Genomic DNA, 461,373 nt, shown 5'->3' with positions numbered 1-461,373 from the left:
TTTCCAGATGAATAGCTGGTATGGCCCGTCATATGTCGGCCAGCGGTACCCTTTTGCGTGGGCTTGGCTTATCCCGTAGGTGAACCGTCCGAAGAAGTTGCTTGACGAGCAGCCCACGTACTGAATGATCTTATTGCTGACGATCACATAGACGCACGCGGTCGCGTTCCAGTTCTTGATCCGAGCCAGGCCACTCTTGTCCAGCGTCACGATCTTGCGACGCGCTTTCGCATCGCGGGTTATCTTCACCTTCAAGGTGACTCGATTGCTCGGAGCGGCGCATTCCATGTCTCTTCGTCCTGGTCGATTGGTTTGTCTTATATTGCGACCTTGCTCGCGTTTGAGGGAGTGACCCCAACGCGCGAGCGATTGCCGGCTTCATCAAAACCCGGGTCAGAGTGCACTTTCGAGTGACCGCTTCTGGCCGAAGCCCTACATGACCACGTGCCACGACCGACGGTCTGCGAGGGGTTAAGTTCAACGCGAACTCACGGGTTGCACGAACTGGAGATTGCTTCGTTTCATAGTCATGGTTTCGGCGGTAGAATTTCATTGATGCGCTGGGCGAGTGTTTTATTTCAGGCTCGGGAGATTGATTGCCAAACTCTGCGTCTTACGAGATGTGTTTCGCGCACAAGGAGATCCGCGCATGTCGGCATGGGAACTGTTTTCACTTGTAGCCGCCTCGGCCGTCGTATTCGCTGCCGGTTCCGGTTGGCTAACGCGACTAAATCTGGTCCGCCTAGCTAAGAAGGCCTCTCAGGCTGCAGCTGATGAGATCAAAGAACTTCAGGATCAGGCACGCGACCTCCGGGCGACTGTAGCGCGGCTGGAAGAGCGCGAGCGCAACCTGGGTGCTCAGCTGCAGGCATCGGGCCTCGAACGTAAGTCACTGAACGACACCATCGAAGATCTGCGCAAGGAGTGTGAGACGGCGCGCATCGAGGCCAGCGGCGCTAGGCAACGGAGTACGTCGAGCGATGACCAGCTCGGCCAGGCCAAGAGAGTCCTGGAAGAGATGAAAAATGAACTGGACCAGGCGCAGCGGGATCTGCGCGTCCAGTCCAATGGTTTGGTCGGGATGAGGGCCGAGCGTGATGCGGCGCTCGATCTGGTAAAACAGACTAGAGCTTTTGTAGATTCCGCCAAGGAATCCATGAGGACGGCCTTCATCGAAGAGGCGAGCTCGGTGTTCGACCAGAAGTCTGCCGTGCTCGATCAACGAATCAAAGCCACCGGCGAGCATTCCAAGACCCTCCTCGCCGATACGCTCAAGCCGTTTGTTGACAACATCGACAAATTCAAGGAGCGCATGGAGGAGCTGGGCAAGACCCAGACACAGGAAAGTTCGACACTGCGCGGCTCAATAGAGCAACTGCAAACGCTTAATCAGCATATGGCTGAAGCGACTGGGGATCTGACCCGCGCTCTGAAGGGTAATGCGAAGGTCCGGGGTGACTGGGGCGAGATGATATTGGAGGGTGTGCTGACGACCTGCGGGTTCATCGAGGGCGTCAACTATCAGCGGCAGGAATCGAACAAGGACGAGGAGACGGGCAAGCAGCTGCGTCCGGATGTGATCTTCGACCTGCCGGATGGGCGCAGGGTGGTGATCGACTCAAAGGTGAATCTGGTCGCCTGGGCGGATGCCGCGGCCGCCGAATCCGTCGCAGAACGACAGACGGCCCTCACCAGGCATGCTGCGGCGCTGCGCACGCATGTGAAGGATCTGCACGGCAAAAATTATCCGAAGGTGGTGGGGGATGATGCCTTGGAGCTAACTGTGCTGTTCGTGCCAATCGAAGGCGCCTTGGCCGAAGCAATGGCGACGGACCCATCCCTGCAGACCGACGCGATGAAGAACAATATCGCCTTTGCATCCCCAAATACGCTCATGGCTCTGCTCAAGGTGGTCGAGCGCATGTGGGTGCGGGACAAGTTTCAGACTCAGGTTGAGGCCATCGGAAAGGTAGCTGGCCACTTGATGGATTCTCTGACCGCTTTCCTGACTGAGTTCAATGCCGTCGAGGAAAAACTCAACGGCGTGACGAAAGCCTACGGTCAGGCTAAAAACCGCCTTTACGAATCCAATCAGTCTGTTGTGGCACGAGGGAAGAAACTGGTGGATGCCGGCGCACGCGGGAATAAGGCGCTGCACAAGGACTTGATTCCCGACCAGGAGTCGATCGAGAACCCCACAATTCCGGCATTGATAGCGCTCGACGCGCAGAATTAACCAGACCTGTCCGTACCCCGCCTCGCCCATCGGGTCGCTGGGTCCAGCCCGGCTTGATTGATATGGGTACGGGTCGGTCGAGCGTTAATGAGTACCATCGTGAACGGATGAAATTGCCAGCCTGTGGATGTACGCCGAGGGCGTTGAGTGCGGCGATGCTGCTGATCTACATCGACAGTGTGCCCCGCTCAGTATCGGCAACACGCCATTATCGATGAGTCGGCAACGACGGCCGGTTAGGTCCCACTATTGCTTGAGCGCGCAAGACCTCCGGCCAAGTTATGCCCGTAAATCCATCATAAGTTGGCCAAGTGGGCCAACTTATGCTCGAAGCCACAATCGTCACCGCGGAGCCAGATGCTGGTGGGCCCACCAGGACTCGAACCTGGAACCAAAGGATTATGAGTCCTCTGCTCTAACCATTGAGCTATAGGCCCGCGCAAGCGATGAAGTTTACCGTAGCGGGCAGCAGCTGCACGAGATCGGCTTGCTCGGGGGATACAAAAAAGCCCCGCGTGGGCGGGGCTTCGTTGTTGCCGCCATGTTGACGACGCTTACTCGACGTCGAGGAACGAACGCAGCTGCTCGGAGCGGCTGGGGTGGCGCAGCTTGCGCAGGGCCTTGGCCTCGATCTGACGGATCCGCTCGCGGGTGACGTCGAACTGCTTGCCGACTTCTTCCAGGGTGTGGTCGGTGTTCATGTCGATGCCGAAGCGCATGCGCAGTACTTTCGCTTCGCGCGGGGTCAGGCCGCCGAGCACGTCGCGCACGGTTTCCATCAGGCCGGTCTCGGTGGCCGAATCGACCGGTGAGCTGGCGTTGCCATCCTCGATGAAGTCGCCCAGGTGGGAGTCCTCGTCGTCGCCGATCGGGGTTTCCATCGAGATCGGCTCTTTCGCGATCTTCAGCACCTTGCGGATCTTGTCCTCGGGCATCTCCATTTCCTTGGCCAGTTCTTCCGGCGTGGCCTCGCGGCCGAACTGCTGCAGCATCTGGCGGGAAATGCGGTTCAACTTGTTGATCGTCTCGATCATGTGCACCGGGATGCGGATGGTGCGGGCCTGGTCGGCGATCGAGCGGGTGATCGCCTGGCGGATCCACCAGGTGGCATAGGTCGAGAACTTGTAGCCGCGGCGGTATTCGAACTTGTCCACCGCCTTCATCAGGCCGATGTTGCCTTCCTGGATGAGATCCAGGAACTGCAGGCCACGGTTGGTGTACTTCTTGGCGATCGAGATCACCAAGCGCAGGTTGGCCTCGACCATTTCCTTCTTGGCGCGGCGGGCTTTCGCCTCACCACTGGCCATGGCGCGGTTGATGTCCTTGATGTCGATCAGCGGCAGGAACAGCTTGCGCTCGATCGCGGCGAGCTTTTCCTGCTCGGCGTCGATCGCCTCGCGATGGATCTTGATGTTCGGCGACCACTTCTGGCGCTTGCGGCTCAGCTCGGCGACCCACTCGAGGTTGCCCTCGTTGCTGGGGAAGGTCTTGATGAACTCGCCCTTGGGCATCTTCACCTGCTTGACGAAGATTTCCATCAGCACGCGCTCGTGATGGCGGATGTCGCCCACCACTTCGCGCAGCTTGCGCACGAAGCCGTCGATCAGCGCGCTGGGCAGCTTGAGCTTGAGGAACTCCTCGGCCATCTGGTCGCGCAGCTTGACGATTTTCTTGTCGGTGATGCTGCCGGCCTTGGGGGCCGCCTTCTGGAACTTGGTGTAGTAGTCGCGCAGAAGCTCGAAGCGGCGCTTGACCTCTTCCGGATCGGGACCGGTCGGGCCTACCTCTTCCTCTTCCTCGTCGTCGTCATCGTCGCTGTCGACGTCGTCGTCGGACTCCTCGTCGTCGCCGCGCTCGGCGGCCTCGGCAGCAGCGGCCTCCTTCTCCTTGCGCGCGAGGTCGGCGGCTTCTTCCAGGTCGAGGAAGCCGGCGAGGATTTCGCTGAGGCGGCGCTTGCCGTCCAGGTGCTGGTCGTATTCCTCCAGCAGCAGTTCGATCGTCAGCGGGAAGCTGGCGAGGGCGGTCTGCACCTGGCCCAGGCCTTCCTCGATGCGCTTGGCGATGGCGATCTCGCCTTCGCGGGTGAGTAGCTCGACCGTGCCCATCTCGCGCATGTACATGCGCACCGGGTCGGTGGTGCGGCCGACTTCGGCGTCGACGGCGGACAGCAGCGCGACGGCTTCCTCGGCGGCGGTTTCGTCGTCGGAGCCGGAATCGGCCTTGTCGGCCACGGTGTCGCCGTCGGGGGCAGCGTCGTGCACCTCGATGCCGACGCCCTTGAGCACGGCCATGATGTCTTCGATCTGCTCCGGATCGACGACGTCGTCGGGGAGGTGGTCGTTGATTTCGGCGTACGTCAGGTAGCCCTGCTCAAGACCCTTCGAGATGAGGGCCTTGATTTCCGACTGTTGCTCGTGGGGAGCTTTGCTGTTCATGTATTGACCGACCGCCTGACGAGGTGCAAGAACCGGACATTATAGCGATGTGCTGCTTTTCTGACCAGTTTTTCAGTAAAAAATTCGACGACCCGGGGACGCAAAAATCGCGCCAAACGGCGGTGTTGCGATGCATTGGCGTGCACCCGGACAGTTGCGGGTCATGCCGTGTCCAGCCAGAAGGTGACCGGGCCGTCATTGACCAGCTGGATCATCATATGGGCACCGAAGCGGCCGGTTTCCACCCCCGGGTGCGCCGCTCGCGCCAATTCCAGCAGGCGTTCGAACCAGTGGCGCGCATGCTCGGGTGCCGCCGCGCGGCTGAAACTGGGGCGCATGCCCGAGCGGGTGTCGGCGGCCAGGGTGAACTGGCTGACTAGCAGCAGCCCACCGCGGGTGTCGCTGAGCGAGCGATTCATCCTCCCGGCGTCGTCGGCAAACACCCGGTAGCCGAGCAGGCGCTGCAGCATGCGCCGGGCTTGTGCCTCGCCATCGTCGGGCTGCACGGCCACCAGGGCCAGCAGGCCGTTGCCGATCGCGCCGATGGTTTCGTTTTCGACCTGGACGCTGGCGGAGCTGACTCGTTGGATCAGGGAGATCATGGATTCGGAATTCGGGATTCGGGATTCGAGATTGGCCAGAGGATAAGTGAAGGGGGTTGTGGGGGGGCGAGTCCTCTACACTTTCGCGAATGCGACCCGACATTTACCTGATCTACCTGATTCTGCGCCTGCTTGCCTTGCTGCCGCTGCGTGTGCTCCACGGTGTCGGCGCCGGGCTGGGTCGGCTGGTGTTGTGGCGGGGTGGACGCACGGCACACCACACCGCGGTGAATCTGCGGATCGCGCGCCCGTTGCCGGGCGAAGCCGAGCGCCGGGAGCTGTTGCGCGAGGTGATGGCCGAGGGCGGCAAGTCGATCAGTGAGATCGTGAAGATCTGGGGCGGCGGCGCCGAGCGTGCGCTGGCGCTGGTGCGCGAGGTAGGCGGCGAGGAGCTGCTCGATGCAGCGCTGGCGGAGGGCAGGGGCGTGATCATTGCCGCGCCACACCTGGGTTGCTGGGAGCTGCTGAATTACTGGCTGTGCCGCAAGACGCCGATGGCGATCCTGTATCGGCCGCCGCGCATGGCTGCGGTCGAAGGCCTGTTGCGCAAGGTGCGCGGTGCGCTGGCGCCTGAGCAGATCCGTGCCGATGGTGCCGGCGTGCGTGCGTTGTACAAACGCCTGGCGGCCGGCAAGGCGGTGGGTATCCTGCCGGACCAGAAACCGCGGGCAGGCGAGGGTCGCATAGCACCCTTCTTTGGCCGGGATGCGCTGACCATGGTGTTGCTGCCGCGCCTGGCCGCGCGCACGGGCGCCACGGTGTTGTTCGCCTTTGCCGAACGCCTGCCGGCCGGCGCCGGTTATCGCATCCGCCTGCTGCCGGCGCCGGACGGTATCGCCGACAGCGACACGCAGGTGGCCTGCACGGCGCTCAATCGTGGCGTGCAGGATTGCGTTGAGTTGGCGTTTGCCCAGTACCAGTGGCAATACAAGCGCTGGTCGGCCGATGGCCTGGTCAGTCCTTACGACAACGAGAGCGTGTAGGGGGGGGCATCGAAGTGCGCGGACGGGGCTTGCCGGTGGCCTGAGGCGGGTTGGACCCGCCGTTCGCGCACATCGTGCACTCAGCGAGCCTGCATTGCCTGATGCCGCACATCCAGGCGTGAGCTGCCGTAGGGCGGGCTCTGCCCGCCGCTCCTGGTCGTATGCGTCGCCGGGATGGCGGGCAGAGCCCGCCCTACCGCAAGGGCGTTATCCACACCAATGTCCCCTTCGATCCTGACTACGCAAGAAACCACCATCCCGTAGCGCCGAACGCATTCGCAATTGCGTAGTTGCGTAACGAAGGGCAAGACGGTGTCTACACGCCGTCGTGGCGGTCCAGGCGGCGCAGGAACACCGTCATTTCCTTTTCGGCCTGCTTGTCGCCGCGCTGGTTGGCCGCCGCGATGCCACTGCGCCAGGCAGTGGCCGCCGCGTCGGATTGACCTGTTTCGAGGCAGGCCTTGCCCAGCAGTTTCCACGCGGCCGAATAGGTCGGATCGAAGGTCAGTGCCTGCTGCAGTTGCTCGATCGCCGCCGCGGCATCACCCGCGCCGAGCAGGGCGCTGCCAAGCGAGAAGCGCAGCATCGCGCCATCGCGTGGCCCACCACATTGCTTGCGCAGGTTGTCGATCAGGGGGCTGCTCACTGCTGCATCCGATAGCGGCCGTCAGCGGGGTAGACCTGGGTGGGCTGGGCTGGCTCCGGCGGGGTGTGTCCGGCCTTGAGATCCGCCAAGGACGTCGCCGACCACACCACCACCCAGGAGGAGCGGAACGGCTGCACCAGCAGCGCGTAGCGCAGGGCCTCCGGGGTGAGTTTCCCCGGGTGTGCCACTACCAGGGCATCGGGGTGGACGCGGGCAAAATCCTGCAGTGCCTGGTCACCGTACAGCTCGGTGATCGGATGGGTCAGCCGACCGGCGAAATGGAATTCGCCTTCGTAGTTGCCCAGATAAGCCAGCGGCTGCCCCGCTTGCTCGGCCTGGCTCAGCAGTAGGGCGGTGGGGCGCAGGTCCCAGCGTGGCCAGAGCGTCAGCGTGAACAGGGTATTCAGCACGAAGACGCCAATCAGCCCGGCCACCGCCAGTCGACGCAGTTCGCCACGTCCGCGCAGCAGCAGCAAAATCCCCAGCAGCAGGAAAATCACGCTGAAGTAGCGGCTGTACGGCGCGGCCGTGTCGGCCCAGTCGGCGTGCACGACGTTGTGCGCCACCATCAACGGCAGGGCGAACAGCAGCAGCGCGAACGCGATGCCAGCCACGCCCAGCGGCCAGGTACCGAGCCATGCGTGGTTGGCGAGGATGGGACGACGCTCGCGCAGCACGGCGATGGCGCCGGACATCAGCAGGGCGATGCCGGCCAGTTCCGGCAGCGGGTAGTAGAGCTGCTTGCCGCTGATCAGCGAGAACACGATGAACGTCGGTACCAGCCAGCACAGCGCAAAACGCAGCCCGGATTCGAGCGGTCGGCGCAGGCTGGCCACCGCCACCCACATTCGTGGCCAGCCGCTGAACGGAAACAGCAGCACCGGCAGCCACAGCAGATAGAACCAGAAAGGTTCGGCATGATTCTGCAGATCCTTGCCGTGCGACAGCTTGTCGACCACGCGGCCGGCGGTCTGGGTGAAGAACAGTCGCTCGCGATAGGCGTCGCCGCCGGCGAATCCGGCGGGCACGGCCCAGGCCAGCAACATCGCGCCGCCGAGCAGCAGCGACAGCACGCCCGCGCCGTACCAGCGCGTGCGATGTTCGCGTGCCCAGTCGCTCCACAGCGGTCCGAGCAGCCATGGGAAGACGATGTGCAGCAGCATCACCGGGCCCTTGGTCAGCAAACCCAGGCCAATGCACAGGCCGAACAGCAGCCAGCGAGGTTCGGCCCGCTGTGCCTTGGGCGTCAGGCACAACAGCGCGGCCAGGGTCCAGGCCGACAGCAGCACGTCGTACATGATCTGCAGGCCGAACAGGAACGCGTAGCCGAATGCCAGCAGCATCCACGGCGCGGCCTTGGCCATCCACGGGCGCTGCGGAAACAGCCGCCGGGCCAGCACGGAGACCATCACCAGCTGGGCGCCGCCGACCAGCACCTCCAGCACGCGTGGCCAGACGTCGCTGACACCGAACACGAACCAGCCTCCCTGGATCAGCCAGAACAACAAGGGCGCCTTCTCGCTGTACGGTTCGCCGTTGATGTGTGGCACCAACCACAAGCCGTGGTTCCACATGTCCCACGCCACCGCCAGGGTGCGCGTGGAGTACAGCGGCATCGGCCCGTGCGCGAAGATCGCCAGCAGGGCCACCACGGTCCACAGCGGCAACCACGGCCAGACGCCGCGCAGGTGTTCCATTCGGTTATAGGGGTTTGATGGCACGGGCAGGCTCTAGGTGAACTGCGGTGATTCTAGCTCGCGCGATGCAGGGGGCCGCGGCCGGCGTGGTCAGGCTGGTCCCCAGTACCCGATGCGGCGGCGCAGCTTCAGCTTGCGCCACAGGTTCAGCGGCTTGCGCTTGCGGTTGCGACCGCCCCTGGCGAGGAACGCATCGATCGCATCCAGCACGCGCTCGCTGGAGCGGCCATCGCGCCAGGGATGGATCGCGTCGGCATAGTCGCGGATGGCCTGCAGCAATTCCGGTGGTCGCGCCAGCGCCCGCTCGATCGCGCCTTCGAACTGGGCCGGATCGTCGATGTCGATCAACTGCGGGCCGGGCCGGCGGTTCTTGAAGGTCACCACCGGCTTGCCGGTGAGCAGGAACTCGTTGAGCGCCGAGGAGGTATCGGAGCACATCATGTCGACCTGCGGGAACAGGTCCAGGATGTTGTCGTCCTCGGCGAAGCGCAGGTGTTCGTTCTGCAACGCCTGGTAACGCGCCCGGGTTTCCGCATTCATCTTCGGATGGAACGTGACGATCCAGCGCCAGCGTCCATCGCGCGACAGCCGCTTCACCTCCTCGTACAGCGTCTCGGCGGCGCTCCATGAAGGGGAGAACGTGGAGTGATAGAGAATCACCGGCGGCTGGCGTACGGGCGGCAACGGGCCGGCGATTTCACGCATGAAGGGGTCGAGTTTGGGCCAGCCGGTTTCGGTCACGGCGAAATGGCCGAGCTTGTCTGCCAGTGCCTGGAACTGCGCGGTGTCGCGCGGGCCGGTGGTGCAATACAGGTCGAAGAAACCGCGGATATAGATGTGTCGCGGCTTGCCTGCATCGAAGCCGTGGAACACCTCGACCTTCAGGCCGGGGATGAAATGCGGCAGGTGGTTGCCGGGTGTCAGCACGGCGTCGGGCTTCCAGCTGCGCGCTTCGGACACCGTCAGCAGGCGTTCGCCCTCGACCAGATCCTCGGCGCCCGGCCCGTCGAAGAACCAGGCCGTCTCGTCACCACGGGCGCGAATCGCCTCCTGCAGCGGGCGCAGGATCGCCAGCGCGTAACGCTCGGAACCGTACAGGAGGTAGTGCTTTTTCGGGGAGGGCATGGCTTGTGCTGGAGAGGATTGGAGTGAATAGGGTAACGCGGGCATGCGCGCTCGGCTGGATTCCCGCTGGGGCAGACTCGATCCTCTCACCCGCAGTAGGCCTGCCGTGGGTTACCGGAGGGAGAGGAGCCAATGCTGAAAAACGCCTCGTTTGATGGAGGCCGACTACCGATCCAGCTGATGGCTTTTCAGCTGATGCGCGGCGCTTGCGATCGATGCGGGATTGTTGACCATCTCGTAGTAGCGCATGCGCTTGTACAGCGCGTAGCTGGCCGCGGTCTGCGCGATCATGAAGCCGCGCCAGCCATCGAGGAAGGCGAGGCGCAACACGTAGTCCTTGATGAAGGCGAGCACATACACGAACGGCGCCTGCCACATTCGCGCCGGCTTGCGTCGTTCCAGCCAGTCGCGGCATTTCAGTTCGGCGTAGCGCAGTACCTTGAGCTGCTTGTGCACCAGGGTGGGGTTGTTGACGTGGTTGAACGGGGCGCGCAGCGTGGGTGCGGCGCCGGCGAATTGCAGCGACTCGTGCACGCGCGCATCGCTCCAGCGCGCGCGCTGGCGGTGATACAGCCGTGCCAGCTTCTCGCCCACGGACGGCCGGTACCAGCGCATCGGCCGGCCCATGTAGATCGTGCTGCGGCGGAGCCACGCGGCGGGTGCGTCGCCGGCCATCAGCGCCGGGAGGCGTTGCTGCAGTTCGGTGGCCAGGTCGGGCGAAAGGTATTCGTCGGCATCCAGCACCAGGATCCAGTCATGGCTGCACTGGCTGCTGGCAAAGTTGCGCTGTGCACCGAAGCCGAGCCAGTCCTGGTGGATCACGCGCGCGCCATGCGCCTGCGCGATCGCCACGGTGTCATCGTCGCTGCCCGAATCCACCACCAGCTTTTCGGCGGCAAACGGGACGCTGTCCAGGCAGCGCGCGATCGTCTCGGCCTCGTTGTGCGTGATGACGGCGAGGGTCAGCGGGATAGGGGCCATGGCCGGATTCTAGCCCAAGGCTTGCTCCGATCCATTCCGCGCCGGTATCCGATATGATGGGGCCGTCGTGGGTGGGGGCACTGCCATTGAAACTCGACGATTCCGGCTCGCTTCGTCCATCGCCAGGACATGATCGCGCGAACGGAAGTCATTGCAGGGGGCATGTATTCCAGCACGGTAAGTTTGGTCGCCACTGACACGTGGCGACATGCGTCCAACGGGCGTGGAGCGGTGCAGGCCTGGATGCCGGGTGAATCACCTTGGGACGGCCCGGGAGGGTGCTCCGTCCGATGAGTGAAGTTGCATGGCATGGATGGCAAGACGGATGGGAGTGGGCACCGGAGGTGCTTGCCCGCGGCGGGAGGTCGCGTCAACGACAGACCCGATGAACCGCTCGTCTGAGGGGGCAGCCCATGCGCATCAGTGTCGCCGTGATCACGTTCAACTGGCCCGAAGCACTGGAACTGGTGCTGCGGTCGCTCGCCAGCCAGACCGAATTGCCGCACGAGGTCATCGTCACGGACGACGGCTCGCGATCGGACACGCGGGAGTTGCTGCTGCGCCTGGCGCAGGACTATCCGGTGCGACTGGTGCATCTGTGGCAACCGGACGACGGCGCGCGGATGAGCCGCGCCCGCAATCGCGCGATCGCCGCTGCCCAGGGCGACTACGTGATCCTGCTCGACGGTGACATGGTCGTGGAACGGCATTTCATTGCCGACCACCGCGCCTTCGCGCGACGCGGCTGCTTCGTGCAGGGTTCGCGCGTGCTGACCGACGCGAACTCCATGCGAGGCATGCTTGGACGCCTCCCCTCGTTCCCGGATTTCTTCCATCGCGGCATCGAGCGCAGGCGGCATACCCTGCGGCTGCCGCTGCTGGCGCGCCTGTTTGCTCGACCCGGCAAACGGCAAGGTGGCATCAAGAGCTGCAACATGGCGTTCTGGCGCGAGGACCTGGTGCGCCTGAACGGGTTCAACGAGGCCATGACGGGCTGGGGTCGGGAAGATACCGAACTGGCGGTGCGTGCCTTCCATGCCGGATTGCTCCGGCGCGATCTGCGTCTGGGCGGGCTGGCCGTGCATCTGTACCACCGCAGCCGCAAGCAGGTCACCGACAACCCCAATGACCGCATCCTGGATCATGCCAGGCATACCGGACTGGTCCGCTGCGAACGGGGTGTCGAGCAATACCTGACAGACTTCACCGATGCGCCGGTGGATCTTCGCATGGTGCCGAGGCCGTCGCCTGCGCCGGTTACGGAGCCGATGCCTTGCAGCGAGGTTGCCGTCCGCCAGCGCGTCCTGGCCTGAGATCGTGCGCGCGCTGGCCAGAGGCCTTGTCCGCGTTCCGACGGGAGCAGGCGGTTGCGCTCGGGCTCAACCGATTTGCAGGCGCTTCAGCCGCCCGATGCGCACCGCCATCCCGAGTACCAGGAAGAAATAGAACGACTGCGTCATGACGCGGTAGAACACGGCATCCGTCAATCCGCACAGCATGTACAGGCCTGTCACCGCCAGTCCGACCGAGGCGGCCAGCGCGACGTCATTGTTCGGATCGAGCGCGTGTCGGAAGAAGTAGCGCAGTGGCACGAGGAAAACCGCCAGCAGTATCAGCAAGCCCGGCACGCCGCCGGTGGCGGCTGCCTCGATGTACTGGTTGTGCGGCTGGTTGTAGCGGCCAATGATCGGGTTGCTGCGACCGGCGTCGATCTCCCGGCGGGTGTAGTCGGCAAACTCGCCGACACCGATGCCGATCACCGGATGGGCGACGAACGCACGCGCGGCGGTGCGCCACATCTCCAGCCGCTCGCGTACCGCGCCCCTGGCATCGTGCCGATGATCGAAGGTGGCGACTTCCGGCGCGATGGCCTCGAAACGCGAGGTTATCTCGCCGCGCATGCTGAAGGTGGCGACCACCGCCATCACGCACACGGCGCCGAGCAGCAACAGGCTTGACCGCCAATGCCCGGTACGCCGCGCATGCAGCACCACCAGCAGCACCAAAACCGGTGCGAATGCCAGCAACGGACCTCGGCTCTGGGTGAGCAGGGCGCCGTACATGCCGAAGGCCATCGCGACCAGGTGGAGCAGCCGTTCCCAGCGGCGGGCTGCCGGCGAGAGGAATTGCACCAGAGCCACGGCAGACAAGCCGAGCAGGATGGTGGCCAGCTCGATCGAAGCCGAGGCGCCGCCGTTGAGACCGTAGGCGCGCTCGATCCCGAACAGGTGGCTCTGCAGGATGCCCACTGCGCCGAGCGTGATGGCGGTCAGGCTGAAGCCCGCCCAGATCAACCGTATCCGCAACGGGAAACTGAAGCAGGCCGCGATGACGAGAAGCAACAGGATGTGGGCGGGATGATCCAGTGGCCGCCAGCCGAGCTGGTGAATCAGGACGTTGAGTATCAGGAACCCGAACATCAGCAGCGCGGCGGCGATCGGCGACCATGCCGCGCGAAAACAAGCGCGGCACGCAGGTGATCCGACCAGCAGGGCCAGGCCAGCGAAAAACAGCAAGGCGGGCGGCAGCACCTTGATCCGCGGGTCGATCGAGAACGACAGTGGCATGAGAGCTATCAGGATCGAAAGCGCCCATGTGTGCCACGGTTTTGAAGTTGCTTGCACGCTCGGGTCTTCCGTGAGGCCGGTCCGGCGGGTCGGTGACTCCCCGGAATACGGCTGCTGCCGCGCCGGATGCTGAGGCTCCGACCTCCGTGCATCCGTGGCAACAAGTGGTTGTGGCACGCTGGTCATTCGTCGTTGTCGTCGGCATCGGCGCGGGGAACACAGCCCGGTAATACCGCGTCGAGCCTGAACATCCACCATTCGCGCCGATTGGCGTGACCCACGTAGGTGGCGCGATCACGATCCACGCACGTGCCCATCGCCTCGTCCAGGCTGAATATCCAGCGCTGCGACGGGTCCCGGCGCAACCAGGCGACGGCGTCCGCGTATTGCCGCGGCCACGGTTTGAGGAAGCCGAACTCGGTGACCGGTCCTTGCGCCATCAGAAGGTTCTGTTCCTTCCACGCCAGCAACCCAATGGTGGCCCGCGGGCCGGCGATGGCGCGCGCCTGGACCATCACGTCGTGCGCCGAGCGGTCGCCGTTGAGCATGGGATAACCCCAAAGGCCGTACAGGCTCCAGAGCACGCCCGCGAACAGCAGCCAGCCCAGCGGCGCCCGGCGCACCCGGGTCAGGATCGCGATGAGCAACCCGGCGCTGCCGATGGCGAGCCCCAGCCACCAGATCCGTGGATCGAGGCTCTGCTCGATCTTAAGCGCCCACGGCGGGTGGCGCAGCATCGCCAGCGTGGCGCCCAGCGCAAACAGCGCGCTCAGCGTGACGGTCAGGGCGAGGATCGCCCGGCGCACGCCGCGCCGGCGCAGCAGGCCGGGCAGCAGGGGCGCCAGGGCCAGCGCGGCCATCGGCAGCGCCGGCAGGATGTAGACATCGCGTTTGCCCGGACTTATCGAGAAGAACAGCACGATCAGCACGATCCAGCCCAGCGGCAGCAGAAAACGCGCATCGCGACGTTTCAGTCGCCGCCACCACGCTGGCAGCGCCCATGGCAGCAACAGCGACAGCGGCAGCCAGTCGACCACGATGATGCCGAGGAAATAGAACGGCGAATGGATGTGTCCGGTCGGCGTGGCGTAACGGTGCACGGTCTGGCCGAACAGGATGTTCTGCACGTATTCGGCGTGCTGCGGGTCGCCGTCCGCATGCGCCACCAGCAGCATCGGCAGCAGCCAGCCAAGGATCGGCACGAAGAACAGCGCGATGCCGCCCGCCCAGCGCCAGCCGCCGCGGGGCAAGGCCAGATGCCGCCAATGGCCGCGTCGGGCGACCGCGTAGGGCACCAGCATCAGCAGGGCAAGCACGCCCACGCCCTTGGTTACCACGCCCACGCCGGCAAAGAAGCAACCCAGCGCGAACCAGCGCCATGATGGTCCCAGCAGCAGGTGGCGCAGCAGGCCGTAGTTGGCCAGGGTCATCCAGCCCAGCAGCAGCGGATCGATCTGCGCGTTGCGCATCTGGTAGGTGAAGTGGATGGTGACCAGCAAGGTGGCGACGGCCAGCAGCGCGCTGCGGTGGTTCCACAGGCGCCGCGCCAGGTCGTAGACCAGCGCCAGCGCGCCCAGCCCGGCCAGCAGCGACGGCAGCAGGAACGCCACGCGCCAGCTGCGCGTCAGCAGGTAGGACAAGGCTTCGAGCCACATGAACACCGGCGGCTTGTCGGGGTACAGCTCGTGCCCGCGATGCGGGAACAACCACTGCCCGTGCTCGACCATCCAGCGCGCGACCAGGGCAAAACGCGGCTCGTCCGACGGCCACGGATCGCGCAGGCCGATACCCAGCCCCAGCAGCAGCAGGGCAAACACGCCGAACAGCAGAAGCTCCCAGCGGGCATCGCGCAGCCACAGCGGGCGGGTGCGGGACAGGGGTATGAGCGGTTTCACGTGGCGCCGGGGTTCCGTCGAAGTGGTGTCGATGCTGCGAAGCATAGCCGCTGCTTCCGTCGCCGACGCGAACTGGCCGATCAAGCCTGCTTGCGCAGCACCGCGTAATACATGCCGTCGAGATCGCCGTCACCCGGCAGGATCTGCCAGCCGACGGACGCCGCCTGGCCCACCGGCAGGGTAAACGCCACCGCCTGCGCATCCGCCTGCGCCGCGAGCAGCTCGCCGACGATCATCTCGTTCTCTGCGCGCAGCACCGAACAGGTGATGTAGACCAGCCGTCCGCCCGGGGCGAGCAACGGCCACAGGGCACTCAGGATGCGGCGCTGTTGGGCCTGCATCGCGGCGATGTCGCTCTCGCGCCGGTGCAGGCGTACGTCGGGGCGGCGGCGCAGCACGCCGGTAGCCGAGCACGGTGCATCGATCAGGATGCGGTCGAAGGGCTGGCCTTTCCACCAAGCCTTGGGCGCACCGGCGTCGCCGACCACGATCTTCGCATTCAGGCGCAGCCGCATCAGGTTCTGGCGGATGCGTTCGGCCCGCGCCGGGTCGAACTCGAGAGCGGTCAGGTCGATCTCCGCGCGCTCGAGCAGATGACAGGCCTTGCCGCCGGGGGCGGCGCAGGCATCCAGTACGCGCAGGCCGTCGTGGACGTCAGCCAGGTCCGCGGCGACCTGGGCGGCGCCGTCCTGCACCGCGAAGTGACCGTCATCGAAGCCGGGCATGCGGGTGACGTCGGTGCTGTGCGGCAACACCAGCGCGTCGGTCAGCCACGGATGGGCTGTCGCGGCGTAGCCGGCGGCCTGCAGTTGTTCGATCAGGCGGGCGCGTTCGCTGCGTTGGCGATTGACCCGCAGCATCAGCGGCGGCTCGCCATTGTTGGCGCCCATCACGGCGTCGGCGCGTTCGGGCCAGTCCCGCTGCAATGCGGCGGCCAGCCAGGCCGGGTGGGCGTGGCGCGATTGCGGCTGGCGGTCGAGCCTGGCCAGCAGGCCTTCGCGCTCGCGCTGCCACCGGCGCAACACCGCGTTGACCAGGCCGGCCAGCTGCGGGCGCTTGAGCGCGCGCACTGCCTCGACGGTGGCGGCCACCGCGGCGTAGTCCTGCAGTTGCAGAATCTCCAGCTGCACCAGGCCCAGCACCAGCAGCGCGTGCACGGCCGGGTCCTTGTGGCGCAGCGGCTTTTGCAGCAGTTCGTTGATGGCCGCATCGAAGCGCAACCACCAGCGCGCGCCTTCGCTGAGCAGGGCCATCAGCAGGGCGCGGTCACGCGGATCGGCCAGCCTGGGTGCGGCGCGTTCCATCACCTCGCGCAGCGAGGCGCCGCGCAAGGCGATGTCGGCCAGGCCTCTGGCGGCCAGCGCGCGGGTGTCCGTTTTTTTCGGGATCATCGCCGGTGCCCGTCCCTCACCTCAACCCTGTCCCCGCCGGGGAGAGGAGGCGAAGGTGCCGTGCAGGATCGCCAGAAATCGCTTCCGGTCATCTCAGGCGCTGCCGCTTCGCTTGTGGTGCTTGAGCAGATGAGGCTGCGCGTTCACATAGTCGGCGGCACTGATCTGTTTGCCACCGGCGCGTTGCACGGCCGTGATCCGCAGCACGCCCTCGCCACAGGCGATCTCGATACCATCGCGGCCGGCACCGAGCACCTGGCCGGGCTCGGCGTGGTGGTCACGGATGATCGCATGGGCGGCACGGATCCGCAGCGGCTCACCGGCAATCACCGCCTCGGCCACCGGCCATGGATCGAACGCACGCACTTGCCGGTCCAGCTCGGTCGCGCTGCGACTGAAATCCAGCCGGGCTTCGGCCTTGTCCAGCTTGTGTGCGTAGGTCACGCCAACTTCCGGCTGCGGCACCGCGGGCAGGGCCTCGCCTGCAAGCGTGCGGCGCAGACCTTCGGCCAGCACCTCGGCGCCCAGCGCGGCGAGCCGGTCGTGCAGCGAACCACCGGTATCGTCGTGGCGAATCGGGGTACGCCGCTGCAGCATCACCGGCCCGGTATCCAGGCCGACCTCCATCTGCATCAGGTCGACCCCGCTTTCCTCGTCGCCGGCGTGGATCGCGCGCTGGATCGGCGCCGCGCCGCGCCAGCGCGGCAGCAGGCTGGCATGCACGTTCCAGCAACCCAGTCGCGGGATTGCCAGCACCTTGCGCGGCAGGATCAGGCCGTAGGCCACCACCACCAGCAGGTCAGGCCGGTAGGCGGCCAGGGTTTGCTGCACCTCGGCGGACTTCAGTGATGGGGGTTGTTCGACCGCGATCCCGGCGGCCAGCGCGGCCTGCTTGACCGGGCTGGGCGTGAGCTTGCGGCCGCGGCCGGCCGGGCGGTCGGGCTGGGTGTAGACGGCCACCACCTCGGCGCCGCTGGCACGGCAGGCTTCGAAACAGGGGACGGAAAACTCCGGCGTGCCGGCAAACACCAGTCGCAACGGCTGCCGGCTCAAGCGCTGGCTGCCTGCTTGCGCTGCTTGTCCAGCCGCTTCAACAGCATGGTGCGCTTGAGCGACGACAAGTAGTCGACGAACACCTTGCCTTCCAGGTGATCCATCTCGTGCTGGATGCATACCGCCAGCGGGCCTTCGGCCTCGACCACGATTTCCTTGCCGTCGACATCCTGCGCCTTCACCTTGACGCTGAGCGCGCGCGTGACATCGGCATACACGCCCGGAAACGACAGGCAGCCCTCCTGATAGACCTGCGAGCCGGTCTTTTCGAGGATCTGCGCATTGATCAGTGCCAGGGGCTCGTTGCGGCCCTCGCTCATGTCGGCCACCAGCACCCGCTGGTGCACGTTGACCTGGGTGGCGGCCAGGCCCACACCGTTGGCGGCATACATGGTTTCGAAGAGGTCGGCCACGAATTGCTTCAACTTCGCGTCGAACAGGGCGACCGGCTCGGCACGGGTGCGCAGGCGCGGATCGGGGAATTCAAGGATGGAAAGCACGGACATAAATCACCTCGGCGCCGAAACTGCGGGCGATTTGGTAAAAAACCACCCCGGCGCGATCTAGAATGTGCATCATTGTACGTCGGCAAGCACGCGAGTGCAGACGATTTTTGCCAACTTGCGCCTGTTGCGCGCGTTAACCATTCGGTTACACTCGACCGAGCACCTGGGGAAGGGGGATTCCCGCCAATGATCAGAAAGATAATCGTGTTGCTGGCCGGCATGCTGGTCACCCTGACGGTATACGCCGCGGGCGCACAGCTCAGGGCAAGCCATCCCGACAGCTACACGGTCCGCCGTGGCGATACGCTGTGGGATATCTCCGCCAAGTTCCTGGCCAAGCCGTGGCTGTGGCCGGAGATCTGGCAGGCCAACCCGCAGGTACGCAATCCCCACCTGATCTACCCGGGCGACGTGCTCAACCTGTCCTTCATCAACGGGCCGACGCTGCGGCTGGAACCGAGCGTGCATCGCGAAGGCGATGCGGTGCCGGCGATCCCGCTGAGCCAGCTGAAAATGTTCCTCAAGGACATGCGGGTGATGGATTCCAATGCCGTCAGCTCCGCACCCTATGTGGTCGGCCTGGAAGAGAATCGCCTGCGTGGTGCGGTCGGCCAGAACATCTACGTGCGCGGTCTGCACGGTTCGCCGGGCCAGCGTTGGGCGATCGTGCGCCCGACCCACGTGTTCCGCGGCTTCGACCAGGGCGAGGCCGACGCCGATCTGGTCGCGCATGGCCTGGACAGCAACGCGGCGATGGTCAACGCACCGTGGCGCGAGAATTCGCGCCGCGACGGCCACTACGGCAAGGGCGATGACATGGGCGTCGAGGTCACCGTGATCGGTACCGCCGAAACCCTGCGAACGGGCGACCCGTCCACCCTGCTGCTGCTCGACTCCACCCGGGAGATCCGCAGTGGCGACCGCATCATGCCGGTCGACGACAAGCCCTACGACGCCTTCTACTATCCGCATGCGCCGAAGTCGGTGCCGGCCGATGCCAAGGTGATCGGCCTTGCCGATGCGCTCGACGCGGCCGGGTCGCGCCAGGTGATTCTGCTGTCGGTTGGTTCGAGCGATGGGGTCGACAACGGCACCACGTTCTCGATCTCAGCGCCCGGCGAAACCATCCACGACGACGTGGCCAGCAACAGCGCCAACCGCAGCTTTGGCGAGACGGTGAAGCTGCCGGACGAGTACGTGGGTCACGTGATGGTGTTCCGTACCTTCGATCGGGTCAGCTACGGCCTGGTGATGGACAGCCTGCGTCCGGTGCAGGTCGGCGGCCGGCTGATCCTGCCGGAGTAAGCGCCACCGGCGACGACAACGGCATCTGCCTACAGGACGGCGCGGCTTGCACCGCGCCGTTTCCTTTGCTACCCACTGCGTAAACTGCAGGCCATGCACATGGACGACAAGGATGAGTTGCGCGCGTGGATGATTGCCTTGCGCACGCCGGGCCTCGGGCCGGGCGGCCTGCGCGAGCGGCTGGATGCAGTTGGCGGCGACATTCATGCCGCGCTCGCTCGGTTGCGGACGCATCCCGCGCCGCTGGATGCGTCTGCCCGGGACTGGCTGGGTGATCCGGATGAGGCCCGGCTGGCCGCCGACCTGGCCTGGCTGGCGGAGCCCGGTCATCGTCTGCTGCGTTGTACCGAGGCGGATTTTCCACCGCAGCTGGAAAATATTCCGCAACCACCGGCGGCACTGTTCGTGGTTGGCGACGCCAGTTTGCTGCTGTACCCGCAGGTGGCGATCGTGGGCGCGCGTGCGGCCAGCGTGGGCGGCAAGGCCCATGCACAGGCGTTTGCGCGTGAGCTGGCCGCTGCCGGCTTCGCGATCACCAGCGGCATGGCCGATGGCATCGATGGTGCGGCTCACGCGGCGACGTTGGAGGTGGGTGCAAAAACGCTGGCCGTGGTGGGTACCGGGCCGGATCGGGTGTATCCGCGCAAACACCACGAACTGGCGCGGCGCATCGCCGCGCACGGCACCCTGGTCAGCGAGTTCCCACCCGGCACGGCTGCACGAGCCGACCACTTTCCTCGTCGCAACCGGATCATTTCGGGGTTGGCCCTGGGCACCCTGGTGATCGAGGCCGGCCTGCGCTCCGGTTCGCTGATCACCGCGCGTCTGGCCGCCGAACAAGGCCGCGAGGTGTTCGCCTTGCCCGGTTCCATCCATAATCCGTTGGCCCGCGGATGCCACCGCCTGATCCGCGATGGCGCGCGACTGGTGGAGCATGCGGCGGAAATCATCGAGGCGCTGGCGCCGCTGGCGCGTTCGCTCGGTGGCGAGCTGGAGGCAAGGCTGGATCGTCAAGACAAATCGCCGGTTGATGCGACCCACCTGGCAGATCCGGAATATCGACGGCTTTTGGACGAACTTGGCCATGAACCGGCGACGATGGACGATCTTGTGCAACGCACCGGCCTGTCGGCCGCCTCGTTGTCCTCGATGCTGTTGATGCTCGAACTTGATGCGCGGATCGAGCGTTTGCCGGGCAACGGCTATCAATTGTTGCCGGCTGCGCGCACCGTGGGCTGAGTCGGCGCACGGGGTCCTGCACCACCTGCCGTCGACCGTGCAGCGCTTGACAGCGGCTGGCGCGGCGTGGTTTCAACTATATATATGCCCGGCACGGAAGCGCCGGTGGTTCACTTTCGGATATCCGCACTTCATGGCAAAAAACCTGCTCATCGTCGAATCACCGGCCAAGGCCAAGACGATCAACAAATACCTCGGCAAGGATTTCCAGGTCCTGGCTTCCTACGGTCACGTGCGTGATCTGCGGCCGAAGGAGGGGGCGGTCGATACCGAGAACGATTTCGCGATGACCTATGAGGTGATCGAGCGCAATCAGAAACACGTCGATGCGATTGCCAAGGCCGCCAAGCTCGCCGACGACATCTATCTGGCGACCGACTTGGATCGCGAAGGCGAGGCGATCAGCTGGCACATCAGCGAGATCCTCAACGAGCGCGGGCTGACCAAGGGCAAGCACATGCACCGGGTGGTGTTCTCCGAGATCACGCCCAAGGCGATCAAGGCCGCGGTGGCCGCGCCACGACAGCTTTCGCATGACCTGGTCGATGCGCAGCAGGCGCGCCGTGCGCTGGACTATCTGGTGGGCTTCAACCTGTCGCCGGTGCTGTGGCGCAAGGTGCAGCGCGGTTTGTCCGCCGGTCGCGTGCAGTCGCCCGCCTTGCGCATGATCGTCGAGCGCGAGGAGGAGATCGAGGCCTTCAAGGCGCGCGAATACTGGGCCGTCGAGGCCCGCCTCAAGCATGCCGACGGTGATTTCAGCGCCCGGCTGTCGCGACTCAACGGCAAGAAGTTCGAACAGTTCGACCTGACCAACGAGGCCGAAGCGCATGCGGCGCGCGACGCATTGACCGCGGCCGCACAAGGTCGCCTCAGCGTCAGCGACGTCACCTCCAAGGAACGCAAGCGCCGCCCGGCTGCGCCGTTCACCACCTCCACCTTGCAGCAGGAGGCCGCGCGCAAGCTCGGCTTCACCACCAGTCGCACCATGAAGGTGGCGCAAGGCCTGTATGAGGGTGTCGCCCTGGGTAGCGAAGGCAACGTGGGCCTGATCACCTACATGCGTACCGACTCGACCATGCTTGGCAACGATGCGCTGGCCGAGCTGCGCGAACTGATCGCCCGCGACTTCGGCGGCCACGCGCTGCCCGACGCGCCGCAGGTGTACAAGACCAAGTCGAAGAACGCGCAGGAAGCGCATGAGGCGATCCGCCCGACCTCGGCGATGCACACGCCCAAGTCGGTGGCGGCTTTCCTCAACGACGACCAGCGCAAGCTGTACGAGCTGATCTGGAAGCGCACCGTGGCCTGCCAGATGATCCACGCCACCTTGAACACCGTATCGGTGGAGTTTGCCCTGCCTGACGTCCCGGGCGGCGATGCCTCCTTCCGCGCCACCGGCACCACCGTGGTCGATCCCGGCTTTCTTGCGGTCTACGAGGAAGGCAGCGACCAGAAAAAGGCCGACGACGATGACGAAGGTCGGCGCCTGCCGCGTATGGAGAAAGGCGAGGCGGTGCCGCTGGAGCAGATCGCGACCGACCAGCATTTCACCGAGCCGCCGCCGCGCTATTCCGAGGCCAGCCTGGTCAAGGCGCTGGAAGAACACGGCATCGGCCGGCCGTCGACCTACGCCAGCATCATCCAGGTGTTGCAGAACCGCGAGTACGTGTTCCTCGACAGTCGCCGCTTCAAGCCCAGCGACGTCGGTCGGGCGGTCAGCAACTTCCTCACCCAGCACTTCACCCAGTACGTCGACTACGACTTCACCGCCAAGCTCGAGGATGAGCTCGACGCCGTCAGCCGTGGCGAGGAGGCGTGGGTACCGCTGATGGAACGCTTCTGGGTGCCGTTCAAGCAGCAGGTGGACGAGAAAGCCCAATCAGTCGACCGCAGCGAGGCGACCGGGGCACGCGAGCTGGGCACGGATCCGAAAACCGGCAAACCGGTGTTCGTGCGATTGGGTCGGTTCGGGCCCTACGCCGCGATCGGCGACAAGGACAGTGACGAGAAACTGCAATTCGCCTCGCTGCGTCCGGGTCAGAGCATGCACACCATCTCGCTGCCCGAGGCGCTGGAGCTGTTCAAGTTGCCGCGCAAGCTGGGCCAGGCCGAGAACGGCGACGAAGTCAGCGTCGGCATCGGCCGCTTCGGCCCGTTCGTGAAGCAGGGCAGCATGTATGCCTCGCTCAAGCCCGAGGATGATCCGTACACGATCGAATTGCCGCGGGCACTCCAGCTGGTCGCCGACAAGCTGGAGATGCTGGCCAACCGGGTGATCCGGGATTTCGGCAACGGCGTGCAGGTGCTCAACGGCCGCTACGGTGCCTACATCACCGATGGCGAAAAGAATGCGCGCATTCCGAAGGAGCAGGACCCGAAGGAGCTGACCGAAGCGCAATGCCAGGAACTGCTGGCCGCCGCGCCGGTGCGCAAGGGTCGCTTCGGCAAGAAGACCGCTACCAAGAAAGCGGCCGCAAAGAAGGCTGCCCCGGCAAAGAAGACCGCCGCCAAGAAGGCCGCCACCAGAAAGACGGCGACCAAGAAGACCACGACCAAGAAGACCACCGCAAAAAAGACAGCCACGAAGAAAGCCGCCACGAAGAAGGCCAGCACCGGCGACGCCGAGGTCTGAGTGCTCAAGCGTTACTCACTCAACGAACTCGATGCCGCCGCCGCGCTGCTGCGTGGCGGTGGCGTGCTGGCTTACCCCACCGAAGCCGTGTTCGGGCTTGGTTGCGATCCGCATGATCGCGTCGCGTTCGAGCGCCTGTTTGCGCTGAAGCAGCGCCCGTCGACCCAGGGCGTGCTGTTGATCGCCGCCGATTTTGGCCAGATCGAGCGCTACATCGACCTCGCCGCGGTGCCCGAGGAGGTGCTGCAACAGGTGCATGCGAGCTGGCCCGGACCGCATACCTGGATCTTCCCGCGCTCGGCCGACGTACCGGCCTGGGTTGCCGGCAGCCATGCCGGCATCGCCCTGCGTGTCAGCGCGCACGAGCCGGCTGCCGCGCTGTGCCGCGCCTATGGCGGCGCGCTGGTCTCGACCAGCGCCAATCCGCACGGACACCCGCCGGCGCGGGCGGCGCAGACGGTCGCCGAGTACTTCGGCGACGCGCTGGATGGCCTGCTGGATGCGCCTCTCGGTGGTCAGCAGAACCCGACCGTCATTCGTGATGCGCTGTCGGGCGCTATCATTCGCGCCTGAACGCCGTGTCGGGGCGGTGAAGTTGCTGATCGGGCCGGTTGGGACGAGACCAGATTTGAACGTTGCCCGCGCAGCATTTCATCGCGCGTCCATGCCGCATAGCACATGATCCGTCGAAACCAGGGAGATTGAAGCTTGTCGAGTGTCCGGGACATCCGCCAGCGCGAGGTGCTGCTGCCCTTGCTAGGCATTGCCGATCCGGCGCGCGTCGTGGCCTGGCGTCATGCCGAGCCGGTCACGGCAGCCCAATTCCTGGCTCAGGTGCAAGTGGTAGCGGCCAGCTTGCCCGACGCGCAGGCGGCGGTGAACCTGTGCGAGGACCGTTATGCGTTCCTGGTCGCCTTCTGCGCCATCGTGCTGCGCGGCCAGACCAACCTGCTGCCTTCGTCGCGTGCGCCGCGGGCGGTGGACGAGGTGATGGCGTCGTCGCCAGGTTGCTACGCGCTGGGCGAGCAGGCGCTGGATCCGGCGCCGCGTGGTTATCGACGGCTGCCGCCATTGGAGTCCGTGGACGCGCCGACGACCGACCTGAACTGGCCGATGATCCCGGCCAACCAGGTGGTGGCCATCGGCTACACCTCAGGCTCCACCGGCAAACCCGGCGCCAATCCGAAAACCTGGGCGAAATTCCGTGCCAGCAATGGCGGCAACCTGTCGCGGCTCAATGCAACCGTGGGCGAGCGCTTCGAGGTGGTCGCCACGGTCCCGCCGCAGCACATGTACGGCATCGAGATGTCGGTGCTGCTGCCCTTGCTCGGCAATGTCGGCGTGCACGCGGGGCGACCGTTTTTTCCAGCCGACGTCGCCTCCGCACTGGCGGAAATACCGGCGCCGCGCCTGCTCGTGACCACGCCGGTGCATCTGCGTGCGCTGGTGGAATCGGGCGTGTCGCTGCCCCCGCTGGCGGCCATGCTCTCGGCCACCGCGCCGCTGCCGCTTGAACTGGCGCAAGCCGCCGAGCAGCGATTCAACGCGCCCTTGCTCGAGGTATTCGGTTCCACCGAAACTTGCGTGTTCGCCAGCCGCCGCCCCACCTGCAGTGTGGACTGGACGCTGTACGACGACGTCGCCCTGCATCCCCAGCCTGACGGCACCGCGGTCACGGCACCGCAGTTGGACCAGCCCGTCATCCTGGCCGACATCGTGCGCCTGTCCGCCGATGGTCGTCATTTCGAGCTGCGCGGCAGGCACGCCGATCTGCTCGAAATCGCCGGAAAGCGTGCGTCACTGGGCGACTTGAACCGGCGGCTGCTGGCCATTCCAGGCGTGCGCGACGGCGTGGTGTTCCAACTCGATGACGCCGATCCGTTGGGCGTGTATCGCATCGCCGCCCTCGTGGTGGCGCCGGGGCTGGAGGAGCACGCCATTGTCGAGGTGCTGCGGCAATCCATCGACCCCTTGTTCCTGCCGCGCCCGCTGAAACGGGTGACCGCGTTGCCGCGCAACGAGACCGGCAAGCTGCCACGCGCTGCCTTGCTGGATTTGCTGCACGAGCACGATTGAGTGCATCCGGCGTAATCCCGGAATCTCCGGCGCAACCGCTACAATGCGCAGCTGCGTCGTGTGGCGCGCGGGAGTGCAGGCATGAAGGTTCTGGTGATCGGCGGCGGCGGGCGCGAACATGCGCTGGCCTGGAAGCTCAAGCAATCGGCGCAGGTCGACGAGGTGATCGTGGCACCCGGCAACGCCGGTACCGCCCGCGAGCCTGGCGTGCGCAATGCCGATATTGCGGCCAATGACATCGAGGGTTTGTTGAATCTGGCCAAGAGCGAGCGGGTAGGACTGACCGTGGTCGGCCCCGAGGTGCCTCTGGTTGCCGGTGTGGTGGACAAGTTTCGTGCGTCCGGCCAGCGCATCTTCGGGCCGCGCGCCATTGCCGCGCAGCTGGAAGGCTCCAAGGCCTTCGCCAAGGATTTCCTGCAACGCCACAACATTCCCACCGCGCACTACGCGGTCTTCACCGAACTGAATCCCGCGCTGGCCTACGTGCGCAAGCAGGGCGCGCCGATCGTGATCAAGGCCGATGGTCTCGCCGCGGGCAAGGGCGTCGTGGTGGCACTGACGCTGGCCGACGCCGAACTTGCCTTGCACGACATGCTGGGCGCGCACAGTTTCGGCGATGCCTCGGCGCGCGTGGTGATCGAGGAGTTCCTCGATGGCGAGGAGGCCAGCTACATCGTGATGAGCGACGGCAGCCATGCGCTGCCGATGGCCTCGAGCCAGGACCACAAGCGTCGGGACGAAGGTGACCTGGGGCCCAACACCGGCGGCATGGGCGCGTACTCCCCGGCGCCGGTGGTCACGCCCGAGGTTGAGCAGCGCATCCTGAAGGAAGTGATCGAGCCCACCTTGCGCGGCATGGCAGCCGAAGGTGCGCCGTTCATCGGCTTTCTGTATGCGGGCCTGATGATCGACAAGCAAGGCGCGCCGAAGGTGATCGAGTTCAACGTGCGCTTCGGTGATCCCGAGACCCAGCCGATTCTGCTGCGCCTGAAGTCGGACCTGGTCGAGTTGATCGACGCGGCGCTGGACGGTCGGCTGGCCAGCACCCGCGCACGCTGGGACGCGCGCGCCGCGATCGGCGTGGTGATGGCGGCGGCGGGCTATCCGGCGCGCGTGCGCCGCGGGGACGTGATCGACGGACTGGATGCCGTCGACACCGACGACGTGAAGGTGTTCCACGCCGGGACGACGCTGGATGCGAGCGGGCGTGTGGTGACCTCCGGTGGCCGCGTGTTGACCGTCTGTGCGCTGGGCGACGAGCTCGCCGCAGCGCGCGAAGCTGCATACGCAGCCATCGCCGGGCTCCGCTATGACGGCGCGTTTCATCGGCGGGACATCGCGCACCGGGCACTGCATCGGCACTGAGCTGCGTACGCCAGCGCATGGCAAATCACGGAACCCGTTGACTTTTCCGTGTCGCCATTTTTGCGATATGCTTGCAGGCTCCCCCGCGTAGATGTCGTGGCGCAGCAACGCCTGAGCGACTACGTGCAGTCTTCACGTTGATGAGGTTTTCGCATGCGCAAGACGGTATTGTCGCTGGTATCACTCGCGGCGCTGGCTCTGGCTGGCTGCAACGGTTCCCCTTCATCGGACCAGGCCGGCAACGGCAATCCGGCGTCCCCGGGCAGTGCGGCGGCCGTCGCCCAGATCCCCAGCGAGGTCAGTGGAACCATCTCGCTGCGTCCAGGCTCGCCGCAGCCGTCGGACAAGGCGACCCTGGTACTGAACCTGGCCGATGTCTCGTCCAGCGCCGCCGGCTCCGCGCCGTTGGCCACCCAGACGTCTCCCGCCGGCACGTTTCCGCAGTCGTTCAAGCTGACCTTCAACCCGGCTGACGTGAAGCCGAACGACCTCTACGTGGTGCAGGCAATCCTCACCGACGGCGACCGCCATTACGTGATGCCGATCCAGGCGCCGGTACTGGCCAAGGGCAGCAAGAACGACAGTGTGTCGATCCAGTTGGTGGCCGAGCAGACGCCTTCTGAAAAGCTGCTGGCCGACTTCAAGGATGAGCAGGAGCAGCTGGGTGCGATGCGGGTCAGCCACGGTACCAAGCTGGAGAAGGACGCATCGCGCGGCTGGCAGCTGTTCCGTCAGGACGGGCAGGTCCGTTTCATCCGCGAGCTGGTCGAGTACACCAAGGATGGCTTCACCAGCACCGACTACGCCTACCGGGACGGCAAGCCCTGGGCGATCGTGCAGCAGCACATGCCGAGCCGCAACGGCAAGCCGACCTCCATCGATCGTGCCGGCTGGGGCGACGACGGCGCGCTGGTGTTGAAGCAGCATCAGGTGGGCGACGACATCACGCCGCTGGACGCTGGCGAGGCGGACAAGCTGAAGCAGGAAGCCAAGGAAATCCTCGATATCGCCACCAAGGGCAAGAACAAGTAAGCGCTGGCGTCATCGCCACAACAAAAAAGGCCGCCGGTGATCCCGGCGGCCTTTTTTGTTGTGTGCCAGCGCGCCACCCCGGATGGCTCCGGGGTGACTGGTGGCTGATCAGAGCAGGATCTTGAAGCCCATGTTGATGTTGTTGAAACGCTGGCTGCTGTCGCTGAAGCGACCGGTATAGCCAACCCAGCTCGACACGCTCGGCGTCAGCTGGGTGGTCACGCCCAGGTTGGCTGCGCCCCAGGTCTTGTCCGGCGTATAACCGGCAAGGGTGAACGAACCGCCCATACTGGTCAGCCCCGCGGTGACTTCGCCCGGGTCGGCCTTGCTGTCATGGTTCCACGACAACTCGACATAAGGCTTCAGGACGGCGTTGGAGATCTGGAATTCGCCCTGCATGCGCCAGCCAAGGGTGCTGATCAGCGCCTTGCGGTGCTGCGTGGCGAACCACATCGCGGTGCTGTCATTGCCGCCTTCCTGATAGCCGCTGACGCCGAAGCTGTGCCACTCGACATTGGCAAACGGACCGTATTGCAGGTTTTGCTGCCCGAACCACCAGCCTCCGGTGAATCCCAGACCTCCATGGGCGCCGCCGGTGTTGCCGCTTTCGGTGCGGGTCATCGGGCCGAGCTGGAGGATGCGCTCGACGTCGGTGAAGTGGGCGTGGCCTGCTTCACCGTAGGCGCCCACGTAGGCGTTTCCGGCGTGATAGTTGACATAGGCCAGCGCAGAGATGTCCTGCATCTGGTAGCCGCCGGTGCCGCCGACCCTGCCCGCGTTTGCGTGACCCACGCCCAGCGAAGCGCCGATCGAGAGGTTGTCGCTGTAATGCAGCGTGCTGCCCACGGTGAGGTTGAAATTGTTGCTGTTGGTGCGCGGCGAGCTGTCCGAGGCGTCGAAACGCTGCTGGCTGAAGTTGACATGGGCGAACAGCCGGGTGCCGCTGCCCGCCACGTCGTTGAGCATCTCGTGCCGCAGCGTCTGCGTCTGCGTGGTGATCGCGGTCAGCGGTGCCTGGGTGAGCAGGGAGGTTTGCCCCGGTGCGGCGATCTCGGCCAGCACGGCCTGCGAAAGCAGTCGATGCGCGGCCGCGGTGGGATGCACGCCGTCGGCGAACAGGTAGGTCTGGTCCGTGCCGGCGGCGTAGCTGTAGGGCAGGCCGGAACCGGCCGGGCCGCACAACAGCGAGGTGGCTCCGGCACCGCAGGCCGGCGTGGTGACATTGCTGAAACCATAGGCGGCAGGGTTTGCAATCACCTCGTTGACCAGCCCGAAGGTATTGACCGGGATGATGTTCAGGCCCTTGGCGCTGAGCTGATTGAGGCCGGAATTCAACTGCCCGTTGTAGAGCGCCGACAGCTGGGTGGCACCGGCGGAAGCGGCTGCACCACCGGCCATGCCGGAGGGCGTCTTGCCGATATCGGGCAGGTTGTAGACCACCGCATACCTGGCCCCGGCCGCCTGCAGCGAGCCGAGCAGGCCCAGCTCGGTCTGTGCCGCGGCTTGGGTGCCGGCAGCCAACACGTTCGGATCGGTCGAGGTCGCCGTCAGATAGAAGATGTCATTCGCGCCGCCCCACACCTGATAGAGCGCATTGGGGTCGGCGTTGCCGCCAGTGGCCGCCAGGTACATCTGCAGCTGCTGCGGCAGGGTCGGAATCGGGCCGGCGGCCGAGTTGTTGATCAGGCCGGCGCCGCCGAAGGCGTAATCGGTGCCGCCCATCAGCGAAGGCGTGACCGGCAGGCCGAGGCCGGCAGCAACCAGTTCCGCGGTGGTGAGCCCCGGATTGGTGGTGAATCGCAGCGGCGGCTGGATCTGCGGCGAGGTCGCCAGCGAGAGGTTGCCGCCATCGCTGAGACTGTCACCGATGATGACGACCTTGCTGAACTGGGCGGCGCTGGCGGCGGTGCTGAACAGCAGCGTGGCCGCGATGGCGCCCGCGAGATAACGTTTGCGGTGCATGGTTGATTGAACTCCAAGGGTGGACAAGTCTGGGCGTGACCGGGCTACGGTAAACCACTCCATACGTTTACGCATGTTGCGCTGCACCGCAACTATTTGCGTTGCCGCACAACGGCTTGGTCAACGCTTTTTGGCGCGCAGCAGCGCGTCGGCGAAGGCACTGTTGGCCGGCGCGGGAGCGGGCTTGGGTGCTGCCGCCGGGCGCGAGCCTGGCCTGCCGCGGCGAGGGTCGTCGACGCCGCTGGCCGGTCGCGAACGGCTCTGGCCCGGTTCGTCATCGAGTCGCATCGACAGGCCGATACGTTGCCGCGGCAGGTCGATCTCCATCACCTTGACCTTGACGATGTCGCCGGCCTTCACCGCGTCGCGCGGATCCTTGACGAAACTGTGCGACAGGGCCGACACGTGCACCAGTCCGTCCTGATGCACGCCGATGTCGACGAAGGCGCCAAACGCGGCAACATTGGTGACACGACCTTCCAGCACCATGCCGGGCTTGAGGTCCTTCACGTCCTCGATGCCTTCGGCAAAGCTGGGCGCGACAAACTCCGGACGCGGATCGCGGCCGGGCTTTTCCAGCTCTTTCAGGATATCGCGCACGGTCGGCACGCCGAACTGCTGGTCGGTGAACTGTTCGGCTTTCAGTCCGCGCAGGAAGCTGGTGTCGCCGATGATGTTGCGCACCTCGCGACCGCACTGGGCAATGATCCGCTCGACCACGGGATACGCTTCCGGGTGCACTGCGCTGGCATCCAGCGGATTGTCGCCACGCGGCACGCGCAGAAAGCCGGCGCACTGCTCGAACGCCTTGTCGCCCAGGCGCGGTACTTTCAACAGCGCCTTGCGGTTGGCGAACGGGCCATGTTCATCGCGATGTTTCACCACGTTCTCGGCCACGCTGGCACTCAGCCCCGCCACCCGCGACAGCAACGCGGCGGACGCGGTGTTCACGTCCACGCCGACCGCGTTGACGCAGTCCTCCACCCGCGCATCCAGTGCGCGCGCCAGCTTGATCTGGTTGACGTCGTGCTGGTACTGGCCCACGCCGATCGCCTTGGGCTCGATCTTCACCAGCTCGGCGAGCGGGTCCTGCAGGCGGCGCGCGATCGACACCGCACCGCGCAGGCTCACGTCCAGCTCCGGAAACTCCTTCGCCGCCGTTTCGGACGCCGAATACACCGAGGCGCCGGCCTCGCTCACCACCACCTTGGACAGCTTCGCCTCGGCCAGCTTCCGGATCAGTTCGCCGGCGAGCTTGTCGGTCTCGCGCGAGCCGGTGCCGTTGCCGATCGCGATCAGGTCCACGCCGTGCTGCTTGCAGAGCTTCGCCAGCGACACCAGCGATTCGTTCCACTGCCGGCGCGGCTCCAGCGGATAGATCGTGTCGGTGGCCAGCAGCTTGCCGGTGGCGTCGACCACGGCCACCTTGCAGCCGGTGCGGATGCCCGGGTCCAGCCCCATCACCGTCTTCGCGCCGGCCGGCGCGGCCAGCATCAGGTCCTTGAGGTTGTCGCCGAATACGCGGATCGCCTCGTCCTCGGCGCCTTCGCGCACGCGACCGAACAGATCCAGGGTCAGATGCAGGTGCAACTTGACGCGCCAGGTCAGGCGCACGGTTTCGCGCAGCCACGCATCCGCGGCGCGGCCGCGATCATGGATGCCGGCGCGGACCGCGACGCGGCCTTCGGCTTCGGCGTGACCCTGCTCGCTGTCGCTGGCGGGCGCCAGCTCCAGCTCGATCACCCCTTCGTTGCGGGCGCGCATCAGCGCCAGCAGGCGGTGCGAGGGAATTTTCGCGATCGCCTCGACATGATCGAAGTAGTCACGGAACTTGGCGCCTTCGCTCTCCTTGCCTTCCACCACCCTGGCCCGAATCTGGCCCTGCGCCCACAACCAGTCGCGCAGCTCGCCGACCAGTTGTGCATCTTCGGCGATCGACTCCATCAGGATGGCGCGTGCGCCATCGAGTGCGGCGCGCACGTCGGCCACGCCCTTGTCCGCGTCGACGAACGCTTCGGCGAATGACTCCGGCGTCCGTGTCGGATCGTCGCGCAGGCCCAGCGCCAGCGGCTCCAGTCCGGCTTCGCGGGCGATCTGCGCCTTGGTGCGGCGCTTGGGCTTGTAGGGCAGGTACAGGTCTTCCAGCCGCGCCTTGGTATCCGCCGCAAGCAGGTCGGCCTTCAGTGCCTCGCTGAGCTTGCCCTGTTCCTCGACGCTGGCCAGGATCGTGGCGCGCCGCTCTTCCAGTTCACGCAGATAACGCAGACGCTCTTCCAGCAGGCGCAGCTGGGTGTCGTCGAGGCCGCCGGTGACCTCCTTGCGGTAGCGCGCGATGAACGGCACGGTGGCGCCGCCGTCGAGCAGGTCAACTGCCGCTCGTACCTGTTCGGTTTTTGCGGCGATGTCATGGGCAATGCGTTGTTCGATACTTTGCATGGAGGCCTTTCGATTTCCTGCGGCGACACTCGCGTGCGCCGGGTGTGGGTCAGTCATCGATGATACCAAGTGCATGAGTGCGTTCGCGTCGGTGACGGACACGAAAACGGCGCCGCGACATGCGTCGCGGCGCCGTTCGGGAATCACGTCGATCAGGCGCTGAACGAGTTGCTGTTGCCGCCGGTTGCCGGGGTCGACTTGAACTCGCTGGCACGACCATTCAACACCAAAGTGTTGGCAATCATGTCGTGCAGACCCTGCTTGCGCTTGGTCCAGGCCACCATCAGGAAGCCGATGCCCAGGATGATGAGACTGAGGTACTTCGCAAGATAGCGCCCCAGCGCACGCGGAAAGCTGATCCGCCGCCCCTGCAGGTCGGTGACCCGGATGCCGAGCGCCAGCTTGCCCAGCGTCGCCTGCCAGGGCGAACTCTCGAGCACGGCAAAATACAGCCACGCCAATACGGTGGTGATGACGATGGCCATGGCCATGGTGGCGTAGAACTGCTGGTAAGCCGCCATCATCACGTGCATGTCGCCGGGTGCCGCCATCACCGCCTGTTTCATGGTTTCCTGGGCGGCATCGCCACCCATGGCTTTCATGATGAGCATGTTCGGGATGTACAGGACGATCGCATCGATGATGTAGGCGGCCACCCGCTTCCAGAAACCGGCGTGATCCTCCAGCGCGGCGGCGGTGGTCTGCGGCAACGCCTGCAGCGGGGCGGCCGGTGCGGCGTAGGGGTTGGTTGCGCCGGCTGCGGGCGTGGCGGCAGGCACTTCGTCGCGGAACAGCACGGAAAGGGGCTGCCAGTCGGCCAGGCCTTCATACCAGGCCAGGTCCTCCGGACTGACCTTGCCGCTGCGCAGCCACTCGCGCACGTCTTCTTCTTTGTATGGCCCGTGTCGCTCGCCGTCGCGGCCGATCCAGATTTCCATTGCCTGCTCCCCGTGCGGATCAAAGTCCGCATGATGCCACGAGAGCGCCCGGACCAACTACCAGACCAATGGCTCAGGCGGCGTCGCGGCGCTTGAGATGTACCAGCAGCAGCGAGATGGCCGCCGGGGTGACCCCGCTGATGCGGGCGGCCTGGCCCAGCGTGGCCGGTTGCGTGCGCTTGAGCTTGAGCAGTACTTCGGACGACAGGCCGCGCACGCGGTCGTAATCGAAACCGTCGGGAATGGCGGTGTGCTCGTGCCGGCGCTGGCGCTCGATCTCCTCGCGCTGGCGCTCGAGGTAACCGGCGTACTTCACCTGCACCTCGACCTGGGCCGCCACGTCGTCGCGCTCCACCGGCGGGCCAAACGCGGCAATGCCGGTGAGGCTGGCGTAGCTCAGCTCGGGGCGGCGCAGCAGCTCGATGGCGCTGGTCTCACGGCTCACCATCACGCCAAGCTCGTGTTGCACCGCGTTGCCCAGGGCGTTGTTCGGCGCTGCCCACAGCGCGCCGAGGCGGCGGGTTTCGCCGTCGACCGCGTCGCGCTTGGCACGCAGCGCGTCGTAGAGGGCCTGCGGCACCACGCCGAGTTCGAAACCCTTCTCGGTCAGGCGCAGGTCGGCATTGTCCTCGCGCAGATGCAGCCGGTATTCGGCGCGCGAGGTGAACATGCGGTAGGGCTCGATGGTGCCGTTGCTGGTGAGGTCGTCGATCAGCACGCCGATGTAGGCCTCGTCGCGACGCGGGAACCACGGCGCCTCGCCGCGCACGGTGCGGGCGGCATTGAGACCGGCGATCAGTCCTTGCGCGGCGGCTTCCTCGTAGCCGGTGGTGCCGTTGATCTGGCCCGCGAAAAAGAGCCCGCCGATCGCCTTGGTTTCCAGCCACGGGTTGAGTCCGCGCGGATCGAAATAGTCGTATTCGATGGCGTAGCCGGGGCGCGTGATGTGGGCATGCTCGAAGCCGCGAATCGACTGCACCAGAGCCAGCTGCACGTCGTACGGCAGTGAGGTGGAGATGCCGTTGGGGTAGATCTCGAAGGTATCCAGCCCTTCCGGCTCGATGAAGATCTGGTGCGAGTCCTTCTCGGCAAAGCGCACCACCTTGTCCTCGATCGACGGGCAGTAACGCGGGCCGACGCCTTCGATCTGGCCGCTGTACAGCGGCGAACGGTCCAGCGCGCCGCGGATGATCTCGTGGGTGCGCTCGCTGGTGTGGGTGATCCAGCAGCTGACCTGGCGCGGGTGCTCGTCACGCGAACCGAGGTAGGAGAACACCGGCACCGGGGTATCGCCGGGCTGTTCCTGCAGGCCGCTGAAGTCGATGCTGCGGCTGTCGATGCGCGGCGGCGTGCCGGTCTTCAGGCGATCGGCCGCCACCGGCAGTTCGCGCAGCCGCTGCGCCAGCGTGGTCGCTGGCGGATCGCCGGCGCGGCCACCGGCGTATTGGGCCTGGCCGATGTGGATCTTGCCGGCGAGGAAGGTGCCGACGGTGAGGATCACGGCGCGGGCGTTGAACGACAGCCCCATCTGGGTCTTCACCCCGGTGACCCGACCGCCTTCGATGATCAGGTCATCCACCGCCTGCTGGAACAGCTCCAGGTTCGGCTGGGACTCCACCATCTGGCGGATGGCCGCCTTGTACAGGCCGCGATCGGCCTGGCAACGGGTGGCGCGCACCGCCGGACCCTTGGAGGCGTTGAGCGTGCGCCACTGGATGCCGCCACGGTCGGCGGCATGCGCCATCGCACCACCCAGCGCATCGATCTCCTTGACCAGGTGCCCCTTGCCGATGCCGCCGATGGCCGGGTTGCAGCTCATCTGGCCGATCGTCTCGATGTTGTGGCTCAGCAGCAAGGTGCGCGCACCCGCCCGCGCCGCGGCGAGCGCGGCTTCGGTGCCGGCGTGGCCGCCGCCGATCACGATCACGTCGTAGTGGGTTGGGTGACGCATTCGGATTGCCCTGAGCAAGCAAAAAGTGACAAAACGGGGCGCTATGGTAACGCCATCCGGTCGTTTCCAAGGCTTTCGATTTTCTGGCACGGATCCTGCTTTATCCGCCCTGCACTTTCATGGGCAGAGGCTTCGCGCGGAGCGCGAGCTGAGGCCGGGCTGACAGGGGCTCGGTTGCGTGCTGTGAAAGGTAGCAAGGCGGCACCCTTCGGGGTGCCGTCGTCTTTTGTGGGTCGGGCGTTCGCGGCGGGGCGGGCCGCGCCCCTGAAAAGACAAGGCCCCGCGGCGTGCTGCGCGCGGGGCCTTGTGCTGTTAGATCTGGCGCCAGGCGGTCTCAGGAACAGGGGGAATCCAGGATGACCGTATTGCCGGGCGCCAGAAACTGAAAATACTGGCGTTCGCCGCAGCGAACTGCGGTGAAACTTGAACTCGATATTCGCCGCTGGCGCGTGAACAAGGGGTGACTGAAAAGCGACTTTGTGCCGGGTCGCGGCAACAGCTGACGTGGTGCGTCAGTGTCGCCGGCGACGCCGGCCGCCGGTTGTGATCAGGATCACACATTGGCACGGGTGATGCATCGTCTCCATCACCAACCCACTCACCGAGGAATTGCCATGGACATGAGCTTCGATTTCCAGCCCGTCTACCCGCACCACGACCTGCTGGTCGAGATTGGCGAAGTGGAGATGGCGATGGATCACCTGAACGACTACGAAGCCAGCGAGCGCGACTCGCTGCAGCCCGACCTGGAGTCGCGCATGGAAAGCCTGCTCGAAGCGCTGGACCATCTGGCGGTCTGATTGAAAGCATCCCGTGCCGGTGCGTGGCGTTGCCACGCGCACCCGGACCGGGCAACAGCCGTGCTGAATCCGGCTGCCCCTGCGCAACCAGGCCGTCTCGCGCAGCAGATCAGTGGTTTAGCACGTTGCCGATGATTTCGGCCAGGTTGCGCGACAAGCCGGCATGGCCGGCCAGTTCCGAGATCGCCGCCTGGGCTTGGGCACGACGCGTCGGCTCCAGCCTTTGCCAACCGTTGAACGCCGTGGCCAGTCGTGCCGCCACTTGCGGGTTGAGCGCGTCCAGCGCCGCCAGCCGCTCGGTCAGGAAACGATAGCCCGCGCCGTCCACGCGATGGAATCCGCTGGGATTCCCGCGCACGAATGCTCCCAGCAGTGATTGCACCCGGTTCGGGTTGTGCAGGGTGAAGGCGGGATCCTTCTCAAGCCGCATCACGCGAGGCAAGGCCACCTTGCCGGGGTTTTGCGCCTGCACGGCAAACCACTTGTCCAGTGCAAGCGCATTGTCGGCGTAGCGGTTGCGGTAGTCCTGCAGCGCGTTGTCGCCTTCGGCGGATGGCCCGCGCACGAGTACGGCCAGCGCCGCCAGCCGATCGGTCATGCCCGGTGCTTGCCGGTACTGGGCCGCAGCCAGTTGGCTGGCCAGCACGGTGTCGCGCAGCTCCAGCAGTTCAAGCACCCGGCGTTGCAACCGGCGCCGCGCCTGACTGGCTGCGTCCAGCTCGATCGTGGCTTGCGCAGCGAGGGCTCGATAGCGCTGCTCCAGGGCCTCGGTACCGAGGCGCTCGGCCAGTTGCCGCTGCAGTGCGCGGCGCAGTTCGTGGATGCGTTCGGGATCGACGACACTCTCGCGATCGGCCAGCTCGATCTCGCCCGGAGGCGTGAGCAGGTCGGCCAGCAGCGCGCATTCCATCTCGGGATCATGGAACAGGCCTGCCAGCGCGTCACACCAGGCGTGCAGCGCCTCGACCTCGGCACCGTCGCGCAGGTTCTCGTAGGCACGGATGGCCAGCAACTGGCCCGCTTCCCAGCGGTTGAAGCCATCCGGATCATGCGCCAGCAGCAGGGCCAGTTCGGCCGGGCTGTAGTCGCATTCCAGAATCACCGGCGCGGAAAAACCGCGCAGCAGGGATGGCACCGGGGCCTCGTCGATGCCGCTGAACACCAGGTTCTGCTCGGCCTGGTCCAGCACCACCACGCGTTCGCGCACGTCATCATCGGAGAATCCGTCCAGCCGCAGCGGCAGCATGGCGCCATTGCGGTCGAACAGGGCGAGCTTGACCGGAATCGGCAGCGGCGGGCGCGTGCTCTTGCCTGCGTTGGCAGGAGACTGCTGGGTCAGGGTCAGTGTGTATGTGCTTCGCGCTGCATCGTGGTGGCCGTGCGCGCGCAGACGCGGGGTGCCCGGATGCCCATACCAGGCGAGGTAGGGCATCAGATCGGTGTCGTTGGCCTCGCCCAGCGCGCCGAGGAAGTCCTCCAGCGTCGCGGCGCGACCGTCGTTGCGTTCGAAGTAGCGATCCATGCCACGGCGGAAGCCTTCCGGGCCGAGTCGTCCGGCCACCATGCGCACCAGCTCGGCGCCTTTCTCGTACACGGTGGCGGTGTAGAAATTGTTGATCTCGCTGTATTGCGCCGGGCGCACCGGATGCGCCAGCGGGCCGGCGTCCTCGGGGAACTGGGCGCGGCGCAGCAGCGACACGTCCTCGATGCGCTTGAGCGGCGCGGAGTTCATGTCGGCCGAAAAGCTCTGCTCGCGGAACACGGTGAGGCCTTCCTTCAGCGACAACTGGAACCAGTCGCGGCAGGTCACCCGGTTGCCGCTCCAGTTGTGGAAGTACTCGTGCGCGACCACCGCTTCGACGTGACGGTATTCGTCGTCGGTGCTGGAGTCCGGATCGGCCAGCAGATATTTTGCGTTGAAGATGTTGAGGCCCTTGTTCTCCATCGCGCCCATGTTGAAATCGTGGGTGGCGACGACGTGGAACACGTCCAGGTCGTAATTGCGACCGTAAACCTGCTCGTCCCAGCGCATCGCGCGCTTCAGCGCGTCGAGCGCGTAGTGGCAACGCTCGATCACGTCCGCCTCGGCCCAGATCTTCAGCGCCACCGCGCGACCGTCGGCGGTGACATAGTCGCACTCGATCCGCTCAAGACGACCGGCCACCAGCGCGAACAGGTAGCTGGGCTTGGGATGCGGGTCGGCGAAGCGCGCCCAATGGCGGCCGCCTTCCAGCTCGCCGGCGCCGTCCGGGTTGCCGCCGGCGAGCAGCACCGGGAAGCGTTCGCGATCGGCGCGCAGGGTCACCGTGTAGCGCGACAGCACGTCGGGGCGATCGGGGAAGAAGGTGATGTGACGAAAACCCTCGGCCTCGCATTGCGTGAGCAGGAAACCGGCCTCGCGCGAGCCGGAAAGGTACAGGCCTTCCAGCGCGGTGTTGGCCGCCGGGCGGACCCGCACCCGCGTTTCCAGCACGCTGCCGTCACGCACGCCATCGACTTCCAGCACGCGGCCATCGTAGCGGTAGGCGGTGGCCGGCAGCTGCGCGCCATCCAGCGCGATCGACAGCAACTGCAGGTTCTCGCCATCGAGCCGGAGTGGCGCCGATTGCGCCGGATCGCGATGCAGCTGCAGGCGCGCGCATACCTCGCTGGCGTCGATGCCGAGATCGACCTCCATTTCGATCGTTTCGACGCGCCAGGCCGGCGCGCGGTAGTCGCGCAGCCGGATCAACGAGGGGCTTTGTTCAGGAACTGCTTGCATGGGAGGCATGACTTGGATTGGGGACAGATCAGGCTAACATGAGGTCCTTTAACCGCGGGAGAATCCGGTGGCCGCATCAGCCGCGACACGGTACGGTGTCGAGCGTTCGAGTCTGGGCGACGAGGCAACCGTCGTGCTGCAAGACCGGCATGATCGCCGGCGGCTGTGCATTGCCCTGCGCGGAGCGGCCGTACTCGGGTTGGAGGTGCCGTTTGCCGGCGCTCTGCATGACCTGGCCGACGGTCACCGCAGCGCCGACGAGATACGCGAGCGGCCCGGTTCACGCTTTGCCATCATGGTGCCGTTCGCCGGCCGCATTGCCGATGCACGCTACCGTTTCGACGGCGCCGCGCAGGATCTTGACCCCGGTGTCGTCGGCAGCGAGCGTGCCAGCCGACATGGCTTCGTGCGCGACACGGAGTTCGCCGTCGCCGCACTGGATGCGGACGACGGCCGGGCGCGGGCCCTGCTGCGCACCACCGCGATCCGTCCGCGACCGGGTTATCCGCATGCGATCGATCTCGACGTGGGTTTCACGCTGGATCGCCACGGCATCAGCCTCGAAGCACGCATGCGCAACGTGGGCGACAGCCCGGCGCCGTGCTTCTTCGGCTGGCATCCCTACTTCCGGATGCCCGGTGATGGTCTGGTCGACGAGTGGCAACTGGAAATTCCCGCGCAGACCCTGATCCGCACCGGCGCCGACCTCATCGCGCTGCCGGGCGATGCCGCCTATGTGTCGCTGGACGACGCGCCCGCGCTGGATTTCCGCGAGCCCCGTCGCATCGGCGACTCCATCCTCGACCAGGGTTACACCGATCTGGCCACCGACACCGACGGCCGCCTGCGCACGCACCTGCGCGACCCGGCCAGCGGCATGACGCTGGCGGTGTGGCAGGAGCGCGGCGTAATGCATGCGTTCACCGCCGACACGCTGGCCCGCGACGCGCGCCGTGCGATCGCCCTGGAGCCGATGGAATGCATGGCTGATGCGTTCAATCGGCCCGAGTGCGCCGAAGCGATCCGGCTGGAACCCGGCGCCGAACGAACATTCCGTTGTGGCATCGAGGTGGGTAGCGCATGAACAAGGCGATCGACAGGCTGCCCGATATCGAACAGATTCGCGCCGCCGCCACGCGTATCGCGCCGCATGCACGGATCACCCCGGTCATGCGCAGCGCCGCACTGGATGCGCTATGCGGTGCCGAACTCCATTTCAAGTGCGAGCACCTGCAGCGCAGCGGTGCGTTCAAGTTTCGCGGCGCCTGCAACGCGGTGTGGGCATTGAGCGACGCGCAAGCCGCACATGGCGTGGTTACCCATTCCTCCGGCAATCACGGCAATGCGCTGGCGCTGGCGGCGGCCACCCGTGGCATCGCCGCGCATGTGGTGGTGCCCGAAGGCGCGGTGCGGGCCAAGGTCGAGGCGATCGAGCGCGCCGGCGCGCTCCTGCATCGTTGCGCGCCGACGCAGGCCGCGCGCGAGGCGATGTGCGCGGAAGTGCAAGCGGCGACCGGCGCCGAGCTGGTGCATCCTTATGCCGATACCCGCGTGATGGCCGGCCAGGGCACGGTGGCGCTGGAGCTGCTGCAACAGGCACCGGAGCTGGACGCGCTGCTCACCCCGGTCGGTGGCGGCGGCCTGGCCAGCGGCGCGGCCATTGCCGCCCATTCGGTCAATCCCGGCATCGCGCTGTTCGGCGCCGAGCCGCAAGGTGCCGACGACGCGGCGCAATCGCTGACCCGTGGCGAGCGTGTCACCGACATCGTGCCGCACACCTTGTGCGATGGGCTGCGCGCGCTGATCGGCGTCACCAATCTCGATGCCCTGCGGCAGCATCAGGTACAAGTGATCACGGTCAGCGACAGCGAAGTGATCGCCGCGATGCAGCTGATCTGGACCGAATTGAAACAGGTGGTGGAGGTATCCAGCGCCACCGTGCTCGCCGCGATCCTGCAACAGCCAGCCCGCTTCGCCGGTCGTCGCGTCGGCATCGTGCTGACCGGCGGCAACGTGGATCTCGCCGCGCTGCCGTGGTGAACGCCACGCTTTTGCTGTAGGAGCGCACCCTGTGCGCGAAAGCTCTACCGATTTCCGATTCACGCGAAAAGGCATCGCGCACAGGGTGCGCTCCTACAACGTAGTCAGCTCCGCCGCGCGCCGATGCCGCTGACCGCGAACAAACCCAGCAACACCAGCACGATGCCCACCGTTTCCAGCGCGGACGGTCGCTCGTGCAGGATCCACCAGGCCAGCAGCACGCTGAACACCGGGACGCCCAGGCTGGACACGCTGGCCACGGTGGTCGGCAATCGCTGCAGCACGATCGACCACAACCACCACGCCGCCGCCGAGGCCAGTACCGCGCTGTAGGCGAGGCCGCCGACAAAGGCCAGGTTCCAGACGATCGGCGGCTGCGGCACGACCAGGGCAATCAGGCCCAGCGCCACGCCGCCCACCAGCATCTGCCACGCGGTGAGGTTGAGCACGCTGGGGTTGTGGCGGCGGAACATGCGTTTGCTCAATACCGTGCCCGCGGCCCACGCCAGTCCGCCGATCAGCGCCAGGGTGGTGCTCGTTGCACTGCCCATTGCGCGCCAGGGTTCGATGATGCACAGCAGGCCGGCGGCGGCCAGCGCCAACCCCAGCCAGTGGCGCCCGGTTGGCGTATCGCCCAGCACCAGCCACGCCAGCAGCACCGCCCAGAACGGCATGGTGTAGGCAAGCAGGGCGACATGGCCGGCGCCGCCATCGAGCAGCGCCCACTGCTCCAGGCCCTGGAACGCGGCGGTCTGGCACAGACCGATCACGATGGTCGCCAGCAACGGTGGCGGCTTCAGCGATTGCCGCAGCGCCAGCAATACCCCGAACAGCACCGCCGCGCCGATCAGGTAGCGCAGGGCGGCGAAATCGAACGGCCCGGCGTAGGCCAGCACCTGCTTCATCACGATCCAGCTGTAGCCCCACAGCGCAATGGTGGCAATCAGGGCGAGCACGGCGCCGCGCTGCGGTGACGAAGATGGTGACATCAGGGATAGGCCAAACGGGAGGCGACAAGTGTAGCGGCGTCGGCTACGGTCTGCGGCAACTCACCTGCATGATTCCGCCATGAGCAAGAGTGCCGCGCCCACCCGCTGCCACTGGGCTTCCGACAACGATGCCCTGATGTGTGCCTACCACGACACCGAGTGGGGCGTACCCCTGCACGACGATCGTGCGCTGTTCGAATTCCTCTGCCTCGAGGGCGCCCAGGCCGGGCTGTCGTGGCGCACCGTGCTGGCCAAGCGCGAGCACTATCGCAAGGTGTTCCATGACTTCGACATCGCCCGCGTCGCCCGCCTGAGTGATCGCAAACTGGAGAAACTGCTGCTCGATCCGGGCATCATCCGCAACCGGCTGAAGGTGTTCTCCACCCGCGACAATGCGATCGCCGCGCTCAGGGTGATCGAGGAGTTCGGCACGCTGGACGCCTATCTGTGGTCGTTCGTCGACGGCAAGACCCTGGTCAATCGCTGGCACGAGCATGCCGAAGTGCCCGCCAGCACCGCGCTGTCCGACCGCATGAGCAAGGCGTTGAAGAAGCGTGGATTCCGTTTCGTGGGCAGCACGATCTGCTATTCGCTGATGCAGGCGACCGGGATGATCAACGACCACGTGCTCGGCTGCTTTCGCCACAAGGAATGCGCTGCCAGAGGTTGAACGGCTGGCCATGCCTCGCTCTGGCAGGGTTCTCAGGCCCCACCAAACTCGGGTGCGCCACGCACGGTGTCGATCAACAGCTGCCGGAACCATTGGTGGGCACGATCATGGTCGCGCGAAGGGTGCCAGTAGGCGAGCACCGGGAACGGCTTCAACTTGATCGGCAGCGCCTGCGCCGCCAGCGGCAGCAGGCGCGAGAAGCCGGCTGCGTATGAGCGGGGCATGGTCAGCAGCAAGTCGGTGCCGGCGACGACCTGGCAGGCGGAAAAATAGTGCTGGCAGACCAGCTGGATCTGGCGCGGCCGCCCATCCTGGGTGAGCAGCACGTCCAGTGGCGTAGCGTCGCCCAGTTGCGATACCGCGATGTGCCGGGCGGCCAGGTAGTCGGACTTGCGCAGGTTGCCGGCGGCGAGTGGATTTTTGCGCCGCATCACCACCACCAGCGACTCGTCCAGCAGGTGCTCGCTGGACAGTCGCGAGCCGCTGGCGAGGCGGCGGTCGATCACCACATCGATGTTGCCGGCGCCAAGTTCACGCTCGACCTCGGCGCTGGCGATACGCCGGCTGACCACACGCACGCCGCGGGCGATCCCGGCGAGCTGCTTCAGCAGCGGAGGAAACACGATCGACTCCAGCACATCACGAAAGCCCACGCTGAACTGCTGCTCGAGTTCGGCGGCACGAAACGCCGGTTGCATGCGGGTGGTTGCCTGCAGCCCATGCAGGTGGCGCTGCACGTCGCCGATCACGGTGCGGGTGGTGTCGGTGGGGATCACCCGGTTGCCCTGGCGCACGAACAGCGGGTCGCCGAACAGCTCGCGCAGCCGGTTCAGCGAATGGGTGATCGCCGGTTGGGTCAGGTGCAGCGAACGCGCTGCCGCGCTGATCCCGCCCTGCGTGTAGATCGCTTCCAGCACGCGGAACAGATTCAAATCCATGCGCAGGTCAGGACGGCTCATCGGCAACAGGCTCGCAGCAGGGTCGCACCTGCATATTAGCTCTACTGATGGATAGACATAAAACCTATGCATTACACCGATGACTGATGTTCGGCGTAGGCTGATGATCTCGCCGGCCCGCGCGTCATGGAACCCGATCGATGGATTTCGCCCACTCCGCCCGCACCGAAGCCTTGATCGCCCAGCTCCAGCGCTTCATGCACGACGAGGTCGTGCCTGCCGAGACGATCTACGCCAGCCAGCTCAGCGGCAGCGCCGACTGGCGACAATGGCGCCAGCCGCCGGTGATGGAAGCCTTGAAGGCCAAAGCGCGCGCCGCGGGTCTCTGGAACCTGTTCCTGCCCGGGCAGGGCGCCGGCTTGAGCCATGTCGACTACGCGCCGCTGGCCGAGATCATGGGCCACTCCTTCATCGCGCCGGAGGTGTTCAACTGCAACGCACCCGACAGCGGCAACATGGAGGTGCTGCTGCGTTACGGCTCGGTCGAACAGCAGGCGCGTTGGCTGGCGCCGCTGCTGGCCGGTGAAATCCGTTCGGCCTTCTGCATGACCGAGCCGGCGGTGGCCTCGTCCGACGCCACCAACATGCTGGCCACCGCCACTCTCGACGGTGCCGAGGTGGTGCTCAACGGGCGCAAGTGGTGGTCCACCGGCATCGGCCATCCGCATTGCCGCTTCGTGATCTTCATGGGCGTCAGCAACCCCGACGCGCCGCCGCATCAGCGTCACGCAATGGTGCTGTGCCCGCTGGATGCGCCCGGCGTGACGGTCGAGCGCATGCTGCCGGTATTCCATGACCTGGATGAGCCCTCCGGCCATGGCGAGGTGAGCTTCAACCAGGTGCGTTTGCCGGCGGAGAACATCCTCCTCGGCCCAGGTCGCGGCTTCGAGATCGCGCAGGGGCGACTCGGGCCTGGTCGCATCCATCACTGCATGCGCGCGATTGGCGCCGCCGAACGCGCGCTATCGCTGCTATGCGCCCGCGCCAGCGCCCGCACGGCCTTCGGCCAGCCATTGATCAAGCTCGGCGGCAACGCCGATATCGTCGCCGAGCTGCGCATGGCGATCGAGCAGGCGCGTCTGCTCACCTTGAAGGCCGCGTGGCTGATCGACACGCAAGGCGTGAAGGCGGCGATGAGCGAGATTTCGCAGATCAAGGTGATCGCGCCGACGGTGGCGCAGCGCGCCGCCGACGCGGCGATGCAGATGCACGGCGGCGCCGGCCTGTCGGACGATTTTCCGCTGGCCTCGCTGTACGCCTACGCTCGCGTGTTGCGGCTGGCCGACGGCCCGGATGAGGTGCACCGCGCCCTGATCGCCAAACTCGAATTGCGCGCGCAACGCGCCGCCCTGGAGGTCAGCGCATGAGCACCGCGATCGACGAAACCCGCGAAGTGCGCGCCGAGGACCAGCTCGACCTCGCTGCCGTCGATGCTTTCCTCAAGCAGCGCATTGCCGATCTGCAGGGCAGCCCGGAGATTCGCCAGTTCCCCGGCGGCGCGTCGAACCTCACCTACCTGATCCGCTACGGCGAACGCGAGCTGGTGCTGCGCCGCCCGCCCGCCGGGGTCAAGGCGAAATCCGCGCACGACATGTTGCGCGAGGCGCAGGTGATGGCCGCGCTGAAGCATGCCTATCCGCATATGCCGCAGATCCTCGCCCGCTGTGATGATCCGTCCGTGCTGGGCAGCGATTTCTACGTGATGGAACGGCTGCGCGGCATCATCCTGCGGCGCGATCTGCCCGCCACGCTGGGTCTGGACGAAACCGGCGTACGCAAGCTCTGCCACGGCTTCATCGACCGACTGGTCGAGCTGCACCAGGTCGATGCCACGCAGCCGCAACTGGCCGCGCTGGGCAAGGGCGAGGGCTATGTCGCGCGACAGGTTGCCGGTTGGAGCGAGCGCTGGCGCAAGGCGCTCACCGATGACTCGGATCCGTGCGAAGACGTGCTCGCCTGGCTGGCACAGCAGCAGCCCGCAGGTGAGACGGCGATCTGCGTGATCCACAACGACTATCGCTTCGACAACGTGGTGCTCGACCCCGCCAATCCGCTCGACATCATCGGCGTGCTCGATTGGGAGATGGCCACCCTGGGCGATCCCTTGATGGATCTGGGCGGTTCGCTGGCGTACTGGGTTCAGGCCGATGACGACGCGACGTTCCAGTCATTCCGCCGCCAGCCGACCCATGTGCCCGGCATGCTGAGCCGCGCCGAGGTGATCGACTATTACGGCGAGCGCAGCGGCTGGCGCGTCGAGCACTTCGACTTTTACGAAATCTTCGGCCTGTTCCGCCTGATGGTGATCATCCAGCAGATCTACCGCCGCTTCGTGCTGGGTCAGACCAGCAATCCGCAGTTCGCCGGCTTCGGTCAGGCTGCCAGCTACATGGGGCAGCGCTGCCGGCGGTTGATCGCGGGCTCGGCACGGTGAGCGTGCGCCGAGCCGTGTTGATACGCCATGGTCAGGCCAGTTTCGGGGCCGAGGATTACGACAAGTTGTCGGTGATCGGCGAGCAGCAGTCGCGCGAACTGGGCTTGTGGTTCAAACGGACCGGACAGCGGCCGGATCTGGTCGTGGTGGGCAGCATGCAGCGGCACCAACGCACTGCCGCGCTGTGCATCGAGGCGGCCTGCGTGACGGCGCCGCGACTCGTGCTGGAGCAGCTCGACGAGCTCGACCACGTGGAGATCGTGGCGCGACATCGGCCGGACTTCGCCTCGTTCGATGCCATGCGCGCCGAGCTGGCCGCGAGTGCCGATCCGCATCGCGCGTTCCAGCAGCTGTTCGCGGCCGCCATCGCGCGCTGGACCAGTGGCGCGCACGACGACGAATACGCACGCAGCTGGCCGGCATTCCGCGAGCGCGTGTTGCACGGCTTGCAGGCACTGGCCGCGCACGAGGCGGGCACGATCTGGGTGTTCACCTCCGGTGGCCCGATTGCCGTGATCGCCGGCGCGCTGATCGGTACGCCGACGGACAACCCGTTTGCACTGAGCTGGCCGCTGGTCAATACCTCGCTGACCTGCGTGGCATTGTCCGGCAAGCGCCCCGGCCTGATCAGCTACAACAGCTGGCCGCATCTCGAACTCGCCGGTGATCCGCAACTGGTCACCCATCGCTGACTTTCATGCAAGGACTTTCATCATGAGCGCACCCGATCTGTTCGACCTCACCGGCAAGATCGCCCTCGTCACCGGCGCCAGTCGCGGCATCGGCGCCGAGATCGCCAAACTGCTGGCCGCGCACGGCGCGCACACCATCGTCTCCAGCCGCAAGCAGGCCGATTGCCAGGTCGTGGTCGATGAAATCATCGCCGCCGGTGGCAAAGCCGAAGCACTTGCCTGCCACATCGGCGAGATGGACCAGATCGAGGCACTGTTCGCACATCTGGAACAGACGCATGGCCGCCTGGACGTCCTCGTCAACAATGCCGCCACCAACCCGTACTTCGGCCCGATCACCGAGACTGATCCGGCCATCTTCCAGAAGACCGTCGACGTGAACATCCGCGGCTACTTCTACATGTCCAGCCATGGCGCGAAGCTGATGGCGAAGCATGGCGGCGGCGCGATCGTCAACGTGGCCTCGGTCAACGGCGTGGTGCCGGGCTTCCAGCAAGGCATCTACTCGATCACCAAGGCGGCGGTGATCTCGATGACCAAGGCCTTCGCGGTGGAGTGCGCCGAGGCCGGCGTGCGTTGCAACGCGCTGTTGCCCGGCCTGACCGACACCAGGTTCGCCTCGGTGCTGGTCAACACCCCCGCGATCCTCAAACAGGCGCTGGCGCACGTGCCCATGCGCCGCGTGGCGCAACCGTCCGAGATGGCCGGGGCTGCGCTGTACCTCGCTTCATCGGCCTCGTCGTACACCACCGGCGCCGTGCTCAATGTCGACGGTGGCTACCTGTCGGTCTGACGCTGTGCGCCTCTGCTCAGAACAGCGCCACCATCCCGCTTGATCGATCCCTGCCGCCAGCATCATGTGACATCAGGAGATACCCGATGACTGAAGTTTCCGCCCAACGCGTCGCCGGCAAGAAGGCCTTCATCACCGGTGCTGCGGGCGGCCTCGGCGCCGCCATCGCGCATATGCTGGCGCGGCACGGCGCACTGGTATTTCTCACCGACATCGAGGAAGAGGCGGTGTACGCCACGGCCGCAGCGATCAACGAGGAGCACGGTCGCGTGGTGGCCTGGTCCGGCGCGCAGAACGTGCGCGATGAAGCGCGCTGGAAGAGTGCGCTGACCGACGCCGTCGCCGTGATGGACGGGCTGTCGGTGCTCGTCAACAACGCCGGTATCGGTGCCCTGGGTGGCGTCGAAAGTCTTTCGCCGAAAGACTGGTCACGGGTGATGGGCGTCAACGTGGACGCCATCTATCTCGGCTGCAAGTACGGATTGCCCCTGCTCAAGCAGCACCAGCCCGCTTCGATCATCAACATCTCCTCGTTGGCTGCATTCAAGGTCGATCCCGACTACACCGTCTACAACGCCTCGAAGGCGGCGGTGGCCTCGCTGAGCAAATCGATCGCGGTCGACTGCGCGCGTCAGCAGGTGGATGTACGCTGCAATTCGATCCATCCCGCCTTCATCCGCACCGGCATCGTCGAGCCGTTCTTCGCCCAGCTCGGCGAGCAGGAGGCCGTGCGCAAACTCACCCGCGGCGTTCCGTTGAAGCGGTTGGGCGAACCGGATGACGTGGCGTGGGCCGCGCTCTATCTCGCCTCTGACGAAAGCCGCTACGTCACCGCCAGCGAGATCCGCGTCGACGGCGGTGCCTCGGCCGTCTAGCCGTCCATACCGCGAAGCCGCGACGCTTGCGTTCCCTGTTCCCGGAGAAACCCCATGTCACCGATCAACCGTCAACTCCGTCTCAAGACCCGTCCCGAAGGCCTGGTCCAACGTGACAATTTCGATCTGGTCGAGCAGCCGGTGCCCGAGCTGAAGGACGGCGAGGTGCTGGTGAAGGTGTTGTACCTGTCGGTCGATCCGACCCAGCGCGTGTGGATGCGCGACGTCCCGCAATACCTGCCGCCGGTGGCGATCGGCGAGGTGATGCGCGCGCTTGGCTTGGGCCGCGTGGTGGCCTCGCGCTCGTCGAACTACAGTGAGGGTGACCTGGTGCAAGGTGTCACCGGCTGGCAGGACTACTTCGTGCTGCACGAAGACGCCAAGGGTTACGTGCGCCTGCCCGCCGACCCCGGCATCCCGCTGCCGACCCTGCTCGGCGCCGCCGGCATGAGTGGCGTCACCGCCTACTACGGCATGACCGACATCACCCCGGTGCAAGCCGGCGAAACCCTGGTGGTCTCCGCCGCTGCCGGTTCGGTCGGCTCCATCGCCGGCCAGATCGGCAAGATCATGGGCGCCCGCGTGGTCGGCATCGCCGGCGGCGCGGACAAGTGCCGCTACCTCGTCGACGAACTGGGCTTCGATGCCGGCGTCGACTACAAGGCCGACGACTTCAAGCAGCAACTCAAGGCCGCCACGCCGGACGGCGTGCACGTGAATTTCGAGAACGTCGGCGGCGACGTGATGCGCGCGGTGCTGTCACGCATGGTGATTGGCGGGCGCGTGGCGCTGTGCGGCTTGATCTCCGGCTACAACACCGACGAACGTCCCGGCGACGATTTCAGTCCGTTCATCATGAAGCGCTTGAGCATGCGCGGATTTCTGGTGCTGGATTACACGAAGACGCGCGAGGCGGTGGGCGCGATTGGCGAATGGATTCGCGAAGGGAAGATCAAGGCCGAGGAAACGGTGGCGGAGGGGTTGGAGAATGCGCCTGTCGTGCTCAATCGGTTGTTTGATGGGAGTCACCGGGGGAAATTGGTGTTGCGGGTCTGACCTGCCAGAGCGCAAGCGTGCCCGTCCTTCAGGGACACTTGCGGGCAGAGGCGCTCTTGCTATTATCGCGGCATGGGGAATTGGAAGCCTTTGCACAGGGTCGTGATCGGGCGCAGTCGTGGGGTGCGCGGACCCGACGCCATGGAAATGGGCGTCGTGGCCGTCATCATCGCGGTCGTGATGGTCATGGCTGCGTGCTTCGGCAGGCAGCTCTTCCCCATGGTCCGCACGCTCGATGCGCTGTCGCTCGCGTCCGGGCCCGCCTACAACGAAGTCGTCTACCACGCCGTGCATGGCCGTTGGCCATCCGCGGACAATCCGACTATCGTCACCCACACCAGCCGAGGCAGCCATGTCAGTCGCCTCACGCTGGGCGAGGATGGCGTGATTACCGCGCAATTGATGGTCGACGCGGCTCAATCAAACGCGGCGACACCTTTGGCGGCCGGCGTTCACACTGTCCCTGCGGCGCTGTCTTTCCGACCGCAATTGCTGGGCTCGCCGGACGCGCCCACGATCACCTTCCTGTGCGGCTATGCGCAACCCGTGGTCGGTCAGGCTGCAAGCGTCGGCACCAACATGACCACGCTGCGCAAGCAGGATCTCCCTCCCTTCTGCCGGTAGACACGAATGACTGCAGTGAACATGGACGATCAACGGGACTTCGTGACGCGCCAGTACGCGAACCTTGTCGCCAGCGGCCTGAACGCGGACGCTGCGCGGGCACGGCTGGAGGAGGTGCTGGGCAAGCCCGCAGTGCAGTTCCTCGACGCTCGCGGCGACACCACGGAATCCGGTGAGAGCGTCACCGCTGCGCCATTGATGGAGGCGGCCAGGGCGCTGGGCGGAAGCCCGGCAGGCACCCAAGCCGCTTTCCTTCACTCGCTCGCCGAAGCCTATCTGCTCGCGCTGGACTGGTGGCGGCCGGTGCGAACTTTTCTGCTCTACATCCTGTTTCTGCTTTGCCTTGCGTTGTTCATCGCCATCATTTACGCGACGTTCGTCTTGCCGGCTTTCAGCCACCTCGACCTGGCGCTGGCGATGCGTGGTGGCGCCGCCGGCTGGATCATGGGGCAGGGCGCGATACGCCTGTTCGCTCCGCTGATCGTGATGGCGATCCTGTTCGCGCTGCTGGCGATGTCGTGGTTTCGCATGCGCTTGCGCATCGCGCGACTCGTTCCCTTCAACGGCATGTCGCGCATCGCGTCCATGCAGGGCCACAGCGGCACGGCATATCAGGCACTCCTGTGTCTCGAATACGCATCCGCGCTGAAGGCCGGAGGCGTGGCGGAAGCCGCGGTCATGGACCCTGCCCGACGCCTCGCCCGGTGGCCGCCGCAAAAGCCGCTCCAATGGCATGGCAGCCCTGTGGGTGAAGGACTGCAACAGGCACAACGCCTCGGCACGTTTGTCGCGGAGTTGGAATGGCAACGGCGGTTGTACTGGTCGCAGGCACAGTCGCAGCTGGAGCTGTCGCGTGACCGGCTGATCCTGTTCTCGCGCGTTCTCTTCTACCTTCTCATCGGCATCATGGTCACGGTGTTGTACCTCCCGATCTTTTCGGTCGCCAGCATGTTTGGAGTGCATTGACGATGTCACGCAACCGCGGGTTCACCCTTATCGAGCTGATGATCGTTGTCGCCATCATCGGCATCCTGGCGGCGATCGCCATTCCGGCCTACCAGGACTACGTCATTCGCGCGCAGACCGCGGAGGCGTTTTCGCTCTCGTCCTACGCCAAGCCCAAGGTGATCGACTACTACCAGCGCTTCGGCCGCTTCCCGGCGGACAACCGCGCTGCCGGCCTGCCGTCGGCGGGATCAATCATTGGTCACTACGTCGGCTCGGTGAGCGTCGATCACGGCGCCATCAACGTCACCTTCCGCGACCAGGGCATCAACACCGCCTTGCAGGGCCAGAAGCTGTCGATGCGTCCGCTGGTGGTGCAGGGCAGCCCGCGCAGCCCGATCGCCTGGGCATGCGGAACCTCCCCCGCGCCCTCCGGCATGTCGGTGGTCGGGCAGGATCGCACGACGCTGAAGGCCACCTTTCTGCCAACGGCTTGCCGCGGGCCGTAACCGGTGCGGGTGCGCGGGCGCCACAGCCAAGTGGGTTCGTCTTGTCCTTTGAAACGTGATTGAGATCGCCGGATCGTTTCGGCGAACAGGCAGGCGCGGCGACAGCGTCGGGCTGCGTCGGCATCAATGCGCCAGGTCGATGGCGTAGACCGCCGTCCCGTCGCCGTTGTCTTTCAGCATGCGGATGTTGGTCAGGCCGGCCGCTTTGGCCACGTCGAGCTTGCCTGCCCGACCGCTGAATACCACGGGTCCGCGTGTCTTGATCGGGGCAAAGGTCCACGAGGCGGGCTCAAGATCGCTGGCGGTGATGCTTTTTTTGCCTTCGATCCACTTCGCCAGGATCTCGCGCGTGCCATCGGGCGCGGCCAGCACGATGTTGCTGCCGTCGAGGCCGGGGAAGTGGCCGCCGCCGCTGGCGCGATAGTTGTTGGTGACGATGACGAACGGCTCGGTCGGGGTGACCGGCTTGCCGTTGTACGTGAGTGAGGTGATGCGCTGGCCGACCGGTTTGGAGACGTCGATGACGTAATGGATGCCGCCCTGGATCTGGTCGAAGTTGTAACCGGTGAAGTGGCTGTTGATCAGTTGCTGCGGGGCGCTCCTGGCCGGGTCGATGCGGTTGAAGCGCTGGGCGGACTTTTCCAGCCAGGCCTTGAGCCCGGCGCCGTCGGTCTTCACCGCGGCCAGGGTGTTGGGATAGAAGTAGAGGTCGGCGGCGCTGCGCAGGGTGAGCGGGCCGGGGGGTACGTCGGTGTAGTCGTCGGGGCCGCCGAAGCCGCTGCGGAAGGTCGCGGCGGCGGACAGCACGGGAACGTCGGCCAACTCCGGGTGGGTGCGCGGCAATTCGGTGCGGACGTAGTCGATCTGCGCGGCGTTGACGGCGGCCAGCGCGCTCATGTTGCCTTCGTCGGCGAAGTAGCTGCTCAGGTGCACGCTGCTGCTGCCGATCGGGGTGTTGACGTAGGCAATGGCGGCCTGGTGCACGGGGTCCACCAGTGGCGCGATCGCGGGATCGGGTGGTACGCACTCAAGCTGCTGCGAACCGGGCTTGGTCGGGTCGCCACTCTTGCTGCAGATCGGTCGCACTTCGCTGTGGGTGTTGTCGAGATCGACGACCCAGCGCCCATCGCGACGGTTCAGCACCAGCGCGATGACCCCCAGATCCTTGCCGAAGAAGCCGCCCATCACGGCGGGTACGTTGCGCACGAAGCCCAGATGCGCATCGACGTCCTTCATGCCGGCATAGCGCGGGCCGGGGAACTCGGTGTGCGAGTGGCCGAGCAGCAGCACGTCGATGCCGGGCACGCCGGCGAGGTACCAGCCGGCGTTTTCCATGTCGTCGTTGTAGGGGTGGGTATCCAGACCGCCGTGCAGGATGGCCACGATCAGGTCGGGGTGCTCCGCTTGCAGCTCGGGCAGGTATTTCTTCGCGGCCTCGACCACGCCCATCACGCTGACCTTGCCGGCCAGGTTGTGCTGGTCCCATTGCATGATCGGCGGCGGCGTGAAGCCGATGATGCCCACCCGCAGCGGCACGCTGATCTCGCTGCCGTCGGGTGTCCACGCCTTGATGTTCCTGGTGACGATCGTCCACGGCTTGAAGATCGGCTTGTCGTCACGCGCGCTGAACACGTTCGCCAGCACCAGCGGGTAGTGCGGCCCGGCGCAGTGGTTGCTGTGCCCGCCCTCCACGTTCATCGGCGTGCCGGTGACCTGCGACAGGAAGCCCAGGCCGTAGTTGAACTCATGGTTGCCGAGCGTGCCGCCGTCGTAGCCGACCGCGTCCATCGCCTGGTAGATCGCCAGCTCCCGATCGCAGGCGACCGGCTTGACCAGTGCCTGGTAGTCGGCCAGCACGCTGCCCTGGATGGTGTCGCCGGCGTCGAACAGGAAGTTGTTGGGAAACTCCGCGCGGGCGCGACGGATCAGCGTGGCGGTGCGCTCGAAGCCCACGGTGGGGTCGGGCTTGAGCTTGTAGTAGTCGTAGCTGAGCACATTGGAGTGCAGGTCGGTGGTTTCCAGGATCGCCACTTTCGCGCGCGCGCCTTCGGGTGCCTTGCCCGACTTCCAGGGCAGGCTGGAGCAGCCGGCGAGCAGCAGGGTGCCCAGCGCCAGCAGAGCGATGGTGGGGGAGGTCGGGCGTGCAGACATGGATGGTTCCGTGGGCGTGCGCAATCAGGTCGTCAAAATTAGCAGATCGTGGTGACGGAGAGCGTACCCGGCGCCGGCAGCGGCGAGGTCGGATGCACGGGAAGGCTGCCCGCGACCGCGGCAAGATCGTAAGATGCCCTGCGGTGGCACGCCGTCCAGCAGGGGACACTCCAAACTCATGCTTCAAATTTCCTGGCATCGCGCGCGCGGTCCTGCGCTTGGCGTGGCGGCGCTCGTCGCATTTGCGGGCTGCCTGGGGCTGACTGCGTGGCAGGAGCCGTTGCCGCTGCAGCGCGCCTTCATCGCGGCGCTGATGCTGTGCACGGTCGGCGTGTTGCTGTGCCTGTTCGCGCGCTTCGCCACCGCGCTGCTGGTGGGCGGCGGTGTGTTCCTTGCGCTGAAGTTCATTGCGGTGATGAAGCTGCGTTACCTCGACGAGCAGTTGATGCCGTCCGACTTCATCTATTACGTGCGCAGCAGTCTGCTCGATACCTTGCGCCACTATCCGCATCTGTATCTGCTCGGCATCGGTCTGGTCGTGCTGTTGCCGCCGCTGCTGTTTTTCACCTGGCGTTGGGATTGGCGCGTGCTGGAGAAGCTGCCGGCTGCTCGCGCGCAGGTTTTGCGTGGCGCCGGGCTGGCGCTCTGCGTGCTGGCATTCTGGTGGTGCATGTTGCCCAGCGGTCCGTTCGCGGCGGTGCATGCACGCAACACCTGGGAGAAGCTGTCCGATGACGCGCACCTGACGAACTTTTTCGTCAGCTTCCGCGATGCCCAAGTCGCGTTGCCGGTGATGAGCAGCGAAGCACGGGCCGAGCAGGCGTGGGGCGCGACCGCGCAAGGCATCCCGGCCACTCGGCCGCCGCCGTACCCGGACATCGTGCAGGTGCTGGAGGAGAGCACCTTCGATCCGGCGCCTTACACCGATTGCAACGTGCCCGCCTGCCGCACGGCGATGTTCGAGGCCGACGCGCGCACGCGCGGCACCGGCATCCTGCGGACGCACACCTTCGGCGGGGGTACCTGGGTCAGCGAGTTTGCGGTGCTGACCGGCATGCCGCAGGACATCTTCGGCCCCGGCGGCATGTATGCGCCGTATGTGCTGGCGCCGCGCGTGCGCGATGCGCTGCCGCAGGCGTTGCGCCGGCTCGGCTATCTCACCATCGCGATCTATCCCACCGTCGGCAGCTTCATCAATGGCCGCAATGCCTACCGCGCCTACGGTTTCGACCACCTGTACGACGTCAACGAGCTCGGCCTGGACGAGTGGGAGGAAACCGACAAGCAGATGTTCGACGCGGCCAAGCGCGTCTACGACAAGGTGAAGAAGCCGGGCCAGCCGGTGTTCGTGATGATCCTGACGCTGAACCAGCACGGGCCGCACGATGACGATCCGATGTCGAGCCTCCCTGTCTCGTTCCGCAACCTGCTGCATGGTCTGAAGCCGGCGGTGGCGCTGAACTTCGATACCTATCTGTCGCGCCTGCACGATTCGGATGTGGCCATGCGCGGATTGGAGCGCGACTTTCTCGAGCGCGCGCAACCGACCGTGCTGGTGCACTTCGGCGACCACCAGCCATCGTTCGACGGCATGATCCGCGACTTGCCGCGCAGCCTGCCGCCCGCGCTGCAGCCGTATCGCGACTACCTCACGTATTACATGATCAAGAGCAACTTCGCCGGCCCGTCGCTGCCGCATTACCCGATGCTCGACATCGCTTTCCTGCCCAGCATGGTGCTGCAGGCGGCGGGGCTGCCGCAGGATCCGTATTTCGCGGCGCTGACCCAGCTGCGCAACCGCTGTGACGGACGATACGACGACTGCGCCATACCAGGCCTGCTCAATACCTACTACGGCTGGATATTCGGGCCGCTGCACGAATATCGCTGAGGGCTGCATTTCGCGCCGCGCCACTGACCCCTGGGGTCAGCAAGAGACCCTGAGGCGTCGTGCCTCGACGCCAGCGCCGTGCCGGCGGCAGGGCGCGGCCCGATCCGCATGCCTTGGGGCTGGCGGCCTGCCGAAGGTTTGCGGCGGGTCTGGCCGCTGCTGGCAGGTGTCTTGCTTGCCTTGGCGGCATGAATCGCCGTGACCGGATACCGCCATGCCAGCCATGACCCGATCGAACGATCCGCGCGCCAGCGCGCCGGACGATGCCGGAGCGCTGGAACAGCAGATGGCCGACCTCGACCTGTCGGCGGCCGACAAGCGCTTCCTGCGCACGCTGCACCAGACCGAGAAGCGGCTCAACGACGCCTTTGACGAAGCGCATCAGTCGGGTGACCTGCAGCAGCAGGTGAGCCGGGTCTACAAGCAGTTGTACCGGCCGGACTGACGCCTGCGGCACCGCGTGGGCATAGCGCTTATGCTGCAGCTTCCTTCCCGTCGCTGGAACGTCGTCCGTGCCGGTCGCCTTGGTTCAGCCTGAAAAACCACTTGCCGCCAGGGTCCAGGTCATCGCGCATCGGGGTGCGCCGGCGTGGCGGCCGGAACACACGCTGGCCTCGTATGCCAGGGCGATCGTCGACGGTGCGGACTTCATCGAACCGGACCTGGTGATGACCAGGGATGGCGTGCTGGTGGCGCGCCACGAAAACGAGATCGGCGGCACCACCGACGTGGCCAGCCATCCCCGCTTTGCCGGGCGCAAGACGACCAGGACGATCGACGGCCGCGCCGTGAACGGCTGGTTCACCGAAGACTTCACCCTCGTCGAGCTGAAAACGCTGCGCGCACGCGAACGCCTGCCGCAGCTGCGCAGCACGGAATACGACGGCGAATTCCAGATCATGACGCTGGAGGAGATCATCGAGTTTGCGGCGGCGGAGTCGATGCTGGCGGGTCGCCCGATCGGCGTCATTCCGGAAATCAAGCACGGCAGCTACTTCCAGGGCATCGGTCTGCCGATGGAGGATCGGTTGCTGGCGACGCTGGCCGCGCATGCGTACACGCGCACGGCGCCGGTGGAGATCCAGTCGTTCGAGATCGCGAACCTGAAGTACTTGCGCCAGAAGCTGGGAGATCGTCATCCGAACATGCGCCTGCTGCAATTGCTGGATGTGCCGAGCGCGCAACCGTACGACGTGACTGCTGCCGGTGGCGATCTGGACTATGCGCGAATGATGACGCCGGACGGGCTGCGCGAAGTCGCTCGCTATGCCGATGCGATCGGCCCCGACATCAGCGCGATCAGGCCGTACGCGCGTGAGGGCGAGCTCGGCCAGCCCACGCGGTTGGTGCCGGACGCGCACGCGATCGGTCTGGAAGTGCATCCCTATACGTTCCGCCCGGAGAACCGGTTTCTTGCGAAGGAATTCTGGCAGGGCAACGATCCGCGCACATTCAATCGGGCCGGTCTGGTCAATCAGATCAACGCCTACCTCGATGCCGGCGTCGATGCCTTGTTCACCGACGATCCGGCCAGCGGGCGCGAGGCGGTCGACGCGCGCTGAGCCGCGCGGCTGCCGCTTGTGCGTGCCTACCGGCTGCGAGAAAGGCCGCTATGATCGAGTCATCTCCGCCATTTCGGCAGCCATGGTCGCCGCGCCTTCTTTCCTTGCATCCCCGGCACGCACGCGCGGTATCGCGCTGGCCGTGAGTTGCGTCGCCACGGCCGCCATCCTCGGCGGCACGCTGGCAGACGGCGCAACGGCGTGGCAATGGCTGCACTGGATCGCCAAGCCGCTTACCACGCTGTGCATCCTCGCGGCCGCGGCCTGTGCCTGGCCGCCGGTGTCGCTGCGTTATCGGGCGTGGATCGTCGCGGACATGGCGTGCTCGCTGGCGGGTGACATCTTCCTGATGCTGCCGGCGGATCTTTTCCTGGCCGGGCTGGTGAGTTTTCTGCTGGGACATCTGTGCTTCATCAGCGCCTTGCTGGGCGACAGTCGCCTGGCGACACGCCCGTTGGCGTGGGTCATCTGCCTGCTGCTGGGCGGGGCCAATATCGCGTTGCTGTGGCCGTCCATTCCGGCCGCGCTGCACCCGGCGGTGGCGCTGTACGGTTTGGTGTTGTCGGCGATGGGCGCGCAGGCGCTGGGGCGTGCCTGGTTCCACGCCGGCGATGCGCTGGCGCGACCGGCGCGACGTGCGGCGATCGGCGGGTTGCTGTTCATGCTCAGCGACAGCCTGCTGGCATGGAACCGCTTCCACAGCGCCCTGCCGCTGACGACGCTGTGGGTGCTCGGGAGCTACTATGCAGCCTTGTGGTTCATTGCCCGCTCGGTAGCGCAGGACGAGGCTGCCGTGGTGAAGGGCCTGGTGCAGACGGGTGGCAAGACGTGAATACCTCCGAACTCATCATCACCTGGGCGACGCCGTTCTTTTTCGTGCTGATCGCGATCGAGTTCAGCGTGGCGCGACTGCGCGGTCGCCGCGCGTATCGCAGCAACGACACCATCAACAGCATCGGGCTGGGCGTGATGTCGCAGATTGCCGGCGTGTTCATGAAGCTGCTCACGCTGGGCATCTATGCCTGGTGCGTGCAGCATCTTGCGCTGTTTGCGTTGCCGGCCAGCAGTCTGTGGGTGTGGGTCAGTGGTCTGCTGCTGTACGACTTCCTGTACTACTGGCTGCACCGGATGGGTCACGAGGTGAACATCCTGTGGGCGGCGCATGTGGTGCATCACCAGAGCGAGGAATACAACCTCTCCACCGCGCTGCGCCAGACCAGCACCGGGGGTCTGCTGGGCTGGATCTTCTACCTGCCGATGGCGCTGCTCGGCTATCCGCTGGAAGTGTTCGTGGTGATCGCGCTGATCGATCTGCTGTACCAGTTCTGGGTGCATACCGAGCAGATCGGCAAGCTGGGCTGGTTCGACCGGGTGTTCTGCTCGCCCTCCAACCATCGCGCGCATCACGCCACCAACGACCGTTACCTCGACCACAACTACGGTGGCATCCTGATCCTGTGGGATCGCCTGTTCGGCACCTTCGTCGAGGAGGATGACGTGGATCGCCCGGTCTACGGCACGCGCTCGCCGCTGCGCAGCTGGAATCCGCTGTGGGCAAACGCCGAGGTGTACTGGGCCGCGGCGGTGGATGCCTGGCGCGCGAAGCGCTGGCGCGACAAGGCACAGATCTGGTTCCGTCGGCCCGGCTGGCGTCCGGCCGACGTGGCCGCACGCTTTCCCAAGCCGGAGTACGACCTCAGGCGGGAGCGCTACGATCCACCGATACCGCCCGCGCTGGCCGTTTACTGCCTGCTGCAGTTCGCCATGCTGCTCGGCATGGCCACGCACTTCCTCGGCCTGACCGCGCACGCCGGCCTTGGCACACTGGTTGGCTACGCGTTCTATATGGTGGCCAGTCTTTGCATCATCGGCGCGTTGATGGAGAGCCGGCGTACGGCGTTCTGGCTGGAAGGCGCGCGCACCTTGTTGACGGCCGTGGTGCCCCCGCTCCTGGGACGCTGGTTCGGTGTCGCCCATTTGGACACCTATGCGACGGCGGCCTTCGGTGTCGTGTTCGGGGCAAGTGCGCTGGTGTTGCCGTGGATGGCCGGTTTGCGTCCGCGCGAAGCGCTGCCACGTGATGCTGTCATCGGCTGAGGTGCCGCATGCTCAAGGCAGCACTGAACAGGTCGAGATCAAGTCTTGCGAAGTTCCGTGATCTGCATGGTTAAAGAGTGGATCAACGCTTTGACGGCAGCGCGTGGTGTCGATGTGGGGCATGCGAAGCAACAGCAAGAGCGCCCCCATCCGCCCTGTCGGGCAACTTCCCCCGCGTTGCGGGGGAAGGAATGGTTCACGCAACCCGTGCTGCATGGTTGTTCGCAGGTTTTCCTTCCTCCGTTTACGGTTGAAGGTGCCCGACAGGGCGGATGGGGGCAGCTCTCACAAGCCGCGCTGAATCAGTCGATTTTCCGCTCCGTCCACCGCAGACTTGTGTGGTCCGTTCTTGTTCGAGACGCGATCAGCGCTACCTTGAACAAATGCCACGCGGGTCGCAAGCTGCACCACGCTCTGGTCGTCGGGGCATGTCCGTGGGGCAGGTCGTTTGGACGTCCATACGTTTGCAAGTGGCTGATTCCAAGGGCTGGCGGTAGCCAAATTTGATCGACTTGTTATGCTGTGCGCTGTTTTCAAGGGGAGTTCCATATGGGTTTCTTCCGCAATTTGGTACGTAGCAAGTCGGTTGCGCAGCTCCAGTCGGAAGCTGGCGCAAGCAAGGATTTTCGCCGCACGATGGGTGTGTGGCAGCTCACCGCCATCGGCGTGGGCGCGATCGTTGGCGTGGGTGTATTCGTGCTGGCGCCCAACGAGGCGGCGCTCAACGCGGGTCCGGCGATCATTCTCAGTTTCCTGGTCGCCGGCATCGGCAGCGCCTGTGCGGCGCTTTCCTACGCCGAGTTTGCCGGCATGATCCCGGTCACCGGCAGCGCTTATACCTACGGCTATGCCGTGCTGGGCGAATTGCCCGCCTGGATCATCGGCTGGGATCTGCTGGTCGAGTACGCATTGATCGTGGGCGTGGTGGCCGCGGGCACGTCGAACTACCTGCAATCGCTGATCACCCAGGTCACCGGCCTGCACATGCCGGTGTTCCTGCAAGGCGCGTACGATCCGGCGCACCCGGACAGCGGGCGCGGCATCAACCTGATTGCGATGGTCGTGGCGCTGGGCGTGGCCGCGCTGCAGGTGGCGCGCACCGAGGTCGGCGCCCGCTTCAACACCGTGGTGGTGACGCTGAAGGTGCTCGGCGTGATCCTGGTGGTCGTGGTGGGCGCGTTTTTCGTGAACACGGCCAACTGGACCCCGTTCATCCCGCCGCTGGTGCATGACGCCGCGGCCACCGGTGGCACGCGCTACGGCATGGGCGGCATGCTCGCCGCGGCCAGCATCGTGTTCTTTGCCGTGTTCGGCTATGACACCCTGACCACCGCGGCCGAGGAGTCGAAGAATCCGCAGCGCGACCTGCCGCTGGCGGTGGTGGCTTCGCTGGGCGTGGCGATGGCAATGTACCTGGCCATCTCGCTGGTGCTCACCGGCATGGTGCCGTACAACGGCTGCATCGATCCGTCGCAGGTGCCGGGCCAGTGCACCGAGATGATCCTGGCCAGCCAGGCGCCCGTCAGTGCCGTGTTCGCCGCGCGCGACCTGAACTGGGTCAGCGGCATCATCAACATCGCCGCGGTGTGCGGCATCGCCAGCGTGGTGTTTGCCTTCATGCTGGGTGCGGCGCGCATCTGGTTCGCGCTGTCGCGCGATGGCCTGTTGCCTGCCTGGTTCGCCAAATCGCATCCGAAGTACGGCACGCCGCACCGGCCGACCATCGCACTGGGCGTGTTCACCGCGCTCGCGGCGGGCCTGCTGCCGATCCGCGAGCTGGCCGAACTGGTCAACATCGGCACCCTGTCGGCATTCATCGTGATCTGTGCGTCCGTGCTGATCCTGCGCATCCGCCAACCCGAACTGGAGCGGCGCTTCCGCACCCCCGCACTGTGGCTGCTGGCACCGCTGGGCATCGTGTTCTCGCTGTTCCTGATCATCGGCTGGCCGTGGGTCACCAACGGACACTTCCACCTGATCGGCGGGCTGGACATCGTCACCGTGTGGCGCTTCGTGATCTGGATGGCGATCGGCCTGGTGATCTATTTCGCCTACGGCATGCGCAACTCGAGACTGGGCCTGACCGGCAAGTCCTGAGTCCGCTCAGGCTGAGGCGATGGCCGTGACCACGCGGTCGCGGCCATCGCGCTTGGCCTGGCGCATGGCCTGGTCGGCGCGGGCCAGCAGGTTCTCGATGCTGTCGCAGCAGCCTGGCGCGCAGACGGCCACGCCGATGCTGGCGCTCAGGTTTCCGCCGGGGTGGTGGCTGGCACGCACGGCCAGGCGCAGTTGCTCGGCACGCGCCAGTGCCTGGGCATGGCCAACGCCCGGCAACAGCATCGCAAACTCCTCGCCGCCGATGCGACCGATCAGGTCGCCTTCGCGCCCCTGCGTGCGCAGGCGGGCCGCCAGGGCAATCAGCGCCGCATCACCGGCGGCATGACCGTGGTCGTCGTTGATGCGTTTGAAATTGTCTGCATCCAGGAACAGCATCGCCACCGGCTGTTGCTGGTCGTGCGCCTCCTGCAGCGCGCGCCGGCCCAGGTCCAGGAAGCGGTTGCGCAGCAGCACGCCGGTCAGCCCGTCGGTTTCGGCACGCTGGCGCAGCAGGCGCTCGAGCTTGAACTGTTCAAGCATGGTGCGCGCCATGAAAGCGCGCAGCACCGTGGCCAGCGACACCGAAATCGCCATGTACACCGCGAACTGCAGCGTCTTCACGCCATCGCCGGTGTGCAGCAGCAAGGGCAGCGGCCCGAGCGCGCACAATGCCATCGCGATCAGAAAGTCCCAGCGTCCGAACCAGATCATCGACGAGGCCACCGGCAGCAGCAGGCCCGGCAGCGGCTCTCGTGCGCCCGGAACGCTGCCGAGACCGTTGAGATTGATGCCTATCTCCAGCAACACTACGCACAGCAGCGCCAGCATCCGCAGCGGCAGCGGCTCGCGGCATTGGCGGGCCGCGATGATCACCAGTAACAGCGGCGGCGCCGGAACCAGTTGCCATATCAGCTGGGCTGGCGGCGCGCCGACCAGGCCGCGCATCGCCACGCCCAGCAGGTAGGCGCACAGCGCCACGGCCATCAGCGCATGGATCATCGGACCCAACCGCTGCGCAAGATAACCCGCATAGTCGCGGTGGAATGCCGCGTCGTCGGGTGGTTGCCAGTGGGTAGGCTGGATGGGCACGGGTAGGGCGGTATCGATGCTGGTCAGCGTTGACGCTGGATCAAGCACAATGAATGCCAAAGCACCCGTCCCTGGGCGTGGCTGCAAGTCGCGCCACGATGTCCGTGACCTTCGGCAGGGGGTGCGGGCCGGCCCGGCGCACTAGCATCGGGAATCCGGCTGGGCATTGCGTGCCGCTGCAAGGCCCACTTTTCCCGGTTTTTCCGTTTCTGCGCCCACTTGCGATGTGTCCGGTCATGCCGGTGCCATCATCACCGCTTTGCCTTGGAGGCCTTCTTGAAATTCACGCGTTTCGCCGCCGTTCTCGCCGCCAGCGCCTTTGCCCTGGTCAGTCTCAACGTGATGGCCGATGTCCCGCCACCGCAGAATGTGCCGTACCAGGGCAGTCTGAAGATCACCGTGGACGCGACCGACGTGGCCCATCGCATTTTCCGGGTACATGAGGTGATCCCCGCCCGGCCCGGCCCGTTGACCCTGCTGTATCCGCAGTGGATCCCGGGAAATCATTCGCCCACCGGCCCAATCGACAAGTTTGCTGGCCTGGTGATCACGGCCAATGGCAAGACTTTGGTGTGGAAGCGCGATCCACTCAACGTCTACGCCTTCCACGTCGAGGTACCCGTGGGGGCGACGCAGGTGGAGACCCGGTTCCAGTACCTCTCGCCGCAGGACCGGCGCCAGGGCCGGGTGGTGATGACGCCGGAGATGCTCAACCTGCAATGGAACACGGTGACGCTGTACCCGGCCGGTTACTACGCCCGCCAGATCCCCACCCAGGCCAGCGTGAAACTGCCCGCCGGCTGGCAGGCAGGCACCGCGCTGGAAGTGGCCTCGCGCGACGGTGACACCCTCCACTTCAAGCCGATCGATTACGAGAACCTGATTGATTCACCGATCTACGCCGGCAAGTACTTCAAGCGACTGGACCTGGACCCGGGCGCGAAGGCATCGGTGCACATGGACATTGTCGCCGACGCACCGAAGTACCTGGAGGTGAAGCCGGAGCAGCTGCAGCTGTTCCGCAACCTGGTGCAGCAGATGTACAAGATGTACGGCGCGCATCACTACGACCACTACGACTTCCTGGTCTCGCTCAGCGACAAGATGAGCGGCAACGGCCTGGAACACCATCGGTCCAGCGAAGACGGCGTGTCGGCGGACTTCTTTACCGACTGGAAAGGCAATGCCTTTGCGCGCGACTTGTTCTCGCATGAGTTCAACCATTCCTGGAACGGCAAGTACCGCCGCGGCGCCGACTTGTACACACCCAACTACAACGTGCCGATGAGCGACACCTTGCTGTGGGTGTATGAGGGGCAAACGCAATTCTGGGGCCATGTCATGGCCGCGCGTTCGGGCTTGTGGAATGCCGAGCAGACCCGCGACAAGCTGGCCGAAGTGGCCGCCACCTACGACAGAGGTCGGCCCGGCCTGGCCAGCTGGCGCAACGTGCAGGACACCACCAATGACCCGACCATCGCCCAGCGCGCACCACTGCCGTACCGCAACTACCAGGCCAGCGAGGACTATTACTCCGCCGGCCAGCTGATCTGGCTCGACGTCGACGGCAAGCTGCGCGAGCTCAGCCACGGCAAGAAGAGCATCGACGATTTCGGCAACGCGTTCTTCGGCATGGACAACGGCCAGTGGAACGTCAACACCTACACCTTCGACGACGTGGTCAAGACCCTCGACGGCATCGCCCCCTTCGATTGGGGCAGCTACCTGCGTGTCCGGCTAGACGGCCATGGCCCGCTGATCGGCGGCATCGCCTCGCACGGCTGGAAGCTGGTCTATAGCGACAAGCCATCGGACGCCGTGAAGGCCAGCGAAAAACGCCGCGGCTACGGCAACTTCATCTACTCACTGGGCCTGTCGATCAACAAGAGTGGCAGCATCGGTGACGTGCTGTGGGACAGCCCCGCGTTCAAGGCCGGCATCTCGCCCGGCATGAGCGTGATCGCCGTCAACGGCCACGACTACGATGCCGACGATCTCAAGGACGCCATCACCGCCGCCGCCAAAGACAACAGCCAGACCATCGAGCTGCTGGTGAAGAACTTCAACGAGTACAAGACCGTGCGCATCCCCTACCACGGCGGTCTGAAGTATCCCCACCTGGTCCGCGACAGCAGCAGGCCCGACACGCTTACCACGCTGCTCAAGGCCCGCTGAGCCCCGCGAGACTTGTAGGAGCGCACCCTGTGTGCGATTGCTCTTGATTTTCACCAGGCGAGGGACCAGGAGCATCGCGCACAGGGTGCGCCCCTACAGATGGCCCGGATGCCTTGGGGCGGAACCGCCCCTGCACACGCATCTCGGCTATAATGCGCTCCCCGCGGTGCCGACCATCGGTTCGCGCGCGGTCACACAATGCGCCTGTAGCTCAGCTGGATAGAGTACCGCCCTCCGAAGGCGGTGGTCGTGGGTTCGAATCCCGCCGGGCGCACCATAAAATTCCGAGAATCAGGCCATCTTTGCGGGTGGCCTTTTTCGTTGTCCGGAGACTGGCAGCAAGACGATCAGCGCGAGACGAGTCCGTCCGCGCCCGGATGACGAACGTCCTGATACCAGGCAACAAAAGGCCGGCCGAGGCGATTCAAGATCAAGTCTTCCACCTTGCCGGCGAAGGCTGGCGCTCGGGCCGAAATCAGCTCTTGCCCGAGCCACCCGCGGTTGTGAGCAAGCTGCGCACCGCCGCGTCCAGCTCGCTGTCCTTGTTCCGGTACGACTCGCCCAGCGGGCGGCTGACCGGGATGTCGACGGGACGCGGGTGGCCTTCCATCGGCTGGCCGTGGTTGTCGGTGATGGTGATGAAGGGCAGGCGTACGGTGCCGCCGTCGATCAGCTTGCCGGCGGAGGTGTAGATGATCCAGCCGGCGGTGGGCTCGCCCACGATCTTGCCCAGGCCCAGCGCGCGGTAGCCTTCGGAGAAGTCCTCGCCATCGGAGAGGGTGACGCGGTTGGTGATCAGCACGGTGGGCCGCTCCAGCGCGCGCTGGCCCAGGATGCTGCGCGCCGGTTCGGCCTGGTCGAAGCCGCGGAAGGTCATGTTGAGATACGGCCGGCGCGAGAGCACGTCCAGCGCGTAGGCATTCACGAAGCCGCCGAAGTTGTTGCGGATGTCGATGACCACGCCATCGCGGGTGGCGTTCTGCGCGTCGAGGTCCTTGTAGAAATCCTGCAGCGAGCCGAACGACATGTCGCGCAGGTGCACGTAGCCGAGGCGTCCGCCGCTGGCTTTCAGCACGTAGGCGCGGTTGACCGCGGTCCAGTGCCGATACGCCAGCTCCGACAGATCCCTGGAGTCGATCGGCTTGACCGCGATGTCGCGGGCGTGGGCGCCGTTGACGTTGTCGGCGATGCGCAGGCTGACCTTGTCGCCAATGCGATGGGCCAGGCGCTGCGCCAGGTTGCTGTGCGCGTCCAGCGGCTCGCCGTCGATGGCCAGCAGGTAATCGCCGCGCTTGATGTCGCCGGTCACGTCGGCCGGCGACAGTGGCAATACCGCGTCGATGCGGAAACGGCCATGCTGCTCGTACTCGGCACGGTCGAATGTCAGGCCGAGCCGGCCGGTGATCGGCGTGCGGTGCTGCGGCGGGCGTACGCCGGAATGCGAGGCATCGAGCTCGCCGACCATCAGGTTGAGCAGGCGATACAGTGCCGCAGGCGTGGCGGCCGTGGCCACCAGTGGCGCGTAGGTGGCATGCACCTGGTTCCAGTCGACGCCGTGCATGGCCGGATCGTGGAAGGTGCTGCGCAGCCAGTGCCAGGCCTGCTCGAACACCACCCGCTTTTCGCTGTCGAAGTCCACCTCCAGCGCGGCGTCGACGGCCAGCGGCTTGGCATCGTGATTGCCGTCGAGTGCCAGCGACTTGATGCTGCCGGCGTCGAGGTAGAACACGCGCTTGCCGTCGTGGCTGAACTGCGCATCCTGTTTGTCGCCGGGCGTGCTGGTGAGCTGCCTGGCCACCGGCGGCTCGTTTGCCAAGGGGTCGAGCGACCAGCTGTAGAGGTTCGGCTTGCCGGCCACCTCGGCGGTCAGCAGCAGGGTCTTGCCGTCGGGGCTGACCTGCGCCGCGCCCACGTCGAGCCCGACCGGCAGCAGGCTCAAGCGCTCGCGGATGCCGTGGGTGTCGATGCGCACCGGCGTGTTGGCCAGCTTGTCGTCCGGCTTGGCCTGGTCATCCTTCGGCTTCTTGTCAGCGTCGGTCTTGGCCTTGAACAGATCCTGGAAGCGATCCTCGCGGAACTCTGGCGTGCGCGGCAGCAGGTCGACCCGCGCCACGCGCCCCTCTTCGGTGCGCTGGCCGGTGGTGAACAGCAGGCTGCGACGGTCGGGGCTCCACAGCACGTTGTCGGCATCGGTGTTGGCGAGCGAACTCAGGCTGACCTGCTTGCCGTCCGCCAGCGACACCGCCTGCACGTTGCGGAACATGCGCGGCCCCCAACTGAGGAAGGCGATCCAGCGGCCATCCGGCGACCAGGCAAACGGCGCGCTGGAATCGAGCGGTCGCGGCAGGTCGATCGGCGCCTTCACCAAGGTGCGCAGCTTGCCGCTGGCCAGATCCAGCACGCACAACTCGCGGTCGTTGCGCAGGAAGGCCAGTTGCTTGCCGTCCGGGGAGAACCGCGGCGCGGTGTCTTCGCCGGCATCGCTGGCCAATGCCGTTTCCTTGCCCTCGGCGAAGTCGTACATGAACAACTGACCGTGACCGCCGCGCTCGGAGCCGTAGACCAGCCGGCGGCTGTCCGGTGCCCACGCCAGGTCGTATTCCTCGGCGGTGGTGCGGGTGAGGCGGCGCGCATGGCCGCCTTTGGCCGCGTCAGTGGCGAACACTTCGCCGTGGGCGATCAGCGCCAGCTTCTTGCCGTCCGGTGACAGCGCGATCTGGCTGAAGCCTCCGGTCAGCTTCTCGTGTTTCGCCAGCGGACCACGAATGGCGCCCGCCAGCCGGATCGCCAGCGGCGTGGCCTGGCCGTTGGCCGGGTTCACGGTCCAGATGCCGAAGTCGCGCTCGAACGCGAGCAGGTTGCCGCTGGCCGACATGCTGGGCCACAGCACGCGGCCGTCGGTGAAAGAGGTCAGCGCCGTTTGGTTGCCGCCGCCCAGCGGCACGCGCCAGATGTTCTCGCTGCCGCTGCGGTCGCTCATGTAATAAAGCGTGCGGCCATCCGGCGCCCACATCGGCCATTCGGCGCGCGCGTTGTCCGGGGTCAGCCGGGTGTACTGGTGGCTGCCGTCGTCGCGCAACAGCCACACCGCACCTTCATCGATGTGGCTGCGGCCGTGGCGCCACCATTGCCAGTCGCCCATGCCGCCACCCACCAGCGCCAGCGAGGCACCATCGGGCGCGGGCGCCGCCATCGATTCATTGCGATAGCTTTCCAGCGACACCGGCATCGGCGTGCCGCCGCTGGCACGCAGGCGATAGACGCCAGCCATGCCGCCGACGTTGTCGCGCGAGGAGCTCAGATAGATCCACTGGCTGTCGCGCGACCACGCGTCGAGCTGGTTGCTGCCGTCGGCCCAGGTCAGCCGGCGCAGCGCGCCGCTGGCGAGGTCGAGTACGTAGATGCCGCTGCCTTCGCCGCCGGTATCGGACTGGAAGGCGAGCTGCTTGCCGTCAGGCGAATACAGCGGTCGTGAATCGTTGCCACCATCGTCGGCCACCAGCAGGTGCGCGTCACCGCCGTTGCTGGCCACGGTCCAGATGCCGCCGTCGGCCACGAAGGCGATCTGGCTCCCGTCGGGGGATACGGATGGTTGCGACATCGCAACCCTGGCTGCTGCCGGCGTGGCGGCATGCAACGGCAACGCGAACAGAGCAAACAGCATCCACGGCATGGAATGCAGGCGCATACGGGTTCCCCAGGCAAAAGGCCGGCGCCCAGTTTAGGTGTCCATGGCTGGGCGTGCCTGCACCATAAGTCATGGCCGCGGTGCGGTGACATGCGGGGAAAAACGGCCAGCCGGGCCGCGACGTGCGGGGAAGGTGGCGGGCCGAGCCCGCCCGACGCGTCAGGCGGTCACTTCTTGTCGATCTGGAAGTCCTGGCTGGCGACGGGCTTGCCATCGATGGAGATCTCCACCTTGTACTTGCCTTCCGGCCACAGGTCCGGGTTTTCCACCTTGAACGTGGTGATCGCCGGCCCGTCGGTGGCGACCGATTGGCTGATGCTGCTGACCAGCTGGCCGCGACCTTCGAGGTAGCGCCACTTGGCATTCAGCGTGGCCCCCGTGCTGCTGCCGACGGTGGCAACGCTGGCGTAGAGGGTCTTGTCATCCGACGCGAAGTGATCGGCGGCATGCGTGATCTCGTGGTTCGCGCTGACAGCGTCGCCCAGAGTCAGCTTGTCGAACGCGAACGGCGGCGGCGCGGAGCTGGCCGGCGTCGGCGCAATCATCGCGCTGCTGCCGGTGGTCGCTGGGCTCACCTGCGGTTTGCTGCTGCTGGCCGGCGCCGGTGCCGAGCTGGCGACTGCAGTTGTCGCGGCAGGGGCGGCACTGCTGGCGGCCGGTGGCGTACCGGGCGCGGGCGCTTCCGATTTGCCGCAGGCGGCAAGCAGCACCACGCTGGCCAGGCCGGCAGCTTGCAGGAGACGGGTCATCAGGCTGGATCGTTTCATCGGAACTCCACTGGCAATGGTGTCTTTCGTGCACCTGGGGTCAGGCTACCGAAGGCTAGCGCCGGGCGAATGAAGCGCCGGTAAGCAACGCATGGATTGATGCGTGAACTTTCACCCGCTGGTCATCTTCGGTCGCGCACGCACCACATCCGATCGCTGATGGCAGACTCGATGCGCTACTGACGCACCGTGCGCAGGTTGTCCGGCGTGCCGGGCGTGCTGCTGCGGAACGGGTTGATGTCGAGGCCGCCACGGCGCGTGTAGCGCGCGTACACGCTGAGCGTCTGCGGCGCGCAACGCTGGGTCAGGTCGACGAAGATCCGCTCGACGCATTGCTCGTGAAATTCGTTGTGGGTGCGGAACGAGACCAGGTAGCGCAGCAGGCCGGCGTGGTCGATCGGTGCGCCGCGGTAGGCGATCTGCACGCTGCCCCAGTCGGGCTGGCCGGTGACCGGACAGTTGGAGCGCAGCAGGTGCGATACCAGGGTTTCCTGCACGGGCTGCACGGTGACGTTGGCGCGCAGGAAGTCCGACTGCGGCGGCCCGTAGTGATCGATGGCGATGTCCTGCGTGTCCAGCAGCTGACCGTCCAGATCGACCGTTGGCAACGCCGCGGCGCGGGCGTCATGCAACTGCACGCTGACCACCGCGCCGGCGGCGGCCGAAAGATCGTGCAGCAGGGTATCGGTGAGCACCTCGGCGCTTTCGATGCGCTCCTGCGCGAAGCCGTTCAGGTACAGCTTGAACGATTTGGATTCGATGATGTGCGATGAAGCCGCCGGGATCCGGAACTCGGCCAGCGCCACCTGCGGCTTGCCTCGCGCATCCAGCCACGAGAGTTCGTAGGCGTTCCAGATGTCCACGCCGTGGAACGGCAGGGTCTCGGCCACGTCGATCTCGCGACGCTTGTCGGCGCGCGGAATCGGGAACAGCAGGTTCGGATCGTAGCGATCAGCGTAGACCGTGTCCTTGCCTAGCGGGGAGGTTTCGGGGGTGCTCATGCGGGGAGTTTAACGCCCCCGCAGCGCGTGCCGGCATCCGGCCGATGAATGCCGACACGCAGGCTCTTCCCATATCGCGCTTCAGACCCTCATGCGTTCACCAACCGCATGCCGGTGTCCACGTAGCGCTCGCCGCTCACCGCGTCGGGCGGAAATGCGGCATCGATGGCGGCCAGTTCTTCCACGCTGAGCTGCACATCCAGTGCGCCCAGGTTCTCGTCCAGTCGGCTGCGCTTGCGCGTGCCGGGAATCGCCAGCACCTCGTTGCCCTGAGCCAACACCCACGCCAGCGCCAGCTGCGCCGGCGAGCAGCCCTTGTCGGCGGCCAGTGCTTTCACCTGGTCGACCAGCTGCAGGTTGCGGGCGAAGTTGTCGCCCATGAAGCGCGGGCTGTGGCGCCGGTAGTCGTCGGCCTCGAAGTCATCCGGCGAACGGATCGCGCCGGTGAGAAAGCCGCGCCCCAGCGGCGAATAGGCGACCAGGCTGACGCCGAGCCGGCGGCAGGCATCGAGCATGCCGTTGCCTTGCGGGTCGCGTGTCCACAGCGAGAACTCGCTTTGCAGCGCGGCGATCGGATGCACCTTGCAGGCACGCTCCAGCGTGGCGCCGGAGGCCTCGCTGAGTCCCAGATAGCGCACCTTGCCGGCAGCGACCAGCTCGGCCATCGCACCGACGGTGTCCTCGATCGGCACGTTCGGATCGACGCGGTGCTGGTAGTACAGATCGATGGTGTCGATGCCCAGCCGCTTGAGGCTGGCATCGCAGGCGGCGTGCACGTAGTCGGGGCGGCCGTTCACGCCGCGCGCCTGCGGGTCGTCGGGGTCGAGCACGATACCGAACTTGGTGGCCACGAACGCCTGCGCGCGACGATCCTTGATGGCCTTGCCGACGAGCACCTCGTTGGTATGCGGGCCGTACATGTCGGCGGTGTCGAGCAGGTTCAGCCCGCGCTCCAGCGCATGGTGGATGGTGGCGATCGATTCGGTGTCGTCGTGGGCGCCATAGAAGGCGCTCATGCCCATGCAGCCCAGGCCGAGCGCGGAGACTTGCGGGGCGGGCTTTCCGGGGGCGTTCTTGCCAAGTGTGCGCGTATGCATGCGATTGCTCCGTGGGTGAAGAGGACGCCATGGTGCGCCTTGGCGCTTGTGCAATAAATATCCAATAATCTGCATCACCATTCCAAATGCGACAACAATCGATGGATCGCCTGGATACCATGCGGCTGTACACGCGGATCGTTGAGCTGGGCAGCTTCACGGCGGCGGCGGCCGATCGTGACCTGCCGCGCGCCACCGTCACCCACGCCATCAAGAAGCTGGAGGCACGCCTGGGTACGCAACTGCTGCAGCGAACCACGCGCTGCCAGCGCGTCACCCCTGACGGCCAGGCCTACTACGCACATTGCGTGCGGCTGCTGGCTGATCTGGATGAGGTGGAAACCGTCTTCCGCGACGGCGCGATCAAACCGCAAGGCCGCCTGCGCATCGACATGCCGGCCACGCTGGGGCGCTGGCTGGTGATTCCCGCGCTGCCCGAGTTCTTCGCCCGTTATCCGCAGATCGCGCTGGAGATCGGCAGCAGCGACCGCATGGTGGACCTGCTGCGCGAGGGAGTCGATTGCGTGTTGCGCGTGGGCGAGTTGCCGGAGTCCAGCGCCAACCTGGTGGGGCGGCGGGTGGCCCAGCTGGCCCAGGTCACCGTCGCCAGCGCCAGCTACCTGCGCCACCACGGCAAGCCGGCCACGCTGGCGGACCTGCAGCGCGGCCATCTGGCGGTGAACTGGACCTCGCCCACCACCCGGCGGGCCGAACCGTCGCTGGAATTCGTGGTCAACCACCGCCGTCGGGTGGTGAGTCTGCCGGGGCGCGTCAGCGTCAGCGGAGTGGAGGCCTACCTGGCCTGTTGCCAGGCGGGGTTGGGCATCGCGCAGTTCCCGCGTTACCGCATCGCCGATCTGCTCGCGGACGGAACCCTGCGCGAACTGTTGCCCGCGTTGCGGCCACCGTCGATGCCGGTGCACGTGCTGTATGCACAGCAGCGGCAGATGCCGGCGCGCTTGCGCGTGTTCATCGACTGGCTGGTGGAGCTGACCGGCAGCTTGCACTGAGAGCCCGTCGGACTTGCGGGCCGCGCCTCCGGATTCGCAGCCGATTCTTCACACATTCGGCTCGCTCCCGGGGCATCGGTAAAGCCACGGGCCATGCCCGCAAGTGTGACGTCACTGCCGCGTCGGGTCCCGGACTGCCCGTGTCGTCGGTTAGGATCAACGGTTTCGTACTGTCGGGCGGCAACGCCCGTGGTCCGTGACCAAGGAAATCCGGGAGCAATCGATGCAAACGATATGGGGCAAGGCGCACTTCGGCGCGGCGCTGGTACTGGGGTTGCTTGCGGCTACGACTACGGTGGCCGCACAGGCGCGCACGCTCACGGCCGCGGATTACGCGCGGGCCGAGCGTTTCATGACCTACAACGCCACGCCGCTGGTCGATCACGCGGTGAACAAGGTCCATTGGCTCGACGATGGCCATTTCTGGTACGTGGACCACGACGCCGACGGCGGCCACTTCGTGCGCATGGGCGCCACTGATGGCAAGCCCGCGCCATTGTTCGACCAGCCGAAACTGGCGGCCGCGCTGACCGAGGCCACCGGCAAGCCAGTGGATGCCGAGAAGCTGCCGGTCAGAAAATACGCCATGCGGTCGGATGGCCGCATCGATGTCGTCGTGCACGACAAGCACTATGTCTGCGACCTTGCCGCAGCGACGGCCAGCTGCGTCGCTCGGGCCACGCTGTTGAAGACCGGCAAGGAGCCCGGCGTGCTGTCGCCGGACGGCAAGAGCGAGGCCTTCATCCGCGACTGGAACCTGTGGTTGCGTGATGTTGCCACCGGCAAGGAGACCCGACTCACCACCGATGGCGTGGAGAACTTTGGGTACGCCACCGACAACGCCGGCTGGAAGCACACCGACAAGGCCATTCTCGAGTGGTCGCCCGATTCGAGGCAGATCGCCACTTTCCAGCAGGACCAGCGCCAGACCGGCGAGATGTATCTGATCAGGACCAGGGTCGGCCATCCCGAGTTGCTGAAGTGGAAATACCCGCTGGTCGGCGACAAGCACGTGACCATGATCGAGCGGGTGATCATCGACGTGCCCACGCACAAGGTGGTGCGCCTGCAGATGCCGCCCGACCAGCACCGCTCCAGCCTGTGCGACGACGTCAGCTGCGGCCCCGATGGCGGCTGGGATGACGTGAAATGGGCCCCCGACGGCAAGACCCTGGCCTTCGTCTCCACCTCGCGCGACCACAAGCACGAATGGTTCCGCATCGCCGATGCGAAAACGGGCAAGGTGCGCACGGTGTTCGAGGAGCAGGTGCCGACGTATTACGAGAGTGGCAACGGCGCGGTGAACTGGCGCTACCTGCCGAAGACGCACGAGGCGATCTGGTTCTCCGAGCGCAACAACTGGGGCAACCTGTATCTGTACGACCTCACCACCGGTAAGCTCAAGCACGCGATCACCACCGGTGAGGGCAATGTCACCGAGGTGCTCCGGGTCGATCCGAAAACGCGCACGCTGTGGTTCCGCGGGGTGGGGCGCACGCCGGGCGTCAATCCGTACTACCAGCAGTTCTGGAAGGTGAGTCTCGACGGCGGCCAACCGACCCTGCTGACACCGGAGGCCGCCGATCACACGATCAGCCTGTCACCGGACGGCCGGCATTTCGTCGATGCGTATTCCACCCCGACCGTGCCGCCGGTCACCGTGCTGCGTCGTTCGGATGACGGGCGCACGCTGGCTACCGTGGCGCGCGGCGACATCAGCCGCCTGCGTGCGGCGGGCTGGGTGCCGCCGATCCCGTTCACGGTGAAGGCGCGCGACGGCAAGACCGATCTGTACGGGCTGATGTTCAAGCCGACCCACTTCGATGCGTCGAAGAAATACCCGATCATCGACTACGTCTATCCCGGCCCGCAGACCGGCTCGGTGCGCGGACGCAGCTTCCTGGCCGCTCGCAGCGACCATCAGGCGATGGCCGAGCTGGGCTTCATCGTGGTGGCGCTCGACGGCATGGGCACGCCGTGGCGTTCCAAGGCCTTCCACGATGCCTATTTCGAGCACATCGAGGACAACACCTTGCCCGACCAGGTGGCCGGGCTGAAGCAGTTGGCCAAGCGCCATCCGTGGATCGACCTCGACCGCGTCGGCATCTGGGGGCACTCCGGCGGCGGCAATGCCACGGCGGGCGCGATGTTCCATTACCCGGATTTCTTCAAGGTCGGCTGGGCCGAGAGCGGCAACCACGACAACCGCAACTACGAGGACGACTGGGCCGAGAAGTGGCAGAGTTTGCTGGTTACCCACAAGGACGGAACCACCAACTACGACGCCCAGGCCAACCAGAGCTTCGCGAAGAACCTCAAGGGCCACCTGATGCTTACCTACGGCACGCTGGACGACAACGTGCCGCCATCCAACACGCTGCTGGTGGTCGAGGCGTTGATCAAGGCCAACCGTGACTTCGACATGATCGCCATTCCCAACGTGCGTCACGGTTACGCGGATGCCACGCCTTACATCACGCGTCGGCGCTGGGATTATTTCGTGCGCTACCTGGCCGGCGACACGCCGCCACCGGAGTATCAGCTGAAGGCGTGGCCGTGGAATTGAGCTGAAGCCCGGCGCCGTGGCGACACGGCGTCGGGCGGGCAGGCTCGATACCCGCCAGGGTCAGCGCGCGCTCGTCTGCTGGGCCAGGCCCTTGGCCAAGGCTTCATCGAGCAACTTGTTCATTGCCTGCTCGGCAGCTTGTTGTGCCTGCTGCTGCTTGCGCTCCATCGCCTGCTGTTGTTTCTCGAAACTGGCCTGCTGCTTTTCCAGCGCCTGTTGCCGAGTAGCCTGACGGGCTTCCAGTTCGGCGCGGCGTTGCTCCAATTCTACCCGGGCAGCGTCCATGGCGGCTTGCTGCGCATCCAGTTCTTCCTGGTGCGCGTGCTGGTCGGACCCGTTGGCTTCGGCGGCCGCGATGCGGGCCGCCATTTGTGCCTGGCGCTGTGCCAGCGCAGCCTGTTCCTGCGCCATGGCGGCATCACGGGCTGCAAGACCGGCCTGTCGGCCGGCCAACGCGCCCTGCTGGCCGGCGAGCTCACCCTGCTGCCGTGCCAGCGCCGTCACTGGCGCGTAGATGCGGCTGGCGCGTTCCAGCATGCCCTTGTCGCGGATCACGTAGGCATGGTCGCCGCGGCGGAACCACAGCATTGCCTTGTTGCTCGCATGGAGTTTCCTCACGGTGTCGAGATCGGCGTTGGAGCCGTTGATGGTGATCGTCGAATCGCCATCGAACAGCGCGAAACCGTTCTGCGCGTGATTCGTGGTGTTGATGTCCACATGTCGGGCGGAGAATCCGCTGTCACGAGGCGGTGGCGGCGGTGGCGGCGGCGGTGCCATCGGTGGTGGCGGAGCCATGCCGGGTGAAGCGGGCAAGGGTGGTGCCGGGGGCGCCGGCGGCATGGGCGGCATGGGTGCCATCGTCGACGCGCTGGCTGCCGGTGTGCTGGCGGCATCGTGCTTGCTGCTGGCGGCGGTGACGCGGTAGGGCAATACGCCGGCCACGGCGACCAGCGCCACCAGCAGCCAACCGCGCAAGTGTCGGCGGGATTCGGGATCAACGTGCTGAAGCATGGTCAGTCGCCTCTTCAGGTTCTGGAACGTGGGGGATGCACCGGCGAGGCCGGCATGGATCGGGTGGGATACGCCCAGGCGCAGCAGCAGTTGGGCGTAGGCGTGCGGCATGGTGCCGGTCTGTCGCAGCACTTCGGCATCGCAGGCGGCCTCGCGTTCGAAGGCGTATTCACGCATGGCCCATCGCACCAGCGGATGGAAGAAGAACAGCCGCCGCGCGATCGCCGGCAGCCAGCCCAGCCACAGGTCACCGCGGCGCAGGTGGGCCAGTTCGTGCGCGATGGCCATCGCCGACTCGAGCGGTGTCATCGCATGGGCCGCGGGCAGCAGCACCACCGGCTGCAGCAGGCCACTGACCTGCGGTGAATCGATCTCCGCGCTGACGTACAGTGGCGGACAGCGGCGCAGGCCCAGGGTACGCGCGCGCTGGGCACAGATTGCCTGCATGCCTGCATCGACCAGTGGTTCCGCCGAGTCGAGCAATCGCCGGGCGCGCCACCACTCACGGGCCAGCAGCGGCAGTTGGGCAAGCGTGGCCACCAGCCAGAGCATGGGCAGCAGCATGTACCAGCGAACCGGGTCGGCAGCTGCAGCGCCGGTCAGCGCCTCGGCATGCTGTGCTGCCGGCACGATGCCGGGCGCGGTGGGCGCCGTGCCTTCCAGCGTGAAAGTGACCGGTGCCTGACCAATCGACGGGCTGCTTGTCGCCGTCGCCGCAGGGGTCAGCAACGGCAGTGCCAGCGGTGCGTGCCAGCACAGGCCGAGCAACAACTGCAGGCTGACCAGCCACCACAGGGTGCACCGTATCGCCGCGGGCAAGCGCGGCAGCAGGCGCAGGATCAACAGCACGACGGCAATCAGCACGCTGGCCTGGATGGACGTCCAGACGAGCCGGACGAGCAAGGTATCGACGAAAAGGCTGAGACTGCTCATGTCACGGATCCTTGCGTCGGGACTGCAACTGCGCCACCAGGGCCTCGAGCTCGGCCAGTTCGTCGTCCGACACTTCCGCCTGCTCGGACATCCACGCCACGAATGGCGACACCGAGCCGCTCAGCGTCTTCTCGACGAAGCTGCCCACCGCACTGTGTACCGCTTCGGCCGCGCCGGTCGCGGTGCTGTAGCGGTACATGCCTTTCAGCTGGCGGCGCTTGAGGTAACCCTTGGCGCGCAGCCGCTCCATCATCGTCAGCACGGTGGAGCGCGCCAGCCCGCGCGGTTCGCCGAAATCGGTGGCCACTTCGCCGACCGATGTCGTGGCCCGCCCGTCGATGTGCTGAAGCAGTGCCAGTTCCTGGTCGCCGATGGAACGCTTGCGCATGACGTGGGTCCGCTTGACTACAGATGTAGGTAAGCTACGCCATGACTACAACTGTAGTCAAGCGATTTTTTTCCTGCCGGTCAGAACGCCATGTCGAACGCCACTTCGCCCTCCACGCCAACCTGGTAGGCAGAGACGCGCCGCTCGAAGAAGTTGGCCAGTTCCTGCACGTCCTGCAGATCCATGAAGTCGAACGGATTCCTTGCACCGTACTTTGCCGGCATGTCGAGCTGGGCAAAGCGCTGGTCGGCGCAGTATTCGAGGTATTGCCGCATGTCCTTCACCGACATGCCGGCCACGCCGCCGGACAACACATCCTCGGCGAACCGGGTTTCACAGGCGATGGCCTCTTCCATCATCTGCTCCACCTGGGCGCGCATGTCGTCGTCGAACAGATCCGGCTCCTGCTCGCGCACCGTACGTACCACCTCGAACGCGAACGCCATGTGGCAGCTTTCGTCGCGAAACACCCAGTTGGTCCCCGCCGCCAGCCCGTGCAGCAGGCCGCGCGAGCGCAGGTAGTAGACATAGGCGAACGCGGCGTAGAAGAACAGTCCTTCGATACAGGCGGCGAAGCAGATCAGGTTGAGCAGGAACTGGCGGCGGTGCGCCCGCGTTTCCAGCCGCGACAGATCCTGGATCGAGTCGATCCACTTGAAGCAGAACGCAGCCTTCTGCTGGATCGAGGGAATCGTCTCGATCGCCGCGAACGCGGCGTTGCGCTCGGCCGAGTCGGGGATATAGGTATCCAGCAAGGTGAGATAGAACTGCACGTGCAGCGCTTCCTCGTACAGTTGGCGCGACAGATACATGCGCGCTTCCGGCGCATTGATGTGCTGGTACAGGTTCAGCACCAGGTTGTTCGACACGATCGTGTCGCCGGTGGCGAAGAACGCGACCAGCCGCCGGATCAGATGGCGGTCGGCGGCGGACATTTTCGTGTCGAGGTCGTGCGTATCCATCGAGAAGTCCACCTCCTCGACAGTCCAGGTGTTCCGGATTGCGTTGCGATACATCTCGTAGAAGGCGGGGTAGCGCATGGGGCGCAGGGTGAGTTCGAAGCCAGGATCGAGGAGCGATGGAGTGAGTGAAGAGGAGTGAGAAGTGAGAGATGATGTTTCGAACATGGAGGTGCTCCTATGCATTATCGAGAGACAGTGGTCTGGAAACGAGCGATGCAAGCAGCCCGGGAGGTTTACGGGCTTGTGCGGTTTCTGCCGCGTGAAGAGACGTATGGCATGCGGGCGCAAATGACGCGCGCGGCGGTATCGGTGCCGAGCAACATTGCGGAAGGCTGGACTAGGGAATCGAAAGCGGAGAAGCGTCAGTTTCTCGCCATAGCGCAAGGCTCGCTCGCGGAACTGGAAACCCAGCTGACGTTGTGTGAGGAGATTGGTTGGCTATCTGCCGGGCAAACACATGTCCTTCGGCAATGCATCGATGAAACCAGCCGCATGCTCACGGCGTTTCGCCAGCGCCTCCGCGCACATGCCCCGTAGGCGGAGCATGCGACGGAGCTTCACCGCTCTCTCTCACTCCTCACTTCTCTTCCCTCACTCCTGGTCCTACTGGCAGGCTTCGCAGTACTCGGGGTTTTCCAGAGAGCAGACAACAGCCGCATTCGCCTGCCTCTGATCCGACACCGTGGTCTTGGCAATCTTCGTCGCCGGTCGCGAGCGCAGGTAATAGGTGGTCTTGATGCCGGTCTTCCACGCGTGCATGTACATGGAGCTGAGCTGACCGATGTTCGGGTTCTCCATGAACAGGTTCAGTGATTGGCTCTGGTCGATGTACGCGCCACGCGCGGCGGCCAGCTCGATCAACGCCTTCTGCGGCAATTCCCACACGGTGCGGTAGATCCGGCGCAGGCGTTCGGGAATGGCGGCGATGTTCTGGATCGACCCCTCGGCGAGCTTGATCGCATCGCGGATTTCGGAGGTCCACAGGCCGAGCGATTTCAGTTCGTCGGCGAGGTGCCGGTTTACCTGCAGGAAGTCGCCGGACAAGGTTTCACGCTTGAACAGGTTGCTGACCTGCGGCTCGATGCATTCGTAGCAGCCGGCGATGGAGGCGATCGTGGCGGTCGGTGCTATTGCGATCAGCAGCGAATTGCGCAGGCCGTGCTGCTTGATCTGGCCGCGCAGGTCATCCCAGCGGGCGGCGTCGTGCGGTGCGGCATCGGGCCAGTGGTCGAATTGCAGTTCGCCGTTTGCCGCGCGGCTGTCGGCGAAGCCGGGGTGCGCACCTTCGGACGCGGCCAGCTCGCACGACTGCGACAGCGCGTGGAAATAGATTTCCTCGGCGATGCGGGTGGACAGCGCCAGCGCCTCGGCGGAGTCGAACGGCAGGCGCAGCTTGAAGAACACGTCCTGCAGGCCCATCACGCCCAGGCCCACCGGGCGCCACTTCATGTTGGCGGTGCGTGCGGTGTGGATGGGGTAGAAGTTCAGGTCGATCACGCGGTTGAGCTGGCGCACGGCGGTGCGCACGGTGGAGGCAAGCTGCTCGAAATCGAACGCCCCGTCGACTACATGCCGCGCCAGGTTGACCGAGCCGAGATTGCACACGGCCGTTTCGTCGATCGAGCTGACTTCGAGGATCTCGGTGCACAGGTTGGACAGGTGGATCACGTTCTCGGGTCTGGCCGTCTGGTTGCTGGTCGCGTTGCAGCGATCCTTGAACGTCATCCAGCCGTTGCCGGTCTGCGCCAGCGTGCGCATCATGCGGGCGTAGAGTTCGCGCGCCTTCACCGTTTTCACGGCAAGCCCGTCACTCTCGGCCTTGCGATACGCCACATCGAACGTCTCGCCCCAGCTGTCGACGAAGTGCGGCACGAGCTTCGGATCGAACAAAGACCAGTCGCCATCGCTTTCGACCCGGCGCATGAACTCGTCCGGAATCCAGTTGGCGATGTTGAGGTTGTGCGCGCGGCGTGCATCGTCGCCGGTGTTGTCGCGCAGTTCGAGGAAGTCCTCGATGTCGGCGTGCCAGGTTTCCAGATACACGCAGGCCGCGCCCTTGCGCTTGCCGCCCTGGTTCACTGCCGCGACCGACGCGTCCAGTGTCTTCAGCCACGGCAGCAGGCCGTTGGAGTGGCCGTTGGTGCCCTTGATCAGCGAGCCGCGCGAACGCACGCGCGAGTAGGCCAGGCCGATGCCGCCGGCAAACTTGGACAGCTTGGCGACATCGGCGTATTTGTCATAGATCGCCTCCAGCGAATCGACCGGCGAGTCCAGCAGATAGCACGAACTCAATTGCTCGTGCGCGGTGCCCGCATTGAACAGGGTAGGCGAGCTGGCGATGTATTCCAGCGAGGACAGCAGCCGATAGAGTTCCAGCGTTTCGCCGATGTCGTTGCCGCCCAGCGCGCAGGCGATACGCATGAAGAAGTATTGCGGCGTTTCCAGCACCAGCCGGCGCTGCGGGTGACGCAGCAGGTAGCGGTCGTATACCGTGCGCAGGCCGAAGTATTCGAAGCGATGGGTGGCCAGCGGGTCGATCGCGTCGTTGAACTTGCGCGCGTTGGCGGCCACGAAGTCACGCAGTCGATCGTTGAGGATGCCCAGCTCGGCGCCACGGGCGATCGATTGCGAAAAGCTCTGGATCTCCTGGCCGCTGACCTCCTTGTCGATGAAGGCACCGAGCAGGCGCGCGGCGAGCTGGCCGTATTCCGGTTCCTCGGCGGTCAGCCCGGCGGCGGTGCGGATCGACAGTTGGTCCAGTTCCTGGGTGGTGGCGCCGTCGTACAGGCCGCCGATGGTCTTCAGCGCCACGCGCAGCGGATCGACCCCGTGCAGGCCGTCGGCGCTGCGGGTCACTGCACGCACGATCTTGTTGACGTCGACGGTTTCCCGGATCCCGTTGCGTTTGGTCACGTGCATCTGGGCGGGCGTGTGCGGCGACGTCAGCGTGAACGCAGGGTCGGATGCGTGGAGTGTTTCGTTGAGGGTGGATGATTCGACGCGCGCGACGGTGCGCTCGCGTTCTGCGGTATCGAGGGATTGCATGGCTGGTGGCTCCCGGCATGGACATCAAACGCCTGCTTCCCGCGAGCAGGGCCTGATAGCGACGGATCCGGGGGCGAACGCGCAAGGCGCGCGCCGCAACGACGCCCGCCTTCACGACGCACTTCCCCGCGGAAGCCGTCACTACGCACCGGGACACGTTCGTCCCGGTGTGTCGGCAGGTCTTCGGACTTGCGGACGTGGATCAAGGCGATCCGCCTACTTGTGCCCGCTTCCCAGCCATGGAAGGCCAGTGCATGTGGGCATGTTCGTTTCCGCTTTACCGCTGCGGGGCAGTTCCGGAGTTACACCGGATTCCCTTTTGAGCCCGATCGACGTCGCGTCTGGTCGGGCACCGACGGCCACAACATATCGGGTGCCGATGGCAGCGTCAACCCAACAGGTTGTGAACAATCCCGTCGGCCTTGAGTCGGCGCTGATCCGGTCAGGGCCGGCGACGGCGTTACAGCGCGTCGTTGTCCAGCTCGCCGGTACGGATCCGGATCACCTGCTCCAGCGTACTGACGAAGATCTTGCCGTCGCCGATCTTGCCGGTACGCGCGGAGGCCTGGATCGCCTCGATCACGCGGTCGAGCTGATCATCGGCCACCGCCACCTCCAGCTTGATCTTGGGCAGGAAGTCGACCACGTACTCGGCACCGCGATACAGCTCGGTATGGCCCTTCTGGCGACCGAACCCCTTGACCTCGGTGACCGTAACGCCCTGCACGCCGACCTCAGCGAGCGACTCGCGCACATCGTCCAGCTTGAACGGCTTGATGATCGCCACGACCAGTTTCATGAAGCATTCCCTCGATTCTGCGCGCGACGGCGCGACGGCTGCGCCAGTGTACTGCCCCTTCCGGCACGACGTTCTCGCCGGATTGACGTTGGTGTAGGACAATCCCTACACACTTTGACGGAGCGCACCGATGGTGGCGACAAATTCCATTCACCTACTCTTTACCTCGACGAGTTTGAGGCGCTGTCCATGATGGACAAGCAGGATATCGACCAGATTGCCCTGCGGCTTGTGTCGTTGGTACCGCCAGGACTGGCACAGGTGCAGCAGGATTTGCGCGCCAACTTCCAGGATGTTCTGGCGCAGGGATTGCGCCGCCTCGACCTGGTCACCCGCGAGGAGTTCGATGTCCAGGCCGGTGTGCTGTCCCGCACCCGCACCAAGGTCGATGAACTGGAGCAACGTGTGGCCGAACTCGAGGCCATCGTCGCTGCCCGCGGGGGCCAGCCGTAACCACCTCCCGGGAGCCGCCTCCGATCCGTCACCCTCACCCCGAGAACGATCGGAGGCGGTTATTTATTGAGCACTGACAGGCGGAGTCGCTTGATGTTGTCTGGAATCAGCGCCCCCTGTCCGCCTCGGCGACCGTCCGTCCGATGAGTCTTGCGGTCACGCTCAGCCGCGCCCAGGAAGGCATCGCCGCGCCGCAGGTCATGGTCGAGGTGCATCTTTCCGGTGGCTTGCCCTGCACCAATATCGTCGGCCTGCCCGAGGCGGCGGTGCGCGAGGCGCGCGATCGCGTGCGCGTGGCGATCCAGAACACCGCGTTCGAATACCCCAATCGCCGGGTCACGGTGAACCTGGCGCCAGCCGAGTTGCCCAAGGATGGTGGGCGCTTCGATCTGTCGATCGCGCTGGGCATTCTCGCCGCCAGCGGCCAGGTGCCGCGCGAAAAGCTGGATGATTGCGAATTTCTCGGCGAACTGGCGCTGACCGGATCGCTGCGCAGCGTTTCCGGCGTGCTGCCGGCCCTGCTGCGTGCGCGGGCACGCGATCGCCGCGTGGTCGTGCCGCGCGAGAACGCCGCCGAAGCGGCCCTGGTGCCGGATGTGGATGTGCGGGTGGCCGATACCCTGGCCGAGGTCTGCGGGTGGTTGCGCGGCGCGCACGAGTTGTCGATGCCGGTGGGCATTCCCAGCAATGGCGGCGCGCATGACGGGCCCGACCTGGCCGACGTGCGCGGACAGACGCAGGCACGGCGCGCGCTGGAGATTGCCGCGGTCGGCGGCCACCATTTGTTGCTGATCGGGCCACCGGGCACCGGCAAGACCATGCTGGCCGAGCGCCTGTCGGGCATTCTTCCGCCGCTGACCGAATCCGAAGCGCTGGAGACCTGCGCGGTGTTGTCGGTCTCCGGCCAGGCCACCGACCTCGCGCACTGGCGACGCCGGCCGTTCCGGGCGCCGCACCACACCGCGTCGGCGGTGGCGCTGGTGGGCGGCGGCTCGTATCCGCGCCCGGGCGAGATTTCGCTGGCGCACAATGGCGTGCTGTTCCTGGATGAGCTGCCCGAGTTCAGTCGGCATGTGCTCGAAGTGCTGCGCGAGCCGATGGAATCGGGTCACATCATGATCTCGCGGGCGGCCCGGCAGTCGACCTTTCCCGCCCAGTTCCAGCTGGTGGCGGCGATGAATCCCTGTCCGTGCGGCTATGCCGGCGAGCCGCGCTGCCAGTGCACGCCCGATCAGGTGCAGCGCTACCGCTCACGCATCTCCGGTCCGCTGCTGGATCGCATCGACATCTGCGTGCAGGTGCCGCCGGTGCCGCTGGCGGACCTCAGCACGCCAAGCAACGAGCGCGATGAGGACTCCGCCACGGTGCGCACGCGGGTGCTCGCCGCGCGTCGCCAATCCCTGATGCGCGCTGGCCGACCCAACGCCGAGATCAGCACGCGCGAACTGGAGCGCGACTGCGCCCTGGGCGCCGCGGAACGACGCTGGTTCGAGGCTGCGCTGGAGCGTCTGGGCCTGTCCGCGCGGGCCTACCACCGGGTGTTGCGGGTGGCCCGCACGATCGCCGATCTGGATGGAGGCGCCGCGCTGCTTGAGCGCGAGCATCTGGCCGAAGCGCTGCAGTACCGGCGTTTCTGAGATCCTGCCGCAAGTCGAGGCTGGACGCTCGCACCCGGGCATGTTTCGATAGCGGCCGGACAGGTTGAAGGGCACATCATGAGTATCGAGCTCGGCCTGATGCTCGCCGGGATGCTGATGATCGGTTTCCTGTCGCAATGGCTGGCGTGGCGGGTGAGGTTGCCGGCCATTCTGTTCCTGCTGCTCGCCGGCATCGTGCTTGGGCCGGCCACCGGCGTGCTGGATCCCGACCTGTTGTTGGGCGACTTGCTGTTCCCGATGGTGTCGCTGGCGGTTGCGCTGATCCTGTTCGAAGGCAGCCTGACCCTGCGCTTCCACGAATTGCCGGGCATCGGTCGCGCGGTGCGCGGGTTGGTCAGCTACGGCGCCGTTGTCACCCTGTTGCTGCTGGCTTGGGCCGCGCACGCGATTGCCGACGTGAGCTGGCCGATTGCCTTGCTGTATGGCGCGCTGGGTTGTGTCACCGGACCGACGGTGATCGCGCCGATGTTGCGCACGCTGCGACCGAATGCCCGCATTGCCAACACGCTGCGTTGGGAAGGCATCGTGATCGATCCGCTGGGCGCCTTGTTCGCGGTGCTGATCTTCGAGGCGATCGTGTCGCGCGAGGAAGGCCACACCATCGGTGTGTTCCTCGCCACGATCGGCAGCGGCGTGGTGATCGGTGCCGTGGCGGCATGGCTGATCGCGTTCTTCCTGCGTCGGCAGATGATTCCCGAGTACCTGCAGAACTATGCCGTGCTGGCCGCCGTGCTGCTGGCCTTCAGCCTGTCCAATGTGCTGACCCATGAATCGGGTCTGCTGGTGGTGACGATCATGGGCATCGCGCTGGGCAACATGCGCGGTGTGCACATGGACGACATCCTGGATTTCAAGGAAAGCCTGACCACGGTGCTGGTGTCGGTGCTGTTCATCGTGCTGGCGGCACGGCTGGCCTGGCCGCTGCCGCCCGGCATGCTGCTGGCCGGCATCGCGCTGTTCGCGGTGGCGCAATTTCTGGTGCGTCCGTTCACCGTGGCCCTGGCCAGCGTGGGCAGCAGGCTCAGCTGGCGCGAGCGCGCACTGATCGGCTGGGTCGCGCCACGCGGCATCGTGGCTGCGTCGGTGTCGGCCCTGTTCGCCCTGCGTCTGGAGGAGTTGGGGGTGCCGGGCGCCGATGCGCTGCTGCCGCTGATCTTCACCCTGATCATCGGCACGGTGGTGCTGCAGAGCGCCACCGCGCGACCGCTGGCGATCTGGCTGAAAGTGGCCGAGCCGGAACCGCGCGGCGTGTTGATTTTCGGTTCCGACGCGGTGGCGCGGGCCGTCGGCAAGGTGCTGGGCGAGGCCGGCTTTCGCGTAGTGCTGGCCGACGACGACTGGGACGGCATCCGGCAGGCACGCATGGATGGCCTGACCACGTTCTTCGGCAACCCCGCCTCGCCGCACGCGGAGCGCCACCTGGATCTCACCGGCATCGGCCGCTTGCTGGCCATGTCCACCCACCGCGAGCGCAACTCGCTGGCGTGCGTGCACTACCGGCAGGAGTTTGGCCGCGAAAAGGTCTACCGGTTGCGCAACCTGACGCCGCAGGAGAATACCGATCGCGCCGCGCTGGCCGGAAGCCTGCTGGCGCCACCCCTGTTCGACGAGACCATGACCCACGGCCGCTTCGCCGAGATGCTGGAGCAGGGCTGGCGGATCAAGCTGACCAAGCTCACCGACACCTTCGACTGGCCGCAGTTTGTCGAGCAGTACGGTTCCAACAGCGTGTTGATGTTCGGCGTGGAGGAGAAGGGTCTGCTGCGCGTGGCTTCGACCAAACGCGAGCTCGAACCCAAGTCGGGCTGGACCGTGATCGTGCTGGTGCCGCCGAGCAGTGCGTAGCTGCGCGACCCGGATAGGCATCGCGCATTTGGCGCACCCGATGGATGAGAGTCGTACGGCAGCCCAAATTTCTGCGACCCATGCTCTCGGGAGTTCGTCGAACCTGGCCGGGCCCGTTTGCGGACCCATCTGTGCGGAACGTATCCCCGTCGATTCCTGGTCGATCCGAACGCCATCGCCCAAACCCGACAGGTTCCTTGGGGCTGACCGTCCGGGAGCGTGACGTCATCGCTGCATTTACCATCGGCACCAACGTCAACAGGCTTCCCGCATGAACCAGATCAGTGCGCCCGCCCCGGCCAATGCCCAAGCCCGCGGCAGCATCGCCTGCGTCGGCCTGGGCATGACGCTGGGCTCACATCTCGGCCCGCTTGCGCGCAGCCATATCGAGCAGGCCGATGTGGTGTTCGCCGCGGTGTCGGACGGGATCGTGGAAATGTGGCTGGAAAGCATGCACCCGGATGTACGCAGCCTGCAGCCGTATTATGGCAAGGGCGACAAGTCGCGCCTGCGCACCTACCACGAGTGGGTCGAGGTGATGATGGTCGAGGTACGCGCGGGCAGGAAAGTCTGTGCCGTGTTCTACGGCCACCCCGGAATATTTGCGTGGTCCCCGCACGAGGTCATCAAGCTGGCGCGCGCGGAGGGCTTCCACGCCCACATGGAGCCGGGCATCTCCGCCGAGGATTGTCTGTACGCCGACCTCGGCATCGATCCGGGGCGCCTCGGTTGTCAGCATTACGAAGCGAGCCAGCTGCTGTTCTGCGAAACCGCCATCAATCCCTGTGCCTACCTGGTGTTGTGGCAGGTGGGTCTGGTCGGTGACCGCTCCCTGAAGCGATTTTCCACCGGTCCCGAGTATCGACAGGTCTTGGTCGATGTGCTGAATGAGGATTACCCGCTGGATCACGAGGTGATCATCTATCGCTGCGCGACCCTGCCGATTCAGCAGCCGCGCATCCGCCGCGTGAAACTGCGGGATCTGCCGGCGATAGACGTGACCGCGGAGGAAACCGTGATACTGCCGCCCGCTTCGGCGCTGCGCCCCAACCAGAGGGTGCGGGAGCGATTGGCCGCGCTGGATCGCGCTCAGCTGGCGGAGGACCAGCAGCGCGAAACGTAAAGCTTCGGCGAGCGAGATGCCGGCGTTCGAGATGGGGAGCGCCTGCCAGAGAGCATTATCTGCAGCCCACGCATCTTCGCGTGTCGCGCCCCGGCCACTTTCGGCGCCACTGGCAATCCGGAGCCGTGATAGGCTCAAGAGTGGCGCCCGAGGCGCGCGACGTTAACGGGCACTGGAGCTTCGCCCGCCGACGGAGGGATGAGTCATATACAACGAAACAGGGGGGCACATGAGCCATACGATCGAGCTGCTGGAAGCCATCGGCCGGGATGCGTCGCTGCGCCACGCTTCGGCGGAGGATCTGGCGCAGGTCTTGACCGGACTGCACGCCAGCGAGGCGCTCAGGCAGGCGGCAATCTCCGGCGACGACAGCCACCTGGCAAGGGAGCTTGGCCACCGGGACATTAGGTCGCCAAATCATCCGAACAATAATGTCGGCGCTGGGCACGACGGCGACGACGATCAGGACGGTAGTCATCCATCCGGCGGCGATACTGACGACGGCGACACCGAAGGTGTGGGCCAGTCCGGATAAACGGTATTTACGCCCGCGGCAAACCCCGGTCTTTCGGCAAATACATGCAACATTCCGCGTCAGGATGTTTCGCGAGACGCGTCCTTCTCGCAGGGGCGCTTTTCGGCGTGCTCATGGGCAGCGCCGCGGGGACCATCTCCGAGCCGAGCGCGCCTGCCGTCTTGCTTGCCCAGGCTGAAGAACTCCAGCTGAGGGATCACACACGCTTTGCCGACATTCTCAAGCAGCTCCATCAGCAGGAGAACCGGCTTTCCCCGGCACAACGGTGGCATCTGCGCTACCTGGATGCCTATCAGGCAAGTCTCGCAGGGAACCTCGCCAAAGAGGCTCCCATCATGCGGGACATCATCGCCCACTCGGGTGACGCGGCACTGGCGACGCGCGCCAAAGCGAACCTGATGACAGGCCTGGCGATCAACCGTCAATACGAAGAGGCCTTCAGGGTGGCCAATTCTTTGATGGTCGATCTGCCGCAGGTAACAGACGACAACGCCCGTGCACAGGCGCTGCGCGCGATCGTCCAGATGCTTGATCTCGCAGGAGAGACTGATCAAGCCTTGATATACGCCCGGCAGCTGGACCCGGAAAAGGCATCACCCAAGAATCGATGTGCCAATTATTCATACCAAGTCAATGCGATAAGTTACTCCGTCACGCTTGGCTCGAATGATCCCGCTCTCCGGCGCGCGATCGCCGTGTGTCTTGCCGACAAACAGGACGTGTACGCCAACACGCAGCGCCTTTCCCGCGCGGATTTGCTGACTGAAGAGGGGCACCCGGATCAGGCCATTGCGTTGCTGAAACGCATCCGGCCGAGCGTGCTGCGATCGGGGTTCCAGCCGCACATTTCTGGCCTGGACGTCAGCCTTGCGCAAGCCTACGCAAGCCAGGGCAATGATGTCGCTGCGAGGCAGTCGGCGCTGGCCGCCTTGGCAGCGAGTGACCCGAAGAGTTTCACCTGGCCGCAGCAAGCCGCCTACAAACTGCTTTACCAAATCGCGAAGCGGGCCGGTGATGACGGGGCAGCACTGGCGTACTACCAGAAGTACGTGGCCCAGGACAAAGCCGCCATGGACGACACCAAGACGCGCGCGTTGGCCTACCAGATGGTCAGGCAACAAGTGCTGGACAAGAAGCTGAAACTGGAGGCCGCGGACAAGCAGAACGGCATTCTCAAACTGCGTCAGGCGCTGGCAAGCAAGGCGCAGGAGACAAGTCGGCTGTACATCGTGCTGTTGCTGCTGGTGATCGCTTTCATCGGCCTGTGGGCGTACCGCCTCAAGCGATCGCAAGTGCGCTTCCGGCGCATGGCTCGTCATGATGGCCTGACCGGAGTATTCAATCGGCAGCATTTCCTGCATGAAGCGGAGCGAATCCTGCAGCGGCTGCACCAGACCGACGCGGGCGCCTGCCTGGTGGTGCTGGATCTGGATCACTTCAAGCGGGTCAACGACACCTACGGCCATGTCGCCGGCGACAAAGTCCTGCGGCGCGTCGTGGCAGTGTGCATCCGGGAGCTGCGTGACTCCGACCTGTTTGGCCGTCTGGGTGGCGAGGAGTTCGGCATCCTGTTGCAGACATGTACACGCGAGCAGGGCATCGAGATTGCCAGCCGTATCCGCCGCAGTCTCGCCGCCACTTTGCTGGAGCTCGATCCGGAGACCACGGTGGTGGTTTCAGCCAGCCTGGGCCTGGCGCACAGCGCCCTCTCCGGCTACGCGTTCCATCAACTCTTCACCGACGCCGATGCCGCGCTCTACCGCGCCAAGCATGACGGTCGCAACCGACTGGTGGTCGACACCGGCGGAGATGCGAAGGTCGTGGACGATGCCGACATGGTGGACATCGCCAATGCCTGACGCTGCGCTGGCCGCAGTTTGTCGTGCAGATCCGTTCGAACGGCGTGGTGATGTTCGGCGTGGAGGAAAAGCTTGCTTCGGGCAGCCTCGACCAAGCGTGATTTCGAATCCAAATTGAGCTGGGCGGTGATCATGCTGGCCCCGCCAACCGAGGTGTAGGAGCGCACCCTGTGCGCGAATGGCGGGCGTAGCTCGCCTCGCCTCAACAACAAGAGCATCGCGCACAGGGTGCGCTCCTACACGCCTCGCGTTCCTATGCCACGGCAGCCTGCTTGAACTGCGCCTCCTCGGTCGAGCCGGTCAGTGCCGTGGTCGACGACTGTCCCTGCTGGATCGCCTGGGTCACCGCGTCGAAGTAGCCGGTGCCGACCTCGCGCTGATGCTTCACGGCGGTGAAGCCGCGGTCGGCCGAGGCGAACTCCTTTTCCTGCAGCTCGACGAAGGCGCTCATCTGGCGGCGGGCGTAGCCGTGGGCCAGGTCGAACATGCCGTAGTTGAGGCTGTGGAAGCCGGCCAGGGTGATGAACTGGAACTTGTAGCCCATCGCGCCGAGTTCCTTCTGGAAGCGGGCGATGGTGGCGTCGTCGAGGTTCTTCTTCCAGTTGAAACTGGGTGAGCAGTTGTAGGCCAGCATCTTGCACGGGAACTTGGCGTGGATCGCCTCGGCGAAGCGACGCGCATCCTCCAGGTTCGGCTTGCTGGTCTCGCACCAGATCAGGTCGGCGTAGGGTGCGTAGGCGAGGCCGCGGCTGATCGCCTGGTCCAGGCCGGGCTTGACCCGGAAGAAGCCCTCGACAGTGCGCTCGCCGGTGATGAAGGGCTTGTCGTTGTCGTCGATGTCCGAGGTCAGCAGGTCGGCGGCATCGGCGTCGGTGCGCGCCACGATCAGGGTCGGCACGCCGGCGACGTCGGCGGCCAGGCGCGCGGCGTTCAACTTGTCGACGGCTTCGCGGGTGGGCACCAGCACCTTGCCGCCCATGTGGCCGCACTTTTTCACCGAGGCCAGCTGATCCTCGAAATGCACGCCGGCAGCACCGGCCTCGATCATCGCCTTCATCAGCTCGAACGCATTCAGCACGCCGCCGAAGCCCGCCTCGGCATCGGCCACGATCGGCACCAGCCAGTCGATCTCGTTGTTGCCTTCGGCGTGATGGAGCTGATCGGCGCGCAGCAAGGTGTTGTTGATGCGCTTGACCACCAGCGGCACCGAGTTGGCCGGGTACAGTGACTGGTCCGGATACATTTCACCGGCCACATTGGCGTCGGCCGCGACCTGCCAGCCGGACAGGTACACCGCCTGCAGTCCGGCCTTGACCTGCTGCATGGCCTGGTTGCCGGTAAGCGCGCCGAGCGCGTTGACGAAATCCTCCTGATGCAGCGATTTCCACAGCCGTTCGGCGCCGCGGCGGGCCAGCGAGTGCTCGATCTGCACCGTGCCGCGCAAGCGCACCACGTCATCGGCGGAATAGTTGCGCTGCACGCCGGTCCAGCGTGCGTTGTTCTTCCAGTCCAGGGTGATCTGTTCGGCGGTGGGCAGGTGGCTCTTCATGGCATGGCTCCGTGGTGGGACTGTTGCGTTGTCGTGTTGGAACGCGGCGTGGACGTGAATGCTTCTGTCTTGCGGCAGGGCGGGCTGCGCCCGCCGTTCGCGCTGTATCAAACGGTTCAGGACAGCTGTTCGTAAGCGGGCAGGGTGAGGAAATCGCCCAATTCGTCCGCATGGGTCATGCTGGAAATCAATGCGGCAGCAGCATCGGCACGGCTGGCGCCGGGGTGCTGGCTGTCGCGCAGGCGATGGGTGTGGGCGGCCAGTGCCTGGTCGAACAGCGCAAAGTCGATCGGCGCCTCGTCGGGGAACTCCACGCCGCCGTGGTGCAGCCACTGCCACAGCTGGGCACGCGCGATCTCGGCGGTGGCGGCGTCTTCCATCAGGTGGTGGATGGGAACGCAACCCAGACCGTCCAGCCACGCGGCGGTGTAGCGCAGGCAGACTTCGACGTTGTTGTCGAAACCGGCGCGGCTGATGGTGCCATCGGGCGCGGCAAGCAGTTGCTCGCGGGTTACCTCCACGTCCTCGCGCAGCTTGTCGAGCTGGTTCGGTGCGGGCATGTACGCGTCGAAGATCTGCTGGGCCACCGCCACCAGCGCCGGGTGCGCGACCCAGGTGCCGTCGTGGCCGGCCTGCACTTCGCGCAGCTTGTCGGCACGCACCTTGTCCAGCGCGGCTTCGTTCGCGGCCACGTCGCCCTTGATCGGGATCTGCGCGGCCATGCCGCCCATGGCGAACGCCCCGCGGCGATGACAGGTCTTGATCAGCAGCTCCGAATAGCCCTTCAGGAAAGGCACGGTCATGCCGACCTGGCCACGCTCCGGCAGCAGCCGGTCGCGGTGGCCTCGCAGGGTTTTCAGGTACGAAAAGATGTAGTCCCAACGACCGCAGTTGAGGCCGACGATGCGCCGGCGCAGTGCGTGCAGGATCTCGTCCATCTGGAACGCCGCCGGCAGTGTCTCGATCAGCACGGTGGCCTTCATCGTGCCGAGCGGCAGCCCCAGCTCGTCCTCGGCGGCGCTCATCACGTCGTCCCACAACGCAGCTTCTTCCATCGCCTCCAGTTTGGGCAGGTAGAAATACGGGCCGCGATCACGCTGCTGCAGCGCCGCGGCGTTGTGATACGCGAACAGACCGAAGTCGACCAGCGCGCCGGCGATCGCGGTGCTGTCCACGCTGAAGAAGCGGTCGTGCAGATGCCAGCCCCGCGGACGCACCACCAGCACGGCGGGGTCGTCGCCGACGCGATAGCTCTTGCCTTCGGGCGAGCGGAATTCGATCGTGCCGTCGACGGCGTCGCGCAGGTTGACCTGGCCGTCGAGCTGGTTGGCGAAGGTGGGCGAGGAGGAGTCCTCGAAGTCGGCCATGAACACCTTGGCGCCCGAATTGAGCGCGTTGATGATCATCTTGCGTTCGACCGGGCCGGTGATCTCCACGCGGCGATCACGCAGCGCGGCGGGAATCGGTGCCACCGTCCAGGCCGAAGCGCGGATCGCGGCGGTGTCGACGCGAAAGTCCGGCAGGTCGCCGGCATCGTAGCGCGCCTGGCGCTCGCGCCGGGCCTGCAGCAGGCGCTGGCGCGAGGCCTCGAAGCGGCGATGCAACTGGGCCAGGAAGTCCAGCGCGCCCGGCGTCAGGATGCCTTCGTAACCGGCGTCGTCCGCAAGCACCTCGGCCGTGCCGATATCGAGTTGTTCCTGGGGGACTGCCATCGTTTCGCTCCGTGTCGTGGATGACTCGAAGCTAGGGCAGAAGCAGGCTATTTGACAAAGTGAATGTTTCAATCAGTAATATGAGCATATTCAATGAATGATGCAAATAACTGAATTGCCAGCATGAAACGTTCCGGTGAAACATCGAATTCCCCGAAAAAAGCGCGCCGCAGCGCAACAAAAAAGCGTGCCGGCCTCGACCCCTCCGCGGAAAGTGGCGGCCGTTTCTACTACAAGGGCAATCGTCACAAGCAGTTGCGGGCGTTTGTCAGCGTGGTGAAGCTGGGTACGCTGACGCGGGCGGCCGAGGCGCTGTACCTGTCGCAGCCCACCATCAGCCTGCAGTTGCAGGCGCTGGAGCGGGAACTGGGCGTGATCCTGATGGACCGGCGCCGCCGCCGCATCAACCTCACCGACGCGGGCGAGGCCTTGTACGAGCTGGCGCGCCCGCTGGTCGAAGGCTGGGAAACGCTGGACCGGGACTTCCAGGCCAGGGTGAAAGGCCTGCAGGCCGGTCGACTGGTGATCGCTGCCGGTACCTCGACCATCCAGTACCTGCTGCCGGAGCTGGTGCGTCGCTACCGTGAGCGCTTTCCCGCCGTGCAACTGCAGTTGGCGAACGTCACCGGCAAGGATGGTCTGGCCCTGCTGCGCGCCGACGACGCCGACTTTGCAGTCGGTTCCATGTTGGACGTACCCAACGATATCGCGTGGGCGCCGGTGCACCACTACGATCCGATGCTGATCATGCCGCTGGACCATCCGCTCGCGACCAACCAGACAATCACCCTGGAAGATCTTTCACCCTATGGCCTGATCCTGCCGCCGCAGCGCCTTTCCACCTACCGCCTGGTGGACCTGGTGTTCCAGCAACGCCAGGTGCCGTATCACGTGGCCATCGAAGTGGGCGGCTGGGACGTGATCAAGGAATACGTGGCGATGGGCATGGGCATTTCCATCGTCACCGGCATCTGCATCACCGAAGCCGACAGCGCCCGCCTGGCCGTGCGCAACATGAAGCAGTTCTTCCCTCAGCGCAGCTACGGCGTGGTGATGCGCAAGGGCAAGTTCCTCAGCGCCGAGGCGCGCGCGTTCATCGATCTGATCAGGCCGGGGTTGTTGACGCATCGCGAGCACGATGATTCGGGGCATTCACAGCGCTGACGAGGGGTATAAGAAAAATTCCGGGTTGACGCTCCCCCCCCCCCTGAAATGTATTCCTGTATTCAAGGAAGGGGACACCGCCGTGTGGTCAGGGGAATCCATGGAAGGATTGTTTCGCGAAGAGGTATTGCGGGCGCGTCGCCCTCAATGGCTGGGGACCGTCCGTCTGTCGACGCCAATCTCTCACCAGCTTTGGGGCTTGGTTGCCGCTTTCACCACTGCCGCCATCCTGCTTTGGCCTCTGCCTTGGTCAGTACACGCGACGCGAACATGTTGCGGGGCAACTATCGCCGGTCTCGGGGATGCTGACAGTCTCATCTTCTGGCGGCGGCACCGTTACCCGCGTGTTGGTGCGCGAAGGCGCGCCCGTGGTCGCGGGGCAACCATTGGCTGAACTTTCCGGCCATTCGGTCAGCGTGCGGATGGGTGACACCCACGCTGCCGTGGATTATGGCTGCAAGGTGTCTACGAAACACGCGGCGATTCAGGTACGTGGGATCCGAATGCTAACAATGGGGGTGGAGGCTGTGTGTTGAAGTAGATCGCGGTCCTCCGCATCTTGCATAAATGATATAGCCGAATTCTCGTGCGTATCTTTGCACGAGAATTCCCATGGAGCTAACACATGTCGAGGAAAAATTGGGTTTTGGTTGGCATCAGCATCCTGTCGCTGGCGATGCACATTCGCGATGCCGCGGCGACCGCGACACTCTCGCTGGCTGCGAAGGACTTTGAAAAAACATGTCTCAGTGCTCGTGAAAGCTGCACTTATAAGAATGTCCGCTTCGAATCAACCAGCAAAGTATTCATGGAAGTTCATTCGTACATGATGCTGAGAAACAGACGGGACATTGATACTTACAACAAACTTATCAAGGCCTATCTAACGCCAGGTCTTGTGCGGGGGATGAAATCATCCGTGGTGCAGCTCTACAACTATGATACCAATACGTGGCTAGCGGTCACCGGTACGAACGCGTGTAAGCATTGTGCGGATCCCGACTCTCTGGCGCCAAGCCTGCCGAAATTGATTCGGATTGACTTAGTACAAAAATTCACTGCCCGACAGGATGAGTACATAACCTTCGGACTGGAGGTGTACAAGGGCGAGCCGATTAAGGCTCGTATCTATATTTCCGCGCCCAGTCTTTTCCACCCCAATGACCGGTCGCCTATCTATGTCGACTCCCGTATCAAGGGGCGGCACGCGACAACGTCGCTCACAAAGGGTGGTATCTGGTTGGATTTTGATGGCAACGATGTCCCCGGGAGCCTCCCTGACTATGTGGCTATTTCCCCGGTGAAATCCTGGATTGCGCTTGGTACAACGTACCGGGAGCGTGAATTTGAGTTGCTAAAGAATACGAATTATCTTCCGAGCTTTACTGATGGTACGCCTCAACAGCGCCTGGATCGCGTGATGCGTCAGCTCCAAGCGTACGGTATAGACTACGATGGCTCGATGGGAGGAGGCTACCCATCAATCACTCCGGCCCGCGTAATCGCTGCCAAGCGTGGCGAGTGCAAGGCGCTGGCAACATTGGCTGATGCGTTGCTGCAGCGCAGTGGTCTCGCGGCGCATGTAGTAATGCTGAGTGTGCTCGGAAATCCTCCCGCGAGCTTCAACGTGCCGGACCCGTTCTGGACACCTCTGCACGTTATCTTGTATATCCCCAGTCTCGATTTGTATATTGATCCCACGATGATTGCTGCGCACTCCGCCCACTGGAAAACCTCTGCAGCTGCCTATCGTGGAGCCGTTGCATTGGACATGACTGCGGGGCGATTTGTGGTCATTCACTAGTGCGAAGTGATTGCATATGGCGAGCATGCCGCAGAGGGCTGGGCGCGGGAAAGATGACCGGCCCACACTCACTTTCAGAATACGGAGTTCAGCGGAATTTCGGTTGCTTGAGCATCGGCGATCGACCTGTACGATGCGCGCGAGCATTCTGAGTTGCCGTTGCCTTGGCCTCGGATGTAGTCGGAATGAGTGAGAGTAATTGAGATGTCGAACCCGAGAAAGATGGTTCCATTGTGGCTTATGCATGTGTTGGGAATATTGTTCATATTCGTCTGTCAACTAGGCGTTTTGTACTCGGGTGTTCCTGACTGGATCCGGTGGCCGGTACTGGCCGTAAGCTTGTATATCGAGTTGAAGGCAGTAGCGTTCGTCCGCACCAGGCGCTCGGGTATATGAGTTAGGTGGCGCTTTTGGATGATTCTCGCTGGTGTAGCCAACAGCCGATCGTGGTTTGACAAATATTAAGGGCGCATTCTTGCTAAAAGCTTCGCTTCGTCCACGAAAGTTGAGTCCTATCGTGGATGCAGCCAGGGCTGTCATTTGATCTTGTAGCTACGAATTCAACTCGGCTTCAATATCTTCTGGTGTTGGACACACTGTAGCCACCGGCAGCAGTTGTACGAGAGATTGAGAAGCCCCCCGGGACGCGCAAGCGCCTGTGCATCGTCGAGCACGCCAGGACCATATTGAGTGGCGCGGAGCGATTTCCTCGCGTCACACATCGCGGTACTTGCCCTTGAACGGCGCGTACCACGCGCGCAGGCGCGCGACGTCGGCATCCAAATCGCGCGTGGTGTGGAACAGCGGGCCGAGGTGGATGGTTTTGTCGGGGTAATGGAAGGCAACCGGGAAGATCGGCACGCCGGCGTCGTGGGCGATGTGCCAGAAGCCGCTCTTCCACCGCTTCACCGGTTTGCGCGTGCCTTCGGGGGCGATCCCCAGCCAGAGCTGGTCACGTTGCCGGAACTGGTCGATCATCTGCTCGACCACGCCCCTGGCGGCACCACGATCAATCGCTACCCCGCCGAGTCGGCGCAGCACTCCGCCCAGCGGCCCGCGAAACAGTTCCTGCTTGGCCATGAAATTCACGTCGGCGCCGATCGCCACCTTGATCAAGAGACCCCAGACGCCGTCCCACCACGACGAGTGGGGCGCCGCGATCATCACCAGCTTCGCGGCGTCGGGGAATTCGCCGGTCACGGTCCAGCCGGCCAGGCGCAACACGGCGCGGCAACTACGCCGCTGCCAGCCGTCGCGCAGCTTCGGCAGGTGCGGAGGCAGTTGCGACGGGGTCGGCAGGTGGCCGCTCATTCAAGCTCCGGTTTGCGCGAGCGGCTCTGCTTGATCCGCCCGCGTTGCTGCTTGCCGGCCAGGCGACGCTCCTTCGAGGCGCGGGTCGGCCGGGTCGCGACACGCTTCTTTGGCGGCGCCAGCACCGAGTGGATCAGCTCGACCAGCCGTTCGCGCACATCCTCGCGATTGCGCGCCTGGTCACGAAAGCGTCGCCCCTGGATGACCAGCACGCCGTCGGCGGTCAGTCGGCGATCGCGTCGCTGCAGCAGTCGCGAGCGCACGTCATCCGGCAGCGATGGCGAATTGGCGACGTCGAAGCGCAACTCCACCGCGCTCTCGGTGCGGTTGACGTGCTGACCGCCAGGCCCATCCGCGCGCAGGAATCGCTCGATGAGTTCGGACTCGGGCAGGTGGATGGTGCGGCTGACGATCAACATGACGCGAGTGTAGAGGGCGGGAAGTGAGTAGGTGAAGCGGAGAGCGAGGAGTGAGTGGTGAGGAGTGAGGAGTGAGGAGTGAGAGAAAGGCGTTCGGGTGCCGTTAGCTTTGCTCTCTCTCACTTCTCACTCCTCTTGACTCACTTCTCGCAATCCCCAGCCAAAGCGTTGAAGCAGCCCGGCATAGGCCTCATCCAGCGGCGCCTCGATCGTCATCGCTGCGCCGCTCACCGGGTGCGCGAAGCGCACGCGCCAGGCGTGCAGCAGCATGCGGTGGCAGCCGAAGTGCTGTTTGTACAGTCGGTTGTGATCGCCGCGGCCGTGCTGGCAGTCGCCGATGACCGGATGGTGGATATGCGCCAGGTGCTTGCGGATCTGGCGGAAGCGACCGGTTTCAGGCTCGGCCAGCAACAGGGCGTAGCGCTGTTGCGGGTAGCGGCCGAGTTCGATCGGCACCTCGATCGTATCGAGCCGACGGTAGCTCGTGCGGGCCTCGCGGCGGGGTCCGGTCTCGCGCGAGCCCGGCAGCGCGTAGTCGATGAGTCCCTCGGCCGGCTCCGGCCAGCCGCGCACCACGACCAGGTACTGCTTGTGCACGCTGCGGGCCATGAACTGCTCGCCCAGCGAGGCGGCCACTTCCTTGCTGCGCGCCACCAGCAGCACGCCGCTGGTGGCGCGATCGAGCCGGTGCGCCAGATACACGTTGTTGCCCACCTGCCCGCGCAACAGGTCGATCAGGAATTCGTCAGCCGGCCCCACGAACGTCGAGCGATGCACGGCGAGGTTCGCGGGCTTGTTCACCGCGATCAGTGCATCGTCCTGGTACAGAATTTCGAGCATGGTGACAGGAACTTGGGTGATGGCGTAGGGCGGGCTCTGCCCGCCGGCTTTTGGGCCTGGTCGGCGAGCGGTGCCCGGTGCTTGCGAAAAAGGCGGCGGGCGGAGCCCGCCCTACGGTCAGTGCGGGCGGGACCAGCTGAGTGCGAAGGCGAGCAGTCCGGCCGTGCCGAGCAGGATGGGCGGCCAGATGCCGTGCTGTGGCGCCAGCGACCAGAGCAGGGCCGCGCTGATGATCAGCGCCGCGCCCAGCAGGCCGCCGCCGAGCATGCGCAGCACGCGTCCGGCGAGCCGCGCCTGGTGGCTCAGCGCATCCACGTCGCTGAGCAGGCGCTGTTCGCCGCGGCCAGCCTGGCGCAGTGCGTCGCGCACCAGGTCGGGAAACTCAGGCGCATGGTGCAGCCATTCGGGCAGGCGCTTGCCCATGTCGCGCAGGGTGCGCAACGGGCTGTAGCGCTTGCGCAGGATCCGCTTGAGCACCGGATGCGCGACCGCCCAGATGTCGATATCGGGGTCGAGCAGGCGCCCGACACCTTCGATGTTGAGCAACGTCTTCTGCAGCAGGATCAATTGCGGTTGCAGGGTCAGCTCGAAGCGACGCGCGGTCTGGAACAGCTTGACCACCAGCTCCGCCAGCGAGATCTGCGACAGCGGACGCGTGAAATACGGCTCGCACACGGTGCGTACCGCCGCTTCCAGTTCATCCAGGCGTACGTCGGCGGGCATCCAGCCCGCGGCCACGTGGAGCTGCGCGATGCGCGCGTAATCGCGCTCGAACAGCGCGATGAAATTCTGCGCCAACCAGTACTGGTCGGCCTCGGGCAGCGAACCCATGATGCCGAAGTCCAGCGCGATGAAGCGCGGTTCGTCGATGCGCGAGGGATCGACCCAGATGTTGCCGGGATGCGCATCGGCATGAAAGAAGTTGTCGCGGAACACCTGTTCGTAGAACACCCGCACGCCCTTGGCGGCAAGTGCCTTGCGGTCCAGCCCGGCGGCGTCGATCGCGGCGATGTCGTCGCTGCTGATGCCGTGCACGCGCTCCAGCGTCAGCACGCGCGAGGCGGTCAGTTCCCAGTGCACCTCGGGTACGTACAGGTCCACGCCGCTGGCGAAGTTGCGCTTGAGCAGGCTTGCGCTGGCGCCTTCGCGCTGCAGGTCGAGCTCGTTTTCCAGCATCTTCTCGACTTCGGCCACCACGTCGAGCGGGCGGATCTTGTCGGCGTTGGGGTGCCAGCGTTGGGCCAGTTCGCCCAGCGAGCGCATCAGCTTCACGTCGCGGGCGATCTGCGCGTCGATGCCCGGGCGCAGCACTTTCACCACCACCTCGCGGCCATCGCGCAGCGTGGCGGCATGCACCTGCGCGATTGAAGCCGACGCCAGCGGGGTCTCGTCAAATGCCGCGTAGAGCTGGTCGGTCGATGCGTTCAATTGCCGCTCGACGATGGCGCGCGCCTCGCTGCCGGGGAACGGTGTCACCTCGTCCTGCAGCAGCGACAGCTCGTCGGCGATGTCGGCGGGCACCAGGTCGCGCCGGGTCGACAGCACCTGGCCGGCCTTGACGAAGATCGGGCCGAGTTCGGTGAGCGCCATGCGCAGCCGTTCGCCGCGCGGCAGCTCGGCCACGTTGGCGCGAGGCCGGCCGAACAGCGGGCGCAGGAGTTTGAGCGGGCGGTACAGGTGGGCGGCATCGACCAGTTCGTCCAGTCGCCAGGCCAGCAAGACCGAGGCTACCCGCAGCAGGCGCGGTACCACGCTCAGCGGCGTCACGCGGCGTCGCCCTGCAGCCGTCGGGCCAGCCGCTGCACGCGCGCTTCCAGCCGCTCGCTGCGTTCGCGCAAGCTGTCCACGTCATCGAGGAAGTTGTCGACTTCGCCCGGTGCCAGCACGATGCGCGCCTCGTCGCGTACCCAGTCGGCCGCGTCTTCGGTGAAATGGGCGCCGGATTCGCGCGCATGGGCCAGACCCTTGCGCACGGCCCTGGCCAGCGGCACGCCAAGCACATCACCGAAGGTACGCGCGAAGGCTTCCTCGAAATCCGGGGCGAACTTGCTGGCAAGTTTCTCCAGTCGCCGCGCGAGTTCCGCATCGCCGGCAATCTCCACCTTGCCCGGTGCGATGCCGTCAGCGTCGCGGCGGAACATCATCGACAGCAGGCTGCCCGGTGTGGCGGCCACTTTCAGCTGGCTGTCCTGGCCGGGCGGACCCACCCGCAGCTTGCCGTTCTCGACGGTGACTGCCAGTGCGAGTTCCGGGCCGCGCAGGTGCAACTGCACGCGGCGATCGTTCAACGCCAGCAGTTTCTGCTGCGTGTCCGGATCCAGCGACAGCGTATGGTTGAGCGCGGTTTCCAGCGCGCGACCGGCGAGCTTGCGCAGCGGTTGCGGCATCCAGGCGTTGGGGGTGGCATTCATCCGTTGATTGTAGCTGTGCGGACAGCTATCGGGCGGAATCGGGAATCGGGAATCGGGATTCGCACGAGCAAGAACATTGAGGAGCGGGCTCCTACGGGTTGCTGGCGGCGCCGGGAAAGCCGAGTTGGCGCCAGGCTTCGTAAACCGCCACCGCCACCGTGTTCGACAGGTTCAGGCTGCGGCTGTCCGGGCGCATCGGCAGGCGCAGGCGTTGTTCGGCGGGAATCGCTTCCAGCACGTCGTCGGGCAGGCCTGCGGTTTCGCAACCGAACAGCAGGGCATCGCCATCGGCGAAGCGGGCGTCGACATGGCTGACGCGCCCCCGCGTGCTAAAGGCGAACACGCGCGGCGCACCGATCGTGTCGAGGCAGCGGGCCAGATCGTCATGCACCGCGACGCGGGCGTACTCGTGGTAATCCAGCCCGGCCCGGCGCAGACGCGCATCGTCGAGCTCGAAGCCGAGCGGGCGGATCAGGTGCAACGCGGCGCCGGAATTCGCGCACAGGCGAATCACGTTGCCGGTATTGGGCGGGATCTCGGGGCGGAACAGGATGACATGGAGCATCCTCGCATTATCGCCCGTTCGATCCCGCTTCGTCGCAAGGCTTCAACCGGCAACCCGCGGGCACACCACGCCGTCGGGCGGCAACGCGCAGCTGCTGGGCGTGGTCAGCAGCATCGTGCTGACGCCGCTGCTCGCGGCGAGCTGCACGCCGGGTGCCGGAACCGAGGTCAACATGGCGCCAAAGACCAGTCCGCAGACGGCCAGGCAGGCGAGGAACAGGCAACGCAGCACGAGGGTCTCGAATTTCATGGCGGTATCTCCAGCTTGTGAGTGAAAAGTCCTGTGCTACCACCATTGCAATCGCTGTGCCATGTCGCGGACCGCGTGCAAGTGTCTGATTGGAAAGCATTGTTTGATGTGCGCGAGATGCGGCAAGTGCGTCCGCGGACACTGCGCGCCCATGGCCGGACAGCCGGACACTCGCGCGAAGGGAGCTTGTGACCCATGCCACAAGTCATTTGCGGGGTCTGGTGGACGCCGGTAGCCTGCGGGGACTTCATCCGTGCAACAGGAGGTTCACCGTGACAAAGAAGCCGCTTGCCCTGCTCATCACCGGTTTGCTCGCCTTTGGTGCCGCCGCACCGCTGGCGCTGGCCGCCACCGACGCGCCCGCCGCCAGCACCAGTGCCGCCGCGACCAGCCAGATCCCCGACCTGGCCTACAGCCGCTTCACCCTGCCCAACGGCCTGACCGTGGTGGTGCACGAGGACCACAAGGCACCGGTGGTGGCGGTAAGCGTGTGGTACCACGTGGGTTCGTCGTACGAGCCCAAGGGCAAGACCGGCTTCGCGCACCTGTTCGAGCACTTGATGTTCCAGGGTTCGGAGAACCACAAGGACGAGTACTTCAAGCCGTTCGAGCTGGCCGGCTCCACCGACCAGAACGGCACCACCTGGCTCGACCGCACCAACTATTTCGAGACCGTGCCGACCACCGCGCTGGACATGGCGTTGTGGATGGAGTCCGACCGCATGGGCCATCTGCTCGGCGCGATCGGCCAGCCGCAGCTCGACGAACAGCGCGGCGTGGTGCAGAACGAGAAGCGCCAGGGTGAAAACCAGCCCTATGGCCGCGCCGGCGAGATGATCCAGGCCGAGGCGTTCCCCGCCAACCATCCGTATCACCACGACACCATCGGCTCGATGGCGGACTTGAACGCCGCCTCGCTGACGGACGTGAAGCAGTGGTTCCGCGACTACTACGGCGCGGCCAATACCGTGGTCGTGCTGGCCGGTGACATCACCCCGGCGGTGGCGAGGGAGAAGATGCTGAAGTACTTCGGCGACATCCCCGCCGGCCCGCAGGTACCGCGACCGCAGCCGTGGGTTGCCGCGCGCACCACCTCGACCAGCGGCACCATGACGGACAACGTGGCGCAGACCCGCATCTATCGCGAGTGGAACGTGCCCGGCCGTGGCAACAGTGACGAGACGCAGCTCGAGCTCGCCGCCGCGGTGCTCGGCGGCAGCAAGACCTCGCGGCTTTATCAGCGTCTGGTCTATCAGGACAAGCTGGCCGACAGTGTTTCCGTCGACGTGGACCAGCACGTGCTGGCCAGCATGTTCGAGTTGCAGGTGGACGTGAAGAAGGGCGTGGACCCGGCGAAGGTTGAAGCCGCCATCGCCGACGAATGGCAGAAATTCCTCGAGAACGGACCCACCGCCGACGAGCTGGCGCGGGTGAAGACGCAGACGCGTGCCGCGTTCGTGCGTGGCCTGGAACGGGTCAACACGCAGGCGTCGATCCTGGCCCAGGGCCAGCTGTATCACGACAACCCCGGGCAGTACCTGAAAGACTTCAAGGAACTGATGGCGGCGACGCCTGCCAGCGTCAAGGCAGCGGCGAACAAGTGGATTGCCAAGGGTGATTACACGCTGACCGTGGTGCCGGGCAAGGTCGAGGCGACCGACACGGCTACTGTGAAGGGTCGCGCCGCGGCGCCGGGTGCGCCTGCGCCAGTGCTCTCGCCCAAGGGCGACTACAAGACGGTGGCCAGCGATGTCGATCGCAGCAAGGGCGTGCCGCAGGTCACCAGTTTCCCCGACCTCAGCTTCCCGACCCTGCAGCGCGGCAAGCTGGACAACGGTGTGGAAGTGATCCTGGCCGAGCGCCACACCGTGCCGGCGGTGCAACTGCAATTGCTGTTCGATGCCGGTTACGCGGCCGACCAGGGGCGCAAGCTGGGCACCTCCAGCTTCAGCATGAGCATGCTCGACGAGGGCAGCAAGGATCTGGACTCGGTCGAGATCGCCAAGCGCAAGCAGCGCCTTGGCGCCCTGATCTCCGCCGGTTGCGGGCTGGACTACTGCAACGCCTCGCTCAACTCGCTCGATGACCAGCTCAAGCCCTCGCTCGACCTGTTCGCCGACATCGTGCGCAACCCGGCCTTCCGCGCAGCCGACATCAGTCGCTTGCGCGGCCAGTGGCTGGCCGGTATCGCCCAGGAAAAGAGCCAGCCCACCGGCATCGCCCTGCGCACCCTGCCGCCGCTGCTCTACGGCAAGGGCCACGCCTACGCGATCCCGTTCACCGGCTCGGGCACGGAAGACTCGATCAAGGCGCTGTCAGCCGATGACATGCGCCAGTTCATGACCGACTACATCCGCCCGGACAACATGAAGATCCTGGTCGCCGGCGACACCACGATGGACAAGATCATCCCGCAGTTGAACGCGGCGTTCGGCAACTGGAAGGCCCCGGCCAGCAAGGTTCCGCACAAGAACATCGGCAAGGTGGCACCGCCCAAGGACGTGCGTGTGTTCCTCGTCGATCGCCCCGGTGCGCAACAGACCCTGATCCTCGCCGGCAGCCTGGCGCCGTCGACCGAGGCGCCCAACAACCTGCAGATCCAGACCATGAACGGCGCCTTCGGCGGTACCTTCACCTCGCGCCTCAACATGAACCTGCGCGAGGACAAGCACTGGGCCTACGGCGCCTTCAGCTTCCTGCGCAATGCGGTGGGGCAGCGCCCGTTCATGCTCTATGCGCCGGTGCAGACCGACAAGACCGCGCCCTCCATCGAGGAGATGCTGAAGGAAGCCAAGGGCGTGATCGGCGACAAGCCGCTCACCGACAAGGAGATCACCAAGGTCAAGGTCGGTGACGTGCGCAGCATGCCGGGCCAGTACCAGACCACGTCGGCGGTGATGGACGCGATGCAGGGCATCGCCCTGTACAACCGGCCGGACGACTACGTGCAGACCCTGAAGTCGCGTATCCAGGCGCAAACCGATGCCTCGGTGCAAGCCGCCGCGAACGAGATCATCCACCCGAACCAGTTGACCTGGGTGATCGTCGGCGACCTCGCCAAGATCGAGGCACCGATCCGCGCACTGAAGCTCGGCACCATGCAGGTGCTCGATGCCGACGGCAAGCCGGTGGACGCCAAGCCGGTCGAGGCCAAGTCGGCGAAGTGAGCATGGCGTGCGGCGCCGGTCTGAACCGGTGCCGCACGCTGCAAAGCGGTAGCGGGACGCGCTCGCGTCCCCGCGTTACGATGGAGGCCGGGCCGGCAACGGGTCGGCCTTTCTTCATTGCGAATCACAGCTGCGGAGCCACTCATGCGCAAGATCCTCACCCTGCTTGTCCCCATCGTGCTTTTGAGTGCCTGCAGCTGGGGCATCACCATGGATCCGGCGGCCAAGCACGTGCGCACCGCCTGGAACGACAATGTCTCCGCGTGCCGCGACCTGGGCAAGGTCACCGTGTCGGTGATGGACCACGTCGGCCCGGTGGATCGCAACACCATCACCGTGCGCGATGAACTGGAAGTACTGGCGCGCAACGAGGCGGCCAAGATGCAGGCCGACACCATCAAACCACTGGCCGAACCCGTCGACGGTTCGCAGGCCTGGGGCGTGTACCAGTGCGGTGCAGGCGGGTTGAAGTCCGGGCCGTCGGCCAAGCCGGCGAGCGCATCGTCATCCCCCGAAGTGCAGACTTTTCCGGTGAAGGGCGGCTGAGCGTCGTCCGCTGGCGCAAATCATGTCACTGCATGCGCTGCGGCCACGTCCTCGCCTGAGTAATGGAGGCGCGCTGTGAGCCGCATCTCGCGCTTGACCGCGCCGGGACCTTCACGACGCACCGTGTAGGCTTGGCGGTGTCTGATCAACGCCCGCGGCGGCGCGGGAATGGCACGCACCACGCCACGATGGCAAGCCCGCTACCGCGCCGACCGGCCCCACGCACAGGAGGACACCCGATGATCGACGCGCCTACCGCCGACACTCCCGATGCGAGCACCCGCGAGGTCGACGTTGCCATCATCGGCGGTGGCACCGCCGGCATGGTCGCCTACCGCGAAGTGCGCAAGCATACCGACCGCATCGCGCTCATCGAGGGCGGTCCGTTCGGCACCACCTGCGCGCGCGTGGGCTGCATGCCATCCAAGTTGCTGATCGCGCCGGCCGAAGCCCGCCACCGGCTGGCGGCGTTGCCGGCGTTCGGGATCGAAAGCGACGCGGGCAAGGTGGACGGGCGCGCGGTGATGCGCCGGGTGCGCGCGGAGCGCGACCGCTTCGTCGGTTTCGTACGCGAGGCGGTGGACAGGTTCGAACCGCGACACATCGTGCGCGCGTACGCGGCGTTCGAAGATCCGCACACCCTGAAACTGTCGCCGGCGGCGCACGGCGAACCGCCCGCGTTCGAACGCATTCACGCCGGGCGCATCGTGATCGCGACGGGTGCCAGGCCAAGCATTCCCGCGTCCTTCGAGGCCGCTGGTGACCGGCTGATCGTCAGCGACGACGTGTTCGACTGGCAGGAGCTGCCGGCTTCGGTGGCGGTGTTCGGTGCCGGCGTCATCGGCCTGGAACTGGGCCAGGCGCTGCATCGCCTCGGCGTGCAAGTGCACCTGTTCGGTCGCGGCGGAAACATCGCAGGGATCAGCGACCCGGCGGTGCGCGACTACGCCGCGCGGACCATCGCCGACGAGTTGCCGATCAGCCTGGATGCGCGCGACGTACGCATCGAGCGCGACGGCGATACTGTCGTGGTGCGCTTCACCGACGACGACGGCAAGGCGACCAGCGAACGCTTCGACTACCTGCTGGCCGCCACGGGGCGCATCGCCAACCTCGACACCCTGGCGCTGGAACACAGCGGGCTAGCGCTCGATGCCCGCGGCATGCCGGCCTATGATCCGCAGACCACGCGCGCCGGCGACAGCCATATCTTCATCGCCGGCGATGCCAACGCCTGGCTGCCGCTGCTGCACGAAGCCGCCGACGACGGCCGCCTGGCCGGCGAAAACGCGGCACGTTTCCCGGAAGTGTACAAACACGTACGGCGTACGCCGCTGGGTATCGTATTCTGCGATCCGCAGGTGGCGTTCGCCGGCCGCCGCCATGCGCAACTTCGCGCCGATGGCAGCGATTTCGCGATCGGTGAAGTGTCGTTCGAGGACCAGGGTCGCTCGCGGGTGATGCTGGTCAACCGGGGTTTGCTGCGGGTCTACGGCGAACGCGGCAGCGGTCTGCTGCTGGGTGCCGAGATGATCGGCCCGCAGAACGAACACCTCGCCCATCTGCTGGCCTGGGCGATCCAGATGCGCATGACCGTGGCCGAGGCGCTGGAGATGCCGTACTACCATCCGGTGATCGAGGAAGGCCTGCGCACCGCGCTGCGCAACCTGCTCGAAGCGCTGGGCATGGGCCCGCACCCGCCAAAGCGCTGCATCGATTGCGGGCCAGGCGCGTGAACCAGCGCCCCGGGGCACGACAAGCCTTCCTCGGCGCCAGAACACTCACTCCAGGATCGCGACCAGCAACACGATCAGCGATACACCGAACAGCGCCAGCAGAAACGCGAACCATGCGCCGACCATCACGCCGTGCCGCACCGGCGTGCTGCCGTCGCGGTGGAAGGTGATGGCAAACCGCAAGTAGCGTACCCCGGCAGCCAGCGACATCAGCGCACCCATGCCGATCAGGATGGCGCCGGCCCAGGTGGACAACACGCGCGGATACAGCGCCTCGTGCCCGGGTGCCAGCGGCAGGCTGTGCAGCAGCAGACCAAAGCGGTCGATCACGAAGCCCAGCGCCATCAGCGACAGCGCCGTGCGGATCCACGATGACAGCGTGCGTTCGGCGGACAGGTAGACCAGGCGTCGCGACAGTTCCAGCGATTGCGCATCAGCGTTTTGGGGCATGGTTTCTTGTACGAATTGCGGGGCCACCTGCTCTTTTGCCACAGTGCCAGTGAATAAACCGCGACATGCGCAGCCACGGTCACGTCGCGCGGCGATGATCGCGGCGTCGGGGCTGCCGCCCCGGCGTTCCGGCATTTTTCCTGGAGGCCTGATCACGGCCATCGGAGCGCCGGATTCCTGTGTTTTTCTTCACGCCAGATACCGTCTACTCACGTCGAGGCCGTGTCACGCAAGCCGAACCCGGTGATCGCGACGAACATGAAAAAGCTGGTGCGGGCGTTGCAGGTATTGCTCTACAGTTTCTACGGGCTGTATGCCGTGGTCGCATGTTCTGCATGCCTGCTGATTGGCGGCGTGGTGGCAATTGTCCTGCCCGGGCTGGGGTTGCGGCGGCTGATGGCACGCTGGACTCTGCGTGCGATGTTTGTGCTGGCAGCAATGCCGTACCGCATCGACGGGCTGGGACATTTGCGCCACAAGCCGTGCGTGGTGATTGCCAACCATCGCAGCTATCTGGATGGCCTGGCGCTGATTGCCGCATTGCCGGCGCGCTTCTCGGCCGTCATCAAGCACGAGATGTCCGAGGTGCCGGTGATCGGTTGGTTCCTGCGCCATATCGGTTGTCGTTTCGTGACCCGCGAGCCGGCCGTCGTGGCCGGTCGCGATACGCGCGACCTGCTGCAGGCGTTGGAGGCCGGCGAGTCACTGGCGATCTTCCCCGAAGGTACGTTCTCGCCGGACATCGGTTTGCTGCCGTTTCGCGACGGTGCGTTCTTCCTGGCCACGAAAGCACAGGTGCCGATCGTGCCGGTGGCCATCCACGGTGCCCGCAAGATTCTCCCGGAGGGTCGCTTCCTGCCGTGGCCGGGCCAACTCGTTGTGCGCGTGTTGGGCGAGATCGCACCCGAGGGCGAGGATCGCGCCGCTGCCGAACGACAGCGTGACCAGGCCGAAGCGATGCTCTCGCGCGAACTCAGGTCCGAGCCGAGCGCGATCAGTCGAAAGAAACACCATTACGGCTACTACCGCGATGTCTTTGCGGGGCGTTCGCTGCCGCTGTCCTACCTCGACCTCGACCTGCTGGAGGCCAATATCCGCTCCGTGCTGGAACGCAGCGGCAGCAAGAAGCTGCGCATCGACGCGCGCATGCTGCAGTGCCCGCAGGTCATGCAACGCGTGTTGCGCTCCAACGCGCGCTTCCACGGCGTCAAATGCTCGACGGTGGCCGAGGCCGTGCATCTTGTGTCGCTGGAAGGCTTCGCCGACGTGCTGGTTGCGTATCCCACTCTTCAGCACGGCGCACTGGACCATGCCTGTGCCGCGATCGCCGACGGCCACCGGATCACCTTGACGGTCGACGCACCCGCCCAACTGGATTACCTCGCGCAGGCTGCCGCCAATGCTGGCGTCGGGGTGCCCCTCTGCGTGGAGATCGACATGTCGATCGCGCGCGCGGAGCTGAAGGGGCCGGGTCGGCGTTCGGCAATCCGTGCCACCGACACTTTGCTCAAACTGGTCGAGACCATCGACCAGCGAGCCGGCCTGCAGTTTCGCGGCGTGGTCACCTATGACACCCGGCGCAACCGTCTCGCCGAGTGGATGTCGGCTGATGGCAGCCGTACCGAGACGCCGCTCAGCAAGCGCAACATCGATCATCTGCACACCTGGCGGCATGCGCTGGCCGAGGCCTTGCGCGCACACGGGCACGACGACTTCCTGTTCAACTGCAGCGGCATCGGCGGCATGGCGTTCAACGCCGGGCATACCGTCGTCACCGAGATTACCGTTGGCGCCGCCTTGTTCGGGCTGGATCCCGAAGATCCGCGCGAGGTTCCGGCGGCCGGCTATGCGGCCGAAATCATCCGGCGCACGGACGACGATCGTTACGCCTGTCTGGTCGGTGGTTGCGCCACGTCGGGAACCACGCAGAGCGCTGCGCTACCGCAACCCTACCTGCCTGATGGCGCGCAGCTCGATACCCTGCACGGCGCCGGCCCCGCGCAACTGCCGATTCGGTATGCCGGTGCGCTCGACCTCGGCGACATGATCTTCCTGCACCCGCCCAATACGGGCGAGCTGTGCGAGCGCTTCAGTCATCTGCTGCTTGTGCAGGATGGCGCGATCGTGGACGAGGCGGAAACCTATCGCGCCTGATGGCGCTGCACCGCGCGCTCGGACGCCTGCGATGTGGCGGTGTCGCGCGGGTAGGTGCGTACGGCGCGCAACAGCAGCACGAGTCCGGCCGCTACCAGCGCGATCAGCATGATCAGCATCGCCGCACGCAGGCCCGTGGCGTGATGGGTGGCGTGCAACCCGGATGGCTGATCGCCGAACAGCGATGCCGCGTAACCGAACATCGGTGCGGCCGCGGCGCTCAGTGCCAAACGCAAGGTGGCGCGCACACCTTCCGCACGACCCCACAGACCGGACGGAATCACATCCAGTCGCGCCGCATCCAGGCTGGGATTGGCGCCGCCCAGGCCCAACGCCGCGATGAAGAACAGCGGTCCGGTGAAATACAGTGAATTGGAGAGCAGTCCCGGTACCAGGGCGGCCGCGGCAATCAGGCACGACCAGCCACCGAGCTGAATACGCGCGGTAAGTGTGCCGTGCCGGATCAACCGGTCGCCAAGGCGTCCTGCCAGTACCACGCCGACGATCGCCCCGCACCCAAGGCCGACAGACAGCGTGCTGGCCGCGGCCTGGCCCAGCCCGAAAGTTTCGCGCATGTACAGCAGCGCAAACGTGCGCAAACCGGTGAAATAAAAATAGCCAAGCGCGGAGGCGATCACCAGGTTGCGGAACGTGCGCAGGGTCAATACGTAACGCAGCGCTTGCCACGCGCCCAGTTGTGCAGGGTCCTCGCGCAGGATCTGGCCCGCATGCGGCTGGATGTCCCGCGCCGCGATCTGCCGGGCGATCGGATCACGCTCTTCCCGCGCATCCTGTACTCGCGGGTCTGTCGCGGCGTCATCGTCAGAGGGCACCTCCCGGGCGCCCTCGGCCACATAACTCTGACCGCCGCGCGCCGGCTCGGGCAGGTGGCGCCAGATCACCCAGGCCAGCGCCAGGCCGGCCAGCGCAAGTGTCCAGAACGCGGCGCGCCACGACAGCAGGGCCGCCACGTTGCCCGACAACAGAAAGCCTGCGGCGACCCCCAGCAACTCGCCGGCGAGGATGTAGCCGAAAATCCGGCCGCGCTCCTCGGGTCGGAAGAAGTCGCCGGTCAGCGACACCACGAGTGGACTGGCCGCCGCCACGATGCAGCCCAGCAGCAGGCGACTCAGCAGCAGCATCAGGTAGGAGGTGGACAGGCCATTCATCAGCATGGCCAACGACCACACCACCATCGCCGCCACCAGCACCCGGCAGCGATTGATGCGGTCGGCCAGGATCCCGAATGGCAGGGTCACCAGCGCGCCGACCGCGGTGGACACGGTCACCAGCAGGCCGACCTGCACGTTGTCGATGTGCAGCGCGTGCTTGAGTTGCATGGCAACCGCGCCCACGGTGGCCTTGTCCGCCGAGTCCAGCGCCAGCACGCAGGCCAGCAGCACGATGATCTTCAGGCGCGCATGACCACCGGCCACCGCTTCCAGCGGAGCCTCGATGCGCCGCACCAACCATCGGCCGGTCACCGTTGCAAGCCTGTGTTTGTTCACGCGGGGCATTCGCCGGTTGCGCCAGGATGCGCCGCACGCCGCGTGCGGTCGGCAGGTGCGCCGCGCAGGCTTTCCCACAACCCCGAGGCCAAGCGGCTAACCATGGACATCGCCTCCTCAATCCGGAACAGATCGATGTGTGCCATCCGCGCGGTCGCGGCGCCGTGAACTCCGAACGTTCCCGTCGCGAAGTTCCGCAGCCCGCACTTGCGTTGCTGTCGCTGATGATGGCGGTCGGCCCGTTCGGCGATACCGAGTACGCACCAGCGCTGCCGGCCATCGCGCACGGCCTGCAGGCGGACTATGGCCTGGTGCAGTTGACCATGACCTCGTACCTGTTCGGCTCGGCCGTGAGTCGGTTGTTCTATGGCCCGTTGTCGGATCGCTACGGGCGCCGACCGGTGATGCTCGCAGGCACCACCATTCTGATTCTCGGCGCGCTGATCTGCCTGCTCAGCTTCAACATCTGGCCGTTGATCGCGGGGCGGCTGGTGCAAGGTGTCGGGGCGTGCGCCGGTGGCGTGATCGCCGATGCCGCCGTGCGTGATGCCTTTGCCGCCGATCGCCGGCAAGCCATCTATGCGCGCATCACCGCGGTGTTCGCACTGGCGCCGGCGGCGGGGCCGATCGCGGGCATCTACCTCACCGAATGGCTGGGTTGGCACGCCAACTTCGGACTGTTGGTGGTGCTGTCGGGCGTGCTGTGGCTGCTGGTCTGGCGCTTTCTGCCCGAAACCAACGTGAAGCCGGATCGGGACGTACTGACAGGTGCGCGTCTGCGCCACCACGTGTGGCAGGCGCTGACCACGCGCGGATTCCTGCTCTATGCGTCGCTGGGTGGTTTCTGCGTCGGCGTGGTGTATACCGCCTTGATCGGGGCGCCGGACCTGGTGCTGAACGTGCTCGGACAGGGCAACCTGGCGATCATGATTGTCTCGCTGGCGATCCTGACCGCCTTCGTCATCGGCGCCGGCATGGGTGCGCTGTTCAGCAAGAAGCTGCCCCCGGACCTGTTCATCGGTGCCGGCCTCGTCTTGTTGCTGGCAGCGTCGGTCTGGTTGCTGCTGGTCGCACTGATGATCGGCAAGCAAGGGTCGTTGGCGACCTATCTGCTGCCCATCGCCGTCTGTTTCGTGGGTGTCGGCATGGTGGTCCCGGTGGCCACCGCCCGCGCGATGGCACCGTTTGGGGAAAACACCGGGATCGCGTCATCCCTGCTGGGTAGTGTCCAGATGGCAGTGGCCGCCTTGGGAACGTTGGGCATGGGCCTGCTGCACGCGGGCGCAGTGATTGATATCCCGATCGTGTTTCTCGCGCTGGCCGTGCTGGCCTGTCTCGCGCTGCTCGGTCATGTGTCGAGACAGGTGCTGCAGCCCGGATCGGCGAGCTGATGCCCCGAATGGGTCGATCATGATCCCGCCGGCCAGGATGGGGGCACCTTGCGGATCTTGTCCATCGGGTATCCCAGCGCTTTGACCTTTGCCATCAACGCGTCGTAATCCGCCTTCGGCACGGTCGGTGTGCGGGCCATGATCCAGGTGTAGTCGCGGTCGTCGCGGGCGACGATAACCTGGCTGTAGTCGCTCTTGAGCCACGCCACGATGTACTGCGCCTTGATCGGCCAGAACACCTGCACGCCCCACACCGCGTTGCCCGTGCCCTTCTTCACGAAGCCGGTGGAATGGATGCTTTTCACCGGCTTGTCGAACGAGCCATCGCGAAAATGGAACGAGGTGGCGATCTCGCCATTGGGCTTCAGCTTGTAGGTTTCCACCGCGTTGTAGGCATGCTTCTCGAAGCGCGTGGGAATGGTGGCAATCACATACCAGTCGCCCATGAAGCGCGGCAGGTCGACGTGGTCCACCGGTTTGATCGGCGGCAGGTCGCGGGCCATCACCGTGCCCGGAACCAGCGCGACGGCACACAGCAACAACAGGGATTGGGCAAGGCTCATGGTGCTTTCCGTATGAGTGGGGGAGAGGCCGGGGCGGCGTGGCTCAGGGCCGCACGAAGCGGTAGTGCGCGACCAGCCATTCCTGGCCGTCGGCGTAGCCGAACAGCTCGGCGCAGGACATCCAGAACATGCGCCAGCGCTGGAACCACAGCGGCGCGGCCTTGGCACCATAGGCGGTAGTCAACACCTCCATCACCTGATCGCGGCGCGCGTCCTGGTTGGCCAGCCAGTGATTGGCGGTGCGCTGGTAGTGGGTGCCGTCGACATGCCAGCGCTGCTCGATGGCCAGCGCGGACTGGAACCACAGCAAGGTGTCCGACGCCGGCATCAAGCCACCGGTGAAGAAGTGGCGGCCCATCCAGTTGTCGTCGCCTTCGGTCTCGAACGGGTACATCAGCGTCTTGTGCGCAAAGATGTGCACGAACAGCTTGCCGCCGGGTTTCAGCCAGCCGCCGATGCGCTTGAGCAAGATCTCGTAGTTGCGCATGTGCTCGAACATCTCGATCGAGACGCAGCGGTCGAACTGCGCCGCGCCCAGTTCCAGCGAGTTCACGTCGCAGGTGATCACCCGTACGTTGAACAGAGCCTGCTCACGACACCGCGCTTCGATGTGCGCGCGTTGCTGGTTCGAGTTGGAGACGGCCGTGATCCGCGCATTGGGGTAGCGGTGGGCCATCCACAAGGTCAGCGAACCCCAGCCGCAACCCAGCTCCAGGATGTGCTGGCCATCGGCCAGTTCGGCGCGCTCGCCGTACAGCCGGAGCATCGCCTCCTCGGCCTGCTCCAGCGATTCGTCGCCTTGCGGGTAGTAGCAGCTGGAATATTTCAGCCGCTTGCCCAGGCACAACTCGAAGAATGCCGGTGGTAGTTCGTAGTGCTGCGCGTTGGCCGCCTCGGTGTGGATCGCCACCGGGCTGTGCCGCAGCGTGTCGATGCATTGCGCAAACCGCGCGGCCTGCGCGTCGAGGCCGCCGGCCTGCTCCTCGCGCAGGCGCTGCGCGCACAGCTTGCGAATACCCTGGCGCAACAGCACATCGGGGATATGTCCGCGCTCGGCCATGCCCAGCAGGCCGGGCGCGGGTTGGTCGGTCGGCAATGCGTTTTGCGCAAGTGCGGCAGTATTCATTTCTCGCTCCGTTTCGGAAACCAGGGGATCAGCATCGAGGTGGTGCGCTGGTACTCGCGGTAGTCGTCACCGCGGCTGCGCAGGGCATGCTCCTCGGTGAACGGGATGCCGCTGATCCAGCGCAGGAACGCGTACATCACGATCGGGCCCGACCAGGCCAGCCAACCTATCGGCGAGCCAATCGCCAGGCATACGTAGGCGAACCAGTGCAGCCATTCGAAGAAGTAGTTGGGGTGACGCGAATAGCGCCACAGACCATCACGGCAGGTGTGGCCCTTGTTGGCCGGATCGCTGCGGAATCGTGCCAGTTGCGCATCGGCGATCGATTCGCCGATCACGCTGAGCAGCCAGATGGCGCATGCCAGCGGCAACCAGACTCCGGAAGCTTCCGGGTTGCGCGATACCGCGAGGAACGGCAAGGCGAACAGCACGATCAGCACTGCCTGGAACTGGAAGAACGCGAAGAACTTCAACTGATCGCCGTGCCAGTGCGCGCGCAGATGCTGGTAGCGTCCATCCTCGGGTTCGCCATGGACGCGCGTCCACAGATGGACGGCCAGACGCAGGCCCCATGCGCCGCCGAGCAGGGCCAGCGCAACCCGGGTGGGCGCGGCGCCGTCGCCGATCGCCGCCAACAGCACGGCACTTCCGCCCACGCCCGCGGCCCACAGTACGTCGACGATGCCGGCGTTGCCGCGCTTGCGTTGCCACTGCCAGCCCAGCGACATCAGCGCCGCCGCCAACAGCCAGATCACCAGGAGATGCCACCAGGGATTCATGCGACCGGTCCTTGCGTGATGGACGGCGAGGGTCTTGTCGCCGACGACGCCATGCCGCGTCGAGCCAGCCACGCCAAGGCGGGCGTCGCCAGCGCCCAGCCCACGGCCAGCACCAGCGGGCCGCGCCATGCCGGCTCGGCAAAAGTCACCACATGCCAGCCGCGCGCCGCACCGAGGTAGGCCAACGGGCCACCGACCAGCCCAAGCAGGGCCGCCAGACCCAGTCGCGTTTGCAGATAGCGCAACGACTGGCTGAAGGTCAGCGCGAAGGTCATCCACAAGGCCAGGATCCAGGCCGGTGCGATGGCGGCGTTCGGCCAGGCCGCGGCGTAACCGGCGATGCCGGTGCGTACCAGCGTGCCATCCAGCAGGAAGCCCAGCACCAGCGCGACCGCCATCAAGCTCAGGTCGACGCGCCAGTTCCGGGCGCCCAGCAACTGCGCGGCGGCATACACCAGCATGCCGACCACGCCGGGCCACGCGCGCCCGTGACTGGCGCCGATGACGGCGGCGAACCACACCGCCTGATAGCCGAGCAGGCTGAGCCAGAAGTTCACGCCGACAGCTCCGTGTTCGCGGGCAGCTCGGGCAGCAGCGCCGCGCGGCGATTACCGGGCTTGGCCAGCAACAGGTGCGCCACCCCGATCGAGCGCTCGCGGAAGCCACCTTCGCAATATGCGAGGTAGAACTCCCACATGCGGATGAAGCGCTCATCGAAGCCCTGCGCACGCACCTGCGGCAGCGTGGCCATGAAGCGTTCGCGCCAGGCCTTCAAGGTCAGCGCGTAGGACTGGCCGAAATCTTCCAGCTGGGTGAGTGCAAGGTCGCTGGCGCGGGTCTTCGATGCCAGCAGCGCGTTGATCGAGGGAATGAAGCTGCCCGGAAACACGTGGCGCTTGATGAAGTCGACCGACTTCAGTGCCTGTGCATAGCGGTGATCCTCGATCGTGATCGCCTGCAGCAAGGCCAGTCCATCGGGCTTCAGCAGGCTGCCGAGCTTGCCGAAATACGTATCCAGATACGGCGCGCCGATCGCCTCGACCATTTCGATCGAGACCAGCTTGTCGAACTGTCCGTCTAGGTCGCGGTAGTCCTGCAGCAACAGATCGACATGGCTGCCCATGCCGGCCGCAGCGACGCGCGCACTGGCCAGCGCATGCTGCTCGCGCGAAATGGTGGTGGTCGTCACATGGCAGCCGTAGTGCTGCGCGGCGTATAGCGCGAAGCCGCCCCAGCCGGTGCCGATCTCGACCACACGGTCGGTTGGTTTCAGATCCAGCTTGCGGCAGATGCGTTCCAGCTTGCGCTTGGACGCGGTTTCCAGCGTGTCGGCCGGATCGGTCCAGATCGCGGAGGAATACATCAGGTCCGGCGACAGGAACAGGCTGAAGAAGTCGTTGCCCAGGTCGTAGTGCGCAGCGATGTTGCGGCGACTGCCGTCGCGCGTATTGCGACGCAGCGCATGCCAGCCGCGCATCGCCATGCCGCCGAGACGAGCCATGCCGCTCTCCATGGCGTCGAGCAGATCGCGGTTGCGCACCAGCAGCTGGATCAGGCCGACCAGATTGTCGCAGCGCCATTGCCCGTCCATGTACGCCTCGCCGGCGCCGACACTGCCGTTGCGTGCGACGGCGCGGTAGAAGGCCGGGTCGAACACTTCCAGGTGAACCTGCAGATCGGTGTGCGCCGTAGCAGGCAGGCCCAGCTCGACGCTGCCGCAGGCGTCTTCGAGTGTCAGCCGACCGTGGCCAAGCCTGCTCATCTGGCCAAGCAATTGCTGGCGCAGGAAGCGGTCGAACGCGCCAAAGGCGGCAGACTCGCATCGGGCGGTGTCGGCAATGTCATTCATGGCAAACCTCGGATGAACGGTTTCAGTCGGAGTCGCGTGATTGCGGCGAGGGGTTGTCGTGGAACGGGTTGCGCTTCAGCCACAGGCGCAGTGCGTGCCAGTAGATCGCGCCGACCACTTGCGCCGTCATCAACGGGTAGCGCCACAGCACACGAGCCAGTGAGCCACTGGTCAGCGACCTGTGCTGCAGATCCAAGGTGGCGTCGAACGCACGCTCGCCGCCGCGCATCACATTCATGTGCACCACGAGATCCTCGCCCGGCACGGTGAAGCGCCAGTCGTACTCGCAATCCATAGGCATGAACGGCGACACGTGGAAGCTCTTGGCAAATGTCCAGTGCAGCGCGCGGCCGTGGGTCTGCGCGTGTTCGATCGGCAGCACGTAGGCGTGGCGCTGCTTCCACGGCGTGTTGGTGATCTCGGCCAGCACCGCCAGCAGGGTCTCGCCGTCCGCGGCAAAGCAGTAATAGAAGCTGACCGGGTTGAACACCATGCCCGCGTAGCGCAGGTGGGTGAGCAGCCGGATCGGCCCGCACGGTCGCCAACCCGTGGCCTGTTCGACGCGCTGGCGCACCGCTTCGGCCAGCGGCAACTCGGCAGGTCCCAGATAGTCGCTGCGCCGGAACTGCGCCAGGTTGCGGTGGGTGCTGGACCACAGCAAGCGTTTGGCAAACACCTGATCCAGCTCGTCCAGATCCAGGTACAGCTGGGCCATGCGGTACTCGAAGGCGTGCGGATGCGGCGCATGCCTGCGATGGCGCACCACGCCCTCGTACACGGCGCTGGCCAGCTGCAGTTTCGTGCTGGCGGGTTTCGCGGTCATGCGACCAGCGCCTCCTCGCCTACTGCGTTCGTCGGTACCGGCTCGATGCCCAGCGGCCAATGCACGCCGAGTGCCGCGGCGACTTCCACCGCGCTGCGCAAGCCGTCCTCGTGGAAGCCCCAACCCCAGTAAGCCCCGGCATACCAGGTGCGGCGCCAACCCTGGATCTCCGGCTTGCGCGCCTGCGCCTGCACCGAGGCCCGGGTGTAGACCGGGTGGTGATAGCGCATCCGCGCCAGTACCCTGGCCGGATCGATCGCCTCGCTGCGGTTCAGCGTCACCACGAAGGGTTCGGGCGAAGCAATGCCTTGCAGCAGGTTCATGCAGTAGCTGACCGTGCACGCGGCATCCGGGTCGCGCGGCAGCCACGCGTTCCATGCGGCCCATGCCTTGCGCTGAAGCGGCAACACGCTGGCATCGGTGTGCAGCACGGTGTCGTTGGCCTGGTAGGTCATCGCGCCGAGGATCGACTGCTCGCGCTCGCTGGCATCGCGCAGCAGATGCAGCGCCTGGTCGCTGTGGCAGGCCAGCACGATCTGGTCGAAGTGCTCGGTGCCCGCGCCGCTTTCCACGTCCACCCCGCTGGCGTGGCGCGTGATCGCGCGCACGGGACAGTTCAGGCGCGCCGTGACCGACCAGTGCGCGCGCAGTGCCGCCACATAAGTCGAGGAGCCGCCACGCACCACGCGCCATGGCGGTCGACCACTGATCTGCAGCATCTGGTGGTTGGCCATGAACTGCACCAGGTAGCGGGCCGGGAACTGCAGGATTTGCGTGGCCGGCGAGGACCACAGCGCCGAGGCCATCGGAATCAGGTGCTCGTCGCGGAATGCCGCGCCGTAGCCGTGCTGCTGCAGGTAGTCGCCCAGCGTGGTCATGTCGTCGCGCCGCAACAGCAGCGTCGGCGCCTCGCGATAGAATCGGACAAGGTCGCGCACCATGCCCAGGAAACGCGGCGACAGCAGGTTGCGGCGCTGGCAGAACAGCGTGTCGAGCGTGGCCGCGTTGTATTCCAGCCCGCTTGCCTCGCTGTGCACCGAAAAGCTCATCGTGGTCGGCTGCGAGGCCACGCCCAGCTGCGCGAGCATCTGCGTCAGCAGCGGGTAGTGCGTCGGGTTGTGCACGATGAAGCCGCTGTCGATGCGATAGCGCTGGCCAGCCTGCTCCACCTCGTGCGTGTGGGTATGCCCGCCGAAGTAGCTGTTTGCCTCGAACAGGGTCACCTCATGCTTGCGCGACAGCAGCCAGGCCGACGCCAGCCCTGCGATGCCTGATCCGACCACGGCGATGCGCATGGCTCAATACCTCGCCTTGGCCAGCACCCAGGCCGGTACCGGTTTCAGCCCGCGCACCAGGCCCAGCATCGACATCAGCCTCAGTCCGTACCAGGTCACATCCACCTCCCACCAGCGGAAGCCCTGCCGGCTGGAGCCGGGGAAGAAGTGGTGGTTGTTGTGCCAGCCTTCGCCGAACGTGAGCAGGGCCAGCCACACGTTGTTGCGGCTGTCGTCCCTGGTCTCGAAGCGGCGCGTGCCGAAGCGGTGCGCCAGCGAGTTGATCGTCACCGTGGCGTGGAACAGCACGATGGTGGAAACGAAGAAGCCCCAGATCAACATCTGGCCGCCGGTGGTGCCCAGCTGTGGCGCCACATGTTGCAGCAGCGCGCCCAGCCCGTACAACGACGCCGCCAGCAGTACCGGGATCGCGATGTCGAAACGGTCCAGCCAGCGCAGCTCCGGGAACTTGGCCAGATCCGGCACCCGCGCCAGGTCGGTGCGGAAGTTGCGCGGCGTCAGGAACCAGCCGACGTGACTCCACAGGAACCCGTGCACGGCGGGTGAATGCGGGTCGCTCGCCGTGTCGGCGTGACGATGGTGATGGCGATGATGCGCGGCCCACCACAGCGGCCCGCGCTGCACGCAGGAGGCACCGATGGCGGCGAAGACGAACTGCACCGCGCGCGACGTCTGGAACGTACGATGCGAGAAATAGCGATGGTAGAAGCCGGTGATCGCGAACATGCGCACCGCGTAGAGCGCCGCCGCCACGATCAGTGCGATCGGCGACACGCCAACCCAGAGCACGCCCAGGCAGGCCAGGTGCATCGCCACGAACGGGGCGGCGCGCAGCCAGTCGATCCGATCCTCGCGGCTTTCGTCAATCTCCACCACCGCGCTGGTATCGAACCAGCGGCGCAGCGTGCGTCCCAGCCAGGAGCGCTGCTGGCTGACCGCATCGGCGGCGCCTCCGGTCGAGGTTTCGACCCCACGACGCGGAGCCGTCAGGATGGGTGGGGGTGTGGCCATGGAAACATACCTGTCTGGCGATTCAATGACAGATACGATGGAAGGCGTGTAGCGGATGCACGGCGCGGCGAAATGACGGATTGCACGCCGTCGGGGCATCACCCGGGTAAGGGATCCGACGGCCGACCGAATCCGTAGAAGACAACGGATACCAGGAGACTTGCATGTCAGGCACAAAACAGATCGTCGGGCTGGTCGGCTGGTTGCTGCTCAGCTTCGCCACTGCCGCGATGGGCGCAGTCGCTTCCGTACAGGCGGCCGCCTTCTACCAGCAACTGGCCCAGCCATCGTGGGCACCGCCCTCGTCGGTGTTTGGACCGGTGTGGTCGGTGCTGTATGCGCTGATGGGTGTTGCCGCGTGGCTGGTGTGGCGAGAAGGCGGCTGGCGTCGGCGACGCGGCGCACTCGCCTTGTTCGTGGCCCAGCTGGCGCTGAACGCGTTGTGGAGCTGGCTCTTCTTTGGCTGGCACCGCGGCGCGCTGGCGTTTGCCGACATTGTGCTGCTGTGGCTGCTGATCGTGGCGACGCTGGTCGGTTTCTGGCGGGTACGGCCACTGGCTGGCGCGCTGCTGGTTCCGTACTTGTGCTGGGTCAGTTTCGCCTCGGTGCTGAACTTCGCGGTTTGGCATCTGAACCCGTTGATCCTGGGCTGAACCTGCCTGTCGGTTGGTGGCCGTCCGACTTTCGTTGCAAGTGGTAGAAGCACCCTGGGCCGGCCCATACGACGATCGCTTGTGGCCGGTGCCTGGTTCCCGGGCACATCGGTCACGTAGTCTTGCCGCGGCCCGCTACTTCGTCGATGTACTTCAATTCGTGCAGCGATTTCGGCTCGTCCGGTATCAACTTCAGGCAGCTGCGGTAAGCGGCGCGGGCTTCCTCGTAGCGATGCAGTTCCACCAGATCGTAGCCTTGCCCGCGCAAGGCCGTGCAGGTGACCTGCTTCACGTCACTATCCGCCACGGTGACCGGTGCATAGTCCTCGGCCACCTTGAAGTGTTCCAGTGATGTGTCCCATCGGCGCAGCTTCTGCAGGGTGAAGCCGGTTTCGATGTTGTATTGGGCATCGAAGGGAGCCAGTGCCAGCGCCTTCTTCAGTTCGACCAGGGCGTCGTCATAGCGGGCCATCTCGTTGTAGGCGAAGCCACGGCCCCAATAGGCCATCGCCCATGCCGGACCCAGCACCACCACCGGTCGGGACGATGTCCCAGTCGCCGGCAGTACGGCATAGAGCAGCGCATCGGTCGTGCCGCGTGCGCTGAAGTAGATCTCCTTGCGCTGGCCGTACTCTGCCTCGTAGCGGTTGATCACCGAGTCGAACGGGCCGTCGATGGCGGCCTGGATCTTGCCGTGGAGAATCATTTGCTCGCCGCGCAAGACCTCCTGCACATCGGCATTGGCGCGATTCTGCTCGACGGTTCCCTTCACGACCAGGTTGACCTGCCTGGCCGGAGGCACAGACGCGCACCCGGCCAAGAGCAGTCCCGCGGTCAGCACCACACCCCATCCGTTCGCAACCATGCTTCCCCCCCCTGAACAAGTGATCGAACGCACGCTACTCGTGCAGACTTCGATGCGCGTGATGTCGCGCCACTGCTTTTTACCGCAAAAGGAGCGCTTCGCGGGAAAGTCATCCACCCGCCTGTCATCCGCCAGTCAATACAGTCGGGTTACGCTTTCGCTTCTCTTGGTCTGGAGAGTCAGTTGAACAGAGACGAGCATCGCCTCAACCATCAGCTCGATCGGATGGAGCAGAGCCTTCCACGGTGGCTGCACCGCACGCTCAAATGGCTGCGCGAACCCGAGGCCGTCTGGGTACGCATTCCCGTGGGTGCGCTCCTCATCCTGGGCGGCATCTTCGCCATTCTTCCCGTGCTTGGTTTGTGGATGCTGCCGCTGGGACTGATTCTGCTGGCGCAGGACATCCCCTTCCTGCGCCGTCCGCTTCGACGCGCCCTGATCTGGGCTGAAAAGCGCTGGATCCGCTGGAAGCAAAGACGTCGTCGGGGCTGACGACCCAAGCTGCATCAGCTTTGCTCTCCTGTTCCGCAAAACTACCGACTCCGGAGTGGATGATGGCCTCACCCGTCCGTTGAGCGATGCGACACAAGTTGTCGCGGGGATGCGCACACTGTGGCGCATGAACAGGGTCAATCCAACTACGTTGCCAGTCACGGAAAAAGCTGAGCCTATGTCTCTCGGCAAAGCCACCCCGATTGCGTCACTTGTTCGTTCAAAGAACATAGTTAAGCTTTGGGCGGTGCGAATGATGGTCAAGCTCGGCGCGGCTCAACAATTCATCGGGAAGCTCCATCCAGTCGGCAGTGGACCATCCATGGAATGCCTGCAACTCATTGGATTGGGTTCGAACGAACAGACTTGGGACAAGGCCGCGCGAGTCCACTGGGTACAGCGTCTGGAAATGACTCTCAAAGTCATGGAGGCGCGCGTAGAACGCTACAAATGGAGCCACACCGTCGACGCCAATTTACGCTTGCTCGATGCCACATTTCGGTTTTCGCGTGCAGAAAAGGCAATTTTCGTACTTGCTGCGTCGCTGCGAGCGAATGATGCGTTGGTGGAGATTGCAGGTAACTGCAGGTCACAAGTGGATGTGACGGACCAGCTACACCGTATTCTGAGCTTGCCACTCGAACAGGTACGTCGCGCAGTTTCTCCAACAAGCACGCTGCGTCGCTCGGGGCTGGTCAACGTATCGAGTGGCGGTGATCCGGTCGGCAACCTGGATCTTCAACGTGGCCGTCTGCGCTGCTTGGTTACGACTCGCTTGAAGTCGGTTGATCAATTGTTTGGCGGGCAGGTGGGTGTCGCCAACGCGCCGACGCTTTCGGTCCGTGACTATGGTTATCTCGAGCCTGACGTGGGCTTCTTGGAGAGTCTGATGCGCGAGGCGCTGACTTCTGCGCGTCGGGGAGTCAATGTTCTGCTCTATGGGCCGCCGGGTACGGGCAAGACCGAGTTGACACGCGTCGTGGCGCAACAGGTCGCCGTGCCGCTGTTCGAGGTCTCATGCACGAATGACGATGGTCAGCCCATCTGCCCAAGTAGCCGCCTGACCCGAGCCTCCACCGCGCAGTACCTGCTCAAGGGACGCAAGGCACTGCTGGTCTTCGACGAAGTGGACGCCATTTTTACCGATGGCGGTGTGCTCTTTGGCAAGCCAACCACGGCGGAACAGTCCAAGTCCTGGGTCAATGAGCTGCTTGAGCGCAGCCCGGTCCCCATGTTCTGGATTGCCAACGCCATCTGGAACATGGATCCAGCCTTCATTCGACGGTTCGATGTAGTCATGGAGATGAAGGCGCCTCCGCTTCCGCAGCGCCTGACCCTGCTGACACGACAATGTGGCATGAAGCTTGATGCTGAACAAATTCGTAGAATCGCTCAGGTAGAGGCGGTCACGCCTGCCGTCGTGACGCGTGCCGTGAGCGTTCTGAACCGAATCGAAGGATACGAAGAGTTCCGGTCTGGCCGGCTCGAAACCCTCATCGATGGAACCTTGAAAGCACAGGGACACAAGACCATCTGCCAGCAAGTTCGTGCCGTGCCAGCGGAGGGCTATGATCCGGATCTATGCAATGCCAGTGTGAATCTGCGCGAGCTTGCCGCAGGGGTAGCTATGGCCTCGGCTGGCCGAATCTGTCTCTACGGCCCGCCGGGAACAGGCAAGACCGCGTTTGGCTATTGGCTGGCCGATCAACTTGGTAAGCCATTGATCATCAGGCGCGTGTCAGATATCCAGAGCCCGATGTTGGGAGCGATGGAGCGCAACCTCGCCCATGCCTTCGAGCAAGCTTCGAAGGACGGAGCCGTGCTGCAGATCGACGAGGTGGACAGCTTCCTGCGGGACCGTCGCGAAGCGAGGCAGGGTTGGGAAGTCAGCCAGGTCAACGAGTTCCTTACCCAGGTGGAAAGCTACAATGGGGTGCTCATTGCGTCTACAAACATGATGCAGGGTCTGGATCGCGCCGCGATACGCCGTTTCGACTACAAGGTGATGCTCGACTACCTTTTGCCAGATCAGCGAGTTGCCATGCTGATGGGTTTGCTTGAAGAGCTTGGCCTTGCAGGAATTGTGACCGCATCCGCGAGAAGCCAGCTCGATCAACTCCCGACACTGACGCCCGGCGACTTCGCCGTGCTTCGTCGGCAGCATCGAATCACTCCGTTTGCTGGTCTTGACGACATCCTTAGGTCCCTGACAGATCAAGCAACCGAAAAGGAGCCTCTGCACCCACGGCGCATTGGCTTCGTTTGAGGCGAATGTGCAATCGGGTAAGAATGTACCCGGCTACCGGGGGATTGCATGGCAAGGGGAACGGTCGACACACTCGCCAGGCAGTGGTTGATGCTCAACGCGTTGCCGCGCGCGCCAATGAGGATGACTGCTGCAGAGGTAGCCCAGCGACTGGAGCATGAAGGGTATCCGGTCTCGAAACGTACCGTGGAGCGAGACCTGCATGCTTTGTCGGCGCAGTTTCCCATTGAAGCAGACGAGCGAAGCCGGCCCTTTGGCTGGAGTTGGCAGCGTGATGCGCCGTCTTTCAACCTCCCCGGCATGTCCCCGTTGCAGGCAGGCGTCCTGCTGACCGCACAGGCCCAGCTGCAAGGTTTGTTGCCGATAAATCAGTTGGAGGAACTCAAGCCGCTATTTCAGCAGGCCCAGCGAACTCTCACCACGACACCGGCACTAGCGGGGCAAACCGCATGGCACGAAAAGGTAGCGATTGCCCCCGCCTCACAAGCCCTGCTTGCGCCGAGCGTGGGAAGCGACATTCTGGTGACGGTGCATCAAGCGCTCTATCTGGGCTACCAGCTCGAAATCGACTACCTCGGGCGAGGACGTGTCGAGCCATTGCACTACAAGGTTCACCCTCTGGGCATGATCCAGCGCGGGCCGGTGAGCTACCTCGCGGTGCGGATCAATGACAATACCGATGTGCGATTGCTGGCGCTGCATCGTATCCGCCAGGCGACGCGACTCGACGCAAGGGCAGTCGTGCCTAAAGGCTTCAAGATCACCTCGATGATTCCGGAGGTTGCTGCAGGCTTCGGTCGTGGCGAAACCATTCGCTTGGTCATGCGTATGGTGGATCATGCCGCGATCCACCTGTGGGAAACGCCGTTGTCGGAAGACCAAACTATTTCAGCTGCCGACAGCGAAGGGTGGGTGACGGTGTCGGCGACCGTTGAAGACACAGCTCAGCTGTGCTGGTGGCTACTGGGATTTGGAGCCTATGTGAAGGTAGTCAAGCCGGTGAAGCTGGCACGGGATATCCGGGCCACGCATCGACGGGCGGCTGAGCTTTGATATACAACGTCTAATCACAAAGGAGTTCATCCATGACGCGACGCATACACGAGTTGGATATCAGCGATTGGCCAGCAGAAATCGGTTTCGTTCCGTTTGTGGGACCACGCTACGAGGAAGGTATTGATGGAATTCGGGTTTTGCTGCTTGGAGAGTCGCACTATCGCGAAAAGGGTGTCGACAATTCGCCGGCGGTCAGGCGCCCGTATACTCGAAAGGTATTCGGTGACCGCATCGAGCCTACGCGCACCTCAGGCGATGGGCGTTACTTTCCCCCGCTCGATCGCCTCTTGACCAACAGTGCTGCTCCTACAGACTCGCAAGCCGCAGCGGCTTGGGAGAAGGTGGCTTTCAGCAATCTCATACAGGAGTTCGTCGGGACAAGTGCTGGCGGTTCACGATGTACAAAACAGTTTGCAACCGGTAGTCGCATTCTCGTCGAGCATGTATTAGCTTTTCTGAGACCGGACGTTGTCCTTGTACTTGGGCGAGCGGTATGGCGTGGTTTGGATGCGGGCTCGATCCGCAACGACTTGCAACCGTATAACGCAAAGCACGTCAGGCCGAGGCACTTGGCGTCTCGTGAAATTTGGAGCGTGCCCTACAAGAACGGCGAAGCCCTGATGACGTGGGTTTATCATCCTTCGCGCGGTGTAGATACATGGGCAGACATGGCTGGGGCGCTGAAGCACCTTCTGGCGCTGCGTGCGCGATAGGCGTGATAGAGGTCCGTTCGCCCACCGGCAAGGTGAACGGAGCGGCCTCAATCCGCTTGTCCACCTCGCAGCAGGTCGTCCATCGGTTTTGCCTGGCTGAACAGCCAGCCTTGCGCGAAGACGACGCCGTGCGCGCGCAGGAAATCCGCCTGCTCGCGCGTTTCCACGCCTTCGCTGATCAGGACCAGGTTGAGCGACCTGGCCATGTCGATGATGTGCAGCACGACTTCGCTGGTGACCGAGTCGGTGCCGATGGCATCGACGAACACCTTGTCGATCTTCAGGTAATCGGCGCTCAGCTTGGTCAGCTGCGAAAGGCTGGAGAAGCCGGTGCCGAAGTCGTCGATCGCCACCCGCACGCCCAGGGCCTGGATCTGACTGATGGTCCGGCTGGCGCTGGTCGGGTCGACGAACGAGTGTTCGGTCATTTCGACGACGATGTTGTACGGCGCCACGCCCGGTGTGGTGACCAGTCGTCGCAGCCATTGCACCACCTCGTTCGAGCGCATGTCGGGCGAGGACAGGTTGATGCTGATGTAGGCGCCCGGATAGCGGCTGAAGAAGGGCGGCCCCTCGATGGCTACCTGGGCCAGCACGTATTCGGTAAAGCGCTTGATCAGGCCGCAATCCTCGGCGGCCTGGACGAACAGGGCCGGCCGCATGCCGATCTGCTTGTTGACTGGCCAGCGCAGCAAGGCCTCGACACCCACCATGTGACCGCTGGCGAGCTCGACGATGGGTTGATAGTGGAGCACGAACTCCCTGCGCTTGAGCGCTGCGCGAAGCAGCGCCGGCAACGAGGTGCGCCGACGGGCGAGAAACACGATCACCGCCGTCATCGCCAGACCAAGGGTCAGGCCGATCGGAAGCAGAACGATCATGAACGCGTGCACGCGTGCCTTCAGATTGACCAGCGGAATGGCGACGTACGCGGCCAGATCGAACCTTTTCGAGGCGCGGACCACCACCAGATGCTTTCCGTCGAAAAAGGTTGTTTGGGGCGTCGAATCGCTGATCGTCGTCATCCACGCAGGATCGTAATCACCGCGCCGCGTCCACAGCTGCCGCGAGCTGCGACCGAAGACGCCGAGCGAGAGACCGGGCGTGCCTGTCGACAGGTCAAGCAGTGCTTCGGGGTGTATCGCCACGGCGGAGTTTCCCATCGCCGTCACCACGTATCGACGACTGCCGCCTATTGCCGCCGACAGATATACTTTTGTGCCACCGGGGCTGGTGTAGTTTGGCGCGCCCAGGTCAATGCCGTCCGAGCTGGGTCCTATGGCCGAGCATACGATCCGGTTGCCGGATACGCGGCCTACCGCCTGGACATATCGGTAATCCATGGCAATCCTGCGCATCTGCTCGCGCATGGCACTGGGGCAGGCGTCGCTGGTGTTGATCTGACGCAATCGCTCGTATGCCGCGCTGGCCTGCTCACCCACGCTGTCCGTGCGATGCGTTATCTCGCCCGCCAGGCTGGTGGCCTGGGCGGTGGCCTCGTCCATGCTCTGGTGATGGGCCAGGTACATGGCGGCCATGACCGATGCCGCGATGGCCAATGCACACAGGACCAGTGCGATCAAGGCGGCGACACGGTTTCGCATTGGATCCCTTGGTGTGGTGCTCAGGCGCCAGCGTGCTGCCGGCATGACTGAGTTTGCATCAATGGCGTCGCTTGCGCACGAGCCATGCCGTCGGAAGGACTGTTGACAGCCTACGCCGAATGTCTGGTTTGGGGTTGATTGTCTGCGAACCCGGCGCGCCGCCGGCCAGCGCAATCAGTGCATGGCGGCGATCATCCGGTTTGGGCCTTGCTCCTGGCAGCCCGGGACGCGGCCCGTTTTGGTGCAGCCGGTTTGCAAGTCTGGCCGCTGGCGCTGCAGCAGTTTTCAGTGAGGTAGCCCACCAACGCGGTCATCGCCTCCATCACCGGCGAGTAATAGATGAAGCGGCCATCCTGGCGACTGCTGATCAGGCCGGCGTGGACCAGTTCCTTGAGATGGAACGAGAGCGTGGCGTTGGCCAGACCCAGCTTCCCGGCAATCGCGCTGGCCGCCAGGCCTTCGGGGGCGTGCTCCACCAGCAGGCGATAGATCGCCAGTCGCGACTCCTGGGCAAGCGCGGACAGGACGGCGATGGCTTGTTTGGTCGGCATGCTCTGGGTGGTCATGTCACGCGCGTCTCTGAAAAATCTTCACTTGCAGTGTAGTGGGTGGTCTCGGTGCGGAACGACCCGGCCTCAAACCTGCGGCGCTTCATACCAGCGCTTGCTGCGGTTGACGATACGTACCACCGAGAGCATCACCGGCACTTCGACCAGCACGCCGACGACGGTGGCCAGCGCGGCGCCGGAGTGCACGCCGAACAGGCCCACGGCGGTGGCCACGGCGAGTTCGAAGAAGTTGCTGGCGCCGATCAGTGCCGACGGGCCGGCCACGCAATGTGCCACGCCGAAGCGTCGATTGAGCCAGTAGGCCAGGCCGGAATTGAAGTACACCTGGATCACGATGGGTACGGCCAGCATCGCGATGACGGCGGGTTGCGCGAGGATCCGCCCGCCCTGGAAACCGAACAGCAGCACCAGGGTGGAAAGCAATGCGCACAGCGACAGCGGACCCAGCCGCTGCAGCAGCGCCTGCAGCCGCGCCGCGCCGCCGTGGGCGAGGATCCGGCGTCGCAGCAACACGCTGAAGGCTACCGGGATCACGATGTAGAGCAGCACCGACAGCAGCAGCGTGTTCCACGGCACGGTGATCGAGGAGATGCCGAGCAGCAGGGCGACGATGGGCGCGAACGCCACCACCATGATGGCGTCGTTCAGCGCCACCTGACTCAGCGTGAAGTTCGGCTCGCCGCGGCACAGGTTGCTCCACACGAATACCATCGCGGTGCACGGGGCCGCGGCGAGCAGGATCAGGCCGGCGATGTAGGAGTCGAGCTGGTCCGCCGGCAGATACCCGGCGAACACGTGGCGGATGAAGATCCATGCCAGCAAGGCCATCGAGAACGGCTTGACCGCCCAGTTGATGAACAGCGTGACGCCGATGCCCTTCCATTGCCGCCGCACGTCGGCCAGCGCGCCGAAGTCGATCTTCAGCAGCATCGGGATGATCATCAGCCAGATCAGCACGGCCACGGGCAGGTTCACCTGCGCCAGCTGCATCCCGCCCAGAGCTTCGAAGGCAGCGGGCAGCGCGTGGCCAAGCAGGGTGCCCACCGCGATGCACAGCAGCACCCAGACGGTGAGGTAGCGTTCGAAGACGCTGATGCCGTCAGACGTGGACGTCGTCGCTCCTTTGCCGAGCTGGCTCATGCGCCGTTCCCGTCGTCGCCGGTGGCGGCGGCGATGTGATCCAGTGCGCGCTGCAGCGCATCCCGGTTCATCGTCTCGACTGGCAACTGCAACAAGGCGGTGATGCGGCGGAGGATCAGGTGGTGAGCCTGCGCAAACGCGGCGGCCAGCGCCTGCTCGCCCTGGGCCGCTGCCGGATCGGGCAGGCCCCAATGGCTTCTGACGAAGTCGCCGAACAGCACCGGGCAGGTCTCGTTCGCGGCGTTGTCGCAGACGGTGATCACGATATCCAGTGGCGGCGCACCTGCTTCCGCGAAGCGATCCCACGACTTGCTGCCGAGTCCCTCGGTCGACATGCCGGCAGCCTTGAGCCGTTCGATTGCATGGGGGTTGATCCGACCGGTCGGCTGACTGCCTGCACTGAAGGCCTCGAGGCGGCCCTTGCCCAGGTGGTTGAGCGTCGCTTCGGACAGGATGCTGCGGGCGGAGTTTCCGGTGCAGATGAAGAGGACCCGGCAGGGATGCATGTCTTGCCTCGCGTTGAATTTCATATTTCCAGTATTATAGAATCATCAGATCGACACAATAGTGGATCCCGCCCCGATGTTGCAGAACTTGCCCCATATCGATCCCCGGGTGCTGGAGACGCCCAGCCTGGAACGGCTGGGTTTGCCGGCCGACTCCAGCCATCCTCCACGCATCCTGATCCTGTACGGCTCGCTGCGGCCGCAGTCGTTCAGTCGCAAGCTGGCGCTGGAGGCCGAGCGCATCCTGCGGCGGTTCGGTGCCGAGACCCGCGTGTTCGACCCGCACGACTTGCCGCTGCTGGACAGCGTGCCAGCCAGCCACGCCAAGGTGCAGGAACTGCGCGCGCTGTCGCGGTGGTCAGAAGGGCAGGTGTGGGTCAGTCCCGAGCGGCACGGCGCCGTGACCGGCGTGTTCAAGAACCAGATCGACTGGCTGCCGCTGGAAGACGGCAGCGTGCGTCCGACGCAGGGGCGCACGCTGGCAGTGATGCAGGTCTGCGGTGGCTCGCAGTCGTTCAACGTGGTGAACACCTTGCGCCTGCTCGGTCGCTGGATGCGCATGGTCACCATTCCCAACCAGTCGTCGGTAGCCAAGGCCTGGCAGGAATTCGACGACAACGGCCGGATGAAGCCCTCGCCGTTCTACGACCGGGTGGTCGACGTGATGGAAGAGCTGGTCAAGTTCACCTTGATGGTGCGTGACCGCAGCGATTACCTGGTAAATCGCTACAGCGAGCGCAAGGGTGCCGAGGCGGCGCGTTCGCTGGCCGTGGCGGCGGGCGCGGTGGAAGCGATCGAGCCGGATCCTGCCAGTGACGCCGCGTCGACGACCGAGGTGCGCAGGTGCTGCGCGGCAGGCGCGTGTTGAGCCAGCCATCCAGGCTCCGGCAGCGAACTCAGCGCGGAAGTGCACCGTAGGCATCCAGCGCCCGTTGCCGCGACTGGCCCAGATCGACCATCGGCGACGGATAACCACTGCGTTGGAGCAGGGCCGCGTCCTTCCACGGTTCATGCAGCAGCGCCAGCGGCGCCTCGGCCAGCTCCGGCAACCAACGCCGCAGGTAAGTGCCCTCGGGGTCGAATTTTTTCGCCTGGGTCACCGGATTGAATATCCGAAAATACGGGGCGGCGTCCGCGCCGCAACCAGCCACCCATTGCCAGCCCAGCGTGTTGTTGGCCAGGTCGGCATCGACCAGGGTGTCCCAGAACCAGCGCGCGCCGTGATGCCAGTGCTGGCACAGGTTCTTGGTGAGGAAGCTGGCCACGATCATGCGCACGCGGTTGTGCATCCAGCCGGTGTGCCACAGCTCGCGCATGCCGGCGTCGACCAGCGGGATGCCGGTGCGGCCACGTTGCCAGCGCCCGAGCAAGGCGTGATCCGCAGGCGCCCACGAGAAATCCTTGAAACGCGGATTGAAGTTGTCCGTCGGCGTATGCGGAAAGTGATAAAGCAGATGGTGGGCGAACTCGCGCCAGCCCAGTTCACGCAAATAGGGTTCGATATCGGGCCGTCGCTTCGCGTCGGTGGTGCGGGCGCGACGATCGAGCTCGAAGTGGATCTGCCGTGGCGAGATCTCGCCGAAATGAAGATGCGGCGACAAGCGCGAGGTGCCATGGCGCGCGGGCAGGTCGCGCGCATGCGCGTAGTCGCCGACGGCGTCGTCCGTGAAGATCTCGAGCAGCTCGTGTGCGCCGGCTTCGCCCGGTTGCCAACTGTCGGCCAGGCCGCCGGCCCAGTCGATACGTGGCAGCAGCTCCAGGTCCGCCAGTGCAAGACCGCCCGGCGGCGCCCGCCAGCCCGGTACGCGTGGCGCGGGTAGCGGTTCGGTCGGCTGCAGCTGTGCACGCAGATTGCGCCAGTACGGCGTGAATACCTTGTACGGCAGGCCTTGCTGAGTGGCGATTCGCCACGGCTCGCACCACAGCGCGGCGTTGTGGCTGTGCACGGCGAGGCCATCATCCTGCAGCGCGCGCCTGATGTGCGCGTCGCGCTCGATCGTGGCCGGTTCGAGCAAGCGGTTCCAGTACACCGCGCTGGCGCCGGTTTGCGCGACCAGCTTGCTCAGGACCTCGAGTGGTTCGCCGCGGCACAGCTGCAGGCCGCCGTCGGCGTGGCGCAGATCCTTGTCCAGCGCGGCCAGCGAATGGTGCAACCACCAGCGGCTGGCAGCGCCCGCTGACCACGGGTCATTGCCTTCGGCTTGAATGAATACCGGCAGTACCTGCGCGTGCCCGGCACAAGCTGCGCTCCATGCCGGGTTGTCGGCCAGACGCAGGTCGCGTCGGAACCACACCAGGGCCGTGCTCATCGGCAAGCGCCCGTTCGATACGGCACGGCGCTCAAAAACCGAACAGTGGCTGCAAGGTGCGCGCGAACCAGCCGGAGAATATCAACGGCGCGTCGGTGGCGGCCACGCAGATGCATGGCACCCCCGGCGAGGTCACCGGCTGATGCAGGGTCTCGCCATCGAGGTCGGCCACGTCGTCCGGGCCGAAATGTCCGAGCATGTCGTCGTAGGCGCCGTCCAGGATCATGGTCAGCTCGTTGCCGCCATGGCTGTGCAACGGCAGCTTGCTGCCCGGCGCGATGCGCAGCAGCATCAGATCGCCACCGCTGATGCCGCTGGCCAGGATGCGCTGCACGCCCGGCGCCACCCGGCGCCAGCGCAAGGCGCGCAGCGAGTTGCCGAACCATGGGTGCAGTGCGCTGGGCAGGCGATCAGGGTCGCGTGGTTCCAGAACGTCGAGCGGTGGCGCTGCCTGCGCGATGGCGGGCTCGTCGTCCAGCCGCGCCAGGATCGCCGCACGCGCATCTTCCGGCGGCGCCTCGACGCGTTGCTGCTGCATCAGCACGCCGCCGATCTGGTCGGCATCGTGCAGGCGTTCGCGGCATTCGGCGCAGCGTTCCAGGTGCGCGGAAGCCACGACGGCGAGTGCTGACGGCAGCGCGCCGGCGGAATAGCTGAGCAACGTGGCATCGTCGAGATGATGATTGGGCTTCATCGCGCGGCCCTCATGCTGACCTGCAGCTTCGCAAACGAGCGACGCAGCGAGGATTTGACCGAGCCCAGGGGCATCTCCAGTTCACGCGAAATCTCGCTGTGACTCTTGCTTTCGAGGTAACACATGCGTACCAGTTTGGCTTGGACGGGAGGGAGGCGATCGATCGCCTGCTTCAACTGATCCTGGTCGAAATGCGATTCCGGCTGCGAATCGTGCCGGTCCGATTCGGCCAGATCGAGCCGGTCCAGACCTTCCTGGATCGGCAGCCAGTGCGGCTCCTTGCGCACGTGGTCGATGTAGCGGTTGCGCGCCACGCGATACAGCCAGGTACCGAGGCTGGCGCGAGCCGGATCGAAAGTTGCGGCCTTGCGCCACAGCGTCAGCAATACATCCTGCACCAGTTCGTCGGCCACGGATTCAGGCACGCCCAGATTGCGCAGGTAGCGCTGCAGGCGCGGCGCGAAGTAGTCGTAGATGCGCATGAAGCTGGCCCGGTCGCGCTGCGTCGACACCGCGGCCATCTGTGTCGACCAGTACTGGGCATCAGGTGCGGCGCTATTTGCGACAACAGGCACGGGTCGTTTCGCCCGGAAGGGCGCTACCTCGGCAACAGTTTGATCTGGAACCATCATACGCACGTTTCCGCCGAAGCCGACCGGGTGAACAGCCCGTCGGGTGGACGGGCTTCATACCGGCTGAATACGGCGGCGAACGCGTTTCGGATGCATCCGGCCGATGCCGACATCCGATCATCGGACCGCGCTCAGGCCGAACCACGCTGCGTTGCGCCGTTGCCACGCAGGGCAACCTTGTGCGGCGTGCCCGGGGTCGCGGCGTTGATCGCGCCCTTGGCGATCACGGCGCCAGTCGGCTGGCCGGTGGGCGAGCCGCCGGTCGGTTCGACCGAGACGGCCAGCAACGCCGTGGTGCCCAGCCTCGCCACCAGCGCCGGATCGAGCGCAATCGTGGTCGGTTTGTCCAGCGCGATCATGCCGACCGAGATTGGCTTGCCGCCCGCGGGTATCAACCACAGTTCAGGGGCCTTGCCCGGTTCGAACGCCACCGGCGTGGCGGGCACCACCACCATGCGGCGGCGCTGCGGATCCATGGTGGCGGTCCAGCCGGTGCTGCCGTTGTCCTGCTGGATCGTCGCGGCCATGTAGCCCGCCTGCGTCTCGACCGGCGCGGGCGCGCGCGGCGGCAGGTTCACCACTACCAGCAGCGCCACGGCGGCTGCGGTGGCGCCCATGCCCAGCCAGTGCCAGAACGGCAGGTTGTTCCACAGACCCTTGCGCGCTGGCGTTGCCGCACGCGCGGGCGCATCCAGCTGCAGCGCATCGTGGATGCGCGCCCACACGTACGGCGGTGGTGTCACGTCCGCGATGGTGTCGGCCAATGGCAGCAGTCGGCGCTGCCACAGCGCCACGGCGGTGGCGGCCTCGTCCGAGACCATCACCTCACGGGCCACTTCGGCGCGTGTATCGGCGTCGAGCACGCCGAGCACATACTCCGCGTAGCGCAGGTTGTGGTTTCCTTCGTCGGCAGGTGTGTTCATGGGCTCAGGCGGATTGCTCCAGACAGGTGCGCAGTTGCATCAGGCTACGGCGGATCCAGCTTTTCATGGTTCCGAGCGGCACCTTGTAGCGTGACGCCAATTCGTTATACGTGGCTCCCGTGAAAAAGGCTTCACGCACCGAACTCTGCTGTTTCGGCTCCAGTTCGTCGAGACAGCGTTCGAGGCGCTGGTATTCCTGGCCCGTCTCGGCACCGGCCGCCGGAGTGGGCTGATCGTCGACCAGGGCATCCAGCTTGAAGGGGTCGTCCAGTTGTTCCTCGCGGTGCTGGCGCAGGCGGTCGATGGATTTGTTGCGCGACAACGTGACCAGCCAGGTGATCGCGCTGGCCTTGGCCGCGTCGAAGCTGGAAGCCCGACGCCATACCGTGGTGTAGGTCTCCTGCAGCACTTCCTCCGCTTCGCTGCGATCGCGCAGCATGCGCAGGCACACGCCGAACAGCTTGGACGAGGTGCGCTTGTACAGCTCGGCGAACGCTTTCTGGTCTTCGCGGCCGGTCTGGCGCAACAACTGATTCAGTTCTTCGCGCTCGGCCGGGGTACTGACGCTCATGGGCAAACCATCCTGTGATCGTGGCAAGGCTGCGCACATATCGCCGGAGCATGACGGGCAGCGTGTCTGCGCGACGTCGTGGTCGTCGACCCGGCGCAGCATGGCAGTTCGCCGGGCACGCTGACAAGCATGGGTTGGTAGGCGAGGACAGCTTCGTTTGCGATGATGGGGAACATGACCGAACGCAAATCGTTGATCGCCGCCCCGGCTCGCCTGGCCCGGCGCCTGCTGCCGTCCCCGCGTACCGCAGGTCGCGTACCGGACGCGCTGCCGGCCTTCGCCGTGCCAGCGGACGCAATCACCTGCCTGCCCGACCCCGCTGCCTTCCGGCAGACCCTGCTGCAGTTGATCGCCCGGGCCACCCGGCGCATCGTGCTCGTCACCTTGTACCTGCAGGACGACGATGCCGGCCGTGAAGTGCTGGATGCCCTCTATGCCGCCAAGTCAGCCCGGCCGGACCTGCAGATCTCGGTGTTCGTCGACTGGCATCGGGCCCAGCGGGGCCTGATCGGCAGGGACAAGAGCGAAGGCAATGCCGGCATGTATCGTGCCTATGCCGAGCGACTCGGCGACGGCGTGGCGATCTACGGCGTGCCGGTGCAGAACCGCGAGTTGTTCGGCGTGCTGCACCTGAAAGGCTTCGTGATCGACGATGCCCTGCTGTACAGCGGCGCCAGCCTCAATGATGTCTACCTGGCACGGCACGAACGTTATCGGCTCGACCGTTATCACCTGTTGCGGCATGCCGCACTGGCGGAGTCGATGGTCGGCTTCATGCAGCAACATCTCGCCGGCAGCGCCGCGGTGCAGCGGCTTAACGTGACGAACGTCCCCACCACGCGGAGCCTGCAGCCGGAGATCCGCCGCCTGCGCCAGCAATTGCAGCAGGCGAGCTACAACGTGCCACCCGAAATCCCGGCACCCGGCACGGTGGCAGTAACCCCATTGCTCGGCTTTGGCCGCAACGGCAACGTGCTCGACGCGGTGCTGCTGGCGTTGCTGCGCGGCACGCGCGAACGGGTCATCCTGCTGACTCCCTACTTCAACCTGCCCAGGCCGGTGCGGGCGCTGCTGGGGCAACTGCTGCGACGCGGTTGCCGCATCGACATCATGGTTGGCGACAAGACCGCCAGCGACTTCTTCATTCCACCCGGTCAGCCGTTCACCACGATCGGTTTGTTGCCCTATTTGTACGAGAACAACCTGCGCCGCTTCGCCCGCGCGCATCGACGGCAGATCGATGCCGGGCAGCTGAATCTCCACCTCTGGCGCGACGGCGACAACAGCTATCACCTGAAAGGGCTGTTCATCGACGATGACGTGGCCGTGCTTACCGGCCACAACCTCAATCCGCGCGCATGGTCTCTGGACTTGGAGAATGCCTTGTTGCTGCGCGATCCGGCGCGGCTGCTGCAAGCCAAGCATCAGGCCGAGTGGGCTGCACTGCGGCAGCATGCCACGCGACTCTCCGACTACCGCGCGCTGGAGAGTCCACGCCAATATCCGGCACCGGTGCGCAAGCAACTGAAGCGCCTCAATCGCACGCGGATCGACCGGTTGGTCAATCGATTGCTGTGACGATGCCGGACGCACCTGGCGTGGCTGGTCCTTGTCCTGTGCACGTAAGGCGGGCTGCGCCCGCCGTTCGCGCACATGGTGCGCTCCTGCACGCTGCAGCTACGGTCGGCAGGTGTCTGCGAGCCGGGCGAGGCGCAAGGCCAGCCAGCGCTGCACATCCGGCCATTCGCTGGCCAGGATCGAATAGCAGACGGTGTCGCGGATGCTGTTGTCGGGGCGGCGCTTGTGCGCGCGCAACACGCCATCGCGATGGGCGCCGAGGCGTTCGATCGCGCGTTGCGAATCGAGATTGCGATGGTCGGTGTGGAACTCCACCGCGACGCAGCCCAGTGATTCGAAAGCGTGCTGCAGCAAAAGGCGTTTGCAGGCGACGTTGAGATGGCTTTTCTGCCAGCGTCTGGCATACCAGGTGTAGCCGATGGCGATGCGCGGCAGATCAGGCACGAAGTCGTAGAAGCGGGTGGTGCCGACGATCTCGCCACTGCGCGCCTCGCGTACGGCAAATGGCAACATCAATCCGTCGGCGTGGCCCTGCAGCGCCTTTTCGATGTAGGTGCGGGATTGTCCGGGTGCCGGCACGCCGGTGAACCACAGATCCCACAACTTGCCGTCTGCCGCAGCCGAATCAAGTGCCGCCGCATGATCAAGTTGCAACGGTTCGAGCAGCACATGCTCGTCTTGCAGGCGAACCGGCGCGAGCGGACTTCTTGGGGCAGTCTGCTCAGGCATCGAGATCGGGTATCAGTTTGCTCTCCAGCCTGGCAATGTGATCCTTCAGCAGCAGCTTGCGTTTCTTCAGGCGGGTCAGTTGCAGTTCGTCGCGGCCGATGGAATGGGCCAGTTGTTCGATCGCCGTATCGAGGTCGCGGTGCTCCATGCGCAGTTCCGCGAGCATGTGAACAATTTCGGCGTGATCTTGAACCTGCATGGCAGCAACAGCCTCCGTGAGCATCCCCCGATTTTAGCGCGATGATTCCCGTCGCAGGGGAGGGTGGCCGATCTCCGTCTCCGAGGCGGGTCCGGTCCGGTTCATGGCGATCCGGGTCTTGGTATAGTCAGGGTTGGACATGTCTGGTCTGCCCCTTCCAGCCACCTCGCTTTGGGAGCACCCGTGCCATCGGGATGTGCCCGCGCCAGATGGCGTGCCGACCAGTCGCAGCCGCGCATGTCCGTTCCTTCACACCCACCCATCGAGTAGCAGACGTGTCTTACTTCGCCCCTGTTGAAATGGCCCCCGATGATCCGATCCTGGGCTTGACCGAGACCTATCTGGCGGACGCGCGCCCTCACAAGATCAATCTCGGTGTGGGCATTTATGTCGACGAGCAGGGCCAGATCCCGCTGATGCGCGCGGTGCACGAGGTGGAGCAGGCCATGACGGCCGCGGCAAGACCGCGTGGTTATCTGCCGATCGACGGCCTGCCGGCGTATATCCAGCTCACCCAGCAGCTGTTGTTCGGCACCGATTCGCCGCTGCTGCAGGCTGGCCGCGTGGCCACCGCGCAGACCATCGGCGGGAGTGCCGCGCTGCGCGTGGCGGCGGACCTGCTCAAGCAGATTGCCGGCGCCGGCGCGAAGATCGCGATCAGCAATCCCAGCTGGGGCAACCATCACGTGGTGTTCCGCACCGCCGGCTTCGAATTGCTGGACTATCGCTACTACGACCCGGCAACCCACGGCCTCGACTTCGCCGGCATGCTGGAAGACCTGGCCCGGCTGGAACCGGGCACCGTGGTGTTGCTGCATGCGTGCTGCCACAACCCCACCGGGGTCGATCTCACCGCGGAGCAGTGGCAGCAGACGATCGATCTGCTGAAAGAGCGCGGGTTGCTGCCATTCATCGACATGGCCTACCAGGGTTTCGACCAGGGCATTGCTGCCGATGCCACCGCCGTCCGCCTGCTGGCGGCCTCCGACACCAAGGCGTTCGTGGTGGCCAATTCCTATTCCAAGTCGTTCTCGCTGTATGGCGAGCGGGTCGGGGCGATTTCGATGGTGGGTGCCGATCGCGACGAAGCGGCGCGATTGCGCTCGAAGATCAAGCAGACCATCCGCGCCAACTATTCCAGCCCGGCCGCGCATGGCGCGGGCCTGGTCGCGGGCGTACTCGGCAGCAGCGAGTTGCGCGGGCGCTGGGAGCAGGAACTGGGCGAGATGCGCACGCGCATCCATGCCATGCGCGCGGGCCTGGTCGAACGGCTGGCCGCACATGGCGCGGCCGGGTTCGCCTTCGTGCAGAGCCAGGCCGGCATGTTCTCGTACTCGGGACTGAGCAAGGCGCAGGTGCTGCGTTTGCGCGAAGAACATGCCATTTACGCGCTCGACAGCGGGCGCATCTGCGTGGCCGCGCTCAACCGCGCGAACCTCGACACGGTGGCCGCGGCCGTGGCGGCGGTCACGCGCTGAATTTTCCCTGGCGTCATTCCAGCACCCTGGTCTTCCGGTTTTCCGGGCCACGGCTGGTGCCGGAATGACGGCAGCAACACATCGTGCCTCACGGCCATCATGATCCGGATACCGAATGTTCTTTCGCAATCTCACGCTGTTCCGTTTTTCTCCCGCCGTCGCCACCGATCTCGACCGACTCGATGAAGCACTGGGCGAGCATCGCCTGCGTCCCTGCGGCTCGCTGGAAATGTTCACCCGGGGTTTCGTGCCGCCGGTCGGCCGCGGCGAGGGCGAGCCGCTGACCCACACGGTCAAGCAATGCACCCTGTTCACCATGGGCGGCGAGGACAAGCTGCTGCCTGCCGCGGTCATCAATGACGAACTGCAGCGCAAGGTGCAGAAGATCGCCGAGGAAGAAGGGCGCAAGGTGGGCGGGCGCGAGCGCAAGCGGATCAAGGAGGATCTGTTGACCGAACTGTTGCCGCGCGCCTTCGTGCGGCAGTCGCGGATGTCCGCCTACGTCGACCGCAAGAACGGCTGGCTGGTGCTGGATACCTCCAGCCGCAAGTCCGCCGAGAACGCGTTGACCGAGGTGCGCGAGGCCCTGGGCAGCTTTCCCGCCGTGCCGCTGGCGCCGGAAGAAGGCCCGCGCGTGCTGATGACCGACTGGCTGGCCAACGGCAACCTGCCGGCCGGCCTGGCGCTGGGCGACGAGTGCGAATTGCGCGACCCGGCCACCGCCAGCGGCGCGATTGCGCGCTGCCGTCGCCAGGACCTGGATGCGGAGGAGGTGAAGGAGCACCTGCGCAATGGCAAGCAGGTGTTCATGCTGGGGCTCACCTTCGACGATCGCATCAACTTCGTGCTGGGCGAGGACCTGGTGATCCGCAAGCTGAAATTCCTCGACGTGGTGATGGACGAACTGGGTGACAGCCAGCAGGACGCCCATGCCGAGATGGATGCCAGCTTCGCCCTGCTCACGCTGGAGCTGGAGCGGTTGCTGGGCAAGCTGGAAGAGTGGTTCGGCCTGCCGCGTCCCACGGACGGCTGAGACGCCCGCCGGGCAAGGCCTCGCGCCAGGCGTGACACAAGTCCCTTGTGTCGGAGTGCTCGCTTCCCGGCATACTGTCCGTCCGGGCACGCGTCGCATGGCGCACGTGCTTGCCCGGCTGGATGGCACGGATCATGACGCAGCATCTCGAAGGCGATTGGCTGGAACTGGCGACCACGGGCGGCAACACCATCCGCGTGTTGAAGGCCGCCCACCCGCGTGCGCGGCGTTTGCGCCTGACGGTAACTCCGAAGGGCGCTCGCGTGTCGTATCCGCGCGGCACGCATCCGTCCCAGGTCAGCGCTTTCCTGCGCAGCCACGCCGAGTGGCTGGAGAAGAAGCTCGACGAACTGAACCTCAGCGTGAAGCCGCTGCCAGCGCTGCGCGTGGGTCATCCCTGCGTATTTCCCTTGCGCGGGGAAGAGGCGACGCTGGACTGGGCTGAAGGGGCCTATCCGAAAATCGAAACCTGCGCGCAGGGCCTGACCCTGGTGATCCCGCGCCCGCACAGCCGGGCCTTGCCGATCGCCCGCGGGCTGCTCGCTTCGCATCTGGAGGCGCTGATCCGGCGCGATGTCTCACGCTGGCTGGCCAGTTATGTGCCTCAACTGGGGCTGGCACCGACTTCGCTGCGGATTCGCCCGATGAAGAGCCTGTGGGGCAGCCTGGACACGCGCGACCGCATCAACCTCGACCTCGCGCTGGCGCTGGCACCCCCGGCGGCGCTGCGCTACGTGCTGGCCCACGAGCTGTGCCATCTCAAGGTGCGCAATCATTCGCCACGCTTCTGGCTTCAGGTGGAAAGCCTGTTTCCGCACTGGCGCGAACAGCGCGATTGGCTGCGCCAGCATGGGGCGATCCTCAAGGCCGAACTCGACCGGCTGATCGCCGACGTGGCGGATTGAAAGCCCTGTTGTTCGCGACCTGTCGCGCTCCGCACCGAACGTGCATGAGCGCACGCTGTTCGTGATGCACTGAACACCGAACACCGAACACCGCCGGGACCATCACGCCTGACCCGGCTCCAGCAAAGATGTAGCGATCAACTCAAACCTTGCGCGGCTGTCGCACGTAGCGCGTGCGCAGCAGGATATCCCAAAGTGGCGTGGTGACGCCGAAGTTGGTATCCGGATGGTAGTGGTGCACATGGTGCGCACCGGCCCAGCGGCGCAGCATGGGCTGTTTGAAGCGCACGTGGTGGATGATGAAGTGAACCAGGCCGTAGATGATGTAGCCGAACGTGATCGAGCCAGCCAGCAGCAGGGCGAACCCGGTCGGCATCAGCACCACCAGCAATCCGGTCAGGGCGAGCAGCACCACGGCCGGAAGAAAGAATGGCAGCGAGTCGTAGCCGAGCGGGCGCTCATGGTGCATGCGGTGGCCCTGCTCGAACAGCGGAATGCGGGTATGGAACATCCAGCGATGGAAGAAATACTCGATGAAGCTGAAGGCGAACAGCCCGAGCAGACAGGCCAGCAACGCGATCCAGGGCCCGCCCACGCCCCGGCGCCAGCCTTCGGCCAGCAACACCGCACCCAGCACCGTATCCAGGACCAGTTCGGCCCAGTAGTTGGCGGGAGTGGTGGACATGCGGGCGATCGCGTCCACGCCCGAGCGCAAGAGGCTTCGCTTCATCGATGCATTTTCGTGCAAGGCCGGTTGCCAGTTAGCAGGGTCATGCGTCCATTCTCCCATGTTGTTGGCAGCAATTCACAATACCTCAACACACTTCGGCCAGACCATAAACGTGCGGTTCAACTACCGCCATGACCCGGATCAGTGTGACAGCGCGAAACCGGTGAGGATCTGCGCCGTTTCCGAAGGCTTTTCCAGCATCGGCATGTGATTGCAGCCGCTGAGTGTACTCGTACTGATCGCCCTGGCGGCGGTGAGGCCGTTGCGCAGGCTGTCCAGTGCCGACAGGTCGACAATCCTGTCGTCGTGGCACCACATCCCCAGCACCGGCATGGTGAGTTGATCCAGCCGGTGCTGAATGGCCAGATATTGCGACGGTTGCCGCAGCGCGTCGAAGGTGCGCTGAATGAATGCGTGGTCATGCTGGTTGCGCTTGACCAGCACGTCGACAAAGCGGCCCGGGATCTCCGGCGGCTTCTCGAATGCCAGCGCCATGGCCCGGGCAAACCCTGCGTGATCGTCGAACAGGAACGGGTCCTTGCCGGCCATCGCTTCCCGGTCGAACGTATTCGGTGTGGATTTCAGGCCGAATGCGTCGACCAGGGCCAGCCCGGCCACATGATCCGGGTGATCCGCCGCGTACACTCCCGCGATCGCGCCGCCCATCGAGTGACCGACCAACAGGAAGCGATTCAGGTGCAACTCCTGCACGAACGTATCGAGGCGCGCGGCCTGCGTGTCGATGTCGTAGTTGGCCTCCGCGCTGCGCGACGATTCACCCCAGCCTGGCAGGTCGGGAATGATCAGGTGGAAATGTGGCGTCAGCAGCCTGGCCACCGGCAACCAGACCTCCTTGTCGCTGGCGAAACCGTGCAGCAGCACGATGGTCGGGCCGGTGCCGCCTTCGTAGTAGACCCAGCGGGTATCGCCGGCCTGGATCGACCGTTTCTCCAGCTTCGCCGCCATCGCCTCGCGCATGAAGTTGGCACGCATCAGCCATTGCGGCGCGAACAGGTAGCTGCCGCCCAGCACGATGACCAGCACCGCCACCAGCCAGGCCAGAAACTTCAGGCGGCGACGCAGCATGTGTTTCCAGAGTGGGGTGGTGGCGATGGTTGGTGCGGGCATCAGGCTTCCTGGTCTGCTGGCGGCGGGTTACGTGCTTTTCCGGACGAGGGCCGGCGGGCGATCAGTGCGGTTTGTCCGCCTTCTTCTCCGGCTGCTTCGCCTTGGCGATGATGCCTTCGACCACCTTCTGCGTCAGTGGGTGGTAACCGGGCTTGGCCTTGGCATAGACCTGCTCGGCGTAGGCGAGTCCCTCGGGGGTCTTCACCAGTGCCTTGTACAACGGCGTGGTGAGGTAGATCCGGCCGATCCGGATCATGTGCTCGCCCGCGGCCGGCCACACGGCCTTGTCGCCCGCGGCAATGGCGTGGCTGTACCAGCGCATCCCGATCTCGGCGTTCGGCGTGCCGGTGAGGTGCCAGGCGCTATCCAGTTGCTGCATCTTGTCCAGCGGCGGCGCGTCGGGCAGGCGATCGAGGAAGTACATCCACTCCTGCGTGTTCCAGCTTTTCGCGTCCAGCTTGTCGGCGGCCAGGGTGCCGGCCAGGAACCCGCTGCGCTCCTTGTCGATGGCGTCGAAACGGGGCGAGTCGGGCAGCGGCGCATCCTTGGGGATGCCAGTGCCATAGACCCACTCGCGCACCTCGGCCCAGCTCATCTTGCCGGGGTACTTCTCGATCAGGTTGGGCTTCATGTAATCGAGCATTTGCTCGGTGGTGATGCTGTGCCAGGCAAAGTGCTTGAAATAGCCCTTGAGGTAGGTGTCGAAATCCTTGCGGCCGAAGCGCTGCTCCAGCGTGCGCAGGAACCACGAGCCCTTGTCGTAGGCCACGTCCGACAGCGAGTCATCGGCGCCCACGCCGCGCGGATCGGGTGCCAGCTTCTGCGAGTTGGCGGGCATGTCGCCGATGCTCTTCTGCAGTGCGCGTGCCGACAGCAGCGCCTCCTCGTTGGCCTGGCGCTCGCCATACACCGCCTCGGTGATGCGGCCCTGCACGTAGGTGGTGAACCCTTCGTTGAGCCAGATGTCGCGCCATGCCGCGGCGGTGACCAGGTTGCCCGACCAGGAGTGCGCCAGCTCATGCGAGACCAGTGAGACCAGGCTCTTGTCGCCGACAAGCACGGTCGGCGTGGCGAAGGTCATGTTCGGGTTTTCCATGCCGCCGAACGGGAACGACGGCGGCAGCACCAGGATGTCGTAGCGGCCCCAGGCATACGGGCCGTACAGCTTCTCGGTCGCCTCGATCAGTTTCTCGGTGTCCTCGAATTCGTGGGCGGCCTTGCCCACCACCGACGGCTCGGCGTAGACGGCCGAGCGAGGCCCGGTCTCCTCCACCGCGAGGTCACCGGCGGCAATCGCCAAGAGGTAGGACGGAATCGGGTGTGGCTGGTCGAAGCGGAAATCGCCATCCAGCGGATGCTTTGCGTCGTTGAGCGCGCTCATCACCACGCGAATGTTCTTCGGCGCGGTGACATGCGCGTCATAGGTGAAGCGGATCGCCGGGGAATCCTGCAGCGGCACCCACGAGCGTGCGTGGATCGACTCGGACTGCGAGAACATGAAGGGCGCCTTCTTGTCCGCCGTCTGTGCCGGGGTCAGCCATTGCAGGCCGGAGGCCTTGGGCGAGGTGGTGTAGACGATGCGCACTTGCGCCGGGTGCTTCGGGGCAGTGATTGTGAGCTTGCTGCCGAGTTCCTTGTCACGCGGCGCGAGTGCGTACTTCAGCGCCCTGGACTTGCCGCCGGCGTCGATGGCACTGATCGAGGCGATCTTCAGGTCACGGGTATCCAGCACCAGTGACGGCGCCGCCGGGTCCTTCCAGTCCAGCTTCAGCGTCGCCACGCCATCGAGCTGCTTGTGCGCGAAGTCCACCTTCAGGTCGAGATCCAGATGGGTCACGACCACCTGGTCGGGCTGTGCATAGGAATGGGGATCATTGGCATGGGCGGCCAGCGGCAGCATCAGCGTACCGAGGGCGAGAACAGGCAGCAGGCGCATGGGGAACTCTCGTGCCGGGAAACCCCGAGTATGCCATTGCGCCGAGCGATGCCGCCTGTGACTAAAGGCCCGGGCGGGCTGCCGTGGCTGCGCGGTTCCTCTGTCGTTCGATACTTCGCCAGCGCTTTCCTAAGGCAGTTCGCGGGCAGAGCTGGGGTCGATGGAATACGGATGCATGGTGGCCAGAAAGCCGGGTTGTGCCTCCACCCGTGCGATCCACGCGCGAAAATGCGTGCAGGTTTCAAGCGACAGTCCAGCTTCCTCCGCGCGACTGCCATAGGCGAACATTGCCATGTCGGCAATGCCGTAGGTTTCGCCGGCGATGAATGGCCGCGTCACCAGCTCTGCTTCGAGGATCGCCAGCGAACGTTCGCCGGCCCTTCGCTTCGCCTCGATCAGGCCGGGCTCACGTCGTGCCAGCTTGCCGGTCAGCGTCCAGTGACGCAGCGCGCCTATCACCGACTCCACCCGCTCCTGCTCGAAATGCAGCCATTGCTGCACTTTCGCTTGCCCGAACGCGTCTGTTGGCAGATAGACGCTGCCCTCGGCGAGGTAGCGCAGGATTGCGTTCGACTCCGCCAACACACGACCGTCATCGAGTCGAATCGCCGGTACGGTGCCGGTGGGATTGATCTGCCGGTACTCCGTCGTCTGCCCCTCTCCGTCGAAGATGCTCACCGGTATCGTGCGGTACGGCTTATTCAGGTGATTGAGCAGCAGACGCACCTTCCACGCATTCTGCGACGGCAGATAGTCGAACAATGTCAGCATGGCGCTTTCCGGGCGAAAGTTGGAAAGCGCGAAGCTTCACACCGCATGCCGACGCAAGCCATCCGTTTCTTGCGCCGACGTCAGCAATAGCGATCGGCGAGGAGATCGGTCGCCTGCACCAGCTGATCCACGATCGCCGGATCGGCCGCGCTGTGGCCGGCCAGCACCATGTGCAGGCTGGCTTCGGGCCAGGCCCGGCTCAGGTCCCAGGCGCTGACGGCCGGGCAGATGATGTCGTAGCGGCCTTGCACGATGGTGGCCGGGATATGCCGGATGCGTTCGACATCGCGCAGCAACTGGTCGGGTTCGAGAAAGAGCGCATGGCGAAAGTAGTGCGCTTCGACGAGGGCCACGCTGACGGCATGATGGGGATCCTCGAAGATGCCTTCAGCGTCCGGGTCGTGGACCAGCGTGGTGCTGCCGCCTTCCCATGCACTCCAGGCTTGCGCCGCGGCGAGCCGGGTAGCCTCGTCGGAGCTGTTCAGCCGCTGCCAGTAGGCATCGGTCAGCGCGCCACGTTCCTCGGGCGGGATGAAGTCGCGAAAGCGCGCCCAGCGTTCGGGAAAGATCTGTGCGGCGCCACCATCCATCTCGTTGAACCAGCGCAATTCCTGCGGTCGTCCGAGAAAGATGCCGCGAAGCACGATGCCCAGGCTTCGTTCCGGATGCGCCTGCGCGTAGGCCAGGGCCAGGGTCGAACCCCACGAGCCGCCGAACACCACCCAGCGGTCGATGCCCAGATGCTCGCGGATGGCCTCGATGTCCGCGACCAGGTGCGCGGTGGTGTTGTCGGTGAGCTCGGCGAAGGGCGTCGACTTCCCGCATCCGCGCTGGTCGAACAGCACGATGTGGTAGCGCGCCGGATCAAAGAAGCGGCGGTGATAGGTGGAGAGCCCCGCCCCGGGGCCGCCGTGCAGGAACACCACCGGCAGGCCGGCCGCATTGCCGCACTCTTCCACGTGCAAGGTGTGCAGCGCATCGACCGCCAGACGATGGGTCTGGTACGGCTCGATCTCGGGGTACAGCTCGCGCATGGTTTGGACTCCCTGGATCAACTTGGTTCGAATTGCAGCGCAGCGGTGAGGTCCCCGGGCGGAGGCCCGCCAGCGGCAATCATCGAGGCGTCACGCAATTTCAGGCCGGGCAGTTTATTCAGGCTGAAACGGCGGGTGATGAAGCGCAGGATCGAGCCGGTGTCGTAGATGGTGTGGTCGACAAAGCCCTTCTTCGCATGCGGCGACACGATGATCGCCGGGATGCGTGTACCCGGCCCCCAGCGGTCGCCCTTGGGCGGCGCCACGTGGTCCCACCAGCCGCCGTTCTCGTCCACCGTGAGCACCACCAGCATGTGTGGCCATTGCGGGCTCTTTCGCAGCGCCTCGATCACCTGCGCCAGGTGCTCGTCTCCGTCCTCGACGCTGGCATAGCCGGCATGCATGTTGAGGTTGCCTTGCGGTTTGTAGAACGCGACCGCTGGCAGCGTGCCGGCTTCGGCGGCGGCGACGAAGTGGTTGCTGTCGGCCGTGCTGCCAGTGCCGGCGTCGCGCAAGTGCTGCCGGCGTGCCGCGGTGCCGGGCGCGAATTGGCGGAAGTAGTTGAACGGTTGATGATGGGGTTGGAAATCCGGGGCTTGCGGAAATTCCTTGTGGTCGCCCTGGCCGCGGCCCTCCAGCGCAAGTTGCCACGCACCGGCGTACCAGGCCCAGTCGACGCCGCTTCGCGAAAGCATATCGCCGATGGTCAGGTGCATTTGCGGTGGCAGGGTATTCGGGCTGCCGGCATCGGCCAGCTGCGGATCTTGCGGGTCCTGATTGAAGCCCGGTGCATAGGCCGGGCCGATGGTGTTGACCGCCCAGAAATCGGGCGTGAGCGCATCGTGAGATGCCCACTGCGGTCGCCCCTGCATGGCGCTGGCTGGCGAATCCTCGGCCAGCTTTGGCCGGATACTGCTGGGGTCATCGCCCTGCATGACGGCGATCTGGAACTTCGCAGGACTCTGGTCGGCATCAGGATAAAACGGCGGTTGTGCAGCGGCCAGGTATTGGTGATTGAGGAACGAGCCGCCAAATGCACCCATGAAGAAGTTGTCGCAGAGGGTGAATTGCCGGGCAATTTGCCACAGCCGCAACTGCTTCGCGCTGTCGGCGTAGTGGCCCATCACCATCGCACCGGTGTTGCCCCACGCGACGAAGCCGTCGTTGCGACCGCCGTTGATCTGCAACTGGTTTTCATAGAATCGGTGGATCAGATCGCGCGTGATCACATCGTGCGGCAGCGGTGCGCCTTGCGGCGTGCGCAGCGCAAAGGGCTGGTTGGGCAGGCCGACGATGGCCTTTTCGTCGATATGGTAGTGGCGACCATCGACGGTCTGCGGCTTGGGCACCAGGCCGCTCCAGATGGGCGGCAGCATTGTCAGCAAGGTGCCGTCGCGATCGCGCTGGCGGTACTCGGGCGAGTCAAGCGCTTTCAGCGGGCGTTCCAGCCCCGGGAAGCCGGCAAACAAGTTGTTGAAGCTCCGGTTTTCGGCGTACAGCACGACCACGGTGTGGATGTGCTCGCGCAGCTTGGCGTCCAGCGCGGCGTCATCCGGTGTCGTCGCGGTCGCGCCGCCGTGGCAACCACCGAGCGTGACAGCCGCACCCGCCAGCGCGATGCCGCCGAGCAGGCGGCGACGTTCCGGGTTGCTGGGCTTGTCCCGCTCGGGGTTATCCGGTTTGTCAGTCATGGGTCGAGAATACCGTCACGGCATTGGCGTGATGCGAGTCGACGGGCAGAGCCCGCCCTACAACACCGCGGTGTAGGGCGGGCTCTGCCCGCCGGCACTTCCAAAAAGTGGTGGCTGGATTCATATCCACTGACCGCATCAAACGAGGTTCACGAGCGTGGTGCCGCCTCGTCATAGAAGCGCGCCAGGTCGGCCTTGACCTGCTTCAGCGCATCCACGTCGAAATAGATCATGTGCCCCGAGGCATAGAAACCATATTCGATATTCTTGCGGATCGCCGGATCCAGGCTGAGGTGACCGAGGTCGAACTCGGTGGCGTAGAACGGTGTGGCCAGATCGTAGTAGCCGTTGGCGGAGAACACCTTCAGGTGCGGATTGCGTCGCATGGTGTCGGCCAGATCGCTGCCCACGTAGGGCGCCTGCGGAAAGCGCTCGTTCTTGCGCTTCCAGTCCCAATTGCGGTTGATCACGCCGTAGTTGTTGGGCAGGTAGGCGTGGTCGCCGGTGTATTTGAGATCGCTTTCCACGTACTGGTTCAAGGCGGCCAGATAGGCGCCGGTGGCAGCATCGCTGGCGGCGTCGCCATCAGGCGTTTCGCCAGCGGCGTCCGGATCGATGCCTTCGAAACGGCCGTCCAGACGTCCCACCGTGCGGCGCTGGTCGCGCAGCAGTTCCTTGCGGAAACGACTGGGATCGATGCGCAGGTTCGCTTCCTTGATATAGGTGGTCGACAGCCCGGTGTACTGGCTGAGCTGGGTGGCGATGCGGTCGGCTTCGGCCGGCGTGATCGCGTCGCCCTTGGCCAACGCCAGGGTGTAGTCGGTACTGGCGAAGTGGCGCACGGTGTTCATGAAGCCGGCCAGGTCGGCGGGTTTGTTCGGCACCTTGTCGTGGTACCAGGCGATCGCTGCCTCGGTCGGCAGGTTGACGATGTAGCCATGGTCCACGCCGGTGTTGGCCCATACGCTGAAATCCAGGATCGAGGACATCAGCACGATGCCGTTGAGCTCCATGCCCTGATCCTGCAACACCTTGGCCAGGATCGCCGAGCGCGTGGTGCCGTAGCTCTCGCCGAACAGGAACTTCGGCGAGTTCCAGCGGTGGTTGTCGCCGATGTAACGGGTGATGAACTTGGCGAACGCGTCGGCGTCCTGGTCCAGGCCGTAGAAGTCCTTGCCCTTGGCGTCGCCGACCAGTTGCGAATAGCCGGTGCCCGGCGCGTCGATGAAGACCAGATCGGATTTGTCGAGCAGGCTGTACTGGTTCGGCACGGTCGTGTAGGGCGGCGGCGGGATCGGCTTGTCGCCCTGGTTGGCGACCCGCACCGGTCCGAACGAGCCCATGTGCAGCCACATGCTGGAGGAGCCCGGACCGCCATTGAACAGGAAGGTAACCGGCCGATTGGCCGACTTGTCGCCGTCGACGGTGTAGGCCACGTAGAACATGCTGACCGTCGGCTTGCCCTTGTCATCGTTGATCAGCAAGGTGCCGGTGGTGGCCTTGTAGGCGATGTTGCGACCGTCGATGCGCACGCTGTGCGAGGTCACCACCTTGCGTTCGGGCGGAATCGGCAAGGCGTCCTTCTTGTCGGCGTGTGCCTTGGTGTCTGGCTTGGGCGCATCGGCGGCATGGATCGGGCCGGCCAGACCGAGCAGTGCGGTCAGTGCGAGGGGAGCGAGCAGTGAATGGCGCATGGTCGTGACTCCGTATCAGCGCGTCGGCGCGGCGTGGTCGTAGAAGCGGGACAGATCGCCCTTGAGCTGCTTCAGCGAATCGACATCGAGGTAGATCATGTGCCCCGACGGGTAGTACAGGAACGACAGGTTGCCGCGCAGCGACGGGTCCAGGTTCATGTGCGCCAGGTCGTACTCGGTGATCGAGAACGGCGTGGCGAAATCATAGTAACCGTTGACCGACAGCACCTTCAGACCGGGATTGGTGCGCATCGCGTGTGCCAGGTCGCCGGCCACGTACGGCAACGGCAGCTGGCGGCGCATGCCCGAGGCCCGGTGCTTCCAGTCCCAGCCGCGGATGATCTGGCCGTAGGTGGGGCGGTAGTCAAGTTTGCTGTGGTAGTCGAGCTGGTTGGTGAGGTAGTCGTGGAAGGCGCTGACGAAGGCGCCGCTGATGCCGGTGTCCGAGGCATCGTAGTCCGGTGTTTCACCCGCCGCATCCGGATCGGTGCCGGTGAAGCGGCTGTCGAAGCGGCCCAGGGTAAGCCGCTGGTCGCGCAGCAGCTCCTTGCGGAAGCGGCTGGGGTCGACACGCAGGTTCGCCTCCTTGATGTATTGCACCGACAAGCCGGTGTAGCCGGCCATCTGCGTGGCGATCGCATCGACCTGCGCGGCTGGCAGATTCTGGCCCTGCGCAAGCGCGGCGGCATACGGCCCGCGTGCCCACGCGCGCGCCTGGTCGACTAAGGTCTTCAGGTCGGCCGGCTTGTTCGCAATCTTGTCGTGGTACCACGCGGCCGCGGCGAAGCTGGGCAGGTAGCCGACATAGCTTTCGTCGTAGCCCGGCATGCGGATCGCGTAGTTGAGGATCGAGGACATCAGGATCACGCCGTTGAAGGCCATGCCCTTGTCCTGCAAGGCGTCGACCAGCGCGGCGGAGCGCGTGGTGCCGTAGCTTTCGCCGTACAGGAACTTTGGCGAGTTCCAGCGGTGATTGATGGTGACGTAGCGCTCGATCGCCCGGCTGAACGCGGAGATGTCCTGGTCCACGCCCCAGAAGTCCTTGCCGGTGGCCTTGCCCAGCGGGCGCGAGTAACCGGCGCCAACCGCATCGATGAAGACCAGATCGGTCTTGTCGAGCAGGCTGTCGTTGTTCGCCACCAGGTGATACGGCGGCGGCGCGGTGGCCTGCGGGCTGGCCGTCTCGATCCGGACCGGACCGAACGAGCCCATGTGCAGCCACACGCTGGAGGAGCCGGGTCCGCCGTTGTAGAGGAAGGTCACCGGACGTTTGCCGGGCCGGGCACCGTCTAGCGTGTAGGCCACGTAGAACACGCTCGCCTGCGGCTTGTTCTTTTCGTCGCGGATGATCACGGTGCCGGCGGTGGCGGTGTACTTGATCATGTGGCCACCGATGCTGGCGCTGTGTTCGGTGCGCACCGCGGTTTCGGTGGTGGGAATCCTGCTGTCTACCGGTGCCTCATGCGAGGCGCTGGATGTGGCCTTGGCCGGAGAGGCGGCTTCGGCAGCGTGGCCGGCCGGCACGCAGCCCAGCGCCACGGCGCCTGCCAACAACAGCGAAACAAGATGACGCATCGCAATCCCCTGGTTGCACGAGCACAGCGTGTGAGTATGCGGCCGCAAGTTCGCGGGCGACTGTGACAAAAGTACTGGTAGCTGCGCCGCACGGCTTCGCGGCGTAGGATGCGCACTCCCCACGTTGTGAAGACCCCATGGATACCACCGCGCGCCTTGACGCACGCACGCTTGCTGCGGTTGCGATCGCCTTGCTGACCTGGTCGTCGGCGTACGCAGCCATCGCCTACGCCTTGCCCTCGTTCACCCCCGGCGAGGTGGCGTTTGCCAGGCTCGCCATCGGCGCGGCGTGTTTCGCCGTGCTGCTGGTGATCCGTCGCGTGCCAATGCCGGCACGGCGTGATTGGCCGCAGCTGGCGGTGCTCGGCGTGATCGGCCTGAGCAGCTATCACCTGTGCCTCAACTACGCGGAAACCCGCATCGCCAGCGGTACGGCCTCGATCCTGATTGCGCTGGTGCCGGCGGCCACCGCGGCGGTGTCGGCGATCTGGTTGCGCGAGCGCCTGTCGGCACGTGCGTTGACAGGGTTGGGTGTGGCGATGGTCGGCGTGCTGCTGGTGGTGCTGGCCAGTGGCGAGACCGTGAAGTTCGAACCGAGGGCGGCGCTGGTGCTGGTCAGCGTGCTGGCGTCGGCCGTGTTTTTCGTGGGGCAGAAGCCGCTGTTCGCGCGCAACAGCATGCTCGGCGTTACTGCGTTCACCTTCCTTGCCGGCACCCTGGGCGCGCTGCCGTTTGCCGGTGGCATGGTCCATGCCTTGCAGCTGGCGCCATGGCCGCAAATCGCCGCCTTGGTCTACCTGGGGATTGCGCCCACCTTCATCGGCTACCTGGCATGGAATGCCGCGTTGCGGCGTGCCTCCGCTTCGCAGCTGGCCAGCTTCATCTATTTCTCGCCACCGATCGCGGTACTGATCGGCTGGCTGTGGCTGGGTGAGCACCCCGGTTTGCTGACCCTGGTGGGCGGCGTGATCACGGTGGCCGGCGTGGCCCTGACCAATACGCGGCGACGCACCCTGCCGGAGATGCCGCCGATGTCGATACCGCGCGAACAGCGCTGATCAGTGCAGCCGGGTCAGCTTGACGACGTCGGGATCGTCGGCATGTTCCAGCAGCAGGGACTTCACCCGCCCTTGCCACGCATGCGCGAAGGCGGCGCGTTGCTGCACGGAGGCCTCCGGGTCGAGTGCGGCACCCAGCAAGGGGCGGAGATTGGCCGGAGCGGGCACGCTGCTGAGGTCCAGCTCGACCGACACGCCTTGCGCCGTATCACGCCGATGCACCTGCAGCGCGGTGCCGCCGGTCGGCGCGGAAAAGCTCAGCAGCGATTGCCGCACGAAGCGGCCGGCAATGCCGTGAAAGCCATTGGCCGCCGCGGCGCCGGTAATCAGCGTGAACACCTGGGTGATCACGCCATTGACACCCTCTTCCTCCGCGCCCGACATCCGCACCGTGACGCCACCGCGTTCGGCCGGACCTTCCGGATACAGCGCAAGCAATGCGGCACGCGCCATCAGGTAAGCCCCGGCGACGGTGGGGCAGGAATGCCCGGCCAGGCGCACGGCATCGATGTAGTGGTAGTCGATCAGGCCGTCATCGGCGGCGCCAAGCAGGGCCGCCAACGGGTCGCGCACACTGATCACCGGTGCGTGATCGAAGAAGGTTGGGTAATGCATCATTCCACCGGCAGGCCGGTGATGCCGAAGTCGATCACCACCGCGTCGGCATCGCGCTGGCGGTAGTTCACGGTGAGGTTGTCACCGAGGCGATCACGCAACTGGGCGATCAGCGGAATCGGGTCGTGGTCGTTGACGAAACGCATGGTTTCGCCCGAACGCAGCACGCCAATGGCGCCGAAGATGGCCGAATGGCGGAAGCGGCGGGCCACGCCGCGCGCGTCGAAGAGGTGGGTGTTCTGGTCGGTGGCAGGATCGATGGACATGTGACTTGGGTCCGCAGGAAAGAAGGACTCAAGATACGCCGCACGGAGCAGCGGCCCACTGATCTGGATCAGCACAAGCCGTCCTGCCCCGGACTTCCACCCGATATTCAGTTGCCGGTAGCGGCGGTATTCCGACGGACCTGCCAGCGCGCCAGCGCCACCAGCAGCAGGCCCACCACAACAAACACCAACAGCACGCCGAGCGCGTTGCCAACCACGCGCGAGTAACCCAGCGCACGCGCGTCGATGAAGGGATAGGGATACCAGTCGTCCAGTGCTCCGCGCGCCAGCGCATAGGCGAAGTAGCCTGCCGGGTAGATCTGCCAGACGAGCACCCGTCGCCAGCGCAAGCCGGCCTTAGGCACGGCCAGCCACCAATACAGCACGAACAGCAGTGGCACTACCGTGTGCAGGGCATTGTCGGCGATCAACTGCCAGCCCTGGGGTTGCCATAGCTGACGCAGCAACAGGTGATAGACGACCGCTACCACGATGATGGCCATCGCGAGCGCGGTGTGTACCTCAGGCCGCGCAAAAAAATCTGCCGAATCCGCTGCGACGCGCGCTCGCGGCAGCCGTCAGCGCCAGCGTCGCGGCAAGATTGGTCAGCACCGTGAAATAGCCCAGATAGATCCACACGCCGGCCAGCGCGCTCCTTTCGTTGGCGATCGCCAGGCGGGTCGTCAGCAGCAGCTGCAAGCCAAGCGCGAGCCAGCCGTTGGCGGCGGCGACAACGGCGAACTGGCGGTAGCGGTTCGGCATGGGCGAGGCCTCGTCGCGTGTCGATTGCGGGCTCGCGTCTGAGGCGAATGTCAGAATTTGTAAGCGCGATGGATCGCCACCACGCCGTTGGTCAGGTTGCGTACCTCGACCTTGCCGAAACCGGCGCGTTCCATCATGCCTTGCAGGGTTTGCTGATCCGGATGCTTGCGGATCGACTCGGCCAGATACTGGTAGCTGTCGGCATCGCCCGCGAACAACCGGCCGAGCTTAGGCAGCACCTTGAACGAATGGAAGTCGTAGAGTTTGCCGAACAGCTCACTCTGCACGCGCGAAAACTCCAGCACCAGCAGGCGTCCGCCGGGTTTGAGCACGCGGCAGATATCGGCCAGCGCCTTGTCCTTGTCGGTGACGTTGCGCAGGCCAAAGGCCATCGTCACCGCATCGAAGCTGTTGTCCGGAAACGGCAAGGCCTCGGCGTTGAGTTGCGCCCAGCGCAGTCCGCTGACCAGGCCACGATCGGTAAGCCGGTCGCGGCCCACGCCGAGCATCGCCGCATTGATGTCGCCGACCACCACCTCGCCCGCATCGCCCACCACCGGCTTGAGCAAGGCAGCGATATCGCCGGTGCCGCCGGCCAGGTCCAGCACGCGATCATTGCGACGTACGCCGCTGGTGGCGACGAAATGACGCTTCCACAGCCGATGCGTGCCGAACGACATCAGGTCGTTCATCAGGTCGTAGTTGCGCGCGACCGAAGTGAACACCTGGCCGACCAGCTTCTGCTTGTCGCCGACCGGCACGTCGCGGAAGCCGAAATGGGTGGTGGATTCCGGCGCGGATTTCGATGGTTCGTTCATGGGAGGCAATGCTACAGCAAGGCATGGAGAGCCGCCGGGCAGAGCCCGCCCTGCGGCACGCCGGCTGTTGCCGCTCAAAGCGTGGCTTTGCCGTCCTGCTTGTAAACCACCCCATCCTTCATCACGAAGTTGACGTGCTGCATCACGCTGATGTCATCCAGCGGATTGCCGGGCACGGCGATCACGTCGGCACCCCGGCCCACCGCGATCCGGCCAAACTGGTCTTGCTTGTGCAGCAGTTCGGCCGCGTGGGTGGTGGCGGCCTGCAGCACGAACATCGGCGGCATGCCGGCCTGCACCATGTATTCGAATTCCTTCGCATTCTCGCCATGCGGGTAGACACCGGCATCGGTGCCGAAGGCGATCTTGACGCCGGCCTTGTACGCCTTGCCGGCGGTGGCCAGGATCACCGGACCGACCTGCTCGGCCTTGCGCGCCACCTGGGGCGGGAACCAACCTTGTTGCGCCTTCTCCATCACGTACCGGCCCGCGATGATGGTCGGCACGTACCAGGTGCCGTGCTCCTTCATCAGTTTCATGTCCTGCGCGTTCATGAAGGTGCCATGCTCGATCGAATCGACGCCGCCGAGCACGGCGCGGCGGATGCCCTCGGCGCCGTGCGCATGGGCGGCCACGGTGAAGCCGTAGTCATGCGCGGCGGCGACCACGGCCTTGATCTCCTCCAGCGTCATCTGCGGATTCTCGGCGCTGGAACTCTCGTCGAGCACGCCGCCGGAGGGCATGATCTTGATCAGGTCGGCGCCGTCCTTGTAGTGCTGGCGCACCGCCTTCCATGCGTCGGCGGGCGAATTGATGATGCCGTCCTTCGGGCCCGGGTCGCCCTGCAAGTCCCAGCGGTAGCCGTCGGTCTCGTCGGCATGGCCCCCGGTGGTGCCAATGAACTTGCCGGCGCTGAAGATGTGCGGGCCGGGCACGATGCCGGCATTGACCGCGTTGCGCAGGGCGATCGACTCGTTGTTGCTGTCCCCCAGGTTGCGCACCGTGGTGAAGCCGGCCAGCAGGGTGCGCTTGGCGTAGACCGTGCTGCGGATCGCGTAGTCGGTCGGATTGAGGCGGAACTGGTCGCTGTAGGTGCTCTTGCTGAATTGCGAGGTCAGGTGCGTGTGCGAATCGATCAGGCCCGGCATGCAGGTGGCGTTCGCCATCTTGATGTACTGGAACGATTTGCCCGCGGCCTTTGCCGCCTGGCGGTAGGGCTCGACATCGACCGACCCGTCATGCATTTCCTTGATGTGACCATCCTCCACGACGAGGCTGGTTTCGCCCAGCATCTTGCCGGCCGCAGGATCGAGCAGGCGCGCGCAATCGAGCACGCTGACCCGGGCTGCGTCGGCACTGGCGTTGCCTGGTGCATCGGCGGTGGCGGCGGTGAGCGGCAGGCTTGCCAGGATGGCGACGATGAGCAGGCGGCGAGGTGCGGTCATGGCGGGATCCCCTGTGGCGAGATGAAAGCCGGCGGGCAGGGCCCGCCCTACGGCTTTCGCCACATCCTACCCGCCTGGGCGGCGTCGTGTCTTACGCGTCGGGTGGCGTGGCGCGGCGGTCGCTACCGGTGCGCCGCTCGTGTTCGTGCTGCTCGGTGTCGACATGCCGCTGGTGCAGGTCCGCCGGCGTGTCATCTGGCGGCAGCGGATCGCTCGGCGCGCCGGGTGAGTCACCCCCGTCCGGCTCCTTCTCGCCGCCGGGGGTGATCTTGAGGATCGAGTGGCGCACCTCGCGTGACAGGATCACCCGCGCGTCGCGTACCAGGTCCTCCAGCGCGCTGTCGTAGTCGAGCTTGCCGTCGTCGTCGGTCCACACCACCTTGCGCTCGCGCAGCTTCTGGATGAAGCCGCGGAACAAGGCCTTGTCGAAGAACTCCGGTGCGGACAATTCATTGAGCAGGCTCAGGCGCTGGGCGGTCAGCGTGCAGGCGTTTTCGAGCTCGCCGCCGGTCATCGTGTGCGGGCCGTTCTTGGCCAGCGCGGCGATGGTGATGTAGTAGCGCTCGAACGCCTGGATCAGGCTGCGCGCGATCACCTTGAGCTGGAACGCGCTGTCTTCCTGACCGGCGCTGCGCTCCAGCGAGCGGCCGTCGTTGTTGGATTCGAGCAGGCCGCGCCGGACCAGGAAGTCGATGGTTGCCTGCAGCTGCCGGTCGAAACCGTCCGCATCCCAGGGCAGGAACAACTCAGCCTGGATGAACGGGTAGATGACGCCGCCCAGCCGCAAGATCGCATCGCGCGACATGCGGCGGTTGTTGAGGAAGCAGCAGGCAACCCAGGCCGCACTGGCCATCAGATGCAGCACGTTGTTGCGGAAATAGCTGAGCAGCACCGCCTGATCGCTGTCCACCGTCAGCACGTCGCCGAGCGGGTGCTGCACGCGCTGGATCCAGCCCATCTGCTCGCCGTAGGCGATGATCGCGGCAGGGTTCATCGGGGTCAGCGTGATGCGATCGGAGTAGGGCAATTCATCCACCAATGCCTTGCTCAGCTCCAGCTGGGTGAGCAGGTCGCGTTCGGACATGGCGTGCTTGGGCGTGGCCAGCAGCACCAGCGCCAGCAGGTTGATCGGGTTGACGTCCGCGGCGCGGTTGATATTGACCTGGATCTGCTCGGCCAGGCGATCGACGACCGTGCCCAGCCATTCCGGTTTCGCTTCGGGGTCGCTGCTGGCGCTCCGCCAGTCGGGGCTGAGCGCGTCAAGCATGGGAGTCAGTTCGATCGGTTCGCCGAAATTGAGCGCGACATGGCCGTAGCGCTGGCGCAACACTTTCAGGCCCTTGAGCAGGCCGAGCAGCGATTCCTTCTCCTTCGGCTTGCCGCTCAGTTCGCCGGCGTAGGATTTGCCCTCCATCAGCTTTTCGTAACCGATGTAGACCGGCTGGAACAGCACCGGCCGGCGCGGTGCGCGCAGGAACGCACGTACCGTCATGGCCAGCAGGCCGCCGCGCGGCGCCAGCAGGCGGCCGGTACGCGAGCGACCGCCCTCGATGAAGTATTCCATCGGCACGCCGCGATCGATCAGCTGCGCCATGTACTCCTTGAACACCACCGCGTACAGCGGGTTGCCGGCAAAGCTGCGGCGCATGAAAAATGCGCCGCCACGGCGCAGCATCGGCCCGATCACCGGCAGGTTGAGATTCACCCCCGCCGCGATGTGCGGCACCACCACGCCCGACACGTGCAACTGGTAGCTCATCAACAGGTAGTCGGCGTGACTGCGGTGGCTGGGCACGTAGATCACCTCGAAGCCCGGCGCCGCGGCGCGAACCTTGTCGAAGTGGTGCATCGCGATGCCGTCGTACAGCTTGTTCCAGAAGTTGGAGAGCAGGAATGAGGCCGAACGCACGGCCGGGTGCGAATAGTCGGCGGCGATTTCCAGCACCAGTTTCTGCGCCTTGCGCCAGGCCTTGGCGTGGCTGATCTTCTCCTTGGCCGCGCTGGCCACAATCGCGGCGCGCACCGGCTCCGCGTTGAGCACCGCATCGACCACCGTGCGCCGATGCGACAGGTCCGGCCCGATCACGGCGGCGCGGATGCGGTGGAAGTGCGTGCGCAGCACGCGTGCGATCTTGCGTGCGAAACGTTCCGGGGTGATCTCGTCGGACTCGGCCAGCACGTTGCGCAGCGACACCGGCGCGGAGAAGTGCACCACGGTGTCGCGGCCATTCAGCAGGAGGGCAAGCAGGCGCCCGAAGCGCCCGACCATCACCCAGTTTTCTGAAAACAGCACGCGAAACCAGCCGCTTTCACGGGTCGGCGCGCGACCCACGTAGATTGCCACCGGCACGATCTGGATATCGTGCTCGGGCCGGCCTTCCAGCGAGTGCACCAACTGGCGCAGCGGTTCACTGGCGGCACGCTTGCGGTTGCGCCCGAAGACCCAGCCGTCGCGTCGGGTCAGGGCAAACACCGAGCGCCGCCGGCGCGTGCCGGCCAGCGGCTGCATCGGGCTGGGCAAGCCGGCCTCGCGGCAGGCGCGCTGCAGGATCAGTGCATCGGAGAAACCGTCGCGCTCGATCACGTAGCAGACCGGCACGCCGGGCTGCAGCAATGCGGCCGGCTCGGCCGGGTCGCGCCGGAGGCGCACCCACGGCTGCAGCAACTGTCCGGCGAGATTGAACCACCAGGGCGCGCGGCGGCGTGGGGTGGAGTCCACGGCAAGGGTATTCGGCATGTGGCTATTCTACGCGGCCGTGCGATTCAGTCGTTGCCGGCCGCGCTGCCCGCTGCCGCCGGAACCGGGGTCTGCGCCACGGTCGGCTGGCTCAGCTGCTGATGGGATTTGCGCACGTTGTTCAGCATATCCTCGCTGTACCAGCGGCCATCTTCCTTCACCAGCTTCGATTCGGTGGAAAGCGGCTTGCCGAGCAGGGTGTAGTCGATCTTCACCACGGCATGGCCGTCGCTGCTGGAGACCTCGCTGAGCTTGACCGAATTCAGCGTGTCATCCACCGACAGGCCGTAGATGGCCAGCAACTGCTTGAGACCGGCGTAACCGATCGAATACTTGTCCATCACCGCGTCGAAATCCATCGCGCGCAGTTGTTCCGGGCTCTTCAGGTCCAGCTTGCGTGCCGTGGTCACGGCGACACTGATCGCCTGCTTCGCCTTGGCCTGGTCGAACCAGGGCGTCTTCTGCGCCCACGGCGTGATCACGTCCAGCGCATCATCGACCTGACTCTTCTGCGTCGGTGTGAGCTCCTTGTTCTGCGACACGGCACTCTTGGCCAGCGCTTCGCCCACGCTGATCAGCACCGGCAGCTGATCCTTGTACTGCTGCTCCATCGCGGCCAGTTTCGGCTGCAGTTGGGCATACAGCTTGTTCTCGGCATCCGGCTCGGTGAGCTGCTGCATGGCCTGGCTGAACTTGGCGCGATCCTCGGCGGTGATCGGGCGCTTGTCCTGCGCGTGGCGGCTCCAGTCGGCGCGCAGGTTGGCGTAGTCGGCCGGCGGCAGCGCATGTTTCCACAGCCCGTTGATGTCGCCCGCCTTCAGCAGGTCGATTGACGATTGTACGGCCGCGACCGGGCTGCTGCCCCCGGGCTGCGAAGGGTCATCCTTGCCATGACAGGCGCCGAGCAGCAGGACGGCGGACAGGACCAGCAAGGCGTGGCGCAGAAAAGGTATGCGCATGGATGGGTACTCGTGCGTGGATGAGGTTTGGAGCAGTCGCAAGTATCGAGGGAAGCAAAGTCTGGATGGCTGCATCGCACCCAGGCGGTTTCCGCCGCCCGCGTCCCCGACTGCCCTGGGAGCGGGCAGGGTAAGCGGCGCGCCAGGATCGGACAAGGGTGGCGCGGTGCCGCTCACTCCCGGCTCTGCCACCGAGCCAGAAAAGAAAACCCCGCGGGCGTTGGCCTCGCGGGGCAAATCCGGCATGGCCGGAAGGGAAATGGCCTTGCCTGCAACATCACCTTGATCAGCAGGGTTGGCGAACAAGATATTACCCGTTCGTTAAATCTAAGACAACACCTGCACTAATAATCGTAACTGCATGTTTTTGCGTGAAATTAAACGTTAGTGATAGCGCAGTGCCTCGACTTTCAGCTTCCGGCGCTGCGGCGGCGGCGTCTTGTAGTTGTTGTTGAACAGGGCCGATTCCCACGAGCCGTAGGTCGGGTTGGGCAGCACGAACCAGCGCTTGCCGATCCAGTCGAGATAGGGCGCCATCGCTTGGCGGCGACCCTCGTCCGTATTGTGCGCAATACTCACAAAATCCCCGATCTGGTCGCCAAATTGCATCAAAACACGATATTTTCGACTAATCAGCCGGCGCCGACATTGTTTGGATGAGCCCTGCTGCTGGCAACCGGAAACCGTGGTGCCCAGGTTCAGCAGCGCATCCGGGCCGGATACCGGCAGGCCGACTTTGCGCAGATTGGCCAGGGTGGCCTGGTCCAGCACCTTGTCCCGGTTGGAGATATAGATCACCGCAATGCCGTGGCTGGCAGCGAACTGGGTGAAGGCGACGGCGCCGGGCATCGCGCGCGCGCGCTCCTCGTTGCACCACGCCCGCCAGTCGGCCTCGTTGAACTGACCGCCGCTGCGTACGACGCGGGCCTGGTACGGCGAGTTGTCCAGCACGGTTTCGTCGATGTCCAGCACCACCGCCGGAGCCAGCCCGTGGCTCGGCGCCACCCGGTCGTTCCTGGCCAGCGCGTCCCACTGCGGGTCGTCCAGGGCGGCCAGCAGTTGCGCGCGGGCGTCGCGGTAGGTTTGCAGGTAGATCAGGTCGTGCTCGATCGCGGTCTGGGTCCAGGCCACGGCATTGAGATTGTCGTTGGCGGCAGGGCCGACAAGCTGCGGGGCGCGGTCGACCGGCGCCATGGAGTTCGCTGCAGTCTGCGGCGCCGGCGTGGCGCAACCGGCCAACAGGGTCAAGGCAAACAAGGCAGCGGGCAGTCGGAATGTCATGGTTGGGAGTTCCCTGGAAACGGCGGCGGCAACGATGCTGGGCGCGGGCGGTGGTGCCGCATCGGGGGCAGAGTGTACGACAGCGGCACGACCAACCCGGACAGGGCTGGCAGCCGGCGCGACCTGCTGACAGACTGGCGGCCCCGTAACTTCGGTCGACGTCCATGGATCCATTCCAGCCTGCCCTGCGCGAGTCGTCGCCAGCAATTCGCGGCGCAAGCTACTTGTTGATGGCGGCAGGCTTGCTGTTGGCGATCAAGCTGCACCTGTTGCCGGCGCTGCTGGCCGGTCTGCTGGTCTACGAACTGGTGCGGTCGATGGCTCCGCTGCTGGGGCGGCGGCTGGCCGGCGATCGTGGGCGGATGCTGGTGGTGGCCGCGCTCGGGGTGATCGTGGTGGGCCTGCTGCTGCTGCTCATTCTCGGCGCGATCAGCTTCTTTCGCCGTGAACTCGGCAACCCCGGGATGGTGTGGCAAGAGCAGCTGATGCCGCTGGTGAACAAGGCGCGCGAGCAGTTGCCGGCGGTCCTGGTCAATCATCTGCCCGACAGTGTCGATGACTTGCGCGTGAGCGCCCTCGAGCTGATCCGTCGTCATGCCAATGAATTGCAACTGGCCGGCAAGGGCGCGGTGCGCGGTTTGGCGCACATCATCATCGGCCTGGTGCTGGGCGCGATCATTGCGCTCAGCCGCATGCGGCCGGCCAGCCAGATGGGCCCGCTGGCCGCAGCCCTGAGCCGCCGCTGCGTCTACCTGGCCGAGGCGTTCCACAACATCGTGTTCGCGCAGATCAAGATCTCGCTGATCAACACGCTGTTCACCGCGATCTTCCTGCTCGGCGCGCTGCCGCTGCTGGGGATCCACGTGCCGCTGGCCAAGACACTGGTGCTGGTCACCTTCATCGTTGGCCTGTTGCCGGTGGTCGGCAACCTGATCTCCAATACCGCCATCGCCATTGCCGGCTTGTCGGTATCGCTGGGCGTGGGCATCGCGGCGCTGGCATTCCTGATCCTGATCCACAAGCTCGAATACTTCCTCAACGCCCGCATCGTCGGTACCCAGATCCGCGCCCGCGCCTGGGAACTGCTGCTGGCGATGCTGCTGATGGAGGCGTTGTTCGGTCTGCCCGGGCTGGTGGCGGCGCCGATCTATTACGCCTACGCGAAACATGAGCTCGAGGCGAACGGGTTGATCTGATCAGCGCGGGACAGGACATTTTCATGGTCGCAGCGGGGAGGGGCCGGAGTCCGGTCGTGGCCTGCGATAACTTGACGCGCCGCAATTCATCGGATTCTTGCGAGCCTGCTTCGCCAACCTCCTCGTTCCTGCTATCGTCGCAAATCCATACGTCAACTTCGCTTGAACGTCGTGACGACATGGATGGGGATCAACACACTTATATGGGGAGTATGAGGATATGCGTCACACGTTCTTTCAGGCTTTGCTGGGCGGCACGCTGGCAACGGCCTTGGCTTTGGGGTCGGCGCAAGCAGCGCAGCCCATTCCGGTAGAGTCGTTGGCGCGTCTGCCGGCGCTGCAGTCGGTATCGATGAGCCCGGATGGCAAGCATCTCGTCGGTTTGATTCCGTCGCCCAAGGACAAGGACAGCACCGCGCTGGCCACCTGGGACACCGATTCGTTGTCCACCGGCCCGAGTGTGATCACCCCGTCCGGCGAACACATGAAGTTCATTGGCGCGAACGCGCTGAAGGCAGGCAAGATCTTCGTGGTCGCGCGTCAGGAGTGGACCGGCGACATCGGCAGTTGCGGCGGCGAAGGCAAGGCCGTGGGGTCGACCAAGACCTTTGTGGTCAAGCCCTACCTGACGGGAATGGACCAGAAGAACTTTGACGAAGCCTTTGCCAAGGAAACGCGCAAGGTGGGGGTCAGCGAGCACACCAAGTTCTGTCTGGAGCTCGGCGGCACCGCATCGCTGGCCGACATGCTTCCGCTGGACCCGGACCACGTGATCATCCGTCAGTTGAGCGAGATCACCTGGACTTCCAATTACTATCTGTACAACCTGAAGACCAAGGAGCAGGAGCTCCTGTTCAAGGGCGGCAACCGTGCCAGCCCGTCGCTGTTCGACTCGCGCACCGGCAAGGTGCTGGCAAAATCGCAGATCGAGCCCAAGGGCGATGACTACGAGCAGCAGGTGCTGCTGCTGAACCGCAAGAGTGGCCAGTTCGAACTGCAGCCGGCGCTGACGACCAAGCTGTCGGAACGCTACACGGTGACGGTGGATGGCATCGACGATGCCACCGGCAAGTTCTACATCCTGACCGACCAGTTCTCGGACAAGTTGCAGGTTCGGATGTACGATCCGGTCGCGAAAAAATACGATGCCGAAGCCGTCGTCGCCGACAAGAACTTTTCCATCGGCGGCCTGCTGTTCAGCACGCGCAAGAGCAATTTCAACCAGGTCGTGGGTTTTGTCGTTGATGGACCGTACCCTCAGGTTGTCTATGTCGATCCGGAACTGAAGGGCATCCAGGAGTCGATCAAGCAGGCGTTCCCGGGTGAGCAGGTCAGCATCTCGAGCTATACCGATGACCTCTCCAAGGTCTTGTTCACCACGCAGAACGCCAGTACCCCACCGGCTTACCACCTGCTGCTGAACAAGAAGCAGGTGGCCAATCTGGGCAGTGCGCGTCCGTGGATCGGCAAGGACATGACCGGCGAGGAAAGCTGGGTGACCTACAAGGCGCGCGACGGGCGCGAGATCCCGGCGATCCTGGATCTGCCGGCAGGCTGGAAGCAGGGCGACGCCCCCGCGCCGACCATCATCATGCCTCACGGCGGCCCGTGGGCGCGTGACTGGATGGGTTGGGATGCCTCCGGCTGGGTGCCAATGCTCACCTCGCGCGGGTATGCCGTGCTCCGGCCGCAATACCGTGGCTCGGAAGGGCTTGGACGCAGTTTGTGGATGGCCGGCGACAAGGAGTGGGGCCTGAAAATGTCCGACGATCTTGACGACGGTGCCGCCTGGCTGGTCTCGCAGGACATCGCGGCCAAGAACCGCATCGCCATCTTCGGTTACTCGTACGGCGGCTTTGCGGCCGTGGCGGCAACCGTGCGCTCGCCGTCCCCCTACCAGTGCGCGATCGCCGGTGCGCCGGTGGCCAACCTGGGTCGCCTGGGTACGTCGTGGAGCGACAACCGCCTGCAGCGCATCCTGCAAGGCAAGACGGTGACGGGCATGGATCCGATGAAGAACATCGACAAGGCGCACCTGCCGATCATGCTGTTCGACGGCACCCGCGACGTACGTACCCCGCCGGCCATCCACGCGCATCCGTTCTACGAGGCCGTCAAGAACAAGGTGCCGGCCCAGTACCACTGGATCGCCGACATGCCGCACAGCATGCCGTGGTATCCGCGTCAGCAGCGGGAAACCCTCAATCTGATCCTGAATTACCTCGGAAAAGATTGCGGGGAGATGTCCAAGTAAGCGAAGGTGCGAGCAAGGGCAAGTCTGAACAAGTCGTCATCCCGTTGAAGCGTTTTTTCAACGGTCGCAGGGCTGGCGAAGCGGGATCCAGTGTCTTGCAACTCATTGAAGACACTGGGTTCCCGCTATCGCCGGGATGACGGACAACGAGCCGGTCAGACTGCTCAAGGGGAAGAGTTTTCTGAATCGAACGTGACGGGTTGCACACTAGACGTGCAACCAGTTACATTCGCTTAACCGCAATATAATGCGGTCACAACAAAACAGTATCGATTACTGGGGAGCGGAATTTCATGAGCAAGATCGTCCAAAAGGGGCTTCAACGTTTGCCGCTGGCCATCGCGGTAGTGGCTGCACTGCAAGTCATGCCTGTATTCGCACAGGATCAGGCGCCAGCAACCGATACTTCGAGCCAGTCGACCAGCACCGCGCAGCAGACTCAGCAGGCTGCGGAGCATCAGAAGGCCAAGGAACTGGAGACCGTTACCGTCTCCGGCACCCTGCTGAAGCGGCCTGAATACCAGACCACCTCGCCGGTGCAGGTCATCGACGTCCAGAACAACATCGCCGCCGGTCAGTTCGACACGGCCGATTTCATCATGACCACCACGGCCGCCGCGGGTTCGACCCAGATCAACGGTCAGTTCGGCGGCTACATCGTCGAAGGCGGCACTGGCGTGCAGTCGGTTAGTCTGCGCGGCTTGGGGCCAAGTCGCACGCTGGTTCTGCTTGACGGCCAGCGACCGGGCCCGGCGGGTACGCGCGGCCAGGTCGGCGCATTCGATCTCAACGTGATTCCGCAGGTCATCCTGTCGCGCATCGAAGTGATCAAGGATGGCTCGTCCTCCTTGTACGGCTCCGACGCCATCTCGGGTGTGGTCAACGCGATCACCCGCAAGCGCATAGATCGTCCGGAAGTGAGCTTTGCCGCAAGCATGCCGCAGCACGGCGGTGGCGAGCAGTACTCCGTTTCCTTCGCGAACGGCTGGAACTTCAACAAGGGCAGCATCGTCGTGGCAGCTCAGCTCGACCGGCTCAACGCGCTCAAGGTCGGTGATCGTGACTTCCTCAGCTGCAGCGAAGATCGCATCTGGGGTACGGATGGTCAGCGCATCGATCGTGCGGATCACTCGGTACTGCAGGGCACCAGCCTGGCTGGCTGCAACAACCTGTACGCCAACACGATCATCAAGTATTTCGATTCCCGGGTTCGCTACGTGCCGTCCAAGGATGGCAGCACCATCGGTCCGTTCCCCGGCTACCACCCGCGTCCGTATCCCACCAAGACCTATGCCAATTCACCGCAGGCCTATTACGAGGATCAGCTGAACTTCCCGTTCTACAAGGACGCCTACGCGATCAACCAGCGTCAGCGTGCCAGCGTCTACGCCGCCAGCAATTTCACCTTTGGCGACGTGAACTGGAATACGCAGTTCCTGTTCAATCGTCGTGAGTCGACGTCGAACGGCTGGCGCCAGTTCTTCCCGGTGGTCTACAACCCGGGCGATGACGATTACTATCAGCCGATCATGCCGTTCACCTCGAACAGCAAGCAGACGGTGGATTACTTCTACGGCACCACCAAGCTGGAAGGCCTCTTTGCCTCGACCGACAGCTGGTCGTGGGAAGTCGACGCAGGTTACAGCCGCTCCAGCGGCGACTACAGCGGCATGGGCATCGATGTCCGCAAGTCGGGCGATCTGACCAGGGCCGGCAATGAGGCTGATACGCCGCCGGTCAACTACTTCGATCCGGGCTTCCTCAATGGCACCAAGATGGCCGAGCTGGCCAATGCCATCGGCATCAACACCAAGGGCAACACGCTCTACACGCAGGCCAACGCCAAGGGCATCGTGACAGGTAACCTGTTCAGCCTGCCGGCCGGTGACGTGGGTGCCGCCTTCGGCCTCGAATATCGTCATTACAAGATCGACGACGAACCCTCCGCCGCCTCCAAGAATGGCTGGCTGTGGGGTTCCACTTCTGCGCAGACGACCAAGGGTCAGGACCATGTGACGGAAGCGGTCGCCGAGTTCGACGTGCCGCTGCTCAAGGCGCTGCCGGCGATCGAGTCGCTGTCGGTCAACCTGTCCGGTCGTGCGTTCAAGTACGGCAGCGTGCCGGGTACCGACAACGTCTGGAAGGCTGGCCTCAACTGGCAGCTCACGCCGACCTTCCGCTTCCGCGGAACCCTCGGTACCTCCTTCCGTGCGCCGGGCCTGTACGAGTTGTACCTGGGCAACCAGACCGGCTTCCAGAGCCAGCTCGCGGTGGATCCCTGCATCCTGTGGGGTGACAGCAACAACGACCGCATTCGCAAGAACTGCGCGGCAGCCGGCATTCCGGCCGACTACGCGGCCAGTGGCAGCTCGTCCGCCACGGTCTATTCGGGCGGCGGCGCGGGCTTCCTGAAGCCGGAGCGGTCGCGCGCCAAGTCGGTTGGTCTGGTCTGGACGCCGACCTTCGCCAACTTCAACTTGGCAGTCGACTACTTCGACTACAACATCCAAGGTGAGATCGCCCAGCTTGGCGCTGGCGACATTGTCACCGGTTGCTATGGCTCGGCGGTGTATCCGAACAGCTTCTGTGACCAGATCAAGCGCAACTCGCCGACGGATCCGGCGCATCCGAACATGATCACGGACATCTACAGCGTCTACGTAAACATCAATCGTGAGCGCACGCGCGGTTACGATTTCCAGATGAACTACAGCGACGACTTCTCGTTCGGCAAGATCACCGCGGATGCGCAGGTTACCTACACCATGTCGGACGTGGTGCAGCTGTTCGATTCGGCAGCGGCCAGTGGCTTGAGCTCGTCGGAACTGGTGGGTGATATCGGACGTCCCAAGACCGTTGGCGTGGCCGATTTGAGCCTGAAGCGCGGTGACTGGACGTACACCTGGCAGGGCGTGTACACCGGCACCACCAAGGCGATCGACGTCGCCAGGGTCTACACGTACCAGGGCTACCCGAATGCCACGCGCGACATCAAGGCAGGCTGGGAATTGCGCCACAACGTGTCGGCACGATGGGACCAGGACAACTGGAGCGTCATGTTCGGTGTTCGCAACCTGTTCGACAAGGAGCCGAACCTGATCTCCTCCAGCGTCAGCAACGTGACGGGCAATGCCCCGCTGCTTGCTTCGCAGTATGACTGGTACGGTCGCACGTTCTTTGCGCGTCTGAACTACAAGTTCTGATCGCAAGGTAATAGCGTCACTTGAAAGGAGGCGGCCCTTGGGTCGCCTCCTTTTTCATGTGCGCGAGACACGTCGCACCCGCCTGGAAGTGGATGCCCCCTGCTCATCGGGGAAGGGAAAGCATGGGCCAGGGGAAAGCGCCATATGGCTTCATCCCCCTCTGCAAGGCCTGCTGCCGCCGCCGCTCGCGGGTCGCGCTGCGACGGGTGGCTCGTCCGACTCGCGCCATGAGGACACGGCATTCGGCACTTCGCGGGCGGCTCGGGCCCGGCCAGCTCTGGCAGAGCAAGATCATCCGGAAGAAACCGGCCAGCGCTGCGGTATCGGCTGCGCAGCCTGCCAGGACCACTGGCGAGCACGTCCCGGTGGCTCATCCGGAAGAGGTCCTTTGTGAGCTCTGCCATGTCCGGCCCAGATCGAACCCGGGCGCACCGATTCGCAAGATATTGCTGCCAACGCAATATATTGCATCACGAAAGTGCGTTAAGTACTGAATTGTAAAAAGAATGTTGCGTCTTCGTTGATGGCCGTGCTAGAACGTCAAGCGCGCATGGATCAACCACGCGGCGATGCCAGTGCCGTCGTGCGCCCAAACGATGATCCATGCGTGGTGTTCGGTCGTGCGGCCGAACTAAGGGACGAACTGGCCATCAACTCTGAGGGGGGTTCGAAGATCATGATCAAGTCAAAAATCGCCATGGCGATCGTGGCGGCACTTGCACTCGGCTACGGGCCGGCCCACGCGCAGTCGGCACCGGCCGAAGGCTCCCAGCAGAGTACTGACCAGCAAAGCACCGATCAGCAGCAAGCGCCGGATGTCAAGAAGGCCAAACGACTGCAAGCGGTAACCGTCACCGGTTCACTCATCCCGCAGACCGAGATCGAGACCGCCACGCCGATCCTCACCATCACCGCGCTGCAGATGAAGGCGCGAGGCTTCAGCACCGTGGCCGAAGCGTTGCAGCAGTCCTCGTTCGCCACTGGCAGCGTGCAGGGTTCACAATCCTCTGCCTCGTTCACCCAGGGTGCGCAGACGCTCAGCCTGTTCGGCCTGCCGGTCGGCTTCGTGAAGTACCTGATCGATGGCCGTCCGATGGGCAACTTCCCCGGCCTGTACAACGGCAGCGATGCCTTCAACAACATCAGCGGCATTCCGGCGGACCTGGTCGACCACATCGACATCCTGCCAGGTGGCCAGTCTTCGCTGTACGGTTCGGACGCCATCGCCGGCGTGGTCAACATCGTGCTGAAGAAGCATGTCGACGCGCCGTCGGTCGACGTGCGCTATGGCTGGCGCAAGGATGGCGGCGGCGCCGATCGCCGCATCAGCTTCGCGGACAGCTTCAGCGCGGGCAAATTCAACATGCTGGTTGGCACCCAGTTCGAATCGACCCAGCCGATCTGGGGTTTTGATCGCAGCCTGACCAAGCAGTTCTTCACCCAGGGCACCAGCGCACCCACCGCGTCGCGCGACTTCCTGGTCTACAGCCCGTTCACCGGCCACTACTACTTCGAGGATCCGAACAACTGCTCCAATACCACCAGTCTGTTCCATGGCACCGAAGGTCTGCGTACGCGCAGTGGCGGGCGCACCTATTGCGGTTCGTTCTACACCCCGGGATACAAGACCATCACCAACTCGGACAAGACCGCCAACCTCTACACCCACGCCACCTATGACGTCACCGACAACCTGCAGTTGTACGGCGACCTGCTCTACAACTACGAAGAGCAGAAATACAGCATCGGCTCGAATTACACCTGGTGGGGCACCAGCGACTGGGGCGCCTATTACGACCCGAACCTGGACGACTTCGTGGCGCTGCAGCGCGCATTCGCACCGGAAGATGTTGGCGGCTATCAGCACATCATGGACAAGCAGTACGAAAACTCGTACATGCTGACTCTGGGCGGCCGCGGTACGTTTGGTGAGTCCAATTGGGACTACGACCTCGGTTTCACCCATTCGGACGACAAGCTTCTTTCGCATGGCTGGAACCGTCTTGCCGGCCCGATGGACGACTACTTCCAGACACACGTGCTCGGCCCGCAGCAGGGACTGGATCCCTACTACGGCGCCTATCCGGTATTCACGCCGAACTACGCCGCGTTCTACCAGCCGATCTCGCCCGCCGACATGGCCGCGATGACGACCTACACCGACACTCGCGGCAAGACGTGGGACAACATGCTGCGCGGCCAGCTGACCAACGCGTCGTTGTTCTCGCTGCCCGGTGGTGACGCCGGAATCGCGGTCGTCGTGGAGGGCGGCAATCAGGGTTGGGCCTATACGCCCGACCCCCGTCTGCTTGACGGCGAAATCTGGGGTACGACGGATGTGCAGGGTGGAGGCCACCGCTCCCGCTATGCCGCCACCACCGAATTGAGGCTGCCGGTGCTCAATCAGGTGACCGTGGATCTGTCCGGTCGTTACGACAGCTACAAGGTCCTCGATCAGACGGTCAGCCACGGCACCTACAACCTGGGCCTGGAGTATCGACCGTTCCAGTCGCTGCTGTTGCGCGGCCGTTACGGCACCGCGTTCAAGGTGCCGACCCTGGCCGACGAGTTCCAGGGTCTGAGCGGCTACTACAGCTTCGTTACCGACTATGCCAATTGCGCGCGTCTCGGCCATGGCCCAGGGGACATCAGCAACTGCCCCGGACCCTATGACAGCACCCAGTTCTTCGGTCAGCAGGCCGGTAGCCCCGACCTGAAGCCGATCACCGCCAAGGTATGGAGCTACGGCATCGTCTGGGCGCCCATGTCGAACCTGTCGTTGAGCGCGGACTACCTGCACTGGGATATCAGCAATGAAGTGAACCAGGAGAGCGCGGACCAGTTGTCGCTGGACGACTACCTGTGCGACATCGGCACCATCGATCCGAGTTCGCCGACCTGCCAGGCTGCCGTCGCCCAGATCACCCGCGGTACGCCGACCGACCCGACCCTGCTGGGCATCATCCAGCAAATCTACACACCCAAGGTCAACGTGTCGAACGAGCAAGTCAATGCGATCAATGCCAGTGCCAGCTACGTGCAGGACATCGGTCGCTGGGGCAAGCTGGCGCTTGCGGTCTCCTACAGTGACCTGCTGAAGCATACCCAGCAGTCCTATCCCAGTGATCCGGTGATCGACCTGCTGCGTCACCCCAACTACAGCACCGACTTCAAGAGCAAGGCCAACGGCTCGATCACCTGGACCCCGAACGACCAGTGGGCGGGCACGATCTACTTCAACCGATTCGGGCGTTCGCCGAACTACCTGGCCAGCGCCACCGACGGCTACACCGCTACGGGTACCGGCAAGTTGCCGGCGTGGACTCTTTACAACGCCAGCATCACCTACAACCCGGTGAAGGACGTGGGCCTGTCATTGCTGGTCAACAACGTGTTCAACAAGATGCCACCTCTGGACCGCAGTTATCCCGGCACCTCCAGTACACCGTACAACAGTTCCAACTACAACGTGTACGGTCGTGCCATGTATCTGGAGGCCACCTACAAGTTCGCCGGAAAGTGATCGTCAACGCGTGATGCAGATCGGGGACGGCCCTGCTTCGGCAGGGCCTTTTCTTGTGGGCGGTTCGAACGAACGATCTGGCCGCGCTGCCGCGTCAGTCCGCGAGTGCGATGCCGGCGTTGCGCAGCAGGACACGCAACTCAGCCAGCTGCGCTTCGTAGTGTCGCCAGCGTCGGATCGAGCCGCGATGGATTGGTGTGCGCACTTGCACGGCGCTGGCCGTGGCTATGGGCGCGGGGTTGCGTTCGAACTGCAGGCAGGCGTCGTGCCAGGGCAGTCCGCAGTGTTGCAGCAACGTGCGACTGCAGGCCTCCTGCGAATCCACGATGGCCTCGTAGTCCAGTTCCAGGATCCGGCCGGGAAATGCTTTTTGCCAGTGCGCCATGAGGCGGTCGAACAGCACGTAATAGCGGCCGGTGTCGAGCAGGTCGAAGGAGTAGTCGAAGAACGGCGAGTTCGGTGCGAACAACTGCCGGAAGTTGCTCAGACAGGTATCCAGCGGTTCGCGGCGCAGGCAGATGATCTTCGCCTTCGGCAGCGCCTTGGCGATGTAACCCGCATAGAGGAAGTTGTGCGGCAGCTTGTCGATGAAGCGCGGCTTCGCGCCGGTGCCGGGCCGGGTGCTGTCGAGGTAGGTCTCGCCGAGCTTGCGCCAATCGGGCTGGCCCGTTGCCTCGATGGTCGCGGTGTCGATCAGGGCCGGCGTCCGGCTGCCGGAAAGATGCTTGAGCGACATGCCGAAGTTCAACAGCTCGCCGACGGACTGCACGTCCGGGTGGCTTGAGATGATGCGCTCGACCAGGGTGGTGCCGGAGCGCGGCATGCCGATGATGAAGATCGGCTCTTCCGATTCGCAGCCCACGGCTGGCGGCGAGGATTCCGGGAACGCCGACATGATCGCCGTGAACAGTGCCTCGTCGCGTTCGATCGAATACTTGCGATGCGCGGCACCAGCCGCCTTGCCTCGCACCAGGTGCCCGAATGAGCTGGCGTAGTCGGCGAGGTCTTCCTGTTCCTTGGCGAGTGCCATGTTGAGGCACATCAAGGCTTCGCTGTCGGCGCCATTCTGGCTGACGTGCCGCAGCAGCGATTCCAGCCGCGGAATGTGGTTGCGCTCGACCGTCTGCCGCCGCACTTGCGCCAGCGTCAGATGCGCCAACCAGTAGTGCGGGTTCAATGCCAGACACGCGTCCAGCTCGGTCTCGGCGGCATCGATGTCGCCCGCGGCAATCAGCGACGTGGCCAGGTTGTAGCGAAATGGCGCGTGCCCTGGCGCAAGCGCCGCAGCCTCGCGAAACGCGGCAGCGGCCAAGGTGTAGTCGCCCGTCTGCGTGTACACCACGCCCAAGGTATCAAGCATCGCCGGGTTGCCTGCTGACAGCGGGCGCGCCCGATCAGCCGCCGCCCTCGCATCACGATTCCTGCGTGCCAGACTGAGCGCCTTGGCGAAATGAACCGCGAAGTCGGCGCGTGAGGGTTCGATCAGCGTGGCGACGCGAAGGTGTTCCAAGGCCGGCGCCAGTTGCTGCAGTTCCATGCACGCGATGCCCGCGATGTAGTTCACCACCGGATGGCGTGGCGTCTGCGGCAGCAGGCGCATGGCCAACTCCTTCACCTGCGGCCACGCGCGTCGGTCAAAAGCGCGCGTCAGCTGGAGGTAGAGGTCAGCGGGCTTGGCCAGGGGCATCCGGAGGGTTTCCTCTACCAGTTCGGCAGCGCACGGCGGCTGCCGCCCAAGCGGGTGGGCCGTCGTCCCGAGGAAACGCCGCGGCCCCGACGGGATCGGCGGGCGATGGACAATTGTAGCGCGACGTGCGGATGATCCATGGCTGGCCCGGGGTCACCCGCCCGCGAGCATCGCGGCAATCCTGGCCATGTGCGATTCGGCGGTTTCGCGGGTGACTTCCTTGTCCGCCTCGGGGTCTTTGCCCTGCCAATGCAGGTCGCCCTCGGGCAGTTCGCGCAGGAAGCGGCTGGGCTGGTTGCGGTGGATCTCGCCGTAGCGCTTCGTCTGCGCCGACCAGGACAGCGTGAGCAGTTCCTTGGCACGGGTGATGCCCACGTACATCAGGCGGCGTTCCTCGTCGATGCGACCCTCGTCGATCGCGCCTTCGTGCGGCAAGGTGCCGTCTTCGCAGCCGACGATGAAGACGAAACGGAACTCCAGACCCTTGGCGGCGTGCAGGGTCATCATGCGCACGGCGTTGCCGGGCTCCTCGCGGTCGGCGTGGCTGAGCAGGGCCAGTTGCGAGGCGAGGTCACCGGCCGAGTTGCCATCTTTCTGCATGGCGCGGAACCAGTCGGCCAGCTCCTTGAGATTGCCCAGTTTGCGATCACGCACGCTGGCATCCGGTGTGCTCGCAATGATCTGTGCGGCGTAGCCGGTGCGCTTCAGGATCCGCTCGACCAGATCGGCGGCGCTTTCGTGCAGCGAGGCGCTGCGCAGCTCATCCAGCAGGGTGGCGAACGAGGCCAGCGCGGCCGCCGGACGTGGTGTGAGCTGGCGCAACACGCCGTCACTGCGGGTGGCATCCAGCAGGGATGAATGGCGCGATTGCGCGATCTGCCCCAGCTTCTGCAACGTGGTGGCGCCGATCTCACGCTTGGGCACGTTCACCACGCGCAGGAAGGCGGCGTCGTCGCTGGGATTGGTCAGCAGCCGCAGGTAGCAGAGCAGGTCCTTCACTTCGGCGCGGTCGAGAAACGACAGGGCGCCGGTGAGATGGTAGGGGATGCGCGCCAGGCGCAGCGCCTTTTCCAGCGGGCGCGCCTGAAAATTGCCGCGGTACAGGATCGCCATGTCGTGCCAGCGCGCCTTGTGCTTCTCGGCCAGCGTGGTGGCGATGGCGGCCACCCGTTCGGCCTCGTGCTCGGCTTCCTTGCATTCGAGCACGCGGATCGGCAGCCCCTCCGGGTGTTCGCTCCACAGCTTCTTTTCGTGCAGATGCGGGTTGTTGGCGATCAGCGCATTGGCCACGCGCAGGATGCGCTTGCCGCAGCGGTAGTTCTGCTCCAGCTTGATCACGCGCAGGTTCGGCCAGTCGCGGCCGAGCTGGTCGATGTTCTCCGGGTTGGCGCCGCGCCAGGCGTAGATGGACTGGTCGTCGTCGCCCACGCAGGTGATGCCGCCGCGCTCGCCGGTGAGTGCCTTGAGCAGGCGGTACTGTGCGTCGTTGGTGTCCTGGTATTCGTCCACCAGCAGGTAGCGGAAACGTTCGCGCCATGCGTCACGACACTCGGCGTCGCTTTCCAGGATGCGCAGCGGCAAGCGGATCAGGTCGTCGAAATCCACCGCGTTGAACGCGGCCAGACGCTGCTGGTACATGTCGTAGATCGTCGCGGCTTCCAGCTCGCGCGGGCTGCGCGCGGCAGCCAGCGCCTCCTCCGGCGAGAGGCCGCTGTTCTTGGCGCGGCTGAGCAGGCTGCGGATGCCGAACAGCACGTCGGGCTTGGCGCCCTTGGGCGCCAGCTCCTTGACGATGCCGCCACTGTCGTCGGCATCCAGCACCGAGAAGCCGCGTCGCAGGCCGGCGCGCGCGTGTTCGATCTGCAGGAACTTCAGCCCCAGCGCGTGGAAGGTGCTGACGGTGAGTGCGGCGGCGTCCTCGCTGCTGACCAGCTTCGCCACGCGCTCGCGCATCTCGCGCGCGGCCTTGTTGGTGAAGGTGATGGCGGCAATCCTGCGGGCATCCAGCTTGCGACGCTGGATCAGATAGGCGATCTTCTGGGTGATCACGCTGGTCTTGCCGGAGCCGGCGCCGGCCAGCACCAGCAGCGGCCCCTCGCAGTGTTCCACGGCGGCCTGTTGTTGTGGGTTGAGCATGGGTTGAAACAGTGCGTGATGCGACGGCCGATGTTAACAGAGCGCGGCTGGCGCACCGACCCGGATCGGCCATAATCCACGCACGACTGTCGTTGGGTACGAGCATGGGGCAAGCGGAACTGCAGCAATGCGATGTGGCGGTGATCGGCGGCGGCCCGGGCGGCAGCACCGTCGCGGCGCTGCTGGCGCGGCGCGGTCTCAAGGTGATTGCGCTGGAGAAGGCACATCACCCGCGTTTTCATATCGGCGAATCGCTGCTGCCGATGAATTTGCCGGTGTTCGAGCGGCTCGGCGTGCTGGACAAGGTGGCCGCGATGGGCGTGTTCAAGCCGGGCGCGGATTTCGAGACCGACAACGAGCGTGGCTACAACACCTACGCCTTTGCCAGGGCGATCGGGCGGAGTCCGCCGCATGCCTGGCAGGTCTGGCGCCAGGATTTCGACAAGATGCTCTACGAGCACGCGGCCGCGTGCGGGGCCGATGCCCGGGAGGGGCACGAGGTGCGTCAGGTCGAGCAGCGCGGCCCGCGCGAGAGTCTGCTTGAGGTGCATGCCGACGATGGCCGAACGTACACCATCCAGGCGCGCTACGTGGTCGACGCGACTGGACGTGATGCGCTGCTGTCATCGAAGAAGAAGCTGCGCCGCAAGAACAACCAGCATCAGAGTGCGGCCATCTTCGGTCACTTCCGCGGCGCGGCACCACGTGCGGGAGAAGACGCCGGCAATATCAGCATCTACAGCTTCGAGCATGGCTGGATGTGGATGATCCCGTTGCCGCATGGCGTGATGAGCGTGGGCGCGGTGTGCCGGCCGGACTACCTCAAGCAGCGCAAGGGGCGCACGGTTGAATTCCTGTTCGACACGCTGAAGTTGAGCCCGGCGCTATGGCAGCGCGTGCAACACGGCGAACTGATCGACAACAAGGTGCATGTCACCGGCAATTACTCCTACGACTCGCGCTGCATGGGCGGCCCGGGCTGGATCCTGGTCGGCGACGCGTTCGCCTTCCTCGATCCGGTGTTCTCCTCCGGCGTCTACCTCGCCATGAGCGGTGCCGAGCAAGCGGTTGACGTGGTCGATGCCGCCTTGCGTGATCCCGCAATCGAGATGAAGTTGATGCGCAAGCTGGAAAGGCGCCAGCGCGCAGCCATGGCCAGGTTCTCGTTCTTCATCTACCGCTTCAACGGCCCCGTGATGCAGCAGATGTTCCGCCAGCCGCGCAACACCTGGCAGCTGGAACAGGGCGTGATCTCGATGCTGGCGGGCGACCTGTTCGACACCCCCGTGGTTTTGCGCAAGCTGCGCCTGTTCAAGCTGGTCTATCTTATCTGCACGCTGCGCGACTGGCGCCGCAGCCGCGCCGAGCACCGCTATCGGCTGGCCCAGGCACGGGCGCAGTTCACGGGAGGCAACACGCCGCTCGATCGGGAATAGCGAAGGGTCGTTGGTCGCCGTAGGGCGGGCTCCGCCCGCCGGCTCTTTGCCATCATGCAAGCCAGAAAGCCGGCGGGCAGAGCCCGCCCTACGGGCTCGATGGATCAGCGGCGGGTCGGAGTTGACGACGTGTGAGAAACTGGGCGGTGAAACCTGGCCCGCTGTGGCCATTCCTTATCACCTATTCCCGGCTCCCGATGGCCAAACTCTATTTCTATTACTCGGCAATGAATGCCGGCAAGACCACCACCTTGCTGCAAAGCGCGTACAACTATCATGAGCGCGGCATGCGCACGTTGATCCTGAAGCCGGAGATCGATACGCGTGCGACGGACGAGCCCCCAGCCGATGGTTCGAGCCACGCGCAAGGCGAGCTCCCATCCGACCCTTCGGGCCCCCTTCCCCCGCATGCGCGGGAAGGGAAAGGGGCGCAGCCTGCGGCTGCGGGCCTTGCCGTGGTGGCTTCGCGGATCGGTCTGAAGGCGAATGCGTGGCGCTTTGCCGGTGGCGAGGATCTGTTCGCCCTGGTCCAGGCCGATATCGTCTCGCGCGGGCCGCTGCATTGCGTATTCGTCGACGAGGCGCAGTTTCTGACCAAGGCGCAGGTGTGGCAGATCAGCGACGTGGTCGATCGTCTGAATATTCCGGTGCTGGCTTACGGATTGCGTACCGATTTCCGCGGCGAGCTGTTCGAGGGCAGTCGTCACCTGCTGGCGTGGGCCGACAATCTGGTGGAGATCAAGACGATCTGTCACACCGGGCGCAAGGCCACGATGGTGGTTCGTGTGGACGAACACGGCCGCGCGGTGACCGATGGTCCGCAGGTTGAGATCGGCGGCAATGAACGCTATGTCTCGGTGAGCCGCGCCGAGTTCAAGAAGATCAGCGCAGGCCAGGGTCGCATCGAGTTGCAGCAGACCGTGCTGCCGCTCGACTCGACCGGCTAGTGCGGACTCCGGTCTGAAATTTCCGGCTCGGGCATTGCCCGGTCACCGTTTGATCAAGGAATGCCATGAGCCACCCGATCACCATCCCCGCCTGGCAGCGTCCGCACTGGTCGCCCAGCGACGAGAAGGTCCTGCTGCAGTTCTACGTGTTCGGGAAGTTCGGCGCCGTGCGCGTGCCCTCGCAGGACTACGGCAGCGCCGGCTTGCCCACCGGCATCGCGGCGACCAATCACCATCACGCCGATCTGCGCAGCTGGGAAGGGTATCCACTGAAGGGTGCGGTGGGTCGCATGTACAAGGCCGATGCGCCGCAGGCCTATCAGCGGGCCATCGACGCGCCGGAGGTGATGGTGGTGCGCGGTACCCTGGACGACAGCCAGGCCACCGGCTATTTGCGTGACACCCTGGGCGTGTTGGCGGGCATGCTTGATATCGGCGGCGTGGCGATTCTCGATCCGCAGATCCTCAGCCTGCTCGATGCCGACGCCTGGCGCAGGCATTACCTGGTTCGCGATGGCGCGCCGATCCGCCACCACCTGCTGATCCTGTGCGACGGCGAGTCGGAGCCGGGTCGCTCGTGGATCCACACCCGCGGCATGCGCAAGTTCGGCCGACCCGACATCAGCATCCGTCAGGTACCCGAGGCAGCGCTCAACCGGGCAGGTGCCTTGTGCGAACAGATGGTGGAGCTGGAGGCGCTGGGCGCACATTTTGCCGATGGGCAGGCGCTGGCCGTGGAAGGCCTGGGCGACGGCGTGATCGCCAGGCTTGGCGGCGGCCTGGAAGATCCGGATTTCAACAATACCTGCGTCGAGTTTGCGTGGCCGGCGTGAGAGTCGCCGAAAGAGCCGGCGGGCGGAGCCCGTCCTGCAACCGCACGTACAACCGCACGTAGGGCGGGCTCTGCCCGCCGGCCGTCCCGCGTCCATGCACGGGTGAACAACCAGCGAGGCCTCGCGCGCACGACAGCATCGTGGCTCAACGCTGGCAATGCGGACACCAGAACGTGGAGCGCTGCCCGAGCACGACCTGGCGGACGGCCGTGCCACACACCCGGCACGGCTCACCGGCGCGGCCATACACGTACAGCTCGCGAAAGAAGTAACCGGGCGCGCCGTCGGGGCTGAGGAAGTCGCGCAAGGTGGTGCCGCCGCGTTCGATCGCCCAGGCGAGAATCCGTTTCACTTCCATGGCCAGTCGCGCGTAGCGTGCACGCGACACGGCACCAGCCGCCCGGCGGGGATCGATGCCCGCCGCGAATAGTGCTTCGCTGGCGTAGATATTGCCCACGCCGACCACGATCGCGTTGTCCATCAGGAACAACTTCACCGCCGCCGTGCGTCCGCGTGACCGCCGCCACAGCAGGTCGCCGTCGAAGGCGTCGGTCAACGGTTCCGGCCCCAGTTTGGCCAGCAATTCGTGGGTTTCGCCCGGGCTCTGCCACAGCAGACAGCCGAAGCGCCGCGGATCCGTGAAGCGCAGGATGCGCGGCGCCTGCGCCGGGCTGCGTTCGAGCGCGATGTCGACATGATCGTGCTTGCCCACGGGCGCGTCCGGCGGCAGCACGCGCAGGACCCCGGACATGCCCAGGTGCAGCAAGGCGCTGCCGACCGCCGTGTGCAGCAGCAGATACTTGGCGCGCCGCTCCACCGCGTCGATGCGCTGGCCGGGCAGCAGCGTGCTGATCTCGGCGGGAATCGGCCAGCGCAAATCCTGGCGTCGCAGCGTGACGCCGGTGACGCGTCGCCCGATCAGATACGGCGCGATGCCGCGGCGGGTGGTTTCAACTTCGGGCAGTTCGGGCACGGGTGATTTCGCGTTTCAGCGCAATTCGGTGGGCTTGATTTCGGGCGAGCGTGGCATGTAACGCGAAGACACCAGCGCGACGCGCTGGCCGACGCGCACGTATTGCTGCGGCCCGGTGACTGCACTCACCCCGAAGACCAGCGTCTCGCCATCCAGTTCGAGTACGGCGCGAGGCGGCGACAGGCCGATTTTTGCCGGATCGAAATCGCTGAATGGGCGCCAGCTCAGTACATGCGCGGCGGCGATGTCGGTGAGGTCGTTCAAGCGATCATCGTCGGCGATTTGGCGTGGCGTGCCATCGGTACGCCACCAGTGGCCATCGCTGCGTTTTTCATAATGCAGCGTCGCGGCACCGGGCAAGGCAAGACTGACGTGGCTGATGCTTGCCGGGTCGAGCGCCGTGAGGTTGCCGTTCTCGCGACTGGCGTCGCGCTGCAGTTGCCAGCCGGCCAGCACCAGCAGCGCCAGTACGCCGACCAGCAGGAACACGCGTTGGCGAGCAGCACGCTTCATCGTTCAGCGCCGCCGCCGGCGCCATACGATGGCGCCGCCGATCAACAGCAACAGCAGCGGCAGCACGATCAGGAAGCCGAAGCTCAACGCATTGAGCTCACCCTGCGAGATTTCCAGGAGTCGGTCCGGCGCGCCGCGTGGCGGCAGGTTGACCAGCTTGTCGTCGCCCAGCAGCCAGTCGAACACGCGCTCGCCCAGCGCGCGGTTGCCGCCGTTGCCGAGGAAGGTGTTGGACAGGAAATCGCCGTCGCCGATCACCACCGCGCGCTGCTCGCTCTTGTCCGGGCTGGGCGACAACCGGCTCAGCGCGAAACCGAAGTCCAGCGGCCCTTTCAGCTCGCCGGCAGCGGCATCGAAGCGGATGTCCGAGGTTTTGGTGTTGTCGATCGGCTTGAACTCGGTCCAGCTCTGCGGACTGGAGCGCAGGAACGGCTTCATCGCCCACTGCGTCTGGGTGAGTTGGGCCAGGGCCGACACCTGCGGGAACAGCGTGGTCAGCTGGAAGCCCTGGGTGATGGCCTGCGCCGGGTAGCTGCCCAGCGCGATCATGCGTGGATCATGCAGGCCCAGCGCGGTGCCGGATCCGTCGACCAGCACGCCGGGCAGAACGCGCACGCCAAGTGCATCGGCCAACGGATTGAGTCCGAGATCGTCGCTGGTCGGCTCGGTAAGCCACAACAGGTTGCCACCGTTCTGCACGTAGCTGACCAGCGCCTTCACCGCACCCGGCGCCAGCGGCATGGCGGGGCTGGCCAGCACCACCAGATCGGTATGCTCGGGTACTGCGTTGACCTGGGCAAAGTTCAGCGGCACCGCGCGCATGCCACGACCTTCCAGCTGCGACATGAACGTGCCCATGTCGGCATTGGCCTGGCCGTTCGGGCGTCGTTCGTCGTCGCCGGAGACAAAGGCGACGATGCGATCGTTGCCGCGTTGCAGCCGTTCCAGCGCGTTGGTGAGGCTGCGTTCGGAGAGTTCATCCAGCCGCTGCTCGTGGTTTTTGTAATGCAGGATCAAGGCGCCATCGACGGTGACGCCGAGCTGGCGCATCTTCGCTGGATCCAGTTGCGGGTCGACGAAGCGCAGGGTGAGATCCGGCTTGACTGCCTGATAGCGCTTGAGGAACCCGGAGATGGTCTGCCGCAAATTGCCCTGCGGGTTGGCATAGCTGACGATCTCGACCGGGCCGTCGAGCTGCTTCAGCACCGCGCGGCTTTCCGCCGAGAGGCTGATCCGGCCGTTCGCCGTCCAATCGGCGCGCCAGTCGTAGCGGGTGCCCAGGTAACCGATCGCCGTGCAGGCGAGCACGAGGAGCAGGGCGAACAGCCAGCCGTCCAGACGTCTGAACAGATTGCGCATCAGCCGCGCTCCTTGTCGGTGGCGAGCCGGCGCGTGGCCAGCGCCAGTGAAAGCGCGACCAGCAGCACGAACCACAGCACGTCAGCACTGGAGACCAGCCCGCGCAGCATCGGTTGCACATGCGTGCTCATCGCCAGCCAGTTGATTGCGCCGCCGTTGATGCCGGCCACCTGCGCGCCCAGGTTCACGCTCCACAGTGCCAGTGCCAGGATCAACGCGGCGGCGGCGGCAATCGCCGGATGCGAGGCGAAACTCGAACAGGCCACGCCCAGCGCCGCCAGTGCGGCCAGCATCAGGACCAGGCCCAGCGTGGCGGCGGCCAGCTTGCCCCAGTCCAGGTGCGTGGCGTGGGCCAGCGTCAGCGGCATCGCCAGGGTCAGCAGCAACCACAGCAGCAACCAGCCCAGGATCGCCAGATACTTGCCCAGCACGATACGCGAGGCCGGCACCCCGGCGGCGAACAGCAGGGGCAGGGTGCCGTTGCGCCGTTCGCCGGCGATCACCGACATGGTCAGCAGCGGCACCACCAGAAAGGCCATCTGGGCCAGTTGCCCGAGCAAGGGCACCGCCACCAGGTCGGTGAAGCCGGGCCCGTCAGGCAACGCTGCGCGCTGGATCTGGCTACCCAGGAATCCGCCCAGCAGCAGGGTGAAGTTCCAGCCGAGCCAGGCCAGGGTCAGTGCCCCCACGACCCAGGCCAGCGGGCGGACCAGCAATCGACGCCATTCCAGCCGTGTCACCGTGAGTGCGCTCATGCTGCCTGCGCCGGGCTGTGCTGCATCGCGCTCTCGAAGAAGGTTTTTTCCAGTGCGGCGTGATCGTCCGCGCGCACGGCACCGTCATGTCGCAACGTGCCCTCGTGCAGTATCGCCACCCGGTCGCAGACCGCCGTGACCTCGGCCAGCAGGTGGGTGGACAGGATGACCGCCGTGCCGGCGATCGCCTGTTCGCGCACCAGCTTGCGCAGCGCGGCCACCTGCACCGGGTCGAGTGCGTTGGCCGGCTCGTCCAGCACCAGCAGGGCCGGTTTGTGCAACAACGCGCAGGCCAGCCCCAGACGCTGGCGTTGGCCCTGCGACAGCACGCCGGCCAGGCGCCGGGCCAACGGCTGCAGTTCCAGTCGCTCGATGATGTTCGTACGCGCCTCGCGCAGGCTGGCGCCGCGCAGCCCGCGCAAGCGGCCGTGCGCGTCCAGGTGCTCGGTGACGGTCAGCTCGGGCCACAGGGGCGCGCGCTCGGGCAGCCAGCCGATCGAGTCGCAGGCCAGTTCGGGTTGCTCTAGGAAGTCCTCGCCGTTCAGCTTGATGCCGCCGCTGTCCGGGCGCAGCGCGCCGGCGATCATCGACAAGGTGGTGGACTTGCCGGCGCCGTTGACGCCGAGCAGGCCCAATACCTGGCCGCGTGGCAGCGTCAGGCTCAGCTCTTGCACGGCCACGCGCCCGGCGCGGCGGCGGCTGACGCGTTCCAGTTGCAGCACGGGTGTGGATGTCGCGGGAGTGATCGTGGTCATTGCATGATTGTCACGGCGACCCCATGGTTAAACAACAGGCGATTGTCGCGCATGCCAACCAACACTTGTTTGACGTTTCCCTCTTGACAAACTGTTATCATGGTAGATCAGCCATGCTGGCGGGTATGGAAACCCCTCGACTAGACTCCTCTCGTTTCCACGTGTTCCCTCCCCCACCCGGTAACTCAAATGCTTGACGCTGTACTGAATTTCCTCAACAACGGCATTACCCATGCCAGTTGGGGCCAGATCGCCATCTACGTGCTGATCATGACCCAGCTCACCATCTTCACGGTGACCCTGTATCTGCATCGCAGCCAAACGCATCGCGGCGTGGATTTCCACCCCGTGCTGGCGCACTTTTTCCGTTTCTGGGGCTGGCTCACCACCGGCATGGTCACCCGTGAATGGGTGGCGGTGCATCGCAAGCACCACGCCAAGGTGGAGACCGAGGAAGACCCGCACAGCCCGATGATCTACGGCATCAAGAAGGTGTTCTGGGACGGTGTCTCGCTGTATCGCGATGCCTGCGAAAACAGGCAGGACATGGAGCAGTACGGCCGCGGCACGCCCGACGACTGGGTCGAGCACAAGCTGTATGGTGCGCATCCGTACTGGGGCCCGACCCTGATGTTGCTGATCAGCATCGCCCTGTTCGGCGTGATCGGCGCCGCCATCTGGGCGCTGCAGATGGTGTGGATCCCGTTCTGGGCCGCCGGTTTCGTCAACGGCATCGGCCACTGGGCCGGCTACCGCAATTTCGAGAGTGCCGACACCGCACGCAACCTGATTCCGTGGGGTTTCTGGATCGGCGGCGAAGAGCTGCACAACAACCATCACGCCTTCCCCAGCTCGGCCAAGTTCGCGCTGCGCAAGTGGGAGTTCGACATCGGCTGGGCGGCGATCTGCGGTCTGCGTGCCGTGGGCCTGGCCAAGGTGCTGCGCGTGGCGCCCTCGCTGGACGTGCGTCCCAACGTGCACCTGCCCGACGCCGATACGCTGAAGGCGGTGCTCACCCATCGCTTCCAGGCCATGACCGACTACTACCGCGGCGTGATCATGCCGACGGTGCGTGACGAGGCGCAGCATGCGGGCGAGAGCATCAAGGCGATTCCGCGCCGGATGCGGCTGGCGATGGCCGATGGCGGTCGCTGGCTCGACAGCGAGGGGCGCGAGCGCATGCAGGCCGTGCTGGCCCGGCGACCGACGCTGAAGACCGTGGTCGAGTTCCGCAACCGCCTCGCGGCGCTGATGGAGCAGCGCGGCGCCGAACAGACCTTGAAGGGATTGCAGCAATGGATCCGCGAGGCCGAGGAGAGCGGCATCCGCGCGCTGCAGGACTTTGCGCAGCGGCTGAAGGGTTACACGGTCGCCACCGCGTCAGCCTGAACGCATCGACAAGTCCCGCTTCCGCAAAACCCGCCTGTTGGCGGGTTTTGTTTTTGAGGCGTACGCGACTATTCGGCCCGTCAAATTGTTCGTTGCAGTTGGTTTCAACGCTTTCAGCGCGAACCGCCTCTCGGCCGGAGATTGGTGTTGACGCCGGTGAGCAGGCGCCGCACGCGAGCAATGGAGTATTGCGTTTCGTCAGCCAAGTCGCGGATCGACGAGCCGGCTTCGTATTTCAGCTTGAGCTGTTCGCCCAGTTCGTCGGCCTTCTCGTAGGAGAGACGGGCATGGGCCGGCAACTCGGGAATGGCGATGGGGCCTCCACCATAGCCCTTGTGCTGATGTCCGCGGGGCTGAACATCGGATGCCGCCTCGGCTCCCCAACACACCCAATTGGGCTGGGGGTATCGCGCAAACATTTCCAGATAAGGTCCCGGGGAGCAGCGTTCGATGAACTCGTATTGTTCGTCGGGCTTCCGCGAGTGCTCACGTTTTCTCGTTTCGATCATGTTAACTTGGCTGCGAGCGGGCGCAAGAGTTCGCATAGATCCGCGGACGCCGAATAGCAAAAGCTCAGTCACGTTCCGGAAGTAGAACCCAACTCCCCGGCCGTCTGGCCCGCCGTCCTTGCGTCGTTTGGCCCAGACCACATTCGATACATATCGAAACCCCCAGGCTTTCATCACGGCCATGCCTTCGGGAAGCAGCGCGTTGGGAACCCACAGATACAGATGGGCGTTGCGTGCCGTTACAGAGGCAACCGGAAGCTTGAGAATGGAATCGAGATCCATGGTGGAGTAGCGATCCAGCCGGCGATGCTCGGGAGCGACCTTGCCGGTTCGATTGGTAAATCGCCACGGCGGGTCCGCCAGAACCGTGCTCCATCCCCCATCTGTTTCCGGAAGCGCAGAGCTGTGTTGTTGTATCTCAAGTGGGCGAACCAAGGCAGTCTCCGAAATAAGATCTTCAGAGCGTGACTTTAATAGATCTTGACGGAAAAGTCTCTTTCGTTCTGCTGCTTGGAGCGGCTCAGCAGTTAACCCATAACGCGCCGTCATCAGGTCAGTGTGTAGGGTTGTTTCAGTCGGTCGAATAGGGTTTTCCGTTCCACGTGGCGGGTGTGGCAGCAACGACCAGCAGCGGGCAGGTCCCCATGACGCCACGGCGAATTCTCAAGGCGGCCTTGTCCAGATTGGTTGTCGTCGAGGTACCAAGGTCGATGGGAAGTCTTGGATTTCGTTGCGCCACCGGAAGCGTCTGTTGATGATCGCTCCAAAGTTTGGTCGCAAGTTCCTTGAGCCCCACGCGGTCCTGGGTGATAAGGACTGCGGCCGAGATTACCCCCGCCTCGTGCCACGACCGGTACGCGGACAAGTCGCGATCCAGATTGCCGTCTTTCGCGTTCCACTCCACGTCGAGAGCGACTCTACCCTTGAAGTTGTCGACCAAATACCCCTCCTGTTCGACAGGCGGCAGTCGTTCCACAACCTTACCAGCGCGTGAAACCAGAATGCCCTGTGTGGAAAGGTCCACTCGGATTTCCCGCCAGCCGCGTCGGGAAAACATGTCGTCAATCTGACGAGCAATGTCCCCACGATTTCCACCCTTTTTGAGCCAGTGTGTAGGCTCCAGCGAAAACGTGGCCAGAACATCCGTGATGTCCTTCCATTCGGCGGGGCAGACCGAGCGCAGTACGGCGGAGGCGGAACTCGTTTCAAGAAAGGTCCAGCGCGCGCGGATGGAGGGCTTTAGCACAACCGGATCGTCGTAGGTATTTGTCTCGAACATGTAGGCGAGTATATGGGGTGGGTGGGGGTAGTGCGCAGGTGTCGGGAGGTGATGCGCGGCAGGGTGTCGCTTCTCGGCTGGACGCGGACAAAGAAAAACCCGCCACGAGGGCGGGTTTTGAGTGCCTTGCTGGATGACTCGCTGCGCTCGCCCCTTCGGGGCCGCCCTCCGGGTGTTCTGCGCGCTTCGCGCTTGTCCGGCTTTCGCCGGGATGACCCAATGGCTAGCCACGCGCTGCGCGCGTGGGCCATTGGGTCACTTGATCTTGCCTTCCTTGTAGATCACGTGCTTGCGCACCACCGGATCGTACTTCTTGAACTCGAACTTTTCGGGCGTGTTCTTCTTGTTCTTCCTGGTGGTGTAGAAGTGGCCGGTGCCGGCCGAGGAGATCATGCGGATCTTGTCTTGTGATTTGCTTGCCATGATTTGCTCCTCAGACCTTTTCGCCGCGGGCGCGCATGTCGGCAATCACGGCTTCGATGCCATTCTTGTCGATGGTGCGCAGGGCGTTGTTGGAGACACGCAGCTTGATCCAGCGGTTTTCGCTGGGAACCCAGAAACGACGCTCATGCAGGTTGGGCAACCAGCGGCGACGGGTACGGTTGTTGGCGTGCGAGACGTTGTTGCCGCTCATCACACCCTTACCGGTGACTTGACATACACGGGCCATGAAGACCTCCACAAGAATGGCTGAAAAGCCGTGATTACCACCCGTTAGCCAGGGTGACATCGGCCCAGCGGCGCCGGTGCGCCACGCAATGCTGGAGAATGCTGCCACGCCCGTCGCTCGGGTTCGTATTGCGTCACGAACCGCCCGGAAAACCGGGTCGACACAGGGCGAGCCGCGCATTGTCGCAGACGCAAGCCGTTGCGCGCAATCCCCTGAAGCCCTCGACGGCGTGCTCAGGGGTGCGAAAAACAGGGATGTATGGAACAATCAGTCTCTTTGCTCGATCGTCCAAGACCCAAGAGGAACACCCGATGGCACAAGAAATCACCAACGACCAGGCCAATGGCCAGGCCAGTCAGCCGCAGCTGGTGATGCAGAAGATCTATGTGAAGGATGTTTCCTTCGAGGCGCCCAATGCGCCGCAGATCTTCAACGAAATCGACGAGAATTCCCAGCCGCAGGTGCAACTGAACCTGGGCCAGAAGGCGACCGACCTGGGCAACGACCTGTATGAAGTGGTGCTCAGCCTCACCCTCACCTGCACGGTCGGCGAGCGTACCGCCTACCTGGCGGAAGTCGAGCAGGCCGGCGTGTTCGGCATTGCCGGCTTCAGCGACGAAGACCAGGCCGGCATCATCGGCAGCTATTGCCCGAACCTGCTGTTCCCGTATGCGCGTCAGGTGATCTCCTCGATGGTGGTGGAGGGTGGCTTCCCGCCGTTCCTGTTGCAGCCGATCAACTTCGACGCCTTGTTTGCCGAACAGCAGCGGCGCGCCATGGGCGGCGACCAGGCTCCGGCCACGCTCAACAGCTGAGCCCCGCACATGTCTGATCAGCCGAAGCTGACCATCCTCGGCGCCGGCTCCTGGGGTACCGCCCTGGCGGCGCTGATCGCGCGCAACGGCGTGGTCACGCGACTGTGGGGCCGCGATGCCGATGCGCTGGCGGAAATGGCTGCCCAGCGCTGCAACGAGCGTTATCTGCCGGGTATCCTGCTTCCGGAGACGTTGCAGTACGAGGCCGACCTGGGTGCGGCCGTGCGTGGCGCCGACATCGTGCTGATCGTGGTACCCAGCCATGCGTTTGCCGCGATGCTCGATGCCCTGGTCCCCGTTCTCGACAGTGGCACCGCGATCGCCTGGGCCACCAAGGGCTTCGAGCCGGGCACCGGGCGCTTCCTCCATGAACTGGTGGCCGAAAAGCTGCCAGGCCGCCCGGCGGCGGTCGTCACCGGACCTTCGTTCGCCAAGGAAGTGGCCACCGGTTTGCCCAGCGCCGTGACCGTGCATTCGGATGACGATGCCTTTGCCCGACGACTGGCCGGCCTGCTGCATGCGCCCAATCTGCGTGCCTACTCCGGTGGCGACATGCTGGGCGCCGAGCTCGGCGGCGCCATGAAGAACGTGCTGGCCGTGGCCACCGGCGTGGCCGACGGCATGGAGTTGGGCCTGAATGCCCGCGCCGGTCTGATCACGCGCGGCATGAACGAGATGCTGCGTCTGGGCGTGGCCCTGGGCGCGCGCCCGGAAACGCTGATCGGCCTGTCCGGTCTGGGCGATCTGGTGTTGACCTGTACCGGCGACTTGTCGCGCAACCGCCGGCTCGGGCTGGCGCTGGGGCAGGGCATCGCGATCGACGAAGCCGTGCGCCGCATCGGCCAGGTGGTCGAAAGCATCCTCACCGCCGACGAGGTCGCGCGACTGGCCGACAAGCACGGCCTGGACCTGCCGATCAGCGCCGGCGTGCGCGCCGTGCTGCACGGCGAGGTCACCCCGGTCGACGGCCTCAAGGCGCTGATGGCGCGCGAGCAGAAGCCCGAGTATCCGCACGGGTTGTTCGGCAACGGCTGAAACGCGGGCGCGCGTGCCGATTCATGCATTGGCCCGCGGCATGCGCCGCATCCGGCCCCGGCGCTGCTAAGCTCAAGCATTTGGTCGTCGCCACGGAACGCATGCGGATGCCGCAACCGGACGAGAAGCAACGCGCCGCCAGCGCAGCAGCTGGCGACGACGACGCCTTGCCACAGGCTTGGCGCCGGCTGCTGGCCGCGGCCAAACCGGCGGCGGCGGAAGGCCATGCCGTGCTGGGTTTCTTCGTGGAGGTCATGCCCGAGGAAGGCGATGCATTCGCCCACGTGGATGTGGCGCCGGTGCTGCTGAGCGTGGGCGAGCATGGCCGTTACAGCCGTCCCGTACCGCTGGACAGCCGCCATTTCGCGCAGTCGCCGCTGCCACCCCACGAACAGCGCCTGGCTGCCAGTGTGCTGGGCCTGCCATTGAGCGTGCGCAAGGGCCGCAGCTACGCACGCCTGGGCGGCCACGTCGGCGACAGCCTGCTGGCGGAAGTGCTGGATACCGCGCCGTGCTTCCTCGGTGGCCTGGCCGGGCTGCGGCTGTCGCGTGGCAAGTCGCACCAGCTCAACTGGCATTGGCAGATGGGGCCCGAGGGCAACCAGCGCCTGCTGCCGGTGTTGCCGAACAACCAGCGGCTGCTGCGCATCGACGCGTTGTGGTACCTCGACGTCGAGCGCGCCACCATGGGGCTGTTCGACGCGGCGGCCGAGGAAACCCCGTGGCTGGAACTGCCGCCGTTGAAGCACGAGCACGCCCGGCGCTTGCGCACGCGCCTGCCGAACAGCCGGCTGGCCACCCGGATCCCGCTGCCGCACGTGTTTGCCGAGGTCAAGCAGTCGCAGCTGGCGCCCAAACCGGTGTTGATCCTGCACGCGCTGACGCGCCACGCCCGCCTGGCCGCCGGCACGCCGCCGCTGGGCTATGCGCGGTTGGCGTTCGACTACGCCGGTGAGCGTCTGCCGGGCCGTGGCGGCGAGCCGCTGGTGCGCCGTGTGCGCAATGAGCAACTGGTGGAGATCACCCGCCGTCGCGCCGAAGAACTCGCCGCGATGGAACAGCTCGAACGCGCCGGTCTCACCCCCTGCGTCGACACCGAGGGCCTGCCCTGGGATGTGGCCGAGACCCTGCCCGATGATGCCTGGTTGTTCCCCGGCGCCGGTTACGCCGGCGCGCTGGAGGTCAACACGCCGGCACGCTGGCTGGCGTTGCGGCCGACGCTGGAAGAAGAGAATTTCCTGGTCGAGTACGCGCCCAGTTTCCCGTTCGAGGTGCTGGAAGGTCCGGTGCACTGGTACGGCCACGCGGCGGAGGACGTCGACGATCACGCGTTCGACCTGGAAATCGGCATCGAGGTCGATGGCCAGCGGCACAACTTGTTGCCGGCCGTGGCGCAGGCGCTGACCGAAAACCAGTTGAGCCTCAGCCCCGCCGCGAACGAACCCGAGGACGCCGTGTGGTACGCACCGGTCGATGCACGCCGACGCGTGCCGGTGCGTTTGAAGGAGTTGCGCGGCCTGCTGGCGCCGCTGGCCGAATACCTGGAGAAGCCGCGCAAGGCGCTGCACCTGCCGCGGGTGCAGGCGGGCCGGCTTGAAGAACTGGCCGCGGCCATGCCCGAAGGCGGCAGCCTGCAGGCTGCCGAGCCGTTGCTCGGTTTCGCTGCGCGCCTGCGTGACGCGGCAGCGCGGGCCAGCGACGTGGTGCCCAAGGGGCTGAACGCCGAGCTGCGCCCGTACCAGCGCGAGGGCCTGCGCTGGCTGAATGCGCTGGCCGAGGCCGGTGTGGGCGGCGTGCTGGCCGACGACATGGGCCTGGGCAAGACGCTGCAATTGATCACCCATCTGCTGTCGCTGAAACAGGGTGGCGCGCTGACCCAACCGGCCCTGATCGTGGTGCCGACCAGTCTGATTCCGAATTGGCAGTCCGAGATCGCCCGCTTCGCGCCGTCACTCAAACTGCTCACCCTGCATGGGCCGCAGCGCGCGGAGGAATTCGACCAACTCGGTGCGCAGGACATCGTGCTGACCAGCTACGCGCTGTTGCCGCGTGACGTGACGCCGCTGCGCCAGCAGCCGTTCGCGCTGATCGTGCTGGACGAGGCGCAACAGGTGAAGAACCCGCGCACCCAGGCGCGTCGCGCCCTGCTCAGCCTGCGCACGGCGCGCTATGTCTGTCTCACCGGCACGCCACTGGAAAATCATCTGGGCGAACTGTGGTCGCAGATCGACCTGGCGGTGCCCGGCCTGCTCGGCGACGAGGGCGCGTTCCGTCGCCACTACCGGGTGCCGATCGAAAAGCAGCACGACGAGGAATGCCAACAGCGACTGAACCTGCGGCTGGCGCCATTCATCCTGCGCCGGACCAAGGCGCAGGTGGCCAAGGAGCTGCCACCGAAAACCGAAATCACCCGCCGCGTGGTACTGGAGGGGCGCCAGCGTGAATTGTACGAAGGCCTGCGCCTGTCGCTGGCCGAGGAATTGCGCGAGGTGATTGCCCAGCGCGGCATCGCGCACTCGGGCATCGTGGTGCTGGATGCGCTGCTCAAGCTGCGCCAGGTGTGCTGCGATCCGCGCCTGGTCAAACTCGAAGTGGCGCGCGGCGTGCACGAGTCGGCCAAGTTCGAACTGCTGATGGACATGCTGCCTGCGCTGCTCGACGAAGGACGCAAGGTGCTGCTGTTCTCGCAGTTCACCGGCATGCTGAAACTGATCGCCGCCGAACTCGATCGCAAGCGCATCCGCTACGTCACCCTCACCGGCGACACCCGCGACCGCGCCGAGCCGGTGCAGCGTTTCCAGAACGGCGAGGTGCCGCTGTTCCTGCTTTCACTCAAGGCCGGTGGCGTGGGCCTGAATCTCACCGCCGCCGACACCGTGATCCACTACGACCCGTGGTGGAATCCCGCCGCCGAGGCGCAGGCCAGCGACCGCGCCCATCGTATCGGCCAGGACAAGCCGGTGTTCGTGTTCCGCCTGATCACTTCGGGCACGGTGGAAGAGCGCATCGAGGAACTGAAACTGCGCAAGGCCGAACTGGCCGACGCGGTGCTCGAGGGTGGCGGCAGTCGCCAGAAACTTCGCTTCGACGAAAGCGACCTGGACGCGTTGCTGGCGCCGGGCTGAATCGGGTCCGGCAATTCGATCAGACTTCGTCGCTGTCGCGTCGCGACTGCTGCAACAGGCTCCACGCCATCGCGGCCACCGCCAGTGCGCCGCCGATCAGCACCAGCCACAGCAGCGGCCGGGTCCAGTCGAATGGCGGTTTGGGTGCCAGCAGCGCGGCGGGGCCCGCGGCCATGCTGGCCGCGCCGAGCGTGGCCAGCGGCGGCTGCCAGCCGCTGCCGGTGTCGGCGGGTCGAATACGTTCCAGCGCGGCCTGCAACGGGTAGTCGGCGCGCCGCGCCGCGTGGCTGCCGGCGAGCAGGCTGTACGGGCCGCTGCCTTCGGCCAAAAACACGAACACGTCAGGCCGCCACGCCACGCGTAGTGTCGGCGGCTGCGCCAGCGGCGTGTCGGTGTGCAGGCGCAGGTGCCGCACCCGCACCGGCGTGAACGTGACGGGCGGCGCCCCGTCCGTGTCGGTGCCGAGCTGCACGGCCGTCCCTGTCGCCAGCAGCCGGTTGCCGCCGTCATCGCGATCGAGCAGGGCGTAATTCGCTACCGTGTTGCTGCCGGCCAGGGTGATGCGTGCGGCTTCCAGCGGCAGCGCCGCGGGCAGGGCGTAGTCGTAGTCGGTGCCGCCGGTCGAGGAGGATGTTGCTGCGGCGGGCGCGTCCAGCCACTGGAGCGCGGCGCCACGATTGTGGTGCACGTCGACAACGCTGCCCTGCAGTTCCACGGACGGCGTCTGCGTGCTGTCCCAGGGTGCGTGGTCGCCTTGGTGCAAGCTCAATCGGTAGTAGCGCGATGGCGCGCCGTTGGCCAGCGCGATCGACCGTTGCGCAAGCGCGTCCGCGCCGCGGCGGACGCTGACGATTTCGCTTGCTCCACCGCGCGTGTCCCAATGCTGCAGATCGTTGCTGGACTGCACGGAAAGATGGAAGCGTGCGTCCTCCGGCAGCGCGGACGGCTCGATCTCGATGCGATCCAGCGCCACCGCATGACCGGCGTCCAGCAGCCATTGCGTGGGCGGGGAGGGAGAAGAGGGTGTCGATGGCTGCTCGATCACGATGGCGCCGTCGCGACTGCGCTGCACGCGCACGGCATCGCCGCGCTCATGGCTGTTCGCGGGCAGCGGCAGCAGGGTGGTCTTCAGGCTGAACGTACGCGTGCGCGCGGGTGCCAGCGGCAGCGGCCCGAACGGCACCGGCTGGCCGGCGGCGTTCACCACGACCAGGTCGCGCAGCCGGGTGGCCGGGCGGGACACGGCATAGATCGCCGGACTCAGTTCGACCCGCCAGACCGCGCTGCTGCCGTCGGTGGTCAGCGGGTAGCGGTAGGCGAAGTCGTCCTGCGTGGCGGCCAGCAGGTTGAGCGGAATCCACAACGCCAGCAGCCACCAGATGCCGGGCTTTTGCCAACGCGAATCACGGCGCATGGGCGTTCTCCGCGGTGGCTGCAAGTGGCTGGCGCGGCGGCGCCGGCGCCAGGTAGCCGATCACCGTGCACAGCAGGCCATAGGCGATGAACGAGGCGATCCCGAACAAATTGCCCAGATGCCCGCGATCGATCAGCAACAGCTTGGCCAGAACCACGCCCATGGCCACCGCGCCGGCGAGCCAGGCCAGGCGTTGGCCGCGACGCGAACCCCACACCCAGGCGAGCAGGCCGAACACGCTCCAGACCAGGGTCAGCGCCATCTGCGCCAGGCTTGAATCAAACAGGGCCTCTTGATTCCACGGCACCTGCCCGAGTTGGTGCACCGCGCGCAGCGTGGCGCTGGTGACGAAGACCATGCCGATGGCACCCAGCGCCACGGCACGACGCTGGCGCCAGGCGGCAGGCGCCACGCCATCGCCCAGCCAAGCGGCGCCAAGCAGCATGATGACGATCAGCAGCAGTTCCAGTGGATTGAGCAGCGGCAGGTACGGCATCGGTGCGGCATCGCCGGGCATGAACAGGCCGGCGAACCAGTACAGCCCCAACACCAGCAGCACGGAATGCAGCAGCGGCGCGCGCAGGCGCGCCATCAGCCCAGGCAATGGCGGCGCAATCCAGCGTGGGCGCGTCAACGCCAGCCAGGCCAGCGCGCACAACGGCAGCATCACGAACAGCAGCTGCCAGGCGCCAGCCATCGGCCATGCGGCCTTGATCGCGGCACCGCCAACCAGAGCCCAGCGCCACAGCCAGCTCCATTGGCCCAGCATGGCTTGCGGCGTCCATTCGCACAGGCAGGTCAGCGTGCGCCAGCCCAGCAGCGCACCCGATGCGGTGGCCAGCAAGTTCCAGCCCGATAGCGGTTGCGTGCCATCGGTCAGCTGAGTCAACGCCATCAGCAGCACGACCACGAACAAGCCCGGCGCCGTCCACGCCACCACCATGCCCAGCTCGAAGCGCGGCCGCCGCCGTGCCACTTCGGCGCTGGCCCAGGCGGTGACGATCAGCAGGATCATCACCGCCGCGGGCCTGGCAGCAACGTCGATATGGCGACTGATCTCGACCTGACAGGAGCCCAGCCACCAGCACAGACCCCAGCCATACAGGAGTACGGCAGCCCAGCGCTGGGCAAGGGCATCGCTGCCCAACCGCGCGTAGAACGACGCGCTGGCCAAGGCGGCAATCACCAGCATCAGGGCGCTGAGGAAGTCGCGATCGAGCCAATCCACAGCCGTGGCCGGCGCGTGCCCGAAATAGCCGAAGCCATAGCCGATCAACACGGCCAGCGCGGCCGCTCCCTGCAGCGCCACGCCAGCCCAGCGCGACAACCAGCGCTGCTGGCGCAAGCCCAGCCAGATCAGACCGGCTCCTTCCAGCGCGAAGATGCTGCCGGTCAGGCTGGCGCTCAGAGCCAGCGGCACGGCCAGCGTGGCAAACGCGATCGCCAGCGCCGCCCAGGCGTCGCGCAGGATGCCGAGTTGCTCGCGCCCGCGCAGGCTCCGGGCCACCGCCACATAGATGGCTGCCGCCGCCAGCGCGGAAAACGCCAGCGGCAGCGCCTGCCATTGCAGCAACGCCCCCTGCAGCAACAGGCTGGCCAGCGGAGTGCCGAAGACCAGACAGCCGTCGATCAGCTTGCTTTGCCCCGGCTCGGCGCGACGCAGATAGAGCAGCGGGATCGCCAGGTAGAACAGGAAATTCAGGATCAGGAACGGCTCGGTGCTGGCGAAGAACTCCGGCCGATATTGCAACACGCCCCACGCCGTGCCGATGCCGAACGTCGCCACGAAACCGAGCAGGTTCAACACCCGCCACGACCGCTTCCACGCCACGCCGAGAATCGCCAGGTTGAGCACGGCGTAGTAGCTGAACAGCACGACATGGCTGCCGTGGCCGGTCGAGGTGAGGATCGGCGCGAAGAAGCCGGCCAACAGGGCCAGCACGGCCAGGGCCAATGCGTCCTGCAAGACCGCCAGCACGCCAACGCCGACCACCAACACCAGCAACAATACGAACGCCGCCTGTGGCGGCAGCAAGGCGTAGAGCCGGAAGGCAGCAAACACGGTGATCAGCAGCACGCCGATCGCACCACCCTGCAGCGACAGGGCAAATACCCTTCGCGTCTCACGCTGGCGCCAGCCGAGCGCCAAGCCGACGATCGCCGCCAGTGCGACCAGACTCAATCGCAGCGCAATCGGCACGTTCAGCATGTCGGCGTCGGCGGCGTACTTCAGCAAGGCTGCCACGCCGGCAAACAGCACCAGCATGCCGATCTTCACCGGCACGTTGCCCTCGGTGAACCAGCGCTTGATGCGCGAGACGAGGATGGTCGCGGCATCGGGTTGCGGGAGTGCATTTCGTCGCACCGGTGCAACGACCGGTTCGTGCGGCAGCGGCGGCTTGGCCAGCGGCGGCGGTGCAGCAGGTGTCGGCGCGTCGGCATACGCGGCATCGAAGCGCGTTTCCGGATGCGACTGGGCGGGTGTCTCGCGTGGAGTCGGCGCAGGCGAAGCTGCCGGTGTGGCTGCGCGTCGTGCCAGCGAGCGGTCAACTTTCGCGCGCATCAGTGCCAGCTCGTCGCGCAGCTTGTTCTGCCGCGCCCAGATCACGCCGAGCACCGCGCCGGTCACCATGCCGAAGAACACGCCACCAGCCCCAGCGCCGCCGATCATGCCGCCGATGGCGAACACCACCAGCCCCACCAGTCCCCAGACGAAAGCCATCCGGCCCTCCTGATGTGTTGTTGCCCCACCGAATGGTCGGCGCGAACAGTCTGGCACGGAACGTCCGTGGCCCGGTAGGCTGCGCCGTTGGGCTTTATCGCCAGTGCAAGCAGGGTATGTCGGACGTGCGTCAGCGCGTGGGCGGCACGCGCGTGCGCAGCAGCGCATCCACCGATTGCTGCCATTCCGGCGAGCCCGGTTGCGATCGCGGCGCCTCTTCGCCCAGCTTGCGTTGCACCGCCTGGTTCCACTCGTCCGAGCCCGGATCCGGGCCGTGGCCGTTGTCACTGATGCCGAGCGTGCCGTCTACCCAGGCATACCAGGCGGGCGAGCCCAGTGCGGCGTCGGCCGGTGCGTTCTGTCCCTGGGCCGAGGGTGGGGGTGTCGAACCGGGTGAGCAGGCGGCGAGCAGCAGGGCTAGCGGAAGGCTGGCGACAAGGCGGCGCATGGAACGGCTCCGGCGGAGAACGATGCGTGTGCAGCCTAACCCGGAGCCCGATGGGGGTGATTAAGTTTTCATGATGCGGGTGGTGGTGGTTCAGCGGGCGCTGCCTCGGTTCAATCGCGTGCTGCCACTTCGTCGATGTGCCGCAACAGGTCGGCTGGATCGTCGTAGACGCGGAACGCGCCGGACTGTTGCAGTTCTTCCCTGCCATAGCCGCCGCAGAGCAGGCCCACGCCCAGGGCCCGGGCACGCTGCGCGGCGAGCATGTCCCATACGCTGTCGCCGATTACCAGCGATTGCTTGATGTCCATGCCAAGACGTTCGGCGGCGGCGACGAACAGGTCGGGATCGGGCTTGGCATGTCGCACTTGGTCACGGGTCACCACCGGCACTTTTGCCGGGTCCACGCCAAGCGCCTCGATGTTGTGCCGGGCGGTTTCCATCCGCCCGCTGGTGGCGATCGCCCAGGGAATATCTTGCGCCGTCAGGTAGGCGAGCAGTTCGCGCGCACCCGGCAGCGGGCGTACCGACCCTTGCGCGTGCTGCCGGTTGAATGCGGCGGCGTGTCGGTCGCGCATGCGCGCCAGGCGTTCCTCGGTGATGTCCAGAGCGGTCTCGCGCAGCAGCATGTTGGCAAACAGGCCGCCGCTCATGCCGATCTTGCGGTGGATCCGCCACACGGAGATATCGAGCCCTTCGCTGTCCAGCGCCTCCTTCCACGCCAGCACGTGCTGGTACACGCTGTCGATCAGGGTGCCGTCGAGGTCGAACAGAAAGGCCGTGTCACGACGGTGCATGGGGTTCTCCGGGTGGTTGACGGGTCAGCGTCGCGGCAACAGCGAGTGACCCGACTCCATTACCGCCAGCGCGGCGGCGCCGAGCAGTCCGGGCTCGGGATTCATGATCGCCTGCGTCGGTACTTTTTCCATGATGTCGCGGAAGCGACCCTTGGCCTCGAAGCGCTCGCGGAAGCGGCCGCGCTCCAGCCACGGCAGCAGGATCGGAATCAGTCCGCCGGTGAGGTAGACACCGTTCCAGGCGCCCAGGGTGAGTACCAGGTCGCCGGCGACGCTGCCGAAGATGCCGGCGAAGGTTTCCACCGTGCGTGTGCACAGCGGGCACCTGTCGCCCTTGGCGCGCTCGGTGATGTCCTCGGGTTTCAGGTCGGCGGCTTTTGCGCCGACCATGTGGCAGATCGCGTCGTACAGATTCACCAGGCCCTGGCCGCAGATCAATCGTTCGTTGGAGACGCGGCCATATTTGTGGTTGAGATAGTCGAGGATGGCGATGTCTTCCGGCGAATGTGCCGCGAAGCCGGCATGGCCACCTTCGGTCTGCAGCACGCTGCAGTGCCCTTCGCGCACCAGCAGGCCGCCGACGCCGAGGCCGGTGCCCGGCCCCACGATCGCGAAAGTCTGTTCGTCGTCAGCGCCGATCACCGGTCGCGCCACCTTGCCCACATCGACCAGGTCATCGCCCTGCAGCAAGGTCACCGCCATGCTCTGCGCCGCGAAGTCGTTGACCAGGTGGACGCGTTCCAGCTTGAGTGCCTCGGCGGTCTGGTGCGCTGAGATCGCCCACGGGTTGTTGGTGACCTTGACCGTCTCGCCATCGACGATGCGGCCAGCCGCCGCGATGATGGCGCGCTTCACTTCCAGCCCGGTGTCGGCCAGATATTGCCGCGCCGTCGCGACCAGCGACTCGTGTTCGGCCACGCGATAACGCCGGATGCTGTCGGTCAGCAGCGGGCGGTCGCGTGAGGTATCGGCCACGCCGAAGCGGACATTGGTGCCACCCAGATCGACGAGCAAGGTGGGTATGCTGCGGGGCTGGCTCATGAAGCTTCCTGACGACGTGGAATCTCAAGCGTGCCGCCGTCGTCGTGCTTAGTCCAGTATTTTTCGTCCGTACGCGCTGGAATGTGCCGCTGCAGGAGCGCTGCACGTCGACGATAATGAGGCCGCCGCACGCATGAACCGCTGCCTTGCAGCGTGGCAGCGTAAAATGCAGCCGTACCGTCTTGCGAGGTTCCCCCATGAGCTTTCCTGCCATCCGCATGCGCCGCATGCGTCGCGATGCTTTTTCACGCGCGCTGATGCGCGAGCACACCCTGCTGACCAGCGATCTGATCATGGTGGCGTTCGTGATCGAGGGCGAAAGCCAGCGTGAGCCCGTGCCCTCGATGCCGGGGGTGGACCGGCTCTCCATCGATCACCTGATCGAGCTCGCCGGTGAATGCGTGCACTTGGGCATTCCGGCGCTGGCGCTGTTTCCCTCGCCCGGTTCGGCAGTGAAAAGCGACGATGCGGCGGAGGCATGGAATCCCGATGGCCTGATGCAGCGCGCCACCCGCGCGCTGAAAAAGGCGTATCCCGAGCTGGGCCTGATTGGCGACGTGGCGCTGGACCCGTACACCACCCACGGTCAGGACGGCCTGATCGACGCGCACGGCTACGTGATGAACGAGCCCACCGTCGAGGCGCTGATCAAGATGTCGCTGGCGCAGGCCGAGGCCGGCATGGATTTCGTGGCGCCGTCGGACATGATGGACGGGCGCATCGGCGCCATCCGCGAAGCGCTGGAACAAGCCGGCTACATCCATACGCGCATCCTGGCCTACTCGGCCAAGTACGCCTCCGCGTTCTACGGCCCGTTCCGCGATGCCGTGGGTTCCTCGGGCAACCTCGGCAAGGGCAACAAGCACACCTACCAGATGGATGTGGGCAATTCCGACGAGGCGCTGCACGAAATCGAACTCGACCTGGCCGAAGGGGCCGACGTGGTGATGGTGAAGCCCGGCCTGCCGTATCTGGACATCGTGCGTCGGGTGAAGGACAGCTTTGGCGCACCCACCTTCGTCTATCAGGTCAGCGGCGAGTACGCGATGCTGAAGGCCGCCTCGCAGAATGGCTGGCTGGATGAAAAGGCCGTGGTGCTGGAGGCGCTGACCGCGATGAAGCGGGCGGGAGCGGATGCGATCCTGACCTACTACGCGCTGGATGCGGCGCGGTGGTTGCGCGAGGACTAGGAGCCTGTCGGACTTGGGTTGATGGCGCCGCGCGGGAACGCGCCTGAACCACTGCCCGATATGATCTACTCGACCATCTTCATGCTGGAACGCGCTTGAAATGAATCGTCATCCAGACACCGGCGAGTACGATCTCGGTCGCCGTGCGCGGCGACTATTCGGCGAACGGCAATTCGACGCGGCGCGCGAGATGCTCCAGTCGCTGGCGCAAAGCGTTCCGGACAACCCGTTCGTGCGCATGGACCTCGCCGCCGTGCTTCATCAGGGTGGCCGTCTGCGCGAGTCGGCCGCCCAACTGCTTGCGGCGGCACGGTCCGACTCGCTGGAGCCCGAACCGGCCATGCAGCTCGCCCGAGGGCTCATGTCCGGGGGAGAAATCGTGGCGGCGTGGTCCTGCCTGGACCGATTGGAGGCGCTTCCGAACCTGCCGAGCCGCATGCTGGCCGAGCAGGCGCATATGCGCTGGTCGATGAGGGACCTGGCGGCCGCCCGGCGCATGATTGATCGCGCCGTCGCTGCCGGTGCGGATCACCCGCGCGACCATCATCTGCAGGCCATGCTGCGGCAGTTCGCCGGCGATATCGATGCGGCAGGCGACATCCTCGACGCATGCCTGCAACGCTGGCCAGCCTTCGGTGATGCGGCGCTGGCCCGGGCCAACCTGCGCCGGCAGACGCCGGAAACGCATCACCTGGATGGGTTGGGCGATCAATTGGCGCGTCTGCCCACCACGAGCAGGCTCCCCGCCGAACTGGCGAACCGGGCCGCATTCGAGGCGGCCATCTTCAAGGAACTGGATGACCTGGGCCGATATGACGAAGCCTGGCCGGCGCTGGCGCGATGCAACGCGCTCATGCATCAGGTCAAACCGTACGATGCTGGCGGCGAATCCGCCGTGGTTGACGCCTTGATCAAGGTCTCGGGCTCGTTGCGGCGACGGTCGGGGGCGGATGAATCACCCCCAGACGGTCCGCAACCGATTTTCATCGTGGGCATGCCCCGTTCCGGAACGACCTTGCTGGACCGCATGCTTTCCAGCCACTCGGACGTGGTGTCCGCCGGCGAGATCACCGACTTCTTTCGCCAGTTGCGCTGCACGACCGACGCGCCTCCGCAAGGCGTGCAAGGCCTGTTGCATGCAGTCGAACGCAGCCCGGACCTCGACATGGCCGAGCTTGGCGCGCGTTATCTGGCGCAGACGCAATGGCGCGCGCAGGGCCACCGATACTTCGTGGACAAGTTGCCGACCAATATCCGCTTGGTCGCCCATATCCGCCACGCACTGCCGCAGGCGCGCATCCTGCACATCGTGCGCGACCCGATGGAGGTGTGTTTCTCCAACCTCAGCGTGATGTTCGGCAACAGCTCGGCCTACAGCTACGACCAGCAAGCACTGGCGCACTACTACGCTCAGTACACGCGGCTGACGCGGCATTGGCGAGCCGTCATGCCCGACGCCATGCTCGAGGTTTCCTATGCTGATCTTGTTCGAGCGCCCGAGGCTACCTTGCCCAAGGTTCTGGAATATTGCGGGCTGGCGGTAGAGGACGCGTGCCTCCACCCGGAGCGGAACGCGGCGCCGGTGGCCACGCCCAGCAATGTTCAGGTCCGCGAGCCGGTCCACACACGCGGCCTTGACCGTTGGCGTCGTTACGCCAGTCACCTCGACGTGCTGCGCGAGGCAATTGCCGACATCGACCACGGGACGGGGGACCTTCGGTCTCGCCCCCTCTCCCCTGCTTCGCCGGGGAGAGGGGGCTCTTGATCCTGCTCTTGAACAAGCGCACTGACGCGCAACTCTGCTTCCGGACTCCTCGCGCGAGGTGAATGTCCTCCACGTCGCCGCGCCGACCGGCAAAACACGTCAGTACGCAAACTCCCGAAACACCGGATCCACGCTGCCGCCCCACGCGCCGTGGAACAGCTCCAGCTTGCGTTCGGCCGGGGTCTGGTTGGCGTGCACGATTTCGAGCAGGGGTTCGAGGAAGATGCGCTCATCGGCACCGTTGCCGTTGAGGCGCGCGCGGCGTTTGAGCCCGTGGGCGGCGATTTTCAGTGCCTCGTCGGCAAGGTCGCGCACGGTGCCGCCGCGGAACGGGAGTTTCAGTGCCTGCTTCGGCACGCCATCGCGCAGGGCGTGGCGCTCGACGGGCGTGAAATCCTTGACCAGGTCCCAGGCGGCGTCCAGCGCTTCCTGATCGTAGAGCAGGCCGACCCAGAACGCGGGCAAGGCGCATAGCCGGTTCCACGGGCCGCCGTCGGCGCCGCGCATCTCCAGGAACTGCTTGAGGCGCACCTCGGGGAAAGCGGTGGTGAGGTGGTCGGCGAAGTCTTTCATGGTGGCGTGGGTGCCGGGCAAGGCTGCCAGTTTGCCGGCCATGAACTGCTTGAAATCCTGACCCGCCAGGTCGAGGTAATGGCCGTTCTGCAGACTGAAATACATCGGCACGTCGAGGATGTAATCGACGTAACGCTCGTAACCGAAACCGTCGGCGAACACGAAGTCGAGCATGCCGGTGCGATCCGGATCGGTATCGGTCCAGATCTGCGAGCGGTAGGAGAGGTAGCCGTTGGGCTTGCCTTCGGTGAACGGCGAGTCCGCGAACAGCGCGGTGGCGATCGGCTGCAGGGCGAGGCTGGTGCGGAATTTCTTCACCATGTCCGCTTCGGAGGAGAAATCCAGATTCACCTGCACCGTGCAGGTGCGCGTCATCATGTCCAGGCCGAGCGAGCCGACCTTGGGCATGTATTCGCGCATGATCTTGTAGCGGCCCTTGGGCATCCAAGGCATTTCGTCGCGACGCCACTTCGGCTGGAAACCCATGCCGAGGAAGCCCAGGCCGAGATCGTCGGCCACCGAGCGCACGTCCTTCAGATGCGAGTTCACCTCCGCGCAAGTCTGGTGGATCGTCTCCAGCATGGCGCCGGACAATTCCAGCTGACCCGCGGGCTCCAGCGTGATCGAGGCACCTTCGCGGGACAGCGCCACCGGGCTCTTACCCTCGCGGGCGACTTCCCAGCCGTAGCGCGTGGCCAGGGTCTCCAGCAGCATCTTGATCCCGCGCTCGCCCTCGAAGGCGGGTGGACGCAAGTCGTCGATACGGAAGCCGAACTTCTCGTGCTCGGTGCCGATCCGCCACGCCTCGATCGGCTTCTCGCCGGCGGCCAGATAGTCGACAAGCTGCTGGCGACCGGCGATCGGGATGCTCTTGACGGCACTGGGTATGGACACGGACGCAGCCTTTGTGGGTGACCGCATCACTATGGGGGTGCAACTTGCCAGCGAAAAGGGGTTGACCCGAAATAATTGCACCTGCCGGTACAGATGACCGTCGATCCGCTGAGCTGACCAATGCTCTGCGCTTCTCAGGTGCGCGTGAGCAGAAAAACTCGCCACGCGCTCATCAGCTTCGCGCCTACCTGAACAGCGGAACCCGCGACAATCGTCCAAAACAAGGAGGCCGACAATTTGCCGGCCTCTCAATATGGTGGCAGAAAAAGGGAACGCTCGGACCCTGGGGTTGCCGATTCCCTATTTCCCGCCCTTCACCGCTTCATCGAATTGAAGAACTCGTCGTTCGACTTGGTGTTTTTCATCTTGTCGAGCATGAATTCCATCGCGGAGAGCTCGTCCATCGGGTGCAGCAGTTTGCGCAGGATCCAGATCTTGGCCAGCATGTCCGGGTCGATCAGCAGGTCTTCGCGGCGGGTGCCGGAGCGGTTGATGTCGATCGCGGGGAACACGCGTTTCTCGGAGATGCGGCGGGACAGGTGCACTTCCATGTTGCCGGTGCCCTTGAACTCCTCGTAGATCACCTCGTCCATCTTGCTGCCGGTGTCGGTCAGCGCGGTGGCGATGATGGTCAGGCTGCCGCCTTCCTCGACGTTGCGCGCGGCACCGAAGAAGCGCTTGGGGCGCTGCAGGGCGTTGGCGTCGACACCACCGGTGAGCACCTTGCCGGAGCTGGGCACGACGGTGTTGTAGGCGCGCGCCAGGCGGGTGATCGAGTCGAGCAGGATGATCACGTCCTTCTTGTGCTCGACCAGGCGCTTGGCCCGTTCGATCACCATCTCGGCGACCTGCACGTGACGCACGGCGGGTTCGTCGAAGGTCGAGCTGATCACTTCGGCGCGCACCGTGCGGGCGATTTCGGTCACTTCCTCGGGACGCTCGTCGACCAGCAGGATGATCAGGTGCGCTTCGGGGTGGTTGTACTGGATGGCCTGGGCGATGTTCTGCAGCATCATCGTCTTGCCGGACTTCGGCTGGGAGACGATCAGGCCGCGCTGGCCCTTGCCGATCGGTGCGATCAGGTCGAGGATGCGGCCGGTGATGTCCTCGCTGGAACCGTTGCCGCGCTCGAGCTTGAACGCCTTGCGCGGGAACAGCGGGGTGAGGTTCTCGAACAGCATCTTATTCTTGGACGCTTCCGGCGGATCGCCGTTGATCGTCTCCACCCGCAGCATGGCGAAGTAGCGCTCGCCTTCCTTGGGATGCCGCACGCGGCCGGTGATGTAGTCGCCGGTACGCAGGTTGAAGCGGCGGATCTGGCTGGGCGAGACGTAGATGTCGTCGGGGCCGGCCAGGTAGGACTCATCGGCCGAACGCATGAAGCCGAAGCCGTCCTGCAGGATTTCCAGCACGCCTTCGGCCCAGATGCCGCCGCCGGAGCGGGCGTGCGCCTTGAGCACGTTGAAGATCACGTCCTGCCGACGCGCGCGGGCGATGCCTTCGTGCAGCCCCAGCGACTCGGCGAACTCCAGCAGCTGCGGCGCCTTCATGCGCTTGAGTTCGGTGAGGTTGATCACCCGGTCGTTGCTGCCCGGATCGGCGTTGTCGTCATCCACCGGCAAACCGTGCGGGTTGGGGCGCTGGTGGCGCTCGCCCTGCTGACGCTGCTGGTTGTTGCGGTCGCCACGCTCGTTGCGCCGGCGGCGGCCCCGGCCTTCTCGGCCTTCGCGTCCGCCGTTCTGGCCCTGGTTGGAGCCCTGGCCCTGGTTGGCGTTCTGGTTGGAGTTGCCGTTCGACCCGGAGGACGACTCGCCCTGGGCGGCGGGTGCGGCGGGTTTGTCGGTTCCCTGGTTGACCGGCGAGGATGCGGCTTCGGCCCTGGCCGGCGCGTCGGCCGGAGCTGGGGCGGGCGCAGGCGCGGAAGCCGGGGCTGGAGCTGGCGGCTTCTCCACCGCCTTGTCGCCCACCTTTTCGGTGGACGCTGCCTTGTCCCCACTCGCGGCGGCTTTTGCCGCGGCGCTGCGGCGCGGCGCACGTGCTCGCGGCTCGGGTTTGCCTTCGGCCACGGGGCTGGAATCGGCGCCCTTGGAATCGGGCGGGGTCTGGTTATCGGTATCGGACACGGGCAATCCTCGCGGGGCGCCGTTGAGTTGCAGGAGGGAGGATGTGCGTCGCGCGAAACGCGCAAGGGGACAGGACTGCCCCGACGGACTCGATCAATCTAGCACCCGTTGCGTATCGGCGTAAAGCCTTGGCAACCGGCCACGTGAAGGCGGGGCGGGTTGCCGGCAGCGGGTGAGGTGCAGGCGGTTCAGATCGCCTTGTCGATCATCTGGGTCAATTGACCCTTGCTGACGGCGCCGATCTGGGTGGCTTCGACCTTGCCGTTCTTGAACACCATCAGGGTGGGGATGCCGCGCACGCCGTAGGTGCGGGGGGTCTGCTGGTTCTGGTCGATGTTCACCTTGACCACGCGCAGCTTGCCTTCGTATTGCTGGGCGAGCTCGTCCAGCATCGGCGCGATGGCCTTGCATGGGCCGCACCATTCGGCCCAGAAATCCAGCAGCACGGGGGTTTCGGACTTCAACACCTCCTGTTCGAAGGCGTCATCGCTTACATGGGTAATCAGGTCGCTCACCGGGGATCTCCGTGGCTGGGGGCGCAAACAAATTGCGGGGAATGAACAATGGGGTGATCGACGCCGCAATACAAGGATCGGCGTCATCAGCTACACTCAGGCGCCCATGAAGCATGAGTTGGGCGGAAAGAAGGCGGGCCAAGGTGGCAGGCGTTCATTCCAGCGCAACTCCGGGCACGATTCAAGGGCGGCCTCCCAAACCGCCCGTCAGACCGCCGACAAACCAAGGCGTCGTCCAGGATCTGGGTGTCGAAACCCAGCGCGAGGCAACGCAGATTTGGTCAGGTTTCCGATCGCTCACGGCGAACCGCCGCAGGCATTGAAGCGCCAAGGCGCGGGAAAGTTGACCAAATCTGCGCCGCCGCAGCCGCTGCGCTTCCCCGCCAGATTTTCTGCCATGACACCCGCTTGCCGACGCTGGCACCGAATCGCTTCAGTTGCGCCACGCGCACTCGTCCTGCACCGCTTTCGCGCCGATCTCCGGCCGCTGTAGCGGGTGCAGCGCATCACGACGCCATCAGGCAAGGTTCCGAATCCCCCATATGTCCCAAACCGTACTCACCGATACCTTCTTCACCAACTTCGACCTTCACCCGCTGCTGCAGCAGGGCCTGGACGACAGCGGCTTCACCCGCTGCACGCCGATCCAGGAGATGACCCTGGCGCCAGCGCTGGCCGGCCGCGATGTCGCCGGCCAGGCCCAGACCGGCACCGGCAAGACCTGTGCCTTCCTGGTCGCGTTGATGAATCGACTGTTGACCACGCCAGCCGTCGCCGACCGCAAGGACAGCGATCCGCGAGCCCTGATCATCGCCCCGACCCGCGAACTGGCGATCCAGATCGACAAGGACGCGCGCAACATCGGCCAGCACACCGGCCTCAAGACCGCGCTGATCTATGGCGGCGTCGACTACGACAAGCAGCGCCAGCAACTCAAGGACGGCTGCGACATCATCATCGCCACGCCGGGCCGCATGCTCGACTACCACAAGCAGGGCGTGTTCAGCCTCAACAGCGTCGAGGTGATGGTGATCGACGAGGCCGATCGCATGTTCGACCTCGGCTTCATCAAGGACGTGCGCTTCATCTTCCGCCGGCTGCCGCCACGCGAGCAGCGCCAGGTGCTGCTGTTCTCCGCCACGCTCAGCCATCGCGTGCTGGAGCTGGCCTACGAACACATGCACGAGGCCGAAAAGCTGGTGGTAGAGAGCGACAACGTCACCGCCGACAAGGTCCGCCAGGTCGTCTACTTCCCGGCCAAGGAAGAAAAGATGCCGCTGCTGCTGAACCTGCTGGATCAGCACAAGCCCACGCGCAGCATCATCTTCGTCAACACCAAGGCCGCGGCCGAGCGCGTCACCGAGCGCGTCAAGCGTCACGGTTGCCGGGTTGGCGCGATCTCCGGCGATGTGCCGCAATTGAAGCGGCAGAAGCTGCTGCAGCGGTTCAAGGACAGCCAGCTCGACATCCTGGTCGCTACAGACGTGGCCGCACGCGGCTTGCACATCCCCGAAGTCAGCCACGTTTTCAACTACGACCTGCCGCATGAGGCGGAGGATTACGTGCACCGCATCGGCCGCACCGCGCGACTGGGTGCCGAGGGCGACGCGATCAGCTTTGCCTGCGACCTGTACGCCATGTCGTTGCCGGACATCGAGACCTACATCGGCCAGAGCATTCCGGTGGCCCCGATGGATCCGGCCTTGCTGGTGATGCCGAAGTCGCGCGCGGTGGATGCGGAGTTCGCCGCCAATGCCGCCGCCGACAGCGCCGAGTTCGGCGATGTGGTGCCGCCGCGTCCGGGCGAGAAGCCGCGTCGCGGCGGTGCGCCGGGAGCGCACGGCGGACGCGGCAGCAGCGACAGCCGTCGCAGTCCGCGTCCACCACGCGAGCGCAAACCCAAGGTGACCGACGCGACAGCCGCGCAGCCAGTGGACGCGGCCGTGCAGCCGGCCGCCGCGGCGCCCGCTGCCGCTCCCGCGGCGCCCGCTGCCGCTCCCGCGGCGGCTGGTGATGAGGTCAAGCGCAAGCCCCGTCGCCGCCGGGGTGGTCGCAACCGTCGTCGCGAAGGCGCGCCGACCGACGGCGTCGAACGGACCACCCAGCAAGCCGAGCACCAGGCCAATGGCGCGCGCGCACCCCGCGGCGAACGCCGTCCGCCGCGTGAGCGGAAGACCGCCGAGGCCACCGGCAGCGGTCACAGCCGCCCGTCGCGGCAGGTGGCGGTAACGTCAGCCAAGACCGCAGAGCACGCGCATCAGAACAAGCCCGGGCTGTTCCGCCGCCTGACCCGCCTGTTCACCGGCAAGTAGTCGTCGTCGCGGGATGCCCCCGGGCATTTCCGCCACTCCGGATCAGGCCATCGTGTGCCTGATCCGGGATGGTTCATCCGTAGCTGCCCGGCTTGTGCTGAATCGACGCAGCTCGATCGGCTCCGGAAGTCGTCACCTCGCGCTCCGCTTCCCTTATCCTTGGTCGTTGGCATGATGGCATCCAGGTGCGGGGATACGCGGTGATCCAGTTCGATCAGGTCAGCAAACGCTACGACGGCGGCCACGAGGCGCTGTCGCAGCTTTCGTTCGAGGTGCCCAGCGGCGAGATGGCCTTCATCACCGGCCATTCCGGTGCCGGCAAGAGCACCTTGCTCAAACTGCTCGGCCTGATCGAGCGGCCGTCGCATGGCGTGATCAGCATGGACGGCAAGCGGCTGTCGAAAATTCGCGCCAGTGGCGTGCCGAAGTGGCGCCGGCAGATCGGCATGGTGTTCCAGGATCACCGTTTGCTTATGGATCGCACCGTATTTGCGAATGTCGAATTGCCACTGGTGATCGGCAGCATCGGCCGGGCCGAGCGCGCCCGTCGCGTGCGTGCGGCGCTGGAAAAGGTGGCATTGCTGGCCTACGAGCGGCAACTGCCCGATACCTTGTCCGCCGGCGAGCAGCAGCGCGTGGGCATCGCCCGCGCGATAGTGGCGCGGCCGGCCTTGCTGATCGCCGACGAGCCTACCGGCAACCTTGATCCCCAACTGGCCCTGGAAATCATGGGCCTGTTCGATGAATTCCAGCAGGTCGGCACCACCGTACTGATCGCCAGCCACGACCTGCCGCTGATCAAACGCATGAAGAAGCGCGTGATCGTGCTCGACCACGGTCGACTGGTTGCCGACCTCGCCGCGCAGGAGGTGATGTGAGCAGCGCGCCCACCAAGCAAGCCGCGCCCGGCGAGGCTCCCGCCCGCAACGAACACAGTCGCGGGCGCCGCCTCGCCAGTTGGCAGGAACATCATGGCTGGAGCGCGGCGTCGAGTCTGCGTCGGCTGGCCGCGCGTCCGCTGGGCAGCCTGCTCACCATGGCGGTGATGGGTCTGGCGCTGGCCTTGCCGTTGGCGTTCTATCTGCTGCTGGGCAATGTGCAGAAGCTCGGCGACGCGCTGGGCCAGAGCCAGGCAATCAGCGTATTCCTCAAATCCGACCAGGGCGCGCAGCAGGCGCAGATGCTGGCCAGGCAATTGGGCGAACGCCCCGAAGTGGCGGCGGTCACGCTCAAGACCCCGCAGCAGGGCATGGACGAGCTGGCGAAAATGCAGGGCTTCTCCGGCGCCGTGCAGTCGCTGGGCGAAAACCCGCTGCCGTACGTGCTGCAGCTGCAGCCGCGTCCGCAAGCCACGGCCAAGGTGCTGGAACAACTGGTCACGGACGTACGCGGCATGGCCAGCGTCGACCTGGTGCAGGACAGCGGCCACTGGCGGCAGCGGCTGGATGCGCTGCTGGGAGTAGGCAATCGGGTCGTGCTGATTCTTGCCTCGTTGCTGGCGCTGGCAGCCCTGCTGGTGGTGGGCAACACGGTGCGGGTGGATATCGCCAGTCGCAGTGAGGAAATCGGCGTGCTGCTGCTGGTCGGCGCCAGCAAGGCGTTCGTGCGCCGGCCGTATCTGTACGCGGGCATCTGGTATGGCCTGTTCAGTGGCATCCTCGCCGCGGTGCTGGCGGTGGCGATCGAGCTGGCGCTGGCCGCACCGGTGGCGCAGTTGAGCCGCGCTTATGAAGGCCAACTGCACGTCGGTGGCCTGCCCATCTGGCTGCTGCTGGCGGTGCCGCTGGTGGCGGCGTTGCTGGGCTGGCTCGGCGCACGACTGGTCAGCGCATGGCAACTGCGCAAGGCGGCTTGATGACGTGCCGGCGCGGTGACGTGAATCGCAACGGCCGATGCATGCTTCGGGCATCATCGGTTGGTGAACGTGCGTGCAGCGGGTGTGCGCGCGCATTTCTCGGTCAGGGATCGGCGCAAGTCATTCAAGTGAGCGAGGCATGAGTACAAACATCAGCAGCCGCCTGCTGACCGAAGCGCCACGCGTGTTGGTGGTCGACGGCTCGCGCGTGGTACGCAAGCTGATCAGCCGCGTGCTGAAAGAGGAGCTGCCCGGCGTGGAAGTCGTCGGTTGCGGCAGCGGCGAGGATGCGCAGAAAGTGCTGAACGAGGGGGTGTTCGATTTCATCACCATCGCGTTGCGGCTGCCCGACATGGACGGGCTGGAGCTGGCGAAATTCGTGCGCGAGTCGGCGCCGCAGACCTACGTGCCGATCGTGGTGGTCTCCGGCGACGTGGAGGCTCGCCTGCATCGGCGTTCGCTGGGCGACAACGTGACCGATTACTTCGACAAGTCGCTGGGTTTCCAGGCGCTGGCCGAGTTCATCCGGGGCTATGTCAGCCCGCAAACCAGCGCCGAAGGCACCGTGCTGTACGTCGAGGACAGTCGCGTGGTGGCGCTGGCGACCCGGCGCATGCTGGAGAAGATCGGCCTGACCGTGCGTCATGTGGTCAGCGTGGAAGACGCGATCGCCCTGCTCGAGACCGACAGCGCGCTGGGCTGGATCGGTGCCGACGCGGTACTGACCGATGTCAGCCTGAAGGGCGAACTGACCGGCGGCGACCTGCTCGAGCATATCCGCAACGAATTCGGCTACGACAAGGGCCGCCTGCCGGTGCTGGTGATGACCGGCGACGAGAACCCGGCCAACCAGGCCGCGCTGATCCGTGCCGGTGCCAACGACCTGGTCGAAAAACCGGTCGAGGAAAAGCTGCTGATCACCAAGCTGCTGTTCCAGTTGCGCGTGGCCGCCCATCTGCGCGGCCGGGAGCAGACTGCCCCGGAGTCGGGCGACGCGGACGCATGACCGAACATCCGGTCAAGCTGGAGCCATCCTGGAAGGCGCGTATCGGCGACTACCTGCAGCGACCCGAGATGCAGTCATTGTCGGATTTCCTGCGCGCGCAGAAGCAGGCCGGCAAGCACATCTATCCGCCCGGACGCGAGATCTTCGCCGCGTTCGAACACACGCCGTTCGACGCGGTGCGGGTGGTGATCCTCGGACAGGACCCCTACCACGGCGCGGGCCAGGCGCACGGCCTGTGCTTCTCGGTGCGTCCCGGGGTGCGGGTGCCGCCGTCGCTGGACAATATCTTCAAGGAGATCGAGCGCGACCTGGCGATTGCGCGCCCCAGCCATGGTTGTCTCACCGCCTGGGCCGAGCGTGGCGTGCTGCTGCTCAACAGCGTGCTGACGGTCGAGGAGGGCCGCGCCGGTGCGCATGCGAACCGGGGCTGGGAGGGTTTCACGGATGCGGCGATCGATGCGCTCAACCGCGAGCGCGAAGGCGTGGTGTTCCTGCTCTGGGGTGCCTACGCGCAGCGCAAGGGCCAGTTGATCGACGGCGAGCGCCATTGCGTGTTGCGCTCGGTCCATCCCTCGCCGCTGTCGGCGCATCGGGGATTCATCGGCTGCGGGCATTTCTCAGCCGCCAACCGCTACCTCGAAAGCCGGGGACAGCCGCCAATCGACTGGTCGTTGCCTCCGCATGGCCCGTCGCAGGCTGGTACGGCCATGGCTTGAACTCGGGCAGGCAACCCTCATCTGGGCACGACGAGGGGTTCGACAAGCGCAGGATATATCTGTACTATACGGTTTATTAAACTCCGATTCGGCTCCGTATCGAACCAATCGGGGTTTTAGCACTCCAATCACCCGAGTGCTAAACTTTGACGTCCTTGCAGGAGGTTTCATCCATGTCCCAAGCCTTGGTGACCGCCAACTATCCACTGCCGAGCGTGGTGGGCAGTCTGGATGCCTACATTTCCGCCGTGCACCGCATTCCCGTGCTGAGCGTGGAAGAAGAGCAGGCGCTGTCGCGTGACTATCTTGCCCAGGAAAACCTCGAGGCAGCGAAGAAGCTGGTGATGGCCCACCTGCGCTTCGTGGTCCACGTGGCGCGTGGCTATTCCGGTTACGGCCTGCAACTGTCCGACCTGATCCAGGAAGGCAACATCGGCCTGATGAAAGCGGTGAAACGCTTCGATCCCGACATGGGCGTGCGTCTGGTCAGCTTCGCGGTGCACTGGATCCGCGCCGAGATGCACGAGTTCATCCTGAAGAACTGGCGCATCGTGAAGGTCGCCACCACCAAGGCGCAGCGCAAGCTGTTCTTCAACCTGCGCAAGAACAAGAAGCGCCTGGGCTGGATGAACGCCGCCGAGGTCAGCACCGTGGCCAAGGATCTGGGCGTGCCCGAGGCAACCGTGCGCGAGATGGAATCGCGCCTGTCCGGTCGCGACATCGGCTTCGAGGCGCCGGTGGATGCCGACGACGACGCCAAGCCGGCGCCAGCCGCATTCCTGATCGATCACGGCGCCGACCCGTTCGAAAACGTTGCCGATGAGGATTACGCCGACAACCAGATGCAGAATTTGTCCGATGCCCTGAGCCATCTGGACAAACGCTCGCGCGACATCATCCAGCGCCGCTGGCTGGATGACGACAACAAGGCCACGCTGCAGGATCTGGCCGACGAGTACGGCGTGTCTGCCGAGCGCATCCGTCAGGTCGAGGCGAACGCGATGAAGAAGATGCGCGGCTTGATCGCGGCGTAACGTTCCAGCGATCTTGAGAAAGACGCAAACGGCCCGGGAAACCGGGCCGTTTGCGTTGGCGTTTGCGTTGGCGCCGGCGTCCTGCCGACCAGTGCCGCTCAGTCCTGACTTTCGGTATCGGCCCCATTGACGATGCGTGCCTGGCGCTGGTGCGTGCAGTACGCCGAGGCCCAGTCGATCATCACCGCCAGACGGTTGCGGAACCCGATCAGGAAGTAGATGTGCGCCAGCAGCCACGCGATCCAGGCCGGCAGGCCGGAGAGCTTCAGCGTGCCGAACTGCGCCACCGCCGCCATGCGCCCGATCGTGGCCAGCGAGCCGTCGTCGCGATAGCGGAACGGGGGCGGTTGTTCACGGCTCCCGCGTAACCGTGCCCGCAACGTATCGCCTGCATGCTTGCCCATCTGCTTCGCGGCGGGCGCCACGCCGGGTACCAGCGTGCCATCGGGCTGTTCGAGATGCGCCAGGTCGCCGATCACGAACACCTCCGCATGGTCCGGCACGCTCAGGTCGTCATGGACCTTGACCCGACCGGCCTTGTCCAGCGCCACGCCCAGCATGCGCCCCACCGGCGAGGCAGCCACGCCTGCCGCCCACAACACGGTGCGCGCAGGCAATCGGCGTTCGCCCAGCTTCACGCCGTCGGTATCGATCGCGCTCACCGCGATGCCGGTGTGCACCTCCACGCCGAGTCGCTCCAGCTGTTGGCGCGCCTTGTCCGACAGCGAGGCATGGTAGTTCGACAGCAGCCGTGGCCCGGCTTCGACCAGGCGCACGGTGGCCTGACGCGGATCGCAGCGGCGGAACTCGCCGGCCAGTGTGTGCCGGGCCAGTTCGATCAGGGTGCCGGCCAGTTCCACGCCGGTGGAGCCGCCGCCGACCACCACGAAGTTGAGCCAGGTCTGGCGGCGCGCAGGGTCGCTCTCGCGCTCCGCCTGCTCGAAGGCGAGCAGCACCCGGCGGCGGATCAGCAGGGCGTCATCCAGATTCTTCAGCGCCGGCGCAAAGCGGGCCCATTCGTCGTGGCCGAAGTAGGCGTGGGTGGCGCCGGTGGCGACCACGAGATAGTCGTAGTCCAGCGTGGCCGAGGCGCATTGGACACGCCTGGCAGCCAGATCCACGCCGGTCACCTCGTCCATCAGCACGGTGAGGTTGCGTTGCCGGCGCAGGATGTGGCGCAGCGGTGCGGCGATTGATGGCGCCGCCAAGCTGGCCGTGGCCACCTGGTAGAGCAGCGGCTGGAACAGATGGTGGTTGTGCTGGTCGACCAGGGTGATCCGCGCTTCGCTGCCGGCCAGCCGCCGTGCTGCGGTGAGTCCGCCGAATCCGCCGCCGAGAATCAATATGTGCGGTGGACCGGCAGGATTCGTGGCGTGCTCGTTCATCGCATCAGTGTGACCACTGTGATGTGGATGCGCCGTGGATCACCCGCCGTCGGGTGCGCCGCCGCTCGTCAACCGTTTGCGAGCACCGGTGGCAAGGGTTGCTCCCGTCGCCGTACGGTGCGTACACGTGGACAACGTTACCGCACCGGCCCCTGCGGCTGTTGCTGTTCGAGCTGCGCATTTTGCGCATGCATCCGACCCATCATCTGCGCCTGCTGCTGGTCGCAGTGCTGGATCTGCCGGATCGATTGCGCAGGCTGCGGCGAGGGTTCCTTCACATTCACGATCGCCGACGGTCCGACAAACGACGGATGGAAAACCATGTGCCCGCCCTGCGTGTCGAAGACGATCTCGCCGAGGTTTCTCTCCCCGATGCCTTTCGCATGGCAGGCCGCGGTGAACTGCAACAGGCGCTTTTCGCTGGCGTCAGGAACGCGTGTTTGCAGTTGCTCGTACAGCCCATGGTGCGGGTTGTCCGGATGGCGCGGATCGTCGGCAAGCTGCGGCGCCACGTGGGAGGCCGCGGAAGCGGCCGCGCGCTCGGTGGCATCCAGTTCGGCACGCACATGGCCTTGGGCGACATTCGTGCCCCACAGCGTGCCTGGTGTTTGCCACTGTCCGCTCCGGGTGTGGGTGTAGGTATGGCCATCCGACGCTTCCAGCGTATGTGCCGGTGTGTTCAACGCGCTCGTCACGGCGTCCGGGATCGGCCCGTACTGCTGCCAGCCGCGCTGCTCGTACACCGCCTGGTAGCGCTCGGCCATGCCGCGTGGCGACTGGGCGAGATTGGCTGCGATCGTCTGTTGCGCCGCCGCGTCCAGCTGTGCCGCGCGTTGGGCGCTGGCGACTTCGTCGTGGGTAGCGGCGAGACCGTGCTCCAGCACCTGATCGGTAACGTGGCGTGTCCATTGCCGGGTTTGCGTATCGCGGGTCCACGGTGCGGAGAGCTTGCTGGGCGTGTCGTTCGTGCCCGCCGGTTGCGTGTATGGATCGCACGGCGTGGCCGGGTGGCCCAGCGCCAGTTCCACGGCAGTGTTGTTGGCCTGGTAGGTCAGTTGCTCGGCCAGCGCAGGAGGTGCGGTGAAGTGCTGGCCGTGCGGCGTATCGGGCAAGGGGGGAATGTCACGGCTCCAGCCCTGTTGTGGTTGAGTCGGGTCGTAGTTCCACGTCACGCCCTGGGCATCGGGCTGGTTGTAGATGCGGTGACGGTCGTAGGCATCGGCCAGCTTGTCGCCGGCAATCGCACCGCCAACCGCGCCGACACCACCGATGACCAGATCGAGCGGCCCGGTTTCGGCACCCGCGGTGCCAAGCACTTCAGCGCCCAGCATGGCGCCACCCAGCGCGCCCAGATTGCGACCGCCGAAGTGCAGCACGTCGGATTGGGCGCCGACGATATTGCCTTGGTGCAGCAGATCGGAGGCGCGCGAGGCGGTGGTGGTGGCGTCGTAGATCACGGCGGCTGCGCCAAGAACGGTTGCGCCGCGAACCATGCCGGACGGCATCGTGCCACGCTCGACTTCGGTGGTGATGCTGGGGAAGTTGTCGACGGCCTTGATATACATCGGGTCCTTGAACAACTGGCGATTCGGTACGAGCACCTGTTCCGCGCCACCGCTCTTGGTAACCAGACCGCCCAGTTCGGAGGTGGGCGCCACGGTATTGATGAAGACCTGCGTCGGAATCTCGGGCGTGATCCGGTACATGCCGTAGCGAGGCGCTTCGCTGCCCACGGGCAGGCCGAAGTAATCCGAGATGTTCCTTCCTTCCGCAGACACCGCATTGGCCTGGGATTCACGCATCCAGAAGGGCGAATGGGGTGTGGGACTTGAACCTTCGGCGACGAACTTGAGGAGGGGCTCGCCGGGCTCGATGGTTTCCATGCGGGGGAGTTCGCGGCCGGAGCGGAGTTGGTTGATGGCACGCTCATCTACCTTATCCGATGGAAGGTTAGGAGCCGCTTCGGCAACTCGCCACCAATATAAAGCTCCTTCGTCAGTATTCAAATAGGCTTTCGCCTGTTCAGCACTAATTCCTTGGGTTTCAAAGGAGTCGCTTTTGGTTATGACATCCTCAAACCGCTTCTTCAGCTCATCAGAGGTGAGTCCATTACCACTCATCGCTGCTGGCCTTGCATCATGGCCTTACGCATCGCATCCATGCGCGCGATTCGCTGCTCGTCTTGTGCGGTCAAGCCGCCCCTCATCGCTACCGAAAAATCGACATAGGCCTCGTCCACGCTCGGATTGTCGTAGGGTATATAACGCCCATCCCCGAAGTTCCATGCCCCGGGAATTTTCATGCTGTCTACCGGCTCCAGCACCCGGCCAGCCTTGGCATCCTCAATCATCGGAGTCAGCGAGCGCAGCAGGCTCTGCACATCCTCGCTATCCGAATACTGCTTCAACACCCACTCCAGATGCTCGGCCGCGGCCTTGAGCTTGACGGGATCGACGGCTTGATTCATGGCGCTATTCCTTGAGCGAGGGTGGGTGTGAGTGTACTGGCATGACCGCGCTCCAGCTCTGATCGGTGGGGCGTGGAGCGAAACACGCCGGGCGATATGGCGCCACGCTCAGCCTCGGCGGTGATGCCGCGGATATTGTCGACAGCCTTGATCGGCACCGGCTCGTTGAACCATTATCTGCGCGGCTCCAGCACCTGTTCCGCGCCACCGCTCTTGGTGACCAGACCGCCCAGTTCGGAGGTGGGCGCCACGGTATTGGTGAAGACCTGCGTCGGAACCTCGGGCGTGATCCGGTACATGCCGTAGCGCGGCGCTTCGCTGCCCACGGGCAGGCCGAAGTAATCCGAGATGTTCCTTCCTTCCGCAGACACCGCATTGGCCTGGGATTCACGCATCCAGAAGGGCGAATGGGGTGTGGGACTTGAACCTTCGACGACGAACTTGAGGAGGGGCTCGCCGGGCTCGATGGTTTCCATGCGGGGGAGTTCGCGGCCGGACATGAGCTGGCCGATGGCACGGCCCGTTGTCTGATCCGGACGCAGGCCTGGCTCGGCAGCTTGGGCGACCCGCCAGTAGTACATTGCACCTTCATCAGTTTTCAGATAGTCCAGTGCTGCCTGCTCGCTTATGCCTTGAGGCTTGAACGTGTCGCTCTTTGGGATGACTGCGGCATGTTGCCGCTTGAGTATCTCAGGAGTCAGGCCGTCCGTGCTCACGTCTGAGACTCCTCAAACTTTTTGCGCTTGGCTTCCAAGTCACTGATCAACTGCCTTTCTTCCTCAGTCCATCCTCCTCTCATTTCGGTAACGAAATCGGAGTATGCCGAATCAACGCTGGGGCTTTGATAAGGGATATACCGGCCGTCAGAGAAGTTCCAGGCGCCAGGGATATCCATTCTGTCCGCGGGCGCCAAAACCCTTCCCGCCTTGGCAACTTCGATCAGGTGAGTCAACGAGCGCAGCAGGCTTTGCACATCCTCGCTATTCGGATACTGCTTCAGCACCGACTCCAGATGCTCTGCCGCGGCCTTGAGCTTGACGGGATCGATGGCTTGGGTCATGGCGCTATTCCTTGAGCGACGATGGGTTTGATTGTATTGGCTGGAACGTGCTCCAGCCCCTGATCGGTGACATGGCACGTCCCTTTCCGGGCATGCGCATCGCGCATCAACGGTGTCGGGAGCTTGCCGGGCGTGCGCTTGCGCCGCAGGTCAATTCTGCTTTGCCGCTGATTGGCGCAGTGCCATGCCCTTGAGCACGTTGAGCGCCTGCGCCAGCGCGTAATCGCTGGTGGCCAGCTTGGCATCGGCGGCGCTGCCGTCGTTGTCGATGTCGGTCGCGGCCTTGACGTTTTCGTTGGCCAGATGATGGGGCAGGTCGGCTTCGGAACTGATCAGTACCGGCGGGCTGTCTGCCTGGTTCACCGTGAGGTCGGCCAGGGCGATGTCCGGCTTGATGCCTTCGGCCTGGATCGAGGTGCCATTGGGCGTGTAGTAGCGGGCGGTGGTGATCTTCACCGCGTGGTCGGCGTCCAGCGGCAGCACGGTTTGCACCACGCCCTTGCCGAAGGTGCGCTGGCCCATGGTCAGGGCGCGGTGGTTGTCTTTCAGCGCGCCGGAGACGATTTCCGCGGCCGAAGCGGTGCCGTGGTTGGTCAGCACGATCATCGGCGCCCCATCGAGCTGGTCGCCTGGATGCGCGCTGAAACTCATGTTGGCATCAGCCAGTCTGCCGCGCGTGGTGACGATGACACCGGAATCGAGGAAGTCGTCGCTGACGCTGACGGCTGCGGTGAGCAGGCCGCCAGGGTTGTTGCGCAGGTCGAGTACGGCGCCCTTCTGCGGGCCGTTCTTGGCGATCAGCTGTCCCAGTTTTTTCTCCAGGTCGGGGGCGGTGTCGTCCTGGAATTGGCTGATCCGGATATAGGCGTAGCCGGGCTCGAGCTCGTGGACCTTCACGCTGCTGACCGAAATGTTTTCGCGCACCAGATGCAGGTCGATCAGCTTGTTGCTGCCCTCGTGGGTGATGGTCAGGCTGATCTTGCTGCCGGGTTCGCCGCGCAGTTGCTGGAACATCTGGTTGACGTTCTGCGGGTCGACCAGCTTGCCGTTGATCTTGACGATGCGGTCACCCGGTTTGATGCCGGCACGTGCTGCCGGGGTGTCGTCGATGGGTGAGATGATCTGGAGTCCGCCGTCCACCTGCAGCACCTCGATGCCGAGACCGCTGTACTGGCCGGACGTATCCTCACTGAGCTGTTGCAGGCCTTCCTTGTCGAGATATTCGCTGTGCGGGTCGAGCCCGGCCAGCATGCCGGTGATGGCTGCCTTCATCAGCGTCTTGTTGTCGACCTTTTCCACGTAAGCCTGGCGCACTACTTCGTAGACGCGGCTGAAGTTGCGGATGTCCTTGAGGTCGACCTGATCAGCACCTGCGCTGGAGCTGGCGTTGGCCGGAGCTACATCCAGCGGCGGGGCTGGCACACTGGCGCTGGATGCCGGGGCGCTCTGCGCCTGGATGGCGGGCGCTGCCAGCAACAGCAGGATGGCCAGGGCCGGGATCGCTCGATGGTGTAACACGTGCATACGGGGGACTCCGCTCAACAGGGAACGTCGCGTCGCAGCGCGACTTGCGAATCTGTCCTGGCGTGGCCGGATACCCGACCGGACCACCCAGGTTCCTCAGACATTTCAAGTATGGCAGGGCCTGAGACCACCGGATGCTGCAGGAATTCACAACGCTGACCGATTGCCTCAGCGATGCTTGCGCAACCAGCTGCGCGGATCCACCGGTTTGCCGGCCTTGCGCAGTTCGAAATACACGCCGGTGTTGGCGCCGGTGACCGCGCTGGCGGTGCCGACTGCCTCGCCGGCCTCGACCTGGTCGCCGACGCCGTGCAGCAGGCTCTCGTTGTTGCCGTACATGCTCATCCAGCCGTCGCCGTGGTTGATGATGATCAGCATGCCGTACCCACGCAGGAAGCCAGCGTAGATGATGCGACCGCGCGCCACGGCGTGCACCTCGCTGCCGGCGTCCGCCTTGATCAATACGCCGTTGCCGAAACTGTGGACGCCGCCGCTGGCCGGCCACGGCAGGTTGCCGCGAATGTCGGCACCCGCACTGCCGACCTCGGTGGGCGGCGACTTGTGGCCGGGTCGCGACTTCGCTGCCGCCGCACGCTGGGCGGCGGCTTCGTCGATGACCTTCTGCAGCTGTGCGAGCAGCTGGTTGAGCGATTGCGCGTTCTGTTTCATCGCGGCCAGCCGCTGCGCCTGATCCTTGAATCGGGCGTCCGCGGCGGTGGCCAGCTTTTGTTGCGCGGCGCGCTCCTGCGCCAGTTTCTTCGCGTGTGCCTCGCGCTCGGCCTTGGCCGCCTGCAATGCCTCCTGTTCGGCCGCAATCGAGGCTTCCAGTTCCTGCAGTTGCGCCAGCTCGCCCATCAGCTTTTCCACGCGCTTGACGCGGTCACGCTGGAAGTATTGTGAATACACCAGCGCGCGAGCGATGCGCGCCACGTCCTGATCGCCCAGCAGCAGGCGAAGATCGGAGCCGTGGCCCAGCGCGTAGGTGGCGCGCAGCAGGTCGGCGATGGCGGCGCGCTGGCTGTGCAGCGATTGCTGCAACGTGCTGCGTTGTTGCTGCAGCTGGTCCAGTTGCGCTTGCTTGGCAGCCAGTTCGGCGTCGGTCTGGCGCACGGCTTTCGCCGCGGCAGCCAACGCGTTGGCCTGCTTTGCCAGCTCCGCATTGACGCTGTCCCGTTTCGCCGCGGTGGCCGCCTGTTCGGCCGCCAGCGCCTCCATCTTGTGCCGCAAGTCGGCCAGCTTCCGCTTGGCTTCGGCCTGTTCGGTGCGGCTGTTTTCCCCCTGTTGCGCATGGGCCGGCGCAGGAAGCAGCAAGCCAAGCCAGATCACCACGAGCAGGAAGCCGGCGAGGGGGAGAGAGGAACGAGGGCGGTTGGACATCGCCCGATTATCGCCGAGCGGCACCCGCGGAGCGAGCGCGCTCGCTCTTGCACGTCTGGCCGCGCCGCGCCTGCCTTGGTTAAGCTGGCCGGCAACCGGATATTCATTCCCACATTCAGTCGTGTTGGTTTGTCTCATGTGTCTGATTGCATTTGCCTGGAACACCCATCCACGCTGGCGCTTGCTGCTGGCGGGCAATCGCGACGAGTCTCATGCGCGCCCGAGTGCGGCGTTGGCCCGTTGGCAGGATGCACCGATCATCGGCGGGCGCGATCTGGAGGCCGGTGGCACCTGGATGGGAGTCACCGACGAGGGGCGCTGCGCGGTGGTGACGAACGTGCGCGATCCACGCGTCGCGCACACGGGAAGCTCGCGCGGCCTGCTGATCAGCGACTATCTTTTCGGCGAGGCGGACGCCACCGCGCATGCGGGCGAGCTGCTCCGTGACGCCGCCCGATACCGTCCGTTCAACCTGCTCACCTTCGACGCGCAGGCAGGCTTTTACCTGGGCAATTGCCCGCAGCCGCATGTGCAGCCCGTGACGGCGGGCATCCATGGCCTGTCGAATGCCGATTTCGATGCGCCGTGGCCGAAAACGCGAGTCCTGATGCAACGCCTGCAGAACTGGATCGACGACGGCGGTGATGCGGACTTCGCCGCGCTGTTTGCGGCGCTGGCCGATGAGCAGGTGGCGCCGGATGATCAGTTGCCGGACACCGGGGTGGGCGTTGAACTCGAGCGCCGGCTTTCCAGCGCATTCATCCGCGGTGCCGAGTACGGCACCCGCGCCAGCACCGTCGTGGCGATCAGTCATGCCGGCGGCGGGGTGATCGTGGAGCGGCGTTTCGGGCCGCATGGGCGCCAGCTCGGGCAGAGCATGCTGCGTTTCGGGGATACGTCGCTGTAGCGGGAGCCCTGCGCGCAGCAACGCACGTGGCTGCGGCTTTCCGGCGTTGGCCGGTTTTCCCGTTCACCTGCGCTGAAACAACGCTCCTGAAGAATCGGCCATGCAGGGGTCGGGCAGGTTCGTCGTTGTCGCGGGGAGTTGCCCCCATCCGCCCTGTCGGGGAGCTTCCCCGGCCCTGCGGGGGAAGGCAAAGCGGATCTGCACGAAACAGCCCTTCCCCCGTTTACGGGGGAAGGTGCCCGACAGGGCGGATGGGGGCGCTTTTCCGCGCCGCCACGAAAGTCCGCCAGGCCCATAAGCCGGGTTCCTCGCCTACGCCGACGATCGGTGTTGCCGGATGCGCCGAATGCGCGTCGCTGGCTAGGCTGGATCTCCGTTTCATTCACGGAGTACGTCGGCATGCGCAAGGAAGCATGGTGGCTCCTGGTCGGTGTGATCGTTGTACGCGTCGGCTGCGCTCATGCGGCCGCGTGTCCGGCGTGGTCGCCCGTCCAGGCCAATCGCGAACTCGCGCAGCTGCATGATCGGCTCGACCGCTGGAACCACGCCTACCGCGTCGACGGCCACTCGCCGGTTGACGATGCCGTGTACGACCAGGCGCAGCAGCGGCTGGAGCAATGGCAACGCTGCTTTCCCGCGCAGGCGCCGGCGGCGCTGAGGCATCTGGCCGATGCGGGTGGCCGGGTTACCGCGCCGGTGGCGCAGACCGGATTGGCCAAGCTGCCCGACGCCGCGTCGCTGGCGCAGTGGATGGATCAGCGAGGTGATCGCGACCTTTGGGTGCAGCCCAAGGCCGACGGGGTGGCTGTCACCCTGCTGTATCTGGACGGCCAATTGCGTCAAGCCAGCAGCCGCGGCGATGGCCTGCATGGGTCGGACTGGACGGCGCTGGCGCAGCGCATCGCGGCGATTCCGAAGCAGTTGCCGAACGCGCCTGCACGCGTGGTGTTGCAGGGCGAGTTGTATTGGCGTTTGCCCGGTCATGTGCAGGCTGATGACGGCGGCGTCAACGCGCGCTCGGCCGTGGCCGGTGCGCTGGCGCGTGATCGACTGGACGATGCCACGGCGGCGCGCATCGGTCTGTTCGTGTGGGACTGGCCCAGCGGCCCGGCCGACATGCCGGCCCGGCTGGCGGGGATGCGGGCGATGGGCCTGGCTGAAAGTGCGAACTACACCAGGCCGGTCGGCACGCTGGCCGAGGTCAAACGCTGGCGCGAGCAGTGGTATCGCCATGCGATGCCGTTTGCGGCCGATGGCACCGTGGTGCGTCGGGGGCATCGACCGGCAGCGTCGACCTGGCAGGCTTCACCACCGGACTGGGCGGTGGCGTGGAAATATCCGGCTGCCGCCGCGCTGGCCGAGGTGCGGGCGATCGACTTCACGATCGGCCGCAGCGGACGCATCACGCCGGTGCTGCAGCTCGAACCGGTGCAACTGGATGATCATCGCGTGCAGCGCGTCAGTGTCGGTTCGCTGCGCCGCTGGCGCCAGCTGGATATCCGCCCCGGCGACCAGGTGGAGGTGGTGCTCGCGGGGCTGACCATTCCACGGCTGAAGTCGGTGGTCTGGCGGGCGCAGCAGCGGGTTGCGGTGACGGTGCCGGACCCGGCGGCACACACGCCGCTGACATGCTGGCAGCTGAGCCCGGGCTGCCAGCAGCAGTTCCTGGCGCGGCTGACATGGTTGGGCGGCCGGCAAGGTCTGCATCTGAGCGGTATCGGCGCCGACACGTGGCAAACCCTGATCGACGCCGGCCTGATTCATGGCCTGCTGGACTGGATGGCGCTGACCCCGGAACAAATGGTGAGCGTGCCCGGGTTTGGCGTGCATCGCGCGGCGACGCTTGCACGCAGCTTCGCGGCAGCGCGGACGCGCCCGTTCGCCCGCTGGCTGCAGGCGCTTGGTGTGCCGGCCGCGGTGGCCCGTGATCTGCCGGATTGGGCCACGGCGAGGAGTCGCGATGCGGGCGACTGGAAGGCGCACGATGGCATCGGCGAAGCCCGGGCGGATCAACTGGTGGAATTCTTCGGCTGTGCCGGCTTGCGCAGCCAGGTGGCCCGACTGCACGCGGTCGGCGTGCAGGGGTTCTGAGGTCAGGCTTTCAGCTCGCCGTCGAGGTAATACCAGCGCCCGTCGACATGCACGAAACGGCTGGTTTCGTGCTGGCGTTGCGCGCGGCCACCGCCGAGTCGATAGCGGGCGACGAACTCCACCAGCGCATGGTCGTCGTCGATACGCTGCTGGCGGCGTACTTCCAGCCCCAGCCAGGTCGGTGGCGGTTGCTGCGCGGCCAGTCGCAGCGTGGTCGGGCGGGTATCCGGGTGCCAACTGGCCAGCAGGTAGTCTTCGCGCTTGAGCACGTAGGCGCTGTAGCGCGAGCGCATCAATTGTTCGGCGCTGTCAGCGGCCGCACCGTCATGCAGCCGGCCGCAGCAGGTGGCGTAACCGGCGCGATTGCCACACGGGCACGGGGTCAGGGTGTCGATCGACTTCATGCCCCTTTGTACCCGGTTCGGCCGACTTGTGCAGGGCGGCTCTCAGCGAGGCGCCCGACGCCACACGCGGCAACGGTTGTTGGCCGGCATCGCGTGGTCGTCGATCAGGCTGAAGCCTGCCGTCATGGCCAGCGCATCGACCGCCTCCGCGTCGCGAATCGCCATGTGCGCGCCGCGAGCCTTCAACCACTGGTCGAACTGCGCGTTGCTGTCGCTGCTGTAGCGGCCCTGGTAATTGAACGGCCCGTAGATTGCCAGGGTGGCGTCGTCGCTGGTGACTGCCGGAAGTTGTGCGAAGAAGTGCCGCACTTCCGGCCACGCCATGATGTGCAAGGTGTTGGCGCTGAAGATGGCGTCGAACCGGCCGCCGGGCCAGGCTCCACCGACATCGAGTTCCAGCGGGTCGGGCGTGTTCTGCAGCGCCGCTTCATCCAGCCAGGCGCGAATGCCCGGCAGGCTCTCCGCCCGGTCCGAGCTTTGCCAGGTCAGGTGCGGCAGGGCGGCCGCGAAGTGGACGGCGTGCTGTCCCGTGCCGCTGCCGATTTCCAGTACGTGATGTCGATCGGCAAAATGCTCACGGAGCACGTCGAGGATCGGTTCACGGTTGCGCTCGCACGCAGGCGAGTGCGGCTTGCCCACGTCAGAAGCGGCCTAGACCGGATGACCGCGCAACACGCGCGCCGGCAGCATCAGCAGCGCACCGAGGAAGGCAAACACGGCACTCACCGAAAGGCCGATCAGGCGGAACGGCAGCAGTACCAGCCAGACGATCGGGTACAACACCAGCGCCAGCAACGCCAGCGGCCAGCAGAACACGAGCAGCAACAACCAGAGCAGAAAGCCAGCCATGCGTCGATCCTCACGGTGGAGACATGCGCCTGATTCTAGGGGATGGTCGAGCCGTTGCGCAGATGACTCCCGACACCCCTCAAACGATGGGCTTCACCCCGATCAACCACAGGTGCAGCCAGAACGCGAACACGACCCAGCCAATCACCCCGGCCACGACGACCATGACGTCACCAGCAAGCGTGCCGGCCGGATGCACCGTGCTGTTGCGGCGATCACGCCGACGCGACACGATGAACAACACCACCGCCCATAGCAGGAACGCGCCGAACAGCGCCACGTCGCGCAGCATGCCGGTGGCCAGCAGGTGGCCCAGCGCCCAGGCCTTCACGCCCAGCAGCATCGGGTGGCCAAACTTCGCCTTGAGGTGGTTGCGCGGGATGTAGGCTGCCGCTACCAGCACGAAAGCCAGCAGGGTGAACAGGGCATTGAGGTGCCGCAGCGGTAGTGGTGGCACGTACAGCAGCACTGGCTGCTGGCGTGCCAGGCCAAAGCCCCAGCACAGCAGCACGAAACCGGTCAGTGAGGCCAGCGCGTAGAGCCCCTTCCAGCGCAGCTCGCCGAGCTTCGCGAGCTGCCGGTTGCGCCAGTCATCGGCGAAGATGCGCAGCGAATGCACGCCAAGAAAGACCAGCAGGCCGAGAATCAGGACGGTCATGGAAGTCGCTCCGGGCTACGGGGATGGTTCCCGAGTATAGGCGAGTGATGTGCTCGATCAGGCGGCGTTGGGTTCGACGCGCACGGCGAGCGCAATGGCGTCTTCGCCAAGGGTTACCGGGCTGCCGGGCTGCTGCGACGAACGCCATGCATCGCCGGCATGCAGCCGTCCGTCAGCCGTATCGATCTCGCCGCGGGCGCAGAATACCAGCGTGGTCGCCAGATCGGGCGTGCGTATGGTCGGCCCGGTCCATACTTGTATCTCGCCATGCAAACGGTTGCGCCTGGTCATCAGGTTGAAATCGCGGGTGGCGCCACCGGCGAGGGCCACATCCACCTTGGCTTCGCCGGGAAAGGCGAACGGCGCGAACGGCGTGGTCAACGCATGGGTGCGGCTGTCGTCGAGCGTCATCATGAAACCGGCGCCATCCAGCAACACGATTTGCCGATCGATGCCGGGGAAGCACGAAAACGGTGCCGCGCTGTCGACCTCGGCGATGCTGACCCGCCACAGGAATTCCCCGGCGCTCGCGTCGGATGGCTGGACGGCCAGTTCGCGAGTACGGCCCAAGCCGTTCTTCCAGGGGCGCGACGGGCAATCTTGCAGGCGGATGATCATGCGACAGGTGGGTAGAAGTGCGACAGTGACGGGAGAGGGTCGAGCATAGCGTTGCCATCGAGTCCGGTCATCCTGCTCATGCGACGGCTCGGGGTGCGAGGATTTTGTGCGGCAGATCACGGAGGAGACGACCATCATGATGACGCTGCCCCCGCGGCCTGCGCTGACGGTCATCATTTGACGCAAGGTGTCACCGTGATCCGCGCGACCAGACGGGCCACCGACAACCTGCGGACCGCTTCCAAACGCTGAAGCCACACCGGCTCCGGTCCATGACAGCTTCGCGACCATGCCGAAAATACTTGATGGCGCAAGAATTGCTAGATGATTTGCTTGTTTGATCGAGTTTCTGCGACGAGGCCTGAATAACGGGCCATCCCTTGGTGATCCACTGGGATCCGGGCCGGCAGCGACCGACCGCGGTAGCAGAAGAGCTGAAGGTGGTTTCAAGAATGACCAGGAGGACAAGCACAAGGCCTGACGACCGGCAGTTGGCGGATGGCCACGCCGAGGTCGCGCCTGCGCCGTGGCTGGGCCGCCTGATCGAGGCCGATACGCCGCTGGAAGTGGGAGCCTTGATCGTGGAGGCGGCCGAGTCGCTGGCCGACTGCGAGCGTGTGTGTTTGCTGTGGGATGGCGCCGAAGCGCACCCCTATGGCGCATCGCCGAGTGCGACCGAAGTCGAATGGGCGCAGCGTGCGCTGGAGGACCAGCGGATGCTGGTCGCCGACGACGGGCGCCAGGTGGCGTGGCGTCTGATGCCTGGGCAGCCATCTGTACTGCTGTTGCAATTCACTCGCGCGCAGTCGGCGTCGCAACTGCGTGACGTACTCGAATCGAAACTGGCGCTGGCCACGCGTCGCCTGCGCCACGCCATCGATCTGGCCGATCTGCATCGATCGCACGCGTTGCTGGAGCGTTCGGAGAATCTGCAGCGCGCGTTGTTCGCGATATCCGATCTGGCCGGCTCCGAGCTTGAAATGCCCGAGCTGCTGCGCGGCATCCACGCCATCGTCGGCACGCTGATGTACGGCGAGAATTTCTTCATCGTGCGGCACGATCCCGGGCGCGGCACGATGCGTTTCCTCTATTTCGTCGACGCCGAGGACAAGGACGGCCCCGATACCACGCGGGAGATACCGCTTGAGGACGTTCGCGACACGTTGACCTGGCACCTGCTGACCGGTGGCAAGCCACTGATGGGGCCGCTCGACCAGGTGCGCGAACAGGTGAACGGTGTCCTTGTCGTGGACGGCCCGGCCAGCGACGACTGGCTGGGCGTACCGATGCTGCGCAACGGCCAGGCGCTGGGAGCGCTGGTGGTGCAGAGTTATCGCGAGGGTCTGGTCTATTCCGCCGAGGATCGCGCGTTGCTGGAGTTCGTGGCCAACCACATCCTCACCGCGCTGGAGCGCAAGCAGAGCAAGGATGAGCTGGAGTTGCGCGTACATCAGCGCACGCAGGAACTGGCCGAGGCCAATCGCGGCCTGCAACTGGAAATCGAGGAACGGCAGCGCGCCGAGCGCTTGCAGGCGGCGCTGTTCCAGTTGGCCCAGCTGGCCACGGCCGACATCGACGAACACGAGTTCTATCGCCGGGTCCATACGGTAGTCAGCGCGCTGATCAATGCGGAAAACCTGTTCATCGGACTGGTCGACAAGGCGACCGGCATGATGACGTTCGCGTATGCCGTGGATGTGTCCGGGGAGGTGTATGAGGATCGGCCGTTGGTGCGTGGTCTGAGCGAATACGCGATGGCGCATGGGCCGCTGATTGCCGACCGGGACGCCCAAGTCGACCTGGCCAGGCGCGGGTTGATCGAGCTGGAGGTGGTGGGAAACCTTTCGAAGTGCTGGCTGGGCGTGCCGTTGACGGTCGGGGAGGAAGTGATCGGCCTGGTCGCGGTGCAGAGCTACGCCGAGGAAGCTGCCTATGGTGCGGCCGACCAGGAACTGCTTTCGTTTGCCGCGCTGCAGATCGCCAACAGCATCTACCGGCGCAGCTCGGCCGCCTCCTTGCACGAGGCCAACACGCAGTTGGAGCGACGGGTCGAGGAGCGCACCCGCGAGCTGCGTCAGCAGATCCGCCAGCGCGAGGAGATCCAGCAGCAGCTCAAGCATCAGGTGATGCATGATGGGCTGACCGGCCTGCCCAATCGCGGCTTCCTGCGTGACCGCCTGAGCCGCGTGCTGGGCTTGCTCAAGCGCGAGCCCGGCAGGCGTTGCGCGCTGCTCTACCTGGATGTCGATCGCTTCAAGCTGATCAACGACAGTCTGGGTCACCTCGTCGGCGATCAATACCTGCAGGAGGTTGCGCGTCGATTGTTGAGCTGCGTGCGCGATCCGGATCTGGTGGCGCGGTTGTCCGGCGATGAATTCGCGATTCTGCTGGAGGACGTGCCGCTACCCGCCACGGCGGTCACGGTGGCGCAGCGGATTCTGTCCGCACTCGGGCAGCCACTGTTGATGGCAGGCCGCGAACTGGAGCCATCGGCAAGCATCGGCATTGCCCTCGGTGACGAAAGCTATACCGGTGCCGACGAGTTGCTGCGTGACGCCGACATCGCGCTCTATCGCGCGAAAGAGAGAGGTCGCAAACGCTTCGAGTTGTTCGACGAGACCCTGGCAAAAAGCGCGGTCGACGTGTTGACGCTCGAAGGGGAGTTGCGCCATGCCTTGCACAACGACGAGTTCGAGCCCTATTTCCAGCCGATCTGCCGTCTCGATGACGGTCAGGTACTGGGTTACGAGGCGCTGATCCGCTGGAACCATCCACGACGCGGCCTGCTCGAGCCCGCCGAGTTTCTGAAGATCGCCCAGGACAGCGGGATGATCGAAATGATCGACTGGCGGATGTTCGAACGCAGTTGCCGCAAGTTGGCGCGGCATCACGAGCACGACACGTTCATGACCTTGAACGTTTCGGCGTTGCACCTGGGGCGCGCCGATTTCGACGCACAACTGCTCAAGCTGGTTGAACGCTGCGGTTTGCCGCCCGAGCGTCTGATTGCCGAAGTGACCGAAGGCACACTGATCGACAGCCCCGAGCGCGTGCGCGCCATGCTGGAACGCTTGCGCGGTTGCGGCGTGGGCGCTGCACTGGACGACTTCGGCACGGGCTATTCCTCGCTCAGCTACCTGCACTCCCTGCCACTGCGCATGCTGAAAGTCGATCGCGCCTTCGTGCGTGAGCTCAACAAGGGTAGTGATACCAGCAGCACCCGGGTGGTGGCAGCGATCCTTGCGCTGGCCCGTGCGCTGGATATCCGGGTGATCGCCGAAGGCATCGAAACCGAGGTCGAGCGTCAGGCCCTGCTGGCGATGGGCTGCGAGATGGGCCAGGGTTACTTGCTGGGTCGACCCGCCCCGTTGTGCGAGCGGCTGGCTTCTCCTTCAGCCGCCTGATTGCCCGGCCGGCACAAAGCGTGTGCGCTCATGCCGTCCGCTCGATCACGGGCTGGAACGGCGGCAAGGCCTTCAGCATGCCCGCGCCGTAGCGCTTGGTGACCACCCGACGATCCAGCAGCACGATACGGCCGTGGTCGGTCTCGTTGCGGATCAGGCGGCCGCAGTACTGGGTGAGCAGGCGCGTGGCTTCCGGCACGCTGACCTCGATGAACGGGTTGCGCCCGCGCGATTCCAGCCATTCGGCGTAAGTGGCGCCGACCGGGTCGGTCGGCACCGCGAACGGCAACTGGGTGATCACCACCGTCTCGCACAATTTGCCGGGCAGGTCGAGGCCTTCACCGAACGAGGCCAGGCCGAACAAGGTGCTGCCCTTGCCGGCCTCGATGTCGGCGCAATGCTCGGCAACCAGCTGCGACTTGCCCAGCGAGCCCTGCGCACGCACCTTGCGCACCTGCGCGATCGGCAGTTTCTGCAGCACGCGGTCGAGCTTCACGCGCGAGGTGAACAGCACCAGGTTGCCCGCGTCCCAGTCGAGGTTTTCGGCGAGCCATTCGCTGATCTCTTCCGCGTGCGCTTCGCGTGCGTCCGGCATCGTGCGCATCGCCGGTACTTCCAGTCGTGCCTGTACGGCGAGATCGAACGGCGAGGGCAGGCTTATCGTCACCGCCTCGTCGGGCAGGCCGATGGCATCGGCAAAGCCGCGAAAATTGCCGCCCGCGCTGAGCGTGGCCGAGGTCATCACCACGCCGCTGGCGTTGCCCCACAACACGTTGCGCAGAAGTCCCGCAGCGGAGACCGCCGAGGCGTGGCACACCAGTTGTTGATCGGCGCCGAGCGTAACCCAGCGGGCCAGCGGCGGCGTGTTGTCCGGATCCTGGCTTGACCAGGCGCGCCAGCATGCTGCCTGCCGGCCCACGCGCTCCAGCGCCATGCCCAGTTCACGTGACAACGCTTCCTGCGTCGGGCCGCCATCGGTCATCTCGACCACGGCGCGACGCACGGCGCCGAGCCAGCGCTGCACCTGTTCGGTGAGTACGTCCAGCATCCGCGCGTGTTCCACCCACGGCTCCGGCAACTGCCCGAGCGAGCCGCGGTACATCGGCTCGGTCTCGGCGGGGTCGGGCACCCAGCCGAGCCGGATCTCGCGCTCCAGTTCCTCCAGGGCGTTGCTCAACTCCTGCAGCTTCTCGTCACCCTGGTCGAGGCTGAGTTTGCCCAGCCGCTCCTTGTCGGTCAGCGAATACGCGGCGTGGACCTGCCGACCAAGCCGGCTGAGCTGGCGCACGGTGGCCGTCATGTAGACCTCGGCGGCGCCGCGGTCGATCGCCTTGCCCGGCACGTGGTGGCCTTCGTCGAAGATGTACAACGTCTCGTCCGGTCGCGGCAGGATCACGCCGCCCCACGCGGGGACACCTTCGGGTCCGGCCTCGCCAGGCATGGTGAGATCGGCCAGTACCAGGTCCTGGTTGGCCACGATGATCTCGGCATCGTCCACCGCGCGACGTGCGGCGAAGAACGGGCAATTCATGAACTGCCCGCACTTGCGGTTGGTGCAGCCGCCGGCACTGGTGGTGATCATCGGCCGCAGCAGGTCGCTGACCGGCTCCGGCGCGCTGTCCATGTCGCCGTCCCACTCGTTGCGGTCGAATGCGTCGCGCAACTTGGCCAGTGACTGCTTGTCGCGTGCCTGGGGTGGTTTGTTCCACAACAGCAAATCCGCTTCGAAACCGGCCAGGCCCAGCTGCGCATCGTTGATGCTGTTCGCCGCCATCAGCAGGTTGCGAGGGCACAGGTAACGACCGCGACCCTTGGCCAGCGCGACCCTGGCTTCGATGCCGTTGAGCCTGAGGTACAACGGAATGTCCCGCTGGACCAGTTGTTCCTGCAGCGCGACCGTGGCGGTGGCGATCAGCAGCTTCTTTTTCTGGACGCGCGCCATCTCCACGCCGGCGATCAGGTATGCCATCGACTTGCCGGTACCGGTGGGCGCCTCGATCACCGCCACGCCGCCGTTCTCGGCGAAGGATTTGGCCACCTCGGCAATCATGCGTCCCTGCGAGGCGCGAACGCGGAAGCCCGGCAACCCCTCCTTCAGTCGAGCGTAGGCGGCGCGGATGGCGTCCTTGGTGGTGTCGGCGAGCATGCGGCGTGGCAAACCTGTGGTGCGTAGTGAGGCGGGAGCAATGGTGCAGTGCACCCGGATGAGCTTGCCGGAGCGCACGTTGTGGGCCGCTTTCCTGCCAGTTTATCGGAGATGCAAGCGACTCCGCGGACCTGCTGGAGAGGTCCGTCTTGTGATCATCGTGCTGAATGTCGCACAGTAGTGACCGTGTATGCTGGGCTGGGGCCATGGCCACACCTGATCCGGAAGCACCCGGCAATGATGGAAAGGGGGCGGAATGGAGTCGATGTCATTCGACGACTCGCTGCAATTGACTTGGTTGACCCGATTGATCGCCGCTCATTCGCCCGGCGATGTCGCCGAGGCGATCGCGGAGTTGGCGCGAGAGTGCCCGGGCTGCGATTCAGCCCGCGTGTTGTGGCGGCTTCGTGACCGGACCGATTGCCAGAGTGTGCCGTTGACCTACGTCGCCCCTGCGGATTGGCCCTGGCTTGAGCAGGCCGCCAACTCGGATGCGCCGCAGTGGCATTCGGATACCAATCGCGTGGCGCTGCGGTTGTGCCAGCGACCCGAGCCGGCATTGCTGATCCTGGAACTGCATCCGGCGCAGGCGAACACCCGGTTTCTCGAGAGCCTGGCAACGCCCTTGCGTCTGGCGGGCCAGCATCTTCAACGTGCGCTCGAGTGGATCGAATTGCAGCACTCGCATCGGCAACTGGAGCGCTCGGAGAACCTGCAACGGGCGCTGTTCGCGATCTCCGACCTGGCCGGTTCCGAACGCGACATGCCGGCGGTCTTGCGTGGTATCCACGGCATCATCAGTTCGCTGATGTATGCGGAGAATTTCTTTATCGTGCTCCATGACACCGAGCGCGACACGATCCGCTTCCTGTATTTCGTCGATGTCGAGGATCCTGCGCCACCCGGCGAAGGCAGCGACATGCCGCTGAGCGAGATCGAGCACACCTTGACATGGTATGTGCTGCGCGACGGCAAGGCACGCATGGGCGATGCCGAGGAACTGCGCAAGCAGGCCGAGGGTCCGGTCGCCGTGATCGGCCCGGACAGCCATGACTGGCTCGGCGTGCCGATGTTGCGTGATGGACGGCCGGGCGGTGTGCTGGTGGTGCAGAGCTACAAGCCGGAGATCGGCTACACCGACAGTGATCGCGCGCTGCTGGAGTTCGTGGCCAGCCACATCCTGATCGCGCTGGAGCGCAAACAGGGCAAGGATGCGCTTGAGCAGCGCGTGCAGGTACGCACCGCCGAGCTGGCGGAGGCCAATCGCGGCCTGCAGCTGGAGATCATGGAGCGGCAGCGCGCCGAGCATCTGCAAACGGCCCTGTTCCGGATCGCCGAACTCGCCACCACGCGTATCGATCGCAACGAGTTCTACCGGCGCGTGCATGCGGTGGTCGCCGAATTGCTCAACGCGGAAAATTTCTACATCGCCCTGCTCTCCGACGATCGTCAGCAACTGCAGTTTCCGTATGCGGTCGACGCCGTCGAACGACCGCCGGCCAGCCGCCCGCTGGGGCGTGGCCTGAGCGAATACGTATTGCGTCGGGGCACCGCGTTGCGCGCCGACAATGCGGCGATCGAGGAGTTGGAGCGTGCCGGCGAGCTTGCGTTCGGGCGCATGGGTTCACCGGCCGTGTGCTGGCTCGGCGTGCCGTTGATCGTCGGTGACGAGGTGATCGGGTTGGTCACCGTGCAGAGCTACACCGAGGCCGTGTCGTATGGACCGTCCGATCAGGAATTGCTGACCTTCGTGGCCACCCAGGTCGCCAGCAGTCTGACCCGGCGTCGTGCCGCCGAGACACTGCAGCGCGCCTACGAGCAGCTGGAGCATCGCGTGGAGGAGCGCACGCTGGCGCTGCGCAAGGAGATCATCGAGCGCGAACGGGTACAGGATCAGCTCAAGCACCAGGTGATGCACGATCCGTTGACGGGCCTGCCCAACCGCAGCTATCTGCGCGATCGGATCGACCGTGTGCTGGCGCCGGCACAATCCGAGCCGCGGCCGTTCTGCGCCTTGCTCTATCTCGACGTGGATCGCTTCAAGATCATCAACGACAGTCTGGGCCACCTGGCCGGCGACGAAGTGTTGAAGGAGGTGGCCACGCGTCTTTCCAGTTGTGTCCGCCATCCTGACCTAGTGGCGCGCCTGTCCGGTGACGAGTTCGCGATCCTGCTCGAAACGGTGGACCAGCCCGCCGATGCCAACGCCGTCGCGCAGCGGGTGATGGACGCGCTGGCCGCACCGATGCCGGTGGGTGGCAAGGAATTGCAGGTGACGGCCAGCGTCGGTATCGCGATCGGCGACGGCCACTACCTGACCGCCGATGAGGTGCTGCGCGATGCGGACATCGCGCTGTACCGCGCCAAGCAGCTCGGCCGCAAGCGCTACCAGCTGTTCGACGAGACCCTGGCCAGGAACATGGTGGATGTGTTGACCCTGGAAGGCGAACTGCGCGCGGCACTGAAGCAGGACCAATTCGAGCCGTACTTCCAGCCAATCTGTCGACTGGAGGACGGCCAGGTGGTGGGGTACGAGGCGCTGATCCGCTGGAACCATCCGCAGCGCGGCGTGCTGCTCCCCGGCGACTTTCTCAAGATTGCCGAGGACAGCGGGCTGATCGAGGTGATCGACTGGCGCATGTTTGAACTGAGCTGCAAATTGTTGCAGCAGCATGGCGGCGCGGACACTTTCATGACCATCAACGTGTCGGCCCTGCATCTGCGCCACGACGCCTTCGACGAGCGTCTGCTGCAGATCCTGGAGCGCTCCGGGTTGCCACCCTCGCGACTGGTGGTGGAAGTCACCGAGGGTGCGCTGCTCGACAATCCCGAGCATGTGCGCGGCACCCTCGAACGGCTGCGTGAGGTCGGCATCGGTGCCGCGCTGGACGATTTCGGCACGGGCTATTCCTCGCTCAGCTATCTGCACTCGCTGCCGCTGCGCATCCTGAAGATCGACCGCGCCTTCGTGCACGAGCTGGACAAGGGCGCGAACACCAGCAGCACCACCGTGGTCGCGGCCGTGCTGGCGCTGGCGCGTGCGCTGGATATCAGCGTGATAGCCGAGGGCATCGAGACGGAAGTCCAGTACGCCGCGCTGCAGGCCATGGGTTGCGACATGGGACAGGGTTACTGGATCGGCCGGCCGGAACCTGTCGCGCGGTGAGTCGAGTTCTGCGGTCCCGGGAAGCCACCTGACAATGTGGATCGGTGCGTAGCTGCATGCCTGATCAACGTCATCAAGGCTCCGAGACCCGCCGATGCCTGGCAGCGGTCAAAGCGCCCCCATCCGCCCTTCGGGCACCTTCCCCCGTTTTGCGGGGGAAGGGACGTTTCGCGCGCCCGCGCTGCATGAAGGCCTGCCTTCCTCCGCTTGCGGGGGAAGGTGCCCGAAGGGCGGATGGGGGCGCTCTCCAAGCCGACACGAACCAGCCCGATGTCCTGCATGGTCAGGCTGCACGGCCACATGGTTCCCCGCATCGGACAGGTGATCAGACTTGCCCTGATTCGCCCTGACCCGAAGTCCCAGCCGACGCTTCGCTGGCGACGATCTGCCGCAATGCCTGTTCGAAGGCCTCCGGCGGCTGCCCGCCGGAGATCAGGTGCCGATCGTTGATGATGGTGGCCGGCACCGACTGGATGCCGCGCGACGCATAGAACTGCTCCTGCGCACGGACTTCGGCGGCATACGTCCCGCTGGCGAGTACCTGTCTTGCCTGTTCGCCGTCCAGCCCGACGCCGGCGGCAAGGCGCACCAACGTGTCGTGCGCGCTTACATCTTCGCCATCGGTGAAATAGGCGCGCAGCAGAGCCTGCTTCAGCGGGAGCTCCTTGCCCTGGAGCGCGGACCAATGCAGCAGCCGATGCGCGTCGAAGGTGTTGTAGACGCGGCTGCGTCGGTCCATGTTGAAGGTGAAGCCCAGCGCCGCGCCGCGGGCGCGAATCACCTCGCGGTTGGCGTCGATCTGTTCGGCGCTGCTGCCGTACTTGCGCACCAGGTGCTCGGTGGAGTCCTCGCCCTCCGCCGCCATGTGCGGGTTCAGCTCGAACGGCTGGAAGTGGATGTCGGCGCTGACCTCGCCATCAAGATTGGCCAGCGCCCGCTGCAGCGAAGCCAGTCCCACCGCACACCAGGGGCAGGAGACATCGGAGACAAAGTCGATGCGCAAGGGAGCGGCGGTGTTCATGACTGACCTCGGTGGCGGTGATCGGGCCCAGCCAAGATGGAGGCGACCGTCCTTCCTCACAAGCGCCGCGAGTCAGCCGGGTTGAAGTGCCCGGAGCCGGGGCGCAGGCGTGCGGCGCCCGGCTGGAACAGGAGCGCATCGGTTGGGATTTGGCGTGGGCGCGGATCGAGGGTGTCGTGGCGGATAATCTTGCCATCGCATGATCGGCAATCCAGCCGCGTTGAGCCAGTTCAGTCAGCGTGGACGTGGTTCGGGACAAGCCGGGGCGCTTTCTCGCGCGCGCTGGCGGCGAGAAGGGTTGGCAGTTGCTTCAGAATCAGATGGTCGGCGCGACCGTGCCGATGGTCGAGCCGTTCATCAGGGCGACCAGTGCAGAGGTGGTTGTCATGGTTGGCGCGCTGCGTCGATGATCGCGTCGATATCGATATCCGGGGTGTCGGCAACACCACGGAAGCTGGGTGCTGCGGCGGTCGGCAGGGAGCTGTCGAGAGTGTTCAATGCGCGCAGCACGAGGCCGATCTCTACGCGCGGCTTGCCGCGCTCGACTTCCACGACCCATTGCCGGCTGACGCCGATCCGGCGAGCCAACTCAGCCTGGCCCAAGCCAGCCCGTTTGCGACTCTCGCGCATCAATGCGCCGATATCTGTGGGAGTGCGAATGAACATGACGGCCTCGAAGTCAGCGATCGCAGTCAAATTGGCGCTGTCGCCGTACGCTGACAACGCCCGGTACGTTCAGCTTCCGGTGATATCCCGCGCCACCGCCTCGGCGACTCGAATGCCGTCAACGCCGGCCGAGAGGATGCCGCCGGCGTAGCCGGCGCCTTCGCCGGCCGGATACAGACCGCGGGTGTTGAGGCTTTGCAGGCTGTCGTCGCGTTTGATGCGTACCGGTGATGACGTACGTGTCTCGACGCCAGTGAAGATCGCGTCGTGCATGGCGTAGCCGCGGATCTGCCGCTCGAACGCGGGCAGCGCTTCGCGGATCGCCGCGATCGCGTAGTCGGGGACGGAGCTTTCGAGGCTACCCAAGGTGACGCCGGGCTTGTATGAAGGTTGTACATCGCCGAATGCCGTGGAGGCGCGTCCGGCCAGGAAGTCGCCGACCAGCTGGCCCGGGGCGTTGTAGTTCCCCCCGCCCAGTACATAGGCATGGCTTTCCAGCGCACGCTGCAAGGCGATGCCGGCCAGTGGGCTGCCGCTGTCGTCGTACGGCGTGAAATCGACAGGGTCGATGCCGACCACCACGGCGGCGTTGGCATTGCGCTCATTGCGCGAGTACTGGCTCATGCCATTGGTCACCACGCGGCCCGGTTCGGACGTTGCCGCCACCACGGTGCCGCCGGGGCACATGCAGAAGCTGTAGACGGAACGGCCCCGGCCCGCATGCCGGCCTTTGCAGTGGTGCACCAGTTTGTAATCGGCCGCGCCGAGCATCGGATGGCCAGCCTGCGGTCCGAAGCGGGCCTGGTCGATCACCGACTGCGGGTGTTCGATGCGGAAGCCGATCGAGAACGGCTTGGCTTCGAGATAAACGTTTCGCGCATGCAGCATTTCGAAAGTGTCGCGGGCGCTGTGGCCGAGTGCCAGTACCACGTGGTCGCTGCGGATCTCGCTGCCGTCGGCCAGCACGACGCCGCGAATGCGTTGCCGGCCGTCCGATTCCGGCTCCAGCAGCAGATCCTCCACCCGACTGTTGAAGCGGATCTCGCCACCCAGCGCCTCGATCGTGGCGCGCATGTTCTCCACCATCGAGACCAGCCGGAAGGTGCCGATGTGCGGTTTGCTGACGTAGAGGATTTCTTCCGGAGCGCCGGCCTTGACGAACTCGGTGAGCACCTTGCGGCCGTGGTGTTGCGGGTCGCGGATCTGGCTGTACAGCTTGCCGTCGGAAAACGTGCCGGCGCCACCTTCGCCGAACTGCACGTTCGATTCCGGATGCAGGTTGCGCTTGCGCCACAGGTCCCAGGTGTCTTTTGTCCGCTCGCGCACTTCCTTGCCGCGATCGACGACGATCGGGCACAAGCCCATCTGCGCCAGCACCAATGCGGCAAACAGACCACAGGGACCGAAGCCGATCACCAGTGGACGATGCTCGACCCGCGGTGGCACCTTGGTCACGAAGTGGTAATCCGTGTCAGGCGTGGGCCGCACATGCGGGTCGTCGGCGAAGCGTTGCAGCAGGGCGGGCTCGCATCGGGTATCGACATCCAGCGCGTAGATCAGCGTAATCGCTCCGCGCTTGCGCGCGTCATGGCTGCGCTTGGCCACGCTGTAACTAGTCAGTTCGGTGGCCGCGATGCCGAGTCGCTTCAGCACCGCGGCGGTGAGCTCGGCCTCGCCGTGATCCAGCGGCAGCTTGAGGTCGGTCAGTCGCAACATGGGTCAGCCATCCGGATACGGGCCAAACCCTGATTTTCGCAGATAAGCACGCGCAAGAGCCTGCTGACGAGCGTTTGCCTTTGCGAATGCCGCATCCCGGCCAAACAGCATCGCCCGCCCGCGGCTCCTGCGCAGGAGCAGGCGATCACTCCTTGCCGAGAAAATCCACCTTGCCGATATCGGTGCCGGCTTCGCGCAGGATGTTGTAGGCCGTCGTGCAGTGGAAGTACAGATTCGGAATCACGAAGTGCAAAAGGTAGGCCTGACCGACGAAGTCGAGATCGCCGTTGCGCATCTTCAGATGGATCGCGCGAGTCTCGCTGCCGTCGATCTGTTCGGAGGCGAAACTCTTGAGGTAGTCGATCGTGCCCTTGATGCGGGCCTGCACCTGGGCCAATGTGGTTTCGGTGTCCGGGAACGACTTCGGTTCGACTCCGGCCAGCCGGGCAGTGCCGCGGGCAGCGGTGTCGCAGGCAATCTGGAACTGCTTGATCAGCGGCAGCATGTCGGGGATCAGCCGGGTCTGCAGCAGCACTTCGTCGCTGACGCCCTTCGCGCCAGCGTGTTCGGTGCCCTTTTCCAGCACATGGGACAGACTGCTGAGCGCGCGCACGAAGACGGGAACGGATGCCTGGTACATGGAAATTGTCATGGACTTGTTTCCTGAGGTGGGTGGGTGTTCATCAAGGTTGGCGACGCGGGCTGCGATTCTTCGATCGGGACGGATGCGTCGTACTCAGGCGCGCGACGCGCGCACCCGCAGCGACCACCAGATCCACCAGCGGCAGCGTATCCGAAAGCATGAAGGCTACACCCGCCAAGTGGATCGCGAACACTGTCCCGGAGGTGCCCAGCCAGCCACGATGGCGATACGATGGAGCATTCTCCTGCCAAGGCAAGATCATGGTTCGACGTCTGCTTCCTGTCTGTCTGTCGCTGGCGCTGGTCGCCTGTTCTCCCCAACAAGACACGCCGCCGACACCCGTGTCGAAGGAAGAGTTGGCCCCGGCGCCACCCGCCAGCGCGCCTGCACCCGCGGCGTCCGATGGCGTCGAGAGCACGGCGGACGTGCACCGGCATCTGGCCGACTACGCCACGGTGAAGCTAACGGCCGACCTGTCGTCGTTGGATGCGAAGCAGAAGAAGATGATTGCTCTGCTGGTCGAAGCTGCTGACAGCATGAATGCGCTGTACTGGAAGCAGGCCTGGGGCGACAAGGACGCCCTGCTGGCAAAGATCGACGATCCGGCTACGCGCGAGTTCGCGCAGATCAATTACGGTCCGTGGGACCGGCTCGACAACGACCAGCCGTTTGTCGCCGGTGTCGGTCCGCGTCCTGCCGGCGCGCAGTTCTATCCGGCCGACATGAGCAAGGCCGAGTTCGAGCAATCCCCGCTGAAGGACAAGACCGGCCTGTACACCTTGCTGCGGCGCGATGCGCAGGGGCAGCTGATCACGGTGCCCTATCACCAGGCTTACAAGGCCGAGCTGGACAAGACCGCAGGCCTGCTGCGCGACGCGGCGAAATTGGCCAAGGATGCGGGCTTCCGCAAATACCTCGGCATGCGTGCCGATGCCTTGCAGAACGACGACTACCAGCCCAGCGATTTCGCCTGGATGGAGATGAAAAACAACCCGGTCGACATCGTGATCGGTCCGATCGAAACCTACGAGGACCAGCTGTTCGGCTACAAGGCCAGCTACGAAGCCTACGTGTTGATCAAGGATCAGAGCTGGAGCGCCAAACTGGCGCGCTTCGCCAAATACCTGCCGGAACTGCAACGTGGTCTGCCGGTGGCGGCCAAGTACAAGGCCGAGAAGCCCGGCTCCGACGCCGATCTCAATGCCTACTTCGCGATCTATTACGGCGGCGATGCGAACGTCGGCGCCAAGACCATCGCGATCAACCTGCCCAACGACGAGCAGGTGCAGCTGAAAAAGGGCACGCGCCGTTTGCAGCTGGAAAACGTGATGCAGGCGAAGTTCGACAAGATCATGCTGCCGATCGCGCATGAGCTGATTGCCGAAGACCAGCAGAAGAACCTCACCTTCGACGCATTCTTCCAGAACACCATGTTCCACGAAGTCGCCCACGGCCTCGGCATCAAGGAAACCCTGGACGGCAAGGGCACGGTGCGCAAGGCATTGAAGGATCAGGCCTCCAGCTTCGAGGAAGGCAAGGCCGACATCCTCGGCCTGTACATGGTGACCAAGCTGGCCGACAAGGGTGAACTGGACAAGTCGAAGCTGATGGACAACTACGTCACCTTCCTCGCCGGCATCCTGCGCTCGGTGCGCTTCGGCGCCAGCGACGCGCACGCCAAGGCGAACATGGTGCGCTTCAATTTCTTCAAGCAGCAGGGGGCGATCAGCCGCGATGAGGCGACCGGCCGCTACCGCGTCGATTTCGACAAGATGACGGCTGCGATGAATGCGCTGTCGGCGAAGCTGCTGACCATCCAGGGTGATGGAGACTACGCGGCGGCGAAGCAGCTCACCGAGCAGATGGGCTCGGTCGGTCCGGTGCTGGCGGCGGATCTGAAGCGTCTCGATCAGGCGCATATCCCGGTCGACATCCGCTTCGAGCAGGGGCTCGACGTACTGGGCCTGCAGAAGCCTGCCGCAAACCACCTATGATTCCCCGATCGTCATCGCACGTGTAGGAGCGCACCCTGTGCGCGAACGGCGGGCTTGGCCCGTCTGGGGGTGTAGAAAAAAGGCGTCGCGCACAGGGTGCGCTCCTACATGGCAGATGCAATCCAGTCAGCGATGGATTGCGGATGTTCCAGGTGCAGATGGTGTCCGCCGTGCATGTGACTGACGGTGATCTGCGGGACGCATTCGGCGCGTGCCTGCATCGGCCCGGCGGGAAGGTACGACGAGCCTGGCAGCGCTCGGCCGTGTAGGAGCGCACCCTGTGCGCGAACGGCGGGCTTGGCCCGCCTGGGGGTGTAGAAAAAAGGCGTCGCGCACAGAGTGCGCTCCTACATGGCAGATGCAATCCAGTCAGCGATGGTTTGCGGATGTTCCAGGTGCAGATGGTGTCCGCCGAACATGTGGCTGACGTGATCTGCGGGACGCATTCGGCGCGTGCCTGCATCGGCCCGGCGGGAAGGTACGACGAGCCGGGCTGCGCTCGGCCGTGTAGGAGCGCACCCTGTGCGCGAACGGCGGGCTTGGCCCGCCTGGGGTGCAGGGAAAAGGCGTCGCGCACAGGGTGCGCTCCTACATGGCAGATGCAATCCAGTCAGCGATGGCTTGCGGATGTTCCAGGTGCAGATGGTGTCCGCCGTGCATGTGGCTGACGGTGATCTGCGGGACGCATTCGGCGCGTGCCTGCATCGGCCCGGCGGGGAGGTACGACGTGGCGGGCTGCGCCAACATCAGTGAGGTTGGCGTCGTGATGCCGTTGAGCAGCGCGCGGATCTGCGACTCGGCAAGCCGGGCCGCGCTCGGCCGGGTCAGCGCCGGATCGCTGCGCCAGCGCCAGCCGCCCTCGGTTTCGATCAGGCCGCGTTCGACGATCGGGCGCGCCAGGTCTTCGGCCAGACCCCTGACCATGCTGCGTGCCTCGATCGCCTGTTCGATGCTGTGGAATACACGCAGCCGCTTGCCGCTGTCGCCACGCGGCACCAATGCATCGCGGAAGCGCTCCAATGTGCGTGAGCCATCGTCGCCGAGTGGCCCCAGACCCTCGATCAGGAACAGGCGCTCGATCCGCTCCGGTCGTGCCGCCGCCACCAGTGACGCGACGCCGGCGCCCAACGAGTGCCCGAGCAGGCTGTAGCGCGAAAGCTGCAATGCGTCGGCCGCGGCGAGCACGTCGCGAACATAGTCGAGAAAGTGATAACTGCTGCCGGGAGGCAGGTGGTCGGAACGGCCGTGGCCAGGTAGCTCCAGCGCAATCACGTGATGACGCCCGGCGAGCAGCGGTGCCAACCGCGCGAAGCTGCCGGCATTGTCGAGCCAGCCATGCAGCGCCAGCAGCGGCGGCTGCGACGCATCGCCCCAGCACTGCGCCTGCAGCGACAAATGCGGCAGCGTAATCGTGACGAATTCAGTCGAAGTCGGCACGAATGGCCCTTGCACGTTGTCCGGCGCGCATGCGCCGTTGCCGATCGGCCTCGGCATCGTAGTCGGGCGCGAATTCCGGCCAGCCCTGGGTGTGTTGCAGCACCAGCGAGGCGAGACTTCGCACTTGTGCGGCGCTGTCGTTGAGGGCGGGAATGTAGCGCAGGGTTTCGCCGCCGGCAGCGACGAAGAAGTCGCGGTTCTGCATCGCGATCTCCTCCAGTGTCTCCAGGCAGTCCACCGCGAAACCGGGGCACGCCACGTCGAGCCTGCGCACGCCTTCGGCGGCGAGCTTGCGCACCGTGAGGTCGGTGTACGGGTGCAGCCAGCGTTCGCGACCCACCCGCGACTGGAAGCTGACCACGACGTGTTGCTCGTCCAGCTGCAGGCGTTCGCGCAGCCGCCGCGCGGTGGCCTGGCACTGGCAGAAATACGGATCGCCCGCGCGCACGTAACGCTCGGGAATGCCGTGAAAGGAGAGCAGCAGCTTGTCGCCGCGACCGTGGGTCGCCCACCAGTTTTCGATGCTTTGCGCCAGCGCCTCGATATATGCCGGATCGCCGTGATAGTCGTTGACGATGCGCAGCTCCGGCGGCCAGCGCAGCTGCTTGATGCTGTCCGCGACGGCGTCAAGCACCGAACCGGTGGAGGTGGCCGAATATTGTGGGTACAAGGGAAGGACCAGCAGTCGACGCACACCTTCGCGCTGCAGCTGCTCGATCGCCTGCGCGATGGAGGGTTCGCCGTAGCGCATGGCCAGTGCAACCTTCACCGGCGCTTGTGGTCGTTGTCGGGTGATTTCGGCCTGCAGGCCGCGCGCCAGCGCCTCGCTGAGAAAGCGCAGCGGCGATCCCTGCGCCGTCCAGATCTTGCCGTAGGCGTGCGCGGAACGCTTCGGCCGCGTGCGCAGGATCACGCCGTGCAGAACCAGCCACCACAGCCAGCGTGGGTACTCGATCACGCGCGGGTCGGCGAGGAATTCGGCCAGATAGGGCCGCACCGCCTGCGCTGTCGGAGCCGTCGGCGTGCCGAGATTGACGAGTAGTACGCCTGCCTGAACGGGCTGAACGTCCGGGTCGTGGGAATAGCCGGCAAGGCCGGTATAGTGGTTGGGCGCAGGCATCGTGACAGTCGGAAGCTGACCGCTCATACGTGATCAATCGTGCAGTCTGCCACAAGCCGGCTGGACCACGATGCCCACCCAACTATCTCAAGCCGAGGGAGACCCCATGTCAAAGACCCCCATGCGCCGCCTGTTGCTGATCGGTCTTGCCCTGCTGCTGCCCACGATGGCCGCGCATGCCGAGGATCCGCCGCTGGTGCGGGCGAAAAACGCGGTGACGGTGCTCAATCAGATCATGCAGGCGCCGGACAAGGCGATTCCACGTGATCTGCTGCGCGACGCCAAGGCCATTGCGGTGATTCCGGACATGCTCAAGGTCGGCTTCATCTTTGGCGGCCGTCGCGGCGAGGGTCTGATCTCGGTGAAGAGCCCCGACGGCACCTGGTCCAACCCGAGCTTCATCACCATGACCGGCGGCAGCGTGGGCTTCCAGGCCGGCGTGTCGTCCACCGATGTGGTGCTGGTGTTCCGTACCCAGCACGGCGTGGACTCGATCGTGCGCGGCAAGTTCACCCTGGGCGCCGATGCTTCGGCGGCGGCCGGTCCGGTCGGGCGTACTGCCAACGCCTCGACGGATGCCCAGCTGAAGGCGGAGATCTACTCGTATTCGCGCAGCCGCGGACTGTTCGCGGGCGTGGCGCTGGATGGCTCGGCGCTGCGTATCGATTACGATGCCAACGCCCAGGTGTATGGCGCCGGCATCACGCCGCGGCGCATTTTCGAGGGCGGTGTCACCAACGTTCCCGGGCCGGTGGTCGATTTTCGCGACCGGCTTGAGGAGTACACTTCGCAATAACTGTCGGCGCGATTTGCGCTCGCTTGACTTGGCCGATACGGGCCTAGAGGTTGATCATGGGTTTGGACAGCGTTTGGCATTGGCTCATTTTCCTGGTGATCGTGTTGCTGCTCTTCGGCACCAAGAAGATCCGCAACCTGGGACCGGACCTCGGTGAGGCCATCCGCGGCTTCAAGAAAGGCCTCGGCGGCGACGAGGAATCGAAAAAGAAGGAAGAGGAAGAAGCCCGTCGCAAGGAGGCCGAGCAGCTGCGCGCGGATCCCGAGCCTGCCGACGCGGCCAGCAAGCAGAGTCAGCGCGACTCCAGCGAAACCCGCTAGGCAATCGGCGGGCGGCGTGCGGCGATGATCGAGTTCAGCCTCGGCAAACTGGTACTGCTCGCGCTGATCGCGTTGATCGTGCTCGGTCCGGAGAAGTTGCCCGGCGCGGCGCGTACGGCCGGCGCGCTGCTGCGACGCGTGCGCAACGGCTGGGACGACGTGCGTGCCGAAGTCGAGCGTGAGCTTGAGGTCGAGGAGATCCGCCGCGCCGCGCGCGAGGCCGTGGCGCAGGCCGAAGCGGCGCAGCAGGAAGTCAAGGATGGTCTGCATCAGGTGCGCAAACCCGTGGCCGAGCTGGTCAGCGAGGTCAGCGCGCCGGATTCGTCGACGGTCGGCGACGTGAGCGAAAGCGCAAGCCCGGACGAACCCGAAGCCGATCCCCAGGCGGAACTGCCGCTGGGCAAGCCGATGTCGGATGAACCGGTCGACGCTGAGCCGACGTCGCCCACCCGGAAGGCAACGCATGACGACGCCTGAGCCGGATACCCCGGAATCGGCGCCAGAGGGCGACGACCTGCAGCAGGGATTGTTTTCGCACCTGCTGGAGCTGCGCACGCGCCTGCTCAAGTCGATCGCGGCACTGGTGCTGATCCTGCTGGCGCTGGTGCCGTTTGCCAACCGGCTCTATACGCAGCTGGCCGCGCCCCTGGTCGCCCGCTTGCCCGAGGGCGCGCACCTGATCGCCACCGGCGTCACCAGTCCGTTCATCACGCCGTTGAAGCTGGCCTTCTATCTGGCCCTGTTCATCAGCATGCCGGTGATCCTGTACCAGCTCTGGGCGTTCGTCAGCCCGGGCCTGTACAAGCACGAGAAGCGATTGGCGCGACCGCTGCTGGTCGCGGCGGTGGGCCTGTTCTACCTCGGCTGCGCGTTCGCCTACTTCCTGGTGCTGCCGGCGGCCTTCCGCTTTCTGATCGCGGTGACGCCAAGCGGCGTGGAGATGATGACCGACATCAGCCAGTATCTCGATTTCGTGATGCTGATGTTCTTTGCGTTCGGACTTTGTTTCGAAGTGCCGGTGGCGGTGGTGGTGCTGGCCGCAATCGGCGTGCTCGACCTGGAGAAACTGCGTAGCGGGCGGCGCTACGCAATCGTCGGTGCGTTCGGCGTTGCCGCCGTGATCACGCCACCGGATGCGATCTCGATGATGATGCTGGGCATTCCGATGTGCCTGCTCTACGAACTGGGCGTGTTGGCGGTGCGCTGGCTGATCACGCCCGGTTCGCTGAAAACCGACGCCAGCTGATCTTCGGGCCCTAATAAAGGTCCACGGGATCGACATCCAGCGACCAGCGGACTTTGCGCGCCGACGGCAGGGCGGTCAGCGCATGCTGCCATGGACGCAGCATGCCGCGCAGCACATCGCGACGATCCGCCTCGATCAGCAACTGGCCTCTCTGCCGCCCGGCGCGCAAGGCCATCGGCGCCGGCATCGGGCCGGCGATCTGCAATGGCCGATCCGGAAGCGCGGCGCGAGCCGCGGCAAGAAACTCGTCGACCGGCTCGCGTCGCGGCGCCTCGGCGCGCAAAAGCACCTGATGACTGTAGGGGGGCAACCCGATCAGCTTTCGCTCGGCGAGCAGGTCGCACGCGGTCGCGGCATAGCCGTGGGCGAGCAGATTGCGCAACATCGGGTGGTCCGGCTGGTGCGTTTGCAGCAGTACGTGGCCGGGCTTGCGCGCGCGTCCCGCCCGGCCGGCCACCTGCACCACCAGCTGCGCCAGGCGCTCCTCGGCACGAAAATCCACGCTGTGCAGACCCTCGTCCACGCCCACGATCGCCACCAGGGTCAGGTTGGGCAGGTCGTGTCCCTTGGCCAACATCTGGGTGCCTACCAGGATCGCCGGCTGCTCATCGCCGAGGCTCGCCAGCATGTCCTCGAATGCATCCTTGCGGCGGGTGGTTTCGCGATCCACGCGCAGCACCGGCACCTCCGGAAAGCGCTCGAGCAGGGTTTCCTCGAGGCGTTCGGTCCCCTGGCCCTGCGCGGTGAGTTCAGTGGCGCCGCAGTGGGGGCACGCCGCTGGCAGGCGCTGATGGTTATCGCAGTGGTGACAAATCAGCTGGCGGCGACCGGCGTGCAGGGTCAGCGGCCGTTCGCAGCGCGAGCACTCCGCGTGCCAGCCGCAACCGTGGCACAGCAGTACCGGCGCATAGCCGCGGCGATTGCGGAACACCAGGGCCTGCTCGCCACGCGCCAGTGTCCCGGCCACGGCGGCCAGCAGTGCCGGCGACATGCCGTGTTGCAGCCGCTGCCCGCGCATGTCGATGATCTGTACCTGCGGCGAGCGCACGGCGCCCGGGCGCGCGCGCAGGTGCAGGCTGCGATATCGTCCGGCTTCGACGTTGGCCAGAGATTCCAGTGCGGGTGTGCCCGAGCCCAGCAACACGGGTACATCCAGCGCCCGTGCGCGCACCACGGCCAGGTCGCGCGCGTGATAGCGAAAGCCGTCCTGCTGCTTGTACGAACCGTCGTGCTCTTCGTCGACGATGATCAGGCCGGCCTGCGGCAAGGGCGTGAAGATGGCCGAGCGCGTGCCCAGGATCACCCGTGCGATGCCGGCGCGGGCACGCAGCCACGCGCGCGCCCGGTCGCCTTCGGACAGACTGGAGTGCAACACCTCCACCATCACGCCGAGCCGTTCACGCAGGCGCCGCACGGTCTGCGGCGCCAGGCCGATTTCCGGCACCAGCAGCAAGGCCTGCCTGCCTTGCGCCAGCACCTGTTCGATCAGGGCCAGATAGACCTCGGTCTTGCCGCTGCCGGTGACGCCGTCGAGCAGGAACGGCTGGAACCTGCCGAGGCTCTTCCCGATGGCGGTCACGGCCAGTTGCTGCTCGTCGCTGAGCTGCGGCGCGGTCGATGATGGCGGGCGTCGGTCCGCCGGCGGTTGTTCACCCCGTTCGACCAGGCCTGCGGCTGCCAGCCGGCGTGCGGCCTCGCGCCAGCCGGGCTGGCGCTCGTTCAGTTCCTGCGCGCTCAAGCCCTCCGTCGCCAGCAGGGCGAGCAGGGTCTTGCTGCCACCGCGACGACTGCCCGCATCGTGCGCGTTTCGACCGGCTTGCGTGATCGACCAGAACTCCTCGCCGATCGCCGGCAGCGGCCTGGCCTCGCGTAGCGCCAGCGGCAGCGCATTGGCATAGGCTTCGCCCGGCGCGCCCAACCAGTAATCCGCGGCCCAGGCCAGGGTCTGCATCAGTTCGGCATCGAGCAGGGCATCATCGTCGAGCAGGCGCAGGGCCTGCTTGAGTCGCTTGCCATCCAGCGCCGACTCGACACCGCATGCCACCACCACGCCGACCATCCGGCCACGGCCGAACGGCACCAGTACGCGGCTTCCCGCGCGCGGCTCGCCCGCGTCGGGTGGCAGGTAGTCGAAAAGGGTGTGCAGCGGCAGGGGCAGGGCGATGCGAAGAACGGCCGGCATGGTGACCTCGATGGCGGCCCAGTGTAACCGAGCAGGCGGCCGGACCTTGGCGAAGTCGGCACGTGCCCGACGCAGGAGAAGTTGCGCGACTTTGCTCCTCGCAAGTCGAGATAATTCGAGTAAGTTGCTCTGCCCATGGGCTTTTCGAGCTTATCCACAACCGCTGTGGATAAGTCTGTGGATGCGTCGGGGAGGGCGGCCCGCGAAGCGCGCCGTGGCGCCCTCTCCGACGGCTTGGCCATGTTTTCGTCAGGTAAATAAAGCCTTTAGAATCAATATGTTGAAAATCACCATCAGCTCCCGTTCACACAAACGTCAAATTGCCTCCGCGGCGCTTGACAGCCTGTTGACGCTGTGCAAAACCGCTCGAGGCGAACCTGCTAGAAGGTCAAATATGGCGTTCACGAGCTGCCTTCACTCCGCCAGCCCCAGCGCGCCGGCACCAAGGATGGCGAACGCCAGCAGGAAGCAGTAGCACACGCCGATGAACAAGTATTTCAGGATCGTCATGGGCCAACCTTGGCGGTAGACGCGCTTCTGCATGAGCAACAGGTAGATCGGAGCCCACAGCCACAGCGCCGCGATCAACAGATCCACCGGTGTGGATACCCAGGATGCGTGCGGTTTCAGGGCTGCGCCCAGCAGGGAAAGCAGCGTGCCCAGCAACAGGCTGAGAAAAAGGAAGGCGTGGCTGTGCAGCGCCACGATCAAGTGTTCGACGTACAAGCGGCGGCGAAACAGGTACATCAGCTTGAGCAGCAGCGCGAATGCAGGAAGCATGAAGAACATCGTTCCCGGCAGGGCGGCGAAGACCTGGTTCACCAGGCGCGCCTGGATCGCCGAATGATCGCCCGGCCCCTTCATGGCGGCGAGGTTGTCGTGCATGCGCTGCAGCGACCGGTTCATCCGCCTATTGAGAAAGTCGGGCAGCCAACTCACCTGCACCGGATACTTCTGCGCATCCCAGGCCATGTCCAGGGGGTTGCGTCGAGCCGCTTCGGAGGGCACCCGCGAGGCTGGCAGCGTGGGCAGGTCGGCGACCGTTTGCGGTACCACGGCGGTGGTGTCACCCAGTGCGATGCGGCGCTGCATCGCCTCGCGGGTCAGTTGCAGGCGCGCCTGGGCCAATTGCGCGCTGGCCAGCGAACCGACCACTGGGATCTGCTCGGTAGGTGCAAACTGCTTCAGCTCCTTGCGCAGCAGGCGATCTACCTCGGCTGGAGTTTTCGCGTTCTGGAAGCTCGCGCCGGCCACTGTCACATGGACCGGGGCGTCCGGAGCGTCACCGACATCCAGTGTCATCGGGAGCAGGAAGAAAGCGGCGAGGCACAGAAGGAACATGGTGCGGAACGGCGCCAGATAGCGAACGCGGCGGCCGGCGAAATATTCCATGGTCAGGAAGCCGGGTCGCAGCAGCAGCGGTGGCAACGTATGCACCACGCGGCCATCCCAGTTGATTACCAGGTCCAGGGTGTCCTCGAGCATGCCGTGCACGGGTCGCAACACGCTGCGTGTGGATTGCCCGCACGCGTGACAGAAATCCCCTTGCAGCAGGGCGCCGCAGTTGGCGCAGTATCGGGGGAGCGGGGGCACCAGTGATTGCGTCATGGGAGTGTCCGTTCAAGGCGACAAATCTTCGCACAGGCCCAAGCGCCCGAAGGCGCGGCCACGGGCTCAGGTAGAATGCCCGCCCCTGGAGTCTGCTGTGCCATGAACCCCTTTCGCCCCGAGCGCATGCGTTTGCTGCATGAAATGCGCGCTACCTTGAGCCTCGCGCTACCCTTGATTCTCGCCCAGCTGGCAGCGATCGGCAGCAACGTGATCGATGCGGTGCTGGCCGGGCACGTCAGCGCGCATGTGCTGGGCGCCGTGGCGGTGGGCGCCAGCATCTGGTCGCTGGCGATCGTCAGCGGAATCGGCATGATGATGGCGGTGCCCCCGTCGGTGGCGCAACTGGATGGCGGCGGACGGCGTGCAGAAGTCGGCGCGGTGTTCCACCAGGCCTTGTGGCTGGCGCTGGGCATGGGCGCTCTGTTGTGGTTTGCGGTACGCCACGCGGCGCCGCTGATCGATTTCATTGGCGTGACGCCGAGCCTGCGCCATGACGTTCAGCGGTTCCTGCTGGCGATCAGCTGGGGCGCCCCGGCGTTGACCTGCTATTTCGCGCTGCGCGGGCTGTCCGAGGGACTGTCGCTGACCCGGCCGTCGATGTACTTCAGCCTGGGCGGGCTGGTGCTGCTGGTGCCACTGGGCTACGTGCTTATGTTCGGCAAACTGGGTATCCCGCCGCAAGGCGCGCACGGTTGCGGCATGGCCACGGCGATCGTGTTGTGGCTGGAGATGCTGGCATTCGGCTGCTACGTGATGTTTCGGCGCCACTACCGTGGTCTGGGCTTGTTCGAGCGCTTCGAGTGGCCCGACCTGCGCCGGATCGGTCAGCTGATGCATATCGGCTTGCCGATGGCGGTGAGCCTGCTGGCCGAAGCCGGTTTGTTCGTGGCTACGGCGCTGATCATCGCCACCCTGGGCGAGGACGTGATCGCCAGCCACCAGGTGGCGGTCAATATCGCCTCGTTGTTCTTCATGATTCCGCTGGGCCTGGCGATGGCGATCACGGTGCGCGTGGGCAATGCGGTGGGGCGCGGTGACGAGCGTGGCGTGCGCTATGCCGGCTTCGTCGGGATCGGGCTGACCCTGATCACCCAGCTGTTCTCGGCCAGCCTGATGTTGTGCCTGCCGTACTACATCGCGGTGCTGTACACGCATGATCCCAAGGTGATCACGCTGGCTGCGCAGTTGATCATGCTGGCCGGGCTGTTCCAGTTTTCCGACGGCATCCAGGTTGCGGCCAACGGTGCCTTGCGCGGGCTCAAGGATACGCGCGTGCCGATGGCGATCACCCTGTTTGCGTACTGGGTCGTCGGCATGCCGGTGGGCTGGTGGCTGGCCTTTCACCACGACATGGGTGCACGTGGCATGTGGGTGGGCTTGATCGCGGGGCTGTCGGTGGCTGCCGTGATGTTGTTCACGCGCTTCTGGCGCAGTGCCTGGAAACAGCGTTGGCGTCCGACGGGCATGACCGCGCCGGCATGACCGGCTACGCTTGGCGCATGACTTCAGGAACCCGTCCATGATTCCACCCTTGCCGCCGCCACGCCGTCGGAGCGCCCTGCACAGTCTGGCGCGCGGGCTCAACATCACCCGCCTGGTGATCATCAACCTGGTCTTTTTCGCGTTCCTGTTCATCGTGCTGCTGCTGGTGGTTGCTGTCAGCGTCGATGGCGACCATGCCGTGCAGCCAGACAGCGTGCTGGTGCTCAAGCCGCAGGGGCAACTGGTCGAACAGTACAGCGCGGCGCCCTGGCAGCGCGCGTTGTCCAACTTCTCCGGCGATGAAGTGAAGCAGGTGCAACTGCGCGACCTGATCGGAGCCATCGACGCCGCTGCCAAGGACAAGCGGATCAGCCGCATTCTGCTGCTGCCGGGCGACTTGCAGGGTGGCGGTTTTGCGGCGCTGCGCGAGGTGGGTGCCGCGCTCGATCGCTTCCGCGCTGCCGGCAAGCCGGTGATTGCCTGGGGCGTGGACCTGGATCAGAGCCAGTATTACCTCGCCGCGCACGCCGATCGTCTGTTGGTCGACCCGCAGGGTGGGGTGATGATCACCGGCTTGGCCAACTACCGGCTGTTCTACAAGGATCTGCTCGACAAGCTCGGCGTCGACGTACACCTGTTCCGCGTCGGCGAATTCAAGAGCGCCGCCGAGCCGTACATACTCGACCATGCCTCGGCCGAGGCGAAGGAGGCCGACAGCTACTGGCTGGGCGGTCTGTGGGACGGGTATCTGGACGAAGTGGCCAGCTTGCGCAAGATCGCTCCGGCGACCTTGCGCGACAACATCGACAACTTGCCGCAGCATATCGCCAGCACCCGGGGAGACCTGGCCCAGCTGGCGCTGAACGAGCATCTGATTGATGGCACCGCGACGCGCGCCGAGCTGGTGGCGATGATGCGCAATCAGGGCGTGCCGGCGGGACTCAAGAATGAGGGCTTCCGCCAGGTCGGCCTGGAACGCTATGTCGCCAGCCTGCCGCGTGAAGGCAAGCTGCTCGCGCCCGGCGTGACGATCGTCGTGGCTGAAGGCGAGATGGTCGGCGGCAAGCGTCCGCCTGGCTCGATCGGGGGTGAATCCACGGCGGCGCTGATTCGCGCCGTGCGCGAGGACAAGCGCACCAAGGCGCTGGTACTCCGGGTCAATTCGCCCGGTGGCGAAGTCTACGCGGCCGAGCAGATTCGGCGCGAGGTCGAGCTGACCCGCGCGGCCGGCATTCCGGTGGTGGTGTCGATGGGCGACGTGGCGGCCAGCGGTGGCTACTGGATCTCGATGAATGCCGATCGCATCTTCGCCGAGCCGAACACGATCACCGGCTCGATCGGCATTTTCGGCATGTACTACACGGTGCCCAACACGCTGGCCAAGCTCGGTATCCAGAGCGACGGCGTCGCTACCGGCCCGATGGCCGGTGCATTCGACATCACCCGGCCGCTGGATCCGAAGGTGGGCAGCGTGATCCAGGCGATCATCGACAAGGGCTATCGCGATTTCGTCGGCGGTGTCGCCAAGGCACGTGGCAAGAGCTACCAGGCCATCGATGCGATTGCCCAGGGGCGCGTCTGGACCGGGCGACAGGCCCTGGCGCGCGGGCTGGTCGATCAGCTCGGCGGGCTCGATGCGGCCGTGGCCGATGCGGCGAAGCTGGCCAAGTTGGGCGAGGACTACCCGGTGCGCTACGAGGAGGCGCCGGTCAGCGGCTTCGAGCGCTTCCTGATCAACATGAACCACAGCGCCAGCATGCAGCTGGTGCACTCGTGGGGCGTGCGCCTGCCGCGTTGGGTTGCGCAACTGCCGGCGCTGGCGCCGGAACTGCAGCTGCTGCGCAACGCCAAGGCCGGCAAGCCCAACATTTACGCCGATTGCCTGTGCGCGCCACGCTGAATCGATACCGGTAGGGCGGGCACTGCCCGCCATTTGCCTCGCGCCCGAGAGCCGGCGGGCACTGCCCGCCCGACGCGCGACACCGTCTTTGCGGGAAAGGCAGCCTGCGCGCGGTTATTGTTGCTGGGCCTCGATCTGCTTGCGCTGCTCTTCGGCCTGCTTGTCGACCACCTTCTGCACATCCTTCGCGCGCTGTTCGTCCGCCTTCATGGCGTCCCACGGCGTGGCAACGTCGGCAGCCTTGGCCTTCGCTTTCGGCTCCGGCGGCTTGCTGGAACAGGCGGCCAGGGCAAGTACGCACAGCAGGATCGGCAGCGACTTCATGACAATACTCCCGGCAGGTAGATGCCCGAGTGTCGTGCCAGACCGGCGTGCCGGCAAGTCTCGCGCGCGATCGCAGCGACGTTGCTAAGCTCAGCGCATGAACCCTCATCCAAACAGCCGCCTCGATGCCTGGCAACTGCACGGGCACACCGCCCTGATCACCGGGGCCAGCAAGGGCATCGGCCTGGCGACCGCGCGCGAGCTGGCCGGATTGGGCGCCGAGCTGCTGCTGGTGGCCCGCGACGAGGATTACCTGGAACAGGTGCGGCTGGAGCTGGCCGATGATTTCCCCGAGGTGTCGATCCTGGCCTTCGGCGCGGATCTGACCGAGCCGGAGGACCGATTGGCGGTGTTCGACTGGATCGCCGACCTCGGCGCCTCGGTGTCGCTGCTGATCAACAACGCGGGTGGCAACCAACCTGGAGCCACGCTGGATTACAGCGGCGCGGACTATCGCGCGATCTTCGAGCAAAACCTGTTCTCCGCCTTCGAGATGTGCCGGCTGGCGCATCCGCACCTGAAGCAGCACGCCAACACCGCCATCGTCAACGTGGGTTCGGTATCGGCCATGACCCACGTGCGCACCGGCTCGCCCTACGGCATGAGCAAGGCGGCGCTGCACCAGCTGACCCGCAATCTCGCCGCCGAATGGGCAATGGATGGCATTCGCGTCAACGCGGTGGCGCCGTGGTACATCCGCACCCAGCGCTCCGAACCGGCACTGGCCGACCCCGACTATCTCGACGAGGTGCTCGAGCACACGCCGCTGAGGCGAATCGGCGAGCCCGAGGACGTGGCGGCGGCGATCGCCTTCCTGTGTCTGCCGGCGGCCGGCTACATCACCGGCCAGGTGCTGGCGGTGGATGGCGGCTTTCTGAATTACGGATTCTGAAGCGAGAGCCGGCGGGCACAGCCCGCCCTGCATTGCGCCGTAGGGCGGGCTCTGCCCGCCGACTTTCCGCATCGATACAAGGCGGGATCGGGGGAGCAGCTCAGCGTCCGGACTCAGAACGCCGGCTCGTGATCTTCAGCGGCCAGCCCCAGGGTCACCGCACCCTCACCCACGTTGACCATGCCGGTGATGCTCATCGGTGCCTCCATCAGCTCCACGCCGCACTCCGCGCAAGCCTCGCGCAACCCTGCATAGCCTGGCAGATGGGTGAGCACATTCAAGTCGCCGCCATAGCTCACGCAGACGACGGGCACCAGCAGTCCATCCCGGACCCGCTTGGCGGCGTAGTTGAACAGCGCTTCCGCGCCCTGGTCGAAGCCGCGCACCTTGCCCACCGGGCCGGTTTCGCCACGGAAGCAGCGCAGGATCGGCTTGATGTCCAGCGCCGAGCCCAGCATGGCGGTAACCAGACTGACGCTGCGATCATTTTTCTTCTTGGCGCGTGCACGGATGTAGTAGAGGTCGCGCGGCAGCATGTACCCGTAGCTGTGATTGGCGATATGCAGCAGCCGTTCGCGGATCGTCGCTGGCGTTTCGCCGGCCGCGATCAGCCGGGTCGCCTCGTAGATGGCCGGCGCCGCACCCGCGAAAATATTGCGCGTATCGACCACGCGCATCATGAACGGACCGGGCACGCCAGCTTCGTCGCGAACCTGCCGGTAGTTCTTCAGGATGCCGAAGCTGGCCTTGTTGACATGCTCATTGATCGGGCTGCGGGTAGCGGTGATGGTCAGGCAGAACACGCAGTCCTTCTCCAGCACCAGCTTCTCCAGGAACAGCTTCTGCACCTCGTCCACCGGGCAGGGCTCGGTCTCGGCCGAATGGCTGCGGCTGCCCAGCCGGCGATCGATGAAACGCTGCAGCTCGCTCGGTCTGCGATCGTCCATGAAGGTTTCGCTGTCGACCTTCACCGTGATCGGCATCACCGCGATGTCGTGTTGTTCCAGGAAGGCCTGCGAGATGTCGCAGGCCGCATCGATTGACAGACCGATCCGCATCGCGCCGCCCCCTCATGATTGGCAAGCAAAACATAGCACGCAAAGTTTGACTGCAGTGGGCGCCCAAAAGTTGCCAATGAAACGGTATCGGGCATCGGCATCCGTCTATGATGTTGCCGACAGATCGGACCGGTCAGAACACGGTATCGGACGACTCGAATCACCACCGTTGGGCCACCCCATAAATATGAAGAGCAAACAGGAAATCGTCGCCAACTGGCTGCCGCGCTACACCGGCACCGCGCTGGAGGATTTTGGCGAGCACATCCTTCTCACCAACTTCGGCCAATACGTTGAGATTTTTGCCCACTGGCACGGGGTGGAAGTGAGCGGACGCGACCGACCGATGCCGAACGCCACGGCAGATGGCATCACCCTGATCAATTTCGGCATGGGCAGCCCCAATGCCGCCACCGTGATGGACCTGCTCAGTGCGGTCGGACCGCAAGCGGCGCTGTTTCTCGGCAAGTGCGGCGGGGTCAAGAAAAAGAACCAACTCGGCGACCTGGTGTTGCCCATCGCGGCGATCCGCGGCGACGGCACCAGCAACGACTATCTGCCACCGGAGGTGCCTGCGTTGCCGGCATTCCAGTTGCAACGCGCGGTTTCCACCATGATCCGCGACCTCGGCCACGACTACTGGACCGGCACGGTGTACACCACCAATCGTCGGGTATGGGAACATGACGACACCTTCAAGGAATACCTGCGCCGCACCCGTTGCATGGCGGTGGACATGGAAACCGCCACGATCTTCGCTGCCGGCTTCGCCAACCGGATCCCCTGCGGCGCGTTGTTGCTGGTCTCCGACCAGCCGATGGTCCCGGAAGGGGTGAAGACCGAGGCCAGCGACCAGCGCATCAGCGCCCAATATGTAGAGGCGCACATCCGGATCGGCGTCGAGGCGCTGAAGCTGGTGCGCCGCAACGGACGCAGCGTGAAGCATTTGCGTTTCGAGGCGGAGGCTGACCTGGACTGAAGCGCGCTTCAGTCGGCTCGCGGCGATCTGGCCGGTGCCCCGCCGGTCGGTTTGCAGGGCGGGGGCGCGCGTCGCCCGGCATCCCGTTGAAATAACACCAAATTAACGAATACGGCGGTGTCGGGAGCCCTTCGAGGGCGCCTGCGAGCTCGCCCAGCGGCAACAAAAGTCGCAATGCGGGCTGAACAGAGGCAACACCGCAAGCGTGTGAAGTCAGTTCACATAGCGTTATTTGCCTGTTAGTATCGGCCCGGATCGGGAGTTCATGGGTCCGAAACCCATCGGCCTGGGAACAGGCTGGGTCGCAATCCTGGGCAGAAACAGTTCTGGCCCATGAAAAAAATATTAACCGGAGGGTGTCTTAATGAAACTTGGGGTTACAAAACTTTCTTCGGCAGTTCGCCTGGCGCTTTCGCTGGGTGCTGTCATCGCGGTCGGTGCCTCGGGCACGGCCTTCGCCCAGGACACGGGCAACCAGAACGATCAGCCCGATGCGCAGAAGGCGCAGACGCTGCAGACCGTGGTGGTCACCGGCTCCAACATTCGCCGCGTCGACCTTGAAACCTCGAACCCGGTTGTGGTTCTGGACGCACAGCAGATCAAAGCCACCGGCGCACTCACCGTGGGCGACCTGGTGCAGGAACTGCCGGCCGTGACCGGTGGCGTGGTCAACCCGCAGGTCAACAACGCCGGCGGCACTGGCGGCAGCTCGATCGGCCTGCGTGGTCTGGGTTCCCAGCGCACCCTGATCCTGGTCGACGGTCGTCGCGTGGTGAACACCGACCCGAACTCGATTCCGGTCGACATGATCGAGCGCGTCGAAGTGCTGACCAGCGGCGCGTCCGCTACCTACGGTTCCGACGCAATCGCCGGCGTGGTCAACTTCATCCTCAAGAAGGACTACCAGGGCGCGCAGTTCTCTGCCACCTACGGCGAGTCCGACCGCAACGACGGTGCCTCCACCGGCTATACCTTCACGTTCGGTCAGACCGGCGACAAGGGCAGCATCATGGGTGGCATCGACTACAACAAGACCGATGCCGTGTTGGCGGGCAGCCGCGACTTCGCGAAGAACTCGGTCTCGATCACCGGTAGCCCGAACAGCGCGATCTACTCGTATGTCGGCGGCTCCAGCTTCCCGCCGTACGGCAACATCCAGTTGCCGCCCGCGCTGGCAGCCCAGTACGGTTGCAGCCGTGTCGCCGTGAACCACGGATCCAGCGGTCAGAACGTCAATACCGACTACCACTGCTTCGGTAACAGCGACAAGTACAACTACGCCACGGTCAACCTGGTGATGACCCCGCAGGAGCGCACCAGCGGCTTCATCAAGGGCACCTACAACCTCGGCGACCACGTCCAGGCGTACCTGACTGCCTACCACAACAAGACCGCGTCCGGCTTCCAGCTGGCTCCGTCGCTGTTCGGCTCGCTGTACGGCGGCAAGATCTCCAAGGACAGCTACTACAACCCGTTCGGCGTGGACTTCGACGCCAACGGCAACGACTACCGCCAGCGCCTGGTCGCTGCGGGCAACCGTTCGGCCAACTTCGGCACCACCACCGACCAGGTGGCCACCGGTCTGCAGGGTGACTTCACCGTGTTCGACCAGAACTGGGTCTGGAATGCCGGTTACAACTACGGCCACCTCTCGCAGAACACGATCACGCGCGGCCTGCCGAACGTGGACCAGATGAACAAGGACCTGGGTCCGTCGTTCATGGACACCGACGGCGTCGTGAAGTGCGGTACGCCGGGCAACGTCATCGGCAGCTGCACGCCGTTCAACCCGTTCAACCAGTTCGACCCGGCCTCCACGGCGGTCCTGCAGGGCATCGCTTCGCCAGCCCTCAGCAACCTGATCCAGATCCAGAAGTCGTACGACGCCAACCTCAGCGGTGGCCTGTTCGATCTGCCGTCCGGTACGGTCCAGCTCGCACTCGGCGCTTCCTATCGCAAGGAATACCTGCACAGCACGATCGACCCGGTGTTGCTGCTTGACCCGGAGACCGGCAACTGCACCCTGGGCAGCCAGTGCAGCTCGCCGATCCAGGGCGGTTACAACGTGAAGGAAGGTTACGCCGAGTTGTTCGTGCCGGTGCTGAGCAATCTGCCCGGTATCCAGGCGCTGAACGTCACCATCGGTGATCGCTATTCGAAGTACAGCACCTTCGGCAGCACCAACAACTTCAAGTTCGCGGTGGAATACCGTCCGATCCAGGACCTGTTGCTGCGTGGCACGGTGGCCGACGTGTTCCGTGCTCCGACCACGAGTGACGTGTTCGGCGCGCCGCTCAGTGACGCACCGAAGCTCAGCAACGACCCCTGCGACCACATCACCACGGGCGGCAACCCGGCCTGCGTGGGCGTGCCGACGGACGGCAGCTTCGTCAATACCGACGTGTCGCTGGGCCAGCAGAGCAAGGGTATCTTGGGCGGTTCGAACTACTTCAACTTCCCGCTGGGACCGGAGACCGGCAAGTCGTTCGACTTCGGTGCGGTCTATTCGCCGAGCTGGGTTCCGGGCCTGTCGGTCAGTGCTGACTACTGGCGCCTGTACCTGAAGGACACGATCACCTCGATCGGCGCCCAGACGGTGCTCGACCAGTGCTTCGCCGGCGCTACCAAGTTCTGCCCGCTGATCACCCGCAAGTCGGCGACCTCGAATGACCCCGGCCAGATCATCCAGATCGGCGAGCCGACCGGTAACCTGGGTCGTACCGATGCCAGCGGTGTGGACGTGTCGCTGCGCTACAAGCTGCCGCAGTTCTCCTTCGGCAACTTCCTGGTTGGCGTGGACGGCACCTACCTGAGCCGTTACGACCAGCAGACCGCGCCGGGCACGGCGGCCAACGCCACCTACCACGATGCCGGCTACTTCGGCTTCTACGGTTCGCCGGAAGCGGCTTCCTGCCCCAGCGGTGGTGGCGTCTGCCTGTTCCCGCGCTGGCGCGGCAAGGCGTTCCTGAACTGGAACCTGGGTAACTGGGATGCTTCGTGGCGCATTCGCTACATCGGCGCGTTCCAGATGGGCCGCGAGGTTCCCGGGTACACCGCTTCGCCGATCCCGAGCTACCCCAACTACGTGATGAAGTTCGGTTCGACGATGTACAACGATGTGTCGATCGGTTACAACATCGAGCCGTACAACACGCGCGTTTCGTTCGGTGTGAACAACCTGGCCGACAAGCAGCCGCCGTTCCTGTATGCGAACAACACGCTCAACGCCAACACCGATCCCAGCGACTTCGACCTGATGGGTCGTTACTTCTGGGGCCGCGTGGAAGTGAAGTTCTGATTGTTCACGTCAGCTTCGGCTGACACGTAGCAACGAGCCGCGCAGGATCTCCTGCGCGGCTCTTTTTTTGGTGCCCTCCGCCGTGAATCAAGAAGAAATTGTTTATGCCTTGCGCACAGGCCGCCCCGACCGCGCCGAGGCGCTGTGCCGGCAGGCACTGGAGCGACGCCCGGACGATCCGGACCTCCTGCTGTTGACGGGCATTTCGCTGTTGCAGCAGGAAAAGCGCGACCAAGCCCTGCCGATCTATGCGCGTTTGGTCGAGCTGTGCCCCGATGACGCGTTGCACTGGGGCAATTACGCCACGGTACTGCGCCAGGACGGCCAGCTTGCCGAAGCCACGCGCGCCAGCGACATCTCGCTGCGGCTCGATCCGGACAACTCGGAGCAGTTGATCAACCGGGGGCTGTTGAAGTTGCAGGAGCGGGACTTCCTCGGCGCAAGAGACGCTCTGTTGCGCGCCACCGAACTCGCCCCGGAGTCGGCTGCTGCGCGTATCCATGCGGCACGCGCGTGCTCGATTTGTCGCGACTACCGCGCCGATCAGCTGACCGAACGTTGGCACGAGTGGTTGCCGCTGGAAGACGACCTGCAGATTGAGCTCGCCGACCTGAAGCTGGTCATGGGTGATGCGAATGCGGCCCGCCTGCTGCTGGAGGATTTGTGCGCACGGTCAAGCAGGCCCCCGATCGGAGCAAGGCTGCTGCTGGCCGCGGTGTACGAACGCGTCAACCAGCTCGACCAGGCGCGTGCGGTGATGCAGGAAGTGCTTGAAGGACCGGAAAAGCTGGACGAACGCCAGCAACGCGACATCGGTCACCTTTCGGCGGCGCTGGAAGGACGCGCTGGCGACTACGAACAGGCACGGCAGCTGCTGGAACAGGCGGGCCCACGCCACGAGTACGACTTCGCGCACTACTTTGCGCTCGGCGAGGCCTGCGACAAGCTGCGTGACGTGGACGCCGCGCTGGCCGCCCTGGGCAACGCCCATGCCCTGCAGGTGGAGGAGCTCAGGCAAGCCGTCCCGGCACGCTTCGAGCCGGGTGCGCCCCTGTTGCCCGCCGCCGTGGCGCGTGTGACGCCGGAAACCTACCGAAGCTGGCCGAACCTGATCGCACCCGATGTCGACAGCTCCCCCGTCTTCATTGTCGGATTCCCGCGCTCCGGCACCACCCTGCTCGAGCAAATGCTCGACGCACATCCGAGCCTGCAGTCGATGGATGAGCGCCCGTTTTTCAACCTGCTCTCCGATCAGCTCGGCGATCAAGGCTTTCAGGTGCCGGCCGACCTGGGCAAGCTCGATCAGCACTCGTGTGACGAGCTGCGCAAGGGCTATCTGAGCATGGTCTGTTCGAAGATTCAGCGACGCTGGGACACGCGTCTGGTCGACAAGAACCCGTTGAACATGCTGTGGCTGCCGATGATCCATCGCCTGTTTCCCCAGGCGAAATTCATCCTGGCGCTGCGCCATCCATGCGACGTGCTGGTCAGCAACTACATGCAGAACTACCGCGCCAGCGTGCTGGCGGCCGCCAGTGCGTCGATCGACCGCCTGGCCAGCGCGTACGTCGCCGCGATGGAATGCTGGTTGCACCACGTCGAGGTGTTCAAGCCCGACGTGCTGGTTTCGCGTTACGAGGAGTTGGTGGCCGATCCGGCCCGGCAGACGCAGCGCATCGGCGACTTCCTGGGACTGGAGGATGCGGCGCCGTTGCTGAACTTCGACAAGCACGCACGCGAGAAGGGGTACATCGCCACGCCCAGTTACACGCAGGTGATCCAGCCGGTCAATCGAAAGGGGCTCAATCGCTGGCATCGCTATCGCGAGGCCTTGGCTCCGGCGCTGCCGATTCTGCAACCCATGCTCGAGCATTGGGGTTACGCGGAAGGGGGCGACTCCTGACCCTCGGCTGTCAATGCTCCGGGAGTTGCAGCAACTCCGGAACGAATGGCGCGTAGGCACGCCAACGATCCACCGAGCGCGTGTGGATCGGCTGGCGCGCCTGCCACAGGCTTGCGGTGCTGATCGCACCGTCGTTGCTGGCGGCCGGCGGGGCGGTCGTGGACGCCAGCCCGAGCCAAGCGGCGAGATCGTCAAGACAGGCAGCCGGCCGAGCCGCCAGGTCCTCGTAGTTGAGCGTGCGCACCGAATCCGGGAAGCGTGTCTGCCAGTGCGCCATCAATTGGCGTGCGCCGCGAATATAGGCGGCGATATCGGTGAAGTCGCAGGCGAAGTCCAGGCTGCGATCGTGGAAGGATTGCATCCACAACGACAGCGCGGTGTCGCGCGCGCTTCGCTGGCACTGGATGATTCGCGCGTTCGGAAACAGGGACAGAATCAGGTCGACCTGCAGAAAATTGCGTGGCTGCTTGTCGATGAACCAGTGCGCCGATGCGGCATCGTCCTGACGCAGTTGCGCCGCATACGTGGCGGCCGCTTTCTGCAGTCGTTGGCGGTAGTCACCGGTGCCAGCGTCGAGCCGTTCTGCCAGTACAGGCAACCACGGCAGTTCGCCCCGATGGCAGACCAACGGGTACTCGGCCAGGCGCTGCGCCACCAGCGTCGTGCCCGAACGCGGTACGCCGACCACGAACACGGGGGTCCAGTCCGGGTCCGCGGCAAGGGTGACCTCGGGCAGGCGGCGCTTGCTGCGCATGTCGATGCTGCGGCGCCACAGCTTGCGCGACCAGCGTGCCCCGGTGGCAAGCCGGGCGTTGGCCTCGCGCAGGAAGCGGGCCGCTTCACCATACTCGCCGATGTCGTCATGGGCCTTGCCCAGGGCGAACAGCAACGAGGTCCGGGCGTCGTCCTTCAGTCTGGTTTCCAGATAGCGCTGAAATAGCGCGAAGTCGGGGTGGCCGCCATCCGCATAGCGCTGCAGTCCGGCCAGGCCCAGCGGGACGTGCCAATCCGGCGCTCGTTCGCTGTGCGCCGCCACGAACAGATAGCGCTCGCGTGCCAGATCGAACTGGCCGAGCTGGGACAGCAACATGGCGGCGTACGCATGCAGCCGCGGATCGCCGCAGCCCGCGCCGATCTCCACTTCGCAGATGGCGGCGGCCTCCTGCTTGCGCCCACAGTCGTCCAGCAGCTCGATGGCCTGGATACGTTGCTCCAGGTCGCCACCCGGACTGTCGAATGGAGTGCGCAGCACCCGGGCCGCCGCCTGCATGCGGCCCTGCTCCTTGAGCAGGCGTGCCAGCAGGAAACTGCTGGCGAGCCGGGCAGCAGGTATCTCCACCAGCTCGCGCAGCGTCCGCTGGGCCGCGGCCGTTTCGCCGCGCTCGATCAGCAGTCCGACATGCGCCAGCTGCAAATCGGTGGATCGCGGATGTTCGCGCAGGGCGAGCTCGAGCACGCGGCCCGCGCATCCACCATCACGCTGCAGCATCAGGTGCCGGACCAGCGTCAACCAGTCCTGCTCGGCACTGCTGCCCCAAGCCTGCAACAATTCGGCACAGGCCGCCTCGTGTGACCGGGCGCGATCGTGATTGGCCAAGGCCTGCGCGCGCCGCTCGGCACCGCAATCACGATTGTCGGTCGGACTCATGATCGATCAGTGAATCGAGGCGTTCCACGGCGGAAGTCCGAGAGCCTTGCGCAGTGGATCGAGCAGTTCGCCGTAAGCCGCGGTGTGCGACGTGTCGCGGCGCAGCGGTTGGCGCACTTGGCTTGCGCTGGGCGACCGGACCTCGCGCCTGGTTTCATGGAAATGTTCGCAGGCTTCCTCGAACGGCAGGTCGCAAAACGAAAGCAGCGCCCGTATCCGCGATGCCGGATTAGCCTGCAGGGCTTCCTGCTGGAACTCCAGCACGTGTTGCGGATACCGCTGCTGCCAATGGCTCAAGCTGCGATCATAGTCCGTCCAGAAACCGGCAAGGTCATCGAAATCACGCGTGTATTCGTTGTTCTCCAGCCGCTGCCGATAGCACGCGAAGCAGGTTTCCAGCGGATCACGCCGGCAACCGATGATGCGCGCGCCAGGCAGCATGGCGCGGATGGCGCCGAGATAGATCCAGTTGCTGGGCAGCTTGTCGGTGAACATCGGGCGTTGCCGTCGCCAGTGTGCCGTCCGCTCGAGGTAGCGCCGGCCCAGCCGCTCCCAATCGGCCGGCTGCATCGCCTTCACCCATTGCGGATACGGCTGGCCGCGACGTCGCGACTCCTCGGCCAGCACCTGGGGCAGGTCCGGCAACTCGCCCGCGCCCTCGACTTGCGAATGCGAAGCGAGGATCTGCTCGACCAGGGTCGAGCCCGAACGCGGCAGGCCGACAATGAAGATGACTTCCTGGCCCAGCGTGCCCGGTGCGCCTTCGGGTGCCGGATCGAAAGCCTGGTTGAGCGCCTTCACGCCGGCGGAAAAGCCTTTGCGATCCCACTGCCGGCGGCGCCTGGCCAGTGCATTGGCTTGCGCCAGCGCCTGCATCGCGGCGGCAGGCTGCCCATGATCGTGGTGTGCGGCCGCCAGCGCGAAACCGATCGCGATCAGGTCGTCGTCGCTGTTGCCGCGGTTGCTCAGCTCGGCTTGCATGCGGGCAATGTCATCGCTGCTGAACTGGCTGCTGCGCAGGTCCGCCAGCCCCCACCAGGCCATGCCCGCACCCGGCCGTTCGGCCAGCACCCGGCGGTACTCGGCGGCCGCTGCTTCGCCGTGTCCCTGCATGCGCAACATGTCGGCAAGCAGCGCCCTGGCGAGCATGTTGTCCGGTTCCAGCTCCACCGCGCGCTGCAGCGCGGTTACCGCCTCGTCGTTGCGTACCGAGCGGGTCAGCATCACGCCGAGGTTGTACCAGGCCATGCCCAGCGTAGGCTGCAATGCGCAGCTGCGCCTGAGTGACGCAATCGCCGAATCGTAGTCGCCGGCCTGGCCTTGCAGGCTGCCGAGGGTGTTGTGGTAGAGGGGATCGTCCGCACGCACTGCGATGGCCTGGCCCATCAGCTCAAGCGCGTCGCGATGCTGGCCACGCATGCTGAGGATGCCCGCCTGCATGCGCAGCACCTCGGGATGCCTGGCGTCTGTGCCGCCGATGGCGGACAGTTGGCGGATGGCTTCGTCGACGCGCCCCGCATCCAGTGATTCGCCGGCAGCCATCACGCTGCGCGCTGCGGTCGGGGTTAGTCCTTCCAGCCGCGATGCCATGTTTTCTCCACGATCCGGTGTTGCTGGTCGATGGGCACCGGAGCTGTCGTCGCTGCGCCGGCTGCAGATGATCGGCCGCCCACCATCGAGTTGCCACGAAGGCGTATTATGCCCGTTTGGCTTCCGCTCCGTGTTCGGGGAGCCTGTCGGGCCTGGGTGGTCGAGACGGGAATTCGGCTGTGTGAGGACAGATTCCTGACGATTCGCCGGTCCATCGTGATTCCATGGACCAGGAATCGCCGGGATATGGATCACACAGGTGGATTCGCAGACCGGCCAAGCCAGGTCCGGCAGGCTCCAGGACCCGGGCCACATCACGAGACATCGGTTCATGGACAAGACTCATCAATTGACCCCCGAAGCTTGCCGCCGCGCGGCTCGCGAGCGGCTCCAGGCGCGTGACCCGGATACGGCCGAGCGGTTTTTCCGGCATTTGCTGGAGGTGGTGCCGCACGATGTCGAGGCGGTGCGGTTTCTCGCCAATCGCCATTACGCGCGCGGCGAACTGGTTCCGGCGCGGGAATTGCTGAATGCGGCGCTTGCGCAGGAGCCGGAGCAAGCGGAGTTGCTGCAGCTGCTTGGCGCCGTGCAGCTGGGCAATGGTGATTTCGCCGAGGCGGCAAGCACGCTCCGACACGGACTGAAACTGGCGCCGCAGGCCTTCGTGGCGCGTCTGCAGATGGGCATGGCGCTGGAGCAGCTGGGCCGCGTCGATGAGGCAACCATGGCCTGGTATACCGCCATTCGCAGCGCGCAGAACCAGGGTCGCTGGTTGACCGACGAAACCACGGCACCTGCGCTGCGCGAGGTGGTGAAATACGCGATGGGCTACGTCAATCGCGAGCGCCGCCGGCTCTTCAGTGGCGTGCTCGAACCGCTGCGCCAGCGCTACGGCGCCTCCGAGCTGTCGCGGGTCGAGCAATGCCTGGCCATCTATCTGGGCGAACAGCCGGCAAACATTCCCGACTCGCGCCAGCAACCCAAGTTTCTGTATTTCCCCGGCGTTCCCAGCCAGCCCTACTACTCACGTGCACGTTTCCCCTGGCTGGATGCGCTGGAAGAGGCGGCCGGCGAGGTGCGCGGCGAACTCGATGCGCTGCTGCACCAGGGTCAGGACATGGAGCCGTTCCTGGGCAGTCCGACCGGTGAGGCCACCAAGGACTTGCTCGAATCATCGGGTGGACACCAGGCGGCGTGGGACGCGTATTTCTTCTACCGCCACGGTGAGCGCTACGACGACCACTGCGCCACCTGCCCGGTCACGATGGGTGTCCTGGACAAGTTGCCACTGGTGCGCATCCGCGACCATGCGCCAGAGACGTTGTTCTCGGTCTTGAAGCCGGGGACGCACATCCTGCCGCACCGCGGTGTCACCAACACCCGGCTGGTCACCCACCTGCCGCTGATCATTCCCGACAACTGCGCATTGAACGTGAGCGGGCATGAGCATGTCTGGCGCCCCGGGCACTGCGTCACCTTCGACGACACCTTCCTGCACGAGGCGTGGAATCGCAGCGGTGAAACCCGCGTGGTGCTGATTTTCGACAGCTGGAACCCGGACCTGACCGAGGCCGAGCGCGCGGCCGTGACTGATCTGGTCGAAGCGATCAGCGATTTCAACGACTCCAGCGAATCGTCCATGGCGCAAGCCTGATTCCGCTTGCGCCCACCGCTTCAATGCGGTGCCGGAAGTCCGCTCACTTGGCGCCCGGGAAGGTCAGGCTGAGCCCTTCGCCCTGCACGGTCGAGACCCAGTCGATCACCACGCCGCGGGCGCGCTGGGCACTGGCCGGGTCGAAATGCACCTCGAGGCCGTTGGCATGGGCCACGATGTCATGGGCGCCGGCTGGCGCCAGCTGGAAGCCGGCGCTGTGGTCCGGCCCGATCTCCAGGTGCAAGGCCACGCCCTGCGCGTTCGACGTACCCTGGCGGATCGCCTCGGCGGCGGCATCGGTGATGGTGATTTCCGGCGGGGTGCGGTCGGGCTCGGCCACGCCGAACAATGCGTGCAGTTCGCCGCTGCCGTACATCTGGCTGATGATGTCGGCGCCACCGACCAGTTCGCCTTCCACGTAGAGTTGCGGAATGGTCGGCCACTCGCCGTAGAGCTTGATTCCCTCGCGAATCTCGGGGTCTTCCAGCACGTTGACCGTGTGGTACTCGGGGAGCAGCTCGTTCAGGGTATTGGTGGCCGAGGCGGAAAAGCCGCACATCGGCTGCTGCCGGTCGCCCTTCATGAACAGCACCACGCGGTGGTCCTTGAGCAGGGTTTCGATACGATCGCGGGTGGTTGGTTCGAGGGACATGACACGCTCCGGCAAATAGTGCGAATGATACGCCGTCTGGATATGCGGGTATCGGGTCGGACTTCAAGCGACCCACCCCCTGGGAGCCTGTCGGACTTTGCTGGTCGAGGCGAGAATTCGGCTGTGCGAGGATAGATTTTCGACGGTTCGCCGGCCCATGGTGGTTCCACGTGCCAACAATCGGCGGAAATGTGGACCGCACAGGCGGATTCGCAGGCCGGCCAACCAAAGTCCGACAGACTCCTAGGCCGGCACCACATCAAAAGCCATGGTCAGCCGTCGGTCTGCCGGTTGTCCGTGGAACGGGACGGTGCCGTGCCACATCCAGGAGGGAAAGAGTGCAAGAAGTCCCGGTTCGGGCTTGATGAAGTATTCGGGGTCGAGCTTGAGTGGGCTGTCGAACGACGGTTCGCCGAATTTCAGCCAACCCTCTCCTCCACGCGCTCCGAGCGCGGGGGGCAACTCGATGTAGCAGGCGGAAGAAAGCCAGCCCTTTCCGTGGAAGTGATTTACGTGATGGCCCTGCGGCCTCAATCTCACCGACCACACGCCGCTGAGTCGGTAGCGCATGGTATTTCTTCGGCGCGTGATATCCGTGCCATGCCCGAGCAGTTCCATGTAGCGCTTGATGGGTCCGTCAATAGCCTGGGCAAAAGCTGCAATCGCAGGGTCTTGTGAAGGCTCGAACAGGATCTCCACCTGGCTGCCGCAGCGCAAGGTCTGGTCGACCGGGTGCGCCTGCAGTTGGTGCAGTCGATGCAGGCTGTCTGCAAGATCCGCAAGATACGCGCTGAGGCTGGGCCAGCCTGGCGGGGTGTCGATCTGGCAGGCCCTGACCAGCGTCGTGTAGTCTGAAAATTCCATCCGTCGCGGATCAGCCAGCGCCCGCCAGATGCTGTGCAGGAGCGCGATCGAATGATTGTCGCCGGAGCCGATTTGCATGCCATGCACGGCAATTTTTTCTGCCTCGACGAAACGACCCGCGCAAAACAGGGCATCGCCATAGACCGCCACGATGGCGCCGTTTCGTGGTGCGGCGTGAAAGGCACGCTCCGCGTGAGCAAGCGCTTGCGCTGGATCAGCCCCCAGGGCGACCCGTGCTGCAGCCAGGCGCAAATTCACATCATTGGCAGAACGGGAGAGCCCCCGCTCAAGTTCGGCCATGGCGCTGGAGGCGTCGCCGGCGGCAGCGAGCAAGGTCGCCTTGGCCACCCGAAGCGATTGCAACCCCGGGTTCCTGGCCAGCGCCGCATCGAGTTCGATGGTGGCCAGGTCTGCCTTGCCGGTGCGCATCCACAGCAGTTCGGCCAGCGCGGTCTGTGCCTGGATATCTTCCGGGCGCATCCGCACCGCCTGCCGAAACTCGGATTCAGCCTCATCGAAGCGATTGGACTCCAGCAGCGCCCGACCCAGTACGTAACGCGCGCCCGCGTTGTCGGTCCCCTTGCTGATCGCTCGCCGTACGGCATCTGCGCTGCCAGTCGGTTGCCGCGACTGACCGAGCGCAATAGCCAGCCCGAGTTCCGCCGGACCGCTTTCCGGATCGGCGGCAATAGCCTGCTCGAATGCCGGCCCGGCCAGCGTCGGTTGTTCCATGCCGAGAAGGATTTGCGCGCGCAGGAGCAGCAGACTGGGTGCGTTGGAATATGCGGCAAGTGTCTGTTCGACCAGTTGCAGCGCGTCGGCCGCGCGTCCGCTGCTCAAGATCACCCGGGCGAGATCAAACACGATCGCCGCATCGCCCGGCAAGCATTGCCGGGCCTGCTGCAAAGCTTCCTCTGCTTCGCGAAGTCGACCTTGACTGGCCAGGCTGAGGCCGGCCTTCGCCAGCTCACTGGCGCGTCGTGCTGCGCCTTGTGGCAACCCGCCCAGCCCGGGATTGGGGCTCTCGTCATGCATGATTCAATATCGCGGCTTTTTGCACGGGAGTATATCCCCGGGTGACTGCCGAGCCGTGTCATGGCGAGCGGATGGGGTGTTTGCCCGCTGCGCGGCGAAGTGATCGGGTGGTGCCTGGTTCCAGCCTGACGTTACCCGCGGGATGGTCGCCGACACTCAAGGTGCTGGCTGACAGGAGATGCGAGCCACGGCTTCGATGGCTTCGACCCAGAGCCGATACTGTGCCGCCGAGGGGTGCAAGCCATCGTCAGCCAGCAGGTCAGGGTGGTGGCGCGAGATTGCGGTGATGTCGACGAAATGGGCGCTCGCACGATCAGCCTGTTCCTGCGCACTCGCATTGAAGTCGTCGAGCGCCGCGGCGATGACGGCCGGATCGCGGCCTTGTTCGCGCGCGAAACGGGTGACGCCCCAGTCGGGGATCGATACCACCACGACCCGCTCCGGACGATGGCCGGCCAAGGCCATGGCGCGTGCCAGCAGCTCAGCGAACTCGTCGCGATAGTTCTCGAGGGATCGGCCGCGATACTGGTTGTTGACGCCGATCTGCAGGCTGACCAGGTCGTACGGCGGCGTCAGCGGCGCGTGGTCCATGCCATGCGCAAGCTCATCGGTGGTCCAGCCGGTGACTGCCACGATCTGCGGATCGTCGATCACCACGCCGTCGTGGCGCAGGCGCTCCACCAGCACCGCCGGCCAGCGTGCTTCGGCGGCCACCGCTTCGCCGATGGTGTAGGAATCGCCCAGGGCGAGGTAGCGCAACGGCGGGGGCGCGGCAGCCATCGGTGATGTCGGCGCGGCTCAGGCCACCGCCCGGGTGGAGTCGGACTGCTCCTGCGCCATGCGCACCAGCACACGCTCGATGCGCACGAACACTTCTTTCAACTGCGCCGGCGGCGGCAGCAGCGTCAGGCGAAAATGGCGGCTGCGCGGCACGTTGAAGCTGCTGCCCGGCACCACCAGCACGGATTCCTCCTCCAGCAGGCGCAGCGCGAACGACTCGTCGTCGAAATCCGGGATATGTTCGGCACGCACCTGCGGAAAGGCGTACAACGCGCCATCGGGCGCCACCAGATCCAGATGGCGGCTGGCGGCGACACCCCGCAACACGGTTTCGCGTGCCTCGTGCAGACGCCCGCCGGTGCTGGTCAACGCCGCAATCGTCGGCGCGTCCTGCAGCGCGGGCAGGACCGCCCATTGCGCGGTGACGTTGGGGCACAGCCGCAGTGCGGCGAGCAGCTGCAGCGCGTCCCGATAAATGGCGGATCGTGCGGGGTCGCCGGACAGGCTCATCCAGCCCACCCGGTAGCCGCAGGCGCGATGCACCTTGCTCAGGCCACCGAAGCTCAGGCACGGCAGCTCGCCGGCAATTTCGGCCAGCGGCTGGAAGCTGGCGCCGTCGTACAGGATCTCGTCGTAGATTTCATCGGCAAGCAGCAGCAGGTGGTGCCGCGCGGCGACCTCCACCAGCTGCTGCAGCAAGGCGCGCGGATACACCGCGCCGGTGGGGTTGTTCGGGTTGATCAGCACCAGTGCGCGCGTGCGTGGCGTGATCTGTGCCTCGACTTCGCCGGGGTCAGGCAGATGGCCTTGCTCCGCCAGGCAGCGATAGTAGCGAGGCTGGCCGCCGTTGAGGATGGTGGCCGCGCTCCACAACGGATAGTCGGGGCTGGGCAACAATACCTCGTCGCCAGGCTGCAGCAGCGCCCGCAGCGACAGATCGATCAGCTCGCTGACGCCGTTGCCGACGAAGATGCGTTCGGCCCGGACCTGCTGCGCACCGCGGCTGCGCTGCTGGGCGGCAATCGCCTCACGCGCCGTTTCCAGGCCCTGTTCGTGACCATAGGCCTCGCTGTCGTGCAGGTGGTTGGCGATCGCTTCGCGCAGGTGGGCTGGCGCCTCGAAGCCGTAACGGCCAGGATTGCCGATATTCAACTTGATGATGTCGAGACCGGCAGCTTCCAATTCGCGGGCACGCCGGGTCAGCGCTCCGCGGATTTCATAGCGCACGTCGGCCAGGTGCGCACTGGGCGTGATCGGGGACAACGTCGGTTTCCTTCTGGGGCACGGGCCGGCACCGCAGCCGACGTGCCGATGCTAGCAGCGTGATGCAGTGCAACGCGAGACTTTGTGCGGATCGATGCCGGTTCATCGCCGGGCCATGCGCGGGCAGGGCATAATGCCCGAACCATGCCAAACACGCCTCGCCATGAGTGACGTTGAAACGATTGAACGGTTGCGGCATATCGGCTGGCGCGGCAATGCGTTGCCTGCCGACGATCTGCGTTTGGCTCGCGTGGTCGCGCAGCATCGCGCCGGCTACGAATTGCATGACGGGCAGACCCTGTTCGGGGCGCAGCCGGACGGGCGTTTTCTCCGGCGCGGCATCGACCCGGCCGAGCGTCCCGTGGTGGGGGATTTCGTGGAAGTGGCCAGCGGCTCGCCGCCGCACATCCTCAGCGTGGCGCCGCGGCGCAGCGTGCTGTCGCGCGCCGCCGCCGGCGAGCGCTACGAGCGCCAGCTGATCGCCACCAATATCGATTACGTGCTGGTGCTGACCGGTCTGGACGGCGACTTCAACCCGGCCCGGATCGAGCGCTACCTGTCGCTGACCGAGGATTCCGGCGCCCAGCCGGTGATCCTGCTGAGCAAGCTGGACAAGTGCGATGACGCTGCGGCGAAACTGGGTGCGTTGCGCGAGCGGTTGCCCGAGCGCACGCCGATCCACGCGCTCAACTGCAAAGACCCCGCCAGTGCGAAACTGCTTGCCGCCTACCTGCAGGCGGGTGACAGCGCGGTACTGGTGGGCTCGTCCGGTGCCGGCAAGTCCACGCTCACCAATACCTTGCTGGGCAGTGCCACCATGGCCACGGCCGCGGTACGCAGTCACGACAGTCGTGGCCGCCACACCACCACCCATCGCGCGCTGCTGCAGTTGCCCAGCGGCGGCTGCCTGATCGACACCCCGGGGATGCGCGAGCTGAAGCTCACCGGCGAGGAAAATCTCGACCTGTTCGCCGACATCGAGCAGCTGGCCGAGCAATGCCGCTTTGCCGACTGCGGTCATGGCAGCGAGCCCGGCTGCGCCGTGCAGGTGGCCCTGGACACGGGCGAGCTGGGCGCCGAGCGCTGGCGCAACTATCTCAAGCTGCATGACGAGCGCGAGGAACAGGCGGCGACGCTGGAAGCGCGGCTGCGCCGGCAGCGCGGCGGCCGTCCGATCGAGCCGCCACGCGGACACCGCAGCAGGCGCGAGCGGGAATAGGAGCCTTTCGCTCATGGCCGGGACAAAGTAGTGACCGCCGCTGACGACCTGGCGCTGCAGCGATACGCTGCGCTCGACCAGCGCCTGTTGGCAGCAGTTCGCGGCATCCACATTCTGCCCACCGTGGCGTGGCCGGCGCCGCTGGAAAATCGCATGATCGAGGACTACCGTCGCGGGCGCTTCAGCCTGCCGCAGGTGTCCTACCGCGTGCCCGATCTGGCCGAAGCGCGCGCCGAGCTGAGGGCAATTGAAGCCGCTGCGATCGGCAGCGATCCGCGGGATGTCGATCCGCTTGGCGATTACCTGCGACGCAGCGCCGAATCGTGGCGCCTCGCGGCGCAGATGCTCGAGGCGGTGGGCACGGCCGGTGTCACCGCACCGTCGATTGCGCTGTACGGCAAACCGGATGATCTGATTCCCGGCAGCCAAGCCAGCAATCTCGACGCGGCGCGCCACTTCGTCGAGCTTGCGGACGAGCTCGGTGCCGACCTGCTGGAGGACACCAGCAACCGGCGCGTGACGGCGGAGGCGCTGCGCGACGAACTGGCCGCTGCTCTCGATGCCTTCTTCGGCGAGGGCACGATCCGGGTGGAGATCGACCCCGAGCTCACCGCCAAGGCCGCCGCCGGTGCGACCCGGATCCGTCTGCGCGGCGGCTCCAGTTTCAGCAAATACGACCATCACCAATTGCTGGCGCACGAGGCCTTCGTGCATTCGCTGACGGCGCTGAACGGGCGCCGGCAACCGTTGCTGGCATCCATGGGGCGCACTTCGCCACGGGTCACCGCTACCCAGGAGGGGCTGGCGGTGTTCGCCGAGTTGATGTCCGGCGCGATCGACATTGCCCGGCTCAAGCGGATCAGCCTGCGCATCCTGGCGATCGACATGGCGCTCAAGGGCGCGGATTTCGTCGAGGTCTACAAGTATTTCAGTGCCTGCGGACAGACCGAGGTCGACAGTTTCCACTCGGCGCAGCGCGTGTTTCGCGGCGTTTCCCCCGGCGGCGGTGCGGCATTCGCGAAAGACAACGTGTATCTGTCCGGCCTGCTGACCGTGCACACGTTCTTTCGCTGGGCGCTGAAGCAACGTCGGATGGATCTGTTGCGCCACCTCTTCGCGGGCAAGCTGGCGCTGCAAGACGTGGTCAGTCTGCAGCCGCATTTCGATTCGGGTGCGATCCTGCCTCCGCGTTGGCTGCCGCCATGGATGCAGCATGTGCAGGGTTTGGCCGGCAAGCTGGCGTTTTCGCTGTTCGTCAATGGCATCCACATGAAACAAGTGCAGGCAGAGGAGTTGCTGCTCGACCGCTGACGCCGTTTCCGGCGCCCGGCCGAGCCGGTGCCGGTGCTAATATCAACAGCGGTCGTCTGCTCCGGCAGTGACGTTCCCTCCCAAAAAGAAAGCGCATTCATGGCCCTCCCCGAAGAACTCCGTCTCGCCGCGTTGGAGTATCACCGCCATCCGCGACCGGGCAAGATCAAGATCACCCCGACCACGGCGCTGCTGACCCAGCGCGACCTGTCGCTGGCGTACTCGCCCGGGGTGGCCGCGGCCTGCGACGCGATCGTCGAGGATCCCGCCACCGCAGCGGAATTCACCGTGCGCTCCAACCTGGTGGCGGTGATCACCAACGGCACGGCCGTGCTGGGCCTGGGCAACATCGGTCCGCTGGCGGCCAAGCCGGTGATGGAAGGCAAGGGCATCCTGTTCCAGAAGTTCGCCGGCATCGACGTCTTCGATATCGAGATCGACGAGAACGATCCGGACAAGCTGGTCGACATCATCGCCAGCCTTGAGCCGACCTTCGGCGGCGTCAACCTGGAGGACATCAAGGCGCCGGAATGCTTCATCGTCGAACGCAAGCTGCGCGAGCGGATGAAGATCCCGGTATTCCACGACGACCAGCACGGCACCGCCATCATCGTGGGCGCCGCGGTGCTCAACGCACTGGAAGTGGTCGGCAAGAAGTTCGAGGAAGTGAAAGTCGCCACCACCGGTGCCGGCGCCGCCGGCATCGCCTGCCTCGACATGCTGGTGGCGCTGGGCGTGAAGCCCGAAAACATCGTCGCGTTCGATCGCGAGGGCGTGATCCACACCGGCCGCGAAAACCTCGACCCGGACAAGGCGCGTTATGCGCGCGACACGCCCAAGCGCAGCCTGGCTGAAATCGTCGAAGGCGCGGATGTGTTCCTTGGCCTCTCCGCCGGCGGCATCCTGAAACCGGAAATGGTCGCCACGATGGCGGAGCGTCCGGTGATCCTGGCGCTCGCCAATCCGAGCCCGGAGATCATGCCGGAGGACGCGAAGAAGGCGCGTCCCGATTGCATCATCGCCACCGGCCGTTCGGACTACCCGAACCAGGTCAACAACGCGCTGTGCTTCCCCTACATTTTCCGCGGCGCCCTGGATGTCGGCGCCACCGGCATCAACGAAGCGATGAAGACCGCCTGCGTGCGCGCCATCGCGGCGCTGGCGCGGCAGGAATCGTCTGACCTGGGTGGCGCCTATGGCGGCGAGGCGCCAAGTTTCGGCCCGGACTACCTGATCCCGCGACCGTTCGATGCACGCTTGCTGGTGATGCTGGCCCCGGCCGTGGCGCAGGCAGCGATGGACTCGGGTGTGGCCACCCGGCCGATCGACGACATGGATGCGTACAAGGAAAAGCTCGGCCAGTTCATCTATCGCACCGGCTTGATCATGAAGCCGGTGTACGAGCGTGCCCGCGCCGATTGCAAGCGCGTGGCCTACGCCGAGGGCGAGGAAGAGATCGTTCTGCGCGCGGTGCAGACGGTGGTGGACGAACGCCTCGCACGACCGATCCTGATCGGTCGGCCGGACGTGATCCAGAATCGCATCGAGCGGCTGGGCCTGCGCATTCGCGCCGACGTCGATTTCGACCTGACCAACATCCACGACGACCCGCGCTTCAACGACTACTGGCAGCACTATCATGCGATCACCGAGCGGCGCGGTGTGACGCCGGCGGCAGCCAAGAACCTGCTCCGCTCGCGACCGACCCTGATTGCCGCGCTGATGGTCGAGCGCGGCGAGGCGGATGCGATGCTCTGCGGCCTGGTCGGTCGTTACCACAAGAAGCTCGGCTACCTGCGCAGTGTGTTCGGGTTGGATCCCGGCGTGTCATGCACTTCGGCGATGAGCGGGGTGATCAACGACAAGGGCGCCTGGTTCTTCCTCGACACCCACGTCCAGGTCGATCCGACTGCAGAGCAGATCGCCGAGGCCACCATGCAGGCCAGTTTCCGGCTCAAGAGCTTCGGCATCGAGCCGAAGGTCGCGCTGCTGTCGCACTCCAATTACGGCAGCCACGACAATCCCAGCGCCGCCAAAATGCGCAAGGCCTGGCAGATCCTCAAGGCTCGCGCGCCGAAGCTGGAGATGGATGGCGAAATGCAGGCCGACACCGCCTGGGACGAGATGCTGCGCCAGCGCATGTTCCCGCACACCACCCTCAGCGGGCGCGCCAACCTGTTCGTGATGCCGAACATGGACGCCGCGAACATCGCCTACAACATCGTGCGCGTGATGACCGACGGCGTGGCGATCGGCCCGATCCTGATGGGCGTGGACAAATCCGCGCACATCCTCACGCCCGCTTCGAGCGCGCGCCGCATTGTCAACATGACGGCGGTGGCGGCGGTGGATGCGCAAATCCGCGCGACACAAGGTGGCCGGCGTAGCTAGAGGCCGGCACGCCCGTACCGATGTCAAGGATGCGGCAGGATCGTCCCGGAATCAGCGAATGGACATGATGAAGCGAGCGCGCCAAGTGGCGAAGCGGATAACGCCACTCTACTGGCTGGCCGGTGCCATCAAGTACCTGGGCTTTCGCCGGGAGCTTGCGCATGCAAACAGAGTGGATCCGGGCGAGGCGGCGCTTGGCTTGCCGCCGCCGATGCTTCGATACCGGGTACATCGGGCATTCGACTCGGCCAGCTACCTGGCCAACGGTCGGAGCATCGCGCAATGCATTGTCCAGACGCTTGGCGCGCATGGCGTCGCGTTGAAGCACCTGACCGTACTGGACTTTGCCTGTGGGCCAGGGCGCGTCATCAGTGAGTTCGCCGGCGCAACCGAGTCTTGTGCGCTGTACGGTTCGGATATCGATGCCGAAGCCATTGGCTGGGCGTCGGAAAACCTTTCCACCAAGGCGCGGTTTTCGATCAATGGCGTAGCCACGCCCACCGCTTACACCAGCGGCATGTTCGACGTCATCTACAGCGTGTCGCTGTTCACGCATCTTGACGCGCGAGCGCAGGACCAATGGCTTGCCGAGATGCAGCGTTTGCTCAAACCAGGTGGAGTGTTGCTGGCGACCACCCATGGTCGTTTCACTACGGACAGCTGCACGCCGGCCGAGCTTGCCCTCCTGGTGCGCGACGGAATCGTCTATCGGACAGACCGAAAAGGTCGCTTCAAATTCGATGGCCTACCTGATTTCTATCAGACCACGTTCCACACGGTGGACTATGTGCGCCGACATTGGGGGCGCTACCTCCCGGTTGTCGAACACATCGAGGGCGGCCTGAACGGACATCAGGATATCGTGGTGATGCGCAAGCCGTCTCCGGAAGGCCTGCACGGCGCAGCTTGAGCCATTGCGCACGTGACGGTGTGCCGGGCGCAACAGGTTCCATGCGCCCGCGCATGCACTGGCCATTGGCGGGTATCCGGGCAAACAACTAAACTCGACAGTTCCCGCACCGCAGCCCCGACGGCGCAAAATTGTTGCAGGCACGACCCACCGTGCCGTGGAGAATCTCATGGATCAGCTCGACGATATCCTCGACCAGGACATTGACCCCACCGAAACCCGCGAATGGATCGATTCGCTTGGTGCGGTGATCCAGCATGATGGCACCGAGCGTGCGCATTTCCTGTTGGAACGGATGGTTGATACCACCCGCCGTTCCGGGGGCTACCTGCCGTTCGACCCGACCACGGCCTACGTCAACACGATCCCGCCCGGCCAGGAGGCGAAGAGCCCCGGGGACGCCCAGATGGAGTGGCGCATCCGCTGCCTGATTCGCTGGAACGCGATGGCGATGGTGGTGCGCGCCAACCGCAAGCCGGGCGAGCTGGGCGGCCATATCGCCAGTTTTGCCTCGTCGGCAACCCTCTACGACGTGGGTTTCAATCACTTCTGGCGCGCGCCCAGCGCTGATCATCCGGGCGACCTGATCCTGCACCAGGGCCATTCCAGCCCGGGCATCTATGCGCGCTCGTTTCTCGAAGGCCGGCTGAGCGAGGAGCAACTGGACCTGTTCCGCATGGAAGTGGTGGGCCGCGGTCGTGCACTGTCGTCCTACCCGCATCCGTGGCTGATGCCGGACTACTGGCAGGTGCCGACGGTGTCGATGGGGCTGGGTCCGATCCAGGCGATCTACCAGGCGCAGTTCTTCAAATACCTCGAAAATCGCGGCTTGATCCCGAAGAGCGATCGCAAGATCTGGTGCTTCATGGGCGACGGCGAGGTCGACGAGCCGGAGTCGCTGGGTGCGATCTCGCTGGCCGGGCGCGAAGGGCTGGACAACCTGATCTTCGTGATCAACTGCAATCTGCAGCGTCTGGATGGCCCCGTGCGCGGCAACGGCAAGATCATCCAGGAGCTGGAAGGTGTATTCCGTGGTGGTGGCTGGAACGCGATCAAGCTGGTCTGGGGCAGCTACTGGGATCCGCTTCTGGCACGCGATCACGACGGCGTGCTGCGCAAGCTGATGATGGAAACAGTCGACGGCGAATACCAGGCCTGCAAGGCGTTCGGTGGCGCCTACACGCGCGAGCATTTCTTCGGCAAGTATCCGCAGACGCGGGAGATGGTCGCCAACCTCAGTGACGACGACGTCTGGCGTCTGAACCGCGGTGGTCACGATCCGCACAAGGTCTATGCGGCCTATCACGCGGCGGTGAACACCAAGGGCATGCCCACGGTGATCCTGGCCAAGACGGTCAAGGGTTATGGCATGGGCCTGGGTTCGGGCGAATCGCAGAACCCGACCCACCAGCAGAAGAAGCTGGACGACGAGTCGGTGCGGACCTTCCGCGACCGCTTCCAGATCCCGATGCCGGACGACAAACTGCACGACGTGCCGTACTACCACCCGGGCAAGGACTCCCCGGAAGTGCAGTACATGATGGAGCGGCGCCAGGCGCTTGGCGGCTTCCTGCCGCAGCGGCGGCGCAAGGCCGATGCCAAGCTGAAGGCGCCGGAGCTTTCCGCCTTTGAGCAGATCACCAAGGGCACCGGCGATCGCGAGATCTCCACCACGATGGCGCTGGTGCGTGGCATCAACCTGTTGCTGCGCGACAAGCAGCTGGGCGAGCGCGTGGTGCCGATCGTGGCCGACGAGGCGCGTACCTTCGGCATGGAAGGCATGTTCCGGCAGATCGGCATCTACGCGCCGTTCGGCCAGAAATACAAGCCGCAGGACTCCGACCAGTTGCTGTATTACCGCGAAGACCAGAAGGGCCAGGTACTGCAGCAGGGCATCAGCGAGGCGGGCGGCATGGCCTCATGGATGGCGGCAGGCACCAGTTACTCGATCAGCAACCAGGCGATGCTGCCGTTCTTCATCTACTACTCGATGTTCGGCTTCCAGCGCATCGGCGACCTGTGCTGGGCTGCCGGTGACATGCGCGCGCGTGGCTTTTTGGTCGGCGGCACCTCGGGTCGGACCACGCTCAACGGCGAGGGCCTGCAGCACGAGGACGGCCATTCGCACCTGCTCGCTGGCGCGATTCCCAACGTGAAGTCGTACGACCCCACGTTCTCCTACGAGGTGGCGATCATCCTGCAGGACGGCGTGCGCAGCATGATGCAGGAGCAGGAGGATCACTACTACTACATCACCGTGATGAACGAGAACTACGCTCACCCCGACATGCCCAAGGGCTGCGAGGAAGGCGTGATCAAGGGCATGTATCTGCTGCGGGATTCGGGGACCGGGAATGGCGAATCGGGCAAGGGCAAAGGCAAGGGCAAGGCATCGGCGCCGTGCGTGCAACTGCTCGGCTCGGGAACGATCCTGCGCGAGGTGATTGCGGCTGCCGAGTTGCTGGACAAGGACTTTGGCGTGAAGTCCGACATCTGGTCATGCACCAGCTTCACCGAATTGCGGCGTGACGGTTTCGACGCGGAACGCTGGAACCGGTTGCATCCGGAAGACAAGCCACGCGTGGCCTATGTCACCGGCCTGCTCGACGGGCGCTCCGGTCCGGCCATCGCGGCCACCGACTACGTGCGCGAATTCGCCGACCAGATCCGTGCGTTCATGCCTGACGGCATGCATTACACGGTGCTGGGCACCGACGGTTTCGGCCGCTCCGACACGCGCGAGCACTTGCGCGAGTTCTTCGAGGTCGATCGCTACTGGATCGCCCACGCGGCGCTGGCCGCGCTGGCGAAGGAAGGCAAGGTCAACGCCAAGGATGTCAGCCGGGCCATCAAGGAATACAAGCTCGATCCGGACAAGCCGAACCCGCTTACGGTCTGATTCCGGAAACAATGCAAGCGAAAAGCCGCCTTCATGGCGGCTTTTTGCTTGCGCTCATTCGGCGAGGGCGCGCTGGATCGCTTCCAGCCCGTGCCCGCGCGTCTCAATGCCGCTGCGCGCGAGCATCCATCCGGCCAGTGCGGTCGGCACGGCGATCAAACATGCCGAAAACATGAAGTGGTCGAACAATCCGGCCACGCCCAGCAATGCGCCAAGGATTCCGCCCAGCTTCGTGCCGCCGGCGATCAGCCCGGCACCGGTGCTGCGCAGGTGAGCTGGGTAGATTTCCGCCGCATACGGAATCAGGGTGGCGACGACCCCGCTGACGCTCAGCAGCAAGGCGGCCGTGCCTGCAATGACGAGAATGCTGGAACGTGTTCCCGACGCGTCGATCGCCACCAGGCACAGCAGCGAAGCTGCCGTCAGTCCAATGAACAGCACCAGCGTGCGGATGCTGCTCCAGCGCTGGTAGAGGCCAACCACCAGCACGACGCCGGGTATGGCAAGAATGGCTGAACGCGCAAGCAGTGCCGCGCTATCGCGTGCATCAATGCCGAGCGCGACAAGATTTTCCGGAAGCCAGAGTACGAATCCGAAATTCACCAGACCCCATGCCACCGCGCAAACCATCAAGCCCCAGCTGATCACGGCGTGCCGCCCGCGCAGGAGCTGGCGCATGCTGGTGTGCTCCGCCGCAGGCAAGGTGGACACAGGCAGCGATTCTTCTGCGACCGCGGCCAGCGAATCGCCGCAGAAACGGCGCAGGACCGCGCGCGCTTGATCGTCCAGCCCGGCCAGCGCAAGGAAGCGCGGCGACTCGGGGATGTAGCGGTTGAGCACGACGATCAAGGCGCCGGTGGGGAGATTGAGCAACCACAAGGCGCGCCAGCTGAACGTGGGTTCGACCAGCGCCGCCGCGCCCGAAGCCAGCAGATAGCCCGCCGATGTACCGACTCCGCCCAGCGCCACCAGCAACCAGCCGCGGTGCCTGGTCGGGATGGTCTCCGCCATCAGCGCAAAGGTGATCGGCAACATGCCCCCTGCGGCGATGCCCATCAGGAAACACATCAACAGGTTCCAGCCGAAGGACGGCATGGCGCCACAGATCGAGGTTCCCATGAACATCAGCGCGGATAGCAGAATGCTGGCCCGGCGCCCCAACAGGTCGCCCAGGTGTCCCCACACCACCGAGCCGATCGCCGTGCCGCCCAGCGCCGACAGGGCAAGCAGCGCAACTACCGACGAGCCGAGCCCGTACTCGGCGCCCAAGCCGGGCATCACGAAACCGATCGTGGCCGGCTTCATCACGTCCACGGCAAGCGCCAGCGCCAGTACGCCGATCAACTTCCAGTGCTCGCGATTGAGCGGCGCGTGGTCGGCGACGTGGAAAGGCAAGGCTGCGATGCCGGCGCGCGCGGTGCGACGCATCTGGTTCAACCGCGGCATGAGTCCAAAAGTCGCCAACAGCACGCCTAGCGGAACCAGTGCCATGCCGACAAGCATGGCGCGATCCATGGGCATGCCGACCAGTCGGTAGTGCATCGGTGCGGCCATGGCGAGCATCGGCAAGTGTGCCGCCACGCCGGCAAAAATCAGGCCGCAACCAAGCCAGAACGCGACCGGATGATGGAACCGGATATCCCTGGAGTGCATGCGCAGCGACACCTGGACGATGCATTTCAGTCTAGCAGTGGGCGGGGCATGCGACAGTCCATGGCATCCACGCGAAAAACCCGCCGAGGGGCGGGCTTTTCGGACGGAACAGCCAGCATCAGCGGAGAACCAGACAGCCGGCTCTGCTCAAGCTGATGACGCTGGATCAGTCCTCGTCGCTCCGGAGGGCATGGCGCAACAACAGGAATGCGCCGATGGTGCCGGCAACAATGGCAACGGTAGCGGCCGGATGGCGGTTCACCTGGCGGCGCAAGCGGCGATACTGGTAGTTCGCTTCATCGGCGAAGTCCTCGGCCGCATGCGACATCTGGCGGCGATAGTTCCCGCTGCCTTTTCCCAGACCCTGCCGGATGCGTTTGCGTCCACGCTCGATCAAGCTCTGGGCACCATTGCTGGCACCGTCGGCGTAATCCCGCACGCGATCGCTGGCGCGGCCGGCGGTGTCGCGGATGTGTTGTTCGATTTCACGGTTGCGCATGGTCAAGGCTCCTCGGCGTATGGAAGAACAGACTGCCAGCGCTGCCGTGACCGAGGCGTAAACGAAGCTGACTTCCGTTCAGCCGCCCAATGCATAGACGCCGCCACGCTCCAGCGCGCGCTGATACGCCGGCCGCGCGTGGATGCGTCGCAGGAAATCCTTCAGTCGTGGGTAGCGGTCGTCGAGCCCGCCGCGTGCGGCAAAGGCCTCGACCGGAAAGCTCAACTGGATGTCGGCGATGCTGAATGAATCGTCGACAAACCAGTCGTGGGCGCCCAGCTCGGATTCAAGGTAATCCCTGTGCAGCTTCAATTGCGGGTCGGTGAAGGTCCGGTCCACCTTGTCCGCGATACGGCGCGCAATCGGCTTGATGAAAAACGGGGCCGGCGCGGTCCGGATCCGATTGATCACCAGCTTCAGCAGCAACGGCGGCATCGCCGAACCCTCGGCGTAGTGCAGCCAGTAGTTGCAGCGCAGGCGTTCGGGCGTGCCGGCCTCAGGCAGCAGCTTGCCGTTGCCATGGCGTTCGGCCAGGTATTCGATGATCGCGCCCGATTCGGCCAGGGTCAGCTCGCCATCGGTGATCACCGGCGACTTGCCCAGCGGATGGATGCGCTTGAGCTCGGCTGGCGCCAGCATGGTCTTGGGATCACGCTGGTAACGCTTGATTTCGTACGGCACGCCAAGCTCTTCCAGCAGCCACAGGATGCGCTGCGAGCGCGAGTTGTTGAGGTGGTGCAGGGTGATCATCCGGGAGCGCTCGAAGCCAGCGACCTGGCCCGGGTCGGCTGAAATTCGTACCGGATCTGCGTGCTGTGCAGACGCTTGATGATCCAGCCGAACAGCACGCTGAAACAGACCACCACCGCGGCGCTCACGACCTGAATCGCCAGCATGAAGCCGCGCATGCCGTCGGCGAACTGCGCGGGAGCGCCGGGCGGCATCTCCATCATTGAAGGCATCTTGCCCATGAACCACCACTGTGCCACCAGGCTGAGCAACTCGTAGACGATGGCGAAAACCATCAAGCCCATGAACAGCCGGCGCGCCCAGTCATGTCGCCGCAGCAAGCCGATCGCAGCGACCAGGGTGACGATGGACAGCAGCAGAAATCCCCGAATGAACCAGATCAAGTGGGCGAAGATCCAGCTCATCGACACCGGCATGTCCGATGGCCATGGTTGCATCGCCATCTGATCGTGCATGGTTGGCAGCGACACCAGCTGGAACATCACGTTCTGCAGCAGGCTGATCAGCGTGGCAAAGCCGGCGAGGCAAATGAAGATCCACGCCAGCACGGTGACGAAACTGGAGCGGCCAACTGGAAGGCCGGGCGGCACGGACATCGGAATACCTCACCGTCGAAAGACTTCAGCATGGCGGATGGAATCGGCATCGGCAATGGTGGACGCCCGCACGGCGATGCAGGGAATCGGATTTCAGTAGATCTCGCCGACGCAGCAGCGCAGGCTGCCGCCGGCTTTCTCGATCTCGCCCAGCTCCACGCTGCCGATGCTGAAACCGTACTCGCGCAAGGCGTCGCGCTGCTCGTCGCTCAGTGCCGCGGCGGCGCATGCACTCATCCAGACGCGCTCATCGGAGAGGGTGATCGCATTGGCCGCAAAGGCCTGCTTCTGCGCCGGGGTCAGCCAGACTGCGCGGTGATCGCAGGCGCGTGCGATCGCCTGAGCGGCGGCGGGATCACGAAAGCCGTCCGCGGCGATGATGGCGGCGCGGCTGGCCAGCAGGGTGAGTACCACGTTGGTGTGGTACTCGGCGTCGGCCAGCTCGAAACAGTAGGTCAGGCGCAGCCCGAAGGCCTGGTGCATCGCTTCGGCGCCGGCCATGTCGCAACGCTCGCTGAGGCCGCAGTAGCCGACGCCGCGGAGGCGGTCGATCACCAGTGACCCGGTCAGTTCGGCCACGAGGTCGCGACGGCCGGACAGGTCGATTTCGTCGTAGCCCAGCACCTCGCTGAAGAAGCGGCGGATGTCCGTGCGCGTGGCTTCGTGCTGACGCACGGCGTGGCGCATGCGCCCAACCACCAGCCGACCCGGAGCCGTGCCAAAGACGTTGTTGGGGAACACCGCATCGGGAGTCGCCGGGTCGCCGGGAAAGGTGATGACCGGCAGATCCGCGCGCAAGGCCTGCGCCAGCGCCGCGTGCTCGGCCAGTGCCGTGTTTGGATCGACCTGGCGGCTGACGTCCATGTAGCGGTTGTCACGGGCAGACTCCGCCGCCAGGCTGAAGTCCGCCGGCGCGACAAGGAAGGCCGCGCGCGCGGTGGCGCTTGCGCCAGGCAGCGGCGACAGCGCGCTGAAGGCGTCGAGGAATTCGGTGGCGGAGCGGGTGATCATGGTGTTTTCCTGAAGGGTTCAGAGCACCGGCGCTGCCGACACATTGTCTTCGATATGCAGTTGCTGGCGCCGGCGCAGGCTCGGGAACATGGCGATCCAGACGCCGACCACCAACAGGGTACCAACGCCGCCGACCACGGTGGCACCGACCGCACCGATCCACGCCGCCAGCATGCCTGACTCGAACTCGCCAAGTTGATTGGAGGTGTTGATGAAGATGGCATTGACCGCGCTGACCCGGCCGCGCATGTCATCGGGCGTATCCAGCTGCACCAGCGCGCCACGAATCACCATGCTGACCATGTCGAAGGCACCCAGTGCGAACAGCGCCAGCAGTGACAGCCACAGCGCGGTGGACAGGGCGAATACCAGCGTCGCCACGCCGAAGCCGGCCACCGACGCGAACATGATCACCCCCACCCGGCGCTGCATGTCGTGCCGTGCCAGCCACAGCGACATCAGCAGCGCGCCCGCCGCCGGCGCGGCGCGCAGCAAACCCAGGCCCCATGGGCCGGTGTGCAGGATGTCCTTGGCAAAGATCGGCAGCAGCGCGGTGGCGCCGCCCAGCAGCACGGCGAACAGGTCGAGCGAGATCACGCCCAGCACATCGGGCCGTCCGCGAATGAAATGCACGCCGGCGAACAGCTTTTTCAGGGTGGCCGGCTCCCGCCGGGGCGGTGCATGTTCGTAACGCAGGCGGGCGAGCATGATCACCGAAACCAGGTACAAACCCGCGGCCACCAGATAGACCACGCCCGGGCCGGCCACATACAGAAACCCGCCCAGCGCCGGTCCCATGATCATCGCGGCCTGGCCGGCCGACGCATTCACCGCCATCGCCCGCGGCAGGATCCGCGCCGGCACCAGCGCCGGAAGCATCGATTGCAGCGCAGGGAACTCGAACGCCTTGGCCACGCCAATCACGAAGATCAGCGCGAGAATGCCGGCCTCGTGGATGCCATGCGCCAGGCTCATGCCGGCCAGCGCCGCAATCGCCAGCCACTCCACCACCTGGCCCATCAGTACGATGCGGCGGCGCTCGAACTGGTCGGCCACGTGTCCCGCCGGCAGCGCCAGCAGCAGGGAGGGCACGAACTGGACCAGGCCGATCAGGCCCAGGTCGAAGGCACGGCCGGTGATGGCGTAGATCTGCCATCCCACCGCCACCGAGAGCATCTGGAAGCCGAAACTGGAGCAGATCCGTGCCAGCCAGAACGCGACGAACGCCCGGTGTTGCAGCAACGAGTCCGTGACAGGTGTCGTGGGCAATGTCATGGAAGATCCCGGATAGGTTGTCATTATCCGGGCAGCCCTGGCCCACCTTCAACCAGCGGCACTGGCGGTTTGACGCGGCCTTGCCGTTTCCACGAGTAGCTTCGGAGTCCATTCGAACCTCCGAGGCTTCATCACCATGGGCAGAAGAGCACCAAGCGTGCTGATCGATGACGAGAGCATACGCAGCCTTGAATTGCTGGTGCACGAGTTGCCAGCCAATGGCCATGTCGTGCTGCTTCTGCGCGATGGCAGCAGTTGCGACGGGGTGGTCACCGTGCGGCCGAGCTTGCAGGTATTCCGCGACCATGATGATCGCGAGGGCATCAATGCCGAAGTGCAACTGGAGCGACCCGATGTGCCGGAGTGGCACCAGCGGATCTGGCTGGACCAGATCGTGCAGGTTGAACATCTCGATTCGTGCATGGCCAGCGAGAGCTGACCCTCCCGAGCAGTTGCGCACGTGCGCGGCACGTTCCAAGCTGTCGGCCAGCCTCCGACTGGATTGACACCGATGAACCACACACTTCGTCTCGGCTTGTTGGGCGCCGCCTGCAGCGGCCTGTTGCTGGCCGCCTGCTCGCAACAGCCTGCCGCGCCGGCGCTCTCCGCCGATCAGCAAAAGGCACAAGCCGACGCGGCCGCCGCGCAACGCACGCTCACTACCTATCGGCAGTTGCTGAAACTTCACAACGACGAAATGGTGGTGACGATGGGCAAGGACATCGTCAGCCGTTTCCCCGGCAGCGACGCGGCGAAGGAAGTGCAGCAGACGCTGCCGGCCATCGAGAAGCGCTATGAAGCGAATCGCGAGAAGAATCGCCTGGCGGCGCTGTGGACTTACCAGGTGGCACCAATGGCCGGCGGCACCCAATCGACCGCCAGTATCTACAACACCCAGCATGGCGACGACGACCAGGTGCGGCTGATCCTGCGCCGGCATACCCGCTGGGGCCAGAGTGCTTTTCTGTATGGCAGCAAGCCCGGTTTCGTGTGTCGGGGAAACTGCACCATCACCGGCAAGGCGGATGGCAAGCCGGTGCAGATCAAGGCCTTCAAACCCGATGGCGGCGAGCCCGCGCTGATGATTCGCGATGACAAGGCTTTCATTGCCCTGCTCAAGAAGACCCGGAAACTCGATCTGGATGTCACCATGCTCGACGGCAAGAAGAACGAGACGCTGGTCTACGAGGTGGGCGGATTCGATCCGGCGAAGTGGAAGCCGCTGGACAAGTCGCACAAGAACTAAAGTCGCCCGCTCGGGTCCCAGACCTTGAAGCGGCAGGCAAGTCAGCGTGAATGGACGTGCAGGTGCACCATGCAGGCGGTTGACGCGTTGTCAGTCGAGCATCCGGAGGAGGTCTTGTCATGTCCAAACAAGGTTTGTTGACAATCGTCGTACTGGCTGCCGCATTGGCAGCCTGTTCCAGTGTGCCGTATGCACAGCGTCAGCAGCAGCGACAGGAGGCCTATGCCGCCGCGGCCGAAGCGCCGGTGCAGAACTTTCACTTCTTCAACCTGTGGTCGTGGGAGCCGCTGAGTGACAGCGAACTGGTCGTGTACACGCGACCGGATCGGGCATGGCTGCTCGACGTGGACGGCACGTGCCAGAATCTGGAGTTCGCACAGGCCATCGGGCTCACCTCCAGCATCGGCCGCGTGTGGGCCCGATTCGACAAGGTGCTGACCGGTCGCGGCTACATGCCTTGCACGATCACCCGGATTCGGCCGGTGGACGTCAAGCTGTTGCGGATCAAGCAGGAGGCACAGCGCAAGATCGATGCGGAGCCACGGCCCTCGACGATGCCCGCGTCCGGAAGTTGAGCCTGGCGCGGTGCTCCTAACGCACCACGGTCACCGGCACGTGCGCGCGTGCCAGCACGTTGTCCGACACCGAGCCGAGCAGCCAGCGTGCCAGCGCTCCGCGCTCGGTGTGGCCGATCACGATGTGGTCGATGCCGTGCTGATCGACCTGGCTGAGCAACACGTCCCCCGGGCTGCCGTGGGTCAGCTCGACATCCACCAGGTCGGCTGCATCCGGCATGATCGTGGTCAGTTCCGCCAGTAGTTCCTGCGCACGCTGCGTGCCGGAGTCCGCCATCATCAGCGCACATGCATCGGCGCCCCCTTCGGTCACCTGCAGTACCGACACCACGCGCACACGACCATTGCCGCAGCGTGCCAGCTCGACGGCAAACTGGAATGCGCGACGCGAAGCCTCGGAGCCGTCGTAACCCACCAGTGAATACTTGACCATAGCGCTGTTTCCCGCAGGCCAGCTGCCGAGATTCGCCGGGTTTCGGCAGTTGTTTGGCGATGTGACAACCCTACGGCGTCGGGCCGCGTTCAGGCAAGGCCTGCCGAGGCGATCCGGGCCTGCAGCCTGCTTCCGGGGTGTCTGCAGGGCCCGCTCCCCCGCGCGCAACCTGAACGTCGGTCCGACCTTGTGCACGCCGTTGTCACATCTGCGTGCACAGGATTCCCCCGTCAAGCGGTGGCTCGGCGACCAGTCGAGGTGCGTCGATCCGCGATGATGAAAACCATCCCGTGAGCAACGAGGAGAAAAGCGATGATCAAGCGAACTGTTGGAATGGCTGCGCTGGTGCTTGCCTGTGCCAGCGCGACGACCATGTTGCCGGTGAGCAATGCGCGGGCGGCCGACGCCAGCGTGAAATGCGACCTGGTCTACAACCTGTCAGGCTGGTCGCTGATCTACAAGCAAGCCGAAGGCACTGGCACGGTGACCTGCAGCAATGGTCAGCGCGCCAACGTCAAGATCAGCGTGGTCGGGGGCGGCCTCACGGCCGGCAAATACCGCATCAATAACGGCAAGGGCGAGATCAGCAACGTGCATGGCATCAAGGAGGTCTTTGGTGACTATGCGCAGGCTGGTGCAGAGGCCGGCGTGGTGAAGAGCTCGCAGGCGCAGGTGTTGACCAAGGGCACGGTGTCGCTGGCGTTGGCCGGCACCGGCGAGGGTGTCAACCTGGGTATCTCGGCCGGCAAATTCACCATCAGTCCGCGCTGACCTGTTCCCGACATGAGTAGCCGCAAGGGCGCCCAGGGCGCCCTTGCCCTTTGGTGTGGCGGTACACTGCAGCGACGGAACCGGATTCCACCACGGGAGATTTCGCCATGCGCCGCCTTGCCTGCCTGCTCACCCTGATGCTGACATGTGCATGGGTCATTCCTGCCTTGGCCGCCACGCCCCAGGTCGGCGAAACCGCCCCGACCTTCCGCCTGCAGGATCAGAACGCACACTGGCGCAGCCCGGCCGACTACCGCGGCCACTGGCTGGTGCTGTACTTCTACCCGAAGGACTTCACCCCCGGTTGCACCACCGAGGTATGCAACTTTCGCGACGACATCACCAAGCTGCGCAAGGCGGGGGCCGACGTGGTGGGAGTGAGCCTCGACGACGTCAAATCGCACGCCGACTTCGCGGCGAAATACCACGTGCCGTTTCCCCTGCTGGCCGACACCGATCATGCAGTGGCCACCAGCTACGGCGTACTGACCTCCTACAAGGGGCAGCACTATGCCAAGCGAACCACATTCCTGATCGACCCGCAGGGCCGGATCGCCAGGGTCTACGTCGATGTCGATCCGGAAAAGAACTCGGCACAGGTGATGACGGACCTGGCTGCGCTGAAGGCATCGCGCTGATGCCGGTGGCGGTACGTGCCGAACCGCTGGTGCGGGAACGCGGGTTCGCCCTCTGGCGGGTGGTGGTGTGGCTGCTCCTGCTGCTTGCCGCGTTCGGTTGCCTGCAGTATTTCAGCCACGCGCAACTGCTGTGGAACCAGCGGCAGGTGCTGGCGTCCAACGCGACCGCGAGTGCAGCCCTGCACGGCATGCTGGCCTGGGACATCGCCTATCTGCTGGCCGCGTTCGCGGTGATCGTGTTGTGCGCCGGCTGCATCTTTCGCCAGACCTGGGCCCGCCCCGCGCTGCGCGTGGCCGCCGGCCTGCTGGCGCTGTGGATGCTGGCAAGCGGAATCACCCTGCTGGTGCAATGGCCGGCCTTCGAGCGCGCCAGCACCGAGGCGCTGGGCCAACTGCACGACGACGTGGCTTTGCGACAAGCCCTGCTGCACGCGCGCCACAACTACCTGGCCGCGCTGGTGCTCAAGGCAGTCGCCGTGCCGGTGCTGCTCTGGCTGAGCTGGCGGCTGGGTGCGTCGGTGGTGCGTGCGCAGTTTCGCCCGCGACGCTGAATCCGGCATTTGCGCACCGCGTATGCGCGGGAGCAGACTTCCCCAGGGTGTTCGATCAAGGAGAGACGAGTGATGAAGCGTTTGCTGTTGGGAGTCTTCTGCGTGGTGTTGTCGGGTGCGGCGCTGGCTGCCGGGCCGAGTGCTGTACGCGAGCATGTGCAGGCGAGCATGCTGGTCACCGGCTGGATCACGGTGACGCCGGATGGCAATACGAAAAGCTTTGCGATTGATCACGCCGAAAAACTGCCGGCGAGCGTGGTCGATCTGATCGGAAAGAATGCGCCGACGTGGCACTTCTTTCCGGTGCTGCGAGATGGCAAGCCCGTGGTGGCCAAGGCGCGGATGAACTTGCGTATCGTGGCGAAGCCGCTCGGGGACAAGAAGTACGCACTCAGCATCGCCGGCAGTCATTTCGGCCAGCCGTCGGCGAAGGACGAGTCCGGCGGCGAGAGTATCGCGGTCAAAGAAATGAGGCCGCCCTCCTACCCGCCGTCCGCGGCCCGGTTGGGGGTGTCGGGCACGGTTTATCTGGTGCTGCAGGTGAACCGCCAGGGTCAGGTGGATGAGGAAGCCGCCGAACAGGTCAATCTGGACGTGATTGGCACCGATGCCGCGATGCGGCTATGGCGCAAGGTGTTGGGTGAGGCTGCCGTAAACGCGGCGCGCCACTGGACGTTCACTCCGCCCACGGCGGGGCCGGGAGCGGCGAAATCGAGCTGGCAGGTGAGGATGCCGATCAGGTTCACGCTCAGCGGGAATGGCAGGCGTGACGTGGACAGAATCTACGGCAAGTGGCATGCCTACGTGCCGGGGCCGCGGCATGTGCCGGCCTGGATGAACGAGAGCGAGTCGAGCGGCAGCGCCGACGCGGCGGTCGCCGGCAAGGTGGCCGAGGTCGGCAGCGGATTGCGTTTGACCACCCCGCTCAACGGGGCCTGAAGGCGCCGCGTGTTCAGCCGCCATTGGCACGCGGGCAGGTATCGCTGGACAGCCTGATTCACGGAGCTTCTTCGATGCGTTCATGGTTGTCCGGCGTCACCTTGCTGTGCGTACTGGTGGCTGCGCCGCTGCATGCCGAGGACCTCGGCAACGTTTGCCACGCCACCAGCAGCTACGACCTGACCTTGAGGCCGGATGGCAGCGTGCTGTTCGATCGCACCTCGCCCGCACCCACGCAGGTCGAATTGCTTCATGGCGATCTGCGCACTGATGGTGTTGCTGTCGCGCTCAATGCCGAACAACAGGACCGCATGACGCTGTTCGAACGTGACTTGCGTGCGCTGATTCCGCGCGTGCGTACGGTGGCGGAAGAAGGCGTGGACATGGCGGTCCGCGCGCTGCGTGCCGAGGCGGCGGGACTCGGTTTGAGTGCGAATACGCGGGCCGAACTCGATCGTCGCCTGGACACGCAGTCGGCCGAGCTGAAACGGCGCATCGCGAACAGCCACAGTACGCACGACTGGCAAGGCGACGCCTTCCAGCAGTATGCGAACCAGATGATCGGCGAGCTGATGCCACTGGTCGCCGCGGACCTGGGCCAGCAGGCGGTCGATGCGGCGCTGGCTGGCGACCTGCAGGCCGCGGCGAGCTTGCACGACCGCGCCAGTTCGCTGGCCATCGACCTGCAGCCGCGCCTGCAACAACGCATGCAGGCCTTGCGTCCGCAGATCGAGGCCCTGTGTCCGGCGGTCCAGCGCCTGGGCCGCCTGCAGCAAGGCGTGCGCGACAACCGTGGTCAGCCACTGCAACTGCTTCAGATCGGTCAATAAGCGCTTTTGCGCCGCTCCGGTGGCGCGGGTTAATGCCCGACTCAGTCGATAGCAGCCACCATGGACGCATGAAGCTTTCGGCCACCCGGGCGCAAGTCGCGTTGCCGCCACCGGCGGCGCACGCGATATGGCGCGACCTGACCCAGCGCAGCATCGATCTGCATCAGCTCTATCAGCGTGCGCTTCGAACCAGCGAGCCCGGCTTGCGCGCGGTATTGAAAGACAATGCGCAGGCGCTGGAGTTGCTGATCGGCGAGCTGCAGGCGCAGGACAGCGCCGGTGACGAGTCACAACGCGATCATGGCAGCTGGCGCGGCGCCGCGAGGCGTCAGCTTTGTTGCTGGCGGATGCGTATGATGGCGCGACAGGATCGTGCCTGGCTGCTGCGGACCCTGGCACATCAGGGTGGCGATTTGCTGGAATCGTTCGAGGCCTCCATCGCGCAGCTTCCGGCCGAATCGGCACGCGTTTTGTGTCGTCAACTGCCGCGGTTGCGGGGCATGCGCCAGGACATGCAGTGCCTCGTCGGCGGCCCCTGGTGAGTGCCGGCATGACCACCGACGCCAACAACATACTCGACTTCTGGTTCTCCCCAGCCCATGCCGCGCAGTGGTTTGCCGCGGACGCGGGCTTCGACGAGCAGATCCGCCAGCGTTTCGGCAGCGAGGTGGAGATGGCAGCGCAGGGGCGACTGGATGATTGGGCTGCCAAACCGGAAAGTTGGCTGGCATTGTTGATCCTGCTCGACCAGTTTCCACGCAACCTGTATCGCGGCAGTGGGCGCGCCTGGGCTGCCGACGTCAAGGCACAGCGCGTCGCGCTGTCAGGGCTCGACGATGGTTTCGACCGGTGCTTGCCCGCGCTGCAGCGGGTGTTCGCCTACCTGCCGCTGGAACACGCCGAGGACATGGGCTTGCAGCAGCGTTCCGTGCTCTTGTTCGAGGCCCTGTACGCGCAAGCCGCCGCCGGGGAGCGCGAGCGCTTTGCCACTTTTCTGGACTATGCTCGGCGACACCGCGACGTGATTGCGCGTTTCGGGCGCTTTCCACATCGCAATGCCGCACTGGGACGTTCCAGCACGCCGGAGGAGGCGCAGTATCTGGCGCAACCCGGCGCGGGATTCTGAGCGAAGACGCTCGCGCGGCCGGGAAGCCCTCATCCACCATCGACCAGGGAGCAGGTCATGCGCATGTACCTCATCATCGCCTTGTTTGCCTTCAGTGCTGCCACGCACGCCTCCAGTACCTTGCGGGTGGGCAGCCATGTACTCACTGCTGGTGACAGCCAGGAACGGGTCACCGAATTGCTGGGCAAGCCCTCCTCGAAATCCCGTCGGCATCGCTCGCATCGTGCTGCTCGCCACCGTGGCGGAGTCCGGGTGATCGACAGCAACCAGGGTGGCGAGCAGTGGCGCTACCATCGCAACGGCCATGTCACGGTGGTGACCATCGTCGATGGCCGCGTCACGGAGATCGAAGACCGGCGGCTCTGAGCCCCGTCCTTCGGCGTGGAGCGGATGGCCGGCTTCGGCTGGCCCGGTGCGATTTGCTCATTGCGCGCGGCATGGTCGATGATGCGGGTGGCTTCGGCCGCTCGGGAGATCGAGATCCACTTGAACAAGCTCAATGCCGAACAACTGCGCACGCTGTGGCATGGGGTGCGCAAGACGCTGCGGGTAGACATCTGGTTCCCGCAGATACCGCTGGCCGTGTTGATGTGGCTGGGCGGCGTGTGGCTGCTGCAGGCGGACGTGGGCCGCAACTGGCAGCACTATTTCACCCAGATTCTTGACGGCTCGCTGAACATGCCGCCACGCATGCTGCCGCCGATCCTGATCGGCGGCGGCATGCTGACCATGGCGCTGGGCCTGTTATGGCGCTCGCGCATCGCCTGGGTGATGGCGATGCTGCTGGTGTTGACCGCCGCCATCAGTACGCGTTTCGGCGCCCACGCCGATGGGTATGCGCTGCTGGTCTATTTCGTGGTGGTGCTCGGTGCGTTGCTGTTCGCCTATCGCCATTTCGATCGCGCCAGCGTCGCGGCAAGCACGCTGTTCGCCTTGACGTCGGTGGCCATGCTGGTGATGTATGCCACCTTCGGCAGCTATTACCTCGGTGCGCAATACCGGCCCGCCATCACGGACCTGGTGACTGCCTTGTACTACTCGATGGTGACCATGAGCACGGTCGGCTATGGCGATATCGTGCCGCTGACGCCCGAGGCGAAGCTGTTCACCGTATCGATCATCGTGCTCGGCGTCGCGGTGTTCGCCACGTCGTTGACCGCAGTGATCGCGCCGATGGTCAGCCATTCGCTGCAACGCATCGTTTCTCGCAAGGGGCGTCACATGAAACGCGAAAAGCACTTCGTCGTCATCGGCAACACCGCGCTGGCGACGAACACCTGGCGCGAGCTGGTTCGTCGCGGTCGACCGGTGACCCGGTTGTTGCGCAAGCAGCCGGATGATATCGACGCGGACGAGGTGGACCTGGTGATAGGCGACCCGGGCAATGTCGACGTGCTGCGCCAGGCCGGCGTCGACCACGCGCAGGCCGTCATGGCCATGATGGATGACGATTCGGAGAATGCGTTTGCCATCCTTGCTGCGCGGGAACTCGGTGGTGGCGCTCGTACCGTGGCCGCGCTCAACGACGGGCGACACCGCAACCGCATCAAGCTGGCGCAGCCGGACGTGGTGATCGCGCCGCAGTTGCTCGGCGGCGAGTTGCTGGCGATGCTGCTGACCGGCGAGGAGGTCACTTCCGACTTCGTGATGAAAAGCGTCTTCCAGGATCTGTCGGCATCGGCGGAGGGTCCGGCTGCGCCGGGACCGACCGCAGTCTGAGCGCGCGGAGCGGATCGCGTGCTTTCCATGCCGAATCTTTCATGGCGGGTTTGCTAGGCTTGCCCGGTTTTTCCACAGGGGCTGAATACCATGCACGATTTTCTTTCGAGGCTGCTCGGCGCCAAGGTTGCCGACAGCGTCACCCAGGGCGGCTTGAACCTCTTGCTGGCACTGGTGATCCTGCTGGTCGGGATCTGGCTTGCCGCGCGGCTGGCCAATTTCTTCCAGCGCGCAATGCAGCGCGCATCGGTGGACGTCACCCTGATCGGCTTCCTGCGCAAGGTGGTGTACGGGCTGCTGATCGCGGTGGTCGTGGTCATTGCACTGAACAAGGCCAAGGTACCCACGGCGCCGCTGGTTGCCGCGCTGGGCGCCGCCGGTCTGGCCATCGGCCTGGCCTTGCAGGGATCGCTCAGCAACCTGGCGTGGGGTGTGCTGCTGGTGATTTTCCGGCCGTTCCGGGTCGGTGATTTCGTCACAGCAGGTGGCGTCGACGGCACCGTGGACAGCATCAGTCTGATGCACACCATGTTGGTGCTGCCGGATGGGCGCGAGGCGATCGTGCCGAACGGCAAGGTAGGTAGCGATGCGATCCTCAACTACAACCGCCGCGGCACGCGTCGTTTCGAATTGACCGTCGGCATTGGCTACAAGGACGACATCGGCGTCGCGATGGCCGAGATCAAGCGGCTGTTCGAGCAGGATGAGCGCATACTGGACGATCCGGCGCCCGGCGTATGGACGTCCGAACTGGGCGAAAGTTCGGTCAACCTGATCGTGCGCGCCTGGACCAGGCCGGGTGATTTCTGGTCAGCCAAGACCGATTTGTTGCGCGCGATCAAGGAGCACTACGACGCCGCCGGCATCAGTATTCCGTTCCCGCAGCGCGAGCTGACCGTGCTGCAGGGCAAGCTGCCGGACCCGGCAAAGCAGGGCTGATCACCCGGCGTCGCGACCGCGATGCCAAACAGTCATTGCAGCGTGACGGGGCGCCGGTTGTCGCTCGAGACCTTGTCGATCAACTCGTTGTAGGGATCGATGCCGGCCTGCGCCGGCTTGCCGTCGACGGTGACGGTGATCGTGCTGTCGCCGTCCTTCACTGTCCGCTTCTCCAGGTACAGCGGCTTGCCATCCTTGCCGGCGCCGGGTGAGGCGGCAAACACGCCGATGTCGATCGGGAAGTCGACCTTGCCTGGAGTCTCCCTGCCCTTGCCGTCGACGTAGACCTTGCCGGCATGCACCTTCATGGTCACCTCGTACTTGCCGTCCGGCAATTTCTTCGCGGTGGCGGAGGTCATGCGGTTGTCGAACAGGGTGATCTTCCAGAAAAAGTCGTTCAGCATCGGCTGCCACTTCGGCCCCAGCGCCTTGCTCAGCGCGTCCATGAATTCCTTCGAGGTCGTGTAGGGCGGGTGCTGGAAGCCCTTGTCGATCAGGAATTGCTTCAGCATAGCGTCGAGCTTGTCCTCGCCGACGTAATCCTGCAGCGCATAGAACACCATCGAACCCTTGCGGTAATGGATGTAGGCCTGGTTCTCCACCTTCGCCAGCGGCTCCTCGGCCACTTTTTCCGTGGCACGGCCGGCGAGGTAGGCGTCCAGTTCGTACTTCAGGAACTTGCGCATCTGGTTCGCGCCGTACTTGTGCTTCATCACCATCAGTGACGAATACTGTGCCAGCGATTCGCTGAGCATGGTCGAGCCTTGCATGTTCGCGCCGATCACCCGGTGCGCCCACCACTGATGCGCCACTTCATGCGCGGTGACGTCGTAGACGTAATCCAACTTGCTCTTGTCACGCAGGTCGGCGATGAAGCCGATCGATTCGGAGAACGGAATCGTGTTGGCGAACGACTGCGCGAACGTGGCGTAGCCGGGAAATTCGACGATACGCAGCTGCTTGAACTGGTACGGCGTGTAGTGGCTGTCGTAATAGTCCAGCGAATCACTGGCGCTTTCGATCATCCGGTCCACGTTCCAGGAGTGTTCCGGGTTGTAGTAAACCGAGATCGCCACGCCGTCGTGATCCACGCTCTTCACCTCGTAGCGCGCCGACAGCCAGGCGAAGAAATTCAGCATCGGCTGTTCCATCTTGTAATGGAAATAGCGCCGGCCGTTGGTCGTCCATTCCTTCTGCAGCGTGCCGGGTGCCAGCGCGATCTGGTCGGCGGCGGTGGAGACGGTGGTGTCGAAGCTGATCCAATCCGCATCGTTGCTGATGTAGGTGTTGGCGCGCGCCTTCTCGTCACCCAGCGGCGGCATGCGTGGCACATCCACTTTCAAGCCGTACTCGCGCCGGTCGTTGCGGTCAGTGAGCTGCACCTGGGGCTGGTAGCCGAACTGCGGCATCACGCCGTTGTTGAAGAAGGTGCCGTTGTGGGCCAGAAAGCTGCCGCTGGCGCTGTTGGTGAAGCCCCTGGGCGCGTACTCCAAGGTGAAATCGAACGGCATGGATGCGCCCGGTGCCAGCGGCGTGCTCAATTTGTAGACGGTGAACTTGAGCTCTTTGTCCGCGCTGACAATCGAGTGCGGCGCGAACTCGAGCGACTTCACCTTGAAGCCGTCGGTGAAATTCACATACAGCTCGCTGATCGGCGTGTCGTGCTTGTTGACCAGGGTGTAGTGGCCACGGATTTCCAGCTTGCGCTGGTACGGATAGATGTCGACGTTGGCCTGCACCGCGGTGATCCGTGGTTGCGGCGCGTCCTTGTACCTGGCGTATTTTTTCTCGTAGTCGGCACGCTCGATTTTCTGCGTCGTGCTGCTCTTGAACTGGTTCAGCACGTTGGTGTTGTAGTAGATCCAGCCGCCGCTGCCGATAAAGGCGAGCAGGCCAAGGGCCAGTGTGGCTGCGGCGGGAACGCGCAGCCGGGCAAACGCCTCGCGCACGCGCTCGCGGCCCGATTGGCCGGTGCCGCGCACCCAGAACAGCGACGCCAGCACCAGCAGCACCACCGCGCAGGCGGCCCAGTAGAAGTCGAACCACAGCACACCCTTGAGGAAGTGGCCGTAGCCGTTGAGATCCGAATACGGCGCGCCCGGCGTGGCGCCGTAGTTGTAGATGTGCTGTTCCCAGTGCAACAGGTCGAAGCCGATCGCGCTCAACACCAGCCAGACGATGGTCAGCAGATAGCCGAGGAACTTGTTGTTCGATACGACTTGCAGAAATACCGCCAGCACGGCCAGCAGCGCGAACGGAATCGCCTGCAGGGCAAGCGTTTCCAGGTACAGGCCCAGCTCCAGATGGGTGTAGCCGTGGCTCAATTGCCAGCCGATGCCGACCGCGGCGCCGACCAGCAGGAACACGCCGATCACCGCCAGCAGGGCGCCCAGCTTGGCGGTCAGCGGCACCCAGTCCGGCACCGGGAAGGCGTCGCTGACTTCCGCCGAGCGTTGGCTGCGTTCGCGCCACACCAGCTCGCCGGCGTAGAAGGTGATGATGATGTACAGCAACCACTGAAAACCGCCCTGGATGTTCTCCAGCACCTGGTGCGTCACCGGATACGTCGCGGTGCCGTAGATCTGGCCGGACAGCAGGAAGGCGCCGAACAAGTTGGCCAGGCCCAGCGCCAGCATGATCAGGAAGGGCGCGCCACGCAGCACGGCCAGCGTGTCGAAGCTGAATTGCGCACGCAACTGCTGCAGATGGGTGCGCAGGTTGTCGGTCAGGGCGACCTTGGGCAGGGTAAGCGCGACGGCGAGCGCTTGTGGACGCAGCATCGGTGGTTCGGCGCGCTTCTTCCGGCGTGGCAGCTTCAGGCCTTCGCGGTTGGGTCGGAACAGCAGCGCGCTGGCGCCGAGCATGGCCAGGCTCACACCGATCCACAGCAGGCGGTTGAACAACAGCACGCCGCTCAATGCAGGAAGTACGTGATTGGCCTGGTCGGCCGACCAGTAGCGCGTGACGATCGCCAGGGTACGGCCGCCGAACGGGTCGACCATGGCGGCGAGGTAATGATTGTTGACGTCCTTGGTCAGCTGGCCCACGACGCTCTGCAAGACGAAGTACACGATCACGCCGATATAGGTGGCGAGCAGCGAGCGCGTGGTGGTGGCCAGCAGGTACAGCAGGGCGGCGATGAACAGCATGTCCGGTATCACCATCACGCCGAACGCCCACGCATAGCCATGCCAGTTCGCCGGCCCGAGGCGCGCCGCGTCGATCCACGGCATCATGCCGCCCAGCGCGATGCCCAGTGCGCAAACCAGCATGATCGCCAGCGAGGCGGCGTAGCCGGCGGCGAAGCGTCCGCCCAGATAGGCGCCGCGGCTCATCGGCGTGGCGAAGAACAGCTCCGAGGTGCGCTGGTCGAAATCCCGCAGCGCGGCGGCGGCAACAAAGATCGTGACCAGAAAGATGCTCAGCACCGTGAGCACGCTGAGCAGGCGCACGATCACCAGCGGCGAATTGCGCAACACGTTGCCGCTGGCGCCGCCGATGATGACGGCATCGGTGCTGGCCAGGGCGAAGGCGAGCGCGCCAAAGGCGAGCGCCACGATCCAGAACAGCGGTGCCTTCAGCTGTTGGCGCAGTTCAAAGCGGAGAATCTCGGCGAACATGGATGATCCTGTCTGGCGTAGGAGCGCAGCTTGCGCGCGAAATTCGAGAGCATTCGCGCACGCGGTGCGCTCCTACAAAAACCGGAGAGCCTTCAGGCGGCCCGGCTGGTGGCTTGTGCGCGCAGGCGGCCGAAGTAGACATCCTCCAGATCCGGCGCGACGGATTCGAAGCCCTGTTCCGGCAAGCTGTCGGCCAGCACATGCAGCAGGGTGCGGCCGCCGGCGAGTCGGGTGGACAGGATGGTCATGCGGGCCCGGTAGCCATCCAGCTCGGCCTTGTCGATCGTGCGCCGCCACACCCGCCCTTCCAGCGAGCGGATCGCCTCGCCGGGCTCGCCGGTCAGCAGCACCTGGCCCTGGCCGATGATCGCCATGCGTGAGCACAGGTCGGTGACGTCCTCCACGATATGCGTGGACAGGATCACCACCATCCGCTCGCCCAGTTCGGCCAGCAGGTTGAGGAAGCGGTTGCGCTCCTCCGGATCGAGTCCGGCGGTGGGCTCGTCGACGATGATCAGGCGCGGCTCGCCGATCAGGGCCTGCGCAATGCCGAAGCGCTGGCGCATGCCGCCGGAGTAGGTGCCGAGCTTGCGCTTGCGCACGTCCCACAGATTGACCTGGCGCAGCAGCGCCTCGACCAGCTCGCGTCGCTCGCTCTTGACGGTGACGCCCTTGAGCACGGCAAAGTGCTCCAGCATCGCCTCGGCCGAGACCTTCGGATACACGCCGAATTCCTGCGGCAGGTAGCCGAGCAGGCGTCGGGTGGCCTGCTTGTCGGCGAGCAGATCCATGTCGTCCAGCCGGATGGTGCCCTCGTCCGGATCCTGAAGGGTCGCGATGGTGCGCATCAACGATGACTTGCCCGCGCCGTTGGGCCCGAGCAGGCCGAACATGCCGCTGGGAATATCCAGCGACACGCCTCGCAGCGCCCGCACGCCGTTGGCATAGGTCTTGGAAAGGTCACGTATGGTCAGCATCGATGGCGTCCTTGGGCCGCGTGGCGCGGCTTGTGAATGCGAAGAGGTTAGGGCATCGGGTGCGTTTTCGCGTGCGCTCAAGGTCATGCATACGCGTGCGCATGGAGCGCCATTGTCATGCAATCGACGCACCTGATGCCAGACGAAGAGGGCGTGCCTTGGTTATGATTGACATCTTGCAGGCAACCGCCAGCCCCGAGCGGTTCGCCATCGCCATCCGAAGGAGTCATCATGGCCGACCTCAAAGAAGCCCGCGTTCCCGACATCGGTCACGACGGTGTCCCCGTCATCGAGGTCCTGGTCAAGGTCGGCGACAAGGTCGAGAAGGAACAGAGCCTGATCACGCTGGAATCGGACAAAGCGACGATGGAAGTGCCTTCCCCCTTCGCCGGCACCGTGAAGGAAATGAAGCTGAAGGTGGGTGACGAGGTTTCCGAAGGCGCCGTGATTGCCGTGATTGAAGCGGCCGGCCAAAAGGAAGCCGATACCGCTGCGGACACCGCTTCCCGCAATGAATCCAACAAAGCCGCCACTGCGCCAGCCAAACCGGAAAAATCCGCCCAAGAGCCGACCAGCACGGCGCCCGCCGAGCCACCCCCTTCGCCGGTCGCCGGGCAGGGCGTGGCACCGGGTAACGCGCCGGAAGGCGACATACCGCATCCGCGCCCGCCAGTCGATGCCTCGATCGTGATGCCCGGTGACGCGCCTTACGCCAGCCCGGCAATCCGCGCCTTTGCGCGCGAGTTGGGCGTGGATATCCGCCAGGTGAAAGGCAGCGGTCGCGGTGGCCGCATCCAGCGTGACGATGTCAGTGCGTGGGTCAAGCATGCGCTGGCCTCGGGTGCGCGTCCCAGCCAGGGCGGCTCGGCTTCGCTTGGCGGCTTGAACCTGCTGCCGTGGCCGAAAGTCGATTTCGCCAAGTTCGGCGAGATCGAAGAGAAGCCGCTGTCGCGCATCCAGAAGATTTCCGGCGCCAACCTGGCGCGCAACTGGGCGATGATTCCGCACGTCACCCAGCACGAGGACGCCGACATCACCGAGATGGAAGCGTTCCGCAAGCAGCTGGGCGCCGAGAACAAGGAACTGAAGATCAGCCCGCTGGTGTTCCAGATCAAGGCGGTGGTGGCGGCGCTGAAGCAGTTCCCGCAGTTCAACGCCTCGCTCGACGAATCAGGCGAGAAGTTGATCCTCAAGAAATACTTCCACATCGGCATCGCGGTCGACACGCCCGACGGCCTGGTGGTACCGGTGATCCGCGATTGCGACAAGAAGGGCCTGCTCGACCTGGCGCGCGAGCTGGGCGATATCTCGAAGAAGGCGCGCGACAAGAAACTCGGTCCGGCCGAAATGAGTGGCGGCTGCTTCTCGATCAGCTCGCTGGGCGGTATCGGCGGTACCAAGTTCACGCCGATCGTGAACGCGCCGGAAGTGGCGATCCTGGGCGTGTCCAAGGCGGCGATCAAGCCGGTCTGGAACGGCGAGAAGTTCAAGCCGCGCACGATCCTGCCGCTGTCGCTGTCCTACGATCACCGCGTGATCGACGGTGCGCTGGCCGCACGCTTTGCCTCGTTCCTGGCCAGCCAGCTCGGCGACATCCGCCGGCTGTTGCTGTAACGGGCGACCCGGTGCAGGCGATCATCGCATTGGCGCAAGCAGGTCCGGGCCGGCCGGCCCAGGACGCCTCGATGATCAGCCAGGGCGCCACCCACCTGAACACGCTTCTCGACAAGGGTTTCAGCCTGGGCGGCATCCAGATCACGATCGGTTCGATTCTCGGCGGCTTGCTGCTGTTCGGCGGCTTCCTGCTGCTGAGTGCCGTCCTGAAGCGACTGCTGCATCGCTATGGCGATCGCAACCAGCACGTCAACAAGGCCTCGCTGTATACGGTTGAGCGTCTGCTGCATTACCTGCTGCTGGTGGTGGGCCTGCTGTGGGCGATGGGTGTCACCGGCATTCCGATCGCCAAGATGACGGTGTTCGCCGGCGCGTTGGGCGTTGGCCTGGGTTTCGGCCTGCAGGCCATCTTCAACAACTTCGTCTCCGGCCTGATCCTGCTGTTCGACCGCAGTCTGAAGGTGGACGACTTCGTCGAACTGGCGTCCGGCGTGCACGGGCACGTGCGCGAGATCCGCATCCGCGCCACCCTGATCACCACCAATGACGAAATCGACATCCTGGTACCGAACTCCGAATTCGTCACCGGGCGCGTGGTCAACTGGACCTTGCGCGAGGTCGCGCGGCGACAGAAGATTCCGTTTCGCGTGCCCTACGGTGCCGACAAGGACCTGGTGAAAAAGGCCGCGCTCGAAGCCGCCGCCGCGGTGCCGTTCACGCTGACCATGAGTGGGCCGCGCGAGCCGCAGGTATGGTTGACCGGCTTCGGCGAATCCTCGCTCGATTTCTCGCTGGTGGTCTGGCTCAACGCGGAGGCCACCCGGCGCGTCGGCGCGGTGTTCGCGGCCTACAACTGGGCGCTGCATTCGGCGCTGGAGCAGCACGGCATCGAAGTGCCGTTCCCGCAGCGCGACGTGCACGTGCGGAGCTGGGTCGATGCTGCGCCGCATGCGGATGCAGGCGACGCCGGCCCAGACGGCAACGACGACGTGCTCGACAACGACGCCGCGCAGGATGTCCAGCGCGACATCGCGAGATCCTCCGCCGCCCGCGCAGATTCCCCCTCTCCCCAAGATCCGGACGCAGCGCGCTGACGTCCTGCCACATCAAGGAAACGACACCATGGCCAACACCATCGAAATCAAGGTTCCCGACATCGGCGGCCACGACAACGTGCCCGTGATCGAGGTGCTGGTGAAGGTCGGCGACACCGTCGAGAAAGAACAAAGCCTGATCACGCTGGAATCGGACAAGGCCACGATGGAGATCCCGTCCAGCGCCGCCGGCGTGATCAAGGAGTTGAAGCTCAAGGTCGGCGATGAAGTTGCCGAAGGCGCGGTGATTGCTGTGCTTGAGGTTGCCGGTGAAGCCGCGGCTGCACCGGCGCCGGCGCAAAGCGCAAAGACGGAGGCACCGAAAGCCGCCGCACCGGCGCCCGCTGCGGCCGCTGCCGCGCCGTCACCCGCAGCTGCCGGCAGCACGGGCCGCAAGGCCGACATCGAATGCAAACTGGTCGTGCTCGGCTCCGGCCCCGGCGGCTATACCGCAGCGTTCCGCGCCGCCGATCTCGGCGTGGACACCGTGCTGGTGGAACGCTACGACACGCTGGGCGGCGTTTGCCTCAACGTGGGCTGCATCCCGTCCAAGGCATTGCTGCATGCGGCTGCGGTGATCGACGAAGCCGCAGCGATGGAGGCGCACGGCGTCAGCTTCGGCAAGCCGAAGATCGACATCGCCAAGTTGGCCAGCTTCAAGAGCAAGGTGGTCGGCCAGCTCACCGGCGGCCTCGCCGCGATGGCCAAGCAGCGCAAGTTGCGCACGGTCGTGGGCACGGGCGAGTTCGTGTCGCCGAACGAACTGGAGGTGCAGACCAGGGACGGCGCGAAGCTGATCCGCTTCGAGCACGCGATCATCGCCGCCGGTTCGCAATCGGTGAAGCTGGGCATGTTCCCGTGGGACGACGAGCGCATCATGGATTCGACCCGCGCCCTGGAAATGAAGGACGTGCCAAAGAAGCTGCTGGTCGTCGGCGGCGGCATCATCGGTCTGGAAATGGCCACCGTGTATGCCGCGCTGGGCAGCGAAGTGACCGTGGTCGAGTTCATGGATCAGCTGATGCCTGGCGCCGACGCCGACCTGATCAAACCGCTGTCCAAGCGCCTCGGCAGCCGGCTCAAGGGCGTCCATCTGAAAACCAAGGTGACCAGCGCCAAGGCGAGCAAGAAGGGTATCGAGGTCGGCTATGAAGGCGACAGCATCCCGGAAACCACGCTGTTCGACCGCGTGCTGGTGTCGGTCGGTCGCTCGCCGAACGGCGGCAAGATCGGCGCGGACAAGGCCGGTGTGGCGGTCAGCGAGCGCGGCTTCATCGACGTCGACACGCAGATGCGCACCAACGTGCCGCACATCTTCGCGATCGGCGATCTGGTCGGCCAGCCGATGCTGGCGCACAAGGCCACGCATGAGGCCAAGGTCGCCGCCGAAGCGGTGGCTGGTCTGAAGAGCCACTTCGACGCGCGGGTGATCCCGTCGGTCGCCTACACCGATCCGGAAATCGCCTGGGTCGGCGTGACCGAACGCGAAGCGAAGGAAAAGGGGCTGAAAGTCGGCGTGGGCAAGTTCCCGTGGGCGGCGTCCGGCCGGGCGATCGGCATCGACCGTACCGAGGGCTTCACCAAGCTGCTGTTCGACGAGGAAACCCATCGCGTGGTCGGCGGCGGCATTGTCGGCGTGCACGCCGGCGACCTGATTTCCGAGATCGCGTTGGCGATCGAGATGAGCGCGGAAGCGGCCGACATCGGACTCACCATCCATCCGCATCCCACGCTGAGCGAGTCCGTCGGCATGGCCGCGGAAGCCTACGAAGGCACCATCACCGACTTGTACATGCCGAAGAAAAAGTAGGCTGGTACAAAAAAGCCCGGGCAAGCCCGGGCTTTTTTGCCGCGCTGGTTGCCGTGCGCGGGGGCGCCCCGCGGCGGCGGGCGGCTTACTCGGTCGTCGGCTTCGGGTGCTCTGCCTTGAACTGCTTCCACTGCGCCCGGCGTTCCTGTGCCTGTGCCATGAACGTGGCCGCCTGCGCTTGCTGCTGCGGCGTCAGTACGGCGTATATCTTCGCGCGCAGGTTGGCCTTGCGCAGCACCCGATCCTGGGTCGCCTGGCCTTCAGCCTTGGCCAGGTTGGCCGCGGCGGCCTGGTAGCCGACCTGGTTCGGGGTCATCGACTCGAACGCGCGTCGCTGCTGGCGCAAGGCTTCGCGCGGCGCCTTGTTCTGTTCGCGATCAGCTTGCACGATCTGCTTGACGCTGGCCTTCTGCGCGTCGCTGAGATCGAGCTTGTGCAACATCATCATCTGGCCGTGATGACCATGATGACCGCGCCAACCGTGATCGCCGTGGCCACCCGCGTCGGGTGCAGCCATCACGGCGGTGCTGCCGATGGCCAGGGCCGAAGCCAGGGCCAGACCGAGAAGTGTGTGCTTGCGCATGGTGCTTGCCTCTGTGGTGGGGAAGGTACGCCACCATTTGACGACACGATTGCGTATATGTTCTTTGCGTGGGGGTAAAGAACGGTAAAGCACGTGGTGCCCGGCGGGCACTTCCGTATTGAATGGCTGCCATGCAAACGCCCAATCCATCCCGCATCCTGATTGCCGACGATGATCGCGCGCTGTGCCGACTGCTGGCCGACTACCTGCAGCGCGAAGGCTTCGTGGTCGATGTCGCGCATGATGGCGAGACGGCATTGGCGCGCCTGCGCAACCCGGCCGAGCGCCCCGATCTGCTGATCCTCGACGTGATGATGCCCGGACGCGACGGGCTCGATACCCTGCGCGAGTTGCGCACGCAGCATCGACTGCCGGTGATCATGCTGTCGGCCCGTGGCGAACCGGTGGATCGCGTGATCGGGCTGGAGCTCGGTGCCGATGATTACCTGGCCAAGCCGTGCCTGCCGCGCGAATTGCTGGCGCGCGTGCGTGCGCAGTTGCGACGCAACGCCCCGCTGGCCTCGGGCACGGTGCAGGCGGGCAACCTGCAACTGTTCCCGGGTGAACGCCGTGCCCAGGTCGGCGAGCAGGAGTTGTCGCTGACCGGCGCCGAATTTTTGCTGTTGCTGGGGCTGGCCCAGCGTGCCGGCGAACTGGTGGACAAGGCGGTGCTGACCCGTCTGGCGCTGGGTCGCGAGCTGGAACGCTTCGACCGCAGCATCGACGTGCATGTCAGCCGGCTGCGGCACAAGCTGGCCGATGCGTCGCCCGATGCGCCGCGGATCGAGTCGGTGCGCGGCTCCGGTTACGTACTGGTGGTGAGCGCACCATGAACCCGATCAAGAGTTCGTTGTACTGGCGATTGCTGGTCTGGTTCTGCGTGGCGAATCTGCTGGTGCTGTTCCTTGGCGGCTTCCTTGCGCGGCGTTTCGTCGAGTACACCACCGCGATCGAGATCGACTGGGCGGCGCTGGCACAAGAGGCTGATCAGGCCTACGAGGCCGGCGGTCGAGATGCGCTTGCCCGATGGATCCGTGAGCAGCGCCAGCAAGGAGTCGAGGCCACCTTGTTCGACGCCGGCGAGCCCCTGGTTCCGATTCGTCTGCACGGACCGACGCGCGCCCTGCTGCAGGAGTGGTTGCCGTCAGGGCAAAGCATCGTGATGCAGCCGCGCAAGGGTTTCTACGTAGCGCTGCAGCAGGTTACCGGCGCTGACGGCCACACCCGCCAATTGCTGGCGATGAGTCGCTCGCACGTGCGCTTGCGCCCGCAGACGCGCGACAAGATCTATCTGGCCGTCCAGTTGCTGTTGTCACTGTTGTTCATCGCCGCGGTCGGCTGGTGGGTGGCGCGCAGCGTGGCGCGCCCGGTGCAGGCGCTGCGTCGGGCGACCCGGCGCATGGCCGAGGGCGAGCTGTCGACCCGGGTCGGCCGTCAGCGAGGGCTGGCACATGACGAGCTGGCCCAGCTGGCCGGCGACTTCGACCTGATGGCCGCGCGGATCGAGGCACTGGTCGCGCACGACCGCAGCGTGTTGCAGGATCTGTCGCACGAATTGCGCTCTCCGCTGGCCCGCCTGCAACTGATCATCGACCTGGCCCGACGCAGCAATGATCCAGCTGAAGCCGAGCCCTACTTCCTGCAGGCCGAGGGCGAGATCGCCCGGCTCGACCGCATGCTGGGCGAGATGCTGGCGCTGTCGCGGATGGAAGGTGGCTTGCCCGGGATGGAGTGCGAGCGAGTGGATCTGGCCGCGTTGGTCCGTGACGTGACGGAGCAGTTCCAGATCGACGCTGACGCCAGCCACGTCGAACTGAAGTTTGCCGACGTCGACTCCCTCGTGGTCTCGGGCAACGCCATGCTGCTGGAGCGTGCGTTGGGCAATCTGCTCGCCAACGCGATCAAGTTCAGCCCCGACGGTGGCGCAGTCGAGCTGACTTTGTGCGCCGGGCAAGGGCTTGCCCAACTGGTGCTGCGCGATCACGGACCGGGCGTGCCCGATGACGAACTGGGCTCGCTGTTCCGGCCGTTCTTCCGGGGCAGCAACGCGGCACGGGCAGAAGGTCATGGGCTGGGGCTGGCCATCGTGGAGCGCGTGGTGCAGGTGCATGGCGGCAGCATTGAGGTACGCAATGCCGATGGCGGCGGGCTGGAGGTTCGGCTGGCGTTGCCGCTGGCGTAGCGCCGTTGCCGTGATTGGCCGGCGTGGGTGGAGCGTCGCATGGCCGGGAGTCAGGCCGCCTTGGCCACCATCAGGTGGTAGATGTTGCGCAGGCCCGCTTTCACGAACCCGCAGCGCTCATAGACTCCAATCGCCGGATTTTCCGGATGAACGGTCAATGAGACCTGTCGATAGCCGCTGTCCCACGCGGCATCGAGCGCCGCCTGCATCAGCTTGCGTCCGTATCCACGATGCTGGAATTCCGGTTCGAGTGCGATACCAAGCTGCGGAGTTTCGTCATCCACATAGGCCAGGCCGACGCCGTCCTTGATCAATCGCATCCAGCAAGCGCCCGCTGGCCGGCCATCGACCAGTGCGACGGCGCCCACGTCCGAAGCCAATCCCCAGTTTTCGGCGTAGATCCGGACGCCGGGGGACTCGAGTGTCTCGCGCGGCCGCAATGGCGCCGGAGGTGGGTCCCAAAGCGCGATGTGCAGCCAGTGCCACAACGACTCCTGGTCGGAAGCGTGCAGGTGGCGGAAGGTGAGCGTTTCGTGGGGCATGATTTATGGGCAGGCGAAACCGTTCGAATCAGAGAAGACTCTTGCGCCGCAGCGGCGTCGGGTTCACCGCGGATCGCGCAGGCATGGAAACCCGATGTCGTTGTTGTCGTCAGCGAGTCGCACCGGAAGCGGTGGCCGGCCAACCCTCCGCCGTGAGTTTTTTCTTCATGGTGGCAAGGTCGCGAACCTGCACCATCAGCTTGCCGTTCGTGGTCGTGCCGTTGAGCCCCATGTAGGTATGACCGTCGTTGTCCCTGAGTTCCACGACCTGCATGCCGTTGTGCATCATCGGGGTCAGTTGGATGTGTCGCCTGCTGCCGTCCGAAAGCGTCACTGTCGTGCCGTATTGCCCCGAGAACTCGTGGCCAAAGACGAAGTTCTGGTTCACCTCATCGAGCGAAACAAGGAACTTCTGCTGGGACAGCGGGGCAGGGCTCGGCCGGGGCGCCGCGGACGCGACCGGAAAATGGGAGATGCCAACACCGATGCCGATGCCTGCAACCAGAAGCAAGCTGCCTGTGATCGCGTTACGTTTCACGACGCCCCTCCTCAGATTGACCAACACTGAACTCGACCGACGGTGTAGCCGACCGTCTCAACTGACTGCTTGGCGCCGACCGTACCAGTCGAGGCGCCTGCTGGACCAGTGCAGCAAGGTATGGACATGCTGCAAACCAGCTCAGCGTCACCGAAGGCTGCGACATGGCGCCCGATTCGGTTATGCGGCGCGGTTAGCGGTGGCAAGCGGAACCGACCTTGCAACTGATTGGATGATTTCAATCGTCGTTGTCGATTCTTCCGAGGCTGGTTCGTCGTACCGGCACCAACCCGAAGAGGAAGCCCCCGTGACCCGCATGATTTTCGTCAACCTTCCCGTCGCCGACCTGTCCGCGTCGATGGCCTTCTACACCGCCCTTGGCTTCACCAACAACCCGCAGTTCACCGACGACACCGCGGCGTGCATGGTATGGAGCGAGTCGATCTACGTGATGCTGCTGACGCACGGCAAGTGGCGCACATTCACCGAGCGACCGATTCCGCCGTCCACGTCCAGCGAGGTGTCGCTGGCGCTGGCGCTGGACAACCGTGAGGCGGTCGACGCCATGATCGAAGCAGCTGCGACCCATGGTGGCACCGCCGACATCAATCCCGTGCAGGATCTTGGTTTCATGTATGGCCGCGACCTGACCGATCCCGATGGACACGTGTGGGGGCCGTTCTGGATGGACATGTCAAAAATGCCCGCCGGCTAGACGCAGGAAGCGAGCGCTCGCAGGCGTTGCCGTGCGAGCGCCGCATCAATCAAGCATCATGACGGCGCCAGGTTCACTCGATTGGCGTGGTTTGCCTTTGCAAGTGGGACCTGGCTCCCTGTTCGATCCAATCGCCGAACGGATTCAGCGATCCTGCCTGGGGCGATGAAAAGCACAAAGTTTGTGACCGTCAGGATCACGCACATAGGCCAGGTGCATGGGCCCCATCCCGCCCTGGCGAAGGCCCGGCGGATCCTCGATGGAGACCCCGCCATGCGCAACGGCGGTGTCGTGGAATTGGCGCACCATCTCGGGTGAGCTGCACTTGAACCCGATGGTGCCACCATTGGCAACAGTGGCTGGCTCATTGTTTATGGGTTCGCTCACGCAAAAGACGCTACCGTCGTGCTGATAGAACAGCCGGGTCTGGCCGGTGGCCGCCGTATTGCGTGCGGGCTCTCCTGCCCCGAGCGTCCCGAGCACTGCGTCATAGAACCGCTTTGACCGCTCGATGTCGTTTGAACCGACCATGATGTGACTGAACATCGCTTCTTCCTCGGGCATGTTCGCGGGTCTGGACAGGATTGAGCAAACCCGCATGTGGGAAAACCATGTGCTGACGTCACGCGTGCTGCGCTACCGCAATGCAGTTCGCAGATTGGCCGCCAGCTCGATACGTTCCTCGGTGGTGTAAGGCATCTTGAGCCCCCCATGCAGACCGTCATCGGTGTAACGAGGAAATACATGAAGGTGGTAGTGCCAGACATCCTGGTCGCCGGCCGGCCCGTTGTGTTGGCGAGTAGATATCCCTTCGCAACCGAAGACCTTCTGCATGGCGTGCGCCAGGCGGCGCGTGGCACGAAAGAAGTCGCTGCCAAGGTTGTCGGGGATGTCCAGCACGTTCTCATAGTGATGCCGGGGTATCACCAGGCAGTTGCCTTTTATCCCGGCGTAGTGGTGAGTCGGAACCAAGGCGAACACGTTCGCGTCCGTCAGGACAACTGCCGATTCCGGAGCAGGCGATGGAAGTGTCTCGGCAATACCGCAGAACGGACATTCGTATCCTGATGGAGCATTCTTCATGAGGCCCAACGTAGCGGTCAGGTGGACTTGGTGCGAATCTGCATGATTACAAGGGGGCGCCACCCCGCTTGGCTCAAGACAAGAGTGGCTCCGAAGTTGTCGAGCAACCTTCATGGTATGCGACGTTCTCCATCATTGGTCGCACAGCGACCCCGTTTCACATCCCGCGCATCGAGCGGCCAAGTTTTGGTCCCTCGAAACTGAAGGAACAAACTGCTTGGCGCAGAAAGACGCGACACAACCCTCAGCGGGTTCGTGTCTGATCCCACACCCCAAATACCCACGACATGCCGACGCATGCCCCGAACGTGAGCAACCAGCGATAGGCATCGGGCGGCAGTGCCGGCAGCGATGTGCGGATCGCGGTGAGCCAGTCGCCGCCATACAACACGCTCACCACAACGGCGACCAGCAGCATGGTGATACCCAGGCTCACGGTCAGCACGCGTTCGAAGCGCATGTCGATGCTTTTCGCTGATGTGCCGGCAACCTGGTTGGCCATCTGTTGCGCAAAGTCGATCGGCAGGCCATCCGTCTGCGGTTCGCGCAAGACGCGCGCCAGCAGGCGATAGCGCTGTGCACGAGCATCGTCGGCGGCAGGGTCGAGTTGGAGGCGTTCGCGTCGCGTGGCTTGTTCCTGCACCAGCCATTCGCGCTCTTGCGCGGGGTCGGTAAAGCGCGGGATGTGATCGTCGGTGGTTGGATTCATGCGGCAACTCCAAGGCGGGTCTCGAGTTCGCCGCGCAGGCGAAGTCGGGCGCGGAACAGGTGGCTCTTGATGGTACCCGTGGCCAGGCCGGTCATGCGGGCAATCTCGGGGATGCTCATTTCCTCGAGGTGATACAGGGTAAGCAGGCTGCGTTGCAGGGGCGACAGTTGGTCGATGGCGGCGTGCAGATGCTGGGCGGTCTGCTGGTCGGCCCAGGCGGCTTCCAGGTCGAAGCCGTCGCTGGCTTGCTCGAGCAGGTTGATTTCATCGTCCTCGCCGCCGTTGTCGACCAGCGGGATGCGTTTGCGCTGCAGGTGGCGCAGCGCGATGTTCCAGGCGATCCGCCCGATCCACGATTTCAGCGCGCTCTCGTAGCGGTATTGGTGCAGCGACTGGTGCACGCGCAGGAATGTGTCCTGGCACAGCTCGCGTGCATCTTCGGGGTTGCGCACCATGCGCTGGATGATGTGCCAGCACAGGCCCTGATGTTCGCGCACGAGGCGCGCGAATGCGCCCGGCCGGTCGGCCAGTGCGGCATCGACCAGTTCGCGGTCTCTTTGGCGTGGGTCGTCCATGGGGGCACAGATACGCGCACTGCCTCGGCGGTTGCAAGTGCATTGCTGCAACCGTGATGACGTGGCGTGTATCTGTGGCTTCAGGCGGTCGCCTTTCGCGGCCATTCACCACGGAGATTCTGTATGGACTTTGGCATTTTTATTCCTATCGTGTTGTTCATCTGCATCACCTACGCGATCAAGGCGGTGGTCGATGCCCGCGTGCGCAGTCGCATGGTGGGTGCCGGCGGTTCGGAGGAACTGGTCAAATCGCTCATGCTCGACGAGGAGCAGCGCCGTCGGCATTCGTCGCTGCGCTGGGGCATCGTGCTGGTTTTCGTAGGCCTGGGGTTTGGCTTGATCCAGTGGTTTGGCTGGCAGGAAGTGACCGCCGGCATGGTCGCGGTATTGGCTGGCGCGACCGGTCTGGGCAACCTGGTGTTCTTCGCGGTTGCACGCAAGCTGGCCTGAAGCTGGTTCAATAGCGGGTATGCGCCGGTCGCCGGCATACCCGCAAGTGAGTCGGCAACGTGAATGAGCAGCTGTTGTTCAACCTGGTGGATCTTGCCGGCACGTTCGCGTTCGCGATCAGCGGCGCGACCGCGGCGCGACGTTGCAACCTGGATCTGTTCGGGATTCTCGCGATTGCCTACATCACGGCTTGCGGAGGCGGCATTGCCCGCGACTTGTGCATCGGCGCGATTCCACCGGCGGGCCTGTCCGACTGGCGTTACCTGGCCACGGCCGTGGTTGCCGCGGTGCTTACGATCATGGCCTATCCGTGGGTGGAGCGGCTGACTTATCCGGTGCGGTTGTTCGATGCGATGGGACTGGGCCTGTTCGCGGTGTATGGCGCGCACAAGGCGCTGGTGTTCGGTCACAACGCCGAGGTGGCGATCCTGCTCGGCATCGTCACGGCGATCGGTGGCGGCATGGCGCGCGACGTGTTGCTTGCGCGCGTGTCGATCGTGCTGCAGGAGGAGATCTACGCCTCGGCGGCGCTGGTCGGCGCCGCGCTCGCAGTGCTGGGCGAGTATCTCGATTGGCCGGCGGTGTGGGCGACGTGGCTGCCGATCCTGGTGTGCTTCGGGCTGCGCTTCCTGTCGTTGCGCCTGCACTGGAACCTGCCGCGCTTTGGTCGCGGCAAAACCGGCTGAGCAACCGCCTTCGCCGGGAGTTTCGCGGGACGGCGACTCGCCGATAGCCGGGCAACCGCCATTGGTCATCTTTGCGCGCATATCACTGCATGCTAGCTTTCCACGGTCGGGCGGGGAGCCTGGTACCCAAGGGAGCTGTTCCATGACCGCAGCGAGCGTGCGCATCGAGTCCGTCACCAAGCGCTTTTCCGGCCATACCGCGGTGAATCATCTGTCCATGGAGATCGCCGCCGGCGGCATCTTCGGCCTGCTCGGGCCCAACGGCGCGGGCAAGTCCACGACGATCCGCCTGATCATGGGCATCCTGGAACCCGACGAAGGCAAGATCGTGTTGTTCGATTCGCCGCACAACAGCCGGGCGCTGTCGCAGCGCATCGGCTACCTGCCGGAAGAGCGCGGGCTGTACAAGAAGATGAAGGTGCTCGATCACCTGATCTTCCTGGGCGAAACCAAGGGCATCAGCCGCGCCGACGCGCGCAAGCGTGCACAGGCCTGGCTGGAGCGGCTTGGCGTCAGCGATTGGGCCGCGAAGAAGGTCGAGGACCTGTCCAAGGGCATGCAGCAGAAGGTGCAGTTTGCCGGTGCGCTGTTGCACGAGCCCGAGCTGGTGATCCTGGACGAGCCGTTTTCGGGGCTGGACCCGGTCAACGCGCAGGTGATGAAGGACATCGTGGTGGCGATCGCCGCCGAGGGGCGCACCGTGCTGTTCTCCACCCACGTGATGGAGCAGGCCGAGCGGATGTGCGACCACATCGCGATCATCGCGCGCGGCGAGATGGTGGTGAACGGCACGGTGGCGCAGGTCAAGGAGGATTTCGGCGGGCGCCACGTGGCGCTGGGCTTTACCCATGACAAGGCGCGCGCGGCGAACATCCTGGCCGACCGCAGCCTGATTGCCCATGTCGACGATTACGGTGCCAGCGCCGAGCTGCAGATGGCCGATGGTGCCGATCCCGAACAGCTGCTCGCGGCGTTGGTGCGCGAAGGCGTCGGTCTGCGCCGCTTCGAGGTGGTCGAGCCGTCGCTGCATGCCATTTTCATTGCCAAGGTCGGCGCCGATGCTGCCACCGCCCACGCCGGAGTGGCCGCATGAAGAAGATCATTGCCGTTGTCCGACGCGAGTTTGTCGAGCGCGTCCGCACCAAGGCGTTCGTGATTTCCACCGTGTTGCTGCCGGTGTTCATGGTGGCGATGGTGCTGCTGCCAGCGCTGATGATGAGCGGCGGTGATCGCACCAGCACGATTGCGGTCGTGGACGCATCGACCACCGGCCTCGGCCAGCCGGTCAGCCATGCGCTCGAAGCCGAGAAACTTGGCAGCGGCCCGAAGGCCAAGCTGCGCTACGCCGTGCAGGTATTTCCGGCCGCCAGCAATGACCTGGCCAAAGTGCGTGACGGCCTGATCGCCAGCACCGGCTTTTCCGGCAAGACGCGAAAGGACGGTTTTGATGGCGTGCTGGTGCTGACGGACGACACGCTAGCCAAGGGCAAGGTGTCCTACTACGGCGGCAACGTGGGCTCGCTGGAATCGATGTCCAAATTGCAGCGTGCGGTATCCAACGCACTTGCCGGCGTGCGTCTGGCCAAGTCCGGAGTGGACGCGGCGCTGGTCAAGCAGGCGATGAAACCTGCAGATCTGGACACGACCAAGGTCTCCGACGGCAAGTTGACCGGTCAGAGCGGGAAGGAATCGTTCATGATCGCGTACTTCATGGGTTTCATCCTGTACATCGCGATCCTGATCTACGGCCAGCAGACGATGACCTCGGTGATCGAGGAAAAAACCTCGCGCATCATGGAGGTGCTCACTTCGTCGCTGACCCCGTTCCAGATGCTGTTGGGCAAGGTTATTGGCGTGGGTTCCGCAGGGCTGGCCCAGATGGCGATCTGGGGCGGCACGATCTTTGTGCTCAGCAGCCAGCGCATGCCGCTGGCGGGCATGTTCGGCATGAGCGCCGACGCTGCCCAGAGCTTTCCGATCCCGAGCATGCCGCCCGGCCTGCTGGTGGTGTTCCTGCTGTACTTCGCACTGGGTTTCATGCTTTACGGCGCGTTGTACGCGGCGATCGGCGCGATGTGCAACACCATCCAGGAGACGCAGCAGTACGCGATATTCGTCACCGTGTTTATCATCGTGGGCTTCTTCGCCGTGTTCGCGTTGATCAAGGATCCAACCGGTCCGCTCGGCGTGACGATGTCCTACATCCCGTTCTTCGCGCCGTTCACCATGCCGGTGCGATGGTCGCTGACCTCGGTGCCCCCGCTGGAACTGGTGGCGTCCCTGGGGTTGATGGTGGTGGCGCTGCTGGCCTGCGTGTGGCTGGCCGCGCGGATCTACCGCACCGGCATCCTGATGTACGGCAAGAAGCCGTCGTGGCGCGAATTGTGGCGCTGGATCCGGGCGTGAGCGCGGACTAGATCCGGTAAGCCACCGCTTTCATCAGCATCGAGCTGGCGTGCATCAACTGCGGCAGCGGAAACGGCAGGTCGATGCCGCCACGCTGTTGCGCGGCTTCGGCGTGACGGATTTCGTCGGCCTGCATCGTCGCCAGGATGGCGCGTGAGCGCTGGTCCTGTGCCGGCAGCTTTTCCAGATGCTCGGCGAGATGGGTTTCCACCTGGCGCTCGGTTTCGACCACGAAGCCGAGGCTGACCGGGTCGCCGGCCACGGCGGCGGCGGCGCCGATCGCGTAGCTTCCGGCGTACCACAGCGGATTTAGCAGGCTGGGACGGCTGTGCAGTTGCTGCAATCGTTCGGCGCACCAGGCCAGGTGATCGGTTTCCTCGGCGGCGGCACGCAACAGATGCGCGCGATTGTCGGCGTCGCGTGCGAGTGCGGCCTGACCTACGTACAACGCCTGCGCGCAGACTTCGCCGGTATGGTTGATGCGCATCAGACCTGCCGCATGACGGCGCTCGGTCTCGTCCAGTTCCGCCTCGGCCATGCCGGTGGCAGGCGAGGAGCGCGTCGCCATCGGCGTGCCGGCGACTGCTTCCAGCGCGCGTTCGCAGCCGGCCAGCAGGCGGTCGAGGGGGCTCAGGGTGCGGACGCTCATGGAGTTTCCTGTTGCAGTTGTCGGGCCAGCAAGGTCAGCGGGTGCATGGTCGGCCACGTCTTGGCCTGGGCATCCATGCCGGCGGCCAGATGCAGGCGACAGCCGATATTGGACGACAACAGCAGCTGCGGTGCCAGCGTGGCGGCTTGTCGCAGGGTGGCGTCGCGCAACTGCGCGGCGCGTTCGGGGAATTCAAGCAGATGGCTGCCGGCCGCGCCGCAACAATGCGGTGGGCGCGGCACCAGTGCCACGTCGAGTTCGGGAATGCGCTGGAGCAGTCCCAGCAAGGCGGTGTCGGTCCGCGCCACGTTGATCTGGGTGCAGGGCAGGTGCAGCACCACGCGTTGGGCCAGTGGCCGAAAGTGCAGCCGTGCCGCGTGCGCAGCCAGCAATTCGACCGGATCGACCACGCGCACGCCGGGCAGGGCGTGGCGCAAGCTGCCGAGGCAGCCGGGCGTCACCGAAATCAGTTGCCCGGCGCCGCTGCTCGCCCACGCCTGGCGTACCTGCCGGGCAGCGCGCTCGGCGGCTGCCGTGGCGCCGCCGTGCAGATCCATCGCGCCGCAGCAGAATGCGGGAAGCACCGTGATGCCGAAGCCCGCGGCCTGCAGCAGGGCAATCGCGGCCTGTTGCGCCGCGGCGTCCTCGACGCTGGCCACGCAGCCCGGGAACAGTGCCAGCAATGGTTGGCCGGGTCGCGGTGCGCTGGCGTGTGCCTTGGGTGCCAGTGGGGCGTTCGGCAGGACAAGCAAGGCCGCGCGCCAGGGCGAGCCGGCGGGCAGGTGCTGCCCCAGCCATGGCCTCCAGCGCCGCAGGCCCAGCCAGCGAGTGACCCGGCGCAGGACACGCAGCCAGTGCGGGCGCGAGACCAGGCCCAGTAGCCGCCGTGGCCGGCCCGGCGCCGGGCCGATCAGCTGGCGGGTCCCGATCAGCAATTCGCCGTACTTCACCTGCGCCGGACAGACGGTTTCGCAGTTCAGGCAGGCCAGGCAGTGATCCAGGTGCGCGCGCAGCCCGGCGCCGGGGTCGGCCTGGCCCCGCGCCAGCGCGGCAGCGAGCGCGATCCGTCCCCGTGGGGACTCCGCTTCGTTCTGATCCAGCGCATAGGTGGGGCAAACCGGCAGGCACAGGCCGCATTGCACGCATTGGTCGGCCAGCTCGGCAAGGCGTGCGGCTGGCGCGGGCTGGGGGGACTTCTCAAGCGGCATGGGGATCATGCTATCATTGCCGACTCACAGTTCGCCGGTCGGTGGGCTTGCGCCATGGATGACAGCTCCGCTATCATCTCGCGCCTTTGTTCCACACGAAGCACGCTCTTCCATCATGCGTACCGCCCAGCAGCGGTCGACAGGTATTTGAAATGAAAACGTTCAGCGCCAATGCCGACAACGTCAAGCGCGACTGGTTCGTGGTCGATGCCACGAACAAGACCCTGGGTCGCCTGTCGACCGAGATCGCCCGTCGTCTGCGCGGCAAGCACAAGCCGGAATACACCCCGCATTGCGATACCGGCGATTATATCGTGGTGGTCAATGCGGAGAAGGTGCACGTCACCGGCGCCAAGCTGGACGACAAGATGTACCACCGCTTCACCGGCTACGTCGGCAACCTGAAGACCACCAGTCTGAAGGATCTGCTGGCCACCCATCCGGAGCGCGTGATCGAGATCGCCGTGAAGGGCATGCTGCCGAAGAATCCTCTGGGCCGCGAGATGTACCGCAAGCTCAAGGTCTACGGTGGCGCCGACCATCCGCATACCGCACAGCAGCCGCAGGCGCTGGAAATCTAAGGAATCATCATGAGCATCCAGCAGAATTACGGCACTGGCCGCCGCAAGACCTCCGCCGCCCGCGTGTTCCTGCGCAAGGGCAAGGGCGACATCGTGATCAACGGCAAGCCGCTTGAGCAGTTCTTCGGTCGCGAGACTTCGTGCATGATCGTGCGCCAGCCGCTCGAGCTGACCGAGAACACCGAGAAGTTCGACATCACCGTGACGGTGGCTGGCGGTGGCATCACCGGCCAGGCCGGTGCGGTTCGCCTGGGCATCGCCCGCGCCCTGATCGAGTACGACGAAAGCCTGAAGTCGCCGCTGCGCAAGGCTGGTTTCGTGACCCGCGATGCGCGTGAGGTCGAGCGCAAGAAGGTCGGCCTGCACAAGGCCCGTCGTGCGACCCAGTTCTCGAAGCGCTAAACTCCAGCTCTACAGCCCCGTCGCCAAGCGGTAAGGCACCTGACTCTGACTCAGGCATTCGGTGGTTCGAATCCATCCGGGGCTGCCAATCCAGATGTCGATGCGCGCAGCAATGCGTCATGGCTCGACCGAAATGCCCGCCCTCCGGCGGGCATTTTCGTGTGGGTGGCAAACGCAAGCGGGCGTTGCTTCGTTGCAAATCCAGGTCGCGGCGAATTCGGCGACATTCATGAAAAGTGTGCGATTTCGCAGAAAGTTACGAGAAGTTGCGCAGTTTCGCCCTTCTTTTCCGCACTGCAGCAGCGTAAAATTCCCGCTTTGCACTCCGTGAAACTTCGATGACGCCTGCTACTGACGATCCCGTCGGGCACGCCGATGTGCGCACGGTCGGCAGCACGGACGCGCTGCCGATCGCCCCCGCCCTCGGCCTGTCGCTGGACGCCGCGCGCATGCCGCGCAAGTCCACCCTGGTTACCCACCGCATCCTGCTGATCAGCGTGTTGGCGGTGATCCTGGGTGTGGCTGCCGCCTATGTGGCCCAGTTGCTGATGTTGATGATCAACCTGATCACCGACCTGTTCTTCTACGGTCGCGTGTCGGACGTGATCGGTCCCACGGCACGCAGCGGCTCGTTTGTCCTCTCGCCAGCGGACAACCACCTCGGCGCCTGGGTGATCCTGATCCCGGCGATCGGTGGCCTGCTCGCCGGGATCATGGCGCGCTGGGGTTCGCGTGCGATCCAGGGGCACGGCATTCCCGAGGCGATGGAACAGATCCTCACCAACGAATCCAACATTCCCGCGCGCATCACCTGGCTCAAGCCGGTGTCTTCGGCGTTCGCGATCGGTACCGGTGGTCCGTTCGGTGCCGAGGGTCCGATCATCTCCACCGGCGGCGCGATGGGTTCGCTGATCGGCCAGCTGCTGCGCGTCACCGCCAACGAGCGCAAGGTGCTGCTGGCGGCCGGCGCGGCGGCCGGCATGGCGGCCGTGTTCGGCGCGCCGGTGGCGTCGCTGGTGCTCGCTGTGGAGCTGCTGTTGTTCGAACTGCGCCCGCGCTCGCTGATCCCGGTGGCGCTGGCTGCAGTAACCGCCGTGGGCGTGCGGTATGCCACCTACGGTTCGTCACCGGTGTTTCCCATGCCGGAGGTCCTGCAGCCCGGGGGCTTGGCCCTGGTCAGTTTCGTGGTGGTCGGGGGCCTGGTGGGCTATGCCTCGGTGTGGGTGACCAAGGCGGTCTACGGCGTCGAGGACCTGTTCGAGAAGTTGCCGATCCACTGGATGTGGTGGCCGGCGCTGGGCGCCCTGGTTGCCGGTTTCATCGGCTGGATCGAGCCACGAACCCTGGGCGTGGGCTACGACAATATCGACGCCCTGGTGCAAGGTCATTTCGGCCTCACCATGCTGCTCACCTTCGGCGCGCTGAAATTCATCTCCTGGGTCATTGCGCTGGGCAGCGGCACCTCCGGCGGTACGCTGGCACCGCTGTTCATGATCGGCGGCTCGTTGGGCGCGGTGATCGGGATCGGCATCAATCATCTGGTGCCGGGTATCCAGATCGACCCGCGCATTGCGGCGTTGGTGGGCATGGCGGCCATCTTTGCCGGCTCTTCACGCGCCCTGCTGACCGCCGTGGTGTTTGCCTTCGAGACCACGCGCCAGTCGGCCTGTCTGTTGCCCTTGCTTGGCGGTTGCACGGCGGCGTACCTGGTTTCCGCCCTGCTCATGCGCAACACCATCATGACCGAGAAAATAGCGCGTCGCGGGATCAAGGTGCCCTCGGAGTACGCGGCCGACTATCTGGAGCAGGTGAGCGTGAGTACGGTCTGTTCGCGTGAGGTGGTGAGCCTGCAGACCACCCAGACCCTTGCTGAGGTGCGACGCTGGTTGGCCGACGACACCGCCGACACGCAACATCGGAGCTATCCGGTCATCGACGAGAAGGGCCACGTGAAAGGCATGCTGCCCCGACGTACGCTGCTCGACCCGCAATGGCATTACACGCTGTCGTTGGCCGAATTGCTGCAGGGGCCACCGATTGCGGTCAATGAAAACCACTCGCTGCGCGATGCTGCCGATCACATGGTCGCCGAAAACGTCGGTCGGCTGGTTGTGGTGAGCAAGGACGATCCGCGCAAGCTGGTGGGCATCATCACTCGCGGCGATATCCTCAAGTCCCACACCCAGCGCCTGCGCGAGGCACGATTCAAGGCGCGCCATATCAAGCTGGGCAAGTCGGCCAAGCCGACTCCGGCGGCGTAAGCCGCCCGGAGGTTCAGTCGGCGATCCTCAGCGGTCGTGGCGCATTTGCCGATGAGTGGACGACGCTGGAAGTCCCGGTGCGCTAGATTTCCCGGTCGCCCACCAGCACGACGTCAGCCGGGCGTCGTGCGAACAGGCCGACGGTGACGATGCCCGGCAGCTGGTTCAACTCGCTCTCCAGTGCCGCCGGATCGGCAATCTGCCAGTTGTGCACGTCGATGATCCAGTTGCCGTTGTCGGTCACCACGCCGTCGCGCCATACCGGGTTGCCGCCGCGCTTGACGATCTCGCGCCCGATCAGGCTGCGTGCCATCGGGATCACCTCGATCGGCACCGGGAACTTGCCCAGCAGCTCGACCTGTTTGCTCGAGTCGATGATGCAGACGAACTTCTCGCTCGCCGCCGCCACGATCTTCTCGCGGGTGAGCGCGGCGCCGCCGCCCTTGATCAAGCGCTTGTACGGGTCGCACTCGTCGGCGCCGTCGATGTAGATCGTCAGCGGGCCGGCGGCGTTGAGGTCGAGTACCGGGATGCCGAGCTTCTTCAGCTGCGCGGTCGACTGCTCCGAGCTGGAAACGGCGCCCTGGATGCGATCCTTCAGATCGGCCAGCGCGTCGATGAAGAACGCCACGGTGGAGCCGGTGCCGACCCCGACGATCGCGCCGTCCTCGACGTAGCGGATCGCGGCTTCGCCGGCCTGGCGCTTCTCGTTGGCATTGCTCATGTGGGGTGTCCGGAATGAAAAGCGCATTATGGCGGTCGGTAGGCTTCGCCGCGAGCACCGTCGTAATCGCATGGACTCGCCCCCGCGCATTCAGGCATCGCGGTGCCAGTGGTGGTGAGCTAGTGCTCCCAACACAACCGCGCGAGGGCGAGGCCATGAACAAGATTACTGCGATAGCCATCGATTTGGCCAAGAATGTGTTTCAGGTGGCGGGTGAAAACGCGCACGGTGAGGTGGTGCTGTCTGAACGCGTGAAGTCGCGCTTGGCGCTGCACAAGTTCATCCAGACGCTCGAACCACCGCTGACGGTGGCCATTGAGACGGGACCGGGTGCGCAAGCGTGGGCGCGGGAGATCCAGGCGCGCGGCGTCGAGGTGAAGATCCTGCCGGCGCAGCACACCGCCGCCCACCGCAGCGGCAACAAGAACGACGCCAACGATGCCCTGTCGATTCTTCGTGCCCTGCACGACGTGAGCGTGCATCCGGTGCCGGTCAAGACCCAGGAGCAGTTGGCCCTGCAGGCTCTGCACCGCGCCCGGCGCGGCTGGCGGCGGCGCATGACGGCGATCAGCAACCAGGTGCGCGGGCTGTTGCTGGAACAAGGCGTGGTCATGGCGCGCGGTAATCTGGCGCTGGTGCGCAAGGTCGACAGCACGCTGGAAGATGCCACCTTGCCGATCCCCGATCGTCTGCGTGCCCTGGTCGCCGAGCTGATGGGGGAATGGCGCGCACTGGGTGAGCGGATGGCGGCCACCGATGGCGAACTGGCTGTCTTGAGCCGCACCGAACCGCTGGCCCGGCACCTGTGCCAGGCGCGCGGCATCGGCCCCGTCATCTCCACCGCCCTGTCCTGCAAGGCGCTCAATCCGGACCGGTTCGCCAACGGCCGCCAGTTTTCGGCCTACTTCGGTATCACGCCCAGCCAGCACAGCAGCGGCAACACCGTTCGGCTGGGCCGCATGAGCCGGCGTGGTGACGCTTATCTGCGTAGTGCCCTGATCGAAGGCGCGCACGCGGTGATCCGGCAAATCCGTCCCGATGCCACCGACCCCTACAGTCGCCGCATCCAGCGCTGGGTCCAGCGCTGTGGCCGAAAGGGCGCGGCGGTGCGGCTGGCCAATCACAATCTGCGTGTGGTGTGGTTGCTGCTCAAGCACCCCGACATGCGCTTTTGCAGTGATCCTGCCCAGCGCGACACCGAAGCGCGGGAGGCGGCCATGCACTGAAAGGGCGCCCCATCACGGCCTGCCCGAGGAGCCGGTCTTGGGCGGCGCCCGTCCATGGCTTCGCAAGCGCTGACGCGCCATGGACTGCCGCCGCCCAAGACCCTCGGGGTCGGCATGCCGTGATGCGGCGTCGCACGCTGCCCTCCCGGCGCAACTCGCCTTCCCGTATGTCGTTTTGTCCCTTTGCGCGCTACCGCTGCTGCCCAGCTCGAATCATCCGGTCAGACCATCGTGGCACCAGGCCTTCCGCCCTACCGGCTCTTGCAGCCTCTTCGTAATCGGCCTTTCCACGAGCTCATCCGATGCCGGCCTGTGGTCTATCGACCACCTTCGTCAAGGCCTCATACATAAATGCAGCCAGTGCTTTCCTGCTCACGCAGCGGTTGACACCAGGGGCGAGTCCATACATAGGGCGGGCTCTGCCCGCCATGCCTTTTGCGATTGCCGGCCGAAAGCGGCGGGCAGAGCCCGCCCTACGGTCCGTGTGCCTGGGCCAGACCGAGAATATGCTTCCAGTGCGCGGCCTCGACCGGCATCACCGACAGCCGGTTGCCCTTGCGCAGCAGCGGCATGCCTTCCAGCGCCTGGTCGCCTTTCAGCTCGTCCAGGCTGATCGTGCGCTTGAGCTTCTTCACGAACTTCACGTCGACCAGCATCCAGCGCGGGTTGTCGCGTGAGCTGGCCGGGTCGAAGTAGTTGCTTCTGGGATCGAACTGGCTGGGGTCGGGATACGCATCGGTGGCGACTTCGGCAATGCCCACGATGCCGGGCACGGCGCAGTTGGAGTGATAGAAAAATACCTTGTCGCCCGGACGCATGCCGTCACGCATGAAGTTTCGCGCCTGGTAGTTGCGCACGCCGTCCCAGGGTTCCCGTTTCCTGCGCTTGAGGTCGTCGATCGAGAATGTCTCGGGTTCGGACTTCATCAACCAGTAGTTCATGCAGCAGGCTCCGGTTCGGCGACAGGCGGGGTGCAGTCGATCAATTCGCGCTCGGTCGCCACGAAGTCGAGTGGCACATCCCAAGCCTGCTCCTCGACCTCCGGCAATTCCTGAAACGCATAGGCGACACCCACCAGCAAGGGCTCGGTAGGGCGGACCTGTTCGTTGAGAAAGGCGAAACTGCGGTCGTAATAACCGCCGCCGTAGCCCAGCCGGTTGCCGCGGCGGTCGAAGCCGAGCAGGGGCACCAGCACCAGGTCGAGCTGGAAGGGTTCAAGCAGCTCGGTCGGGTCCACCGGCTCCGGAATGCCGTAGCGGTTGGCTTGTACCGCGTCACCCGCGGTCCACGGTGCAAAGCGCAGTTGCTTGTGCTCGCCGATGACCGGCAGCAGGAACTGCTGGCCGCGCGCCGCCAGCGGCAGCATCACCAGGTTCAGCGGCAACTCGCCGCGGCTGGCCCAGTAACCGGCCACGCGTGCGTCGGTGAGGTATTCGGGGAGTTGTTCGAGGCTTCGACGCAGTCCCTGCGCGGCGGCTATGCGCTGGGCCGGCGGGAGCGCCTGACGCTGATCGGCCAGGCGCTGGCGAAGCTCGCGGCGTTGGGCGGGCGCGTCCACGTGTCGCTCGACTCCGTCGTGAGTTGCCCTGTTCGCCGTGCGGCGAACAGGGCTGGATAAGAGGTGGCGTAAACCGCGATGCCGCTGCCCACCGAACGACCTTGATCCAAGATGGATCAGGTGGGAGGGCTACATGGTCTAAAGGCTTTCCGCACGTGGCGGACATGCACAACAACCGATGTGGAGCCGACCCGGGGCCGTATGTAGGAACAAGGCAAATGTAAGAGTGTGCTGGCGCACACCGCAGAAAACGCCGGGATCAATTCTAGGCGCTTGGGAGCAAATGTCCACCGTCACGCGATGGTGCGTTCGCCTTGCCGATACGCTCTGTTCAGGACTTGTCGGCGTCCTTTTCCAGTGCCGCGTTCAGCTTGCTGCGCAGACCGGCCAGGCCCTCGGTAAGGCGCTGGCTCTGCCCGTCGTGCTGTTTGCGCAGGCTGATGAATTCATGCGTCACGCTGATCGCGGTGAGCACGGCAAGTCGCTCGAAACTGGGTGCCTTGGCATTCGAGCGCAACTCACGCATCTTGCGGTCGAGGTAACCGGCGGCCTCGAGCAGGCCCTCGCGTTCTTCCGGCGCGCAGGCAATCAGGAATTCGCGATCGATCAGTCGCAGCGCGACCGGTTCACTGCTGGACATGGTTTCTATCAACCGTTGCTTTCAAGCGATTTCAGCCGCTGGATCATGGCCTCGACGCGACTGCGTGCCTGCTCGTTGCGGGCCAGCAAGCCGGAGCGCTCACCGGACAGTTGCTCCTGACTCTGGCGCAGACTGCGGTTCTCCTCGTTGAGCCGGCGCACGGTCTCGAGGAGATGGTCCAGTTGCTGGCCCAAGGCGGCCAACTCTTGCTGTACAGGGTCGACATGGTCTGGCGTGCTCATGCGGGAAACTATAGCAGGACAGTCGCGAAAATCTCGGGCTGGGTCGACATTGCGGGGTGTGCCTGGCCAGTGCATTAAACTGGCCCCATTTTCCGCAGGAGCAACGCCATGGCCGCTACCGAGCCGCTGGGCCACGACGACATTGATGCGCTGATCATGCGACTGCGGCTGGGCACCGAAGCCAGCGAGTTGCATGGCTCGTTGTGCGGCTACCTGGCTGGGGGCGGCACGCTCTCCGGCAACACGGTGCTGGCCGCCTTGCAGCTTGACGGCGAGGTCACCTCCCCGGCGGCCAGTGATCTGGCCGTGCTGGACCGACTTGCACGCCAGAGTCAGGGCGAACTGGTGGACCCGGAACTTGGCTTCGAACCCATCTTGCCCGAGGACGACCGGCCGCTGGCCGAGCGGGCCGAGGCGATCGTCGACTGGTGCCGCGGTTTCCTCGGAGGGTTTGGCCTGGCGGGTGCGGCAGTACACGCCCAGCTGTCGGAGGAGGCGCAGGAGATCCTGCGGGACCTCGGCACGGTGGCTGCGTCGTCGTTCGATTTCGGCAACGAGAGCGAAGACGAGGATGCCTTGATCGAAGTGCACGAGTTCGTGCGGATGGCCGCGATGCTGCTGTTCAGCGAGTGCGGCGCCCGCGATGTCGCACCCGGCGGAACCGTGCATTGATCCCCGCCGCGGCAGGCCTGGCGGGTCTGGCCATCACCACCGACGAATTCGCGCGCAGGCGCCGCCAGCTGATGCAGATGGCCGGCCCCGACGCGGTGCTGCTGGTGGCCGCTGCGCCCGAGCGCATGCGCAATGCCGATGCCGCGTGGCCATACCGGCAGGATTCGGACTTTCACTACCTGGCCGGCTTTCCCGAGTCCGATGCCGTGCTGGCCTTGCTGCCGGGCCGGCAGCATGGCGAGGTGGTGCTGTTTTGCCGCGAGCGCGATCCCGAGCACGAGCGCTGGCATGGTCCGGGTATCGGCACCGAACAGGCAGTGTCGACCTATGGCATGGATGACGCGTTTCCGATCGAGGATATCGACGACATCCTGCCCGGCATGATCGAGGGCCGCGGCCGGGTGTATTGCCATTTCGGTCACGAGCCGGCGTTCGACGCACAACTGCTCGGCTGGATGCGCCGGCTGCGCCAGCTGCGGGGTGGCGGCGTGGTGCCAAAGGAGTTCGTGGCGCTGGGTCACCTGCTGCACGATCTGCGCTTGTTCAAGTCGCGTGCCGAGCTGAAATTGATGCGGGCTTCCGCAGCGATCGCGGTGGAGGCACAGCTGGCCGCGCTGCGATTGGCCAAACCGGGCCGGCATGAATACGAGGTTGAGGCCGAGCTGCTCGGGGTGATCCGTCGCCACGGCGCGGTGCCGGCATTCGCACCCACCGTCGCCGCTGGCGCGAACGCTTGCGTGATGCACTACCAGAGCAATCGCGCGCTGCTGAGCGAAGGTGACCTGCTGCTGATCGATGCCGGCGCGGAACTGGACTGCTATGCGTCAGACATCAGTCGCACGTTTCCGGTCAATGGTCGTTACAGTCGCGAGCAGCGTGCGCTGTACGAGGTGGTGCTGGCCGCGCAGCTGGCGGCGATCGACCAGGTGGCTCCGGGACTACCGTTCGACGCCTCGCACCACGCGGCGGTACGCGTGCTGACCGCAGGCCTGTGCGAGCTGGGTCTGCTGAAGGAGCCTGCCGACGAGGCGATTGCCGCGGGCAGCTACCGGCGTTTCTTTGCGGCCAAGACCGGCCACTGGCTGGGCCTGGACGTGCACGACGTGGGCGACTACCGCATCGACGGCGAATCGCGCCTGCTCGAACCGGGCATGGTGTTGACGGTGGAGCCCGGTCTCTATGTCGCTGCGGATGATCGCTCGGTGGCCGAGCGCTGGCGCGGCATCGGCATCCGCATCGAGGATGATGTGGCGGTGACCCGCGATGGCCACGAGGTGCTGTCCGCAGGCATGCCCAAGGAGCCGGCACAGATCGAGGCACTGCTGGCCCAACGCTGACATTCATTGCGACGAAACGCCACGTGGCAGGCTGTCGCGCACGACGAGGCGTGCACGTTTGCGGGCGTAGAGTCGAGCCGTCGTTTCTCAGGAGGCCTTGGCGATGACGGCCGAGTTCCTGTCGCGAATCCAGTTCGGTTTCGTGATGTCGTTCCACATCCTGTTTCCCGCCTTCACCATCGGCCTGGCCAGTTGGCTGGTGTTCCTGGAGGCGCTGTGGCTGCGCAAGCGCACGGAGATGCTGCGCGACCTCTATTTCTTCTGGATGAAGGTATTCGCAGGATCGTTCGGCCTGGGCGTGGTCTCGGGCATCGTGATGAGCTTCCAGTTCGGCACCAACTGGGCCGGGTTGTCGACGGTGGCCGGCAACGTGCTCGGGCCGCTGCTCAACTACGAGGTGATGACGGCGTTCTTCCTGGAAGCCACCTTCCTCGGCGTGATGCTGTTCGGCTGGAACCGGGTCAGCCATCGCACGCATTTCATCGCCACCTGCATGGTGGCCCTGGGCACGTTGATCTCCAGCTTCTGGATACTCTCGGCCAACAGCTGGATGCAGACGCCTCAGGGTTACGCCATCGTCGACGGCGTGATCCACGCCACCGACTGGTGGGCCGCAATCTTCAACCCGTCGTTCCCGACCCGGCTGGTGCATATGGTGCTGGCCTGCTTCCTCAGCACCGGACTGGTGATCGGCGGCGTCTCGGCGTGGTACCTGCTGCGCGGCATCTGGCAGGACAAGGCGCGAATGATGCTGCGCTGCGCGCTGGTGTTCGTGGCGATCGTGATTCCGCTGCAGATCATTGTCGGCGACATCTCCGGTCAGGTGGTGCGTGAATACCAGCCGGCCAAACTGGCGGCGATCGAGGCCCGCTGGACCACCGAGAACAATGTGCCGTTGACCCTGTTTGCGTGGCCGAACGAGAAGACCGATCGCAACGACTACGCGGTCGACGTGCCGCATCTGGGCAGCCTGATCCTCACCCACAGTTGGAGCGGGGAAGTGCAGGGGTTGAAGGATTTCCCGGTGCAGGATCGTCCGCCGGTGGCCGCGCCGTTCTACAGCTTTCGCATCATGGTCGGGCTGGGCCTGTTGATGCTGGCGCTGTCGCTGGTCGGCCTGCTGCTGTGGTGGCGACGACGATTGTTCGACAGTCGCTGGTACCTGCGTTGCTGGATGGGGATGATGCCGGCCGGCTTCATCGCGCTGCTCACTGGCTGGTACACCGCCGAGATCGGCCGCCAACCGTGGGTCGTCTACGGCGTGCTGCGCACCATCGATGCGGCCAGCCCGGTGCCGGCCTCCAGCGTGCTGACCTCGCTGATCGTGTACTTCGTGACCTACATGATCCTGTTCGGCTTCGGCAGCTGGTATCTGTTCAAGGTACTTCGTCATGGCCCGGACACGGCGCCGCAACGAATCGGTTTCGGCGCCACCGCGTCGCGACCGCTGGCGGCGATCGACGACGGCGCGGTCGACCCGGGCGAGGAGGATTGAGCATGGAGCTTTCCACCATTCTGCCGGTGGTGTGGTTCTTCATCATCGGCTTCGCGATCATGATGTACGTGCTGCTGGATGGTTTCGTGCTCGGCATCGGCATCCTCACGCCTTTCGCGGACGACCAGGCGCAGCAGGAGCTGATGATGAATACGGCCGCGCCGATCTGGGACGGCAATGAAACCTGGCTGGTGATGGGCGGCGCCGGCTTGATGGCGGCCTTCCCCAAGGCCTATGCCACGATCCTCTCCAGTCTGTACCTGCCGATCCTGGCGATGCTGATTGCGCTCATCTTCCGCGGCGTGGCGTTCGAGTTCCGTTTTCGCGCGCACAGCTCACGGCGGATATGGGGCATGGCCTTCCATTTGGGTTCGGTGATCGCGGCGTTCGCGCAAGGCCTGATGCTGGGCGCGATCGTCGAAGGCATGCCGTTGGAGGGCGGCAAGTATTTGCACGGCGCGTTCGCCTGGTTCAGCCCGTTCTCGGTACTGACCGGCATGGCGCTGGTGTTCGGCTACGGTTTGCTCGGCGCCACGTGGTTGGTGCTGAAGACCGAAGGCCGGCCACAGCGGATTGCGCGCGATCTGACGCGGCCGCTGATGCTGGCGGTGATCGCGTTCATGGTGATGGTCAGCGCATGGCTGCCGTTCCTGGACTCACGCCTGATGGCGCGCTGGTTCAGCTGGCCCAACTTCCTGGTGTTGTCGCCGCTGCCGATCCTGACCATCGTCGTCGCGGCATGGTTGTGGCGTGCGGTGCTGGCCAATCGCGAGGTGGCACCCTTCGTGCTCGCGCTGAGCTTCTTCGCGCTGGGCTTCCTCGGCCTGGTCGCGGGGATGTGGCCGAACATCGTGCCACCGAGCATGAGCATCTGGGACGCTGCCTCGCCGCCGTCCAGCCAGGGCTTCGTGCTGGTCGGCGCGATCATCATGCTTCCGGTGGTGCTGTTCTACACGGCCTATTCGTACCGGGTGTTCCGCGGCAAGGTACGGGCCGGGGACGGCTACCACTGAGGTCAATCAGGCAAGCGCGGCGAACGCGTCCCGGGTCAGGTTTTCCGGCGCGTCGTCGGTGCATGCCACGTCGTCTTCGATGCGGATGCCGCCGTAGCGCTTGAATGCCTCGACCTTGTCCCAGGCAATGTCCCTGGACACCGGCTTGTCGCGCAATTCGGCCAGCAACATCTCGATGAAATACAGGCCGGGCTCGATCGTCACCACCATGTTCGGTTCCAGCCTGCGGGTCATGCGCAGGAACGGGTGGCCATCCGGACGCGGCACGGTGTCGCCGCGGTCGTTCTTCGCGAAGCCACCGACATCGTGCACCTGCAGGCCGATCGAATGGCCCAGGCCGTGCGGGAAGAAGGCGCGGGTGACGCCGCTTTCGACCGCCGACTCGGCGTCCATGCGGATGAAGCCGTGCTCCTTCAGCAGCACCGCCAATTGCTGGTGTGCGTGCAAATGCAGGTCGCCGTAACTGCGTCCGGCGCGCACCATCGCCACCTGGCTTCGCTGGTTGGCGTCCATCGCGTCGATCAGTGCCTGGAATTCGCCGGCATCGGCGGCGGCGTAGGTGCGCGTGATGTCGCTGGCGTAACCCGACGCGCTGGCGCCGGCATCGATCAGCAGCGAGCGCGCCGGCTGGGGCGGCTGGCGGGTGAAGTCCATGTAGTGCAGCACGGCGCCATGCTCATTGAGCGCGACGATGCTGGAGTAGGGCAGTTCGGCGTCGATCAGTCCGGCGGCGGCGAGATAGGCCTGGTGGATGCCCAGCTCGCTCTCGCCCATGCGGAACGCCTGTTCGGCCGCGCGGTGCGCGCGGGTGCCGATACGGCTGGCTTCGCGCATCAGCTCCAGTTCGTACGGTGTCTTGTAGGTACGGTGATAGTGCAGGTAATCCAGCACCGTGCCGGGGTTGTTGACTTCGATGCCGGCGACGGTGGCGTTCGGCTCGGCGATCGTGGCGCAGTTTCCCTGCGGCAGTTCGGCGATCGCATCCTCCGCGGTGCGCACGATGACGATCTCGAACTGGTCCACCCAGTAGCCACTGGGCGCGTCGGGTACCACATGCCAGTAGTCGTGCGGCTGCAGGAAGACCAGCTTCGGTTTGGCGCCGGGGGTGTAGGCGATCCAGCTGCCGGGCGCATTGATCAGCGGCAGCCAGTACTTGAACTGCGGACTGACGGCGTAGGGATAATGGTTGTCATCGAGGAACTTGATTCCCGGCATGCCGGCGGCGATCAGCAGATGGTCGAAGCCGCCGCGCGCGAGAGCCTCATCGGCACGGGTGCGTACGGTGGCCAGATGCTGCGGATAAAGCGTGGCGAGTCGATCATGCATGGGGAGCTCCTGACGGGCGGACCGTGCCCGGTTGTCATGCATCTGCACGACGTCGAAGGACGGGCAGACGTGCCGCTGTGGCGACATGTGCACGGGGAAACGGCCCGCGGTATTGGCGAAAATCGAACCACCATGATGACGCGCCCGCGCCGACAGTTCCAGCCGTGCGATCCAGTCGGGTGCTTCGGTACTGCTGGTCAGCCCTGCGTCAGCCAGCTCTCGAGACGGGCGGCATCGGGGTCGGTGATGGCCACGATGCGGAAGCCGGCCCAGATTTGCCCCGAGCTGGCAGCGTGTTCGTGCCATTGTTCCTGGATGCCCACCTCGATCGGTTGCGACTGCACCAGCGCGCGACCGGTGGCGGGCAGGGCGATGCTGACCTGGTAGAGCGCCTCGCCGCGCGGTGCCCGCGAGGTGATCAGCAGGAGGCCGCCGCTGGAGATGTTGCCCAGATGACCGATTACCTCGTCACGGATCACATCGGTGACGATGGCGTTGTCAGGTGCGCGCTTGCGTGGTGCCCGACGCTGGTTGCCGGAAGTGTTCTGCGGACTCATCGGCGCCGGGACTCCTGCGGCTGGGTGTTCCGTGTGCCTGCAGCATTCTGGCGCAGGCTGCCCCTGAGGCTGCGCCAGGCGCGGTCGAGCAGGCTCTCGGGCTCGGCCGGGACTTCGCAAGCCCGACCGCTGGCGACCTCATGCGCCAGTTGGGCCATGGTCATCTCGTCGCCGCGCTGGCCACGACGGCTGACCAGCAGGCAGCGTCCGGACATCGGTGAGTACCAGGCCAATTTGCGACGTGCGATCTGCCCGCTGGTCGGATCTACGAACTCGAACCAGCTGCCGAACGGCAACTTGCGCAGACGCTGTTCGATGTGCAGCTCGCGCGGCTCGACTGCAGGCAATCTCGTTTCCGGATGCGTCACTGGCGCGGCGGCCGTGGTCTGCGCCGCGGCTGGTCTGATGATCGGGCTCGCGCTGGGCGGTTCCTGATCGGCGTGTTGTTCACCCAGGCGTTGGTGCTGCTTCAGGCGCAACGCGAGATCGGTGGCGCTGGGCAGTTCGGCCGTGGGATCCGGTGAGCCGGCGCCGAGCAGGCGCTGCGCCACCTGCACCGATTCTTCGGCGTGCATGCCGATCTGCTGCAGGCCGTTTTCCACCTCTTGCTGCAATTGCAGCCGATCATGCGTGGGCAGACGGCCAAGCAGCTGATCGGTGATTGCCAGCTGGGCCTTGAACGCTTCGCTGTCCTCGCCATGGCGAAGCAGCGTCAGCGCCAGCACGTCGGACCACGCGCGATCGAGCAGGGCGCGCAGCAATCCGCGCGGCGGCGACTGGGCAAAGCGCTCGGCCATCAACGCGCTGGCGCGGTGGCGGGCCTGATCCAGTCGTTCGCGACCCTGCGCGGCTTCGACGTGGCGCCGCTCTGCCGCCTGTGCCTTGCGCGTGAGCAGCGCCAGGTGATGCTCGATATCCGCCAGCAGCGTGGTGTACAGCCCGGCGCTGGGCGGTTCCTGGTTGGCGCGACTGACCAGTTGTTCGAGCTTCGTGGCGAGCGGGCGGTTGCTCTCGTCGTCACTGCCATCCAGCCAGTCGTTGGCGGCGGCGGCCACGGTCTCCAGCAACTTGCGCGCCGGGTGGTCATGTCGTTCGAAGAAGCTGTGATCGGCCACCGCCGCACGCAGCACCGGCAGTTGCAGGTTGCTGAGCAGCCCGCGTGCGTTGCCGCCTTGCTGCAGCTGATGCCCCAACTGCTCGAACAGGCCCGCCACCAGTTCCACCGTATCGCCCTGCTCGCTGCTGAGCTGGGTGAGCGGCGCGCCGCTCGGCTTGCCGAGGTTGAGCTGGGCCAGCAATTCCTCGCGCAGGCGTGCGGCGCTGCGCAGCTCGCGGCTGGCATGGTCGGTGACCTGGGCCAGGTGCTGTTGCAGTGCGCCGAGTGCCATTTGGAGTTCATCCTCGCTGGCGACCGGACCTGCGCCGGGGCCGGACGCTTCACCGGCCGGTATGCCCTGGTTGGCACGGCGCTGGGCCAGCAAATCGCGCAGGGACTCCAGCACATGGATGGAGTCTTCGCCCGCTGCGCCGCCCTGCGGCCGGCTTGCATTTTCCGCCACCGGCGCCGCCGCCGTGGCTGCCTCGGTGGCCGGTGCGGGCTCGGACATGCCCGGACGCGCCCGCTTGTTGATGTGGCGTGGTGCCGGAACACTGCGCAGCTGCGGCAGGATGCCCTCGGACTGCCAGCGCAGGTTGATCGCGTTGTAGAGCGTGGCCAGGGCCGGTATGACCCACTGGTCGAAGTAGCGCAGCAACAACAGTTGATGCTGGTGCGGCAACTCCAGTTCCGTGCTGGCCCGATGGAATGCCCTGGCCACCGCATGCGGCCCCAGCGGCAGGGACTGGCCTTCCAGGGGCGGCGAACCGACCAGCACGGCCATCCGGTAGCCCAGTTCGTACAGGGCCCGGCCGTGGCGCACGTCGCCACGGGCACCGAGCTGATCCAGCGTCATGGAGATTTCCTGGACGTTCGGGTCCAGCAGCTCCAGCGATTGCCAGGGGCTTGGTTCATCGGCCGTGGCGGACTTGCGCGACGGCTGGTCGAACTCGCTCAGTGCGACGCCCATCTGTTCCATGAAGGATTGAACGACTCTGTTGCGGCCCTGCAGGACGCGCTGCCGGCTGGCAAAGCATTCCTGCTGCTCGTCGGAGCGCATGGCGTGATCGGCCAGCGTGAAAAGTTGCTTCTCGAACTCGCCGAGGCAATGGCGAATGGGTTCGTGCAGACCCTCGACACACAAGGTGTAACCGGTCTCGATCAGTTTCTGCGCACGCGCGGGCCACCGCTCGTGTTTGAGGCGGGTGACTGGGGGCGACGCCAGCGAGCGTCGCGGGTCCTGTCCGACGTCCATGCAAAAAACCTGTCTCATTCCCCGGGTCAGGCAAGTCTATGCTGGTTGCCGTGGGTATGCCATCGCCATGACAGTGGAGCGATCAGGCCAGAAATCCGCCAATCACGTCGTTCAGGAAGCGCTGGCCGAGTGCGCTGGTGTGCAGGCGCTGCGGATCGTCGCTGAGCCAGCCGCGCCGACGTGCTTCGGCCAGCGGCGTGGCGATGCTGGTCAGCGACAGGCCCGTACGAGCTGAAAAATCGGCCGCCGGCACGCCGTCGATCAGGCGCAAGGCATTCAACATGTACTCGAATGGCAGCTCGGCGTCGCTGACGAGGTTGTCACCGCCGATCCGGCCCGGGCCAGCGGCAGCCTCCATGTAGGGGCGCGGACCGCGGTTCTTCCAGCGTCGCCGTATCTGGCCGCTGGCGGCGTCGCTGAGCTTGCCATGCGCGCCGGCGCCGATACCGAGGTAGTCGCCGAAGGCCCAGTAGTTGAGGTTGTGCACGCAGCATCGGCCCACTTGCGCATAGGCGGAAATTTCGTACTGGCCATAGCCGGCGGCCGCCAACTGAGCCTCGCAGGCTTCCTGCATCGCCCAGGCATGGTCGTCATCGGGCAGGGGCGGCGGGTTGGCGGCGAACACCGTGTTCGGCTCCAGGGTCAGCTGGTAATGGGAAATATGGGTGGGCGCCAGCGCGACAGCGCGCGCCACGTCGGCCAGTGCGCCGTCGAGGGATTGCCTGGGCAGTGCATACATCAGGTCAAGGTTGATATTGGTGTAGCCGGCGTCCTGCGCCGATTTCACGGCCGCTTCGGCCTCGCTTGCCGAGTGGATGCGGCCCAGCCGCCGCAGTTTGTCGTCGTCGAAACTCTGCACGCCGAACGAAATGCGGTTGACGCCGGCGGCCAGATAGCCGTCGAAACGGCCATGCTCGACCGTGCCGGGGTTGGTCTCCAGCGTAATCTCGGCGTCCGTGGCCAGCGGCAGGCGTTCGCGCACACCGTCGAGCAGGCGCGCGATCAGCTCGGGCGAAAACAGGCTGGGCGTGCCGCCGCCGAAGAAGATGCTGATGATTGGTCGGCCTTGCAGGGCGTCGGCAAAATCCGCGCGGTCGGCATCCAGATCGGCCAGCAGGCAGTCGATGTACTGGGCATAAGGCGGTGGTGCGCTGCGCAGACCATGCGAGTTGAAATCGCAATACGGACACTTCTTCACGCACCACGGCATGTGGATGTACAGCGACAGCGGCGGCGCGACCAGGCTCACCCGCGCAGCTCCGTCAGCCGCGCCTGCAGCCTGGCCAGCGCCTGGCCGCGATGGCTGACGCGATTCTTGATCGCGGGGTCGAGTTCGGCGGCGCTGGCTTGCTGGTCGTGGGGCAGGAACAGCGGGTCGTAACCGAAACCCTGCGTGCCGCGCGGCGCGTCGAGTACGCGGCCATGCCAGCGGCCTTCGACGATCAGCGGGGTCGGGTCGTCGGCGCGGAGGAGCAATACCAGTGCACAGATGAAGAAGGCGCCGCGCTTCTCGGTAGGCACGCCGTCCAGCTCGCGCAGCAGTTTGGTGTTGTTTGCCGCACTGTCGCCGTGGCTGCCGGCGTAGCGCGCCGAATACAGGCCGGGCGCGCCGTGCAGGTGCTCCACGCACAAGCCCGAATCATCGGCCAGCGCGGGCAGGCCGCTGGCGCGCGCTGCGTGGCGCGCCTTGAGCAAGGCGTTTTCGACGAAGGTGAGGCCCGTTTCCTCGGCGTCATCGATGCCCAGGCTGGCTTGCGCCACAATCTCGAAGCCGCTGTCGGCCAGCAGTGCGTTGAACTCCGCCAGTTTGCCGCGGTTGCTGCTGGCCAGGACGATGCGTCGGGTCATGGATTCATTCCTTGGCTTGGGGCCGGCGATGTGCGTCGGCTTCGGCTTTGTTGCAGGGTGGGTAGATAAGGAGCGGCGGGCAGAGCCTGCCCTTCGCGTTTCAGGCGCCCAGGGCTGCGCGCTGTGCGGCGACGAGTTCGCCAATGCCTTTTTCGGCCAGGCCCAGCAGCGCGTCCATTTCGTCGCGGCGGAAGGCGTGGCCCTCGGCGGTGCCTTGCACCTCGATGAAACCGCCGCCGTCGTTCATCACCACGTTCATGTCGGTGTCGCAGTCGGAATCCTCGGCATAGTCGAGGTCCAGCACGGGCACGCCCTTGTAGATGCCGACCGAGACCGCGGCCACGGCACCCACGATCGGGTTGCGCTTGAGGTTTTCGCGCTGCATCAAGCCGTTCACCGCGTCGACCAGAGCCACGAAGGCGCCGGTGATCGCCGCGGTACGGGTGCCGCCGTCGGCCTGCAGCACGTCGCAGTCCAGCGTGATCACGCGTTCGCCCAGGGCTTGCCGGTTGATGCAGGCGCGCAGACTGCGGCCGATCAGACGCTGGATCTCCATGGTGCGGCCGCCCTGACCGCCGCGCGCGGCCTCGCGCTGCATGCGGGTATGGGTGGCACGCGGCAGCATGCCGTATTCGGCGGTGACCCAGCCCTCGCCCTTGCCGCGCAGCCACGCAGGCGTGCGGTCCTCGATACTGGCGGTGCACAGCACCCGGGTCTCGCCGAAACTCACCAGCACCGAGCCTTCGGCATGGCGGGTGTAGTGGCGTTCAATGGTGACGGTGCGCAGCTGGTCGCTGGCGCGGCCGCTGGGGCGGATGACGGAATTCATGGGGTGGTTCCTGCGCGTTGCTTGGCCGGATTGGGCAAGCCGGAGCCGGAGAGTTTACCATTGCGCTCTTTTCCCACGTCCGGGCGCCTTCAAAATGATCCGCAGCATGACGGCTTATGCCAGCGCCGAAACGACCGGCCCCGCGGGCACGCTCAGCTGCGAGCTGCGCACGGTCAATCATCGCTACCTGGAGCTGAGTCCGCGTCTGCCGGATGACCTGCGCGCGTTCGAGCCGCAGCTGCGCGAGCGGGTGGCCGCGAAGTTGTCGCGCGGCAAACTCGACCTGACCGTGCGCCGCAACAGTGACGCGCGCGGCGAGTCGCTGCAGGTCAATCGTGCCTTGTTGACGCGTCTTTCCGAGTTGAACCTCGACATGGCGGCCTTGTTTCCGGCGATGCAGGTGCAGTTGACCGAGCTGCTGCGTTTCCCGGGCGTGATGCAGCAAACCGCGGTGGATCCCGAAGCGCAGCAGGCCGCGCTGTTCGACGTGCTGGACCGGGCGCTCGATGCGCTCACCGCGACCCGCGAGCGTGAAGGCGAGAAGCTGGCGACGATCCTGCGCGAGCGGCTCGATGCCATCGAAAAAGTGGTGGCCGACGTGCGTGGCTGGATGCCGGAGATCCGCGTCGCCCTGCGTACGCGCCTGGAGACCCGCCTGGCCGACCTCAAGCAGCCGGTCGAGCCGGGTCGGCTGGAACAGGAACTGGTGTTGCAGATCACCCGTACCGATGTCGACGAGGAGCTGGATCGACTCAGTACCCACATCGCTGAGAGCCGCCGCGTGCTGGGCCTGAAGGAGCCGGTGGGGCGTCGCCTCGACTTCCTGATGCAGGAATTCAACCGCGAAGCGAATACGCTGGGCTCCAAGTCGGTCGACGCGCGCAGTACCAATGCGGCGGTCGAGCTGAAAGTGTTGATCGAACAGATGCGCGAACAGGTGCAGAACATCGAATGAGCACGCCAGCATCGCCCCTCAATCCAACCCTTACCGCGCACGAATGCACGCGCGCCTGGCATGCTCATGTCCATTGAAGCGGGCACCTTGTTCGTGGTCGCGGCGCCGTCGGGTGCCGGCAAATCCACCCTGGTCAACGCGCTGCTGGCGAGCGACGACGCCATCTCGCTGTCGGTGTCGCACACGACACGGCCACCGCGTCCGGGCGAGATGTACGGGCGTGACTATTATTTCGTCGAACGCGGCGCGTTCGAGCAACAAATCGCGGACGGGATCTTCCTGGAGCATGCCGAGGTCCATGGAAACCTGTACGGCACCTCGCGCATGACGGTGGAGGGTCTGCTCGCGCAAGGGCGTGACGTGTTGCTGGAGATCGACTGGCAGGGCGCTGAGCAGATCCGTCGCAGCAAGCCGGATTGCGTCAGCGTGTTCATCCTGCCGCCCTCGCGGGCCGAGCTGGAGCGTCGCCTGCGCGGGCGGGGCTCGGATGCGCCCGACGTTATCGAACGCCGCCTGCACAACTCGCGAGGCGAGATCGCCCACGCCCACGAGTTCGACTACATCCTGGTCAACGACGTGTTCGACAGGGCGTTGGCCGACCTGCAGGCGATCGTGCGGGCGGTGCGTTTGCGCAGCGGCCTGCAATGGCAGCGCCACGAGCGGCTGATCGCTGACCTGCTGGCGGCTGAAGCCTGAATCGACGCTACCGTGATGTACATGGTCATCCCCCCGCGCTTCGGCTACCTTGTCCGTTTTCTCCGCTGAATTTGTCGATCATGACCGATCCCGTTGACGCCGCGCCTGCAGACAGCACCCTGGTGCGGATCCGTGGCCTGACCACCGTACTCGGCGGCAAGACGATCTTCGATGGGCTGGACATGGATATCCCGCGCGGCAAGGTCACCTCCATCATGGGCCCCAGCGGCACCGGCAAGACCACGTTGCTCAAGCACATCACCGGGCAGATGCATGGCAGCGCCGGCAGCATCCTGGTCGATGGCCAGGACGTCGCGCGGCTGTCGCGCGAGCAGCTCTACAAGATGCGCGAGGGGATCGGCTATCTGTTCCAGAACTCGGCGCTGCTGACCGATTTCGACGTGTTCGAAAACGTGGCGTTTCCACTGCGCCAGCATACCTCGCTGCCGGAGGTGCTGATCCGCAACCTGGTGCTGATGAAGCTGCAGGCGGTCGGCTTGCGCGGTGCCGCGCGACTTATGCCGAATGAGCTTTCCGGCGGCATGGCGCGGCGGGTGGCGCTGGCGCGGGCGATCGTGTTCGATCCGAAGCTGATCCTCTACGACGAGCCCTTCGTGGGGCTCGATCCGGTGGCCTTGAGCCAGGTGCTGAAACTGATCCTCACCCTGAACCAGACCCTGGGCATCACCAGCGTGGTGGTATCGCACGAGCTGGCTGCGGTGCAGCGGATCGCCGACCACGTGATGCTGCTTTCCAATGGCAAGGTCGTGGCGCAAGGCGATCCGAACACGATCGCCGATGACGGCTCGCCGTGGACGCGGCAGTTTTTCGGTGGCGAGGCCGATGGTCCGATTCCGTTCCGTTATCCCGCTGGCGACTATGCCGCCGAGCTGGGTCTGGCGGGAGCGCGCCAATGATCAACCGCGCACGCAAAGGCGGCAATGCGATCATCCAGATGCTGGGCCAGGTCGGCGCCTGTGGCCTGTTCCTGCTGACCCTGCTGGCGGCGATCCCGCGCAGCCTGCGCTATCTGCGCGAAACCAGTCGCCAGCTGTGGTTCGTCGGCGCGATGAGCCTGACCATCATCATGGTGTGCGGCCTGTTCGTGGGCATGGTGCTGATGCTGCAGCTGTATCACGTGCTGTCGATCTTCGGCGGCACCTCGGCCAGCGGCATGGTGGTGGCCCTGTCGGTGTATCGCGAGCTGGGTCCGGTGGTCACCGCGCTGCTGTTCGCCGGCCGCGCCGGTACCGCGATTACCGCCGAGATCGGGCTGATGCGGGCTACCGACCAGATCTCGGCGATGGAGATGATGGCGGTGGATCCGATCGCCTACGTCGCCACGCCGCGTTTCCTGGCCGGGCTGATCGCGATGCCGTTGTTGTGCTGCGTGTTCTGCGCCATGGCCATCTTCGGTGGTCACCTGGTTGGCGTCACCTGGCTGGGTATCGACAACGGCACGTTCTGGTCCAACATGACGGCGGTGGTCGATGTGCGCACCGACATCGTCAACGGCGTGCTGCTGAAAAGCCTGGCTTTCGGCGCGGTGGTGTCGCTGATCGCGGTATTTCAGGGTTTCACCACGCCGCCGACCAGCGAGGGCGTGGCCTATGCCACCACCCGCACCGTGGTGGCCTCGTCGATCGCGATCCTGGCGATCGACTTCGTCCTCACCGCGTTCCTGATGTAACCGCCATGACCAACACCATCATTCCCCATCGTTCAACGAGGATCGTGCCGTGAGCCAACCCAGAAGTTCCTTTGCCATCGGCACCGGCCTGTTCATCGTGCTGGGTTTTGCCGCCTTGGCGTATCTGGCGACGCAGACCAGTTCGGTGGCCAATATCCATCAGGGCGACAGTTACACGATCGATGCGCAGTTCACCAACATCGGGCAACTGAAGGAGCGCGCGCCGGTCAAGATCGCCGGGGTGCGCGTGGGCCAGGTGCAGTCGATCTCGCTGACGCCTGGCCACGATGTGGCCGACGTGAAACTGTCGATCGACAAACGTTACGACCATATTCCGCAGGATTCGGTGGCGACGATCTTCACCAGCGGCCTGCTTGGCGACCAGTACGTGGGCATCGATTACGGCAGCGCCAAACAGGTGGTGGCCGACGGTGGCACCTTGGCGCGCACCAAGTCCACGCAGCCGCTGGAGGAGATGCTGGGCAAGTTCTTCGGTGCCGGTGGCGTGGTTGACAACGTGGGCGGCAGCTACACCGTGAGCGCCGATTTCACCAATGTCGGCACGCTATCCGCCGGTGCGCCGGTGAAGATGGCCGGCGTGGTGATCGGCAGCGTGCAGTCGGTGCGCGTCGATCCGGCCAAGCTGAATGCCCGGGTCGTGCTCGCGATCGACAAGCGTTACGACCAGATTCCGGACGACTCGGCCGCTGCGGTGTTCACCAGCGGTTTGATCGGCAGCCAGTATGTTGCGATCCAACCCGGTGGTTCACCCGACGCTCTCAAGGACGGTGACCAGATGATCCTGACGCAGTCCGCCATGCAACTGGAAGATCTGATCGGCAAATTCCTGGTCAACGGATCACCCAATGACAAGAAGGATGCCGGCAACGGCAACAAGTAACTCGATACCGATGCGTTCCCCTGCCGGTGACTGATGCGCCGGTGTAGCCCCGAGGAGTATTCCATGTTGCGCAGACTCGTTCTCGCCACCGCACTTGCCTTTGCCGCCGTGATCGCCACGCCGGCTGTCGCCCAGGACGCCACCGCTGCCGCGCCTGCGGCGAATCACCAGGCCCCGGCGCAGATCGTGCAGGGCATCGCTGATCAATTGGCGACCGCGATCGAGGGTCACCGCTCCGAGTTGAAGCACAACAAGGAAAAGCTGATCAGCATCATCGACGAGGTGTTCCTGCCGCACTTCGACATCGACTACGCGTCGATCCTGGTGCTTGGCCGGCACGCGCGCGAGGCGACGCCGGCGCAGCGCGAACGTTTCGCCAAGGCGTTCTACAACTCGATCACCCACCGTTATGCGGAAGGCCTGCTCAACTACACCCGTGGCCGGGTCAAGGTGTTGCCGTTCAAGGGCGACCTCAATGACAAGCGCAGCGTGGTACGTACCCAGGTCGTGCTGGACGACGGCAAGCTGATTTCGATCGACTACGCCTTCCGCAAGAGCCGCAGCGGTGACTGGAAGGCCTATGACGTGATCATCGAGGGCATTTCCTACGTGACCAATTATCGGAACCAGGTCGATGCCGAGATTCGCAAGGTCGGCATCGAACAACTCATCACGAACCTTGAAACCCAGGGCGAAAATGCACTGGAGACGATGGAAAAGGACGACAAGGGCGCGAAATGAGCAGTGTGAGCGCCAGTCCTGGCTTCCAGCTTGAGACCGGCACGCCGACGACGTTGGGAGTGAGCGGCGTGCTGAGCTTCGATACCGCCGCCGGGGCGTTGCAGGCGATCCGGTCCTCGCTCGCGTCCGGCCGGGCCACCCAGCTTGATCTGGCGGGCGTCAGTCATTGCGACAGTGCCGGGCTGGCCTGCGTCCTGGCGGCGATTGCCGACGCGGACCGGCGCGGGCACACGGTGCGGGTGATCGGCATGCCCGCGGGCATGCTCGCGCTGGCACAAGTCTGCGAGGTCGATCGGCTGCTGGGCTAGCTGCGGCGAGCCGAGGCCTGACCGGAAGCCAGCTAACCCTTGTCGGTCTGCTTGGGGTGGCTCTTTTCCCATTCGTGCTGCTGGTCCAGCAGCTCATCCGGGTCGAAACCCGGGGCATCCAGACCCTGCATCTTCTCGATCAGCGACGCTGGCGGATTACCGTCGTAGAGCTTGTAAAGGCGCTGCTGCCTGTACGCATCGCGAATGAACACGTACGGATCGTAGGCCGATTGCAGGAAGCCTTCGGCGTCGATCGCCCGGGAGCGCAGCGTGATCAGGTACATCGCCTGCGGTGCGTATTGCAGGCCGTTGTAATGGTGGTTGGCGGCAAACAGGCTCAGCGGATCGAAGAAATAGCTGTCCACCGGCATGCGCCAGATGTCACGCGTGGTATTGGGGCCAAGCAGCGGCACCATCAGGAAATCGCCTTCGGGCACTCCCCAGCGGGCCAGGGTGATGCCGAAGTCGTTGTCCTCGATCGGCAGGCCCAGCTGGCTGGCCGGGTCGAAGAAACCGCCGATGCCCAGCGTCAGGTTGATCAGGAACCGGCCGGTGCTCTGCAAGGCATGCTTCGGACGCGCCTGCAGCAGGTCGTTGGCTACCGTGATCGGCATGCGAATGTTGGTGAAGAAATCGCTGAAGGAGCGGCGCACCGGTGGATTGGTCACCTTGCGGTAGACCAGTGCCACCGGCCGGATCGCAACCTGATCCACGGCGTTGTTGAATTTGTAAGCCTCGCGGTTGTACTTCTCCAGCGGATCGTCGGTGCGGGGCTGGGCGACGGCACAGCCAGCCAGCAACAGGATCACCAGCAAAGGCAACCAGCGGCTCAATCGGGGAAATCGAAACGGGGAGGGCATCAGAGGGGTGGGGTTCGTCGCAGGGGCAGTAAGTGTACTGTCTGGTTTTATATCTTGCACGAATCAGGAGTCCGTTGCATGAACGCTGGTCTGCCGAAGGACAGCCGCCCATGATACGCGCCACGCGCATTGCCAGCAAAGCGTCCGCTCAACTACACTAGCTGATCACATAAGTCACTATTCCCCAAGGATTTCGCATGGCACGTATAACCGTGGAGGACTGCCTCGAGGTAGTCGACAACCGATTCGAGCTGGTCTTGATGGCGACCAAGCGCGCACGCCAGCTTGAAAAAGGTGCCGAGCCTGCGGTCAATCCCGATCACGACAAGCCGACCGTGCTGGCGCTGCGCGAAATCGCCGCCCGGCGTATCGACCAGGCCACGATCGACCAGATCGACAAGGCCGAGCGCGAGCGTGCCGAGCGTGAGGCGCTGGAATGGGCCGCCGCGGAAGTCGACGACGATCTGTCCAAGGGCGCCGACGACTGATGAATGACCACTGCCGGCGCAGCAGCTCCCGCGGCACCGGCATGGCCGGTGTGACGGTGCGCTTTTGCGCGGCAATTGCCGTTCGTTGCAACGCCGAGGTGGGCGCCTGAGCAGGCGCCAGTTACCCGTGACCGCGACCGTGCCCCCCGCCCCGGTCGATCCATCCGCATGGCCGCCCTATGTGCTCGCGCTGAAGGAGCGTGTGGCCTATCTGCCCGAGTCGCAGGTGGCGCAGGTGTTGCGCGCGTACGAAGTCGGTGCCAGGGCGCATGCCGACCAGAAGCGCAAGAGTGGCGAGCCGTACATCACCCATCCGGTCGCCGTGGCCGGCATCCTGGCCGAGTTGGGGCTGGACGCCGAGACCATCATCGCGGCCATCCTGCATGACACCCTGGAAGATACCGAGCTCAGCCGCGAATCGCTGGCGGCCGAGTTCGGCGAGATCGTGGCCGAGCTGGTCGACGGGGTCACCAAGCTGGACAAGATGCGCTTCGGCACACGCCAGGAAGCCGACGCGGAGAGTTTCCGCAAGATGTTGCTGGCGATGGCGCGCGATCTGCGCGTGATCCTGATCAAGCTGGCCGACCGGCTGCACAACATGCGTACGCTGGGCGCCAAGGATCCCGCCTCGCGCCGCCGCATCGCGCGCGAGACGCTGGAAATCTTCGCGCCGATCGCGCAGCGTCTGGGCATGAACAAATTCAAGGCGGAGCTGCAGGATCTGGGCTTCCGTGCGCTGTATCCCGATCGTTACCGCGTCATCAGCGAACGCATCCGGGCCGCGTTGGGAAACCGTCGCGAGGTGATGGGCAAGATCGAGACGGCGCTCACCACGCACCTCGCCGACGAGCATCTGCCGGCCCATGTGGTGGGTCGCATCAAGTCGCCGTGGAGCATCTATTCGAAGATGCGCAACGAGCACAAGACCTTTGCCCAGTTGATGGACGTGTACGGCTTTCGCGTCGTCGTCGACAGCGCGACCAGCTGCTACATGGCGCTGGGCGTGGTGCATGCCTTGTACAAACCGGTCGATCGTCGTTTCAAGGATTTCATCGCGATTCCCAAGGCCAACGGCTACCAGTCGCTGCATACGGTGCTGCTGGGGCCGTTCGGCGCGCCCATCGAGGTGCAGATCCGTACGGCCGAAATGGATTCGGTGGCCGAGCGCGGCGTGGCCGCGCACTGGGCCTACAAGACCGACAGCGGCCCGGCGAACAGCGCCCAGGCGCGGGCGCGCGAGTGGCTGTCCTCGATGGTCGACAGTTCGGCGCACACCGCGTCCTCGTCGGAGTTCATCGAGAACGTCAAGATCGACCTGTTCCCGGACGAGGTCTACCTGTTCACCCCGCGTGGCGACATCCTCTCGCTGCCGCGCCACGCCACCGCGCTGGACTTCGCCTACGCGGTGCATACGGATGTCGGCGACCACGCCGTGGCCGCGCGCGTGGACAAGAAGCTGACCCCGCTGCGCAGTCGACTGGAGTCGGGGCAGCTGGTCGAGATCATCACCGCACCCTCGGCGGTGCCCAATCCGGCCTGGCTGGAAGTGGTGGTCACCGGCAAGGCGCGCACCGCGATCCGCCAGTACCTGAAACACCTGCAGCACGAGGACGCGGTCGACTTCGGCCATCGCATGCTCGACCGTGCATTGGATGCGCAAGGCAGCAGCCTGGACGCGATTTCCGCGACGACACTGGACCGCTTCCTCGAGACGTCCAAGCTGAAGCGTCTGGAGGAGTTGCTGTCCGACATCGCGCTGGGCAATCGCATGCCCGACGTGGTTGCCCGTCAGTTGCTGGGCTCGCGCCGGAAGAAGCCGGGCCTGGCGAAGGCGGCGCCGCCGATCGCGCAGGAGAAGATTCGCATCACCGGCGCCGAGCGTGGCGTGCTGAGCTTCGCCAATTGCTGCCATCCGCTGCCGGGCGACGACATCGTCGGCTACCTGTCCTCGGGCAAGGGCATCGTGGTCCATCGGGAGGAATGCCCGAACGTGGTCGAGTTGCGCAAGTCACCCGAGCGCTGCGTGGCGATCGAGTGGGATCGTGGTGTGCGCGGCGACTACCGCGCCCAGTTGCAGATCGAGGTGATCAACCGCCCTGGCGTGCTGGCCACCGTGGCGGCAGCGATCGCCGCTGCCGATTCCAATATCGAGAACGTCGAATACGTCGACCGCGATGCCTCGGCCGCGACCTTGCTGTTCTCGATGGAAGTGAAGAGCCGCAAGCACCTGGCCGACGTGATCCGGCGCGTGCGGCGTACTGGCGTCGTCAGCGGCGTGCATCGGTATCCGTTGTAGGCCGGGAGTGAGGAGTCGGGAAGGGTTCAAGCGCCCGCCTTTGCTTTCTCATGATCGGGCGATAGTCTTTCCCAATTCCCGATTCCCGATTCCCGATTCCCGAGGAAAAGCCATGTCTCGCAGCATCATTTCCACCGGCCAGGCGCCTGCCGCGATCGGCCCCTATTCGCAGGCCGTGCGCACCGGCAATACGGTCTATTTTTCGGGTCAGATTCCACTCGATCCCGCCACGGGGGCGCTGGTTGAAGGCGACGTCACGGTCCAGACGCGGCGGGTATTCGACAATCTTGCCGCGGTGGCCGCGGCGGCTGGCGGGTCACTGGGACAGATCGTGCGCGTCGGTATCTACGTCACGGATCTGGCCAACTTCGCGGCGGTCAACGCGGTGATGGCCGAGTACTTCCAGCAACCCTATCCGGCGCGCTCCACCATCGAGGTATCGGGCCTGCCCAAGGCGGCACAGGTCGAAGTCGATGCCGTGATGGTCGTGGACTGACATCGCCCCGACGCCGGCCCCGCCGGCCGCTTTTCAAGCATCGACCAGGTCTGCACGCGGCGTTCGCCCACAAGCGGCGTGGGCATTCCGCTTACGTTGGCAGGCGCCGCTCGGGTAGGCTTGCAGGCCATGGCTGTCCGTCCCGCCCGCCCTGCTGTCGCTTCTGCAACCGATCCTGGTGGCGAGTCGGTCGATACGCTTGCCGGGGTGGGGCCGGCGCTCGCCGCGCTGCTGGCCAAACTCGGGCTCGAGCGGATCCAGGACTTGTGGTTCCACTTGCCGCTGCGTTACGAGGACCGGACGCGGGTCACCGCCATCGCCGATCTGCGCGCGGGCGAGCAGGCCCAGGTCGAGGGCGTGGTCGATGCCGTCGAGCGCGGGTTTCGCTATCGCCCGCAGCTGAAGGTGGCGATCAGCGACGACAGCAGGCAAACCCTGATGCTGCGGTTTTTCCATTTCAACCGTGCGCAGGCCGAGCAGCTGCGGCCTGGCACGCGCCTGCTCTGCTTCGGCGAGGTACGCCATGGCGGGCAGGGCCTGGAGATGGTTCACCCGAACTATCACCGTCTCAGTGGCGATGCCGCGGCCAGCGTGGACGAACTGCTTACGCCGGTCTATCCGACCACCGAGGGCCTGGGCACGAAGCGGTTGGCCGGGGTGATCGGCAAGGCGCTGGAACGGTTGCCGCCGGACACCCGGCTGGAATTGATTCCGCCGGCGCTCTGCGCCGCGCACGGACTGACCTCGTTGCGCGATGCGCTGCTCTACGTGCACCGACCGCCACCCGACGCGCCGATGCACCTGCTGATGTCGGGTCGTCATCCGGCGCAGCAGCGGCTGGCGTTCGAGGAGTTGCTGACCCAGCACCTGAGCCTCAAGCGCATGCGCGCGACGGTTCGCCAACGGCGCGCGCCGGCGCTGGGCGGTACCGGTCCATTGCGCGGCCAGTTGCTGGCCGGCTTGCCGTTCCGGCTGACGGCGGCCCAGCAACGTGTCGGTGACGAAGTGGCGCACGATCTGGCCCAGCCACAACCGATGCTGCGGTTGGTACAGGGCGATGTCGGCAGCGGCAAGACCGTGGTGGCGGCGCTGGCGGCGCTGGCGGCCGTGGAGGCGGGATACCAGGTCGCCTTGATGGCGCCCACCGAGCTGCTGGCCGAACAGCACCTCGCCAATTTCCGTCAATGGCTGGAGCCGCTCGGCATCGCGGTGGAGTGGCTGGCCGGCAAGGTTACCGGCAAGGCACGCAAGCTGGCGCTGGCGCGGGTGGCCGAGGGTGCCGCCGTGGTGATCGGCACGCACGCGCTGATGCAGGAGGGCGTCGCCTTCGCCCGCCTGGGCCTGGTGATCGTCGACGAGCAGCACCGCTTTGGCGTGCAACAGCGCCTGGCCCTGCACGAGAAGGGGCGGCGCGGAGACCTGATGCCGCATCAACTGGTGCTCACCGCCACCCCGATTCCGCGCACGCTGGCGATGAGCGCCTACGCCGACCTCGACGTTTCCTCGATCGACGAATTACCGCCCGGCCGCACGCCGGTGCAAACCATCGCGATCTCCAATGTGCGTCGCGCCGAGGTGATCGAGCGCATCCAGGCCGCATGCAACGAAGGCCGCCAGGTGTACTGGGTGTGCACGCTGATCGAGGAGTCCGAGCAACTGCGCGCGCAGGCCGCCGAGGTGGCCCATGCCGAGCTGTCCGGTGCCCTGGGTGAATCCAGGGTGGGGCTGATCCACGGCCGCATGAAGGCGAAGGAAAAGCAGGCGGTCATGGACGCCTTCAAGGCGGGCGAGCTGGCGGTGCTGGTGGCGACCACGGTGATCGAGGTCGGGGTGGACGTGCCGAACGCCAGCCTGATGGTGATCGAGAACAGTGAACGGCTCGGCCTGGCCCAGCTGCACCAGCTGCGCGGTCGCGTCGGGCGCGGTGCCGTGGCTTCCAATTGCGTGCTGCTGTACCAGCCGCCGCTCGGCCAGTTGGCGCGCGAGCGGCTGCAGGTGATGCGCGACACCAACGACGGCTTCCGCATTGCCGAAAAGGATCTGGAGCTGCGCGGCCCCGGCGAGGTGCTGGGCACCCGCCAGACCGGCCAGCTCGCTTTCCGCATCGCCGACCTGGCCCGCGACGCGCACTTGCTACCGGCGGTGCAGGCGGTCGGCGAACAGATGTTGGCCGGACATCCACGCCAGGCCAGCCTGCTGATCGAACGCTGGGTGGGCGGCGCAGCGCGTTTTGCGGAGGCGTGAAGGGCGGGGAAGCGGGCATGGGCAGAATCCGGCCCCGCCCTTGCCATGCCCGATTCTCCATTCCCGGTTCCCGTCCAATACACTGAACGGCTCAACCACGACGATACGCCATGACCAAACCGCAACTCCTGATTGATACCGACCCCGGCGTCGATGACGCGCTGGCCATCCTGATGGCGGCCGCGCACGCCGATGTCGCGGGACTGAGCATCGCCGCGGGCAACGTCGGCCTGGACCACACGGTACGCAATGCGCGCACCCTGGTGGATCTGCTCGGCACAACGACACCGGTATTTGCCGGTTGCGCCACGCCGCTGGTGCGCCTGCCGGAGGAGGACGCCGCCTTCGTGCACGGCGAGGATGGCTTTGGCGACGTCGGCTTTCCGGTGCCGACGGCGGCGCTGTCCGATGAGTCCGCTGCGCTGGCGCTGCTGCGGCTGAGCCGCGAGCGGCCGGGCGAGCTGACCCTGGTGGCGCTGGCACCGCTCACCAACCTGGCGCTGGCGCTGCGGCTGGATCCGACCCTGCCGCAGCGGATCGCACGACTGGTGGTGATGGGCGGCGCCGTGACCGGGCTTGGCAACACCGGCAAGGTGCCGGCCGAGTTCAATATCGGCTTCGACCCCGAGGCGGCCCACGTCGTGTTCGAGGCGTTCCCGAGCTTCGACCTGGTCGACTGGGAAGCCACCTTGCGGCATGCCTTCGACAATGCCGAATTTGACCGCTGGCTGGCTGCCGGCGACCGGCGCGCCGCGTTCTTCGGCGAGATCGTGGCCACGGCACGGCGCTACAACGCCGAGCACGAGCGTTGCGGTCTGGTGGCGGCCGACGCCCTGGCGATGGCGGTCGCACTCGATCCTTCCATCGTCACCCGCAGCGAGACCCGTGCGGTGGCGGTCGAGTTGGATGGCCGCCTCACGCGGGGCGCCACGGTGGTCGACTGGGCCGCGCGGCTGGGCCGGCCGGCGCAGGCGAACATCGTGCTGGAGGTCGATCACGCCCGCTTTGCCGCCATGGTGCGGCGTGCGCTGGGCGTGCCCTAGTGAGGCCGGCGTCGCCGCCGGCTTCCGCGCTTGCAGCGACCACCGGTTCCTCGTTACAATGCCGCTCTTGTCACCACCGATTTAGAGTCAAATCATGAAAGCTGATATCCATCCGAACTACGCTCCGGTGGTGTTCCAGGATCTGTCGTCCGACTTCGCGTTCCTGACCAAGTCGACGATGTCCAGCAAGGACACCATCAAGTGGGAAGACGGCAATGAGTACCCGCTGATCAAGGTGGATATCTCCAGCCATTCGCACCCGTTCTACACCGGCAAGCAGAAGACGCTGGACGTGGGCGGCCGCGTCGACAAGTTCCGTCGCCGCTACGCGGGTTCCGTCAAGGAATAAGCAACCGCGTGGCCTGCGCCCGGCGCTGGCCATCGATCGCGCTTGAATTGCAACACGGGGCAGGCACAGGCTTGCCCCGTGTTTTTTCGTGGCCGCAATCAGACCATGCGCGATCGAATGCGGGCACGCCCTTGTGCGATAATGGGGGGTGAACTGATGCGCAGGCACCGGTTGCGTCGCTTGCCTCGCCCGGTGCGCGACTCCCACATTTCCCCTGCTGGATGGCATCGCCATGGCGGTGCCGACGGCAACGAACCACTTCAAGGAGGTTTCCGTGTCCGACCCCAAGATCGTCAAGCTGGTCGATGAATCGAATCAGCGCAGCAGCGAGCTGCCATTGGTCAGCGGCACCCTGGGTGCGTCCTGCATCGATATCAGCCCGCTGTACAAGGACACGGGCCACTACACCTACGATCCGGGTTTCGGCAGCACCGCCAGCACCAAGAGCGCGATCACCTACATCGATGGCGACAAGGGCGTGCTGCTGTACCGCGGCTATCCGATCGAGCAGCTGGCGGAAAAGTCCAGTTTTCTCGAGGTGTCCTACCTGCTGCTCAATGGCGAGCTGCCGAAACCGGACCAGTTCAGCGCCTTCGAGCACGACATCACCCATCACACGATGATGCACGAGTCGCAGAAGGACTTTTTCCAGGGCTTCCACCACGACGCCCATCCGATGGCGATGCTGGCCGCCGCCATCGCCTCGCTGTCGGCCTTCTACCATGACAACCTGGACGTCGATGATCCGGCCGACCGCAAGATGGCCGCGATCCGCCTGATCGCGAAGATGCCGACCATCGCGGCCGCCTGCTACCGCTACACGATCGGCTGGCCGATGCGCTATCCGCGCAACAACCTCGACTATGTGACGCGCTTCCTGCACATGATGTTCGAGGTGCCGAGCGAGCCGTTGCAGATGAACCCGGTGGCGGCCAGGGCGCTGGACCTGCTGTTCATCCTGCATGCCGACCACGAGCAGAACGCGTCGACCTCCACGGTGCGCCTGGTCGGTTCGACCGGCGCCAATCCGTACGCGTCGATCGCCGCCGGCATCACCGCGTTGTGGGGTCCGGCGCATGGCGGCGCCAACGAAGCCGTGCTGAAGATGCTCGAGGAAATCGGTACCGCCGACAACGTCGAGACTGCGGTCAAGCGCGCCAAGGACAAGGACGACAGCTTCCGCCTGATGGGCTTCGGTCACCGCGTCTACAAGAACTTCGATCCGCGCGCCAAGATCATCCGCGAAATGTGCCACAAGGTGCTGGCCGAGCTGGGCGTGAAGGATCCGCTGCTGGACGTGGCGATGAAGCTGGAAGAGGCCGCCCTGAAGGACCAGTACTTCATCGACCGCAAGCTGTACCCGAACGTGGATTTCTACTCGGGCATCATCTACAAGGCGCTGGGCATTCCCACGGAGATGTTCACGGTGATGTTTGCCATCGCCCGTACATCCGGCTGGATCGCGCACTGGATCGAGCAGCATGAAACGCCCGGATCCCGCATCGGCCGGCCGCGCCAGGTTTATACCGGTGCCGACGTGCGCGATTACGTGCCGACCACGAAGCGCTGATTCGCCAGCGACGAGGGGCTTTGGCCAGATTGGCATGCCGTGGCCTTGGCCTTTGTCACTGCTTGCCTGATGCACAAGAGCCGGCGGGCAGAGCCCGCCCTACCGCCGCGACGTCGTAGGGCGGGCTCCGCCCGCCGTGTTGGTACCGCCGCAGCGTCGTAGGGCGGGCTCCGCCCGCCGGCCGTTGCCTGGCGCGATCATCGAAGCGCGGCGCTCAGGCGCTCCTCGAAATCCGCCTCGGTATCCTCGGCCAGCAGCATTTCCACCTGTGCCAACGAGGCACGCTTCATCGGCCGCAATTCCGCGCGATCCAGCGGAGCCTGGCGCAGTGCGTCGAGCGGGAGCACGGTGAGATCGAACGGCAGAGCGTCGGCGGAAAACAGCAGCACGGGATACTCCGGGTGGTCTTCACGGCCGTAACGCAGGCGACGCACCTGCATTTCGATCGGCACGCCATGTTCGCGAAGATACAGCACCACCGCGTCGGGGTCGTCGCTGAACACGTGCAGGCACACCGCTGAGTGCGCGTCGGCGGTGCCTTCAAGCACGGCGCCGACCAGGCGCGGCTCGAATGCCGCCAGAAATCCCATGGCCTCGACCGCCGCTTCGCGCCGTTGCCGCAGCAACTGCGGCTGACGATCGGCCAGAAACAACCGCTGGTGCTCGCGCAAGGCTTGCTCGATCTCCTGATTGCGCGGCAAGGCCTGCGTATCGAGGATGCCCAGTCGCTCGGCGGCCTTGAGCTTGGCGTGGTGGAAGTCGCGGATGCCGTGCTCGCTCATCAGGCGCGCGGCCTCCTGGGCCACGCGCACACGATTGCGCTGCAAGCGGTCGTGCGCGTGGATGCGGTGGTGATCGCCTCGGGACATGACGCACTCCTCAACTATGGATGGCGGTGCCCGGTGCAGCTTTGCGCAGTCCGGGCCTCAGAAGATCTCGTAGGCGTGTTGCTGCTCCTGCTCCTTCTGTTGGGCGGCCTGGCTGCGCAGGCGGTCGACGTCTTCCACCTTGAATATCTCGTTCATGCCGTTCGGATCGTCAGCCGAAGTCGGCAGGCCGCTGTCGCGGTTGATCCATACCGTACTGATTCCCGGGGGCATCGGCAACGTGTTGGGAGGAAGCCCCTTCAGCGCCGAACCCATGTAGCGCATCCAGATCGGCAAGGCGGCCTTGGCCCCGAACTCGCCACGGCCGAGCGAGCTGTAGTCGTCGAAGCCCACCCAGACCGAGGTGGACACGTCACCGTTGAAGCCGACAAACCAGGCATCCCGATGGTCGTTGGTGGTGCCGGTCTTGCCGGCCAGATCGGTGCGATCCAGTGCGCGGGCCGCCGCGCCGGTGCCGCGCAGGATCACATCCTTCATCAGGGACGTGATCATGTAGTCGTTGCGCGGCCCGATCACCCGGGGGGCAAGCACCGGCGGATGATCGCCCGCACCGTGGGCATCCGCCGGCAACACCGCCTCGCCCACGCCGTCGACGCTGCTCGACTCGGCTGGTGCGGCACTGCTGCCCGCCGTCGCCAGGCGGTTGGCCGGGGACTTGTTCATGTCGGCGGGCGGCGGCCCGGGCGGACTGGTGTCGAGCAATCGTTCGCGGCAATCGCGACATGCACGTGCCGGATTGGCCAGGTACACCGGCTTGCCGTCGCGATCATCGATCTCGTGGATGAAGTACGGCGTGATCAGGTAACCGCCGTTGGCGAACACGGCGTAGCCGCGAGCCATGCCCATCGGCGTGACCGAGGCGGTGCCCAGCGCCATCGACAGGTTGGCCGGGATCGCATCCTGCGCGAAGCCGAAGCGGGTGGCGTATTCACGCATGAAGTTTATGCCGACGGCATCCAGCAGGCGCACCGACACCAGGTTCTTTGACTGCACCAGCGCTTCGCGCAGTCGCATCGGGCCGGCGAATTTGCCATCGTCGTTGGAAGGGGTCCAGATGCCGTTGGGTCGTGACGGATCGGGCAGCGCCAGCGGAGCATCGTTGATGATCGAGGCGGGCGTGAAGCCGCGTTCGAAGGCGGCGGAATACAGGTACGGCTTGAAACTCGACCCGGGTTGGCGCGCCGCCATCACCGCGCGATTGAACTTGCTGCGATTGAAGTTGAAGCCGCCGACCAGGGCCTCGATCGCCCCGTCCTCGGGATTGAGCGAAACCAGGCCCGCCTGGGCGGCGGGAATTTGCGCCAGTTGCCATTTGCCCTTGTCATCACGCGCAACGCGGACAACGTCTCCGCGTTTGAGCACGCTATCGACCTGGCTGGGCGCGGCACCGACGCGGCTGTCGCTGACATGCGGTCGCGCCCAGCTCACTGCCGCCAGGTCGAGCGTGATGCTTTCGTGGCTTGGCAGGTAGACCGTGGCGTGCTTTGCATCGCTGGCGATCACCAGGCCCGGCTGCAGGCCGGAGACGCTGTTGTAGCCGGACAAGACCTTGCTGAAGTCCGCCTCACCCGCGTTGGCGGCAAGGTCCTGATGCGCTTCGGGGCCGCGCCAGCCGTGCCGATGGTCGTATGCGATCAGTCCATCGCGCACGGCGTCCACGGCCTCCTGCTGGCGGGCGCTCTGGACCGTCGTCCTGACCACGTAGCCCTCGGTGAGCGCATCGTTGCCGAACCGGTCCAGAACCTGTCGACGCACCATTTCGGCGAGGTAGGGAGCATCCACTTCGATCGGTTGCTCGTGGGCGAAAGCGCGGTTCGGCTCGGCGATCGCCTGTTCGTAGACCGCCTTGGTGATGTAGTGATGCCGCAACATCTCGCCCAGCACCCAGTTGCGCCGTGCGAGCAGGCGCTTGGGGTTGTTGATCGGGTTGACCGCCGACGGCAGCTGGAAGGTCGACGCGATAGCCGCGCACTGGGCCACGCTCAGCTGGTCCAGCGTCTTGCCGTAGTAGTACTCGGCTGCTGCCGCCACGCCATAGGAGCGATGGCCCAGGAACATCTTGTTGAGATACAGCTCGAGGATCTGGTCCTTGGTCAACTCGTGCTCGATGCGCAGCGCGATGAAGATCTCGGTAAGCTTGCGCGAGTAGAGCTTCTCCGGACTCAGAAAGAAATTGCGCGCCACCTGCTGGGTGATGGTCGAGCCGCCCGGGCCCTTGTCACCGCCGGTGATGATCACGTGCCAGCCGGCGCGCACGATGCCGCGCCAATCCACCCCGGGGTGGTGGTAGAAATCGGCATCCTCGGCCGACAGCACCGCGTGCTTCAGCCGGTCGGGGACGTTGTCGATGTCCACCGGGATGCGCCGGGTCTCGCCAAAGGTCGCAATCAGCTTGCCATCGGCGCTCAGCACGCGAAGGGGCACCTGCATGTGGTAGTCCTTCAGCACGGCGACCGAAGGGAGTCGGGGAGCTATCAACCAGTAGGCGACGCCTGTCGCGAGCACTGCCAGAAGCAAACCGGAAATCGCCAGGATCAGTGCCCAGCGCAACAAACGCTTGAAAATTCGCATGGTGTGGAGATAGCGAGACCTGAGTCAAAACATGACAGAGTATAGATGTAGCAGTATGTGCGGCATGAGGCATGGTTGGCCAAAGCAAAGGTCGCGCCAGCGAGGCAAGGGCTCCAAATGTGGTGGACATCACGCCAATTACTTGAGAAAGTTCCCGTAGACCGTTGCCATTGCGTCAAATTTTCGATTTAATGCCGTTGCGCATCCCGCCAGAATTCTGGACAGGGCGACAGTGGCAAGGGGGAAACACCGTGGGGCTCTTTACACCGAAGAAGCCGGCGCTGATTGGCGTCGACATAAGTTCGACCGCCGTCAAGCTGCTGCAGCTTAGCCAGGCGGGCGGGCGCTATCGCGTGGAGCACTACGCGGTGGAGCCGTTGCCGCCGAACGCCGTGGTCGAGAAGAACATCGTCGAGGTCGAGGCGGTGGGCGATGCCATCCGTCGCGCCCTGGCGCGGTCGGGTTCCAAGCTCAAGCATGCCTCTGCCGCGGTGGCCGGGTCGGCGGTGATCACCCGCATCATCCCGATGACCAGCGAGCTTTCCGACGATGACCTCGAAGGCCAGATCCAGGTCGAGGCCAATCAGTACATTCCGTATCCGATCGACGAAGTCAGCCTAGACTTCGAGGTGATCGGCCCGGTACGCGACAACCCGGACATGAACAACATTCTGCTGGCTGCCTCGCGCACCGAGAATGTCGACATGCGCGTGGCCGCACTTGATCTGGGCGGGCTGACCGCCGCGGTGATCGATGTCGAGGCCTTCGCGATGGAAAACGCGTTCGCCATGGTGGCCGACCAGCTAAACGTCGGCCGTGATGCATTGGTGGCCGTGGTCGACATCGGCGCCACCATGACCACGCTGTCCGTGCTGCGCAACCAGCGCACCATCTATTCGCGCGAGCAGGTGTTCGGCGGCAAGCAGCTGACCGACGAGATCATGCGCCGCTTCGGGCTCTCCTACGAGGAAGCCGGTCGCGCCAAGCGCAAGGGCGGCCTGCCGGAGTCCTACGAGACCGAGGCGCTGGAGCCGTTCAAGGAATCGCTGATCCAGCAGATCAGCCGCCTGCTGCAATTCTTCTTCGCCGGCAGCGAGTACAGCAAGGTTGATCAAGTGGTGCTGGCCGGTGGTTGCGCCTCGATCGAAGGGCTTGGCCCGATGCTCGAGGAGCAGCTCGGGGTGTCTTGCGTGGTCGCCAACCCGCTGGCCCGCATGTCGCTGTCGCCCCGGGTGCAGGCCCAGGCGCTGGCGCAGGATGCACCGGCGCTGATGATTGCGGTCGGCCTCGCCTTGAGGAGCTTCGACTGATGGCACATGTCAACCTACTTCCTTGGCGCGCGGAACGGCGCAAGCAGCGCGAGCGCGAGTTCTACATGCAGCTGGGTGCCGCCTTCGTCATTGCGGTGCTGGCGCTGTTCCTGTGGATTTTCTGGATGAACCAGCGGATCGACAACCAGAACGATCGCAATGCCTACCTGCAGACCGAAATCAAGCAGCTCGACGTACGCATCGCCAAGATCAAGGATCTGGAGAAAGTGCGCGAGCATCTGCTGGCGCGCAAGCAGATCATCGAGCAGTTGCAGGCCGATCGCTCGCAGATGGTGCACTTGTTCGATGAACTGGTGAAGACCATTCCGAGCAGTGCACGACTGACCGCCATGAAGCAGAACGGCCAGTCGATGTCGCTTGATGGCGTGGCGCAGTCCAACGCCAGCGTGGCCGAGTACATGCGCAACATCGAGGCCTCGCCCTGGATGGGTCATGCCGATCTGCGCAAGACCGAAAACACCCATGACGCTACCCGCATGCCGTACCAATTTGGCTTGAACGTGTCGCTGAGTCGTCCGAAGTCTGACGAAATCGAAGCCGGCAAGGTGCCGGTGGAGCCGGCCGATGCCGCATCCACCGCGTCGCCTGCGGTACCGGCAGCGCTTGGTGCGGCTGCCAAGGCGATCACCACGCCGCCGGCGAAGTCCGCATCGGTGGCACCGGCAGGTGCGAATCCGGCGCAGGAGCCCGCGCCGACCCATGCCGCCGCTGCCAAGGGAGGTGCCGGATCATGAGTTTCCTCAGTGATCTCCAGAACCTCGATCGCAACAACGTCGGCGGCTGGCCGCAGTCAGTCAAGATCTTCTTCACCGCGCTGGTCTGCGTCGTGGTGCTGCTGGTGGGCTGGTATTTCTTCGTCAGCAACCAGCAGGACGACCTCAACCAGCTGGTAGTCAAGGAAAACAGCCTCAAAGCTGATTTCTCAGCGAAACAGGCCAAGTCGGTCAACCTCGAAGCCCTGCAGCATCAGCTCGACGAAATGCAGGACATGCTGCGCCAGTTGCTGCGCCAGTTGCCCAGCAAGACCGAGATGCCTGAGCTCTTGATCGATATTTCGCAGACCGCACAGTCGGCCGGGCTCGAAACCGAGTTGTTCCAGCCTGGCCCGGAAACGCCGAAGGACTTCTACGCGGAGAAGCCGATCACGCTGCGCATGACCGGTACCTACCACCAGTTCGGCGCCTTCATCAGCGGTGTGGCCTCGCTGCCGCGGGTCGTCATCCTGACCTTGCACGATGTCTCGCTGACGCCGAAGTCACCCACAAAGGCGGGCACGGCGGGCACGGGTCAACTGGTGCTGCAGGGTACGGTCAAGACCTACCGTTACCTGGATGACGAGGAAAGTGCCGCCGCGAGCAGCAAAAAGGCGGGGGCCAAGTGATGATGAACAAGTCGATATCCAGGAAATCCGCTGGCTTGGCGCGCCTGGTCATGATGCTGGCCGTTGCACTGGTACTGGCCGGCTGCACCCGCGGCATGTCGGATCTGCGCGCGTGGGTGGCGCAGGAGAAGGCCAAGAAGGGCGCACCGATTCCGCCGCTGCCCGTGATCAAGACCTTCGAGACGTTCAAATACGAGGACCAGGACAAGCGCGATCCGTTCAGTCCCAGCACGGCGGAGCTGCAGAGCAACACCGCCACCAGTGGCCCGCGACCGGACGCCAATCGCGCCAGGGAGCCATTGGAACTGTTTGCGCTGGACAGCCTCAAGATGGTCGGCACCGTCGGCGTGGGCCCGAAGATGGAAGTCCTGATCAAGGATCCGGGCGGGGTCATCCATCGCGTCCATGTGGGGGAATACATGGGTCAGAATTACGGGCATATCACCGCCATCAGCGAAGATCATGTCGATCTGGTCGAGCTGGTATCCAATGGCAATGGTGGCTGGATGGAACGTCCTGCCAGCGTCGCGCTCGGCGAGCAATAGGAATACAGGGGCAGATGCAATGAGCAACCAAATCCAATCCGTGCGGGGCCGAGTCATGCGCCATGCGAGCCGTTACATGCTGATGGGTCTGCTGATCCTCGGTGCCACCTGGGCCAGTAGCGCGATGGCTGCCGCCACCACGCTGAAGAACATCAGCTACGACGCACTGCCTGGTGGCAGCGTCGAGCTGCACATGGACTTCGGCACGGGCCCGGTACCGGAGCCGAAGATCTTCACCACCGACAATCCGCCGCGTATCGCGGTGGACTTCGCCGACACCAGCAACGCCGCCGCGCGTCACCTGGACATCGGCAAGGGCTCGACTTCGGGCGTCTCGGCCGTATCTGCTGGCGGGCGCACTCGTGTCGTCATCGAGCTGATGCGCGCGTCCAGCTATCGTGCCCGTGTCGAAGGCAACAGCCTGGTGCTGACCGTCAACAACGGCACTGCGAATCAGTCGGTCACGACGGCGTCCACCATCGATCCGACCAAGCGCCTGCCCTCGTCTTCGGACGGCCCGGACATCTCCAAGATCGACTTCCGGCGTGGCCCGAACGGCGAAGGCCGTGTGCTGATCAATTTCAGTGGCAGCGGCGCCCAGCCCGAGATGACCCATCAGGGCGACAAGGTGCTGGTCACCATCGACCATGCCAACCTGCCGGCTGATCTGGCGCAGCGCCTGGATACGCTGGACTTTGCCACCCCTGTGCAGTCCATCGTCACGCGCGCCGGCAATGGCGGCGGCGCCCGCATCGAAATCAACACCAAGGGCAGTGTCGAGACCTCGGCCTACCAGACGCCCGACCAGTACGTGGTCGAAGTGGCGCCGAAGAAGGCCGACGACAAGGCAGACAAACTGGCCAAACTGGACAAGGAGCCGAGCTACAACGGCAAGCGCGTCACCTTCAACTTCCAGGACATCCCGGTGCGTTCGGCGCTGCAGCTGATCGCGGATATTTCCGGGCTCAACCTGGTGGCTTCGGACAGTGTCGGCGGCAGCGTCACCCTGCGCCTGGTCAATGTGCCGTGGGATCAGGCTCTGGACGTGATCCTGCGTGCCAAGAGCCTGGACAAGCGCCGCAACGGCAACGTCATCTGGGTCGCGCCACAGGCCGAGCTGGCCAAGTACGAGCAGGATCTGGCGGACGCCAAGCTCAAGGCGCAGGACACCGCCGAGCTGGTCACCGACTACGTGCCGATCAGCTATGGCAAGGCTTCGGACATCGCCAAGCTGCTCACCACCGGCAGCATGCAGGGCGGTGGCGGCGGCGGTGGCGCCAACACCCAGCGAGGTTTCCTGTCGCCGCGTGGCAGCGTGTCGTTCGACCAGCGCACCAACACCTTGCTGCTCAACGACACCCCGGAAAAGATCAAGCAGCTGCGCGAACTGATCGCGGTGCTCGACAAGCCGGTACAGCAGGTGCTGATCGAGTCGCGCATCGTGGTTGCCACGGACGATTTCACCCGCGAGTTGGGCGTGAGGTGGGGCGTGTCGGGCAATCAGAGAAACAACAACAACATCATCACGACGGCGCCGAAGGGTGATGATGCGCTGACCTACGGCACCGGCGTGCACAACAACATCGTCAATTACAACAATGCATACAACGATTGGGTGGCCAATGGCAGCAACGGCGCCCCGCCACATCCGGGTGCAGTGACCCTGCCCGGCGGCTTCAACGTCAACATGCCGGTCAACGGTGGCAGCACGCTGGGCTTCGCGATTCTCGGTGCCAACTACGCGCTGGACCTGGAACTCTCCGCGGCGCAGAGTGAGGGTCGTGGCGAGGTCATCTCCAGCCCGCGCGTGATCACCGCCAATCAGCAAGAAGCCGTGATCCGTCAGGGTCAGGAAATCGGCTACGTCACCTACCAGAACCAGGGTGCCGGCACCGGCGGTGCGCCGACCGCGTCGGTGCAGTTCAAGGATGCCGTGCTGGAGCTGAAGGTGACGCCGACGATCACCGCCGACAACCGCGTCTACCTGGCGATCAACGTGAAGAAGGATGCGCTGGCCGCGTTCGTCAACACGCCGAATGGCCAGGTGCCGCAGATCGATACGCGTGAGGTGAATACCTCGGCCCTGGTCGACAACGGTCAGACCGTGGTGCTTGGTGGCATCTACGAAGTCAACAAGAACAACAGCGTGTCCAAGGTGCCGGGTCTGGGTGACATCCCCGGGATCGGCGCACTGTTCCGCAACACCAAGCGCAGCACGAGCAAGGCGGAGTTGTTGATCTTCGTGACCCCGCGCATCCTGAGCGACACCTTGCAATAAGCCGCAACGCGGCAGTGTGGAAGAAGGGCGGCCCAGGCCGCCCTTTTTCATGTCGGGGCGCTGCCGAAACATGCCCGATTAAACTTCCGGCGCCGATGGCGGTCTGAAGGACGCCGATGCACTCGCCCGCCCCCGGGCTGGGCGGGTCCGGTGCCACACCGAAACGGAACCTGCTATGGACATGCCCGACAATCAGCCTCTCAGCACGCTGCAACAGTCGTTCGCACGACTGCGCGATGAGCTGCGCCAATGCATCATTGGCCAACCCAAATTGATCGACTGCCTGCTGGTGGCGCTGCTTGCCGATGGTCACTTGTTGGTCGAGGGTGCGCCCGGCCTGGCCAAGACCACCGCGGTGAAGGCACTGGCCACGAGGATCGAGGCCGACTTCCATCGCGTGCAGTTCACCCCCGACCTGCTGCCTGCCGACCTCACCGGTACCGACGTATTTCGCCCGCAGTCGGGCAGCTTCGAGTTCGAGCGCGGGCCGCTGTTTCACAACATCGTGCTTGCCGACGAGATCAACCGCGCGCCCGCCAAGGTGCAATCGGCCCTGCTCGAAGCGATGGCGGAACAGCAGATCACGGTGGGGCGCAGCACCTGGCAACTTCCGGAGCTGTTCATGGTGATGGCCACCCAGAACCCGATCGAGCAGGAGGGCACGTTCAGCCTTCCGGAGGCCCAGCTCGACCGCTTTCTGATGCACGTCACCATCGGCTACCCCGACGCCGCATCCGAACTGGCAATCCTGAAACTGGCGCGTGAGCAGGCCAACCGGCGCACGCATCCTGCTGCGCCAGCCCGGGCGCTGCTCAGCCAGCGCGAGGTGTTCGATGCGCGCGATGCCGCGATGGCCGTGCACATGGCGCCGGCACTTGAGGAATATCTGGCCCAGCTGGTCCTGGCCACCCGCGATGCCGGCCGTTACGGCGCGGAACTGAAGCGCTGGATCGCGTGGGGCGGCAGCCCGCGTGCGACCATCGCGCTGGATCGCTGCGCGCGGGCGCAGGCCTGGTTGGCCGGCCGCGCCTACGTGCTGCCCGAAGACGTCCACGCGATCGCGCACGAAGTGCTGCGCCACCGCGTGCTGCTCAGCTACGAGGCGCAGGCGGAGGGCGTGCTGCCCGACCAGGTGATTGCACGCCTGCTGGATCTCGTGCCGCTGCCGTGAGTGCCGTGCTGTCCGGGCAAAATGGTGGCGATGGTCGCAGCGAGGTCGCACTGGCCGAATTGATCGCGCTGCGCGCTCGCGTCGGCCACGCACGCATGGCGCCATTGTCCACCCGCGCATCCCGCTACGGTCAGCAGTCCAGCCGTCTGTATGGTCGCGGCATGGATTACGCCGAGTCGCGTGTCTACCAGGCCGGCGATGACGTGCGTCGACTGGACTGGCGGCTGACCGCGCGCAGCGGCAAGTTGCACACCAAGCTGTTTCAGGAGGATCGCGAAGGCTGCCTGCTGATCCTGCTCGATACCCACGCCAGCATGTACTTCGGGACCCGCCAACGCTTCAAGTCGGTGCAGGCCGCGCGTGTAGCGGCGTTGGCCGCGTGGTATGCCACGCGCGCCGGCGAACGCGTTGGCGTACTTGCGTTCGGTGGCGTCGGTGACCTGCTGCGCCCGCAGGCGGGTCCGCGTGGCGCGCTGGCCGTATGTGGTGCGCTGGCGCAATGGGATGCTCGACCGCGATCGGAACGGCAGCAGCCGCTGTCCGATGCGCTGATGCGCGCAGCCCACGTGTCGCATGGCGCCAGCCGGGTGCTGCTGATCAGCGACGGTTTCAGCTGCGACGAAGCGGCGCGCCTGCGCCTGCTGGACCTGACCCGGCACGCGGCCGTCAGCGTGCTGGTAGTGGCAGATCCGCTGGAGCTGGCGCTGCCGCCGGCAGGACGCTATCCGCTGGAACATGCCGGCGAGCGTCGCGAGGTGCTGCTGCAGTCCGCGCGCCAGCGCAGCGACTTCCGCAGCGCGCTGGGGAGCGGCGCCAAACAATTGGCCGGTCTGGCCGGCTCGCTGGGTTTGCGTCACGCCAGCATCGACACCACCGCGGACCCCTTCGATGCCGTAGCCGGCGTGATCGGCCGGCCGGGGGTGCTGCGATGACCGCGGCCACCACACTGCCTGCGACGGCGAGCAGCGCCGCGGGGCCGAACCTGCGCGATATCCATCTGCCACCCGAACCCTCGTGGTGGCCGCCGGCACCGGGCTGGTGGCTGCTCGCCGCGCTGGCCTTGGCGGCGGCTGTGGCGGCGATCTGGATCTGGCGTCGCCATCGGCAGGCGCGGTGCCAGCAACAGCGGATCCTGGACGAACTGGACCTGTTGGTGAGTCAGCATCGGAAACACGGCAATCCGCCCGCGCTCTTGCAGGATCTGCACCAGTTGTTGCGGCGTGTGGCACGCCGGCACGATCCCCAGGCCACGCGGCAGCGCGGGGAGCCCTGGCGCCAGACCCTGTCGCGGGTGCCGGTCGACGCCGCCACGCTGGAGCGCTTGCTCGCGCTCGACGAACTGATCTACCAGCCCCCCGCCGCAGGCGACGACGAGCAAACCATTGCCGCCGTCCGGACCTGGTTGCGTCTGGCCGTAAAGCCGTCCAAATGGAAGGCTGCGACGCCGACGCAGGAGGTGGCCGATGCCTGAGTTCGCCTGGCCGTGGATGATCCTGTTGCTGCCGTTGCCGTGGCTGCTGCGGCGCTGGTGGCGCCCGGCGCCGCCGGGAAAGGCGTTGCACCTGCCGCAACCCGGCGTGCAGCTGAGCGCGGTGGCCGACAGGCGCGCGCACGGGGCGGCGCCGTGGCTGCTGGCGCTGGCCTGGCTGTGCCTGCTTGCCGCCGCGGCCCGGCCGCAATGGCTGGGGCCGCCACAGGCGCAGCAACGCAGTGGACGCGCCTTGATGCTGGCGGTGGATCTGTCCGGCAGCATGCGCACCCCGGACATGGAGCTGGCCGGTCAGTCGGTCACTCGTTTCGGCGCGGTGAAAGCGATTGCCGGCGACTTCATCAGCCGACGCGGCGGTGATGAGCTGGGTCTGATCCTGTTTGGCAGCCAGGCCTTCCTGGTCACGCCACTGACCTACGATCTGTCGGCCGTTCGCGCGCAATTGCAGGGCGCTGTCGTGGGTCTGGCGGGCAGTCAAACCGCGATCGGCGACGCGATCGCCGTCGCCGTGAAACGTCTGGCAGCGTTGCCGGAGCAGGCGCGGGTGCTGGTGCTGCTCACCGACGGCGTGAACAACGCCGGCAGCATCACGCCGCGCGAGGCGGCGCGTGCGGCCAAGGCGGCTGGCGTGCGCATCTACACCATCGGTATTGGTGCCACGCGGATGAGCGTGCCTGGCTTCTTCGGCATGCAGATGGTCAATCCGTCGGCCGATCTGGATGCGGACATGCTCACCACGATCGCGAAGGACACGGGTGGGCGCTTCTTCCGCGCCACCGACAGCAGCCAACTCGCCGAGGCCTATCGCACGATCAATGCGCTGGAGCCGATGCCGCAGCAAGGTCCCGCGCTGCGACCACGGCATGAGTTGTTCCGTTGGCCGCTGCTGGCATCGCTGGTGCTGCTGTTGCTGGCGATCGTGCCGCGTCGGCTGACGCGCGTGGCGGAGCGCGCCGCATGAACGAGCTGCTGCATCAGTTTCATTTTCTGCGCCCATGGTGGCTGCTGGCGCTGGCCGGGATGCCGCTGCTGGCGCTGCCGCGCTGGCGCCGCGACGGCGGCCAGATCGCGTTGTCGCGGCTGGTCGATCCCGAGTTGCTGCCGCTGCTGTTGCGCGGACAAGCGCGTCATCGCCAGCTGCCGCTGTGGCTGTTTGCGCTTGGCTGGCTGCTGGCCACGCTGGCGCTGGCCGGTCCGACCTGGAGCCGCGTCGAACAGCCGTTGTACGCCAGCCGCCCGGCGCAGGTGGTGGCGATCTCGCTGTCGCGCCACATGTTGGCGCGTGACGTGGCGCCGAGCCGGCTCGACCGTGCGCGCTACAAGGCGCATCAACTCCTGGCCGGCAATCGCGATGGGCTGAATGCGCTGATCGGCTATGCCGGCGAGGCCTTCGTGGTGGCGCCGCTGACCTCCGATGCCAACAGCCTGAGCGACCTGCTCGATGCGATGGCTCCGGACACGATGCCGGTGGACGGCAACAACGCGGCCGCGGCCATCACGCTCGGGACCAGAGTGATCAAGGATGGCAAGGCCGGTGCCGGTTCGCTGGTCTTGATCACCGATCAGGCCGATGCGGCGGCCGCGGCAGCAGCGCGCCAGGCAGTCGCTGCCGGCGTGCATGTCTCGGTGCTTGGGGTGGGCACGGAGCAGGGCGGTCCGATACCCCTGCCCGAAGGCGGCTTCCTGCACGATGCCAAGGACCACATGGTGCTTGCCGCTCGCGATGATGCGGCCTTGGCCGCCTTGGCCCGCGCCGGGGGTGGTGCTTACGTGCCGATGAGTTCCGGCCAGCACGACATCGATGCCCTGCATGGCGAGCTTCGCAACGCGCCGCGCACGACGGCCACTGACCAACTCAGTGATCAATGGCAGGATCGCGGGCCATGGCTGCTGCTGCCGCTGCTGCTGATCGTGGCCATGGCGTTCCGCCGCGGCTGGGTGCTTTTGTTGCTGGTCACCTGCTTGCCGCTGTTGCCGAACACCGCCCGGGCCGGCACCTGGCAGAACCTGTGGCAACGCCCCGACCAGCAGGCCGCGCAAGCGCTGCGTGAGGGCCATCCGCAGCAGGCGCAGCAGCTGGCCCGTGACCCCGCGTGGCGCGGCGTGGCCGCGTATCGGGCCGGCGATTACGCGGCCGCGGTCGAGAGTCTTGAGCACGCGTCGGGCAGCGACGCGGCGTACAACCGTGGCAACGCGCTGGCCAAGGCGCAGCACTATCAGGACGCGATCAAGGCCTACGACGAGGCGTTGAGACTCGACCCGGCCAATGCCGATGCCAAGGCCAACCGTCAGTCGGTCGAGGATTGGCTGCGACAGCAGCAGAAACAGCAGAAGCAACAGAAGCAACAACCGGACCAGTCAGGCCAGAACAAGTCGGGGCAAGGCAAGGACAAGCAATCTTCGGCGCAGCACGATCAGAACAAGGACGGCAAGGCGGATTCGCAACAGCAGAAGTCCGAACAGGACGGAGGCAAACCGTCGGACAGGCAAGGTCAGGGCAAGCAAGACGAGGACACGCAGAAGCAGCCTGGCCAGCATCAATCCGGTGATCAGCCCAAACCGCAAACGGCCCAGCAGCGGGCCGAGCAGGAGGCCAAAGCCGAGCAGGCCCGGCAGGCGTTGAAGAAGCAGATGGACCAGGAACTTGCCGCGCAGCCGGACAAGCCGGCCGAAAAGGGCGCACCGCATCAACTCGGTACGCTTGGCAAGGACGATCCGCAATCGAAGTTGCCAGCGGACGTGCGTCACGCGCTGCAACGCGTCCAGGATGATCCCGGTGCGCTGCTGCGCCGCAAGTTTGAATTGGAATACCGGGAGCGTCATGGCGGCGCCCCGGATGAGGATGGACAGCTATGAAGTTTGCACGCGCCGTCACGATCTGCCTGTTTGCATGGCTGCTGGTTCCGGTCGCCGCGCAAGCAGCCAAGGTCACCGCCACGCTGGATCGCACGCATGTGCAGTTGGGCGACACCGTCACCCTGAACGTGCGTGTCGAAGACGCGAACGGCAACGTCACCATGCCGGACCTTGGCGCGTTGAGCCAGGATTTCAGCGTCCTCAGCCGCTCGCAGAATCGCAGCCTGACGGTGGAAAACGGCAAGGCCACGTCCAGTCTCACCTTTGGCGTGGCGTTGCGGCCGAACCATGTCGGCACGCTGCAGATTCCCGCCCTGGACGTTGCCGGCGAGAAGACCACGCCGCTGCAGCTGGAGGTCGACGCGCCAAGCCCGTCAGCATCCGCCGCGCCGGACCGGAACGTTTTCATGGAAGCGCGGATCGAGCCACAACGCGGTTACGTCGGCGAGCAGTTCAGCTATGTGGTCAAGCTGTTCTACGCCCCCGACCTGAGCGGTGGCTCGATCAGCGTGCCCAGTGTCGGCGGCGTCGAGATGAACCAGGTGGGCAAGGATCTCAGCTACGACACCCAACGTGGTGGCCGCGTCTACCACGTACTGGAGCGACGCTACGCGCTGATTCCCCAGAAGGCGGGGCAAATCCGGATTCCTCCATCCAGCTTCCAGGGAAACGCGATCGATCCGTATGACCCCAACAGCTTCTTCGGTGCGACCAACAATGTCTCGGCCAGCGCGCCGGCGGTCTCGCTCGACGTGCAGGCCACGCCGCCGGACTGGGGTAATCAGGCCTGGCTGCCCGCGCGCGAGTTGACCCTGACGATGCAAGGCTGGCCGACGGCACAACAGCAGGTTCGCGTGGGGCAGCCGATCAACCTCGTCATGACGCTGCAGGCGACCGGATTGTCCGATGACGCGCTGCCCGAGCTCAGCCTGCCGGCGCTGGACGGTGCCACCGCCTATCCGGACAAACCGGTCAGCCACAATCGTGTTGCAGGCCAGTGGATGGTCGGCGAGCGCCAGCAGGCGTTTGCCATCGTGCCCGAACGCGTCGGCCGCTTGACCATACCGGCGACCACGGTGAAGTGGTGGAACGTGCTCACCGACAAGATGGAAGTGGCGCAGATCCCCGCGCACAGCATCACCGTGTTGCCGGCGATCGGTGGTAGCACCGCGCAGACTTCGGCGCCGGCGGCGGCAGCGTCGACTTCGTCAAATCCGGGCGCGCCTGCTGCAAAGATGGGCACTTCCGGAGCCACACCCTGGCGCTGGATCGCGCTGGGCAGCATCGCACTGTGGTTGCTCAGCGTATTGGCCTGGTGGTGGCGTCGCCGTCGTCGTGTCGCGGAAGTGGCGCCAACACCGGCGCCCGCCAACACGGCACGCCAGGCCCAACTGGCGTTTCTTGCCGCCGCACGCGGCGGCGACGTGGCGGTGCAGGTGCGCGCCCTGCTGGCGTGGGCGCGCGCTGAGCGGCCGGGTATCCAGCACCTGGGCGAGTTGTCCGCGGCGCTGGAAGATGCCTCGCAACGTGCCGCGATCGATGTCTTGCAACAACGTCACTACGCCGGCGCGCCGATGCCGACAGACGACAGCGCCATCGACCTGGCTGCGGTGTTCAAGCGAGGCTTTGCGTGGCGCAGCGCCTCGGCAGGCCAAGGCGAGCCGGAGCTGCCGCCGCTGTATCCCTTCAAGCTGCATTGAGCGACTCACGCCGTAGGGCGGGCTCTGCCCGCCGGCTTGGGCACACCGGAAACGGCCGGCGGGCAGAGCTCCCCCCCTACGGTGCGAGCAACGGCCGGCGGGCAGAGCCCGCCCTACGGCGCGAGTGTTCTTTGGAGCACCGTCTGCATGCTTTCGCTGAAGCAGCACAGCGTCACGTCGATGTCGTCCGCGGCGGCCAGCTCGCCGCGTAGCGTGGTGACGGCGATGGCGGCGGCCTGCACGATCGGGTAGCCATAGACCCCGCAGCTGATGGCCGGGAAGGCGATCGTGCGCAATTCATGCTCGCGCAACAAGCGCACCGCGTTGCGGTAGCAGCGCTCCAGCAGCACGGCTTCGCCGTGGCCGCCACCTTGCCAGATCGGTCCCGCGGTGTGGATCACGTAACGTGCCGGCAGCTCGAAACCCGGCGTGATGCGTGCTTCACCGACCGGGCAGCGGACACCCGGCGCGGATTCCGGCAATCGACGGCAGGCATCCAGCAGCGCCGGCCCGGCGGCACGGTGGATCGCTCCATCCACACCGCCACCGCCCAGCAGGGTCGGGTTGGCCGCATTGACGATGGCATCCATCGGCAGCGTGGTGATGTCGGCGGTGACGATATTCAGAGGCATGGCTTCATGATGGAGAGCAGCTTATGCTGCAACCAGGTTTTGGTGGGGCGGGGCGGTAACAGATCATGGCGAAAACGGAAGACCTTTCCTTCGGGTATCTGCTCAACGACGTGACCTTGCTGTTCCGCAAGCACTTCGACCGACGCGCCGTGAAATTCGGCCTGACCCGGGCGCAATGGCGTGCCACCAAGATGTTGTACCACCGCGAGGGCCTGCGCCAGACCGAGCTGGCCGAGTCGCTGGACATGGAGCCCATCGCCGTGGGCCGGGTGATCGACCGCCTGCAGGCCGCCGGCTTCGTCGAACGCCGCCCCGATCCGCGCGACCGGCGCGCGTGGCGACTCTACATCACCGAGCAGGCCAGGGTGATCGTCAGCGACATGGAACTGATCGCGCGCGACCTGCGCAAGGACGCCACCGTCGGCGTCGAGTACGACGAGTTGCGCCAGGCTCTGGGCGTACTCAACCGCATCAAGGAAAACCTGCAGGCGCTGGATGCGGCGGAAAACGCCCCGCGCGTGGAGCCCTGAACCTGGGCCGTCCTGGCTCGGACGCGCATGATGCGGGTGCAGCCGCCGGAGACGCATCGAAGCGTCGGCCCGCCTTGACCGCGGCACTCTTCATTCACGGTCTTTTACGCGGCAAGGATTAGAGTAGCTGCAACCGGACGTCGCCCGTTTTGGGTGCGGAGGGTTTCAGCATGATGACCTGGTTGTTCGCAGGTGCACTGGCGCTTTCCACGGTTGCGCCAGTACCGGCCGTGCTGACCGAACCCCCGGTGCCGCAGCCCGAGCAGGTCATGTCGGTGCCGCCGGAGTTGCGCGCAGAACTCCAGCGATGGGTCATCGGTAGTGGGGGTTCACACACCTTGCGGCTGCAGCGGCTGGTGGATTTCATGTTCCAGGATTCAGGCCTGGGCATGAAGTACGCCGCCGATCCCACGTTGACGGTGGCGCAGGCGTATCGGGCGCGCCGGGCGAACTGCCTGACCTTTACCTTGATGACCGTGGCGCTTGCCCGCGAGGTCGGCCTGCAGGCCTATGGCCAGGAAATCGAGGACGCTTTGGCCTGGCGCGAAAAGGGCAGCCTCGTCTATCGCACCAACCACGTGAACGCCGGCATCCGCATTGGCGCGCGTCGCTTCAGTGTGGATGTGGCGGAGAATTCGATACTTGCGCCCAACCCGCCCAAACCGGTCTCCGACCAGCGACTGCTGGCGCTCTACTACAACAACCGTGTGGCCGAAATGCTGGCCAGCGCCGCGGTTCCCCAAGTGGCCGCCCGCTACATGGCGCTGTCCCTGCGCCTGGATCCCGGTTACGCGAACAGCTGGAACAATGCCGGCGTATTGCACCTGCACCAGGGCGACCACCAGGCCGCCGAACGTGACTACCTGAAGGCATTGGAACTGGATTCCAGGAATGCCAGCGCGCTGTTCAACCTGGCGTTGTTGTACGACAACGACGGCGACCAAATGCGCAGCGCCAGCTTCAAGCAGCGCCTGCAAAAGGTGCAATTGAAGGACCCCTACTATCAGCTGCTGCAGGCCATGGACGCCGCCGAGCAGGGCGACTACGGGCTGGCCGTGAAGCGCTACAAACGGGCCATTCGCCTGCATCGCAGCGAGCCACGCTTCTACCTCGGCCTGGCCCATGCCTACCAGGAGTTGGGTGACGAGGGCCGAGCGCGTCGCGCCCTCAGTCGCGCCCGCGCGCTCAGCCTGGATGGTGCCAGCGACCAGGAACACGTCAGGCCGGGTGGTCTGCGTGGGTGAGCCGTTGCTGCCGGAAGGTGCCGCGACGGGCCGTTCGTTCGCACATGAACCACGCGTGTGCGGGCAGCGATCACCGGGGCGGGTCGGCCATGCGCCGTGGCCACCGGGCATGCTTCACGCCGCCAGGCGGTGCTCGTAGTACGGCCGCTCGCGGTCATCCAGGATCGCGTAAAGCGCGGCCAGGTTCGCCGGATCGGGGTTCAGCCAGGCGTCGACGTTCTCGGGTTTGATCGGCACGATGCAGCGGTCGTGCCCGGCCGCGCGGACTTCCGGCGGCGGTTCGTCGGTGATCGCGGCAAAGCTGAGCAGCTCCGCGCCGTCGCCGCCGGCGGGCGACAGGTTCCACAGGCAGGCCACCAGCATTTCCAGCGGCGGCCGCGGGTCGAACTCCAGCACCACGTTTTCCGGCTGCTCGCCCACTGCCAGTGCGCGGCCTTCCATCTTGTGGCGCGGCACGTTTTCGTAAAAGCGGGTGACGATCATGATGCCGTGGCGATGGCCGAACAGTTGCCCCCACGACGCTTCCAGCTTGTCCCGGCGCGCGTTGTAGGTGCCCGGGTATTTCCGTTCGGTCTTCTCGTTCCAGCCGGGCAGGCGGCACTGGTAGCGCATCGGCACCACCAGGCGTTGGCCGCCTGTCTGGATCATCACCGGGGCGTATTGACCGGGAAAGATGCGCGAGTCGCGGTCGAGCAGTTCGTTGCGTCGCAAGTCGGCCAGGTTGCGCTGGGCGGCGGCGATCTTGTTGCCGGCGATGCGCTTGTCCTCGGCGGCCTTGCGGGTGGGTTTCTCACTGGCGAGCACGGCTTCGGCCCGGGCCAGGCGTTCGGATTGGGCGGCCAGTTCGGTCTCGTATCTGGCCGCCTGTTCGCGGTCGGCCTCGGCCACCAGTTTGGCCAGCTCGAATTCGCTTTCACCGCGCGGGTGGCGAAACGCCTCGCGCATCGCCTTGGGGATCTTCACCCACTGGCCATCGTCACGTTTGCGCCAGAACAGCTCGGTGAAGCGCTTGAGGCTGATGACGGCGCCCCATTCGCGCTGGAACTGGTGATAGTCCGCCTTGATTTGCGCCGAGTAGCACATCGCTTGTTCAACCTGTCTCGTGTGGACCATCCGCGTTGATCAGTCGCCGGCTTTCGGCGGCGCTGGGGCGCGCGGCGACGCGTTCGAACCACGGCCCGACATGCGGCAACGAGCGGTCGAACGGCTGCTTGACCGACTGCGCGAAATCCAGCCACACGTACAGCCAGATGTCGGCGGCAGTGAAGCGCTCCCCGCACAGCCACGGGCCGGCGCCGAACATCGCGTCCAGCCACGCCAGGCGATCCTGCGCCACGCGTTTCAGGTCGTCCGCCGCAGCGGGCGCCACCGGAATCCGCAACTCGAATCGTGGCAGGCCTTCGGCATAGTGGTACGCATTGTGGATGAACTCGGTGATGTTGAGTTCGACCCGGCGCCACCATTGCCGGGTCTGCGCACGTTCCGCGGGACTGCTGCCGATCAGCGGCGGCGATGGATGCAGTTCCTCCAGATACTCGGCAATGGCCACGGCCTCGGCCAGCGTGGTGCCATCGTCGCAGCGCATTGCCGGCGCCTGTCCGGCCGGGTTGATCGCGAGAAAGGCCGGCTGCCGGTTGTCGCCGGCAAACACATCCACCGTCTCTGCCGGCAGTCGCAGCTGTTTTTCCAGCAGAAACATGCGCAGGCAGCGCGGTGCGGGGCTTTGTGCGTCATAGACAAGCATGGGGAACGATTCACCGTGGTGGCGGTTTGTCCGTCAAACCAGATCAAGTCAAAGCCTACGCGCGTCCGCGCAGGCGCGCGACATCCGCACGCGAAGTGCATCACGTCGCTACGACCCATCGGCCGCGGTGGGCGGCGGCACGGGTTGCCATGTGGCGCTCGAACGTTACCCTGTGGGCATGAGCAAAACATGGAATGTCGCGGCGTCGCGCTGTCTGAGTCTGGTGGTGCTGGGGGTTGGTCTGCTGTTGCTGGGCGGCTGCGCCACCGCTCCGCCGCGCAATACCCAGAATATCTGCCAGGTATTCGATCAGTATCCAGGCTGGTACCACGATGCCCGTGCAGCGCAGAAGCGCTGGGGCACGCCGGTGAACGTGCTGATGGCGTTCGTGCAGCGCGAGTCAGGCTTCAACCGCAAGGCACGGCCCAAGCGGCCGCACTTCCTGTTCATCCCGTTGCCGCGCCGGTCCAGTGCGTATGGCTACGCGCAGGCGCAGGATCCGATCTGGGAGGAGTATCGGAAAGCCAACGGCGGCTGGTTCAAAAGCCGCAAGGACATGGATGATTCGCTCGACTTCATCGGCTGGTACACCGACCGCATCCATCGCGAACTCGGCATCTCCAAGTGGGATCCGAAGCATCTGTACATTGCCTATCACGAAGGCATCGGTGGCTACCGTCGCGGCCACTGGCGCAGCAACCGCCACCTGCTGCAGGCCGCGGCCGGCGTCGATCATCGGGCACGCGAATACGGGGCGCAGCTCCGGCGCTGCAAGTAGCGCCCGGACGAACTGTTCCGAACGAGCGCAGGCGCGCCGGGTGATTGCTTGCTCCCTGCGTCAGGGCGTGCCGGCTTCGGCAACAGCGTCGCCTTCGCGGCTGGCCGACATCAGCGACAGGGGTTTGCCATCGGGCAGGCGCAGGTCGAGTTGGCGCTGCAACTGATCCAGTTCGACCAGGCGTGGGCACAGCGCATCGGCACGTTTGCCCAGGCGTTCGGCAGGTATCTCGACCGCTTTCTCGATGCTGCTTTCCAGCGACTGGGCGCGTGCTTCCAGTGCGGCAACCTGGTTCTGGTCTCCGCTGAGTGCGGCTTTCACCGCGCGCGCTGCCACCGTGCTGACCAATGTGGAGATGGCGTCACCCATGTCTTCGTTCATCATCTGGTCGAAATCGTGCTGTTGCCAGTGACCCTGGCCGATGCCCTGGTCGATATTGCCGAGTATTCGCTGGCGCTGCTCGCCGAGTTGGCGAATGACCTGCGCGCGTTCGTCCGGGCTGTCCGTGAACGTGGCGGCCACGGTGGTCAGCGCATCGAAACCGATGCCGACGCCGTCGCGGGCGATCGCGGCCACCTGGGGCAGCAGGGTGCGCACGTTCGCCTCGTACTGACGCAGCCGCGCGGCATCCTGCGGACTGACGGCCAGCGACTGGCCGTCCACGCGCAATTGGCCATCGTGCATGAATACCCGCTGCGGGCTGCCGTCGTGGCGGGTGAACTGCAGGCCATCGCCGCGCACGGCAAGGTCGTAGTCGCTGATGACCGAACAGGAGGTGTGCAGTTCCACGTTGTGGGCGCGCGCATGCGCCGGCGCGGTGGCGGTGGCGATGCCGAGCAGGGCGAGAGCAAGAACGAGCTGGCGCATGGTCGAGGCCTTCAGGCAGTCGCCGCGGCGACGGTGGGGTCAGCTTGGGCCAAGCGCCAGCCAGGGGCATGGGCTGAGAGTCACGCCGTGCCATCGGTCATGCCCAAAACAGGGGTCAAGTTGGACTTTCCAAAACAGGGGTCAGGTTGGACTTTCGGCGCGAAGCGCAGATTTTCTGGGCCGGCCAATTTTGGCAGGACCCGCGCGACGGGAAAGTTGGGCCTCGATGGCGGCACGGAAGCGTTCGGTTCCGTACGCATGCTGCCGTTGCAGATGGAGCCGGATGCTGTCCAGTTCATCGGGAGTGATGGCTTGCTCCACCAGCGCGCGATACGCGCTACAACGCTCGATCTGTGTGGCGCCGAGGTTCATGTACGACGGATGGGGGCGAATCAATGGATTGGCAGCCCCCAGCGCGTTGCATGCATGGCTTGACCATGGATAATCGGCCGGGTTGATCACCATGCGCGCCCGCAGGGGATTGAGCTCTATGTAGCGGTAGCACCGAAGCAGATAGCTCTCGCGATCCACCAGACAGGCTTTGTATCGCCCCTCCCACAACGTGCCGGTGCGCCGATAGCGATCATTGACATAGCGCACGTAGCGCCGCCCCAGGGCCTGCATCACTCGGGCGACCTGGCCGCACGCCGCTGGCGTCATCAGCAGATGCACGTGATTGGTCATCAGCACGTAGGCGTGGACGGCACACCCTTCACGCAAACAGGTCTCCCGCAACTCGTCCAGATAGCGGATACGGTCGATATCCTGAAAGAAGCAAGGCTGACGATCGTTACCACGTTGCACCACATGTTGCGGTACCCGGGCAAGATCAAGTCTCGGTTGACGAGGCATCGGACGATCATCGCTGAAAAGTACGCTCAGCTTGCCTTGCACACCAACCGGGCGTCTGTCAGTCGCCGACCCTGGCCTATGTCAGGAAGTGCACTCTGACCCCTGTTTTGGACCCCTGTTTTGCCTGTTTTGGGGAAACTTCAGACTCTGACCCCTGTTTCGTTTTTAGCAGCTAATGAAGGGATACATGAGCAAGCAACACGTCGAGACCAGCAAGTTCCTCAGCTATGTGCTGCGGCACGAGCCGCACGCCATTGGCCTCACGCTCGATAGCGAAGGCTGGGCCGAGATCGACGCGTTGATTGCCGGCGCCCAGCTAGCCGGCAAGACGCTCGACCTGGAGATGATTCAGGCCGTGGTCGCCGGCAGCGACAAGAAGCGGTTTGCGATTTCCGACGACGGCCTGCGCATTCGCGCCGTGCAGGGCCACTCGACCGACACGGTCGCCATCCAGCGCGAGCCCAAGCAGCCGCCCGAGTTTCTGTATCACGGCACCGCCACGCGCTTCCTGGATTCGATCCTGGCCGAAGGCCTGCGCCCCGGTGAACGCCATCACGTGCACCTGTCACAGGACATCGTCACCGCCACTGCTGTTGGGCAGCGCTACGGCAAACCCGTCGTCCTAAAAATTGAAGCCCTGCGGATGCACCGGCAGGGCTTCGTGTTTTTTCAGGCGGACAATGGCGTGTGGCTCACGGAACAGGTGCCACGTATTTTCTTCTCTCGCACAGCGCAATGAACAACTGTCGGAACATTCAATTGTCGTCAAGCTCCTGCTGTTCACGAGCTAAAACATCTCGTGACACCTGCGCCGCATAAGAAATCCATGCATCGAAGTCTTCTAGCTCTGCCTTGATGATCGAAGATTTGTCTTCGCTCCACGGGTTAATGACGACCACCGCTGGAATTGAAGACCGCTCTGCAATAAAGCACGCCACCAAATCTTGACCAACCGCTTGGGCGAATGGCAGGACAGGGCGACCCAAAGGCTCAACACAATATCCAATCGAGCGCTCAGGATCAGGCAAAAACGCCCACGGACTTAGATTCTCAATTACCCGGTTATTCGGCGTCCCCGCCAGCATTGAAGCATAGCGCTCCGGAAAAACAGATCCGATCTCTTCGAGTGCTTTCAAAACGTATGCGCGTGTTTCTTCGATAGAACTCATGGTGACCTCTGCCACGGATACCGATTGAATTGATACCAGATGCTATCTACTGGGTGAATCGCCCCGTGTTTCGTAGACACCTTGCAGTCATAATCCACGGCAGCAGCAGGAGTGTCTATGAGCAGCAAGCGGTACACGGAAGAGTTCAAGATTGAGGCGGTCAAGCAAGTGACGGACCGCGGCCATTCGGTCGCCGATGTTGCCGGCCGGCTGGGGGTGTCGATCCACAGTCTCTACGCATGGCGCAAGCAGTGCGGCAAGTCGGGTCCCGTGCAGGGGACAGCGGCGGGCGAGGCGGAGGAGCTTCGCCGCCTCAAGTCGGAGCTTCGCAGGGTGACGGAGGAGCGCGACATTCTAAAAAAAGCCGCGGCGTACTTTGCCAAGCAGTCCGGGTGAGGTACGCCTTTATGCGCCACCATGAGCGGGAGTTCCGGGTGCGCAGCATGTGCCGGGTGCTGGGCGTGCACCCCAGCGGGTACTACGCATGGCGCCGTGCGCCGCTATCAACACGGGCTCGGGACGATCGACGCGTACTCGGACTGATCAAGCAGTCCTGGCTGGAGAGCGGCAGCGTCTATGGCTACCGCAAGATCACCCGGGACCTGCGTGATCTGGGTGAGCGCTGCGGCAAGCATCGGGTCGCCCGGCTGATGCGCGGGGAAGGTTTGCGGGCACAGGTCGGCTATCGCCGCCGCCCGGGCATGCGCGGGGGCAAGTCGGCCGTAGTGGCCGACAACCACCTGGCGCGGCAGTTCAACCCTGTCGCGGCCAATCGCGCTTGGGTCACCGACATCAGTGTGCCGCAGCAAGCGGCGTGAGAGATGAGGGTAGGTCCCTCGCCATCGGCTTGCAGGAGCAGGTGGCAAACCACCGCAAGCGGCTTGGATCAAAAGTCCCGGTCGTGAGCGTTGCGGAAAAGGCGTCCGTGAGGCGTCAGGTATGAACCCGAAAGACGAACAACCGTGAACAGCCGTTCAAGCGTCGAAAGTGATCAGATGACATCGAAACCGGGGAGTGATGTTGCTCCGGGATCAGTCTGGCAGGTGCCTGCTTATGGGCCAGGCGGTGTCCGGCGTAGAGGCTGCGTGAGTCGGGTTCAGGCTCTTGCGTTGAACTGCGGGAACCTTCGGTGGCGATGGCAAGGGAAAGGCACAAGCCCGCAAGGCGAGGCCGATAGTACCGATGCGTCACCAAGGGGCGGAGCGGTCCGTAGTAGTGATGAAGTCGCGGTAATCGCGATGGAGCGAAGGGGCCGCGTCATCCGCGCACGTTCATGGGTCAACTGCGTGAGCAGGAGGAGCCCATGGGCGTGAGCAAGCCGTTTGCGATTCCCAAGCAGTTGGTCTGGGAAGCGTACAAGCGTGTGAAAGCCAATGGCGGTTCATCCGGGGTCGATCAGGAATCGATCGAACGGTTCGAACAGCGTCTCGGCAACAACCTGTACGTGCTTTGGAACCGGCTCTGCTCCGGCAGCTATTTCCCGCCGCCGGTAAAGGGCGTGGCGATTCCGAAGAAGTCAGGCGGTATGCGGATGCTCGGCGTGCCCACCGTGGCCGACCGGGTGGCGCAGACCGTGGTCAAGATGGTCTTGGAACCGGTGCTTGAGCCCGTGTTCCATCCCGACTCGTACGGCTACCGACCCGGGCGCTCGGCGCTCGATGCGGTGGCCCGTGTACGGCGTCGGTGCTGGGATTACGACTGGGTGATCGAGTTCGACATCAAGGGATTGTTCGACAATATTGACCATGCATTGCTGATGCGGGCGGTGCGTAAGCATTGCCGGATTCCATGGGTACTGCTGTACATCGAGCGTTGGCTCACGGTACCGATGGTGATGGCGGACGGACGGCAGGTGGAACGGACGCAGGGTACCCCGCAAGGGGGTGTCGTGAGCCCACTGCTGGCCAACCTGTTCTTGCATTACGCGTTTGACCGCTGGGTGGCCGAGCATCTGCGCAGTGTGCGGTTTTGCCGCTACGCCGATGACGGGGTCATCCACTGCCAGAGCCAGGCGCAGGCAGAGTATGTCCTGCGTCGGATCGCCGCGCGGTTCAAGGCCTGTGGGTTGGAGCTGCATCCGGACAAGACACGGATCGTCTACTGCCGCGACGTCAACCGTCCAGCGGACTACCCGGTCGTGAAGTTCACGTTCCTCGGCTACACCTTCCAGCCGCGCAAGGCGGTGGACAAGTACGGCCGAATTTATGTGAACTTCTCGCCTGCGGTCAGCCGTGACGCGTTGCGCGCCATGCGGCAGACCATCCGAAGCTGGCACCTTCAGCTCATGTGCGACCGTGAGGTGGGCGATCTGTCCCGCATGTTCAATCCAATCCTTCGGGGCTGGATGAACTACTACGGGCGGTTCCGCGGTTCTGCGATGGACGTCGTGTGGAAGCACGTGAACGCCTACTTGACCCGGTGGCTGAGGCGCAAGTACAAGAAGCTGGCCCGTCATAAAACGCGGGCCATTCGTGCACTTGGCAAGTTGGCAGTCGCCTCGCCCCGTGCCTTCGTGCATTGGGAGAAGGGAATCTATCCTGCGGCTGGATGATGGGAGCCGGATGACGCGAGAGTGTCACGTCCGGTTCTGCGAGAGGCTGGGGCTGCAATGCCCCGGCCTACTCACCCCTATATCCGCACGCACGAAGGTTGGTTGTACCTGGCGGCGGTGATGGACTTGTACTCGCGCAAGATCGTGGGCTGGGCCATGGGATCGACGATGCACACCGACCTGGTGTTGCAGGCGTTGATGATGGCGGTATGGCGGCGCAAGCCACCGGCCGGCTTGCTCGTGCACTCCGATCAGGGAACCCAGTTTACCGGCCACGACTGCCAGGACTTCCTCAAGGCCCATGGCTTGGTCAGCAGCATGAGCCGGCGTGGCAACTGTCATGACAACGCCGTCGCCGAGAGCTTCTTCCAGCTGCTCAAGCGCGAACGCATCCGGCGCCGGATCTACACCACCCGCGATGAGGCCAGATCCGATGTCTTCCACTACATCGAGATGTTCTACAACGTCCGCAGGCAGCACGGCCACAACGACGGGCTGCCTCCGGTAGAGTTCGAAAAGCGACAATCAGTTTGAGGCTTCGGGGTGTCTACAGAAGCCGGGGCGATTCAGGGAAACTTCAGGGTCAGAGTGAACTTTAATTGAGCACCAAACATAAAAAGTCCACCCTGACCCTTGTCTACCTTGTCTACCTTGTTTACCGGCCCAGTTACTTCCCGTCGTCAGCCTTGAGTGTCAACTCCTCTTTCTGCTGTGCGCTGGCCTTGTCCCACTTCTGCATGTAATCCATCTTCTTGGCATGGATGTCGGCCGCGTGGTCGGCGTACCACTGCTTTGCCTGCGGTGTCACGCCAAAACAGGGGTCAGAGTGCACTTTAATTGAGAACGGAGCGTAAAAAGTTCACTCTGACCCCTGTTTTGCACACGAATGGCCCCATCCACCTTTCGGGATTCACCTACAACGCGCTCGGCCAGTTGGCAAGCATTGCCTACCCCGATGGCAATGCCGCCTACTACGACTACACGCGTGGTGCGGTCAGCGGTGTACGCCTCAAGGTTTTCGGAAACACCGTCAACGGCGTCACCAACGTCACCTATCGGCCCATGGACGCAGCGATGTCGAAATGGACGTCGTACAACGGCTTGATCAACACGATCGGCTACGACAGCGATCTGCGGCCCACGGCCATCAGTGTGCCCGGTGTGCAGAGCCTGGCGTTTACGTGGGATACCGCCGACCGCATCACCAGCATCGCCAATGGTGTGAACGGCAACTACACGCAAAGCCTCACCTATGATGCAGTCGACCGATTGACCTCGATGACATCCGGTGCCCGCAATGAGAGCTACCAGTACGATGCCGTGGGCAACCGCATCGGGCAGGTCATAGACGGCGTTGCCACGAGCTTCGCGTATTCGAGCGGCAGCAATCGACTGGTCAGTGCCAGCGGCGGCATCAGCGCTGCGTATGGGTACAACGCCTATGGGAGCACCACCACGATCAATGGCGTGACGATCTACACCTACGATCCATTCGGGCGGCTGTCCAACGCCGGCGGTGCCACGTTCGACATCAGTGCAGAGGATCAGCGACTGCGCAAAGCATTCGGAGGAGACGTCACCTATTTCGTGCCGGGTGCAGGTGGCGGGCTGCTGGCCGAGAACACGAACGGCACCTGGAAGGACTACGTCTGGCTGAACGGTCGCTTGGTCGCGATGGTCACTGGTGGCTCCGTGTATTCGGTGCACGCCGACCAAACCGGCCGGGCGATGGCGTTGACTGCTCCCAACCAGTCAGTGGCATGGGCATCGAGGAACGACCCATTCGACCGCAATACGGTCACCGGCAGCAGCGCCTTTTTCCGGCTGGGCTTTCCGGGTCAGTACTGGGATGTGGAGGACAGTCTCTGGCACAACGGTTTTCGGGACTATGACTCGAAGACAGGGCGGTATATCCAGAGCGATCCGATTGGGCTCGGGGGTGGGGTGAATACGTATGTGTATGTCGGAGGAAATCCGATCTCGTTCGTTGATTCGCTTGGATTAACGCAGGCACAGGTTGATTGCATGCTGGAAAAGGTCAGAAAGAATAATCCGGACCTCAATGTGCCTGCGCGCGTAAGGATTTCTAAGGCATTTGAGGGCATGGATACAGCGATAACCAATCCCATAACAAAATCAGTCATATTAAGTAATTACTACAACGGAGACTTGGATGCAGATGGCTTAGTGAGCGCGTTCAAGACCCTTACGCATGAATCCATACATCGGACCAGACCTCGTAGCGACATGATGAGACGTCCATTTAATCATCCTGATATTTACGAAGAAGCAGCGAGGCGAACTGGCGAATACTTGAAATCGGAGGCCGGGGATGCGTGCGAGTGCAAATAGTGGCGCTAATTTAGCGCGTGTGGCAAGTATTTCCTTCTGTCTTATTGCAATGTTGGTGCTTTCTGCATTTAGCATTCCGTTGCAAATCGAGATTCTAAACAATTCTGGTGGCGTTGCTTCGATTTCTTTCAAGGGCGACCAACACGACACTTCTACTATCGAGATCAAGTCGGGTCAAAAAGCAACAATCGCAAGCCTTCTTGAGCGCTCGTTCGTGATTAAAATTGGGAGCGAGGTTAAACGATATAGAGGTCGGTTATTGCCTGAGGCATTGGTTGATTACAGGGGATGGGGGCCGTTTTTAAAGCGCGTGCTACGAGTGCGCCTGGAGAGCAATGGGTGCATTATCTTCATTCGGCCTAAGAAAATTCATGGACAACAGGATACCTTGAAGCAGCCGGATGGGTTTCCGATTTGTCCCGAGAGATAAGATATAAGGGGACGGATGGAATTAAACGGGTGACCGATGCCTTGAACCGCAAGACGAGCCATGTTCATGACCCCTTGAACCGGGTTACCCGTGCCACCGATGCCGAAAACGGCATCATCCAATATGAGTACGATGCAGATAACCACATCACCCAGGCCACCGGCCCTCGTCGACTGGCAACCAAAACAGCAAAACAGGGGTCACTAAAACAGGGGTCAGAGTGCACTTTAATTGAGCACCAAGCGTAAAAAGTCAGCGAAACAGGGGTCAGAGTAAAACAGGGGTCAGAGTGCACTTTAATTGTAAAACAGGGGTCAGAGTGCACTTTAATTGAGCACCAAGCATAAAAAGTCCACCCTGACCCTTGTCTACCTTGTTTACCGGCCCAGTTACTTCCCGTCGTCAGCCTTGAGTGTCAACTCCTCTTTCTGCTGTGCGCTGGCCTTGTCCCACTTCTGCATGTAATCCATCTTCTTGGCATGGATGTCGGTCGCGTGGTCGGCGTACCACTGCTTTGCCTGCGGTGTCACGCTGACCCAGGATGTCTTGCTCATCCACTGGCTGAAGTCGGCCGATTGGGTGCTGTACTTGGCGCTTGCGTCGTTGTGGATCGGCAACAGTGAAAAGCGTGCCTTCCACATGCCCATGCGCGGACTGACCAGGACGTAGTAGGTCTTGCCCGCGTCCAGATGCGCAATCATGAAGTCCGCATTCTCGGCGACCACCATGAACAGATGATCGCCGGGGTCGGCCTGGTAGCCGATCTTGTCCTTGGTCGACACGATGCCGATGAAGGTATCGCCGCTGTCGTGAGTGTCGTACACGGACGACTGGATGGCGCCACCGAAGAAAGACGGTCGCATGAAGACCACCAGTGCCTTGCCGGAAGCTGGCACGGGTTCTGCCGTGCTCGCGGACGACTTCACCATCAACGACGACTGACAGCCGGTCAACCCGGCCAGCAGCAATACTGCGAAACTCCATCGCATCAAACGCATGTTTTTCCCCTGTTTGGATTCAAAGATCGATGGTTTCCGCCTCTGCTGATGCTGGTTGGATACGTGCTCGGCAGACACGGTTACCGTTCCGGTAGTGTGCGCAAAGAAGTTGTCACGACAGCCACCGGTGAATGAAGAATAACCAGCCATGACAGTTTGTCGAGCCGCAGGAAATTGCGCGCCGAGGGTGACTGTCGAGCGAGGTCCGTAAGGGATGGTCTGATCAACCAAGGTTTGTAGCAAAATCGTCCCGCGGGCGCGCGCATCGCACCCATGCAGCACAGATTGGCCGCTTAAGCGACGATTTCTCGTCAGGTTTTGCGGCATTTTGCCGCCATGACGCGCCCTTTAGGTGCACCTATCCTGCCTTCTCCAGCAGATACTGGCGGGTCATCCACAGGTTGCTCAGCGCAAACAGCGTCAGCACCTGCGCACCGTTCTTGGCCAAACCTCGGTAGCGCACTTTTACGTGACCGAATTGACGCTTGATCACGCGAAACGGATGCTCGACGGCGGCGCGGATCGATGCCTTGATGTGCTCGATTTGCTCCGTCAGTTCACGCAACGTCTTATCCTCAATCGCCTTGACCTTGCTGCGTTTGGCCGCGATGTGCCACTTCCGGCCGCGTTTGGGTGGCACATGCTTCTCGGCACCGATGTAGCCAGCATCGCCAAACACGACGCGCTCTTTGCCGTGCAGCAGATCTCCCACTTGGGTCACATCGCCCACGTTCGCCGCGGTCGTCACCACGCTGTGCACCAGACCGCTCGTCTCGTCCACGCCGATGTGCGCCTTCATGCCGAAATACCACTGGTTGCCTTTCTTGGTCTGGCGCATCTCCGGGTCACGCGCCTTGTCTCGGTTCTTGGTCGAGGACGGCGCACCGAGGATCGTCGCATCCACGATGGTGCCCTGTGAAAGCTTCATCCCTTTGTCCTGCAGATGCTTGTTCACCGCCTTGAACAGCTCTTTGGCCAGCCCATGTTTCTCCAACAGATGGCGGAACTTGCATACCGTCGTCTCATCGGGCACCGGTTCTCGTCCCAGATCAATACCCACAAAGCGCCGCATCGATGTCGAGTCATACAACGCTTCTTCCACAGCCGGGTCACTCAGCGCGTACCACTGCTGCAGAAAGTGGATGCGCAGCATCCGTTCCAAGCCCACCGGACGACGTCCGCCCTCGGGACGAACCTTCGGATAGAACGGTTCAATCACCGCGCACAGCTTCGACCATGGTACGACCTTGTCCATCTCAGCCAGGAACACGTCACGACGGGTGGCCTTACGGTGTGCTTCAAATCCACCATCAGCTTGTGTCGCCAAGGTCAACTGCTCAGGCATCGTCTACACTCCGTCGGACAGGTTCACCCTTCGACAGCGAAGCAAAATCAGAGTTTCCTAAGGTCTCGTTGCCATGCCGCCGCCCAGTGGCGCGGTGCTCGCGGGGTCACTGGCGGGACGGGAAGCGTGCCCTGATGCGGGTTGAGGCGGGTCTGGTGCGTCCGTGTCATGCCATCGCTTTATTTTCACCACAAAAGGTGAAAATATGGCGGCCATGAGCCTGCACCTGACCAGCCGCCAGTCCAACATCCTCGAGTTCATCCGTGCGCGGGTGGTGCAGGCGGGGCGCGCGCCCACGCTGGAGGAGATCGGCCAGGCGATGGGGTTGCCCAATGTCAGCGCGGTGCTGAAGCACGTGCGTTCGCTGGAGGCCAAGGGGCGGTTGACGATCGAGCCGAACCGCTCGCGCGGGATCCGGCTGGTGGATTCGGCCGACGCGCTGGATGCGGACACCATGGAGCTGCCGCTGGTGGGCCGGATCGCGGCCGGTGAGCCGCTGTTTTCCGAAGCGCGGATCGAGCGCACGTTGCGGGTATCGCGCTGGCTGTTCCGCTTGCGCCCGGATTACCTGGTGCGGGTGGTCGGCGATTCGATGCGCGACGAGGGCATCCTCGACCAGGATCTGGTCGGCGTGCATGCCACGCCGGTGGCGCGGCATGGCCAGGTGGTGGCGGCACGGGTCGAGGGTGACCGCTTCACGATCAAGCGGCTGTACTGGCAGGGTGATGTGATCCGCTTGCTGCCGAACAGCCCCGGTTACCAGCCGATCGACCCCGATCCCAGCGAGGACTTCGCCATCGAAGGCCTGTTTGCGGGCTTGCTGAGGGGCAGTTGATGAATGCGGTCGTGCCCTTGTCCTCGCTGCTGGACGCGCGCCAGGTCTGGCGTGGTCGCGCTGCGCCGGTGCCGACGGGCGAGCAGCCGACCGGCTGGGCGGCGCTGGATGCGGTGCTGCCCAGTGGCGGCTGGCCGGCGGCCGCGTTGTCGGAAATCCTGTTGCCGCTGGACGGCGTGGGCGAATTGCAACTGGTGCTGCCCACGCTGGCCCGGCTCAGCCACGGCGCGCGACCGCTGGTGCTGGTGACGCCGCCGTATGCGCCGTGCGTGGCCGGCTGGCGCCAGCATGGCGTGGACATGCGTCGGGTCGAGATCGTCACCGCGGCGGAAAATGATGTGTTGTGGGCGATGGAGCAATGCCTGCGCTCGGGCAGTTGCGCGGCGGTGTTGGCGTGGCCGCGGCAAGCGGACGATCGTGCGCTGCGCCGGTTGCAGGTGGCCGCCGACAGCGGTCGCGCGCTGGCGTTCGCGTTCCGCGACCGGCGCCATCTGGGCAACGCCTCGCCGGCGGCGCTGCGGCTGGAACTGGAAGCCGCGCCACACGCACGGGTGTGGGTCCGCAAATGTCGCGGTGGCGTGGTGCCGGCGCAGCCGGTGTCGCTGCCGTCCGCCGCGTTGCATTGATGGCCGGCGGACATGCTTTGGGCTTGTGTATTGCTGCCGCAACTGGCGCTGGACGGAGTCCTCCGCCGCCGGCCTGACGCCGGTCCGCTGGTGTTGGTGGATGGCGCGGCCAACGCGCGCAGCATCGTGGCGGCAAACACGGCCGCGCGTGAGGCGGGGCTGCGCATCGGCCAGCGGTTGAGCGCGGCGCAGGCCTTGCTGGCGCGTTTCGATGCCTTGCCCTATGACCCCGGATCGGTGCAGCGCTGGCAGCAGTTCCTGGCCGCGGTGGCGTATCGTTACAGCTCCGAGGTGTGCCTGCTGCCGCATGCGATCGTGCTGGAAGTCAGCCGCAGCATGGGCTTGTTCGGTCCCTGGCCGCGACTGGAAAGCCTGCTGCGCGAGGACTTCGCAGCGTTGGGTTTCCGCCACCGGATCAGTGCCGCGCCGACTGCGCACGCAGCCTATGTGCTGGCCGGTGTCGCCGACGGCCAGGCGGTGCTGACGCCCGAAACGCTGTGCCATGCCCTGCAGCGCGTGCCGCTGCAACAGAGCCGCTTGCCGAAGGACGCCAGCGAGGCGCTTCCCGGCATGGGCATCCGCACGCTCGGCCAGTTGTTGCAGATGCCGCGCGACGGCTTGCGTCGACGCTTCGGCGCGCAGCTGCTGCTGGCGCTGGATCGCCTGACTGGCGAGGCGCCGGCCGGGCTGGACAGTTTTCGCCCGCCGGATCGCTTCGACCTGCGCATCGAGTTGCTGCAGGAGGTGGAGAATCTCCCCGCGCTGATCTTCCCGGTGCGGCGCATGACGGCGGATCTGGCCGCCTGGCTGACCGGTCGCGACGGCGGCGTGCAGCGCTTCACGCTGCGGCTGGAACATCGTCAGTCAAACACCGACGTGGCGGTCGGCCTGCTGGCACCGGAGCGCGATGCCGGCATGCTGTTCGAGGTGGCGCGTGGGCGACTGGAACAGGTGCAACTGCCCGAGCCGGTACTGGCCTTGCGCCTGATCGCGCGCGATCTGCCTGCCTTCGTGCCGGCCGGCCGCGACCTGTTCGACGAGCGCCCGGCCAACGCGCTGCCGATCGAGCAATTGCGTGAGCGCTTGCGTGCGCGGCTGGGCGATCAGGCGGTGTACCAACTGGGCAGCACCAGCGATCCACGCCCCGAGCGGGCGCAGGTCATCACCAGTCGCGACGACGGCGCCTGCGAGCCGCATCCGCGACCGACCTGGTTGCTGCGGCGGCCGATCCCGCTGCGCGGTTCGGCGCCACGCATCCTGGCCGGGCCGGAACGGCTGGAAACCGGCTGGTGGGATGGCGGCGAGGTGTGCCGCGACTACTACCTGGTGGAAACCGCGCAGGGCCAGCGCGCGTGGGCATTCTGCGCGCCGGGCGAACAGGAAGGCTGGATGCTGCACGGGTGGTTCGCATGAATGACTATGCCGAGCTGCACTGCCTGTCGGCGTTCTCGTTCGGACGCGGCGCGTCCAGCGCGCGCGAGTTGTTCGAGCGGGCGAAGTCGTGCGGCTACAGCGCGCTGGCGATCACCGACGAATGCTCGCTGGCCGGCATCGTGCGCGCGCTGGAGGCGTCGCGCGCCACCGGTGTGAAGTTGATCGTGGGCGCCGAGTTCCAGCTCGACGACGGGCCCAAGCTGGTGCTGTTGTGCGAGACCAAGGTTGGCTATACCGCGCTGTGCGAGCTGATCACCCGCGGTCGTCGCGCTTCGGCCAAGGGCACGTATCGTTTGAGCTGCGCTGATCTGGCCGGTGGTGTGCCGGGCACGCTGGCCTTGTGGTTGCCGGGGCGGGTACCAGACATCGACCACGGTCGCTGGATGCATGCCACCTTCGATGAGCGGGCGTGGCTGGCGGTGGAGCTGCATCACGGCCCCGACGACGCGCAGCGGCTGCGTGAGCTCGAATCACTGGCGCGGCAACTGGATTTGCGCCTGGTCGCCGCCGGCGACGTGCACATGCATGTGCGCCGCCGTCTTGCCCTGCAGAACACGCTGACCGCGATCCGCCATCGCGTGCCACTGGCCGACGCGGGCGCGCTGATCTTCCGCAATGGCGAGCGCCACCTGCGCCGGCGCGAAGTGCTGGCGGCGATCTATCCCGCGGCCTTGTTGCGCGAGAGCGTGGCGATCGCTGCACGCTGCGTGTTCAGCCTGGACGAGCTGCGTTACCGCTACCCCGCCGAACTGGTGCCGGCGGGACGCAGCGCCAGCGATTGGTTGCGCGAGCTCACCGAACAAGGCGTGCGCTGGCGCTGGCCCGATGGCGTGCCGGAAAAGGTGCGCGCGCAGATCGAACACGAACTGGTGTTGATCGAGGAGCTGCAGTACGAGTCGTACTTCCTCACCGTGCACGACATCGTGCGTTTCGCGCGCAGCCGGGACATCCTCTGCCAGGGTCGCGGTTCGGCGGCCAACTCGGCGGTGTGTTTCGCGCTCGGCGTCACCGAGGTGGATCCGGCGCGGATGAACCTGCTGGTCGAGCGTTTCATCAGCAAGGAGCGCAACGAACCGCCCGACATCGACGTGGATTTCGAGCATGAGCGGCGCGAGGAGGTGATCCAGTACATCTACCGCAAATATGGCCGCGAACGCGCGGCGCTGGCCGCCACGGTGATCTGCTATCGCGGCAAGAGCGCGGTGCGCGACGTGGCCAAGGCGCTGGGCCTGCCGCCGGACCAGGTGGACCAGCTCAGCGCGATCTTCGCCTGGTGGGATGGCGAGACTTCGCTCGATGAGCGCCTGCGCGAGCACGGCTTCGATCCGCACAGCGCGGTGCTGCGCCGGGTGATGAAACTGACCGCCGAGCTGCTCGACCTACCGCGCCACCTGTCCCAGCACGTGGGCGGTTTCGTGATCAGCGATGCGCCGCTCGCCGAGCTGGTGCCGGTGGAGAACGCGGCGATGCCCGAGCGCACCATCATCCAGTGGGACAAGGACGACCTGGACACGATGAAGCTGCTCAAGGTCGATTGCCTGGCGCTGGGCATGTTGAGCTGCGTGCGCAAGTGCCTGGACCTGCTGCGCGCCCATCGCGGCCAGGACTACTCGATGGCGACCCTGCCGGCGGAGGACCCGGAAACCTACCGGATGATCCAGCGTGCCGACACCCTTGGCGTGTTCCAGATCGAGAGCCGGGCGCAGATGGCGATGCTGCCGCGTCACCGGCCGGCGAATTTCTACGACCTGGTGATCCAGGTGGCGATCGTGCGGCCCGGTCCGATCCAGGGCGACATGGTGCATCCCTACCTGCGCCGGCGGCGCGGCGAGGAACCGGTGGACTATCCGTCGGAGGATCTGAAAGCCGTGTTCGAGCGCACGCTGGGCGTGCCGCTGTTCCAGGAACAGGTGATGAAACTGGCGATCGTGGCGGCCGGCTACAGTGCGGGCGAAGCCGACCAGCTGCGCCGTGCAATGGCGGCGTGGAAACGCCACGGCGGCATGGAACACCATCGCGAACGGATCATGCGCGGCATGCTCGAACGCGGCTACACCGCCGAGTTCGCGGCGCGGCTGTTCGAGCAGATCAAGGGCTTCGGCAGCTACGGTTTTCCCGAGAGCCACGCGGCCAGCTTCGCCGGCATCGTCTACGCCAGTTGCTGGCTGAAATGCCACGAGCCGGCCGCGTTCGCCTGCGCGCTGCTCAACGCCCAGCCGATGGGTTTCTACGGGCCCAGTCAGATCGTGCAGGATGCGCAACGCCACGGCATCGCGGTGCGCCCGGTCGACGTGCGCCACAGCGATTGGGATTGCACGCTGGAGGATGACGCGCGTGGTCGCGGCCAACCAGCGCTGCGGCTGGGTCTGCGTCAGGTGCGCGGCATGCGCCAGGACGTGGCCGAACGGCTTTCGGCGGCACGCGCCGCACGCGCTTTCGTCGACGTGGTGGATCTGTGCACGCGCACCGGCATCGACCGGCGTCAGCAGGCGTTGCTGGCCGAGTCGGGTGCCTTGCGCGGACTGGCCGGTCATCGGCATCGGGCGAAGTGGGCGGTGGCGGGAGTCGAAGCGCAATTGCCGCTGTTCGGTCGGGCCAGCCCGGCGGAGGAGTCCATCGTGCTGCCCGCGCCGTCGGTCGCGGAGAACCTGCAGTCCGATTACGCCCGCACCGGGCTCAGCCTGGGTCCGCATCCGCTCAAGCTGATCCGTTCCCGCTTGCGCGCCGCGCGCTTCGCCGATTCACGCAGCCTGCGTGGCCAGCCGCACCAGAGCCAGGTGCGCGCCGCCGGCCTGGTCACCCAGCGCCAGCGCCCGCAAACCGCCGGCGGCACCACCTTCATCACCATCGAGGACGAGCATGGTTTCATCAACGTGGTGGTGTGGAAGGATGTCGCCGAACGGCAGCGGCGCGCCTATCTGGAGGCCAACCTGCTGGGAGTGGAAGGGCAATGGGAGTGCGTCGATGGCGTGAGCCATCTGATCGCCCGACGCCTCACCGACATGAGCGCGTGGCTGGGGACGCTGGACAGCCGCTCGCGCGACTTCCATTGAGTTTTTCATCTGGCCCGGTGGGGGCGCTGCTGCCGGGCGCGGAATCGGGTAGGCTGCAGCTACCGCCGGGGAGTGCGGCTGGCATGGGGATGCCACCGGGCGGTTTTCTTTCACTGCGTCCAAGGGGAATTTATGGGTACTTCTTCGTTTGCTGCGTTGGCCGGCATGGGCCTGTTCGCCATGCTGGTGATGATTGTCGTGGGCATCCTGGTGGGCGCGCTGATCCTGAGCGTGGCGTTTCGGCTGGTGGTCGGCATCATGCCGTCCTATCTGCGTGCCTTGGGTGCCGTGGTGTTGACCTTTGTGGCCGTGTTCGTGGTGTCGATGATTCTCGGCATGGTGCTGCGCGGGGCCGGCGGCGGACTGCTGTCGATGGTCGTGAATTTCCTCGTTGGTGCCGCCGTGGTGAATTACCTTTTGCTTGCCGCGGATGGCAGCAAGATCGGCTATGGCAAGGCCTGCGTGGTGGAGCTGATCTACATGGTGATCGGCATCGTGCTGGCCTTGATCATCGGTTTCATCTTCGCCATGGTGTTCGGCGCGGCGCTGTTCGGCATGCACTGAGTCCGGATGCTGCACGAAATGGCGAGGGCGCACGCGCCCTCGCCATTTCTTTTGAGAATCACACCAGCGTGGTGGCCACGCCAAAGCAGATCGCCATGATCACCGCCACCGCCATGCAGGCGCTGCCGGGACGGATGCGGTGGGCGTCGATGCGCGGCACCAGCCGCCACAGCAGCACCACGCCGATCAGCATGTCCACCACCAGCGCCACGCGCAGCAGACCCGAGCTGAGCAGGCTCACGTAGGGTGGCTGCAGATGCCCCTCGTACGCCGCGACGCCGACGATCAGCGCCATGCCGAGCAGGCTCCACAGCAGGCAGGCAAAATAGAGGCGGTTGAACACCACCGGGCAACGCTCGATCCAGCGCAGCACCGACCAGCCGATCAGGGCAAACAACAACGCAGCCAAGCTGCTGTACAGCACCCACCACAGCAGGGTGCTGATCACGGTAAGCAGGGTGGTCATACGACTTGCTTGAACCCCAATTTGCGAAGCAGCTTGGACATCAGCCACGCCGGGCCGATCAGCAGGTAGGAAAGGTCGGTGAGGAAGCTGGGTTTGTGACCTTCGATCTTGTGGCCGATGAACTGGCCGATCCACGCCACCACGAACACGCCGACCGCCCAGTAGCACAGCTGCGTCGCGCCGAGGCGCCAGTACAGGAAATTGGTGAGCAGGCCGAGCAGGGCGAACACGATCAGCAGACCGATCGCCAGCCGGTGCGAGCGCCGCCAGTACCAGTAGAACGCCAGCACCATCACCAGCACCGCCCAGGAGCCGGGGCGCAAGCTGGAGAACGGCACCGGGGTCGCCCACAGCAGCGCGATCACCGACCACACGATCGGCGGCACGCAAAACCAGTGGAATATCTGGTTGGTCGGATTGCGGTGATCGGCGCTGTAACTGTCGATCCAGTCCTGCATGGTGCGCATGAGCGTTCCCCCGTGGAAGGTTCAGTCGAGCCGGATGCCAGCCAGTCGCTGCAGGGCTTCAGCATACTTGGCCGCGGTGCGGGCAATCACCTGATCGGGAATCACCGGCCCGGGCGCGGTCTTGTTCCAGTCCTGCGTTTCCAGCCAGTCGCGCACGAATTGCTTGTCGTAGCTGGGCGGGCTGATCCCGGTGCGGTATTCGTCGGCGGGCCAGAAGCGGGAGGAGTCCGGGGTCAGCATCTCGTCCATCACGTAGAGCTTGCCGTCCGCGTCGGTACCGAACTCGAACTTGGTGTCGGCGATGATGATGCCGCGCTCGGCGGTATACGCGGCGGCCCACTGGTAGATTGCCAGGGTGGCGTCGCGCACCTGGTTGGCCAGTTCGCTGCCGACGGCGTCGACGACTGAGTCGAAGCTCACGTTCTGGTCGTGGTCACCCACGGCGGCCTTGGTCGAAGGCGTGAAGATCGGCGCCGGAAGCTGCTCGGCCTGCTGCAGTCCGGCGGGCAGCGCGATGCCGCACAAGGCGCCGGTGGCCTGGTAGTCCTTCCAGCCCGAGCCGATCAGGTAGCCGCGGGCGATCGCCTCCACCGGCACCGGCTTCAGCCGCCGCGTCACCACCGCGCGCTTGGCGTACAGGTCAAGATCGGTGCCCGCCGGCAGCACCTCGGCCAGCGGCACGTCGAGCAGGTGGTTGGGTACCAGGTGCGCGGTCTTGCCGAACCAGAAGTTGGACATCTGGGTCAGCATCTCGCCCTTGCCGGGGATCGGGTTGGGCATCACCACGTCGAACGCGGAGAGGCGGTCGGTGGCCACCATCAACAGCCGGTCATCGGACAACGCGTAGACATCGCGCACCTTGCCGCGGTGGATCAGCTCGAGGCCGGGCAGGTTCGATTGCGGCAGGGTGGTAGGCACGGCGACGGGTTCCACGGCTTGGGAAAGCTCCATTCTAGCGGCTGCCGTCACGGTGCCGGGCAGGTGGCGCCGGAAAATCGGCTCCGCTGCTAGAATTGGCGACCTTTAGCCCCATGTGTTGCCGATGCGCATACTCCTGATCGCGGCGTTCTGCCTGGCCGCCTTGCCCAGCTTTGCCCAGACTCCGGCCAAACCGAGTCGATTGGGCCTGTGCGCGGCATGCCATGGTGAAACCGGTCACGCGCAGATGCCGGGTGTGCCCAACCTGGCCGGGCAGCGGCTGGATTACCTGCGCGATGCGCTGAAGCAATATCGCGACGGCCGTCGCAGCGTGCCGGTGATGCGCGCGGCGATCGGCCCGCTCAGCGACGCCGAACTCGACGCGCTGGCGCACTGGTACAGCGCGCAGTCGCCGCAGCCGCAGGTGCATCCGTGAGTTTCACCTACACGATCTGGTTCGGCATCTTCGGCTTGCTGATCGGGCACGCGCCGGGCGCCGTGGTGGGCGCCGTGATCGGCTTCATCTTCGACAACCTGCGCCACAGCCAGCGCCGGCAGGCCACGCCCGAAGCCGGCGGCTTCGTGGGGCCGCTGTTCACCCTGCTGGGCGCGGTGGCCAAGGCCGATGGTCGGGTGTCCGAGGCCGAGATCGCCGTGGCCGAGCGCCTGATGACGCGGATGGGCCTCACCGCGGATCAGCGCAAGCAAGCCGTGGCCAGCTTCAACGCGGGCAAGCAGCCGGAGTTCGACGTCACCCGCACTGTCGCCGAACTGCGCAACTGGGTCGGCATGCGCCGTGACCACGCGTTTCCGGTACTGGATGTGGTGATCGAAACGGTGCTGGCCGAAGGCAATCCCGGTCCCGAGAAGATGTCGATCCTGCGCCAGCTGGCCTTTGCGTTGCGGATCAGCGACATGGAGCTGATGGCGCTGATGGCGATGAAGGGCTATGCGTGGAATGCCGGTGCCGGCCCGCAGGGGCACGGCCGCGCCTGGAACACCGGCAGCGGCTACGTGCCACCGCAACGCACGCCGCAAGGGCCGGACCCGTATGCCGTCCTCGGGATCGACCGCAATGCCGACGAGCGTGCGATCAAGCGGGCCTACCGCAAGCTGATTTCCGAACACCACCCGGACCGCCTCGGCGACCTGCCCGAAGACATGCGCCGTCGCGCCGAGTCGCGCGCCAGCGAGATCAATGCGGCGTATGACCGGATCAAGGAAGCGCGCGGGTTCAAATAATCGTAGATTGAGGTGCCGTCATGCCCAAGCAATCCCCCATCATCGCCCCGTCCATCCTCGCCGCCGATTTCGCGCGGCTGGGCGAAGACACTGCCGCCGCGCTGGCGGCTGGTGCCGACTGGGTGCATTTCGACGTGATGGACAATCACTACGTGCCGAATCTCACGATCGGCCCGATGGTGTTGAAATCGCTGCGTGGCTACGGCATCAGCGCGCCGATCGACGTGCACCTGATGGTCAAGCCGGTGGACCGCATCGTGCCGGATTTCGCCAAGGCCGGCGCCAGCCTGATCAGCTTCCACCCCGAGGCCAGCGAGCATATCGACCGCACGCTGGGCCTGATCAAGGAATCCGGCTGCCAGGCCGGGCTGGTGTTCAACCCGGCCACGCCGCTGGACCACCTGGATTACGTGATGGACAAGCTGGACATGATCCTGATCATGTCGGTGAATCCGGGCTTCGGTGGCCAGAAGTTCATCCCCGGCACGCTGGACAAGTTGCGCCAGGCGCGCCAGCGCATCGAGGACAGCGACCGCGCCATCCGGCTTGAAGTGGACGGTGGCGTCACCGCCCAGAACATCGGCGCGATCGCCGCCGCGGGCGCCGACACCTTCGTCGCCGGCTCGGCGATCTTCCACGCGGATGACTATCGGGCCGAGATCGCCGCCATGCGCAAGGCGATCGGCTGAGGATGTCCGCCGCCATGCGCAAGGCGATCGATTGAGGATGTCCGCCGCCATGCGCAAGGCGATCGGCTGAGGACGTTCGTCACCGGCGCAAACCGCACATAAAAAACCCGGCGCAATTGCGCCGGGTCAAACGTCGTCGGAGACGTGAGAGGAAACACCATGGATTGGCGCGTGCCGATGCGAGAGCAACAGAGGGAGGGGAAACCCTCGCATCGGCACGTTCCACGGCAAAGGGGAACGCTCGCCAATCACTAAGTCTGACCGGGTCGTTGCGGATTGGTTCCCGTCGTCGGCAACGATCCGCCGATGGCCAGGTTCAGGTTCATGCGGCGTGCCTGAACCACGTAGCGCAGCGGGCCGCCCGGCACGATCGCATCGAAGGGATAGCAGGTGACCAGCCACAGGCCGTCCGCGCTGCCCGCGGCGGGGATACGGACTTTGCGGCTGTCGATGATGCGGCTGCCGGTGACCTGGTATTCGCTGCCGCCGCGCGGGCCGTCCAGGTGCAATCGGTCGCCCGGCCACAGCATCTGCAGAAAGCGGAACTGGGTGTCGCGATGGGCGCTGATCACGCTGAGCCCGTGCGTACCCGGCACCGCGCTGGCAGGCGTCCAGCCGGGGCCGAAGGCCAGCGCCTGGCCGCTGTCATCGTTGAGCACGATCAGGTCCTGGTGCAGCCGTGGCACGCGCAGGCGGGCGATCGGCGCCATGTCGGCCCAGGGCCACGGACGGCGAACTTCACGTCCCTGATCCGAGCGTGCCCAGGCGCGTCCCAGCAGCAGTTGCGCCAGCGCCGCCTTGGCGTGGATCCAGATACCGTCCAGGCCCAGGCCGGCGGCCAGCATCAGCGCGCCGAACATCAGCCAGCGGAAAAACCGTCGTTGTTTCATCGCGGTGCCCTCTGCATCCACCACGCCAGCGCGGCCAGCAACAGCGCGCACAGGGCCAGCCACAGCTCCAGTTCGGCCGGGGTGGCGGTCTGCGCAAAGTGCGTGCCCGATGGCATCACGTTGGGGATCTGTTCGTGCCGCAGCGCGGCGTCGGCGGTGCGCGCCGGGGTGCGGTCGACCGCCACCAGAGAGGTGTACGGGCTGACCAGATGCGCGGCCAGCGCGGTATCGGTGATCTGCTTGACCAGCGCCGTCGACTCGCCGCCGCGCGCCAGCTGGTCGGTCAGATCGGCGATGCGCGCCTGCGCCCACAACCGGTCCAGTCCGCGGGCCGCGGTCGCGCCGGAAAGATCGGCCGGCACCGTCCATGCCCGCTCGGCCAGCTGACCGCGCACCTGAACCTGGGTGATCGGCCTGGCCAGTTTCGCCGTGACTAGCAGCGGCTCGCCCCGGTAGAGGTCGGGCAGTCGCTGCGGGTAAGCCTGCGTGCCAGCCGGCCAGTCCACGTGCAGCTCGCGCATGGCCGGGTGGTCGAGTTTCTGCAGCAGCTCATGCATCTTCGCATCCAGCGCGGCGCGATCGGCGATCAGGGTTTCGCTGCCGCGGCCATGGCGTGCGGCGGCCTGCAGGAAGCCGGCGTTGGGCGCGCTGCCGATGCCGATCGGGAACAGCCGCGAGTCGCCCAGCTGCCGGTCGATCAACTGCATCAGCCCGTTCGGATCGTCGACCGCGCCGTCGGTGGCAAACAACACCTGGCGCACATAGCCCGGCGGTGCGTGACCGGACAGCGCAAAGCTCAGCGCGGGCGCCATCTCGGTGCCGCCACGCGCCTGCAATTGGTCGATCCAGGCTTGCGCCTGCTGCACCGCTTCGGGCGAGGCGGCGACCGCATCGGGGCGCCATGGATTCAGGATCGAGTTGAATTCCGCCACGTTGAAACGATCGCCGGGTTGCAGCTGGCTCAGCGCCAGATCCAGCGCCGCACGGGCCTGGCGGATCGACTCGCCGCCCATCGAGCCGGAGGTGTCGATGATCAGGATCAGTTCGCGCGGCAAGCGTTGCGCCGGTTGCTGCGGTGGCAACAACATCAGCATCGCGTAGTGCGCGCCGTCGATGTCCTGGCTGAAGCTGGCCACGTTGGGTTGGGCTTGCGGCGCGGGCTGCCAGCGCAGCACGAAATCACGATCGGGGATCACGCTCGCATCGCGCAGACGGATATCCCGGCGCTTGCCCTGGCGGGTGCTGACGATCGCGTGGCTGGGGCTTTCCACCGCAGCCAGCGGCACGCCGGCGTCCAACTGCACGGTGATATGCGTGCGCAGCGGCGCCTTGGCGTCATCGTCGGTAAACACCTGCGGCGTGCGGATGCCGGCGTCGTCCGGCTGCGCGCCTGCGCGCATGTGGTAGCGCGGGGTGAAGGTGAGTGGAAAGCGCAGCGAGAACTCACCGGCGCGATAGTCGATGCGCTGCCAGTAATGCAGCTCGATCGTCACCGTCTCGCCGGGTGCCACGTTGGTCACCGCGGTGCGGAACAGGTTGCCGCAGTCCGCTTCGAGCAGAGCCGCCTGCTGCCCGTTGGCGCGAGCCTGCGCGAACGCCTTCTGCGCGGCTTCCTTGCGCTGGATCTCCGCCACGATATGGCGCTCGCCGATTTCCAGCGACATCGAGTACACCGCAGCGCCAGGCGGCAGCGGCAGCAGGTAATCGCCTTCCAGCCAGTCCTTGCCGGCATTGCGGAATTGCTGGCGGACCTGCACCTCGGCGACCAGTCCGCTCACGTGGTAATCGACGTCAGTGTCGAGGCTGGCCAGGGTCTGGCTGTGGCCAGCGCGGTCATGCAGGCGCAGCTCGCCGCTGCCGGGTGCGGTGGCGTGCGCGGCGAGGCCGAACAGCAGGCCGCCGAGCAACAGCAGGTGGCGCAGCGTGGGCAGCAATCGTGGTGATGCATGCATGGTCCTTCTCTCCTTGTGAGTGCCGGTGGCACGACTGCATTGCCGCACGGGCTGCGGTCGGGACGGCGACGTGCCGGCGGCGCGGGACGGGCGATTCATGGCGAAATGCGGGCGGCTTGGCGTGGCGGGCGACGATCAAAAAAATCCCCTCGCAAGCGAGGGGAAAGGGACCACCATGTCGGACGGAACGGGCTTACAGCGGTTGCCAATCGGGATCGGTTTCCTCCTGGCCCGCAGCCGGCGCGATTCCTTTCGCGCCGGCTCGGCGGGCGCTTTCCACGGCAAACGGGTTGTAGCGGAGTGCAGCGGCTGGGTGACGGAACATGACGACCTCCTCAGAAGATGCCGGTGAGCAGACCGAGCAACAGGGCGCCCAGCGCGAGGCTGATGCGCAGCGGTTCGAAGCTGCGCAGTTCGGCGTTCGGATCTTGCTGGCTGGATTCGGGTTTCATGGCTGACCTCGCAGTCGGGAAGGTTCGGTTCCATCAAAGCGCTGACTGCGGTGCCGGGAGCGGCGCAGGCGGGGCGATTTGCCGCTGGCTTGTGGCGAAACGCTGGCAGCGAGTCCGGACGGCTTGCGCGGACGCGTCGCGCATAGCACGCTGCAACCATCCATCAGGGAGTACGCCATGGGCCGCAGCATTGCCATCGTCGAAGACGAGCCGTTGATCCGCGCCAACTACGTCGAGGCGCTGAACCGCTTCGGTTACGACGCGCGCGGCTACGGTTCGCGCCAGGAGGCCTCCAGCGCGTTTGCGATGAAACTGCCCGAGCTGGTGATCATCGACATCGGGCTGGGCGACGAACCCGAGGGTGGCTTCGACCTGTGCCGCGAGCTGCGCGCCAAGTCGGCGACCTTGCCGTTGATCTTCCTCACCGCGCGCGATTCGGATTTCGACGTGATCTCCGGCCTGCGCCTGGGCGCCGACGACTACCTGAGCAAGGACACCAGCCTGCACCAGCTGGCCGCGCGCATCGCCGCGCTGTTCCGCCGGATCGAGTCGCTGAAGGCGCCCGCGTCCAGCGAGACGGTGATCGAGCACGGCCCGCTGAAGCTGGAATCCGAACGCATGCGGATCACCTGGAACGGCGAGGAAATTCCGCTCACCGTCACCGAGTTCTGGATGGTGCACACGCTGGTGCGTTTCCCCGGCCACGTGAAGAATCGCGACCAGCTGATGCGCGAGGCGGAGCTGGTCGTGGACGATGCCACCATCACCTCGCACATCAAGCGCATCCGCAAGAAGTTCATCGCGGTCGCGCCGGAGTTCGACGCGATCGAGACGGTGCACGGCGTGGGCTACCGGTGGAAGCCGTGACGGTGCGGGCGATCTGGCTGGTCGCGCTGCTTGCCGTGGCGGCCTCGGCGCAGGCCTCACTTCCAGACAACCTGCTGGCCCACGGCGCCCGCGACGGCAAGGCGCCGGCGTGCGCGATTGCGGTGGACACGCCGGCCGGCTGGACGCGCGATTGCTGCACCTATGCGCGGGCGATCGGGGTGAATGCGGTGCTGTACCAGGGCGAGTGGACCGGCAAGCCGCAGCGCGTGATGGTGCTCAACGTATGGCCGAGCAAGTTGTCCGACCTGGCCGCCGAACTGCAGGCGGATCGCAAGCGCTATCTCGAGCTCGACCCGGCCGGCAAGGCGTCGAGTTTCGCCGTGCGTCACCCCGACATGTCATGCGAAGCCAGTGTCTACGAAGGCAGCGATCACGTTGACGACGTGCTGGTGTTCTGCGATCCGGGCGCGGCCAGCGGCATCCGGCTGAGCTGGTCGATGAGCTTTGATGACAACGATCCGTCACGCCGCGCGCTGCTGGATGCATTCATGCGGGTGGTGGTGGCGTCGCACTATGTGCGCCATGTGGCGCCGCCAGCCCATGCCGGTTGATCCGCCACCGGAGATGGCTGCATGACCCTGCGCCAGAAGCTGCTGCTGGTGGCGCTGTGCACCCTGGCGTTGCCGATTGCGGGCTGGTTCAACGTGCGGCAGATGGAAGCCTTGCTGCGCAACGGCCAGGCGCAGGCGCTGCAGGCTTCGGCACAGGTGGTGGCACGCAGCCTGGTGGTGACGCATGCCTTGCCATCGACCGATGGCCCGAGCTGGTATGTGCAGCAGGCGCCGGGGCCGATCACCGTCGATGGCTATGGCGACGACTGGGCCCCGCTGACGCCGTGGAGCCAGCCGTTTCCGCACCGCGGCCAATTGCTGCTGGCCCAGGACGATGACGGTCTCTACCTGTACGCGCGGGTGGCCAACACGCGGCGCACCCGAGCCGATACCGAGGACGCGAACGCGCTGCTGGCCGATCACCTGATTCTCACCCTCGGCAATGCCGCCGGCCAGCGCCGCTACCTGCTGGCCAGTGCGGCGCCGGGGCCGCTCAACGCCTTGCCGCTGGATCCGGCGGTGAACGGTCTGCCGGATCAGCTTGCCGCGAGCTGGCAGGAGGATGGCAGCGGCTACCAGGTCGAGTTGCTTCTGCCGCGTGGCTCGGACTTGCGCATGCTTGGCATCAGCGCATACGACGCCAGCAGCGGGGGCGATCGGTTGGCCTCGGAAGTGCGCCCGTTGCAGCGCTATTCCGCCGCGCTTTCACGGGAACTGGCGCAGCTGGTACCGGCACGGGTTCAGGCACGCGTGCTGTCGCCATCGGGCTGGTTGCTGGCGCGCAGCGGCAAGCTCGATCGTGGTTCCGGCGCGGACGACCAGCCGGGTTGGTTCGCTTCGCTGGTGTATCGCTCGCTGCTGGCGACCCGGCTGCAAGATGCCAACCTGTGGTCACAGGATGTGCCGCGGCTCGACACGGCGGAAGTCGAACAGGCGCGCGCCGGCAAGGTGGTCAGCGAGTGGCGCCATGGCGAGGAGCGCGGCAGCGTGGTGCTGGCCGCCACCGTACCCATCGAACAGGCAGGCAAGGTCGAGGGCGTGTTGCTGCTGGAGCAGGCCAGTCGCAGCGTTCCGCTGCTGGCCAACCGCGCGTTGTTCGGCTTGCTGTTGACCAGCTTTGGCGTATTGCTGGTGGCCGGCGGCATCCTGCTGGCATTTGCCACCCGGCTCAGTTTGCGCCTGGCGCGCCTGCGCAATGCGGCCGAGCGTGCCCAGCTCAATGACGGACGTCTGGACGGCCAATTGGCATCGGGCCGCTTTCCGATGATCGACGCGCCCGACGAGATCGGCGATCTCGCGCGCAGCTTCGAGAAATTGTTCGTGGCGGTCGGCGGCTATACCGATTACCTGCGCACGTTGGCGTCCAAGCTGTCGCACGAACTCAATACGCCCTTGGCGATCGTGAAGTCGTCGCTGGACAATCTCGAGCACGCGCTGCAGGAACGTGACGCGCTTCCGGAGCAGGCCGTGCCCTACCTGGCGCGTGCCCGCGATGGCGTGGCGCGACTGGGCACGCTGGTGCGCGCGATGAGCGAGTCGAGCCGGATGGAGCGTTCGATCGAAGCGGCCGAGCCCGAAGATGTCGATCTGCGCGATGTGGTGCGTGGTTGCGCCGACGGCTATCGCCCGCTGATCGGCACGCGCAGTCTGGAATGCCGCTTGCCGGAGTCGCCGCTGCCGCTGCACGGCGCGCCTGAACTGATCGCGCAGGCGCTGGACAAGCTGCTGGACAACGCCTTGTCGTTCACGCCCGAGCATGGCTGGCTGCGCCTGGACCTGCGTGCACTCGACGGCGGCGCCGAGATCGAGCTGGCCAACCAGGGGCCGCTGCTGCCCGAGGCGATGCAGGGGCGCCTGTTCGACTCGCTGGTCAGCCTGCGCGACAAGTCCACGCCAGGCGATGCGCCCCATCTGGGACTGGGTCTGTACGTGGCGCGACTGGTCGCCGAGCGTCACGGCGGCAGCGTCAGCGCTCGCAACCTCGATGACGGCAGCGGCGTGGCGTTCCGGCTGATCCTGCACGGCATGCCGCGCCAGCGGCTGGGCGGATGACGCAGGCGACGCAAGCCGCCGGGGGCCGGACCCGGGAGCGCCCGGCGCCATTCGCGCGCCGGCCGGTAGCTCAAGAAGTGGCGGCGGCTGCCGTTACCTCTCTACATCACGACATTTCTCACATGGAGTGCCCGCCATGCATGCCCCGGATCTCAGCAGACAGCCCTACCGGCGTCCGCCAATGAGTCGCGCCACCGACCCGCAGCGCATGAACTGGCTGTGGCGACTGGTGTGCGAGGTGGCTGAGCTGGGTCCCGCGGACGTGGTCGAGGCGCTGCATGCATCGCAGGTGCCGGTCGACCAGACGCGCGCCCGCAGCTGGTTCGTCAGCGATCGCGACGACAGTTTCTTCCCGATATCGATCGCCGAAGTCGAGCGCAATCTGCGCGCGGTTCTGCTGTTGCGCCAGGCCGTGCGCGAGAACGACAAGCTGGCGGCTGCCGACCAGGCCAGCATGGGATCTGGCTCGCCCGCACTTGCCGCCGCCGGGGATACCGGTGTCGTGGACGGTGCGCTCGACGTTCCGGCCGACGCTGTCGATGAATCCGATGAGAGCCTCGCCCCTGCGGCCACAGATGCGGCCTGAGCTGCAGGTGCAGCGCGGCCCATGCGGTTGAGGCGGTTTTTCACGCGAGCCGCGGCCAGCCTCCGCCCAAACTGACCGGTTCCAACCGATCCGGGGTGCGCCCGTGTGCGGCGTTGCCGCGTGTGAACGCGATCCTGCCAGCGCTCAGTGCGCCGGCGTTGTCGGCCCGCTGACCGAAGCTGCCGCGACCGGTGCCGACGGGGCCGGCATGATGGTGGCAGCTCTTGCCGGCAGTGCACCGGTGCCTGACTTCGCCGAAGTCCCCGTGCTGGCAGCCGGCGCGGGTGCCGGGGAGGCGGCGGGTGGGGTGGTCGTGGTGGCAGCCGGTGCCGGACTCGAGCCTTCGCTCGCCGGAGCAGCCGAGCTGGCTGCCGTTGCGGGTGTCGAGGCTGCCGCTGCAACCGAGGCGGATGACGCAGGCGTCGTGGTCGAGGCATCGCCAGCCACTGTCTTGGCAGGTGGCGTTGCTGGCGCGGGCTGGGCGCGAGGCTGGATGGTTCGAACCGCAGGGGGCGGCACGTCGGTCCGCGTGTCTGCCATCCAGTAGCGATAGGCCCATACCGCCAAGGCTATCAGCACCAGCAGCAACACGAGTCGGCCGGTGCGCGAGCGTCGGGGTGCCGGGCCGCCCACGTCGGCGCCTTCGGAGGGCGTGGAATCGGAAGCTTCGGGCGCGTCCGCGGCGAGTACTTCCTGCCCCAGGTTGACGAGTTCGTCATCGCTTGCGGCCGTCGGCTCCTGTGGATCGGACACCGTGGCGTCGACGTCGTCGGAAGGTTCGACCGTGGACGTTGATTCGGTCGTTGGCGGACCGGGCAGTGGCGGCGGCACGGCACGAGGCGGCTCGGTGATGTCGTCGGCTGCGGCGTCTGCCGGCGTGATCTCGTCGGGCTGATCCGCGGCATCGGCGGGCGGTGCGGCCGCATCCGTCTCGTCGTCCGCGCCGGCAACGGGTTCCTCGGTCCAGGGTGCAGGGGTGTCGGCGGTGACGTCTGCGGGCGGCGCGAAGGGCAGGTCGCCGACCAGCTCGTCGTCTGCCGAGGTCGATGACGACGCTTCGTCAATGGCGTTGAAATCCATCTCCGGCGCGGCCGTCTCGGCCTCGCTTGGTGTCGACGACCAATCCTGCCATTCGGTGCTGCCGTGCAGCCGATACGATTCGCCTGGCAGGATGAAGTCGCCCAGGGATGATTGCGGCAGTGGCCCGCAGCTTGTTCCTGCACGCGCGATGTAGGCCAGTTGCGTATCGTCGGGCAGGACGCGCGCATCGACATGCAGGGCGTGCATGAGCTGCGCGATGCGGTCGGCGGTGTCCCGGTCCAGATGCTGGCGCACGATTCGCGGCAGTGCGGCCACGACCCGCCGCTCGAACTCCGCCGGGTCGAGCTTCAGCGCGGCGGCCACCGGCTGCCACGCGGCGGCATCGCCCGACGTTTCGGCCTGCAGGCCGCACACTACGACGCAGTACTGATCCACAAGTTGTCCCCTGTTGCCTGATCGCCGAGAGTAGACCGCCATTGGCGGTGTATCAAGCGCGCGCCGCATCGCTACTCCGCGCTTCGCCTACAATGGCCGCTCTTTGCTTCGGCCATCCGGAACTCCCACGTGATCTCCCGAGACGAATTCGACGCGCTGGTTGCCCAGGGGCATACCCGCATTCCGCTGGTGCGCGAGGTGTTTTCCGACCTCGACACGCCGTTGTCGGTGTACCTGAAACTGGCCGATGGCCCGTACACCTTCCTGTTCGAATCCGTCGAGGGCGGCGCCACCTGGGGACGCTATTCCATCATCGGCCTGCCGGCGAAACGGGTGTACCGGCTGCGCGGCCACGAGCTGGAGGTGGAGGATGCCGGCGAGGTCACCGAGCGGCGCCATCTTGACGATCCGCTGGGCGAGATCGAGAAGCTGCGCGCGCGATACGACGTGCCGCGGCTGCCCGAGCTGCCCGCCTTCAGCGGCGGTCTGGTCGGCTATTTCGGATTCGAGACGATCGGCTACATCGAACCGCGACTGGCGCAGTGGGATCGCGCCGACGAGCTGGGCACGCCGGACGTGCTGCTGATGCTGGCCGAGGAGGTCGCGGTATTCGACAACCTCAAGGGCCGGCTGTACCTGATCGTGCATGCCGATCCCGCGCAGCCGCAGGCTTACGCCGAGGCGCAGCGCCGGCTCGACGCGCTGGTCTACCGCCTGCGTCAGGGCGGCGCCTCGTATCCGCAGCTGGCCCAGTCGGTGGCGCTGGACGAGAGCGATTTCACCTCGTCCTTCACCAGGGAAGAATTCGAGGCGATGGTCGAGAAGGCCAAGGAATACATTCGTGCCGGCGACATTTTCCAGGTGGTGCCATCGCAGCGACTGAGCGTGGCGTTCCATGCGCGCCCGGTGGATGTGTATCGCGCGTTGCGTGCGCTGAACCCGTCGCCGTACATGTACTTCGTCGATCTCGGCGATACCCAGATCGTGGGTTCCTCGCCCGAGATCCTGGCGCGACTGAAGGACGGCAAGGTGCTGGTGCGTCCGCTCGCCGGCACGCGCAAGCGTGGCGCCACCGAAGCGGAAGACCTGGCGCTGGAAGCCGAGTTGCTGGCCGATCCGAAGGAGCGCGCCGAGCACGTGATGCTGATCGACCTGGGCCGCAACGACATCGGCCGGATCAGCGAGAACGGCAGCGTGGAAGTCAGCGAGTCCTTCGCGATCGAGCGCTACTCGCACGTGATGCACATCGTCTCGCAGGTGCAAGGCACGGCCAGGCCGGGCCTGAGTTACATGGACGTGCTCAAGGCCACGTTCCCGGCCGGCACGCTTTCGGGCGCACCCAAGATCCGCGCGCTGGAAATCATCCAGGAACTGGAGCCGTACAAGCGCAACATCTACGCCGGCGCGATCGGCTGGATCGGCTGGTGGGGCGACGCCGACACCGCCATCGCCATCCGCACCGCCGTGATCCAGCACGGCCGCCTGCACGTGCAGGCCGGCGCCGGCATCGTCTACGACTCCGACCCGGCCGCCGAGTGGGAAGAGACGATGAACAAGGGGCGTGCCTTGTTCCGCGCGGTGGCGCAGGCGGCGAAGGGACTGTAGGTCTCCGACGGGTCGTCCACGTCTGTAGGAGCGCACCGAAGTGCGCGAACGGCGGGCGCAGCCCGCCTCGTACAAACAGCAGAGCAATCGCGCACTTCGGTGCGCTCCTACAAGCAAGCGGAATGCGTGACGCCTGCGCACAAACGTAATTTCTTGCAGGGTTTCGCTGCGCTTTGTTACGTTATATCGTTGCGTTCCTGATTTTCGTCAAGACGCATTCACATGAACAATCCGTGGCCCGAGTGCTTGCTGGCGTCGTCGACATGACGGCGGCGATGATCGGGCGAGGGTTGATCAAGTGGTGTGCGCAGCGTCGGTCGGTGCGCCAGTTCTCCGTGATCGTCGCGGCGCTGGTGATTGCCGGTTGCGCCGTGGGTCCGGACTTCAAGCGGCCGGCCGCGCCCGATGTCAGCAACTACACCGCGCATCCGGCAACCAGCACGGCGGCCACGCCGCATATCGACGGCGGAGCATCCCAGCGTTTCACGCATGACGGTGACATTCCCGCCGACTGGTGGACGCTGTTCCATTCACCGGCGCTGGATGCGCTGATCAGGCAGTCGCTGGCGCACAACCCCGATCTGAAAGCGGCGCAAGCGGCGCTGGCGGTGGCGCGCGAAAACACCAAGGCCGGGCGCGGCGCTTACTACCCCGGTGTCTCCGCCGGCTTCTCCGCCAGCCGCGAACAGGACCCGCCCGGCGCGCTGGCGCCGGTGCCCAGCAACAACGCGTTTCTGTACAACCTGTTCACCCCGCAGGTCAGCGTGTCGTATGTGCCCGATGTGTTCGGGCTCAATCGGCGCAACGTGGAATCGCTCAAGGCGCAGCAGGACGCGGTGCGTTTCCAGATGATCGCCACCCGCATCACGCTCAGCTCCAACGTGGTGGTGGCGGCAGTGCAGCAGGCGTCGCTGCGTGCGCAGGTCGCCGCGACCCGCGAGCTGATCGCTGCCAGCAGCAAGATGGTGGAATTGCTGCGTTACCAGTCGGACAAGGGCTACGCCGGCAAGCTCGAGCTCGCCGCGCAGGAGTCGCAGCTGGCCCAGTTGCAGGCCACCCTGCCGCCACTGCTGACCCAGCTGGATCAGCAGAACAACCTGCTGGCCGTGCTGGCCGGACGGCTGCCGAGCGAGGCGCCGGCGCAAACCTTCGATCTCGCCAGTCTGCACCTGCCCGAGCAGTTGCCATTGAGCCTGCCTTCCAGGCTGGTGGCGCAGCGCCCCGACGTGCGCCAGGCCGAAGCGAACATGCATGCGGCCAGCGCACAGATCGGTGTCGCCATCGCGAACCGATTGCCGAATATTTCCTTGAGCGCGAATGCCGGCAGCACCGCGCTGGCGATCAAGCAGCTGTTCAAGGCCGGCACTGGCTTCTGGAGTCTCGGCGCGGATCTGGCCGCACCCATTTTCCAGGGTGGCAGCCTGCTGCATCAGGAGCGCGCGGCCAAGGCCGCTTACCTGCAGTCGGCCGAGGAATATCGCGGCACCGTGCTGACCGCGTTCCAGAACGTGGCCGACACGCTGGCCGCGCTGCAGCACGATGCCGAAGGCCTGCAGGCCGCGGCCAAGGCCGCCGATGCAGCCAGGCTCACCCTGGATCTGTCGCAACGCCAGTACAAGGCCGGCTACGCCAGTTACCTCACGCTGCTGAGCGCGGAGCAGGGCTACCAGCAAGCGCGCATCGCGCTGGTGCAGGCGCAGGCCAGTCGCTACGTCGACACGGCGGCCCTGTTCCAGGCACTTGGCGGTGGCTGGTGGCATGACGCCAAGGCCGACGCCGGAACCGCCTCCACCCACGCCGCTGCCAACCGGGATAGCGATGAAAAGTAGATCACCCTCCGTGCTGCCGTCGAAGCGGTGCGCTCACGCCGCCTTGCTGCCCGCCCTTGCGCTGGCGGCAGCGGTCGTCCTGGCCGGATGCTCGTCGAACGCCGATACCCAGGCCGCTGCCGCCGCTGCCGCCGACACGCCGCACAACGTGACGCTGACCTCGGCACAGCGCCAGCACATTCATCTGCTCACCGTCACCCGCAGCAGCTTTCATCGCAGCATCGAGACCCGTGGCGTGGTGGATTTCGACCATGATCGCGCGACCCAGGTGCTGGCGCCGTTCTCCGGTCCGGTGATCGAGGTGCTGGTGAGCCAGGGCGACAAGGTCAAGGCGGGGCAGCCGCTGGCGCGGGTGGATTCGCCCGACTTTGCCGCCGCCGCCGCGGCCTATCGCAAGGCGCTCGCCGCGGCGCATGCTGCCGACCAGGTGGCCGCCACCGATCGCGACCTGTTCGCGCACCAGGCGATCTCGCAGCGTGAACATGCGCAGGCACAATCCGATGCGATCGGCGCCGATGCCGATCGCGACGCCGCGTTGCAGGCGTTGCTCGCCCTGCATGTTGACCAGAAGACCATCGCGGCGATCCGCGACGGCAAACCCGTGGCGCACGGTCAGGGCGTGATCCGCGCGCCGATCGCCGGCACCGTGGTCGAGAAATCGATCGCGCCGGGGCAACTGCTGGCGGCGGACACGACGCCGTGCTTCACCATCGCCGATACCTCGAAGATGTGGGTCATGGCGCAGTTGTTCGACGACGACCTCACCGCGGTGAAGGACGGCGACGAGGCCACCGTCGATGCCGGTGCGGATGGGGTGGAGATTCGCGGCAAGGTGACCAATGTCGGCGCCGTGGTCGACCCCGACACGCGTTCGGTCGGCGCACGGGTGCTGGTCGACAATCCCGAAGGTGTCTTGAAGCGGCAAATGTATGTGCGTGTGCGCATCCGGTCGAACGAGGCTCACGAGGGATTGCTGGTACCGGTGACGGCGGTGTTGCGCGACGACGAGAATCTGCCGTTCGTCTACGTGGCCGCGGCTGACGGTGGTTATGCGCAGCGTACGGTGACGCTGGGTGAGCGCGTGGATGACCGCTTCGTCATCACCAAGGGGCTCCACGCCGGCGACAAGGCCGTGGTGGACGGCGCCATCTTCCTGCACTTCATCCAGACCCAATGAGCGCGCCAACTCCCCCCGAAGAGATGCAGCCGCGCCAGGCATCACTGATCAACCGCATCGTCGCGTTCGCCCTGCAGCAACGCATGTTGATGATCCTGCTGGCGCTGGGCCTGGCTGCGGCCGGCGTGTGGGCCTACAACACGCTGCCGATGGATGCGTACCCGAACCTGTCGCCGCCGATGGTGGACATCGTGGCGCAGTGGCCGGGGCATTCGGCCGAGGAGGTGGAACGGCTGATCACCGTGCCGATGGAGCTCGGCATGAACGCCATCCCCGGCCTGGTCACCAAACGCTCCGTGTCGCTGTATGGCCTGTCCGACGTCACCCTCACCTTCGCCGACGGTACCGACCCTTACTTTGCGCGACAGCGTGTCTACAACCGGCTGCCCGGCATCGGCTTGCCCGACGGAGTGTCGCCCTCGATCGGGCCGATGTCGCCGCCGTCCGGGTTGGTCTATCGCTACGTGCTGCAGAGTACCGATCGGTCGGCGATGGAGCTGAAGACGCTGAACGATTGGGTCGTCGCACCGCAGTATCGCTCGGTGCCCGGCGTGGCCGACGACTCGGGCTTCGGTGGCGGCACCATGCAATACCAGGTGTTGCTGGATCCCGTGAAAATCGCCGCGCTGGGCATGTCGGTGGCGCAGATCGAGGATGCGCTCGCCGCCAACAACAGCAATGCCGGCGGCGGTTTCTACTCGCAAGGCGGGCAGTTCTTCTACGTGCGGGGGCTGGGACGACTGGAAACCGTGCAGGACATCGGCGACGTGGTGCTGGCGGTGCACGACGGCACGCCGATCCTGGTCAAGAACGTGGGCAGTGTGCAGATCGGCATCGCGCCGCGGCAGGGCGAGTTCGGCTACATGAACCAGGATGACGCCGTCGAAGGCGTGGTGCTGGCGCTGACCGGTTCCAAGACCGAGAACGTGCTGCAGCGGGTCCAGGCCAAGACGAAGGAACTCAACAGCGAAATCCTGCCGCGGGATGTCAAAGTCCACGCCTACTATGACCTCACCAGCCTGATCGGCCAGACCAAGGCCGTGGTGATGCACAACCTGCTGCTGGGCATGGTGTTGGTGATCGCGGTGCTGATCTTCTTCCTGTACGACGTGCGCGCCGGCCTGATCGTGGCTGTGACGATTCCGCTGGCGCTGTTGTTTGCATTCGTGTGCCTGGACTTGAAGGGAGCCTCGGCCAACCTGCTGTCGATCGGCGCGGTGGACTTCGGCATCCTGGTCGATGGCGCGATCTTCATGGTCGAGAACATCTTCCGTGAGCTGGCCGCGCGGCAGGGTACCGAGTTCAACATCAGGGAAGTGATCCAGAGCGCGGCCTCGGAAGTCGACCGCCCGCTGGTCTATGCCGTGGCGGTGATCGTCGCCAGCTTCCTGCCGATCTACGTACTCACCGGACCCTCCGGCACGCTGTTCAAGCCGATGGCCGACACCATGATCTTCGCCCTGGTCGGCTCGCTGCTGGTGACCCTGACCCTGCTGCCGGTGCTGTGCGCGCTGCTCATGCGTCGCGGCGTTCGCGAACGGCGCAACGCGATCTACGAGAAGTTCAAGGACTGGTACGTGCGCGGACTGGAGCGGCTGCAGGCCCATGCCTGGCGCGTGACCGGCGCCTCGCTGGTGCTGCTGGTGGTCGCCCTGGTGATGATGCGCGGCATCGGCGCCGAGTTCATGCCGCATCTGGATGAAGGTTCGTTGTGGGTGCGCGCGACCATGCCGTACACCATCTCGTTCAAGGAGGCCTCGAAGATCTCGCCGCAGATCCGGCAAATCCTGCGCTCGTTCCCCGAGGTCACCACGGTCGGCTCCGAGCTTGGCCGTCCGGATGACGGCAGCGACTCCACCGGCTTCTTCAACGACGAGTTCTTCGTCGGCCTCAAGCCGTACTCCCAGTGGGACGGCAAATATCGCAGCAAGCAGGATCTGATCGAGGCGATCGACAAGAAGCTGCAGGTATTCCCGGGCATCCAGTTCAACTACACCCAGCCCGCCGAGGATGCGGTGGACGAGGCCGAGACCGGCCTGAAGAGTGCGCTGGCGGTCAAGATCTACGGACCCGACCTGCACGTGCTGCAGGCCAAGGGCAAGGCGATCAAGAAGGCGATGGCGAAGGTGCAGGGGATCACCGACCTGACCCTGGTGCATGAGCTGGGGCAGCCGAATCTCTCGATCAAGATCGACCGCCACAAGATCGCGCGTTACGGCCTCAACGTCGACGACATCAACAAGCTGATCGAGTCGGCCATTGGTGGTGGCGTGGCTACCCAGGTGACCCAGGGCGAGAAGCAGTTCGACCTGGTGGTGCGATTGCAGCCGCAGTACCGCGACAACCCGCAGCAGATCGGCGACATCCCGGTGGCTACTCCCGGCGGCCAGCAGATTCCGCTGAAGGAGCTGGCCGACATCAGTGTCGCCAATGGCGCGTCCTTCATCTATCGCGAAAATGGTTCGCGCTACATCGGCGTACAGTTCTCGGTGACCGGTCGCGACCTGGCCGGTGCGGTGAATGACGCGATCAAGCAGGTGGCAGAGAAGGTGAAACTGCCGCGCGGCTATCGGCTGGAATGGGGTGGCGAATACAAGGAGTACACCACCTCGCGCGCACAGATGAACGTGATCCTGCCGCTGACCTTGCTGCTGATCTTCGGCCTGCTGTTCGTGCTCTACGGCAACTTCAAGTTTCCGTTCATCACCGTGGTCGGCGTGCTGCTTTCCGCACCGTTCGGCGCGATCGTGGCGATGTGGCTCACCGGCACGCCGTTCTCGGTTTCGTCGGCGATCGGTTTCATCGTGCTGTTCGGCGTGTCGGTGCTGACCGGGGTGGTCTACATCTCCTGCGTCAACGAACTGCGCCTGGGCGGCATGGACATCGGCAAGGCCGTGCACGAAGCGGCGATCCTGCGGCTGCGCCCGATCACGATGACCGCACTGGTCGCCGCGCTGGGCCTGCTGCCGGCCGCCGTGGCCAGTGGCGTCGGTACCGATTCGCAACGCCCGTTCGCGTTGGTGATCGTGGCCGGCATGCTGTCGCGGCTGTTGATCGGCATGTTCCTGATGCCGGCGTTGTATGCGTTGGTGGCGCGGCCGGCGGATCGGTTGCAGGTGTAACGCCTGTCGACGGATGCGGGCGCTGGCGGGCAGAGCCCGCCCTACGGCCACGCTGCAGCAAGGTTTGGCGGGCCGCGTAGAAATGGCGGGCATAGCCCGCCCTACGGCGATGCTTCAGCAAGGTTTGGCGGTTCGCGTAGGGCGGGCTCTGCCCGCCGCTTCTGGTTGGCCTGCGCCCATGGATCAATCGCCGCTGCCACCCAGCTCGATCTGCTGCACGAGGTTCCACAGGATGCGTGAGTCCTGCGGGTCGAGCTCGGTCCCGCCGATGCCGCGGAAATGATTGTGGAAGGCTTGCACGGCGGCGGCGCGATCATCGAGCTGATAGCCGATCACCGCCAGCGCCATCCACGGATCGAAGCCTGCGGGCGGATCGACCAGCACGCCGTGCGGCCAGCGGCCGAAACCCGCGGCGGCCAGTTGCTGCCACGGGAACAGCGGGCCCGGGTCGTTCTTGCGCGTGGGCGCCAGATCCTGGTGACCGATGATTTGCGTGCGCGGAATTTGCAGGCGCTCGGTGAGGTTAGCGAGCAGTCGCAGCAGGCTGTCGATCTGGGCTTGCGCGAACGGGCTGTGGCCGTCGTTGTCCAGCTCGATGCCGATCGAGGCGGAGTTGAGATCGGTGATCGTGCCCCAGCGGCCGCCGCCCGCGTGCCATGCGCGCAGCTGGTCGGACACCAGCTGATAGATATGCCCGTCGTTGCCGATCAGATAGTGCGCGCTGACCGGCCCGCCACTGTTGGCGGTGCGCAGGGTATGCAGGCTTTGCTTGACCGAGTTCTCGTCGGTGAAGTGCAGCACGATCAGCACCGGGCGGCGAACGTCATGGTTGGGCGAGGGCACCCAGGTCGCCAGCGGATTGCGCGGCGCGTGGGCGCAGGCGGCGAGCAGGGCAAACAGAAGCATGATGCTCGCGCGGCGCAGCAGGGCCCGGCCCGACCACACGCGCATGCTCGCGATCATGTGGCTCATGGTTGGTATGCCTCGGCGATTTTCAGCACGGTCTGGTAAGGCTCCGGATCATTGCGGTTGCTGAGCAGGATTACCGTGAAGTGCTGCTTCGGCCAGCGCACGATCACGTTGCGGAAGCCGATGCTCTCGCCCGAATGCCACAGCGTGTCCCCGGTAATGCGCCAGCCGAAACCGTAGGACGCCTCGTAGGGTTCACCGGTCACTTTGACGTGCGGACTGAATGCCAGCTTGCGCGAGGCGTCGCTGAGCAACCGGTCGTCGTACAGCGCGGCATCCCACTTGGCCAGGTCTTCGATGGATGAATAGATGCCGCCGTCACCGCGCGTGGCGCTGGTCGAGCTCTGGTCGGTGCGCGTCCACTTGCCGTGTCCCTCGCTGTACCCGTAAGCGCGATTGGGCACTTGTGGGCCGCGCTGGTGCTCGTAAAGCAGCGTATGGCTCATGCCCAGCGGATCGAAGATGCGCTGCTTGAGGAAGGCCGGCAGGGTCATGTGCGAGGCGCGCTCGATCACCAGGCCCAGCAGCACATAGCCGGTATTGCTGTAGCGGTAACCCCTGCCGGGGGCGAAGTAATGCCTGTCGTCGGCGGACAGCCAGCGCAGCACGTCGGCGTCGCTGACCTGACCGGTGAAATCGGCGGGGATCAGGTCCTCGTAGTCGGTGAGGCCGCCGCTGTGGTCGAGCAGGTTTTCGAGGGTGACATCGGCGTCGCCCGCGGGCAGGGTGGGCAGCCACTGGCGGATCGAATCCTGCAACTGCAGCTTGCCGTCCTGGTGCAACAACAGGATGGCCGCGGCGATGAACTGCTTGGTCACCGAGGCCAGGCGATAGTCGGTCGCGGGCGAGGCCGCCACCTGCTGTTCCAGATTGGCCATGCCGTAGCCGCGGCTGACCAGCGGCTTGCCGTCCTTGAGGATAAGCAGCGACGCGCCGGGCACGTCGGTGCCCTGATAGCGCTGCATCAGCTGGTCGACTTGCGCGGTTCGCGTGTCTGCCGTGGCGCACCCGCCGAGCATGCTGACGAGGACCAGGCTGATGAGTAGTTTGTGCATGAGCTGTGTTCCTCTGAACCTGTAGAGCGCACCCTGTACGCGATGCTTTTGTCGTGTGTACCAGGCGGGCTGCGTCCGCCGTTCGCGCACAGGGTGCGCTCCTACAGGCGGCTAATGGCTAATCATTTGATCGGGACGTCGTAGATCGTGTTGGGGGTGGGTTCGGGTTGCAGCGTGTAGTGCCACCACTCCATCGGGTAATTGTGGAAGCCTTCGCGCTGCATGGCCGCGCGCAGAAGCAGGCGGTTGGCGTGCTGTGCCGGCGTGGCCGCCGGCGCGTCGGTGTGCGCCAGCGTGCCGAAATAATCGAAATGCGTACCCATGTCGAGCGGCTGGCAATGCGTGCCACGTGCGTTGCACTGCATCATCGTGAGGTCGACCGTGGCGCCGCGGCTGTGGCCGGATACCGAGGCGATGTACGTGCCCAGCAGCGTGCTCTTGTCGATCAGCGGATAGTGCGCGGCCTTGGTGCGCCGGTCGGACAGATCATGCGCCCAGCGCACGAAGTCGGCTACGGCGCGCGCCGGGCGGTAGCAGTCGAAAAGCTTCAGGCGCTGATGGTGGTGACGCAGCTCGTGCTCCACCCGCGCCAGCGCTTCCGCAACGGGTTTCAGCAGCAGGCATTTTGCCGCTGCGTAACCGTCCACCGGTGCCCCGACGAAGTTGTCGCTGCCGGCGTACTTGATGTCTTCGGCGATGTCCGGCACCAGGCTGCGGATGTCGACCAGGTTGGCGGCCGCGGCGGTGTTCGCGGGCGACAAGGCAGGGTGGACTTGTGCGTGGATGCTGCCGATGCAAACACAGAGCAGGACGGCGAACGCGATTTTCCTTCCCCCGCGTGCGGGGGAAGGGGCCCGGAGGGCGGATGGGGGCACGCCGCGCACAGAAGCCCCCCATCCGCCTTCGGCACCTTCCCCTGCGAGCGGGGGAAGGGAATGGCGTGCAAGAGCGCTTCTCATGGGCAGTCACCGACGCGTTTGAACGCGAGGTCCTCGTAGTCGTAGCTGAAGTCGGCGTCGGGATCGACCTTGGCCATGCGCATGTCGTTGCCGGAAGTTGCTGGAAAACGCAGCCAGGCTTCGGCGTCGCCGTGGTCCCAGTGGACCAGGTAGTGCTGCCCCACGCGCATCACCTGGCCGCTCAGGCTCGGCGATTTGGCTGACGAAAAGCGCACGCCGTGGTCGCGCGCGCAGACGGAGACATCGCCGAACCAGGGGTCGCGCCACACCCCAAGGTTGGCGGCCAGTTCGGCGTCGGTGGCGGGTCGGCGCGAGGAGGTGTCGGGGACGCGCGAGGTGTGGCGTACCTGCTCATCGCGTGCCAGTTCGTCGGCGTAGCTGGCCACGCTGCGTGCCTTGCCCGGTGCGGTGAAATGTTTCAGCAAGACTTCGTTCAACACGCTGCGCGCGTCCTCGGCCTCGGCGTTGATGAGAAAGACGAATCCGCTGCGACGGTCCGGCAGCAAGGTCACTGCCGAATACATGCCGGACAGGGTGCCGGTGTGCGACACCGTGAGTTCGCCGTCGACATCGGCGATGCGCCAGCCGTAGCCATAGGCGTAGAAGCGCGTGCCGTCCCATGCTCGGCGACGCGCGGAGATCGGCATCGGCGTGTACGGCGTCCATTCCTTCTGTCGCTGTGCGGGCGACAGCCATTGCAGCTGCGCAGGTGTGGGCGCCAGCCAGTTGCGCGCCCAGGCGAGCATGTCGCGCAGGCTGCAGCGCACGCCGCCGGCGGCGTCCATGGTGGTGGGATGGATGACCGGTCCGTCGGCATCGATGACCACGTTGCCGCCGTCGCGGCGCGCGTGTGGTTGCGCCACGTTGCCGACCTGGTCGCGGTTCCAGGTGCCGATCTGGCATCGGCTCATGCCCAGCGGCTCGAATATCTCGCGGCGCAGCAGTTGTGCATACGGTGCGCCGCCGGCCGCGGCAGCCACTTCACCGGCCACCACGTAGAGCAGGTTGTCGTAGGCGTAGCCGGCGCGGAAGCTGTAGGCGGGCTTGATGTATTTCAGGCCGGCGATGATGTCCTGGCGCGTGAAGTGATTGGGTTGCGGCCACAGCATCAGGTCGCCGCCGCCTTCGGGCAGGCCGCTGTGATGCACCAGCAGGTCGCCGACCTGCATGTTGCGGGTGACCCAGGGGTCATGCATCGCGAAGGCGGGCAGATACTTCTGCACCGGATCGTCCCAGCGCAGCTTGCCCTGTTGCACCAGCCGCGCCAGCACGGTGGCGGTCATCGCCTTGCTGTTGGAGGCGATCTTGAACAGCGTATCGGGATTGATCTTTTGTCCCTTGTCCGCCAGCTCGCCGACACCGCGCGCGTAGACCACCTTGCCGTCGTCGATCACGCCCACGGCGATGCCGGGCAGGTGATAGCGGGCGACGACGGCGTCGACGACCTTGTCGTAATGGGTGTTGGCGACTTCAGTGGCGGCTGCAGGTGCTGTTTGCGCTATCAGGCACGCGATACCGAGCAGTGAAACGGCGACGCGAAACATCCCCGTCTTCCCAGCGAAAGCTGGGACCCAGCGCTTTGGCGCTCCGGCAAAATCCGGGAGGCACTGGACCCCAGCTTTCGCTGGGGTAACGGGAAGGGAAGGTGGGTGGCGACCAGGATCGTCGATCCTCCGTGACCCATCCGACTGCTCAGTGCTGAGCATCGCGCTCCACCTCACGCCACACGCGGAGCAGGTTGCCGCCCCAGATCTTGGCGATGTCGGCATCGCTGAATCCGCGCTTGCGCAGGGCCGCGGTGACATTGCGCGTCTGCGAGGCATCGGCCCAGCCGGTGATGCCGCCGCCGCCGTCGAAATCCGAGGCGATGCCGACGTGGTCGATACCGGCGACCTTCACCATGTGCTGGATCTGGTCCATGTAGTCGTCCAGCGTGGCCAGCGGGAACTTCTTCTGGATCTCGGCCATGCCCGCGGCCATTTCCGGCCGGTAGTCGTCGCTGTCGCTGTCGTATTCCTTCTCGCCAGCCTGCTTCGCCACGGCCGCCTGCAGCTTTTTTTCCGCCGCTTCGCGGCCGGGGTCTTTTTTCAGGAATTCCTTGTACGCCACCGCCTGGATCACGCCGCCCTTGGCCGCGATCGCGCGCAGCAGATCGTCGGGAAGGTTGCGTGGGTGGTCGAGCACGGCGCGTGCACCCGAATGCGAGGCCAGCAGCGGAGCCTTGGAAACCTTCAGCGCGTCGCGCACGCAGTTGTCCGACGCGTGCGAAATATCCACCATGATGCCGAGCCGGTTCGCGCGCTCAACCACGCTGCGGCCGAACTCGCTCATGCCTTTGTCGCCTGGACTGTTCATCGCCGGCTCGCCGTGCTCGGTGTCGGGCAGCGAGCTGCTGCACAGGTCGTTGTTGCCGACGTGGACCAGGCCGACGTAGCGCGCGCCGCGATCGTAGGCGGCATCGAGTCGATGCAGGTCATGCGCCAGCGAGTAGCTGTTCTCGATGCCGATCATCGCCGACAGCAAACCGGCACGGTGATTGGCCATGACCTGGTCCGGCGTGGTGGCCAGGCGGATGCGGTCGGGATAGTCCATCAGCATGCGGCCGATGGCGTCATATTTCTGTTCGGCCTGGCCCACGGACTTGGCATAGCCTTCCGCGGTCAACGGGCCTTGCGGCACCCAGATCACGAAGAAGGCGGCGTTCAAGCTGCCGCGCTTCATTTTCGGCAGGTCGACCAGCAGGCGCGTTTCCTTGCCCACGTCGAATTGCGGTTTGGCCATGTAGTCGAACGGAATGTCGACATGGGTGTCGATGGTGATCGGCGGATCCTGTGCTGCCCGAGCGGACAGTGCGGTGCTGGCGGTCAAGGCAGCCAGCATGGCGACGCGGAGGATACTGTTCATAGGGTCTCCCAATGTTTGGCCGGCCGTTCGCCGGCAATCATTTCCTCGAAGTGCTGGCGCCGTCGCACCACGGTGTAGCGGCCGTTCTGCACCATCACTTCGGCGGCAAGCGGGCGCGAGTTGTAGGTGGACGCCATCGATGCACCGTACGCGCCGGTGGCCTTGATCAGCAACAGGTCGCCGGCTTCACACCGGGGCAACTCGCGGTCGCGCGCGAAGGTGTCGCCGGTTTCACACACCGGGCCGACGATATCGTAGGTCGTCATGGGCCGCCCCTGGTCGACGACCGGAACGATGTCGTGCCACGCCTCGTAAAGACTGGGTCGCAGCAGGTCGTTCATGGCCGCGTCCAGTACCAGAAACTGCCGCTCCACGCCCGCTTTGATGCGTACGACACGGGTCAGCAGGACGCCGGCTTCGGCGATCAGCCAACGGCCGGGCTCCAGCAGCAGGCGGCCCTCATAGCCGGCCAGGGTCTCGCGGATCACGCCTGCATAGTCGGTGGCGGCTGGCGGATGGTCCACGCCAGCGCGATAGCACACGCCCAGCCCGCCACCAAGATCGATGCTGCGGATCGGGTGGCCGGCCTGTTCCAGTTCGCGCCAGAACGCCGCGACGCGCCGGAAGGCGAGGCGGAACGGATCGAGGCTGAGGATCTGCGAGCCGATGTGCACGTGCAATCCGTCGAGCTGTACATGGCGCAGCGATTTGCGTGCCGCGAACCAGCGGCGCGCTTCGTCGATGCTGACGCCGAACTTGTTTTCCGACTTGCCGGTGGAAATCTTCGCGTGGGTCTGTGCATCCACGTCCGGATTGATGCGCACGGCCGCTCGTGCCATCACGCCCTGCGCCGCGGCCACCCGTTGCAGGGTGAGCAGCTCGTCGTGCGATTCGACGTTGAAGCGCTGGATGCCCACGTTCAATGCACCGGCCATCTCGTCGGCGTTCTTGCCGACCCCGGAAAACACGATCTGCGCGGCCGGGATGCCGGCGTGCAGCGCGCGCCGCAGTTCGCCGACCGAGACGATGTCGGCGCCGACGCCGGCTTGCGCCATCAGCTGCAGGATGGCGAGGTTGGCATTGGCCTTGACCGCGAAGCAGATGCCGGCGTCCAGTCCCGCGAGCGCCAGTTGCAGCGTCTGGATCCTGTGCCGCAGCGCGCCTGCCGAATAGACATGCAGGGGCGTACCCTCACGCTGCGCGAGGGTGGTCAGGTCAATGCCGTCGCATGCTCCTCCGACGATGGAGGCTTGCTGTTCTTGCATGCTGCGTCCCGAAAAAAAGCGGCGACCCGACCAGCGGGCCGCCTGGGGAGGAAAACCAGCTATCAGTAGTTGTAGGTCACGACCAGCTGCGTGTAGCGCGGCGACTGCCACACCGTCCCCTGCCCGAAATAGGGCATGGGGTTGCCGGGCGTGCTCTCGTAGCGGGAGTGCACGTTGATCGTGGTCTGGCGGTTGAGCAGGTTGTACACCGACAGTCGCGCCTTCAGGTCGACGCCTTTCACCGGCAGCGTCCAGGTCACGTTGGCGCCCACGTTCCAGTACCACGGCATGCGGCCGAATGCGCCGCGCGGACTGTAGGTGAGCTGCCGGGTCGACCAGTCGGAGCAATCGTTCGTCGGCGAGTTCGTGCACAGCCAGCCCGATCCGCCGCCGCTGTATTCGCTGGGTCCGCCGGCGCTGCGTCGGTCGTTGGGCCAGACCACGCCGAAGGCGGTGATCGGCCCGCCGGAATGGGCGAAGACGGTCGACCCGAAGCTCCACATGTCGTTGAGCTTGTAGCTGCCACGCAGCTTGATCTGATGGCGATAATCATTGAACAGGACACCGTAGCGTTCGTTCACGGCCGGATGGTCGTAGTACTGCACCAGATTGGTGTCGTTGTAGCCGGTATCGGAGTTCACCGGGCCTTCGATGTTGCCCTCGCTCTTGGACCAGATGTAGCTGGCGTTGAAGGCCCACTTGCCATCCCATGCGCGATCAAGTTGCAACTCGACCGCCTTGTAGGTGCGCCGCGGCTTCTTGTAGCCCATGATGGCGCCGCTGCCCAGGGCCTTGTAGCCATCCTTGGACGAGTCGAAGCTGACCCAGTTGTCGGTATCCGGGCACCACAAGGTCACCGTTTCGCCCGGGTTGATGATGGGCCAGTCGCCGGAATACCAGCCGCAGCCCTCGACGTGGTTGATGCGTGCGTCTTCCACGGCGCGGGTCATTTTGCGGTAGGTCACGTTCACGCCGTACGACCATGCCTGGTTGATCGCCTGCTGGAAACCGACGATGTACTCGTCCTGGAACACCTGCTTGAGGTCGCGGGACACAGCCGTGCGCACGTCGTCGGGCGCGGGGACGTTTCCGCTGGTGTTGACCGGGCCGAGTTGGGCGCCGAGATCGGGGAAGAGGTAGGTATTGCCGTTGACCGGGTCGGTCTTCTGGATCCAGCCATTGAGCGCGTAGTAGGTGTGCTCGTCGGTGGTGCCACCGCCGAAATAGTCGGTGAGCTTGTTGGTCAGCGGGATGTAGTAGCGTCCCGCATTGCCGAACAGCTTGGTGGTGCCGTCGCCCTTCACGTCCCAGCTGAAACCGAGGCGCGGCGAGATCATGTCGCCGAAGTCGGCCTTGGCGAAGGTCGCGCCCGACGCCAGCTTGTTGTGGAACTTGTCGGCGCGAATACCCAGGTTCAGGAGCAGGTTGGGCGTGACGCTCCAGTTGTCCTCCACGTAGAACGCCTGTGCCTTCGTGCTGACCGGGGCACCGGTGATGTAGTGGCGCGCGTCGATGATCGCGGTGACGCCGGCGGGAATCACCGCGTCGTTGGGCAGCACGCCGCCGGGCGTGGCGGCCTGCGCCTGGTAACTCACCCCGTCGCCCGGATAGATCCTCGAGCTGTCCGAATCCATGATTTCCTGGTCGACGCCGAAGCGCACCAGGTGATCGCCAAGCGTCCACTCGAAGTCGAGGCGCGTGGCCTTGCGCTTGTCGAAGCGGCTGCTGACGCTGCTGTTGGTGGGGTGGCAGCCCTCCTGCATGGTGGCTGGTCCGAACGCGGCCGTGTAGCTGCCCGAGCGCGTGACAATGCTGCAGTCGGCGTCCCAGGGGCTGCCGCCCGTGTCGCTGCGCTTGTTGATGCCATACATCGCCTTGGCCACGAAATTCTCGCCAAAGTGACCGGTGTAGGTGAGCGATCCGTTGTCGCCGCCGGAGCCCGAATCGCTTTCACCCAGTTTGTCACCGAACTTGGCGCTGTCCCAGTCGTAGTCGTAATTGGCGGTGGTCGAGTCGGCCTTGTCGGAGAACGCGAGCAGCTCCAGCAGGTGGTTGTCGTTGATGTGCCAGTCAAGCTTGGCACCCCAGAAGTCGTTCTTGCTGGTGGTCTTCCACGCTTCGGATGTGTCGATGTCCTGCGGTCGCGAATCGCGCCGCTCGTACATGCCGAAGAAGAACAGCTTGTCTTTCACGATGGGGCCGGAGGCCCACACGTTGGCCTTGTAGAACGGGCTCTTGTCACGGCTGGTACGGTCCCTTTCGTCGAGAGTGCCGTCGGAATGGAAGTGGTCCTTCTGCGCCGACGCCCACGCCGATGGTTCCAGCGTCACCTGGGCGCCAGCATGGAATTCGTTGCCGCCGGAACGGGTCACGGCGTTGATGACGCCGCCCGTGCTGCGGCCGAATTCCGCCGAATAACCGCCGGTCTTGACCTGGAACTCCTCGAAGAAGGCGAACGGTACCGTGGAAAAGCCCTGGCGACGATACGGATCGGTGACGTCCAGACCATTGATGTAGACGACGTTCTCGGCCACCGAAGAACCGCCGAAGGTGAGGCCACCGAAGGTGGCGCCCGAAGCCACCACACCCGGCGCCAGCAAGGCGACCGAACCGAGGCTCTGGTCCACCGGCAGCCGTGCCAGTTCCTCGCGCGTGATGTTGGTCGCCGATTCGGTGGAGTACACGTCAACGCGGTTGATCACCCGCGAACCCACGACCTGGACCGATTCGAGGTTGGTCACGTTGCCGCTGCTGCCAAGGTTGACCGTGGTGGTGCCACCCAGGGCCACGCCCACGGGAACCGGTGCACCGATGGGTTGGCCGCCGCGCGAAATCTGCAGCGTGTAATCACCCACGGCCAGCTGGCCGACTCGATAGGTGCCGTCGGCGTTGACCACGACCGAGCGAGCCTGGCCGGTCGCGGTATTGGTGATGGTGATCTGTGCACCGGGATCGGCACGTCCAGCCACGGCACCGGTGACGGCCTGGGCCAGTACGGGGCCTGTGGCCAGCGACCCCAGGCCAAGGCCCAGCGCCATGCAGAGGACGGTTCTGCGCAGTTTGCGGGTATTGCTCATTTGCCCATCTCCCCCATCGACCTCGTCGATGCCGTGATTGTGAAAAGCTGCCGGTTAGTCGTTGCTGCGTCCCTGCGCCGCCGGCAGGATCTGCCAGTCGAAGTCGTAGTCCAGTTGATCGAAATAGATGTTGCCGCCGTCCCATTCCGCCTCGCCGCGCTGCGAGTCCACGTTGTCCGAGCGGAACTGCCGTTTGGCCGGCTGGAACGGCTGGCCGTAGTCGCTGTTGAAGGCCACGCGGTACTCGTCGAGTCCGCCGAGGTAGAACCATTCCAGTGCCGCGTCATCCGAAGGCGACGGCTGCAGGCGGCCGGTGGTGACATCCATCGGCACCCAGCCGTAGGGCGCCAGGTACAGGAAACCCCAGTCATGGATGTTGCTGTAGCGGCTGCCGTCGTCGGAGAACACCATGCCCGACTGCCAGCGCGCGGGAATCCCGTTGAGCCGGAGCAAGGTCATCAACAGCAGGGTCTGCTGGCCGCAGTCCGCGTGGCCGGCGTGCAGCGCGTAGTCACTGATATTGCTGATCGTCGAGTATTCGCGGGCACCGGCCCAGGGAATCCGGTCGACGGCGGCGAACAGCTTCTGCGCGATGCGATAGGGGTTCGTCTCGTCGCCCACCACCTTGCGCGAGAACGCACGCATGGCGTCGGTGAACACGATGTGCGGCGCGCGCTCGGCCACGAACGGCGCCAGCTCCGGCGTGATCGCCGGGCGCGTGACACGCGCGGGATCGATCGCGTGGTATTGCGCGTACTGGGTCAGCTCCCAGGTAACCGAGAACACGGTTTTCCGGCCGGCGACCGCCGGCTTCTCGAAGTAGATGGTGCGCTGGGCAGCCGAGGTGGGCGCGATGAAATGCTGCGCCGGCAGGCTGGCTACGTAGCGGATGTCTTCCTGCTGGCCGGGCACGTCCTGCGGGTAGGGAATCCATGCGCGCACGATTTCTCCGGCCGGTACCGCATCGGCCGCGACGGTCAATGTCTGGGTCATGCGCAGCCGGCGCGGCAGCACGCTGCTGTGCTGTTGGGCCAGCGCAGTCTTGTAGACCGTGCGCTGGTGATCGTTCAACCTTTCCATCGGGCCTTCGACGAGCGGTGTCTGCACCGCGCGGCGCGCCAACGCCTCGCTGCTGAGTCGGAACAGGTTGCCCGACGCGCGCTTGAAATAGAGCGTCTTGCCGTCGATGAGCTGATGCTCGAACAGACCAGCCGCGTTCCACCTGGCGAACTCGGCATCGGTGAGGTCGGGAATCTGCTTGCGTACCCGCGCCTTGACGTCGTCGAGCGTGAGCGTGAAGTCGAGCAGGATGCGACGCATGCGTTCGCGCTGGAACGAAAGTTCGCGTCGTCTGTCGGCAGACAGTCCGGGTTGCCCCAGCGCGGTGCTGATTGCGGCCTCGGCCGCCTTGAAGTGGCCGGCGTCGATCTTCGCGGCGATGGTGATGCTGGCGTCCTGGCCGGCGATGGCGACGGGTGCGGTGAGGAGCAAGAGGAACAGACATGCAGCGAGACCCAGGCCTCGATGCAGGCGGCGCACTTTCGCCCTGGGCAGCAGCATGTCCATCGACAAACGTCTCCGCATTGATTCCCGCTGAGTGGCTGTGTAACACGCTTGCAAATGCTGGTCAATAATTTATGCTTCAATCAAACAATCCAAGAATCAGCTATTCCTTGCTGGCCACGACCGGCCAGCCTGCGGACGCTCCACAAGGGGACCCATGTGATCCAGACGGTCTGGCCCTATCTGGCGGTGATGTTGCTCGCGGCCGGGATTTTTCCGGCGCTGGAGCGGCGTTTCGGCTGGAAGATTTTCTCGATCATGCCGCCGATCGTGATGACCTATCTGCTGGTGACGGCGCTGGCGGCGACGGGGTTGTGGCAGGTCAACGAGCCGATCCGCACGGCGCAGTCCACGCTGATCGCGCAGCTGGTGCCGGCGCTGTTGTTCCTGCTGATGATCGATTGCGACCTGCGCGCGATCTTCGCGCTGGGGCCACGCGTGCTCGGGGTGTTCGTGTCCGTGACGGTGAGCCTGTTCATCGCCTTTCTCACCACCTTCATGATTTTCCGGCACTGGCTGCCGGGCGATTCGTGGCAGCCGCTGGCGGCCTTGTCCGGCAGTTGGGTCGGTGGCACGGCGAACATGATCGCGGTGAAACAGGCCATCGGCATGCCCGACCCGCTGTTGGCGTTTTCGCTGCTCACCGATGCGCTGTGCTACTCGATGTGGGTGGCCGTGCTCTTCGCCGTGGCCAGGCTGGCGCCGTCGTTCAATCGTTGGACCCGAGCGCAGTCCAGCGCGGAAAAGATGATCGCCGAGCCGCGTACCCAGGGCGCGACGACGCCGGAAGCCGCATTGCTCTGGCTTGGACTGGCGTTGTTCGCCGCGGCGATCGCACACTGGGGCGCCGCGTTGCTGCCCACCTCGAGCATGCTGACCGGTACGACCTGGTCGATCCTGCTGGCAACGGCGCTGGGGCTGGTCGTGGCGCACACGCCGCTAGGTCGCTATCCCGGCGCCGGGACCATTTCCGGGACGCTGCTGGTGGCGGTGGTGGCGGTGCTGGCATCGCAGAGCAGCTTCCAGGGTATTGGCGAGGCGCCGCTGTACATACTTTGTGGCCTCTGCGTGATATCGATCCACGCCTTGCTGCTGATCGGTGCGGCGCGCCTGTTCCATTTCGACCTGTATCTGTGCGGCATCGCGTCGCTGGCGCATATTGGCGGGGTGGCGGCCACCCCGATCCTGGCGGCCAGTTATTCTCGTTCGCTGGTGCCGGTCGGCATTCTGCTGGCGCTGCTCGGCTATATCGTGGGCACCGGCTTCGGCCTGCTGGTGGCGTCGATCATGTCGTCACTGGCGGTCGGGTGAGCCAGAGGGAAGGGCGTGCGTTCCATGCAAGCAAAGGTGATTGCCATGCGTAACTCGATACTTGTCGTTGCGGTGCTGGGCTGGTTTGTCGGCGGAGTGCCCATGCAGGCGCGCGCTGCCGACACCTTGCCGATCCCTGCGCACGGGGTGATCGGTGTCGAGCAGGCCCAGCTCACTCCGCAGTTCTGGATCTCGCGGCTGCAGCACGGCGATCGCGTGATCATGGATGCGGCGGCGGTTGCCGCCTACGACGCCCGCGTGGTGCGCACGGACCCGCAGGTGTACGACCTGCGCGCGCTGCCGGCCACGCTGGACGGCAAGCAGGTCGAGGGCTGGATCCGCCAGCTCTCGCGGAGACCGGCCTCGCCGCGCTACGACGTCGAAGGCAAGCCGGTGCCCGATGCCGTGCTGGACGGGTTGCTGGACAACCTGGCGCTGGACCGGATTCCCGCGCACCAGGCGGTGCGCCACGGCCTGGTGGTGCATCGCGCCGCGTTGCGCGCCTTCCCGACCACGCTGCGTGTATTCAGCGAGCGTGGCGACACCGACATCGACCGTTTCCAGGAAAGCGCCATGTTCCCCGGCACGCCGGTGGCGATACTGCACGAGAGCCGCGACGGCCAGTGGTGGTTTGTCGAGGCGCCGCGCTATCGCGCCTGGGTGCAAAAGAAATACATCGCCATCGGCAACGCGCAGCAGGTGTTCGCCTACGTCGACAAGACGCCCTGGCTGGTGGTGACCGGAGCCACCGCGCATACCGTGTTCACGCGCGAGCAGCCGGCCGTTTCGCAGTTGCAACTGGACATGGGAACGCGCGTGCCGGTGTTGCCGGACTGGCCGGACGACAAGCCGGTGAATGGGCAGGGGCCCTACGCGGCGCATGTCATCGAACTGCCGATCCGTCATGCGGACGGCTCGCTGGGCTTCAGCCACGCCCTGCTGCAGAACAACACCGATACCCGCAACGACTACCTGCCGCTGACCCAAGCCAACATCATCGGCCAGGCCTTCAAATTTCTCGGCGAACGCTACGGTTGGGGGCATGCCTATGACGGGCGCGACTGCAGCGGTTTCGTCTCCGACGTGTATCGCAGCATGGGCATCGTGATGCCGCGCAACACCAGCGCGCAGGCGGTCAGTCCGGCCGCCGACCACACCAGCTTCGACAAGTCATCGACCGCCGCCGAGCGCATGCGTGCGGTGCACAACCTCGAAGTGGGCGACCTGATCTACATCCCCGGCCACGTGATGATGGTGATCGGGCGCCTGCATGGCCAGCCTTACGTGATTCACGATGTGCTTGGCGCCAGCTTCCGTGACGCCGACGGCCACATGCGGCGCGTCAAGCTCAACAGCGTGGCGGTGACGCCGCTGTTGCCGCTGATGTTCAACGACCACCAGACATTCGTCGATCGCATGACCAGCATCGTGCGCATCCGTCCACAGGGAAACTGACCCGCATGAAAATCACCGAGATCAAGTACGCCATGCTGCGGGTGCCGCTGAAGACCCCGTTCAAGACCGCCTTGCGCGCGATCGAGCAGGTCGAGGACATCGTGATCATGGTGCACACCGACAGCGGCCAGGTCGGCTACGGCGCCGCGCCGGCCACGGCAGTCATCACCGGCGACACGCATGGCTCGATCATCGATGCGATCCGCCACTACATCGAACCGCGTCTGATCGGCGAGGATGTGGCTGACCTCAATCGCATCGTGCAGTTGATCCAGGGCGCGATGGAAAGGAACTCCAGCGCCAAGGCCGCGGTGGAGATCGCCCTGTACGACCTGTGGGGGCAGCTCTACGACGCCCCGCTGTACAAGCTGCTCGGCGGCGGCGATCCGGTGATCACCACCGACATCACCATCAGCGTGGATTACATCGACAAGATGGTGGCCGACTCGATCGCCGCGGTGGAGCGGGGTTTCGAGTCGCTGAAGATCAAGGTGGGCAAGGACATCGGTGTGGACATCGAGCGTGTCCGGGCGATCCATGCCGCGGTGGAAAATCGTGCCTTGCTGCGGCTGGATGCCAACCAGGGCTGGACCGCCAAGCAGGCCGTATACGCGCTGCAGACGCTGGAGGATGCCGGGGTCAAGCTGGAACTGGTCGAACAGCCGGTGAAGGCGCGCGACCTGGAGGGCATGCGCTACGTCACCGAGCGCGTGCACACGCCGATCATGGCCGACGAAAGCGTGTTCGGCCCGATGCAGGTGATCGACCTGATCCGCATGCGCGCGGCCGACATCATCAATATCAAGCTGATGAAGACCGGCGGCATTTCCAACGCCATCCGCATCGCCGACATCGCCGGCATGTACGGCATCGAATGCATGATCGGCTGTATGCTCGAAGGCAGCATCAGCGTGGCCGCCGCGGTGCATGTGGCCGTGGCCAAGGCCAGCGTGATCACCAAGGTCGACCTGGATGGCCCGTCGTTGTGCAGCTTCAATCCGGTGCAGGGCGGCGTGGTCTTCAACGAGTCGGAAATTACCGTGCACGACGCACCCGGGCTCGGCATTCGAAAGATCGAAGGGCTGGAACCGATTGCGGTCTGACCAAGGGCACGCCGATGGAAACGGAATCTGCGATCTACATGTCGCCACTGGTAAAAATTCGCTCCGAACGCGACAGCATGTCGGCGATCGAACGCCGCATCGCGGACTTCATCCTCGACAACACGCAGTTGCTGCGCGACTACTCCTCGCAGCAGCTGGCCAACGCCGTGGGCATCAGCCAGTCCAGCGTGGTGAAGTTCAGCCAGAAGCTGGGATTCAAGGGCTATCCCGACCTGAAATACTCGGTAGGCGAAGCGGTGGCGCGCGCCGACAACGGCAGCTCGCCGGCGCCTGCCGCCACTGCCGGCGATGACACGCCCGGCCAGCGCGCCGGCACCTTGTGGCGACGCAAGTCGCAGGCGGAGGAGGCCACGCGGCTGATCAATCCGCCGGAAACCATCGATGCCGTGGCCGCCGCCATCGACCACGCCGACAAGGTGTTCATCATCGGCCTGGGTCGCGACGACATCCACTCGCGCGCTGCGGCGCTGCGATTGTCGATGCTGGGCATCCTCACGTTGCACAACTTCGATACCGCGCACATGATCGCCAGCATCTCGGCAGCCAGTCCCGGCGACGTGCTGCTGATGTTTTCCGAGCACGGCACGCAACCGACACTGTGCGAGATCAGCCGCTACTTCCGTGAGTCCGGCGGCAAGGTGATCACGGTGACGCGGCACACTTCCAATCCGCTGCGCGCGCATGCGGACATCTCGTTGCTGGTTTCGGCGCACGATGACCGGGTGCATATCGAGCCGCTGCTCTACCACTCGGCACTTCAGCACCTGATGGATGGCGTATTCGTGCTGCTGTGCGAGCGCAATGCCGAGCGCAGCGCGCAGCTCAAGGCCAACCTCGATCGCATCCATCCGACGGTGGAATCGTGAAGCGATTGCGCGCGGATTCGTTCCGCATCCAGACCCGCTTCGATACCTGTGCCACGCACCGTACAAACATTTCATCTGCCGAGTCCGCCATGTCTGCATCCCCTACCCCTCGTGCTCACCTGCGTCCGCGTCGCTGGCTTGGCGTGATTGCCGCGGTGTTTGCCGCCCAGGCAGCCTGGGCCGCCGCCACGGGCAGCGATCCGTCGGCATCCTGGCAGGATGCGCAGCAGATGGTGCTGGTCACGGTTCCGGATTGGCAAAGCACCCAGGGGACGCTGCGCACCTACGCGCGTGACGGCGAGAGTTGGCGCGAAGTCGGTCAGGCGCATCCGGTGGTGATCGGTCACGGCGGCGCCGGCTGGGGTCTGGGTCTGCAGCCGGCACAGGCTGAAGGCCCGCACAAGAAGGAAGGCGATGGTCGCAGCCCCGCTGGCGTGTTCCGCATCGGCAGCGCGTTCGGTTACGCAGCCAGTGCGAGTACGGGCCTCGAGTATCGCGCGATGAAGGCCTCGGACTGGTGCGTCGATGTCAGTGGCTCGCCACATTACAACCGTCTGGTCGATGCCAACGCGGTCGGTGCCGCCGCCGTCGAAGGTGCTACCGAGCCGATGCGCCGCGACCTGCATTTTCATGGCGACCAGCGCTACCGGGAAGGCTTCGTGATCGAACACAACTGGCAGCAGGCACCGATGGGCGGCAGCTGCATCTTCGGTCACTTGTGGAAGACGCCGAACTCGACCACGACCGGCTGCACTGCGATGGCGCCCGCGACGATGACCTCGCTGCTGGCCTGGCTGGACGCGCGCCGTCATCCCGTGTTCGTGTTGCTGCCACAGGCGCAATACCTGCGGCTGCGCCATGACTGGAAGCTCCCCGTCGTGGATACCCATCGATGAGTTTGACCGCGCGGGTGCTGACCGGTCTGGCCCTCGGCGCCATCATCGGACTCGCCCTGGCCTGGTACGACGCCGATCTCGCGCTGCGGGTGGCCGATGTGACCCAGCCGGTCGGGCGGTTGTGGTTGAACGGCTTGCAGATGACGGTAGTTCCGCTGGTGCTGGCCCTGGTGGTGGTGGGCGTCAACACGGCCAGTGACGCGGCGGCGTCGGGGCGCGTGGCGCGCCGCTCGATCGTGGTCTTCATCGTGCTGCTGACCGGCGGCGCGCTGCTTACCGCGGCACTGGCGCCTGCGTTGCTGTCGCTGGTGCCGCACGATCCGGAGCTGGCCACGGCGTTGCACAAGGCCACGGCGGGCAGCGCGACCGCTGCCGCGCCGGTGGGCTGGGCGCAATGGTTCAGCGGCATCGTGCCGGACAACGTGATCGCCTCCGCCGCGCAAAGCGCGATGCTGCCGCTGGTGGTCTTCGCGCTGTTCTTCGGCTTCGCGTTGACGCGCATCGAAGCGGCGCGGCGCGCGCTGTTAGTGAATTTCTTCCAGGCGATTGCCGACGCGATGATCGTGGTGGTGCGCTGGGTGTTGTGGGCTGCGCCGGTAGGCGTGTTTGCGTTGATCCTGTCGGTGTGCGCACGCGCGGGGCTGAGCATGCTCAGCGCGCTGGGTGTGTACATCGGGCTTGAGATCACCATGTACATCCTGGTCGCCGTATTGATGTTGCCGGTGGCGGTGCTGTGGGGCGGCGAGAACCTGCGTCGATTCGTGGCGGCGCTGACCCCGCCGCAGGTGGTTGCGGCCAGCACGCAGTCGTCGCTGGCTTCGCTGCCGGCGATGCTGGAAAGCGCCGACCGCCGCCTCGGCTATCCGCAGCAGGTCACCGCGCTGGCGCTGCCGTTGGCGGTGACCTTGTTCCGCATCACCAGTCCGATCCAGTACGTGGCCTCGGCCTGCTTCATCGCGTGGGCGTTCGGTATCGACGTGGACGCCGCGCATCTGTTCGCAGGCGCGGCCCTGGCCGTGGTGATCAGCCTGGGCTCGGTGGGGCTGCCGGGTCAGGTCAGTTTCATGGCGACCAACCTGCCGGTGACCCAGGCGATGGGGCTGCCGGTCGGACCGCTGGGCCTGATGCTCGCGGTCGACACCATTCCCGACGTATTCGCCACCGTCGGCAACGTCACGGCTGACATGACGGCCACCAGCGTGGTGGCGCGCCAGTCGCGACGTGACAGCGCAAGAGTGCAGACATGACCGAAGCGGATGTGATCGTGATCGGTGCCGGCATGGCCGGTGCTTCGGTGGCCTATTTCCTCGCACCGCATGCGCGCGTGCTGGTGCTCGAGCGCGAGCCGTACGCGGGCATGCATTCGACCGGGCGTTCCGCGGCATTGTTCAGCGAGACCTACGGCACGGCGCAGGTGCGCGCGCTGACCCGCGCCACGCGGCCGTTCCTGGCCGCACCGCCGGAAGGCTTCGCGGCGCAACCGATCCTCGAACCGCGCGGCGCCACCATCATCGGCCGCGCCATCGATGCTGACGGCGTGCGCGCGTTGTACGAGGCCATCGTGCCGTTCAGTTCCGATATCGAGCTGCATGACGCGGCCCGTTTGCACGCAGCGGTGCCGGTATTGCGGCCCGAATTTGCACAGATCGGTCTGCACGAGCCCGGTGCTGCCGATATCGACGTGAACGAATTGCACCAGGGATTCCTGCGCGGCTTGCGGGCACGTGGCGGCGCGTTGCGCGTCGATGTGTCGATTGCGGCGATAACGCGCCACGCGGGCGGCTGGGAGATCGATGCGGGCGGTGAAACATTCCGCGCACCACTGCTGCTCAATGCGGCCGGTGCCTGGGTCGATCAGGTGGCGACATTGGCCGGGGTGGCCCCGCTCGACATCACGCCGAAGCGCCGTTCCGCGTTCGTCTTCGATCCGCCCGAAGAGCAGGCTACGGCGCGCTGGCCGTTCGTCACCGACTTCGCGGAAACCTTCTATTTCAAGCCGGACGCCGGGCTGCTGCTTGGTTCATGCGCGAACGCCGACCCGGTGCAGCCGCACGACGTGCAGCCGGAGGAATACGACATCGCGCTGGGCATCCACCGTATCGAGGAAGCCACCCGCATGACGATACGTCGACCCCGGCGCACCTGGGCCGGTCTGCGCTCTTTCGTCGCCGATGGTGGTCTGGTCGGCGGTTTCGCGCCCGATGCGCCGGGCTTCTTCTGGGTCGCCGCGCAAGGTGGCTACGGCATCCAGACCAGCGCCGCGATGGGCGAGGCCTGCGCGCATCTGGCACTGGGGCTGCCGCTGCCGACACCGCTGGTCGATGCGGGCGTGACCGCGGAGCTGCTGGCGCCACGCGGCTGACATGCGCGTGGCGCGTTGAAGCGTCGGGAACGAAAGCGCGACCGGTGCGACCGAGGATCAGTAACCTGCCGCCAGGCCGGCCGGTCGACGCGGGTCGTTGGCGCCTTCGAGCAGGCCGGTCTTCGGATTGATCAGGATCGCCTCGACCGCGCCGCCGCTGAAGCGTTTGAAGGTGTAGCCCATCGCCTCCAGCGTCTGCTGCGACTCGGGCGTGAGCAGCCCCTTGCCCGCGTAAACGACATCCGGATACCACTGGTGGTGCAGCCGGGGCGCGTTGACGGCCTGCTGCATGTTCATGCCGAAATCGACCACGTTGATGATGCTGCCCAGCGTGGACGAGATGATGGTGGCGCTGCCGGGGCTTCCGGTCAGGATGAACGGCTTGCCGTCGCGCAGCACGATGGTCGGCGTCATCGAGCTCAACGGGCGCTTGCCCGGCTCGACCTGGTTGATCACGCCCTGGACCAGACCGGCGCCATTGGCCACGCCCGGCTTGCCGGTGAAGTCGTCCATTTCGTCGTTGAGGAAGAAACCGGTGTTGCCGGCAATCTGCTTGTTGCCGAACAGAAAGTTGATGGTGTAGGTGACGGCGACGGCGTTGCCGTCCTTGTCGACCACCGAGTAGTGCGTGGTGTGATTGCCTTCGGGCGCGCCGAGGCTGCCCTTCACCTCCGACGATGGCGTCGCCTTGTCCGGAAGAATGCTGGAGCGCAGTTTGGCCGCGTGCTCGGCCGAAAGCAGCGTGTCGATCGGGTTGTGCACGAAGGCCGGATCACCCAGGTAGGTGTTGCGGTCGGCGAAGGCGCGGCGCTCGGCCTCCACCACGTAGTGCACATGATTGACCGAGCCGTAGCCCCAACGGGCCAGCGGATAGGGTTTGATGATCTGCAGGATCAGGCACAAGGTGGTGCCGCCGGAACTCGGTGGTGGCGCCGAGACGACGGTGTAGCCGCGGTACTCGCACTGGATCGGTTTGTCCCATTGCGCGGTGTAGTCGGCAAAGTCGCCCAGCGCAAGGATGCCGCCATTGGCGTCGCTTGCCTTGACCACGGCGTGGGCGATCGGTCCCTCGTAGAACGCCTTGGTGCCGCCCTTGGCGATCAGCTCCAGCGTGTGCGCCAGGTCCTTCTGCACCAGCCGCTCGCCGACCTTGAACGGCTTGCCCTTGTTGAGGAAGATCGCCGCCACGTTGGCATGTTTGGCAAAATCCTCGCTGCGCGAGGCAAGACTGTCGACGTCACCTTGCTGCAGCACGAAGCCATCGCGCGCCAGCTTGATCGCCGGTGCGATGACTTGTTGCAGCGACATCGTGCCGTAGGCTTTCAGCGCGGTGGCGAAACCCATCACCGTGCCCGGCACGCCCACCCCGAGATAGGTGTCGGTACTGCGTCCTTCGACCACGTTGCCATCGGCATCCTGGAACATGGTCGGCGTGGCCTTTGCGGGCGCCTTCTCGCGAAAATTGAGGAACAGGTTGCGGCCATCCTTGAGGTGGATGGTCATGAACCCGCCGCCGCCGATATTGCCGCAGCACGGATGCACCACGGCTTCGGCAAACCCGACCGCCACGGCCGCGTCTACCGCATTGCCGCCGCGCTTGAGGATGTCCACGCCGACCATCGTGGCCAGATGCTGCGCGCTGACCACCATCGCATGCCTGGCGGTCACCGGCCTGGCGCGTTGCAACGCTTCCCGGGTGTTGGCGGGCTCGTGGCCGGTCTCGTCAGGATTGACGTCCTGGGCCCAGGCCAGCGCGCTGGAGGCGGCCAGCATGGCCGCCAGGGCGATCCGCATCCATTTCATCGATTTGCGATGCAACAGCCGGTTCGTGACGAGCCCGGCATCGGCTCGCGTCGTATCTTGATCTGACATGGATTCAAGCTCCACAGAAGTTGGGACAAGCATAGTGGCTGCCTGCCAGGAAGCGGCAGCAAAGCAGATCCGCGCCGACCGCGACCATTCCTACAAACCCGCCGCCAGCCCAGCCGGTCGACGACGATCGTTGGCACCTTCCAGCACTCCGCTGTGCGGGTTGATCATGATGGCTTCGTCGGCACCGATGGAGTCGAGCACCTCGAAGGTGTGGCGCATCTTCTCCAGCGTCTGACGTGTCTGCGACGTCATCAGTCCTGGTTCGACGAAGATGACCTGCGGATACCATTGCTGATGCATGCGCGGCGCGTTGATCGATTGCTGCAGGTTCATGCCGAAGTCGATCACGTTGACGATGCTCAGCATGGTGGTGGAGATGATCGTGCCATCACCCGGGCTGCCGGTCAGCATGAACAGCTTGCCGTCGCGCAGCACCAGGGTGGGTGTCATCGAACTCAGCGGGCGCTTGCCCGGCTCGATCTGGTTGATCACGCCGGTGACCAGCCCGGCCTTGTTCGGCACGCCGGGTTTGGCGGTGAAGTCGTCCATCTCGTCGTTGAGGAAGAAACCAGTATCGCCGGCGATCTGCTTGATGCCGAAATAGGAATTGACGGTGTAGGTGACCGCGACGCCGTTGCCATCCTTGTCGACCACCGAATAGTGGGTGGTGTGCTGCCCTTCGGGTGAACCGAGGCTGCCCTTGATCTCGGAGGAGGGTGTGGCCTTGTCGGCCTGGATGGTCGCGCGCACCTTGTCCACATGTGCGGGCGCGAGCAGCTCGTCGATCGGGTTGTGCACGAACGCCGGGTCGCCCAGGTATGTGTTGCGGTCAGCAAACGCGCGGCGCTCCGCCTCGGCGATGTAATGCACGCTGTTGACCGAGCCGTAACCCCATTGCGCCAACGGATAAGGCTTGATGAGCTGCAGGATCAGGCACACCGTGGTGCCGCCGGAACTTGGCGGCGGCGCCGAAACCACGGTGTAGCCGCGGTACTCGCAGGTGACCGGCTTCTCCCATTGCGCGGTGTAGTCGGCGAAGTCGCGCATCGACAGGATGCCGCCGTTGGCGTCGCTGGCCTTGACCAGGGCGGCAGCGATGGGGCCCTTGTAGAACGCATCCGTACCGCCTTCGGCGATCAGCTTCAGGGTCTTCGCGAGCTGTTTCTGCACCAGCCGCTGGCCGACCACGAATGGCTTGCCGTCATTCAGGAAAATTGCCGCCACGTTGGGGTGTTTGGCGAAAGTCTCGGTGCCCTCGTTGAGGATCTCGACATCCTGCTGTTCGAGCAGGTAGCCCTCGCTGGCCAGTTTGATCGCCGGCGCCATGACCTGCTTCAGCGTCATCGTGCCGTAGGTTTTCAGCGCGGTGTTCAGCCCCATCACCGTGCCTGGTACGCCCACCCCGAGATACGTCGTCGTGCTGCGGCCTTCGACCACGTTGCCGTCGGCGTCCTGGAACAGGGTCGGCGTGGCCTTCAGCGGCGCCTTTTCGCGAAAATTGAGGAATAAGTTGTGGCCGTCCTTGAGGTGGATGTTCATGAATCCGCCGCCGCCGATATTTCCGCAGCAGGGATGGACCACGGCCTCCGCATAACCCACGGCTACCGCCGCATCCACCGCGTTGCCACCCTGCTTGAGAATCTCCACGCCAGCCATGGTGGCCAGGTGTTGCGCACTGACCACCATCGCGTGTCTGGCGACCATCGAAGCCGAACTGTCCAGCATGGCGCGGGTACTGGCCGGCGCATTGGCATACGCCGCAGGCGCGGGCGGCGGTGCGTCCGTGGCCCAGACGGCCACGCCGAACGTCGAGGCAGCCAGCGCCAACACCCACAGACAGCACGGGCGGATACTGCGGTGTGCAGATCGACGGGAAGCCGACGTTGCCAACGCGTGCGTTGCGTTTCGGTTGGACACAGGCTCACCCTCCACGGTAATGCGTTTGAGCATAGTCGCAGCCAGTCGAGCGGCACCAATGAAAAGACACTCGCCTGGCATAACCGGTGGTTGTAGTGGTATTTCCACACCGGTCGTCGCCTCGCGCTTTTCGTGGGCGGTGCACGTCTGCCTGCGTTGGCGCGAACGAAGACCGGCTTCAGTCACCCCAGAATCCCGGCGCGGGCGGCAGCAGCGAGCCGGACTGTCGGCGCACGCCATCCGGATAGTCATTCTGCAGCCAGAACGGTCCATCCAGATCGACGAAGGCTGCTTCGCGTGCGATCTCCAGCGCCGGCGCAATCCCAAGCGAGGAGCACACCATGCAGCCGACCATGATCTTGAAGCCTGCGTTGCGCGCCTCGCGGAGCAGGTGCCAGGCCTCGGTCAGTCCGCCGGTCTTGTCCAGCTTGATGTTGACGGCCTGGTAGCGACCGCGCAGTCGCGGCAGATCCTGCGTCACATGACAGGCCTCGTCGGCGCAGATCGGGATGCAGCTGGAGAAGCCCAGCAGGGCGTCGTCGGCATCGGCGGGCAGCGGTTGTTCCAGCAGGTCGACACCGGTGCGTTCCAGCGTCGCCTGCATGTCACGCAGCAGCTCGATGTTCCAGCTTTCGTTGGGATCGACGATGAGGCGGGCGCGGGGCGCCGCGTGTCGTACGGCCTCGATTCGCGCGGCCGGGTCGTCGGCATCGACCTTGATCTTGATCAAGATCGCGTCGGCGAGACGGGCCGCGGCCTGTCCCATGCGCTCGGGCGTATCGATGCCGATGGTCATCGCGGTGACCAGCGCGGATCGCCGCGGGCGCGCGAGCCCGCGCCAGACGGGCACGCCGCTGAGTTGCGATTCCAGATCCCACAGCGCCGCGTCCAGCGCGTTGCGTGCGGCACCTGCCGGTAGCTGTGCCTGCAGTTCGTCGCGTCCCATGCCAGCCGCGAGCTGCGGACGCAACTGCTCCATCTGCTCCATCACCGATGCCACGCATTCGCCATAGCGTGCGTAGGGAACAGCTTCGCCGCGCCCGGTCTTGTCGCCCTGGCCTATTTCGACGGTCACCACGTCGGCGTTGTGCTTGACGCCGCGTGATATGCGAAAAGGCGCCGCCAACGGGAAGCGGCTCTCCGTGATGGTCAGCTGGCGAAGCATGCGAGCAGGTTGTCCACGATGGCTTCGACGCCCATCGTCACTGGGTCCTCGCAGGGCAGTTCGAGCAGGTCGCTGATCTGGCGGCAGGCAGTCGCGGCAGCGGAGGCGGAAAGATTGGACGTGTTGAGCGCCACGCCAACCGCCTTGACCGTCGGATTGGTCAGCTGGGCGGCAACGAGGTTGGCTTGCAGGCAGCGTTTGAGCTCGGGCAGCGGATAGGCGGGCAGGCCGCGCATGTGCTGCCGGGTCGGTTCGTGGCACAACACCAGCGCATCGGGTTGGGAGCCATGCAGCAAGCCGAGCGAGACGCCGGCATAGGAAGGATGGAACAGCGAGCCCTGGCCCTCGATCAGATCCCAACCGCCGTCGAGGCGGGCCGGCGAAATCCATTCGGCCGCGCCGCTGATGAAGTCCGCGATCACTGCATCGATCGGCACGCCCGATCCGGCCACGAGAATGCCGGTTTGCCCGGTGGCGCGGAAGTCGGCGGTCAGGCCACGCTGGCGCATGCAGCGTTCGATGGCCAGCGAGGTATACATCTTGCCGACCGAGCAATCCGTGCCCACCGTGAGCAGTCGTCGACCGCCGCGCGGCCGACCATTGCCGACCGGAATGCCCGGCATCGGATCGCGCGCATCGAACAGCATGCGACCATGGCGTCGGGCCGCGGCCACGATCTCCGGGTTCTCGCGCAGCTTCTGGTGCAGCCCCGCCGCCACGTTGAGGCCGGCCTCGATCGCGGCGACGGCGTCGGCGACGATCTCGGGCGACATCACGCCGCCGGCATTGGCGGCACCGATCACCATGGTGTTCGCGCCCGCATTGCGGGCCTGGGCCATGCTCATCTCGGGCAAGCCGAGGGTCGGCTTGCAGTCGCGTCGACGGAACTGGCCCACGCACCAATCCGGACGCCAGTAGGCCAGTCCCCTGGCCGTCTTGATGGCCAGATCGTCGCCCGCGCTGCCCAGGTAAAGCAGGTACGGCGGCCCCCAGTGACCGGGTTGCGCGGCATTGCTTGGATCAGACATGAAATGCGTACTCCGTCGGGCACCCATTCGCCCGTCACGATTGGGCGTCGAGCATAGTGAGCGATGGGCGCGTGGCACCAATGAAAAGACCGACACCTGGCATAACTGCGGGTTGTGGCAAGTGCCTGCCTGCGCATTCCACCTGGTGCGCCGACGCCGACCGGTTGCCTCCGGGCAGGTCCTGTGCTGCACTCGGCTGCAGTCGCGTTGCGACCCAAGGGGTGAAATCTCGACATGCGTCTTCGCTACATTGAGTTGTTTCATGCCGTGCTCACTACCGGCAGCCTGACCGGCGCGGCAAACCTGCTGAACATTTCGCAGCCGGCGGCGAGCAAGGCGCTGCAGCAAGCCGAGAATCAACTGGGTTTCACCCTGTTCAACCGCGTGCGTGGACGCCTGCATCCGACCGAGCAGGCGTTGCTGCTGCGTCCGCGCGTGGAGAAAATCATCCGGGACCTGCACGACCTGCAGCGTCTCACCACCAACTTCGGTCGCCCCGAAAGCTCACCGCTGCGGGTGACCTGCACGCCAACCCTGGCCCAGGCGCTGGTGCCGGATGCAACCACGCTGTTGCGCAAGGCGTACCCCGCCGCCACCGCTGAACTCTCCACTCGGCACTCGGCGGAGATGTGCGAGTCGTTGACGCTGCGCGAGACCGACATCGGGCTCACGCTGCAGGATGCCAGCCATCCCGAATTGCGTCAGGAGCCGCTATGCCAGGGGCGTGTCATGGTCATCGCGCCACCCGGCCGCTGGACCAGCGCCGAGCTGGCGCAGCCGTTGCCCGTCACCGCGCTGGCCAACGAGCCGATGATCGGCATTGCGGTGCAGGATGCGCTGGGCAACATGCTGCAAAGCCACCTGATGCATGTCGATCCCGCGCCGCAGATCTCGGTGTGGGTACAGACCTATCAGCTGGCCTGTGCTCTCGTCGCGCAAGGCGCAGGCCTGGCCCTGGTGGATCCGTTCACCGCGACGCAGGGCAACGAGCACATCGTGCAGACGCGTCCGTTGATGCTGGAGATCGACGTGGTGCTGTACGCGGTGTACCGGCTCGACAGCCAGCTGAATCCCGTGCAGAAGCACTTCATCGACCTGGTGCGCCAATTGGCGCTGCAGATGCTGGCGCCGGGCTGATACCGCCCAATTCGCCGCGTCGCGCACGGGCGTCTGCGCCACGGCGTCTACAACCATCGGTTATGCCAGGTGCCGGTCTTTTCATTGGTGGCCGGCGCTGGCTTGTGACTATGCTCGACTCGAACTTGCAGCGCGCGGATTCGTGTCCAGTCGAAACGCGTCTGTTCACGGGACGTCACGAACGTGTTGCTGGTGCGGGGGGGCGGTGACGGCAGGAGCCTGTTCCGGGAGCGCCCGCGCGGATTCCTCGTTCCACTGCGTCAGCAAGCAATCGCCGGGGGCCAGGCGGTTTTGTTGCAATCCTAACCTTGGGGAGTTTTTCATGAACGAGCGTCTCAGCCGCATCATTCCCAACCTGCTGTCGGCATCGGTGCTGCTGGTATTGGCCGGAGCCGTCGCCGCGCAGGAAACTCAGCCGGCCCAGGGCACCGACGCAGCATCGCCGAGCGCGCAGCAGACGGGCAAGGCGCAACAGAAGCAGCAGGCCGCCAACCTGTCCCAGGTGATCGTGACCGGTACGCGGACCAGCGATCGCACGCAAGCCAGCTCGCTGGTGCCGATCGACGTGATTCCCAGTCAGGTCCTGAACGATTCCGGCGCCGTCGATCTGGGCAATGCGCTTGATCGCGCCGTGCCGTCGCTGAATTTTCCGCTGGCGTCGATGTCCGACACGTTCGCCTTCGTGCGCCCATTCCAGATGCGCGGCCTCAACAGCGACCAGGTGCTGATCCTGGTCGACGGCAAGCGCTGGCACTCGAGTGCGCTGATGCTGACGCTCGGGCAGGTCGGCCAGGGTTCGCAAGGCGTCAACATCAACACGATCCCGGTCGGCGCCATCGACCACATCGAGGTGCTGCGCGACGGCGCCTCGGCCCAGTACGGTTCGGATGCGCTTGCCGGCGTGATCAACATCATCCTGAAAAAGGGCGCGAGCGGCGGTGACGTGCAGGGCGACTACGGCAAGTACTCTGCCGGTGACGGCGCGAGTACGCGACTGCAGAGCAACCTCGGATTTGCGCTGGGCCAGAACGGATGGATGCGCCTTTCCGCGCAGGTCGGCAAGCAGGACCCCACCAATCGCGCGGGGCTGGACAACCGGCCCGGCTTTACCGAGCTGGGAAGGAAATACCAGGTCGGCATTCCCAACTCCAACAACTACAACACCTTCCTCAACTGGGGCTACGATTTCTCGCCCAGGGTGCATCTGTACGGCTACGGGCACTACGGCAGGCTGATGGCCGAGCCGATGGCGTTCTATCGCTACGGCACGAATGCGCCGGAACCGAAGAACGATCTGATGCAGTACCTGTTCCCGGATGGCGACGGCTTCAATCCGGTGGAACACGGTGTGTCGCGCGACAAGTCCTTCGTGACCGGATTGCGCGGCGAGACGGAAGGCGGCTGGAGCTGGGATGCCAGTGCCGCCTGGGGCGCCAATCGCGTTTCCTACGGCACCTTCAACACGGTCAACTTCGCGTTCTGGAATGACTTTGGTTACACCCCCACAAACATCCACGACGGTACGCTGACCGCGTCGCAAACCACGGTCGACTTTTCGATGGGCAAGTCGCTCAGCGACTACTGGCACCTGGGCTTTGGCGCGCAGTACCTGCACCAGGGCTACAAGATCGTGGCGGGTGACCTCGCCTCGTACTACGTGGGCACGTCGGGCGTGACGGGCGGTGCGCAGGGTTTTGCCGGCTGGGGTCCCGAGGACGCGAGCAACAGCACGCGGCACTCGGTTGCCGAGTATGCGCAACTGGAAGGCAACATCACCGACAAGCTGAGCACGTCGCTCGCGGTACGCCACGAGAACTATTCGGACTTCGGCACCAATCTTTCCTACGCGCTGTCCGGTCGATTCGATTTCGACCGCGGGTTCGCCTTGCGCGGCACGGTCTCCACCGGCTTCCGTGCGCCGGGCCTGGGACAACAGCATGCATCGGTGACCACGTCCGTGTCGTATCCCGCTGGCAATTCGCTCGGCCTGCCCGAGGGCATCTACCTGCGTGGCCTGGTGCCGGTGGACAACAAGACGGCCTTGCTGCTGGGCAGCGAACCGCTGAAACCCGAGACCACCCGCAGCTACACGATTGGTGCCGTATGGAACCCGTCGCGCAACTTCACCACGACGGTGGATCTGTACGATATCCAGCTGAAAAATCGCATCCTGATGTCGAGCTCGATGTCGCTGGTGACGGATTCGGTCAAGGACTATCTGGCCGCCAACGGCGTGGTCAATTCGGAATACGTCGCCCTTGCCTACTTCACCAATGCGGCGGAAATGCGCATCAAGGGCATTGGCGTGGTCACGAACTATCTCAAGGAATTCGACAACGGCGGCTCATTCCAGACCACGGTCAACTGGTCGTACCACAAGAACAAGGTGACCAAGGTCCTGCCCAACCCGGAGGTACTCAACGCGCTGGGCGACGTCGGATTCAAGCGCATCACGCGCAGCCAGGAGAAGGGCTTGCTCGCCGACCAGATGCCGCGCTCGAAATTCATCTGGACCAACACCTGGAAGACCGGCAACTGGGGTTTCACCGGCACCGCCGTGCGCTACGGCGGCGTCACCGATTACAGTTCGACCAGCTATCTCAACGACGACATCTACCCGGCCAAGTGGCTCTTCAATGTGGCGGCGAACTACTACCGCGATCGTTGGACTTTCACCCTGGGCTCCGACAACGTCTTCAACACCTATCCGCAGAAGGCGCCCGACGGCAGCAACTTCCACGGGATATTCCCCTATCCGAGCAGCTCGCCGTTTGGTGCCCAGGGTGCGTATGTCTACGGAAAAGTTGCCTATCGCTGGTGATTCCCACCCGCCTGGCCCTAGCCCGGATCCCGGCCAGCCGCCGGGATTCCGGTTTGCCGGACGACGACGTGTCACTCTCTTGCTGACCAGCTCCTGCTGCAGCGACCGGCGTGCTGGCCGCGGCCATGCTGCCGCCTTGACGCCAGCCGGTACCTGACCCGGTCCACGCATTCGGAATTGCCTTTGAACCAGCCGCCGACATCATCTTCACTCGCCGAGACTGCAGCGCTGCAAGGAACACGAACCGGCCAGCCGCCCATGCTGCGCGCGGTCGGACGCTGGCAGCTGGTCGGGTTGTCGGTCAACGACGTCATCGGCAGCGGCATCTATCTGTTGCCCGCGGCGGCCGCTGCGCTGCTGGGACCAGCGAGTCTGTGGGCCGTGCTGCTGGCTGGCGTGGCGGTGAGTCTGCTGGTGCTGTGCTACGCGCAGGCCGCCAGCTATTTCGACCAGGCTGGTGGCAGCTATCTGTACGCGCGCGAGGCGTTCGGGCGCTTCGCCGGATTCGAAGTGGGCTGGATGCTGCTGCTGACCCGCGTATCCAGCGCAGCGGCGCTGAGCAACGGCCTGGCCGATGCGGTCACGCACTTCTGGCCGGCTGCGGCTGGCGGCGGCGGGCGCTTGTTGATCGTGGTCGGTTCGCTGGTGGCGCTTACCGGAATCAACGTGATCGGCGTGCGCGCTGCGGCGCGCACCGGCGTGGCGCTGGCGATCGCCAAATTCCTGCCGCTGGCGATGTTCGTCATCATCGGTGCGTTCTTCGTCGATCTGAGCCAGGCCTCGCCGCTGGCAGTCGGTTCCATCCCGATGGAGGATCTGGCCAAGGGCGCCTTGCTGCTGCTGTTCGCCTACGCCGGTTTCGAGAACATGCCGGCGGCGGCTGCCGAATACCGCAACCCGCAGCGCGACGTGCCGTTCGCGATGCTGACCATGATCATCCTCGTCACCGCCACCTACGTCGCCGTGCAGTGGGTGGCCTTGGGTACCTTGCCCGGATTGGCTGCCTCCAGCACGCCACTGGCCGATGCTTCCGCCCGCTTCGGCGGCATGTGGCTGGCGCTGGTGTTGACCGTCGGCGCGGCGATCTCGATTCTGGGCACCAACAGCAATACCATCATGTTCGGTCCGCGCTACCTGCTGGCGCTGGCCGACGATGGCTTCGGTCCCGCGTCACTCACGCGCATCCATCCGCGCTTCCGCACACCGGCAGTGGCCATCGTCACCGTTGGCGTGCTGTCGGTGATCCTGGCGTTGTCCGGATCGTTCGTGCAGCTGGCCCTGCTCTCGGTGGTGGCGCGACTGTTCGGGTATCTCGCCACCGCGGTGGCGGTGCTGGTACTGCGCAAGCGCCATGGCCAGCGCCAGGGCGCCATGCGCCTGGCTGGCGGCCCGGCAATCCCGGTCGCCGCGACGCTGCTCTCGCTCGGGCTGCTGGCCAGCGCCGGCGTCGCCAACCTGGTCGCGGCGGCAGTGGCGCTGATTGCCGGCGCGCTGATCTACCGGTTCTGGCGACGGCCGTCATGAGATCGACCAGCGTCGCGTGCGCCATGGCCGGGCATCCACACGGTGCATACCGATCAGCGATGCGCCAGCGAGCCTGCGGCGGTGACGTGCCGCGTCGCTGTCGTGAAGCGATGTCTTCCGCCTGACCGGGAGTTCCCATGCAGCTCAATCCGCAACGCAAGGACGCCTTGTTGTTCAGCCTGTTTCTGGTGCTGTCGGCCATGTTCGCCGCCGTGACGCCGGCCAAGGCTGATACATCCGGCACGACACCCGACAACACTGCTTTGAGTGCGTGTGCCGTCGTCAGCCGGGCGCATGAAGCGGCTGGCGGCACGGTGTGCTGGCGACAGGCTATTCGGCCTCTCCGCGGTCGCGCCATCCTCCAGAAGAAGTGAGCTGCCGGTCGCGCGCACGATCGGCCATCGGCTGGCGTTCCGGCATGCAGCCGCAAATCCTGCATTCGCAACATCAAGGCATGCCTTGAGGCACGCCGCCCGGCTTTGACACCGTGCTGCCGCACAGCCGATTGCCCAGTGGATTCCCCGCGTCAGCGCCGAATTGATCGCGACATGACGAAGATCAGCGCATTCTTCCCGCCCGTCTCTGCTCCCTTGAAACCCGGTTGTCGGGCCGGGCCCGGCCCGCAGCGGTCGCGACAATCTCCGAATTACCCGTCAAAATGTATTTCGCCAGGCGCCTGCCCGAAGGTGTCGGATGCTTTCGCGGGTATCCTTGGCAGCGGATGCACGAATACACGTCACACAAACTACCGGGTGAGTACCTGATGCTCTTGATGATCGACAACTACGACAGCTTCACCTACAACCTCGTGCAGTATCTGGGCGAGCTGGGGCAGCAGGTCGAGGTGGTGCGCAACGATGCGCTGGATGTGGCCGGGATCCGTGAGTTGGCGCCTTCGCACATCATGATCTCGCCGGGGCCGGGTACGCCGGATGATTCGGGCGTATCGCTGGACGTGTTGCGCGAACTGGGCGGGGAGATTCCGGTGTTCGGCGTGTGCCTGGGCCATCAGGCGATCGGCCAGGTGTTCGGTGGCAAGGTGATCCGCGCCAAGCAGATCATGCACGGCAAGACCTCGCCGGTGCGTCATCGCGGGCAGGGCGTGTTTGCCGGTTTGCCCGAACCCTTCGAGGCCACGCGCTACCACTCGCTGGTGGTGGAGCAGTCGTCACTGCCCGCGTGCCTCGAGATCACTGCCTGGACCGAGAATCCCGACGGCACGATGGACGAGATCATGGGCCTGCGCCACAAGACCCTGGCGATCGAAGGGGTGCAGTTCCATCCGGAGTCGATCCTGACCCGGCATGGCCACGACATGTTGCGCAACTTCCTCGGGTTGCCGTTGCGGTTGGCCGCATGAAGGTCGAGGGGGCGGCCAGGCCGGGGCGTTCGGTCTCGATCACGCCGCAGGAGGCGCTGCAGCGCACGATCGAACATCGGGAGATCTTCCACGACGAGATGATCGCGCTGATGCGCCAGATCATGCGCGGCGAGGTGAGCCCGCTGATGACGGCGGCGATCATCACCGGCCTGCGCGTGAAGAAGGAGACCGTCGGCGAAATCACCGGTGCGGCGCGGGTGATGCGCGAGCTGTCGGCCAAGGTGCCGGTGAGCGGTGACGACACCCATCTGCTCGACATCGTCGGTACCGGCGGTGACGGGGCATCGAGTTTCAATATTTCCACCGCCTCGATGTTCGTGGCCGCAGCCGCCGGGGCACGCGTGGCCAAGCATGGCGGGCGCAGCGTGTCGTCGAAATCCGGCAGCGCGGACGTACTTGAGTCGCTCGGCGCCTCGATCGACCTGAATGCGGCGCAGGTGGCCCAGTGCATGGCCGAGACCGGCATCGGTTTCATGTTCGCGCCGAACCATCATCCGGCGATGAAGGTGGTGGCGCCGGTACGCCGCGAGATGGGCGTGCGCACCTTGTTCAATATCCTGGGGCCGCTGACCAACCCGGCCGGGGCGCCGAATATCCTGATGGGCGTGTTCCATCCGGACCTGGTCGGCATCCAGATCCGCGTGCTGCAGGCGCTCGGTGCGCGCAATGCGCTGGTGGTGTGGGGTCGCGACGGCATGGACGAGATCTCGCTCGGCGCGGCCACCCTGGTCGGCGAGCTGCGCGATGGCGTGGTGCGCGAGTACGAAGTGGAGCCGGAGGATTTTGGCCTGGCGATGGCATCCAGCCGCAACCTGCGGGTGGAGAACGCCGAGGAATCGCGGGCGATGTTGCTGGATGCGCTGCAGGGCCACGCCGGTGTGGCGCATGACATCGTCTGCCTGAACGCGGGTGCGGCCTTGTACGCGGCCGACCTGGTGGACGGCATCGGCACCGGCATCGAGCTGGCGCGTGCCACCATCGCGGGCGGCGCGGCCCATGCCAAAATGGAAGCCTTCGTGGCGGTTACCCGCCGATTGGCTGGAGCAAAGTAGGTGCGTCACCCGTGCAGTTCGTGGCAGGCAGGTTACACCGCGCGTCATCGCGCATTAGGATGGTTCCATACCCCATCGAGCGAGATGCCATGACCGACATCCTCAATCGCATTCTTGCCCGCAAGGCGGAAGAAGTTGCCGAGCGCCGCACCCGGGTCCCGCTGGTCGAGTTGACGGCGCGCATCGCCGAGCAGCCTGATACCCGCGGCTTCGCGGCGGCCATCGAGGCAAAGATCGACGCCGGCCTGCCGGCAGTGATCGCCGAGGTGAAGAAGGCCAGCCCGAGCAAGGGAGTGATTCGCGCCCAGTTTGACCCCGCCGCGATCGCGAAGAGCTACGAGGCCGGTGGCGCGGCCTGCTTGTCCGTGCTTACCGACAGCGACTTCTTCCAGGGCAGCGAAGCCTTTCTGCAGCAGGCGCGCAGGGCGTGTTCACTGCCGCTGTTGCGCAAGGATTTCATCGTCGATCCGTATCAGGTGCACGAGGCGCGTGCAATCGGCGCCGACGCGATCCTGCTGATCGTATCCGCCCTCGACGATGACGAGCTGCTGCCGCTGGCCCTGCTGGCGGCCGAGCTCGACATGGATGTGTTGTGCGAAGTGCACGACGAGGAGGAGATGGAGCGTGCGCTTGCGCTGCCGGTGCCGCTGATCGGCGTCAACAACCGCAATCTGCGCAACTTCGAGACGGCGCTGGAGACCTCGCTTGCGCTGCAGGACCTGATCGAGTACGACCGCGTGCTGGTCGCCGAGTCGGGCATCCGCACGCCGGAAGACGTGGCACGCCTGCGCGAGGGCGGTATCCAAGCATTCCTGGTCGGTGAGGCGTTCATGCGCGCCGAGGACCCGGGCAGCGAACTGCGACGATTGTTCGCCACCGCGTGAGCGCGCCCGAAGAAGTCGCCACGGCCACGCCGCCGATGCTCGAGGCTGCCTCGCCGCGGGTGGTGCTGTTCGATTTCGACGGCGTGCTGTTGCGCGGCGACGCGTTCTACCTGTTCGTGCGTGATTGCTACGCCCGTTCACTGTGGCGCAAGGGGCTGGCGCTGCTGAGCACTCCGCTACTGTTGCCGATGCTGCCGTTTTCGCGGCGTCTGCCTGCGTACTTGTTGGTGCGTGTGGCGCTGCTCGGCATGGGCGAGCGACGCTATCGACTGGCTGCGAGCGCCTTCGGCGCCGCCCTTGCGCGGCGGCCACGCCAGTTCAGCCGCGATGGGCTGAATCAGCTGCGTCAGCATCAGGTGAACGGTGACCGGGTGATCGTGGTGACCGGTTGCGAGGACACGCTGGTCAGCTCGATCCTGCATGAGCTGGGGCTGTCCGGCCTGGAGATCCTCGCCTCGCAATTGCGACCCGGCTGGGTCGGCATGCGGATGCGCCGGCACAACGTGGGTCGACACAAGGTCCGCTCGTTGACCGAACACGGCGTGGCAGCGTGGCAAGTCGCCTATGGCGACTCGATGCATGACGTGGCGATGCTCAAGTCAGCCGTCGAAGCGGTGCTGGTCAACGGCACGCCGACGCTTTGCAAGAAGGTCGAGAAGGCGCTGGGCCGGACCGTCCGCCGGGTGGAATGGTTCTAGCGGCGCTGCCGACGTTCCCGAATGGCAGGAGCGCACCCCGTGCGCAATGCTCTTCCGAACACCGAACACCGAACACCGAACACCGAACACCGAACACCGAACACCGCGAAAAGAACATCGCGCACAAGCTGCGCCACCGCAGCCAACCGTCAGCGGGTACCAAGTATCACGATAGTCTTGCCCGAAACGTCGATCATCCGCTGTTCTTCGAGCTGCTTGAGTACGCGGCCGACCATCTCGCGCGAGCAACCGACGATGCGGCTGACTTCCTGGCGCGAGATGCGGATCTGGGTGCCATCGGGGTGGGTCATCGCATCCGGCTCCTGGCACAGGTCGAGCAGGGTGCGCGAAATGCGGTTGGTGACATCCATGAACGCCATGCGGCTGACCTGGCGCGAGGTGCGCAGCAGACGGTTGGTGAGTTGGGCACCGATGGAAAAAAGTATCTTCGGACATTCCTCGCGCAGCGGACCTTCCATCAACTGGAACAGCCGCTCGTAGCTGACTTCGGCCATTTCGCACGGAGTCCGCGTGCGCACCATCGATTCACGCTGGGCCTGCTCCACGAACAGCCCCATTTCACCGATGAACTGGCCGCGGCTGATGTAGGCGAGGATCAGTTCGCGCCCCTGTTCGTCTTCGGTGCAGACCGCCAGCGAACCTTCGATCACGTAATACAGGGTGTTGGCCGGGTCGCCGGGACGGATGATCGCCGTTTTGCCGGGATAGCGACGGCGGTGGCATTGGCCCAGGAATCGCTCCATCGAGGCGGGGTCGGGGGCGAAGCCAAGCGGGGCCTGCGAACGCTCGAAGGCCTGTTGCAGCTGGTATTTGAGGTGTGGGGCCATGACGACTCCTGGAGGCGGCTTCGGTGGATCGGCGATGGCCGCAATCGCGCCAAGCGTGACGGCAATCACCTCATCTTGCTGGGCATTATGGCAAACCTTTGGGTTAGCCGCAGGTTCAATTTTCCGTGCGTTTGCCTCATACTTCGCGGTCTTTCGGTAGCGATGACCTTGTCGCACGCCGTTCGCAAGGGTCGTGCAGGCTCTGCCTGTACTCCATTCCAATCGCGGGGACCCTTGTCGCTAACCCGCCTCTACAGCTGACCGAAGTCCGGTCATGGAGAGCCGCCCGTGGTCAAACCACTGCCCCGTTTGCGTCTGCAGGGTTTCAACAACCTCACCAAGGCGTTGAGCTTCAACATCTACGACATCTGCTATGCGGTGTCCGAAGAACAGCGTCAGCGCTACATCGAATACATCGATGAGCAGTACGATGCCGACCGCCTGACCCAGATCCTCACCGACGTGGCGGAGATCATCGGCGCCAACATCCTCAACATCGCGCGCCAGGACTACGATCCGCAAGGTGCGTCGGTGACGATCCTGATCTCCGAGGAGCCGGTGCTGGAGAAGCTCGGCCGCGACACCATTTCCGGTGCCGTGGTGGCGCACATGGACAAGAGCCACATCACCGTCCACACCTATCCGGAGACGCATCCGCACAACGGCATCGCGACCTTCCGCGCGGACATCGACGTGGCCACCTGCGGCGTGATCTCGCCGCTGAAGGCGCTGAACTACCTGATCGACAGCTTCGAGTCGGACATCGTGGTGTGCGACTACCGCGTGCGTGGCTTCACCCGCGACGTGAAAGGCAAGAAGCACTTCATCGACCACAAGATCAACTCGGTGCAGGACTACCTGGCGCGGCACATCCGGCAGAAGTACGAGATGTTCGACGTCAACGTGTACCAGGAGAACATGTTCCACACCAAGATGCACATCAAGGACTTCGACCTGGACACCTACCTGTTCGAGTCGCACGCCGACGACCTGTCGTTCAAGGAGCGCCAGCGCATCGAATCGCTGCTGCGGCGCGAGATCGAGGAGTTGTTCCACGGACGCAACCTGATGTGACGAAAAACCCGCCAATCGGCGGGTTTTTCGTCACATCAACGGCTGGCGGGCAGAGCCCGCCCTACGGTTGCGGCGTCGTAGGGCGGGCTCTGCCCGCCTGCTCTTCGCCATCCTCACACCTGTTCCAGCCACCCCCACTTGTCGTGGGTACGGCCGTCGAACAGGCCGAAGAACAGCTCCTGCAAGCGCAAGGTGACGCGTCCGGCCTTGCCGGCGCCGACCGGCTTGCCGTCGACCGAGCGGATCGGGGTGATTTCGGCGGCGGTGCCGCACATCAGCAGTTCGTCGGCGAGGTACAGGTATTCGCGCGGGATGTCGCGCTCGACCACTTCGATGCCGTCCTCGCGAGCCAGTGTCTTCAAGGTGTCGCGGGTGATCCCGGCGAGAATCGAGGCGCTGGCCGGGGTGGTGTGCAACACGCCGTCAAAGACCAGGAACAGGTTCTCGCCCGCGCCTTCGCTGAGCAGGCCGGTCGAGGCCAGTGCGATACCTTCGCCGAAGCCAAGCCGCCGTGCCTCGCGTGCGATCAGCTGGCCGGAGAGATAGTTGCCGCCGGCCTTGGCGCCTGCCGGGATGGTGTTCGGCGCGAAGCGCTGCCAGCTCGACACGCAGGCGTCGATACCGTTCTTCAAGGCCTCCGGCCCGAGGTAGGGGCCCATCGGCCACGCGGCCACGGCCACGTCGATCGGAGTTTCCGCGGATAGCCCGAAGCCGCCCAGTCCGCGGTAGGCGACCGGGCGCAGGTACGCGGCGCCGAGGCCGTTCTTTCCGATCACTTCACGGCATGCGCCAGCCAGCTCGTCGGCGGAATAGGGCAGCGTCATGTCGTAGATCTTGGCCGACTGGTACAGCCGGTTCAGATGGTCGGTGAGGCGGAAGATCGCCGCGCCATCGGGCGTGGCGTAGCTGCGGATGCCTTCGAACACCGAGGAACCGTAGTGCAGTGCATGCGACATGACATGCGTGGTGGCTTCTGCCCAGGGCTTGATGCTGCCGTTCTGCCAGATCCAATCGGGGTATTGCTGCGCCATCTCGGTTCTCCCATGCGGACTGCCCATGATAGCGCGGAGCCTGCTCCGAGCGCTCAATTTGCGTTGCGCAGCCACAGGCAACCGGCCTGCCGCACGATGTCGAAGCGCCACTCCGATGCCGTGCCACCCGTGCCGTCTCCCGCGGTGTGCAGTACCAGTTGATCCGCCGGACGCGGTACCACTGTGCTGATGGCCGGCGAAAAAAAGTCATCCGTGTCCGTCGATGCGGACGGCGGCGGTGGTTGGGGCGTATCGATGTCCAAGAGCGGCTGCTTCATCAAGCTGGCGAGGGAGCGGATGTCGGCGATCGCCGCGCCGCGGCCGTATCCGTCCCACAGGATCAGGCCGGCCATCCGGACCATGTCGCGCCGGGCAAAGGCGTCGATCACGCTCTGGCGCAGCTCATCCACGTTGGCCGCACACAGGACCGGAGGCGGGGCGGTATTCGCTGAGGCACTGGCCGCACTGTCGGGGGGACGGACCGGCGTGGCCTGCAGCGCGGCGCAGGGCCGGTCGGTGAATACGGGTCCGCCATGAGCGCCGATGCAGCGGTGGATCTCCGACTGTGCTTGCGCCGGCACGCACCACCCGAGCAGGGCAAGCCCCAGCAGGACGAGACACGACGGGATGATCTGGCGCGGCATACCGCCAGCATAGCCGTCGCGGGTCAGGAAAGTTGTTGCAGTACCGCTTGCGTGGCGCGGGCACGATTCAACGTATAGAAGTGGAGTCCCGGCGCGCCGCCTTCGAGCAGCCGCCTGCACAGTTGAGCCACCACCTCGGCGCCGAGCGCGCGTACCGAGTCGGTGTCGTCGCCGTGGGCCTGCATGCGCTTGGCGATCCAGCGCGGGATCTCGGCGCCGCACATCTCGGAGAAGCGCTTGAGCTGGCTGTAGTTGGAGATCGGCATGATGCCCGGCACGATCGGCACGTCGACGCCCAGCTTGCGCACGTCGTCGACGAAGCGGAAATAGGCGTCCGGATTGAAGAAATACTGGGTGATCGCCCCGTTGGCGCCGGCGTCGATCTTGGCCTTGAAATGCCTGAGGTCGCGCAGCGCGTCATCGGCCTGCGGATGCGTTTCCGGGTAGGCCGCCACCTCGATGCGGAAATGGTCGCCGCAGTGCTCGCGAATGAAGCTGACCAGCTCGGCGGCGTAGCGGAAGTCACCTGCCGTGGCCATGCCCGAGGGCATGTCGCCGCGCAGCGCCACCAGGCGCTGATAACCCGCCGCGCGGTAGTCGTCCAGCAGCGCGGCCAGCTCGGCCCGGGTGCCGCCCATGCACGACAGGTGCGGCGCCACGTTGAGGCCGTGCTCCGCGTGCAGCCGGGCGACGGTGTCGCCGGTATAGCTGAGGGTGGAGCCGCCGGCGCCGAACGTGACCGAGGCGTACTCCGGCTGGTGCGCCTTCAGCGCCCGTGCGGCACGGTCCAGCTGTGCGCGTTGTTCGTCGGTCTTGGGCGGGAAAAACTCGAAACTGATCGCGGGCATCGCAGCAGTGTCCGGCAGGCGGTACGGGCGAGTATATCTTTATGTCGCGATAGAGCGATAGAGCTTGGGCCGGGAATCGGGAGTCGGGAGTCGGGAATCGCAAATCGTCAAAGGCGCGGAGTCCAGGAATTCATGGATTGCCGATGCAGCTTCGACCGTGCACATGAAAACGGGGCGCATCGCTGCGCCCCGTCCAGTTTCGGGAAGCGGATGTTGATTTCCGAATCCCCAATCCCGAATACCGGCCTCGATCAATAGCGGTAGTGATCCGGCTTGTACGGTCCTTCCACCGGCACGCCGAGGTATTTGGCCTGCTCGGGGCTGAGCGTGGTCAGCTTCACGCCGATCTTCTCCAGGTGCAGGCGGGCCACTTCCTCGTCGAGCTTCTTGGGCAGGATGTAGACCTTGTTTTCGTACTTGTCCCTGTTTGCCCACAGCTCGATCTGCGCCAGGGTCTGGTTGGCGAACGAGTTGGACATCACGAAGCTCGGGTGGCCGGTGGCGCAGCCGAGGTTGACCAGGCGGCCTTCGGCCAGCAGGAACATCGCGTGACCGTCGGGGAAGACGTACTTGTCCACCTGCGGCTTGATGTTGATCTTCTCCACGCCGGCCATCGCGTTCAGCGCGTCGACCTGGATCTCGTTGTCGAAGTGGCCGATGTTGCAGACGATGGCCTGGTCCTTCATGCCCTTCAGATGCTCCAGCGTGAGCACGTCCTTGTTGCCGGTGGTGGTGACGTAGATGTCGCCACGACCCAGGGTGGACTCGACGGTGTTGACCTCGAAGCCTTCCATCGCGGCCTGCAGCGCGTTGATCGGGTCGATCTCGGTGACCACCACGCGCGAACCATAGGCGCGCAGCGAATGGGCGCAGCCCTTGCCCACATCGCCGTAGCCGCAGACCACGGCCACCTTGCCGGCCAGCATCACGTCCATCGCGCGCTTGAGGCCGTCAGCCAGCGACTCGCGGCAGCCATACAGGTTGTCGAACTTGCTCTTGGTCACCGAATCGTTGACGTTGATGGCAGGCACCAGCAGCGACTTGGCTTCGGCCAGCTGGTACAGGCGATGCACGCCGGTCGTGGTCTCCTCGGAGACGCCCTTCCAGTCCTTGACCACGGTGTGCCAGAAACCCGGGCGCTCGGTGTGCACGCGCTTGAGCAGGTTCTTGATCACCTGCTCCTCATGCGAGGTAGCCTTCTCCTCGACCCACTTGCTGCCGTTCTCGAGCTCGTAGCCCTTGTGGATCAGCAGCGTCACGTCGCCGCCGTCATCCACCACCATCTGCGGACCGAGAAAGCCGCCCTTGCCGTCGGGGAACGACAGCGCTTCGAGCGTGCAGTCCCAGTATTCCTCCAGCGTCTCGCCCTTCCAGGCGAACACCGGCGTGCCGGTGGCGGCAATTGCGGCGGCGGCGTGATCCTGTGTGCTGAAGATGTTGCACGAAGCCCAGCGCACGTCAGCGCCGATGTCCTTCAGCGTCTCGATCAACACCGCGGTCTGGATCGTCATGTGCAGCGAGCCGGTCACGCGCACGCCCTTGAGCGGGGCGTCGGGCGCGTATTTGCGGCGGATCGACATCAGGCCCGGCATCTCGTGCTCGGCGATGTCCAGTTCCTTGCGGCCGAAGTCGGCGAGCGAAATGTCGCGAATCTTGTAGTCGTGGGTGCTTTCTTTCAGTGCAACGTTCATCGGGGATCTCCGGTTAGTGCGAGGCTTTCGTGAAGAGTCCGGTCATGGATGGCCGGTCTTTCTTCGCGACGGGACTCGCGTACAAACAACCGGGCGCCGTTGTGAGACGTGCCGCGTCGAGCCTGGCCGGTTTACCAACGACGGAGAGATCCGTGTCGTGAACGGTCGCAGCGCCCCTCGACGGGCAGTACAAGCCTCCTATTGTAGCGGCAGACGGGAACAGATGCCTCCAGCGCGCCGATTCTGTACGCTGGGGGTTCATCCCGCACCGGAGTCCACGCATGCAAGAATCCCGCGAACCCGAGCTGTTGCCGCGCGACGCCCCCCTGCGTGAAAACGTGGGCCGGCTTGGTGCGATGGTCGGCCGGATGCTGGCCGAGCAAGGCGGCGAAGCATTTTTCGAGCGGGTCGAGCAGGTACGCATCGCCGCGATCCGGCGCCGCAGCGAAGGGGACTCGGTGGAGGACCTGGCCGGGTCGCTGGCTGGCCTCGATGCCAGCGACGCCGAGGCGCTGGCGCGGGCATTCGCCACCTATTTCCAGGCGGTCAACACGGCCGAGCGGGTGCATCGCATCCGCCGTCGGCGCGACTACGAGCGCGAAAGTGACCAGGTGCAACCGGAGTCCCTGCTCGATACCTTGGAGCAACTGAAGGCGCAAGGCGTCGGCGCCGACGAATTGCTGGGCTGGCTGGATCGCGTGTGGATCGAGCCGGTGTTCACCGCGCACCCGACCGAAGCCGTGCGCCGCTCACTGCTGGAAAAGGAGCAGGCGATCGTGCGCTCCCTGGTCGACGGCTTCGACCACGAACGCACGCCGCAGGAACGCCAGGCCGACGACGAGCGCATCTACATGGCGCTGTCTGCCGGCTGGCAGACCGCCGAGGCCTCGCCGATACGGCCAACCGTGCAGGATGAACACCATCATGTCGGTTTCTACCTGGCCAATCCGATCTATCGCGTCGTGCCGGCGCTGTACCAGTCGTTGGCCGAAGCGCTGCAGACGGTCTATGGCGTGGCGGTCGACTTGCCGCGCCTGCTTGGCTTCGCCACCTGGGTGGGCGGAGACATGGACGGCAACCCGAACGTCGGTGCGGACACCATTGCGGCCAGCCTGGCCACCCAACGCGCGCAAGTCATCGAACATTACCTGGCCGACGTCACCGCCCTGGCACGCCTGCTCAGCCAGACCGACAGCCGCGTCGCGGTGTCGCCGGCGCTGCAGCAGCGGCTGGCCGACTATCGCGAACGCTTCCCACGGGCCGCCGAAAAAATTCGTCCGCGCCACGCCGACATGCCCTACCGCTGCCTGCTGACCCTGATCGGCGCTCGCCTGGAGGCCAGCCTGGATGACGATCAAACCGAAGGCTATGACTCTTCGGCCGACCTATTGGCCGACCTGAAGCTGATTGCCGAGAGTCTGATGGCGCATCGTGGCCTGCACGCCGGCACGTATGCGGTGCAGCGCGTCATGCGCCGCGTCAGCACGTTCGGTCTGCATCTGGCCAGGCTCGACGTACGCCAGGATTCGCGCGTGCATGACGATGCATTGTCGGCCCTGCTCGGCGACGAGGATTGGGTTGGCCGCTCCGCTGATCAGCGCACGCTGCGATTGCGCGATTATGCGAGCGGCAAGGCGCGCTTTGCGATCAGTCATGCTGATGTGGCGATGTCGTTGTACGACGTGTTCGCCACCATTGGCGACACGCGCCGCCGCTACGGCAGCGAGGCGGTCGGCTTGTACATCATCAGCATGGCGCGCAGCGCGGCCGACGTGCTGGCCGTGCTGGCGCTGGCGCGCTACGGCGGACTGGTGCACGACGACCACGTGCCGCTGAACATCGCGCCGCTGTTCGAGACCGTCGACGACTTGAAGAACGCCCCGGCCACGTTGCAGGCGCTGCTGGATGATCCAGTCTATCGCCGACACCTTGCGGCGCGCGGCGACCAGCAGTGGGTGATGCTGGGTTACTCGGACAGTGGCAAGGACGGCGGCACGCTGGCCTCGCGCTGGGGATTGCAGCGTGCCCAGGTCGAGCTGCTTGAGGTCGCGCGGCGATCGGGGATCCAGTTGGCGTTCTTCCACGGCCGCGGCGGTTCGGCCAGTCGTGGCGGCGCACGCATTGCGCCGGCGCTGATGTCCTCGCCGCGTGGTTCGGTCGCTGGTGTGCTGCGGGTCACCGAGCAGGGCGAAGTGATCCATCGCAAGTACGGTATCCGCGCGCTGGCGCTGCGCAATCTGGAACAGACGGTCAGCGCGGTGTTGCGCGCCTCGCTGCGACCGCGTGAGGACGATCCGCGCGAGGAGCGCTGGCGTGCGCAGATGGACGCATTGTCGGCGAGCAGTCGTGCCACCTATCGCGCCTTCGTCGACCATCCGCATTTTGTCGATTACTTCCGCAGCGCCACCCCGATCGACGTGATCGAGCGGATGACCCTGGGCTCGCGTCCGGCCAGCCGGCGCAGCATGCGCGGCGTGCAGGACTTGCGTGCGATCCCGTGGGTGTTCGCCTGGACTCAATGCCGCTCGATCCTGCCCGGCTGGTACGGTCTCGGCAGCGCGCTGGAGCAGGGCGTTCGCGAATTCGGCGAAGCGGCGATGGCCGAGATGGCCAACGACTGGCCGTTCTTCAGCAACATGCTGGACGACGTGGAAATGGTGCTGGCCAAGTGCGACCTCGATATCGCCGAGGCATTCTCGCGGCTCTCGGGTCCGCTGCATGACGAAATGTTCGGTCTGATCCGCAACGAGTTCGAGCGTACCCGGCGCGAGTTGCTGCAACTCAAAGGCCATCGCAGCCTGTTGCAGGATGCCCCCCGCCTTGCCGCCTCGATTCGGCTGCGCAATCCCTATGTCGATCCGATGAGCCTGCTCCAGGTCGACCTGCTGCAACGCTGGCGTGCCAGCGATGGCAACGACGATGATCTGTTGCAGGCCCTGGTCGCCTGCGTCAACGGCGTGGCCCAGGGGCTGCAGAACACCGGCTGAGCGCAGCGCTGTCCGTTGCCGGATGGGTTTGTTCGGAAACGGACAGCGGATACGCTCGCGTTTGTGCAGGAGGTACGCAAGTGCCCGAGTTTCCGCGCCTTTTCAGGCGGTGTCGCCTGGCGCGCAGGTTGCCGCATCTTCCGCATGGACATGGCCAACCTCGCTCTCAATATCCGCAAGCGCTGTCGACTGCGCCTGGCCGTGGCCGCCGTCGCCGGGGTTGCAGCGGCCCCATGCCAAAAACGGCTCTTGACGTGCGATGCGTGATGCGTGATGCTTGATGTTGCCCGTCATCACGATGGAGCAAGGTCACTATGCGCACCACCCTCAAGCTCGATGAAGATGTGCTGGCCGCTGCGCGTGCGCTCGCGCAGCAGCAGGGCAAGACGCTGGGTGAAGTAGTCTCGGCGTTGGCCCGTCGTGCCTTGCAGCCCGCAGCGGCGGCACCGGTGATGCGCAATGGAATCAGGCTGCTGCCGGTGCGCGAAGGCGCGCGGCCGGCGACACTGGAACTGGTCAATCGCCTGCGCGACGAGTTGCCGTGAGCCCGGCCAAGGTGCGGCGCGGCGTCGGCGACAAGCGCGGCGAATGGCCGTCCAGAGATTCGGTATACCTGCTCGATGTGAACGTGCTGATTGCCTTGCTCGATCCCACTCATGCCCAGCATCCTCGCGCCCATGCCTGGTTTGCAGACTCGGTCACGGCGTGGGCCAGTTGCGCGCTGACCCAGAACGGCTTTCTGCGCATCGTCAGTCACCCGCGCTACAGCAATCCGCTGGCCTCGCCGGGGGAGGCGGTGCCGGTGCTGACCGAGTTCTGCGCGAGGCCGGATCATCATTTCTGGTCTGACGATGTCAGCCTGCTCGATGCGGCGGCCGTCGATGCGGAGCGGCTGCTGACTACCGGCCAGGTCACGGACAGCTACTTGCTGGCGCTGGCGGTAAAGCACGGGGGGCGTCTGGCTACCTTCGACAGGCGGCTGGTGACCAACGCGGTGCATGGCGGTGAAGCCGCACGGTTTGTCATTGAGTGAAGCTCGGCACTGGAGCCAGGAGCCTTTCGTGGGAGATCCGCTTCAGCGTTCCATTGCGGCTCCCGGTTTTCTGCGAGAGCGCGCCGAAGTGCGCGAACGGCGTGCGACGTCCGCGCGGCACACGTAACAAGACGTGACGTATTTCTGTGCGCTTCTACAATGCGCGGTCTGCCTTCAGCGCAGCGATGCGTTCGGGGCGCGGCAGCTTCTTCCAGGCGATCTCCAGCCGCAGCGCGGCGCCGTGATCGGCGACCCAGACATAGCCCAGCAGGCGTTGCGGGGGGTTGGAACGGGTGAAGCGCGCGCCCTTGCCGGCGAGATGTTTCGCATAGCGCTGCTCGGGGTCGCGTGCGATGCCGGTGTAGACGCGGCCGTCGGCGCACTCGATCAGGTAGACGGCCCAGGCGTCGGCGCCGGGTGCCTTGCTCATGCGCTCAAGCCCACTCGATCAATCCCTCGCTCTCGCAGGCTTGTGTCCAGGAGGGGCGTGCCTTCAATCGCGTGGCCAGCGCGGCCAACTGCGGCCATGCGGTCGCCGGACGCGGCATGTTGCGCGACCAGCGCAGCAGCATCAACGCGTACAGATCGACCACGCTGAACTGCTCGCCCAGCATGTGCGGGCCATGCGCTGCGAGATGGGCGTCGATATGCGACCAGCATTTCTCGATGCCCACTCGCGCGGCATCCTTGATGGCGTCCGCCGCGGCGGGCAGATGGTCGCCCGGGTAGAACCATTGACGGAACAGCGGCTGCAGCGAGTTGGCCAGGTAGAACATCCACTGCAGGTAATCGCCACGTTGTGCGCTGCCAGGGACGGGCGCCAAGGCTGCGTCCGGGTGCCGTTCGGCCAGCAGCATGGTGAGCGCCGCGGCCTCGCCATGCGGCATGCCGTCGACGATCAGGGTCGGCACCACGCCGTTGGGATTGATTGCCAGGTACGCCGCGCTGCGCTGCTGGCCGGCTTCGATGTCGATGCGTTCCAGCGCGTGCGGCGCACCGATTTCCAGCAGGGCCAGATGAACCACGAGGTTGGCCGAACCGGGGGCGTAGTAGAGCGTGTACATGGCAGTGATCCGCTGGGGCTGGGTGCCAATGATACGCCCGGCGTGCGGGCGGGAAGAGGAGTGAGTAGAGAGGAGTGAGGAGTGAGGAGTGAGGAGTGAGGAGTGAGGAGTGAGAAGTGAGAAGTGAGAAGTGAGAGTAGAACTGACGCCCAGCGCGCACTGCTTTCTCTCACTCCTCACTCCTCTCCACTCACTCCTCTCCACTCACTCCTCACTCCTCTCCACTCACTCCTCACTCCTGCCCTCATCCCTGGTCGAGTTCGCTCCAGCGCGCATAGGCCGCATCCAGCTCGGACTGCAACGCGACCAGCGCCTCGTTTGCCGCGACGATCGCGGCACTGTCTTGCTGGAAGAAGGCGGGTTCGGTCATCGCTGCGGTGTGCGCGGCGATGTCTGCTTCCAGTTGTTCGATGCGCCTGGGCAACTGTTCCAGCTCGTGCTGTTCCTTGAAGCTGAGCTTGCGCCTTGCAGCAGCAGGCGCCGCCGGAGCCGGCGCCGGGGCGGGCGCTTTGGCCGTGCCGTTGGTGGTGCGGGTAGCGGGCTTCTGCCGCAGCCAGTCGCTGTAGCCGCCCACGTACTCACCGATTTGGCCTTCGCCCTCCAGCACCAGCGTGCTGGAGACCACGTTGTCGAGAAAGGCGCGGTCATGCGACACCAGCAACAAGGTGCCCTGGTAGTCGGTCAGCAGTTCCTCCAGCAACTCCAGCGTCTCGACGTCGAGGTCGTTGGTCGGCTCATCCATCACCAGCAGGTTGGAGGGCTGCGCGAACAGCTTGGCCAGCAGCAGGCGGTTGCGCTCGCCGCCGGAGAGGCGAGTGATCGGCGCACGTGCGCGCTCGGGCGAGAACAGGAAATCCTGCAGGTAGCCGATGATGTGCTTGCGCTGGCCGTTGAGTTCAATGAACTCGCGACCGTCGGCCACATTGTCCAGCGCATTGAGCTGGTCGTTGAGCTGCAGCCGGTGCTGGTCGAAGTAGGCGATCTGGATACCGGTGCCGAGCTCGGCCGTGCCGCGCAGCGGGGTCAGTTCGCCCAGCATGATCTTCAGCAAGGTGCTCTTGCCGGCGCCGTTCGGGCCGATGATGCCGATGCGGTCGCCGCGGAGAACCGTGGTGCTGAGGTCGTCGATCAGCACGCGGCCGTCGTGGGCCTGGTGCACGTGCTTGAGATCGATCACCTTCTTGCCCGACGACTGCGCGCTGGCTGCGGTCATCTTGACGTTGCCGCCCAGGTTGCGCCGTTCGGCGCGTTCCACGCGCAGCGCCTTCAGCGCGCGCACGCGGCCCTCGTTGCGGGTGCGCCGGGCCTTGATGCCCTGGCGGATCCACACCTCTTCCTGCGCCAGCTTCTTGTCGAACAGTGCATTGGCCTGGGCCTCGGCGTGCAGTCGTTCCTCGCGCCGGCGCAGGTAGTTGTCGTAGTCGCCCGGCCAGTCGGTCAGCGCGCCGCGGTCGATCTCCACGATGCGCGTGGCCAGCGCGCGCAGGAAGCTGCGGTCATGGGTGACGAACAGGATGCTGCCGGCGAACTGCTTGAGGAAGGTTTCCAGCCAGTCGATCGCCTCGATGTCGAGATGATTGGTCGGCTCGTCCAGCAGCAGCACGTCGGGCTTGCGGACCAGCGCCTGGGCCAGCAGCACGCGACGCTTCATGCCGCCGGACAGCGCGGCGAAGTCGGTACCGCCGGGAAGCTCCAGCTGGGTGATCACATCGCTGACGCGGCGATCCAGGTCCCAGCCGTGCTGCGCTTCGATCTGGTGCTGCACGTCACCCAGGGCGTCGAAGTCGCCCTCGGCGATCAGATGGTGATAGCGCGCCAGCAGCCGGCCCAGATCGCCCAGGCCCTCGGCAACCACGTCGAACACGCTGCCCTCGGTGCCATGCGGCACTTCCTGCGCCATGCGCGCCACCACGACGCCATTCTGCACGCGCACCTCGCCGTCGTCGGCCTGCAGCTCGCCGGCGATCAGCTTCATCAGGGTGGATTTGCCTTCGCCGTTGCGACCGACGATGCAGACGCGCTCGTTCGCCTCGATCGACAGATCGACATGTTCGAGCAGGAGGGGGCCGCCGATGCTGAAATCGACGCGTTGCAATTGGATCAGGGACATCCGCCCATTGTAGCGGCAGAACCGTTGAAAGCCCTCTTTCCGAGGGAGTCAGCCCGTTTGAAAGAGGAAGCAGAACTTTGCGCGCCCCTGGCATCCGGCCGGCTTAGGCTTCGTTCACCCTGGCGCTGGACATGGCGAACAAGTTTTACTAACCTGTTAGGTAATATACAAGGCGCCATGGATGGACATCTGCTTCGCTGATCGCAAGCTCGAGAAGGAATGCAATGATGCTCGCCTGTTGCTGCGTCGGCATGGCGAACGCCGTGCCAAGCTCCTGAAGGGCAGGCTCGCCGTGTTGGCCGCCGCCACTTGTCTAGCCGATATCGGGCCGCCCTACCGCGGCCCCATGCGCTGCCACGAGTTGACCGGCGATCGTGCCGGGCAACTCTCGATCGACCTCGATCACCCTTACCGGTTGATCTTCTCGCCCGACCACGAGCCGTTGCCGGCGCGTGATGAGGGCGGCCTGGATTGGAGCCGTGTCAATGGAATCCGCATCCTCGAAATCGCAGACACCCATGAATAGTCGCAACACCTACTTGCCCGATCATGCCGTCTCTCCCGGTGACGTGCTCGACGAGCATCGCGAAGCCATCGGACTGACCCAGGCCGAGTTGGCCCAGCGCATTGGCTTCTCAGCCAAGCACGTCAATCGGCTGTTGGCGGGCCTCGAGCCGGTGACGCCAGAAACCGCGCTCAAGCTGGAGGCGGTATTTGGCCTGCCTGCGCGGGTCTGGCTGGCGCTGGAGGCGCGCTACCGCGAGCACCTGGCGCGCGAGGCCGAGCATGCCGGCCTCACGGCCGAACTGTCGTGGCTGGATCAGCTGCCGTATCGCGCCCTGGCCAAACTCGGCTGGATTCCCGCGCGCCTGCGCGACGTGGAACTGGTGCGTGCGTTGCGCGCGTTTTTCTGCGTCGGTTCGCTCGACTACCTGCCGGACGTGTGGGGCAACGTGCAGGCGGCTTATCGCAAGGCGGAGGCCTTCCAGTCGCACGAGTGGGCGCTGCTGGCCTGGCTGGCGCAGGGCGAGCGGGAGGCTGAGCGCCTGGGCTGCCGGCCGTTTGACGCCGCTGGCCTGCGCGCGGCGCTGCCGGAACTGAAGGCGATGTCCCGACTGCCCGGTGTCACCTTTGTGGATCCATTGGTGCAGCGTTGCGGCGAGTTCGGCGTGGCGCTGGCCTTTGTGCCGGCGCCGGATGGCGCCCGCGTCTGTGGTGCCACCCGTTGGCTCAGCAAGGACAAGGTGCTGGTGCAACTGAGCCTGCGCTACAAGACCGACGACCAGCTCTGGTTCACCCTGTTCCACGAACTCGGCCATGTATTACTGCACGGCAAGCGCAGCCAGTTCATCGATTTCGAGAAGGCACACGACGTGAATGCGCTGGAACAGGAGGCCAACGCGTTCGCGGCAAGCCAACTGGTTGCGCCCGATGCTCTGGCGCAGCTCATGGAGGCCGGGGATTTCCGCATCGCTACCGTGCTGGCCTTTGCCGAGCGGCAGGGTGTGGCGCCCGGCATCGTCGCCGGCCAGTTGCAGCATCGCGGCGCGGTGCCGTTCCGGCATCCCTTGAGCAAACTCAAGACCAGCTTCCGCTGGACCCATGAAACCCGCGCGGCCTGACCTGGAAGAGAACGACCCATGCCTGAACTGAACTGGCTCGGCGACCGCAAGGCCAAACTGGCCGCGCGCCAGGTGCCGTACCGCCTGTTGCAACCCGTCGAACAGGTGGGCGACCCGGCGTCGGACAACCTCCTGATCCAGGGCGACAACCTGGATGCGCTGAAAAGCCTGCTGCCGCTGTACGCCGGCCGCGTGAAATGCATCTTCATCGACCCGCCGTACAACACCAAAAGCGCGTTCGAGCACTACGACGACAACCTGGAGCACAGCCAATGGTTGTCGATGATGTATCCGCGGCTGGAGCTGCTGCGCGAGCTGCTGGCGGAGGATGGGTCGATCTGGGTCAGTATCGACGACAACGAAGGTCATTACCTCAAAGTGTTGATGGATGAGATTTTCGGGCGAAACAAGTTCGTTGCGACCTGCGTTTGGCAGAAGCGTTATTCGCGCGAGAATCGAGGGTCCATTGGTGATGTGCACGACTACGTGCTTGTTTACGCATCTGAGCCTGAGAAATTCAAGCGGGTTCGGAATCGTTTGTCGCTGGACGAAAAGCAAGCAAAGATTTACCGCAATCCCGATAACCCGAGAGAGACCGATCCCGCAAAGCGATGGCGCAGTTTGCCAATGACTGCGCAGGGCTTTAGACCCAATCAGATGTATGAAATTGTTTCGCCAACTGGTAAAGCCCATCGCCCTCCGGAGGGCCGTTGCTGGTCGATGGTTGAGCCGGAATTTGAAAACCTCCGTTCAAAGGGCCGCATCTATTGGGGCAAGGACGGAAATGCACAGCCGGGCGTGATTCGCTTTCTATCCGAAGTCGAAGGACTAGTCCCGTGGACTTGGTGGCCACATGAAGATGCGGGTCATACCGATGAAGCAAAAAAGGAAGCGAACGAGCTTTTCGGTGGAGAGGAGAGCTTCGGAACGCCAAAGCCTGAGCGCTTGCTTCAGCGCATTTTGGCTATCGCCACCAACCCCGACGACCTCGTTCTCGACTCCTTCCTCGGCTCCGGCACCACTGCCGCCGTGGCGCACAAGATGGGCCGTCGATGGATCGGTATCGAGATGGGCGAGCATGCGCGAACCCACTGCCTGCCGCGCTTGACCAAGGTGGTCGAGGGCGAGCCCGGCGGCATCTCGGCGGCGGTGAACTGGCAGGGTGGCGGCGGTTTCCACTTCATGCGCCTGGGCGAGCCGGTGTTCGAGCAGGACGGACGCATTTCGCCCAGCGTGCGCTTTGCGCCGCTGGCGGCGTATCTGTGGTTTGTCGAAACCCGACGCCCCTGGCGTGGCGGTACGGCGGCGGATGGATGTCCAGCCCGGCGCATACCCTGCCTGACGCCGTGGATGGATGCGGTGGAGGAGGCCGAGCGCCAGGGGCATCCGTTGACGCCGCGGCCGACCCCTGCGCCAACGCCGCTGCTCGGCGTGCATGGCGAAACGGCGATCGTGCTGCTGTACAACGGCATCCTCGGCGACCGCCGGCCGCAAGGCGGCAACGTGCTGACGCATGCGGTGTGGGAGGACATCAGGGCGTTGTTGCCGGAGCACACCGGGGCCTGGCTGGTGTACGGCGAGGCCAGCCGGTTGCAGCCAGCGACGCGCAAGCATTTGAACATCGAGTTCAAGCAGATTCCCTACGACATCCGGGTGCGTTGATGTCAAGCGGTCACTCATTCTCCGGTAGCCCGTCATTCCTGCGAAAGCAGGAATCCAGTGTGGTGACTTTTTGCAACGGCAAGGCGCTGGATCCCTGCGTTCGCAGGGATGACGAGCCTTCGTCATCGACCTTCGAGGTGGTTCATTCATGACGCTGACGCTCAAGAAGTACCAAACCGACGCGTTGGCCGCGCTGGAAGCGTTCCTTGGCGGGGCGCGTGGACGACATGGCGCGGAGGATATGCAGTCCGCGTTCAACGAGGCACGCCGCGCGGCGCTGGGCGAGAGCGCACCGACCTTGCCGTATCACCCCTTCACCGCGGACTCGCCGGAGCTGCCGATCGCCTGCCTGCGTGTGCCCACCGGTGGCGGCAAAACGCTGATGGCGGCGCACGCGATCGAACGCGCGGCGCGGTTGTATGTGGGCACCACGGCGCCGCTGGCGCTGTGGCTGGTGCCCAGCAACGCGATCCGCACGCAAACGCTGGAGGCGCTGAAAACACCTGGCCATCCGTACCGCGAGGCCTTGCTTGGCTACTGGCCGGACGACCGGCTCAAGGTGATCGACATCGCCGACTGCGAGCAGTTGCGCGCGCAGGATTTCGGCAACCGGGCGATCGTGGTGGTCGGCACTTTGCAGACGCTGCGGGTGGAGAACACCACCGGTCGCGAGGTGTACGCGTACAAGGAGAATTTCGAGCCGCATTTTGCCAGCGCGCCGGATGCCGCGTTCTTCGAGCGGGTAAGCGACCGCGATCTGGAGGCGCAGCCGTATCTGGGGCGTGGTGACCTGGGCAAGATCAAGCGCAGCTTTGCCAACCTGCTGGCCTGGCATCGGCCCATCGTGATCATGGATGAGGCGCACAACGCGCAGTCGAGCCTGTCGCTGGAAGTGCTCCGACGCATCCGGCCGGCCTGCGTGATCGAGTGGACCGCCACGCCGGCGAAGGACCAGAACCTGCTGTACCACGTCTCCGCGCAGGAGTTGAAGGCGGCGCACATGATCAAGCTGCCGATCGTGCTGGCGCCGCATCCGAACTGGCGTGAATCGGTGCGCGACGCGGTGCTGACCCGCGACGTGCTGGCACGCGAGGCCACTGCCGAGCCGGACTATGTGCGGCCGATCGTGCTGTTCCAGGCCGACCAGCGCGGCAACGAGGCGACCGTCGACGTGCTCAAGGCGTTCCTGCTCGACACGCTGCACATCGAGGAGCGGCGTATCGCCGTCGCCACCGGCAACCAGCGCGAGCTCGATGGTGTGAACCTGTTCGACCGCGCCTGTCCGGTGGATTTCGTGATCACGGTGGAGGCGCTCAAGGAAGGCTGGGATTGCTCGTTTGCCTATGTGTTCTGCACGGTGCAGAACATCCGCTCGGCGAAAGACATGGAGCAGCTGCTGGGGCGCGTGCTGCGCATGCCATACGCACAGCGACGCACGTCCGAGAAGTTGAACCGCGCCTACGCCCACGTCTGTGGTGCCGGCACGGCGCAGGTGGCCAACCAGTTGGCGGATCGCCTGGTGACCATGGGCTTCGAGGAGATGGAGGTGGCGCAATTCGTGCAGCCGTCGCTGGATGCCGACCTGTTTGCCGAGCGGCCCGCCACGGCGGCGCCGGTGGAATCGGTGTTCGACCTGCCACTCGCGGTGGCGCATGCGGTGGCGGCGGCCTTGCCGGCACAGGTGAAGGTCGCCGAAGTGGATGGCGCAGGCCAAC

At 65.2% G+C, this 461,373-nt stretch carries 394 protein-coding genes, 3 tRNA genes, 1 other RNA gene, 3 pseudogenes and 2 riboswitches (2 of these 403 cut by a window edge); of the genes and pseudogenes, 204 read left to right on the top strand and 197 right to left on the bottom strand.

Annotation, left to right across the window (positions count from 1 at the left end):
* Positions 1-255 carry the start of a hypothetical protein gene (locus AC0L58_RS15455; RefSeq protein ID WP_473684957.1) on the bottom strand. The gene continues 258 nt to the left of window position 1, outside the view, so the window shows 255 of its 513 coding nt (coding positions 1-255); the start codon lies at positions 253-255; the stop codon falls past the left edge of the window.
* Positions 256-649: 394 nt separating this feature from the next.
* On the opposite strand from AC0L58_RS15455, the gene AC0L58_RS15450 reads away from it, so the two are divergent.
* Complete coding sequence (locus tag AC0L58_RS15450; protein WP_473684955.1) at positions 650-2,236, top strand: DNA recombination protein RmuC; 1,587 nt, start codon at positions 650-652, stop codon at positions 2,234-2,236.
* Between the two features lie 361 nt (positions 2,237-2,597).
* Here the strand turns inward: AC0L58_RS15450 and AC0L58_RS15445 are convergent.
* The 3 genes from AC0L58_RS15445 to dtd all read right to left on the bottom strand — a co-directional run bounded on the left by AC0L58_RS15445 (position 2,598) and on the right by dtd (position 5,273).
* A tRNA-Ile gene (locus AC0L58_RS15445) sits at positions 2,598-2,673 on the bottom strand.
* Between the two features lie 117 nt (positions 2,674-2,790).
* On the bottom strand, positions 2,791-4,671 hold the full coding sequence (rpoD, locus tag AC0L58_RS15440) for an RNA polymerase sigma factor RpoD (RefSeq protein ID WP_473684953.1): 1,881 nt from the start codon (positions 4,669-4,671) through the stop codon (positions 2,791-2,793).
* A gap of 161 nt (positions 4,672-4,832) precedes the next feature.
* Positions 4,833-5,273, bottom strand: a complete 441-nt coding sequence (gene dtd / locus AC0L58_RS15435; protein ID WP_473684951.1) for a D-aminoacyl-tRNA deacylase — start codon at positions 5,271-5,273, stop codon at positions 4,833-4,835.
* An 89-nt stretch (positions 5,274-5,362) separates the two neighbouring features.
* On the opposite strand from dtd, the gene AC0L58_RS15430 reads away from it, so the two are divergent.
* Positions 5,363-6,256: a lysophospholipid acyltransferase family protein gene (locus tag AC0L58_RS15430; protein ID WP_473684949.1), complete on the top strand. Its 894-nt coding sequence runs from the start codon at positions 5,363-5,365 to the stop codon at positions 6,254-6,256.
* Positions 6,257-6,572: 316 nt separating this feature from the next.
* Here the strand turns inward: AC0L58_RS15430 and AC0L58_RS15425 are convergent, their stop codons facing one another.
* The 4 genes from AC0L58_RS15425 to AC0L58_RS15410 form a co-directional block, all read right to left on the bottom strand.
* Positions 6,573-6,902 carry a tetratricopeptide repeat protein gene (locus AC0L58_RS15425; RefSeq protein ID WP_473684947.1) on the bottom strand — a complete coding sequence of 110 codons (330 nt, stop codon included), beginning with the start codon at positions 6,900-6,902 and terminating at the stop codon, positions 6,573-6,575.
* Positions 6,899-8,599: an ArnT family glycosyltransferase gene (locus AC0L58_RS15420; RefSeq protein WP_473684945.1), complete on the bottom strand. Its 1,701-nt coding sequence runs from the start codon at positions 8,597-8,599 to the stop codon at positions 6,899-6,901. Before AC0L58_RS15420 ends, AC0L58_RS15425 begins: the two co-directional genes overlap by 4 nt.
* A gap of 90 nt (positions 8,600-8,689) precedes the next feature.
* Positions 8,690-9,724, bottom strand: coding sequence for a CDP-glycerol glycerophosphotransferase family protein (locus tag AC0L58_RS15415; protein WP_473684943.1), 1,035 nt, complete (start codon positions 9,722-9,724; stop codon positions 8,690-8,692).
* A gap of 165 nt (positions 9,725-9,889) precedes the next feature.
* Positions 9,890-10,705, bottom strand: a complete 816-nt coding sequence (locus AC0L58_RS15410; protein ID WP_473684941.1) for a glycosyltransferase family 2 protein — start codon at positions 10,703-10,705, stop codon at positions 9,890-9,892.
* A 413-nt stretch (positions 10,706-11,118) separates the two neighbouring features.
* Between AC0L58_RS15410 and AC0L58_RS15405 the strand changes: the two genes are divergently transcribed.
* Positions 11,119-12,018 carry a glycosyltransferase family 2 protein gene (locus AC0L58_RS15405; protein WP_473684939.1) on the top strand — a complete coding sequence of 300 codons (900 nt, stop codon included), beginning with the start codon at positions 11,119-11,121 and terminating at the stop codon, positions 12,016-12,018.
* Between the two features lie 66 nt (positions 12,019-12,084).
* Here AC0L58_RS15405 and AC0L58_RS15400 read toward each other — a convergent pair whose 3' ends face one another.
* The 5 genes from AC0L58_RS15400 to def form a co-directional block, all read right to left on the bottom strand.
* Entirely contained in the window at positions 12,085-13,272 is a 1,188-nt protein-coding gene (locus tag AC0L58_RS15400) for an O-antigen ligase family protein (protein ID WP_473684937.1), read from the bottom strand.
* A 182-nt stretch (positions 13,273-13,454) separates the two neighbouring features.
* Complete coding sequence (locus AC0L58_RS15395; protein ID WP_473684935.1) at positions 13,455-15,167, bottom strand: ArnT family glycosyltransferase; 1,713 nt, start codon at positions 15,165-15,167, stop codon at positions 13,455-13,457.
* 80 nt (positions 15,168-15,247) lie between these two features.
* Positions 15,248-16,558 carry a 16S rRNA (cytosine(967)-C(5))-methyltransferase RsmB gene (rsmB, locus tag AC0L58_RS15390; RefSeq protein ID WP_473684933.1) on the bottom strand — a complete coding sequence of 437 codons (1,311 nt, stop codon included), beginning with the start codon at positions 16,556-16,558 and terminating at the stop codon, positions 15,248-15,250.
* A 93-nt stretch (positions 16,559-16,651) separates the two neighbouring features.
* The gene (fmt, locus tag AC0L58_RS15385) at positions 16,652-17,611 is read right to left on the bottom strand and encodes a methionyl-tRNA formyltransferase (RefSeq protein WP_473684931.1); all 960 of its coding nucleotides are present in this window, start codon (positions 17,609-17,611) and stop codon (positions 16,652-16,654) included.
* Entirely contained in the window at positions 17,608-18,117 is a 510-nt protein-coding gene (def, locus tag AC0L58_RS15380) for a peptide deformylase (RefSeq protein ID WP_473684929.1), read from the bottom strand. The genes fmt and def overlap by 4 nt, the downstream gene beginning before the upstream one ends.
* A 186-nt stretch (positions 18,118-18,303) precedes the next feature.
* Between def and AC0L58_RS15375 the strand changes: the two genes are divergently transcribed.
* From AC0L58_RS15375 to AC0L58_RS15345, 7 genes are all read left to right on the top strand, one after another.
* Positions 18,304-19,422: a LysM peptidoglycan-binding domain-containing protein gene (locus AC0L58_RS15375; protein WP_473684927.1), complete on the top strand. Its 1,119-nt coding sequence runs from the start codon at positions 18,304-18,306 to the stop codon at positions 19,420-19,422.
* A gap of 93 nt (positions 19,423-19,515) precedes the next feature.
* Entirely contained in the window at positions 19,516-20,661 is a 1,146-nt protein-coding gene (gene dprA / locus AC0L58_RS15370) for a DNA-processing protein DprA (protein WP_473684925.1), read from the top strand.
* Between the two features lie 133 nt (positions 20,662-20,794).
* Complete coding sequence (locus AC0L58_RS15365) at positions 20,795-23,293, top strand: DNA topoisomerase I (protein ID WP_473684923.1); 2,499 nt, start codon at positions 20,795-20,797, stop codon at positions 23,291-23,293.
* Positions 23,294-23,866 (top strand): L-threonylcarbamoyladenylate synthase type 1 TsaC, encoded by a 573-nt coding sequence (gene tsaC, locus AC0L58_RS15360; protein WP_473684921.1) that lies wholly within the window; start codon positions 23,294-23,296, stop codon positions 23,864-23,866.
* A gap of 135 nt (positions 23,867-24,001) precedes the next feature.
* Positions 24,002-25,369 carry an AMP-binding protein gene (locus AC0L58_RS15355; protein ID WP_473684919.1) on the top strand — a complete coding sequence of 456 codons (1,368 nt, stop codon included), beginning with the start codon at positions 24,002-24,004 and terminating at the stop codon, positions 25,367-25,369.
* 81 nt (positions 25,370-25,450) lie between these two features.
* Positions 25,451-26,734: a phosphoribosylamine--glycine ligase gene (purD, locus tag AC0L58_RS15350; protein ID WP_473684917.1), complete on the top strand. Its 1,284-nt coding sequence runs from the start codon at positions 25,451-25,453 to the stop codon at positions 26,732-26,734.
* 153 nt (positions 26,735-26,887) lie between these two features.
* A complete protein-coding gene (locus tag AC0L58_RS15345) occupies positions 26,888-27,766 on the top strand; it encodes a YbaY family lipoprotein (RefSeq protein ID WP_473684915.1) in 879 nt (292 codons plus the stop codon).
* Positions 27,767-27,874: 108 nt separating this feature from the next.
* Here the strand turns inward: AC0L58_RS15345 and AC0L58_RS15340 are convergent, their stop codons facing one another.
* The 4 genes from AC0L58_RS15340 to mnmG form a co-directional block, all read right to left on the bottom strand.
* Positions 27,875-29,728, bottom strand: coding sequence for an autotransporter domain-containing protein (locus AC0L58_RS15340; RefSeq protein WP_473684913.1), 1,854 nt, complete (start codon positions 29,726-29,728; stop codon positions 27,875-27,877).
* A gap of 120 nt (positions 29,729-29,848) precedes the next feature.
* Positions 29,849-32,164, bottom strand: coding sequence for a Tex family protein (locus tag AC0L58_RS15335; protein ID WP_473684911.1), 2,316 nt, complete (start codon positions 32,162-32,164; stop codon positions 29,849-29,851).
* A gap of 152 nt (positions 32,165-32,316) precedes the next feature.
* Positions 32,317-33,102, bottom strand: a complete 786-nt coding sequence (locus AC0L58_RS15330) for an RDD family protein (protein ID WP_473684909.1) — start codon at positions 33,100-33,102, stop codon at positions 32,317-32,319.
* Positions 33,103-33,175: 73 nt separating this feature from the next.
* A complete protein-coding gene (mnmG, locus tag AC0L58_RS15325) occupies positions 33,176-35,053 on the bottom strand; it encodes a tRNA uridine-5-carboxymethylaminomethyl(34) synthesis enzyme MnmG (protein WP_473684907.1) in 1,878 nt (625 codons plus the stop codon).
* A 614-nt stretch (positions 35,054-35,667) separates the two neighbouring features.
* On the opposite strand from mnmG, the gene AC0L58_RS15320 reads away from it, so the two are divergent.
* On the top strand, positions 35,668-35,853 hold the full coding sequence (locus AC0L58_RS15320) for a hypothetical protein (RefSeq protein WP_473684905.1): 186 nt from the start codon (positions 35,668-35,670) through the stop codon (positions 35,851-35,853).
* A gap of 109 nt (positions 35,854-35,962) precedes the next feature.
* Here AC0L58_RS15320 and pepN read toward each other — a convergent pair whose 3' ends face one another.
* Positions 35,963-38,614 (bottom strand): aminopeptidase N, encoded by a 2,652-nt coding sequence (gene pepN, locus AC0L58_RS15315; protein ID WP_473684903.1) that lies wholly within the window; start codon positions 38,612-38,614, stop codon positions 35,963-35,965.
* Between the two features lie 67 nt (positions 38,615-38,681).
* On the opposite strand from pepN, the gene AC0L58_RS15310 reads away from it, so the two are divergent.
* Both AC0L58_RS15310 and AC0L58_RS15305 read left to right on the top strand, forming a co-directional pair.
* Positions 38,682-39,698, top strand: coding sequence for an aldose epimerase family protein (locus tag AC0L58_RS15310; RefSeq protein WP_473684901.1), 1,017 nt, complete (start codon positions 38,682-38,684; stop codon positions 39,696-39,698).
* Complete coding sequence (locus AC0L58_RS15305; RefSeq protein WP_473684899.1) at positions 39,695-40,654, top strand: pyridoxal-phosphate dependent enzyme; 960 nt, start codon at positions 39,695-39,697, stop codon at positions 40,652-40,654. The genes AC0L58_RS15310 and AC0L58_RS15305 overlap by 4 nt, the downstream gene beginning before the upstream one ends.
* A 104-nt stretch (positions 40,655-40,758) precedes the next feature.
* On the opposite strand, the gene AC0L58_RS15300 is transcribed toward AC0L58_RS15305, so the two are convergent.
* A complete protein-coding gene (locus AC0L58_RS15300) occupies positions 40,759-41,643 on the bottom strand; it encodes a DMT family transporter (protein WP_473684897.1) in 885 nt (294 codons plus the stop codon).
* Between the two features lie 79 nt (positions 41,644-41,722).
* Here AC0L58_RS15300 and AC0L58_RS15295 point away from each other — a divergent pair, with 79 nt between their 5' ends.
* The gene (locus tag AC0L58_RS15295) at positions 41,723-42,313 is read left to right on the top strand and encodes a DNA-3-methyladenine glycosylase I (RefSeq protein ID WP_473684895.1); all 591 of its coding nucleotides are present in this window, start codon (positions 41,723-41,725) and stop codon (positions 42,311-42,313) included.
* 32 nt (positions 42,314-42,345) lie between these two features.
* Here the strand turns inward: AC0L58_RS15295 and AC0L58_RS15290 are convergent, their stop codons facing one another.
* A complete protein-coding gene (locus AC0L58_RS15290; protein ID WP_473684892.1) occupies positions 42,346-43,272 on the bottom strand; it encodes a LysR family transcriptional regulator in 927 nt (308 codons plus the stop codon).
* A 140-nt stretch (positions 43,273-43,412) separates the two neighbouring features.
* On the opposite strand from AC0L58_RS15290, the gene AC0L58_RS15285 reads away from it, so the two are divergent.
* The 9 genes from AC0L58_RS15285 to AC0L58_RS15245 all read left to right on the top strand — a co-directional run bounded on the left by AC0L58_RS15285 (position 43,413) and on the right by AC0L58_RS15245 (position 51,200).
* Positions 43,413-44,639 carry an acyl-CoA dehydrogenase family protein gene (locus AC0L58_RS15285; RefSeq protein WP_473684890.1) on the top strand — a complete coding sequence of 409 codons (1,227 nt, stop codon included), beginning with the start codon at positions 43,413-43,415 and terminating at the stop codon, positions 44,637-44,639.
* A complete protein-coding gene (locus tag AC0L58_RS15280; protein ID WP_473684888.1) occupies positions 44,636-45,706 on the top strand; it encodes a phosphotransferase family protein in 1,071 nt (356 codons plus the stop codon). The genes AC0L58_RS15285 and AC0L58_RS15280 overlap by 4 nt, the downstream gene beginning before the upstream one ends.
* Entirely contained in the window at positions 45,703-46,398 is a 696-nt protein-coding gene (locus tag AC0L58_RS15275) for a histidine phosphatase family protein (protein ID WP_473684886.1), read from the top strand. The genes AC0L58_RS15280 and AC0L58_RS15275 overlap by 4 nt, the downstream gene beginning before the upstream one ends.
* 22 nt (positions 46,399-46,420) lie before the next feature.
* Positions 46,421-47,191 carry an SDR family oxidoreductase gene (locus AC0L58_RS15270; RefSeq protein ID WP_473684884.1) on the top strand — a complete coding sequence of 257 codons (771 nt, stop codon included), beginning with the start codon at positions 46,421-46,423 and terminating at the stop codon, positions 47,189-47,191.
* 86 nt (positions 47,192-47,277) lie between these two features.
* Complete coding sequence (locus tag AC0L58_RS15265; protein WP_473684882.1) at positions 47,278-48,066, top strand: SDR family oxidoreductase; 789 nt, start codon at positions 47,278-47,280, stop codon at positions 48,064-48,066.
* Positions 48,067-48,120: 54 nt separating this feature from the next.
* The gene (locus AC0L58_RS15260) at positions 48,121-49,122 is read left to right on the top strand and encodes an NADP-dependent oxidoreductase (RefSeq protein WP_473684880.1); all 1,002 of its coding nucleotides are present in this window, start codon (positions 48,121-48,123) and stop codon (positions 49,120-49,122) included.
* A gap of 141 nt (positions 49,123-49,263) precedes the next feature.
* Positions 49,264-49,746 carry a hypothetical protein gene (locus tag AC0L58_RS15255; RefSeq protein WP_473684878.1) on the top strand — a complete coding sequence of 161 codons (483 nt, stop codon included), beginning with the start codon at positions 49,264-49,266 and terminating at the stop codon, positions 49,744-49,746.
* 21 nt (positions 49,747-49,767) lie between these two features.
* Positions 49,768-50,712 (top strand): hypothetical protein, encoded by a 945-nt coding sequence (locus AC0L58_RS15250; RefSeq protein ID WP_473684876.1) that lies wholly within the window; start codon positions 49,768-49,770, stop codon positions 50,710-50,712.
* A gap of 2 nt (positions 50,713-50,714) precedes the next feature.
* On the top strand, positions 50,715-51,200 hold the full coding sequence (locus AC0L58_RS15245) for a pilin (RefSeq protein ID WP_473684874.1): 486 nt from the start codon (positions 50,715-50,717) through the stop codon (positions 51,198-51,200).
* Between the two features lie 123 nt (positions 51,201-51,323).
* Here AC0L58_RS15245 and AC0L58_RS15240 read toward each other — a convergent pair whose 3' ends face one another.
* Positions 51,324-53,351: a bifunctional 2',3'-cyclic-nucleotide 2'-phosphodiesterase/3'-nucleotidase gene (locus tag AC0L58_RS15240; RefSeq protein WP_473684872.1), complete on the bottom strand. Its 2,028-nt coding sequence runs from the start codon at positions 53,349-53,351 to the stop codon at positions 51,324-51,326.
* A 178-nt stretch (positions 53,352-53,529) separates the two neighbouring features.
* On the opposite strand from AC0L58_RS15240, the gene AC0L58_RS15235 reads away from it, so the two are divergent.
* From AC0L58_RS15235 to AC0L58_RS15210, 6 genes are all read left to right on the top strand, one after another.
* Positions 53,530-55,242: an LTA synthase family protein gene (locus tag AC0L58_RS15235; RefSeq protein WP_473684870.1), complete on the top strand. Its 1,713-nt coding sequence runs from the start codon at positions 53,530-53,532 to the stop codon at positions 55,240-55,242.
* 214 nt (positions 55,243-55,456) lie between these two features.
* Positions 55,457-55,687 carry a hypothetical protein gene (locus AC0L58_RS15230; RefSeq protein ID WP_473684868.1) on the top strand — a complete coding sequence of 77 codons (231 nt, stop codon included), beginning with the start codon at positions 55,457-55,459 and terminating at the stop codon, positions 55,685-55,687.
* Between the two features lie 67 nt (positions 55,688-55,754).
* Positions 55,755-56,804, top strand: coding sequence for a glycerophosphodiester phosphodiesterase (locus AC0L58_RS15225; protein ID WP_473684866.1), 1,050 nt, complete (start codon positions 55,755-55,757; stop codon positions 56,802-56,804).
* Between the two features lie 142 nt (positions 56,805-56,946).
* Positions 56,947-57,636 (top strand): lysoplasmalogenase, encoded by a 690-nt coding sequence (locus AC0L58_RS15220; RefSeq protein ID WP_473684864.1) that lies wholly within the window; start codon positions 56,947-56,949, stop codon positions 57,634-57,636.
* Complete coding sequence (locus AC0L58_RS15215; RefSeq protein WP_473684862.1) at positions 57,633-58,901, top strand: sterol desaturase family protein; 1,269 nt, start codon at positions 57,633-57,635, stop codon at positions 58,899-58,901. Before AC0L58_RS15220 ends, AC0L58_RS15215 begins: the two co-directional genes overlap by 4 nt.
* Positions 58,902-59,450: 549 nt before the next feature.
* A complete protein-coding gene (locus tag AC0L58_RS15210; RefSeq protein ID WP_473684860.1) occupies positions 59,451-60,998 on the top strand; it encodes an amino acid permease in 1,548 nt (515 codons plus the stop codon).
* Between the two features lie 6 nt (positions 60,999-61,004).
* Here the strand turns inward: AC0L58_RS15210 and AC0L58_RS15205 are convergent, their stop codons facing one another.
* Complete coding sequence (locus AC0L58_RS15205; protein ID WP_473684858.1) at positions 61,005-62,087, bottom strand: GGDEF domain-containing protein; 1,083 nt, start codon at positions 62,085-62,087, stop codon at positions 61,005-61,007.
* 342 nt (positions 62,088-62,429) lie between these two features.
* On the opposite strand from AC0L58_RS15205, the gene AC0L58_RS15200 reads away from it, so the two are divergent.
* Together AC0L58_RS15200 and AC0L58_RS15195 are read left to right on the top strand one after the other, a co-directional pair.
* On the top strand, positions 62,430-64,262 hold the full coding sequence (locus AC0L58_RS15200) for a M61 family metallopeptidase (protein ID WP_473688760.1): 1,833 nt from the start codon (positions 62,430-62,432) through the stop codon (positions 64,260-64,262).
* A 200-nt stretch (positions 64,263-64,462) separates the two neighbouring features.
* Positions 64,463-64,539 (top strand) — tRNA-Arg (locus tag AC0L58_RS15195).
* A gap of 198 nt (positions 64,540-64,737) precedes the next feature.
* Here AC0L58_RS15195 and AC0L58_RS15190 read toward each other — a convergent pair.
* The 4 genes from AC0L58_RS15190 to AC0L58_RS15175 form a co-directional block, all read right to left on the bottom strand.
* Positions 64,738-67,950, bottom strand: a complete 3,213-nt coding sequence (locus AC0L58_RS15190) for a S41 family peptidase (RefSeq protein ID WP_473684856.1) — start codon at positions 67,948-67,950, stop codon at positions 64,738-64,740.
* A 167-nt stretch (positions 67,951-68,117) separates the two neighbouring features.
* The gene (locus tag AC0L58_RS15185; protein WP_473684854.1) at positions 68,118-68,717 is read right to left on the bottom strand and encodes a hypothetical protein; all 600 of its coding nucleotides are present in this window, start codon (positions 68,715-68,717) and stop codon (positions 68,118-68,120) included.
* 176 nt (positions 68,718-68,893) lie between these two features.
* Positions 68,894-69,718 (bottom strand): NADPH-dependent 7-cyano-7-deazaguanine reductase QueF, encoded by an 825-nt coding sequence (gene queF, locus AC0L58_RS15180; protein WP_473684852.1) that lies wholly within the window; start codon positions 69,716-69,718, stop codon positions 68,894-68,896.
* A gap of 89 nt (positions 69,719-69,807) precedes the next feature.
* Positions 69,808-70,815, bottom strand: coding sequence for an aldo/keto reductase (locus tag AC0L58_RS15175; RefSeq protein WP_473684850.1), 1,008 nt, complete (start codon positions 70,813-70,815; stop codon positions 69,808-69,810).
* Positions 70,816-70,916: 101 nt separating this feature from the next.
* On the opposite strand from AC0L58_RS15175, the gene AC0L58_RS15170 reads away from it, so the two are divergent.
* The gene (locus AC0L58_RS15170) at positions 70,917-71,825 is read left to right on the top strand and encodes a LysR family transcriptional regulator (RefSeq protein WP_473684848.1); all 909 of its coding nucleotides are present in this window, start codon (positions 70,917-70,919) and stop codon (positions 71,823-71,825) included.
* Positions 71,826-72,048: 223 nt separating this feature from the next.
* Positions 72,049-74,391, top strand: coding sequence for a S9 family peptidase (locus AC0L58_RS15165; RefSeq protein ID WP_473684846.1), 2,343 nt, complete (start codon positions 72,049-72,051; stop codon positions 74,389-74,391).
* Positions 74,392-74,451: 60 nt separating this feature from the next.
* Here the strand turns inward: AC0L58_RS15165 and AC0L58_RS15160 are convergent, their stop codons facing one another.
* The 3 genes from AC0L58_RS15160 to AC0L58_RS15150 all read right to left on the bottom strand — a co-directional run bounded on the left by AC0L58_RS15160 (position 74,452) and on the right by AC0L58_RS15150 (position 77,850).
* Positions 74,452-76,335 carry a M56 family metallopeptidase gene (locus tag AC0L58_RS15160; RefSeq protein ID WP_473684844.1) on the bottom strand — a complete coding sequence of 628 codons (1,884 nt, stop codon included), beginning with the start codon at positions 76,333-76,335 and terminating at the stop codon, positions 74,452-74,454.
* Position 76,336: 1 nt separating this feature from the next.
* Entirely contained in the window at positions 76,337-76,723 is a 387-nt protein-coding gene (locus AC0L58_RS15155) for a BlaI/MecI/CopY family transcriptional regulator (RefSeq protein ID WP_473684842.1), read from the bottom strand.
* A gap of 80 nt (positions 76,724-76,803) precedes the next feature.
* A complete protein-coding gene (locus AC0L58_RS15150) occupies positions 76,804-77,850 on the bottom strand; it encodes a ribonucleotide-diphosphate reductase subunit beta (protein WP_473684840.1) in 1,047 nt (348 codons plus the stop codon).
* Positions 77,851-77,862: 12 nt separating this feature from the next.
* Between AC0L58_RS15150 and AC0L58_RS15145 the strand changes: the two genes are divergently transcribed.
* On the top strand, positions 77,863-78,222 hold the full coding sequence (locus AC0L58_RS15145; RefSeq protein ID WP_473684838.1) for a four helix bundle protein: 360 nt from the start codon (positions 77,863-77,865) through the stop codon (positions 78,220-78,222).
* Positions 78,223-78,288: 66 nt separating this feature from the next.
* Here AC0L58_RS15145 and AC0L58_RS15140 read toward each other — a convergent pair whose 3' ends face one another.
* The gene (locus AC0L58_RS15140; RefSeq protein ID WP_473684836.1) at positions 78,289-80,730 is read right to left on the bottom strand and encodes a ribonucleoside-diphosphate reductase subunit alpha; all 2,442 of its coding nucleotides are present in this window, start codon (positions 80,728-80,730) and stop codon (positions 78,289-78,291) included.
* Positions 80,731-80,887: 157 nt separating this feature from the next.
* Positions 80,888-81,102: riboswitch (cobalamin riboswitch) on the bottom strand.
* Between the two features lie 88 nt (positions 81,103-81,190).
* Positions 81,191-81,529 carry a P-II family nitrogen regulator gene (gene glnK, locus AC0L58_RS15135; protein WP_473684834.1) on the bottom strand — a complete coding sequence of 113 codons (339 nt, stop codon included), beginning with the start codon at positions 81,527-81,529 and terminating at the stop codon, positions 81,191-81,193.
* Positions 81,530-81,718: 189 nt separating this feature from the next.
* On the opposite strand from glnK, the gene AC0L58_RS15130 reads away from it, so the two are divergent.
* The 6 genes from AC0L58_RS15130 (at position 81,719) to AC0L58_RS15105 (ending at position 89,002) form a co-directional block, all read left to right on the top strand.
* Positions 81,719-81,982: an accessory factor UbiK family protein gene (locus tag AC0L58_RS15130; protein WP_473684832.1), complete on the top strand. Its 264-nt coding sequence runs from the start codon at positions 81,719-81,721 to the stop codon at positions 81,980-81,982.
* 143 nt (positions 81,983-82,125) lie between these two features.
* The gene (locus tag AC0L58_RS15125; protein ID WP_473684830.1) at positions 82,126-83,619 is read left to right on the top strand and encodes a YifB family Mg chelatase-like AAA ATPase; all 1,494 of its coding nucleotides are present in this window, start codon (positions 82,126-82,128) and stop codon (positions 83,617-83,619) included.
* Positions 83,620-83,697: 78 nt separating this feature from the next.
* On the top strand, positions 83,698-85,485 hold the full coding sequence (locus AC0L58_RS15120) for a cation:proton antiporter (RefSeq protein ID WP_473684828.1): 1,788 nt from the start codon (positions 83,698-83,700) through the stop codon (positions 85,483-85,485).
* Positions 85,486-85,756: 271 nt separating this feature from the next.
* Entirely contained in the window at positions 85,757-86,608 is an 852-nt protein-coding gene (locus AC0L58_RS15115; RefSeq protein ID WP_473684826.1) for an SAM-dependent methyltransferase, read from the top strand.
* A 229-nt stretch (positions 86,609-86,837) separates the two neighbouring features.
* Entirely contained in the window at positions 86,838-87,143 is a 306-nt protein-coding gene (locus AC0L58_RS15110; RefSeq protein WP_473684824.1) for a hypothetical protein, read from the top strand.
* A 335-nt stretch (positions 87,144-87,478) separates the two neighbouring features.
* On the top strand, positions 87,479-89,002 hold the full coding sequence (locus tag AC0L58_RS15105) for a sensor domain-containing diguanylate cyclase (RefSeq protein WP_473684822.1): 1,524 nt from the start codon (positions 87,479-87,481) through the stop codon (positions 89,000-89,002).
* Between the two features lie 253 nt (positions 89,003-89,255).
* On the opposite strand, the gene aceA is transcribed toward AC0L58_RS15105, so the two are convergent.
* Together aceA and aceB are read right to left on the bottom strand one after the other, a co-directional pair.
* Positions 89,256-90,551, bottom strand: a complete 1,296-nt coding sequence (gene aceA, locus AC0L58_RS15100) for an isocitrate lyase (RefSeq protein ID WP_473684820.1) — start codon at positions 90,549-90,551, stop codon at positions 89,256-89,258.
* A 116-nt stretch (positions 90,552-90,667) separates the two neighbouring features.
* Positions 90,668-92,263: a malate synthase A gene (aceB, locus tag AC0L58_RS15095; protein ID WP_473684818.1), complete on the bottom strand. Its 1,596-nt coding sequence runs from the start codon at positions 92,261-92,263 to the stop codon at positions 90,668-90,670.
* A 123-nt stretch (positions 92,264-92,386) separates the two neighbouring features.
* Here aceB and AC0L58_RS15090 point away from each other — a divergent pair, with 123 nt between their 5' ends.
* Positions 92,387-93,427, top strand: a complete 1,041-nt coding sequence (locus AC0L58_RS15090; protein WP_473684816.1) for a LysR family transcriptional regulator — start codon at positions 92,387-92,389, stop codon at positions 93,425-93,427.
* 625 nt (positions 93,428-94,052) lie between these two features.
* The gene (locus AC0L58_RS15085; RefSeq protein ID WP_473684814.1) at positions 94,053-95,231 is read left to right on the top strand and encodes a hypothetical protein; all 1,179 of its coding nucleotides are present in this window, start codon (positions 94,053-94,055) and stop codon (positions 95,229-95,231) included.
* A gap of 714 nt (positions 95,232-95,945) precedes the next feature.
* Here the strand turns inward: AC0L58_RS15085 and AC0L58_RS15080 are convergent.
* The 7 genes from AC0L58_RS15080 to AC0L58_RS15050 form a co-directional block, all read right to left on the bottom strand.
* Positions 95,946-96,542: a lysophospholipid acyltransferase family protein gene (locus AC0L58_RS15080; protein WP_473684812.1), complete on the bottom strand. Its 597-nt coding sequence runs from the start codon at positions 96,540-96,542 to the stop codon at positions 95,946-95,948.
* Positions 96,539-96,961 (bottom strand): alternative ribosome rescue aminoacyl-tRNA hydrolase ArfB, encoded by a 423-nt coding sequence (gene arfB, locus AC0L58_RS15075; protein ID WP_473684810.1) that lies wholly within the window; start codon positions 96,959-96,961, stop codon positions 96,539-96,541. The genes AC0L58_RS15080 and arfB overlap by 4 nt, the downstream gene beginning before the upstream one ends.
* Positions 96,962-97,087: 126 nt before the next feature.
* Positions 97,088-97,801, bottom strand: coding sequence for a pseudouridine synthase (locus AC0L58_RS15070; protein ID WP_473684808.1), 714 nt, complete (start codon positions 97,799-97,801; stop codon positions 97,088-97,090).
* Between the two features lie 117 nt (positions 97,802-97,918).
* On the bottom strand, positions 97,919-99,568 hold the full coding sequence (ubiB, locus tag AC0L58_RS15065) for a ubiquinone biosynthesis regulatory protein kinase UbiB (RefSeq protein ID WP_473684806.1): 1,650 nt from the start codon (positions 99,566-99,568) through the stop codon (positions 97,919-97,921).
* On the bottom strand, positions 99,565-100,212 hold the full coding sequence (locus tag AC0L58_RS15060) for a ubiquinone biosynthesis accessory factor UbiJ (RefSeq protein WP_473684804.1): 648 nt from the start codon (positions 100,210-100,212) through the stop codon (positions 99,565-99,567). The genes ubiB and AC0L58_RS15060 overlap by 4 nt, the downstream gene beginning before the upstream one ends.
* A 91-nt stretch (positions 100,213-100,303) precedes the next feature.
* The gene (locus AC0L58_RS15055) at positions 100,304-100,777 is read right to left on the bottom strand and encodes a tRNA (cytidine(34)-2'-O)-methyltransferase (protein WP_473684802.1); all 474 of its coding nucleotides are present in this window, start codon (positions 100,775-100,777) and stop codon (positions 100,304-100,306) included.
* Between the two features lie 42 nt (positions 100,778-100,819).
* On the bottom strand, positions 100,820-101,026 hold the full coding sequence (locus AC0L58_RS15050; RefSeq protein WP_473684800.1) for a hypothetical protein: 207 nt from the start codon (positions 101,024-101,026) through the stop codon (positions 100,820-100,822).
* Positions 101,027-101,298: 272 nt separating this feature from the next.
* On the opposite strand from AC0L58_RS15050, the gene AC0L58_RS15045 reads away from it, so the two are divergent.
* From AC0L58_RS15045 to AC0L58_RS15035, 3 genes are all read left to right on the top strand, one after another.
* Positions 101,299-104,193: a M16 family metallopeptidase gene (locus AC0L58_RS15045; RefSeq protein WP_473684798.1), complete on the top strand. Its 2,895-nt coding sequence runs from the start codon at positions 101,299-101,301 to the stop codon at positions 104,191-104,193.
* A gap of 144 nt (positions 104,194-104,337) precedes the next feature.
* Positions 104,338-104,739: a DUF4156 domain-containing protein gene (locus AC0L58_RS15040; RefSeq protein ID WP_473684796.1), complete on the top strand. Its 402-nt coding sequence runs from the start codon at positions 104,338-104,340 to the stop codon at positions 104,737-104,739.
* A gap of 239 nt (positions 104,740-104,978) precedes the next feature.
* Positions 104,979-106,475, top strand: coding sequence for a dihydrolipoyl dehydrogenase (locus AC0L58_RS15035; RefSeq protein ID WP_473684794.1), 1,497 nt, complete (start codon positions 104,979-104,981; stop codon positions 106,473-106,475).
* Positions 106,476-106,520: 45 nt separating this feature from the next.
* On the opposite strand, the gene AC0L58_RS15030 is transcribed toward AC0L58_RS15035, so the two are convergent.
* Positions 106,521-106,925: a YidH family protein gene (locus AC0L58_RS15030; RefSeq protein WP_473684792.1), complete on the bottom strand. Its 405-nt coding sequence runs from the start codon at positions 106,923-106,925 to the stop codon at positions 106,521-106,523.
* A gap of 258 nt (positions 106,926-107,183) precedes the next feature.
* Here AC0L58_RS15030 and AC0L58_RS15025 point away from each other — a divergent pair, with 258 nt between their 5' ends.
* The gene (locus tag AC0L58_RS15025; protein WP_473684790.1) at positions 107,184-109,079 is read left to right on the top strand and encodes a 1-acyl-sn-glycerol-3-phosphate acyltransferase; all 1,896 of its coding nucleotides are present in this window, start codon (positions 107,184-107,186) and stop codon (positions 109,077-109,079) included.
* Here AC0L58_RS15025 and AC0L58_RS15020 read toward each other — a convergent pair.
* Complete coding sequence (locus tag AC0L58_RS15020) at positions 109,067-110,587, bottom strand: MFS transporter (protein WP_473684788.1); 1,521 nt, start codon at positions 110,585-110,587, stop codon at positions 109,067-109,069. The two genes, AC0L58_RS15025 and AC0L58_RS15020, sit on opposite strands and share 13 nt — an antisense overlap.
* A 164-nt stretch (positions 110,588-110,751) precedes the next feature.
* On the opposite strand from AC0L58_RS15020, the gene AC0L58_RS15015 reads away from it, so the two are divergent.
* Complete coding sequence (locus AC0L58_RS15015; protein WP_473684786.1) at positions 110,752-111,978, top strand: multidrug effflux MFS transporter; 1,227 nt, start codon at positions 110,752-110,754, stop codon at positions 111,976-111,978.
* Between the two features lie 17 nt (positions 111,979-111,995).
* Here AC0L58_RS15015 and AC0L58_RS15010 read toward each other — a convergent pair whose 3' ends face one another.
* The 8 genes from AC0L58_RS15010 to AC0L58_RS14975 are packed head-to-tail and all read right to left on the bottom strand — an operon-like array spanning position 111,996 to position 119,424.
* Entirely contained in the window at positions 111,996-112,541 is a 546-nt protein-coding gene (locus AC0L58_RS15010; RefSeq protein WP_473684784.1) for a lipocalin family protein, read from the bottom strand.
* Positions 112,542-112,584: 43 nt separating this feature from the next.
* A complete protein-coding gene (locus tag AC0L58_RS15005) occupies positions 112,585-113,667 on the bottom strand; it encodes an SAM-dependent methyltransferase (protein WP_473684782.1) in 1,083 nt (360 codons plus the stop codon).
* Entirely contained in the window at positions 113,664-114,446 is a 783-nt protein-coding gene (locus AC0L58_RS15000) for a DUF1295 domain-containing protein (RefSeq protein WP_473684780.1), read from the bottom strand. Before AC0L58_RS15000 ends, AC0L58_RS15005 begins: the two co-directional genes overlap by 4 nt.
* A complete protein-coding gene (locus tag AC0L58_RS14995; RefSeq protein ID WP_473684778.1) occupies positions 114,443-115,003 on the bottom strand; it encodes a DUF2878 domain-containing protein in 561 nt (186 codons plus the stop codon). Before AC0L58_RS14995 ends, AC0L58_RS15000 begins: the two co-directional genes overlap by 4 nt.
* A complete protein-coding gene (locus AC0L58_RS14990; RefSeq protein ID WP_473684776.1) occupies positions 115,000-116,295 on the bottom strand; it encodes a class I SAM-dependent methyltransferase in 1,296 nt (431 codons plus the stop codon). Before AC0L58_RS14990 ends, AC0L58_RS14995 begins: the two co-directional genes overlap by 4 nt.
* A gap of 22 nt (positions 116,296-116,317) precedes the next feature.
* Positions 116,318-117,118, bottom strand: a complete 801-nt coding sequence (locus AC0L58_RS14985) for a DUF1365 domain-containing protein (RefSeq protein ID WP_473684774.1) — start codon at positions 117,116-117,118, stop codon at positions 116,318-116,320.
* Positions 117,115-118,413, bottom strand: a complete 1,299-nt coding sequence (locus AC0L58_RS14980; protein WP_473684772.1) for an NAD(P)/FAD-dependent oxidoreductase — start codon at positions 118,411-118,413, stop codon at positions 117,115-117,117. Before AC0L58_RS14980 ends, AC0L58_RS14985 begins: the two co-directional genes overlap by 4 nt.
* A 3-nt stretch (positions 118,414-118,416) precedes the next feature.
* Positions 118,417-119,424, bottom strand: coding sequence for an acyl-CoA desaturase (locus tag AC0L58_RS14975; RefSeq protein WP_473684770.1), 1,008 nt, complete (start codon positions 119,422-119,424; stop codon positions 118,417-118,419).
* A gap of 164 nt (positions 119,425-119,588) precedes the next feature.
* Here AC0L58_RS14975 and AC0L58_RS14970 point away from each other — a divergent pair, with 164 nt between their 5' ends.
* Complete coding sequence (locus AC0L58_RS14970) at positions 119,589-120,077, top strand: TspO/MBR family protein (RefSeq protein ID WP_473684768.1); 489 nt, start codon at positions 119,589-119,591, stop codon at positions 120,075-120,077.
* 112 nt (positions 120,078-120,189) lie between these two features.
* Here the strand turns inward: AC0L58_RS14970 and AC0L58_RS14965 are convergent, their stop codons facing one another.
* Positions 120,190-120,879, bottom strand: coding sequence for a tetratricopeptide repeat protein (locus AC0L58_RS14965; RefSeq protein WP_473684766.1), 690 nt, complete (start codon positions 120,877-120,879; stop codon positions 120,190-120,192).
* A 288-nt stretch (positions 120,880-121,167) separates the two neighbouring features.
* Between AC0L58_RS14965 and AC0L58_RS14960 the strand changes: the two genes are divergently transcribed.
* From AC0L58_RS14960 to AC0L58_RS14945, 4 genes are all read left to right on the top strand, one after another.
* Positions 121,168-121,434, top strand: a complete 267-nt coding sequence (locus AC0L58_RS14960; RefSeq protein WP_473684764.1) for a hypothetical protein — start codon at positions 121,168-121,170, stop codon at positions 121,432-121,434.
* Between the two features lie 55 nt (positions 121,435-121,489).
* Complete coding sequence (locus AC0L58_RS14955) at positions 121,490-123,700, top strand: AAA family ATPase (protein ID WP_473684762.1); 2,211 nt, start codon at positions 121,490-121,492, stop codon at positions 123,698-123,700.
* A 90-nt stretch (positions 123,701-123,790) separates the two neighbouring features.
* The gene (locus AC0L58_RS14950; protein ID WP_473684760.1) at positions 123,791-124,753 is read left to right on the top strand and encodes a helix-turn-helix transcriptional regulator; all 963 of its coding nucleotides are present in this window, start codon (positions 123,791-123,793) and stop codon (positions 124,751-124,753) included.
* 32 nt (positions 124,754-124,785) lie between these two features.
* A complete protein-coding gene (locus AC0L58_RS14945) occupies positions 124,786-125,469 on the top strand; it encodes a hypothetical protein (RefSeq protein WP_473684758.1) in 684 nt (227 codons plus the stop codon).
* Positions 125,470-125,516: 47 nt separating this feature from the next.
* Here AC0L58_RS14945 and AC0L58_RS14940 read toward each other — a convergent pair whose 3' ends face one another.
* The 4 genes from AC0L58_RS14940 to AC0L58_RS14925 all read right to left on the bottom strand — a co-directional run bounded on the left by AC0L58_RS14940 (position 125,517) and on the right by AC0L58_RS14925 (position 129,288).
* Complete coding sequence (locus tag AC0L58_RS14940) at positions 125,517-127,073, bottom strand: EAL domain-containing protein (RefSeq protein WP_473684756.1); 1,557 nt, start codon at positions 127,071-127,073, stop codon at positions 125,517-125,519.
* 191 nt (positions 127,074-127,264) lie between these two features.
* Positions 127,265-127,624: an ArsR/SmtB family transcription factor gene (locus AC0L58_RS14935; RefSeq protein WP_473688758.1), complete on the bottom strand. Its 360-nt coding sequence runs from the start codon at positions 127,622-127,624 to the stop codon at positions 127,265-127,267.
* 84 nt (positions 127,625-127,708) lie between these two features.
* A complete protein-coding gene (gene arsB, locus AC0L58_RS14930; protein WP_473684754.1) occupies positions 127,709-128,782 on the bottom strand; it encodes an ACR3 family arsenite efflux transporter in 1,074 nt (357 codons plus the stop codon).
* Positions 128,779-129,288 (bottom strand): arsenate reductase ArsC, encoded by a 510-nt coding sequence (locus tag AC0L58_RS14925; RefSeq protein ID WP_473684752.1) that lies wholly within the window; start codon positions 129,286-129,288, stop codon positions 128,779-128,781. Before AC0L58_RS14925 ends, arsB begins: the two co-directional genes overlap by 4 nt.
* A gap of 76 nt (positions 129,289-129,364) precedes the next feature.
* On the opposite strand from AC0L58_RS14925, the gene arsH reads away from it, so the two are divergent.
* The gene (gene arsH, locus AC0L58_RS14920) at positions 129,365-130,156 is read left to right on the top strand and encodes an arsenical resistance protein ArsH (protein ID WP_473684750.1); all 792 of its coding nucleotides are present in this window, start codon (positions 129,365-129,367) and stop codon (positions 130,154-130,156) included.
* A gap of 28 nt (positions 130,157-130,184) precedes the next feature.
* Here arsH and AC0L58_RS14915 read toward each other — a convergent pair whose 3' ends face one another.
* From AC0L58_RS14915 to AC0L58_RS14895, 5 genes are all read right to left on the bottom strand, one after another.
* Entirely contained in the window at positions 130,185-131,597 is a 1,413-nt protein-coding gene (locus AC0L58_RS14915; RefSeq protein WP_473684748.1) for a cryptochrome/photolyase family protein, read from the bottom strand.
* Positions 131,598-131,628: 31 nt separating this feature from the next.
* Complete coding sequence (locus AC0L58_RS14910) at positions 131,629-132,291, bottom strand: ChrR family anti-sigma-E factor (protein WP_473684746.1); 663 nt, start codon at positions 132,289-132,291, stop codon at positions 131,629-131,631.
* The gene (locus AC0L58_RS14905; RefSeq protein ID WP_473684744.1) at positions 132,288-132,923 is read right to left on the bottom strand and encodes a sigma-70 family RNA polymerase sigma factor; all 636 of its coding nucleotides are present in this window, start codon (positions 132,921-132,923) and stop codon (positions 132,288-132,290) included. Before AC0L58_RS14905 ends, AC0L58_RS14910 begins: the two co-directional genes overlap by 4 nt.
* A 131-nt stretch (positions 132,924-133,054) precedes the next feature.
* Positions 133,055-133,846, bottom strand: a complete 792-nt coding sequence (locus AC0L58_RS14900; RefSeq protein WP_473684742.1) for an anti-sigma factor — start codon at positions 133,844-133,846, stop codon at positions 133,055-133,057.
* Between the two features lie 4 nt (positions 133,847-133,850).
* On the bottom strand, positions 133,851-134,417 hold the full coding sequence (locus tag AC0L58_RS14895) for a sigma-70 family RNA polymerase sigma factor (RefSeq protein ID WP_473684740.1): 567 nt from the start codon (positions 134,415-134,417) through the stop codon (positions 133,851-133,853).
* 174 nt (positions 134,418-134,591) lie between these two features.
* Between AC0L58_RS14895 and pssA the strand changes: the two genes are divergently transcribed.
* Entirely contained in the window at positions 134,592-135,995 is a 1,404-nt protein-coding gene (pssA, locus tag AC0L58_RS14890; RefSeq protein WP_473684738.1) for a CDP-diacylglycerol--serine O-phosphatidyltransferase, read from the top strand.
* A 99-nt stretch (positions 135,996-136,094) separates the two neighbouring features.
* Here the strand turns inward: pssA and AC0L58_RS14885 are convergent, their stop codons facing one another.
* The gene (locus AC0L58_RS14885) at positions 136,095-136,724 is read right to left on the bottom strand and encodes a GNAT family N-acetyltransferase (protein ID WP_473684736.1); all 630 of its coding nucleotides are present in this window, start codon (positions 136,722-136,724) and stop codon (positions 136,095-136,097) included.
* A complete protein-coding gene (locus AC0L58_RS14880) occupies positions 136,717-136,923 on the bottom strand; it encodes a YdcH family protein (RefSeq protein ID WP_473684734.1) in 207 nt (68 codons plus the stop codon). The genes AC0L58_RS14885 and AC0L58_RS14880 overlap by 8 nt, the downstream gene beginning before the upstream one ends.
* A 275-nt stretch (positions 136,924-137,198) precedes the next feature.
* Here AC0L58_RS14880 and AC0L58_RS14875 point away from each other — a divergent pair, with 275 nt between their 5' ends.
* The 3 genes from AC0L58_RS14875 (at position 137,199) to AC0L58_RS14865 (ending at position 140,339) form a co-directional block, all read left to right on the top strand.
* The gene (locus AC0L58_RS14875; RefSeq protein WP_473684732.1) at positions 137,199-138,401 is read left to right on the top strand and encodes an amino acid aminotransferase; all 1,203 of its coding nucleotides are present in this window, start codon (positions 137,199-137,201) and stop codon (positions 138,399-138,401) included.
* Positions 138,402-138,516: 115 nt separating this feature from the next.
* Positions 138,517-139,434 carry a recombination-associated protein RdgC gene (locus AC0L58_RS14870; RefSeq protein WP_473684730.1) on the top strand — a complete coding sequence of 306 codons (918 nt, stop codon included), beginning with the start codon at positions 138,517-138,519 and terminating at the stop codon, positions 139,432-139,434.
* Between the two features lie 134 nt (positions 139,435-139,568).
* Positions 139,569-140,339 (top strand): M48 family metallopeptidase, encoded by a 771-nt coding sequence (locus tag AC0L58_RS14865; protein WP_473684728.1) that lies wholly within the window; start codon positions 139,569-139,571, stop codon positions 140,337-140,339.
* Positions 140,340-140,481: 142 nt separating this feature from the next.
* Here AC0L58_RS14865 and AC0L58_RS14860 read toward each other — a convergent pair whose 3' ends face one another.
* From AC0L58_RS14860 to AC0L58_RS14825, 8 genes are all read right to left on the bottom strand, one after another.
* The gene (locus tag AC0L58_RS14860) at positions 140,482-141,069 is read right to left on the bottom strand and encodes a sterol desaturase family protein (RefSeq protein WP_473684726.1); all 588 of its coding nucleotides are present in this window, start codon (positions 141,067-141,069) and stop codon (positions 140,482-140,484) included.
* A 141-nt stretch (positions 141,070-141,210) separates the two neighbouring features.
* Positions 141,211-142,155: an alpha/beta fold hydrolase gene (locus tag AC0L58_RS14855; RefSeq protein ID WP_473688756.1), complete on the bottom strand. Its 945-nt coding sequence runs from the start codon at positions 142,153-142,155 to the stop codon at positions 141,211-141,213.
* 103 nt (positions 142,156-142,258) lie between these two features.
* Positions 142,259-144,133 carry a M1 family metallopeptidase gene (locus tag AC0L58_RS14850; protein ID WP_473684724.1) on the bottom strand — a complete coding sequence of 625 codons (1,875 nt, stop codon included), beginning with the start codon at positions 144,131-144,133 and terminating at the stop codon, positions 142,259-142,261.
* A gap of 129 nt (positions 144,134-144,262) precedes the next feature.
* Positions 144,263-144,904 carry a glutathione S-transferase family protein gene (locus tag AC0L58_RS14845; protein ID WP_473684722.1) on the bottom strand — a complete coding sequence of 214 codons (642 nt, stop codon included), beginning with the start codon at positions 144,902-144,904 and terminating at the stop codon, positions 144,263-144,265.
* An 80-nt stretch (positions 144,905-144,984) separates the two neighbouring features.
* The gene (gene pip, locus AC0L58_RS14840; protein ID WP_473684720.1) at positions 144,985-145,938 is read right to left on the bottom strand and encodes a prolyl aminopeptidase; all 954 of its coding nucleotides are present in this window, start codon (positions 145,936-145,938) and stop codon (positions 144,985-144,987) included.
* A gap of 17 nt (positions 145,939-145,955) precedes the next feature.
* Positions 145,956-147,629 carry an acid phosphatase gene (gene acpA, locus AC0L58_RS14835; protein ID WP_473684718.1) on the bottom strand — a complete coding sequence of 558 codons (1,674 nt, stop codon included), beginning with the start codon at positions 147,627-147,629 and terminating at the stop codon, positions 145,956-145,958.
* 149 nt (positions 147,630-147,778) lie between these two features.
* Entirely contained in the window at positions 147,779-149,323 is a 1,545-nt protein-coding gene (locus AC0L58_RS14830) for a S10 family peptidase (protein ID WP_473684716.1), read from the bottom strand.
* Between the two features lie 15 nt (positions 149,324-149,338).
* Positions 149,339-150,898 carry a S10 family peptidase gene (locus AC0L58_RS14825; protein ID WP_473684714.1) on the bottom strand — a complete coding sequence of 520 codons (1,560 nt, stop codon included), beginning with the start codon at positions 150,896-150,898 and terminating at the stop codon, positions 149,339-149,341.
* Positions 150,899-151,035: 137 nt separating this feature from the next.
* Here AC0L58_RS14825 and AC0L58_RS14820 point away from each other — a divergent pair, with 137 nt between their 5' ends.
* The gene (locus AC0L58_RS14820; RefSeq protein WP_473684712.1) at positions 151,036-151,956 is read left to right on the top strand and encodes a DMT family transporter; all 921 of its coding nucleotides are present in this window, start codon (positions 151,036-151,038) and stop codon (positions 151,954-151,956) included.
* On the opposite strand, the gene AC0L58_RS14815 is transcribed toward AC0L58_RS14820, so the two are convergent.
* The 9 genes from AC0L58_RS14815 to AC0L58_RS14775 form a co-directional block, all read right to left on the bottom strand.
* On the bottom strand, positions 151,957-152,571 hold the full coding sequence (locus AC0L58_RS14815; RefSeq protein WP_473684710.1) for a hypothetical protein: 615 nt from the start codon (positions 152,569-152,571) through the stop codon (positions 151,957-151,959).
* Positions 152,571-152,837 carry a DUF2249 domain-containing protein gene (locus AC0L58_RS14810; RefSeq protein WP_473684708.1) on the bottom strand — a complete coding sequence of 89 codons (267 nt, stop codon included), beginning with the start codon at positions 152,835-152,837 and terminating at the stop codon, positions 152,571-152,573. Before AC0L58_RS14810 ends, AC0L58_RS14815 begins: the two co-directional genes overlap by 1 nt.
* A 107-nt stretch (positions 152,838-152,944) precedes the next feature.
* Complete coding sequence (locus tag AC0L58_RS14805) at positions 152,945-153,340, bottom strand: Pr6Pr family membrane protein (protein ID WP_473684706.1); 396 nt, start codon at positions 153,338-153,340, stop codon at positions 152,945-152,947.
* A 19-nt stretch (positions 153,341-153,359) separates the two neighbouring features.
* Entirely contained in the window at positions 153,360-153,599 is a 240-nt protein-coding gene (locus AC0L58_RS14800; RefSeq protein WP_473684704.1) for a hypothetical protein, read from the bottom strand.
* Positions 153,600-153,649: 50 nt separating this feature from the next.
* Entirely contained in the window at positions 153,650-154,417 is a 768-nt protein-coding gene (gene ubiE / locus AC0L58_RS14795) for a bifunctional demethylmenaquinone methyltransferase/2-methoxy-6-polyprenyl-1,4-benzoquinol methylase UbiE (protein WP_473684702.1), read from the bottom strand.
* 74 nt (positions 154,418-154,491) lie between these two features.
* The gene (locus AC0L58_RS14790; RefSeq protein WP_473684700.1) at positions 154,492-155,862 is read right to left on the bottom strand and encodes a metal-dependent hydrolase family protein; all 1,371 of its coding nucleotides are present in this window, start codon (positions 155,860-155,862) and stop codon (positions 154,492-154,494) included.
* Between the two features lie 91 nt (positions 155,863-155,953).
* Positions 155,954-158,599 (bottom strand): glycerol-3-phosphate 1-O-acyltransferase PlsB, encoded by a 2,646-nt coding sequence (gene plsB, locus AC0L58_RS14785; RefSeq protein WP_473684698.1) that lies wholly within the window; start codon positions 158,597-158,599, stop codon positions 155,954-155,956.
* Positions 158,600-158,625: 26 nt separating this feature from the next.
* Positions 158,626-159,558, bottom strand: a complete 933-nt coding sequence (locus AC0L58_RS14780; protein ID WP_473684696.1) for a hypothetical protein — start codon at positions 159,556-159,558, stop codon at positions 158,626-158,628.
* Between the two features lie 384 nt (positions 159,559-159,942).
* Complete coding sequence (locus tag AC0L58_RS14775) at positions 159,943-160,839, bottom strand: 5'-nucleotidase, lipoprotein e(P4) family (RefSeq protein WP_473684694.1); 897 nt, start codon at positions 160,837-160,839, stop codon at positions 159,943-159,945.
* Positions 160,840-161,003: 164 nt separating this feature from the next.
* Here AC0L58_RS14775 and AC0L58_RS14770 point away from each other — a divergent pair, with 164 nt between their 5' ends.
* The 4 genes from AC0L58_RS14770 (at position 161,004) to AC0L58_RS14755 (ending at position 171,015) form a co-directional block, all read left to right on the top strand.
* Positions 161,004-162,035, top strand: coding sequence for an AI-2E family transporter (locus tag AC0L58_RS14770; RefSeq protein ID WP_473684692.1), 1,032 nt, complete (start codon positions 161,004-161,006; stop codon positions 162,033-162,035).
* 220 nt (positions 162,036-162,255) lie between these two features.
* Positions 162,256-164,289, top strand: a complete 2,034-nt coding sequence (locus tag AC0L58_RS14765) for an alpha/beta hydrolase family protein (protein ID WP_473684690.1) — start codon at positions 162,256-162,258, stop codon at positions 164,287-164,289.
* Between the two features lie 293 nt (positions 164,290-164,582).
* The gene (locus tag AC0L58_RS14760; protein ID WP_473684688.1) at positions 164,583-167,492 is read left to right on the top strand and encodes a TonB-dependent receptor domain-containing protein; all 2,910 of its coding nucleotides are present in this window, start codon (positions 164,583-164,585) and stop codon (positions 167,490-167,492) included.
* Between the two features lie 676 nt (positions 167,493-168,168).
* Entirely contained in the window at positions 168,169-171,015 is a 2,847-nt protein-coding gene (locus tag AC0L58_RS14755; RefSeq protein ID WP_473684686.1) for a TonB-dependent receptor domain-containing protein, read from the top strand.
* A gap of 94 nt (positions 171,016-171,109) precedes the next feature.
* Here AC0L58_RS14755 and AC0L58_RS14750 read toward each other — a convergent pair whose 3' ends face one another.
* Both AC0L58_RS14750 and AC0L58_RS14745 read right to left on the bottom strand, forming a co-directional pair.
* Entirely contained in the window at positions 171,110-172,702 is a 1,593-nt protein-coding gene (locus AC0L58_RS14750; RefSeq protein ID WP_473684684.1) for a tetratricopeptide repeat-containing sulfotransferase family protein, read from the bottom strand.
* Between the two features lie 153 nt (positions 172,703-172,855).
* A complete protein-coding gene (locus tag AC0L58_RS14745) occupies positions 172,856-174,838 on the bottom strand; it encodes a UvrD-helicase domain-containing protein (RefSeq protein ID WP_473684682.1) in 1,983 nt (660 codons plus the stop codon).
* 104 nt (positions 174,839-174,942) lie between these two features.
* Here AC0L58_RS14745 and AC0L58_RS14740 point away from each other — a divergent pair, with 104 nt between their 5' ends.
* From AC0L58_RS14740 to AC0L58_RS14730, 3 genes are all read left to right on the top strand, one after another.
* Complete coding sequence (locus AC0L58_RS14740) at positions 174,943-176,274, top strand: NAD(P)/FAD-dependent oxidoreductase (protein WP_473684680.1); 1,332 nt, start codon at positions 174,943-174,945, stop codon at positions 176,272-176,274.
* A gap of 197 nt (positions 176,275-176,471) precedes the next feature.
* On the top strand, positions 176,472-177,221 hold the full coding sequence (locus AC0L58_RS14735; protein ID WP_473684678.1) for a thymidine kinase: 750 nt from the start codon (positions 176,472-176,474) through the stop codon (positions 177,219-177,221).
* Positions 177,222-177,286: 65 nt separating this feature from the next.
* Positions 177,287-178,054: a hypothetical protein gene (locus AC0L58_RS14730; protein WP_473684676.1), complete on the top strand. Its 768-nt coding sequence runs from the start codon at positions 177,287-177,289 to the stop codon at positions 178,052-178,054.
* A 145-nt stretch (positions 178,055-178,199) separates the two neighbouring features.
* Here the strand turns inward: AC0L58_RS14730 and mutM are convergent, their stop codons facing one another.
* From mutM to AC0L58_RS14705, 5 genes are read right to left on the bottom strand one after another with little or no spacing between them, the layout of a single operon-like run.
* The gene (mutM, locus tag AC0L58_RS14725) at positions 178,200-179,027 is read right to left on the bottom strand and encodes a bifunctional DNA-formamidopyrimidine glycosylase/DNA-(apurinic or apyrimidinic site) lyase (protein WP_473684674.1); all 828 of its coding nucleotides are present in this window, start codon (positions 179,025-179,027) and stop codon (positions 178,200-178,202) included.
* A 15-nt stretch (positions 179,028-179,042) separates the two neighbouring features.
* On the bottom strand, positions 179,043-179,540 hold the full coding sequence (locus AC0L58_RS14720; protein WP_473684672.1) for a hypothetical protein: 498 nt from the start codon (positions 179,538-179,540) through the stop codon (positions 179,043-179,045).
* A gap of 3 nt (positions 179,541-179,543) precedes the next feature.
* Entirely contained in the window at positions 179,544-180,899 is a 1,356-nt protein-coding gene (locus AC0L58_RS14715) for a GldG family protein (RefSeq protein WP_473684670.1), read from the bottom strand.
* Positions 180,899-181,654 carry an ABC transporter permease gene (locus tag AC0L58_RS14710; RefSeq protein WP_473684667.1) on the bottom strand — a complete coding sequence of 252 codons (756 nt, stop codon included), beginning with the start codon at positions 181,652-181,654 and terminating at the stop codon, positions 180,899-180,901. The genes AC0L58_RS14715 and AC0L58_RS14710 overlap by 1 nt, the downstream gene beginning before the upstream one ends.
* Positions 181,651-182,409, bottom strand: coding sequence for an ABC transporter ATP-binding protein (locus AC0L58_RS14705; protein ID WP_473684665.1), 759 nt, complete (start codon positions 182,407-182,409; stop codon positions 181,651-181,653). Before AC0L58_RS14705 ends, AC0L58_RS14710 begins: the two co-directional genes overlap by 4 nt.
* Positions 182,410-182,598: 189 nt before the next feature.
* Between AC0L58_RS14705 and AC0L58_RS14700 the strand changes: the two genes are divergently transcribed.
* Positions 182,599-183,798 (top strand): DesA family fatty acid desaturase, encoded by a 1,200-nt coding sequence (locus AC0L58_RS14700; protein WP_473684663.1) that lies wholly within the window; start codon positions 182,599-182,601, stop codon positions 183,796-183,798.
* 113 nt (positions 183,799-183,911) lie between these two features.
* Here the strand turns inward: AC0L58_RS14700 and AC0L58_RS14695 are convergent, their stop codons facing one another.
* The 4 genes from AC0L58_RS14695 to rpmB all read right to left on the bottom strand — a co-directional run bounded on the left by AC0L58_RS14695 (position 183,912) and on the right by rpmB (position 186,256).
* Positions 183,912-184,742, bottom strand: coding sequence for an MT-A70 family methyltransferase (locus AC0L58_RS14695; protein ID WP_473684661.1), 831 nt, complete (start codon positions 184,740-184,742; stop codon positions 183,912-183,914).
* Between the two features lie 136 nt (positions 184,743-184,878).
* Positions 184,879-185,586 carry a BglII/BstYI family type II restriction endonuclease gene (locus AC0L58_RS14690; protein WP_473684659.1) on the bottom strand — a complete coding sequence of 236 codons (708 nt, stop codon included), beginning with the start codon at positions 185,584-185,586 and terminating at the stop codon, positions 184,879-184,881.
* A 255-nt stretch (positions 185,587-185,841) separates the two neighbouring features.
* On the bottom strand, positions 185,842-186,009 hold the full coding sequence (gene rpmG / locus AC0L58_RS14685; protein ID WP_007081353.1) for a 50S ribosomal protein L33: 168 nt from the start codon (positions 186,007-186,009) through the stop codon (positions 185,842-185,844).
* Positions 186,010-186,019: 10 nt separating this feature from the next.
* Complete coding sequence (gene rpmB / locus AC0L58_RS14680; protein WP_077513244.1) at positions 186,020-186,256, bottom strand: 50S ribosomal protein L28; 237 nt, start codon at positions 186,254-186,256, stop codon at positions 186,020-186,022.
* A 311-nt stretch (positions 186,257-186,567) separates the two neighbouring features.
* Between rpmB and secB the strand changes: the two genes are divergently transcribed.
* The 3 genes from secB (at position 186,568) to AC0L58_RS14665 (ending at position 191,231) form a co-directional block, all read left to right on the top strand.
* Positions 186,568-187,071, top strand: coding sequence for a protein-export chaperone SecB (gene secB, locus AC0L58_RS14675; protein ID WP_473684656.1), 504 nt, complete (start codon positions 186,568-186,570; stop codon positions 187,069-187,071).
* Positions 187,072-187,080: 9 nt separating this feature from the next.
* Positions 187,081-188,106 carry an NAD(P)H-dependent glycerol-3-phosphate dehydrogenase gene (locus tag AC0L58_RS14670; protein WP_473684654.1) on the top strand — a complete coding sequence of 342 codons (1,026 nt, stop codon included), beginning with the start codon at positions 187,081-187,083 and terminating at the stop codon, positions 188,104-188,106.
* Positions 188,107-188,213: 107 nt separating this feature from the next.
* Positions 188,214-191,231 (top strand): DEAD/DEAH box helicase, encoded by a 3,018-nt coding sequence (locus AC0L58_RS14665; RefSeq protein ID WP_473688754.1) that lies wholly within the window; start codon positions 188,214-188,216, stop codon positions 191,229-191,231.
* A 19-nt stretch (positions 191,232-191,250) separates the two neighbouring features.
* On the opposite strand, the gene AC0L58_RS14660 is transcribed toward AC0L58_RS14665, so the two are convergent.
* The 5 genes from AC0L58_RS14660 to glk form a co-directional block, all read right to left on the bottom strand.
* Positions 191,251-192,645 carry a DUF3999 family protein gene (locus AC0L58_RS14660; protein ID WP_473684652.1) on the bottom strand — a complete coding sequence of 465 codons (1,395 nt, stop codon included), beginning with the start codon at positions 192,643-192,645 and terminating at the stop codon, positions 191,251-191,253.
* Positions 192,635-195,367, bottom strand: a complete 2,733-nt coding sequence (locus AC0L58_RS14655) for a DUF2339 domain-containing protein (protein ID WP_473684650.1) — start codon at positions 195,365-195,367, stop codon at positions 192,635-192,637. The genes AC0L58_RS14660 and AC0L58_RS14655 overlap by 11 nt, the downstream gene beginning before the upstream one ends.
* 130 nt (positions 195,368-195,497) lie before the next feature.
* Positions 195,498-195,815, bottom strand: a complete 318-nt coding sequence (locus tag AC0L58_RS14650; protein ID WP_473684648.1) for a hypothetical protein — start codon at positions 195,813-195,815, stop codon at positions 195,498-195,500.
* 110 nt (positions 195,816-195,925) lie between these two features.
* Positions 195,926-196,609 (bottom strand): HAD family hydrolase, encoded by a 684-nt coding sequence (locus AC0L58_RS14645; protein ID WP_473684646.1) that lies wholly within the window; start codon positions 196,607-196,609, stop codon positions 195,926-195,928.
* A 24-nt stretch (positions 196,610-196,633) separates the two neighbouring features.
* The gene (gene glk / locus AC0L58_RS14640) at positions 196,634-197,650 is read right to left on the bottom strand and encodes a glucokinase (RefSeq protein ID WP_473684644.1); all 1,017 of its coding nucleotides are present in this window, start codon (positions 197,648-197,650) and stop codon (positions 196,634-196,636) included.
* Between the two features lie 197 nt (positions 197,651-197,847).
* Between glk and hemB the strand changes: the two genes are divergently transcribed.
* Both hemB and AC0L58_RS14630 read left to right on the top strand, forming a co-directional pair.
* On the top strand, positions 197,848-198,840 hold the full coding sequence (gene hemB / locus AC0L58_RS14635) for a porphobilinogen synthase (protein ID WP_473684642.1): 993 nt from the start codon (positions 197,848-197,850) through the stop codon (positions 198,838-198,840).
* A gap of 100 nt (positions 198,841-198,940) precedes the next feature.
* The gene (locus AC0L58_RS14630; protein WP_473684640.1) at positions 198,941-200,605 is read left to right on the top strand and encodes a tetratricopeptide repeat-containing sulfotransferase family protein; all 1,665 of its coding nucleotides are present in this window, start codon (positions 198,941-198,943) and stop codon (positions 200,603-200,605) included.
* Positions 200,606-200,704: 99 nt separating this feature from the next.
* On the opposite strand, the gene AC0L58_RS14625 is transcribed toward AC0L58_RS14630, so the two are convergent.
* From AC0L58_RS14625 to trxA, 3 genes are all read right to left on the bottom strand, one after another.
* Entirely contained in the window at positions 200,705-202,072 is a 1,368-nt protein-coding gene (locus AC0L58_RS14625) for a glutamate--cysteine ligase (RefSeq protein WP_473684638.1), read from the bottom strand.
* A gap of 314 nt (positions 202,073-202,386) precedes the next feature.
* The gene (gene rho / locus AC0L58_RS14620) at positions 202,387-204,195 is read right to left on the bottom strand and encodes a transcription termination factor Rho (RefSeq protein WP_473684636.1); all 1,809 of its coding nucleotides are present in this window, start codon (positions 204,193-204,195) and stop codon (positions 202,387-202,389) included.
* A gap of 188 nt (positions 204,196-204,383) precedes the next feature.
* On the bottom strand, positions 204,384-204,710 hold the full coding sequence (trxA, locus tag AC0L58_RS14615; protein WP_473684634.1) for a thioredoxin TrxA: 327 nt from the start codon (positions 204,708-204,710) through the stop codon (positions 204,384-204,386).
* Positions 204,711-205,252: 542 nt separating this feature from the next.
* Between trxA and AC0L58_RS14610 the strand changes: the two genes are divergently transcribed.
* The 6 genes from AC0L58_RS14610 to rpoH all read left to right on the top strand — a co-directional run bounded on the left by AC0L58_RS14610 (position 205,253) and on the right by rpoH (position 211,633).
* The gene (locus AC0L58_RS14610; protein WP_473684632.1) at positions 205,253-207,022 is read left to right on the top strand and encodes a DEAD/DEAH box helicase; all 1,770 of its coding nucleotides are present in this window, start codon (positions 205,253-205,255) and stop codon (positions 207,020-207,022) included.
* 200 nt (positions 207,023-207,222) lie between these two features.
* Positions 207,223-207,900, top strand: a complete 678-nt coding sequence (gene ftsE / locus AC0L58_RS14605) for a cell division ATP-binding protein FtsE (RefSeq protein WP_473684630.1) — start codon at positions 207,223-207,225, stop codon at positions 207,898-207,900.
* Complete coding sequence (ftsX, locus tag AC0L58_RS14600) at positions 207,897-208,877, top strand: permease-like cell division protein FtsX (RefSeq protein WP_473684628.1); 981 nt, start codon at positions 207,897-207,899, stop codon at positions 208,875-208,877. Before ftsE ends, ftsX begins: the two co-directional genes overlap by 4 nt.
* Before the next feature lie 139 nt (positions 208,878-209,016).
* A complete protein-coding gene (locus AC0L58_RS14595) occupies positions 209,017-209,883 on the top strand; it encodes a response regulator (RefSeq protein ID WP_473684626.1) in 867 nt (288 codons plus the stop codon).
* The gene (gene ung / locus AC0L58_RS14590; RefSeq protein WP_473684624.1) at positions 209,880-210,599 is read left to right on the top strand and encodes a uracil-DNA glycosylase; all 720 of its coding nucleotides are present in this window, start codon (positions 209,880-209,882) and stop codon (positions 210,597-210,599) included. Before AC0L58_RS14595 ends, ung begins: the two co-directional genes overlap by 4 nt.
* Before the next feature lie 173 nt (positions 210,600-210,772).
* Positions 210,773-211,633, top strand: coding sequence for an RNA polymerase sigma factor RpoH (gene rpoH / locus AC0L58_RS14585; protein WP_473684622.1), 861 nt, complete (start codon positions 210,773-210,775; stop codon positions 211,631-211,633).
* A 98-nt stretch (positions 211,634-211,731) separates the two neighbouring features.
* On the opposite strand, the gene AC0L58_RS14580 is transcribed toward rpoH, so the two are convergent.
* The 7 genes from AC0L58_RS14580 to AC0L58_RS14550 form a co-directional block, all read right to left on the bottom strand.
* Positions 211,732-213,018: an NAD(P)/FAD-dependent oxidoreductase gene (locus tag AC0L58_RS14580; protein WP_473684620.1), complete on the bottom strand. Its 1,287-nt coding sequence runs from the start codon at positions 213,016-213,018 to the stop codon at positions 211,732-211,734.
* 137 nt (positions 213,019-213,155) lie between these two features.
* Positions 213,156-215,138: a hypothetical protein gene (locus AC0L58_RS14575; protein ID WP_473684618.1), complete on the bottom strand. Its 1,983-nt coding sequence runs from the start codon at positions 215,136-215,138 to the stop codon at positions 213,156-213,158.
* The gene (locus tag AC0L58_RS14570) at positions 215,135-215,485 is read right to left on the bottom strand and encodes a hypothetical protein (RefSeq protein WP_473684616.1); all 351 of its coding nucleotides are present in this window, start codon (positions 215,483-215,485) and stop codon (positions 215,135-215,137) included. Before AC0L58_RS14570 ends, AC0L58_RS14575 begins: the two co-directional genes overlap by 4 nt.
* Positions 215,486-215,658: 173 nt before the next feature.
* Positions 215,659-216,201 (bottom strand): hypothetical protein, encoded by a 543-nt coding sequence (locus AC0L58_RS14565; RefSeq protein WP_473684615.1) that lies wholly within the window; start codon positions 216,199-216,201, stop codon positions 215,659-215,661.
* On the bottom strand, positions 216,198-216,545 hold the full coding sequence (locus AC0L58_RS14560) for a hypothetical protein (protein ID WP_473684613.1): 348 nt from the start codon (positions 216,543-216,545) through the stop codon (positions 216,198-216,200). Before AC0L58_RS14560 ends, AC0L58_RS14565 begins: the two co-directional genes overlap by 4 nt.
* A 150-nt stretch (positions 216,546-216,695) precedes the next feature.
* Positions 216,696-218,069, bottom strand: a complete 1,374-nt coding sequence (locus AC0L58_RS14555; protein ID WP_473684611.1) for a S41 family peptidase — start codon at positions 218,067-218,069, stop codon at positions 216,696-216,698.
* A gap of 168 nt (positions 218,070-218,237) precedes the next feature.
* Positions 218,238-219,446 carry a murein hydrolase activator EnvC family protein gene (locus AC0L58_RS14550; protein ID WP_473684609.1) on the bottom strand — a complete coding sequence of 403 codons (1,209 nt, stop codon included), beginning with the start codon at positions 219,444-219,446 and terminating at the stop codon, positions 218,238-218,240.
* Between the two features lie 136 nt (positions 219,447-219,582).
* Between AC0L58_RS14550 and AC0L58_RS14545 the strand changes: the two genes are divergently transcribed.
* The gene (locus tag AC0L58_RS14545) at positions 219,583-220,353 is read left to right on the top strand and encodes an NRDE family protein (RefSeq protein WP_473684607.1); all 771 of its coding nucleotides are present in this window, start codon (positions 219,583-219,585) and stop codon (positions 220,351-220,353) included.
* Positions 220,354-220,752: 399 nt separating this feature from the next.
* Positions 220,753-222,444 (top strand): NAD-dependent DNA ligase LigB, encoded by a 1,692-nt coding sequence (ligB, locus tag AC0L58_RS14540; RefSeq protein ID WP_473684605.1) that lies wholly within the window; start codon positions 220,753-220,755, stop codon positions 222,442-222,444.
* 2 nt (positions 222,445-222,446) lie between these two features.
* Here ligB and AC0L58_RS14535 read toward each other — a convergent pair whose 3' ends face one another.
* The 5 genes from AC0L58_RS14535 to AC0L58_RS14515 form a co-directional block, all read right to left on the bottom strand.
* A complete protein-coding gene (locus tag AC0L58_RS14535; RefSeq protein ID WP_473684603.1) occupies positions 222,447-222,848 on the bottom strand; it encodes a YchJ family protein in 402 nt (133 codons plus the stop codon).
* Between the two features lie 42 nt (positions 222,849-222,890).
* Positions 222,891-223,487, bottom strand: a complete 597-nt coding sequence (locus AC0L58_RS14530; protein WP_473684601.1) for a DUF938 domain-containing protein — start codon at positions 223,485-223,487, stop codon at positions 222,891-222,893.
* Between the two features lie 12 nt (positions 223,488-223,499).
* Entirely contained in the window at positions 223,500-223,697 is a 198-nt protein-coding gene (locus AC0L58_RS14525; protein WP_473684599.1) for a hypothetical protein, read from the bottom strand.
* 79 nt (positions 223,698-223,776) lie between these two features.
* Positions 223,777-224,355 (bottom strand): NnrU family protein, encoded by a 579-nt coding sequence (locus tag AC0L58_RS14520; protein WP_473684597.1) that lies wholly within the window; start codon positions 224,353-224,355, stop codon positions 223,777-223,779.
* Between the two features lie 57 nt (positions 224,356-224,412).
* Positions 224,413-224,973, bottom strand: a complete 561-nt coding sequence (locus AC0L58_RS14515) for a HutD/Ves family protein (RefSeq protein ID WP_473684595.1) — start codon at positions 224,971-224,973, stop codon at positions 224,413-224,415.
* Between the two features lie 452 nt (positions 224,974-225,425).
* On the opposite strand from AC0L58_RS14515, the gene AC0L58_RS14510 reads away from it, so the two are divergent.
* Positions 225,426-228,377 (top strand): bifunctional diguanylate cyclase/phosphodiesterase, encoded by a 2,952-nt coding sequence (locus AC0L58_RS14510; protein WP_473684593.1) that lies wholly within the window; start codon positions 225,426-225,428, stop codon positions 228,375-228,377.
* Between the two features lie 28 nt (positions 228,378-228,405).
* Here AC0L58_RS14510 and dinG read toward each other — a convergent pair whose 3' ends face one another.
* A complete protein-coding gene (gene dinG / locus AC0L58_RS14505) occupies positions 228,406-230,523 on the bottom strand; it encodes an ATP-dependent DNA helicase DinG (RefSeq protein WP_473684591.1) in 2,118 nt (705 codons plus the stop codon).
* 265 nt (positions 230,524-230,788) lie between these two features.
* Here dinG and AC0L58_RS14500 point away from each other — a divergent pair, with 265 nt between their 5' ends.
* Positions 230,789-233,689 carry a bifunctional diguanylate cyclase/phosphodiesterase gene (locus tag AC0L58_RS14500; protein WP_473684589.1) on the top strand — a complete coding sequence of 967 codons (2,901 nt, stop codon included), beginning with the start codon at positions 230,789-230,791 and terminating at the stop codon, positions 233,687-233,689.
* A gap of 325 nt (positions 233,690-234,014) precedes the next feature.
* On the opposite strand, the gene AC0L58_RS14495 is transcribed toward AC0L58_RS14500, so the two are convergent.
* The 4 genes from AC0L58_RS14495 to AC0L58_RS14480 form a co-directional block, all read right to left on the bottom strand.
* Positions 234,015-234,710 (bottom strand): DsbA family oxidoreductase, encoded by a 696-nt coding sequence (locus AC0L58_RS14495; protein ID WP_473684587.1) that lies wholly within the window; start codon positions 234,708-234,710, stop codon positions 234,015-234,017.
* A gap of 384 nt (positions 234,711-235,094) precedes the next feature.
* Positions 235,095-235,433: a helix-turn-helix domain-containing protein gene (locus AC0L58_RS14490; RefSeq protein ID WP_473684585.1), complete on the bottom strand. Its 339-nt coding sequence runs from the start codon at positions 235,431-235,433 to the stop codon at positions 235,095-235,097.
* 12 nt (positions 235,434-235,445) lie between these two features.
* The gene (locus tag AC0L58_RS14485; RefSeq protein WP_473684583.1) at positions 235,446-237,092 is read right to left on the bottom strand and encodes an NAD(P)/FAD-dependent oxidoreductase; all 1,647 of its coding nucleotides are present in this window, start codon (positions 237,090-237,092) and stop codon (positions 235,446-235,448) included.
* 145 nt (positions 237,093-237,237) lie between these two features.
* Entirely contained in the window at positions 237,238-237,744 is a 507-nt protein-coding gene (locus AC0L58_RS14480; RefSeq protein WP_473684581.1) for a DUF1993 domain-containing protein, read from the bottom strand.
* A 251-nt stretch (positions 237,745-237,995) separates the two neighbouring features.
* Between AC0L58_RS14480 and AC0L58_RS14475 the strand changes: the two genes are divergently transcribed.
* Positions 237,996-239,729 (top strand): dipeptidyl-peptidase 3 family protein, encoded by a 1,734-nt coding sequence (locus tag AC0L58_RS14475; protein WP_473684579.1) that lies wholly within the window; start codon positions 237,996-237,998, stop codon positions 239,727-239,729.
* A 588-nt stretch (positions 239,730-240,317) separates the two neighbouring features.
* Here the strand turns inward: AC0L58_RS14475 and AC0L58_RS14470 are convergent.
* Together AC0L58_RS14470 and hemH are read right to left on the bottom strand one after the other, a co-directional pair.
* Positions 240,318-241,166, bottom strand: coding sequence for an alpha/beta fold hydrolase (locus tag AC0L58_RS14470; protein ID WP_473684577.1), 849 nt, complete (start codon positions 241,164-241,166; stop codon positions 240,318-240,320).
* Entirely contained in the window at positions 241,150-242,286 is a 1,137-nt protein-coding gene (gene hemH / locus AC0L58_RS14465) for a ferrochelatase (protein WP_473688752.1), read from the bottom strand. Before hemH ends, AC0L58_RS14470 begins: the two co-directional genes overlap by 17 nt.
* A 106-nt stretch (positions 242,287-242,392) precedes the next feature.
* Here hemH and AC0L58_RS14460 point away from each other — a divergent pair, with 106 nt between their 5' ends.
* From AC0L58_RS14460 to tatC, 4 genes are read left to right on the top strand one after another with little or no spacing between them, the layout of a single operon-like run.
* Positions 242,393-243,082, top strand: coding sequence for a lipid-binding SYLF domain-containing protein (locus AC0L58_RS14460; RefSeq protein ID WP_473684575.1), 690 nt, complete (start codon positions 242,393-242,395; stop codon positions 243,080-243,082).
* Positions 243,083-243,138: 56 nt separating this feature from the next.
* Positions 243,139-243,402 carry a Sec-independent protein translocase subunit TatA gene (gene tatA / locus AC0L58_RS14455; RefSeq protein ID WP_473684573.1) on the top strand — a complete coding sequence of 88 codons (264 nt, stop codon included), beginning with the start codon at positions 243,139-243,141 and terminating at the stop codon, positions 243,400-243,402.
* 24 nt (positions 243,403-243,426) lie between these two features.
* Positions 243,427-243,879 (top strand): Sec-independent protein translocase protein TatB, encoded by a 453-nt coding sequence (gene tatB / locus AC0L58_RS14450; protein WP_473684571.1) that lies wholly within the window; start codon positions 243,427-243,429, stop codon positions 243,877-243,879.
* Positions 243,866-244,648 (top strand): twin-arginine translocase subunit TatC, encoded by a 783-nt coding sequence (tatC, locus tag AC0L58_RS14445; RefSeq protein ID WP_473684569.1) that lies wholly within the window; start codon positions 243,866-243,868, stop codon positions 244,646-244,648. The genes tatB and tatC overlap by 14 nt, the downstream gene beginning before the upstream one ends.
* 10 nt (positions 244,649-244,658) lie before the next feature.
* On the opposite strand, the gene AC0L58_RS14440 is transcribed toward tatC, so the two are convergent.
* Both AC0L58_RS14440 and AC0L58_RS14435 read right to left on the bottom strand, forming a co-directional pair.
* Positions 244,659-246,830: a primosomal protein N' gene (locus AC0L58_RS14440; RefSeq protein ID WP_473684567.1), complete on the bottom strand. Its 2,172-nt coding sequence runs from the start codon at positions 246,828-246,830 to the stop codon at positions 244,659-244,661.
* Positions 246,831-247,244: 414 nt separating this feature from the next.
* Complete coding sequence (locus tag AC0L58_RS14435) at positions 247,245-248,438, bottom strand: DUF3667 domain-containing protein (protein ID WP_473684565.1); 1,194 nt, start codon at positions 248,436-248,438, stop codon at positions 247,245-247,247.
* A 102-nt stretch (positions 248,439-248,540) separates the two neighbouring features.
* On the opposite strand from AC0L58_RS14435, the gene AC0L58_RS14430 reads away from it, so the two are divergent.
* Together AC0L58_RS14430 and sppA are read left to right on the top strand one after the other, a co-directional pair.
* A complete protein-coding gene (locus AC0L58_RS14430; RefSeq protein ID WP_473684563.1) occupies positions 248,541-249,923 on the top strand; it encodes an MATE family efflux transporter in 1,383 nt (460 codons plus the stop codon).
* Between the two features lie 49 nt (positions 249,924-249,972).
* Positions 249,973-251,823 (top strand): signal peptide peptidase SppA, encoded by a 1,851-nt coding sequence (gene sppA, locus AC0L58_RS14425; protein WP_473688750.1) that lies wholly within the window; start codon positions 249,973-249,975, stop codon positions 251,821-251,823.
* A gap of 114 nt (positions 251,824-251,937) precedes the next feature.
* Here the strand turns inward: sppA and AC0L58_RS14420 are convergent, their stop codons facing one another.
* The gene (locus tag AC0L58_RS14420; RefSeq protein WP_473684561.1) at positions 251,938-252,147 is read right to left on the bottom strand and encodes a hypothetical protein; all 210 of its coding nucleotides are present in this window, start codon (positions 252,145-252,147) and stop codon (positions 251,938-251,940) included.
* A 97-nt stretch (positions 252,148-252,244) separates the two neighbouring features.
* On the opposite strand from AC0L58_RS14420, the gene AC0L58_RS14415 reads away from it, so the two are divergent.
* The gene (locus tag AC0L58_RS14415; RefSeq protein WP_473684560.1) at positions 252,245-253,039 is read left to right on the top strand and encodes an SDR family oxidoreductase; all 795 of its coding nucleotides are present in this window, start codon (positions 252,245-252,247) and stop codon (positions 253,037-253,039) included.
* A gap of 113 nt (positions 253,040-253,152) precedes the next feature.
* Here the strand turns inward: AC0L58_RS14415 and AC0L58_RS14410 are convergent, their stop codons facing one another.
* Entirely contained in the window at positions 253,153-254,097 is a 945-nt protein-coding gene (locus tag AC0L58_RS14410) for a DegV family protein (RefSeq protein WP_473684558.1), read from the bottom strand.
* A 187-nt stretch (positions 254,098-254,284) separates the two neighbouring features.
* Between AC0L58_RS14410 and AC0L58_RS14405 the strand changes: the two genes are divergently transcribed.
* The 3 genes from AC0L58_RS14405 (at position 254,285) to AC0L58_RS14395 (ending at position 260,277) form a co-directional block, all read left to right on the top strand.
* Positions 254,285-255,076 carry an AMP nucleosidase gene (locus tag AC0L58_RS14405; RefSeq protein WP_473684556.1) on the top strand — a complete coding sequence of 264 codons (792 nt, stop codon included), beginning with the start codon at positions 254,285-254,287 and terminating at the stop codon, positions 255,074-255,076.
* 364 nt (positions 255,077-255,440) lie between these two features.
* Positions 255,441-258,374, top strand: a complete 2,934-nt coding sequence (locus AC0L58_RS14400; RefSeq protein WP_473684554.1) for a TonB-dependent receptor plug domain-containing protein — start codon at positions 255,441-255,443, stop codon at positions 258,372-258,374.
* A gap of 82 nt (positions 258,375-258,456) precedes the next feature.
* A complete protein-coding gene (locus AC0L58_RS14395) occupies positions 258,457-260,277 on the top strand; it encodes a tetratricopeptide repeat-containing sulfotransferase family protein (RefSeq protein ID WP_473684552.1) in 1,821 nt (606 codons plus the stop codon).
* Between the two features lie 10 nt (positions 260,278-260,287).
* On the opposite strand, the gene AC0L58_RS14390 is transcribed toward AC0L58_RS14395, so the two are convergent.
* Together AC0L58_RS14390 and AC0L58_RS14385 are read right to left on the bottom strand one after the other, a co-directional pair.
* Positions 260,288-261,925, bottom strand: a complete 1,638-nt coding sequence (locus AC0L58_RS14390; RefSeq protein ID WP_473684550.1) for a tetratricopeptide repeat-containing sulfotransferase family protein — start codon at positions 261,923-261,925, stop codon at positions 260,288-260,290.
* Positions 261,926-261,931: 6 nt separating this feature from the next.
* Positions 261,932-263,515 (bottom strand): tetratricopeptide repeat-containing sulfotransferase family protein, encoded by a 1,584-nt coding sequence (locus tag AC0L58_RS14385; RefSeq protein WP_473684548.1) that lies wholly within the window; start codon positions 263,513-263,515, stop codon positions 261,932-261,934.
* 331 nt (positions 263,516-263,846) lie between these two features.
* Between AC0L58_RS14385 and AC0L58_RS14380 the strand changes: the two genes are divergently transcribed.
* Positions 263,847-265,169 (top strand): aspartyl/asparaginyl beta-hydroxylase domain-containing protein, encoded by a 1,323-nt coding sequence (locus tag AC0L58_RS14380; RefSeq protein ID WP_473684546.1) that lies wholly within the window; start codon positions 263,847-263,849, stop codon positions 265,167-265,169.
* 49 nt (positions 265,170-265,218) lie between these two features.
* Here the strand turns inward: AC0L58_RS14380 and grxD are convergent.
* The 4 genes and pseudogenes from grxD to AC0L58_RS14360 form a co-directional block, all read right to left on the bottom strand.
* A pseudogene (gene grxD / locus AC0L58_RS14375) lies at positions 265,219-265,821 on the bottom strand (Grx4 family monothiol glutaredoxin); the annotation flags it as partial.
* Between the two features lie 243 nt (positions 265,822-266,064).
* The gene (locus AC0L58_RS14370; protein ID WP_473684544.1) at positions 266,065-267,720 is read right to left on the bottom strand and encodes a 2OG-Fe(II) oxygenase family protein; all 1,656 of its coding nucleotides are present in this window, start codon (positions 267,718-267,720) and stop codon (positions 266,065-266,067) included.
* 156 nt (positions 267,721-267,876) lie between these two features.
* Positions 267,877-268,500 carry an SGNH/GDSL hydrolase family protein gene (locus AC0L58_RS14365; protein ID WP_473684542.1) on the bottom strand — a complete coding sequence of 208 codons (624 nt, stop codon included), beginning with the start codon at positions 268,498-268,500 and terminating at the stop codon, positions 267,877-267,879.
* 18 nt (positions 268,501-268,518) lie between these two features.
* A complete protein-coding gene (locus AC0L58_RS14360) occupies positions 268,519-269,763 on the bottom strand; it encodes an aminotransferase class I/II-fold pyridoxal phosphate-dependent enzyme (protein WP_473684540.1) in 1,245 nt (414 codons plus the stop codon).
* A 163-nt stretch (positions 269,764-269,926) separates the two neighbouring features.
* Here AC0L58_RS14360 and rsgA point away from each other — a divergent pair, with 163 nt between their 5' ends.
* From rsgA to aceE, 5 genes are all read left to right on the top strand, one after another.
* Positions 269,927-270,982 (top strand): ribosome small subunit-dependent GTPase A, encoded by a 1,056-nt coding sequence (gene rsgA, locus AC0L58_RS14355; protein WP_473684538.1) that lies wholly within the window; start codon positions 269,927-269,929, stop codon positions 270,980-270,982.
* 30 nt (positions 270,983-271,012) lie between these two features.
* Positions 271,013-272,293, top strand: a complete 1,281-nt coding sequence (locus AC0L58_RS14350) for a flavohemoglobin expression-modulating QEGLA motif protein (RefSeq protein ID WP_473684536.1) — start codon at positions 271,013-271,015, stop codon at positions 272,291-272,293.
* Between the two features lie 99 nt (positions 272,294-272,392).
* Positions 272,393-274,684 carry an NADP-dependent malic enzyme gene (locus AC0L58_RS14345; RefSeq protein ID WP_473684534.1) on the top strand — a complete coding sequence of 764 codons (2,292 nt, stop codon included), beginning with the start codon at positions 272,393-272,395 and terminating at the stop codon, positions 274,682-274,684.
* Positions 274,685-274,748: 64 nt separating this feature from the next.
* A complete protein-coding gene (locus tag AC0L58_RS14340; protein WP_473684532.1) occupies positions 274,749-275,594 on the top strand; it encodes a class I SAM-dependent methyltransferase in 846 nt (281 codons plus the stop codon).
* Between the two features lie 169 nt (positions 275,595-275,763).
* Positions 275,764-278,493 (top strand): pyruvate dehydrogenase (acetyl-transferring), homodimeric type, encoded by a 2,730-nt coding sequence (gene aceE, locus AC0L58_RS14335; protein ID WP_473684530.1) that lies wholly within the window; start codon positions 275,764-275,766, stop codon positions 278,491-278,493.
* A gap of 54 nt (positions 278,494-278,547) precedes the next feature.
* On the opposite strand, the gene AC0L58_RS14330 is transcribed toward aceE, so the two are convergent.
* From AC0L58_RS14330 to AC0L58_RS14305, 6 genes are all read right to left on the bottom strand, one after another.
* Positions 278,548-280,146, bottom strand: a complete 1,599-nt coding sequence (locus AC0L58_RS14330) for an MFS transporter (protein ID WP_473684528.1) — start codon at positions 280,144-280,146, stop codon at positions 278,548-278,550.
* 166 nt (positions 280,147-280,312) lie between these two features.
* Complete coding sequence (locus AC0L58_RS14325) at positions 280,313-280,645, bottom strand: hypothetical protein (RefSeq protein ID WP_473684526.1); 333 nt, start codon at positions 280,643-280,645, stop codon at positions 280,313-280,315.
* A 78-nt stretch (positions 280,646-280,723) separates the two neighbouring features.
* On the bottom strand, positions 280,724-281,395 hold the full coding sequence (locus tag AC0L58_RS14320; RefSeq protein ID WP_473684524.1) for a glutathione S-transferase family protein: 672 nt from the start codon (positions 281,393-281,395) through the stop codon (positions 280,724-280,726).
* Positions 281,392-281,991 (bottom strand): hypothetical protein, encoded by a 600-nt coding sequence (locus AC0L58_RS14315; protein WP_473684522.1) that lies wholly within the window; start codon positions 281,989-281,991, stop codon positions 281,392-281,394. The genes AC0L58_RS14320 and AC0L58_RS14315 overlap by 4 nt, the downstream gene beginning before the upstream one ends.
* 93 nt (positions 281,992-282,084) lie before the next feature.
* Positions 282,085-283,002 (bottom strand): arginine deiminase-related protein, encoded by a 918-nt coding sequence (locus AC0L58_RS14310; RefSeq protein ID WP_473684520.1) that lies wholly within the window; start codon positions 283,000-283,002, stop codon positions 282,085-282,087.
* A gap of 18 nt (positions 283,003-283,020) precedes the next feature.
* A complete protein-coding gene (locus tag AC0L58_RS14305; RefSeq protein ID WP_473684518.1) occupies positions 283,021-284,277 on the bottom strand; it encodes an MFS transporter in 1,257 nt (418 codons plus the stop codon).
* A gap of 136 nt (positions 284,278-284,413) precedes the next feature.
* Here AC0L58_RS14305 and AC0L58_RS14300 point away from each other — a divergent pair, with 136 nt between their 5' ends.
* The 3 genes from AC0L58_RS14300 to AC0L58_RS14290 all read left to right on the top strand — a co-directional run bounded on the left by AC0L58_RS14300 (position 284,414) and on the right by AC0L58_RS14290 (position 286,098).
* The gene (locus AC0L58_RS14300) at positions 284,414-284,716 is read left to right on the top strand and encodes a DUF3247 family protein (protein WP_473684516.1); all 303 of its coding nucleotides are present in this window, start codon (positions 284,414-284,416) and stop codon (positions 284,714-284,716) included.
* Between the two features lie 72 nt (positions 284,717-284,788).
* Positions 284,789-285,523 (top strand): hypothetical protein, encoded by a 735-nt coding sequence (locus tag AC0L58_RS14295; protein WP_473684514.1) that lies wholly within the window; start codon positions 284,789-284,791, stop codon positions 285,521-285,523.
* 119 nt (positions 285,524-285,642) lie between these two features.
* Positions 285,643-286,098, top strand: coding sequence for a DUF6491 family protein (locus AC0L58_RS14290; RefSeq protein WP_473684512.1), 456 nt, complete (start codon positions 285,643-285,645; stop codon positions 286,096-286,098).
* Between the two features lie 16 nt (positions 286,099-286,114).
* Here AC0L58_RS14290 and AC0L58_RS14285 read toward each other — a convergent pair whose 3' ends face one another.
* Positions 286,115-286,531 (bottom strand): universal stress protein, encoded by a 417-nt coding sequence (locus AC0L58_RS14285; RefSeq protein ID WP_473684510.1) that lies wholly within the window; start codon positions 286,529-286,531, stop codon positions 286,115-286,117.
* A 312-nt stretch (positions 286,532-286,843) separates the two neighbouring features.
* Here AC0L58_RS14285 and AC0L58_RS14280 point away from each other — a divergent pair, with 312 nt between their 5' ends.
* The 10 genes from AC0L58_RS14280 to AC0L58_RS14235 all read left to right on the top strand — a co-directional run bounded on the left by AC0L58_RS14280 (position 286,844) and on the right by AC0L58_RS14235 (position 294,044).
* The gene (locus AC0L58_RS14280) at positions 286,844-287,302 is read left to right on the top strand and encodes a hypothetical protein (RefSeq protein WP_473684508.1); all 459 of its coding nucleotides are present in this window, start codon (positions 286,844-286,846) and stop codon (positions 287,300-287,302) included.
* Positions 287,303-287,409: 107 nt separating this feature from the next.
* On the top strand, positions 287,410-287,940 hold the full coding sequence (locus AC0L58_RS14275; protein WP_473684506.1) for a peroxiredoxin: 531 nt from the start codon (positions 287,410-287,412) through the stop codon (positions 287,938-287,940).
* Positions 287,940-288,491 (top strand): hypothetical protein, encoded by a 552-nt coding sequence (locus AC0L58_RS14270; protein ID WP_473684504.1) that lies wholly within the window; start codon positions 287,940-287,942, stop codon positions 288,489-288,491. The genes AC0L58_RS14275 and AC0L58_RS14270 overlap by 1 nt, the downstream gene beginning before the upstream one ends.
* A 72-nt stretch (positions 288,492-288,563) precedes the next feature.
* On the top strand, positions 288,564-289,430 hold the full coding sequence (locus AC0L58_RS14265; RefSeq protein ID WP_473684502.1) for an energy transducer TonB: 867 nt from the start codon (positions 288,564-288,566) through the stop codon (positions 289,428-289,430).
* Positions 289,431-289,504: 74 nt separating this feature from the next.
* A complete protein-coding gene (locus AC0L58_RS14260) occupies positions 289,505-290,260 on the top strand; it encodes a DUF2884 family protein (protein WP_473684500.1) in 756 nt (251 codons plus the stop codon).
* Between the two features lie 68 nt (positions 290,261-290,328).
* Entirely contained in the window at positions 290,329-290,802 is a 474-nt protein-coding gene (locus AC0L58_RS14255) for a DUF2383 domain-containing protein (protein WP_473684498.1), read from the top strand.
* An 8-nt stretch (positions 290,803-290,810) separates the two neighbouring features.
* The gene (locus AC0L58_RS14250) at positions 290,811-291,386 is read left to right on the top strand and encodes a DUF924 family protein (protein WP_473684496.1); all 576 of its coding nucleotides are present in this window, start codon (positions 290,811-290,813) and stop codon (positions 291,384-291,386) included.
* Positions 291,387-291,443: 57 nt separating this feature from the next.
* Entirely contained in the window at positions 291,444-291,752 is a 309-nt protein-coding gene (locus AC0L58_RS14245; protein ID WP_473684494.1) for a DUF2845 domain-containing protein, read from the top strand.
* A 120-nt stretch (positions 291,753-291,872) separates the two neighbouring features.
* Positions 291,873-293,105, top strand: coding sequence for an ion channel (locus AC0L58_RS14240; RefSeq protein ID WP_473684492.1), 1,233 nt, complete (start codon positions 291,873-291,875; stop codon positions 293,103-293,105).
* Positions 293,106-293,195: 90 nt separating this feature from the next.
* Complete coding sequence (locus AC0L58_RS14235) at positions 293,196-294,044, top strand: mechanosensitive ion channel family protein (RefSeq protein WP_473684490.1); 849 nt, start codon at positions 293,196-293,198, stop codon at positions 294,042-294,044.
* A gap of 32 nt (positions 294,045-294,076) precedes the next feature.
* Here the strand turns inward: AC0L58_RS14235 and AC0L58_RS14230 are convergent, their stop codons facing one another.
* On the bottom strand, positions 294,077-297,664 hold the full coding sequence (locus AC0L58_RS14230) for an ABC transporter permease/M1 family aminopeptidase (RefSeq protein ID WP_473684488.1): 3,588 nt from the start codon (positions 297,662-297,664) through the stop codon (positions 294,077-294,079).
* Positions 297,665-297,756: 92 nt separating this feature from the next.
* Positions 297,757-298,641 carry an ABC transporter ATP-binding protein gene (locus AC0L58_RS14225; protein WP_473684486.1) on the bottom strand — a complete coding sequence of 295 codons (885 nt, stop codon included), beginning with the start codon at positions 298,639-298,641 and terminating at the stop codon, positions 297,757-297,759.
* Between the two features lie 231 nt (positions 298,642-298,872).
* Here AC0L58_RS14225 and aceF point away from each other — a divergent pair, with 231 nt between their 5' ends.
* The 3 genes from aceF to lpdA all read left to right on the top strand — a co-directional run bounded on the left by aceF (position 298,873) and on the right by lpdA (position 303,159).
* Positions 298,873-300,255 carry a dihydrolipoyllysine-residue acetyltransferase gene (gene aceF / locus AC0L58_RS14220; protein WP_473684484.1) on the top strand — a complete coding sequence of 461 codons (1,383 nt, stop codon included), beginning with the start codon at positions 298,873-298,875 and terminating at the stop codon, positions 300,253-300,255.
* 71 nt (positions 300,256-300,326) lie between these two features.
* Positions 300,327-301,349 (top strand): mechanosensitive ion channel family protein, encoded by a 1,023-nt coding sequence (locus AC0L58_RS14215; protein WP_473684482.1) that lies wholly within the window; start codon positions 300,327-300,329, stop codon positions 301,347-301,349.
* 28 nt (positions 301,350-301,377) lie between these two features.
* Complete coding sequence (lpdA, locus tag AC0L58_RS14210; RefSeq protein WP_473684480.1) at positions 301,378-303,159, top strand: dihydrolipoyl dehydrogenase; 1,782 nt, start codon at positions 301,378-301,380, stop codon at positions 303,157-303,159.
* 85 nt (positions 303,160-303,244) lie between these two features.
* Here lpdA and AC0L58_RS14205 read toward each other — a convergent pair whose 3' ends face one another.
* A complete protein-coding gene (locus AC0L58_RS14205) occupies positions 303,245-303,742 on the bottom strand; it encodes a Spy/CpxP family protein refolding chaperone (protein ID WP_473684478.1) in 498 nt (165 codons plus the stop codon).
* A 131-nt stretch (positions 303,743-303,873) separates the two neighbouring features.
* Here AC0L58_RS14205 and AC0L58_RS14200 point away from each other — a divergent pair, with 131 nt between their 5' ends.
* Together AC0L58_RS14200 and AC0L58_RS14195 are read left to right on the top strand one after the other, a co-directional pair.
* Positions 303,874-304,575, top strand: coding sequence for a response regulator (locus AC0L58_RS14200; protein ID WP_473684476.1), 702 nt, complete (start codon positions 303,874-303,876; stop codon positions 304,573-304,575).
* Entirely contained in the window at positions 304,572-305,924 is a 1,353-nt protein-coding gene (locus AC0L58_RS14195; RefSeq protein ID WP_473684474.1) for a sensor histidine kinase, read from the top strand. The genes AC0L58_RS14200 and AC0L58_RS14195 overlap by 4 nt, the downstream gene beginning before the upstream one ends.
* Before the next feature lie 50 nt (positions 305,925-305,974).
* Here AC0L58_RS14195 and AC0L58_RS14190 read toward each other — a convergent pair whose 3' ends face one another.
* Complete coding sequence (locus AC0L58_RS14190; protein ID WP_473684472.1) at positions 305,975-306,466, bottom strand: GNAT family N-acetyltransferase; 492 nt, start codon at positions 306,464-306,466, stop codon at positions 305,975-305,977.
* 109 nt (positions 306,467-306,575) lie between these two features.
* Entirely contained in the window at positions 306,576-307,004 is a 429-nt protein-coding gene (locus AC0L58_RS14185; RefSeq protein ID WP_473684470.1) for a hypothetical protein, read from the bottom strand.
* A 307-nt stretch (positions 307,005-307,311) separates the two neighbouring features.
* Here AC0L58_RS14185 and AC0L58_RS14180 point away from each other — a divergent pair, with 307 nt between their 5' ends.
* The gene (locus AC0L58_RS14180) at positions 307,312-307,719 is read left to right on the top strand and encodes a VOC family protein (RefSeq protein WP_473684468.1); all 408 of its coding nucleotides are present in this window, start codon (positions 307,312-307,314) and stop codon (positions 307,717-307,719) included.
* Positions 307,720-307,863: 144 nt separating this feature from the next.
* On the opposite strand, the gene AC0L58_RS14175 is transcribed toward AC0L58_RS14180, so the two are convergent.
* The 4 genes from AC0L58_RS14175 to AC0L58_RS14160 form a co-directional block, all read right to left on the bottom strand.
* Positions 307,864-308,265: a VOC family protein gene (locus AC0L58_RS14175; RefSeq protein WP_473688748.1), complete on the bottom strand. Its 402-nt coding sequence runs from the start codon at positions 308,263-308,265 to the stop codon at positions 307,864-307,866.
* A 90-nt stretch (positions 308,266-308,355) separates the two neighbouring features.
* A complete protein-coding gene (locus AC0L58_RS14170) occupies positions 308,356-308,760 on the bottom strand; it encodes an HIT family protein (RefSeq protein ID WP_473688746.1) in 405 nt (134 codons plus the stop codon).
* Between the two features lie 286 nt (positions 308,761-309,046).
* On the bottom strand, positions 309,047-309,511 hold the full coding sequence (locus AC0L58_RS14165; RefSeq protein ID WP_473684465.1) for a hypothetical protein: 465 nt from the start codon (positions 309,509-309,511) through the stop codon (positions 309,047-309,049).
* Positions 309,508-310,086 (bottom strand): RNA polymerase sigma factor, encoded by a 579-nt coding sequence (locus AC0L58_RS14160; protein ID WP_473684463.1) that lies wholly within the window; start codon positions 310,084-310,086, stop codon positions 309,508-309,510. Before AC0L58_RS14160 ends, AC0L58_RS14165 begins: the two co-directional genes overlap by 4 nt.
* Positions 310,087-310,209: 123 nt before the next feature.
* Here AC0L58_RS14160 and AC0L58_RS14155 point away from each other — a divergent pair, with 123 nt between their 5' ends.
* The 4 genes from AC0L58_RS14155 (at position 310,210) to AC0L58_RS14140 (ending at position 313,628) form a co-directional block, all read left to right on the top strand.
* Positions 310,210-310,536, top strand: coding sequence for a DUF6249 domain-containing protein (locus tag AC0L58_RS14155; protein ID WP_473684461.1), 327 nt, complete (start codon positions 310,210-310,212; stop codon positions 310,534-310,536).
* Positions 310,537-310,595: 59 nt separating this feature from the next.
* Complete coding sequence (locus tag AC0L58_RS14150; protein WP_473684459.1) at positions 310,596-311,222, top strand: trimeric intracellular cation channel family protein; 627 nt, start codon at positions 310,596-310,598, stop codon at positions 311,220-311,222.
* A gap of 142 nt (positions 311,223-311,364) precedes the next feature.
* Positions 311,365-312,315, top strand: coding sequence for an ABC transporter ATP-binding protein (locus AC0L58_RS14145; RefSeq protein ID WP_473684457.1), 951 nt, complete (start codon positions 311,365-311,367; stop codon positions 312,313-312,315).
* A complete protein-coding gene (locus tag AC0L58_RS14140) occupies positions 312,312-313,628 on the top strand; it encodes an ABC transporter permease (RefSeq protein ID WP_473684455.1) in 1,317 nt (438 codons plus the stop codon). Before AC0L58_RS14145 ends, AC0L58_RS14140 begins: the two co-directional genes overlap by 4 nt.
* Before the next feature lie 7 nt (positions 313,629-313,635).
* Here AC0L58_RS14140 and coq7 read toward each other — a convergent pair whose 3' ends face one another.
* Both coq7 and AC0L58_RS14130 read right to left on the bottom strand, forming a co-directional pair.
* Positions 313,636-314,277 (bottom strand): 2-polyprenyl-3-methyl-6-methoxy-1,4-benzoquinone monooxygenase, encoded by a 642-nt coding sequence (coq7, locus tag AC0L58_RS14135; protein ID WP_473684453.1) that lies wholly within the window; start codon positions 314,275-314,277, stop codon positions 313,636-313,638.
* Positions 314,274-315,485, bottom strand: a complete 1,212-nt coding sequence (locus AC0L58_RS14130) for a (Fe-S)-binding protein (protein ID WP_473684451.1) — start codon at positions 315,483-315,485, stop codon at positions 314,274-314,276. Before AC0L58_RS14130 ends, coq7 begins: the two co-directional genes overlap by 4 nt.
* A 152-nt stretch (positions 315,486-315,637) precedes the next feature.
* On the opposite strand from AC0L58_RS14130, the gene rplM reads away from it, so the two are divergent.
* The 4 genes from rplM to AC0L58_RS14110 all read left to right on the top strand — a co-directional run bounded on the left by rplM (position 315,638) and on the right by AC0L58_RS14110 (position 318,729).
* Entirely contained in the window at positions 315,638-316,066 is a 429-nt protein-coding gene (rplM, locus tag AC0L58_RS14125; RefSeq protein WP_473684449.1) for a 50S ribosomal protein L13, read from the top strand.
* Between the two features lie 9 nt (positions 316,067-316,075).
* Positions 316,076-316,468, top strand: a complete 393-nt coding sequence (gene rpsI / locus AC0L58_RS14120) for a 30S ribosomal protein S9 (protein ID WP_473684447.1) — start codon at positions 316,076-316,078, stop codon at positions 316,466-316,468.
* A 13-nt stretch (positions 316,469-316,481) separates the two neighbouring features.
* Positions 316,482-316,556: transfer RNA gene (locus AC0L58_RS14115), tRNA-Gln, on the top strand.
* Positions 316,557-316,806: 250 nt separating this feature from the next.
* A complete protein-coding gene (locus tag AC0L58_RS14110; RefSeq protein ID WP_473684445.1) occupies positions 316,807-318,729 on the top strand; it encodes a chloride channel protein in 1,923 nt (640 codons plus the stop codon).
* A gap of 82 nt (positions 318,730-318,811) precedes the next feature.
* Here the strand turns inward: AC0L58_RS14110 and rpiA are convergent, their stop codons facing one another.
* On the bottom strand, positions 318,812-319,453 hold the full coding sequence (rpiA, locus tag AC0L58_RS14105; protein ID WP_473684443.1) for a ribose-5-phosphate isomerase RpiA: 642 nt from the start codon (positions 319,451-319,453) through the stop codon (positions 318,812-318,814).
* Positions 319,454-319,608: 155 nt separating this feature from the next.
* On the opposite strand from rpiA, the gene AC0L58_RS14100 reads away from it, so the two are divergent.
* The gene (locus tag AC0L58_RS14100) at positions 319,609-320,679 is read left to right on the top strand and encodes an IS110 family RNA-guided transposase (protein WP_473683965.1); all 1,071 of its coding nucleotides are present in this window, start codon (positions 319,609-319,611) and stop codon (positions 320,677-320,679) included.
* A 473-nt stretch (positions 320,680-321,152) separates the two neighbouring features.
* Here AC0L58_RS14100 and AC0L58_RS14095 read toward each other — a convergent pair whose 3' ends face one another.
* From AC0L58_RS14095 to AC0L58_RS14075, 5 genes are all read right to left on the bottom strand, one after another.
* Positions 321,153-321,620: an EVE domain-containing protein gene (locus AC0L58_RS14095; RefSeq protein ID WP_473684441.1), complete on the bottom strand. Its 468-nt coding sequence runs from the start codon at positions 321,618-321,620 to the stop codon at positions 321,153-321,155.
* The gene (locus AC0L58_RS14090; protein ID WP_473684439.1) at positions 321,617-322,237 is read right to left on the bottom strand and encodes a 5-formyltetrahydrofolate cyclo-ligase; all 621 of its coding nucleotides are present in this window, start codon (positions 322,235-322,237) and stop codon (positions 321,617-321,619) included. Before AC0L58_RS14090 ends, AC0L58_RS14095 begins: the two co-directional genes overlap by 4 nt.
* A gap of 66 nt (positions 322,238-322,303) precedes the next feature.
* Positions 322,304-322,490: non-coding RNA, 6S RNA (gene ssrS / locus AC0L58_RS14085), on the bottom strand.
* Positions 322,491-322,568: 78 nt separating this feature from the next.
* A complete protein-coding gene (locus tag AC0L58_RS14080; RefSeq protein WP_473684437.1) occupies positions 322,569-322,877 on the bottom strand; it encodes a cell division protein ZapA in 309 nt (102 codons plus the stop codon).
* Between the two features lie 8 nt (positions 322,878-322,885).
* Complete coding sequence (locus tag AC0L58_RS14075) at positions 322,886-323,119, bottom strand: TIGR02449 family protein (protein WP_473684435.1); 234 nt, start codon at positions 323,117-323,119, stop codon at positions 322,886-322,888.
* A gap of 108 nt (positions 323,120-323,227) precedes the next feature.
* Between AC0L58_RS14075 and AC0L58_RS14070 the strand changes: the two genes are divergently transcribed.
* The 4 genes from AC0L58_RS14070 to cydB all read left to right on the top strand — a co-directional run bounded on the left by AC0L58_RS14070 (position 323,228) and on the right by cydB (position 327,636).
* Positions 323,228-323,791 (top strand): UPF0149 family protein, encoded by a 564-nt coding sequence (locus AC0L58_RS14070; RefSeq protein ID WP_473684433.1) that lies wholly within the window; start codon positions 323,228-323,230, stop codon positions 323,789-323,791.
* Positions 323,788-325,128 (top strand): aminopeptidase P N-terminal domain-containing protein, encoded by a 1,341-nt coding sequence (locus AC0L58_RS14065; protein ID WP_473684431.1) that lies wholly within the window; start codon positions 323,788-323,790, stop codon positions 325,126-325,128. The genes AC0L58_RS14070 and AC0L58_RS14065 overlap by 4 nt, the downstream gene beginning before the upstream one ends.
* A 103-nt stretch (positions 325,129-325,231) precedes the next feature.
* Positions 325,232-326,623 carry a cytochrome ubiquinol oxidase subunit I gene (locus tag AC0L58_RS14060; protein ID WP_473684429.1) on the top strand — a complete coding sequence of 464 codons (1,392 nt, stop codon included), beginning with the start codon at positions 325,232-325,234 and terminating at the stop codon, positions 326,621-326,623.
* 2 nt (positions 326,624-326,625) lie between these two features.
* The gene (gene cydB / locus AC0L58_RS14055) at positions 326,626-327,636 is read left to right on the top strand and encodes a cytochrome d ubiquinol oxidase subunit II (protein ID WP_473684427.1); all 1,011 of its coding nucleotides are present in this window, start codon (positions 326,626-326,628) and stop codon (positions 327,634-327,636) included.
* Positions 327,637-327,642: 6 nt separating this feature from the next.
* Here cydB and pepQ read toward each other — a convergent pair whose 3' ends face one another.
* From pepQ to rph, 6 genes are all read right to left on the bottom strand, one after another.
* Positions 327,643-328,962: a Xaa-Pro dipeptidase gene (pepQ, locus tag AC0L58_RS14050; RefSeq protein ID WP_473684425.1), complete on the bottom strand. Its 1,320-nt coding sequence runs from the start codon at positions 328,960-328,962 to the stop codon at positions 327,643-327,645.
* Between the two features lie 197 nt (positions 328,963-329,159).
* Positions 329,160-329,519, bottom strand: a complete 360-nt coding sequence (locus tag AC0L58_RS14045; RefSeq protein ID WP_473684423.1) for a PilZ domain-containing protein — start codon at positions 329,517-329,519, stop codon at positions 329,160-329,162.
* A complete protein-coding gene (locus AC0L58_RS14040) occupies positions 329,516-331,870 on the bottom strand; it encodes a DUF1631 family protein (RefSeq protein WP_473684421.1) in 2,355 nt (784 codons plus the stop codon). The genes AC0L58_RS14045 and AC0L58_RS14040 overlap by 4 nt, the downstream gene beginning before the upstream one ends.
* A gap of 82 nt (positions 331,871-331,952) precedes the next feature.
* On the bottom strand, positions 331,953-333,119 hold the full coding sequence (hemW, locus tag AC0L58_RS14035; RefSeq protein WP_473684420.1) for a radical SAM family heme chaperone HemW: 1,167 nt from the start codon (positions 333,117-333,119) through the stop codon (positions 331,953-331,955).
* Positions 333,116-333,718 carry an RdgB/HAM1 family non-canonical purine NTP pyrophosphatase gene (rdgB, locus tag AC0L58_RS14030; protein WP_473684418.1) on the bottom strand — a complete coding sequence of 201 codons (603 nt, stop codon included), beginning with the start codon at positions 333,716-333,718 and terminating at the stop codon, positions 333,116-333,118. Before rdgB ends, hemW begins: the two co-directional genes overlap by 4 nt.
* A 100-nt stretch (positions 333,719-333,818) precedes the next feature.
* Positions 333,819-334,547, bottom strand: coding sequence for a ribonuclease PH (gene rph, locus AC0L58_RS14025; protein ID WP_473684416.1), 729 nt, complete (start codon positions 334,545-334,547; stop codon positions 333,819-333,821).
* A 94-nt stretch (positions 334,548-334,641) separates the two neighbouring features.
* Between rph and AC0L58_RS14020 the strand changes: the two genes are divergently transcribed.
* The 7 genes from AC0L58_RS14020 to AC0L58_RS13990 all read left to right on the top strand — a co-directional run bounded on the left by AC0L58_RS14020 (position 334,642) and on the right by AC0L58_RS13990 (position 339,838).
* Positions 334,642-335,502, top strand: a complete 861-nt coding sequence (locus AC0L58_RS14020; protein WP_473684414.1) for a YicC/YloC family endoribonuclease — start codon at positions 334,642-334,644, stop codon at positions 335,500-335,502.
* Between the two features lie 66 nt (positions 335,503-335,568).
* Positions 335,569-336,198, top strand: coding sequence for a guanylate kinase (gene gmk, locus AC0L58_RS14015; protein WP_473684412.1), 630 nt, complete (start codon positions 335,569-335,571; stop codon positions 336,196-336,198).
* Positions 336,199-336,278: 80 nt separating this feature from the next.
* Positions 336,279-337,115 (top strand): ABC transporter ATP-binding protein, encoded by an 837-nt coding sequence (locus tag AC0L58_RS14010; protein WP_473684410.1) that lies wholly within the window; start codon positions 336,279-336,281, stop codon positions 337,113-337,115.
* The gene (mlaE, locus tag AC0L58_RS14005; RefSeq protein ID WP_473684408.1) at positions 337,112-337,888 is read left to right on the top strand and encodes a lipid asymmetry maintenance ABC transporter permease subunit MlaE; all 777 of its coding nucleotides are present in this window, start codon (positions 337,112-337,114) and stop codon (positions 337,886-337,888) included. The genes AC0L58_RS14010 and mlaE overlap by 4 nt, the downstream gene beginning before the upstream one ends.
* A 49-nt stretch (positions 337,889-337,937) precedes the next feature.
* On the top strand, positions 337,938-338,789 hold the full coding sequence (gene mlaD, locus AC0L58_RS14000; RefSeq protein WP_473684406.1) for an outer membrane lipid asymmetry maintenance protein MlaD: 852 nt from the start codon (positions 337,938-337,940) through the stop codon (positions 338,787-338,789).
* Positions 338,790-338,852: 63 nt separating this feature from the next.
* Positions 338,853-339,530, top strand: a complete 678-nt coding sequence (locus AC0L58_RS13995; RefSeq protein ID WP_473684404.1) for an MlaC/ttg2D family ABC transporter substrate-binding protein — start codon at positions 338,853-338,855, stop codon at positions 339,528-339,530.
* Positions 339,527-339,838 carry an STAS domain-containing protein gene (locus AC0L58_RS13990; RefSeq protein WP_473684402.1) on the top strand — a complete coding sequence of 104 codons (312 nt, stop codon included), beginning with the start codon at positions 339,527-339,529 and terminating at the stop codon, positions 339,836-339,838. The genes AC0L58_RS13995 and AC0L58_RS13990 overlap by 4 nt, the downstream gene beginning before the upstream one ends.
* Positions 339,839-339,870: 32 nt before the next feature.
* Here the strand turns inward: AC0L58_RS13990 and AC0L58_RS13985 are convergent, their stop codons facing one another.
* Positions 339,871-340,698: an MlaA family lipoprotein gene (locus AC0L58_RS13985; protein ID WP_473684400.1), complete on the bottom strand. Its 828-nt coding sequence runs from the start codon at positions 340,696-340,698 to the stop codon at positions 339,871-339,873.
* A gap of 197 nt (positions 340,699-340,895) precedes the next feature.
* On the opposite strand from AC0L58_RS13985, the gene rpoZ reads away from it, so the two are divergent.
* The 7 genes from rpoZ (at position 340,896) to AC0L58_RS13950 (ending at position 349,184) form a co-directional block, all read left to right on the top strand.
* Entirely contained in the window at positions 340,896-341,186 is a 291-nt protein-coding gene (gene rpoZ, locus AC0L58_RS13980; protein ID WP_473684397.1) for a DNA-directed RNA polymerase subunit omega, read from the top strand.
* A gap of 127 nt (positions 341,187-341,313) precedes the next feature.
* The gene (locus AC0L58_RS13975) at positions 341,314-343,482 is read left to right on the top strand and encodes a RelA/SpoT family protein (protein ID WP_473684395.1); all 2,169 of its coding nucleotides are present in this window, start codon (positions 341,314-341,316) and stop codon (positions 343,480-343,482) included.
* 112 nt (positions 343,483-343,594) lie between these two features.
* Positions 343,595-343,978: a Rid family detoxifying hydrolase gene (locus AC0L58_RS13970; protein ID WP_473684393.1), complete on the top strand. Its 384-nt coding sequence runs from the start codon at positions 343,595-343,597 to the stop codon at positions 343,976-343,978.
* Between the two features lie 129 nt (positions 343,979-344,107).
* Positions 344,108-346,222, top strand: coding sequence for an ATP-dependent DNA helicase RecG (gene recG / locus AC0L58_RS13965; protein WP_473684391.1), 2,115 nt, complete (start codon positions 344,108-344,110; stop codon positions 346,220-346,222).
* A gap of 110 nt (positions 346,223-346,332) precedes the next feature.
* Positions 346,333-347,265, top strand: coding sequence for a nucleoside hydrolase (locus tag AC0L58_RS13960; RefSeq protein ID WP_473684389.1), 933 nt, complete (start codon positions 346,333-346,335; stop codon positions 347,263-347,265).
* A gap of 94 nt (positions 347,266-347,359) precedes the next feature.
* Positions 347,360-347,614, top strand: a complete 255-nt coding sequence (locus AC0L58_RS13955) for a type B 50S ribosomal protein L31 (RefSeq protein ID WP_473684387.1) — start codon at positions 347,360-347,362, stop codon at positions 347,612-347,614.
* Between the two features lie 274 nt (positions 347,615-347,888).
* Positions 347,889-349,184 carry a citrate synthase gene (locus AC0L58_RS13950; protein ID WP_473684385.1) on the top strand — a complete coding sequence of 432 codons (1,296 nt, stop codon included), beginning with the start codon at positions 347,889-347,891 and terminating at the stop codon, positions 349,182-349,184.
* Between the two features lie 197 nt (positions 349,185-349,381).
* Here the strand turns inward: AC0L58_RS13950 and AC0L58_RS13945 are convergent, their stop codons facing one another.
* Positions 349,382-350,053, bottom strand: coding sequence for a hypothetical protein (locus AC0L58_RS13945; protein ID WP_473684383.1), 672 nt, complete (start codon positions 350,051-350,053; stop codon positions 349,382-349,384).
* Positions 350,054-350,110: 57 nt separating this feature from the next.
* Positions 350,111-352,642, bottom strand: coding sequence for a penicillin-binding protein 1A (locus tag AC0L58_RS13940; RefSeq protein WP_473684381.1), 2,532 nt, complete (start codon positions 352,640-352,642; stop codon positions 350,111-350,113).
* Positions 352,643-352,893: 251 nt separating this feature from the next.
* On the opposite strand from AC0L58_RS13940, the gene AC0L58_RS13935 reads away from it, so the two are divergent.
* The 11 genes from AC0L58_RS13935 to AC0L58_RS13885 all read left to right on the top strand — a co-directional run bounded on the left by AC0L58_RS13935 (position 352,894) and on the right by AC0L58_RS13885 (position 365,393).
* Complete coding sequence (locus tag AC0L58_RS13935) at positions 352,894-353,952, top strand: pilus assembly protein PilM (RefSeq protein WP_473688744.1); 1,059 nt, start codon at positions 352,894-352,896, stop codon at positions 353,950-353,952.
* Positions 353,952-354,707, top strand: coding sequence for a PilN domain-containing protein (locus AC0L58_RS13930; RefSeq protein ID WP_473684379.1), 756 nt, complete (start codon positions 353,952-353,954; stop codon positions 354,705-354,707). The genes AC0L58_RS13935 and AC0L58_RS13930 overlap by 1 nt, the downstream gene beginning before the upstream one ends.
* Positions 354,704-355,354 carry a type IV pilus inner membrane component PilO gene (locus tag AC0L58_RS13925; protein WP_473684377.1) on the top strand — a complete coding sequence of 217 codons (651 nt, stop codon included), beginning with the start codon at positions 354,704-354,706 and terminating at the stop codon, positions 355,352-355,354. The genes AC0L58_RS13930 and AC0L58_RS13925 overlap by 4 nt, the downstream gene beginning before the upstream one ends.
* A 2-nt stretch (positions 355,355-355,356) precedes the next feature.
* Positions 355,357-355,899, top strand: coding sequence for a pilus assembly protein PilP (locus AC0L58_RS13920; protein ID WP_473684375.1), 543 nt, complete (start codon positions 355,357-355,359; stop codon positions 355,897-355,899).
* Positions 355,900-355,954: 55 nt separating this feature from the next.
* On the top strand, positions 355,955-358,177 hold the full coding sequence (locus AC0L58_RS13915) for a type IV pilus secretin PilQ (protein WP_473684373.1): 2,223 nt from the start codon (positions 355,955-355,957) through the stop codon (positions 358,175-358,177).
* A 175-nt stretch (positions 358,178-358,352) separates the two neighbouring features.
* Positions 358,353-359,348, top strand: coding sequence for an AAA family ATPase (locus AC0L58_RS13910; protein ID WP_473684371.1), 996 nt, complete (start codon positions 358,353-358,355; stop codon positions 359,346-359,348).
* A complete protein-coding gene (locus AC0L58_RS13905; protein WP_473684369.1) occupies positions 359,345-360,280 on the top strand; it encodes a DUF58 domain-containing protein in 936 nt (311 codons plus the stop codon). The genes AC0L58_RS13910 and AC0L58_RS13905 overlap by 4 nt, the downstream gene beginning before the upstream one ends.
* A complete protein-coding gene (locus AC0L58_RS13900; protein ID WP_473684368.1) occupies positions 360,277-360,819 on the top strand; it encodes a DUF4381 domain-containing protein in 543 nt (180 codons plus the stop codon). Before AC0L58_RS13905 ends, AC0L58_RS13900 begins: the two co-directional genes overlap by 4 nt.
* On the top strand, positions 360,812-361,798 hold the full coding sequence (locus AC0L58_RS13895) for a VWA domain-containing protein (protein ID WP_473684366.1): 987 nt from the start codon (positions 360,812-360,814) through the stop codon (positions 361,796-361,798). The genes AC0L58_RS13900 and AC0L58_RS13895 overlap by 8 nt, the downstream gene beginning before the upstream one ends.
* Complete coding sequence (locus AC0L58_RS13890; RefSeq protein ID WP_473684364.1) at positions 361,795-363,693, top strand: tetratricopeptide repeat protein; 1,899 nt, start codon at positions 361,795-361,797, stop codon at positions 363,691-363,693. The genes AC0L58_RS13895 and AC0L58_RS13890 overlap by 4 nt, the downstream gene beginning before the upstream one ends.
* A complete protein-coding gene (locus AC0L58_RS13885; protein WP_473684362.1) occupies positions 363,690-365,393 on the top strand; it encodes a BatD family protein in 1,704 nt (567 codons plus the stop codon). The genes AC0L58_RS13890 and AC0L58_RS13885 overlap by 4 nt, the downstream gene beginning before the upstream one ends.
* Positions 365,394-365,506: 113 nt before the next feature.
* Here AC0L58_RS13885 and AC0L58_RS13880 read toward each other — a convergent pair whose 3' ends face one another.
* Positions 365,507-366,025, bottom strand: a complete 519-nt coding sequence (locus AC0L58_RS13880) for an O-acetyl-ADP-ribose deacetylase (protein ID WP_473684360.1) — start codon at positions 366,023-366,025, stop codon at positions 365,507-365,509.
* Positions 366,026-366,090: 65 nt separating this feature from the next.
* Between AC0L58_RS13880 and AC0L58_RS13875 the strand changes: the two genes are divergently transcribed.
* Entirely contained in the window at positions 366,091-366,555 is a 465-nt protein-coding gene (locus AC0L58_RS13875; protein ID WP_473684359.1) for a MarR family winged helix-turn-helix transcriptional regulator, read from the top strand.
* A 170-nt stretch (positions 366,556-366,725) separates the two neighbouring features.
* Positions 366,726-367,799 (top strand): tetratricopeptide repeat protein, encoded by a 1,074-nt coding sequence (locus AC0L58_RS13870; RefSeq protein WP_473684358.1) that lies wholly within the window; start codon positions 366,726-366,728, stop codon positions 367,797-367,799.
* Positions 367,800-367,913: 114 nt separating this feature from the next.
* On the opposite strand, the gene AC0L58_RS13865 is transcribed toward AC0L58_RS13870, so the two are convergent.
* Positions 367,914-368,912 (bottom strand): SOS response-associated peptidase family protein, encoded by a 999-nt coding sequence (locus AC0L58_RS13865; protein WP_473684356.1) that lies wholly within the window; start codon positions 368,910-368,912, stop codon positions 367,914-367,916.
* Complete coding sequence (locus AC0L58_RS13860; RefSeq protein ID WP_473684354.1) at positions 368,890-369,543, bottom strand: glutathione S-transferase family protein; 654 nt, start codon at positions 369,541-369,543, stop codon at positions 368,890-368,892. Before AC0L58_RS13860 ends, AC0L58_RS13865 begins: the two co-directional genes overlap by 23 nt.
* Positions 369,544-369,721: 178 nt before the next feature.
* Between AC0L58_RS13860 and AC0L58_RS13855 the strand changes: the two genes are divergently transcribed.
* Positions 369,722-370,321 (top strand): transglycosylase SLT domain-containing protein, encoded by a 600-nt coding sequence (locus tag AC0L58_RS13855; protein WP_473684352.1) that lies wholly within the window; start codon positions 369,722-369,724, stop codon positions 370,319-370,321.
* Between the two features lie 60 nt (positions 370,322-370,381).
* Here the strand turns inward: AC0L58_RS13855 and AC0L58_RS13850 are convergent, their stop codons facing one another.
* Positions 370,382-371,188 (bottom strand): DUF2884 family protein, encoded by an 807-nt coding sequence (locus AC0L58_RS13850; protein WP_473684350.1) that lies wholly within the window; start codon positions 371,186-371,188, stop codon positions 370,382-370,384.
* A 141-nt stretch (positions 371,189-371,329) separates the two neighbouring features.
* On the bottom strand, positions 371,330-372,040 hold the full coding sequence (locus tag AC0L58_RS13845; protein ID WP_473684348.1) for a transposase: 711 nt from the start codon (positions 372,038-372,040) through the stop codon (positions 371,330-371,332).
* 187 nt (positions 372,041-372,227) lie between these two features.
* On the opposite strand from AC0L58_RS13845, the gene AC0L58_RS13840 reads away from it, so the two are divergent.
* The gene (locus AC0L58_RS13840; RefSeq protein WP_473684346.1) at positions 372,228-372,779 is read left to right on the top strand and encodes an RNA 2'-phosphotransferase; all 552 of its coding nucleotides are present in this window, start codon (positions 372,228-372,230) and stop codon (positions 372,777-372,779) included.
* Between the two features lie 16 nt (positions 372,780-372,795).
* On the opposite strand, the gene AC0L58_RS13835 is transcribed toward AC0L58_RS13840, so the two are convergent.
* Entirely contained in the window at positions 372,796-373,209 is a 414-nt protein-coding gene (locus AC0L58_RS13835; RefSeq protein WP_473684344.1) for a hypothetical protein, read from the bottom strand.
* 117 nt (positions 373,210-373,326) lie between these two features.
* Here AC0L58_RS13835 and AC0L58_RS13830 point away from each other — a divergent pair.
* The 3 genes and pseudogenes from AC0L58_RS13830 to AC0L58_RS13820 form a co-directional block, all read left to right on the top strand.
* Positions 373,327-374,006: pseudogene (locus tag AC0L58_RS13830) on the top strand (IS3 family transposase); the annotation flags it as partial.
* Between the two features lie 506 nt (positions 374,007-374,512).
* Entirely contained in the window at positions 374,513-375,760 is a 1,248-nt protein-coding gene (ltrA, locus tag AC0L58_RS13825; RefSeq protein WP_473683945.1) for a group II intron reverse transcriptase/maturase, read from the top strand.
* 78 nt (positions 375,761-375,838) lie between these two features.
* Positions 375,839-376,294 (top strand): annotated as a pseudogene (locus AC0L58_RS13820) (IS3 family transposase); the annotation flags it as partial.
* Positions 376,295-376,427: 133 nt separating this feature from the next.
* Here AC0L58_RS13820 and AC0L58_RS13815 read toward each other — a convergent pair.
* Positions 376,428-376,568 carry a hypothetical protein gene (locus AC0L58_RS13815; RefSeq protein WP_473684342.1) on the bottom strand — a complete coding sequence of 47 codons (141 nt, stop codon included), beginning with the start codon at positions 376,566-376,568 and terminating at the stop codon, positions 376,428-376,430.
* Positions 376,569-376,597: 29 nt separating this feature from the next.
* Here AC0L58_RS13815 and AC0L58_RS13810 point away from each other — a divergent pair, with 29 nt between their 5' ends.
* Genes AC0L58_RS13810 through AC0L58_RS13800 form a run of 3 tightly spaced genes read left to right on the top strand, consistent with a single transcriptional unit; the run spans position 376,598 to position 378,790 of the window.
* Positions 376,598-378,112: an RHS repeat-associated core domain-containing protein gene (locus AC0L58_RS13810; protein ID WP_473684341.1), complete on the top strand. Its 1,515-nt coding sequence runs from the start codon at positions 376,598-376,600 to the stop codon at positions 378,110-378,112.
* Entirely contained in the window at positions 378,093-378,542 is a 450-nt protein-coding gene (locus tag AC0L58_RS13805; protein WP_473684339.1) for a hypothetical protein, read from the top strand. The genes AC0L58_RS13810 and AC0L58_RS13805 overlap by 20 nt, the downstream gene beginning before the upstream one ends.
* A 29-nt stretch (positions 378,543-378,571) precedes the next feature.
* Positions 378,572-378,790 (top strand): RHS repeat domain-containing protein, encoded by a 219-nt coding sequence (locus AC0L58_RS13800; protein WP_473684337.1) that lies wholly within the window; start codon positions 378,572-378,574, stop codon positions 378,788-378,790.
* Positions 378,791-378,931: 141 nt separating this feature from the next.
* On the opposite strand, the gene AC0L58_RS13795 is transcribed toward AC0L58_RS13800, so the two are convergent.
* Entirely contained in the window at positions 378,932-379,867 is a 936-nt protein-coding gene (locus AC0L58_RS13795; protein ID WP_473684335.1) for a hypothetical protein, read from the bottom strand.
* 31 nt (positions 379,868-379,898) lie between these two features.
* Positions 379,899-380,885, bottom strand: coding sequence for an IS5 family transposase (locus AC0L58_RS13790; RefSeq protein ID WP_473684333.1), 987 nt, complete (start codon positions 380,883-380,885; stop codon positions 379,899-379,901).
* A 214-nt stretch (positions 380,886-381,099) separates the two neighbouring features.
* On the opposite strand from AC0L58_RS13790, the gene lexA reads away from it, so the two are divergent.
* From lexA to AC0L58_RS13765, 5 genes are all read left to right on the top strand, one after another.
* Entirely contained in the window at positions 381,100-381,720 is a 621-nt protein-coding gene (gene lexA, locus AC0L58_RS13785) for a transcriptional repressor LexA (RefSeq protein ID WP_473684331.1), read from the top strand.
* Positions 381,720-382,346 carry a translesion DNA synthesis-associated protein ImuA gene (gene imuA, locus AC0L58_RS13780; protein ID WP_473684329.1) on the top strand — a complete coding sequence of 209 codons (627 nt, stop codon included), beginning with the start codon at positions 381,720-381,722 and terminating at the stop codon, positions 382,344-382,346. The genes lexA and imuA overlap by 1 nt, the downstream gene beginning before the upstream one ends.
* A 12-nt stretch (positions 382,347-382,358) precedes the next feature.
* Positions 382,359-383,759, top strand: a complete 1,401-nt coding sequence (locus AC0L58_RS13775) for a Y-family DNA polymerase (protein WP_473684327.1) — start codon at positions 382,359-382,361, stop codon at positions 383,757-383,759.
* Entirely contained in the window at positions 383,756-386,833 is a 3,078-nt protein-coding gene (locus AC0L58_RS13770; protein WP_473684325.1) for an error-prone DNA polymerase, read from the top strand. The genes AC0L58_RS13775 and AC0L58_RS13770 overlap by 4 nt, the downstream gene beginning before the upstream one ends.
* Positions 386,834-386,965: 132 nt before the next feature.
* On the top strand, positions 386,966-387,397 hold the full coding sequence (locus tag AC0L58_RS13765; protein WP_473684324.1) for a hypothetical protein: 432 nt from the start codon (positions 386,966-386,968) through the stop codon (positions 387,395-387,397).
* Positions 387,398-387,455: 58 nt separating this feature from the next.
* On the opposite strand, the gene AC0L58_RS13760 is transcribed toward AC0L58_RS13765, so the two are convergent.
* From AC0L58_RS13760 to AC0L58_RS13750, 3 genes are read right to left on the bottom strand one after another with little or no spacing between them, the layout of a single operon-like run.
* Positions 387,456-387,863, bottom strand: coding sequence for a hypothetical protein (locus tag AC0L58_RS13760; protein ID WP_473684322.1), 408 nt, complete (start codon positions 387,861-387,863; stop codon positions 387,456-387,458).
* Entirely contained in the window at positions 387,860-388,330 is a 471-nt protein-coding gene (locus tag AC0L58_RS13755; protein ID WP_473684320.1) for an Mpo1 family 2-hydroxy fatty acid dioxygenase, read from the bottom strand. Before AC0L58_RS13755 ends, AC0L58_RS13760 begins: the two co-directional genes overlap by 4 nt.
* 21 nt (positions 388,331-388,351) lie before the next feature.
* A complete protein-coding gene (locus AC0L58_RS13750) occupies positions 388,352-389,248 on the bottom strand; it encodes a phosphoribosylaminoimidazolesuccinocarboxamide synthase (protein WP_473684318.1) in 897 nt (298 codons plus the stop codon).
* Between the two features lie 124 nt (positions 389,249-389,372).
* Here AC0L58_RS13750 and AC0L58_RS13745 point away from each other — a divergent pair, with 124 nt between their 5' ends.
* Genes AC0L58_RS13745 through rpe form a run of 3 tightly spaced genes read left to right on the top strand, consistent with a single transcriptional unit; the run spans position 389,373 to position 391,179 of the window.
* Entirely contained in the window at positions 389,373-389,684 is a 312-nt protein-coding gene (locus tag AC0L58_RS13745) for a c-type cytochrome (protein ID WP_473684316.1), read from the top strand.
* A complete protein-coding gene (djlA, locus tag AC0L58_RS13740; protein WP_473684314.1) occupies positions 389,681-390,490 on the top strand; it encodes a co-chaperone DjlA in 810 nt (269 codons plus the stop codon). Before AC0L58_RS13745 ends, djlA begins: the two co-directional genes overlap by 4 nt.
* Before the next feature lie 20 nt (positions 390,491-390,510).
* The gene (gene rpe / locus AC0L58_RS13735) at positions 390,511-391,179 is read left to right on the top strand and encodes a ribulose-phosphate 3-epimerase (RefSeq protein ID WP_473684312.1); all 669 of its coding nucleotides are present in this window, start codon (positions 390,511-390,513) and stop codon (positions 391,177-391,179) included.
* A gap of 251 nt (positions 391,180-391,430) precedes the next feature.
* Here rpe and AC0L58_RS13730 read toward each other — a convergent pair whose 3' ends face one another.
* The 3 genes from AC0L58_RS13730 to AC0L58_RS13720 all read right to left on the bottom strand — a co-directional run bounded on the left by AC0L58_RS13730 (position 391,431) and on the right by AC0L58_RS13720 (position 394,346).
* The gene (locus AC0L58_RS13730) at positions 391,431-392,069 is read right to left on the bottom strand and encodes a class GN sortase (RefSeq protein WP_473684310.1); all 639 of its coding nucleotides are present in this window, start codon (positions 392,067-392,069) and stop codon (positions 391,431-391,433) included.
* A complete protein-coding gene (locus AC0L58_RS13725; protein WP_473684309.1) occupies positions 392,066-394,021 on the bottom strand; it encodes a marine proteobacterial sortase target protein in 1,956 nt (651 codons plus the stop codon). The genes AC0L58_RS13730 and AC0L58_RS13725 overlap by 4 nt, the downstream gene beginning before the upstream one ends.
* Positions 394,022-394,214: 193 nt before the next feature.
* Positions 394,215-394,346, bottom strand: coding sequence for a hypothetical protein (locus AC0L58_RS13720; RefSeq protein ID WP_473684308.1), 132 nt, complete (start codon positions 394,344-394,346; stop codon positions 394,215-394,217).
* 304 nt (positions 394,347-394,650) lie between these two features.
* Between AC0L58_RS13720 and pdsR the strand changes: the two genes are divergently transcribed.
* The 4 genes from pdsR to AC0L58_RS13700 all read left to right on the top strand — a co-directional run bounded on the left by pdsR (position 394,651) and on the right by AC0L58_RS13700 (position 398,550).
* Complete coding sequence (pdsR, locus tag AC0L58_RS13715) at positions 394,651-395,340, top strand: proteobacterial dedicated sortase system response regulator (RefSeq protein ID WP_473684306.1); 690 nt, start codon at positions 394,651-394,653, stop codon at positions 395,338-395,340.
* 2 nt (positions 395,341-395,342) lie between these two features.
* The gene (locus AC0L58_RS13710; protein ID WP_473688743.1) at positions 395,343-395,912 is read left to right on the top strand and encodes a hypothetical protein; all 570 of its coding nucleotides are present in this window, start codon (positions 395,343-395,345) and stop codon (positions 395,910-395,912) included.
* A gap of 21 nt (positions 395,913-395,933) precedes the next feature.
* On the top strand, positions 395,934-397,964 hold the full coding sequence (locus AC0L58_RS13705) for an ATP-binding protein (RefSeq protein ID WP_473684305.1): 2,031 nt from the start codon (positions 395,934-395,936) through the stop codon (positions 397,962-397,964).
* Between the two features lie 136 nt (positions 397,965-398,100).
* Positions 398,101-398,550: a hypothetical protein gene (locus AC0L58_RS13700; RefSeq protein ID WP_473684303.1), complete on the top strand. Its 450-nt coding sequence runs from the start codon at positions 398,101-398,103 to the stop codon at positions 398,548-398,550.
* Between the two features lie 144 nt (positions 398,551-398,694).
* On the opposite strand, the gene AC0L58_RS13695 is transcribed toward AC0L58_RS13700, so the two are convergent.
* Positions 398,695-400,026, bottom strand: coding sequence for a hypothetical protein (locus AC0L58_RS13695; RefSeq protein WP_473684301.1), 1,332 nt, complete (start codon positions 400,024-400,026; stop codon positions 398,695-398,697).
* A gap of 129 nt (positions 400,027-400,155) precedes the next feature.
* Between AC0L58_RS13695 and trpE the strand changes: the two genes are divergently transcribed.
* From trpE to AC0L58_RS13675, 4 genes are all read left to right on the top strand, one after another.
* The gene (gene trpE, locus AC0L58_RS13690; RefSeq protein ID WP_473684299.1) at positions 400,156-401,631 is read left to right on the top strand and encodes an anthranilate synthase component I; all 1,476 of its coding nucleotides are present in this window, start codon (positions 400,156-400,158) and stop codon (positions 401,629-401,631) included.
* 233 nt (positions 401,632-401,864) lie between these two features.
* Positions 401,865-403,460 carry an efflux transporter outer membrane subunit gene (locus AC0L58_RS13685; protein WP_473684295.1) on the top strand — a complete coding sequence of 532 codons (1,596 nt, stop codon included), beginning with the start codon at positions 401,865-401,867 and terminating at the stop codon, positions 403,458-403,460.
* A complete protein-coding gene (locus AC0L58_RS13680; RefSeq protein ID WP_473684293.1) occupies positions 403,390-404,637 on the top strand; it encodes an efflux RND transporter periplasmic adaptor subunit in 1,248 nt (415 codons plus the stop codon). Before AC0L58_RS13685 ends, AC0L58_RS13680 begins: the two co-directional genes overlap by 71 nt.
* Positions 404,634-407,759 carry an efflux RND transporter permease subunit gene (locus tag AC0L58_RS13675; protein ID WP_473684291.1) on the top strand — a complete coding sequence of 1,042 codons (3,126 nt, stop codon included), beginning with the start codon at positions 404,634-404,636 and terminating at the stop codon, positions 407,757-407,759. Before AC0L58_RS13680 ends, AC0L58_RS13675 begins: the two co-directional genes overlap by 4 nt.
* 183 nt (positions 407,760-407,942) lie before the next feature.
* Here the strand turns inward: AC0L58_RS13675 and AC0L58_RS13670 are convergent, their stop codons facing one another.
* From AC0L58_RS13670 to AC0L58_RS13635, 8 genes are all read right to left on the bottom strand, one after another.
* Positions 407,943-408,710, bottom strand: a complete 768-nt coding sequence (locus tag AC0L58_RS13670) for an N-acetylmuramoyl-L-alanine amidase (protein WP_473688741.1) — start codon at positions 408,708-408,710, stop codon at positions 407,943-407,945.
* A 17-nt stretch (positions 408,711-408,727) separates the two neighbouring features.
* Positions 408,728-409,783 (bottom strand): serine hydrolase domain-containing protein, encoded by a 1,056-nt coding sequence (locus AC0L58_RS13665; protein WP_473684289.1) that lies wholly within the window; start codon positions 409,781-409,783, stop codon positions 408,728-408,730.
* A 122-nt stretch (positions 409,784-409,905) separates the two neighbouring features.
* Positions 409,906-410,592: a M15 family metallopeptidase gene (locus tag AC0L58_RS13660; RefSeq protein ID WP_473688739.1), complete on the bottom strand. Its 687-nt coding sequence runs from the start codon at positions 410,590-410,592 to the stop codon at positions 409,906-409,908.
* A 146-nt stretch (positions 410,593-410,738) separates the two neighbouring features.
* Positions 410,739-412,286, bottom strand: a complete 1,548-nt coding sequence (locus tag AC0L58_RS13655; protein ID WP_473684287.1) for a serine hydrolase domain-containing protein — start codon at positions 412,284-412,286, stop codon at positions 410,739-410,741.
* 148 nt (positions 412,287-412,434) lie between these two features.
* The gene (locus AC0L58_RS13650; protein WP_473684285.1) at positions 412,435-413,646 is read right to left on the bottom strand and encodes a dipeptidase; all 1,212 of its coding nucleotides are present in this window, start codon (positions 413,644-413,646) and stop codon (positions 412,435-412,437) included.
* The gene (lysA, locus tag AC0L58_RS13645; protein WP_473684284.1) at positions 413,643-414,911 is read right to left on the bottom strand and encodes a diaminopimelate decarboxylase; all 1,269 of its coding nucleotides are present in this window, start codon (positions 414,909-414,911) and stop codon (positions 413,643-413,645) included. The genes AC0L58_RS13650 and lysA overlap by 4 nt, the downstream gene beginning before the upstream one ends.
* Positions 414,912-414,973: 62 nt before the next feature.
* The gene (locus AC0L58_RS13640) at positions 414,974-417,988 is read right to left on the bottom strand and encodes a TonB-dependent receptor (protein WP_473684282.1); all 3,015 of its coding nucleotides are present in this window, start codon (positions 417,986-417,988) and stop codon (positions 414,974-414,976) included.
* A 54-nt stretch (positions 417,989-418,042) separates the two neighbouring features.
* Complete coding sequence (locus tag AC0L58_RS13635; RefSeq protein ID WP_473684280.1) at positions 418,043-419,554, bottom strand: transglutaminase-like domain-containing protein; 1,512 nt, start codon at positions 419,552-419,554, stop codon at positions 418,043-418,045.
* Between the two features lie 156 nt (positions 419,555-419,710).
* Between AC0L58_RS13635 and AC0L58_RS13630 the strand changes: the two genes are divergently transcribed.
* The 7 genes from AC0L58_RS13630 (at position 419,711) to AC0L58_RS13600 (ending at position 427,565) form a co-directional block, all read left to right on the top strand.
* A complete protein-coding gene (locus AC0L58_RS13630; protein WP_473688737.1) occupies positions 419,711-420,862 on the top strand; it encodes a DUF819 family protein in 1,152 nt (383 codons plus the stop codon).
* 45 nt (positions 420,863-420,907) lie between these two features.
* Complete coding sequence (locus tag AC0L58_RS13625; RefSeq protein ID WP_473684278.1) at positions 420,908-422,317, top strand: C40 family peptidase; 1,410 nt, start codon at positions 420,908-420,910, stop codon at positions 422,315-422,317.
* A gap of 5 nt (positions 422,318-422,322) precedes the next feature.
* On the top strand, positions 422,323-423,420 hold the full coding sequence (locus tag AC0L58_RS13620) for a dipeptide epimerase (protein WP_473684276.1): 1,098 nt from the start codon (positions 422,323-422,325) through the stop codon (positions 423,418-423,420).
* Between the two features lie 38 nt (positions 423,421-423,458).
* Positions 423,459-424,307, top strand: coding sequence for a MurR/RpiR family transcriptional regulator (locus tag AC0L58_RS13615; RefSeq protein ID WP_473688735.1), 849 nt, complete (start codon positions 423,459-423,461; stop codon positions 424,305-424,307).
* An 89-nt stretch (positions 424,308-424,396) separates the two neighbouring features.
* Positions 424,397-425,203, top strand: coding sequence for a L,D-transpeptidase family protein (locus AC0L58_RS13610; RefSeq protein WP_473684274.1), 807 nt, complete (start codon positions 424,397-424,399; stop codon positions 425,201-425,203).
* On the top strand, positions 425,200-426,450 hold the full coding sequence (locus AC0L58_RS13605; protein WP_473684272.1) for a dicarboxylate/amino acid:cation symporter: 1,251 nt from the start codon (positions 425,200-425,202) through the stop codon (positions 426,448-426,450). Before AC0L58_RS13610 ends, AC0L58_RS13605 begins: the two co-directional genes overlap by 4 nt.
* Positions 426,447-427,565 carry an NAD(P)/FAD-dependent oxidoreductase gene (locus AC0L58_RS13600; protein WP_473684270.1) on the top strand — a complete coding sequence of 373 codons (1,119 nt, stop codon included), beginning with the start codon at positions 426,447-426,449 and terminating at the stop codon, positions 427,563-427,565. The genes AC0L58_RS13605 and AC0L58_RS13600 overlap by 4 nt, the downstream gene beginning before the upstream one ends.
* 57 nt (positions 427,566-427,622) lie before the next feature.
* Here the strand turns inward: AC0L58_RS13600 and ggt (AC0L58_RS13595) are convergent, their stop codons facing one another.
* The 4 genes from ggt (AC0L58_RS13595) to dgcN all read right to left on the bottom strand — a co-directional run bounded on the left by ggt (AC0L58_RS13595) (position 427,623) and on the right by dgcN (position 433,547).
* Positions 427,623-429,437 (bottom strand): gamma-glutamyltransferase, encoded by a 1,815-nt coding sequence (ggt, locus tag AC0L58_RS13595; RefSeq protein ID WP_473684268.1) that lies wholly within the window; start codon positions 429,435-429,437, stop codon positions 427,623-427,625.
* A 90-nt stretch (positions 429,438-429,527) separates the two neighbouring features.
* Positions 429,528-431,267, bottom strand: coding sequence for a gamma-glutamyltransferase (ggt, locus tag AC0L58_RS13590; protein ID WP_473684266.1), 1,740 nt, complete (start codon positions 431,265-431,267; stop codon positions 429,528-429,530).
* A 265-nt stretch (positions 431,268-431,532) separates the two neighbouring features.
* Positions 431,533-432,519, bottom strand: a complete 987-nt coding sequence (gene dgcA, locus AC0L58_RS13585) for an N-acetyl-D-Glu racemase DgcA (RefSeq protein ID WP_473684264.1) — start codon at positions 432,517-432,519, stop codon at positions 431,533-431,535.
* Positions 432,504-433,547, bottom strand: coding sequence for an N-acetyltransferase DgcN (gene dgcN / locus AC0L58_RS13580; RefSeq protein WP_473684262.1), 1,044 nt, complete (start codon positions 433,545-433,547; stop codon positions 432,504-432,506). Before dgcN ends, dgcA begins: the two co-directional genes overlap by 16 nt.
* A gap of 234 nt (positions 433,548-433,781) precedes the next feature.
* Between dgcN and AC0L58_RS13575 the strand changes: the two genes are divergently transcribed.
* From AC0L58_RS13575 to AC0L58_RS13540, 8 genes are all read left to right on the top strand, one after another.
* A complete protein-coding gene (locus AC0L58_RS13575) occupies positions 433,782-434,684 on the top strand; it encodes a LysR family transcriptional regulator (protein WP_473684260.1) in 903 nt (300 codons plus the stop codon).
* Between the two features lie 322 nt (positions 434,685-435,006).
* Entirely contained in the window at positions 435,007-437,505 is a 2,499-nt protein-coding gene (locus tag AC0L58_RS13570; protein WP_473684258.1) for a TonB-dependent receptor plug domain-containing protein, read from the top strand.
* Positions 437,506-437,763: 258 nt separating this feature from the next.
* Entirely contained in the window at positions 437,764-439,029 is a 1,266-nt protein-coding gene (locus AC0L58_RS13565; RefSeq protein WP_473684257.1) for an APC family permease, read from the top strand.
* A 137-nt stretch (positions 439,030-439,166) separates the two neighbouring features.
* Positions 439,167-439,403 (top strand): hypothetical protein, encoded by a 237-nt coding sequence (locus tag AC0L58_RS13560; protein WP_473684255.1) that lies wholly within the window; start codon positions 439,167-439,169, stop codon positions 439,401-439,403.
* A 389-nt stretch (positions 439,404-439,792) separates the two neighbouring features.
* Positions 439,793-440,389 (top strand): anthranilate synthase component II, encoded by a 597-nt coding sequence (locus AC0L58_RS13555; RefSeq protein WP_473684253.1) that lies wholly within the window; start codon positions 439,793-439,795, stop codon positions 440,387-440,389.
* Positions 440,386-441,462 (top strand): anthranilate phosphoribosyltransferase, encoded by a 1,077-nt coding sequence (gene trpD / locus AC0L58_RS13550; RefSeq protein ID WP_473684251.1) that lies wholly within the window; start codon positions 440,386-440,388, stop codon positions 441,460-441,462. Before AC0L58_RS13555 ends, trpD begins: the two co-directional genes overlap by 4 nt.
* Positions 441,463-441,551: 89 nt before the next feature.
* A complete protein-coding gene (trpC, locus tag AC0L58_RS13545; protein ID WP_473684249.1) occupies positions 441,552-442,346 on the top strand; it encodes an indole-3-glycerol phosphate synthase TrpC in 795 nt (264 codons plus the stop codon).
* Between the two features lie 35 nt (positions 442,347-442,381).
* Positions 442,382-443,044, top strand: coding sequence for an HAD family hydrolase (locus AC0L58_RS13540; protein WP_473688733.1), 663 nt, complete (start codon positions 442,382-442,384; stop codon positions 443,042-443,044).
* Positions 443,045-443,193: 149 nt separating this feature from the next.
* On the opposite strand, the gene crp is transcribed toward AC0L58_RS13540, so the two are convergent.
* Positions 443,194-443,892 carry a cAMP-activated global transcriptional regulator CRP gene (gene crp / locus AC0L58_RS13535; RefSeq protein WP_473684247.1) on the bottom strand — a complete coding sequence of 233 codons (699 nt, stop codon included), beginning with the start codon at positions 443,890-443,892 and terminating at the stop codon, positions 443,194-443,196.
* A 288-nt stretch (positions 443,893-444,180) separates the two neighbouring features.
* Between crp and speD the strand changes: the two genes are divergently transcribed.
* Positions 444,181-444,966, top strand: coding sequence for an adenosylmethionine decarboxylase (gene speD, locus AC0L58_RS13530; RefSeq protein WP_473684245.1), 786 nt, complete (start codon positions 444,181-444,183; stop codon positions 444,964-444,966).
* 113 nt (positions 444,967-445,079) lie between these two features.
* Here the strand turns inward: speD and AC0L58_RS13525 are convergent, their stop codons facing one another.
* From AC0L58_RS13525 to ahcY, 4 genes are all read right to left on the bottom strand, one after another.
* Positions 445,080-445,997, bottom strand: a complete 918-nt coding sequence (locus AC0L58_RS13525; protein WP_473684243.1) for a branched-chain amino acid transaminase — start codon at positions 445,995-445,997, stop codon at positions 445,080-445,082.
* Between the two features lie 53 nt (positions 445,998-446,050).
* A complete protein-coding gene (locus AC0L58_RS13520; RefSeq protein ID WP_473684241.1) occupies positions 446,051-446,641 on the bottom strand; it encodes a DUF4124 domain-containing protein in 591 nt (196 codons plus the stop codon).
* Between the two features lie 23 nt (positions 446,642-446,664).
* A complete protein-coding gene (gene metF / locus AC0L58_RS13515) occupies positions 446,665-447,489 on the bottom strand; it encodes a methylenetetrahydrofolate reductase [NAD(P)H] (RefSeq protein ID WP_473684239.1) in 825 nt (274 codons plus the stop codon).
* Positions 447,490-447,740: 251 nt separating this feature from the next.
* Complete coding sequence (gene ahcY, locus AC0L58_RS13510) at positions 447,741-449,180, bottom strand: adenosylhomocysteinase (protein ID WP_473684237.1); 1,440 nt, start codon at positions 449,178-449,180, stop codon at positions 447,741-447,743.
* An 84-nt stretch (positions 449,181-449,264) separates the two neighbouring features.
* Positions 449,265-449,365: riboswitch (S-adenosyl-L-homocysteine riboswitch) on the bottom strand.
* 96 nt (positions 449,366-449,461) lie between these two features.
* Between ahcY and ppc the strand changes: the two genes are divergently transcribed.
* The gene (ppc, locus tag AC0L58_RS13505) at positions 449,462-452,167 is read left to right on the top strand and encodes a phosphoenolpyruvate carboxylase (RefSeq protein WP_473684235.1); all 2,706 of its coding nucleotides are present in this window, start codon (positions 449,462-449,464) and stop codon (positions 452,165-452,167) included.
* 102 nt (positions 452,168-452,269) lie between these two features.
* Here ppc and AC0L58_RS13500 read toward each other — a convergent pair whose 3' ends face one another.
* Positions 452,270-452,461: a hypothetical protein gene (locus tag AC0L58_RS13500; RefSeq protein WP_473684233.1), complete on the bottom strand. Its 192-nt coding sequence runs from the start codon at positions 452,459-452,461 to the stop codon at positions 452,270-452,272.
* 20 nt (positions 452,462-452,481) lie between these two features.
* Between AC0L58_RS13500 and AC0L58_RS13495 the strand changes: the two genes are divergently transcribed.
* Together AC0L58_RS13495 and AC0L58_RS13490 are read left to right on the top strand one after the other, a co-directional pair.
* The gene (locus AC0L58_RS13495; protein ID WP_473684231.1) at positions 452,482-452,712 is read left to right on the top strand and encodes a hypothetical protein; all 231 of its coding nucleotides are present in this window, start codon (positions 452,482-452,484) and stop codon (positions 452,710-452,712) included.
* On the top strand, positions 452,709-453,200 hold the full coding sequence (locus AC0L58_RS13490) for a TA system VapC family ribonuclease toxin (RefSeq protein WP_473684229.1): 492 nt from the start codon (positions 452,709-452,711) through the stop codon (positions 453,198-453,200). The genes AC0L58_RS13495 and AC0L58_RS13490 overlap by 4 nt, the downstream gene beginning before the upstream one ends.
* A gap of 154 nt (positions 453,201-453,354) precedes the next feature.
* Here AC0L58_RS13490 and AC0L58_RS13485 read toward each other — a convergent pair whose 3' ends face one another.
* The 3 genes from AC0L58_RS13485 to AC0L58_RS13475 form a co-directional block, all read right to left on the bottom strand.
* Positions 453,355-453,630: a GIY-YIG nuclease family protein gene (locus AC0L58_RS13485; protein ID WP_473684227.1), complete on the bottom strand. Its 276-nt coding sequence runs from the start codon at positions 453,628-453,630 to the stop codon at positions 453,355-453,357.
* 4 nt (positions 453,631-453,634) lie between these two features.
* Entirely contained in the window at positions 453,635-454,264 is a 630-nt protein-coding gene (locus AC0L58_RS13480; protein WP_473684225.1) for a glutathione S-transferase family protein, read from the bottom strand.
* A gap of 244 nt (positions 454,265-454,508) precedes the next feature.
* Positions 454,509-456,374: an ATP-binding cassette domain-containing protein gene (locus tag AC0L58_RS13475; RefSeq protein WP_473684223.1), complete on the bottom strand. Its 1,866-nt coding sequence runs from the start codon at positions 456,372-456,374 to the stop codon at positions 454,509-454,511.
* A gap of 181 nt (positions 456,375-456,555) precedes the next feature.
* On the opposite strand from AC0L58_RS13475, the gene AC0L58_RS13470 reads away from it, so the two are divergent.
* The 4 genes from AC0L58_RS13470 to AC0L58_RS13455 form a co-directional block, all read left to right on the top strand.
* Positions 456,556-456,900 carry a type II toxin-antitoxin system RelE/ParE family toxin gene (locus AC0L58_RS13470; RefSeq protein WP_473684221.1) on the top strand — a complete coding sequence of 115 codons (345 nt, stop codon included), beginning with the start codon at positions 456,556-456,558 and terminating at the stop codon, positions 456,898-456,900.
* Complete coding sequence (locus tag AC0L58_RS13465; RefSeq protein ID WP_473684219.1) at positions 456,893-457,996, top strand: HigA family addiction module antitoxin; 1,104 nt, start codon at positions 456,893-456,895, stop codon at positions 457,994-457,996. Before AC0L58_RS13470 ends, AC0L58_RS13465 begins: the two co-directional genes overlap by 8 nt.
* A gap of 18 nt (positions 457,997-458,014) precedes the next feature.
* Positions 458,015-459,658 carry a site-specific DNA-methyltransferase gene (locus tag AC0L58_RS13460; RefSeq protein ID WP_473684218.1) on the top strand — a complete coding sequence of 548 codons (1,644 nt, stop codon included), beginning with the start codon at positions 458,015-458,017 and terminating at the stop codon, positions 459,656-459,658.
* A 148-nt stretch (positions 459,659-459,806) separates the two neighbouring features.
* Positions 459,807-461,373, top strand: the 5' portion of a protein-coding gene (locus tag AC0L58_RS13455) for a DEAD/DEAH box helicase (RefSeq protein WP_473684216.1). The gene runs 1,106 nt beyond the window's last position; only the first 1,567 of its 2,673 coding nucleotides appear in the window; the start codon lies at positions 459,807-459,809; its stop codon lies beyond the right edge, outside the window.

It is taken from the genome of Rhodanobacter sp. G2-10, assembly GCF_055809185.1.
The sequence above is the reverse complement of the archived record's forward strand: the minus strand, read 5'-3'. Positions and strand labels throughout refer to the sequence as shown.

Bases quoted from the DNA above. Each gene is read 5' to 3' on its own strand.
- AC0L58_RS15450 (WP_473684955.1), top strand. From the start codon at position 650: ATGTCGGCATGGGAACTGTTTTCACTTGTAGCCGCCTCGGCCGTCGTA.
- rpoD (WP_473684953.1), bottom strand. From the start codon at position 4,671: ATGAACAGCAAAGCTCCCCACGAGCAACAGTCGGAAATCAAGGCCCTC.
- dtd (WP_473684951.1), bottom strand. From the start codon at position 5,273: ATGATCTCCCTGATCCAACGAGTCAGCTCCGCCAGCGTCCAGGTCGAA.
- AC0L58_RS15430 (WP_473684949.1), top strand. From the start codon at position 5,363: ATGCGACCCGACATTTACCTGATCTACCTGATTCTGCGCCTGCTTGCC.
- AC0L58_RS15420 (WP_473684945.1), bottom strand. From the start codon at position 8,599: ATGGAACACCTGCGCGGCGTCTGGCCGTGGTTGCCGCTGTGGACCGTG.
- AC0L58_RS15415 (WP_473684943.1), bottom strand. From the start codon at position 9,724: ATGCCCTCCCCGAAAAAGCACTACCTCCTGTACGGTTCCGAGCGTTAC.
- AC0L58_RS15410 (WP_473684941.1), bottom strand. From the start codon at position 10,705: ATGGCCCCTATCCCGCTGACCCTCGCCGTCATCACGCACAACGAGGCC.
- AC0L58_RS15405 (WP_473684939.1), top strand. From the start codon at position 11,119: ATGCGCATCAGTGTCGCCGTGATCACGTTCAACTGGCCCGAAGCACTG.
- AC0L58_RS15400 (WP_473684937.1), bottom strand. From the start codon at position 13,272: ATGCCACTGTCGTTCTCGATCGACCCGCGGATCAAGGTGCTGCCGCCC.
- rsmB (WP_473684933.1), bottom strand. From the start codon at position 16,558: ATGATCCCGAAAAAAACGGACACCCGCGCGCTGGCCGCCAGAGGCCTG.
- def (WP_473684929.1), bottom strand. From the start codon at position 18,117: ATGTCCGTGCTTTCCATCCTTGAATTCCCCGATCCGCGCCTGCGCACC.
- AC0L58_RS15375 (WP_473684927.1), top strand. From the start codon at position 18,304: ATGATCAGAAAGATAATCGTGTTGCTGGCCGGCATGCTGGTCACCCTG.
- dprA (WP_473684925.1), top strand. From the start codon at position 19,516: ATGCACATGGACGACAAGGATGAGTTGCGCGCGTGGATGATTGCCTTG.
- AC0L58_RS15365 (WP_473684923.1), top strand. From the start codon at position 20,795: ATGGCAAAAAACCTGCTCATCGTCGAATCACCGGCCAAGGCCAAGACG.
- purD (WP_473684917.1), top strand. From the start codon at position 25,451: ATGAAGGTTCTGGTGATCGGCGGCGGCGGGCGCGAACATGCGCTGGCC.
- AC0L58_RS15345 (WP_473684915.1), top strand. From the start codon at position 26,888: ATGCGCAAGACGGTATTGTCGCTGGTATCACTCGCGGCGCTGGCTCTG.
- AC0L58_RS15340 (WP_473684913.1), bottom strand. From the start codon at position 29,728: ATGCACCGCAAACGTTATCTCGCGGGCGCCATCGCGGCCACGCTGCTG.
- AC0L58_RS15335 (WP_473684911.1), bottom strand. From the start codon at position 32,164: ATGCAAAGTATCGAACAACGCATTGCCCATGACATCGCCGCAAAAACC.
- AC0L58_RS15330 (WP_473684909.1), bottom strand. From the start codon at position 33,102: ATGGAAATCTGGATCGGCCGCGACGGCGAGCGACACGGGCCATACAAA.
- mnmG (WP_473684907.1), bottom strand. From the start codon at position 35,053: ATGCGTCACCCAACCCACTACGACGTGATCGTGATCGGCGGCGGCCAC.
- AC0L58_RS15320 (WP_473684905.1), top strand. From the start codon at position 35,668: ATGGACATGAGCTTCGATTTCCAGCCCGTCTACCCGCACCACGACCTG.
- pepN (WP_473684903.1), bottom strand. From the start codon at position 38,614: ATGCAAGCAGTTCCTGAACAAAGCCCCTCGTTGATCCGGCTGCGCGAC.
- AC0L58_RS15305 (WP_473684899.1), top strand. From the start codon at position 39,695: ATGAACAAGGCGATCGACAGGCTGCCCGATATCGAACAGATTCGCGCC.
- AC0L58_RS15300 (WP_473684897.1), bottom strand. From the start codon at position 41,643: ATGTCACCATCTTCGTCACCGCAGCGCGGCGCCGTGCTCGCCCTGATT.
- AC0L58_RS15295 (WP_473684895.1), top strand. From the start codon at position 41,723: ATGAGCAAGAGTGCCGCGCCCACCCGCTGCCACTGGGCTTCCGACAAC.
- AC0L58_RS15290 (WP_473684892.1), bottom strand. From the start codon at position 43,272: ATGAGCCGTCCTGACCTGCGCATGGATTTGAATCTGTTCCGCGTGCTG.
- AC0L58_RS15285 (WP_473684890.1), top strand. From the start codon at position 43,413: ATGGATTTCGCCCACTCCGCCCGCACCGAAGCCTTGATCGCCCAGCTC.
- AC0L58_RS15280 (WP_473684888.1), top strand. From the start codon at position 44,636: ATGAGCACCGCGATCGACGAAACCCGCGAAGTGCGCGCCGAGGACCAG.
- AC0L58_RS15270 (WP_473684884.1), top strand. From the start codon at position 46,421: ATGAGCGCACCCGATCTGTTCGACCTCACCGGCAAGATCGCCCTCGTC.
- AC0L58_RS15265 (WP_473684882.1), top strand. From the start codon at position 47,278: ATGACTGAAGTTTCCGCCCAACGCGTCGCCGGCAAGAAGGCCTTCATC.
- AC0L58_RS15260 (WP_473684880.1), top strand. From the start codon at position 48,121: ATGTCACCGATCAACCGTCAACTCCGTCTCAAGACCCGTCCCGAAGGC.
- AC0L58_RS15255 (WP_473684878.1), top strand. From the start codon at position 49,264: ATGGAAATGGGCGTCGTGGCCGTCATCATCGCGGTCGTGATGGTCATG.
- AC0L58_RS15250 (WP_473684876.1), top strand. From the start codon at position 49,768: ATGGACGATCAACGGGACTTCGTGACGCGCCAGTACGCGAACCTTGTC.
- AC0L58_RS15245 (WP_473684874.1), top strand. From the start codon at position 50,715: ATGTCACGCAACCGCGGGTTCACCCTTATCGAGCTGATGATCGTTGTC.
- AC0L58_RS15240 (WP_473684872.1), bottom strand. From the start codon at position 53,351: ATGTCTGCACGCCCGACCTCCCCCACCATCGCTCTGCTGGCGCTGGGC.
- AC0L58_RS15235 (WP_473684870.1), top strand. From the start codon at position 53,530: ATGCTTCAAATTTCCTGGCATCGCGCGCGCGGTCCTGCGCTTGGCGTG.
- AC0L58_RS15230 (WP_473684868.1), top strand. From the start codon at position 55,457: ATGCCAGCCATGACCCGATCGAACGATCCGCGCGCCAGCGCGCCGGAC.
- AC0L58_RS15210 (WP_473684860.1), top strand. From the start codon at position 59,451: ATGGGTTTCTTCCGCAATTTGGTACGTAGCAAGTCGGTTGCGCAGCTC.
- AC0L58_RS15200 (WP_473688760.1), top strand. From the start codon at position 62,430: ATGGCCGATGTCCCGCCACCGCAGAATGTGCCGTACCAGGGCAGTCTG.
- AC0L58_RS15190 (WP_473684856.1), bottom strand. From the start codon at position 67,950: ATGCGCCTGCATTCCATGCCGTGGATGCTGTTTGCTCTGTTCGCGTTG.
- AC0L58_RS15185 (WP_473684854.1), bottom strand. From the start codon at position 68,717: ATGAAACGATCCAGCCTGATGACCCGTCTCCTGCAAGCTGCCGGCCTG.
- queF (WP_473684852.1), bottom strand. From the start codon at position 69,718: ATGAGCACCCCCGAAACCTCCCCGCTAGGCAAGGACACGGTCTACGCT.
- AC0L58_RS15175 (WP_473684850.1), bottom strand. From the start codon at position 70,815: ATGCATACGCGCACACTTGGCAAGAACGCCCCCGGAAAGCCCGCCCCG.
- AC0L58_RS15170 (WP_473684848.1), top strand. From the start codon at position 70,917: ATGGATCGCCTGGATACCATGCGGCTGTACACGCGGATCGTTGAGCTG.
- AC0L58_RS15165 (WP_473684846.1), top strand. From the start codon at position 72,049: ATGCAAACGATATGGGGCAAGGCGCACTTCGGCGCGGCGCTGGTACTG.
- AC0L58_RS15160 (WP_473684844.1), bottom strand. From the start codon at position 76,335: ATGAGCAGTCTCAGCCTTTTCGTCGATACCTTGCTCGTCCGGCTCGTC.
- AC0L58_RS15155 (WP_473684842.1), bottom strand. From the start codon at position 76,723: ATGCGCAAGCGTTCCATCGGCGACCAGGAACTGGCACTGCTTCAGCAC.
- AC0L58_RS15150 (WP_473684840.1), bottom strand. From the start codon at position 77,850: ATGTTCGAAACATCATCTCTCACTTCTCACTCCTCTTCACTCACTCCA.
- AC0L58_RS15145 (WP_473684838.1), top strand. From the start codon at position 77,863: ATGCATTATCGAGAGACAGTGGTCTGGAAACGAGCGATGCAAGCAGCC.
- AC0L58_RS15140 (WP_473684836.1), bottom strand. From the start codon at position 80,730: ATGCAATCCCTCGATACCGCAGAACGCGAGCGCACCGTCGCGCGCGTC.
- glnK (WP_473684834.1), bottom strand. From the start codon at position 81,529: ATGAAACTGGTCGTGGCGATCATCAAGCCGTTCAAGCTGGACGATGTG.
- AC0L58_RS15130 (WP_473684832.1), top strand. From the start codon at position 81,719: ATGATGGACAAGCAGGATATCGACCAGATTGCCCTGCGGCTTGTGTCG.
- AC0L58_RS15125 (WP_473684830.1), top strand. From the start codon at position 82,126: ATGAGTCTTGCGGTCACGCTCAGCCGCGCCCAGGAAGGCATCGCCGCG.
- AC0L58_RS15120 (WP_473684828.1), top strand. From the start codon at position 83,698: ATGAGTATCGAGCTCGGCCTGATGCTCGCCGGGATGCTGATGATCGGT.
- AC0L58_RS15115 (WP_473684826.1), top strand. From the start codon at position 85,757: ATGAACCAGATCAGTGCGCCCGCCCCGGCCAATGCCCAAGCCCGCGGC.
- AC0L58_RS15110 (WP_473684824.1), top strand. From the start codon at position 86,838: ATGAGCCATACGATCGAGCTGCTGGAAGCCATCGGCCGGGATGCGTCG.
- AC0L58_RS15105 (WP_473684822.1), top strand. From the start codon at position 87,479: ATGCGGGACATCATCGCCCACTCGGGTGACGCGGCACTGGCGACGCGC.
- aceA (WP_473684820.1), bottom strand. From the start codon at position 90,551: ATGAAGAGCCACCTGCCCACCGCCGAACAGATCACCCTGGACTGGAAG.
- aceB (WP_473684818.1), bottom strand. From the start codon at position 92,263: ATGGCAGTCCCCCAGGAACAACTCGATATCGGCACGGCCGAGGTGCTT.
- AC0L58_RS15090 (WP_473684816.1), top strand. From the start codon at position 92,387: ATGAAACGTTCCGGTGAAACATCGAATTCCCCGAAAAAAGCGCGCCGC.
- AC0L58_RS15085 (WP_473684814.1), top strand. From the start codon at position 94,053: ATGTCGAGGAAAAATTGGGTTTTGGTTGGCATCAGCATCCTGTCGCTG.
- AC0L58_RS15080 (WP_473684812.1), bottom strand. From the start codon at position 96,542: ATGAGCGGCCACCTGCCGACCCCGTCGCAACTGCCTCCGCACCTGCCG.
- arfB (WP_473684810.1), bottom strand. From the start codon at position 96,961: ATGTTGATCGTCAGCCGCACCATCCACCTGCCCGAGTCCGAACTCATC.
- AC0L58_RS15070 (WP_473684808.1), bottom strand. From the start codon at position 97,801: ATGCTCGAAATTCTGTACCAGGACGATGCACTGATCGCGGTGAACAAG.
- AC0L58_RS15060 (WP_473684804.1), bottom strand. From the start codon at position 100,212: ATGAATGCCACCCCCAACGCCTGGATGCCGCAACCGCTGCGCAAGCTC.
- AC0L58_RS15055 (WP_473684802.1), bottom strand. From the start codon at position 100,777: ATGCTCCATGTCATCCTGTTCCGCCCCGAGATCCCGCCCAATACCGGC.
- AC0L58_RS15050 (WP_473684800.1), bottom strand. From the start codon at position 101,026: ATGAAATTCGAGACCCTCGTGCTGCGTTGCCTGTTCCTCGCCTGCCTG.
- AC0L58_RS15040 (WP_473684796.1), top strand. From the start codon at position 104,338: ATGCGCAAGATCCTCACCCTGCTTGTCCCCATCGTGCTTTTGAGTGCC.
- AC0L58_RS15035 (WP_473684794.1), top strand. From the start codon at position 104,979: ATGATCGACGCGCCTACCGCCGACACTCCCGATGCGAGCACCCGCGAG.
- AC0L58_RS15030 (WP_473684792.1), bottom strand. From the start codon at position 106,925: ATGCCCCAAAACGCTGATGCGCAATCGCTGGAACTGTCGCGACGCCTG.
- AC0L58_RS15025 (WP_473684790.1), top strand. From the start codon at position 107,184: ATGAAAAAGCTGGTGCGGGCGTTGCAGGTATTGCTCTACAGTTTCTAC.
- AC0L58_RS15010 (WP_473684784.1), bottom strand. From the start codon at position 112,541: ATGAGCCTTGCCCAATCCCTGTTGTTGCTGTGTGCCGTCGCGCTGGTT.
- AC0L58_RS15005 (WP_473684782.1), bottom strand. From the start codon at position 113,667: ATGAATACTGCCGCACTTGCGCAAAACGCATTGCCGACCGACCAACCC.
- AC0L58_RS15000 (WP_473684780.1), bottom strand. From the start codon at position 114,446: ATGAATCCCTGGTGGCATCTCCTGGTGATCTGGCTGTTGGCGGCGGCG.
- AC0L58_RS14990 (WP_473684776.1), bottom strand. From the start codon at position 116,295: ATGAATGACATTGCCGACACCGCCCGATGCGAGTCTGCCGCCTTTGGC.
- AC0L58_RS14985 (WP_473684774.1), bottom strand. From the start codon at position 117,118: ATGACCGCGAAACCCGCCAGCACGAAACTGCAGCTGGCCAGCGCCGTG.
- AC0L58_RS14980 (WP_473684772.1), bottom strand. From the start codon at position 118,413: ATGCGCATCGCCGTGGTCGGATCAGGCATCGCAGGGCTGGCGTCGGCC.
- AC0L58_RS14975 (WP_473684770.1), bottom strand. From the start codon at position 119,424: ATGGCCACACCCCCACCCATCCTGACGGCTCCGCGTCGTGGGGTCGAA.
- AC0L58_RS14970 (WP_473684768.1), top strand. From the start codon at position 119,589: ATGTCAGGCACAAAACAGATCGTCGGGCTGGTCGGCTGGTTGCTGCTC.
- AC0L58_RS14960 (WP_473684764.1), top strand. From the start codon at position 121,168: ATGGAGCAGAGCCTTCCACGGTGGCTGCACCGCACGCTCAAATGGCTG.
- AC0L58_RS14950 (WP_473684760.1), top strand. From the start codon at position 123,791: ATGCTCAACGCGTTGCCGCGCGCGCCAATGAGGATGACTGCTGCAGAG.
- AC0L58_RS14945 (WP_473684758.1), top strand. From the start codon at position 124,786: ATGACGCGACGCATACACGAGTTGGATATCAGCGATTGGCCAGCAGAA.
- AC0L58_RS14940 (WP_473684756.1), bottom strand. From the start codon at position 127,073: ATGCGAAACCGTGTCGCCGCCTTGATCGCACTGGTCCTGTGTGCATTG.
- AC0L58_RS14935 (WP_473688758.1), bottom strand. From the start codon at position 127,624: ATGCCGACCAAACAAGCCATCGCCGTCCTGTCCGCGCTTGCCCAGGAG.
- arsB (WP_473684754.1), bottom strand. From the start codon at position 128,782: ATGAGCCAGCTCGGCAAAGGAGCGACGACGTCCACGTCTGACGGCATC.
- AC0L58_RS14925 (WP_473684752.1), bottom strand. From the start codon at position 129,288: ATGCATCCCTGCCGGGTCCTCTTCATCTGCACCGGAAACTCCGCCCGC.
- arsH (WP_473684750.1), top strand. From the start codon at position 129,365: ATGTTGCAGAACTTGCCCCATATCGATCCCCGGGTGCTGGAGACGCCC.
- AC0L58_RS14915 (WP_473684748.1), bottom strand. From the start codon at position 131,597: ATGAGCACGGCCCTGGTGTGGTTCCGACGCGACCTGCGTCTGGCCGAC.
- AC0L58_RS14910 (WP_473684746.1), bottom strand. From the start codon at position 132,291: ATGAAGCCCAATCATCATCTCGACGATGCCACGTTGCTCAGCTATTCC.
- AC0L58_RS14905 (WP_473684744.1), bottom strand. From the start codon at position 132,923: ATGATGGTTCCAGATCAAACTGTTGCCGAGGTAGCGCCCTTCCGGGCG.
- AC0L58_RS14900 (WP_473684742.1), bottom strand. From the start codon at position 133,846: ATGAACACACCTGCCGACGAAGGAAACCACAACCTGCGCTACGCGGAG.
- AC0L58_RS14895 (WP_473684740.1), bottom strand. From the start codon at position 134,417: ATGAGCGTCAGTACCCCGGCCGAGCGCGAAGAACTGAATCAGTTGTTG.
- pssA (WP_473684738.1), top strand. From the start codon at position 134,592: ATGACCGAACGCAAATCGTTGATCGCCGCCCCGGCTCGCCTGGCCCGG.
- AC0L58_RS14885 (WP_473684736.1), bottom strand. From the start codon at position 136,724: ATGCCTGAGCAGACTGCCCCAAGAAGTCCGCTCGCGCCGGTTCGCCTG.
- AC0L58_RS14880 (WP_473684734.1), bottom strand. From the start codon at position 136,923: ATGCAGGTTCAAGATCACGCCGAAATTGTTCACATGCTCGCGGAACTG.
- AC0L58_RS14870 (WP_473684730.1), top strand. From the start codon at position 138,517: ATGTTCTTTCGCAATCTCACGCTGTTCCGTTTTTCTCCCGCCGTCGCC.
- AC0L58_RS14865 (WP_473684728.1), top strand. From the start codon at position 139,569: ATGACGCAGCATCTCGAAGGCGATTGGCTGGAACTGGCGACCACGGGC.
- AC0L58_RS14860 (WP_473684726.1), bottom strand. From the start codon at position 141,069: ATGAAGCGAAGCCTCTTGCGCTCGGGCGTGGACGCGATCGCCCGCATG.
- AC0L58_RS14855 (WP_473688756.1), bottom strand. From the start codon at position 142,155: ATGCTGCGTCGCCGCCTGAAGTTTCTGGCCTGGCTGGTGGCGGTGCTG.
- AC0L58_RS14850 (WP_473684724.1), bottom strand. From the start codon at position 144,133: ATGCGCCTGCTGCCTGTTCTCGCCCTCGGTACGCTGATGCTGCCGCTG.
- AC0L58_RS14845 (WP_473684722.1), bottom strand. From the start codon at position 144,904: ATGCTGACATTGTTCGACTATCTGCCGTCGCAGAATGCGTGGAAGGTG.
- pip (WP_473684720.1), bottom strand. From the start codon at position 145,938: ATGCGCGAGCTGTACCCCGAGATCGAGCCGTACCAGACCCATCGTCTG.
- acpA (WP_473684718.1), bottom strand. From the start codon at position 147,629: ATGACTGACAAACCGGATAACCCCGAGCGGGACAAGCCCAGCAACCCG.
- AC0L58_RS14830 (WP_473684716.1), bottom strand. From the start codon at position 149,323: ATGCGCCATTCACTGCTCGCTCCCCTCGCACTGACCGCACTGCTCGGT.
- AC0L58_RS14825 (WP_473684714.1), bottom strand. From the start codon at position 150,898: ATGCGTCATCTTGTTTCGCTGTTGTTGGCAGGCGCCGTGGCGCTGGGC.
- AC0L58_RS14820 (WP_473684712.1), top strand. From the start codon at position 151,036: ATGGATACCACCGCGCGCCTTGACGCACGCACGCTTGCTGCGGTTGCG.
- AC0L58_RS14815 (WP_473684710.1), bottom strand. From the start codon at position 152,571: ATGCATTACCCAACCTTCTTCGATCACGCACCGGTGATCAGTGTGCGC.
- AC0L58_RS14810 (WP_473684708.1), bottom strand. From the start codon at position 152,837: ATGTCCATCGATCCTGCCACCGACCAGAACACCCACCTCTTCGACGCG.
- AC0L58_RS14805 (WP_473684706.1), bottom strand. From the start codon at position 153,340: ATGGCCATCATCGTGGTAGCGGTCGTCTATCACCTGTTGCTGCGTCAG.
- AC0L58_RS14800 (WP_473684704.1), bottom strand. From the start codon at position 153,599: ATGCCGAACCGCTACCGCCAGTTCGCCGTTGTCGCCGCCGCCAACGGC.
- ubiE (WP_473684702.1), bottom strand. From the start codon at position 154,417: ATGAACGAACCATCGAAATCCGCGCCGGAATCCACCACCCATTTCGGC.
- AC0L58_RS14790 (WP_473684700.1), bottom strand. From the start codon at position 155,862: ATGACCGCACCTCGCCGCCTGCTCATCGTCGCCATCCTGGCAAGCCTG.
- plsB (WP_473684698.1), bottom strand. From the start codon at position 158,599: ATGCCGAATACCCTTGCCGTGGACTCCACCCCACGCCGCCGCGCGCCC.
- AC0L58_RS14780 (WP_473684696.1), bottom strand. From the start codon at position 159,558: ATGCGCATACCTTTTCTGCGCCACGCCTTGCTGGTCCTGTCCGCCGTC.
- AC0L58_RS14775 (WP_473684694.1), bottom strand. From the start codon at position 160,839: ATGACATTCCGACTGCCCGCTGCCTTGTTTGCCTTGACCCTGTTGGCC.
- AC0L58_RS14770 (WP_473684692.1), top strand. From the start codon at position 161,004: ATGGATCCATTCCAGCCTGCCCTGCGCGAGTCGTCGCCAGCAATTCGC.
- AC0L58_RS14765 (WP_473684690.1), top strand. From the start codon at position 162,256: ATGCGTCACACGTTCTTTCAGGCTTTGCTGGGCGGCACGCTGGCAACG.
- AC0L58_RS14760 (WP_473684688.1), top strand. From the start codon at position 164,583: ATGAGCAAGATCGTCCAAAAGGGGCTTCAACGTTTGCCGCTGGCCATC.
- AC0L58_RS14755 (WP_473684686.1), top strand. From the start codon at position 168,169: ATGATCAAGTCAAAAATCGCCATGGCGATCGTGGCGGCACTTGCACTC.
- AC0L58_RS14750 (WP_473684684.1), bottom strand. From the start codon at position 172,702: ATGCCCCTGGCCAAGCCCGCTGACCTCTACCTCCAGCTGACGCGCGCT.
- AC0L58_RS14745 (WP_473684682.1), bottom strand. From the start codon at position 174,838: ATGCTCAACCCACAACAACAGGCCGCCGTGGAACACTGCGAGGGGCCG.
- AC0L58_RS14740 (WP_473684680.1), top strand. From the start codon at position 174,943: ATGGGGCAAGCGGAACTGCAGCAATGCGATGTGGCGGTGATCGGCGGC.
- AC0L58_RS14735 (WP_473684678.1), top strand. From the start codon at position 176,472: ATGGCCAAACTCTATTTCTATTACTCGGCAATGAATGCCGGCAAGACC.
- AC0L58_RS14730 (WP_473684676.1), top strand. From the start codon at position 177,287: ATGAGCCACCCGATCACCATCCCCGCCTGGCAGCGTCCGCACTGGTCG.
- AC0L58_RS14720 (WP_473684672.1), bottom strand. From the start codon at position 179,540: ATGAAGCGTGCTGCTCGCCAACGCGTGTTCCTGCTGGTCGGCGTACTG.
- AC0L58_RS14715 (WP_473684670.1), bottom strand. From the start codon at position 180,899: ATGCGCAATCTGTTCAGACGTCTGGACGGCTGGCTGTTCGCCCTGCTC.
- AC0L58_RS14710 (WP_473684667.1), bottom strand. From the start codon at position 181,654: ATGAGCGCACTCACGGTGACACGGCTGGAATGGCGTCGATTGCTGGTC.
- AC0L58_RS14705 (WP_473684665.1), bottom strand. From the start codon at position 182,409: ATGACCACGATCACTCCCGCGACATCCACACCCGTGCTGCAACTGGAA.
- AC0L58_RS14700 (WP_473684663.1), top strand. From the start codon at position 182,599: ATGCTTGACGCTGTACTGAATTTCCTCAACAACGGCATTACCCATGCC.
- AC0L58_RS14690 (WP_473684659.1), bottom strand. From the start codon at position 185,586: ATGTTCGAGACAAATACCTACGACGATCCGGTTGTGCTAAAGCCCTCC.
- rpmG (WP_007081353.1), bottom strand. From the start codon at position 186,009: ATGGCAAGCAAATCACAAGACAAGATCCGCATGATCTCCTCGGCCGGC.
- rpmB (WP_077513244.1), bottom strand. From the start codon at position 186,256: ATGGCCCGTGTATGTCAAGTCACCGGTAAGGGTGTGATGAGCGGCAAC.
- secB (WP_473684656.1), top strand. From the start codon at position 186,568: ATGGCACAAGAAATCACCAACGACCAGGCCAATGGCCAGGCCAGTCAG.
- AC0L58_RS14670 (WP_473684654.1), top strand. From the start codon at position 187,081: ATGTCTGATCAGCCGAAGCTGACCATCCTCGGCGCCGGCTCCTGGGGT.
- AC0L58_RS14665 (WP_473688754.1), top strand. From the start codon at position 188,214: ATGCCGCAACCGGACGAGAAGCAACGCGCCGCCAGCGCAGCAGCTGGC.
- AC0L58_RS14660 (WP_473684652.1), bottom strand. From the start codon at position 192,645: ATGCGCCGTGATTCGCGTTGGCAAAAGCCCGGCATCTGGTGGCTGCTG.
- AC0L58_RS14655 (WP_473684650.1), bottom strand. From the start codon at position 195,367: ATGGCTTTCGTCTGGGGACTGGTGGGGCTGGTGGTGTTCGCCATCGGC.
- AC0L58_RS14650 (WP_473684648.1), bottom strand. From the start codon at position 195,815: ATGCGCCGCCTTGTCGCCAGCCTTCCGCTAGCCCTGCTGCTCGCCGCC.
- AC0L58_RS14645 (WP_473684646.1), bottom strand. From the start codon at position 196,609: ATGCACCGTCGTGACACGGCCTTTCTGTTCGACCTCGACGGCACCCTG.
- glk (WP_473684644.1), bottom strand. From the start codon at position 197,650: ATGAGCCAGCCCCGCAGCATACCCACCTTGCTCGTCGATCTGGGTGGC.
- hemB (WP_473684642.1), top strand. From the start codon at position 197,848: ATGAGCTTTCCTGCCATCCGCATGCGCCGCATGCGTCGCGATGCTTTT.
- AC0L58_RS14630 (WP_473684640.1), top strand. From the start codon at position 198,941: ATGAATCGTCATCCAGACACCGGCGAGTACGATCTCGGTCGCCGTGCG.
- AC0L58_RS14610 (WP_473684632.1), top strand. From the start codon at position 205,253: ATGTCCCAAACCGTACTCACCGATACCTTCTTCACCAACTTCGACCTT.
- AC0L58_RS14595 (WP_473684626.1), top strand. From the start codon at position 209,017: ATGAGTACAAACATCAGCAGCCGCCTGCTGACCGAAGCGCCACGCGTG.
- ung (WP_473684624.1), top strand. From the start codon at position 209,880: ATGACCGAACATCCGGTCAAGCTGGAGCCATCCTGGAAGGCGCGTATC.
- rpoH (WP_473684622.1), top strand. From the start codon at position 210,773: ATGTCCCAAGCCTTGGTGACCGCCAACTATCCACTGCCGAGCGTGGTG.
- AC0L58_RS14580 (WP_473684620.1), bottom strand. From the start codon at position 213,018: ATGAACGAGCACGCCACGAATCCTGCCGGTCCACCGCACATATTGATT.
- AC0L58_RS14575 (WP_473684618.1), bottom strand. From the start codon at position 215,138: ATGAGTGGTAATGGACTCACCTCTGATGAGCTGAAGAAGCGGTTTGAG.
- AC0L58_RS14570 (WP_473684616.1), bottom strand. From the start codon at position 215,485: ATGAATCAAGCCGTCGATCCCGTCAAGCTCAAGGCCGCGGCCGAGCAT.
- AC0L58_RS14560 (WP_473684613.1), bottom strand. From the start codon at position 216,545: ATGACCCAAGCCATCGATCCCGTCAAGCTCAAGGCCGCGGCAGAGCAT.
- AC0L58_RS14555 (WP_473684611.1), bottom strand. From the start codon at position 218,069: ATGCACGTGTTACACCATCGAGCGATCCCGGCCCTGGCCATCCTGCTG.
- AC0L58_RS14550 (WP_473684609.1), bottom strand. From the start codon at position 219,446: ATGTCCAACCGCCCTCGTTCCTCTCTCCCCCTCGCCGGCTTCCTGCTC.
- AC0L58_RS14545 (WP_473684607.1), top strand. From the start codon at position 219,583: ATGTGTCTGATTGCATTTGCCTGGAACACCCATCCACGCTGGCGCTTG.
- ligB (WP_473684605.1), top strand. From the start codon at position 220,753: ATGCGCAAGGAAGCATGGTGGCTCCTGGTCGGTGTGATCGTTGTACGC.
- AC0L58_RS14535 (WP_473684603.1), bottom strand. From the start codon at position 222,848: ATGAAGTCGATCGACACCCTGACCCCGTGCCCGTGTGGCAATCGCGCC.
- AC0L58_RS14525 (WP_473684599.1), bottom strand. From the start codon at position 223,697: ATGGCTGGCTTTCTGCTCTGGTTGTTGCTGCTCGTGTTCTGCTGGCCG.
- AC0L58_RS14520 (WP_473684597.1), bottom strand. From the start codon at position 224,355: ATGACCGTCCTGATTCTCGGCCTGCTGGTCTTTCTTGGCGTGCATTCG.
- AC0L58_RS14515 (WP_473684595.1), bottom strand. From the start codon at position 224,973: ATGATCATCCGCCTGCAAGATTGCCCGTCGCGCCCCTGGAAGAACGGC.
- AC0L58_RS14510 (WP_473684593.1), top strand. From the start codon at position 225,426: ATGACCAGGAGGACAAGCACAAGGCCTGACGACCGGCAGTTGGCGGAT.
- dinG (WP_473684591.1), bottom strand. From the start codon at position 230,523: ATGCTCGCCGACACCACCAAGGACGCCATCCGCGCCGCCTACGCTCGA.
- AC0L58_RS14500 (WP_473684589.1), top strand. From the start codon at position 230,789: ATGTCATTCGACGACTCGCTGCAATTGACTTGGTTGACCCGATTGATC.
- AC0L58_RS14495 (WP_473684587.1), bottom strand. From the start codon at position 234,710: ATGAACACCGCCGCTCCCTTGCGCATCGACTTTGTCTCCGATGTCTCC.
- AC0L58_RS14485 (WP_473684583.1), bottom strand. From the start codon at position 237,092: ATGTTGCGACTGACCGACCTCAAGCTGCCGCTGGATCACGGCGAGGCC.
- AC0L58_RS14480 (WP_473684581.1), bottom strand. From the start codon at position 237,744: ATGACAATTTCCATGTACCAGGCATCCGTTCCCGTCTTCGTGCGCGCG.
- AC0L58_RS14475 (WP_473684579.1), top strand. From the start codon at position 237,996: ATGGTTCGACGTCTGCTTCCTGTCTGTCTGTCGCTGGCGCTGGTCGCC.
- hemH (WP_473688752.1), bottom strand. From the start codon at position 242,286: ATGCCTGCGCCCAACCACTATACCGGCCTTGCCGGCTATTCCCACGAC.
- AC0L58_RS14460 (WP_473684575.1), top strand. From the start codon at position 242,393: ATGTCAAAGACCCCCATGCGCCGCCTGTTGCTGATCGGTCTTGCCCTG.
- tatA (WP_473684573.1), top strand. From the start codon at position 243,139: ATGGGTTTGGACAGCGTTTGGCATTGGCTCATTTTCCTGGTGATCGTG.
- tatB (WP_473684571.1), top strand. From the start codon at position 243,427: ATGATCGAGTTCAGCCTCGGCAAACTGGTACTGCTCGCGCTGATCGCG.
- tatC (WP_473684569.1), top strand. From the start codon at position 243,866: ATGACGACGCCTGAGCCGGATACCCCGGAATCGGCGCCAGAGGGCGAC.
- AC0L58_RS14440 (WP_473684567.1), bottom strand. From the start codon at position 246,830: ATGCCGGCCGTTCTTCGCATCGCCCTGCCCCTGCCGCTGCACACCCTT.
- AC0L58_RS14435 (WP_473684565.1), bottom strand. From the start codon at position 248,438: ATGACGCAATCACTGGTGCCCCCGCTCCCCCGATACTGCGCCAACTGC.
- AC0L58_RS14430 (WP_473684563.1), top strand. From the start codon at position 248,541: ATGAACCCCTTTCGCCCCGAGCGCATGCGTTTGCTGCATGAAATGCGC.
- AC0L58_RS14420 (WP_473684561.1), bottom strand. From the start codon at position 252,147: ATGAAGTCGCTGCCGATCCTGCTGTGCGTACTTGCCCTGGCCGCCTGT.
- AC0L58_RS14415 (WP_473684560.1), top strand. From the start codon at position 252,245: ATGAACCCTCATCCAAACAGCCGCCTCGATGCCTGGCAACTGCACGGG.
- AC0L58_RS14410 (WP_473684558.1), bottom strand. From the start codon at position 254,097: ATGCGGATCGGTCTGTCAATCGATGCGGCCTGCGACATCTCGCAGGCC.
- AC0L58_RS14405 (WP_473684556.1), top strand. From the start codon at position 254,285: ATGAAGAGCAAACAGGAAATCGTCGCCAACTGGCTGCCGCGCTACACC.
- AC0L58_RS14400 (WP_473684554.1), top strand. From the start codon at position 255,441: ATGAAACTTGGGGTTACAAAACTTTCTTCGGCAGTTCGCCTGGCGCTT.
- AC0L58_RS14390 (WP_473684550.1), bottom strand. From the start codon at position 261,925: ATGAGTCCGACCGACAATCGTGATTGCGGTGCCGAGCGGCGCGCGCAG.
- AC0L58_RS14385 (WP_473684548.1), bottom strand. From the start codon at position 263,515: ATGGCATCGCGGCTGGAAGGACTAACCCCGACCGCAGCGCGCAGCGTG.
- AC0L58_RS14380 (WP_473684546.1), top strand. From the start codon at position 263,847: ATGGACAAGACTCATCAATTGACCCCCGAAGCTTGCCGCCGCGCGGCT.
- AC0L58_RS14370 (WP_473684544.1), bottom strand. From the start codon at position 267,720: ATGCATGACGAGAGCCCCAATCCCGGGCTGGGCGGGTTGCCACAAGGC.
- AC0L58_RS14365 (WP_473684542.1), bottom strand. From the start codon at position 268,500: ATGGCTGCCGCGCCCCCGCCGTTGCGCTACCTCGCCCTGGGCGATTCC.
- rsgA (WP_473684538.1), top strand. From the start codon at position 269,927: ATGAGTGACGTTGAAACGATTGAACGGTTGCGGCATATCGGCTGGCGC.
- AC0L58_RS14345 (WP_473684534.1), top strand. From the start codon at position 272,393: ATGGCCCTCCCCGAAGAACTCCGTCTCGCCGCGTTGGAGTATCACCGC.
- AC0L58_RS14340 (WP_473684532.1), top strand. From the start codon at position 274,749: ATGATGAAGCGAGCGCGCCAAGTGGCGAAGCGGATAACGCCACTCTAC.
- aceE (WP_473684530.1), top strand. From the start codon at position 275,764: ATGGATCAGCTCGACGATATCCTCGACCAGGACATTGACCCCACCGAA.
- AC0L58_RS14330 (WP_473684528.1), bottom strand. From the start codon at position 280,146: ATGCACTCCAGGGATATCCGGTTCCATCATCCGGTCGCGTTCTGGCTT.
- AC0L58_RS14325 (WP_473684526.1), bottom strand. From the start codon at position 280,645: ATGCGCAACCGTGAAATCGAACAACACATCCGCGACACCGCCGGCCGC.
- AC0L58_RS14320 (WP_473684524.1), bottom strand. From the start codon at position 281,395: ATGATCACCCTGCACCACCTCAACAACTCGCGCTCGCAGCGCATCCTG.
- AC0L58_RS14315 (WP_473684522.1), bottom strand. From the start codon at position 281,991: ATGTCCGTGCCGCCCGGCCTTCCAGTTGGCCGCTCCAGTTTCGTCACC.
- AC0L58_RS14310 (WP_473684520.1), bottom strand. From the start codon at position 283,002: ATGATCACCCGCTCCGCCACCGAATTCCTCGACGCCTTCAGCGCGCTG.
- AC0L58_RS14305 (WP_473684518.1), bottom strand. From the start codon at position 284,277: ATGACATTGCCCACGACACCTGTCACGGACTCGTTGCTGCAACACCGG.
- AC0L58_RS14300 (WP_473684516.1), top strand. From the start codon at position 284,414: ATGGGCAGAAGAGCACCAAGCGTGCTGATCGATGACGAGAGCATACGC.
- AC0L58_RS14295 (WP_473684514.1), top strand. From the start codon at position 284,789: ATGAACCACACACTTCGTCTCGGCTTGTTGGGCGCCGCCTGCAGCGGC.
- AC0L58_RS14290 (WP_473684512.1), top strand. From the start codon at position 285,643: ATGTCCAAACAAGGTTTGTTGACAATCGTCGTACTGGCTGCCGCATTG.
- AC0L58_RS14285 (WP_473684510.1), bottom strand. From the start codon at position 286,531: ATGGTCAAGTATTCACTGGTGGGTTACGACGGCTCCGAGGCTTCGCGT.
- AC0L58_RS14280 (WP_473684508.1), top strand. From the start codon at position 286,844: ATGATCAAGCGAACTGTTGGAATGGCTGCGCTGGTGCTTGCCTGTGCC.
- AC0L58_RS14275 (WP_473684506.1), top strand. From the start codon at position 287,410: ATGCGCCGCCTTGCCTGCCTGCTCACCCTGATGCTGACATGTGCATGG.
- AC0L58_RS14270 (WP_473684504.1), top strand. From the start codon at position 287,940: ATGCCGGTGGCGGTACGTGCCGAACCGCTGGTGCGGGAACGCGGGTTC.
- AC0L58_RS14265 (WP_473684502.1), top strand. From the start codon at position 288,564: ATGAAGCGTTTGCTGTTGGGAGTCTTCTGCGTGGTGTTGTCGGGTGCG.
- AC0L58_RS14260 (WP_473684500.1), top strand. From the start codon at position 289,505: ATGCGTTCATGGTTGTCCGGCGTCACCTTGCTGTGCGTACTGGTGGCT.
- AC0L58_RS14255 (WP_473684498.1), top strand. From the start codon at position 290,329: ATGAAGCTTTCGGCCACCCGGGCGCAAGTCGCGTTGCCGCCACCGGCG.
- AC0L58_RS14250 (WP_473684496.1), top strand. From the start codon at position 290,811: ATGACCACCGACGCCAACAACATACTCGACTTCTGGTTCTCCCCAGCC.
- AC0L58_RS14245 (WP_473684494.1), top strand. From the start codon at position 291,444: ATGCGCATGTACCTCATCATCGCCTTGTTTGCCTTCAGTGCTGCCACG.
- AC0L58_RS14235 (WP_473684490.1), top strand. From the start codon at position 293,196: ATGCACGATTTTCTTTCGAGGCTGCTCGGCGCCAAGGTTGCCGACAGC.
- AC0L58_RS14230 (WP_473684488.1), bottom strand. From the start codon at position 297,664: ATGTTCGCCGAGATTCTCCGCTTTGAACTGCGCCAACAGCTGAAGGCA.
- AC0L58_RS14225 (WP_473684486.1), bottom strand. From the start codon at position 298,641: ATGCTGACCATACGTGACCTTTCCAAGACCTATGCCAACGGCGTGCGG.
- aceF (WP_473684484.1), top strand. From the start codon at position 298,873: ATGGCCGACCTCAAAGAAGCCCGCGTTCCCGACATCGGTCACGACGGT.
- AC0L58_RS14215 (WP_473684482.1), top strand. From the start codon at position 300,327: ATGATCAGCCAGGGCGCCACCCACCTGAACACGCTTCTCGACAAGGGT.
- lpdA (WP_473684480.1), top strand. From the start codon at position 301,378: ATGGCCAACACCATCGAAATCAAGGTTCCCGACATCGGCGGCCACGAC.
- AC0L58_RS14205 (WP_473684478.1), bottom strand. From the start codon at position 303,742: ATGCGCAAGCACACACTTCTCGGTCTGGCCCTGGCTTCGGCCCTGGCC.
- AC0L58_RS14200 (WP_473684476.1), top strand. From the start codon at position 303,874: ATGCAAACGCCCAATCCATCCCGCATCCTGATTGCCGACGATGATCGC.
- AC0L58_RS14195 (WP_473684474.1), top strand. From the start codon at position 304,572: ATGAACCCGATCAAGAGTTCGTTGTACTGGCGATTGCTGGTCTGGTTC.
- AC0L58_RS14190 (WP_473684472.1), bottom strand. From the start codon at position 306,466: ATGCCCCACGAAACGCTCACCTTCCGCCACCTGCACGCTTCCGACCAG.
- AC0L58_RS14175 (WP_473688748.1), bottom strand. From the start codon at position 308,265: ATGTTCAGTCACATCATGGTCGGTTCAAACGACATCGAGCGGTCAAAG.
- AC0L58_RS14165 (WP_473684465.1), bottom strand. From the start codon at position 309,511: ATGAATCCAACCACCGACGATCACATCCCGCGCTTTACCGACCCCGCG.
- AC0L58_RS14160 (WP_473684463.1), bottom strand. From the start codon at position 310,086: ATGGACGACCCACGCCAAAGAGACCGCGAACTGGTCGATGCCGCACTG.
- AC0L58_RS14155 (WP_473684461.1), top strand. From the start codon at position 310,210: ATGGACTTTGGCATTTTTATTCCTATCGTGTTGTTCATCTGCATCACC.
- AC0L58_RS14145 (WP_473684457.1), top strand. From the start codon at position 311,365: ATGACCGCAGCGAGCGTGCGCATCGAGTCCGTCACCAAGCGCTTTTCC.
- AC0L58_RS14140 (WP_473684455.1), top strand. From the start codon at position 312,312: ATGAAGAAGATCATTGCCGTTGTCCGACGCGAGTTTGTCGAGCGCGTC.
- coq7 (WP_473684453.1), bottom strand. From the start codon at position 314,277: ATGAGCGTCCGCACCCTGAGCCCCCTCGACCGCCTGCTGGCCGGCTGC.
- AC0L58_RS14130 (WP_473684451.1), bottom strand. From the start codon at position 315,485: ATGCCGCTTGAGAAGTCCCCCCAGCCCGCGCCAGCCGCACGCCTTGCC.
- rplM (WP_473684449.1), top strand. From the start codon at position 315,638: ATGAAAACGTTCAGCGCCAATGCCGACAACGTCAAGCGCGACTGGTTC.
- rpsI (WP_473684447.1), top strand. From the start codon at position 316,076: ATGAGCATCCAGCAGAATTACGGCACTGGCCGCCGCAAGACCTCCGCC.
- AC0L58_RS14110 (WP_473684445.1), top strand. From the start codon at position 316,807: ATGACGCCTGCTACTGACGATCCCGTCGGGCACGCCGATGTGCGCACG.
- rpiA (WP_473684443.1), bottom strand. From the start codon at position 319,453: ATGAGCAATGCCAACGAGAAGCGCCAGGCCGGCGAAGCCGCGATCCGC.
- AC0L58_RS14100 (WP_473683965.1), top strand. From the start codon at position 319,609: ATGAACAAGATTACTGCGATAGCCATCGATTTGGCCAAGAATGTGTTT.
- AC0L58_RS14095 (WP_473684441.1), bottom strand. From the start codon at position 321,620: ATGAACTACTGGTTGATGAAGTCCGAACCCGAGACATTCTCGATCGAC.
- AC0L58_RS14080 (WP_473684437.1), bottom strand. From the start codon at position 322,877: ATGTCCAGCAGTGAACCGGTCGCGCTGCGACTGATCGATCGCGAATTC.
- AC0L58_RS14075 (WP_473684435.1), bottom strand. From the start codon at position 323,119: ATGAGCACGCCAGACCATGTCGACCCTGTACAGCAAGAGTTGGCCGCC.
- AC0L58_RS14070 (WP_473684433.1), top strand. From the start codon at position 323,228: ATGGCCGCTACCGAGCCGCTGGGCCACGACGACATTGATGCGCTGATC.
- AC0L58_RS14060 (WP_473684429.1), top strand. From the start codon at position 325,232: ATGACGGCCGAGTTCCTGTCGCGAATCCAGTTCGGTTTCGTGATGTCG.
- cydB (WP_473684427.1), top strand. From the start codon at position 326,626: ATGGAGCTTTCCACCATTCTGCCGGTGGTGTGGTTCTTCATCATCGGC.
- pepQ (WP_473684425.1), bottom strand. From the start codon at position 328,962: ATGCATGATCGACTCGCCACGCTTTATCCGCAGCATCTGGCCACCGTA.
- AC0L58_RS14045 (WP_473684423.1), bottom strand. From the start codon at position 329,519: ATGAGTCCGCAGAACACTTCCGGCAACCAGCGTCGGGCACCACGCAAG.
- AC0L58_RS14040 (WP_473684421.1), bottom strand. From the start codon at position 331,870: ATGGACGTCGGACAGGACCCGCGACGCTCGCTGGCGTCGCCCCCAGTC.
- rdgB (WP_473684418.1), bottom strand. From the start codon at position 333,718: ATGACCCGACGCATCGTCCTGGCCAGCAGCAACCGCGGCAAACTGGCG.
- rph (WP_473684416.1), bottom strand. From the start codon at position 334,547: ATGAATTCCGTCATCCGCCCCAGCGGCCGCGCCAGCGACCAGCTGCGC.
- AC0L58_RS14020 (WP_473684414.1), top strand. From the start codon at position 334,642: ATGATCCGCAGCATGACGGCTTATGCCAGCGCCGAAACGACCGGCCCC.
- gmk (WP_473684412.1), top strand. From the start codon at position 335,569: ATGTCCATTGAAGCGGGCACCTTGTTCGTGGTCGCGGCGCCGTCGGGT.
- AC0L58_RS14010 (WP_473684410.1), top strand. From the start codon at position 336,279: ATGACCGATCCCGTTGACGCCGCGCCTGCAGACAGCACCCTGGTGCGG.
- mlaE (WP_473684408.1), top strand. From the start codon at position 337,112: ATGATCAACCGCGCACGCAAAGGCGGCAATGCGATCATCCAGATGCTG.
- AC0L58_RS13995 (WP_473684404.1), top strand. From the start codon at position 338,853: ATGTTGCGCAGACTCGTTCTCGCCACCGCACTTGCCTTTGCCGCCGTG.
- AC0L58_RS13990 (WP_473684402.1), top strand. From the start codon at position 339,527: ATGAGCAGTGTGAGCGCCAGTCCTGGCTTCCAGCTTGAGACCGGCACG.
- AC0L58_RS13985 (WP_473684400.1), bottom strand. From the start codon at position 340,698: ATGCCCTCCCCGTTTCGATTTCCCCGATTGAGCCGCTGGTTGCCTTTG.
- rpoZ (WP_473684397.1), top strand. From the start codon at position 340,896: ATGGCACGTATAACCGTGGAGGACTGCCTCGAGGTAGTCGACAACCGA.
- AC0L58_RS13970 (WP_473684393.1), top strand. From the start codon at position 343,595: ATGTCTCGCAGCATCATTTCCACCGGCCAGGCGCCTGCCGCGATCGGC.
- recG (WP_473684391.1), top strand. From the start codon at position 344,108: ATGGCTGTCCGTCCCGCCCGCCCTGCTGTCGCTTCTGCAACCGATCCT.
- AC0L58_RS13960 (WP_473684389.1), top strand. From the start codon at position 346,333: ATGACCAAACCGCAACTCCTGATTGATACCGACCCCGGCGTCGATGAC.
- AC0L58_RS13955 (WP_473684387.1), top strand. From the start codon at position 347,360: ATGAAAGCTGATATCCATCCGAACTACGCTCCGGTGGTGTTCCAGGAT.
- AC0L58_RS13945 (WP_473684383.1), bottom strand. From the start codon at position 350,053: ATGTCCCGAGGCGATCACCACCGCATCCACGCGCACGACCGCTTGCAG.
- AC0L58_RS13940 (WP_473684381.1), bottom strand. From the start codon at position 352,642: ATGCGAATTTTCAAGCGTTTGTTGCGCTGGGCACTGATCCTGGCGATT.
- AC0L58_RS13930 (WP_473684379.1), top strand. From the start codon at position 353,952: ATGGCACATGTCAACCTACTTCCTTGGCGCGCGGAACGGCGCAAGCAG.
- AC0L58_RS13925 (WP_473684377.1), top strand. From the start codon at position 354,704: ATGAGTTTCCTCAGTGATCTCCAGAACCTCGATCGCAACAACGTCGGC.
- AC0L58_RS13920 (WP_473684375.1), top strand. From the start codon at position 355,357: ATGAACAAGTCGATATCCAGGAAATCCGCTGGCTTGGCGCGCCTGGTC.
- AC0L58_RS13915 (WP_473684373.1), top strand. From the start codon at position 355,955: ATGCGCCATGCGAGCCGTTACATGCTGATGGGTCTGCTGATCCTCGGT.
- AC0L58_RS13910 (WP_473684371.1), top strand. From the start codon at position 358,353: ATGGACATGCCCGACAATCAGCCTCTCAGCACGCTGCAACAGTCGTTC.
- AC0L58_RS13900 (WP_473684368.1), top strand. From the start codon at position 360,277: ATGACCGCGGCCACCACACTGCCTGCGACGGCGAGCAGCGCCGCGGGG.
- AC0L58_RS13895 (WP_473684366.1), top strand. From the start codon at position 360,812: ATGCCTGAGTTCGCCTGGCCGTGGATGATCCTGTTGCTGCCGTTGCCG.
- AC0L58_RS13890 (WP_473684364.1), top strand. From the start codon at position 361,795: ATGAACGAGCTGCTGCATCAGTTTCATTTTCTGCGCCCATGGTGGCTG.
- AC0L58_RS13885 (WP_473684362.1), top strand. From the start codon at position 363,690: ATGAAGTTTGCACGCGCCGTCACGATCTGCCTGTTTGCATGGCTGCTG.
- AC0L58_RS13880 (WP_473684360.1), bottom strand. From the start codon at position 366,025: ATGCCTCTGAATATCGTCACCGCCGACATCACCACGCTGCCGATGGAT.
- AC0L58_RS13875 (WP_473684359.1), top strand. From the start codon at position 366,091: ATGGCGAAAACGGAAGACCTTTCCTTCGGGTATCTGCTCAACGACGTG.
- AC0L58_RS13870 (WP_473684358.1), top strand. From the start codon at position 366,726: ATGATGACCTGGTTGTTCGCAGGTGCACTGGCGCTTTCCACGGTTGCG.
- AC0L58_RS13865 (WP_473684356.1), bottom strand. From the start codon at position 368,912: ATGGTCCACACGAGACAGGTTGAACAAGCGATGTGCTACTCGGCGCAA.
- AC0L58_RS13860 (WP_473684354.1), bottom strand. From the start codon at position 369,543: ATGCTTGTCTATGACGCACAAAGCCCCGCACCGCGCTGCCTGCGCATG.
- AC0L58_RS13855 (WP_473684352.1), top strand. From the start codon at position 369,722: ATGAGCAAAACATGGAATGTCGCGGCGTCGCGCTGTCTGAGTCTGGTG.
- AC0L58_RS13850 (WP_473684350.1), bottom strand. From the start codon at position 371,188: ATGCGCCAGCTCGTTCTTGCTCTCGCCCTGCTCGGCATCGCCACCGCC.
- AC0L58_RS13845 (WP_473684348.1), bottom strand. From the start codon at position 372,040: ATGCCTCGTCAACCGAGACTTGATCTTGCCCGGGTACCGCAACATGTG.
- AC0L58_RS13840 (WP_473684346.1), top strand. From the start codon at position 372,228: ATGAGCAAGCAACACGTCGAGACCAGCAAGTTCCTCAGCTATGTGCTG.
- AC0L58_RS13835 (WP_473684344.1), bottom strand. From the start codon at position 373,209: ATGAGTTCTATCGAAGAAACACGCGCATACGTTTTGAAAGCACTCGAA.
- ltrA (WP_473683945.1), top strand. From the start codon at position 374,513: ATGGGCGTGAGCAAGCCGTTTGCGATTCCCAAGCAGTTGGTCTGGGAA.
- AC0L58_RS13805 (WP_473684339.1), top strand. From the start codon at position 378,093: ATGCGTGCGAGTGCAAATAGTGGCGCTAATTTAGCGCGTGTGGCAAGT.
- AC0L58_RS13795 (WP_473684335.1), bottom strand. From the start codon at position 379,867: ATGCCGCAAAACCTGACGAGAAATCGTCGCTTAAGCGGCCAATCTGTG.
- AC0L58_RS13790 (WP_473684333.1), bottom strand. From the start codon at position 380,885: ATGCCTGAGCAGTTGACCTTGGCGACACAAGCTGATGGTGGATTTGAA.
- lexA (WP_473684331.1), top strand. From the start codon at position 381,100: ATGAGCCTGCACCTGACCAGCCGCCAGTCCAACATCCTCGAGTTCATC.
- imuA (WP_473684329.1), top strand. From the start codon at position 381,720: ATGAATGCGGTCGTGCCCTTGTCCTCGCTGCTGGACGCGCGCCAGGTC.
- AC0L58_RS13775 (WP_473684327.1), top strand. From the start codon at position 382,359: ATGCTTTGGGCTTGTGTATTGCTGCCGCAACTGGCGCTGGACGGAGTC.
- AC0L58_RS13770 (WP_473684325.1), top strand. From the start codon at position 383,756: ATGAATGACTATGCCGAGCTGCACTGCCTGTCGGCGTTCTCGTTCGGA.
- AC0L58_RS13765 (WP_473684324.1), top strand. From the start codon at position 386,966: ATGGGTACTTCTTCGTTTGCTGCGTTGGCCGGCATGGGCCTGTTCGCC.
- AC0L58_RS13760 (WP_473684322.1), bottom strand. From the start codon at position 387,863: ATGACCACCCTGCTTACCGTGATCAGCACCCTGCTGTGGTGGGTGCTG.
- AC0L58_RS13755 (WP_473684320.1), bottom strand. From the start codon at position 388,330: ATGCGCACCATGCAGGACTGGATCGACAGTTACAGCGCCGATCACCGC.
- AC0L58_RS13745 (WP_473684316.1), top strand. From the start codon at position 389,373: ATGCGCATACTCCTGATCGCGGCGTTCTGCCTGGCCGCCTTGCCCAGC.
- rpe (WP_473684312.1), top strand. From the start codon at position 390,511: ATGCCCAAGCAATCCCCCATCATCGCCCCGTCCATCCTCGCCGCCGAT.
- AC0L58_RS13730 (WP_473684310.1), bottom strand. From the start codon at position 392,069: ATGAAACAACGACGGTTTTTCCGCTGGCTGATGTTCGGCGCGCTGATG.
- AC0L58_RS13725 (WP_473684309.1), bottom strand. From the start codon at position 394,021: ATGCATGCATCACCACGATTGCTGCCCACGCTGCGCCACCTGCTGTTG.
- AC0L58_RS13720 (WP_473684308.1), bottom strand. From the start codon at position 394,346: ATGTTCCGTCACCCAGCCGCTGCACTCCGCTACAACCCGTTTGCCGTG.
- pdsR (WP_473684306.1), top strand. From the start codon at position 394,651: ATGGGCCGCAGCATTGCCATCGTCGAAGACGAGCCGTTGATCCGCGCC.
- AC0L58_RS13705 (WP_473684305.1), top strand. From the start codon at position 395,934: ATGACCCTGCGCCAGAAGCTGCTGCTGGTGGCGCTGTGCACCCTGGCG.
- AC0L58_RS13700 (WP_473684303.1), top strand. From the start codon at position 398,101: ATGCATGCCCCGGATCTCAGCAGACAGCCCTACCGGCGTCCGCCAATG.
- AC0L58_RS13680 (WP_473684293.1), top strand. From the start codon at position 403,390: ATGACGCCAAGGCCGACGCCGGAACCGCCTCCACCCACGCCGCTGCCA.
- AC0L58_RS13675 (WP_473684291.1), top strand. From the start codon at position 404,634: ATGAGCGCGCCAACTCCCCCCGAAGAGATGCAGCCGCGCCAGGCATCA.
- AC0L58_RS13670 (WP_473688741.1), bottom strand. From the start codon at position 408,710: ATGCGCGTGTGGTCGGGCCGGGCCCTGCTGCGCCGCGCGAGCATCATG.
- AC0L58_RS13665 (WP_473684289.1), bottom strand. From the start codon at position 409,783: ATGCACAAACTACTCATCAGCCTGGTCCTCGTCAGCATGCTCGGCGGG.
- AC0L58_RS13655 (WP_473684287.1), bottom strand. From the start codon at position 412,286: ATGTTTCGCGTCGCCGTTTCACTGCTCGGTATCGCGTGCCTGATAGCG.
- AC0L58_RS13650 (WP_473684285.1), bottom strand. From the start codon at position 413,646: ATGAACAGTATCCTCCGCGTCGCCATGCTGGCTGCCTTGACCGCCAGC.
- lysA (WP_473684284.1), bottom strand. From the start codon at position 414,911: ATGCAAGAACAGCAAGCCTCCATCGTCGGAGGAGCATGCGACGGCATT.
- AC0L58_RS13640 (WP_473684282.1), bottom strand. From the start codon at position 417,988: ATGAGCAATACCCGCAAACTGCGCAGAACCGTCCTCTGCATGGCGCTG.
- AC0L58_RS13635 (WP_473684280.1), bottom strand. From the start codon at position 419,554: ATGGACATGCTGCTGCCCAGGGCGAAAGTGCGCCGCCTGCATCGAGGC.
- AC0L58_RS13625 (WP_473684278.1), top strand. From the start codon at position 420,908: ATGCGTAACTCGATACTTGTCGTTGCGGTGCTGGGCTGGTTTGTCGGC.
- AC0L58_RS13620 (WP_473684276.1), top strand. From the start codon at position 422,323: ATGAAAATCACCGAGATCAAGTACGCCATGCTGCGGGTGCCGCTGAAG.
- AC0L58_RS13615 (WP_473688735.1), top strand. From the start codon at position 423,459: ATGTCGCCACTGGTAAAAATTCGCTCCGAACGCGACAGCATGTCGGCG.
- AC0L58_RS13610 (WP_473684274.1), top strand. From the start codon at position 424,397: ATGTCTGCATCCCCTACCCCTCGTGCTCACCTGCGTCCGCGTCGCTGG.
- AC0L58_RS13605 (WP_473684272.1), top strand. From the start codon at position 425,200: ATGAGTTTGACCGCGCGGGTGCTGACCGGTCTGGCCCTCGGCGCCATC.
- AC0L58_RS13600 (WP_473684270.1), top strand. From the start codon at position 426,447: ATGACCGAAGCGGATGTGATCGTGATCGGTGCCGGCATGGCCGGTGCT.
- ggt (WP_473684268.1), bottom strand. From the start codon at position 429,437: ATGTCAGATCAAGATACGACGCGAGCCGATGCCGGGCTCGTCACGAAC.
- dgcA (WP_473684264.1), bottom strand. From the start codon at position 432,519: ATGCTTCGCCAGCTGACCATCACGGAGAGCCGCTTCCCGTTGGCGGCG.
- dgcN (WP_473684262.1), bottom strand. From the start codon at position 433,547: ATGTCTGATCCAAGCAATGCCGCGCAACCCGGTCACTGGGGGCCGCCG.
- AC0L58_RS13575 (WP_473684260.1), top strand. From the start codon at position 433,782: ATGCGTCTTCGCTACATTGAGTTGTTTCATGCCGTGCTCACTACCGGC.
- AC0L58_RS13570 (WP_473684258.1), top strand. From the start codon at position 435,007: ATGAACGAGCGTCTCAGCCGCATCATTCCCAACCTGCTGTCGGCATCG.
- AC0L58_RS13565 (WP_473684257.1), top strand. From the start codon at position 437,764: ATGCTGCGCGCGGTCGGACGCTGGCAGCTGGTCGGGTTGTCGGTCAAC.
- AC0L58_RS13560 (WP_473684255.1), top strand. From the start codon at position 439,167: ATGCAGCTCAATCCGCAACGCAAGGACGCCTTGTTGTTCAGCCTGTTT.
- AC0L58_RS13555 (WP_473684253.1), top strand. From the start codon at position 439,793: ATGCTCTTGATGATCGACAACTACGACAGCTTCACCTACAACCTCGTG.
- trpD (WP_473684251.1), top strand. From the start codon at position 440,386: ATGAAGGTCGAGGGGGCGGCCAGGCCGGGGCGTTCGGTCTCGATCACG.
- trpC (WP_473684249.1), top strand. From the start codon at position 441,552: ATGACCGACATCCTCAATCGCATTCTTGCCCGCAAGGCGGAAGAAGTT.
- AC0L58_RS13540 (WP_473688733.1), top strand. From the start codon at position 442,382: ATGCTCGAGGCTGCCTCGCCGCGGGTGGTGCTGTTCGATTTCGACGGC.
- crp (WP_473684247.1), bottom strand. From the start codon at position 443,892: ATGGCCCCACACCTCAAATACCAGCTGCAACAGGCCTTCGAGCGTTCG.
- AC0L58_RS13525 (WP_473684243.1), bottom strand. From the start codon at position 445,997: ATGGCGCAGCAATACCCCGATTGGATCTGGCAGAACGGCAGCATCAAG.
- AC0L58_RS13520 (WP_473684241.1), bottom strand. From the start codon at position 446,641: ATGCCGCGCCAGATCATCCCGTCGTGTCTCGTCCTGCTGGGGCTTGCC.
- metF (WP_473684239.1), bottom strand. From the start codon at position 447,489: ATGCCCGCGATCAGTTTCGAGTTTTTCCCGCCCAAGACCGACGAACAA.
- ahcY (WP_473684237.1), bottom strand. From the start codon at position 449,180: ATGAACGTTGCACTGAAAGAAAGCACCCACGACTACAAGATTCGCGAC.
- ppc (WP_473684235.1), top strand. From the start codon at position 449,462: ATGCAAGAATCCCGCGAACCCGAGCTGTTGCCGCGCGACGCCCCCCTG.
- AC0L58_RS13500 (WP_473684233.1), bottom strand. From the start codon at position 452,461: ATGACGGGCAACATCAAGCATCACGCATCACGCATCGCACGTCAAGAG.
- AC0L58_RS13495 (WP_473684231.1), top strand. From the start codon at position 452,482: ATGCGCACCACCCTCAAGCTCGATGAAGATGTGCTGGCCGCTGCGCGT.
- AC0L58_RS13485 (WP_473684227.1), bottom strand. From the start codon at position 453,630: ATGAGCAAGGCACCCGGCGCCGACGCCTGGGCCGTCTACCTGATCGAG.
- AC0L58_RS13480 (WP_473684225.1), bottom strand. From the start codon at position 454,264: ATGTACACGCTCTACTACGCCCCCGGTTCGGCCAACCTCGTGGTTCAT.
- AC0L58_RS13475 (WP_473684223.1), bottom strand. From the start codon at position 456,374: ATGTCCCTGATCCAATTGCAACGCGTCGATTTCAGCATCGGCGGCCCC.
- AC0L58_RS13470 (WP_473684221.1), top strand. From the start codon at position 456,556: ATGGACATCTGCTTCGCTGATCGCAAGCTCGAGAAGGAATGCAATGAT.
- AC0L58_RS13465 (WP_473684219.1), top strand. From the start codon at position 456,893: ATGAATAGTCGCAACACCTACTTGCCCGATCATGCCGTCTCTCCCGGT.
- AC0L58_RS13460 (WP_473684218.1), top strand. From the start codon at position 458,015: ATGCCTGAACTGAACTGGCTCGGCGACCGCAAGGCCAAACTGGCCGCG.